Source organism: Nocardioides pini (assembly GCF_026712185.1).
Classification (GTDB): Bacteria; Actinomycetota; Actinomycetes; order Propionibacteriales; family Nocardioidaceae; genus Nocardioides; species Nocardioides pini.
In genome coordinates, this window is the sequence record NZ_JAPPUX010000001.1 from 678,106 (window position 1) to 1,124,682 (window position 446,577).

Genomic DNA, 446,577 nt, shown 5'->3' on the forward strand with positions numbered 1-446,577 from the left:
TGGGCGAGCGAGCTCCAGGACTACCGGACCAGCGTCGGCGACACGACGGCGACGCAGATCCCCACGCACATCACGCTGGTCCCGCCGACCGAGGTGCCCGACGACGACCTCGACGCGGTGCGCGCCCACCTGTCCCAGGCGGCGTCCACCGTGCCTCCGTTCGTCATCCACCTGCGCGGCACCGGCACGTTCCGCCCGGTCTCACCGGTCGTGTTCGTCACCCTGGCCGAGGGGATCTCGGGCTGCGAGGTGCTCGCGGGCGCCGTACGACAGGGGCCGCTCGAGGTCGAGCTGCACTACCCCTACCACCCGCACGTCACCATCGCCCACCACCTCGACGACCAGGCGCTCGACCGGGCGTTCGCGGAGCTCGCGGAGTTCGAGTGCCGCTTCGACGTCGGCGCCTTCAGCCTCTACGTCCACGACACCGGCACGGGCTGGCGAGCCACCGACCACTTCGCGCTGGGCTGAGCGTGCCCGTCCTCGACAGCGTCAAGCAGCGCGTCGCCCGCGCGCGGGAGCGGCGTCCTGTCGTCGACCACCTGGTCCGCGCCGTCGAGCACTACGGACAGGTCGACGGCAGCGCGCTGGCCGCCGCGGTGACGTACTTCGCCTTCCTGTCGTTCTTCCCGATCCTCGCCCTCGCCTTCGCGATCTTCGGCCAGGTGACGAAGGTCTACGAGGACGCCCAGGACACGCTCGTCGACGCGGCCAACTCCGTCCTCCCGGGCCTGGTCGGCGGTGACAGCGGGGTCCCGCTCGACACCCTGCAGGACGCGGCGCCGGGGATCTTCAGCGTCGGCATCCTGCTGACCCTCTACTCCGGCCTGGGGTGGCTCTCGGGCATGCGCTCCGCGCTGACGGCGATCTTCGAGGAGCCCGAGCGCGAGCAGCCGAGCTTCGTCGTCGGCAAGCTGCGCGACGTGCTCGCGCTCCTGGCGCTCGGCACCATCCTGGTCGCGAGCGTGGCGGTGTCCGGCGTCGCGACCAAGGTGCTCACCCCGATCATGGAGTGGCTCGCGCTGGGCGTCGTCGCCGAGGGCTTCTTCTGGGTGCTGGCCCTCTGCCTGGGCCTCGCGGCCAACACGTTGCTCTACTTCGCGTTCTTCCGCCTGCTCGCGCAGCCCGACATCCCCAGCAGGGCGCTGTGGTCCGGCGCGCTCCTGGGCGCCCTCCTGTTCGAGATCATGAAGCAGCTGTCCACCTTCCTGCTCAAGGCGACCGCGAGCTCGCCGGCCTTCCAGGCCTTCGGCATCGCGCTGATCCTGCTGGTGTGGATCAACTACTTCTCCCGCGTCGTCGTCCTCTCCGCCGCGTGGTCCCACACCTCGCCGGAGGCCCGCGCCCTCCGCGACGCGCACCGGGTCGCCGACCAGATGCCCGAGGGTCCCGGCATCGACCTCGCCGCGGCAGCGCCCGCCGTACGCTCCGCGTCCTCCGCCCCCGCCACCCCCACCGCGTCCCCGAAGGCCGCCTTCGCCGCCGGCGCGGCCTCGATGCTCGGCCTCGTCGCCCTCCTCCGCCGCCGGGGTTCCTGAGCCTGCTCGAGCGGTGGGTGAGCCACATTCCGCCGCCACCGAAGGTGGCTCCGGCACCGCTCGCCGGCGTGTCGCCCGTGTCGGTGGCGCGGGCGGTGGCCCAGCCACATTCGCGGCTGCTGGAACGTGGGTGAGGCACCGCCCGGAGACGCGAACGAGGGCCGGGGGAGACCCCGGCCCTCGTCGGTGTGGCAGTACGTCGCTCAGTGACCGTGCTTGATCGCGGTGCGGAGGTCGCGGTTGAGCTGGGAGATCACGTCGAGCGGGATCTCCTTGGGGCAGGCAGCGGTGCAGGCACCGATGTTGGTGCAGCCGCCGAAGCCCTCGTGGTCGTGCTGGGCGACCATGTTGACGACGCGCTCGTCGCGCTCGGGCTGGCCCTGGGGGAGCAGGCCGAGGTGGGTGACCTTGGCGCCCATGAAGAGGGAGGCCGAGCCGTTGGGGCAGGCCGCCACGCAGGCGCCGCAGCCGATGCAGGTCGCGACGTTGAAGGCACGGTCGGCGTCGTCCTTGGGGACCGGGACCGAGTGGGCCTCGGGCGCCGAGCCGGTGTTGACCGAGACGTAGCCGCCGGCCTGGATGATGCGGTCGAAGGCGCCGCGGTCGACGACGAGGTCCTTGACGACCGGGAAGGCGTCGGAGCGCCACGGCTCGATCGTGATGGTCTCGCCGTCGGTGAAGGAGCGCATGTGGAGCTGGCAGGTCGTGGTGACCTCCGGACCGTGCGCGTCGCCGTTGATCATCAGCCCGCACATGCCGCAGATGCCCTCGCGGCAGTCGGAGTCGAACGCGATCGGGTCCTCGCCCTGGTCGTTGAGCTGCTCGTTGAGCACGTCGAGCATCTCGAGGAACGACATGTCGGGCGAGACGTCGGCCAGCTGGTAGGTGTGCATCGCACCGGGGCTGACGGCGTCGGGCTGACGCCAGATCTTGAGGGTCAGGTTCATTACTTGTAGCTCCGCTGCTTCATCTCGATAGCCGTGTAGACCAGGTCTTCCTTGTGCAGGACGGGGCGCTCGTCGAGGCCGGCCCACTCCCAGGCGGCGACGTAGGCGAACTCGTCGTCGTGCCGCAGCGCCTCGCCGTCCTCGGTCTGCGACTCGCCACGGAAGTGGCCGCCGCAGGACTCGCGCCGGTTGAGCGCGTCGATGCACATCAGCTCGCCGAGCTCGAAGAAGTCGGCCACGCGGCCGGCCTTCTCCAGCGACTGGTTGAGCGACTCGTTGGTGCCGAGCACCTTGACGTTGCGGTAGAAGTCGTCGCGCAGGCCGCGGATCAGGTCGATCGCCTTCTTGAGGCCCGTCTCCGTGCGCTCCATGCCGCAGTACTCCCACATGATGTTGCCGAGCTCGCGGTGGTACGAGTCGACGCTGCGGGTGCCGTTGACGGACAGGAAGTGCTCGATGCGGTCGGTGACCGACGTGCGCGCCTCGACGACTGCCGGGTGGTCCTCGCCGATGGCCTCGAACGGGCCGTCGGCGAGGTAGTCGCGGATCGTGTGGGGCAGGACGAAGTAGCCGTCGGCCAGGCCCTGCATCAGCGCCGAGGCGCCGAGCCGGTTGGCGCCGTGGTCGGAGAAGTTGGCCTCCCCGGTGACGAACAGGCCGGGGATCGTCGACTGCAGGTCGTAGTCGACCCACAGGCCGCCCATCACGTAGTGCACGGCCGGGTAGATCCGCATCGGGACCGAGTACGGGTCCTCACCGGTGATCCGGGCGTACATGTCGAAGAGGTTGCCGTACTTGTTGGCGACGGCGTCGCGGCCGAGGCGGTCGATCGCGTCGGCGAAGTCGAGGTAGACACCGCGTCGTACGCCGTCCACCTCGGGGCCGACGCCGCGACCCTCGTCGCAGACGTTCTTCGCCGCACGCGACGCGATGTCGCGGGGGACCAGGTTGCCGAAGGAGGGGTAGATCCGCTCCAGGTAGTAGTCGCGGTCCTCCTCGGCGATCTCGCGCGGGTCCTTGTCGCAGTCGGCCTGGTTCTTCGGGACCCAGATGCGGCCGTCGTTGCGCAGCGACTCCGACATCAGCGTCAGCTTGGACTGGTGCGAGCCGGAGACGGGGATGCACGTCGGGTGGATCTGCGTGTAGCAGGGGTTGGCCATGTAGGCGCCCTTGCGGTGCGCGCGCCACGCGGCGGTGACGTTGGAGCCCATCGCGTTGGTGGACAGGTAGAACACGTTGCCGTAGCCGCCGGAGGCGAGGACCACGACGTCGGCGAGGTGGGTCTGGATCTCGCCGGTGACCATGTCCCGGGCGATGATGCCACGGGCCTTGCCGTCGGCGACGATCAGCTCGAGCATCTCGTGGCGGGTGAACATCGACACCGTGCCGGCGGCGATCTGGCGCTCGAGCGCCTGGTAGGCGCCGATCAGCAGCTGCTGGCCCGTCTGGCCGCGGGCGTAGAAGGTGCGCGAGACCTGGACGCCGCCGAAGGAGCGGTTGTCGAGCAGGCCGCCGTACTCGCGGGCGAACGGGACGCCCTGCGCGACGCACTGGTCGATGATGTTCGTGCTGACCTCGGCGAGGCGGTAGACGTTGGACTCCCGCGAGCGGTAGTCGCCGCCCTTGACGGTGTCGTAGAAGAGGCGGTGGACGGAGTCACCGTCCTCCTTGTAGTTCTTCGCGGCGTTGATGCCGCCCTGCGCGGCGATCGAGTGCGCCCGGCGCGGGGAGTCCTGGTAGCAGAACGTCTTGACGTTGTAGCCGGCCTCGCCGAGCGTGGCCGCCGCCGAGGCGCCGGCCAGGCCGGTGCCGACGATGATGATCGAGAGCTTGCGGCGGTTGGCCGGGTTGACGAGGCGGGCCTCGAACTTGCGGTCGGACCAGCGGTCGGCGATCGGGCCCTGCGGCGCCTTCGTGTCGACGAGCGGCGTGCCCGGCGTGTAGTAGCCCGCGGCGTCGTCGTACTCCCCGTCGAGCAACCCGCTGTGGGAGGCCTCCGTCGAGGTGACGGTGTCAGGCATGTCCATGTCGTGGCTGTCGTGGCTCACGTGCGGTGACCCCTTACTTGGTGATGATGCCCGCGAGCACGGCGAGCGGGACGAGGGAGAAGCCGATCGAGACGATCAGCGCGATGACGAAGCCGAACACCTTGGCGCGCTGCCGCTTGGCCGCGGTGCCGGTCCAGCCGAGGGTCTGCGCGGCGCTCCAGATGCCGTGGTGGAGGTGCGCGCCCAGGGCGAGCATCGCGACGATGTAGATGAGCGTCATCCACCAGACGTCGAAGGTGTCGACCATCAGGTCGTAGGGGTCGTTGGTGGCGCCGCCCTGCGGGTTGACCTTGCCGATGGTGAAGTTGAGCAGGTGCCAGATCAGGAAGACCAGGATGGTCACGCCACCCCAGCGCATCATCAGGCTGGCCCGCGTCGTGCCGGTGTTCTTCTTCACGACGTACTTGGTGGTGCGGGCCCGGGCCGCGCGACGCCACAGCACGAACGCGCAGGCGACGTGCACGACCAGCGACAGGATCAGGCCGAGGCGCAGGATCCACAGGGCGCCCTCGTGCGGCAGCATCGGCTCCCCGAGCTCGCGCAGGTGGTGGGCGTACTCGTTGAACGCGTCGTGGCCGGCGAACGCCTTGAGGTTGCCGTACATGTGCGCGAGCACGAAGCCGAGGAAGATGAAGCCGCTGACCGCCATGCCCAGCTTGAGCGCGATGGTGGTGCGCGAGGCCCGCGCACCCTTCACCAGCGTGGGCCGAGGGGGAGTGAGTTGGGTTGCCACGTCGCCACGTTATCGCGGCACTCCGACGCACGACGCGCCGAGGGCGTGTGACGTTTTGCTGGGCGCGGTGTCTTCCGCTCAGGCGTGACACAGGTCATAGTCGGGACCGTCGTCCGGGACCACCCTCCCGGATCGTCGGGACCTTCACGGAGGACGTATGGCGACAACCGACCACGGCGTGACCAGTCCGACCCGCGCGCGCATCGACGTGCGGACGTTGCGCCAGGACCGGTGGTGGCTCTCGCCCCTGACGACGTTCGTCGTGTTCACTGCGTTCGTCGTCTACGCGACGCTCCGCGCCTTCATGGGACGCGACTACTACGCCACCCCTTACCTGTCGCCGTTCTACTCGCCGTGCCTGGGCGACTGCGTCGAGGGAGCCTCCGACTTCGGCCAGCCGTTCGCGTGGTGGCCGCTGTCCGCGGCGCTGATCATCCTGATCTTCCCGCTGGGCTTCCGGATGACCTGCTACTACTACCGCAAGGCCTACTACCGGGCCTTCTGGCTGAGCCCGCCCGCGTGCGGCGTCGCCGAGCCCCACGGGTCCTACTCGGGCGAGACCAGGTTCCCGCTGATCCTGCAGAACGTCCACCGCTGGTTCTGGTACGCCGCCGTGCTGGTCGGCCTGGTGCTCACCTTCGACACGGTCCTCGCGTTCCGGCCGATGCCGGCGGAGTACGCCGTCGGCGACGGCGAGACCAGCGGCGTCCACATGGGCCTGGGCACGCTGCTGATGATCGTCAACATCGCCTTCATCTGGCTCTACACGCTGTCGTGCCACTCCTGCCGCCACATCGTCGGCGGCCGGCTGCGCCACTTCTCCAGGCACCCCGTCCGCTACCGCCTGTGGACCTGGGTGTCGCGGCTCAACGAGAGCCACGGCAGGTGGGCGTGGTACTCGCTGTTCTCGGTCGCGATCGTCGACCTCTACATCTACCTGCTCGCCACGGGCACCATCCAGGACGTGAGGTTTTTCTAGGTGACCGACACCAGGCACCCGATGACGGGCAACGAGATGTCGTACTACGCCGAGGGTGGCATCGAGCGCCACCGGTACGACGTGGTGGTGGTCGGCGCCGGCGGGGCGGGCCTGCGGGCGGCGATCGCCGCGCACGAGGCGGGCGCGGAGACCGCGATCGTGTGCAAGTCGCTGCTCGGCAAGGCGCACACCGTGATGGCCGAGGGCGGCATCGCCGCGGCGATGGGCAACCGCTGGCTCGAGGACAACTGGGAGGTCCACTTCCGCGACACCATGCGCGGCGGCAAGATGCTCAACCACTGGCGGATGGCGCAGCTGCACGCCCAGGAGGCTCCCGAGCGGGTGCTCGAGCTCGAGGACTGGGGCGCGCTGTTCGACCGCACCGAGGACGGGCTGATCAGCCAGCGCGACTTCGGCGGCCACAAGTACGCCCGCCTCGCGCACGTCGGCGACCGGACCGGCCTCGAGATGATCCGCACGCTCCAGCAGCGCGCGGTGCAGGTCGGCATCGACGTCTTCATGGAGTGCACCGTCACCGACCTGCTCAAGGACGACGCGGGTGCCCTCTCGGGCGTCTTCGGCTACTGGCGCGAGACCGGTCGCTTCGTGACGATCGAGGCTCCTGCCGTCGTCCTCGCCACGGGCGGGATCGGCAAGTCGTTCAAGGTGACGTCCAACTCCTGGGAGTACACCGGCGACGGCCACGCGCTGGCGCTGCGGGCCGGGGCGTCGCTCATCAACATGGAGTTCGTGCAGTTCCACCCGACCGGGATGGTCTGGCCGCCGTCGGTGAAGGGCTTGCTCGTCACCGAGTCCGTGCGCGGCGACGGCGGCGTCCTGAAGAACTCCGAGGGCAAGCGCTTCATGTTCGACTACATCCCCGACTTCTTCCGGGCGGAGACCGCCGACACGGAGGAGGAGGCGGACCGGTGGTACGACGACAAGAAGAACAACCGCAGACCCCCTGAGCTGCTGCCGCGCGACGAGGTGGCGAGGGCCATCAACTCCGAGATCAAGGCCGGCCGCGGGTCACCGCACGGCGGGATCTACCTCGACATCGCCTCGCGGCGCGACCCCGACTTCATCCGCAAGCGACTGCCGTCGATGTACCACCAGTTCAAGGAGCTCGCGGACGTCGACATCACCCAGGAGCCGATGGAGATCGGGCCGACCTGCCACTACGTGATGGGCGGCATCGAGGTCGACCCGGACACCGAGCTCAGCTCCGTCACCGGCCTCTACGCGGTCGGAGAGTGCTCGGGCGGGATGCACGGCTCGAACCGGCTGGGCGGCAACAGCCTCTCCGACCTGCTGGTCTTCGGCCGGCGCGCCGGCGAGGCCGCAGCGGCGTACGTCGCGGGGCTGGCGCAGCGCCCGGCCGTCACCGACGAGTCGGTGCGGGCCGGCGAGTGGTCGGCGCTGACACCGTTCCAGGTCGAGGGCGGCGACAACCCCTACACGATCCAGCAGGAGCTGCAGCAGACGATGAACGACCTCGTCGGCATCATCCGCACCGCCGAGGAGCTCACGCAGGCGCTGGTGCGGATCGAGGAGCTCAAGGAGCGGGCGCAGCGGATGTCGGTGGAGGGCCACCGCCAGTACAACCCCGGCTGGCACCTCGCCCTCGACCTGCGCAACATGCTGGTCGTCTCGGAGTCGATCGCGAAGGCGGCGCTCGCGCGCCGGGAGTCCCGCGGTGGCCACACGCGGGACGACTACCCGAAGACCGACCCCGAGTGGGGCACGAAGAACCTCGTCGTGCGCCTCGACGACGCCGGCACCGGCGTGACCCTCGCCGAGCAGCCTCTGCCCGAGATGCCCGACGACCTGCTCCGCCACTTCCAGTAGGGCCCACTTCGAGGAGAGATGACCATGGCCTACGACCTGAAGCTGCGCGTGTGGAGGGGCGACCGGGACGGGGGAGACCTGCAGGACTACACCGTCGAGGTCTCCGAGGGCGAGGTCGTGCTCGACGCACTGCACCGGCTGCAGGCGACGCAGACCGGCGACCTCGCGATCCGGTGGAACTGCAAGGCCGGCAAGTGCGGGTCGTGCAGCGCGGAGGTCAACGGCCGGCCGCGGCTGATGTGCATGACGCGGTTGTCCGACTTCGAGCCCGAGGAGACGATCACGGTCACGCCGATGCGGACGTTCCCGGTCATCCGCGACCTCGTCACCGACGTGTCGTTCAACTACCGCAAGGCCCGCGAGCTGCCGTACGCCGAGCTCGGCCCGCGCGACGCCGACGGCAAGCGAAGGATGATGCAGGTCGACGTCGAGCGCGGGCAGGAGTTCCGCAAGTGCATCGAGTGCTTCCTGTGCCAGGACGTCTGCCACGTCGTGCGCGACCACGAGGACAACAAGCAGCACTTCGCCGGACCACGCTTCTTCATCCGCTACGCCGAGCTCGACATGCACCCGCTCGACACCCACGACCGCCGCAAGCTGGCGCAGGAGGCGGCGGGCCTCGGGATGTGCAACATCACCAAGTGCTGCACCGAGGTGTGCCCGGAGGGCATCCACATCACCGACAACGCGATCATCCCGATGAAGGAGCGCGTGGTCGACCGCAAGTACGACCCCCTGGTGTGGCTCGGCAACAAGATCGGGATCCGCAACAAGGACAACGAGGGCCGCGCGGAGGTCTGAGAGGTGTTCCGCGACGACTTCGACGGCGACGGGCTCGACCGGTCGGTCTGGCTTCCGCACTACCTGCCGGCGTGGAGCTCACGCGCGGCGACGCTCGCGAGCCACCGGCTCGAGGACGGCCGGCTCGTGCTCGACGTGCCGGTCGACCACCCGGTGTGGTGCCCCGACGACCACGCCCCACCGTTGCGCGTCTCCGGCATCCAGTCGGGCAGCTGGTCGGGACCGCTCGGCAGCACCCGCGGCCAGCAGCGGTTCGCCGACGGCCTGACGGTCAGGGAGGAGCAACCGCGCTTCGAGGGCTGGCTGCCGGCGTCGGGGCACGTCGAGATCCGGTGCGCGATGGACCTGTCTCACCGTTCGATGGCCGCCCTCTGGATGGCGGGGTTCGAGGACGACGAGGAGCAGCTGCGCTGCGGCGAGCTTTGCGTCGTGGAGGTCTTCGGCAACGCGTTGCGGTCGGGGTCCGCCGAGGTGGGCGTGGGCATCAAGGCGTTCCGCGACCCGGCGCTCACCCAGGACTTCGCGGCGCCCCGGGTCGACATCGACGTGTCCGGGTTCCACACCTACGCGGTCGACTGGGACGCCGACGTCGCGGTGTTCACCGTCGACGGCGAGGAGCTGCGTCGCTGCCCGCGCCCGCCGACGTACCCGCTGCAGCTCATGGTCGCGGTCTTCGACTTCCCGGACGATTCCACCGGCGACGACGACCACCTGGTGCCGCGGCTGGTCGTCGACCACGTCGCCGGCTGGTAGGTCACCACCGCGACGTCGGCGAGGTCCGCCCGAGGTAGGCCTGCGAGGCGCGCGCGACGAGCGGGTGCCGGTCGGCGTGGTGGACGGCCCGCTCGCGCATCCAGAACCCACCGGCCCGCAGCTGGCTGGTCAGGACCTCGGTCGGCCCCGGCAGCCGGCCCTCCCGCTCGGCGAACGCACGCCGGTAGCGCCGGAACAGGCGCCCGTGGTCGAGGGCCATCGACGCCAGTGCCGCCTGGGTGGCGTCGAGCAGCTCGGCGTCCGTGACCGCGTCGAGGGCCGGGCCGGCCGCCGCGACGTCGGCGGGGACCAGGTCGGACAGGTCACCGTGGACCGTGAGGTCGCGGTGTCCCAGCTCGGCGACCAGCCGTTCGCCGTACGACCTGGCCCACCCGAGGTGCTCGGGCGGCAGCTCGAGCGGCCGTGTGGTCGCCCCGGCGAGCCGCGAGCGGATGCCGGCCTCGATCACGAACCGGTGCTGCGTGTCGTTGAACGTCCTGCCCACCGCCTCGTTGAGCCGGCGCACCACCTCGAGCTCGGCCGCGCCGAGCGAGACGTTGCGGACCACCTGCTGCTCGCCGGGCCACCCGGCGGGCAGGTGCGACGCCGCGGCGAAGCGCGCCAGCAGGGCCCCGCCCGGCGTGCCGCGGGTTGGCACGGTGACCAGCCGGACCCGCCCGGGCGGCACGACGGACGACCACGTGTCGACCACCCGGAGCAGGTCGTGGCGCCAGTGGAAGGACATGCCCACGCTCGGCGGCGCGCCCTCCTCCCCTCGCACCGATGCCACGAACTCCGCCCAGGTGGTGGTGCCTCCGTTGACGATCGTCTGCTGCCAGGCCGACACCAGCGTCCGAGCCACGTCGCGTGCACCGACGACGACGTGCACCCGGTGACCCGCGAGCGCACGCACGAGCCGACGCGCCTGTCGTGGGCGCGCCAGCGAGAGCTCCTCCTCCGAGATCACCACCGTCGGGCCGTCGTGGGCCGACACGAGGTCGACCAGCCGGCCCAGCGCCCCTGCGGCCTCGCCGCGCTGCTCGCCGCCCACCCGTTGGCCGAGCAGGTCGTAGGCCGCGAGGCGCTGGGCTCGGTGGCCCCCCGGGAAGAGCACCCCTGCGGCGGCGAGCTGCTCCGCCGTGGCCGCGAGGGCGCCCTGGATCGTCGTCGTCCCTGTCTTGTAGAGACCCACGTGGAGGAAGACGTCCGGCATGGCCACGACGCTAGGAACGACGGGCAGCGAGCACATGGGGCCGACGTCCCGGCCCGCCGGGAATCTCCGGCAGCCCGGCCGGGACGGTGACCTATCCCATAGCCGTCGCCAGTGACCCTCGCCACGCGACGGGCCTATCCTGCGCAGCATGACCGACCTCCCTGGTGGCCACCCCGATGGCCTCGACGGTGGGCTCGACGAGCCCGAGGAGCTGCAGCCCGCGGAGGGCTCGCTCCGCCTCGTCGGCGACGGCGACTCCTACGACGTCGCGGCGTGGGAGGCGGCCACGGCCGCCGTGCTGCGCAAGGCCCGCCGGCTCGGCGAGGACGCGCCCGACTCCGACGTCTGGGCGGCGCTGACCCGCACGACGCTCGACGGCATCGACGTCGCCCCGGTAGGCCAGCCCTCCGACCTCGACGGGCTGACCACCGGCGGCCGCCCGTCCCGCCGGGGGGCATGGGACGTGCGTACGTCGCTGGTCGGCGACGACGCGGCGGCCATCAACGAGGCGGCCCTCGTCGACCTCGACAACGGCGCGGCCTCGCTGTACCTCGACCCCTCCGATCTGGCGGCGGACGACCTCGCCACCGCGCTGCGCGGCGTGCTGCTCGACCTCGCCCCGGTGACGCTCGAGCGGCCCACCGCCGAGCAGTCCGAGGCCCTGGCACGGCTGCTCGAGGACACCCCGGGCGACCCGCACCCGGGCAACAACCTGTCCGCCGACCCGGCCACCGCGCTGGCCTTCGGCGAAGGCATCCCCGAGGGCGGCCGGTCGGTGGCGGAGTCGTTCGTCGACACGGTCCGTCGGGCGCAGGCGCTGGGCGTGCTGGGTGCCGTCGTCGACGGGACCGCACTGCACGACCGCGGGGCCAGCGACGCCCAGGAGCTGGGCTGGACGATGGCCGTGGGCGTGCACTACCTCCGCCTCCTCACCGACGCCGGCCTGACGGTCGACGAGGCGGCCGGGCTCCTCGAGTTCCGCTACGCCGCCACCGACGAGCAGTTCCCGACGATCGCCAAGCTGCGCGCTGCCCGCCGGCTCTGGGCGCGGGTGCTGGAGGCGTCCGGGAGCGAGCGGGGTTCCGACGGCGTCGCGCAGCGCCAGCACGTGGTGACCAGCCGCGCGATGATGACGAAGTACGACCCCTGGGTGAACATGCTCCGCGGCACCGTCGCCGCCTTCGCCGCAGGAGTCGCCGGCGCCGACGCGCTCACGGTCGTCCCCTTCGACGAGCGGCTCGGCCGGCCCGACGCGTTCGGCCGCCGGATCGCCCGCAACACCTCGTCGCTGCTGATCGAGGAGTCCCACGTCGCCACGGTCACCGACCCGGCGGGCGGCTCCTACGCCGTGGAGCGGCTGACCGACGACCTCGCGGTCGCCGGCTGGGCCGAGCTGGGCCGGATCGAGGCCGACGGCGGCTTCGGCGAGCGGGCGGCCGCCGGTGTGAAGGAGCGGGTCTCCGCGGTCCGCGCGACGCGCGACGAGGGCATCGCCGACCGGTCGCGCCCGCTGACGGGCGTCTCGGAGTTCCCCCACCTCGCGGAGGTGCTGCCCGAGCGCGAGCTCTGGGGGCGTGCCGGTGTCCACTACGGCTGGGCCTACGAGGACATGCGCGCCCAGCCCGCCACGACGCCGGTCTTCCTCGCGACCATGGGCCCGATCGCCGCCCACACCGCTCGCGCGACCTTCGCGACCAACCTGCTCGCGGCCGGCGGCGTCGCCGTCGAGTCGGCCGGGGCGACGTCCGACGTGGCGTCGGTGACGGCGGCCTACGCGGGCCAGCCCGTGGTCTGCCTCGCGGGCACCGACGCGGCCTACGCCGAGTGGGGCGCCGACCTCGTGGCGGCGCTGCGCGCGGCAGGGGCGTCGTACGTCGTGCTGGCCGGCAAGCCGGGGGAGCGGACCGTGACCGACGTGGACGACTCGTGCGCGATGGGAGTCGATGCGCTCGGCTTCCTCCGCCGGATCCGAGAGGAGCTCGCCCGATGAGCATCCCGAAGAACTTCGCCGACGTCCCGCTCGGGGGTCTCGCGACAGGACCTCGTCCGTCCTCGACCACCGAGGGCACGGGTGAGCCCTGGCGCAGCCCGGAGGGGATCGACGTCCTCCCCGTCTACGGCCCCGAGCACCTCGAGGGCCTCGACGGCCTCGACACCTGGCCCGGCCTGGCGCCGTTCCTGCGCGGGCCCTACCCGACGATGTACACGACGCAGCCGTGGACGATCCGGCAGTACGCCGGCTTCTCGACCGCCGAGGAGTCCAACGCGTTCTACCGCCGCAACCTCGCGGCCGGCCAGAAGGGCCTGAGCGTCGCCTTCGACCTCGCGACGCACCGCGGCTACGACTCCGACCACCCGCGGGTGCGCGGCGACGTCGGCATGGCGGGCGTGGCGATCGACTCGATCTACGACGCCCGCACCCTCTTCGACGGCATCCCGCTCGACGAGATGTCGGTGTCGATGACGATGAACGGCGCCGTGCTGCCGGTCCTCGCGCTCTACATCGCGGCGGCCGAGGAGCAGGGGGTGAGGCCGGAGCAGCTTGCGGGGACCATCCAGAACGACATCCTCAAGGAGTTCATGGTCCGCAACACCTACATCTACCCGCCGGCGCCGAGCATGCGGATCATCAGCGACATCTTCGCCTTCACCTCGCAGCGGATGCCGCGCTTCAACTCGATCTCGATCTCCGGCTACCACATCCAGGAGGCCGGGGCGACCGCCGACCTCGAGCTCGCGTACACGCTGGCCGACGGCGTCGAGTACATCCGCGCCGGCCTCGACACCGGCATGACGATCGACCAGTTCGCACCGCGCCTGTCCTTCTTCTGGGCGATCGGGATGAACTTCTTCATGGAGGTCGCGAAGATGCGCGCGGCCCGCGCGCTGTGGGCGCGGCTCGTCGACGACTTCGACCCCCAGAACCCCAAGTCCCGCTCGTTGCGCACCCACAGCCAGACCTCGGGCTGGTCGCTGACCGCCCAGGACGTCTTCAACAACGTGGGTCGCACCTGCATCGAGGCGATGGCCGCGACCCAGGGGCACACCCAGTCGCTGCACACCAACGCGCTCGACGAGGCGATCGCGCTGCCGACCGACTTCTCCGCACGCATCGCGCGCAACACCCAGCTGCTGCTGCAGCAGGAGAGCGGCACCACGCAGGTCATCGACCCCTGGGCCGGTTCCTACTACGTCGAGAAGCTCACCCACGACCTCGCCGAGCGCGCCTGGGCGCACATCCAGGAGGCCGAGCGGGCCGGCGGCATGGCCGCGGCGATCGAGCAGGGCATCCCCAAGATGCGCATCGAGGAGGCGGCCGCCCGCACCCAGGCGCGCATCGACTCCGGTGTCCAGAAGGTCATCGGCGTCAACACCTACCGCCTCGCCGCCGAGGACAAGCTCGACGTGCTGCGCGTCGACAACGACGACGTCTACCGCCAGCAGGTGGCCAAGCTCGAGCGGCTGCGCGCCGAGCGCGACGACGACGCCGTACGCCGGTCGCTGGAGGCGCTGACGGCGTCGGCCGAGCGCGGCCCGGTCGGTGGCGGTTCGCTCGAGGGCAACCTCCTCGCGCTGGCCGTCGACGCGGCCCGCGCGAAGGCCACGGTCGGGGAGATCTCCGACGCGCTCGAGAAGGTCTACGGCCGCCACCAGGCGGTCATCCGTACGATCAGCGGCGTGTACCGCGACGAGGCAGGCGCCCCCGAGGGCAGCGCCGTCGCCGCGGTCCTGCAGGCCACCGAGGAGTTCGAGGCCGAGGAGGGGCGTCGCCCGCGCATCCTCGTGGCCAAGATGGGCCAGGACGGCCACGACCGCGGCCAGAAGGTCGTCGTCACCGCCTTCGCCGACCTCGGCTTCGACGTCGACGTCGGGCCGCTGTTCTCCACGCCCGAGGAGGTCGCCCAGCAGGCGATCGACGCCGACGTCCACATCGTCGGTGTCTCCTCGCTGGCGGCCGGCCACCTGACGCTGCTGCCCGCCCTCAAGCAGGCGCTCGCCGACCAGGGCCGCCCCGACATCATGGTCGTCATCGGCGGCGTGATCCCGCCCGACGACGTGCCCACCCTCAAGGAGATGGGCGCGGCGGCGGTGTTCCTGCCGGGCACGGTCATCGCGGAGTCGGCCCTCGACCTGATCGCGCGCCTGCGGGAACAGCACGCCGGCTGATGCCGCGCCCGATCGACGTCGCCGCGCTGGTCGCGGGCGTGCAGGACGGCCAGCGGGCCGCGGTCGCGCGCGCGATCACCCTGGTGGAGTCGTCGCGTCCCGAGCACCGCCTCGCCGCGCGCGAGCTGCTCACCGAGCTGGCGGCCCGCGAGCACCCGACGGCGACCCGCGTCGGGATCTCCGGGGTCCCCGGGGTGGGCAAGTCGACCTTCATCGAGGCGCTCGGCACCCGACTCACCCGAGCGGGTCACCGGGTCGGCGTCCTCGCCGTGGACCCGTCGTCGGTGCGCACCGGCGGGTCGGTGCTCGGCGACAAGACCCGCATGGCCACGCTGTCGGTCGACCCCGGCGCCTTCATCCGGCCCTCGCCCTCGGCCGGCACGCTGGGTGGCGTCGCGCGCGCGACCACGCAGGCGATGCTGGTGCTCGAGGCGGCGGCGTACGACGTCGTCCTGGTCGAGACGGTCGGCGTGGGGCAGTCCGAGGTCACCGTCGCCGGGATGGTCGACACCTTCCTCTTCCTCACCCTCGCCCGCACCGGTGACCAGCTGCAGGGCATCAAGAAGGGCATCCTCGAGATCGCCGACGTGGTCGCGGTCAACAAGGCCGACGGTGACCACGAGGCCGACGCCCGCGTGGCCGCCCGCGAGCTCGCCGGTGCACTGCGGCTCGTACGGGGCCACGCCGAGTGGGCGCCACCGGTCGTCACCTGCTCCGCGCTGACGGGGAAGGGCGTCGACGACGTGTGGCAGCGCGTGCTCGCCCACCGCGAGCACCTCGGCGTCGACGGCCTGGCCCACAAGCGCGCGGGGCAGCAGCTCGAGTTCACCTGGGCCCTCGTGCGCGACGAGCTGGACCAGCGGCTGCGCTCCTCGCCCGGCGTCGCCGCGGTGCGCGACGACGTACGCCGCGCCGTGCTGTCCGGTGAGCTCCCGGCCCCGCTGGCCGCGGATCGGCTACTCGCCGCCTACGACGGGCGCGCCACCTAGACTGGGTCGGTCATGCCAAGCGAACTGCCCGCCACTCCTGTCATCGCCGAGGTCGTCGACAAGTACGCCGACGACCTCGTCGCCCTGCGCCGCGACCTCCACGCCCACCCCGAGCTGAGCTGGGCCGAGGAGCGCACCTCCGAGGCGGTCGTGACCGCGCTGGAGGGTGCCGGATGGACGGTGCGGCGGCCCGAGGGCGGGGGAGTGCTGGCCGAGATCGGCCACAGCGGCCCGCTCGTCGCGCTGCGCGCCGACCTCGACGCGCTGCCGGTCGACGACCTCATCTCCGACCCGTGGCGCAGCACCAACCCCGGGGTGGCCCACGCGTGCGGCCACGACGTCCACACGGCCGGGCTCGTCGGTGCCGGCCTCGCGCTGGCAGAGGTCTCGGCTCGCGGCATGCTGCCCGGGCGCGTGCGCCTGCTCTTCCAGCCGGCCGAGGAGGTCATGCCCGGTGGGGCGCTGCAGCTGATCTCCGCCGGTGCGCTCGAGGGCGTCTCCCACGTCTTCGGCCTGCACTGCGACCCCAGCCTCGACGTCGGCCGCCTCGGCCTCCGGGAGGGACCGCTCACCGGTGCCGCCGACGCGCTGACGGTGCGGCTGATCGGCAAGGGCGGCCACACCTCGCGGCCCCACCTCACCGAGGACCTCACCTTCGCCCTCGGCAAGGTCATCACCGAGCTCCCGGCGATCCTGAGCCGGCGCCTCGACCCCCGTGCGGGGGTCAGCGTCGTCTGGGGCATGGTGCGGGCGGGCTCCGCGCACAACGTGATCCCGCACGGCGGCGTGGTGGCCGGCACGGTGCGGATGCTCGACGCGGTCGCCTGGGCCGACGCCGAGCACCTGATCCGCCAGCTGATCGCCGCCATCGTGGCGCCCTACAGCGTGACCGCCGAGGTGACCTACCAGCGCGGCGTGCCCCCGGTCGTCAACCACGCGGAGTCCACGCGCCTGCTCGGCACAGCGGTCGAGAACGTCCTGGGCGTGCACGGCCACGTCTCCACCGCCCAGAGCCTGGGCGGCGAGGACTTCGGGTGGTACCTCGACTCCGTCCCCGGTGCGATGGCCCGCCTCGGCACCCGCTCGCCCGGCGGTCCGACGTACGACCTGCACCAGGGGAACCTCCGCGTCGACGAGGCGGCCACCGGCATCGCCGCCCGCGTCCTCGCCGAGGCCGCGGTGACCGCGCTCAGCGACTGACGCCGCAGGCGGGGGGCAGCGGGAGCCCGAAGGTGAAGGCGCTGCCCTCGCCGAGGGTGGACTCGACGCCGAGGTGCCCGCTCATCAGGTCGACCAGCTCGCGGCAGATCGCCAGCCCGAGGCCGACGCCGAGGCGGTCGCCCGCGGACTGCGGGTCGGCCTGGACGAACGGGTCGAAGAGCGTGCGGAGGTCGTCGTCGGCGATGCCGATCCCGGTGTCGCGGACCCGGAAGTCGACCCAGCTGCCCACGCCCGGGCCGTCCGCGGAGCAGGGGCGGCCGCTGACGAGGACGTCGACGGAGCCGTGCTCGGTGTAGGCGATGGCGTTCTGGACGAGGTTGGTGACGACCTGGGTGATGCGCCGCGTGTCGCCGAGGCCGGACGCGGGGACCCCCTCGTCGACGGTGAAGCGGATCGCCAGCCCTTGCTGCTCGGCGAGCGGGACGGCCCACGACGCCACGTCGTCGACGATCGCGCGTACGTCGACCGGCGCCCTGCGCAGCACCGTCTGGCGTGCCTCGAGACCGGAGAACTCGAGGATCTCCTGCACCAGGTGCAGCAGGCGCTCACCGGAGCGGTGCACGATGCGGGCGAAGTGCTCGGGCTCCGGCGGCAGGTCGGTGTCGAGCAGCAGCTCGGAGGCGCCCATCAGGGCTGCCAGCGGCGTACGGACCTCGTGGCTCACGGTGGCCAGGAAGAGGGTCTTGGCGGCGTTGGCCTCCTCCAGCTCGCGCAGCACCCGCTTGGCCTCGGTGACGTCCTCGGTCACGCCGTGCACGCCCACGACCTCGCCGCCGACGATCACCGGGATGGCCGTGCAGCGGATGTCGATGACCTCGCCGTCGATGCGCACGACCCGCGCCTCGACCACCTGCGGGTCGCCGGCCATGGCTCGGTCGAAGCCGTCCTGGATGAGGTGCACGTCGTCGGGGTGGATGACCTGCCGGAAGTGGGTCTGCCGCATCTCCTCGAGACTGAGCCCGGTCATCTCCAGCGACAGCTGGTTGGCGTCGGTGAAGTAGCCCCGCGGGTCGACCGAGTAGGTGGCGTGGGGGTGGTGGGTGAACATCGAGGCGTAGCGCTCGCTGCTCTGGGACATTGCCTGGGCGCCCACCTGCGCGTCGGCCGACGAGGAGCGACCGGGGTCGCGCTCATCGAGAGCCATCAGGACCTCCGAGAATCGTGTTGGCGTGCGTTGCACCGTACCCCGTGGCATCCGCTGCCGATACAGGCCACCCTGGTGGTGTAGGGGCCACCGCTGGTCGCTGCGTCGCCGACCCGCCACGGGTCCGCGATCTGCGCGGCCGTGGCCCTGCCTACCCGTGGTCAGTCGGCGAGGAATGCGGGCTGGCTGCCAGATGGTCGACGAGTTCGGCGAGGTGAGCGAGGCCGCGGGCTTGGGCCATGCTCGCCGCGATGCGCCCGGCGCTGGCCCGATACGTGGCATCTCGGAGCACCGCTCGGACAGCGTCTGCGACCGCGGCGGGTGGGGGCGTCTCGGTCTTGAGGCGGCGACCCACGCCGGACCAGGAGATCCGGCCGGCGACCTCGGGCTTGTCTTCCTGGCCGGTGCTCGTCACGATCGGTACGCCGTGGCGCAAGGCGTACTGGACGCCTCCATAGCCACCGTTCGTGACGAACACGTCGGTCCGAGGCAGGAGCTCGTCGTAGGGCAGAAATGCCGCGGCGCGCGCGTTGGCTGGCAGTGGCGGAAGCGTGTCGAGCGGACGTCCGCCAGTGGAGACCACCACGAGCACGTCGTCGTCGGCGAGCCCCTCGAGCGTCGGAGCGATGATCTGACGGTAGTCACGGTTCGCGATCGTTCCCTGCGTCACGTGGACGACGGGCCGTGAGCCGTCGAGCTCGTCCCACCACGGCGGCATCGGCGCCTGCGAGCCAGTGGGGGAGATCGGGCCCACGAAGTGCAGGGTGGTCGGCGCGTCGGAGCGGGGGTACTCGAACTCGGGAACGGTGAACTGCGCGATGGCGTCGGCGTGCCGTGGCCAATCGAGAACCGGGAACGGCAGCGGTCGTGCGAACAGCTGGTGATTGACCTCCCCAGCCACACGCTCCGCCCCGCGGAACACCATGCGAGCGGCGAGCCCGCCCAGCGCTGCGTTGCGCAGGCGACCGATGGGACCGCGCAGCGGCAGGAGGCCCATGCCGAACGGCGCGGTGTCGCGACTGGCGATGGTGAGTGGGATGACGCCGCAGACCACGATCGGTGGCCTTGTGCCGAGCCGGTGGCCAAGCATGAATGCGCCGCCAGTGAACGCGGGATCCGTCAGGATCGCATCCGCATGCTCGGCCTCCTGCAGGGCCATGACCGCGTCGTGCTGGGCCCGGCCCGGGCGCACGAAGACGTGCTCCACGTCGAACGCCAGCGACTTCGCGCCGTTCAGTCCCACGCGCTCGGGAAAGTTGTGATCCAGGAATTGCCGGTCGTCGAAGTCTGCGTCCGCCGGGAGAGCAACGTGTCGCGCGCCGGTGGCCTCCACCGCGTCGACGAAACGGGTGCCAGTCAGGAAGCGCACACGGTCGCCGCGCTCGGCGAAGTGGCGAGCGACCGCAAGCAGTGGAGTGACGTGACCGTGGACTGGTACTGCGGCAATGATGATGGACGCCATGAGACACCTCGATGAAGGTTCCCGAGACGGGCTGTACGCCTTCCGTCCACTATTCACCTCCATGCGATAGTAGTCAATATGGTTGCTCCAGGTCGTCCGTACCGATCCGATCTTCGGCAGCGCCAAGCGGCGGAGACACGCCTTCGGGTGGTCGAGGTGGCGGTGGAGCTGTTCGGGCGGCAGGGGTACCACGCAACCACCTTCGGCCAGCTTGCCGAAACGGCCGGCGTATCGGTCAAGACGGTCCAAGAGCACGGGCCGAAGTCGGCGCTGCTGCGCGCCGCTGTGGAGCTGACGGCCTTCGGCGTCGAGGGCGAGGAGGACTTCTTCGCCACCGAACTGGGCCGGGCGATGCTGCAGGTGCCCGGCCCCAGCGAGCTGGCGACGATGATGGGCGAGGCGATGCTCGCCATCAATGCACCTGCGGCCGGGCTGTGGATGACGGTCGTGGGCGCACACCAAGGTGACGAGGAGCTGACCGGCTTCCATGCCGAGATGCTCGTCCTGATCCGTCGTCAGGTCGAACGCGTGCTGCAGCACGTCGACGACCGCGGCTGGCTCCGGCGCGACGTGCCCTTCGACGACCTCGTCGAGGCCTTCTGCGTCATCACGAGCGCTGAGACCTACGTGCGCTTCGTCCAGCACGACCGCCAATCGCCGGAGGCGTACACCGCATTTGTGGCGCGCACCGTGCGCGAGACCATTCTCACGCGCTGAGCGAAGGGTGATTCATGCTCGCCGACAACGCCGCGGCTTCGCCCGCCCGCGACGAGCAGCGCCCTTCAGCTGCCCTCTGGTGAAGACCATCGCCGCACTGCGCTCCACCTGAGCGACCAGTAGCGAGCCACCAGGCTCAGCGCATGAAGGGCTCGAAGATGGCCCTGACGACGACCGACGCGCGGTCGGCGTCACCCTCGGCGATCGCCTCGACGAGGTCGTGGTGCCGGCGATGGGCCGTGGCGTCGTCGCCGGACTCGTCGTGGCGCATGTGGCTCGCGAAGACGTCGGTCACGCTCGCGTAGAGCTGGAGGTAGAGGGGGTTGTGCGTCGCCGCCACGATCGCGCGGTGCAGCGCGAGGTCCGCGGCCGCCCTGACGTCGGGGTCCTCCGACGCCCAGCTCGCCTCGCGCTGGTCCCGCAGGTCACGCAGCAGGTCGACGTCGGCGTCCGTACGACGCAGCGCCGCGAGCGAGGCCGCCGCGCTGTCGAGCGCCAGCCGCAGCTCGAGGTAGTGGTGCCGGCTGCCGCCGGCGAGCTGCCGGGCCAGCGAGCCGCTGAGCTCGGACGTCGAGATCACGAAGGTCCCGCGGCCCTGCTCCCGGCTGAGGAGCCCGGCGTGCACGAGCGACTGCAACGCCTCACGGACGGTGTTGCGCCCGACCCCGAAGGCGGCGACGAGGTCGCCCTCGACGGGTATCCGCTCACCGACCGGCCACCGGCCCGAGGTGATCTCCTCCTGGAAGCGCGCGGCGACCTGGTCGATCAGCCCCACTCGACGCACCGGTGGGGGTGTGCCAGACTCGCCGTGATTCATCCCATGATCCCATCATTCGCCGCGACCTCGGAGCAAGTGTTGACCATCCCCGCCGCAACTGCACCCACGAACGGACGGTCGGGCACGGCGACCCGAGGTCCGCTGGCCCTCTGGGCCGGGCTCGCGATCGCGCTGACCGCGCTCAACCTGCGGACCGCCGTCACGGGCATCACGCCACTGCTGGAGATCATCGGCTCGGACCTCGGGTTCGGCCTCGCCCTCGCCGGCCTGCTCGGCACCGTGCCGGCCGCGACCTTCGGCGTCTTCGGCTTCCTGGCACCGTTCGTGACGCGGAGGTACGGCCTCGAGCGCACCGCGACCGCCGCCCTCGGCCTCTCGGCGCTCTCGCTCGTGCTGCGCGCGCTCTCCCCGACGCCCCTGGCGCTGGTGGCGTCGACCGTGCTCGCGCTGGCGGGCATCGGCGCGGCCAACGTCGTGCTCGTGCCGCTCATCAAGGCCTGGTTCGCCGGTCGCATCGCCCTGTGGACGTCGTCGTACCTGCTGCTGATGCAGACGGGCCAGTTCGTGGCACCCCTCCTGGCCGTGCCGGTGGCCGACGCGGCGGGCTGGCGGGTCTCGGTGGGCATCTGGGCGGTGCCGGCCGCGGTGGCCGCGGTGGTCTGGTGCGTCCTCGCGGTCAGGCTGCCCGCCGACCACCACGTGCCGGTCGCCGCGACGCCCTCCGACAGGCTCCGGGTCAGCCGGTCGCCGACCGTCTGGGGACTGGTGGGGCTCTTCGCGATGATGTCGCTGTCCAACTACAGCATCATCACGTGGGTTCCGGCGGTGCTGACTGACGCCGGTGGCAGCGCGTCGCTCGGCGGGACCATGGTCGGCCTCTACTCGGCGTGGGGCGTGCTCGCCGCCGTGGTGGTGCCGCACCTCGCCACCCGCCTGCGCAACCCGTTCGGGGTCGTCGTCGCGTGCTCGGCCGTGCTCGTCCTCGGCTACCTCGGCCTGGCCGTCTCGCCGCTGGACGGCACCGTGCTGTGGGTCTGTGCGCTGGGCGTCGGGGTCAGCACCTTCCCGCTCTGCATGACGCTCATCAACCACCGGACGCGGACGGCGCAGTCCGCCTCGACCGTGTCGGGCTTCGTGCAGGGCATCGGCTACGGCCTGGCGTGCCTCGGGCCGATCGGGCTCGGCCTGCTCCGGGAGACGACGGGGTCGTGGTCGACGCCGCTGGTCGTCCTCGCCGCGACCGCCGTCCCGGGAGTGGTCGCGGGATGGTTCGCCTGCCAGCCGCGGTTCGTCGAGGACGACGCGTCCCGCGTCGCCGGATGAGCACGAAGGGCCCGGCGCACGGCGCCGGGCCCTCCTCGAGCTGACCTACTGTTGTCGGTAGGGCACGCCGTCCGCAGCCGGCGGCCGGGAGCGGCCCACGAGACCTGCCACCGCGAAGATGGTGACGAGGTAGGGGAGCATCAGCATGAACTGGCTCGGCACGGGCGAGCCGATCGCCGAGAGCACGCCCTGCAGGTTGGTCGCGAACCCGAAGAGCAACGCCGCCAGCGTGGCGCGGATCGGGTCCCACTTGCCGAAGATGACGGCGGCCAGGGCGATGTAGCCCGCACCGCCGGTCATCTCGCGGTTGAAGCCGGCGACCGAGACGAGGCTGAAGTAGGCGCCGCCCATGCCGGCGATCGCACCCGCGAGCAGGATCGTGCGGTAGCGGGTGCGGTTGACCTTGATGCCGACGGTGTCGGCGGCCTTGGGGTGCTCGCCGACCGCGCGCAGGCGCAGCCCCCAGCGGGTGCGGTAGAGGGCGAACGCCACGACCGCGACGACGACGTAGAGCAGGTAGACGAGCGGCGTCTGGCGGAAGAAGATCGGCCCGATCAACGGGATGTCGCCGAGCACCGGGATCGGCACCGCGCGCAGGCGCTCGGGGGAGTTGAGCGACTCCGCGTTGGGCGTGAGCACCTGCCGGAACAGGAAGTTCGTCAGGCCGACCACGAGCACGTTGAGCACGACGCCGACGATCACCTGGTCGACGAAGTAGGTGATCGCGAACAGGCCCAGGATCAGCGCCACGAGGGCGCCGGCCACCGCGGCGGCCGCGACACCGGCCCAGGGCGAGCCCGTCGTCGAGGCGGTGATGGCAGCGGCGAACGCGCCGAGGAGCAGCTGGCCCTCGATGGCGATGTTGACCACGCCGGCGCGCTCACCGAGCACGCCGCCCAGCGCGCCGAAGACGAGCGGGATCGCGAGCGCCACGGCACCGCCGAGCAGGCTGACGACACGGATCCGGTCGCCGGCGGCGGCCCAGCTGAGGAAGCCGATCATCCACACGATCGCGAAGGTGATCGGGATCCACATCGGCTGGTGGAGCCGGGTGAGCATGCGGCGCACCGCCTCCGCGGTGAGCCCGAGGCAGATCACCACCATCAGCCAGGCGGTGGGGCCCGACGGCACCACGATGTCGGGCAGGGTGACGAAGTCGGTCGCGACCGAGAGCTGGAACGTCGTGTCGCCCGACGGCTTGGAGCGCAGCAGGATGCCGGCGAGGAGCAGGGTCAGCACGCCGAGCACCACCGGGAGCTTGCGAGCGCCCGCGCCGCGCGTGGGCGTCACGACGGTGTCGGGAGCCAGCCCACCGCTCTCGGGGGTCGGCTGCGTGGTCACGGTGCTCACTTGGCCTCCTGGGCGGGGAGCCGGAAGATCGCGCGCACCAGGGGAGGGGCGGCGAGGAAGAGGACGATCAGCGACTGCACCACGAGCACGAGGTCGACCGAGATGTTCTCGGAGGTCTGCATGGTGAAGCCACCGGCCTTGAAGGCGCCGAACAGGAGCCCGGCGGCCAGGATCCCGAGCGGGCGGGAGCGGCCGAGCAGCGCGACGGTGATGGCGTCGAAGCCGATCGCCGCGTCGAGGTCGAGCGAGACGCCGCTGGACACGGTGCCGAGCACCTGGTTGATGCCGGCGAGGCCGAGCAGGGAGCCGGCGATCATCATCACGACGATGTAGGTCTTGCCGACGTCGATGCCGGAGGCGCGGGCCGCGTGCGGGTTCTCGCCGACGGCACGGATGCGGTAGCCGAGGGTGGAGCGGTTGAGCAGCCACCACGCGACCGCGACCGCGACGATGGCGATCACGAAGCCGAGGTGCAGGTTGAACTGGTCGCCCAGCACCTTGGGCAGGGTCGCGGACTCCTTCATCGGCGGCGACTTCGGGTTCACCGAGCCGGGTGTCTTGAGCAGCCAATCCTTGGTGAGGGCCCAGAACACGAGGTAGTAGGCGACGTAGTTGAGCATGATCGTGACGATCACCTCGTGGGCCCCGGTGCGGGCCTTCAGCACGCCCGCGATGCCACCCCACAGGGCGCCGGCAGCCATGCCCACGAGGATCGCGAGCGGCAGGTGGACGGCGAGCGGCAGGTCGAGCTTGAAGCCGACCCAGCCGGCCGCGGCACCAGCGATGAGCATCTGGCCGCGGCCACCGATGTTGAACATCCCCGCCCGGAAGGCCAGGCCGACGCCGAGGCCGCCCAGGATCAGCGGGCCGGAGAACTTCAGCGTCTCCGTCAGCGGGCGCCACTGCTGGGCGGGCTCGGTGAGGTTGTAGTTGAAGACCGCCCCGCGGAACATCGCGCTGTAGGCGCCGGAGATGGCGTCCCACACGGCGGTGAAGAAGTCGGAGGGGCGGGCGGTGACGTAGCCGGCGGCCTCGCGCACCGCGTCGTCGGTCGCGGCGATCATCACCGAGCCGACGAAGACCGCGAGGACCACGGCCAGCACCCCGGCGAGGACGTCGCCCGAGGCGATCTCGCGCAGCAGCGACCGCGAGCGCTCACCGCGCGCGTCGTGGGGGTCGGTCCCGGGCTCCTCGGTCACCGTGTCGGTGGCCGTCGTGCCCCGGGCGGCCTCGTCGTCCGTCACCGGCGCGTCGGGCTCGTCGGGCTGGGGCTTGGGGGTGTCACTCACGCGACCACGTCCTTCAGGTCCTTCGGGCGTTCGCCGGTCATCATGAGTCCGAGGGTCTCGCGCGGGGTGTCGGCCGGGACGATGCCGACGACCTTGCCGCGGTAGAGCACCATGATGCGGTCGGCGAGCGCGACCACCTCGTCGAGCTCGGTGGAGACCACCAGGACCGGGATGCCGCTGTCGCGGGTCGCGACGATCTGCTTGTGGATGAACTCGATCGAGCCGACGTCGACACCGCGGGTGGGCTGGGCAGCGACGAGCAGCCGCAGGTCGCGGGAGAGCTCGCGGGCCACCACGACCTTCTGCTGGTTGCCGCCGGAGAGGTTGGCGGCCAGCGAGTCGATGTCGCGGGCGCGGACGTCGTACTCCTTCAGCTTCTGCTGGGCGAACTCGCGCAGCGCGCCGAGCCGCAGCGAGCCGTTCCTGACGAACGGCGACCTGAAGCTGCGGTTGAGCATGAGGTTCTCGGCGATGGTGAAGCCGGGCACGAGGCCGTCGACCTGCCGGTCCTCGGGGATGAAGCCGACGCCGGCGTCGAGGATCTTGCGCGTGGAGCGGCCCACCAGCTCCACGCCGTCGAGCCTGATCGAGCCGCTGACGTCGTCCTGGAGGCCGAGGAGGGCCTCGGTGAGCTCGGTCTGGCCGTTGCCCTGGACGCCCGCCACAGCGAGGATCTCGCCGGCGCGGATGGTGAAGCTGAGCCCGTCGCACTGCTTGTGACCGGCCGCGTCGACCACCTGGAGGTCCCTGACCACCAGCGCGTCGTCGCCGAGCGTGGGGGCGTCCTTGTGGACGACCAGCTCGACCGGGCGGCCGACCATCATCGAGGCGAGCTCGACGTTGCTGGCCGTGGGCTCGGCCTCGCCGACCACCTTGCCGAGCCGGATCACGGTGATCCGGTCGGCGACCTCGCGGACCTCACGGAGCTTGTGGGTGATGAAGACGATGGCCTTCCCGGCCTCCTTGAGCTGGCGCATGATGTCCATCAGCTCGTCGGTCTCCTGCGGCGTGAGCACGGCGGTGGGCTCGTCGAAGACCAGCAGCTCGGCGTCGCGGGACAGGGCCTTGATGATCTCCACGCGCTGCTGCACGCCGACGGGGAGGTCCTCGACCACGGCGTCGGGGTCGACGTGGAAGCCGAACCGCTCCGAGATCTCGGTGACGCGCTTGCTCGCCTCGGCGAGGTCCAGCGTGCCGGCGAAGCCGGTGGTCTCGTTGCCGAGCATGACGTTCTCGGCGACGGTGAAGACGGGGATGAGCATGAAGTGCTGGTGGACCATGCCGATGCCGGCCGCCATCGCGTCGCCGGGGCCGGTGAAGTGCTGCACCTCGCCGTCGAGCTCGATCTCGCCCTCGTCGGCCTTGTAGAGGCCGTAGAGGACGTTCATCAGCGTGGACTTGCCGGCGCCGTTCTCGCCGAGGAGGCAGTGGATCTCACCGGGCTCCACCCTGAGGGAGATCGAGTCGTTGGCCACCACGCTGCCGAAGCGTTTGGTGATGCCTCGCAGGACGAGTCTCATGGCATCGCATCCTAGGGGTCGGGATGGTCCGGAGGTCTGGACCGGGGTCTGGTACGGAGGCGCCCGGGAGCCGGGCGAGGAGGACCTCGACACGGAGAAGGGAGGCCGACGAATCCGTCGGCCTCCCTCCGTCGTGGAGCGTGCGGGTGATCAGCCCAGGTAGGACTCGACCTTGATGGAGCCGTCGATGATGCCGGCCTTCACCTCGTCGAGCTCAGCGGCCAGCTCGGGGCTGACCTTGTCCTCGAAGTTGTGGAACGGCGCGATGCCGACGCCGTCGTTCTCGAGGGTGCCGATGTAGGGCTCGAAGTCGAACTCGTCGTTGCCGGCAGCCATGATCGCCTCGTAGGTGGACACCTTCATGTCCTTGAGGATCGAGGTCATGACGTAGTCCTGGGTGGTCGGGTCGGTCTCGAAGAGGTCGGCGTCGACGCCCACCATCGCGATGTCCTTGCCCGAGTCCTCGATCGCCGTGATCGCGCCCTGGTAGATCGGGCCGCCGACCGGCAGGATCACGTCGACGTCCTGGTCGAGGATCTGCTTGGCGGTGCTGGTCGCGGCCTCGTTGGCCTCGAAGCCACCGGTGAAGGAACCGTTCTTGCCGTCCCAGCCGACGACCTCGACGTCCTTCTTCTTCTCCTTGGCGTAGTACTCGGCGCCCTGCTTGAAGCCGTCCATGAAGATGGTGACGGTCGGGAAGGGCATGCCGCCGTAGGTGCCGACCTTGCCGGTCTCGGTGTAGTCGGCAGCGGCGTAGCCGGCGAGGAACGCGGCCTGCGCCGTGTTGTAGAGCAGCGGCTTGATGTTCTCGACGTCGGCCTTGCCGTCGAAGGTCTGGCCGTCGTCGCCGCCGTCGGCGGAGTCGTCGATCAGGACGTACTCGATGTCGGGGTTGGCGGCGGCCGACTCCTTGGTCGCCGCGGCCAGGGCGAAGCCGACGGTCACGATGGCGTCGCAGCCCTCGCCGACCAGGCTCTCCAGGTTCGGGCCGTAGTCGTTCTCGCTGTTGGACTCGACGGCCTTGAGCTCGACGCCCAGCTCGTCGGCGGCCTGCTTGGCGCCCTCGTAGCCCAGCTGGTTGAACGACTTGTCGTCGAAACCACCGGCGTCGGACACGATGCACGGCAGGAAGTCGCTCGCCGCCGCGCTGCTGTCGTTGCCACTCCCGGTGTCGGTGTCTTCCTCGGGCGCGTCACCACACGCAGCCAGGGTCGCGGCCGCCAGCAGCGCCACGAGGCCGCTCGAGACGACCTTCCTCGTCTTCAACACAAATGCCTCCAAGTTCGTGCACCCCGGGGTGGGGTCAGCTGTCCGGGAGCATGATGCCTGCCGTGGCGCACCCCGTCACGCGGTTCGGAACTTCTGAAATGCGTTTGAGACCTAAAAGTCACCGGACGACTTTCGGCGGAACCTGCCAAAGACCGTGGCTTCCCCGTATGCGCCATAGTGACCGCGTGGACGACAGCTGGCAGCAGGGTGACTGGGACGGGCTCCGCGAGCGGGCCGTGCAGGTGATGCAGCGGGCCTACGCGCCCTACTCGCGCTACAAGGTGGGAGCGGCCGCGCGGGCCGACGACGGCCGGGTCGTGGTGGGCTGCAACGTGGAGAACGCGGCGTACGGCGTCGTGCTGTGCGCCGAGTGCGGCGTGGTCTCGCAGCTGCACGCCACGGGCGGCGGCCGTCTGACGCACTTCGTCTGCGTCAACAGCGAGGGTGAGATCATCATGCCGTGCGGCCGGTGCCGCCAGCTCCTGTTCGAGCACGGTGGCCGTGACCTGCTGGTCTGGACCGTCTCGGGCGTGAGACCCATGTCCGAAGTGCTGCCCGACGCCTTCGGACCCGACGACCTGGCCCACGTGGCCGACACCGCAGCGGAAGGACCCCAGTAGTGGCTGCCCACGACGCCGTCGAGGTGATCCTCGCCAAGCGCGACAAGCACGAGCTCACCGACAGCCAGATCGACTGGGTGATCGACGCCTACACGCGCGGCGACGTCGCCGACGAGCAGATGTCGTCGCTCGCGATGGCGATCCTGCTCAACGGCATGAACCGCCGCGAGATCTCGCGCTGGACCGGCGCGATGATCGCCTCGGGGGAGCGGATGGACTTCTCCTCGCTGTCGCGCCCGACTGCCGACAAGCACTCCACCGGCGGTGTCGGCGACAAGATCACCCTGCCGCTCGCCCCGCTGGTCGCCGCGTGCGGCGTCGCGGTCCCGCAGCTCTCGGGCCGCGGCCTCGGCCACACCGGCGGCACGCTCGACAAGCTCGAGTCGATCCCCGGGTGGCGCGCGGCGCTGAGCAACGAGGAGATGTTCGCCATCCTCGAGGACGTCGGCGCCGTGATCTGCGCCGCCGGCGACGGCCTCGCCCCGGCCGACAAGAAGCTGTACGCCCTGCGCGACGTCACCGGCACCGTGGAGGCGATCCCGCTGATCGCCAGCTCGATCATGAGCAAGAAGATCGCGGAGGGCACCGGTGCCCTGGTGCTCGACGTCAAGGTCGGGAGCGGGGCCTTCATGAAGGACCTCGGCTCCGCACGCGAGCTCGCCGAGACGATGGTGGCGCTCGGCACCGACGCCGGCGTGCACACCGTGGCGCTCCTCACCGACATGGCCACGCCGCTCGGGCTGACCGCGGGCAACGCCGTCGAGGTGCAGGAGTCCGTCGACGTCCTGGCGGGCGGCGGTCCCTCCGACGTGGTCGAGCTGACCCTGGCCCTGGCCCGCGAGATGCTCGCCGGCGCCGGGCGCGACGACGTCGACCCGGCGGACAAGCTGGCCGACGGCTCGGCCATGGACGTGTGGAAGGCGATGATCCGCGCCCAGGGCGGCGACCCGGACGCGGCCCTTCCCGAGGCGAAGGAGTCGCACGTGGTCACCGCGCCGTCGAGCGGCACCCTCACCCGGTTGGACGCGATGGCGGTCGGGATGGCCGCCTGGCGCCTCGGCGCGGGCCGGGCTCGCAAGGAGGACCCGGTGCAGGCCGGTGCCGGCGTCGTCTGGCACGCGCGGCCCGGCGACGACGTCACGGAGGGCGAGCCGCTGTTCACGCTGCTCACCGACGAGCCGGAGCGCTTCGAGCGGGCGCTGGCCTCGCTCGAGGGCGGTTTCGACATCGGCGGCGACACCGCCGGTGTCGGCACGCAGATCGTGCTCGACCGCATCGGCTGAGACGGACCGCGCGCGCTCTCCCCAACCTTGGTGATGACCGGCCGGTAGCAACCGGCTTCCCGGGCCTCCTCCTTAGCGTTTCTTTACCTTAGGGATCTTGGGGGACCCGATGCAGAGCAACGATCAGCGCGGGCCCGGCCGCGCCACGATGATGTCCACCGCCGTCCTGACGGTCCTGGTGCTGGTGACCGGCCTGGCCGTCGGCGCGGGCGTGACGTGGTTCGCGCTGTCGCGCGACGACGGCGGGTCCACGGCCGCTGACGACGGGTGCGCCGAGTTCCAGCGGGTGGACCTCGCCGTCGCCCCGGAGATGTACGGCGTGGTGGTGGCCGCGCTCGCGGACGTCACGCCCGACTGCGTCCAGGTCGACCCCGCCCTGCGGCCGGGCATGGAGGTCGCCCGTGGTGCGTCGCTGGGCAGCAGGTTGCCCGACGTCTGGATCCCGGAGGCGCACTTCGTGGCCACCGAAGCGTTCCTCGGCGATGCCCCCCGACCCCGGTTGCTGGTGAAGAGCCTGGCTCAGACGCCTGTGGTCCTCGCGGGTGGCAACGCCGCGCGGCAGTTCGCGACGTGGGGCGACGCCGAGGCATCGGGGCTGGTGTCCGTGCCCAGCCCGGAGTCGTCCATCGCCGGCGCCCTCGCGGTGACCGCGCCCGAGGCCGAGGCCGACATGGTGGGCCGGACCCGGGACGCCGCCCGGCAGATCATGGTGCCCTTCGCGCAGGCCCAGGGCGCGCGAACGGTGGCGGGAGAGGACGCCACGGTGCAGCCGGCCATGTTCCCGCGCAGGTCACCGCGGCTGGTGGTCACCACCGAGCAGCAGCTGCTGACCGAGGCGGGGCGTGCCGACCTCCGTGACCTGACCCCGCCCGTGGGCGCTCCGGTCCTCGACTTCCCCCTCATGGTCGCCGACGATGCCGCCCCCGGGTCGCGTGCGCTGGCGCGCTCGCTCGCCGCGCACCTCAACGGCAAGGTGGGGCGCTCGTTGATCTCCGACGAGGAGCTTCACGCGCCGAGCGGAGACCGTGACGGGTTCCTGCGACCGCCCGCGGCGACGGCGATCGCCGAAGCGGTCTACTCCTGGAGCCAGCTCAGCGTTCCGTCGGCGATGCTCGCTGTCGTCGACGCGTCCGGATCGATGGACGCCGATACCGGAACCGGGTCCCGGATGGGCCTGCTGGCCGACGCGGCCCGCATCGGACTGGGCTTCCTGCCCGACCACGCCCGGGTGGGCCTCTGGATCTTCTCGATCGACAAGGGTGGTCCGGGGCAGGACTGGCGCGAGCTCGAGCCCATCCGTCGCCTCGACGACCTGCGCTTCGGGCGCACCCAGCGCTACGCGCTGCGTGAGCGTGCCGCCGAGCTGCCGAGCCTGACCGACGGCGGGACCGGTCTCTACGACACGGCCCTGGCCGCGTACCGCACGGCACTGAAGAACTACCGCCCGCACTACTCCAACGCCGTGGTCCTCATGACCGACGGCCAGAACGAGGACCCCGGCTCCATCAGCCTCGAGCAGCTGCTGCAGCGTCTGAAGGACCTGCGGGACCCCGACCGGCCGGTGCGCCTGGTGGGCATCGCGATCAGCGGGGACGCCGACCTCGGTGCCCTCCGCCAGATGGCGCGGGTGACCGGCGGTGAGGCCTACTTGGCGGCCGAGCCGACGGACATCCTGGGGGTGTTCGCCCGGGCGGTGCTGTCGCGCTGACGCCCGCTCAGTGCCCGCTGCGCCCGGAGCGGATCTCGCGTCTGCGCTCGCGGTGGACCACGGCCTCGCTGCCGAGCGCGACGACGACGACGAGCAGGGCGACCCCGAGCTGGCCGAGGGCGGGGACCTCGCGCAGCGGCGCCCACGCCACCAGCAGCACCACGGCGGCGACGAGCCGAGCGGTGGAGAGCTGGTGGGTCACCAGGTGCTTGAACAGCACGTGGGCGACCAGGTAGGTCACCAGCCCGAGGACCAGCGCACCGAGGGCCGCGCCCTTCAGCGGCTCGCTGAGGTCGTGGTGCTCGGTGTCGGCGACGTACTCCAGCACCTTCTTCAGGCCGAGCGCCACCAGCACGATGCCGACCATCAGCGGCAGGTGGGCGAAGGAGTAGGCGTTGCGTGCCAGGCGCGGTCGGGTGGCGGCCGGCTCACGGGTGAGCACGTGCTCGCCCAGCAGGGCGCTGACGTCGAAGTAGGCCCACCACAGCGCCTGGACGAGGAACAGGGCGAGCAGGCTCGCGGCGATGATCGGCCAGGTGACCGGCAGCTGCGCCACACCGACGCCGATCGCCACGATGGACTCGCCGAGGGCGACGATGATGATCAGGCCGTGCCGCTCGGCGAAGTGGCCGGGAGCGGGGAGCCGCCACCCTGACGATCCGCCGAGAGCCGTGCCGACGTAGTCGACGACCAGGGCGAGCACCCACAGCCAGGTCTGGGTCGGGCCCTCGGTCGCGGCAGCCACCAGGAGCACGATGCTGCTCCCGAACACCGAGGGGGTGAACCGGGCGAGCTGGGCCCGCAGCACGGGGTCGTCGCGGGCGACCACGACGAACATCACCAGGTGCATGACCCTGAAGGCGAGGTAGCACAGGGCCAGGACCAGGGGACCGTCCAGCCCGCCCGCCCCGTCGTCGTACGCCTCGGGGATGCACAGCGCGAGCAGGAACATCGCGGCCATCGCCGCGAGCATCACGACGGTGATCGCGGGCTCCTCGGCGCTGACGACGTTGGCCAGCCACGCGTAGCCCGTCCACGCCCACCACAGCAGCACCACGATGAGGACGCCCTGCACCACCGACCGCGCGCTGATGTCCTGCGCCATGAACGCGGTCACCTGCGTGAGGGCGAAGACGAAGACCAGGTCGAAGAACAGCTCGAGCGTGGAGACCGACGCCTCCTCGTCCTCGCCGCGGCGGTGGATGCGGGGCTGCCGGACCTGGGCCACCCCGTCATTGTGGCTCCGGTCCCGCGGCTGCCACCAGCCTCGTCCCAGGGGCTGTCGGGCCGACCCGGGTGGTCGCTCAGGCGAGGAGCAGCACCACGTGGGCGGCCACGCAGGCCGGCTTGTCGTGGCCCTCGATCTCGACGGTGTGCTCCACGACGAGCTGCTTGCCGGCCGCGAGGTCGCGGACCTCACCGAAACGCACGTGGGACCGCAGCCGGCTGTCGACCGGCACCGGGCTCGGGAAGCGCACCTTGTCGAGGCCGTAGTTGAGGCGGGCCCCCGGCGTCTCGAGCCGGAAGACCTCCGAGGCGAAGTGCGGGAGCAGGCTGAGGGTGAGGAAGCCGTGGGCGATCGTGGTGCCGAACGGGCCCTTGCCGGCGGCGTCGACGTCGACGTGGATCCACTGGTGGTCGAGCGTCGCGTCGGCGAAGGCGTCGATCCGGGCCTGGTCGACGTCCAGCCACGCGCTGGTGCCGATGTCGGACCCGGCGGCGGCGGCGACCTCGTCGAGCGTCGTGAAGGTGCGCATGCGCACGAACATTAGTGCTCGACCACGGGGGCCCTGCTTGGATGTCCCGATGAGCACTCCCACCCGCGACCAGGTGCAGGCCGCCCCGAAGGTCCTGCTGCACGACCACCTCGACGGCGGGCTGCGCCCGCAGACGATCGTGGAGCTCGCCGCCGAGATCGGCCACGAGCTGCCCGCCCCCGAAGCAGAGTCGCTCGGGCAGTGGTTCGCCGAGTCGGCCGACTCGGGCTCGCTCGTGCGCTACCTCGAGACCTTCGACCACACCGTCGCGGTGATGCAGACCGGTCCCGCGATCGCCCGCGTCGCCCGCGAGTGCGTCGAGGACCTCGCGGCCGACGGCGTCGTCTACGCCGAGGTGCGCTACGCGCCAGAGCAGCACGTCAGCGGGGGGCTGACGCTCGACGAGGTCGTCGCGGCGGTGCAGGAGGGGTTCGACGCGGGGATGGCTGCCAGCGGCGGCAGGATCGTCGTACGCCAGCTGCTGACCGCGATGCGGCACCAGGCCCGGTCGATGGAGATCGCCGAGCTGGCGATCGCGTGGCGTGACCGCGGCGTCGCCGGCTTCGACATCGCCGGCGCCGAGGCGGGCTTCCCGCCCACCCGCCACCTCGACGCCTTCGAGTACCTCCAGCGCGAGAACGCCCACTTCACCATCCACGCCGGCGAGGCCTTCGGCCTGCCGTCGATCTGGCAGGCGATCCAGTGGTGCGGCGCGGACCGGCTCGGCCACGGCGTGCGGATCATCGACGACATCACCGTCGGCGACGACGGGTCGGTCGAGCTCGGCCGGCTCGCGGCCTACGTCCGCGACAAGCGGATCCCGCTCGAGATGTGCCCCAGCTCCAACATCCAGACCGGTGCCGCGGAGTCCTTCGCCGAGCACCCGATCGGGCTGCTGACCGACCTCCGCTTCCGCGTCACCGTCAACACCGACAACCGGCTGATGAGCGGCACCTCGATGACCCAGGAGATGTTCGGCCTGGTCGAGGCGTTCGGCTACTCGCTGGAGGACCTCCGGTGGTTCACCATCAACGCGATGAAGTCGGCGTTCCTGCCCTTCGACGAGCGACTCGCGATCATCGACGGGGTCGTCAAGCCGGGCTACGCCGCCCTCATCAACGGGTAGCGGCGCCGCTGCTCGCGGTCAGCTCGGCGTACGCCTGGTCGCCCGTCGCCCGCCGACACCCCTGGCGGACGGCGTGGGCCACGACGCGCTGCTGGTCGCGCATCAGCGCCAGGCCGCGGCGCACGAGCACGAGCGGTGGCTTGCGGTGCTCACGGAGGTCGCGGGTGAGGCGGCGCCAGAACGTCACGAGCGGATGCTGGGTGATGCAGTAGGCCGCGGCGAGCATGCCCTCCTCGCGGCAGGTGGCCACGACCTCGGGGGCGAAGATGCCCTCGGCGACGAAGCGGCCGCTGCCGCCGAGGTCGACGACGCGCGACCCGCAGCGCCCGTTGCGGGCGATCTCGTAGATCGGCACCTCGCAGCGCCCGGTGGCGCACAGCGCGCGCAGCGCGGCGAGGGCGTCGGCCTCGTGCCAGGAGTCCGGGTGGTCCCAGTCGACGAGGCCGGCGTTGGCCCCGGTGGTGATGCGGGGGAGCGAGGGGTCGTCGCCGTCCTTGTAGAAGTCGTCGAGGCGCAGGACGGGGAGTCCGAGGCGCTCCGCGAGCCGGGACTTGCCGGCGCCGCTGGGGCCGGCCAGGACGACCACCTGGGCTGTGCTCATTTTGTTACGGACTCATTTCGTCGTTCGGCCACGGAGGGTAAAGGCTGGACCTTAGTCTCGCCCAGACCCCCGATCGACATCCCTCTGGGAGGACCCTCATGAGTCTCGACGACTCGACCGCGCCCGAGGCCGCGCCCGACACCACGGGCGGCTCCGGCAGCGGCGGACGCCCCGCCAAGACCTTCGTGCTGGGTGGACTCGCGCTCGCGCTCGTCGTGGGCGTCGGCGGCTTCTTCGCGGTGCGCGGAGCCAGCGGCGAGCCCCAAGGAGCCGACTGCATCTCCGAGGTGGTCACGCTGACCACGGCCCCCGTCATGGAGGACCTGGTCGCGCAGGCGGTCAAGGACGTCAACGAGGACGAGCCCTGCATCGACATCCAGGTCACCGCCGGGACGGTCAAGGACGTCGTCACGCTGCTGAGCGACCCGAACGCCGAGCTCCCCGAGATCTGGATCCCGGACAGCCCGACCTGGAAGGGCCAGCTCACCAGCGCCGGCTGGACCGGTACGCCGATCGCCGAGGTCCTCGCCCAGACGCCCGTCGGCCTCATCGGCGGCCCCGCCGCCAAGGCCCCGGCCTCCTGGGCGTCCGTCCTCGACGGCGGCAGCCTGGCGATGGCCGACCCGAGCGCCGAGGGTGCCTCCGCGCTCGCGCTGCTCGCGCCGTACGCCGAGATGAAGAAGACCGGTGAGACCGCGCTCTCCATCGAGGAGAAGACCGTCCCGGTCGCCCAGACCTACGGCGAGCGCGCCGTGGCCGGCAGCTCCAACGAGACCGACCTCTCGACGATCACCGCCTCCAGCACCCAGCTGGTGCCGGCGACCGAGCAGGCCTACCTCGCCGCCCGCCGCAGCAACGACCAGCTCGCCCTGGTGGCGCCGAAGACCGGCGTCCCCATGCTGCAGTACCCGCTGATCGACGTGAACCGCGGCAGCAAGGACATCCTCTCCTCCGGCGGCGACCTGTCGGCCCGCGTGGGCCGCGCCCTCGGTCGCTGGTTCGCCTCGAGCGCCGGCGTGGAGGCCATCGCTGCCGCCGAGCTCCGCGGCCCCGACGGCGCCCCGCTGCCCAACGACATCGGCCTCGGCAGCGCCCCCGTGCTCGCCAAGGTCGCCCAGAAGACCACGGACGACACGCTGCGCCAGTGGCGCGTGCTGTCGGTGCCGTCCAGCATCCTGGCGGTCGTCGACCTCTCCGGCTCGATGAAGGTGGGGATCGGCGACACCACCCGCATCGGGCTGGCGGTCACCGCCTCCCAGGTCGCGCTCGACGCCTTCCCGGCGCAGGCCCGCATCGGCATCTGGGGGTTCTCCAAGAACCGCGGCGAGAACGGCGCGTCCTACGTCGAGTACTCCCCGCTCGAGCGGCTCGACGCCCCGGCGGCCGACGGGAAGACGCACGGCGACGAGGTCCGCGCCGAGGCCGACGCCCTGCCCGGCAAGGTCAAGGGCGGCACCGGTGTCATGGACACCACCCTCGCGGCCTACAAGCACGCGCAGGAGATGTGGGACCCGGCGTGGTTCAACTCCGTGGTGATCATGACCGACGGTGCCAGCGACGACTCGAGCTCGCTGTCGCTGGAGTCGCTCGTCAACCAGCTCAAGTCGCTGCGCGACCCCGCCAAGCCGGTCAAGGTGATCATCATCGGCATCTCGCAGGACGCCGACACCGGCGAGCTCGAGCAGATCGCCGCCGCGACCGGGGGACAGAACTACCTCGTCAACAACCCGAACGAGATCCTCGGCGTGCTGGCCCAGGCCCTGCTCAACCGCTGATCGGTCGTCGATCATCTGTCGGGGTCCCCGCTCGAGCGGGGACTCCAACACCTGGAGGCGGTTGCAACGGCCAACACGTGTCGGACTCGCCCACCCAGTACGGCTCCCAGCACGCACGAAGGCCCCCGGAGGTTCTCCGGGGGCCTTCTTGCGTAGGTGAGCTCAGACGCCGATCGGGTGCCAGACGGTCTTGGTCTCGAGGAACTGCGTCATCCGGTCGAGGCCGGGCTCGGCGAGCCAGTCGGTGTCGGGTGCGGGACGGCGTACGCGCTTGAGGTTGTCGGCGGCGGCCACCTCGAGCTCGGTGGCGAGCTCGGCGTCCTCGACGCCGGTGAGGTCGATGCCGTTGACGTCCATGTGGGAGGCCAGCCACGGGGCGATCTCGGACTGCGAGCCGGTCAGCACGTTGACCACGCCGCCGGGGAGGTCGCTGGTGGCCATCACCTCGCCGAGCGTGATCGCCGTCAGCGGGTTGTCCTGGCTGGCGATGACGACGACGGTGTTGCCGGTGACGATCAGCGGCGCCACGACGCTGACGAGGCCGAGCAGGGGCCCGCGGGGAGCGACGACGGCGATGACGCCGCTCGGCTCGGGGGTCGACAGGTTGAAGTACGGGCCGGCCACCGGGTTGGCGTTGCCGACGACCTGGGTGATCTTGTCGGCCCAGCCGGCGTACCAGACGAGTCGGTCGATCGCGGCGTCGACGTAGCTGCGGGCGCGTGCCGGGGTGATGCCCTCGGCGGCGCGGAGCTCGGCCTCGAACTGCTCGCGACGGCCCTCCAGGACCTCGGCGATGCGGTAGACGACCTGGGCGCGGTTGTAGGCCGTCCTGCCCGACCAGCCGCCGAAGGCCGCGCGGGCCGCCACGACGGCGTCGCGGGCGTCCTTGCGGGAGGCCTGGGCGGCGTTGGCGAGCAGGCGGCCCTTGGCGTCGTTGACGACGAAGGAGCGGCCCGACTCCGAGCGCGGGAACTGGCCGCCGATGTAGAGCTTGTACGTCTTGCGTACGTCGATGCGGCTCACGCGTCCGCTCCCTTCTCCGTGTTCCTGAGGTAGGCCTCGAGGCCGTGGCGACCGCCCTCGCGGCCGTATCCGGACTCCTTGTAGCCGCCGAACGGCGAGGTGGGGTCGAACTTGTTGAACGTGTTGGCCCAGACCACGCCCGCACGCAGGCGGTTGGCCATCGACAGGATGCGCGAGCCCTTGTCGGTCCACACGCCGGCGGAGAGGCCGAACGGCGTGTTGTTGGCCTTCTCGACCGCCTCGGACGGGGTGCGGAAGGTCAGCACCGACAGGACGGGGCCGAAGATCTCCTCGCGGGCGATCCGGTGGGCCTGGGAGACGCCGGTGAAGACGGTCGGGGCGAACCAGTAGCCGTTGGCCGGCAGGTCGCACGGGGCCGACCAGCGCTCGGCGCCCTCGGACTCGCCGATGGCGGAGAGCTCGCGGATCTTGGCGAGCTGCTCGGCGGAGTTGATCGCGCCGACGTCGGTGTTCTTGTCGAGCGGGTCGCCGACGCGCAGGGTGGCCATGCGGCGCTTGAGGCGGCTCATCACCTCGTCGGCCACCGACTCCTGGACCAGCAGGCGCGAGCCCGCGCAGCAGACGTGGCCCTGGTTGAAGAAGATGCCGTTGACGATGCCCTCGACGGCCTGGTCGAGCGGGGCGTCGTCGAAGACGATGTTGGCGGCCTTGCCGCCGAGCTCGAGGGTGACCTTCTTGTCGCTGCCGGCGACCGCGCGGGCGATCGCCTTGCCGACCTCGGTGGAGCCGGTGAAGGCGACCTTGTCGACGTCGGGGTGCGACACGATGGAGCGGCCGGTGTCGCCGGCGCCTGTGACGATGTTGACGACGCCCGGCGGCAGGTCGGCCTGCTGGCAGATCTCGGCGAAGAGCAGCGCCGTCAGCGGGGTGGTCTCGGCGGGCTTCAGCACGACGGTGTTGCCGCAGGCCAGCGCCGGGGCGATCTTCCACGCCAGCATCAGCAGCGGGAAGTTCCACGGGATGACCTGGCCGGCGACGCCCAGCGGGGTCTCGCCGTAGCCGGAGTACTTCAGCTTGTCGGCCCAGCCGGCGTAGTAGAAGAAGTGGGCGGCGACGATCGGCACGTCGACGTCGCGCGACTCCTTGATCGGCTTGCCGTTGTCGATCGACTCCAGGACGGCGAGCTCACGGCCGCGCTCCTGGATGATCCGGGCGATCCGGTAGAGGTACTTGGCGCGCTCGGCGCCGGACATCCGCGACCACACGCGGGTGTAGGCCCGGCGGGCGGCCTTGACGGCCTCGTCGACGTCGACGTCGCTCGCCTCGGCGACCTCGGCCAGCACCTCCTCGGTGGCGGGGTTGACCGTCTTGAACGACGTGCCGTTGCCGTCGACGAACTCGCCGTTGATGAACAGGCCGTAGGACGGCTTGATGTCGACGATCGCTCGCGACTCGGGTGCGGGGGCGTACTCGAACATGGTGTGCCTCAGTCCAGCGTGAAGTAGTCGGGACCGGAGTAGCGGCCGGTCGTCATCTTGGTGCGCTGCATGAGCAGGTCGTTGAGCAGCGTGGAGGCGCCGAAGCGGAACCAGTCGGGGTCGAGCCAGTCGTCGCCGCAGATCTCGTTGACCATGACCAGGTACTTGATGGCGTCCTTGGTGGTCTTGATGCCGCCGGCGGGCTTGACGCCGACCATCTGCCCGGTCTGCTCGCGGAAGTCGCGGACCGCCTCGAGCATGATCAGGGTGACGGGCAGCGTCGCCGCGGGCTGCACCTTGCCGGTGGAGGTCTTGATGAAGTGGCCGCCGGCCATCATCGCGAGCCAGCTGGCGCGGCGGACGTTGTCGTAGGTCTGCAGCTCGCCGGTCTCGAAGATCACCTTGAGGTGCGCGTCACCGCAGGCCTCGCGGACCTGCGCGATCTCCTCGAAGACGTCGAGGTAGCGCCCGGAGAGGAACGCACCCCGGTCGATGACCATGTCGATCTCGTCGGCGCCGGCCTCGACCGCGTCGCGGGTGTCGGCGAGCTTGATGTCCATCGCCGCGCGACCGCTCGGGAACGCCGTGGCGACCGCGGCCACGTTGACCCCGCTGTCGCCGAGCGTCTGCTTGGCGGTGGCCACCATGTCGGGGTAGACGCACACGGCAGCGGTGGCCGGGCAGGTCGGGTCGGCGGGGTCGGGGCGCATCGCCTTGGACGCGAGCGCGCGGACCTTGCCGTGGGTGTCCTGGCCCTCGAGCGTGGTCAGGTCGACCATCCGGATGGCCAGGTCGATGGCGTACGCCTTCGAGGTGGTCTTGATCGACCGGGTGGCCAGACCGGCGGCCCGGGCCTCGCACCCGACCTGGTCGACGCCCGGAAGGCCGTGGAGGAATCGGCGGAGCGAGGAGTCCGAGCGCACGACGTCGTCGAAGACGGCGTGCGAGGAGGTCGAGCTCGCCGTGGAGCTGGCAGTGGGTGTCACCGACCCAGCATAGAGTTGGCCCGGACGCCCCCGGCAATTCGCAGGGGGCCAATGTCTGCCCAAAAAAGGCGAGGAGACCATGGCACGCCTGCAGGACGACGGCGAGGCCGTCGTGGAGCGGTTCACGCCCACCAGCGGGCGGCTCACCGGCTCGGCGGCCGTGCTGCTGAGCGCCGCGCTGGTCGTGGCCATGGTGGTCTACCTGGACGACGGCTTCCCCGTCTGGCTGGGCGGCGTCGCACTGCTCGTCGGCGTCGTCTCGTGGGCCGCGATGCTGCGTCCGGCGCTGTGGGTGACCGAGGAGCACCTGGTGATGCGCAACCTCGCCGAGACGGTCCACATCCGGCTCGCGGCGGTCGAGGAGCTCGCCGTGCGCCAGGTCCTGGCGGTCCGCGCCGACGGACGGCGGTTCGTCAGCACCGTGCTGGGCCGCACCTGGCGCAAGACGGTGACGACCCGCGGTCCCGCGCCGTCCGGCAGCCCCTCCGGCTCGTCCGACGACGGCCCGCGCGAGGGCATGCCCTACGTCGACTGGGCGGAGCACCGGATCCGCGAGCTCGTCGACGCCGCCCGCGACCGGGCGGGGGTCGCGGCCGGCTCGGAGGAGCAGCTCGAACTGCCCGACGCCGTACGACGGGAGCCCGCCATGGTCCCGCTCGCGCTGATCGCGGTGGCTGCGCTCCTGCTGGTGGTCAGCTTCTTCCTCTGAGCCCGTCCGTCACCCGTGCCTCGAGTCCGTCGAGCACCAGCGCGAGCCCGTAGTCGAACTCGTCGCCGTAGGCGTAGTCCTGGCCGGCCACCTGCTCGGTGACCATCTCGGCGAGGTGCGGGTAGGCGTCGAGCACGCCACCGAGCGCGTCGACGAAGTCCTCGGTGGACTCGCCCGGCTCGAACGGCAGGTTCACCTCGGTCAGGACGAAGCCGTAGACGTAGGCGTCGAGCACGGAGAAGGCGTGCGCGGCGAGCTGGACGGAGAAGCCGGCGGCCCGCAGGCACCCGATCACCGCGTCGTGCTGTCCCAGGGTCGCGGGGCCGGGGGAGCGGCGCGACTCGATGAGGCCGAGGCCCCAGGGGTGGGCGGACAGCACCTCGCGCGCCGAGCGCGCCCGGGCCTCCATCTCGGTGCGCCACGGCTCGCCGGCGGTCGGCAGTGCGACCTGCTCGAACACCCAGTCGGTCAGGCCATCGAGCAGCGCCTCCTTGCCGGCCACGTGGTGGTAGAGCGACATCGCCTCGACGCCGAGCTCGCGGCCGACGGTGCGCATGCTCACCCCGGCCAGCCCCGACGCGTCGGCGACGCGGGCGGCCGCCTCGACGACGCGTCGCCGGGACAGGGGTGGTCTGGACAAGCGGGCTCCTCGAGGTGCGCGACTTACGGGCGTAAGGCTACCCTCGAGACCGTCGGACTTACAGGCGTAAGGCAGGAGCGGGTCGTGAGGGCAGCGGTGGTGGAGCGGTACGGACCGCCGGAGGTGGTGACGGTCCGCGAGGTGGCGGCACCGGAGGTCGGCAAGGGTCAGGTCCTCGTGCGGGTGCGGGCGGCGGCGGTCACGTCGGCGGACGCCCGGATCCGGGGAGCCCGCTTCCCGCGCGGCTTCGCGCCGATGGCGCGGCTCGCGTTCGGCGTACGACGTCCGCGCCGCGCCGTGCTGGGTGCGGTGCTGTCAGGAGTGGTGGAGCAGGTCGGGCCGGGCGTGGTCGACCTCGCCGTCGGGGACGAGGTCTGCGGCACGACGGGGATGCGCTTCGGCGCCCACGCCGAGCTCGCGGCGGTGCGCGCCGACCGGCTCGTGCGCACGCCGGCCGGGGTCTCGCACGAGGAGGCGGCCGGCCTGCTGTTCGGCGCGCTGACCGCGCTGCACTTCCTGCGCGACCGGGTGCGGCCCGGGGACCGGGTGCTGGTCAACGGCGCGTCGGGGGCCATCGGCACCTCGGCCGTCCAGCTGGCCCGCCTCGCCGGCGGCGTGGTGACGGCTGTGTGCAGCGCGGCCAACGCGCAGCTGGTCCGCGACCTGGGTGCCGAGTCCGTCGTGGACCACACCACCACGCGGCTCGCGGACCTGCCCGAGACCTACGACGTCGTGCTCGACGCCGTCGGCACCATCGACGTCGCGGGCGGCCGGGCGCTGCTGGCACCGGGCGGGGTGCTGCTGCTCGCGGTGGCCGACCTGGCCGGGACGCTGCGGGCGCAGACGCGCCGCGACGTGGTCGCCGGCCCGGCGCCCGAGCGCGCGGCCGACGTCACCCACCTGCTCGACCTCGTCGCGTCCGGTGACCTGCGGGTCGTCGTGCGGGCCTTGCCCCTCGACGACGTCGTCGAGGCCCACCGGGTCGTCGACTCCGGGCGCAAGGTCGGCAACCTCGTGGTCACGCCATGACGCGGCGCGCGGCCGCCGACGTCCCCGGCGTGGGCCACCAGCGCGCGATCGCCGCGGACTGGCCGAGCGTCCAGGTCGAGCTGCACACCCAGTAGACGAGCAGCGCCACCGGCACGACGCCGCCTGCCAGCAGCATCCCGCCGGCCGACATCACCGGCATGATCCGCTGCGCGGCGACCATCGCCTCGGGCATGCCCTCGACGGACGTGTTGGTTGCGACGACGTAGCGCTGGGTGACGTACGACAGCACGGCCGCGGTCAGCGCCAGCCCGGCCACGACGGCGAGGTGGACGCCCCCGGAGCCGAGGTAGCCGTGGCCGGCGAGCGAGACGCCGACGACCGACGCGGCGCCGAACGACGACACCAGCCCCGGCCCCATCGCGCCGACCGCCGTGCCGTGGGCGACCTCCGAGACGAGGTGGTAGAGCGCGATCCAGACCGGCAGCTGCACGAGCACCGGCAGGCAGCCCAGCGGGCTGACCCCGTGCTCGGCCGAGACGGCGCGACGCTCGTCCATCTGGGCGCGCAGGCTCTCGGCGTCGGTGCGACCGCGGTAGCGATCCGCGATCTCCCTCAGGTGGGGTCGGGCGCGGGCCCCGGCGTGGGCCTGACGCACGCCGTGGACGACGAACGGCAGCAGCAGGAGCCGCACGAGGACGACGAGCGAGGCGATGCCGACCACCCAGGTGACGGCGGAGTCGGGGGAGGCGCCGAGGGCGGTGAGGGCGTCGTGGGTCGTGGCGAGGACGGCGGAGAGGGCGTGCTTGAGCGGGGCGAGCAGTGACATGGGTGTCTCCTGGAACGGGCGGAAGGGTCTGCACGACGTCGCGCGGGGCGACGGGTCAGACGCGTCCAGGAGCGCGCGGACGCACCGGGTGGACCACGTCGGTGGTCCGGCCGGCGAGCACGAGCGGGATGTCGGCGGCGCGGCGGCGGGGCAGGAGGGAGTGGATCCCTGCGTCCGGCACGGCCAGCAGGCAGTGCACGCCCGCGAGGGCGCTGGCGGCGGAGAGCGCGGTCACCACGACGACCGTCTGGGCGGTCGCGGTGGGGTCCAGCGAGGCCGCCGCGAGGAGCGAGGCGACGCCGAGGAGGGCGAGCACGAGCGCGAGGCGCGCGCGTGCTGCCACGTCGACGGCTGTTCGGACCATGGACCGAGGGTAGCGGGTGGTCAGCCGAGCTCGTAGGCGCCGAGGTCGAGGCGGCCGACCACCGGCCGGCGTTCGTCGCGGGCCGGGTGCACGTACTGCTGCTGCGCACGCCAGCGCGACGGCACGCGGACCCCGCGGTCGACGGCCCGCGACGACGCCGTCAGCCGGTAGTCGTCGCCAGCGGGGTCCACGAAGTCGCCGAGCCCGACGCGACGGTTGGCGCGGGCATCGGCCCTCGCAGACGTGAGGTCGCCCGATCCGACGAGCAGGTTGTTGCGGAGGTGGGCGCGGGCCCCGGACGCGAGGGCGACGAACGTGCCGGAGGTGCGCCGGTTGACGAAGGTGTTGTTGACGACCCACAGCGTGTGGCTCGGATTGGTCAGGCCCTCGGCGCCGTAGGAGACGAGGGTCGGGTTCTCCGATCGCGGCCCCTGGACGACGACGTTGCCGGCGACGAGCGACCTCCCGCCGTTGGGCAGGTCGATCGAGTAGCTGGCGGTCGCGTCGCCGTCGCTGATGCGGTTGGCGACGATCGTGTTGCCGGTGGCGCGGGACTTGAGCTCGTGCCCGGTATCGGCGTCCGACAACCAGCACCCGGCCACGGTCAGCGAGCGGACGGCGCCGACGTAGAGGTTGTGCGAGTAGCCGTCGCCGTAGCCGTTGCGGAAGAACCGGGACCGCAGGACGAAGACGTCGCTCTCGGAGTCGGCCCCGGTGAGGATCCCGTTCTCGTTGTCGTGGAACCAGCTGCGCTGGACGGTGAGCCCCGTGCCCTCCAGCCGGATGCCGGCGCCGTTGCGGTCGGGCACCGCTGCGCCACTGAGCTCGATGCGGTCCACCGTGGTGTTGTCGCCCTGGACCACCCAGATCGCCTTGCCCTGGGCGGCGTTGCCGTCGGCGCGCAGGTGGGCGCGCCCGCCGTCGCCGGCGAGGGTGAGGTCGTCCTGCGTCCAGGTGGCGACGTCGCCGGAGTAGGTCCCCGGGTCGATCAGGACGGTGTCGCCGTCGCGGGCGAGCGCCGCGGCCGCGCTGGGCGTGGTCAGCTCGCGGTCGGGCCCGACGCGCCACGTGCGCGGCCCCGTGTCGGCGTACGACGTCGTTGCGGGCGCGGCGCTGAGCAGGCCGGCAGCGAGGGCGAGGGCGAGCGCGCGCACCTCAGCCCCCGAAGGCGGCGCCCCGCAGGTCGGCCTTGATCGCGTCGAGGCGCCCGGCGGCGGAGATGCGGGCCGCGTCGGCGCCACCCCCGTCGGCACCCGTCTCGACCGGGACCACGACCTCGAGGTAGCACTTGACCTTGGGCTCGGTGCCGCTCGGCCGCACGATCACCCGGGCGCCCTCGGCGAGCGTGTAGCGCAGACCGTCGGTGGGCGGGAGCGTCGCCGAGCCCTGGGAGAGGTCCTCCACCTGCTCGACCGCCAGCCCGCCGAGGGTCGTCGGGGGAGCGGCGCGCAGCCGATCCATCGTCGCCGGGATGGCGGCGAGGTCGTCGAAGCGCACCGACAGCTGGTCGGTGGCGTGCAGGCCGTGCTGCTCGGCGATGTCGTCGAGGATGTCGGTGAGGTCGCGGCCCTCGGCCTTGGCCTGCGCCGCGAGCTCGCACACCAGCAGCAGCGCCGAGACGCCGTCCTTGTCCTTGACGTGCTCGGGGTCGCAGCAGTAGCCGAGCGCCTCCTCGTAGCCGAAGGCGAGTCCCTCGACGCGGCCGATCCACTTGAAGCCGGTGAGCGTCTCCTCGTGCGGCTGCCCGGCCGCGGCGGCCATCTTGCCGAGCAGGCTGGAGGAGACGATCGAGTTGGCGTAGGTGCCCTGGCGCCCGCGCGCGATCAGGTGGTGGGCCAGCAGGGCGCCCACCTCGTCGCCGCGCAGCATCCGCCACCCGTGGACGTCCGGCACCGCGACGGCGCAGCGGTCGGCGTCGGGGTCGTTGGCGACCACCAGGTCGGCCCGGTGCTCCGCGGCGAGCGCCATGGCGAGGTCCATCGCGCCCGGCTCCTCCGGGTTGGGGAACGACACGGTCGGGAAGTCGGGGTCGGGATGCTCCTGCTGCTCGACGACGTGCGGGGCGTCGAAGCCCGCGGTCTCCAGCACCTGCGCGACGGTCGTGCCGCCGACGCCGTGGAGCGGGGTGTAGACGATGCGCAGGTCGCGGGGGCCGTCCTCGGCCAGGCCCGCGACCGTGTCGAGGTAGCGGTCGACGATCTCCTCGCCGACCACGCGTCCGGCGTCGCCGCGGGGGAGGTCCGCGAGCGGGCCGACGGCGGCGATGCGTGCGGCGATCTCGACGTCGGCCGGAGGGACGATCTGGCTGCCGTCGCCGAGGTAGACCTTGTAGCCGTTGTCCTGCGGCGGGTTGTGGCTGGCGGTGACCATCACGCCGGCCGCGCAGCCGAGCTCGCGGATCGCGAACGCGAGCAGGGGGGTGGGCAGCGTCCGCGGCATGACCAGCGCCTTGAACCCGGCGCCGGTCATGACCTCCGCGGTGTCGCGCGCGAAGACGTCGGAGTTGTGGCGGGCGTCGAAGCCGATCACCACGGACCCGCCGCCGTGGCCGGTGTCGCGCAGGTACGCCGCCAGGCCGGCCGCCGCGCGGGTGACCACGACCCGGTTCATCCGGTTGGGGCCGGCGCCCAGCGCGCCGCGCAGGCCGGCGGTGCCGAACTCGAGGGTGCCGGCGAACCGGTCGGCGAGGTCGGTCTCCTCGCCCCGCTCGGCGGCGGCGACGAGCGCCTCCAGCTCGGAGCGGGTCTGCTCGTCGGGGTCCTCCGCGGCCCAGGCGCGGGCCGCCTCGAGCAGGGTGGTCTGGTCGGTCGGCGCGGTCATGGACGCACGCTATCCCCACGCGACGTGACGGTGTCGGTGGGCGGTGCCACGATCGGCGCATGATCGATCACCTGGGCATCAACTGCACCGACCTGCCGCGAGCGGCGGCGTTCTACGACCGCGTCCTGGGCGTGCTGGGCCACCGGCGCCTGATGGACTTCGAGGAGGCCATCGGCTACGGCACGGAGCAGCCGGACTTCTGGATCAGCACCTTCGAGGGCGTCGGCCCCAACCGCGAGGTCCACGTGGCCTTCCGGGCCGCCGACGCCGCCACGGTGCGGGCCTGGCACGCCGAGGCGGTGGCCGCGGGCGCCGAGTCGCTCCACGAGCCTCGCCTGTGGCCGGAGTACCACCCGGCCTACTACGGCGCCTTCGTCCGCGACACCGAGGGCAACAACATCGAGGCGGTCTGCCACTCCGGCGACTCCTGAGGGCTAGCCTCTCCGCGTGCCCGCCGTCGTCCGCTCCGTCAACGCCGGCGCTGCCGAGCCGGTGCCGGGACTCGCGCGGCCGAGCGGCATCCGCAAGCGGCCGGTCGACGTGATCGAGGTGCGCGACCCGGGGCCCAAGCGCGGCGGTCTGGGCAGCGGTGTCGTCGGTGACGCCATCATCAGCCGCCGGCACCACGGCGGGACGACCCAGGCGGTCTACGCCGTCGCCCGCGAGGAGCTCGACTGGTGGGGCGAGCACCTGGGCCGCGACCTGCCCGACGGGATGTTCGGGGAGAACCTCACCACCCACGGCCTCGAGGTCGACACGGCCGAGGTGGGGGAGCGGTGGCAGGTCGGGAGCGTGCTCCTCGAGGTGTGCGGGCCGCGCATCCCGTGCGCCACGTTCGCCAAGCACATGGCCGAGCGGGCGTGGGTGCGCCGCTTCGCCGAGCGCGGCCTGACCGGCGCCTACCTCGCCGTGCTCGAGCCCGGGCCGATCAGCGCGGGCGACCCGGTCGCGGTGGTCCACCGACCGGGCCACGGCCTCACGCTGCCGATGTACTTCCGCGCGCTGATGGGCGACAGGGACCTCGCCGCGACCTTCCTGGCCTCGGGGCTGCTGCCGCAGGTCGAGCACGACTGGCTCGCGCGGCGCCAGTAGCCGTGGACGACCGTGGCCGCGGACCCGACGGGGGTCCGCGGCCACGGTCGTGCGGCGAGAGGCGGCTCAGCCGAGGGCGGCCACCGCGGCGTCGTAGTCGGGCTCGTGACCGATCGCGTCGGTGAGCTGGGTGTGGAGCACGGTGCCGTCGGTGTCCACGACGACGACCGCGCGGGCGAGGAGCCCCTTCCAGCCGCCGTCGGCCATCGCGACGCCGTAGTCCTCGCCGAAGGAGGACCGGAACGCCGACCCGACCAGGACGTCCTCGATGCCCTCGGCGCCGCAGAAGCGGGCCTGCGCGAGCGGGAGGTCGACCGAGACGTTGACGACGGCGGTGTTGTCGAGGCCGGCCGCGAGCTCGTTGAACTTCCGGACGCTCGCCTGGCACACGCCGGTGTCGATGCTCGGGAAGATGTTGAGCACGACCCGCTTGCCGGAGACGTCGGCGTCGGTGAGCGCCTCGAACTTCGAGTCGACGAGGTCGAAGCCGGGAGCCTTCGAGCCCACTGCGGGGAGCTCGCCCACGGTGCTGACGGTGTTGGGGCCGAGTTGTGTGGTTGCCATGGCCCCAACCTACTGGCCGCCTGGTCCTAGAGTGCCGGCATGGCCACTGCGCGAACCGACGCTCGCACCGACGTGATCATCGAGGTGCTGCAGGACGCGTTCGCGCCGCTCATGAGGGCCGACCCGGCGGCGTTCCGCGCCAAGTACCGCAAGATGGCCAAGGACCCGCACGCGTTCTACCGCGGCAGCGCGTGCCTGTTCTTCAACGACGTGACGGGCGAGCACGACGAGTGGGCGGCCCACGGCGCCGAGCGCATCTGGATCCACGGCGACCTGCACGTGGAGAACTTCGGCACCTACCTCAACTCCGACGGCCGCCTGGTCTTCGACATCAACGACTTCGACGAGGCGTACGTCGGCCGCTTCACGTGGGACCTCCAGAGGTTCGCGGCGAGCCTCGCGCTCGTCGGCTGGCAGAAGGCGCTGCCCGAGGACGCGATCCGCAAGCTGATCGCCCGCTACGCCAGGTCCTACCTGTCCCAGGTGAACCACTACGTCGCCTCCGACACCGACGACGACTTCGAGATCCGGCTCGACACGGCCGAGGGGCCGGTGCTCACCGCGCTGGTGGCCGCGCGGGCGATGCGCCGGGCCGACCTCCTCGACGAGATGACCTACCTGGCCAAGGGGGCCCGCCGCTTCGTCGAGGACGCCAGCACCCGACGACTCAAGCGCGAGGAGCGGGCCACGGTGGTCGCCGCGTTCCGCGCCTACCTCGACACCATCCCCGAGTCGAAGCGGTTCGACCGCGAGCTCTTCTACGAGCTCCGCGACGTCGTGGGGAAGTCCGGCTTCGGCATCGGCAGCGCAGGTCTGCCGGCCTACAACGTGCTGGTGGAGGGCTACAGCCAGGCGCTCGACAACGACGTCGTGCTGAGCATGAAGCAGGCCAACGTCCCGGCGCTGAGCAGGTTCGTCGACACCGCCGAGGTGGACGCCTACTTCGAGCACGAAGGGCACCGCACCGCGGTCAGCCAGCGCGCGCTGCAGGTGCACACCGATCCGCTGCTCGGGCACACGAGCATCGACGGCGTCGGCTACGTCGTCTCGGAGATCTCGCCCTACGAGGTCGACCTCGACTGGAGCGAGATCAACGAGCCCGAGGACATGCGCTCGGTGGTCGACCTGCTCGGCCGCGCCACGGCGAAGATCCACTGCGCGTCCGACGAGGACAGCCAGCAGGACCTCGTCGACTTCGACGTCGAGGCGGCCATCGCCAGGTCGCTGGAGGGACGGCGCAACGAGTTCGTCCAGTGGCTCTGCGACTGGGGGATCGCGTACGCCGTCCGGGTCCGCGAGGACCACGCGCTGTTCGTCGACGCCTTCCGTGAGGGCCGGGTGGGCATCGCCGCCACCTAGGGCACGTCGCTCAGCTCCGGACCTGCTGCGCGACGCGCCCTGCCCCCACGGGATGGGCTCAGGCGTCGATGTGCGCCATGTTGCCGTAGCGGTCACCCTGCACGGCGTCGCGCGGGACGGCCTGCTCGAGGGCGGACAGGTCGTCGGCGGTGAGCTCGACGTCGAGGGCGCCGACGTTCTCCTCGAGGTACTTCACGCGCTTGGTGCCGGGGATCGGAGCCACGTCGTCGCCCTGGGCGAGGACCCACGCCAGCGCGAGCTGGCCGGGCGTGCAGCCCTTGGACCCGGCGATCTCGCGGACCTTGTCGACGAGCACGAGGTTGGCGTCCAGCGCCTCGCCCTGGAATCGCGGGAAGTACTCCGAGCGGCGCCGGTCCTGCTCGCCGTCGGCGCCCCGGTCGGCGGTGATCGCGCCGGTCAGCAGGCCGCGGCCGAGCGGGGAGTAGGGGACCAGGCCGATGCCGAGCTCGCGCAGCGTCGGCAGGATCTCGTCCTCGAGGTCGCGCGTGAAGAGCGAGTACTCCGTCTGCAGCGCGGTGATCGGGTGCACGCCGTGGGCCTTGCGGATGTTGGTGGCCGACGCCTCGGACAGCCCGAGGTGGCGCACCTTGCCGGCCTCGACCAGCTCGGCCATCGCGCCGACGGTCTCCTCGATCGGGACGGTCTTGTCGACGCGGTGCTGGTAGTAGAGGTCGATGTGGTCCACGCCGAGCCGCTGGAGCGAGGCGTCGCAGGACGAGCGGACGTAGTCGGGGCGTCCGTTGACACCCAGCATGGTGCCGTCGGGGAGCCGCTCGTTGCCGAACTTGGTGGCGAGCTGGACCTCGTCGCGCCGCCCGGCGATCGCCTTGCCGACGAGCTGCTCGTTGGTGAAGGGGCCGTACATGTCGGCGGTGTCGAGGAACGTCACCCCGAGGTCGAGGGCCCGGTGGATGGTGTCGGTGCCGCCCTGCTCGTCGGGGGTGCCGTAGAACTCCGACATCCCCATGCAGCCGAGGCCGAGGGCGGAGACGGTCAGGGAGCCGATCTGTCGTGTCTGGATGCTCATGCCTGCCACCCTTCGCCTTCGAGCGCGCTCCAAGTCAACCCCCGGGGAGCGGCCGGTTCAGGCGGTGGGCGCGACCTTGTTCTCGTAGAGCGCGATCTTGTGGTCGATCGCCCGCAGGTGGCCGGTGACCTCGGCGAGCTGGCGCTCGACGACCTCGCGGTGCGCGAGCAGCAGGCCCAGGCGCTCGGCCTCGTTGCCGTCGCCCTCCCGCACCAGGGCGGCGTAGCGGCGTACGTCGCGGATGGGCATCCCGGTGGCGCGCAGGCGGGTCACCATCTGGATCCACCGCAGGTCCTCGGCGGTGTAGCGCCGGTGACCGGACGGGGCGCGGTCGACCGAGTGGAGGAGCAGGCCGTCACGCTCGTAGTAGCGCAGCGTGTGGGCCGTGAGCCCGGTCCGCTCGGCCGCCTCGGCGATGCTCAGGCTGGTCATCGACCCAGTGTCCGACTTGGAGCGTGCTCGAAGTCAAGCACCCAGGGCAGGACGGTGGAACTGCGCCGTCGCGAACGGGCCGCCGACGAACTCGGCCTCCACGTCGTCGTGGGGGCCGGGGTCGACGCGGTCGGCGTACGCCTCGGCATCGTCCTGCGGCTCGTAGCCCAGCCGGCGTCCCGGCTCGAGGTCCCACCACGCGCGGGTGTTGGCGCTGATGCCGTAGAGGACGGCGTAGCCGGGCGCGGGGGCCGTCAGCGCCGCCTCGACCATCCGGACGCAGTCGCCGTGCGAGAGCCACGTCGACAGGCCGCGCACGCTCGCCGGCTCCTCGAGGAACGAGCCGATCCGGCACGCGACGGCGTCGATGCCGTGGCGGTCGACGAACAGGCGCAGGAGCGCCTCGGCGGCGACCTTGGCGACGCCGTAGTAGGTGTCCGGGCGGGGCAGGGCGTGCTCGGTGAGCTCGCCGTCCGCCCGCGGGGTGCGGCCGACGGCGTGGTTCGACGAGGCGTAGACGATGCGCGGCACGTCGTGGGCGACCATCGCGTCGAGCAGGGCCGCCGTGGTCACGACGTGGGACGTGAGCTCGTCGGGGAGCGACGCCTCGTCGGGGATGCCCGCGAGGTGCACCACGGCGTCGAGCCTGCCCCCGGTCGAGAGAGCGGCGAGGACCGCCTCGACCGCGTCGCCGTCGGCGCAGTCGGCCTCGTGCCAGGTGAAGGGGGTGCCGTCGGGCGGCGGGACGAGGTCGAGGCCGACGACCTCGTGGCCGAGGGCGTCGAGCCCGGTGGTGACCACCCGGCCGATGCTGCCGGCGGCGCCGGTGACCAGCACGCGCATCGCGGGCCTCAGATCCTCGCCACGACCTGGCTGAGCAGGCCGCCCATCCGGCTCGCCGCCGAGCGACCCGCCTCGAGGACCTCCTCGTGGTTCAGCGGCTCGCCGCTCAGGCCGGCAGCGAGGTTGGTGACCAGGCTGATGCCGAGCACCTCCATGCCGGCCTCGCGCGCGGCGATCGCCTCCAGCGTGGTGCTCATGCCGACGAGGTGCCCGCCCATGATGCCGGCCATCCGGACCTCGGCGGGCGTCTCGTAGTGGGGGCCGGGGAACTGCACGTAGACGCCCTCGTCGAGGGAGTCGTCGACCTCCTTGCACATCGCGCGCAGGCGCGGGCTGTAGAGGTCGGTCAGGTCCACGAAGTTCGCACCGACGATCGGGCTCGTGCCGGTGAGGTTGATGTGGTCGGAGATCAGCACCGGCTGGCCGGGCCGCCACCCCTCCTTCAGCCCGCCGCACCCGTTGGTGAGGACGATGGCCGAGCAGCCGGCCGCGGCCGCTGTCCGCACCGGGTGCACGACCGCTGCGACGCCCTTGCCCTCGTAGAAGTGGGTGCGGGAGAGGAAGACCAGCAGGTTCTTGTCCCCCGCCGGGGTGGACTGGCGGATCGAGCGGATCTTGCCGCTGTGGCCGGCGACGGCGGCGGCGCTGAAGCCGGGGAGGTCGGTGGTGTCGATCTCGGCGGTCGCCTCGCCGAGCGCGTCGACGGCCGGGAGCCAGCCCGAGCCCAGCACCAGGGCGATGTCGTGGTGCTCGACGCCGGTCAGCTCGGCGAGCCGGGCGGCGGCCTCGGCGGCGCTCTCGTAGGGCGTGGGGACGGCTGCTGCGTGGGTCACGCCGGGAAACTCTAGACCGACCGTGCGTCGACGTTCGGGTGTGGTGATCAGAGTCCGGTGGACCGGCAGGCCCGGCGGCGCAGCGCCGCGACGTAGTCCTCCGGGGCACCGGCGGCGTCGGCGGCGTCGGCGAGCACCCCGAGGTAGGACGCCGACGGCAGGCCGCCCTCGTAGGCGTCGAGCACGTAGGCCCACACGACGAGCTCCCCGGTGAGCGTCTGCACCCGCACCTTGGTCTTGCGGTAGAGGCCGGTGTCGGCGGCCTCCCAGCCGTCGAGGGAGCGCTCGTCCTCCGGGGTGACGTCGTAGACCGCGACGAAGACCTGCTCGAACGGGTCCTGGACGATCGTCGAGAGGGCGCCGTCCCAGCCGTGCTCCTCGCCGCCGAAGGTCAGCCGCCAGCCCGTGAGCCACCCCGTGGAGTGGAGGATCGAGTGGGGGCAGCGCTCGCCCATGCGGGCGGGATCGAGGTTCGTCCCGTAGGCGGCGTACAGGGTCACGCAGCACACAGTATCGAGCGTCGACCTCGGGTGTTCCCCCTCTGTGGCGGACAACTAGGGTGGAGGCGTGACCGACACGCACTTCGACACCCTCGTCCTCGGCGCAGGCCCCGGTGGCTACGTCGCCGCGATCCGCGCCTCCCAGCTCGGCCAGAAGGTGGCCGTGGTGGAGGAGAAGTACTGGGGAGGTGTCTGCCTCAACGTCGGCTGCATCCCGTCGAAGGCCCTGCTCAAGAACGCCGAGCTGGCGCACACGCTGCAGCACGAGAAGGCGAAGTTCGGCATCGAGGGCGACGCCACGATGTCCTTCGGCCCGACCCACAAGCGCAGCCGCGACGTGAGCGCCGGCATCGTCAAGGGCGTCCACTTCCTGATGAAGAAGAACAAGATCACCGAGATCGACGGGTGGGGCACCCTCACCAGCGCGACCGGGATCGACGTCAAGGACAAGGACGGCCAGACCACCGGTTACACCTTCGACAACCTGATCCTCGCCACGGGTGCGACCGTGCGGCTGGTGCCCGGCGTCGAGCTGAGCGACAACGTCGTCACCTACGAGGAGCAGATCCTCACCGACCAGCTGCCCGGCTCCATCGTCATCGGCGGCTCCGGGGCGATCGGTGTCGAGTTCGCCTACGTGATGGCCAACTTCGGCGTCGACGTCACGATCGTGGAGTTCCTCGACCGGATGGTCCCGACCGAGGACGCCGACATCTCCAAGGAGCTGCTCAAGCACTACAAGAAGCTCGGTGTGAAGGTGCTGACCTCGACCGCGGTCAAGAAGGTGGAGGACACCGGCTCGGGCGTGAAGGTCACCGTCGCCCCGGCCGCGGGCGGTGACGAGCAGGTGCTCGAGGCCGACAAGTTCCTCGCCGCGTTCGGCTTCGCCCCGCGGGTCGAGGGCTTCGGGCTCGAGAACATCGGCGTCGCGGTCTCCGAGCGCGGCGCGATCGAGATCGACGACTACTGCCGCACCAACGTCGACAACGTGTACGCCATCGGTGACTGCACCGGGAAGCTGATGCTCGCCCACGTCGCGGAGGCGATGGGCATCGTGGCCGCCGAGACGATCAACGGCGCCGAGACGATGCCGGTCGAGTACGACTTCGTGCCCCGCGCCACCTACTGCATGCCGCAGATCGCGTCGTTCGGCTACAGCGAGGCCCAGGCCGAGGAGAAGGGCTACGACGTCAAGACCGCGACGTTCCCCTTCACCGCCAACGGCAAGGCGATGGGCCTCGGCGAGGCCTTCGGCTTCGTGAAGGTCGTGGCCGACGCCGAGCACAACGAGATCATCGGCACCCACATGATCGGCCCCGACGTCACCGAGCTCCTGCCGGTCATGACGCTGGCGCAGAAGTGGGACCTGACCGCCGACGAGGTGGCCCGCAACGTCTTCGCCCACCCGACGCTCGGCGAGGCCGTCAAGGAGGCCGTCCACGGCATCGCCGGTCACATGATCAACCTCTGACGGGCCGGTCCCCATGCCTGATCACATCGTCATCATCGGCGGCGGTCCCGGCGGCTACGAGGCCGCCCACGTGGCCGCGCAGCTGGGCGCGGAGGTCACCGTCGTCGACACCGACGGCGTCGGCGGGTCGGCGGTGCTCACCGACTGCGTGCCGAGCAAGACGCTCATCGCGACCGCCGAGCTGATGACCGACATGGCGACGGCGCAGGAGCTCGGGGTCAACTTCCACGACCACCAGGGCGACGCGGCGACGACCATCAGCGTCGACCTGGCGCAGGTCAACGCCCGCGTCAAGCAGCTCGCGACCGACCAGTCGACCGACATCGCGGCTCGCCTCGACCGGGACGGCGTACGCCTGGTCACCGGTCGCGGACGCCTCGGCCCGGACCTGACGGTCGTCGCCACCACCGCCGACGGCGAGGAGACGCTGCAGGCCGACGCCATCATCGTCGCGACCGGTGCGGCGCCCCGCACGCTGCCGAGCGCCCAGCCCGACGGCGAGCGGATCCTCACCTGGGAGCAGGTCTACGACCTCACCGAGGTGCCGGAGAAGCTCATCGTCGTCGGCTCGGGCGTCACCGGCGCGGAGTTCGCCAGCGCTTACCTCGCGCTCGGCATCGACGTGACGCTCGTCAGCAGCCGCGACCGGGTGCTGCCCGGTGAGGACGCCGACGCGTCCGCGGTGCTGGAGGACGTCGCCACCCGCCGCGGGATGAAGGTGCTCAGCCGCTCACGCATGCAATCGGTCACCCGTGAGGGCGACGAGGTGACGGTGACCCTCACCGACGGCCGCACGGTCACGGGCAGCCACTGCATCCTCGCGCTCGGGTCGGTGCCCAACACCGCCGACCTCGGCCTCGAGGAGGCCGGCGTGGCGGTGGACGACGGGGGCTTCATCGTCGTCGACCGCGTCTCGCGCACCTCCGCGCGCGGCATCTACGCCGCGGGCGACTGCACCGGCGTGCTGATGCTGGCCTCGGTGGCCGCGATGCAGGGCCGGATCGCGATGTGGCACTTCCTCGGCGACGCGGTCGCGCCGCTGGACCTGAAGAAGGTCTCGTCCAACGTCTTCACGTCGCCGGAGATCGCCACCGTCGGCTGGTCGCAGCAGGCCGTCGACGCCGGCGAGATCCAGGCCGAGGTCGTCACCCTGCCGCTGGCGGGCAACGCGCGCGCCAAGATGCAGGGCGTCCGCGACGGCTTCGTGAAGCTCTTCTGCCGCCCCGGCACCGGCATCGTGGTCGGGGGAGTGGTCGTCGGGCCGCGCGCCTCCGAGCTCATCCACCCGGTCTCGGTCGCCGTCGCGGAGTCGCTCACCGCGGACCAGCTCGCCCACGCGTTCACCGTCTACCCGTCGATGAGCGGGTCGGTCGCCGAGGCCGCGCGCCGCCTGCACCACGTCTGATCCCCGGTCCGCTGCCGACCCGCGCCTCGGGGCCCGGGCCGGGCTGGCACGCGGGGCACCACCACGTCCGGCGGTTGGCCGCGTCGCCCGGCACCTCGGCCTGGACGCTGACCGGGCCGCCGCAGCGCCGGCAGCCCTGGCGCTGCCGGCCGGTGATCCAGTGGTCGTCGCCCCTGACCGGCGAGCCGGTGGTCACCTGGTAGGCGCCGGGCACGGTCGCCGAGTGGCGCAGCATCGTCGCGGCGCGCTCCACGAGGTGGGGGACGTCGACGTCGCCGATCGGCGTCCACGGGCTCACGCCACTGAGGAAGGCGAGCTCGTTGGCCCACAGGTTGCCCAGGCCGGCGATGGAGCGCTGGTCGAGCAGCGCGGTCACCAGCGGGACGCCGGGCCCGGCGAGCAGCCGCCGCGCCGCCTCGTCGGCGTCCCAGTCCTCCCGCAGCGGGTCGGGGCCGAGGTGGCCGACGAGGTCGGCCTCGCGGTCGGTCGGCACGAGGGCCAGGTCGTGCAGCCGGATGCCGTGGACGGTGCGCCCGTCGTCGAGCGACCAGACGAGCCGCACGTGGGGCTGCAGCCTGGCGGGCAGCCGCTTGCCCGGCGCCAGGGTCGACCAGGACCCGTCCATGCGCAGGTGGCTGTGGAGCGTGGCCGGCGGGGAGCCGGCCGCGGCGGACAGCCGGGTCAGCAGGTGCTTGCCGTGGGTGTCGTGGCCGAGGACCTGGCGGCCCGACACGTCGCGCGTGGCCAGCGCGGGCGTGCGGAAGTCGGAGCGCTCGACCGTGTGACCGACGAGCTGGCGGTCCAGCCGGCGGGCGAGCTTCCACACGCTGTCTCCCTCGGGCACCCGTCCAGTGTCACAGGCGGGTCCACCGATCCGGCGGTCCCCGCCCCGAACGCCCGGGCCGCCTGTAACCTCGGAGGTTCGTCGTCCGTTCTCGGGGGAGAGACCACATGATGACCCGTTCCCGCCTGCTGCCGATCGCGCTCGCCGCCAGCGCGCTGCTGCTCCCTGCGCTCCCGGCGTCCGCGACCGAGGCGTCGGGGGCCGAGCCGCGCAGGGCGGTCGAGACCTGGCCCGTCGCGGGCAGCAGCGCGATCACCGTCACCGGCCACGGCTTCGGCCACGGGCACGGCCTGTCGCAGTACGGCGCGCTGGGCGCGGCCCAGCAGGGCCTGGCCTGGCAGCAGATCGTCGAGTTCTACTACCCCGGCACCACGTGGGGAGCGATCCGCGGCAAGGTCCGCGTGCTCATCACCGCCGACACCGGTCGCGACGTCCAGGTCGCTGCCGAGCCCGGCCTGAAGGTGGGCCGGGTGGGACGGGCCCGCACGTGGCGGCTGCCCGTCAACGCCGCGCGCAAGTGGCGCCTGGTCGCCCAGGGCCGCGACACCGCCGTCCAGTGGACGAGGGGCGGGGCCTGGCGCACGTGGAAGAAGGTGAAGGGCGAGGCGGAGTTCAGCGCCGCCGACGGCCGCCTGACCCTCGTCCTGCCCGGGGCCCGCCGCGACTACCGCGGCACCCTGCAGTCCGTGGCGCCGCGCCTGGGCGGCAAGCGCGAGACCGTCAACGAGGTCGGCATGGAGGCCTACCTCCGCGGCGTCGTGCCGCAGGAGGTCCCCGCGCTGTGGACGCCGGCGGCCGTGAGCGCCCAGTCCGTCGCGGCGCGCACCTACGCAGCCTTCGAGCGCTCCCACCCCAACGCGTCCCACTACGACCTCTGCGACACCAGCCAGTGCCAGGTCTACGGCGGCGCCGACGTCGAGCACCCGGCGGCGACCGAGGCCATCGGGGCCACGGCGGGGCAGGGGCTCTACCACGACGGGCGCCCCGCGTTCACGCAGTTCTCCGCCAGCAACGGCGGCTGGTCCTCGGCCGGCTCCATGCCCTACCTGGTGGCGCAGGCCGATCCCTACGACGGCCTGGCCAACCCGACGTACTCGACGTGGACCACCACCATCGACGACACCGAGGTCGAGAAGCAGTGGCCCGGGATGGGCGACCTCACCGGCATCGAGGTCGTCACGCGCGACGGCAACGGCGAGTGGGGCGGACGCGTCACCGACATGGCGTTCGTCTTCACCGGCGGCCGGGTGCCCGTGAGCGGCGACGACGTGCGCTCGTCCCTCGGGCTCCGATCCGACTGGTTCACGTTCAGCGTCATCCCGCGACAGAAGGGCCCCGCGCGCCAGTGACCCGACGACTCCGGCTGGTGGCAGCAGTCGCCGCCCTCGCCCTCGCCGTGTCCGCCTGCGAGTCCGGGCGGGCGGCCGGCGACGGCGACGTCGACCTGCCCGACGCCGTCGCCGACACGGAGGTGACCACCCGCATCGACTACGTCGCGATGGGCGACTCCTTCTCGGCCGGGCCGTTCATCGGCACGATGCGCACCGACCCGCAGGGCTGCGCGCGGTCCAAGGACAACTACCCGGCGTTCCTCGCCGACTGGCTCGACGTCGCCAGCTACACCGACGTGACCTGCTCGGCCGCCACGACGCGCGACCTCCACGCGCCCATGGTGATGTTCGACGGCAACACCACCGGGCCCCAGGTCGACGCGCTGTCTCCCGAGACCGACCTGGTCACCCTCGGCATCGGCGGCAACGACTTCGGCATCTACGACTCGCTCATCCGGTGCCAGCAGGGCCCGGCCGCCGTCTGCCCAGTCGCGCAGCTGCGCGCCGACACCGGCAAGGTCGCCGGCCGGGTGCGAGACGCCGTGCGGCGCATCGCCCGGGCGGCGCCCGACGCCGAGGTCCTCGTCGTCGGCTACCCCGACATCCTCCCCACCGAGGGCACCTGCCGCGCGGTGGGCGTGCCGGCGGAGGTGCTCGCCCCGGTCGCCGAGGTCGCCGGCCTGCTCAACGCCTCGATCCGTCGCGGCGCGCGGGCGGCGGGGGCGTCGTACGTCGACATGGCGGCGGTCTCGGACGGCCACGACGTGTGCGCCAAGGGCCGGGCGTGGGTCAATGGCCCGCGGTTCCGTGCGGGCGTCGCGGCGCCGTTCCACCCGAAGATCAACGGCATGCGCGCCGTGGCCACCGAGGTGTTCCGGCAGGTGACCGGGGAGGACCCCGAGGTCACGCAGTACGCCGAGCCCGACCCCGACGTGGTCGTGCTCAACGAGGGCTGATCACCAGCACCAGGTCGCCGCCCTCGACGGCCTGCGTGGCCGGCACCGCGAGGCGGCTGACCGTCCCGGCGAGCGGCGAGGTGATGGAGGCCTCCATCTTCATCGCCTCGATCGTCGCCACCGTCTGGCCCGCCTCGACGCTGTCGCCCTCGGCGACGGTGACCGTCACGGCGCCGTCGTAGGGGGCGGCGACGTGGCCCGGGTTGCTCGGGTCGGCCTTCTCGGCGGACACCACCTCGGCGGAGACGTGGCGGTCGCGCACCTGCACCGGCCGCAGCTGGCCGTCGACGGTGGCCATCACCGTGCGGATGCCGCGCTCGTCGGGTTCGCTGATCGCCTCGAGCCCGAAGAGCATCTCGCGGCCCTCGCGCACGCGGACCCGGTGCTCCTCGCCGCGGCGCAGGCCGTAGAGGTAGTCGATCGTGGACACGCCCGCGAGGTCGCCGTACTTCTCGCGCGACTCGTGGAAGGCCGAGGTCGGGCCGGGGAAGAGCAGCTCGTTCAGGGTGGCGCGACGGTCGGTGGCGAGCGCGGACCGCTGCTCGGCGGTGAGGGTCTCGGCCGGCTGCTTCCAGGTCCTGCCGGCCAGCGCCTTGGTGCGGAACGGCTCGGGCCACCCGCCGGGCGGGTCACCGAGCTCACCGTTGAGGAAGCCGACGACGGAGTCCGGGACGTCGTACGACGCCGGGTCGGCCTCGAAGTCCGCCGGGTCGGCGCCGGCCGCGACGAGCGCGAGGGCGAGGTCGCCGACGACCTTGGACGACGGGGTCACCTTCACGACGTTGCCGAGGATGTCGTTGGCCGCGGCGTACATGTCCTCGACCTGCTCGAACTTCTCGCCGAGGCCGAGCGCGATCGCCTGCTGGCGGAGGTTGGAGAGCTGGCCGCCGGGGATCTCGTGGCGGTAGACACGGCCGGTCGGCGCGGGCAGGCCGGACTCGAACGGCGCGTAGACCCGTCGCACGGCCTCCCAGTAGGGCTCCATCGCGTTGACGGCGGCCAGGGAGAGGCCGGTCTCGCGCTCGGAGTGGTCGGTGGCCGACACGAGCGCCGACAGGGCGGGCTGCGACGTGCCGCCGGCCATCGAGGCGGAGGCGGCGTCGACGGCGTCGACCCCGGCGTCGATCGCGGCGAGCAGCGTGGCGAGCTGGCCGCCGGGGGTGTCGTGGGTGTGCAGGTGCACGGGCAGGTCGAAGCGCTCGCGCAGCGCCGTCACGAGCGTGCGCGCGGCCGGGGCACGGAGCAGCCCGGCCATGTCCTTGATCGCCAGCACGTGGGCGCCGGCCTCGACGATCTGGTCGGCGAGGCGGAGGTAGTAGTCCAGCGTGTACAGCTTCTCGTCCGGTGAGGAGAGGTCGCCGGTGTAGCAGAGCGCGACCTCCGCGACCGAGGTGCCGGTGGCGCGGACGGCGTCGATGGCGGGGCGCATCTGCGAGACGTCGTTGAGGGCGTCGAAGATCCGGAAGACGTCGATCCCGGTCTCCGCGGACTCCTGGACGAAGGCCTCGGTGACCTCGGTCGGGTAGGGCGTGTAGCCGACCGTGTTGCGACCGCGCAGCAGCATCTGCAGGCCGATGTTGGGGATGGCCTCGCGCAGGCTGGCGAGCCGCTCCCACGGGTCCTCGTTGAGGAAGCGGAGCGCGACGTCGTACGTCGCCCCGCCCCAGCACTCGACCGACCACAGCTGCGGCGTGGTGCGGGCGACGTGGTCGGCGACCGCGAGGAGGTCGCGGGTGCGGACCCGGGTGGCGAGCAGCGACTGGTGGGCGTCGCGGAACGTCGTCTCGGTGACGGCGACGTCCTTCTGCGCCCGCAGCCGGCGGGCGAACTCGTCGGGTCCGACCTCGCGCAGCAGCTGGCGGGTGCCGTCGGGCACGGGCTGTGAGCGGTCGAGCTGCGGGAGCTTGCTGACCGGGGTGACGGTCACCGGGGCGGCGCCGTGGGGCTGGTTGACGGTGACGTCGGTGAGGAACTCGAGCAGGCGGGTGGCGCGGTCGCCGCCGACCTGCGCCTTGAGCAGCTGCGGGTGGTCCTCGATGAAGGAGGTGGTGACGCCACCGGCGGCGAAGTCGGGGTCGGCGAGCACGGCCTGCAGGAAGCCGACGTTGGTCGAGACGCCGCGGATGCGGAACTCCAGCAGCGCGCGGCGCGCCTTCTGCACGGCCGCCTCGAAGGTGCGGCCGCGGCAGGTGAGCTTGGCGAGCATCGAGTCGAAGTGAGGGCTGATCTCGGCGCCGGTGTAGGTCGTGCCGCCGTCGAGGCGGACACCGGGACCGCCGGGGGAGCGGTACATCGTGATCCGGCCGGTGTCGGGGCGGAAGCCGTTGGCCGGGTCCTCGGTGGTGATCCGGCACTGGAGCGCGAAGCCGCGGGGCTGCACGGCGTCCTGGGTGAGCTCGAGGTCGGCCAGCGTGGCGCCGGCGGCGATGAGCATCTGCGACTGCACGAGGTCGACGCCGGTGACCTCCTCGGTCACGGTGTGCTCGACCTGGATGCGCGGGTTCATCTCGATGAAGACGTAGCGACCGGTGGGGTCGAGGAGGAACTCGACGGTGCCGGCGTTCTTGTAGCCGATCTCGCGGGCGAAGCGGACGGCGTCGGCGCAGATCCGGTCCCGCAGGTCCGGGTCGAGGCCGGGCGCGGGCGCGATCTCGACGACCTTCTGGTGGCGGCGCTGGACCGAGCAGTCGCGCTCGTAGAGGTGGATCACGCCACCGTCGGTCCCGGTCCCGGTGCCGTCGGAGAGGATCTGCACCTCGATGTGGCGTGGGTCGACCACGGCCTGCTCGATGAAGACGGTCGGGTCGCCGAAGGCGCCCTCGGCCTCGCGCATGCAGGTCTCGATCGCCTCGCGCAGGTCGGCGCGGTCGTCGACGCGGCGCATGCCGCGGCCACCGCCGCCGGCGACGGCCTTGACGAAGAGGGGCGCCTCGATCCGCTCGGCTGCCGCGAGCAGCTCGTCCACGTCGGTGGACGGGGGCACCGACTCCAGCACGGGCACGCCGGCGGCCCTGGCCGCCGCGATCGCGCGCGCCTTGTTGCCGGTGAGGGTGAGCACCTCGGCGCTCGGGCCGATGAAGGTGATGCCGTTGGCGGCGCACGCCTCGGCCAGCGCCGGGTTCTCCGAGAGGAAGCCGTAGCCGGGGTAGATCGCGTCGGCGCCGCACTCCACGGCGACCTTCACGATCGCCTCCGGGTCGAGGTAGGCCCGGACCGGGTGCCCGTCCTCGCCGATCTGGTAGGCCTCCTCGGCCCTCATGCGGTGCTCGGACCCGCGGTCCTCGTGCGGGAACACGGCCACCGTGCGCGCGCCGATCTCACGCGCGGCACGGAAGGCCCGGACTGCGATCTCGCCACGGTTGGCGACGAGCACCTTGGAGAACATGGCCGCACGCTATCGAGTGACGGGTGTGACCTGGGTTACCCGTCCGTACCCCGGGCGGGGTCCTCCTGGGTCAGGCCGCCCGGCCGGCGTCCTGGCGTCGCTCCTCGGCGCGCCACCACGCGACGGTCCGGGCGAGGCCGTCGGCCAGCGGGGTGGGTGCGAGCCCCAGCCGCTCCTCGCTCGCGGAGGAGTCCAGGACGAACGGCCTCGCGAACATGTAGCCGGTCTCGGCCATCTCCTTCATCAGCCGCGAGACCAGGCCGGCCGCGCCGACCACGGACACCGGGATGGAGGACACCTTGGGGGCCGGTACGCCACCCGCCTCGGCGACCATCGCGACGAGCTGTCGCTGGGTGACCGGGGGCGCGGTGGGGGCGTGGAGGAAGGAGTTCCAGAGGTCCTCGCGGCTCGCGGCCGTGACCATCGCGGCGGCCAGGTCGGGGACGTAGGTGAACGAGTGCGGCTGGTCGGGACTGCCGAGCACCCGCATCGTGCGGCCGGCGAGGACGGTCGGCACCATCCGCTCGCCGGCATGGGCGTTGCGCACCAGCGGGCCGTAGAAGTCGGAGGCCGCCACGCTGACGGTCGGAGTGGGAGAGGCGTCGCGCTGGGCCAGCAGCTCGGTGCGGACGCCGAGCTTGCCGGTGGTGGCGGTGCGCGGCATCGACTCGGTGATGGTGCCGTCGACCTCGCCGTAGGAGTAGAGGCTCTCGGGGAAGACCACGACCGCCCCGACGCGACCGGCCGCCTCGAGGACGGCCCGCTCGGCCCGGGGGAGCTCGGCGCGCCACACGCGGGCGTCGTACGCCGACCCGTGGATGCAGTGGTGGACGGCGACCGCGCCCTCGACGGCCTCGGCCAGCTCGTCGGGCCGGGAGACGTCGACGCGACGGCGGTCGACGAGGGGGTGCACCGGGCCGCTGCCCGAGCGGGTCAGCAGGCGGACCTGCTCTCCCGCCTCGGCGAGCTGCTGGGCGACGGTCGAGCCGACGGGGCCGGCTCCGGTGACGACGTGGACGGACATGGATGCTCCTGACGTTTGAGAGAGCGGTGCTCTCGTTTCGACCATCATGACTCGCCGCCCGGCAGAAAGCAAGAGCAGTGCTCACATCTGCTACTACTGCTCCCTGATGTGGTTTGATGAGGGCATGGTCGACACCGCTGCCGAGCCCTCCGCGAACCTCTCGCCCCGCGCCCGCGCCCGGCAGCAGACGATGCGCGACATCGTGCGGATCGGCCGCGAGCACCTGGCGACCGACGGGGCGGCGGCCCTGTCGCTGCGTGCCGTGGCGCGCGACCTCGGCCTGGTGTCGTCGGCCGTCTACCGCTACGTCGCGAGCCGCGACGAGCTGCTGACCCTGCTCGTCGTCGACGGCTACGACGAGCTCGGGGACGCCGTCGACGCGGCGCTGACCGACGTGGACCGCGCCGACCACCCGGGCCGGATGCGCGCGATCGGCCGGGCCGTGCGCGCGTGGGGCCTGGCCGAGCCGGCGACGTACGCCCTGCTCTTCGGCAGCCCCGTGCCGGGCTACGAGGCGCCCGCCGAGCAGACCACGGGGCCGGGCACCCGCGTCGTCGTACGCCTCGTCGAGGTCTGGGAGGACGCGTGGCAGGCCGGTGCGATCACGGCCGACGAGGGCGCGGTGTCCCCGCGCCGGCTGTCCCGCGACCTGGCCCGGATCCGCCGGCAGATGGGCCTCGCCGTACCGGAGCGACTGGTGGCGCGCGGCCTGTTCGCCTGGGCCGCGCTCTTCGGGTGCGTGACGTGGGAGGTCTTCGGGCAGTACGGCTCGGCGACCTTCACCGACCCCGCCGACCTGTTCGAGCAGCACCTCGACGCGCTGGTCGAGACGGTCGGCCTCGGCTGAGCCCCGAGCGGGGCCGCAGCCACTAGGTTCGGACCATGGCCACGGGGGAGAACGGACAGGACGGTCAGGACCACGAGCTGCGCGAGGCGCTCACGCGGCTCGTGCGACAGCTGGTGCACGACGAGCCGGCCGCCAAGCGGCGGGGCGAGGACCTCATGCCGATCCTGGACGAGCACCTCGGCGTCCGGGCCGACGAGCTCCCGGTCGTGGTGGAGCGCATCTCCGTGCACCGCTGGGCCGACACCGACATCGCCCTCGAGGCGATCGCCGCCCGTGACCCCGGGTCCCGGCTGCTCGGGGTGGGAGGTGGCGACCAGCGCCACCACAGCTCGCTGGGCGACCTGATGTCCCAGGCCGAGTGGGGCCGCTTCAGCAGCGGGCAGGTCGACCGGCTCAACGTGCCGACCGGGCCGGACAGCGAGCGGGCCACCGTCGCGTTCGGCCTGCACCTCTTCCACCACGACGGGTCGCCGCTCGTGGTCCTGCAACGCGTCGGCAACCCGCAGTACGGCTCGGAGTCCCGCCTCGAGGTGCTCGCGCGGCGCACGGACGACGCCGCGGCGATGCTCGCCGAGCTCCGGGAGGAGGCCATGCGCCGCAGCGTCCTCTGGCGGCAGGTGATCAGCTTCAGCGGCAACCCCTACGAGCGGTCCATGTCCGGCCTCGTCTTCCACCCTCGGCCGGACCTCCCGCCCGACCACGTCGTCCTGCCGGAGGGCACGCTGCAGCAGGTGCGGGCCCACGTCGTCGGCCTCGCCGAGCACCGCGACCAGCTGCGCGGCAAGGGCCAGCACCTCAAGCGCGGCGTGCTGCTCTACGGCCCGCCCGGCACGGGCAAGACCCACACGGTGCGCCACCTGGTCGGAGCGACCTCGCAGGCGACCGTCGTGCTGCTCAGCGGCACGGAGATGGCGCACGTGGGTGCGGCTGCCCAGATCGCCCGGGCCCACCAGCCGGCCATCGTCGTGATCGAGGACTGCGACCTGATCGCCGAGGACCGCGACCTCAACTACGGCGGTGGCTCTCCGCTGCTCTTCACGCTGCTCGACGCGATGGACGGGCTCGACCCGGACGCGGACGTGGTCTTCCTCCTCACCACCAACCGTGCCGAGGCGTTGGAGAAGGCCCTCGCGCAGCGACCGGGACGCGTCGACCTGGCTGTGGAGATCCCGCTCCCGCACGAGGCGGCACGCCGGGCGCTCATCGAGCTGTACGGCGCCCACGTCGGGTTCAGCCCACCCGCGGTGGCCCGGGCGGCACGCGAGTCCACCGGCACCACGGCGTCGTACGCCAAGGAGCTGGTCCGGCGGGCCGTGCTGCTCGCCGCCATGGACGGCCGCGAGCCCGGCGACGACGACCTCGCGGCCGCCACGGCCGAGCTCCAGTCCGACGCGGCCGCCCTGACCCGTGCCCTGCTCGGCTCGGGCGACGGGGCGGGAGCGGACTGACGTCCCGGGGCCGGGCGACGTCGACCATGCCCCGCAGCCCTGCGGGCGAGGATCAACCGCGGCGCCAGGCGCGGAGCACGCGGTGGGTCAGCCGGGGCTCGATGTCGTCCGCGGCCGTGGCGCTCCTGCTCCCAGCCCGGGCAGCCGGATGCCACGGACGACGCCATCGCCGAGGATCTCGCCGGTTCGCGGCGAGAGCGCGACCCAGCGGATGGCGCGGCGCTCCACGCGCTGCGTCGTGCGGGTGCCGGGGGCCAACCGGACGCGGCCGTCCGGTCGCTCCTCGTCGAGCCCGCCGTAGAACACGACCGCGGGGCTCGTCCGGGGGTTCGTGAACCGGAGCCGGCCCGGGTGGTCGGTCTTGCGCACGGTGACCTCCGGGGTCCTCGTGACCGTGACCGTGACCGTGGCCGGGGTGAGGTGCTCGGTGTCGCACGCCCAGTAGGTGAACCGGTAGGTGCCAGGACGGTTGGCCCAGGACAGGACCGCGAGGTGCTCGCGGGCTCCCTCCTCGAGCGTCCCTCCGCTGACGCCGGAGGTGAAGGAGGCGTCGGGGATGTCGATGGTGAAGCTGCCGTCCGGCTCGGCCTCGGCCACCGACAGCCCGCGCTCGGGCGCCTGCACCCGGCAGATCTCGAGCACCTCGCCCTCCGCGGCGCTGTCGTTGGCGAGGACGTCGATGACGCTCACGCCCCCGAAGTCCGTGCTGCGCGCCTCGACGGTGACGACGTCGTCGACGGTGACGGGAGCCGGGCTGTCGTCGGCCATCGCGGGCACGGCGGCTGCGAGGCCCAACGTCGTGGCGACGGCCGCCGACGCGGTCGTGAGGACGGCAAGGCGCAGGACGCGACGAGGCACTGGGGCTCCCGGGAGGTGCGGCTGAGGATGGCGCATGGACGAGAGCGCACCCTACGGCGTGCGACGGTCCGACGGCCGGAAAGTCGACGACATGCCGCGGGAACGCAGCGCCGCAGGGTCTTGACGGCGTACTTGCATTTTGCAAGTGTCGAGGCATGAGCCTGTTCATCACCTGCCCGGTCGAGAGCGTCGAGCGCGCGACCGCCTTCTACACCGCCCTCGGGTGGAGCCTCAACGCCGAGATGTCCGACCACAACGTGTCGTGCTTCGCCATCGCCCCGGACCAGTACGTCATGCTCGGCAGCCGCGACATGTACGCGAGCGTCGGTGGCGCCGAGGAGCTGGTGGGCGGCCCCGACACCCCGTCGAAGGTCACGGTCTCGTTCGACCTCGCGAGCCGGGAGGCGGTCGACGAGCTCGTCGAGCGCGCCGGCGCCGCCGGCGGGCGGATCGGCGACACCGACGACTACCCGTTCATGTACCAGCGCCAGTTCGACGACCCCGACGGCTACCACTACTCGCCGTTCTGGATGAAGCCGGACGCCGAACCGACCGCGTGAGCGACCTGGCCGCGGCCCTGGAGGTCATCGGGGCGCGGTGGGCCCTGCTCGTCGTGGAACGGCTGCTCGAGGGGCCGCAGCGCTACGGCGACCTGCAGCGCGACCTCGGCGCGCCCACCAACATCCTGGCCACGCGCCTGCGCGAGCTCGAGGCGGCCGGTGTGCTGTACCGCCTGCCCCTGCGGCACAACACCCGGGCCTACGCGCTCACCGACCGCGGGCTCGCGCTGCGCGAGGCGATCGTCGCCCTCGGTCGCTGGGGCGGTGCGGTGCGGGGCCAGGTCCAGGCGTAGCGCACGACCAGGGCGAGGAGCACCAGCTCGAGGGCGACGCCAAGGCCGTAGAAGACCACCCACGAGTCCCCGACGAGGTTGAACACGGTGACGGGGACGTAGAGCGAGGCCACGACCAGGTTCGTGAGGCGGTTGGCCCGCGCCGGCAGCACCACCGACAGCGCGATCATGAGGGCCGGGACGGACACGAGGGCCAGCGCCGACGTCGAGAAGGTCTGGGAGAGGTCGAACGCGAAGACCTTGCCGTCGAGGATGTCCTGGACGACGCCGGGCGTGTAGAAGTTGAGGATGTCCACGTAGGCGTACAGGAACATGAAGCTCGTCCACGTCGCGGCGAGCTTGGTCCGCACGGGCACCGGCTGGTCCTCGAAGGTAGCGGTCGGGGTGGGTGGGTGTGTCGTCATCGTGGGCTCCGTCGTCGGGTGGGTTGGGTGCTTCCACGATCGCCCGTCCCCGCGGCGGGCACCTCGGCCCGGAGGCCCGACCCACCCGGCCGATGGCACGGTCCTCCTCGGCCGTTCGGCCGGTACGACAGGGCCTAGGTGTACTGGCCACGGACGTTAGGTACGGCGTGCCTGCTGGACGATGGACGAAGACCTCCGGGTGAGGTGTGAAGCGACCAAGCATTCACTCGCTCACGAACTCCGGAGGTCTTCGTGTCACACGCTAACGCCCAACTCACCCCGGCCGGACGTCTACGCCTGGCCAAGCTCGTCGTGGAGAAGAAGTGGCCCTTGCGACGCGCGGCCGAGCGGTGGAACTGCTCTGTCACGACCGCGAAGCGGTGGGCTGACCGCTACCGCTCCCACGGCGTCGCGGGGATGGTCGACCGGTCCTCACGGCTCATGACCTCACCGCGCCGCACGCCTACTCGGGTAGAGCGTCGGGTGATTGGCATGCGGGTCACGCGTCGCTGGGGGCCGGCACGGATCGCCTACCGGCTCGGCATGCAGCCCTCGACCGTGCACAAGATCCTGCGCCGCTACGGCTGCCCACCGCTGGCCTGGACCGATCCGGCGACCGGCGTCCGACTTCGCTCGAGCAGGCGCCAGGTGCGGCGCTACGAATGGGACCAGCCCGGCGACATGGTCCATGTCGACATCAAGAAGCTGGGCCGGATCCCCGACGGCGGCGGGTGGCGCGTCCACGGCCGCACCAAGGGTAAGAAGAACCGGCGCGGCATCAAGCACGGCTACTGGTTCATCCACAACGCGGTCGACGACTGCACCCGCCTGGCCTACAGCGAGCTCCTCGACGACGAGCGCAAGGAGTCCGCCGCCGGGTTCTGGACCCGCGCCAACGCCTACTTCGAGTCGGTCGGGATCACCGTCCAGCGAGTCCTGACCGACAACGGCGCCTGCTACCAGTCCAAGCTCTTCGCCGAGAGTCTCGGCGAGAACATCACGCACAAACGCACCCGGCCTTACCGCCCCCAGACCAACGGCAAGGTCGAACGCTTCAACCGCACCGCCCTCGAGGAATGGGCTTACGCCCGTCCCTACGCCTCCGAGACCGAGCGAGCAGACCTCTTCAGCGAGTGGCTCCACACCTACAATCACCACCGCGGTCACACCGCGCTCGGCGGCAAGTCACCAGCCGACCTCGTACCTAACCTGTGCGGTCAGTACACCTAGGCTCCCGGCATGGGAATCGTCCACCCCACGGCCACGCTGTCGCCCACCAAGCAGGAGCTCGTCGAGGCGTGGCTCCCGAGCCGGTCGTGGGCCGAGGGGCGGGAGGTCGCCGGCAAGGTCGCGGAGTACCGCTTCGACGACCCCGAGGGCGAGGTCGGCGTGGAGACGATCCTCTGGCGCGCCGACGACGGCACGGTCCTCCAGACGCCGCTCACCTACCGTTCCGCCCCGCTCGACGGCGCGGAGGCCCACCTCGTCGGCACCACGGACCACTCGGTGCTCGGGCGGCGCTGGGTGTACGACGGGTGCGGCGACCCGGTCTGGGCGGCCACCCTGGTCGAGACGATCTCGACAGGCGGCCGCCAGGCGCAGATGTTCATCGAGCAGGACGGCCGGCGCGTCGACGTACCTCCCCGGATGCAGGTCCGCGGCAGCGGCGACGCCACCGCCCCTCGGGTCGCGAGCATCGACCGGGTCTCCGACGAGGGGCCGGTCACGCTGGTCTCCGCCGGTGAGGTCGAGATCGCCGTCGCCCGCGTCGTCGGTGCCCCGCTGGGCGACGGCCCGCACCTCAGCGGGAGCGTGGGCGACAGCGACGAGACGACCGTGCTGGCCGTGCTGCGTCGGCGCTGACGGCCCTCAGCGCGCGAGCGCCCGCCCGACGGCGCGGCCCGAGAAGATGCAGCCGCCCAGGAAGGTGCCCTCGAGCGCGTTGTAGCCGTGCACGCCGCCGCCGCCGAAGCCGGCGACCTCGCCCGCCGCGTACAGGCCCGGCACCCGGGTGCCGTCGGCCGCCACGCACTGGCCGTCGAGGTCGGTCTCGAGCCCGCCGAGCGTCTTGCGCGAGAGGATGTTGAGGCGGACGGCGATCAACGGACCGTGGGCGGGGTCGAGGACCTTGTGCGGCTTGGCGACGCGGATCAGCCGGTCGGTGCGGCTGCGACGGGCGTTGTGGATCGCCATCACCTGGATGTCCTTGGAGAAGGCGTTGTCGACCTCCCGGTCGCGCGCGACGATCTGCCGCTCGAGGTCGTCGACGTCGAGCTCCGGTCCGCGGGCGAGCTCGTTCATGCCGGCCACGAGCTCGGCGAGGGTGTCGGCCACGACGAAGTCGACGCCGTGCTCCTTGAACGCCTCGACCGGGCCCGGCGCACCCTTCGCGAGCCGGCTCTGCGCGAGGACCTTGAGGTCCTTGCCCGTGATGTCGGGGTTCTGCTCCGAACCGGAGAGCGCGAACTCCTTCTCGATGATCGACTGGGTCAGGACGAACCACGAGTAGTCGTGGCCGGTGGCGAGGATCTGCTTCATCGCACCGATCGAGTCGGCGCCGGGGACGCCGGACATGCCCTCGAGCCGCCGGCCGGTGGCGTCGAACCACATCGACGACGGGCCGGGCAGGATCCGGATGGCGTGGTCGGGCCACACGGGGTCCCAGTTGTGGATGCCCTCGACGTAGGCCCACATCCGGTCCCGGTTGACCATCGTGGCGCCCGCGGTCTCGGCGATGCCCTGCATCCGCCCGTCGACGTGGGCAGGCACGCCGGAGATGAGGTGCTCGGGCGCGGCGCCCACGCGCTCGGTGGGCCAGTGGCGCCGCATCAGCTCGTGGTTGTGGCCGATGCCGCCTGAGGTGACGACGACGGCCGGCGCACGGTGCTCGAACTCGCCCGCGGCGTCGCGGCTGGAGCGCACCCCGCGGGCGGCGTCGTCGTCGGCCAGCACGGTACCGCGCACGCCCACGACCGCGCCGTCCTCGACCACCAGCTCGTCGACGCGGTGGCGGAACGCGAGGCGTACGAGCCCCTCGGCCTCGGCACGCTCCACCGGCTCGGCGAAGACCCGCACGACCTCCGGGCCCGTGCCCCACGTCAGGTGGAAGCGCGGCACCGAGTTGCCGTGGCCGGTCGCCCGCCCGTCGCCGCGCTCGGCCCACCCGACGAACGGGAGCGAGCGGAGGCCGAGGGCGCGCAGGTAGTCGCGCTTCTCGCGGTGGGCGAAGTCGACGTACGCTCTCGCCCACTGCTGCGGCCAGTGGTCCTCGCCGCGCCCCGGGCCGTCGGTGCCGTCGCCGAGGCGGTCGAACTGCGCCGAGCCCTGCCAGTCCTGCCAGGCCAGCTCGGGGGAGTCGCTGATGCCCATCCGGCGCTGCTCCGGGCTGTCGACGAACAGCAGGCCGCCGAGCGACCACCACGCCTGCCCGCCGAGGTTGTGGCGGTTCTCCTGGTCGAGCACGAGCACGCGCCTGCCGGCCAGGGCCAGCTCGTGGGTCGCGACGAGCCCGGCGAGGCCGGCGCCGACCACGATGACGTCGGGGGTGAAGTCGGTGCTCATGGCGATTCCTCGGGATAGCGGTGGACGATCAGCTCGGCGAGCAGGCGCAGGGCCCGCTCGACGGTGCGGCCGGGAGCGGCCGCGGGGTCGGGGTCGAGGGCGGAGAAGGCGAGCCCGTCGAGCATGTTGACGACGAGGCTGAGGACGGCCGGGAGGTCGTCGGCGGAGAGGCGCTCGCCCCACAGGTCGGCGGCCACGTCGAGCATCTGGGCCTGCAGCAGCTCGCGCGCCGGCAGCAGGGCCGCGCGCAGGTCGGCGTCGGCGCGAGCGGCGACGAGGAGCTCGCGCCAGGTCTGGTTGGTGGGGGAGAGCACCGCCGCGCGCAGGTGGGCCAGGACGTCCGCCACCTCGTCGACGGTGTCGACGGCCGCGCCCTCGGTCGTGAGCCGGAACGCCGCGACGTTGCGCGTCGCCACGTGCTCCGCGGTCGCGACCAGCAGCGCCTGCCGGGTCGGGAAGTGGCGGAAGAGCGCGCCCTGGCTCACGCCCGCCTCCGCGCAGACCGCGGCGGTCGAGGTGGCGGCGTACCCCCGCTCGGTCAGGCACGCCACCGTCGCCTCGAGCAGCGCGCCGATGGTGCCCTCGCGACGCTGCGCCTGAGTGCGGCGCTGGACGGGGCTGGCGGTCACGTCCGCCAGTGTGACATAGAAAGTGAGTACTTGCTATCTAACCTCGATCACACACGAGCGGTGCGTGAGCCACCTTCTCGAGCCGCCGAACCGGAGGCTCAGTCCTTGATCTCGCAGATCACGGCACCGTTGGTGACAGTGGCGCCGATCTCGGCCTGGAGCCCGGTGACGGTGCCGGACCGGTGTGCCTTGAGGGGCTGCTCCATCTTCATCGCCTCCATGACGACGATCGTGTCGCCCTCGGCGACCTCCTGGCCGTCGCTGACGACGACCTTGACGATCGTGCCCTGCATGGGGGAGGTGACGGCGTCACCGGAGGCGGCGGCGCCGGCCTTCTTGGCCGACCGCTTGGCCTTCTTCGCGCCTCCTGCGCCGCTGCCGGCGCCACCCGTGGCGAGCCCGCCGAGCCCGGCGGGCAGCACGACCTCGAGCCTCCGACCGCCGACCTCGACGGTGACCGTCTGCCGCTCGCCCTGCTCGTCCGCCTCGCCCGCCTCGCCGGCGTACGGCTGGATCTGGTTGTCGAACTCGGTCTCGATCCACTGCGTGTAGATGGTGAACTCGCCCTCGCCGGAGGGCGTGGAGGAGCCGACGTAGGCCGGGTCGGAGACGACCGCGCGGTGGAACGGGATGACGGTGGGCATGCCGTCGACGACGAACTCGTCGAGGGCGCGGCGGGAGCGCTCGAGGGCCTGCGTGCGGTCGCGGCCGGTGACGATGAGCTTGGCGATGAGGGAGTCGAAGGAGCCGGGGATGGTCTCGCCCTGGTCGTAGCCGCCGTCGAGGCGCACGCCGGGGCCGGCCGGCGGGTGCCAGCGGGTGAGGGTGCCGGGCGCGGGCATGAAGTTGCGGCCGCCGTCCTCGGCGTTGATGCGGTACTCGATGGAGTGGCCGCGGATCTCCGGGTCGCCGTAGCCGAGCTCCTCACCGGCGGCGATGCGGAACATCTCGCGGACGAGGTCGATGCCGGTCACCTCCTCGGAGACGCAGTGCTCGACCTGGAGTCGGGTGTTGACCTCGAGGAAGGAGATGGTGCCGTCCTGCGCGACGAGGAACTCGCACGTGCCGGCGCCGTAGTAGCCGGCCTCCTTGAGGATGCGCTTGGACGACTCGTAGAGCTCGTCGAGCTGCTCCTGGCTGAGGAACGGCGCGGGCGCCTCCTCGACGAGCTTCTGGTTGCGGCGCTGGAGCGAGCAGTCGCGGGTGGAGACGACCACGACGTTGCCGTGCTGGTCGGCCAGGCACTGGGTCTCGACGTGGCGCGGCTTGTCGAGGAACTTCTCGACGAGGCACTCGCCGCGACCGAAGGCGGTGACGGCCTCGCGGACCGCGGAGTCGTAGGCGTCGGGGATCTCCTCGAGCGTGCGGGCGACCTTGAGGCCGCGACCGCCGCCGCCGAAGACGGCCTTGATCGCGACCGGCAGGCCGTTGGCCCTGGCGAACTCCACCACCTCGTCGGCGTCAGCCACCGGGTCCTTGGTGCCGGGCGCGAGCGGCGCCTTGGCCTTGTCGGCGATGTGCTTGGCCTTGGCCTTGTCGCCGAGGGCCTCGATCGCGGCGGGCGGGGGGCCGATCCAGATCAGCCCGGCGTCGATGACGGCCTGGGCGAAGTCGGCGTTCTCGGCGAGGAAGCCGTAGCCGGGGTGGATCGAGTCGGCGCCGGACTTCTCGGCGATCGCGATGATCTTGGCGATGTCGAGGTACGACTCGGCCGGGGTGGCGCCGCCGAGCGAGTGGGCCTCGTCGGCGAGGCGGACGAAGAGCGCGTCGCGGTCCGGGTCGGCGTACACCGCGACCGACCCGATGCCGGCGTCCTTGCAGGCGCGGATGACGCGGACGGCGATCTCGCCGCGGTTGGCGATGAGGACCTTCTTCAAACTCACGCGACTACTCCTGGCGGTGACATGGCTGGGGGCGACGGGCCGCCGGGGGGCGTACCGCTCGGCAGGCTACCGCGACCCGAGCACGGCGCGACCGACTGTTTGGTGCACGGGTCGTACGACGTACGCGTAGGCGACGCCCACTGTGATCGATGCCACAAGCGCGAGCCACTGGTGGCCGGCGTCCTCGAGGGGTGGGTAGACCTGCCAGTGCGTGAGGTAGATGAACAGGCTCGCCGTGGCCAGCACCCCGGCGACCCGGGCGAGCAACGGGCTGACCGGCACGTGCGGGCGCCACAGCAGGAGCAGGAAGCCGCCGACGACGATGACCTCGCGGTGCACCTCGCCGAAGAAGCCCACGACCAGCAGCAGGGCCAGTCCGGAGACGACGAGGCGCTGCCGCGTGGTCGCGGCGCGTGCGCCCGCCCAGCCCAGCGCGAAGAAGAACGCCACGACGAGCGTGGTGTAGCGCTCGGTGGGGCCGGCGCGGAGGCCGACCTCGGCGACGCGCGCCACCGTCGCGACGGCCAGCACGCCGAGCGCGAAGCGGAACGGCGTACGACGCTCGAGCCGGTGCAGCACCGGCAGCGTGGTCAGGGCGAGGGCGGCGGCGGTCAGCCACACGAGCGACTCGAGGAACCACAGCTGCCACTGGTCGTCCCACTCCGAGCCGTTGACCACCTCGCGGACGAAGAGCACGGTGGTGAGGTCGTAGCTGCCGAGCACGAGCGCGACGCCGCCGACCCACAGCACCGCCGGCACGACGAGCTGGGCCAGGCCGGCGAGGCCGTGCCGCAGCCGGGTGCGGGCTCCGCCGGGGGCGGAGAGCTGGAAGCGCGCGAAGTTGAAGCCGGCGAGCGCGAGCAGCAGGTGTGCGCCGCCCTCGAGGGCGACGAGGTCCACGTGGCTGGCGACGATGAAGACGATCGCGAGCGCCCGAAGCGCGACCGACGTGTCGAGGTACGTCGTGCGCCGCCGCGGGCGGTCCGTGCGTGGGGCGGTGGTCCCTCCCGCGATGGCCGGCGCGTCGGGGTCCGGCGGGGCGGCGGCGTCCGCCGCGAGGCGCTGGAGGTCGCCGATGCTGCGCACGTGCCACCCGGTGGGAAGACCCCGGGGGAAGTGGTCGGCGAGCCGGGTCGCGAGCTCGACGTAGGACAGCGAGTCGCCGCCGAGCGAGACGAACGAGTCGGCGTCGGTGGCGTCGGGACGGGCGAGCACGCGGACGACGTCGGCGCGGACGGTGCGGGCGCGGCGCTCGGGTGCGGCGGTCGTGCCCGGCTCCTGCTCGACCTGCGTGGCGAGCTCGCCGAGGGCGGCGTAGTCGGGCTTGCCGCTGCCGGTCAGCGGCACCTGCGGCACGACGCTGACCCGCACCGCGTGGGCGGGTACGCCGCAGCGGTCGGCGACGAGCGCGCGCGCCGCGGCGCTGCGGCGTCCGCTCGTGACGAAGGCGTGGACGGCGCGGCCGGTGGCCACGACCCGGGCGTGGCGGTCGACGTCGGCGCGCAGGCCGGCCTCGACGGCGTCGAGGTCGATGCGCAGGCCGAAGACCTTGCCCCAGCGGTTGCGGCGCCCCACCACGGCGAAGAGGCCGTCGCGCTCGCGCGCGAGGTCGCCGGTGCGGAGCTCGGTCGTCACCCGCGGGAGGGCCAGGTCGGCCGGCTCCTCGGCATAGCCGAGCATCACGTTGGGGCCGGTGTAGACGAGCTCGCCGACGCCGGGACGGTCGTCGACGGACTCGTCGAGGCGCAGGTGCCCGCCGGGGATCGCGACGCCGATCGAGTCCGGGTGGTCCTCGGCGAGGTCCGGCGGCAGCCACGCCATCCGGGCGGTCGCCTCGGTGGCGCCGTACATCACCACCAGGTCCCACCCACGGCGGCGACCGGAGCGGCTCCAGCGGCGGACGTCGTCGGGGGCGAGCCGGCCGCCCGCCTGGGTGACCGTCCGCAGCGTCGGCAGGTCGCGGTCCTCGAACCCGCTCGCGGCGAGCAGGTCGAACGTGTGCGGCACGCCGGCGAGGCCCGTCACCCCGGCGCGCTCGAACAGGTCCCAGAAGCACGCGTCGACGACGCTCAGGTCGGTCAGCACGACGCTCGCGCCGACCGCCAGGTGGGAGTGCAGCACGGACAGGCCGTAGCAGTAGTGCAGCGGCAACGTGGTGACCGCGCGGTCGGCGGGCGTGAGCGCGAGGTAGTCGGCGATGGCGGCGGCGTTGCTGGCGACGTTGTCGCGGGAGAGCCGCACGAGCTTGGGCGAGCCGGTCGTGCCCGACGTGCTCAGCAGGAGCGCGAGGTCGGGGTGGAGGTCGTGGGCACTCGTCGGGCGGCGTACGTCGTCGCGGGCGCCGGCCGTGCAGACCACGTCCGGGTCGTAGGCCGCGAGGGTCGCGTCGCGCTGGGCCGGGCGGCCGTCGGGGACGACGAGGGCGACGTGGCCGTGCTGGAGGGCGGCGAGGTAGGCGACGAGCGAGTCGAGGTCGTTGGCGCCCTCGACGAGCACGAGCCGGCGGGCGGGACCCCAGGTGGCCGCGCGGTCGGCGACCCTCCTGGCCAGGTCGGCGTGGGAGAGGACCTCGTCGCCCGCGAGCACGGCGGGCGCGGCGCCGAAGCGGGCGTGGTCGAGGACCGGTCCGACGCCCGGCGCGACCCTGACCGCGGGCTGGGCCGAGGTGAGCGTCACGGCGAGCCCGCCGGGTGGTAGGCCCGGACCAGGCCGGTGACGCGCAGGTGGACGGTGTCCCCGGCGACGGGGTGGCGCACGCCGGCCATCCGCGCGAGGACCGAGGTGCCGTCGTCGAGGCTGACCTGCACGGCGCAGTCGTGTCCGTAGTAGCTGACCTCCTCGACCGTGCCGCGCACGCCCTCCTCGTGCGCGAGGTCGACGTACACCTGCTCGGGGCGGATCATCAGGGCGACCGGTCCGGTCGTCGGCTCGGTCAGCACGACCTCGCCCAGCGCGCACGTCGCGCGGGCATCGGTGGCGGTGCCGGGCAGCACGACGGCGCGGCCGACGAACTCGGCGACCTGCGGGTCGGTGGGGGAGAGGTAGACCTCGCTGGGCGGGGCCGACTGCACCAGCCGGCCGGCCCGCATCACGGCGACCTGGTCGGCGAGCGAGAGCGCCTCGTTCTGGTCGTGGGTGACCAGCAGGGCGGTGGTGTTCGTCGCCTCGAGCGCACGTCGTACGGCCCGCGACGTGCTGCCGCGCAGGCTCGCGTCGAGGGAGGAGAACGGCTCGTCCAGCAGCACGACGGCAGGCTGCGGCGCGAGCGACCGGGCCAGCGCGACGCGCTGCTGCTGGCCGCCCGACAGCTCGTCGGGACGACGGTGGCGGAAGTCGGCGGGCAGCTCGACGAGGTCGAGCATCTCGGCCACCCGGTCGCGACCCTCCTGCGCCCCGCGGGCCTCGCGCGGGAGACCGAACGCGATGTTGGCGGCGACGTCGAGGTGGGGGAACAGCGCGCCCTCCTGCGGGACGTAGCCCACGCGGCGCGTCTGGGGCGGCATGGAGCGCACGCCGTCCCCGGCGACGACGGTGCTGCCGAAGGCGATGGTGCCGGCCTCGGGCACGAGGAAGCCGGCGATCAGGCGCAGCAGGGTCGTCTTGCCGCAGCCCGACGGGCCGAGCACGGTCGTGAACGAGCCGTGCGGCACGTGGAGCGTCACGTCGTCGACCGCGCGGGTGGAGCCGAAGGACTTCGTGACGCCGGTGATGGTGAGCGAGCTCATACCGGAACCCTCTCGGTCGTGGTGGCAGGGCTGTCGGAGCGCATCAGCAGCACCGTGGCGGGGATCGAGACGAGCACGAGCAGCAGCGCGTAGGGGGCGGCCGCGCCGTAGCGGAGCTCGGAGGAGGCCGACCAGAACTCGGTCGCCAGCGTGTGGGTGCCGATGGGGGAGAGCATGAGGGTGGCCGTGAGCTCGGTGGAGATCGCGAGGAAGACCAGGGCGGCGCCCGCCCCGAGGCTGGGTGCGATGAGCGGCAGCGTCACCCGGCGCGCGGTCGCGAGCGGACCGGTGCCGAGGCTGTGCGCGACGTCGTCGAGCACGGTGGGTGCCTGCTCCAGGCCCGCGCGGACCGTGACCACGGCCCGCGGCAGGAAGAGGATGACGTACGCCGCCACGAGGAGGGCGGCGGTCTGGTAGATCGCCGGCACGAGGCGCAGCGAGGCCACGACGAGGGCCAGGCCGACGACGATGCCGGGCAGCGCGTTGGCGACGTAGGTGCTGCGCTCGATCACGGTGCTCGCCCAGCCGCGGTGGCGCACGGCCAGCCAGACCACGGGGATCGCGGCGAGCGTCGTGGCGACCGCGCCGGCGAGCGCGAGCGCGATCGTCGCGACGAGCGCCTCGGCCAGCTCGGCCACCGGGAACTCGGTCGACGTGCCGACGACCAGCCAGCGCAGCAGCGAGAAGGCGGGGATGCCGAGCGCGAGGACCACCACGGCACCGACGACGCCGACGAGCGGCCAGCGCCACCGGCCGAGCGCGAGGGGTACGGCGCCGCGGGCGGCGCCCCGGCCGAGCCGGGCGTACCTCCGGTCGCCGCGCAGGCGCAGCTCGGCGAGCAGCAGCACCAGGCAGAGCAGGACCAGGACGACGGCCATCGCGGTGGCCGCGGCGCCGTTGAAGGTCGAGCCGTACTGGTCGTAGATGGCGGTGGTGAAGGTCGGGAAGCGGAGCAGCGAGAGTGCGCCGAACTCGGCCAGCAGGTGCAGCCCCACCAGCAGCGCGCCGCCGAGCAGCGCGGGGCGCAATTGTGGGAGCACGACGGTGCGGAAGGTGCGAGCGCGGGAGTGGCCGAGCGACCACGCCGACTCCTCCAGCGCCGGGTCGAGGCGGCGGAGCATCGCGACGACCGGGAGGTAGACCAGCGGGTAGTAAGACAGCGTGACGACCGTGAAGGCGCCGGTGAACCCGTGGACGCTGCGGTCGAGCGAGACCCAGGCGTAGCCGTTGACGAACGCGGGGACCGCGAGCGGCGCGACGAGCAACCCGTGCCACAGCCGCCGCCCCGGCAGGTCGGTCCGCTCGACGAGGAGCCCGAGCGAGACGCCGAGCGCGGCGGTGGCGGCCATGCACGCGATCGCCAGGGTGACGGTGTTGCGCAGCAGCTCGGCGATGCGCGGGCGCGCGAGCAGCTGCCACAGGTCGGCGGGGCCGATGATGACGACGTACGTCGCCACGTAGACCAGCGGCACCAGCGCCAGGAGCGCGACCGCCGCCCCCGCGACCAGCAACGGCCGCGGAGCACGGCGCCCGGTCCGGGCGGCGTGCGCGGTCAGAGGAGGCCCGCCTCGGTCATCAGCTCCGTCACCTTCGGGCCGTTGAGGTTGGCCACGTCGACCGTGGGCGGCTCCAGCTCGTCGAACGGCTTGACCGCGGGGTCGAGGCTCGCGTCGGGATTGAGCGGGTATTCCAAGGCGTACGACTCCGCCATGGCCTGCTGGGCGTCGGTGCTGGTCAGCCAGGTGACGAACTCCTCGGCGGCGTCCTGGTGCTCGCTGCTGGCGAGGATGCCGGCGCCGGAGATGCTGAGGAACGCGCCCGGGTCCTGGTCGCCGAAGAAGTGCAGGGCCGAGCTGTCGGAGTCGCTGCCGTTCTCCTGGCGGTCGCGGTACCAGTAGTAGTGGTAAGCGATGCCGGCGTCGACCTCGCCCGAGTCCACGGACTGCATGACGACGAGGTTGTTCTGCACGATCACCCCGTTGTCCTTGAGGCCGTCGAGCCAGTCGGCCGTCGCCTGCTCGCCCTCGAGCTCGAGGACGGCCGAGACGATCGCCTGGAAGTCGGCGCCGGTGGGGGAGAAGGCCACGCGGCCCTTCCACTCGGGGTCGGCGAAGTCGAGGATCGAGGCGGGCATGTCGGCCTCGGTCATCGTGTCGGTGTTGTACATCGCGACCGTGGAGCGGGCCAGGAAGCCGGTCCACCTGCGGTCGGCCGGGACGTACTCGTCGGGGATCGAGGCGGTGGCGGCCTCAGGCAGCTCGGCGAACAGGCCGGCGTTGTCGACGATGCTCATCGCGGGCGAGTTCTCGGTGAGGAACACGTCGGCGGGCGAGTCCTCGCCCTCCTCGACGATCTGGTTGGCCATCTCGAGGTCCTTGCCGCTGCGCAGCTCGACGTCGAGGCCGGACTCCTCCTCGAAGAGCGGCACGATCTCGTCGAGCAGCTCCTCGTGCTGGGCGTTGTAGACGACGAGGTCGGGCGACCCGAAGACGCCGCACCCCGACAGGGTGGAGGCGGTCAGGAGGGTCGCGGCCAGGGCCACACTGGCGCGCGCGGTCGCACGTCGCGGGGAAGTCGTCACGGGGGGCATCCTTACTTTGCTTAGGCTGCCCTAACTCTAGACCCGGACGACGGGGTCCGCGGAATCGCGTCCGTCACACCTCGGTGCGCACCTCCATCACCCGGTGGAACGGGGTCTCCGCGGCCGTGCGCAGCGATCCGAACCCGGCCTCCTCGACCACCGACCGGATCCGCGCCGGACCGGCCTGGGTGCCGAGGGCCAGGCCCACCTCCTGCGAGAGCGAGGCCGGCGTGCAGAGCAGGGTCGAGAAGCCGTAGTAGGCGCGGCCCACCGGCGTGAGGTTGTCCTCCACGTGGTCGCCCGCCATCGGCTCGACGATCATCCAGACGCCGCCGCCCGCCAGCGTCGAGCGCACGTGCCGGGCGGCGCCGACCGGGTCGCCCATGTCGTGGAGGGCGTCGAAGGTCGTCACCAGGTCGTAGCCGGTGCCGGCGAACTCGGCCGCGCCGGCGACCTCGAAGCTCACCCGGTCCGCGACTCCTGCCTCCGCTGCCTTCCGGCGCGCGACGTCGATCGACGGAACGTGCGGGTCCGAGCCGACGAACCGTGACGCGGGGAAGGCGGTCGCCATCAGGATGGTCGACGCGCCGTACCCGCAGCCGACGTCGGCGACCAGCGCACCGGACCGCAGCCGGTCGGCGACCCCCACGGCCGGGAGCCAGGCGTCGACGAGGTGGGCGCGGTACGACGGTCGGAAGAACCGCTCGCAGCCCTCGTGCACGTCCCGGCCGTGCTCCGGCCACCCCACCCCGCCCCCGCGGCGTACGACGTCGACGAGGCGCTGGCTGTCCGCCACGGTGCCGAGGGCGATCTGGAACAGGCCCGGGAGGTACGCCGGGCTGTCGGGCTCGGTGAGGGCGACGGCGTGCTCGGGCGGGAGAGTGTAGCGCCCGGTCGCCGGGTCGTAGTCGACGAACGCGCCGGCGGCCTGCGCGTTGAGCCACTCGCGCGTGTAGGGGAGCGCGGTGCCGGCGGCCTCGGCGAGCGCGTCGGCCGTCATCGGGCCGTGCGCGGCGAGGGCGTCGTACCAGCCGAGCTTGTCGCCCAGGACGACGAGCGCCGCGTTGAGGGTCGCGCCGACCTCGTCGACGGCGCGGAGGACGAAGGACATGAGTCGCTCCTCGTCGATCGGTTCCTGGAGCGGTCGCTGGCCGGTCTGGTCGGTGGTGGTCATGGCTGCCTCCTCGGTGATGGGCCTCCCACGCTCCCGCGAGAGGCGCATCAGTGGAGAGCCGTTCGGCTACCATCTGATAAGTGACACTGATACCTGCCGTCCCGCGACTGCAGGCCCTGGCGGCCCTCGAGGCAGCCGGGTCGTTCTCGGCTGCCGCCGCGGCGCTCGGTGTCAGCCAGTCGGCGGTGAGCCAGCACGTCGCCGCGCTGGAGCGCCAGGTCGGGGCGGCCCTCGTGGACAGGGGGGCGCGGCCGGCCCAGCTGACCCCCGCCGGGCACGTCCTGGCCGAGCACGCCCGCGCCGTCGTCGCTCGGCTGGACGCCGCCGAGCGCGACCTCCTCGACGTGCTCGGCCGGCAGGAGAGACGCCTCCGCCTCGGCAGCGTGCCGACCGCGCTGGCGTCGTTCGTCCCCGGGGCCGTCGCCCGGCTGCGGGCCGAGCTCCCGGACGTCGCGCTGACGGTCGTCGACGACCACGTTCAGGGCCTGCTCCCGCGAGTGCGCGAGCGCGAGCTCGACCTGGCTGTCGTCTTCACCTCCTCGTCCGCGCCGGACCAGGTGAGCGACCTCGAGGTCGTCCCCCTCTTCGACGACGCCTACCGCGTGCTGGTCCCGACCGGGCACCGGCTCGCGAAGACCGACCGGTCCCCGAGCCTGCGCGACCTGCGCGAGGAGTCCTGGGTCGGCGGTGCCGGTGGCAGCACGTGGTTCCGGGTGGTCCGCGACGCGTGCCGGCGGCAGGGCTTCGAGCCCCGGGTGGGGGTCGTGTCGGACGACCACGTCGCCGTCCAGGCCCTGGTGGCGGCCGGCCTCGGGGTGGCCGTCGTACCCGGGCTCGCGGCCTCGGCCCGGGTCCGTGGGGTCACGGCCCGCGACCTGCGGGGACCGGGCCCGGTGCGGCAGCTGGCGGTCGCCCTCCCGGCGAGCGACTACCGCACCCGTGCGACGACCCGGATGACCGAGCTGCTGCTGCGCGCGACCCGGGCGCGGCGCTGAGGGGCTCGAGGACTCGCGACTCCTGGTCAGCCCCCGCTCGGGCGCGCCAGGCGCGGGAGGACGTCGTGGACGAGGCGCTCGAGCTGGGCCACCTCGTCGCCGAGCGGCCAGACGTGGACCCGCGTGCAGCCCGCGGCGGCGTACCGCCCCAGCAGGTCGGCGCAGTGGTCCTCGTCCCCGACGCACACGCGGTCGCGGAGCTCGGCCGGGTCCCGCCGGACGAGCGGCGCCAGCACGTCGACGAGCACGCGCTCGGCCTCGGCCGGTTCGTCGGTGACCCACGTCCACATGGTCGCCACCGCGGCGGGGAGGTCGGAGCCACCGAGCCGCTCGCGCTCCCGCGCCAGCCGCCGCCGTCCGTCGGCGAAGGCCTCCGGCGTGGTGTTGTACGCCGACGCGAGCCACCCGTCGCCCCACCTGGCGACCCGCCTCAGCCCGGCCGCCGACCCCCAGCTCGCGACCCAGACCGGCAGTGGCCCGCCCCCCACCAGCCCGCGGAGGACCTGCAGCGACTCCTCGAACCGAGGCCAGCGTTCGTCGAACGGCACCCCCGCCACGGCGTGGTCCGCCGCGGACGAGCCGGCCCCGACGCCGGCGACCACCCGGCCCGGGGCGAGGGAGGCAAGCGTCGCGAGCGCGGCGGCGAGCTGGGCGGGCCCGCGCAGCGAGGGCAGCGCGACCGTCGTGGCGAGGTCCATCCCGCCGGCGCGGTCCGCGACGGCGGCGAGGAGGGTCGGCCCGTCGAGCCACGGGCGGTGGAACGTCAGGTGGTCGTTGGCGCAGACGGCCGCCATCCCGAGGTCGCGGGCGGCGTCGACCACGTCCCGCACCCGGCCCACGTCGGGACGGTCGCCGCTCGTCGCGTCCTGTGGCAGGTGCGCGGCCACCTCCATCCCGCGAGCGTCCCACAGCGAAGCCTTCGTGGGGGTTAGCGATCGCTAACCTCCGGCGCTAGGGTGCGAGGCATGACCTTCGAGCTGTCCCCCGAGCACGAGCAGTTCCGACGCAGCGTCCGCGACTTCGCCGAGGCCGAGATCGCCCCGCACGCCGCGCAGTGGGACCGCGACCACCACTTCCCGACCGACGTGGTCCAGAAGATGGGTGCGCTCGGCCTGATGGGTCTGACGGCTCCGGAGGAGTTCGGCGGCGCGGGCATGGCCGGTGAGGACGGCGGCTTCACCTCGCTGTGCCTGGCGATCGAGGAGATCGGCCGCGTCGACCAGTCGATGGGCATCACGCTCGAGGCGGCGGTCGGCCTGGGGATCAACCCGATCCTCACCTACGGCACGGACGAGCAGAAGAAGACGTGGCTGCCCGAGCTCGTCGCCGGCGAGAAGATCGCCGGCTTCGGCCTGACCGAGCCCGGCGCGGGCTCGGACGCCGGGGCGACCAAGACCAAGGCGGTGCTCGACGGCGGCGAGTGGGTCGTCAACGGCGCCAAGCAGTTCATCACCAACTCCGGCTCGGACATCACCTCGCTGGTCACGGTCACCGCGCGCACGGGGGAGCGGGCCGACGGGCGTCCGGAGATCTCGACGATCATCATCCCGTCCGACACTCCTGGCTTCACGGCGGAGAAGGCGTACGACAAGCTCGGCTGGCACGCCTCCGACACCCACCCGCTGTCGTTCAGCGACGCGCGCGTGCCCGAGTCGCACCTGCTCGGTGAGCGCGGCCGCGGCTACGCGCAGTTCCTCGCGACGCTCGACGACGGTCGTGTCGCGATCGCCGCGCTGGCGGTCGGCTGCATCCAGGCGTGCCTCGACATGTCGCTGCAGTACGCCGGTGAGCGACAGACCTTCGGCGGCCCGATCGGGCGCAAGCAGGGCCTGGCGTTCCAGGTCTCGGACCTGCAGGTCATGCTCGACGCCTCGCGGCTCCTGACCTACAAGGCGGCGGCGATGAAGGACGCGATGGACGCCGGTGCGTCGTCGGTCACCACGGCGTCGTTCAAGCAGGCGGCCGCGGTGGCGAAGCTCTACGCCACCGAGTCGGCGGTGACGGCGACCCGGATCGCGACCCAGGTGTTCGGGGGCTACGGCTTCATGGAGGAGTACCCGGTGGTCCGGTTCTACCGCGACGCCAAGGTCCTCGAGATCGGCGAGGGCACCTCCGAGGTCCAGCGGATGCTGATCGCGCGCGGTCTCGGCCTGCCGGTCGAGTAGCGGCCCGCGACGTCGTACCGGTCGGGCCGGAAGCCGTCGACGACCATCCCCCAGGCCAGCGAGGCGCCATCTCCGCCTCCCGACGGATCCGGCCGCTCCGGCGGCCCCCTACGCTCGCCCCATGCCCAGCACGAGCCAGCGCGCCCTGACGTGGTTCGGCGTGGACGACGAGTGGGAGCGGCCGCGGCCGCGGCTCGGGCGGCAGGACGTCGTCCTGGCCGCGAGCGTCGAGGCGGTCAGCCTGCTGGCGCTCGAGCTGGTGCGCAGCGCGGGCGGGCTCGACCACACCGACGTCCCGGTCTGGACGCAGTGGCTCGCCGTGTCGACCGGGGCCGCGCTCCTCCTGGGCCGTCGCCGCTGGCCGCTGGTGGTCGCAAGCCTCGCCGCGCTGCACATGTTCGTCGCCGGGGTGACGATGCCGCAGGTCATGGGTCAGGTGTCGCTGCAGATCGTCTACTTCGTCGCACTGCTGTCCGGGGTCGCCTACGCGCGCGACCGGCGCGCGATGGTGGTCGTCATCGGCACGATCGTGCTCTTCATGTTCGCCTGGATCACCTGGCAGTTCGCCGTGGGCTCCGCGGCCCAGGACATGATCGACGACATGGACCGGGCCGACCGCGTCGGTTTCTTCCCGCCCATCCCGTCCGCGGTGGCCATGACCCTCCTGGTCAACGTCATCTACTTCGGCGGGGCGATCGTCGGGGGTGGGGTGTCGTGGCGTGCGGCGCGGCAGCGGATGCGCCTGCAGGAGCAGGCGGCGACGATCGCTGCGCAGGCGGGTCGCCTGCGCGAGCAGGCGGTCCTCGACGAACGGCTGCGCATCGCCCGCGAGCTGCACGACGTCGTCGCCCACGGCGTCTCCGCCATGGGCATCCAGGCCGGTGCCGCCCGACGGGTCCTCGACCGCGACCCCGATGCGGCGCGGACGGCCCTCGCGCACGTCGAGGACGCCTCCCGTGACGCGCTCGCGCAGATGCGGCGCCTGCTCGGGACCCTGCGGGAGGGGCCCGTCGACGGCGGCGGGGACGGGACGGGACCGGCCGGCGGGACGCGTACGCCCGAGGCCGGCGTCGGTGACCTGCCCGAGCTGGTCGCCCAGGCGAGCCAGGAGGGTCTCGCCGTCCACCTCGACGTCGTGGAGGACCCGACGTGCGCCGCGACGCGGCTGCCGCGCGGCATCGGGCTCGCGATCTACCGCACGGTCCAGGAGGCGCTGACCAACGTGCGACGCCACAGCACCGCCGACACCGTCTCGGTCGTCGTCCGGGTCGACGAGTCCTCGTCCTACGCCGAGGTCGAGGTCGTCGACAACGGTCGCCCGCGGCACGGCACGTCCGGCAGCGGCCTCGGGCAGCTCGGCATCCGCGAGCGGGCCGCCACCCACGACGGCCAGGTCGACATCGGGCCCCGGGTGACGGGTGGCTACCGGGTCCGCGTGCGCTACCCCCTCCGGGCGTCGTGATGGAGCGCCCGCTGACGGTCCTGCTCGTCGACGACCACGCCATGGTGCGCTCGAGCTTCGCGATGGTCCTCTCGGTCGAGGACGACATCGAGGTCGTGGGGGAGGCCGCCGACGGCCTCGAGGCGATCGACCGGGCCCGCGCGACGCGCCCCGACGTGGTGCTGATGGACGTCCAGATGCCGCGCATGGACGGCATCGAGGCGACCCGCCACCTCGTCGCCGACGACCTCGGGCACGTCGTCATCGTGACGACCTTCGACCGGGACGACTACCTCTTCGACGCCCTCCAGGCCGGCGCGAGCGGCTTCCTGCTGAAGAACGCCGGCCCGGAGCAGCTCCTCGACGCCGTACGCGCCGCGGGCCGCGGACACGCGCTGCTCGCGCCTGAGGTGACCCGCCGCGTCATCGGCAAGATGGCCGGGGGAGCGGACGCAGGTGCCGGTGCAGGGGCGTCGGCGGCCGAGCGGACCGAGCCGAAGGAGATGGCGCTGCTCACGGCCCGCGAGCGGGAGGTGCTGGTGCTCCTCGGGCGGGGCCTGTCGAACGGCGAGATCGCCGCCACGCTCGTGCTCGGCGAGGCCACCGTGAAGACGCACGTGTCCAACGTGCTGGCCAAGCTCCACCTGCGCGACCGCGTGCAGGCGGTCATCTACGCCTACGAGGCCGGCCTCATCCTCCCGACGGAGGGGTGACCCAGGAGGGTCGCGTGCGAGCCCCGAGCCACGCCCGACTCCACCCCGTGGCTCCGTCCGCCGGGGGATCCGCGGCGGGCCGCGCGTCACTAGCGTCGTCGTCATGCTGGAGATCAAGGAGCTGACCAGACGGTTCGGTGAGAACACCGCCGTGGACCACGTGTCGTTCGAGGTGCCGGCCGGTCTGATGACCGGCTTCGTCGGCGGCAACGGGGCGGGCAAGACCACGACCATGCGGATGGTCATGGGGGTGCTCGGCATCGACGAGGGCGAGGTGCTCTGGCAGGGTCGCCCGATCACCCGGCTGGACCGCCGCCGGATCGGCTACATGCCCGAGGAGCGCGGCCTCTACCCCAAGCAGCCGATCCTCGACCAGCTCGTCTACATCGCCCAGCTCAAGGGCATGGACCGGGTCGGGGCCCGCGCCCAGGTCACCGAGCTGCTGGAGCGGTTCGGGCTGGGCGAGCGGACCAAGGACCACCTGGAGAAGCTGTCGCTGGGCAACCAGCAGCGGGTGCAGATCATCGCCTCGGTGCTGCCCCGCCCCGCCGCGCTGGTCCTCGACGAGCCGTTCTCGGGCCTCGACCCGCGGGCCGTCGACTCGATGGTCGACCTGCTGCGCGAGTACACGCGCGACGGCGTGCCGGTCCTCTTCTCCAGCCACCAGCTCGACCTCGTCGAGCGACTGTGCGACCGGCTGGTCGTGCTGTCCCAAGGACGCCGGGTCGCCGCCGGGACGGTTGCGGAGCTGCGCGACGCGGGGGTGCCGCGCTTCCGCCTCGTCCTCGGCGGCGACGCCGGTTGGGTCCGAGACCTGCGCGGGCTGGAGGTCCTCGACCTCGAGGGGGCGAGCGCCCTCGTCGAGGTGCAGGAGGCCGGCGCCGAGCAGCACCTCGTCGCCGAGGCCACGAGGCGCGGCGACGTCCACGAGTTCGTCCGGGTCCGCCCGGCCCTCAGCGAGATCTACCGGGAGGCCACCGCATGAGCACCGACACCCCGCGCACCGACACCCTGCGCACCGACGACCCCCGCGCCCGCGACCCGCGCACCGACCCGGGCCACGACAGGCGCGACGAGCCCGCCTGGCTGCTCGTCACCCGCCGCGAGGTCGTCTCGCGCATCACCGACAAGTCGTTCCTCCTCGGCACGGCGTTCATGGTGGTGCTGATCGCCGGCTTCATCGGGTTCAACGCCTGGCAGGAGGAGCGGACCGACTCCGTGACCCTGGCCGCCACGCCCGACTCGGCCGCCATGGCCACGGCGATCGAGGACGCCGCCCCGGAGGTCGACGACAACGTCGCGGTCACCGTCCTCGAGGTCGACGACCGGGCCGCAGCCGAGGCCGCGCTGCGCGACGACGAGGCCGACGGGTGGCTGCACCCGACCGACGACGGCTGGCAGCTCACCTCGGAGTCCAGCGAGCAGGGGTCGCTGACCGACGTCGTACGCGCCGTCGTGCAGCAGCAGGTGCTCACCGACAACGCCGCGGAGGTCGGCACGACCGTCGACGCCCTGCAGGCCGGCAGCACGGTGACGACCGACTTCCTGCGCGGCGACGCCGAGAGGGCGGGCGTGGCGGAGGCCGTCGGCTTCGTGTTCGTCTTCCTGTTCTACTTCGCCGCCCTGGTCTTCGGCATGCAGCTCGCGTCGTCGGTGATCGAGGAGAAGCAGAGCCGCATCGTCGAGATCATCGCGGCCGCCATCCCGGTGCGCCACCTCCTCGCCGGCAAGGTGCTCGGCAACACCGCCCTGGCGGTGATCCAGCTGCTGGTCTACCTGGTCGTCGGCCTGGTGGGGCTGTCGTTCACGTCCTACAAGTCCTACGTGCCGGCGCTGTCCGGCCCGACGGCGTGGTTCATCGCCTTCTTCCTGGCCGGCTTCATCGCCCTCGCCTGCCTGTGGGCGGTCGCCGGGTCGCTCGCCTCGCGCACCGAGGACCTCCAGGCGACGTCGACCCCGCTGACGATGCTGATGCTGGTGATGTTCTTCGGCGGGTTGTCCCTCGACGGGCGCGGCCAGGTGATCGCGTCGTTCGTGCCGCCCGTGTCCGCGGTCGTGATGCCCAAGCGCATCCTGGCCGGCGGCGTGGAGTGGTGGGAGCCGCTGCTGGCCCTGGGCCTGCTGGCCGCGTTCGCCGCGGTCACCGTGTGGGTGGGCGAGCGCCTCTACCGCCGGGCGCTGCTGCAGACCGGCGGTCGGGTCAGCCTCCGGCAGGCGTGGTCGGCCGCCGAGTGACCCGGCGGTAGCTGCGGGCCAGGTGGGTCGACGGGGACCTCAGAAGAAGTGCACCAGCGACGAGGTCCCCGTCACCACCGCCCAGAACCGCAGGCCGCGCCCGGCGAGGCCGGTCAGCATGAAGATCCAGAACGGCACCCGCAACGTCCCGGCGAGCACGGCCGTGACGGCGTACGGCGGGATGCCGGTGGCGGCGGAGACGAAGAGCAGGCCGGCCGTGAACCACGGCCGGCCCTCGGCGCGCTCGTGCCACTTGTCGAGCGACGCCCGCGCCTTGGGCTTCTCGAGCTGCCGGTGGACCCAGGGCGCGCGCTCGACGTTCATGCCGCCCCAGTACCAGAGGATCTTGCCGAGCATCTGCCCGATCGTCGCCGCGACGAGCAGCGCCCACATCTGGTCGGGGGCCTGGCTGACGGAGACGACGAGGATCGCCTCGATGTTGATGAGCGGCAGCAGCGCGGAGGCGATCGAGGCGCCCATGACGCTCCAGAACAGCATCAGCCCGCGGCACCCGGGACCGGGAGGCCGATCTGCGCGAGGCGGCGCAGCGACACGCACTTGAGGACCAGCAGCGCGGTGGCGATCACCAGCCCGACCCACATCCAGCCGGTCACGAGCAGCAGCACGGCGAACAGCGCGCTGTTGACCGCCTTGGCGGGCTTGGACCAGTTCCACAGCCAGATGGTGCGGTCGACGACGAAGAAGTAGTTGGGGCTGCGGATCGGCCAGGCGAGGAACGCGATCGACAGGAAGCAGTCGATGACCATGAACTCGGCGAGGTAGACGAAGATCGCGGGCGACAGGTCGGGCTGGAGCCACGCGAGTCCGATGTAGAACGCCGCGGCGTTGAGCCGGTCGCACATGATGTCGAGGACGGCGCCGATGCGGGTCTCGCAGTCGCGCACGCGGGCGTAGAAGCCGTCGAGCATGTCGCCGACCCAGTAGACGCCGAGCGCGACGACGAGCAGTGTCAGGCTCTGCTCGTAGGCGGCCGTGGCAGCCAGGACGACCGAGGCGACCGTGCGGACGGCGGTGATGACGGTCGCGCCGGTGAGCAGCCGCTCCTCGCGCACGCCGTAGCGGTCGCTGGGGTCGGCCTGCGGCCCTCCCGCCGTGCCCTGCACCCCGCTCCCCACGCCCGGGATGCTATCGGGTCAGGTCCACAGGTCGGGCCACGCGTGGCCGAGCTCGAGGACCAGCTCGCGCAGCAGCGGCAGGCTCACGCCCACCACGTTGTGGTGGTCGCCCTCGATGCCGCGCACGAACGCGCCCCCGAAGCCGTCGATGGTGAACGCTCCGGCGACGTGCAGCGGCTCGCCGGTCGCGACGTAGGCCTCGACCTCCTCGTCGCTCACGTCGGCGAAGTGCACGAGGGTCGAACCGGTGGCCGCGGCCACGCGCCCCGAGGCCACCTCGCGCAGGCTGTGCCCGCTGTGCAGGACGGCGGTGCGCCCCCGCATCGCCCGCCACCGCTCGCGCGCCTCGTCCGCGTCGTGCGGCTTGCCGAGCGCCTCGCCGTGCCCGTCCGAGCCCGCGACCGGCTGCAGCTCGAGCACCGAGTCGCAGCCCAGGACGAGCGCGTCGGGAGGTACGTCGTCGCGCGCGGCGACGGCGGCGCACTTGAGCTCCGCGAGCTGGAGCGCCAGCTCGGCCGGCGGCAGCCCGCTCACCTGCGTCTCGTCCACCCCGCTCACGATGACCACCGGCTCGATGCCCGCCGAGCGCAGGGTGGCCAGGCGGGCCGGGGAGGCCGAGGCGAGGACCAGCGGCACGCGCGCGGAGGTCACAGGCGCCCCAGCGCCGAGCGCAGCGGGTCGAGCCCGAGCGAGCCCAGGTCGAGCGCCTCGCGGTGGAAGGCCTTGAGGTCGAAGGCGTCGCCGTGGCGCTGCCGGACCTCGTCCCGCGCCTCCAGCCAGATCCGCTCGCCGACCTTGTAGGAGGGTGCCTGGCCGGGGAGGCCGAGGTAGCGCTTGACCTCGAACTGGATGAACTCGTCGTCCATGCGGCAGTGCAGCCGCATGAACTCCAGCCCCAGCTCGGGCGTCCAGGTGGCGCCGGGGTGGAAGGCGGTGCCGCCGGGGCCGAGCCGGTTGTCCTCGGGGATGGTGAGCTCGAGGTGCATGCCGATGTCGACGATGACGCGCGCGGCGCGCAGCGACTGCCCGTCCAGCATCCCGAGGAGGTCGGCGGGGTCGTCGAGGAAGCCGAGCTCCTCCATGAGCCGCTCGGCGTAGAGCGCCCAGCCCTCGCCGTGCCCGCTGCACCAGCACATCAGCCGCTGCCAGCGGTTGAGCGTGTCGCGGCGGTAGGCCGTCTGGGCGACCTGGAGGTGGTGCCCGGGCACGCCCTCGTGAAACACGGTGGTGACCTCGCGCCACGGGTGGAAGTCCTCGATGCCGTCGGGCACCGACCACCACATGCGTCCCGGCCGCTCGAAGTCCTCGGACGGACCGGTGTAGTAGATGCCGCCGTCGTTGGTCGGGGCGAACATGCACTCGATGCGCCGGATCGGCGCCGGGATGTCGAAGTGCACGTCGGCCATCGCGGCGATCGTGCGGTCGGCGAGGTCCTGCATCCAGGCGCGGAACGCCTCGCGTCCGTGGACCACGCGGGTCGGGTCGGCGTCGAGGTGGGCCACCGCGCCGTCGACGTCGGCGCCGGGCAGGATCCGCTCGGCGGTGGCGTCCATCAGGTCGGACAGGCGCTGCAGCTCGGCCCAGCCCCACGCGTACGTCTCGTCGAGGTCGACCTCGGCGCCGAGGAAGTAGCGGCTCGCGAGCGCGTAGACCTCGCGCCCGACCCCCTCGCGCGCGGCGCCCTGCGGCTCCAGCTCGTCGCCGAGGAACAGCCCGAACGCCGCGGTGGCGGCGCTCGCGGCACCCGCGAGGGCGCGCAGCTCGTCGCGGTCGCCGCCCTGGAGGCGCTCGACGAGGCCGAGGTAGAAGTCGCCCGCCTCGCCCACCTGCCCGGTCCAGCGGCGCACCTGCTCGGCCACCTCGGCGTACTGCCGCGCCGCGACGACGTTGCCCTTGCGCGCCTCGTCGGAGAGCGTCACGCGCAGGCCCTCGAGGGCGGCTGGCACGCCGGCGAGGCGCGACGCGATCGCCGCGACGGCCTCCTCGCCCTCGGTCGGCATCAGGTCGAAGACCCCGCGGATCTCGTGCAGCGGGCTCCACAGCACCGACATGCGCGAGCGGTTGACGCCCGCCTCCTCCAGCTCGATCTCGAGCCGGGTCCGCTCGAGGAACGCGTCGCGCGCCGCCGCCTCGCGGTCGTCGACGGGTGTCGCGGCCTCGACGGCGGCGACCGCCCGCCGGGCCAGCGCCTCGCGGGCGTCGAAGCCGGCGGGGGAGAAGTCCGTCAGCTCGTGCTCGTGCCCGGCAACCCCGATCGAGGTGGCGGTCAGCGGGTCGAGGGCGCAGTAGTCGTCGACGTAGGCGTCGCAGAGGGCGTCGATGGTGCGTTCGGTCACGCGGGCGACCCTAGACCCCGGCTCCGACGTGCGACGATCGCCCGGTGACCCATCTCGGATCGATCATCCTGGCCGGCGTCCTGGCTGCCGGGTCCTGGCTCGTGGCGCCGTCCGCCGGGGCGCAGGCGGTGGACGACGGCTTCGGCGACGCGGACGTGGCACGGGCGGCGTACGACTGGCTGGGTCCCGACATGCCCAACGACACCTACGCCATCACGCTCGTGACCGGCCGCTCGGTCCGGTCGGTGCTGCGCGTCCTGGCTCCCCGCCGGAGCCTCGGGCCGAGGACGCCCGGGGACGCGGCCGCGTACTTCTTCGACCGCATGGACCGGTACTACTCGGGGCCGCACGTCGTCCAGGTCGCGGAGCACGGGCCGGGGGTCGTGGTGATCGACGTCAGCGGCTTCCCGACCGACCGCGAGCTGGCCCGGCTCGGCAGGCACGGCACGGCGTCGAGCTTCAGCACCACGGTCGAGCTCGACACGTACGTCACGGTCGCGCGACACGGCCGCGTGGTCCGCCAGTTCGACACCGGCTTCCGCCCGCCACGAGAGGGCGCGCTGCCCCAGGAGGCGGGCCTCGGCTTCGGTCGCAGGGGCGTCGACCCGTTCTCGCCCGCGTGGGCGCTCAACGAGCGGCTCACCCGGATCCACGTGTCGAAGGACTGGTTCTTCGCCGAGCACCCGACCTACGTGCTCCCGGGCCGCGTCTGAGCCGGACGGCCGGGCCTACTGCGGCAGGCCGCTGGCCCGCCAGGCGCCGAGGCCGTGCCGGTGCGTGCGCCGGACGCCCCGGGCGGGGTGGGCCCACACCGGTCGGGGTCGCTTCGGCGCCTCACCGCCGCCGGTGCCGAGCGCAGAGAACACCGCCACCAGCGCGGCGACTTCCTCCGGCGTCGCGTCGGGGTTGACGATCCGCAGGACGGGCGGCTGCTGCTCGGACATCAGAGGGGGATGTTCCCGTGCTTCTTGGGCGGGAGGGTCTCCCGCTTCGTGCGCAGCAGCCGCAGCGCGCGGATGACCTCGACGCGGGTCTCGTGCGGGGAGATGACCGCGTCGACGTAGCCGCGCTCGGCGGCGACGTAGGGATTGGCGAGCGTGGTCTCGTACTCGTCGATGAGCTCGGCGCGCCGGGCCTCCACGTCACCACCCTCCTCGGCGACCTTCTTCAGCGTCTTGCGGTGCAGGATGTTGGCCGCGCCCTGGGCGCCCATCACCGCGATCTGGGCGGTGGGCCAGGCGACGTTGATGTCGGCGCCGAGGTGCTTGGAGCCCATCACGTCGTAGGCGCCGCCGTAGGCCTTGCGCGTGATGACCGTGACGAGCGGGACGGTCGCCTCGGCGTAGGCGTAGATGAGCTTGGCGCCGCGGCGGATGATGCCGTCCCACTCCTGGTCGGTGCCGGGCAGGAAGCCGGGGACGTCGACGAACGTCAGGACCGGGATGTTGAACGCGTCGCAGAAGCGGACGAACCGCGCCGCCTTCTCGGAGGCGTCGATGTCGAGGGTCCCCGCGAACTGCATCGGCTGGTTGGCCACGATGCCGACCGACTGGCCCTCCACACGGCCGAAGCCGACGATGATGTTCGGCGCGAACAGCTCCTGGACCTCGAGGAAGTCCTCGTCGTCGAGCACGGCGGTGATCACGTCGTGCATGTCGTAGGGCTGGTTCGGGGAGTCCGGGATGATCGTGTCGAGCGTGCGGTCGAGGTCGGTGACGTCCATGTCCGGCGCCTCGTCGAACTCGGGCGCCGGGTCGAGGTTGTTCTGCGGGAGGAAGGACAGCATCGACTTCACGTACTCGATGGCGTCCTCCTCGTCGGAGGCCATGTAGTGCGCGTTGCCCGACTTGGTGTTGTGGGTGCGCGCGCCGCCGAGGTCCTCCATCGTGACGTCCTCGCCGGTGACGGTCTTGATGACGTCGGGCCCGGTGATGAACATCGCGGAGGTCTGGTCGACCATGATCGTGAAGTCGGTGACGGCGGGGGAGTAGACGTGGCCGCCGGCGCAGTTGCCCATGATCAGGCTGATCTGCGGGATGACGCCGGAGGCGTGCACGTTGCGCCGGAAGATCTCGCCGTAGAGCCCGAGGGAGACCACGCCCTCCTGGATCCGGGCACCGGCACCCTCGTTGATGCCGATGATCGGGCAGCCGGTCTTGATGGCGAGGTCCATCACCTTGGTGATCTTCTCGCCGTAGACCTCGCCCAGCGAGCCGCCGAAGACGGTGAAGTCCTGGCTGAAGACGCACACCATCCGCCCGTTGACCTCGCCGTAGCCGGTAACGACGCCGTCGCCGTACGGGCGGTTCTTCTCCAGCCCGAACGCCGTCGAGCGGTGCCGCGCGAGCTCGTCGAGCTCGACGAAGGTGCCCTCGTCGAACAGCATCTCGATGCGCTCGCGCGCGGTGCGGCGACCCTTGGCGTGCTGCTTCTCGATCGCCTTGTTCGACCCGGCGTGCACCGCCTCGTCGAGGCGCCGCTCGAGGTCCGCGAGCTTGCCCGCGGTCGTGTGGACGTCGATCTCCGACTCGGACGGGACGTCGGTGCCTTCACCCGGCTGCGCACTCATGTGGGGCAATCTAGACCCCATGACGCCCAGCCCGGCACCTCGCCCACCCATCGACCTCGACCGGCTGGTGGCGCCCGCGGGCTGGCGCGTGGAGGTCGTCGAGTCGGCGCCGTCGACCAACGCCGCGGTCGCCGAGCGGGCCCGCGCCGGCGAGGAGCCCGGGCTCGTCCTGGTCACCGAGCACCAGACCGCCGGACGCGGACGGCTGGACCGGGCGTGGGAGACGCCCGCCCGCTCGTCACTGACGTTCTCGGTGCTGCTGCGCCCCGCCGTGCCGGCGGCGTCGTGGCCCTGGCTGCCGCTGCTCACCGGGTACGCCGTCCAGGCCGCGCTGGGCGACCGGCTGCCCGACGTCGCGCTCAAGTGGCCCAACGACGTCCTCGTCGACGACGGCTCGGGCGCCGGGCGCAAGGTCTGCGGCATCCTCGTCGAGCGGGTCGAGACCCCCGACGGTCCGGTGGCGGTCGTCGGCATCGGCATCAACGTCGACCAGACCCTCGACGAGCTGCCCGTCGCGCTCGCCACGTCGGTCGCGCTCGAGACGGGCGAGCCCGTCGAGCGCACCGGCCTGCTCGGCCAGGTGCTCGGCTCGCTGCACGGCCTGCTGGGCCTCCTCGACGACGTCGAGTCGCTGCGCCGGGCGTACGCCGACGTGTGCGTGACGCTCGGCCGGACCGTCGACGTCCACCTCCCCGGGGGCGACGTGCGCCGCGGCGAGGCGCTCGACATCGACGCGACCGGGGCCCTGGTCGTCGGCACCGACGACGGCACGTTCACGGTGGCCGCGGGCGACGTGGTGCACGTCCGTCCCGCCTAGCAGGGCGCGGCACCGGGTGACATGATCGGCGCGTGGCGTTCCCGAGCAAGCTCCTCAACCCCGGTGAGCGCGTCGTCGTCTCCACCCGGTCCCACCCCAAGGCGCTGATCGGCCCCGGCCTCGTCCTGGTCGTGCTCGTCGCGGCCGTCGTGTGGCTCAGCACCGTCACCGACTCCACGGTGGCCGGTGGCGCGGCGGGCGTCGTCGCCGTGCTGGTGGCCATCTGGTTCGTGGTGCGGCCCCTCGTGAAGTGGCTGACCACGACCTACACCTTCACCAACCGCCGCTTCATCAAGCGCTCCGGCTTCATCGCCAAGGAGGGCCGCACGATCCCGCTCAACCGGATCAGCGGCGTCGACTTCGAGATCGGCGTGATCGACCGGATCTTCGGTTGCGGCACGCTCGTCGTCTCCGACGCCAGCACCGACGGCAGCGTCCTGCTCCACGACATCCCCGACGTCGAGCAGGTCCAGCTCCAGGTCTCCGACGAGCTCCACCGCCTCGCGAGCGGCGACCGCCACGACGATGGCTCCTGACCGCAAGCGCCGCGGCGGCCTCCCCGGCGCCGGCCCGCAGGGGGACCCGGGGGAGCAGCTCGACCACGCGATCCTGCGCAGCGAGCCGGCGTACAACGCCCTCGAGGTGGCGGCCGAGACCGGCGTCACCATCGAGCAGACCCGCCGCCTGTGGCGCGCGCTCGGGTTCCCGGAGTTCAGCGGCGAGAAGGCCTACACGGCCGCCGACATCGAGGCCGTCTCGACCCTCATGGGCTTCGTCGACTCCGGCGCCGTCGACTTCGACATGGCCGTCAACCTCACGCGCGGCGTCGGCCAGACCATGGCCCGGCTCGCCGACTGGGAGGTCTCCACGCTGGTCAGCCGCGTCGAGGAGATGGAGGCCGGCGAGGAGGCCACCGGCTCGCGCATCGGTTCGGCCCTGCGCCTCATCGACGAGGTCAACCCGCCCTTCGAGCGGCTGCTGGTCTACGCCTGGCGCCGCCACCTCGCCGCCGCGGTGGGCCGCATCGAGGCGATGGGTGCGAAGGACGAGGACCTGCACACCATCGACGTCAGCGTCGGGTTCGCCGACCTGGTCTCCTTCACCGCGCTGTCCAACACCCTCGACCGCGACGAGATCGGCGACCTGGTCGAGGTCTTCGAGAGCCGGTGCCAGGACGTCGTGGCCCGCTACGGCGGCCGGATCATCAAGAGCCTGGGCGACTCGGTCCTCTTCGTCACCAACACCGCCGAGGAGGCGGTCGGCGTGGCCGAGGGGATCATCAACGTCATCGGCCGCGACCCGAAGATGCCCGACGTCCGCCTCGGCCTCGCCAGCGGACCCGTCATCCAGCGGCTCGGCGACATCTTCGGCCCGCCGGTCAACATGGCCGCCCGGTTGACGCAGGTCGCGCGCCGCAACCGGCTCATCGTCGACCAGAACACCGCCGACCTGCTCCCCGACGAGGAGTGGGAGGACCGCCGGCTGCCCGCCCGCCCGGTGCGCGGCTTCGGCCTCGTGGAGCCCGTGGCCGTACGCCGCCGCTGACGCCCGCGGCGCGCGCCCGGAGTGGTCCAGACCAGTTCGCCACAATTCACCCATAAGGACCACCTCGCGGGCGGGCGGTCCCTAGTTTTCACCGCGTGCTGGCTGTGCAGGACGTACGACTCGACCCCACCTCGCGACAGGTGTGGCGTGGCGACCGTGAGATCAGGCTCTCCCGCAAGGAGTTCCAGCTCCTGCACGCCCTCATGGCGCGCCCGGGCGACATCGTCACCCGCGGCGAGCTGATGGCCGACGTGTGGCAGACGTCGTTCTACACCAACTCCAAGACCATCGACGTGCACCTCGGCTGGCTGCGCCGCAAGCTCGGCGACGACCCCCGCAACCCCACGCTGATCACCACCCACCGTGGTCGCGGACTGCGATTCGAGCCGGCCGCGGACACGATCGCCAGCTGAGCAGCGCGGCAGCGTCCGGGACCGGTGCCCGGACCGCGGGCGCGGTCACGACCCGGGTCAATTAGGCTCCCCGTCGTGTCCTCGACCGGCTCGCACCGCGCTCCCACGCTCGCCGTCATCGGGGGCGGCCAGCTGGCCCGGATGATGGCGCAGCCCGCCATCGCGCTCGGCCTCCCGCTGCGCCTGCTCGCCGAGGCCGAGGGCGTCTCGGCCGCCCAGGTCATCCCCGACCACCTCGTGGGCGACTACACCGACCTGCCGACGCTGCGGAAGGTCACCGACGGCGCCGTCGTGGTCACCTTCGACCACGAGCACGTCCCGACGGCGCACCTGCACGCACTCGCCGACGACGGGGTCGCCGTGCGGCCCGGCCCGGAGGCGCTCGTCCACGCGCAGGACAAGGCGGTGATGCGGCGCCGCCTCGCCGAGCTCGACGTCCCGTGCCCGCGCAACGCGGTCGTCACCTCGACCGCCGACGTGGAGGCCTTCGGCTTCCCGTGCGTGCTCAAGACCACCCGCGGCGGCTACGACGGCAAGGGCGTGTGGGTCGTGCGCGGGCCCGACGAGGCCCAGGTGGCCTTCGACGCCGCCGCGGCCGCCGGCGTGGAGGTGCTGGCCGAGGAGCTCGTCGAGTTCCGGCGCGAGCTGTCCGCGCTCGTCGCCCGCTCACCCAGCGGGCAGGCGGCGGCGTACCCGGTCGTCGCCTCGACGCAGCTCGACGGCATCTGCCACGAGGTGGTGGCCCCCGCGCCGGACCTGGCGCCCGCGCTGGCCGGTGAGGCGCAGGAGATCGCCCTGCGGGTCGCCGGTGCGCTCGACGTCACGGGCATCCTCGCCGTCGAGCTCTTCGAGACAACCGACGGCCGGATCCTGGTCAACGAGCTGGCGATGCGCCCCCACAACACCGGCCACTGGACCCAGGACGGCGCCGTGACGTCCCAGTTCGAGAACCACCTCCGCGCCGTCATGGACCTCCCGCTGGGCTCGCCGGCCCCGCGTGAGCGCTGGACCGTGATGGTCAACATCCTCGGCGGCCCCACCGACAGCGGCCACCTGTACGACGGCCTGCCGCACGCGATGGCGCGCGACCCGCGCCTGCGGGTGCACCTCTACGGCAAGGACCTGCGTCCCGGGCGCAAGGTCGGCCACGTCAACGCCTACGGCGACGACCTCGACGACTGCCTCGAGCGGGCGCGGCACGCCGCCGCCTGGTTCCGCGGCGACCTGGGCAACGAGAGCGAGTAGGGACATGGACGAGACGCAGACGCCGCAGGACGGCCCGGACCGGCACCCGGCCGTGAAGGTCGGCATCGTGATGGGCTCCGACTCCGACTGGCCGGTCATGCAGGCGGCCGGCGAGATCCTCACCGAGCTCGGGGTCGCGTGGGAGGCCGACGTCGTCTCCGCGCACCGGATGCCCACCGAGATGATCGCGTGGGGCCGCGAGGCCCACACCCGCGGGCTGTCGGTCGTCATCGCGGGCGCCGGGGGAGCGGCCCACCTGCCGGGGATGCTCGCGTCGGTCACGCCGCTGCCAGTCATCGGCGTGCCGGTGCCGCTGAAGTACCTCGACGGCTTGGACTCGCTGCTCTCGATCGTGCAGATGCCGGGCGGCATCCCCGTCGCCACGGTCGCGATCGGCAACGCCAAGAACGCCGGCATCCTCGCCGCGCGCATCCTCGCGACCAGTGACCCCGACCTGCAGCAGCGCCTCCTCGACTACCAGGCCGAGCTCGCCGAGACCGCCCACGCGAAGGGCGACGTCGTACGCCGTGCCGCCGCCGGCGACACCCGCCGCGTCGGCTTCTAGTCGCGCTCCCGGTCGCGCACTCGGCCGCGGAGGGCCTTGGTCGAGCCGCGCTCCTTCTTCGCCTTGAGCCTGCGCTCCTTGGCGCCGCGGCTGGGTCGCGTGGGCCGACGCGGCGGCGGGGGCGGTGCCAGCGCCTGCCGCAGCAGGTCGGCGAGGCGCTCGCGCGCGGCGACGCGGTTGCGGTGCTGGGAGCGGTGCTCGGACGCGGCGATGGTGACGCGACCCGAGGGCCAGCGACGGAGCGCTCGCGCCCGCTGAGCGTCGGTGAGCGCGGTCGACGAGGCGACGTCGAGCTCGAGCTCCACCCGCGAGTCGGTGGTGTTCACCGACTGCCCGCCCGGACCGGGCGACCGGGAGAAGCGCTCGACCAGCTCGACCGCGGGCACGACCAGGCCATCGGGCAGGCCCGGGCCGGCGGGGACGTGGAGGTCGCGCATCCCCCCATTGTGGGATGAATGGCGGTGGTGCTTGACGGCGACCGTCCGAGGCGCCAGCGTCACGCCCATGGGGGAGCAGCGGGTCGGTGTCGTGGGTGGGGGCATCCTCGGCGTCGCCATCGCGCGCGAGGTCGTCCGCCGGCGCCCGGGCACCGAGGTCGTGGTGCTGGAGAAGGAGGACCGCCTGGCCGCGCACCAGACCGGCCACAACTCCGGTGTCGTGCACGCCGGCATCTACTACAGGCCCGGCAGCCTCAAGGCCGAGCTGTGCGCCCGCGGGCGCGACCTCCTGCGCGAGTTCTGCGCCGAGCACGCCATCGCGTACGACGCCTGCGGCAAGCTCGTCGTGGCGGTGGACGCCGACGAGATGGGCCGCTTCGACGCCCTCGAGCAGACGGCCCGCGCCAACGGCGTGCCGGGGCTGCGCCGGCTTACCGCCGGGGAGATCAGCGACGTCGAGCCGCACGCACGCGGCCTCGCCGCGCTCCACTCCCCGCAGACCGCGATCACCGATTACCCCGCGATCACCCGGGCGCTCGCCGACGACGTCTTCGCGGCCGGCGGCGGCGTGCGCCTCGGCGCGCGCGTCGTCGGCATCCGCCGGCACGGCGACGCGGTGCTGGTGCAGGTGGAGGGCGACCCCACGCCGCTGCGCTTCGACCACGTCGTGGTCGCGGCGGGCCTGCAGGCCGACCGGGTCTCGGCACTCGTCGACGGCGAGCGCAGCCCGGCGATCCTGCCGTTCCGCGGCGAGTACCTCGGCGTCACGCCCGCGAAGCAGGACCTCGTGCGCGGCATGGTCTACCCGGTGCCCGACCCGCGCTACCCCTTCCTCGGGGTCCACTTCACCCGTCGCGTCGACGGCTCGCTCGAGGTCGGCCCCAACGCGGTGCTCGCCACCCGCCGCGAGGGCTACCGGCGTCGCGACGTCTCTGCCTCCGACCTGCGCGACGTGGTGGCGTGGCCGGGGTTCTGGCGGCTCGCCCGCGAGCACTGGCGCACGGGGGTCGACGAGGTCGTCGGCTCGGCGTCGAAGCGGGCGTTCATGCGCTCCGCCTCCCGCTACGTCCCGGAGATCGGCGTCGGCGACGTGACCCGCGCCGGGAGCGGCGTGCGGGCCCAGGCGGTCGACCGCGACGGCAGCCTCGTCGACGACTTCCGCATCACCCGCGCCGACGGGGTCACCTGCGTGCGCAACGCCCCCTCGCCCGGCGCGACCTCCAGCCTCGCCATCGCGGCCCACGTGATGGACGAGGTGTGGCAGCCCCGCGCGTGACCGCGACTGTCTAGGGTCCTGCCATGACGACTCGCTGGGGAATCGCCGCGACCGGCGGGATGGCCGCCGCCTTCGCCTCCGACCTTGCCGTGACCACCGACGCGGAGATCGCGTTCGTGGGCAGTCGCTCGCCGGAGTCGGCCTCGGCCTTCGCCGACCGGTTCGGCGCGCCCGGGTCGGGCACCTACCGCGACCTCGTGGAGGCCGGACGACGCGGGGACGTCGACGTCGTCTACGTCGCGACCCCGCACCCCCAGCACCACGACCTCGCCCTCGCCTGCATCGAGGCGCGGACCCCGTTGCTCGTCGAGAAGGCCTTCACCGCCACCCTGGCCGGGGCGGAGGAGGTAGTCGCCGCGGCCCGCGCCGCCGGGGTGTTCTGCATGGAGGCGATGTGGACCCGCTTCCAGCCCGCGGTCGCCCACCTCCGCGACCTCGTCGCCGCCGGGGACATCGGGGAGGTGCTGCTGGTGCAGGCCGACTTCGGGGCGCAGCGCGACTTCGACCCCGCGAGCCGGCTCTTCGACCTCACGCTCGGCGGCGGCTCGGTCCTCGACCTCGGCGTCTACCCGGTCTCGCTCGCCCAGCACCTCCTCGGGCGTCCCGACCGGGTCACCGCGACCGGCACGACCTACCCCAACGGCGCCGACCGGTCGGCCGCCATCCAGTTGTCGTACGACGACGGGCGGGCCGCGTCGCTGACCTGCACGCTCGCCAGCCAGACGCCCGGCCGGGCGATCGTCGTGGGCATCGCGGGCTCGGTCGAGGTGGTCCCGCCCTTCTACCACCCCAGCGCGCTCGTCGTACGACGCAACGGGGCGGAGCCCGTCGACGTCGAGCGCCTGCCCACCGGCCGTGGCTACGTCCACCAGGCCGAGGAGGTGCAGCGCTGCCTCGCGGACGGGCTGACGGAGAGCCCGCTCATGCCGCTGCAGGACACCCTGGACGTGATGTGGGTGCTGGAGGAGGCACTCGGGCAGCTCGGCATCACGATGGCCGAGGCGGCCGTCGATCTCTAGCCGCGACGGGCCGGGTCAGCGGCGGCGCCTGCTCCACTCGATCGCCGGGCAGGTGTCCATCACCATCGGCACACCGGCGGCGGTCGTGCGCTCGAACGCGTCGGCGTCGACGACCCCGAGCTGGAACCACACGCCCTTCGCGCCGACGGCGACCGCCTGGTCCGCGAACTCGCCGGCCGCCTCGGAGCGGCGGAAGACGTCGACCACGTCGATGGGCACGGGCACGTCGGCGAGGGTCGCGTAGCCCTGCTCGCCCAGCACCGCGGGAGCACCGGGGTCGGCGAAGACCGGGTGGACCGGGACGATGCGCTTGCCGCGCTCCTGGAGCAGCGCGGCGATGGAGTACGCCGTCCGGCCGGGGTCGCCGGACAGGCCCACGACCGCCCACGTCCCCGCCTCGTCGAGCATCCGGTCGACGGTCGCGGGGTCCTGCCAGTCTCGGCTCACCGAACGCTGCGAAGTGGTCATGCCTCCACCGTAGTCAGGCGGGCCAGCCGGGGGTGTCGATCGCCACACCTCCGATGCCTCCTCGCGAAAGCATGGACGTCCTAGAATCCGGAGCCATGAGCGAGTTCCCCCTCTACGCCCTCTCCGAGGAGCACCAGGCCATCCGCGAGGCCGTCCGGGCCGTCGCCGACGCCAAGATCGCGCCCCACGCCGCCGAGGTCGACGAGGAGGCCCGCTACCCGCACGAGGCGGCCGCGGCGCTGCTCGCGTCCGACTTCCACGCCCCCCACGTGCCGGAGCAGTACGGCGGCGCCGGCGCCGACGCGCTGGCCACCGTCCTGGTGATCGAGGAGGTCGCCCGCGCGTGCGTGTCGTCCTCGCTGATCCCGGCGGTCAACAAGCTCGGCTCGCTCCCCGTGCAGATCGCCGGGTCCGAGGAGCTCAAGCAGACCTACCTCGGTGCGCTCGCCCGCGGCGAGGGCGGCTTCTCCTACTGCCTCTCCGAGCCCGACGCCGGCTCCGACGCCGGCGGCATGAAGACCCGCGCGGTCCGTGACGGCGACGAGTGGGTGCTCGACGGCGTCAAGCGCTGGATCACCAACGCCGGCGAGTCCGAGTTCTACACGGTCATGGCCGTCACCGACCCCGAGAAGAAGACCCGCGGCGGCATCTCGGCGTTCGTCGTGGAGAAGTCCGACGAGGGCGTCTCCTTCGGTGCGCCGGAGAAGAAGCTCGGCATCAAGGGCAGCCCCACCCGCGAGGTCTACCTCGACAAGGTCCGCATCCCCGCCTCGCGGATGATCGGCGAGGAGGGCACCGGCTTCGCGACCGCCATGAAGACCCTCGACCACACCCGCGTGACGATCGCCGCGCAGGCCGTCGGCGTCGCCCAGGGCGCGCTGGACTACGCGCTCGACTACGCCAAGGAGCGCCAGCAGTTCGGCCGGTCGATCGCCGACTTCCAGGGCCTGCAGTTCATGCTGGCCGACATGGGCATGAAGGTCGAGGCGGCCCGCCAGATGACGTACGCCGCCGCGGGCCGCTCCGAGCGCGGCGACGACGACCTCACCTTCTTCGGCGCGGCGGCCAAGTGCTTCGCCTCCGACGTCGCGATGGAGGTCACCGTCAACGCCGTGCAGGTGCTCGGCGGCTACGGCTTCACGCGCGACTACCCGGTCGAGCGGATGATGCGCGACGCCAAGATCACCCAGATCTATGAGGGCACCAACCAGGTCCAGCGGATCGTGATGGCCCGCCAGCTGCTCGCCGGGGTGCAGTCGGAGCTCTGACCCGGCGGGTCGCCGGGGACCACCTGGTCAGCCCGGGGTCATGTGCGTCCAGGGACGCGACAGCTCGAAGCGTCGCCCGCTGATCTCGGTGACGCCGACCTCGACGACGTTCCACTTCTCCGTGGCGACCCACGGGCGGAGCGGCAGGTTCTCGGCGCGGTGCTCCTCGTCCTCCTCGAGCTTCCTGGCCCGGCCGCGCAGCACGATGCTGGTGGCCTGCTCCCCGACGACCTCGTCGACCTCGAAGGCGACGTCGGGGTTCATCACGACGCCGAGCAGCTTGGAGCCCTCGGCGGTCCGGAAGAGCAGGGACCGCCGGCCGGTGGCCGCGTCGTGGTCGACGGCGTAGTTGACGGGCGCGATGTGCACCTCGTCGGCGAGGTGGTGGGCCAGCCGGCCGAACTCGTGGCGGCGCAGGAACTCCCAGCACTCCTCGGTGCCCAGGCGGGTGATCGGCTCGTCCATACCGGGACCGTACGGCGGGGGAGCGGGCGACGGCAGGGCCCTTGGACCCCTCCGGCCCGGGCCATCCTCACCTGTCGGGCAGCGGCCGGGAGGCGCACGCTGGAGGCATGGACACCACACGCACGCCCACTCGCCGGATCCTGGTCGCCTACGACGGCTCGGAGGACGCGGAGCTCGCGCTCCGGTGGGCGGCCGAGGAGGCACGCTCCACCGGTCGCGGGCTCCACGTCGTCGCCGTGGACGACGCGGTGACCTCTCCGTGGGGCACCGAGGCGGTGCACCGTGGGGAGAAGGTCCTCGCCGGCGTCGAGGACAGCCTCGGCGACCTCGACGTCGTGCTGGAGACCCGCATCGGCAACGTGACCGGCGAGGTGCTGCGCGCCGCGGTGTCCGCGGACCTCGTGGTGCTCGGCAGCCGCGGTCACGGCCGGGCCGAGGACCTGCTCGTCGGCTCGGTCAGCCAGCACGTGGTGCGCCACTCGCCGCGCCCCGTGGTCGTCGTACGCCCGACGCACGCGCCCGACTCGCGCCGCATCGTGGTCGGCGTCGACGGCTCGGTGACGAGCTCGGCTGCTCTGGACTGGGCGTGCGCGCGCGCCGAGCGGACCGGGGAGACGGTGGTGGCTCTCCACGCGTGGCGCACGCGGGCACCGTCCACCGACGTGTGGAGCGCCAAGGCCCGGGCGCCCGAGGGGCTCGCACACCGCGAGGTCCTGCTCGCCGAGAGCGTGGCCGGCATGCGGGTCGACCACCCCGACGTGGCGATCGAGCAGGAGGCGATCCCGGTCGCGCCCGTGCCGTGCCTGGTGGACGCCTCGCGCAACGCCTCGCTGCTGGTCGTGGGATCGCACGGCCTCGGCTTCTTCGGCGGCCTGCTGCTGGGCTCGGTCAGCCAGGCGGTGCTGCAGCGGGCGAAGTGCCCGGTGGCGGTGGTGCGCTGAGGGCTAGCCTCGCAGCGTGCCCACCCTCCACCTGACCATGCCCGACGGCGACGCCGAGGCGTACCTCGCCACCGCGCCGGACGGGGGACCCGCCCCGGGCGTCCTGTTCGTCATCGACGCGATCGGCCTCCGTCCCCGGATCGAGGAGATGGCCGACCGGATCGCGTCGTGGGGCTACGCGGTGCTGGCCCCCAACGTCTTCTACCGCACGGGCACCGCGGCCGAGCTCGCCCCGGACACCGACCTGCGCGACCCCGGCGCGCGCGAGGCGTTCATGCCCGGCGCCATGGAGCGGGTCGCGGGGCTCACCCCCGACCTCCTCGCCCGCGACCTGCCGGCCTACCTCGCGGCGCTGCGCTCGCAGCCGGGGACGACCGGCGAGGGCGTCGGGGTCACCGGCTACTGCATGGGCGCCCGCATCGCACTGCGTGCGGCCGGGATCGACCCCGGCGTCGTCGCGGTGGGCGGCTGGCACGGCGGAGGGCTGGTGACCGAGGAGCCCGACAGCCCGCACCGAGCCGTGGCCACGGCCCGTGCGGCCTTCGCCTTCGGCCACGCCTCGAACGACCGGTCGATGCCGCCGGAGGCCGTCGCCGCCCTCGGCGACGCGGTCGCCGCTGCGGGCCTGCCCGTGGTCAACGAGGTGTTCCCGGGGCCGCACGGCTACTCGATGTCCGACACCTCGCTGTACGACGAGGAGTCCACCGAGCGGCACTTCGCGAGCCTGCGGACGCTGCTCGACTCCACCCTCGCGCCCGCGGCGGCCCCGCCCGCCGGCTAGATGTGCACCGTGGGCGGCGTCCAGTCGCGCCGGTTGGCGACCACGTCGTCGGCGTAGGACTCCAGGCCCTGGTGCCCGAAGGTGCCGCCGTCCGCTGGGGGCTCGGTCCGGAGGCCGTCGAGCGCCTTGCGCATCTCCTCGGTGATCCGCTTGAGGTCGTTGAGGAACCCGTTGTGGATCTCGGAGGCGGTGGCCGCGCTGAGCACCTCCATCTCGATGCTCTTGTCCGGGATGATGTAGGTGACCAGGCCGGTGACGAGGCTGACGCCCCCGCTCACCGCCGCCGCGGGCGGGAACAGGGCCACCAGGCCGGTGACGGTGCTGACGTGGCCGAGGATGTCCTTGGCGCCGCTGTTGTCCGTCATCGCCCCCGTCGGCCACGCGCCGCTGCGGTCCTTCCAGGCCTGCCACTGCTCGAGCGCCTCCGTGACGCGGTCACGGCACTTCTCGGTCGCCTCCAGCAGGTTGGCCTGGTAGTCGGACAGGGCCGCGCCGACCTGGGCGCTCGAGGACGCGAGACGGGCGGCCGCGTGGAGGTAGAGCCCGCACTTGTCGTTGACGTCGTTCCAGAAGTCGTAGAAGGACTCCGAGCTCTGCGACGTCGCCGGCCAGTGGGTGCGCAGGTCGGCCAGCCACTGCGGCGCCTCGGGGTCGTCGGGGCTCGTCCACCCGGCGCCCGGCTCGAGCTGCCCGGCGAGCCACCGGGTCAGGTCGCTCAGCGCCCGCACCGGCGCCTCCATCGCCGAGGGGTCGGGCTCCCAGACGTCCTGGCTCGCGCTGCGGTAGACCATGGGCACCGCACTGTTGACCCAGCTGTCGTGGCTCTGGTTCCACGTCGTCGTGAGCGCCTCCTGCATGAGTCGCTCGCGGTCGGCGTTGGTGACCGTCTGCTCCGACCAGTCCGGGTGGGTGGGGTGCATCGCGACGTAGAGCGCCTGCGTCTCCCACGGGTGCGATCCCGGGATCGAGAAGTAGCCCGGCTCGTGGCACCACCCGTCCTCGAGGTGGCGGTTCTGCTCGCTGTCGAACAGGTCGGCACAGGCCTCGTTGCCCTCCAGCTCGCCGATGCCGTCGACGATCTGCGTGAAGAGGGGGTCCAGCCGGTCGATCAGCCCGCTCACCTCACACCTCCGGCGCGGTGGGCTCGGGCGCGAGCTCGGGATCGCCGACGTACTGCTGGTGCTGGGCGAACCACGCCTCGGCATCCGCGTCGACGGCCACGAAGTCGTCGGCGATCGCGTCGAGGGCCGTCGCGCTGTCGTTGAAGGTGCGGACCATCGAGCGCAGGTGCACGAAGAGCTCGACCGAGAGGTCGGCCAGGTCCCCGGCGACGGGGTGGTTGCCGGCGAGCGCGAGCTGGGCCACGATCGGGTCGATCGCCCCGGACGTGGCGTCCGCGTGGGCGGCGAAGTCCGCCGCCTTGGCGGGCAGGACGTCGTGGGCAGCCCGGTAGATGGCGCCCATCTTCATCTCGATCACGGTCATGTGGTCCCCCTCGAACGTCCCCGGCTGGTACGCCACTGCTACCCCGACGCGCCCGGGCGAAACCCGCTGGGTGCCGTGGGAGAGGATCGGGCCCGTGACGTCCGCGCTCCCGTACGCCCTCCCGCTCGCGCTCGCCGCTGCCCTGCTGGCCGGGTGCAGCTCCGACGCGGACGACCGGGACGGGCAGGTCGAGGCCGGCCACACCCACGCGCCGGGCCAGGGCCACACGTCGCTGGCGGTCGGCGACGGGACGCGGGTCAGCGAGGTCGGCTACTCGCTCGCCGGCCTGCAGGTCCGCGAGCGGCCCGACGGCATCGGGGAGCTGCGCTTCCGCATCGACGACCACGAGGGCGAGCCGGTCACCGACTACGTCGAGGAGCTCACCAAGGAGCTGCACCTCTACGTCGTCAACGACGACCTGACCGTCTTCCGCCACCTGCACCCCACCCGCGACGACGACGGCAGCTGGACCGCCCCCTTCGACGTGCCGGACGCGGGCGGCTACCGGGTCGTCACGGAGTTCATCGCGGTCGACGAGGGCGGCAATGGCGACCACGTCGTGCTCGGACGTCCGCTGGCCCTTCCGCCGGGCGACCCGGGCGACACCGCTGCGGAGGACCGGGCGGTCTCGGTGTCGGTCTCCGAGGCCCCGACGGCGGGCCCCGACGGGGAGCTGCGCCTCGAGGTGCGCGACGCCGAGGGGCGGCCGGTCGAGCTCGGCACCTACCTCGGCGCCCACGCCCACGTCACCGGCTTCCACCGCGAGACGGGTGCGATGGTGCACCTGCACCCGCTCGGCCCGCCGGAGGTCACCGAGGACGGCTCGGAGCTCACCTTCCACGCCGAGATCACCGACCCCGGCGACTACCGCCTCTTCGCGCAGGTGCGCGTCGACGGGTTCCTGCACACGGTGCCGGTGGAGCTCACGGTCGAACGTCCAGCGTGACCGTCGTGACCGGGTTCTCGAAGCGGCTCAGCGCCAGGCCGACCTGCACCTCCCACTCGCCGGCGCGCGGCACCACGACCTCGCCCCGGTAGGTGCCGGCCGCGATCGGCCGCACCACGACCGTGCCGAGGTCGAGGCCCTCCGTGCGGAGCGAGACGACCGGGTTGGTCGGTGGGTCGTACGGCTCGCCGTCGGCGTCCTGGACCTGGACGAGCAGCGTGTTGGACCCCGTACGCCGTGGGTCCATCACCGCCAGCACGCGCAGGTCGCCGGCCGTGGCGGCACCGACCCCGGTCGTGCCGGACTCGGCCGTGACCGGGACGGGTCGCGGTGACTGGTTGACCAGGAACCCGGTGACCCCGAGCAGGACGACGAGCAGCACCGCCTCGACCCGGACCGTGCGCGTGACGGCCGCGGCGGCCCTCTCGCGGTCGCCGAAGCCGGCCGCCCGCTCGACGGCGGGCAGCGTGCGCCAGCGGTTCCAGCCGCCGAGGGCGGCGACCAGCAGCGCAACGGCGACCTTGGCGAGCAGCAGCCACCCGTAGCGGGTCTCGACGAGTCCGGACCACGAGCCGACGATGCGCCACGCCAGGAACGTGCCGGTCGCGGCGACCGCCAGCAGCAGGGCACCGGCCAGGGTCGAGAAGCGGGCGAGCGTGGTGGCCGCAAGGACCTCGCGCCCGGCGAGCGCCCGCAGGGACACCACCAGCCCGACGAGGCCGCCGAGCCACGTCGCACCGGCGAGCAGGTGGAGGACGTCGGCCGCGACCAGCAGGGCCGACGGCGAGAACGCGCGGGTGTGCCCCACCAGCGACGGGCCCGCGAGCGCCAGCACCGCGCCGCCGACCAGCAGCCGGCCGCGCGTGCGGTCGGGCGGCACGGCCACGGACGCCCGGACGGCGACGCCCAGCCCGGCCAGCACCATCACGGCGCTCAGCAGCTCGTTGCGCACCAGGGCGGGGTCGAACGCCGACACGACGTCGGTGAGCTCGAGGCCCTGGCCGTAGACCGACGCGACGGGGACCAGCAGCACGATCCCGGTGGCGCCCGCCGCGGCGGCGTACGCCAGCCACCGGTGCAGCCGGGCCCGCGTCTGCGAGCCGTCCCACGTGCGGGGGAGGACCAGGGCGAGGAAGAGGGCCAGGCCGGCGGCGACGAGCAGCCCGACGTACGTCACGACCGTGACGACGTCGCGGACCACGGTCACCGTGGCCGACGAGCTCGCGGGCTCGGGCGCCGCGGCCACCGACGTCGAGGGGGCGCCGACCGAGAAGGTCAGCGCACCCGCGATCGGGTGGCCGTCGCCCGAGAGGACGTTCCAGGACACGACGTAGGTGCCGTCCGCGAGGTCGGCCGCACCGTCGAGGTCGACGCTCACGTCCGTGCCGCTGGCCGTCGCGGTCGACCCGACCTCGGTGCCCGAGGCGTCGTAGACGGCGATCTCCTGCGAGGTCAGGCGGACGGGCTCGTTGAAGGTCAGCGTGACGGTGTCGGGGGCCGTCTCCACGACGGCGCCCTCGGCCGGGTCGGTGTCGACCAGCTCGGCGTGCGCCGAGGCCGGTGCGGCCCCGAGCACGACGAGCGCGAGCGCGACCAGCGCGACGCCGACCCGCGCCCACCCCGGGGGGAGGGACGGGTGCCGCCACGCCGGTCGCGCCGCGGACCTCACGACGACGAGCGCGTCCGGGCCAGGGCGAGGCCGCCCGCGGCCAGGCCGAGCAGGCCGGCGACGAGGCCTGCCCACCCGAGTGCCGAGGAGGAGTCGTCCGCGTTGCCCGCCTCGTCGGCGGCCGGCTCCGCGGCCGCCTCGTCGCCGTGGCCGCCGGCCCCGGCAGCCACGATCTCGAACGCCGGCGCCGGGCTCTCCAGCTCCTCGGCGTCCTGGCCGTCGGCCGGGACCTCGGTCCAGCTGGTCTCGCCCTCCTGGCAGGTCTGGATCGTCGGGAAGCTCAGCGTCTCGCCCTCGGCGTCGGGCAGCTGGAAGGACAGCTCGAATGCGTCGCGCTCGCCGTCGGGTAGGGGCGTGGTGGCCGTGTAGACGATCGACGCGGTGCGCTCGGTCACCTCGTTGCCGTGGGCGTCGGCCACCGGCTCGTCGAGCTTCTCGATCGTCTTCTCGACGTCGTAGAAGGGGTTGCGGCTGGGGGTCACCGACAGCACCGACTCCGGCACCTGGATCTCGATCTTCGTGGTGGGCGAGCCCTCGCAGCCGTGGCCGACGCTGAACGTGACGACGGTGTAGGCGCCCGCCGCCGCGGTCGACGGCGTGGCGGTGACGTGGGCGCCGGCCGGGGCGGCGATCGAGAGGGCGACAGCAGCGGTGGCGGCCGGGAGCGCGGCGAGGCGCGCGAACGTGCGGATGGACATGTCTCTCCTGGGCGTGGTGCGGGTCTGGGGTCGCGTGACCACCCGAGCCCGGACCGGGCTCAGGTGGACGGGACCGCCAGGGGCGGACCGCGCCGCGGGGAGACGAGCAGGAGGACGAGCGAGGACCGCGTGCCGGCGGCGGACGGCCGACGGCGCACGCGGGTGCGGACCGGGACGGGCCGGTGCGCGTGGACCGAGACGGCGTACGACGCCGCGAGCCGGCCCGCCCACCACAGCACGGCGGTCAGCACGGTGACGAGGAGGTGCGCCCCGACCATCTGCCACGACCAGCCCGGGTCGGGGGAGGTCACGGCGGCGTGGTCGTGGGACGTCACGAGGCCGAACGACTCGTGCACGCCGAGCTGGGCCGCGGCGACCGCGGGCAGCAGGGCCCACCCGGGCACGTCGCGCCGGAAGACCAGCACGCTCGCGCCGAGGACGACGGCGGCGACGAGGGCCAGGCCGGGTCCGGTGGGCACGTCACCTCCGGCCCACGTGTGGGCGGCCGTGGCGCCGGACAGGGCGACCGTCGTCGCTGCGACGGAGCGCGCGAGGGCGTGCGGCGCATGCGTGCGCACCACCCTCGCCTCCCACGTCACGGGCTCATCGTCGCAGACGGGACCCGTGGCGCGGGAGGCTCGGTCTACCAGCCGTGCGGGTGCGAGTGGCGCCGGTAGTCGGCGCGACCCGGCGGGGGCGGAGCCCACGGACCGCGACGGCGGTGGGCGAACCACAGCAGCGGGAAGATCAGCAGGAACAGCGGCGCGTCGGCGATCACGCTCAGGACGATGAGGACGGCCAGCACCGGCAGCACCGGGAACTTCGACCGCGAGCCCGGCCGGCCCGAGGCGCGGACGGGCGTGCGCGGCGGCCGCGCGGCCTGCTGGGGTCGCGGCAGGTCGCTGAACAGCACCGCCAGGTCGGCGCGCGTCCGCGCCGTCCAGATGGCGTCCAGCCGCTCGTCGTACTCCTCGTGGTCGAGCCGCCCGTCGGCGTAGTGCTGTGCGAGGTCGGCCATCGCGCGCTCACGGTCGCTGTCAGCGATCCGCATGCGCGGGTCCGGCGTGGTCATCGCTCGCCGTCCCGTCCGTCCGCGAGGATGCCGTAGAGGCGGCGGCGGGTGTCGACCAGCGCGTCGAGGGCGGCCTTCTTCTGCTGCTCCGAGCCCTGGGTGGCCAGCTGCCAGACGGCGCTGACGACCTGCCCGATCTCGCTCTTGATGTCGGCGTGGCCGGACGGCTGCTCCGAGGAGGTGTCCTCCGAGCGGGGGGCGAAGGGCACCCACACGGCGGCGAGCTCGGAGCCGTTCTCCTCGGCCCAGGCCGCTCCGGAGTCGGTGAGCCGGATGGTGCGTCGCCCGCGCGCGTCGTCGGACTCCACGAGGCCCTCGTCCTGCAGCTGCTGGATGGTCGGGTAGACCGAGCCGGGGGAGGGCCGCCACTCGCCGTTGCTGAGCTCGGCGATCTCCTGGATGACCTGGTAGCCGTTGATCGGCTCGTCCGCCTTCCGGGCGCGGTGCAGCACGTCGATGATCGCGGTGCGCACGTCACCGCGACGCACCCGCGGGCCGCGCTGCTGGGGGCGCTGGGAGGCGGTGGCGAAGCCGAAGATCTCGCCGAGCCACGGCGGGGGACCGCCGGCCCGGCGGCCGCGGCTGCCGCCGGAGAGGGCCTGGCCCCAGCTGGACCAGTCGTTGCCGGGCGGGCGGCGGTAGTCGCGCTGGCCGCCCTGGTTGCCGGCGCTGTCGTCGTTGCTCTCGGGCCAGTCGGCCCCGGGCCATTGGTGTCCCATGGGGTGCTCCTCGATGTCGGGTTGGGGTCCGGTGGAGCGGTACGTCGTGATCTATCGGTGACGTATCGCGATATATCGTGAGCGTACGCCTCGACCTGGGGGCGTTCAAGGGTCTCTTCGCCGTCGAGGCCACCCGGTCCGGGGTACGGCGCGAGGGGGATCGACCTCTCGCCCGGCATGCTCGACGGGTCGCCGCCACCAGGAGGCTCAGTAGGCGACTGGCGCGGTGAAGTAGAGCTCGACTCCGTCGTCGATGGCGGCGAGCATGGCTGCTGCCTGGGCGGCGGGCAGCTGGGTGGTCCCGGAGTGGTCGACGAGGAACGCGCGGCCGTGCGGCGTGCGCCAGAGATGTCGGCCGGGGCCGACGACGCGCGTGGTGAACTCGCCGTGGGTCTTGGTGCGGTGGTGGCGCCGGCGGAGGGGGCCGGAGTTGTGGGGACCCGTCTGGCCGGGTGGGCCGGTGTCGGAGTAGGGGATGGCGTGGTCGTAGTCAACGCCGTCGCGGGTGGCGGTGCGTGGGCTGTAGGGGAAGCAGTCGCCGCCGGTCTGGACCCAGACGTGGTCCTTGACCACGTCGGAGTGCTCGTAGGCATCGACCCGGCGGCGCTGCGCGAGGTCGAGGACAGGGGTGAGGGTCACGTCGGAGTTGCCGAGGACCTCGTGGAGCTGTCGTACGTCGATGGGGCCGACGCCTTCGATCCGGGCGACTCCCCGCCCGGTGCGGAGGGCGTCGTCGGTGAGGTGGACGAAGAGGCGCCCGCGGCCGCGCAACCTGGCCAGCTTGCGGGCCGGGAGTGAACAGAGCCGGTCCACGGTCTCGGCCATGTGGTCGGGCGCCCAGGCCGGCTGCTCGGTCTGACCAGTCTCGGCGTCGCTGTCGGCTCGAGTGTGTTCGAGGAGGAGCTTGAGGAGGTCGACCGGGCGGGCGAGCCAGCCCATCGCGAGCGACCGGAGCTCGTCGTGGTTGTGGTCGTGACCCATCGTCTCGCCGAGAATCTCGGCCACGCGGTCGACCATGGCGTCGATCCAGGCTGCGTCGCCGGCGGTCACGCGGGCGATCACGTGGCGGTAGCCGAACTCGTCGGCGCGGGAGAGGCGGACGTAGCGCTCGTGGCGGGACCTCTCGCGTTCGGCGCGGTGGGTCTCCGGATCGGCCTCGATGACCTTCGCGCGGGCGATCTCGAGCACGGTGGAGGGCGCGTGCCCGCGGATGGCCTTCGCGACTGCACGGTCCACGCGGCCGACGTGCTCGGAGAGCAGCGAACGGGTCAGCACGGCGACCTTGCGGGCGACCCACGGCTCGCAGGCGCCGGCCTCGACGACTGCCCAGGTGAGCGGCAGCCGGTGGACGAGGTCGAGCCCGTCGGCGATCAGTGCCCGCGTCGTCGCGGGATGGGTCTCGCGGACCATCGCCAGCTCGGGCACCGCGTGCTCGCGCAGTGGGGGAGTTCCATCGCCTCCGGGGGTGATCATCGAGTCACGATCGTCGCGGGGATGCCCGTTGACGACCGCCCACTCGATCGCGAGTCTGACCTCCGCCACCTCGGCGAGCCGGCGAGCTCGAAGCGCCTCCGACGCCATCTCCAGCATGTGCTTCGCGCTCGGCGCGGCAGCCGCGGAGGGCGGCTGGACGGCGACTGGGGCGAAGGAGAACATGCTCCATCGTATCGAACACACGTTCGTATAACAATAGTCTAGAGAGGTTGGTGAGCGGACAATCGCGGCGTTAAGACGCAGATCGACCCGTTCCGAATGACGATCCGTCTAGGGCGACGAGCGCCCTCGTTGGCCGGGCAGCGCGACCGACCTCAACTGGTGCTGTCAAGGATCAGTCGGGTCGCCTCATGCGGTGCGTCCCATTGTGGAAAGTGGCCACACCGCTCGAACCAGTGCAGCACCGCGTCCGGAAACAGTTCCGTCGCACGTGCGGCCTGCCTCGGCACGGTCACCAGGTCACGACGACCCCAACCGATCGTGACCCGGCCGGGCACAGTGCCGGCCGGCGCCCCCTGCTGCTTGGGCCCCTTGGTCAGGGCGTCCAAGGCCGCGCCAGTCGACGGGGACTCAGCCAGCCCGCGCACATCCGGCAGCACGGTCTCGTGCGAGAGTGCCCAGGGCCGCGCCGACAACTGCGCCAACAGCAGCGTCCTTCCCACGGGGTTGCCCAGCAGTGCTGGCAGCGTGCCTCGCAGCGCCCGGACCAGAGCGATCGATGGCCGAAGCGTGGCCCCGAAGACGGCGACCTCGCGGTCGCTCCAGAAACCACCCGGGTCCAACGCCACGGTGTCGCCGCCGACGCCTCGCCGTGCGAGCTCAAGCACCATTCGACCACCCATCGACTGGCCGACCGTCGACACCCCGTCCAGACCCTGTTCGCGGATGAATTCTGCGACGGAGTCGGTCAGGGTGGCGATCGAGACCTCGCCGGTCAAAGGAGGCGACTCGCCGAAACCCGGCAGGTCGACGGCGATGACCTCACGGCTCTCGGCCAGCTCGTCGATGATCGGGGACCAGGATCGCCATCCAGCGCCCAGACCGTGCACGAGCAACAACGGCCTGCCGCTTCCGCGGCGCGCATGGTTCAACGTCATTTCTTGAACGCTAGCCCACGCGGAAATCTGTGCATCGCCACCGCAAGCCGATCCGCAACGAAACACACTGATCCACACACTCCACCGCTGCTAGATCCGGACGTTTGAATGCGACCGGCGCTGAGCGCCCTGACTCGCCGGTCCATGCAGACCGGGCTGCGTCGGCTGTTTGGCCCGCGCCGACAAGCGGCGCAATGGTCCGCCCCGGACGGTACGCGGCGCAATGTCGCGCCCCGGACGGCACGCGGCGGAAAGACGCACGTCCCTTCGGCGCACCGGCAGGCTCGTGGTCCATTTCGGCGTATGTGGAGACCTTCGTGCCACCCGCTAGGCGTGCGAGCCAAACTCGACGGAACGCCAGCGCACACGCGCCGAATGGCGTCTATCCCTCGCTACGCACGAGGCGCGCTCCAGTTGCACTAGACGCCGATCACGATCTCAATACCCAGGTTGTCGAACGCCTGGCCTGCTCGTAGACGGCCTCGACCTGCGCGTCGGTGAGCCGTGTCGACTGCTTGCCAAGCCATCGGACCGCCTGGCGGCGGTACTTCACGTGCACGCTACTGCCGTCCTTCTCGCCGGGTTCGGTCTTGATGGTGATGTCCTCCACGCCGAACAGGATGATGAGCGCGTCGACGGGGACTTCGAAGCCGACGGCCGCGGTGAGAATCTGGATTGCGCGCATCGCCTCGAATCGGCTGTTTCGGATGTAGGGCTCGATGTGGCCGTTGACGCGGAGCTGGTCCTTGCCGACCCAGATCTTCGCGCCGGGGTGGTGCTTGGCGTTGATGGTGAAGACGCCGGCTGGCCCGATGACCAGGTGGTCGATGTCTGAGCCGCGGTCTCCGACTGGGACTGCATGCAGCACACGCCAACGCGGGTCCTTGCGTGTCAGTTTCTCCAGCTGCTCGCCCACGGCCTCCTCGCCGTCGGCGCCGATGCGCCAGGCCCGCTCGTCGGTGTGCACGTTCAGCAGTCGACCTAGACGGGAGCGGATCGGGTGAGCCTCCTTGCGGGCCTCCCACTCTTCTTCGGCTCGTTCACGTGCGAGCTGGCCGGGTTGGTGAGCGGCAAGATCCGTCCAGATGGCCTCCACGGCCGTCGTCGCGTCGTCGGTTTCGAGGCGCCCGACTCGGCTCGGCGGCAAGGACGGTCGATAGGTGACGGTCGCGCCGTCAACGGCGGAGTCGTCGCGCAGGTGGGCGTCGACCAGTTCGGTCAACAGAATGGCGTCGGCGGGATCGGCTGGGTGGTCGACTCCGGTGGTGTTATCCCGGTAGCCGAGCTTCCGTGCGTTGACAGTCACGTACAGACGGTCGTGGCCGTAGCGCTTCCAGGGTGTGATCGCGACGTTCATGTCGGGCACCATGCGCGCCAGTGGACCCGAGCTGGAGCCCGCGTCCACTGGACGGGCCACGGGCTCAGTTCTCGCAGGCGGTCCCGTCCTTGTCGCGGTCCAGCGAGCGGTAGTTGGTCCAGTAGACCTGAACAGCGAGCTTCGAGGTGTTCGGCCGGCTGTACCCGTCGCGGACGGCCTTGGCCGCGGCGACCGGACCCTTGGCGACCCCGTTGGGCCACTTCGCGGTGAGCGCATCGCAGCTCCGGAACACCGGGGCGGCGGCCTCCGCGGCGACCGGGACGGACATCGCTGCGGTCGTGGCGATGGCGGTCAGGGCAAGGGCGAAGCTGCGCTTCATTGAGATCTCCTCCGTAGTAGCTGTCCAGGAAATCCTGACTGACCGCTTGCCCGCCTGCAGGAGAACGGGAAAACGCGGGTGAAGTTCGCGTTGCCCCATCCCGATCGGCCGAGTCCTTCACCGACACATCAATTAGGCAGCCCCCGAGATTGACCGAAAGCGGTACGGCATATATCCCTCAGCTGTCCCGATCCCGGTTACGTCAGAGTGGACGACCACAGGATGAGCGCAACTGTTGCCGGCGCCGGCAACGCCCTCGAAGCCGCGTCAGGCTGTCTCGCAAGCTGTCCCGTCGTGGTCGCGGTCGAGGTTCGTGTCGTTGGCCCAATAGACCTTCTGCGCACGGTCGCTGTAGGCGGGCATCGCGTTTCCCTGGGATACCTGCTTCTTTGCGGCCTTCTTGCTCTTGGCCACGCCGTACTTGAAGTCCTTGTGCAGCTTCGTGCAGGACGAGTAAGTCTTGGGCGCGGCCTGCGCTGATTCGTTGACAGCGATCACGGTCATGGGGGTGGCCACCAGCACCGCAACAGCCGACGCTGCACGGACGCCAAGCGCTCGCATGAACCTCTCCTTTTGGCGAGGGAACGTGCTTCTGAGGGTACGACTGCCAGGCCCTCAGCGACAGACCCGTCAGCGTCAGGTCATCGCATCCGTGACCCGCGTGTGCGTAGACCTGATCGCAATGGTGGTCCCCTTTCGGCCCCTTTTGGTCACGGCGTCGGTGAGCCCTCGCGGGGATAGACTTTCGGCGACCAAACGCTTGACGCTGTAGCGGCTCGGCCAGCTCACTGGGGGACGTCATGGGATTCGTGGCACGTAAGAGCTTCAAGGTCATGCCGGGCGTGCGTATGACGGTCAGCAAGAGCGGAATCAGCGCATCGGCTGGAGTTCCGGGCGCACGGATCAGCAAGAGCACCTCCGGGCGGACTACCCGGACGGTGGGGGTGCCGGGTACGGGGATCTACCACACCCAGTCTTCATCGTCGGGCCGGTCCTCGTCACAAACCCGACGCGGAGCCGGGACCGCAACCGCGCCGGTTGCCCAGGCGACGAAGCCAGGGTTCTTGGCCCCGAAGTGGGAGAAGGAACTCTACAAAGCGGTTACGAGCAGCCGCTTCGAGGAGCTCCCACGAATCGCCCAGACTTACCCCGAGGCGGCAGTAGTTGCTGCCACCCTCGAGGGCCTCCTCGCCATGGAGGGCGGCGACAGTGACCGGGCACTCGAGGTGTGCCGGTGGGCATGGGCAAACGGCGGAGAACTCGACGACCATCCGTTCACCCGCAAGTACCTGGGCAGCAGCGAGGTGACCGTGACGGTAGCCAGGGGCGTGTCAGCCACGCTGCCCATCAGCCGGGACGCGCTCGGGCTGGCACTTGCCGAACTCGAGCAGTCGGCGGGCAATCTGGAAGCTGCGGTAGCTGTGGTGGAACAGCTTGACCCTTCCCCAGTGGCGGCCTTGTCCCTGTGCGAGTTGTACGGAGCCCAAGGCCAGCATGACGCGGTCGTCGACGTCACGAACGGCTTACGGAACGAGGATGATCCGACGGCGCTGCTCTTGGCTCTCCGCGGCGTAGCTCTACGAGAACTCGGCCATCTCACAGCGGCGCGCGAGGCGTTTAAGGAGGCACTCAAGTCCAAGTCCCGCGACGCGGCCATACGCCACTTCGCCCTCGTCGGGCGGGCAAGGACGTACCTCGCCGAGAACAAACGAAGCATGGCCAAGAAGGACTTGGAGCGCGTGCTCGGTGAGGACGCCAACTATCCCGGCGTCCAGGAGCTCTTAGTGGGCATCCAAGCCCGAGCGCTCGACAACGTGTGGGGATCTCGTGCGTTGGTCGCCTCCGAGGGCAGTCGCCCGCCTGGCTCGAGGCAGCTGTAATTGGTCGATCAAGACACGTACCCATCGCGGACGCGCGGAGTGGCGACATCCTTGTCGGGGGTGGCAGCGAGGGCGTAGCTGAGGGAAGAAGGGGCATCGACCGATGTTCAGCCGAGACTCAAGTCGGCTGCAACGCCTGAGCATGCGCCAACAAGAAACGCGCTGTCAGACGCCGGCGACGTAGGCGGTGAGGAAGTGGACGCCGTGACGGTCGAGGTTCCCGCGGGCCCGGTCGTAGTGCTCAGTGGTTCGTGGGTCGGCGTGTCGGGCGAGGATCTGGGCGTCGCGTAGCGGGACGCCAGCGTCGAGGGCGTTGGTGATGGCGGCGTGTCGGAGCGAATGTGGGCTGATGTGACGTGGGATGGCCGCTGCTTTCGCGATGCGGGCCACCATTCGGTAGGCATCTCGGCGGTCGATGGGGTTGCCCGACACCGGGCGCAGAATCAGCCGTCCCTCGGTACGGTCGCCGCGGCAGGCCTCGAGGACGCGCAGCACGGGCACGGTGATCGGCATGGTGGCTGGCTTGTCGCCCTTCCCAACGAGGTGAAGCACTCGATGCCCGCGCAGTGTTTCCGCATAGTCCTCGATCCGCACCGCGGCTGCCTCGGATGCTCGTAGGGCGTTGATGCCGAGCAGGAAGGCCAGCGCTCCGTGATGGACGGTGAGGGTCTGGGCGACTTGTAGGAAGCGGATGAGCTCGAGGCGGTCCAGTCCTTGGGTGCGGGATTCGTCGCGGTGCACCCGTGGCAGGCGTGCGTAGACGGCCGGGTCGGACACGATGAGTCCGTCGATGTGGGCGTACTTGAAGTAGCCGCGGACGGCATGCATCGAAGTGACGACAGAGGACGCGATCAGCCCGGCTTGTCCGAGGTGTCGGATGTAGAGCTCGATGTGCGCGCGCTGGTTCCCAACGAGTGGATCGAGGGTGTTGGTCTCGCACCAGGCGAACCAGCGTCGCAGTTGCGAGGCGTACAACGTGTGGGTGTGCCCGGAGTAGCGGGCGAGGTACGAGACGGCCGCGAGCTGGGCAGGCGTCATCGCGTCGGGCTGGAACGGCAGGATCGTGTTCATCGGTGTCACCTGGCGGAGTCGGGCAAGCCCCGACCTGGCCCGCCGAATGAGGACGAGGCACTTGCCTGACGCTATGGCCGTCCTGTTGCCTAAAAGTCAGGTCGCGACATGCATCGCGGCGGAGTGACGCACCTCCGACAAGCGCGGCCGCGGAACGCATACCCAACGATGCAACCGCGTCCGATACCTCGAGCCGCTTGGTCACATGCCTTGAGTAATGACTTTTGCAATAACCTCGGATGAGACATCTTTGCCGACGCCACCGAAGATTCCGCGGCCGAGCGCAGCTTCCCCTTCCTGGTCGGCTCTGTCTCCGCCTCCGCTGCTTCGACGAAGGCTGCCGCCAGTCTGTCCGTCAGACTTTCTGGTGTCGGCCATGCGCCGACGGTCCGGCGTGCATGGCCGGTGACCCCTCCAACGAGGTGGTAGAAGCCGTTGGCGTATGGGCGTCCCACCTCGATGAACGGAGGATTCTCGTTCTTGAGCGCGAAGATGGCTCGCTGGACATCGTCCATGTCTAGCCCGGTGTCGTCGACCAGTTGCTGCGCTCCAACTGGTGAACGCTTCTGATCCGCCAATCTGACGATTGACTCAAGTACAGGTAGGTCCCGATTCTCCCAAGTCGACTGCATGAAGAGCGATCCTAGGTGTTGAGGTTGGCATTCGCTTCGCGTGCACAGGGACGCGATGTCAAAGCGGCGTCGCGAGAAGCGGGTTGAGCAGCAGAGCGCTGCCAGCGCGCGGCGGAATGCCGTACGTCGCAATCAAAGGCATCGAGGCGAAAGACAGCTACGTTCCTAGCAGCTTACGAAGGTCCTCACTGCCTCGTGCAACGCGGTAGTCGCTGAGGATTCGGCGGCTCGGTGCCTTCGACAGCGCAGCTCGGTCTAGTAGCGCGCACAACAGGGCGACTTGCGCGGACCACGAGAGCAACCTGAGTTCATCTGGATCGCGAGCGAAAGACGGATCGTGCTTCACGCTGTTATAGGTGTCCTGAATGCGTTCGCCCCATGTCGCGTAGTCGCCAACAAGTGCAAGGAAGGGGCTCCCGACACGCCTTGCTAGGGCCTCAGCCGGCGTCGGCGCAGTCGCCTTCTTGGCCCAAGTGGCGCCTGCTTTGCGGTTTGCGGCGACGTAAATCTCGATGGCAGCAGCCAACTCCAGCAGTCGAGAAGGTTGACGGGAGCCGCCGTAGCGGTGCCCGGAGGAGATTGACTGAGCTACATCGGAAAACTGGTCGCGAAGCCTCAACCACCGACGTAGGCCAGCCGAGCCACCGAGATCGGCGAGTCGGAAGAGCGGCGTCGATTCCTGTCGGCGTGAGACGCCGAGTCCATGTGGCGGCCGCACCATGGTGTCTTGAAGCCACAGGTAGGAACGGCCTGCGCTGGGGTCAGCGCCGTCAACGACGGCTCGTCCCGACTGGGCAGGTACAAACCGGTCATAGGTCATATTCAGCAAGTCTTGGATGCCGACAAGCAGATGCCTGAACTGGTGGAACGGACGTGGGCGCTTGACAGTGAGTGTGATCGAGAGCCCCGTGCTCAAGTTCGTTGTCGAGCCGTCCTCGGAGGTCGACCAGTCAGGCTCCAAAATCAACTCGTAAGATCCGTACTTCCCGCCGTTTGCTGCGGGATCGGCCTTCAGCGTGAACTGGGCCTCGGTCAGCAGATGCGTATGCGGGTCGGACTTGAACTTCGTGTGCAGCGTCGATAGGGCGGCGAAGTCGAGGCCTTCAGAAAAGACGAGAGATGCAGACGTCAGATTGCTGCTCCGAGCCGTGTGCAAGTCGACGGCGCTGATCACGGATCGAGCGCGGTAGCGTCGCACTGACGCTTTGGAACCGCCGAAGTGTCCCGTTCGACCGGCACTCATCAAGTCCGGAACTAAGATTCCGGACTTCTCAGTCGACCCAAACAAGGCCACCGGCCGTGAGGATGTGGGCATCAAGATGCCCGGTAGCACCTCGGCCTCATCCAACGCCCGGACCTGCACGAACGAATCGGGCGCTTGGGAGATGTAGCCGCGCTCGATGATCGCGTCACGGAGGTCAACCTTGTGGTCGTCCTGGGGCCAGAAGAAGCCAACGTTGCCTTCGAGGACTTCGCTGCTCGGATCCTTCGCCATGGCGCCGGTCACTCTAGCCACTTGGGTACTCGTTCACGTTAGGACTCGCGGCGGTCTGCAGCAAGCAGTTGCCCGCTGCTACATCGCGAGGGGCTCTTCGAATCGGCATGGGTGGCGCAACCTCACCAACGCTGCGCCAATGCCTGCTCCCATCGCTTGTCCGAGGTGTCTGCGATGCCTCGGCCTGCGCACATCGCATCGCGATCAAGATTCGTCGCCGACGGATCGCTCAACCTGCTCGAGGACCTGGCCGCTGGTCCACCTGGTCCGTGTATGACCAGCGCCGGAAGTGGCCAGTCGAACAGGTCCTGAGAGCGGCGATCACAGAGTCGCTGCGACACGACCAGCTCACCAGTAAAGGATCCACGAGTTTAGCGATCAGTTGTTCAAACGAGTAGTGGCCGCCCGACGCGCGATAGATCGGTTGGTGGTGCCAACTTCACTCACCGGGCGGTGTGTAACTTCCGGTCTCTAAGTGACGTTGTCGTTCCTCAGCAGTGTAAATTCCAAGCGGAGCTCTGCTCTCGAAGGGAAGGTGATCGAGGGCGAGTCGCCGGAAGACGTAGTCCATTATGGATTGCGCCATGCGGATGTCAGGGTCATCCGATAGGCCAGCAGGCTCGAAGCGCAAGTTGGTCATCTTGTTCACCATCTCGTCCAGCGGAACGCCGTACTGAAGAGCCATCGACGTCATCAGGCTAAACGCATCCATGATCCCTGAAAGGGTCGATCCAGACTTCCCAAGCCGGATGCGGACTTCACCGAGATCGCCCGAATCGAACGTCTCGGCGGTCACGTATCCTTCCGCGCCGCCAACTGTGAAACTCGTCGTCCGGGCCAATCTCGACTTGGGTAGGCGACGCGGCACGGGGGCATCGCTTGCCGACATTGCCGGCGAAGGCTTGGAGGTGGATTTGACCACCGGAGGCTCAGCCAGCGTGAGACCGCCGGTCGAAGCTCCAGGGTCGGCAGCAACCATCCCTCCAGGTTCTTCCAAGTCCCTCAGCACAGCAGCCAACAGGATGTTGGCGCGCGACAGGACATAGAGAGCTGAGAGCGGTACGCGGTCCAACGCTTGCCCGTCTAGGAGTCGAGAGAGTCCCTCCTCGGGTAGTGCGTCTTGAAGCAAGTTGTACGCGCTTAGATCGAGCAGGTAGGCGTTAACGCTTTCGCCGCGCTCGTCGACCTCAGCTGTACGTGAAAGGACATGGAGAAACTTGAGGTCCACCAATTCCTCAACGGCGGAGGCGACCTCAGCGAAACCGACCAGGTCTGACCGCAGGACTCCGAAGATTGGCGACCCCGACTCTTGAAGGCAGAACCGCCTGAAATCCGTGAAAACCTCTTCAAGGAGCCGTGCGTCTGTCATCGACAGATCGGTCCGCAAGGCAGGCATCTTGCTTGTCGTCCAGTAGTCAGCAATCGCAGCCACAACGTGGTCCGTGTCGACCGCCTGTCCGTCGTCAAAGGAAAGGTTCGAGGCAGTCCGACAGAAGAGTTCCAGGAAATCACGGACCACGCCTCCCGAAGCAAGCACCAGCAGGGTCAGCGAGGAGCCATCAAACCGATGCTCGGTGAAGTCGGAAAATCCTACTTGGCCAGCCAGCGTATCTAAGATCGACGAAAGGTGGACGGCGGTTCTGTCTGGCTGCTCCAGAGTGAGGTCCAAGTCGATCCGCTCAATGTCCTGACCGACCTCGACGCCGATGAAGGCGCCGTCGACTCTGCTCAGAGTAGTGCGATGCTGAATTGAGGCGACCTTCAGAAACATTCCTGTGCCATTGAGCATCCCGTGCAAATAGTCAATCACATCAGGCTGCACCGCGCGCTCTAGGAGATAGAAGTCGTCCAAGAGCAGAAAGCTCTGATCAATGTTTGAGTTCTTCAACGCGCGCGCGAGTTCGGCCGAGTAGTCCGGAAGTCGCCGAGTCAGAAGTTCTTCTTTTCGTGAGGTGTAGGTCGCAGTGACCATTACCGACCGCTGTGCCCCACCAGATGCAGAGACGCCGACACGGCCACCACCCAACTTCCCTGAAGCGGACGCATCAGTTTTGCTCGCAGTCTGAGTGGTGACCTCTTGCTGACTTTCCTGCGATATCAGCGATTGCAACTCGCCAATCAGTACGCGCAACAGTTGACGTCGGCTCCCTGAACCCGAACCTGGGATGCTTTGTAGGACCTCGAGTACGACACGAGCCACCGCGTCCGCGTATGGCGCCCGCTTGATGAGGTCAGCAGTGAAGTAGAGAGCATGCCGGGTGTCAGATCGATTGCAATCGTCCGCCAAGGTCAGAAGCAGGGTGGACTTCCCGCTTCCACGACGACCAAAGATCACTTGGTGCTGCTCACGTCGGACTGCTGCAGCGTGGCCGTCTAGATCAACGTAGATCGGCGTTTGGCCTGGACGCGTTCGCAGGTTGGTACGGATCAGATCAACGAGCTCGGAGGTGAGCCCGCTTGTCTCACGCGAGCGAACGTCGTCGGTCATGAGGCCCCCGGGGTGTGTGCATCGTGTAGCGGTGTCTTCAGCGTACGCAATGCACACAGGCGTAACGCGCGCTCAAGTGAACCAGCCGTCGCTCGGCGGGGCACACGCGACGAGGCGCGATGTTAAGTCCTCCCCGACACTGATAGTTGACTGCGTACCTGGCCCGAGTCGCCATCAACGCGACGGCGGAGTTGGAGGGGTCTGGCTGACGGCCAACTGCGAGTCGGGACGGGCTGGCGAAGTGGCCCAATCTGGGCGCTTCGTAGCGCCACCCCGCGCTGCGAAGCACAGCCGCCCGACGCACCAGCGGCATGGCTGCAGCGTCGAGGTGGGCCGCGCCTACTGGCGGGGCCGGCCCGTCGGGGTGCAGGCCTTCGCCGGCACCTTCGTGTCCTCGATGATCGCGTCGAAGAGCGCGGGCGCCCGGTCGGGGTCGGCGATGATCCGGTTGGGGTCGCTCGGCGCGGACAGGTTCGGCATCGTGCAGGTCTTGCTCTCGCCGGTCATCGCGAGGGCGAACCGGCCGAGGTCGATCGGGTTCATCTCCTCGTCGACGCGGATGGCGCCGGCGGCCGCCTCGTTGATCCGCCAGTAGCGCACGGGATTGAGGAACGTCCACGGCGTCATCGCCTCGTCGCCGAGCGCGCTGATCACCTCGCGCTGGCGGGCGACGCGGTCGAGGTCGCTGAGCGCGGTCACGTGGCGCGAGCGGGAGTACGCCAGCGCGGTCAGGCCGTCGACCTCCTGGCAGCCCTTCTTGACGTCGAGCCGGGCCATCGGGTCCTTCATGTCCTGCTTGGGGCAGATCTCGACGCCGCCGAAGGCGTCCACGGTGTTGATGACGCTGCCGAAGCCGAGCTCGACGTAGTGGTCGATATGGATCCCGGTGAGCTTCTCCACGCTCGACACCAGCAGCGGCGCGCCGTCGATGGCGAAGGCCGCGTTGATCATCTGCGTGCCGTGGCCCGGCACCTCGGTCAGGGTGTCGCGGGGGATCGACATCATCGTGCGGCCGCCCGAGCCGGTGTGGAGCACGATGATCGTGTCGGTGTTGGTGCCGCCCCGCTCGCCGGTCTGCAGCGCCTTGCGCTGCTCGTCGGTGAGGTCGTCGGCCTTGTCGGAGCCGACGATGAGGTAGTTGGTGCCGGGCTGGTCGGCGGGCCGGTCGCCGCTGGGCGCCGCGTCGACCTTGTCGATCTTCGTCCAGTGGTAGAGCGGGACGCCGAGGAGGTAGACGAGCAGCAGGACCAGCACGAGGGGGATCAGGGCGAGGCGCGGGCGCCACCGGCGCTTCTTCTTCGGGCGCGGCGGCGGGGCCGTCGCGGGCGTGCGTCCCGTGGCGGGCGGCGGCTGGCCGCCCGAGCCGCGCGCCTCGCGACGCGCGACCGGCATCACCCGGGTCTCGTCGGTCCGGCCGCGCTGCTGCTGCGCCTCCACGCGCTGCGTGGCGTCGCTCGGCGGGTTCTTCGACTGGCTCCCGTAGAGCCAGTCGTACTCGGGTGTTCCCTTCTCGGGCACCCCGGAGCCCTGCGGACGATCAGCCATGGGCGATGACGCTACCGTGCGGGTCATGAGCGAGCGCAGTCCGCGCAGCACGTCGTACAGCCGGGTGAGCCTGGGGATCATGGCCCACTCGAGCGAGGCCAACCTGCTGGGCAACGTCCACGGCGGGGAGATCATGAAGCTCGCGGACTCGACGGCCGGTGCCGTCGCGCACCGGCACAGCGGCGGGCCGGCGGTCACGGCGGCGATGGACGAGATGACCTTCCTCGCGCCCGTCCACGTCGGCGACATCATCAAGACCTACTCGCAGGTCAACTGGGCCGGGCGCTCGTCGATGGAGATCGGCGTGCGCGTGGAGGCGCAGCCCTGGGGCAACGCGGGCGACGAGCCGGTGCACGTGGCCAGCGCCTACTTCGTCTTCGTCGCGATCGACGAGGACGGGCACCCGCGGCCCGTGCCGCCGCTCGAGACGGAGACCCCCGGCGACGTACGACGTCAGCGCGAGGCCGAGATCCGCCGCGCGCACCGGCTGGCGCGCAAGGCCGAGATCGACCGGGGCCGCGAAGGCTGACGAGGGGCGGCCCCGGCGGGTCTGCTGCCCTGACCTGCCGGCCCCGGCGCGTCGCGACAGGGTGGGACGGGTGTGACTGGTGATACTGGGCGGGCTGACTTCCCCCAGCAGAGAGGCCCCCCGATGCCGTCCGTCCCGCCCTCCGGGTCGCACCAGCAGCGGTTCACCACGATCGACCGCGCCCAGCGCGTCCGGTTCCGCCGCGCGGTGACGCTGATGCTGATGACGCTGTTCCTCCCGGGATCGGCCCAGCTGGTGTCCGGCAACCGCAAGGTCGGCCGCCTCGCGCTGTGGACGTGGCTCACGCTGCTCGTCGTGGGCGTGCTGACCGTCGTGACGTCGTACTTCTGGCACGGGCTCGCCTTCTGGGCCGGCACCAGCACGGTGCTGCTCCAGGTCCTCCGCCTCGGCCTGATGGCGCTCGCCGTCGGCTGGGCCTACCTCTTCGTGGACGCCTGGCGCCTCGGCCAGCCCCTGACCCTGCAGCGCCAGCACCGGCTCGCGGTGGTCGGCGTCAACGGGTTCCTGTGCTTCAGCGTCGCCGGTGCCCTGCTCTTCGGCGCCCACGTCGTGAGCGTCCAGCGCGACTTCATGATCTCGATGTTCGGCGACGGCGACGCCGTCGGCGCCCACCACGGCCGCTACAACGTGCTGCTCATGGGCGGCGACGCGGGAGCCGGCCGGTGGGGCCTGCGGCCGGACTCGATGACCGTCGCGAGCATCGACGCCGAGACCGGCAAGACGGTGCTGGTCTCGCTGCCGCGCAACATGCAGAACTTCCCGTTCCCCGAGGGCTCGGTCATGGCCGAGCAGTTCCCCCACGGCTTCGACGAGGAGGGGATGTACCTCAACGGGCTCGCGACGTGGGCGCTCGACCACGCCGAGCTGTTCAAGGGCTCGAAGAACCCCGGCGTCGACGCCACGATCGAGGGCGTCGAGGGCATCACCGGCCTCAAGATGAACTACTGGGCGATGGTCAACCTCGAGGGCTTCAAGGACCTCGTGGACGCCGTCGGCGGGGTGGAGCTCACCGTGCGCCAGCGGATCCCGGTGGGCCTGCCGAGCGACTCGTTCTTCCGCTACATCGAGCCCGGCACCCGCACGCTGAACGGCATGGACACGCTCTGGTTCGCCCGTGCGCGCCACGACTCCGACGACTACTCGCGCATGGCGCGCCAGAAGTGCGTGATGAGCGCGATGCTCCAGCAGGTGAGCCCGCAGGTCGCGCTGCGCAACTTCGAGAAGATCGCCGGCGCCAGCTCGGCGATGGTCTCCACCAACGTCCCGCGCGGGGAGGTCGACCGCTTCGTCGACCTCGCGCTCAAGGCCAAGAGCCAGAAGATCGCCACGCTCTCGCTCGTGCCGCCCATGGTCAACACGGCGAACCCCGACATCGACCTGGTCCACGCCAAGGTGCAGGCGGCCATCGCCAGGGCGGAGGGGCGAACGCCCGAGAAGCCCGCCGAGACCGCCGAGGCCGCGCCGGCCGGGACGTCCGAGGCGCCCGGGGCCACCGGCACCGCCGGGGAGGCCGCCGACGCCGCACCGGAGCAGGACGGCGCCGCGACGCCGCCCGCGCCGACGCCCAGCACGCCCCCGGCCGTGACCGGCGGGTCGCTCGGCTCGCTGTCCACGGGCTACGCCGCCAACCAGTCGGAGGACCTCGGCGCCGTTTGCTGAGCGCGCCCGTGACGCCCCTAGTGTGTACGCCGTGACCACCGGACCCCTGCCTCGCATCGTCGCGGTCGTGGTCACCTTCAACCGCCTGCCGCTGCTCCAGAAGCTGGTCGAGCGGCTCGGGCAGGTCGACGGCCTGGCCGAGGTGCTGGTCGTCGACAACGCGTCGTCCGACGGCACGGGGGAGTGGCTCGCCGACCGCCCGACCACCGGCGAGATCCCCCTCAGCGGACGCACCCTCAGCACCAACCGCGGCGGCGCCGGCGGCTTCCACGACGGCCTGGCGTGGGCGATCGACCGCGACGCCGACCTGGTGTGGCTGATGGACGACGACGGCCTGCCCGACGTCGACTGCCTCGACCACCTGCTGCTCGAGACCGACAACCTCGACTTCTGGGGTCCCCTGGTGGTCGACGAGGCCGACCCGGACCGCCTCGTGTTCCCCATCCGCCTGCCCGGCAGCACCCGCGTCGTGCACGCCGTGGACGACGTACGCCGCGCCGCGAAGAAGGACCGGATCGCCGGGATCGTGATCCCCTTCAACGGCGTGCTGGTCACCAAGGAGCTCGTCGACCGGATCGGGCTGCCCCGCGAGGAGTTCTTCATCTGGGGCGACGACCACGAGTACCGCCTGCGGGCCGAGGAGGCCGGGGCCCGCGTGGCCACGGTCGTGACCGCGACGGTGCGCCACCCCAGCGTCGGCAACCTCGGCACGCCGATGATGTTCGGTCGCACCACCTACAACGACTCACCGAGCGACCTGAAGCACTACTGCATGGCCCGCAACAACCTGGTCAACCTCCGCGACTACCGCGGACCGCTCCACGCGCTGGCGTTCGTCGTGAAGACCGCCTGGTTCTACACCTTCACCCGCCCGAGCCTGTCCCGCCTGCGGCTCAGCGCCGGCGCGATGCGGGCCGGCATCGCCGGGGACTTCGACGGCCACCGGAGGTTCCTGTCGTGACCACCCCGGCCGCCCGGTCGACGGAGACGGTGGCGGTCGTCGTGGTCACCTACAACCGCGCCGACCTGCTCGCCCGGCTCCTCGACGGCCTCGCCGCCCAGACGCGACGACCCGACGCCGTGGTCGTCGTCGACAACGCCAGCACCGACCACACCCGCGAGGTGCTCGAGGGCCGATCGGACCTCCCGCTGCACGTCACCTGGAGCGAGGAGAACCTCGGCGGCGCCGGCGGCTTCCACCTCGGCGTGCGGGCGGCGTACGACGCCGGGTGGGACCGGGTCTGGCTCGTGGACGACGACGTCGTGCCCGCGCCCGGCTGCCTCGAGGCGCTGATGGCCGTGGACGAGGACTGCCTCATCGCGGTCCGCGAGGACCTGTCCGGCACGATGGTCGAGAAGGCCGCCGTCGAGTTCGACCTGCGCAACCCCCTGGCGATCAAGCCCAAGCGGTCCACGGTCGACAGCACCTACGCCGACCGCGCGTCGATGCCCGAGCTCGTCGAGGTGCACAACGTGGCCTTCGAGGGCTTCATGGCCCGCCGCGGCGTGGTGGAGGAGATCGGCTTCCCCGACCCCTCCTTCTTCATCTTCTACGACGACGCGGAGTACGCCGTCCGCGCGCGCCGCGCCGGCCGCCGGATCTGGGCGGTCCGCGACGCCGTCCTGGTGCGCCAGCTCGACTTCAACCAGCAGCACGACCTGTCGGGGTGGAAGGGCTTCTACATGTACCGCAACCTCTTCGTGGTGCACCTGCGCCACGGGGAGAACGTGCTGGTGCGCCTGAAGCCGTGGCTGATCACCCTCGTGGTGGTGCTGCTGAGCCCGGTGCGAGGCGGCCGGGCCGAGGCCCGCAACGTGATCCGCGCCATGGCCTCGGCACGGGGCATGCGCCGCCTGACGGCTTCCGCCCGCCCCCCTCGATAGACTCACCCCGCGTTTCTCACCCAAGGAGTTCATCCCTTGTCCCAGGGCCCCACGAACGACACAGCACAGCTTCCCGACCTCGTCATCGTCGGCGCCGGGCTGTTCGGTCTCACGATCGCCGAGCGGTGCGCCGAGGAGCTCGGCCTCCGCGTGCTCATCCTCGAGCGTCGCCACCACCTCGGCGGCAACGCGTACTCCGAGCGCGACCCGGAGACCAACGTGGAGGTGCACAAGTACGGCGCGCACCTCTTCCACACCTCCAACGAGCGGGTGTGGGAGTACGCCAACCGGTTCACGTCGTTCACCGACTACCGGCACCGCGTCTTCGGCAAGTACCAGGGGCAGGTCTACTCCCTGCCGATGAACCTCGCGCTCATCAACCAGTTCTTCGGCAAGTCGCACACCCCCGACGAGGCCCGCGCGCTCATCGCCGAGCAGTCGAGCGAGATCGCCACCGAGGACGCCTCCAACCTCGAGGAGAAGGCGATCAGCCTGATCGGCCGCCCCCTCTACGAGGCGTTCATCAAGGGCTACACCGCCAAGCAGTGGCAGACCGACCCCACCGAGCTGAGCGCCGACATCATTACGCGGCTGCCCGTGCGCTACACCTTCCAGAACGGCTGGTTCAGCGACACCTACGAGGGCCTGCCCGTCGACGGCTACACCGCCTGGCTGACCCGGATGGCCGACCACCCCAACATCGAGGTCCGCCTCGAGACCGACTTCTTCGAGGTCGCCGACGACTACAAGGGCAAGGTGCCGATCGTCTACACCGGCCCGGTCGACGAGTACTTCGGCAACTCCGAGGGCCGGCTGTCGTGGCGCACCGTCGACCTCGAGGAGAGCGTCGTCGACACCGACGACTTCCAGGGCACCGGCGTCGTGAACTACAACGACCAGGACGTCCCCTACACCCGCATCATCGAGTTCAAGCACTTCCACCCCGAGCGGGAGAAGACGCACCTGCCCGGCAAGAGCGTGATCGTCCACGAGTACAGCCGCTTCGCCGAGGAGGGCGACGAGCCGTACTACCCGGTGAACACCGCCGACGACCGCGCCAAGCTGATCAAGTACCGCGAGCTCGCCAAGGCCGAGCCGATGGTCCTGTTCGGCGGCCGCCTGGGCACCTACAAGTACCTCGACATGCACATGGCCATCGGGTCCGCGCTGTCGATGTACGACAACAAGCTCAAGCCGCACTTCACCGAGGGCGCCGAGCTCACGAGCGGAGGCATCGACGCATGAGCGACCCGTCCACCACCACCACCAGCACCACCACCAGCACCGCGACCGTCACCCGGCTGCTGCAGCGGCAGATCCTGCCGATCGACCGCGACACCGACGTCTTCCCCCTCTACGTCGACCTCGAGGAGGCCAAGCTCGACACCGACCGCCACGCGGTCGGCGGCGACAAGGCGGCCAAGGACCTCAACAACGCGGCGATCCGCCAGTCGACCTCGACCGGCAAGAAGCTGCACCCCGACCAGATCCGCTCGCGCACCGCGCTGCAGCTCCGGCCGTCGCAGCCGCTGTCGTTCGGCACCTACTTCAACGCCTTCCCGGCGTCCTACTGGCGCCGGCACACGGTCGTCACCGACGTCGACCTGACCGTCGACGTGGTCGGCGCGGGCAGCGTCGTCATCGTCTACAAGTCGATGGCGCGAGGCCACGCCCAGCGCGTGGACTCCGCGGTCGTGGAGGGGGAGGGCGACGACGCCCGCGGGTCGTTCTCCTTCTCGCTTCCGCTCAAGCCGTTCGTCGACGGCGGGTGGTACTGGTACGACGTCGTCGCCGGCGACCACGGCGCGGTCGTCGAGGGGGCCGAGTGGACCGCGCAGGTCCCGGCCGACCGCGCCGAGCACGGCACGGTCGACGTCTGCATCACCACGATGCTGCCCGACATGAGCGCCCAGCTGCTCGGCCAGCTCGGCGACGCCGAGGAGCTGCAGCCCTACCTCGACACCGTGATGGTAATGGACCAGGGCAAGGACAAGGTCACCGACAGCGCCTTCTTCCCGGCGGCCCAGGCGGGCCTGGGGGACAAGCTGCGGGTCATCGTGCAGGGCAACCTGGGCGGCTCGGGCGGCTACGCCCGCGGCCAGCTCGAGAGCGTCCGCAAGGGCACGGCGACCTACGCGATGATGATGGACGACGACGTCGTCTGCGAGCCCGAGGGCATCATCCGCGCGGTCACCTTCGGCGACCTGGCCAAGCGTCCGACCATCGTCGGCGGCCACATGTTCAACCTCTACAGCCGCTCCGAGCTCCACTCCTTCGGCGAGATCGTCCAGCCGTGGCGCTTCTGGTGGCAGACCCGCCTCGACGGCTACAGCCAGTGGGACTTCGGCGCCCGCAACCTGCGCTCGTCGCGCTGGCTGCACAAGCGCGCCGACGTCGACTTCAACGGCTGGTTCATGTGCCTGATCCCGCGGGTCGTGCTGGAGGAGGTCGGCCTCTCGCTGCCCGTCTTCATCAAGTGGGACGACTCCGAGTTCGGCCTGCGCGCCAAGGAGGCCGGCTACCCGACGGTGTCCTTCCCGGGTGCCGCGGTCTGGCACGTGCCGTGGACCGACAAGAACGACGGCGTGGACTGGCAGTCCTACTTCCACCACCGCAACCGGATCATCGCCGCCCTGCTGCACTCGCCCTACGAGCGCGGCGGCCGGATGGTGCGGGAGAGCCTCAACCACCAGATCAAGCACCTCGCGTCGCTCCAGTACTCGACCGCGGAGCTGCGCCACCTCGCGATGGAGGACGTGCTCCGGGGTCCGCACGCGCTGCACGGCGAGCTCGCCACGAAGCTGGCGGAGATCAACGCGTTCCGCAAGCAGTTCTCCGACGCCCAGCTGCACACCGACCGTGACGAGCTGCCGCCGGTGCGCCGCAAGAAGCCGCCCAAGAAGGGCAAGTCCGACATCGAGATCCCGGGCCGCAAGGCCACGCTGATCGCGGCCGGGCTCGCCCCGCTGCGCCAGCTGCGCCCGGTGCGGGAGATGGCCGAGGACTACCCCGAGGCCGAGCTGACCGCGATGGACGCCGGCTGGTTCAACCTCGCCAGGTACGACTCGGCCGTGGTGTCGATGAACGACGGCTCGTCGGTCGCCCTCTACAAGCGCGATCCGGTCCTCTACCGCGACCTGCTCAAGCGCACGCTGGAGATCCACCGGCGCTTCCACCGCGAGTGGCCGGCCCTGGCCCAGCAGTACCGCGACGCCCTCGGCGAGATCACCTCGCCCGAGGCGTGGGAGAAGACCTTCGCCCCCTGGACCGACCCGGCGGACCGTCCCGCGGACACGAGCGAGGCTACGTGAGCCAGTCGCGCCCCGCCTCGATGACGGCGCCGGATCCTGACCGGCGACCGGTCGAGGTGCGCCACGACCTGGCGCACGTGCCGCTGGCGGCGCCGTCGCGCACGTCCGGCGTGCTCGAGGTGTTCCGCCGCCGCTACCTGCTGCGCCTCATGGTGCGCCGTGAGATCAAGGCGCGCTACGCCGGTACGGCGTTCGGGCTGGCGTGGTCCTACATCAACCCCTTCACCCGGTTCCTGACGTTCTACTTCGTCTTCGGTCTGCTGCTCAGCCGGGGCTCGGGGATGCAGAACTTCGCCATCCACCTCTTCGCCGGCATGGTGCTGGTCAACTACTTCACCGAGTCGGTCACGGCCGGCACCCGTTCGCTGCTGTCCAACAAGGGCGTCATCGCCAAGATGGCGTTGCCGAGGGAGATGTTCCCGGTCGCCTCGATGCTCGTGTCGCTGTGGCACGCGATCCCGCAGGTGATCATCCTGACCATCGCCTGCGTCATCTCCGGCTGGGTGGGCGACGGGCCGCTCTGGGTGCCTGACGCGGTCGGGATGGCGGCGGCGCTGCTCGGCTTCATCCTGATCATGGTCTACGGCACCGCGTGCGGCCTCATGTTCTCGTGCATCAACGTGATCTTCCGCGACTTCCAGCGGATCGTGCAGACGTTCATGAACATCGTGCCGTTCACCGTGCCGATGATGTACCCGTACTACCTGATCGCCGACGGCGAGCGCATCCCCCTCAAGTTCCACGACCTCTACGTCGCGAACCCCGTCGCCGAGGCGGTCATGCTGATCCAGCGCGGATTCTGGTACCCCACCTGCGACGGACCGTGCGTCGTGGACCCGGCCACGGGAGCCGCACTGCCGGACTTCGTCAACGACCTCTACTCACGCGGCTTCATCATGCTCGGCATCGGCCTCGTGTTGCTGGCGGTAGCACAGTTCGTGTTCTCCCGCCTCGAGAAGACCGTCCCGGAGCGACTCTGATGACCACCTCGATCGTCGTGGACAACGTCTCCAAGACGTTCCGCTACCAGTCGCACCCGACCTTGAAGAAGGTGCTCCAGAACCGTCTCCACGGAAGCCGTTCGAACGAGACCTTCAAGGCCCTCGACGGTGTGTCCTTCGAGGTCAGGCAGGGCGAGTCCATCGGGTTGATGGGTCTCAACGGCTCGGGCAAGTCCACCCTGCTCAAGCTGGTGAGCGGTGTGATGGTGCCCGACGACGGAAAGGTGCTGACCCGCGGGCGGATCTCGGGACTGATCGCCACGGGTGCCGGCTTCCACAACGAGCTGACCGGGCGCGAGAACATCTACATGAACGCCGCCATGCTCGGGATGACGAAGGACGAGACGGACTCCAAGTTCGACGACATCGCCGGCTTCGCCGACGTCGGTCGATTCATGGACACGCCCGTCGGTAACTACTCCTCAGGCATGTTCGCCCGCCTGGGCTTCTCCGTCGCCGTCCACGTCGACTGCGACATCTTCATCGCTGACGAGGTGCTGGCGGTGGGGGACCGGCCCTTCAAGCGCAAGTGCCTCAAGCGGATGAAGGAGATCCGCGAGTCGGGCATCACGATGTTCTACGTCAGCCACTCCGCCGGCTCGGTCAAGAAGATGTGCGACCGCGCGATCGTGCTCGACAAGGGCAGGGTGGGCTTCGACGGCAATGTCGACGACGCGATCAAGTACCTCCACTACGACGGCGACGACGAGGAGCCGGACGGCGAGGAAGGTTCCGAGGACGAGCGCGACGACGCGCTCGCCAGCGACATCTGAGGCACTCCACGCCATTTCGTGGCAGGATCGCCGAGAATGACACGGGTGTAACGGCGTGTCGAGTGGAAATTACAACGTTGTAGTTACTCAGAAACCCTTCCGTGACTGATGTGACTGGTGTGAAACTCCTGCCTTGTGTGACCTTCCCCCACACAGCAGGAGTCTTGTCATGCGTCCTCTTCAGGCCCGCGTCGTCACCCTCTGCCAGCAGGTGCTGGCGCTGGGTGTCGTGCTCGTCGTGCTCACCCCCGCCTCCGGTGTCGTGTCCCTCGACATCGTGGGGGAGACGCCCGGCGCCCCCGCTGCCGACCCCGCGGGCCCTGCGGCCCTCATGTCGGCGACCGTCCCGACGAAGGCGGTGAAGCCCACCGTCACGGAGGTGCCGCTCACCGGCGCCGCGGGAGGCTTCGCCGGCCTGCGCGGGCGCACCGTCGCCGGCGGCGCGACCGAGGCGCGGGTGGTCAGCACCCCGCAGCCGATGGACGCCTTCGGCGCCGTCGGCGTCACGTGGCAGAGCGGCGAGGAGCTCGACGAGGACCAGATCACCCTCCGCGTGCGCACCCGCACCGGCGAGGAGTGGAGCGCTTGGGAGGACCTGGAGTACCACGACGAGCACGGACCCGACCCGGGCAGCGCCGAGGCGGCCAGTGCCCGCCCCGGCACCGAGCCCACGTTCGTCGGCGACGTCGACGACGTCCAGGTCGAGGCCCGCACCGACGGCGTCGCGCTGCCCGACGACCTCTCGCTCGCACTGGTCGACCCGGGCTCGAGCACGCGGACCGAGACCGAGGCGCCGGCCGACACCGCCGCCGTGGACCCCAGCGCGTCGTACGACGACGACTACGCGCAGCAGGACGCCACCGACCCGGCGTCCGAGGGCATCACCCTGCAGGCCGCGCGCAAGCAGGCCGTCGCGCAGCCCACGATCTACTCGCGCGCGCAGTGGGGCGCCGACGAGAGCATCCGCAACAAGAGCGCGCTGCGCTACGGCACGATCAGCGGCGGCTTCGTCCACCACACGGTCAACGCCAACGACTACACCGAGGCCCAGGTGCCGGCGATCCTGCGCAGCATCTACGCCTACCACGTGAAGTCCCGCGGCTGGAGCGACATCGGCTACAACTTCCTCGTCGACCGCTTCGGTCGCATCTGGGAGGGCCGCTACGGAGGCATCGACAAGCCCGTCGTCGGTGCCCACACGCTCAACTACAACGACTACTCCTTCGCGATGTCGGCGATCGGCAACTTCGACACCGTCCAGCCGCCCGACGTGATGCTGCGCGCCTACGGCCAGCTCTTCGCGTGGAAGCTGTCGCTGCACGGCGTCAACCCCGCGTCGACGTCGCAGAAGATCGGGCGCGGCACGTTCCAGGCGATCAACGGGCACCGCGACGCCGGGTCCACGGCCTGCCCGGGCAAGTACCTCTACGCGCAGCTGCCGCTGATCCGGACGTACGCCTCCCAGGCTGCGCCGGTGGTGACCCCGCCGCCCCCGCCGACCGAGGTGCCCATCTCCGAGCCGGCCCCGCAGAACAACCTGGACGCCCTGCCGTACCCGGACCTCGTCGTGCGCCGCGCCGCCGACGGCCGCGGCCTCGTCCTCCCCACCGGTGGCCTGACGTCCTTCCAGAAGCGGATCGTCGTGGGCAAGAAGGGCTGGGACGAGCGTGCCGACGTGCTCGTGTCGCCCGACCTGACCGGCGACGGCCTGCCTGACCTCGTGACGGCCGACCGGTCCGGTGTCGTCCGGGTGCGCGCCGGCAAGGGCAACGGCAAGTTCGGCACGACCACCCGCAAGCTCCGGCTGCGCGGCTACTCGCTGATCACCGCCGTCGGTGACATCAACGGCGACGGCCGCAACGACCTGGTGGCCCGCTTCAAGGGACGCCTGACCACCCTGCTGGGCACCGAGAAGGGCGGGTTCGCCCGCAAGGTGACCCGCAAGGGCTACGGCAACTACCGGCAGCTCATCGGCGCCGGCGACGTCAACGGCGACGGCCGTGCCGACCTGCTGCTGCGCACGAAGAACCGGCTGTTCCTGCAGACCGGGTACGGCACCGGCCGGTTCGCATCGCCCCGTCGTGTCGCCGGGTCGTGGAGCGGCTACAACCGCGTGATCGCCGGGGACTTCAACGGCGACGGGCGCTCCGACCTGGTCGCCCGGTCCTCGGCCGGCAACGTGATGTTGATGCCCGGCCGCGGCGACGGCACCTTCGGCGCGGCGCTCGGCCCGGCCACGAACCTCAAGTCGATGCGCTTCATCACCGGCGCCAACATGGTCGGCGGCGCCGGAGGGGACCTGATCGGCGTCGCGGGCAAGCAGCTCGTGGTCGTCGCCAACCGCGACACCTTCGAGCTCGGTGCGCCGATCGACACGGGCGTGTCCTTCGCCGGGATGGACACCATCCTCAACGCCGGCGACGTCAACCGGGACGGCTCCGGCGACGTGGTCACCCGCGACGGCTCCGGCCAGCTGTGGCTGTTCGCCGGCAACGGCACCGGGGCGCTCGCCGCCGGCTCCGTGATCGGCCAGGGCTGGGCGACGGTGCAAGGTCTCCGGGCCGTCGGTGACGTGACGGGCGACGGCCTTCCCGACCTCATCGGCACCCCGGCCGGCGGTGCCCTGATGGTCTGGCCCGGCAACGGCTCGGGCTTCGGCGCGGCCGTGCTGGTCAAGGGCGGCAGGGTCCCCGGCCCGGCCGGGCTGCCGTCGGACCTGTCCGGGTTCGACTGGGTGCTCGGCGTCCAGGCCATGACGCTCAAGGGGTCGGCCGACTACGTCGTGCGCGACCGGGCGAGCGGGGTGGCGTACGTCTACCCCGGCCGCAAGTCCGGCGTCTCCCACCCGCGGGTGCTCGGCGAGGGACTGGGGGCCTTCGACCTGGCCGGGTGACCGGCTTCCGGAGCGGAGCGATCAGGCCCGGGCAGTCGCCCGTTCGGCGTCGTGGACGTCGTCGAGGCGAGCCGGGTCGGGATTGCGGACAAGGACCAGCGAGCCGCCTCGTCCGAGGGGCTCGGTGAAGGTGGCCATTCCTGGTGGGGAAGCCGGGTCGGCCACCGAGAGAAGACGGCCGCCGTCGGTGAGACCACTCCCGACGGCGGCCGTCCTGTCATTCGTCCAGAGCCGGGCCTGGGTGAGGTCGTCGGTGGCGAGGTCGTCACCGGTCGGCGGGTCCCACGCGGCGAAGCCGTCGGGCTGCGACCAGATCTCCACGCCGACGTCGAGCACGCCGGCCGGGAGCTCGTCGGCGAACCGCACCCCCAGCGGGCGCAGGCTGCACGCGAGCACCGGGACCGAGCCGGCGCGGGGCGCCCACGTGTCGAGCCCGTCGGGCCCGCACACGACGGCGTCCGGGGCGTCGGAGGTGGTGACGCGCAGGCCGACCGTCCACGCGGCGCCCAGGAACACCGTCGAGAGCCAGTGCGGCGGGAGGTCGATGCGCAGCGACATGCCGCGCTCGAGGTCGGCGATGTCGGTCAGCAGGCCGGACGCCTTCGCCACCCAGTTGGCGTACGTCGTCACCGACAGCTCGACCCGCTCGTCGGTCGCGTGGTCGTAGAACGTCACGAGCGGACGTCCCGGATCACGGCGCAGCTGCGCCGCGAGCACCTCCGTGAACGTGGTGGCGGTGGTCATGCCTCAGACGGCGTTGGGCTCCGGGGAGTCCATGTAGGGGTAGTCCTCCATGAACGTCTCGAGGGCCGAACCGCTGACCTCGGAGCAGTACTGCCAGACGCCGACCTGCTTGGACGGGTCGGTCTCGCCGACGCCGCCGACCGACCAGTGGGTCAGCGCGACGTGCTGGCCCTTCGGGAAGGCCTTGCCGTCCTCGGACGTCCACGGCACGGCCTTGAACTTGTCGCGCAGGTTCTCCGTGCCCTGGAGCTTGGAGGCGATGCCGCGCAGGACGTCCATCTGGTCGGAGTCGTCGGCGATGGTCTCGTCGTACCAGAGGATCGTGAAGCCGTGCTCGAGGTTGTGCACGAGCTCGCCGAGCTCGGGACGGTCCGAGGCGGAGTAGAGCTTGCGCTCCATGCTGTCCCACATGTTCCAGTGCTGACCGAAGGCCGGCGGGGAGTCGGGGTAGGTCATCGGGGTGCCGACGTCGACGTGGTCCTGGCTGCCCTCGGCCGGCTTGGTGGTGACGTCCTGGCACACCGAGGCCTTGGCGCCGATCTCGCCGAGCGAGTCCGAGGCGTAGGCACGCAGGTCCCACCAGTCCTTGATCGGCTTGAACGCCGCGGCGCCCACGATCAGCGCTGCGACGAGGACGCACACGCCCACGATGGCCATCCCGCGACGGTTCTCGCGCTTGGACTGCTGGGAGCGGATGGAGTCGATGACCGCCTGACGGTCGGTCTTTGCCTGCTTGGCCACGGTGCTCGGTGTCTCTCGGTCGACTGCTGGAGGGTCCTGCTGGGCGCGACGATGGTGTCCGCGCTGGCAGAGTCTACGTAGTCGCAGGTGACACGTCGCACACGACGTCGTTTCCGGTGCGCTCCCAGGCGTCGATCCGCCAGCCGTGGGCGAAGCACACGGCGGCCACCGCCGCGTGGTCGGCGTCTCCGGGCAGGCGCAGGGCGGCGCGGCGGGGCTGGTCGTCGTGGGTCAGCAGGAGCGCGGACGACAGCGCCTGCCCGGTCCCGACGACGCGGGCCACCGCGGCGTGCAGCTCGTCGGGCGCGGCGGGCGCCCCGAACGGGGCCCGGTCGGCCTCGTCGCCGGCCAGGGCGCGTACGACGGCCTCGCGCGCGCCCCAGCCGAAGAGGTCGCCACCGTCGGGGCGCACCAGCGACGCGGCGCCGGGGCCGTGCTCGCCGGGCGGCAGCACCAGGTCGGCCCGCCCGCGCACGACCGCGACCGGCCGGCCCGCCAGCTTGCCCTGCGCGAGCTCCGCGGCGCCCGCGACCTCGTCGGCCACGGCGGGGAGGGTGACGGCGAGAGGGTTGCCGTGGGGGTCGGTGCGTCCGGCGAAGTCCTCGGCGACGAGCAGCCCCGCTGCGCCGATCGCGATGTCGGTCTGGCCCTCGCGCCACGCGCGGCCCGAGGTGTCGGTCACCACGACACCGACGTTCGTGCCGGTGCGCCGGTGCACCGCGTCACGCAGTGCCCGCGCCGACGCGTCCGGGTCGAGGGGGAGGAGCACGACCGACCCGGGGGCCACGTTGGAGGCGTCGACCCCGGCGGCGGCCATGGTGAGGCCGAGGCGGTTGCGCACGATCCGCACCGGACCGCGGCGCGCGACGACGCGGACCGTCTCCTCCTCCACGGCGGCGTCGCGCTCGCCCGCCCGCACGCGCCCCTCGGCCTTGCTCACCACCTTGCTGGTCACGCACAGCACGTCCCCGTCGGCCAGCTCGGCCCCGTGGCCGAGGGCGTCGAGGACCAGACCGGCCAGGTCGTCGCCGGCGGCGACCTCGGGCATCCCGTCCGGCGCCCACACCTCGAGCCGGCGGGAGGGAGTGTTCACGCCGGACCGTCGGTGACGAGCGAGACGGCGGCCGCGGCCATCGCCGCGGTGGCGTCGTGGCCGGACATCATGAGCGGGACGGCGGCGGCGCGGAGCCCGACCCGCTCCAGACCGGTCAGCTGCCCGGCGTCGCGCTCGTCGACCAGCCAGCCGTCGAGCACGCCCCCCGAGGTGCGCGCGCCGTAGTGGGCGCCGACGGCGCCGGCACTGACCTCGACCCCGATGCTCGTGAGCATCTGGGCCGCCATGCCGTGCACGTGGGAGGAGCCGACGATGGGGGACAGGCCCACCACCGGCGCGGGTGCCGCGCGGACCGCGTCGCGGATGCCGGGCACGCCGAGGATGGTGCCGACCGACACGACCGGGTTGGACGGCGGCAGCACGACCAGGTCCGCCTCGCCGATGGCCTCGAGGACGCCGCGGGCGGGCGTCGCGGAGTCCTGGCCGACCGCGAGCACCGCCTCGGCGGGCACCGCGGCCCGCAGCCGCACCCAGTACTCCTGGAAGTGGACCACCCGCCGCCCGCTCGGGCTGTCGGGATCGGCCACGGCGACGTGGGTCTCGACCCGGTCGTCGGTCATCGGCAGGAGGCGCACCGTCTCGCCGTGCAGGGGCGTGAGCCAGCGGCGGCACAGCGCCTCGGTGACCTGCGACAGCGTGTAGCCGGCCTCGAGCATCTGGGTCCGGACCAGGTGGGTCGCGATGTCGCGGTCCCCGAGGCCGAACCACGTCGGCTCCACGCCGTACGCCTCGAGCTCGGTGCGGGCGCTCCACGTCTCGTCGCGACGGCCCCACCCGCGCTCGACGTCGATGCCCTCACCTAGCGTGTACATCACGGTGTCGAGGTCCGGGCAGACCTTCAGGCCGTGGATCCACCAGTCGTCGGCGGTGTTGGCGACGACGGTGACCCGGGTGTCGGGGGAGCCGCCCGGCACGGCGCCGGAGCGCAGGCCGTGGAGGAGTCCCTGGAGGAAGCGGGCCCCGCCGACGCCGCCCGAGAGGACGGTGATACGGCGGAGCGTGAGCGCGGATGATGGCATAGGAACAGCCTGCCCGAAGCGGAATGGCCATATCAGATCCGGGCTTGACGTGGGGGGTACGACAGGCATGTAATTCCCACAGTGTCGTTATGTTGATTCAGTGTCTCGTTCAGTTCTGAAAACAGGGTCGAAAGGGCGTCAGCCATGAGAGCAGAACTGTTTCTTCTCGAGCCCGAGGGCGAGGAGTTCGGTTGGCAGGACCGCGCGCTGTGCGCGCAGACGGATCCCGAGGCGTTCTTCCCCGAGAAGGGCGGCTCCACCAGGGAGGCCAAGAAGGTCTGCCTGACGTGCGAGGTCCGCGACGACTGCCTCGAGTACGCGTTGATGAACGACGAGCGCTTCGGCATCTGGGGCGGCCTGTCCGAGCGGGAGCGCCGCAAGCTCAAGAAGCGCGCCGTCTGAGGTCCGGGCCGGTCCGGCCGGCCCGTCTCCAGCAGCACTCCGGCGGTTTCATGGAGCGCGGAGCCCCTCGCTAGGGTGCTCCGGTGACCGTCACAGCGCTCCTCGTCAGTCACGACGGGACGCGATGGCTCCCAGCAGTCCTGACCGGTCTGATCGGGCAGACCCTCCCGGTGGACCGTGTCGTGGCCGTCGACACCACGAGCCGCGACGACAGCGTCACCCTCGTCCGCGACGCGCTCGGCGAGCAGGTCGTGCTCGACGTGGTGCCCGGCTCGACCAGCTATCCCGCTGCGGTGCGCCACGGCCTCGACCTCGCCCCGCCGGCCGGCGACGACGAGTGGATCTGGCTGCTCCACGACGACAGCAACCCCGCCCCGACGGCACTCGCCGAGCTGCTCGACGCGGCCCGCGAGCACCCCTCCGTCGCGATCCTCGGCCCCAAGCTGCGCGAGTGGCCCTCGCTGCGCCGCCTCCTCGAGGTCGGCCTCACCATCACCGGCACCGGGCACCGCGAGACCGGTCTGGAGCGGGGCGAGTACGACCAGGGCCAGCACGACGCGGTGCGCGAGGTGCTCGCGGTCAACACGGCCGGCATGCTCGTGCGGCGCTCGGTGCTCGAGTCCCTGGGCGGGCTCGACGAGGACCTGCCCATCTTCGGCAACGACATCGACTTCGGCTGGCGCGCCGCGCTGGCCGGCCACCGCACGCTCGTCGTCCCGCAGGCCGTGGTCTTCCACGCCGAGGCCGCGCACCGCGGCATCCGTCGTACGCCGCTCACCGGGCGGCACACGCACTACCAGGAGCGGCGTGCCGCGCTGCTCACCTCGCTGGCCAACGTCTCCTCGCGCGGGTTCGCCTGGCAGTACGTCCGGCTCTTCCTCGGCTCGCTGCTGCGGGTCGTGGGCTTCCTCTGCGTGCGGTCGGTGGGGGAGGCGCTCGACGAGCTCGCCGCGGCGCTGTCCGTCCACGGCCGGCCGCGGCAGCTCCTCGCCGCGCGCCGCGAGCGGGCCCAGCTGCGGCAGGGTGACCCCGCCGACGTACGTCGTCTGCTGGCCCCGGCGTGGCTGCCCTACCGCCACGGCCTCGACTTCGTCACCGACCTCGCCTCGGCCGCCACCAGCCAGGCCGCCGACGTCGCCGAGCGGCGCCGCCTCGCCAAGGCCGCGGACGCGCCCGGCACGGGGCCGGGGGTGCGCGAGGCCCGGCGCGGCTCCGGGGGGTCGGAGGACGACGACGAGGAGGCCTACCTGACCGACTCCGGCATCGTCGCCCGCTTCTTCACCAACCCGGTCGCCGTGGTGCTGGCGCTCTTCGGCGTCCTGTCGCTGCTCGCCGCCCGGGAGGCCTTCGGCTCGATCACCGGCGGCGCGCTGTCGCCGGTGCCGGACGCGGCCGCGGACTGGTGGCGGCTGCACGTCTCGAGCTGGCACCCGCTCGGCACCGGCACCGACGTGCCGGCCCCTGCCTACGTGCTCCCGTTCGCGCTGGCAGCGTCGGTGCTGCTCGGCAGCACCGGAGCCGTCGTGTCCGGCCTCATGCTGCTCGCCGTGCCGGTGGCGGCGTGGGGCGCGTGGCGGCTGCTCAAGGTCGTCGGCCGGCTCGTCGACCCGCTCGGGCTGCCGCGCTGGCTGGTCGTGTGGGGCGCGCTGACGTACGCCCTCGTCCCCGTCACGTCGGGTGCCTGGGCCGAGGGGCGCTTCGGGACCGTGGCGGTCGCGGCCCTGCTGCCGTGGACGGCGCACGCCGCCCTCGGCTTCGTCGACCCCGACCGCGACCGGCGCTGGCGTGCCGCGTGGCGCACCGCCCTGCTGCTGGCCCTGGGCGCGGCGTTCGTGCCCGGCTTCTGGCTCTTCGCCCTGCTCGCGACCGCTGTGGTGCTCGGGGCCGCGGCGGTGATCGCTCCGCGCCTGCTGCGCGAGCGTGACAGCTGGGGCCCACCCGTGGTCGCCGTGGCCGCGACCCCGGTGCTCCTCGCGCCCTGGCTGCTGCCGCTGCTCACCACCGGCTCCGCGTCCGGGCTGCTGCTCGAGGCCGGACGCCTCACCGTCGACCAGGTGACCTTCGGCGGCCTGGTGACCGGCCGCCTCAACGACCTCGGCGCGCCGACGTGGCTCGGCGTGGTGCTCGGCCTGCTGGCCTTCGCCGCCCTCATCCCGCGGCGTACGCGCGTGCCGGTGCTGGTCTGCTGGCTCGTCGCCCTGGCGGCGGCCGTCGTGGCCGGCGTGCTGTCGCACGTGACCCTCGACCTGCCGTCGGTGGTCACCCGCCCGAGCCTGGGACTGTTCGTGGTCGTCCTGCAGGGCACGTGGGTGGTGGCCGTGGTGCTCGGGGCCGACGCCTACCTGCGCCGGCTCGCCGACCACCACCCGTGGTGGCAGCGCGGCCTGGCGGCGGCCCTCGCCGTGGTCGCCGCGGCCGTGCCCCTCGCCGGGCTCGGCTGGTGGCTCACCGCTGAGGACAGCGCCGACGTGCTCGCGCGCGACGCGGAGCAGTCCGTGCCGGTCTACATGCAACAGAGCTCGCTGCTGGGCCAGGAGCACGGCGTGCTCGTGATCAGCGGGTCCGTCGACGAGGGCGTCACCTACCGCATCCGGCGTGACGACGGCACGACCGTGGGGGAGGACGAGATCCTCACCCTCGCCGACGAGGACGCCGGGCTGACCAGCTACGTGCGCGACCTGGTCTCCGCGCCGACGCCGGCGGTCGTGGCCGACCTGGGTGCCCGGGGCGTGGAGTACGTCGTCCTCAGCTCGCCCGCGGACGGCCGGATCTCCTCCCTGCTCGACGCGACCGCCGGGCTGGAGCAGGCCAGCGCCGAGGACCGCACGACCCGCGCCTGGCGCGTGGACCGGCCGCTCGACCCCGCCTCGCTGGAGGGCCCCAGCCCGTGGTGGCGCACCGCGCTGCTCGTCGTCCAGGGGCTCGCGCTCGTGGTCGCGCTGGTGCTCGCCGCGCCCACCGTCCGCCAGCGCCGCCAGGAGGGGGACCGCGATGACTGAGCCCACCACTCCTCCTCCCGCATCCGGCGCCGCGCCCGGAGGGGGACGCCGCCGGGCTGCGGAGACCACGCGCGGACGGCCCTCGCCCGTGACCGTCCTCGCCGTCGTCATCCCGCTGCTGACCGTGGCCGCGCTCGCGCTCGTACGACCGGCGGAGCAGGCGTCCTCGTCCCACGCCCCCACGGAGGCACCGCTGGACCGCGTCACCGCGGTCTGCCCGGCCCGCCTGCCGGGCGCCGACGAGATCCGGATGGGCTCCACCGGGCTGGGGTCGGGCGAGCTGACGCTGCGCGTCGGACGCCGGACCGAGACCCAGGAGCTGTCCGACGGTGTCGCGGCGCGCACCGAGCGGCAGTACGTCGTCGTCAACGGCACCGGCGAGCTCGCACCCGGCCTCGTCGCGTCGCGCTCCGGCGGCGGCTCGGCGACGGGGTGCGACCAGCCCGCGCTCGAGCGCTGGTTCACCGGCGCCGGCGCGTCCGCCGAGCACACCTCCACCCTCACCCTCGTCAACCCCGACCGCGGACCGGCCGTCGCCGACGTCACGGTGTGGGACGGCAGCGGGCTGGTGGACGTCCCCGCGCTCCGGGGCGTGCGCGTCACCGGCGGCCGCTCGACCTCCTTCGACCTCTCGGAGGTGGCACCCAACCGCGACGCCCTGGCCCTGCGGGTCAGCGTCTCGCGCGGCCGGCTCGCCTCCAGCGTGGTCGACGTGGTCGACCCGGTCGGACGCGACCGCCCGGTGCGCGAGTGGCTGCCCGCCCAGGCCGAGCCCGCCTCGACGTCCTACGTCGCCGGCATCGGCACGACGCCCGCCGACCGGGTCCTCACGCTGGCCAACCCCGGCGACAGCGAGGTGCGGATCGCGCTCGAGCTGGTCAGCGACGAGAGCGAGTTCGCCCCGTCCGGCGTCGAGGAGGTGACCCTCGACCCGTCGACGGTCAGCGAGGTCGACCTCAGCGGCGTGCTGCGCGGGCGCAACCTCGCCGGCACGCAGGCGCTCCGGCTCGAGGCGACCGGTCCCGTCACCGCAGCCCTCCGCACCCGGACGCCGAGCGACCTCGCGCTGACGCCTGCCGGCTCCACGGTCGAGGGCGACGCGGCCGTCGCGCTGCCGGCCGGCGCCAAGCGCATCGTGGTGACCGGCGCGGCCGCCCCCGGCCTGGTGACGCTGCAGGCGTGGGACGCGGACGGCGCCGAGGTGGTCCGCGAGCGGCGGGTCGAGCTCGACCCGGCGACCGCGGCGCGGATCCGGGTGCCGGACGACGCGGTGCTGGCCCAGGTGCGGGTGGAGCGCACGGGTGCGGTCGTGTCGGTCGAGGTCAGCGACCGAGGCCTGTCGGTGCTGCCGCTGTCGCAGGTCGTCACGACCAGCGAGGTCGCGGACGTGCGACCGGCCCAGCGCTAGCCGGGATCAGTCGGCGTACCGCTCGTCGACCTGGCCGGGCGTGAGGTTGAGCAGCTCGGCGAGCTGCTCCACGACGACGGTGTGGACCATCGCCTCGAGCTCGTCGCGCGAGGTCGAGCGGTGCTCGATCGGCCGGCGGAAGATCACCAGCCGGGTCGGCTGCTGGCCCTTGCCGCGCACCAGCGACGACAGCGGGACGGTCTCGTCGCCCCAGTCGTCGGGCAGCATGGGCGCGTCCTCGACGGCGTACTCCACCAGCCCGAGGTGGCGGTGCCACCGCTCGTCGAGGGGCGTCACCACGTCGAGCACGAGCTGGTCGAAACGCTGCCGCGCCGTCCGCAGGGCCGGGGTGCCCGGACGGGCGGGTGCCACACCCGGGCCGCGCATGCCGCGCCCCCTGCGGTCGCGGGTGCGGCGCCGGGCCTCCCCGTCGCGCTCGCCGCCCGTGTCGCTGCCCACCCCGATGTCCACGCCGCGAGCCTAAGCGCCGCGCGTGCGTGCGCCGGGTACCGTCGGCGCCGTGAGCCTTGCCCGTCGTTGTTCGCGGACGGCGTGTGGCCGTCCCGCGGTCAACACGCTGACCTACGTCTACGCCGACCAGACCGCTGTGCTGGGTCCGTTGGCGACGTACGCCGAGCCGCACGCCTACGACCTCTGCGAGGTGCACAGCGAGCGGTTGTCGGCGCCGCGCGGCTGGGAGGTGCTCCGGCTGGCGCCGGACCCGAAGGCCCAGGGCCCGAGCAGCGACGACCTGCTCGCGCTGGCCGACGCGGTCCGCGAGGCGGCGCGCCCCGCCCCGGCCCCCGTGCCGCTGCACTCCACCGACGACGCGACCCGCGGCGCCAAGCGCGGTCACCTCCGGGTGCTCACGCCCACTGACTGACCGGTGCCGGCACCCCCTAGGATCATCGGCGTGAACATCGACCAGCAGCTGCTGAGCATCATCGTCTGCCCGGCCTGCCACGGCGAGCTGTCGCCCGCGCCCGACGGCGTCGAGGAGCTCGTGTGCCAGGGGTGCGGCAACGCCTACCCGGTCCGCGACGACATCCCGGTGCTGCTGGTCGACGAGGCCCGCAAGCCCGCCTGAGCGCTGAGGAGCTCGCGGTGGCGACCTGGTTCGACGAGGCCCGGCTGGACGACCCCGGGGTGCTGGAGACGGTCGACCTCCGGCTGCGCACGCTCGCCGAGAGCGGTGCCCGGGTGCGCCGCGAGGCCCACGAGTCCGCGGCGGCGACCGCGGAGGCGATCGCGCGCGGTCGCGACGAGGCCCGTCCGCGCGCGGTGATCGCGGCCGGGCCCGACTCCCGGCTGCTGCGCGCGGTGCTCGAGCCGTGGTGCCCGGTGCCGTTCGTGGCGTGGCCCAACCCGGGGCTCCCCGGCTGGGCGGGGTCGCTCGACCTCGTCGTCATGCTCGCGCCCGAGGGCAACGACCACGGGTCGGCGTCGGCCGTCGCCGAGGCCGTACGCCGCGGCGCGCAGGTCGTGGTCGCGTGCCCCGAGCGCTCGCTCGTCGGGGAGCACGCCGCCGGACGCCACGTCACGGTGCTGCCGACGGTGACCGGCGACCAGCTCGCCACCGCCGTCGTCGTGCTCGACTACCTCGCCCACGTCCACCTCGGTCCGCGCGCCGACGCCGAGTCGGTCGCCGCGTCGCTCGACCGGGTCGCGGAGGAGTGCTCGCCGCACCGCGACCTCGCGGTCAACCCGGCCAAGATGCTCGCGATCACGATGGCCGACACGAACCCGCTCGTCTGGGGCGGATCCGTCCTCGCCGCCCGCGCCGCCCGGCGCCTGGCCGAGTCGCTGCGCCGCACGAGCGGTCGCTCGGCGATCGCCGGTGACGCCGAGCACCTGCTCCCCGTGATCGAGGCGACCAGGCCGCGCGACGTGTTCGCCGACCCGATCACCGACGAGCCCGGCGACCTGCGCCCGCTGCTACTGATCCTCGACGACCGGACCGATGACCCGATCGTCCGCGCGCAGACGGGCGAGCTGAAGGCCGCCGCCGCGCGACACGGCGTCCGCGTCGAGGTGCTCGAGACCGACGCCGACGCCGAGGTCGCTCGGTACGCCTCGTTGCTGCTCACCGGCACCTACGCCGCGGAGTACCTCCGCGTCGGCCTCGTCGACGAGTAGGGAGCTTGCGGCCGTCGACCTCGGGTCGGGGATCGTCACGGCGCGGGAGCTCGAGCAGTCGACGGTGATCTGACGCTTCTCGCGAGGTGTCGTCAGGACCGCTGGAGCCGCATCCCGAACACCCATGCGTCGCCCCCGTGGACGTGGGCGGTGCGCTCGACCTCCATGCCGAGGCGACGGGCGACCGCCTGCGAGGGCGCGTTGTCCGGCCGGATGAGCGCCACGAGGTGGTCGACCCCGTGGGCGGCCGCGCAGTCGCGCACGGACCGGGCTGCTTCGGTGGCGTAGCCGTGGCTGCGCATCGCCGGCAGCAGGTGGTAGCCGACCTCGACGTGGGGGACGCCCTCGACGTCCTGGACGGTGAGGCCGCAGTCGCCGACGAACGCGCCGTCGTGGGTCTCCACGACCCAGAGCCCGAAGTCGTGCTCGGCGTGGTTGCGCTCCTGCCACTCGATCCAGCGCACGGCGTCGTCGCGGGTGCTGGGCGGGCGGTCGCCGCGCATCGGGTCGAACGCGACGAGGAGCGCCAGGACGTCGTCGAGGTCGGACCTCGTCATGTGCCGGAAGCGCAGGCGGGCGGTGGGCTCGGGCAGCACCCGGTCAGGCTACGACCGCGTCCCGTCCGGGGGCTCCTGGTCCACGTCGGTCCAGACCTCGACGAGCTCGGAGATTAGGCCGTCGCGCGCGGTCGCGAAGCTCGCCACTGCGAACTCGAGGCGCTCCCCGGCGCTGCCCGTGCCTGTCACCCGCGCCCGCAGGACCGCACGGTCGCCGTCCGCGACGAGGTCCTCGAGGTGCAGGTGCTCGAAGCCGGGGTAGTCGGCGTTGAGGCGCACCCACGCCTCACGGTCGAAGACCTCGTCCGTGTGCACCAGCCGGCAGGTGAAGCCGGGGTGCAGCAGGTCGGGCAGCGCCTCCCAGTCGTGGGCGTCGATGACGTCGGCGAGTCGGGTCAGCAGGGCTCGCGCATCCATGGGCTCGAGTGTGCCCGGCGCCACCGACACCGATCACGGGTCCAACCGCGCCGGTGCACCGTGCAGGCAGTTCGGCCATCGGTCCGCCGACGCCACGCTCGAGCTGGCTCGTAGGGGAGCGAACTGCCTGCATGGTGTTCGGGGTGCGGGCGTACCCCCGCTCCTCGGTCGCGGGGCTGTCGCAGGTGTTCCCGCAGGACGCCCATCCCTTCCCGCGAGAGGTGCTGGCCCGGCGGTGGCACTAGGAGGTCGACGATCCGGCGGGTGGGTCGACACCGGGGAGCGCAGCCGCGGCCCGATGCCGCCCCACGCCGAGCTGCTGACCTACGCCTACGACCCGGATCCGTCCGGAACTGGTCCTACCGTGGCGACATGACCGACACGCCGTCGTACGAGACCCGGCTGCTCACCCCGGACACCTGGGCCGACTTCGCGGCCCTCGTCGAGGCCAACAACGGCGTGTGGGGCGGGTGCTGGTGCATCGGGTTCCACCCCGAGGGCCTGGCCGGGACCGCGGAGGACCACCGGATCGCGAAGCGGGAGCACACCGAGCGGGGCACCGTGCACCAGGTGCTGGTGTACGACGATGGCGAGGCGGTCGGCTGGTGCCAGTTCGGCACGCCCGACGAGCTGCCGCGCATCAAGAACGCAGCGGCCTACGAGAAGGAGCTCGTGACCCTGCCGCAGTGGCGGATCGGCTGCATCTTCACCGGCAGCAAGCACCGCGGGAGGGGCGTCGCGCGGGCCGCGGTGACGGCCGTGCTCGCCGAGATCGCCGCGGCCGGCGGGGGAGTCGTCGAGGCGTACCCGGAGCAGGTGGTCGACCGGAAGCCGCAGCGCGGCGCCTACCTGCACACCGGCCCGGAGTCGCTCTACGAGGAGCTCGGCTTCGTGCGGGACCGGCGGATCGCCAAGTGGCGCCGGGTGATGCGCCGCACCGTCGACGCCTGAGCCCGCGCTCCCGTGCGGGCGGTCGGCGTACGCCCCGCCGATAGGCTGCAGCCTCCGACCCACTGACCCGGAGGATCACCCATGGCCGGCGGACTGTTCGCCCTCCTCGACGACGTCGCCGCACTCGCGCGCATCGCAGCCGCCAGCGCGGACGACGTGGGCGCCGCCGCCGGCCGGGCCAGCGCCAAGGCCGCCGGCGTCGTGGTCGACGACACCGCCGTCACGCCGCAGTACCTCCACGGCTCGGCCGCGGAGCGCGAGCTGCCGATCATCAAGCAGATCGCGATCGGCTCCCTGCGCAACAAGCTGCTCTTCATCCTCCCCGCCGCGGTGCTGCTCGGGCAGTTCCTCCCGTGGCTGCTGCCGGTGATCCTGATCTTCGGCGGTGGCTTCCTCGCCTACGAGGGCGCCCACAAGGTGCACGAGCGCCTCACCGGGCACGCCACCGAGGCCGAGGAGGACGTCTCCGAAGCGGGTGAGTTCACCCCCGAGCACGAGAAGCGCACCATCGCCAACGCCGTGCGCACCGACTTCATCCTCAGCGCCGAGATCATGGTGATCGCGCTCAAGGAGGTCGTCAGCTCCGACCCCGACGCGAGCATCTGGATGCGCGCGATCGTGCTGGCGGTCGTCGCCGTGCTCATCACCGTGCTGGTCTACGGCGTCGTCGCACTGATCGTGAAGATGGACGACGTCGGGCTCGCCCTGTCAAAGCGCGACTCCCGCGGCTCGCAGCGGGTCGGGCTCTGGATGGTCGGCTTCATGCCGAAGCTGCTCGCCGGCATCTCCCTGATCGGCACGCTGGCCATGCTGTGGGTCGGCGGCCACATCTTCCTGGTCAGCCTCTACGAGATCGGTGGTCACGACGGCCTGCTCGAGGGCACGGCCGTCGGCGACGCCCTCCACGCGCCGTACGACCTCCTGCACCACTGGGAGGAGGACGTGCACCACGCGATCGGCGGGGCGCTCGGCAGCCTCGCGGGGTGGCTGCTCAACACGCTCGTCTCGGCCCTCGTCGGCCTCGTGGTCGGCTTCGTGGTCCTGTACGCCCTGCGCGCCGTCGGCGTCGGCGGTCACGGTGACGGGCACGGTGACGGGCACGGTGACGGGCGTGGTGCGGGTCACGGCGGGGAGTCCGGACAGGCGCCCGCCGACCCGCCCGCCGAGGATTCTCCGAATCGCTGACGGCGGTCCTACTCTCTTCTGGTCCGCGCGGGAGATCCCGAGGACGCACAGATGTGCGGCGCAGACGGCTCCACCACACCAGGAGACAACCGATGGACTTCAACGTCGCCGACCTCAACCTCGCCGCCTACGGCCGCAAGGAGATCGAGCTCGCCGAGCACGAGATGCCGGGCCTGATGGCCATGCGCGAGCGCTACGGCAAGGAGCAGCCGCTCAAGGGCGCGCGCATCGCCGGCTCGCTGCACATGACGATCCAGACCGCCGTGCTGATCGAGACCCTCGCGGCCCTCGGCGCGGACATCCGCTGGGCCACCTGCAACATCTTCTCCACCCAGGACCACGCCGCCGCTGCGGTGGTCGTCGGCCCCCCGTCGAAGGGTGGCACCCCCGAGAACCCGCAGGGCGTGCCGGTCTTCGCGTGGAAGGGTGAGACCCTCGCCGAGTACTGGGACGAGGCCGAGAAGGTCTTCGACTTCGCCGAGGGCGGTCCCAACATGCTGCTCGACGACGGCGGCGACATCACGATGCTGCTCCACCTCGGCGTCGAGTACGAGAAGGCCGGCAAGGTCCCCTCGCAGGACTCCACGGACAACGAGGAGTTCAAGGAGGTGCTGCGCGTCCTGGCCCGCTCGCTGGAGACCGACCCGCAGCGCTGGACCAACCGCGCGCCGATGGTGAAGGGCGTCTCGGAGGAGACCACGACCGGCGTCCTGCGCCTCTACGAGCGCTTCAAGGAGGGCACGCTGCTCTTCCCGGCGATCAACGTCAACGACTCGGTCACCAAGTCCAAGTTCGACAACAAGTACGGCTGCCGCCACTCGCTCGTCGACGGCATCAACCGCGCCACCGACGTGATGATCGGCGGCAAGGTCGCGGTCGTCTGCGGCTACGGCGACGTCGGCAAGGGCTCCGCGGAGTCGCTGCGCGGCCAGGGTGCGCGCGTCATCGTCACCGAGATCGACCCCATCTGCGCGCTGCAGGCCGCGATGGACGGCTACGAGGTCAAGCGCCTCGACTCGGTCGTCGAGACCGCCGACATCTTCATCACCACGACCGGCAACTTCGACATCATCACGGTCGAGCACTTCCACAAGATGAAGCACCAGGCGATCGTCGGCAACATCGGTCACTTCGACAACGAGATCAACATGGCGGGCCTGGCCAAGATCCCCGGCATCGTCAAGGACGAGATCAAGCCGCAGGTCCACCAGTGGATCTTCCCCAGCGAGGACGGCAAGCCCGGCAAGAAGATCATCGTGCTGTCGGAGGGCCGCCTGCTCAACCTGGGCAACGCCACCGGCCACCCGTCGTTCGTCATGTCGAACTCCTTCACCAACCAGGTGCTGGCCCAGATCGACCTGTTCACCAAGGCCGACTCCTACGAGCTGGGCGTGCACGTGCTGCCCAAGCACCTCGACGAGGAGGTCGCCCGGCTGCACCTCGACGCCCTCGGCGTCGAGCTGACCGAGCTCTCCAAGGAGCAGGCCGCCTACCTCGGCGTCCCGGTCGAGGGCCCGTACAAGCCCGAGCACTACCGCTACTGATCCGCGCACGCGTTCGGCTGAGGTCGGTCGTGGTGCCCCAATAGACTGGCGCCATGACCGACTTCGCCGAACCAGCGCGCGGCAGCGTGCTCGTCGTCGACGACGACCCCTCCCTGGCGGAGATGCTCTCCATCGTGCTGCGGCAGGAAGGGTTCGACAGCCGCATCGTGGGGCGAGGTGACGTGGCCCTCGACGCCTTCCGCGACTACCGGCCCGACCTGGTGCTGCTCGACCTGATGCTGCCCGGCAAGGACGGCATCGACGTCTGCAAGGAGATCCGCGCCGAGTCCGGCGTGCCGATCGTGATGCTGACCGCGAAGGGCGACACCATCGACGTCGTCGTCGGCCTCGAGTCCGGCGCCGACGACTACATCGTCAAGCCGTTCAAGCCCAAGGAGCTCATCGCCCGCGTCCGCGCGCGCGTCCGTCGCAACGACGTCACCCCCGACGAGGGGCTGACCATCGGCGACGTGTCCATCGACGTGGCCGGCCACTCGGTGACCCGGGCGGGCGAGCCGATCAACCTCACGCCCCTCGAGTTCGACCTGCTGGTCTGCCTCGCCCGCAAGCCGTGGCAGGTGTTCACGCGCGAGGTCCTGCTGGAGCAGGTCTGGGGCTACCGCCACAGCGCCGACACCCGCCTGGTCAACGTGCACGTGCAGCGGCTGCGCTCCAAGGTGGAGCACGACCCGGAGAACCCGGAGGTCGTGGTGACCGTCCGCGGCGTGGGCTACAAGGCCGGCAAGTCCTAGGGGCCGCCGGTGAGCATGCGTGACCGGCTCCCACCGGTGCTGAGGCACGGGCCCGCCTTCTGGCGGCGCTCGGTGCAGGCGCGCGTCGTGGTCAGCACGGTCCTGCTCTCCGCGGCCGTCGTCGGCATCGTCGGCTGGTTCCTCATCCAGCAGACCCGCGACGGTCTCCTCGACCACCGCGTCGAGGCCGTCGTGCAGGAGGCCGAGGGCGAGACCGCGGCGGCCCGCGCGGCGCTCGCCGCCACGCCCGGCATCGACGCCGACGAGTCGGCCCAGCAGCAGGCGCTCGTCGAGCCGATCCAGGCCCGCGGGACCACGCGCGGCTTCGCCGTGGTGCTGTCGCCGCCGGTGAACGAGGGACTCCGGCTGGCGGACGGCGGCGCGAAGTTCACCGAGGGCCTCGACCTGTCCAGCGTCCCGGAGACCCTCGAGGCCCGCTTCGACTCGCTCTCCCCGACGGCCTGGACCTTCACCGACATCCGCACGACCCGGCCGATCCAGGGCCTCCCCGAGGGTCCGGGCATCGTGGTGGGCAGCCAGATCCGCCTGCCTGCCGACGACAACACCTACACGCTCTACTACCTCTACCCGCTGGCCGAGCAGCAGGAGACGCTCGCCCTGGTGTCCCGCGCCATGCTCATCGCCGGCGTGCCGCTGCTGCTGCTCGTGGCGGGGCTGACCTGGCTGGTCACCCGCCAGGTCGTGACGCCGATCCGGATGGCCCGCCGGGTCGCGGAGCGCCTCGCGGCGGGCCAGCTGCAGGAGCGGCTCCGCGTCACCGGCGAGGACGACCTGGCGCGGCTCGCGACCTCGTTCAACCAGATGGCCTCCAACCTCCAGAAGCAGATCCGCCAGCTCGAGGAGCTCAGCCGGCTCCAGCGACGCTTCGTCTCCGACGTCTCCCACGAGCTGCGGACCCCCATCACGACCGTGCGGATGGCCAGCGACGTCATCCACGACGCCAAGCCCTTCCTCGACCCGGTCACCGGCCGTGCGGCCGAGCTGCTCCAGAAGGAGCTCGACCGCTTCGAGACGCTCCTGGCCGACCTGCTCGAGATCAGCCGCTTCGACGCCGGCGCCGCGGTGCTCGAGACCGAGGACGTGGACCTCGTCGACGTCGCCCGTCGCGTGGTCGACATGACCTCCGTGCTCGCGGCGCAGCGCGACACCCGCGTGGTGCTGCACGACCCCGGCTCGCCGTGCGTCGCGGAGGCCGACGTACGCCGGGTGGAGCGGATCGTGCGCAACCTGGTCACCAACGCCATCGACCACGCCGAGTGCCGCGACGTCGAGATCTTCGTCGCCGCCGACCTCCAGTCGGCCGCCATCGCGGTCCGCGACCACGGGGTGGGCCTCGGGCCCGGCGAGTCCGCGATGGTCTTCAACCGGTTCTGGCGCGCCGACCCGGCGCGCGCCCGCACCAGCGGCGGGACCGGGCTCGGCCTCTCGATCTCGCTCGAGGACACCCACCTCCACGGCGGCTGGCTCCAGGCATGGGGCCGTCCCGGGGAGGGCGCCCAGTTCCGCCTGACGCTGCCGCGCCGGCTCGGCACCCAGCTGCGCCACTCGCCGCTGCCGCTGGTGCCCGTCGACGCACGGGAGACCGCATGAAGCGGCGTCCTTCCATGCCCGTGACGCGGGTCGCCCGGCTCGCCGTCCTGGTGGCCGTCGCCGCGCTGCTGGCGGGCTGCGTGCGGATGCCGACCTCGGGCCCGGTCGTCGAGTCGGAGGGGACCGGCAGCTCGCAGGACGCGCCCGGCATCTCCTTCGACCCCCGCCCGCCGCAGGCCGGGCAGGCGACCGCCGAGATCGTCGAGGGCTTCTTCGAGGCGATGAAGGCCACCCCGGTGAGCGTCAGCGTCGCGCGCCAGTTCCTCTCGCGGGAGGCGGCGGAGGCGTGGGTGCCCGAGCAGCAGATCATCACCTACGCCGAGCTCGGGGACCCCACGGCCGGCACGTCGGTCCGCGTGTCGCTGACCGACGTCAACACCTACGACGCGCGCGGCGCCTGGCAGCGCACCCGCGGCGGCGGCACCCTCTCGCTCGGCCTGGTCAAGGAGGACGGGGAGTGGCGCATCGACGAGGTGCCCGACGCCCTCATCGTCCCGGACTCGTGGTTCGACGACTGGTACGAGCGGGCCTCCCTCTACTACTTCGACCCCACGACCGAGATCATGGTCCCCCAGCCGGTGTTCGTCCCTCGCGGCGACCAGTTCGCGTCGTCGCTGGTGCGGGGGCTGCTCACCAGGTCGTCCGCCCAGATGCAGGACGTCACGCGCAGCTACTTCCCGCCGGGCACCCAGGCGGGTCTCTCGGTGCCGATCACCTCCGGGGTCGCGCAGGTCTCGCTCTCGGGTGACCCGGACTCCGTGGACGAGCTGACCGCGCAGCGGATGCTCGCCCAGCTCGTCTGGACGCTGCGGCAGGAGCCGCGCATCGGCGCGGTCCAGCTCAGCATCGGCGGTCGGACCATCGTCGGGCCCAGCGGTTCCCCGCAGGTGAGCCTGCAGTTCGGCAGCGGCTACGACCCCAACGGCGTGCCCGCCACGACCGACCTCTTCGCGCTCGACGAGGGACGCGTCGTGACCGGCCCGATGGGCGAGCTCGCACCCACGCTCGGCCCCCTCGGGCAGGACGACTCCGGCTACGACCTGCGCTCCATCGGCGCCAGCCTCTCCGGCGTCCGCGTGGCCGGGGTCACCGCCACCGGCTCGGACCTGGTGGTCGCGCCGGCCGAGTCGCCCACCGGCGAGGTGACGACCGTCATCGCCGGGGCCGTCGACCTGACCGCGCCGCACTGGGACTACCGCGACCGCATCTGGGTGCTCGACCGCAACGACGGCCGCGCGCGGGTGTTCCAGGTCGTCGACGGGGAGACCGAGGAGATGCCCGTGCCCGGGCTCACCGGGCGCCGCCTCACCGAGATGATCGTCTCGCGCGACGGCAGCCGGCTGGTCGCCGTCGTCCGCGCCGGCAAGACGGACCGCGTCGTCTCGGTCCGCGTCCGGCACGACGCCGGCGGCGCGGTGGTCGGGTTCACCGAGCCCCAGGTGCTGTCGGAGCCGACCGAGGGCACCGCGCGCATCCGCGACATCGCGTGGCGCTCGCCGACGACCGTGTCGGTGCTGCGCGACATCATCACCGAGGGCCTCTCGCAGGTGCGCACGGTCTCCGTCGACGGTGCTCCCGGCGAGATCTCGACCGGCGGCACGACGACCCTGCGCGGGCGCATCCGCACGCTCGTGTCCAGCCCGGTCGACCTCGTCGAGGCCTACGCCGTCGCCGGGCGCGACGTGTTCGCCCTGACCCGCCCCGAGCGCTCGGTGCCCGACCTGCCGCCCGGCCTGACGTCGCTGACCTACGTCGGCTGATCCACAGGCGACGCGCCGGCGGTTGCCGTCGTACGACGCCTCCTGCTGCCATGGCCGGGTGCTCGACGAGGCCCTCGACCTGTTCCTCGGCAGCCGGTGCGTGGGCTGCGACCTGCCGGGCCGGATGCTGTGCCCGACCTGCCGCGACGGCCTCTCGACCCGCGCGCGGGTGGCGTGGCCGAGCCCGGTGCCGGAGGGGCTCGTGACGCCGTGGGTCGCGGAGGCGTACGACGGCGCGGTCAAGGCGCTGGTGGTGGGCCACAAGGACCGCGGCCAGTGGGGCCACCGCCGGGTGCTGGGCGACCTGCTGGCGCACGCGGTCCACGGCGCCGCCGCCCACCTCGACCCCGCGGTGCCGCTGCTGCTGGTCCCGGTGCCGTCGCGGCCGGGCGCGGGTCGGCGTCGCGGCTACGAGGCCACCGAGGCGTTGGTGCGCAGGGCCTGCACCCGGGTCCGCCGCGAGCGACCCGCGGCGGTCGTGCCCCTGCTGGTCTCGCGCGGTGCCGCCGACCAGGCCGGCCTCGACGCGGGGGACCGGGCCGCCAACGTGGCCGGCTCGATGCACTGCCGCACCGCCGCGCTCGCGCGCGCCGGGCGCCGGTGGAGCCGGGCCCACGTGCTCGTCTGCGACGACGTGCTGACCACCGGCTCGACCGCCCGGGAGGCCCAGCGGGCGCTCGAGGCGGTGGGCCTGCCGCCCGCCGCGGTCGTTGCCGTGGCGGCCACCCGGCGCCGCGGCGCCGGTGGAGCGAGTGCCGCTGGCTCGACAGGTGACCCCGCGGTTGGATCGGGACGGCGGAGGGGCTAGCGTCTTGTCATGGAGTCCGCCCGGGTCCGTGGTTGCGTCACGGAGAGGGCTGTGCGCGTCACCGTCAGGTGCAGCGACAGGCCGGACCCGCGGCAAGCCGATGCCAGTCGCAGGCGAAACGGTCCACGTAAGTCCCCGGGCACCGCGCTGCTCAGCAGCCCGACGTCCGTCGGACGATCACGGTGCGGCTTAGAAGTAAGTCCTGCCTCGACTCCGGCGCCAGATGTGCCGGAAGCCGGGAGAAGGCCAGTAGTGACGGAGAAGTCGCGAACGCTTCAGCAGGCGGTTGTGGGGTCGAAGACCAGGTCGGCCGGGCGGGCTCCATCCCACCCTGCCCCGGCGGGTGTGCCGCCGCGGCGAAATGGAGGGGTGCGGACCGTTCGCTAGTTGAGGAGGTTCACATGGAGGTTGTGGTCACGGGGCGGCACTGCGAGGTGTCCGACCGGTTCCGCGAGCACGTGTCCGAGAAGCTCAGCCGTCTGGAGAAGCACGATCACCGCATCATGCGCGTCCAGGTCGAGGTCGGGCTCGAGAAGAACCCCCGCCAGCACGACCGGTCGACGAAGGTCGAGCTCACCGCCTTCTCCAAGGGGCCGGTGATCCGCGCCGAGGCCGCGGCCGAGGACAAGATGGGCGCCCTCGACCTGGCCCTCGACAAGATGCAGGCGCAGATGCGTCGCGCTGCCGACCGCCGCCGCGTGCACAAGGGCCGCAACACCCACGTCGGCGTGGGCGAGGCCCTCGCCGCGATGCCCGAGGTCGAGGACGCCCCCGCCGACGACGAGGCCGTCGTCGAGCGCAAGGTCGGCCCGATCACGGTGACGGGTGACGGACCGCTCGTGGTCCGCGAGAAGTCCCACAGCGCAGTCCCGATGACCCTTGACCAGGCCCTCTACGAGATGGAGCTCGTGGGGCACGACTTCTACCTCTTCGTCGACAAGGAGAGCGAGCGGCCCGCGGTGGTATACCGACGGCGCGGCTACGACTACGGGGTCATCTCCCTCGAGGTGGACTGAACCGACCCCTGCCCCCGGTCGCGCGCGCATGACATGATGCGCGCGTGACCGAGGCGACATCAGCTGGGACCGAACCCGTCCGCGTCCTCGTCGTGGACGACCAGGAGCTCTTCCGACGTGGCCTCATCATGCTGCTGGGCGGGGACGCCGACATCGAGGTGGTCGGCGAGGCGGCCGACGGCATCACCGCCACCGAGCTGGCGATCACCACCGCGCCCGACGTGATCCTGCTCGACGTGCGGATGCCGCGCCGCACCGGCGTCGAGGCGTGCCGCGCGATCAAGGAGGCCGTGCCGGCCACCAAGATCATCATGCTCACCGTCTCCGACGAGGAGGCCGACCTCTACGAGTCGGTCAAGAACGGTGCCGCCGGGTACCTGCTCAAGGACTCCTCGATCGAGGAGGTCGCCCAGGCCATCCGCGTCGTCAACGAGGGCCAGTCGCTGATCAGCCCGTCGATGGCCGTGAAGCTGATCGACGAGTTCAAGCAGATGTCCAAGCCCGAGCGCGAGCAGGGACCGGCGCTGCGCCTCACCGAGCGTGAGCTCGAGGTCCTGCGCCTCGTGGCCAAGGGGCTCAACAACCGTGAGGTCGCCAAGGAGCTCTTCATCTCCGAGAACACGGTCAAGAACCACGTCCGCAACATCCTGGAGAAGCTGCAGCTCCACTCCCGCATGGAGGCCGTCATGTACGCCATGCGCGAGAAGCTGCTCGACCTTCCCTGAGCGACCCGGTTGTCGTACGCCTCTGGTTGAGTTCGCGGCGTGGACCAGCTCACGCAGCTCCAGGCCCGTCGCATCGCGCTGGCCGCCCAGGGCTTCACCGACCGGACCCATGCCACGCCCACGATGGCGACGTTCGACCGGACCCTGGCGCGCACGGGCGTCCTCCAGGTCGACTCGGTCAACGTCCTCCAGCGCGCGCACTTCATGCCGCTCTACTCGCGGATGGGCCCCTACGACGTCGACCTCCTGCGTCGTGCCCAGCACGGCACCCCGCGGCGACCGCGCCGCCTCGTCGAGTACTGGGCGCACGTGCAGGCGCTCATGCCGGTGGACCTGTGGCCGCTGATGCGGCACCGGATGGAGAAGTACCGCGCCGAGCGCGGCAAGTGGGGCTTCACCGCCGACGAGGCGCTCGAGCCGCGGGTGCTCGACGCCGTCCGTGACCGGGGGCCGGTCACCGCGCGCGACCTGGAGGACGAGTTCAGCACCGGTCCCCGCACCAAGGAGCACTGGGGCTGGAACTGGTCCGAGGCGCGCAAGGTCCTCGACTACCTCTACCTCGTGGGCGACGTCGCCGTCGCCGGGCGCAACAGCCAGTTCGAGGTGGTCTACGACGTGCCCGAGCGGGTCCTGCCCCCGAGCGTGCTCGCCGCGCCCACGCCGACGCCGCAGGAGGCGGTCACCGAGCTCGTCCGCCGTGCCGCGCGCTCGCACGGGGTGGCCAGCGGACCGTGCCTGGCCGACTACTACCGCCTGCGGCTGCAGCCCGCGCCCGGGAAGGCGAGCGTCAAGGTGGCGATCGACGAGCTCGTCGAGGACGGCGAGCTGATCCCGGTGACCGTGCAGGGGTGGAAGCGGCAGGCGTGGCTCCACCGCGACGCCCGGCTGCCCCGGCGGGTGGGCGCACGCACCCTGCTCAGCCCCTTCGACCCCGTCGTGTGGGAGCGGGCGCGGGCCGAGGCGCTCTTCGACTTCTTCTACCGGATCGAGATCTACGTCCCCGCCGACAAGCGCGTGCACGGCTACTACGTGCTGCCGTTCCTCCTCGGCGACCGGCTGGTCGGCAGGGTCGACCTCAAGGCCGACCGGGCCGCCGGACGGCTGCTGGTCCCGGGCGCGTTCGCGGAGGCGGGCGCCCCTCCCGAGACCGCCCACGAGCTGGCGGCCGAGCTGCGGCGGATGGCCGACTGGCTCGGCCTCGACGACGTGGTAGTGGGCGAGCGGGGTGACCTGTCGCACGCATTGGGTCACGCGTTGGCGGGGTAGGTACAGTTACCACTCGTGCCTGCCATCATCGACAAGCTCCTCCGCATCGGCGAGGGCAAGATCCTCCGTGAGCTCGAGTCCGTGTCCAAGGCGGTCAACGCCATCGAGGACGACTTCGTCAAGATGACCGACGAGGAGCTCCGCGGGATGACCGACGAGTTCCGCGAGCGGCTCGCCAACGGGGAGACGCTCGACGACATCATGCCGGAGGCCTTCGCCACCGTCCGCGAGGCGAGCAAGCGCGTGCTCGGCATGCGTCCGTTCGACGTGCAGGTCATGGGCGCGGCGGCGCTCCACCTCGGCAACATCGCCGAGATGAAGACCGGTGAGGGCAAGACGCTCGTCGCCGTGCTGCCGTCCTACCTCAACGCCCTCGAGGGCAAGGGCGTCCACGTCGTCACCGTCAACGACTACCTCGCCAAGTTCCAGTCCGAGCAGATGGGCCGCGTGCACCACTTCCTCGGCCTGACCACTGGCGTGATCCTGCCGTCGATGCGCCCCGCTGAGCGTCGCGAGGCCTACGCCTGCGACATCACCTACGGCACCAACAACGAGCTCGGCTTCGACTACCTGCGCGACAACATGGCGGACTCGGTCGCCGAGTGTGTCCAGCGCGGCCACAACTTCGCGATCGTCGACGAGGTCGACTCGATCCTCATCGACGAGGCGCGCACCCCCCTCATCATCAGCGGCCCGACCCAGGACGAGGTCAAGTGGTACGCCGAGTTCTCCAAGGTGGCCCGCTCGATGGTCCGCGACACCGACTACGAGGTCGACGAGAAGAAGCGCACCATCTCGGTGCTGGAGCCCGGCATCACCCGGGTCGAGGACCACCTCGGCATCGACAACCTCTACGACTCGGTCAACACCCCGCTCATCTCCTTCCTCAACAACTCCATCAAGGCCAAGGAGCTGTTCCGCAAGGACAAGGAGTACGTCGTCATGGACGGCGAGGTGCTCATCGTCGACGAGCACACCGGCCGCATCCTGTCCGGCCGCCGCTACAACGACGGCCTGCACCAGGCCATCGAGGCCAAGGAGGGCGTGACCGTCCGCGAGGAGTACCAGACCCTCGCCACGATCACCCTGCAGAACTACTTCCGCCTCTACACCAAGCTCTCCGGCATGACCGGTACGGCCATGACCGAGGCCTCGGAGTTCGACAAGATCTACAAGCTCGGCGTGGTCCCGATCCCGACCAACCGCCCGATGCAGCGCGTCGACAACGTCGACCTCGTCTACCGCACCGAGGAGGCCAAGTACGAGGCCGTCGCCGACGACATCGCCGAGCGCCACGAGAAGGGCCAGCCGATCCTGATCGGCACCGTCTCGGTGGAGAAGTCCGAGTACCTCTCCAACCTGCTCAAGAAGCGCGGCATCCCGCACACGGTCCTCAACGCCAAGCAGCACGCCGACGAGGCCAAGGTCGTCGCGCTCGCCGGCCACAAGGGCGCCGTCACCGTCGCCACCAACATGGCCGGTCGAGGCACCGACATCATGCTCGGCGGCTCGGTCGACTTCCTCGCCGACCAGGAGCTGCGCAAGCAGGGCCTCGACCCCGTGGAGACCGCGGAGGACTACGACGCCGCCTGGCCCGCGATGGTCGAGCGGATCAAGGCCCAGGTCGCGGCCGAGCACGACGAGGTCAAGGAGCTCGGCGGCCTCTACGTCGTCGGCACCGAGCGCCACGAGTCGCGCCGCATCGACAACCAGCTCCGCGGACGTTCCGGCCGCCAGGGCGACCCGGGCGAGTCCCGGTTCTACCTGTCGCTGCAGGACGAGATGATGCGCCTGTTCAAGTCGGAGTGGGTCGACCGCATCCTCACCGTGCTCAAGGTCCCCGACGACGTGCCGATCGACGCCAAGCGCGTCAGCAACGCCATCGCCGGCGCCCAGGCCAACATCGAGTCGCAGAACTTCGAGTCGCGCAAGAACGTCCTCAAGTACGACGACGTGATGAGCCGCCAGCGCGAGGTCATCTACGCCGAGCGCCGCCGGGTGCTCGAGGGCGCCGACCTCGGCGAGCAGATCCGCGGCTTCCTCGACGACGTCATCGCCGGCTACGTCCGCGGCGCGACCGAGGGCTACGCCGAGGACTGGGACCTCGACGGCCTGTTCACGGCCCTCAACCAGCTCTACCCGGTCGGCCTGACCAAGGAGGGCCTGGTCAAGCAGGCCGGTGGAGTCGAGGGGCTCAGCCGCGAGCGGCTCATCGAGGACCTGCAGAAGGACGTGCAGGAGGCCTACGACCGCCGCGAGGACGAGATGGGCGAGGAGGTGCAGCGCGAGCTCGAGCGCCGCGTCGTCCTCTCCGTGCTCGACCGCAAGTGGCGCGAGCACCTCTACGAGATGGACTACCTCCGCGAGGGCATCTACCTGCGGGCCTACTCCCAGCGTGACCCGCTCGTGGAGTACCAGCGCGAGGGCTTCGACATGTTCGCCGCCATGATGGACGGCATCAAGGAGGAGTCGGTCGGCTTCCTCTTCAACCTCCAGGTCGAGGTGGAGGACGACGAGGACGAGGTGGAGCCGGCCCAGGTCGCCCCCCAGGTGTCGGCGGCCACCCCGCAGATCGACTTCGCGCAGGCGGCGGCCCACGCGCCGGGCGCCCAGCCGCAGCAGCAGGCGCAGCACACGCCCACCATCCGGGCCAAGGGCCTCGACAAGCCCAGCCGCCCGCAGAACCTGTCCTACACCGCGCCGTCGGAGGACGGCGAGGCCGAGGTCCACGCGGCCCCGGACGCCGAGGACGACCCGTTCGCCGGCGTCGGCCGCAACTCGCTGTGCCCCTGCGGCTCGGGACAGAAGTTCAAGCGCTGCCACGGTGCCCCCGGTGGCGCCACCGGCCGCGCGACCATGGGCGGCTGACCGGCGCACGGACGGGGCGTCAGCCCCAGCAGATCGCCACGCACTGCCACCGGTCCCGCACGACCTCGAAGCGTGCGGCGACCGCGCGCGAGCGGCGGCCGTAGCGCACGTGCGCGCTGGCCTCGACCGCGTCGCTGCGGATCAGGGCGGTGCGTACGCCGACCACGACCGGCCGCGCCGGGTTGGGTCCCCGGACCCGGCCCGGCGCGAGGCCGCCTGCGGCGGTGACCGCCCGGGCGCGGCCCGACAGCGCGTCGAACACCTCCGGGACGGTGTGGCGGAGCAGCTGGGCGACGGGTCGGTCGCCGGCGGCGATCTCGACCGCGGCCTGCAGGTAGCGCCCGACGAACGCGTCGACCTGCTCCCGCGAGGCGCGCTCGAGGTCGGCCAGGTCGCTCGCGCGGGTGCTGCGCAGGCGGGGGCGCGGGGGAGCGGTGCGCGGGGTAAGGTCCAGGGCGAGCGCGCCCTGCACGCTGGCCACGCCGGCGCTCGGCCGGAGGACGATGACCTCGGCCTCGGCGGTGTCGGGTGTGCTCATCGTCGTTCTCCGTCCTTCTCGGCGGTCGGTTCGGTGTCGGGCAGGCGGAGTGCCTGGCCCGGGTGGATCAGGTCGGGGTCGGCGCCGACGACGTCCCGGTTGAGGCGCCAGATCTCGCGCCAGCGCGACTCGACGTCCGTGCCGGGCGCGGGGTGCGCCCGGGCGATGGACCACAGCGAGTCGCCGGCCCGGACCACGTGGTCGCCCTGGGCCGCGGGGGACGGGGCAGTGCCGGGCGACCGGGTCGTGGTCGACGCGACGGCACGCTCGGGCAGCGGGAGACCCACCAGCACCTCGGCATCCCCGCCGCCGGAGGCGTGCGCGGGGAGCGTCGTGCCGGCGGCGACGGCCACGCCGCACGCGAGGAGGACCAGCCGGCGGGCGGCGCCGCCGCCCCGCGGGACCGAGCCCGCCACGACCTGGGCGACCGTGAGCGAGGTGACGAGCCAGAGCCACGCCAGGGACAGGGCCAGGCCCGTCGCGCAGGCCGCCACCAGCACCTGGTCGGCACCCGCGGAGACGCTCGCCCCCGCTGCGGCCCGCCAGGCGCCGGGCACCGTCAGTGCCGCCGCGGTCGCCGCGGCCGTGACGCCGACCCAGACGGCGTACGGCCGTGCGCGCCCGACGAGCTCCCGAGACATCACGCGATCCTTTCGTTTGCGTGCGTTTGCTTCATTCAACGAACGTTGGCCGATGGTGTCAACGCTTCCTCCACAAGGTCTCGGTCGGAGGCGCAACCGACGCGGTGCGTCCGACGTCTCCCGGGGTGAAGGGGGACGAGGCCATGAGGACGAGGACAGTGCGAGCCCTGATCGGGGCGGCGACCACCGCCGCGCTCATCACCGCTGGGGCCGGTTGCGGAGCGCAGCAGGGCGCCGACGGCCCTGCGGCAGCGGAGCCGGCGGGTCAGGAGGCCGGACCGCCGGTCACGCTCCCCGTGGCGGTCGGCGGCGACCTCTACGTGGGCGGGCACCACGTGCCCGGCCGGTGGTACGCCGCGGGCGGGCGCGGCACGCACTGGATCGCCCTGCGCGAGGACCGCACCTGGTGGTGGGGCTTCGACGAGGAGCCCCAGCGCATCGACGGCCAGGTCGACCAGTCGGTCGTCATCTCGCCCAGTGGTGGCTACACGGCTCACGTGCTCACCGAGCCCGACGGCGGTTGGACGCTGGTCGGGGCCGACACCGAGTGGGCCGGTGAGGGCCTCGGCGGCGTCGACCTGCCCCGCGGCGGGTCGAGCCCGCCGCCCCGGGCGGTGGCCGTCACCGACGACGGCCTGGTCGTCGCGGGCGGGCCGCACTTCCAGTGGCTGTGGCGCCCACTGGTCGACAACGCGACGGTCGACCTCGCCGAGACCGCCCCGGGGCAGGTGGTGGTCGGCAGCACCGACGCCGGTCTCGTCGTCAACGAGGGCCGCTACGACCGCACCGACGGCCAGCAGGGTTCCCCCTACCTCGCCACGATCGACAGCGACGGCACCCTGACCCGGCTCGGCCCGCTCCCGACCCACGACGTGCTGGAGGCGGGGGAGCAGTGGATCGCCTACGCGCCACCGGGGACGCTCGGAGGTGAGACGTCGGGCATCCCTGAGCTGCAGGTGCAGCGGCGTGACGGCTCAGCCGCGGGCCGGCTCACCGCCCCGGACGGCTGGGTCTTCCTCGCGCCGGGCTTCCGGTGGGAGTCCGCGGACCAGCTGCTGGCCGTCCTGGCGTCCGAGGACGGACAGACCGAGAGGCTGGCCCGGTGCCGGCCGGACACCAGCACCTGCGAGGTCGTCCTCCCGGCTGGCTAGGCTCGGCGGCATGTCCTGGGAGCACGACCTGTTCGCGCTGCTCGACGACCTCGAGGGCCAGGCCGCCGCGGCGTGGGAGGCCGACCGCGAGGCCGAGCTCGCCGACCGGGCGCGCACCGAGTACGCCGCCGTCACCCTCGCGAGCCGCCTGATGGCCTCCCGCGGTCGCGACGTGGTCCTCGACCTCCCGCACGTCGGCCGGCTCGAGGGGCGGCTGGCCCGGGTGGGGGAGGAGTGGTGCCTCCTCGACGCGACCGGCCAGGACTGGATCGTCCCGCTGCGCGCGGTCACCGGCGTGCGCGCGGCCAGCGAGCGCTCGGTGCCCGAGGTGGCGTGGTCCCCGGTCGACCGGCTCGGCCTGCGGGCCGCGCTGCGCCGCCTCGCGGACGCCGGGGCCCGGTGCCTGGTCCACCTCGCCGACGGCACCCGCCACGAGGCGTACGTCGACCGCGTCGGTGCCGACTTCCTCGAGGGGCGCGCCACCTCGGGTGAGGCCTTCCTGGTGCCCTACGCCGGCCTCGTCGCCGTGCAGAGCCGCGACGACTGACCCGGCCCGCGAGCCCTCAGGTGGCCTCGACGTCGTACGGCGGGACCTGCCCGTCGGGGAGCCTGGACTGCAGGGCTGCCTGCGCCTGCTCGCGGTCGACCTCGGCCATCGCCTCGGTGATGTGCTTGCGCACGATCGAGCGGGGGTCGAGGTCGCGCAGCTCGAGGTCGGCGTAGTCCGGGCCGAGCTCGTTGCGGAGCTCGTCGCGGGCGTTGTGGGCCAATCCGCGGGCGCGGTGGAGCAGCTGGGCCGCCTGTCGCGCGAGGTCGGGCAGCTTGTCCGGACCGAGCACGATGACCGCCACGAGCGCGATCACGGCCAGCTCGAGGAGCCCGACGTCGAACATGCCTCAGAACCTACTGCCTGGCCGGAACCGTGATCGGGACGTGGTCAGAACTTGCTCGACGGCGTGAGCCCGAGCTGCATGCCGGCGAGCCCGCGGCCGCGGCCCGCCAGCGTCTCGGCGACCCGCGTCAGCTCGCGTGCGGCGGGAGCGGACGGGTCGGCCTCCACGATCGGCTTGCCGACGTCGCCGCCCTCACGCAGCGAGATGTCCAGCGGGATCCGGGCGAGCACGGGCACGTCGTAGCCGAACCGCTCGGAGAGGGTCCGGGCCACGCGGTCGCCACCGCCGGAGCCGAAGACCTCGAGGCGGTGGTCGTCCTCGGGCGGGCAGTGCGGGCAGGGGAGGTAGCTCATGTTCTCGACCACGCCCACCACCCGCTGGTGCATCATCGAGGCCATGGTGCCGGCGCGCTCGGCGACCTCGGCGGCCGCCTCCTGCGGCGTCGTGACGACCACGACCTCGGCGCTCGGGAGGTGCTGGCCGAGCGAGATGGCGACGTCGCCGGTGCCCGGGGGCAGGTCGAGCAGGAGGGCGTCGAGGTCGCCCCAGTAGACGTCGGCCAGCATCTGCACGAGGGCGCGGTCGAGCATCGGGCCGCGCCACGCGACCACCTGGTCGCGCCGGGGCTTGAGCATGCCGATGGAGATGACCGAGACGCCGCTGGGCGTGGGGACCGGCATGATCAGGTCGTCGACCTGCGTCGGCCGGGTGTCGGCCACGCCCAGCATGGCCGGCACGGAGTGGCCGTAGATGTCGGCGTCCACGATGCCGACCTTGAGGCCCTGCGCGGCGAGCGAGAGCGCGAGGTTGACCGTGACCGACGACTTGCCGACGCCGCCCTTGCCGCTGGCGATGGCGTAGACCTTGGTCAGCGAGCCGGGCTGGGCGAAGGGGATCTCGCGCTGGGCGCGCCCGTCGCTCAGGATCTCCTTGAGGCCGGCGCGCTGCTCGGCCGTCATGACGCCGAGGGTGAGGTCGATCGACGCGACGCCCGGGACCTTCGTGACGGCCGCGGTAACGTCGCGGTTGATCGTGTCCTTGAGCGGGCACCCGGCGACGGTGAGCAGCACGTGGACCGCGACCGAGCCGTCGTCGGCCACCTCGACGGTGTCCACCATCCCCAGCTCCGTGATCGGCCGCTTGATCTCGGGATCGTTGACGGTCGCCAGGGCGTCCATCACCTGCTGCTGCGTGGGGGTGCTCATGATGCAGAAGTCTACGAGCCACCCCGTGGGATCACGGTCCCGGCTCGTCCTCCGGCTCGCGGCGCGAGAGGTCCTCGATGTCACCGAGCAGAACGCGGAGCTCGGACCGGAGGAAGTCGCGGGTGGCGACCTCGCCGACCGACATCCGCAGCGAGGCCACCTCTCGGGCGAGGAACTCCATGTCGGCGTGGGCGCGGGCGTTGGCCTGCCTGTCCTGCTCGGCGATCACCTTGTCGCGCTGCTCCTGGCGGTTCTGGGCGAGCAGGATCAGGGGTGCGGCGTAGGACGCCTGGAGGCTGAGCATCAGCGTCAGGAAGATGAACGGGAACTCGTCGAAGCGCAGGTCCGCGGGAGCCAGCACGTTCCAGCAGATCCAGGCCGCGACGAACATCGTCATCCACAGCAGGAACTTCGCGGTGCCCATGTAGCGGGCGAACGACTCGGCGAAGACACCGAAGGCGTCGGCGTCGACCGACGGCCGCCGCACGATCGGGCGCCGGGTCTCGCGGGGGGTGTCCAGGCGGGGACGGCGGTTCTCGCTCACCCGGCCCTCCCGGCGCTCGGCCCGCCGTTGATCCGGCCGGGACGCGGCGCCCGGTCACGCCAGCCCTCGGGCAGCATGTGGTCGAGCAGGTCGTCGACCGTGACCGCGCCCAGCAGTCGGCCCTCGTCGTCGACGACGGGTGCTGCCACCAGGTTGTAGGTGGCCAGGTGCGCCGCCACCTGGTCCATCGACGCGTCCGGCCGCAGCGGGTCCATCGACTCGTCGAGCGCGGCGGCCACCAGGGTCGAGGGCGGCTCCCGGAGCAGCCGCTGGATGTGGGCGGCGCCGAGGAGCTTGCCGGTCGGCGTCTCCAACGGCTGGCGGCAGACGTAGACCAGGGCGGCGAGGGCCGGGGTGAGCTCGGGGTTGCGGACGTGGGCGAGCGCGTCGGCGATGGTGGCGTCGGGGGAGAGGATGACCGGCTCGGGCGTCATCATCGCGCCCGCCGTGTCGTCGGCGTAGGACATCAGGCGCCGGACGTCCTCGGCCTCCTCGGGCTCCATCAGCCCGAGCAGCGTGGCGGCGGTCTCGGGGTTGAGGTCGGCGATGAGGTCGGCGGCGTCGTCGGCCGACATCTCCTCGAGGATGTCGGCAGCACGCTCGGAGTCGAGGTGCTCGAGGATCTCGACCTGGTCCTCCTCGGGGAGCTCCTCGAGCACGTCGGCGAGGCGCTCGTCGTCGAGGGCGGCGACGACGGCCGTACGCCGCTCCGCCGGCAGGTCGTGGATCATGTTGGCCGCGTCGGCCGGGCGCATGTCGTTGAGCGCGGCGATGAGGTGGGTGGCGCCCTGCGTGGGCTCGTGCCGCGTCAGGCCGGTGACGTCACGCCACTCCACGACGTGGGTCTGGCCGCGCCGCCGGAAGCCCTTGCTCGGCTCCTGCACGGCGACGCGCGAGAGCACCCAGTCGCGGTTGCGGGCCTGCTCCATCGCCACGTCGTAGACGACGCCGGTCACGCCGGTCTCGCGGATCGTCACGGTGCGGTCGAGCATCTGGCCCATCACGAGCGTCTCGGTCGAGCGCTGCTCGAACCGGCGCATGTTGAGCAGCCCGGTCGTGTGGACCTGACCGCTGTCGATCGCGGTGATCCGGGTCATCGGCACGAAGATCCGGCGTCGGCCGAACACCTCGGCGACCATGCCGAGGACGCGCGGCTGGCTCGTCTCCGTACGGAGCGCGACCACCAGGTCGCGCACCTTGGCCACCTGGTCGCCCTGGGGGTCGAAGATCGGCAGCCCGACGAGCCGGGCCACGAAGACGCGGGTCGGGGTGGTGCTCACGCCCGCAACGGTAGCGTGCCCCCATCCTCCGCGAGTCCCCTCCGCGCCGAACGAGTGGTGTACCCTGACGTCGCACGAGTCACTTCTGTCACATCGATCGGGCCCGGGCCGACACGTCGCGGCGTGTGGGGAGTGGTCACGGTCGGGTCACCTCGACGACGCCACTTCCCCGACATCTGTGAGGCCCCCTCCATGCCCGGCACGACTGTTCCTCTGCGCCCGTCCTCCGTCCGACGCCTCTGTGCTGTCGGCCTGACGCTCGCCACGGCCCTGCTCGTGGCCCCCGCCGCTCCCGACGCCGGCCTCGCGCCCGCGTCCGCGGCCGAGCCCGCCGCCGCCCCCGTCGCGGCCCGGTCCATGGAGGTCCCGCAGACGACCCCCGCCACCGGCTTCCGCGTCGGCAACTTCAACGTCCTCGGCGCCGACCACACCGCTCCCGGCGGCAACCGGAAAGGCTGGGAGTCGGGCACCGTGCGCATGGACCGCGTCGTCAGCCTGCTCCAGGAGCACACCCTCGACGTCGTGGGCTTCCAGGAGTTCCAGCCGCCGCAGGCGGCGCGGTTCACCGAGCTGATGGGCACGTCCTGGCAGACCTACCCGGGCCTGAACAACCCGGCCGGCCCGTCGGTCAACTCGATCGGGTGGCGCACCGACGTGTGGACGCTCCTCGAGGCCCGCACGCTCCCCATCCCCTACTTCGACGGCGTCCCCAGCCGGATGCCGGCCGTGCTCCTGCAGAACGTCGAGACCGGTCGTCGGGTGTGGTTCTTCAACACCCACAACCCCGCCGACGTCCGCGGGCCGGCGCAGGCCTACCGCGACGCGGGCTTCGCGATGGAGGTCGCCCTCGCCAACGAGCTGCGCGCGGCCTACCCCGACGCCCCCTTCATCTCGCTCGGCGACAAGAACGAGCGCGGCAGCTACTACTGCAAGGTCGCTCCGGGCGCCGGCCTGTGGTCGGCGAGCGGCGGCTACGTCGACGGCAGCACGTGCTCTCCGCCCGGCGGCGGCGCGATCGACTGGATCATGGGCACCCGCGACGCGTTCTTCAACAGCTACACACGCGTGTGGAACGACTTCGTGTCCAAGACCAGCGACCACCCGCTCTACACCGCCAACGTCGTCGTCCCGGCGTCCGCGCCGGTCGGCGTCGACCACGTCGTCGTGGTCGCCGTCCCCGGCCTGACCTCGGCCGCCGCGGGCGGGTCGAGCGCCCCCGGCGAGGCCACCCGCATGGTCGCCAACGGCACGTCGACCATGAACGCGCGCACCGTCACCGAGAACACCCAGGCCGACGCCAACCTGATGTCGCTGCTCAGCGGCCGACGGGTCTTCCCCAAGGCCGGCGGCCACGGCGTCGGCTCCACGAAGACGCTCCCGTCGTCCGTCCACGACTCGGCCGGCCAGTACGTCTCCAGCCTGTTCGACCTCGCCCACAACAACTCGGGTCGCACGATGTTCGCGTCCAGCCGCAAGGAGACGCAGCTCGTCCTCCGCAGCTGGAACCGCAAGAGCGGCGGCAAGGACCCGTACGGCGTCGACGACGGCACCGCGAAGATCGACCGGTTCAAGATCATGCGCGACGACTCCCGGAGCGTCGGCTGGTGGCGCGACACCATCGCCCGCAAGCCCGCCGAGCTGAGCGTCATCGAGCTCTCCGGTGTCCTGAAGTCGGGGCTCGAGGACGGATTCAAGGGCGCGACCTACCAGAAGGCGGTCCGCAAGGCGTTCCAGAAGGTGGCCGCCATCCGGCGCAGCATCGCCAAGTCCCCCGAGATGAACGGCACCACGCTGCTCATCGTCACTGGCACTGGCGGCGCGCAGAAGTCGCGCGGCTCGTCGCGCACCTGGGCGAAGAGCTACAAGGTGCCGATGTGGGTGACCGGCCCCGGCGTCCCGGCCGGCAGCGACCTCTACGCGCTCAACCCGTCGTTCGCCTCGCCCGGCTCGCAGCAGCCGGGCTACTCCGGCACGCAGCCGATCCGGGTGGGTGACCTGACCAACCTGGTGACCCGCTCGCTGGGCGTCCCGCCGGTGCCGGCCTCGTCGATGGACCCGCAGCAGCGGTTCCAGGTCTTCGACCCGCTGCTGGTGCCCGGGTCCTGATCCGGGATCATTGGTGCCGGGTGACGGCGGCCGGTTAGGCTTGCGCCTCGAGCCGTCCACGCCCGACGTGGAGTCGTCCGCCGGGGCCGTCGGCTCACCCTCCGCAGAAGGTGGCCGTGAAGCACGAGGACCCCGAGACGCCGAGCAGCGCGGGCAGCCCGCGCCGCTCGCGCGTCGAGCTGTGGGCACCGTTCCTGGTGGTCGCGGTCGTCGCGGCGGTGGTGTGGGCGTCGTTCTGGTCGGACTCGGCGGTCGACGACGTCGCCAGTGACCGGTCGACCGCGTCGCAGGCCACGGCCGCGGACGTCGCCGACGACACCGACGACACCGACGGCTCGCGTGAGGACGCGGGGGAGCGGACGGGATCGGCGGGTGCCGAGCCCGAGAACGTCGAGCCCGAGCAGCTCGAGGAGTCCGTCCGCCGCTTCCGCGCCGCGCAGCGCCGGCTGGCCGCCCGCGTCTCCCGGCAGGTCAAGGAGGTGCAGCGCCGCACCACGGAGCCCTTCGAGTTCCAGGTCGCGTCCTACAACGTGCTGGGCGACTCGCACACGGGGCCCGGAGGCAACAAGCCCGGCTTCCCCGACGGTGGCCCGCGCATGGACATGTCCATCGCGGCGCTGCGCAACAACGGCATCGACGTCGTGGGGTTCCAGGAGTTCGAGCAGAGCCAGCACGGCATGTTCACCTCCCGCGCGGGGGAGTACTCGCTCTACCCGGGGATGTCGCTGGGCAACAAGTCCGTGCGCTTCAACATCGCCTGGCGCTCCGACGTGTTCCAGCTGGTCGAGGCCCACACGCTCTCCATCCCGTACGCCGGCGGCAGCCGCATCGCGATGCCGGTCGTCCTGCTGGAGTCGATCAGCACCGGCCGCCGCGCGTGGTTCGCCAACTTCCACAACCCCGCGGACACGCCCAACCTCGGCAACAACGCGCGCTGGCGGGCGGAGGCGGCCGCCATCGAGGTCGCCCACCTCACGCAGCTCCACCAGACCGACGGCGTCCCGGTCATCGCGACCGGTGACTACAACGAGCGCGAGGAGATCTTCTGCCGCTTCACCGCCGGGGGCGTCTTCACGGCCGCCGCCGGTGGCAGCTCGGCCGGCGGCTGCGCGCCGCCGCCGAGCATGCAGGTCGACTGGATCTTCGGCTCGACCGGGGTCTCCTTCGCCGGGTACTCCGTGACCGGCACGGGCCAGGCCTCCGACCACAGCATGGTGCACGCCACGGCGACGCTCACCGGGGACGACGCCGCGACCACCGGCGACCCCGAGGGCGACCTCGAGTGACGAGCAGGCGCTGAAGGCTCGGGCGGGCCGCTCGTTATACTCCGCCGCGTGAGGTCCCTGAGCCAGCTGAGGCGTCCTGGCGCGCTGGAGGTCCTCCGGATCGACGCCGCTGGGCTGCTCGTCGCCGGCACCCGTGAGCAGCTCGTCGACGTGGCGTTCGACGGCCGTCGCATCTGGTCGTTCTGGCTGCTGCGCGACGGCGAGCAGGGCGACGACGGCATCACCCTGACCTGGCCGAAGCCGCTGCGCCCGTTCCTCGACGGCGTCACCGAGGTGACGCTGAGCGACCCCGGCACCGACACGGTGCTGTTCACGCGCACGGTGCAGTTCGGGGAGCGTCCGGACCGGATCGCGGTGGTCAACCCTGCCGGTCGCCCGCTCAGCCTCGACAAGTCCCTCAAGCTCGTCGAGACCTTCGACACGCGCGACGCCGCGCAGGTCGAGCCGCTGCTCGACGCGATCGAGGAGGTCCTCGGCGCGTTGCAGCAGGTCGGGCTCGACGCCTTCCTCGCCTACGGCACCGCCCTCGGCGCCATCCGCGACGGCGGCCTGATCGGCCACGACAGCGACGCCGACCTCGGCTACGTCAGCACGTACGACCACCCGGTCGACGTGATCCGCGAGTCGTTCCGCATCCAGCGCGCGCTCACCGACATGGGCTACCGCGTCACGCGCTACAGCGCCATCGCGCTCAAGGTCCACGTCCTCGAGAGCGACGGCCTCGACCGTGGGCTCGACGTGTTCGGCGGGTTCATGCGCGAGGGCACCCTCTACCTCATGGGTGAGATCGCCGTCCCGTTCGAGCGCGAGTGGATCTTCCCCCTCGGGACGGCGTCGCTGGAGGGACGCGACTTCCCGGTCCCCGCCGACACCGACAAGTTCCTGACCGCCACCTACGGCCCGCACTGGCGCGTGCCCGACCCGGCCTACAAGTTCACCACGCCCGCGAGCACCATCGAGCTCTTCAACGGGTGGTTCCGCGGGATGCGCACCGGGCGCGCCGGGTGGCACGCCTACCACAAGCGCACGGCCCACCACGCCGCGTCGGTCTCGGCCGTCGCCGAGGCGGTCGCCGCACGCCACCCCGACCTCGCGACGTACGTCGACATCGGTTGCGGGCGCGGCACGGACGTCGCCTGGTTCGCCGACCGCGGCGTGACGGCGATCGGTCTCGACTTCCAGCCCTACGCCTACGACGCCGAGGCGGAGCGCCGCGCGGACGACCCTCGCGTGACGTTCCAGCTGTTCAACCTCCTCGAGCTGCGCCACGTCCTCGCGGTCCCCGCCTGGATCGCCCGCATGCCCGGCCCGCGCGCCGTGGGCTGCGTGCACGTCGTGGAGCGGCTCGGGCGCCGCGGCCGGCTCAACATGCTGCGCGCGGCCCGGATGGTCCTCGCCGGCACCACGGGCACCCTGCACCTGCAGTTCCTCAGCGAGAAGGGGCGCGACGGCTACGCTCGCCGCACCGGTGCCCGCAAGCCCCTCGACCCGGCGGTCGTCGCGGCCGAGGTCGAGGAGTCGGGCGGCCGGATCCTCGAGCAGGTCCGCGAGCACGTGTCGGACGCCCCCGGCAGCTCGCAGGTGTGCCGCATGATCATCGACTGGAACGCGTGAGGTGGGAGCAGACATGTTCGGACTGGGCAATCGGAGGGAGCACCGCTCCGGCCCCGAGACCGGCGGCGACCTCGAGAGGCGCGTGGCGGCACTCGAGGAGGCCGTGCAGGAGAACCGCGCCCTCAACGTGCGGCTGGCCGAGCTCACCGACGTCGTGACCGAGCTGCTGCTGCCCGTGGCAGCCCGCGACGAGGAGAAGCTGGAGGAGCTCCTCGGGAAGTACCGCGGGGACTTCTCTTGAGCCCTGGCTCACCTGAGCGCGGTGGCCCACGCCGGGTGTTCCTCCACGTGGGGCTGCCCAAGACCGGGACGACGTACCTCCAGCAGGTCGTCTGGGCCAACCGCGACCGGCTGCGGTCGGCGGGGGTCCTCCTCCCCGGGTTCGGCCACCGCGAGCACCTCTGGGCGGCCCTCGACCTGCAGGAGCGGCCCCGGCTCGCGCGGCGCCACCCGGACGCCCCCGGCGCGTGGCGGCGGCTGGTCGACGAGGCGTCCGCGCAGTCCGGTGACGTCCTCATCACCCACGAGTTCCTGTGCGGCGCGAGCGCCGAGCAGGCGTCCCGTGCGATCGCCGACTTCCCGGACGCCGAGGTGCACCTGGTCGTCACCGCCCGCGACGCCGCCAGCGTCGTCTCGGCCGGCTGGCAGGAGTCGGTGAAGAACGGCAGCACGGTCGACCTCGACGCCGTCATGGCCGGCAAGGCCGCGGGCGGGCCCGAGTTCAGCATGCGCACCTGGGACCTCGCCGGTGTCCTCGAGCGCTGGACCCCGGACCTCCCGCCCGACCGGGTCCACGTCCTGGTGATGCCCGGCGCCGACGAGCCGCGCGACCTCCACTGGCGCCACTTCGCCGAGGTGCTCGGGATCGACCCCGACGCCTTTGCGGCGCCCGCCGACGCGGTGAACCCGGCCCTGGGGATCGTCCAGATCGAGACCCTGCGCCTGGTCAACAAGCACCTCCCGCCCTACTCCGCGCAGGAGCGTGGCGTGTGGATCCGCGGCTACCTCGCCGAGGACCTGCTCGCACGGCAGCCGCGCGAGCGGGGCGGGCTGCCGGAGCAGTACCGAGCCCGGTTCGCCGAGCTCGACCGGGCCGCCACCGCCCTGATCACCGACCGGGGCTTCCACGTCCTGGGGGACCTGTCGGCGCTGACGACGGACGCCGGGGGCCCCACCGGACGCCAGCCCGACACCGTCACGAGCGACGAACTTCTCGAATCGGCGTCACGACTCGTCGCTGATATCGTGGCCGACGTCCGCGCGAGCACAGGTGATGTGCCGCCTCGTCGGGGGAATCTCTGATCCGGGCGCCTCGGGTGCCACGTAGGAGTCTTTGTGCGTTCCAAGTTCGTTGCCCTGTTCGCCGCCTGTGGGCTGATGGCCTCCCTGGCCGCGCCCATCTCCGGTGCGGCCTCCGCCGCGTCCGCGCCCACCGCGAGCCCGGCCACCGCGGCTGCTGCGACGCCGGCGGCCCTCGCCGCGCGCAAGCCCGGCAAGCCGAACAAGAAGTGGAAGGTCCCCACGGGGGCCAAGTTCAACAACCCGATGGTCCCGGCCAAGCGCTTCGTCATCGAGCGCCACGTGCTGCGTGCGATCCGCAACACGCCCAAGGGCGAGCGGATCACGATCTCCGCCTACTCGCTGGACCGCCAGGTCTTCGCCGACGAGCTGATCCGCGCCAAGAAGCGCGGCGTGAAGGTGAAGGTCCTGCTCAACGACCACCTGGTGCCCGGAGCGCAGGTGCGCATCCAGAAGGTGCTCGGTCACAACACGAAGAAGAAGAGCTTCCTCAAGCGGTGCGTGTCGGGATGCCGCGCGGACGAGAACGAGTACAACAACCTGCACAGCAAGTTCTACCTCTTCAGCCGCACCGGCAAGAACCGCAACGTGGTCATGCTCGGCTCCTACAACATGACGCTCAACGCCGTGCGCTGGCAGTGGAACGACCTCTGGACCACGGTCGGCAAGAAGACGCTCTACGACCAGTACGTCGACCTGTTCAACGACATGCGTCCCGACTGGGACAAGCGCCGGGCGACCTACGCGTTCTGCGAGGCGGGCCTGAACTGCCCCTCGGGCGACCAGCACAAGTACTACAACATCGTCTTCCCCCGCTACACGACGCCGTCCAACGACGCCGTCCTCGACATCCTCAACAACATCCAGTGCGTCTACACCGACGCGGCGGGCGTGCAGCGGCGCACCCAGCTCGCGCTGTCGATGCACTCGATGCGTGGCAAGCGCGGCAACTACATCGCCGACAAGCTGCGCGAGCTCTACGGCGCGGGGTGCAACCTGCGGGTCAACTACGGCCTGATGGGCTTCCACACCAAGCAGCACATCGGTGCCCCGACCGCGCGCGGGCGCGTGCCGCTGCGCTCCACCGGCTTCAACCTCAAGGAGGACGTGCCGACCGGTGACTCCGAGATCGACAACATGCCGGAGAACATCGAGCGCTACACGCACCACAAGTACTTCGTGCTGAAGGGCTCCTACAAGGGCAACGTCGACAGCTCCATGGTGTGGACCGGTTCCACGAACTGGTCCAGCCTCGGCACCCCCCAGGACGAGATCCTGTTCAGCATGCACGGCCGGGGCAACGTCCGCGACTACATGGCCAACTTCAACCTGATGTGGCAGAAGCCGTACAGCCGCGACGCCTACACCACGACGTACTCGTCCTGGAAGACGGTCAACGGCCGCCGGGTCGGGGTCGGCCCGATGGTGACGGTCGAGCCCGACGGGCTCAAGGGTCGCGGGCCGACCTGGGAGAACGACTGACCCAGCCCGGTCGGGCCGGTCAGCCCTCCTGGTCGCCGGCCTCGTCGGCGGGCAGGAGCGACTCGGCGAGACCGCGGACGGTCTCGAGGTCGGGGCCCTGCAGCACCACGGTGCTGCCCTTGAGGTCGTGCGCGAGGACGATCGCGCCCTCGTGGTCCCACGCCGACCACGAGCCCGTGCCCCACGCCGAGAGGTCGACGTCGTCGGTGGGCGTGAGTCCGGGCTGGTCGGCAAGCACGTCGTCGCTCGTGCCGGGCATCTGGTCGAGGACCACGTCACCGGTCGGCGCGGTGAACTCCATCCGCCACCACTGCGGGTCGGGCTGGTAGCCGCCGCCCACCGTCGTCCACCCCTCCGGGAGGGTCGAGGGGACCATGGTGATCAGCTTGTCGCTCGTCGCGCGCAGCGCCGCCTTCTTGTACGTCGGGGCGACCTCGGGCTCGGTGCCGAAGTCGACGGGCTCCACCGGCGCGGCGCTCGGCGTCTCGCTGGGGGTGTCCGAGGGGGTGTCGGAGGCCGAGGTCTCCGACGACGGGTCGACGCCGGTGTCGGGGCTGTCCTCCCCGCACGCTGCGAGGAGCAGGACGAGGGAGGCTCCGAGGGCTGGTCCGATCGCACGGGTGGCTCGCATGCACTGAAGTCTCTCACGCGGACCTCACGGTCCTGCGGTGTGACGACCGTCTCGGCCCGTGACCCTGCCCAGGGTGAATGATCGATAACTAGACTCCGACCGATCCAGCCGCGAGCGCCCAGGAGCCCCACATGCCCCGCCTCTGCCAGACCGACGGCCTCTCCGAGGACCAGAGCGAGATCCTGAAGGCGGTGCGGCAGTTCGTGGACGAGCAGATCATCCCGGTCGCGCAGGAGCTCGAGCACGCCGACGAGTACCCCACCGAGATCATCGAGGGGCTCAAGGAGCTCGGGGTCTTCGGGCTGACGATCCCGGAGGAGTTCGGCGGGCTGGGCGAGAGCCTGTTGACGTACGCGCTGGTGGTCGAGGAGATCGCGCGCGGGTGGATGAGCGTGTCGGGGGTCATCAACACCCACTTCATCGTGGCCTACATGCTCCTGCAGCACGGCACGCCCGAGCAGAAGGAGAAGTACCTCCCGCGGATGGCCACCGGTGAGGTGCGCGGCGCGTTCAGCATGTCCGAGCCCGGCCTGGGCTCCGACGTCTCCGCCGTGTCCACCAAGGCCACCAGGGCCGACGACGGCTCGTACTCGATCACGGGGCAGAAGATGTGGCTGACCAACGGCGCCACCTCCACGCTCGTCGCGGTGCTGACGAAGACCGACGAGGGCAGCGAGTCGGTCTACAAGAACATGACGACGTTCCTGGTGGAGAAGGAGGCCGGCTTCGGGGAGACCGCCCAGGGCGTCACCGTGCCGGGCAAGATCGACAAGATGGGCTACAAGGGCGTCGAGACGACCGAGCTCATCCTCGAGGGCCACCGGATCGCCGCCGACCAGGTGCTCGGCGGGGAGCCCGGCAAGGGCTTCTTCCAGATGATGGACGGCGTCGAGGTCGGCCGGGTCAACGTCGCCGCCCGCGCGTGCGGGCTGGCGTGGCGCGGGTTCGAGCTCGCGATCGCCTACGCCCAGCAGCGCAAGACCTTCGGCAAGCCGATCGCCGAGCACCAGGCGGTGCTGTTCCGGCTCGCGGAGATGGCCACCAAGGTCGAGGTCGCCCACACGATGATGGTCAAGGCCGCCCGGCTCAAGGACACCGGCCAGCGCATGGACGTCGAGGCCGGGATGGCCAAGATGGTCGCCTCCGAGTACGCCAACGAGGTCGTGGAGGACTCCTTCCGCATCCACGGCGGCTACGGCTACTCCAAGGAGTACGAGATCGAGCGCCTCATGCGCGAGGTCAAGTTCATGCTCATCGGCGAGGGCACCTCCGACATCCAGAAGATGATCATCGGCCGCAGCCTGCTCAAGGACTACAAGCTGCGCTGACGCTCAGCGCCGGCGAGCCGCCTCGGCCTCCGCCGCGGCGTCGGCGGCGGCCAGCGCCTCGCTGGCGGCCTCGACGACGTCGGGGGAGAGGACGTGCTCGATCGCGAGCGCCGAGGCTCCCAGCACGGCGGCCTCGCCGCCGGCGCGCGACGTCACGATGCGCAGGTGCTCGGTCGCCAGGGGGAGCGAGCGGTGGTAGACCGACTCGCGGATCCCGGCCAGCAGGTGCTCGCCGGCCCCGGCGACCTGGCCGCCGATGACGACCACCGACGGGTTGATCAGGTTGACCATGGTGGCGACGACCTCGCCGATGTCGCGCCCGGCCTGCCGCACGACGCCCATCGCGACGCGGCTGCCCGACCGCACGAGCTCGACCACGTCGCCGCCGTTCTCGGCCTGCTCACCCTGGGCGCGCACCGCCGCCGCCAGCGCGGGACCGGCCGCGACGGCCTCGAGGCACCCGGAGTTGCCGCACCGGCACGGCACGTCGTCGGCGCCCGGCACGCGGACGTGTCCGAGGTCGCCGGCGGTGCCCTGCGCGCCACGCTGGAGGACGCCGCCGGACACGATGCCGGCGCCGATGCCGGTCGCCACCTTGATGAGGACCAGGTCGTCGACGTCGCGCAGGTGCCGGCGGCGCTCGCCCAGCGCCATGATGTTGACGTCGTTGTCGACGAGCACCGGCACGGGGTACTTCTCCTGCAGGTAGGCAGGCACGTCGAAGCGGTCCCAGCCGGGCATGATCGGCGGGTTGATGGGACGTCCGGTGGAGTGCTCCACGGGGCCGGGGAGGCCGATCCCGATGGCGGCGAGGTCCTCGACGGGACGCTCGCTGGCCTCGAGGAGGTCGCGCACGGACTCCACCACCCAGGACAGGACCGCCTCCGGGCCGTCGGCGACCGCGATCTGCGCGTCGACCTCCCCGAGGATCGAGCCGTTGAGGTCGGTGAGGGCGGCACTGGCGTGGGTCGCGCCGATGTCCACGCCGACCACGAGCTTCGCGGTCGGGTTGAGGGCGAAGAGGGCCGGGGGGCGACCACCGGTGGACCGGGCGCCACCGAAGGGCGCGACCAGGCCGAGGCGCATGAGGGTGTCGATGCGCGCCGTGATCGTCGAGCGGGCCAGGCCCGTCGCCTCGGCCAGCTGGGCGCGCGTCCAGGGCCTTCCGTCACGGAGGAGATCGAAAAGCTCACCGGTTCGCACGAGCGGAGTCAAGCACATGCACGACTTTGCACGCCAGAGATAACACTTTTGGTCGGTGCTCGACAAAAGCCCGTGACGCGTGCCACAGTGTCGCCGTGCCCCCGATCACCCCCACGAACAACGCGGTCGAGAACGCCCTCGTCGCCACCGGGATGACGAAGAGCTTCTTCGGCAACACCGTGCTGGACGGCCTCGACCTCACCCTGCGCGCCGGCGAGGTCCACGGACTCGTCGGCGAGAACGGCGCCGGCAAGTCGACGCTCATGAAGATGCTCGCCGGCGTCTACACGCCCGACAGCGGCACGATCGTCGTCGGCGGCGACGAGGTGTCGTTCAGCCACCCGGTCCAGGCCCAGCGCGCCGGGGTGTCCACCGTCTTCCAGGAGTTCAACCTCCTCCTCGAGCGCACGATCGCCGAGAACATCTGGCTCGGTCGCGAGCCGCGGCGCTTCGGCCGCTTCGGGCCGGTCGACACCGCGCGCATGCGCCGCGACACCGAGGAGCTGCTCGCCGGCCTCGGCGTGGCCGGCCTCAAGGCCGGGACCCTGGTCCGCAGTCTCTCGGTCGCCGAGCAGCAGATCGTCGAGATCGCGAAGGCCGTCAGCTTCGACGCCAAGGTCATCCAGATGGACGAGCCGACCGCCGCGCTGGCCGACCACGAGGTCGAGCTCCTCTACTCCATCATCCGGCGCCTCACCGACCGCGGCGTCGCGATCGTCTACGTCTCGCACCGGCTGAAGGAGATCTTCGACCTCTGCTCGACGATCACGATCCTCAAGGACGGCCAGCACGTGGCCACCCGGCCGGCGGCCGAGCTGTCCGAGGGCGAGCTCGTGCGCCTGATGGTCGGGCGCCCCCTCACGACGTACTTCCCGGACAAGCCCGTCGACGTCGCCGTCGGCGACGTGCGGCTCGCGCTGTCCGGTGTCGGCAACGGCTACGTCGACGACATCACCCTCGACGTCCGCGCCGCCGAGATCGTCGGCATCGCCGGGCTGCAGGGCTCTGGGCGCACCGAGCTCCTCGAGACGGTCTTCGGCGTGCACCCCGTGTCGCGCGGCTCGATCTCCCTCGACGGCTCGCCGCTCGAGGTCAGCAGCCCGCGCCAGGGCGTGCGCGCCCGCCTCGCCTTCATCACCGAGGACCGCAAGGCCAAGGGCCTCGCCCTCAACCAGTCGATCCTCGACAACGCCCTCGGCGTGGTGCGCTCGGTCTTCCCGCGGCGCACCGGGGCCGCCCGGCGTGACATGCCGGAGGTGCTGTCCAACCTCGACGTCGCCGCCCACAGCCTGGGCCAGGAGGTCCAGTTCCTGTCCGGCGGCAACCAGCAGAAGGTGGTGCTCGCCCGCTGGCTGAGCATCGACCCGCTGGTGGTGCTGATGGACGAGCCCACCCGCGGCATCGACGTCGGTGCCAAGCACCGCGTCTACGAGCTGATGCGCGAGCTGACCCGCCAGGGCGTCGCCGTGCTGATGGTCTCCAGCGAGCTCCCCGAGGTCATCGGCATGTCCGACCGGATCCTCGTGATGCGCGACGGCACCCTCGCCGGTGAGCTCCCGGCGGGTGCGAGCGAGGAGGCCGTGCTGGCCATGGCCACCGGAGCAGCGAGCGAGGAAGCAGCATGAGCGCCACCACCGACCGCACGCCCGACCCGGCGAGCACCCCCGAGGCGGCCACCGGCACGGAGAGCCGCGAGTCCGTACGACGTCGACGTGCGGCACGACCGCGCGGGGCCAAGCAGCTCGACTCGACCGCGCTGATCTACCTGGTGCTGCTCGGCGTCGTGGTGGTCTCGGCCGTGCTGACCGCCGTCGAGGGCCGCAACTTCTTCAGCCAGGGCAACGTCTGGGCCGTCCTCACCGCGATGAGCGTGCTCGGACTGATCTCGATCGGCCAGACCCTCGTCATCCTCGTCGGCAGCCTGGACCTGTCGGTCCCCTACGTGGTGAGCCTCGCGACCGTGATCGCCGCAGGCGGCATGAAGGGCCTCGACTCCAACCTGTCCGCCGCCGTGTTCAACACGCTGGTCCTGTGCGCGGTGGTCGGGCTCGCGATGGGCGTGCTCGTCAGCGTCTTCGACGTGCACGGCTTCATCGCCAGCCTGGGCGTGGGCCTCATCGTCAGCGGCTACCTCGCGACCAACTACCAGGGCAGCCACGGCGACGCCTCGCCGGCACTGGAGCTCCTCGGCCGCAGCGGCATCGCCGGGGTCATCCCGACCGCCTTCATCATCCTGCTGGTCGCCGCGGTGCTCGTGACGCTGCTGCTGCGCTACACGCGTCTGGGCCACCACCTCTACGCCATCGGCGGCAACCGCGAGGTCGCCCGCATGTCGGGCGTGCGCACGGCCGTCCCGGTGATCGCCGCGCACGTCATGTGCTCGCTCCTCGCCGGGCTCGCCGGGCTCCTGCTGCTCTCCCGCACGGGTGTCGGGCTGCCGACCATCGGCTCGCAGGGACGCTACGACCTGCTCTCCATCGCGGCGGTCGTCCTCGGCGGCACGCTGCTCGCCGGCGGCAAGGGGAGCGTGGTCGGCACGATCGGCGGTGTCGCGATCTTCGCGGTCATCGACAACGTCATGGGCGTGATGCAGGTCAACCCGTTCCTCAAGGACTTCGTGCGCGGCCTCGTGATCGTCCTGGCCGTCGCCGTCTACGCCCGCCGCAGCGTCGTACGCCGTCCGCCCCGCTTCGCGGGCAACCGGCCGTCGCTCCCCATCCCCGGCTCGACCACGAAGGAGGAGACCGCATGAGCACCGCGACCTCCAGTCCCGAGACCCCCACGGCCGGCCGCACGCTGCCGCTCACCGAGGGCTCGCTCGTCCAGCGGCTCGTCCGCGGAGCGATCACCCCCGGCGGGGCGGTGTTCATCCTGCTCGCGATCCTCTTCATCGCCGTCGTGTGGGTCAATCCCTCCTTCGGCGAGCCGCCGCAGCTGATCCGCTTCATCGGCCGCACGGCGCCGATCGCGATCGCCGCGATGGGCCAGTACTACGTCATCGTCTCCGGTGAGTTCGACCTGTCGATGGGCGCTGTCATCGCGACCCAGGTCGTCATCGCCGGCAACTACATCGGCGAGGACGAGGGCCGCGTGCTCCCGGCCATCGCGCTGATGCTGCTCATCGGCGTGGTCGTCGGACTGGTCAACGGCCTGGGCACGACGATCCTGAGGGTGCCGAGCTTCATCGTCACGCTGGGCACCATGCTCGCCCTCGGCGGACTGGTGAAGTACCTGACGGGCGGCGCGGCGACCGGCAACCCGGTCGACACGTTCCGCGAGATCGGCCGCGGCGGCATCGAGGACGTGCCCGTCCTCGACGTGCTGCCCTACTCGGTGATCATCCTCCTCGCCGTGACCGCCGGCAGCGTGTGGCTGATGCGCTCGCCCTTCGGTCGCACGCTCATCGCGACCGGTGACAACCCCGACGCCGCCGGCCTCGCCGGGGCGAAGGTCTGGTGGGTCAAGACGCGGGCGTTCATCCTGTCCGCGCTCTCGGCCACCATCGCCGGCATCCTCCTCGTCGGCTACGCGGGAGTGCACCCCTCGGTCGGCGCCGGCTACGAGTTCCAGGCCATCACGGCCGTCGTGCTCGGCGGTGTGGTGCTGGGCGGCGGACGCGGCTGGGTGCTCTCGGCCGCCGCCGGCGCCTTCGCGCTGGAGCTGCTCTTCTCGTTCCTCAACTTCCAGGAGGTCGAGTCCACCTGGAGGAACTCGGTCCAGGGCGTGATCATCATCCTCGCCGTCGCGGCCTCGGCGCGGGCGTGGTCCCTGGGTCGTCGTCCCCCTTCTCGGTCCACCCCCGTCACACCTGCACCATCACCCACCTCTGCCCGCCCGGGCACTGAAACAGGAGAAAACTGATGCGCCACAAGATCCACCGCGCGCCGATGGCAGTGGCCTCGGCCCTGCTGCTCGGGGTGTTCGCCACCTCGTGCAGCACCGAGGACCCGACGGACTCCACGTCGGGCACCGACGAGAGCTCGGAGACGTCCGAGTCCCCGGCGGCCGAGGAGAGCCCCGAGGGGGAGCAGGAATGGTTCGACCAGGAGCTCTACGACACGCAGTTCGAGCAGCGCTCGGCCACCTTCGAGGGTGACGCCGAGACGCCGTACCTGCAGTACATCGACGGCGAGATGACCGACACGGCCGACTTCAAGGCCAAGGGCGGGCAGAAGGCGTGCTTCGCCAACGCCTCGATCTCCAACCCGTGGCGCCAGACCGGCTGGATCACCATGAACCAGCAGCTCAAGGACCTGCAGGACAAGGGTGTCATCTCCGAGATGGAGACCCGCGACGCCGGTGACGACGACAACACCCAGATCGCCGACATCGACTACTTCATCTCCGAGGGCGACTGCGACGCCTTCATCATCTCGCCGAACTCCACCGCCGCCATGACCGACGCGGTCGAGCGGGCGTGCGAGACCGGCAAGCCCGTCGTGGTCTTCGACCGCGGCGTGCAGACCGACTGCGCCACCACCTTCATCCACCCGATCGGTGGCTTCGCGTGGGGCATCGACACCGCTGAGTTCCTCATCGACAACCTCGAGGAGGGCGACAAGGTCGTCGCGCTGCGCATCCTGCCCGGCGTCGACGTGCTCGAGCAGCGCTGGGCCGCTGCCGAGAAGCTCTTCGAGGAGAACGGCATCGAGGCGGTCGACTACTTCACCGGCGCCGACCCGACCGAGATCAAGAAGATCATCACCGACGAGCTCGGCAAGGGCGAGGTCCAGGGCGTGTGGATGGACGCCGGTGACGGCGCCGTCGCCGCCATCGAGGCCTTCGAGGACTTCGGTGCCGACTACCCGGTGATGACCGGCGAGGACGAGATGAGCTTCCTGCGCAAGTGGGAGGAGACCGGCCTGACCGGCCTCGCGCCCGTGTACTCGAACTTCCAGTGGCGCACCCCGCTCCTCGCGCTCGAGAAGATCTTCGCCGGCGAGGAGGTCCCGAAGGAGTGGGTGCTCCCGCAGACCCCGATCACCGAGGACGAGCGCGCCGACTACCTCGAGGCCAACGACGGCATGCCCGACGGCCACTACGCCAAGTTCGGCGGCGAGGACCTCGTCGGCTACCCCGAGGTCTGGCAGGAGCGCCAGATCCCCTGATCCGGTGCTCGACCGACCCAGGTCGTGATCTGATCCACCCGTCGGTGGGCCGGGCTCGCCCGGCCCACCGACACCCGTCCCCGCACCACTCCCTCGAGTCTGGACAGCCTCGACAGCCCCCGACAGTCCCGGAAGGATCGCCCCATGCGACAGATCGGCGTCAACACGTGGGTCTGGACCTCTCCGCTCACGGACGCGGGCGTGGCCGACCTGCTGCGACAGATCGCCGGCATGGGTTTCGACGCCGTCGAGCTCCCGCTGGAGAACGCCGGGGACCTTTCCGTCCCCGTCGTGTCGCACGTGCTCGCCGAGACGGGGCTCACGCCCTGCGTCGTGGGAGCCATGGCGCCGGGCCGCGACCTCGTCGACGCCTCGTGCGTCGCCGACACCCAGGACTACCTCCGCGCCTGCATCGACTTCGCCGCCGGCATCGGCGCGCAGTCGGTGTGCGGCCCGTTCTACGCCTCCACCGGCCGTGTCTGGCGGATGGACGCCGACCAGCGGCAGACGGCGTACGACGACCTCCGCACGCACCTCGCACCCCTGGTCGACCACGCGGTCGCGCAGGGCGTGCGTCTCGGGATCGAACCGCTCAACCGCTACGAGACCTCCCTGGTCAACACCGTCGACCAGGCCCTCACCGCCCTCGAGCCGTTGCTCGGCGAGGGACTGGGCCTGGCCCTGGACAGCTACCACCTCAACATCGAGGAGCGCTCCAGCGCGGACGCCGTCCGAGCCGCAGGTCAGCACCTGGCACACGTCCAGGTCTGCGGCAGCGACCGCGGCGCGCCCGGCGGTGACCAGACCGACTGGAAGGCGCTGGTGTCCGCCCTCGACGAGGTCGGCTACGACGGCCCCCTCGTCATCGAGAGCTTCACCGCCGACAACGCCTCCATCGCCACGGCCGCCTCCATCTGGCGCCCGCTGGCACCCACCCAGGACGAGCTCGCCCGAGACGGCTTGTCCTTCCTCCGGTCCCTCGCCTGAGTGGCCGTCCCCGCAAGTCAGGAGATGCACGTGACCAGCACACCCAGCGCCTCGGGCGCCGCCGGGTCCCCGGGAGTCGCCGTCATCGGCTACGCCTTCATGGGCAAGGCCCACTCCCACGCGTGGCGCAACGTCGCGGCCCTCCGGCCCGGCGCCCCCGGCGTACGCCAGCAGGTGCTGGTCGGTCGTGACGCGGACGCGGTGGCGGCCGCGGCCGGGCAGTACGGCTGGGCCGAGTCGGCCACCGACTGGCGCGAGGTCCTCGACCGCGACGACATCGACATCGTCGACGTCTGCGTCCCGGGCCACCTGCACGCCGAGGTGGCGATCGCCGCCCTCGAGGCCGGCAAGCACGTCATCGCCGAGAAGCCCCTCGCCAACACCATGGCCGAGGCGGAGAAGATGGTCGCCACCGCGCAGGCCGCCCGCGAGCGCGGCGTGCACTCGATGGTCGGCTTCAACTACCGGCGCGTGCCCGCGCTGGCGCTCGCGCAGCGGCACATCGCCGACGGCCGGCTGGGCGAGGTGCGCCAGGTGCGGGTCTCCTACCTGCAGGACTGGCTGGCCGACGAGGCCGCCCCGATGACGTGGCGGCTGCGGCGGGAGCTGGCCGGATCCGGCGCGCTGGGCGACCTGGCCTCGCACGCCATCGACCAGGTGCGCTTCCTGATCGGCCAGGAGGTCACCGCCGTCAACGCGATGACCCACACCTTCGTGCCGCAGCGCACCGGGGCCGACGGCCCCGAGGACGTCACCGTCGACGACGCCGCCTGGGGCACGCTCCGCACCGACGGCGGTGCCGTGGTCAGCCTCGAGGTCACCCGCATGGCGACCGCCCGCAAGAACGCGCTCGGCATCGAGGTCTACGGCAGCAACGGCGCCCTGCGGTTCGACCTCGAGTCGCTCAACCACCTCGACGTGTGCCTCGACGGCGCCGACACCTTCTGCCGCCAGCTCGTCACCGAGCAGCACGACCCCTACATCGACGGCTGGTGGCCGCCCGGCCACGTCCTCGGCTGGGACGCGACGTTCACCAACCAGGCCGCCGACTTCCTCGCCGCGCTCGCCGCCGGCCTCGAGCCGACCCCCTCCTTCGAGGACGGCCTCGCCGTCCAGCGGGTGCTGGCCGCGATCGAGGCCAGCTCCGCACGCGGTGGCAGCTGCGTCGAGATCGACGGGGGCCCGCTCTGATGGGTCGCCCGGCGGCCGCGGAGTGGGGCTACGACGGCCCGATCTCGGTCGAGTGGGAGGACGCGGGCATGGACCGCCTGCGCGGCGCCCCCGAGGCGCTCGAGCGCCTCCGCGCGCTCGACTTCGAGCCGCCGGCGCAGTCCTTCGACGCGGCCTTCAGCAAGCAGTCCCAGGGCTGACCCTCCAGTCCGGTGTGGTCGTCAGGGCCGCCTCGTCGAGCACCGTGAAGGCAGTTCGCCGGGACGGTCGCCTGGTTCACGCTCAGGCGTCGCAGTCCTGACCCGAACTGCCTTCGCGGTGCCTGCGTGACACATCCCACGTCGAGGCCACGCTGGGCCCGGCGTGCGGCAGCATGTGCGCCATGAAGACCAACGCCGGCAACTTCTTCGAGGACTTCAGTGTCGGGCAGGTGATCGAGCACGCCACCCCGCGCACGGTCACCGAGGGCGATCGCGCCGTCTACGGAGCGATCTACCCGACCCGCTTCGCGATTCCGTCGTCGGCGGAGTTCGCGGCGTCGGTCGGGCTGGCGCCCCACCCCGTCGAGGAGCTGGTGGGCTTCCACGTCGCCTTCGGCAAGACGGTCCCCGACGTCTCGCTGAACGCCGTCGCCAACCTCGGCTACGCCGAGTGCCGCTTCCACGTGCCGGTGGTGCCCGGCGACACGCTCCGCACCCGCTCGGAGGTCATCGGCCTGAAGCAGAACTCCAACGGCCGCACCGGCGTGGTCTGGGTGCGCTCGACCGCGACCAACCAGCGTGGCGAGGTGGCGATCGACTGGGCGCGCTGGGTCATGGTGCACAAGCGCTCGGCGGCCTCGCCGGCGCCGGAGACGGTGGTCCCGTCGCTCGCCGACGTCGTCACGCCCGAGGACCTGGTCGTGCCCACCGGCCTCGACTTCTCGTCGTACGACCTCGTCGCCGCCGGCGAGCCGCACCGGCTCGGCGACTACGAGGTGGGGGAGCGGATCGACCACGTCGACGGGGTGACGCTCACCGACGCCGAGCACATGATGGCCACCCGGCTGTGGCAGAACACCGCCAAGGTGCACTTCAACACCGACGCCCGCCCCGACGGCCGGCGGCTCGTCTACGGCGGCCACGTCATCTCGCTGGCCCGGGCGCTGTCCTTCAACGGCCTGGCCAACGCCCAGCTCGTCGCCGCGATCAACGCCGGCGCCCACGTCGCGCCCGCGTTCGCAGGCGACACCGTGCACGCGTGGTCCGAGGTCCTCGACACGGCGACGCTGGACGCGCCCGGCGTCGGGGCCCTGCGCCTGAGGCTGGTCGCCACCCGGGGCCGCGACGAGTCGATGACGCTGCGCGGCGACGACGGGTCGTACGCCGACGGGGTCCTGCTCGACCTGGACTACTGGGCGCTCGTGCCGCGCTGAGCGAGTCGTCGCACGACACGCCGCAGGCCGGTGCGGGAGCCACCTTCCGCAGCCTCGACGCGTGGCTGGGACACCGCCCGACCGGCGGTGGGCCGCGACGCGCGGGCGAGCAGGACGTCGGCGATGAGGCCGACGGCCTCCTCGAGCGATGCGGGCTCGGCGTCGGACCCCAGGCGGGGCAGGACGGTCCGGGCCGCGGCGAGCAGCTCCTCGTCGGTCGCGTCGTCGGGGGTCCGGCCGTCGCGAGGTGGCGCCGGCAGCAGGTCGTCGAGGTCGCCCACGACGTCGTACGCGCTGGCGCGGAGGTCGGCGACGACCGCAGCCGAACGCTCGTGGACCCAGGCATGGTGGCGGGCGGGCAGCACGAAGGACTCGCGTGTCGCCGAGCCGACCAGCGCCTCGGGGACGAACGTCCCCTTCACGTGGCGGGTCAGCTCCGGCGACCGCTGGGTGCGGGGGAGTCGCTCGTTGATCCGCCGGAGCAGCTCGGCCTCGACGAGGCCGAGGGAGTCGTTGGGCCGCTCGGCCTCGGTGTCGAGGCCCGACACGTCGACCCCGAGGACCGAGGCGGTCCGCAGCCACAGCTCCTCGCGCGGCGCGCCGGGGGGAGGCACGACGACGAGGTGGGCGCGGCCGACGGGGAGCCCGGTCGACCAGCGCTCGAGGATGGCGGGCACGTCCTGGTAGCGCCAGAACTTCTGGTGGTCCTCGTCGCGGCGGACCGTCGCGAGGAAGCGGCGGTAGGCCTGGCGGGCACCCATCTTGACCCGCTGCTGCCACGCGGAGGGAAGCACCCGCGCGAGGTCGCGGGCGGTCACGACCACGTGTACCTCGTCCGCGGCGGCCGCGAGGTCGTCGAGCGCGGCCCGGGTCGTCTCGACGGGGGAGTCGGCGAAGTGCTCGTTGGTGAGCAGCACGTCGCCGGGCCAGTGCCGCGCCTCCTCGACGAGCCGGTGCCAGGCGTCGCGCTCGCGCTCGACCAGCGTCTCGACGACGTCGGTCATCCCCTTGACGACGGCGGCCGCGGCGAAGTGGTCGCGGCGCACGCCGGGCAGCAGCAGCCCGCGTCCGCGCAGCTCGTCGCGGTGCCGCCACCACAGGTCCTGCAGGAAGGAGGTCCCCGACTTCGCCGTGCCGACGTGGAGGAACACCCGGCGAGCCATGCGGGTGACCCTACTGCGTGGCGTCAGACTCGGTCCGTGGCCTGGGATCGCACGTTCTTCTACGACACCTACCCGCGGCTGGAGGCGGCATTCGCGGCACGCCTCGACGAGAGCCTCGCGCCGCGGGACCCGTCGGTGCTGCTGCAGGTGGTGCGCGAGCTCGACCTGCGTCCCGACAGCCGGGTCGTCGACGTCGGGTGCGGAGAGGGCCACCACGCCGTCCGGCTGGCCACCCACTTCGGCTTCCGCGTGCTGGGGATCGACCCCGTGCAGCGCCACCTCGACCTCGCTCGCGCCGCCCGCCGCGACCTCGTCCCCGACATCGCCTCCCGCCTCGCGTTCGAGCGCGGCACCGCCACGGACGTGCCGGTGGCCGACGCGTCGCTCGACCTGGTCTGGTGCCGTGACGTCATGGTCCACGTCGACCGGCCCGACTTCGCCTTCGCGGAGTTCGCCCGCGTGCTCCGCCCGGGCGGCCACGTCGTGTCCTTCCAGGCCGTCGCGACCGACCTGCTCGGCGACGAGGAGGCCGGCCAGCTCTTCGACGTGATGGGCGTGGTGCCGTCATCTGCCGACCCGCGGGTGATCGACGACGCGATCGCCCGCTCGGGGCTGGAGGTGGTCGACACCGTCGACCTGTCCACCGAGTGGGGCGAGTGGTCGCAGGAGCAGGACGGCAGCGGCGGCCGCGCGCTCCTGCACCTCGCGCGGCTGCTGCGCGCGCCCGAGCGCTACCGGGCAGAGTTCGGCGACGCGGCGTACGAGGTGATGCTGGGCGACTGCCGCTGGCAGGTCTACCGGACGATCGGCAAGCTCGGCGCGCGGATAGACGTGCTCCGCAGGCGTTAACCGCTCGACCCGGTTCGGGGGCGTTTGGCAGGGTGGGCACCCCGTACCGTCATCGACGAGGAGGACCTCATGGCTGATCAGGACCCCAACGCAGACATCAAGGCGAAGATGCGGGAGGCCCTCGATCGCAAGAAGGGGCACGACCACCCCGACGACCGGGCCGGCTCCCGCGAGAAGGCCCACGGCTCCGAGGTCAGCGACAAGAACGTCGCGAAGCCGATGCACCGGCGCAAGGCCGGTGGCGGCGGCGTCTGAGGCCGGTCACGACACCGGGCGCGCGCCGGCGGGCACCTCGTCCGCCGGCGCGAACGCCCTGGCGAGCCAGAAGAGGGATCCCACGAGCACGAGGGGCACGGCGAACCCGATCCTCAGCGAGCTGGAGCCGACGGCCCCGGTCATGACGGCGCCGAGCAGCGCGCCGGCGTAGTTGAACTGGTTGAAGCGCGCCACCACGGCGTCCACCCGTGCCCGCCGCGTCGCCGGGTCGGCGTCCCGGCCGGCGAGCGCCGCCGCGGCGGAGAAGCTCAGCGGCGCCACGACCGCCACCCCGCAGCCGAGCAGGGTGAAGCCGAGCACGGCGACCGGCCACGACGGCGCGGCGACGACCACCGTCAGCGCGACCAGGGCGATCGCCGCCCCGACCCGCAGCAGGCGCACCGCCCCCATCCGCTCGGTCAGGCGGTCGCCGGCCAGTCGCACGACGCCGCTCGCCACGAGGTAGGGCAGCGTGGCGAGGGCGACCAGGCCCTCGGGCGTGTCGAAGACGTCGTCGAGGTAGACCGGGCCCCAGGTGGCAGCGGCCGTGTCGACGGTGTAGAAGACGACCAGCGCCAGGCCGACCGTCACGATCGCCCGCCAGGGGACGTCCGTCTCCGTGCTCGTGGCGGGACCGCCGTGGTCACGACGGAGGTACGGCGCCGTCGTGGCCGCGAGCGGCAGCAGGGCGACCAGCGCTACCGCCGGCCAGGGCACGTCGCCGGTGGCCAGGGTGGTCACGGCGGCGACGATGCCGCCGAGGGTCCAGGCGCCGTGGCACGACGGCAGCACGACCCGGCTCCACCGGTGCTCGAGGGCCACGGCCTGCATGTTGCCCGTCGCGTCGACGAGCCCGAGCCCGATGCCGTACGCCGCGAGGCCGAGGACGAAGAGCGGCCGGGTGGGGGCGAGGACGGCCACCGCGACCGAGACGGCGACGACCACGAGCCCCGCACGCAGCACCACGGCGCTGTCGAGGCGCGGGGCCAGCCGCTCCGCGACGAGCGACCCCGCCCCGGCCAGGAGCACCATCATCAGCAGGACGCCCGAGAGCGCCAGCTCGCCGAGGTCCCACCGCTCCTGGAAGCGGGGCAGCCGCGTGGTCAGGCTGATGAAGACCAGCCCCTGCACGGCGAACGCGGCTGCGATGGCCCATCGCGCGCGGCGGAGGTCGGGGGTCGTCATGCCGAGCATGGTGGCAGCCCCGCCCGGCGCCCGTGGCAGACTCGCGGACATGACCTCCGGCGGCGTGCACTCCGACGGCCCCGAGCTCTGGGTGGTCCGGCACGGCGAGACGGAGTGGAGCCGCGACGGCCGGCACACCTCCGTCACCGACCTCCCGCTCACCGAGCCCGGTGAGGAGGCCGCGAGGGCGCTGGCACCCCGGCTGGCCGACGTGGAGTTCGACCTCGTCCTGACGAGCCCGCGGCAACGCGCGCGTCGTACGGCCGAGCTGGCCGGCTTCGCCGACGCCGAGGTCGACGACGACCTCGTCGAGTGGGCCTACGGCGACTACGAGGGCGTGACCACCGCGGAGATCCGCGACGACGTGCCGGGCTGGACGGTCTGGACGCACCCCGTGCCGGGCGGCGAGACCGCCGACCAGGTCTCCGCCCGCCTGGACCGCGTCGTGGCCCGGGCGCGCGAGCACGACCGCACCCTGGTCTTCGCGCACGGCCACTCGCTGCGCGTGCTGACCGCGCGGTGGGTGGAGCAGCCCGCGGACGTGGGCCGGTTCTTCAGGCTCGACACGTCGACGGTGTCGGTGCTCGGCTTCGAGCGCGACAACCCGGCGCTGCTGAAGTGGAACAGCTGACGTGCGGATCGACCTCCACACGCACTCCTCGGCCAGCGACGGCACCGACACTCCCGGGGACCTCGTCCGCGAGGCCGCGGCGGCCGGGCTGGACGTCGTCGCGCTGACCGACCACGACGCCATGTCCGGCTGGACGGAGGCGCGCGAGGTGGCCGACGAGGTCGGCATCACCCTTGTGCCGGGGCTCGAGATCAGCACCCGTTTCGGGCACCGGGGCGTGCACCTGCTGGGCTACCTGCCCGACCCGACGGACCCGGCGCTGGTGCTCGAGCTGGACCGCATCCTCGAGGGGCGCACCGCCCGGACGCCGGCCATCGTCGCGGCCCTGCGCGCACACGGCATCGACCTCACCGAGGACGACGTACGTCGTGAGTCGGACGGCTCGGTCGCGGCGGGACGCCCGCACGTGGCCGACGCGCTCGTGCGGCTCGGCGTCGTGCGGGACCGCACGGAGGCGTTCGCGACGCTGCTGAGCCCGGGGCAGCCGGGCTACGTCAACCGCTACGCGTCCGCCCTGGAGGAGATGATCCCCCTCGTCGCCGCCGCAGGCGGGGTCGCGGTGGTCGCCCACCCGTGGGGACGCGGCAGCCGGTCCGTGCTGTCGGCCGAGGCCCTCGCCGGGCTGAAGGACCTCGGGCTCGCCGGCATCGAGGTCGACCACCAGGACCACTCCGAGGCGGACCGTGCCGAGCTGCGCGCCATCGCCGCCGACCTGGACCTCGTCGTCACGGGCAGCAGCGACCACCACGGGCTCGGCAAGGTCGACCACGATCTCGGGGTCAACACGACCGACCCCGAGCAGTACGAGCGGCTGCTCTCGCTGGCCGACAACCCGCTCGGTGGCTGAGCCCACGGGCGGGCTGCCCGACCGCGTCCTCCTCTACGGCGTGACCGGCAGCGGCAAGTCCCGCCGCAACGGCAACGTCGAGACCTGGCGCGCCATGGCGTCGCGCGACTCGATCATCGTGTGGCACTTCCGGTCGTTCGCCCGCAAGCGTTCCCGGATGCGCGCCTGGGCCGCCTCGCCCGGCGGGCCGCAGGTGCTCCTCTTCCGCCGCCCCCGCGACCTGGAGGCGTGGATCGCGACGCTGGGCTGAGGGTGCGGGTCGAGGAGGTCGCGCAGCGACCGTTCTCGCGGCCGTTCTGGGCAGCGCGGCGACCAGATCGTGGAGGCTCCGTGTCACCTGATGACCCGGATCCTCCACGCTGCTGCACCGACTGGTCAGGCTCGAACCATCCGCCGCTCGAGGCCGACGTCCTCGGGCTTGGTGGCGCCGTCGAAGGCGAAGCCGTGGCGCTCGTAGAAGCCGATCGCGCGGACGTTGCCGTCGAGGACCCAGAGGTAGGCGGGGGAGCCGCCGGTCGCCGCCTCGAGGAGCGCGTGCCCCACCCCGGTGCCGTACGACGACGCGCGCACGTAGAGCGCCATCAGCTCGAGCGGTGGCAGGTCGTCGTCGGGGTCGCGGCCGGTCCCGGTGCTGGAGAAGCCGAGCAACCGGTCGTCGGCAGACCAGGCGAGCAGGTTGTCGCTCGAGCCCGCGGCGATGATGCTGCTCCAGCTGGCGACCCGCTCGGTCCGGCGGGCACGGCGGTCGGTGAACACGGACGCCGGCATGAGGTGGGCGTACGCCTCCTCCCACACGTCGAGGTGCAGGTCGGTCAGTGCCTCCGCGTCGCCGGCCCGCGCCGGGGCGATGCGCACCGTCAACGGCGGCCCATCGACTGGGTCAGCCGGAGGACGCGGTTGGGGATGGCGGTGGTCAGCACCCGGATCGTCTTGTACTGGGCGCCGGGGATCGAGTAGGCGCGGCCCTTCTCGAAGTCCTCGAGCGACTTGCGGACGAGGAAGTCGGCGTCGAGCCACATGAAGCCCTCGCCGCGCTTGACCTCCATCCGCTGGTGGAACTCGGTCTTGGTGAAGCCCGGGCAGAGCGCCATGACCTTTACGCCGTGTGACCTGTACTCCAGGTGCGCCCACTCGCTGAAGCTGTTGACCCACGCCTTCGACGCCGAGTAGGTGCCGCGGGGGAGGAAGGCGGCGACGCTGGAGACGTTGATGATGCCGCCGTGGCCGCGTTCGGCCATCGCGCCGAGGGCGGCGTGGCTCAGCCGCAGCACGGCGGTGACCAGGACCTCCAGCATCGCGGTCTCGTCGTCAGCGCTGTTGTCGAGGAAGCGCTTCTTCAGCCCGAAACCGGCGTTGTTCACCAGGAGGTCCACCGGGCGGTCGCGGTCGGCGAGCCGCGCCTCGACCGTGGCGAGCTGCGCGCGGTCGGTGAGGTCGGCGACCAGCACCTCCACCTGGACCTGGTGGGTGCGCCGCAGCTCCTCGGCGACCTGCTCGAGGCGGGCGGAATCGCGCGCCACCAGGACGAGGTCGTCACCGCGGGAGGCGAGCTGGACGGCGTACTCGTGGCCGATGCCGGCGGTCGCGCCGGTGATCAAGGAGGTGCTCATGGTGGACACCATTTCAGGACGAGCCATGGAGATGCGAGCCGGTCCGGCACAATGGCCCGCAATGAGCACCAAGAGCCGGGGAGCGGCCCCCGTGACGCTGGCCGTCGCCAACCAGAAGGGCGGGGTCGCCAAGACCACGTCCGTCGCCTCGATCGGTGCCGCGCTGGCCGAGCTCGGGCACCGCGTCCTGCTGGTCGACCTCGACCCGCAGGCGTGCCTGACCTTCTCCCTCGGCATCGACCCCGAGGACCTCGAGACGTCGGTCCACCACGTCCTGACCCAGGGCGTCGACCCCATCGAGGTCATCATCGAGACCGAGGACGGCGTCGACGTCCTGCCGGCGACGATCGAGCTCGCCCGGGCGGAGGCCGACCTGCTGACCCGCACCGGGCGCGAGCACGTCATCAAGGGCGCGCTCGAGCAGCTCGCCGAGGACCTCGAGGACTCCGAGGAGGGGGCGTACGACTGGGTGCTGCTCGACTGCCCGCCGTCGCTCGGCGTGCTGACGGTCGCCGCGCTCACCGCCGCCGACGGCGTGCTGGTGCCGCTGCAGTGCGAGACGCTGTCCCACCGTGGCGTGGGCCAGCTGCTCGACACCGTCCACGACGTACGCCGCTTCACCAACCGCGACCTCGAGGTGTGGGGCGTGCTGCCGACGCTCTACGACGGCCGCACCAACCACGCCCGCACGGTGCTGGAGACGATCAGCGAGACCTACGACCTCGAGGTCGTCGAGCCGCCGATCCCCAAGACGATCAAGTTCGCCGAGGCCCCGGCCGCCGGCCGGTCGATCCTGGCGACCAGCCGCAGCAGCAAGGGCGCCGCGGCCTACCGCGAGGTCGCCCGGAACCTCGTCGAGCGGGCCACCCGCCCCCCGAAGGTGACGAAGAAGCCCGCTCGCGCGAGGAGGTGACCCGGGGCCGGACGCCTCAGGCCTGGGGGGCCTCGACCGTCTGGCCGCCGCGGGTGCGACGACGGTTGCGGTTGCGGCGGCGCGGGGCGTCGCCGGACTTCTCGGACGAGGAGTCGGACCGGCCTGAGTCGGACCGGCCGGAGTCGGACCGGCGCTCGCGCGGCGCGCGCTCCTTCTTCTCGACGGGCGCGGGGTCGACGACGCGGCCCTTGGTGCCGGCCGGGATGCCCTGGTCGTGGAACAGGTGCTCGGAGGTCGAGTAGGTCTCCTGCGGGTCGTCGAAGGGCAGGTCGAGCGCCTTGTTGATCATCTTCCAGCGGTGCAGGTCGGCCCAGTCGACGAACGTGATGGCCGTGCCGGTCGCGCCGGCGCGGCCGGTGCGACCGATCCGGTGGACGTAGGTCTTGTCGTCCTCGGGGCACGTGTAGTTGATGACGTGGGAGACGCCGCGGACGTCGATCCCGCGGGCCGCGACGTCGGTGCAGACGAGGACCTGGATCTTGTCCTCGCGGAAGCGGGCCAGCGCCTTCTCGCGCGCGACCTGCGCCATGTCGCCGTGGAGGGGGGAGGCCTTGAAGCCGCGCTCCTGGAGGTCCTCGGCCACGCGCTGCGCCTGGCGCTTGGTGCGGGTGAAGACGATCATCTTGTCGGCGTCCTCGGCCTGCAGGACGCGGCCGATGATCTCGGGCTTGTCGAGGTCGTGGGCCTGGTAGATGAACTGCGCGGTCGCCGGGACGGTCGCGTTCTCGTAGGACGACTCGGCGCGGATGTTCATCGGGTGCCGCATGTGGGTGCGGGCCAGCGCCACGATCGCCGCCGGCATCGTCGCCGAGAACAGCATCGTCTGCCGGGTCTCGGGCGTCTTGGAGATGAGGGTGATGACGTCGGGCAGGAAGCCGAGGTCGAGCATCTCGTCGGCCTCGTCGAGCACGAGCGCGTGCACGTGGGAGAGGTCGAGCGCGCGGCGGTTGGCCAGGTCGATGAGGCGGCCCGGGGTGCCGACGACGATGTCGACACCGGTGTCGAGGGCCTCGAGCTGCGGCTCGTAGCCCACGCCGCCGTAGACGGTGAGGACGCGCAGGCCCATGTCCTTGCTGGCCAGCGCGAGGTCGCCGGAGACCTGGAGCGCGAGCTCGCGGGTCGGGGCGACGATGAGGGCCTGCGGCTTGCCCTGCGGCAGGTCGGCGTACGCCGGGTCCTTGGGCGCGATCGAGCGCTGGAGGACCGGGATGCCGAAGGCCAGCGTCTTGCCGGTGCCGGTGCGGGCCTGGCCGATGAGGTCGGTGCCGAGGAGCGCGACCGACAGGGTCATCTCCTGGATGGCGAAGGGGGTGGTGATGCCCGCGCGCTCGAGGGCGTCGCAGATGTCGGGCAGCACGCCCAGGTCACGGAAGGTGGTCACGAGATTGGTGTCGCTCTCTGCTGAGTCGGATGTCCCACGTATGCGGTCAGCCCACTCGAGAGGCCCTCGGAGGGCGAGTGCCGACCGCGCACATACAGGCGGCCACCGGCAGATGAGTCGGCGGCTCGGTCACCATGATGCTATCGCTAGGCTGCGAACATGACGGAATCGCCCGACGAGGACTACCGCCGCGCCGCAGTCGACCTCCTCGGAGCCATCGCCTACGGCGAGCTGTCCGCCTTCGAGCGACTCGTCGAGGACGCCAAGATGGCGCCCGGCATCGACGACAAGATCGCCATCGGCGCCATGGCCACCGCCGAGTTCGGGCACCTGCAGAAGCTCGTCGAACGGCTCGAGCAGCTCGGCGCCGACCCCGCCGAGGCCATGCAGGCCTTCCGGCCCAGCTTCGACAGCTTCCACGCGCACACCGCGCCGTCGGACTACTACGAGGGCCTCATCAAGGCCTACGTCGGCGACGGGCTCGCGGCCGACTTCTACCGTGAGATCGCCGCCTACCTCGACCCGCAGACCCGCGAGGTGATCATCAGCTCGCTCGAGGACACCGGGCAGACGGCGTTCATCGTCGAGCGGGTGCGCGCGGGCATCGCCGAGGACCACCGGCTCGGCGGCCGGCTGGCGCTGTGGGGGCGGCGGCTGATGGGCGAGGCGCTCACCCAGGCACAGCGCGTCGCCGGTGACCGCGACTCCCTCACGGCGCTGCTGGCCGGGGGAGTGGACCGCCCGGGGCTCGACCTGGCCGCGCTGGGCCGGATGTTCGCCCGGCTGACCGAGCTGCACACCGACCGGATGGCTCGGCTCGGCCTGGAGGCCTGAGCCCCACCGCAGGACCTCAGCGCAGTCGCGACGAGGCCCCGCATCCGACGGATGCGGGGCCTCGTGCGTGGTGCGGGTGGCGTGCGGTCAGAGCCGCGTGCGGGTGCCGGTGTTGCGACCGGTGACCGTCGAGGCGATCACGACCAGGACGGCCGCGGTGATGACCGCGACGATCCAACGGACCCAGTCGATGCCGCGCGAACCGTCGCCACCGAACAGGGAGTAGATCCAGTAGCCCAGCAGCACGCCGCCGATGCCGCACAGGATCGTGAGCCAGATGGGGATGTTGTCCTTGTCGCCCGGAGCGACGAACTTCCCGAGCAGTCCGATGATCGCGCCGACGATGATGAGGACGATGAGATCTACGACCATGATGGGCCACCTTTCTTTGCCACGAGCTCGTGACGGGAGTGCCGGCAGTGCGTGCCGGCTTGCTCATCATGTTCCCCGTTCGGCACCGGTTCAATCACCGCGACGCCCGGAGGGAGGGGTGTGTCCCACCCCCTGCGGTGAGGCTCAGCGGAAGCCGACGGTGCTCGCGGTCGGCGACCCGAGCTCGATGTAGGCGATCTTGTCCGCCGGTACGACGACGGACCGGCCCTTGGTGTCGGCCAGCCGCAGGACACCGTTGCCCGAGAGCGCCTCGGTCAGCCGTGCCTCGATGTCCTCGGGCGTGCTGTCGGTGTCGAGCACCAGCTCGCGCTGCGCGTGCTGCACGCCGATCTTGACCTCCACGATGTTGCTCCTCAGCTCAGGTGTTGGGTGACGTCTCGATGATGCCGGGTGGGTGGTCGGTCCGGGGACCGGGTCAGTGGTCGTCGGTCATCGGGTAGCCCCGGATGCCGCGCCAGGCCAGCCCCGCGATCAGGGCGGCCGCGTCGTCCTGGGCAATCTGGCCGCCACCCGCGAGCCAGAACCGCGCCGACACCTGCGCCATTCCCACCAGCGACACCGCGAGCAGCTCCGAGGCCTCGTCGGGCAGGCCGGTGTCGGTCCGGATCACGTCGGCGATCATGGACGCGCACTCGGTGGTGACGCGGTCGACGCGCTCGCGGACGTCGGGCTCGCTCGTGAGGTCGGACTCGAAGACCAGCCGGAACGCGCCCTCCTCGGACGCGACGTAGCTGTAGAACACCTTCATCGTGGCCGCCACGCGGTCCCTGTTGTCGGTGGTGGAGGCGAGCGCCTCGCGGCAGTTGTCGATGATCAGGTCGCACGACGTGTCGAGCAGCGCGAGGTAGAGGTCGAGCTTGCCGGGGAAGTGCTGGTAGAGCACCGGCTTGGACACCCCGGCCCGGTCGGCGATGTCGTCCATGGCGGCGGCGTGGTAGCCCTGCGCCACGAAGACCTCGAGCGCGGACTCGAGCAGCTGGACGCGACGCTCGCGCCGCGGCATCCGGCCGCCCCGCGGACGGGGGTGGGTGCCGTCGGACGCGGTGTCGGTGCTGCCTGCGGTCACGTCGTACTCCTGCTTGCCGGGGGTGATGCCGAGTGGTGCGGGGCCCTGCCGCCGCAAGGTACTGCCGGGTAGGGCACGCCGAGCCTATCGGCAGCCGGACGTGCGAGGAGGGACCCCGGGTGTCCCGGAGCCCCTCCTCGCGTGTCGGGGTGTTGCTCAGTAGGTGAGGTCGACGACCATGTTGCGGCTGGTGCCGTCCACGCTCTTGACGGTGGCCTTCACGCCCTCCCCGGCGACCTTCACCGAGTTCTGCGGGTTGGCGGCCTGGTCGTAGTACTGCGCGCCCAGCGTGTCGTCGAAGGTCGCCTGCTGCGGGATGCCGCCCGAGCAGGTCTCCAGCGTGCTGTCGGCGGCCACCTGCTTGTGCAGGCAGGTCCGGTCGATGACGTCGAGGCCGAAGGTGGCGTCGAACGGCTCACGCCGGTTGGTCGGGCTCGTGCCGTCGCCGTAGGTGAACGAGTTCGGCGTCGCGTCGACCGGCAGGGCGTACCCGGAGCCCGGGTGAACCGACGTGTTGTTGTCGGCCGTGGTCGGGTCGACGAGCCACACGAGCATGCCGTCCTGGAACTTGAAGAACTCGACCCAGTTGGGTCGGGTGACGGACTCGGAGAAGTTGTACGGGCCCTGCGCCAGGGTGGCGTCGTAGCCGACGTACTGCCGGTTCTCGATGAGGTAGTAGCGGTTGGCCGTGACCGTCTCGGTCCCGGTCGAGCGCTTCCAGCCCCTCGCGGTCCAGCCCGCGTCCAGCGTCTCCGCACCGTCGGTGAAGGTCGTCCGGTCGGCCTTGATCGAGACGTTGTCGAGGAAGGCGCCGGTCTCGTTCACGCCGCCGTCGGTGGCGTAGCGGAACCGGAACTTCGAGGCCTTGCCGCCGGGCTTGTAGGCGAAGCGCACGCCGCCCCAGCGGGCCTGGTCGCCGGTGACCGGCTGGCCCACCGTCGTCCAGGTGTCGCCGCCGTCGACGGAGTACTGGCCGTAGAGGAAGTCGTAGCCCTTCTCGATCTGGTACCACGCGTCGGCGGTGACGGTGACCGAGCTCGCCGCCGGGACGTCACGGGTCAGGGTGTTGCGCAGGTCGTCGCCGCGACCGGACCACCAGGCGTACGAGCCGCTCTTGATGGGCACGTCGGCGGCGGTGGTGGTCTGCGACTTCAGGTTGACCTTGATCGCCTGGTAGCCGCTGTCGTTCTTGAGCTGCGACGGCGTGAGGTTGACGCTCTGCGTCGTCGGCGTGCTGCCCGTCCTGTTCACCTCGAGGTACTTCAGCCAGCCGAGGAAGAGCTTCTCCTCGGGACCGAAGATGCCGGGCTGGGTGCCGATGCCCTCGTCGGCGCCACCGTGGCCGAGCCAGGAGCCCGAGGACATGGTGGTCCAGAACGACGTGCCGTTGTCGCCGCCGTTGGTGTCGTAGAAGTCGGGCAGGCCGAGGTCGTGGCCGTACTCGTGCGCGAAGACGCCGAGGCCGCCGTTCTCGGGCTCGACGGTGTAGTCGCCGATGAAGTAGCTCGAGTTGCCGATGCGCGCGCCACCGTTGAGGTTGGGCCTGCCACCGACGGTGGGGCCGTCGGAGCCGGCGGTCGTCGGGTTGACGTACCAGCGGTGCGACCAGATCGCGTCGGGGTCGGCGCCGGCCTCCTCGCCCTCGCCGGCGTGCACGGCCTGGAAGTGGTCGATGTAGCCGTCGGGCTCGTTGAAGTCGCCGTCCTCGTCGAAGTCGTAGCGGTCCCACTCGTCGAACTGCGAGAGGTAGGCGTCGAGGTCGGTGGCCGACTTGCCGCTCTTGGTGGCCCAGGCGTCGACCGTGTCGTCGATGAAGGCCCATGAGCCACCGTCGTCCTCGACGGCGTTGTCGCCGTACGTCGAGGCGTTGCCGGGGACGGTGACCCAGTCCTCGGTGGTCACGTCGACGGAGTAGGCGCCGTTGGACTGGGCCTCGTAGAAGTTCTTCATCGACTCGCCCGAGCCGTTGAAGAGCTCGTCGTAGTACGCCTGGGAGTAGTCGTCCTCGTGCGTCGTCGAGTTGTCCTTGGTGCGGTCCGGGGCGGGGATCGCGTTGTGCAGGGGGCCGGGCGTCAGGCCGAGCTTCTTCGAACCCTGGGTGCCGAACTCCGACAGGACCGTCCAGATCTTGTCGGTGCCGGTCACGGCGAGCTCGACGAACTCACCGTCGGCGACCTCGACGACCTCGCTGCCGTCGGCCGGGGTGCGGACCTTCGCGGTGCCGTTCTCGACCATCGCGCGGGCCTTGGCCTTGAGGCGCGCCTGCTTCGCGATCTGCGGGGACGTGCGGTTGTCGGGCTTGGCGCGGACCTTGTCCGACGAGGCCGGGGCCCCGTCGGAGGGGACCGCCGCCGCGGGCAGGGCGGCGAGGCCGAGGGCCAGGCACGCCGTTCCGGCCATCAGGCCGGACAGTGACTTCTTCACAGGGACTTCTCCGTGTTCCGAGAGTTGGGGGGATGGTCATGCGTGACCCACAGGAACCACGGGACGTGGTCACAACGGGGCACCAGCGGGCTACTCCACCCCAGGGGTCGGCCCCGTGGCAAGGAAAATCTTCGGAATCCACCCCGGAGGCCGAAGATGCTGCGGTGCCGACCGCGGCGCGGGCGCGTCCGCATCGCGGGACCGGTCGAGGGCGTGTGGGGGCCGCGGGGAACATGGAGGCGGTCGGTGCTGTTCCACCGAGACCCGAGTCGAGGAGAAGACGTGTCGTTCCCTGCACTTGTCGAGCCCGCAGCCGAGCTCACCACCGACGAGGTGCGCCGCTACAGCCGCCACCTGATCATCCCGGACGTGGGGATGGCCGGGCAGAAGCGGCTCAAGAACGCCAAGGTGCTCGTCATCGGCGCCGGCGGCCTGGGCTCGCCCGCCCTGCTCTACCTGGCCGCGGCCGGCGTCGGCACGCTGGGGATCGCCGAGTTCGACGAGGTCGACGAGTCCAACCTCCAGCGCCAGATCATCCACGGCATGTCCGACATCGGCCGTCCCAAGGCCGAGTCGGCCAAGGAGTCGATCGCCGAGGTCAACCCCTACGTCGAGGTCGTCGTGCACGACGAGCGCCTCGACAACGACAACGTCCTGCAGGTCTTCGAGGGCTACGACCTCATCGTCGACGGCACCGACAACTTCGCGACCCGCTACATGGTCAACGACGCCGCGTACTTCCTGAAGATCCCCTACGTCTGGGGCTCCATCTACCGCTTCGACGGCCAGGCGTCCGTCTTCGCGCCGACCCTCGCGGACGACGCGCCGTGCTACCGCTGCCTCTACCCCGAGCCCCCGCCGCCGGGCATGGTCCCCAGCTGCGCCGAGGGCGGGGTGCTGGGCGTGCTGTGCGCGAGCATCGGCTCGATCCAGGTCAACGAGGCGATCAAGCTGCTCACGGGCATCGGTGACCCGGCCATCGGCAAGCTCGTCATCTACGACGCCCTCGAGCTCGAGTGGCGCAAGCTCAAGGTCCGCAAGGACCCGAGCTGCGCGCTGTGCGGCGAGAACCCGACGGTGACCGGCCTCATCGACTACGACGCCTTCTGCGGCGCCGTCTCCGACGAGGCCGCCGAGGCGGCCGCCGGCTCGACCATCTCGGTCACCCAGCTCGAGGCGATGCTCAAGGAGCGCGAGGAGGGCACCCGCGACTTCGAGCTCATCGACGTGCGGGAGCCCAACGAGTACGAGATCAACCGCATCCCGGGCGCCAAGCTCATCCCCAAGGGCGAGTTCCTCAACGGCAACGCGCTCGGCGACCTGCCCAGCGACAAGCCGATCGTCCTGCACTGCAAGTCGGGCGTCCGCTCGGCCGAGGTGCTGGCCATCGTCAAGGGCGCCGGCTACGGCGACGCCGTGCACGTGGGCGGCGGTGTCGTGGCCTGGGTCAGCCAGGTCGACCCGAGCCAGCCCGCGTACTGAGGCGTAACCCCTCCCGACGAGTCGTCGTTGGGAGGGGCATGCGTACTCCCACGAAGCTGTTCACCCTCACCGCGGTGGGCCTCGTGGCCGCGGCCGCCACCGGCGCGCCCGCGACCGCCGCCCCGACGAAGCAGGCCCGCGCCGCCTGGGCCCCCGCCGACTCGGCGGCCATCCACCCAGGCGTCCAGATGTACACCGACGGTGCCCAGTGCACCGCCAACTTCGTCTACACCGACACCGCCGGCACGACGTACGTCGGCTACGCCGCGCACTGCGCCGGCACCGGCGAGGCGACCGACACCAACGGTTGCGACGCGGGCTCCCTCCCGCTCGGCGCGAAGGTCGACTTCGTCGAGGGCGGCTCGCTCGTCACCGAGGGCACCCGCGTCGGTGGCGGCACGCTCGTCTACTCCTCGTGGCTGGCGATGCAGAGGAACGGCGAGACCGACGAGGACGCGTGCGCCTACAACGACCTCGCGCTGGTGAAGGTGGACGCCGCGGACACCGGCAAGGTCAACCCGTCCGTGCCGTTCTGGGGTGGACCGGTGGCGGTCAACACCAGCGGCACCGCCGCCGGGGACACCGTCCACTCCTACGGCAACTCCAGCCTGCGCGCGGGCGTCGAGCTGCTCTCGCCCAAGCAGGGCACGAGCCTCGGCACCGAGGGCGGGGGCTGGTCGCACCCGGTCTACACGGTGACGGCCGGCGTTCCCGGCGACTCGGGCTCGGCGTTCCTCGACGCCGACGGCAACGCGCTCGGCACCCTGTCGACCCTGGCCCTGGCCCCGCTGGCGGGTTCCAACGGGGTGGGCGACCTGTCCCGCGAGCTGGCCTACGCACAGGCCACGAGCGGCATCGCCGGCCTCCGCCTGGTGCCCGGGACGGAGCCCTTCCGCCCGATCCTCTGACCTCCCCGAGGCGCCTGCCCCCACCAGGCGTGCCCCCCTCGCATGGCGCGACCCCGTCACCTAGGGTCGCGCCATGCGAGCGTTCGGGGACTGGTCGCCGGGCCTGCGGGCCGTCGTGGCCGTGTCCGCGACGTCCGTGTTCATGGTCCTCGTCGCCTGGGCCACGCTGCTCGGCCCGGACGAGGTGTTCACCGGTCCGGGGCCCGTGCAGGCCTCGACCACGACGACCGACACGTGCATCCCGCTGCCCGAGACCACCGCCGCCGACGGGTCGACCACCGTCGTGATCCCGGACGACTTCGACGAGCGGGCCTACTGCGAGCCATCACCGGGCTTCGGGGACGAGGCCGGGGACGTCACCGAGAGTGCGCCGCCGCAGTGGGTCGGGGTGCTCACGGGTCTGATCCTCCTTGCGGCCGCCGTCGGCGGCCTCGTGGTCCTGGCGTGGATCGTCGCTGCGGTCCTGCGTGAGCTGCGTGCGCGTCGCGTCCGCGAGGGCGAGCGCGCGGACGTCGCGTTCACCGTGCTCGACGAGCCGGTCCGGGTGGCCCGGGAGGTGGCGGCCGACGCCACCGAGCAGGAGTTGCTGCTGCGCGAGGGCGACCCCCGCAACGCCATCGTCGCCGCCTGGCACCGCTTCGAGGTGCAGGGAGAGCGGGCGGGGGTGACCCGGCGTGCCTCCGAGACGTCGTCGGAGTACGGCCTGCGCGTCCTCGACCTCGCCCGGGCCGATGGCGGGTCCGTGACCCGCCTCGCGGAGCTCTACCGCGAGGCGCGGTTCTCCGACCACCCGGTCACCGAGGAGCACCGCGCGCGCGCTCTCGCCGCCCTGGCCGACATCCGGCACAGCCTGGGGGTCGGGGCATGACCCGGCTCCGCGACCGCTGGAGCGGGCGAGCCGCGGCAGGGGTCGCCATGGCCGTCGCGGGCTATGCGGTGGCGGTCTGGCTCGACATGGGGCCGCAACCGTTGCCGTACGCCGTGTGGGCGGTGGTGGTCCTCGCGACGGCGTACCTCGTGATCAACACGGCCGACGTCCCCGCCGCGGAGTGGCAGCAGGTGCCGCAGACGATGGACCGGGTCGACGAGGCTTCCTCCGACCTCCGCGTGCTCTCCAGCCACGTGCAGTCCGACCAGCCGTCCGACGCCCTCGCCCGCCGGCTCGTGGCCCTCGCCCGCGCCCGCGACCCCGACCTCGGCGACGCCCTGTGGCTCGAGCTCGCCGACACCCGCCGGCTCGCGCCGGCCGACATCGACCGCATCCTGACCCGAATCGAGGACGTCCGTGAACGACGCTGACCAGCCCACCACCCAGGCCGTGGAGCCCGCGCAGGTCGCCGTGTTCGCCGAGCGCGTCCTCGACGAGGTCGGCCGCGCCGTGGTGGGGAAGCGCGAGGTGCTGTCGCTGGTGCTGGCCGGCATCCTGGCGAAGGGGCACGTCCTGCTCGAGGACTTCCCCGGCCTGGGCAAGACGCTCGCGGCGCGCTCCTTCGCCGGCGCCCTCGGCCTGGAGTTCTCCCGGGCGCAGTTCACCCCGGACCTGCTGCCCGCCGACCTCACGGGCTCCTACGTCTACGACCAGCGCCGGGCGGAGTTCGACTTCCGACCGGGCCCCGTCTTCGCCGGCCTGCTGCTCGCTGACGAGGTCAACCGGACCCCGCCGAAGACGCAGGCCGCGCTCCTCGAGGCGATGCAGGAGGGCCAGGTCACCGTCGAGGGCAGGACGCACCAGCTGCCAAGCCCGTTCCACGTCTTGGCCACCGCCAACCCCGTCGAGTACGAGGGCACCTACCCGCTGCCCGAGGCGCAGCTCGACCGCTTCCTGCTGCGCGTCGGCTTCGGCTACCCGACCGCGGGCGAGGAGCACGACGTGCTGCGCCGCCGCCTCGACCGGCAGCGCGAGGAGGTCGACATCGCTCAGGTGAGCGACGCCGCCGGGCTGTCTTCCGCGCAGGCTGCGGTCGAGCGGGTGGTCGTGGACGAGTCCGTGGCGCGCTACTGCGTGGACCTCGCCGCGGCGACGCGTTCCCACCCCGACGTCCTCACCGGCGCTTCCCCGCGCGGCAGCCTCGGCCTGGTGCTGACCGCTCGTGCCTGGGCCGCGATCCGCGGGCGCGACTTTGTCGTCCCCGAGGACGTGAAGGTCGTCGCCCGGGCCGTGCTCGCGCACCGGATCACCGTGAGGCCCGACCTCTGGATGACCGAGGCCTCCGGATCCCGCGTCGTCGACTCGGTGCTGGCCTCGGTCGAGACCCCCCGGACCCTGGAGGCGCACGGAGGCGGGCACCGGTGACCTCCTGGCAGCCGACTCCCGCACTCGTGCGCGCCTGCCTGCTCGGGATCGGGGGCGCCGGCTTAGCGATCGCCATCGGCCAGGAGGTGCTGGCAGTGCTGTCCGCCCCCTTCGTGGTCCTGGCGGGGGCGGGGCTGGCCGGCCGCCCGCGCGGCAGGCCGCAGGTCACGACCCGCCTCGACCACCGCCGCCTGCACGAAGGCCAGGGGACGACGTCGCGGCTCGAGGTCGACGACCTCGCCGGGGTCGAGCACGTCACCCGGGTCGCCGCCCGAGCCGCGCACGTCGCCAGTCAGCCGACGTACGGCAGCGTCGGCTCCCTCGTCGCCACCGGCCCGCCCACGATCGGCTTGAGCCCCCGGCGCTGGGGCCGACGTGACGTGGGCGCCGAGCGTGTCGCGCTCACCAGCCCCTGGGCAGGCTGGCGCTGGGGCCCCGTGCACGTCCCCGCGACCAGCCTGCTTGTGCTGCCCCGGACCGCGCCGTACGACGGCCGGGCCGAGGTGCCCCAGCCCGACGGCCTCGTCGGTCGGCACCGCTCGCGGCGGGTGGGCAGCGGCACCGAGTTCGAGGGCATCCGCCACTTCGCCACCGGCGACCGCCTCAAGCGGATCAACTGGCCGGTGTCGCTCCGCACCGGCGAGCTGCACGTCGTCACCACCCGTGCCGAGCAGGACGCCGGCGTGTGGCTCGTCGTGGACGCGCTGCGCGACATCGGCGTCTCGGGCGGGATCGACGGTCGCCCCAGCACGCTCGACCTCACGGTCCGTGCGGCGGCGGCCCTCGCCGAGCACCACGTGCGCACCGGCGACCGGGTGGGCCTGGTCGTGGTCACAGCCAACGGGACGCGGGTGCCGCTCGGGTCGGGGCCACGCCACCTGCAACGACTCCTCGGCACCCTCGCCCGCACCCGCACCGACGCGCGGAGCACCCCGCCGGAGCGCCTCGAGCTGGGCACGGAGTCGGGGAGCGTGGTGCACGTCCTGTCGCCGATGCTGTCCACGCCGCTGGTGACGGCGACAGCCAGCCTCCAGCGCGGCGGCACGTCGGTCGTCGTCGTCGACACGCTGGGTGACGCCCTGGCTGTCCCGGACGGCGCGGAGCGGCTCGGCCTGCCCGCCTTAGCGACGCGGATGCAGAAGGTCGAGCGCGACGACCGGTTGCGACGCCTCGCTGCCCTCGGCGCCCCGGTGGTGCCGTGGCGCGGACCCGGCACCCTCGACACCGTCCTCCAGAAGTTGGCGCGTCGGGCGCAGGTGCCGCGGGTGCGTGCGTGATGCGACTCCTCCGTCCGGGCGTCACCCCACCCGTCGTGGTGCTTCGCACGCTGCTCCTCGTGCTGCCGTGCGCGGCGCTGGCCGTCGCGCTGCCGCAGGTGCCCGACGGACTGGTGGTCGGCGGGGTCGTGATGTCCGCGGCGGCCTGGGCCTGGATGCCCGACCACGCCATCGGCATCGTGCCGCTCGCGCTCGTCGCGGCCTGGTGGGCGGTGCACGGCGTCGTCGACTGGCGGCTGCTCGTCGTCGGCGTGCTCCTCGCGGCGGCGCACGTCGCGGCCACCCTGGCGTCGTACGGCCCGGCGACGCTCGCGGTCGACCCGGACCTGGCGCGGCTGTGGGCCGCCCGCGGGCTGCTGGCGCTGGTCCCGCTGCCGGTCACGTGGCTGGCCGTCCGGGTCCTCGACCCGGCACTTGCCCCCTCGTGGCTGTGGCTCCTCGCCGGGGCGACGGTGGTCGGCCTGCTGCTCCTCACCGCCCGCCTCACCAGGCCGCAGACGCAGTGACCACGGAGGAGGAGCGCGAGCTCTACGCCGAGCTGGTGCTGCAGTGCGCCGAGTCGGTCCCGCGCGGCCGGGCGACGACGTACGGCGCCATCGCCGACGTCGTCGGGGAGCGGCTCGGGCGGGGCGGTCCTCGTCTGGTCGGGTCGGTGCTCGCCGCCCACGGGGGCGGCGTGCCGTGGTGGCGGGTGGTGCGCGCGGACGGCTCGCTGCCGCCCTCGCACGGCGAGGAGGCCCGTCAGGCCTACCTCGAGGAGGGCACCCCGCTGCGGCCGAACGGGTCGGTGGATCTGACACGGGCGTTCTGGCCGCCGCTCCTCGGGGCAGAATGACCGCCATGCTCTACACGGTCGCGCACGGAGTCATCCCCCCGCTCGCCCGTGCCATGTGGCGCCCCGTCGTCGAGGGCCTGCACCACGTGCCCGCCACGGGCCCCGTCATCGTGGCGAGCAACCACCTGTCCTTCTTCGACAGCGTCGTCATCCCGGTCGTCGTGCCGCGCAAGGTCGTCTTCCTCGCCAAGTCCGACTACTTCACCGGCACCGGGGTGAAGGGCACGCTGACGCGGGCGTGGTTCGAGGGCCTGGGCATGCTGCCCGTCGACCGCGACGACACCAAGGCGGCGATCGCCAGCCTCGACACCGCGCTGGAGGTCCTGCGCCGCGGCGAGGCGTTCGGGATCTACCCCGAGGGCACCCGCTCGCGCGACGGGCGCCTCTACCGCGGGCGCACCGGCGTGGCGCACCTCGCCCTCACCGCCGGCTGCCCGGTCGTGCCGGTCGGCCTCCAGGGGACCGAGGACATCCAGCCGGTCGGTGCCAACCGCCCGCGGCTGGGCAAGGTCGACGTCACCGTGCGGTTCGGCGAGCCCATCACCGTCGGCGACGACTACGACGGCGTCCCGAGCGGGCGGGCGCGCCGCGACCTGACCGACCGGATCATGGGCGCGATCGCCGGCCTGACCGGTCAGGAGCCGGCGGGCGTCTACAACGAGCGGCCGGCCCCTCAAGCCTGACCTGGACGGGCTGCGAGCGCCGGCGCGGGTGGGCGGTGTGCCAGCCACATTCCTGTGCCACGGAAGGTGGCTCACGCACCGCTGCGCTGCGTGTCGTACGCCGGCGCGCCGGTGGGCGGTGTACCAGCCACATTCCTGTGCCGCGGAAGGTGGTTCACGCACCGCTGCGCTGCGTGTCGTACGCCCGGCGCCCCTGGGCGGTGTAGCAGCCACATTCCTGTGCCGCGGAAGGTGGCTCACGCACCGCTCAGGCGGAGGCGGCCCGGGCCGCGAGCGCGGCGAGCGCCTTCGGGAAGATCTCCGCGGGCGGGGTGACGAGCCCCGCGCCCACCTGGCCGACGCCCGCGACCGCGCCCGCCATGCCGGTGTTGATCTGGGGCAGGATCCCGGTGCGGCACACCTTGGTGACGTCGATGCCGGTGGGCGTGCCCTGGAACTCGAGGACGGGGACCGACCAGCGGGGGTTCTCCGCGAGCGTGATCTCGTGCATCCGGCGGGTGGTGGCCAGCGCGTCCGGCACGGTCCCGCCGACGAGGCGGACGATCGCCGGGGCGGTCGCCATCGCGAAGCCGCCGATGCCGGCGGTCTCGGTGATGGCGGAGTCGCCGATGTCGGGGTTGGCGTCGTCCGGCCCGTAGTCGCCGAGGAAGAGGCCCTCGGCCACCTGGGCGGGACCGGTGAACCACTCGTCGCCGGTGCCGGAGACCTGGATGCCGAAGTCGGTGCCGTTGCGCGCCATGGCCACGACCATCGTCGAGCCCGGCACGTCGCGACCGGCGTCGAGTGCGAGCTTGCAGGCGGGCATCGCGAGGTTGAGGAAGAAGTGGTCGTTGCCGCCGATGAAGCGCAGGACGTCGGCGACGTCCTTCGCGTCGAATCCCGCGCTCACCATCGCGGGGGAGAGGTCGCGCAGCAGCATCAGCGTGCCGGCGCGGTTGCGGTTGTGCGCCTCGTCGCCCATCTGCAGCATCTGCGTGAGGATCCCGGTGACGTCGGTCGCCTCCTCGGTGCCACGCACGGCGGCCTGCAGCAGCGGGCCGAGCACGTCGCCCATCCAGCGCAGCCGGGTGAGCACCTCGGGCGAGTACGCGCCGTAGCGCAGCACCTTGCCGAGGCCCTCGTTGAGGGAGCAGTACGTCCGACGCCCCGTCGCGCGGTCCTCGAGGACCCACATCCACATGGACGGCGTGACGACGCCGGCCATCGGGCCGACGGCGCTGCGGTGGTGGCACGGCTCGAGGCTGACGCCGGTGCCCGACTCGAAGAGCGCCACCGCGTCCTCGGGGTCGTCGACGAGGCCCTCGAGCGCGGCGCCGCCCATCAGCGCGCCACGGAGGGGGCCGGAGGTGCGGTCCCACTCGATCGGCGGGCCGGCGTGGAGGAACTGGCCCTTCTCGAGGCCGAGCACCTCGGAGGCGGGAGCGACGTCGACGAGGTGGGCGGTGACGCCGAGCATCGCCTCGACCGCGCGGCGGTTGGCCTCGGGGCGGCGGGGATCGGTGGCGACCGTCGCGAGGTCGGTCTCGGTGCCCGGCATCGGCGGGCGCCAGTCGACGCGCTCGACGTCGACGGCCTGGCCCGCCACGGAGTCGGCGAACATGTCCGCTCCGGCGGTGACGACGGTGGGCTGGCTCATCGGGCCGCTCCTTCGATCAGCTGGATGGCGCGGCGGGTGGCGCTCGCGTTGGAGAGGTGCACCTCGGCGCCGGCGGCGACGAGGGCGTCGCGCTGGGCGTCGAGGCCCTGCGGGTCGAGGTCGGTGCCGACGAGGCTGACGACCACCGGCACGGGGCGGTCGCGACGCGCGGCCTCGATCGCCGGGGCGAGGAGGGCGGCGGGATCGGGCTCGGCGCCGTGGCCGAGCACGAGGTCGAGCAGGATCACGCCCGTCGCCGGGTCCGCGGCCGCGCGGGCCAGCTGCTCGTTGCGCAGCGTCGGGTCGATCATCGGGTGGGCGCGACCCTGGGTCAGCGCGTCGTCGCCGAAGTCGACCATGGTGTGGGCGTCGATGAGCAGCTCGTCGTCGAGCGCGAGGTCGTCGGACAGCGGGATGTTGCTGCGGATCGGGCCGAGGGCCTCGGTCGCCATCAGCATCGACTCGTCGCAGAGGGTGCCGCCGACGAAGAGCCCGCGCAGCAGCGGACCGGTCGCCGGCCCGGTGTTGTCGGTGCCGTGGACCGGCCACTCCGGCGCGGTGTGGCCGAGGCGCTCCAGCACCGCCTCGGCGACGGCGGTGAGGTCGCGCTGGCCGCGGCCGAGCAGCCCGAGCTCGACGGGCGTGCCGAGTGCCTCGGTGTCGCGGGTGAGCGCGTCGGCCACCTCCGCGGCCGGGGGCTTGGACACCACCACGACCAGGTCGACGTCGGGGTCGGCGTCGAGCCGCCGGAGGGCCTCGCGGGTCGCGAGCCCGCCCACGGCGGCGGACAGGTCGCGGCCACCGACCCCGAGGGCGTGGCGCACGCCGACCCCCTCGGAGGTTCCGCCGGCGTGGTGCAGGAGCGCCAGCAGCTGCTGGCAGCCGGTGCCGGAGGCGGCCACGATGCCGATCCGCCCGGGCCGCACGGCGTTGGCGAAGCCGAGGCCGACGCCGTCGACGACCGCGGTGCCGCAGTCCGGTCCCATCACCAGCGCGCCGCGCGTGGCGGCGTACTGCTTCAAGGCGACCTCCTCGGCCACCGGCACGTTGTCGCTGAAGACCATCACGTCCCGCCCGGCCTCGAGGGCGTCCATCGCCTCCACCGTGGCGCTGGCGCCCGGCACCGAGACGAGCGCGATGGCGCCGGGAGGAGTACGCCGCAGCGCGCTCCCCGTGGTGCGCGGCGGGGCGACCGTGGTGTCGCCGGCCGTGGGCCGGGTGGGCGCCAGGGCCGCGTCGACGGCGGCCAGCGCGGCGGACACGTCAGCGTCCGGGTCGAGGCGCAGGGCGACGACCATGTCGTTGGGGGAGGACGCGGGGATGTCGAAGCCCATCCCCTCGAGCACCTCGAGGTTGAGGCCGGTCGCCATCGCGACCTGCGCGGCCACCACGCCGGGGGTGGCCTGCACGGCGCGACTCACCTGCAGCAGCGTCACCGAGTCGGCGTACGCGCCGCTGCGGAGCTCGACGTGGTCCCTGGTCGGGGTCGTGGTCGGGGTGGTCATGCAGCCCTCCGGGGTGTGGTGTGGTCCTCGATGGATGCCAGGGCCAGCCGGGCGCCGGCGAGGAGCCCGGCGCCGGAGGTGGCGCCGACGGCGAGCAGCGCGTCGGTGGCGGAGGCGGTGGGGGTGGTGAGCCAGTCGGCGAGCTGGGGCAGCACCTCGCCGCGGATCGCGCAGTCGAGCAGCGTCGCGGACAGCAGGGTGGTCGCGCCCAGACGACGTCGGACGGCCGCCGCGAGGTCGCCGTCCGGACGGCCCAGGGCGGCGCGGGTGGTGAACCACCCGGCCAGGACGTCGTCGCCCAGCGGCGTCAGCCCCGGCCCGCGGCCGACCAGCCGGTCGAGGTGGGCCGGGGTGAGGCGGCCGTCGGCGGGGAGGTCGACCCCGGACGTCATGAGGGCCTCCGGTCGGGGCCGGGCTCCCTCATGACGTCCCACGCGGGTGACGGTGACGTCGACGAGGCGGGCGACCCGGACCGGCCGGTCGCCCACGACCAGTCGGCCCCGGTGCACCCGCACCACGGGGTCGAGGACCCCGAGGTCGGGCAGCATCGACCAGAGGGCGCACGGCACGCGGGTCGCCGTGGCCGACACGAGCCCGAGGCACCAGCCGTCGAGATCGACGTACAGGGCGGTGCTGCTCGCGTGGACGACCCGGCGCGGGCCGTCGGACGCCTCGCGGAGCCGATCGTGCACCCGCTGCGGTGCCGCGACGGGGATCGGTCCGGACATCACTCCCCAGACGCTAACGGCTCGTGCGACACTCGCGAATGTGAGAACTTGTCGGACCAAGGGGTGAATGTGGGCCAAGACTTGATAAGCGACCCGGAGGCCGTTGCCGCGCTCGAGCGCGCCGACGCGCTCCACACCGCCCTCACCCACATCGTCCTCGAGGGCGGTGACCTGGCCGCGATCGCCGAGGCCGTGGGCGACGCCCTCGGCTGCGGCGTCGTGTTCACCTCCACCGACGGGCGCGAGCGCGCCGCGCACCTCGACGAGGCGCAGCGCGCCGCGATGGCGGGCGCCGACCTGCTCGACCCGACCGGCCGGGTGCGGGTCGAGCGGATCGACCCGGAGGGCACGGCCGTGGGGGACGGGGAGGCGCTCGTGCGCCGCGTGGTCGCGGCCGGCGTCGACCTCGCCCGGCTGGTGGCGCTGCGCCCCGACGGCACGATCCACTCCTCGGACGTGCACGCGCTCGAGCGGGCCGCGATCGTGGCGGCGCTGCTGGTGACGCGCGTGGAGGCCATCACGGCTGTGGAGAACAAGTACCGCGGCGACTTCCTCCGCGACGTCTTTCTTGACCGCGCCGGCGAGGAGGACTACGTCGCCGAGCACGCGCAGGCGTTCGGGTGGCACCTCGACCGCCCGGTGATGGTGGTGGTCGCGGTGCTCGACCCGGACGCCATCGCGGCCCTCGCGGGCGGGCCGGAGGACCGGCGGGCGTGGCAGGACCGCTTCGCCCACGCGTGGCGGCAGGTCTCGGCGACGGTGGACCCCACGATCGCCTCGGTCGCGTTCAGCCGTGAGGTGGTCACGCTGGTGCCCGTCGACCCGGACGAGCCGGCGGCCGCGCAGGTCGCCGTGGACCGGATCATCGCCGCCGTGCGGGGCGACCGCGGCGGCGGCCGGATCGCCTTCTCCGCCGGGGTCAGCCGCGTGTCCCACGGGCTCGGGGAGCTGCCCGAGGCGTTCCGCCAGGCGCAGCGGGCCGTCGAGATCGGGCGCCGGGTGCACGGCGGGGGATCGGTGACGCGCTTCGACCAGCTCGGCCTCCACCGGCTGCTCGCGCTCGTGCCCGACAGCTCCGAGCTGACGTCGTTCGCCGCCGACGTCCTCGGACCGCTCGCCGAGCGCACGCCCGAGGCCGCCGACCTGCGCGAGACGTTGCAGGTGCTCCTCGACACCAACTTCAACGTGGCCGAGGCGGCTCGCGCCCAGTTCTTCCACTACAACACGATGCGCTACCGCGTCGGCAAGCTGCAGCGGATCCTCGGCCCGGTCGCCACCGATCCCCACCTGCGCCTCGACGTCGCCGTCGCGCTCCGGGCGCTGGAGATCGTGGGCTAGCTGGCTCTGAGGTTGTAGGCCGACCTCGCCTGAGGCAGACCCGGCCGGAACTCGTCACGACGGGTTGGGCCGCTCGTCACCGTCCGTTGGCACGCGCCGACCACGGTGGGGGAGGCCCGACCGACCCGGCGGGCCGCACATCCACCTCTCGGGAGACCCCCATGCGCACTGCTGCGCGATTCCTCGCCCTGCCCACCCTCACCCTCGTGCTGGTCGGCTCCACCGTCGCCCTGTCTGCGCCCGGCGCCTCGGCCGCCCGCGCCGTAGACGTCGACGTCGTCGCACACCGCGGCTCGTCGGGCGCGGCGCCGGAGAACACCATCGCCGCCGTCCGGGTCGCGATCGCCCAGAAGTCGGGCGTCATCGAGAACGACATCCAGCGCACGTCCGACGGCGAGCTGGTGATCGTGCACGACATCACCCTCGCCCGGACGACGGACGTCGAGCAGGTCTTCCCCGACCGCGCTCCGTGGAACGTCGGCGACTTCACGCTGGCCGAGGTCAAGCAGCTCGACGCCGGCTCGTGGTTCGCGCCCGAGTTCGCCGGCGAACGGGTGCCCACCCTCGAGGAGTGGGTCAACGCCGTCGGCCAGCAGGCCGAGATGCTGCTCGAGCCGAAGGCGCCCGAGCTGTACCCGGGCATCGAGACCGACCTCGACAAGGAGCTCCGCTCGCTGCCGGTGTTCAACCGGGCGCTCAAGGCCGATCGCGTCGTCGTGCAGTCCTTCAACCACCAGTGGCTGCGCGTCTACAAGGACCTCGCTCCTGACGTCACCGTCGGCCTGCTCTACGGCGGCAGGCCCACCGCGGACGACATCGCCGCGGCGGCGACGTGGGCGGAGCAGGTGAACCCGGCGCTCGGCGCGATCGACGAGTCCACCGTCGACCAGATCCACGCGTCCGGCATGGAGGCGCACGTGTGGACGGTCAACGCCGGCCAGGACATGCGCCGCGCGATCAACTGGGAGGTCGACGGCATCATCACCAACTACCCGCAGGTGCTGCGCGACATCCTGCGTCGGGGGTGAGGTAGCTCAGCCGGACGGCCAGCGGTCGTCGTCGATCGGCTGGCTGGCGGGGGTGGCGGCGGATTGCGTGGTGATGCCGTCCGAGGTTGCGATGTGCCGCCACCTCGGACGGCGTACGGGGTCGCGACAGCGGGGAACCCTGGCTCGCCCAGGGCAAGCCGGCGCTCCCCGATCCCCGTGCGACGGCCACCTGGACCAGCGGCGTACGACCGGGTCAGAGCACCTTCTCGTAGAACACCCGGACGAAACCCTCGTCGCCGCCCCGGCGGGTCTCGACGTAGCCGATGCGCTCGTAGAGCGCCTGGTTCTCCACCATCGTCACGTGGGTGAAGAGGCGGATCCGCCTGCAGCCGCGGGCGCTCGCGCGGGCCTCGGCCAGCTCGAGCAGGTCGCGGCCGATGCCGCGGCCGTGGTGGGAGGGGAGGACGGCGACGTTGTCCAGCACCAGCACGTCCGACCCGTCGTCGGCGAGCACGAGGTAGCCGACCGGGGTCCCCTCTACGCTGGCCACCCAGGTCTCGCAGTCCGCGATGGCGGCCGCGTAGTCGGCGTCCAGGGGACCCGGGCGCTGCCCACCCATCCGCGACAGGTACGGCGAGTACGCCGCCGAGGCGATGCGCTGCAGCGCAGGCGCATCGGCGGCGTCAGCCCGACGGAGCTCGCTCATCCCTCGAGTGTGGCAGCGTTCGGCGGGCTCGGTGGGCGTACGCCGAACCACTGCTCGGCACCGAACTCCTCGAAGCGCTCGAGCTCGGCGAACCCGAGCCGTGCCGCCAGGGCACGCGACCGCGTGTTGCCGACCTGCGTGCACAGCACGACGGGCTCGCCGAGCCGCTCGTCGCACAGCTCGAGCAGAGCCGTGCACGCCTCGGCGGCGTAGCCCTGCCCCCACGCGTGCACCGGGAGGACGTAGCTGAGCTCGAGGACCCCGACGCCGTCGCGGCCTCCCGCGGGCACCACGCCCGGTCGGTCGGCCTCCCGGCGGCTGAGCCCGACCCAGCCCAGGAAGCGGCGCCCGCGCTCCATGACGTACTGAGCGGGCCGGTCGGCCGGCACCTCCGGGAGCGTGTCGTCGAGCGACGCACGGTCCTGGCCACCGCCGAGGTGGTGGTTGACGACGGGGTCCGACCCGAGGTCGAGGAAGTCCTCGCGGTCGCGTGCCTCGGGGGCACGCAGGAGCAACCGCTCGGTACGGACCGACCCGGCCGCCCAGGCGTCGGCGGTGAGAGGCAGACCCATGCAGGAAGGGTAGACATCAGGCCGACCCGCCCGAGAACTTGTCAGCGACCCCGGCGTTCCTTCGGCAGATGTCGCCAGTGAGGGTGTGAGATGGGCCGCACTAGTTTGTGGCTTCTCGGGTAACCACCCCGTCGAATCTGGAGGCCTGCGCATGTCGATGTTCAAGTGGGAAGTGGTCGATCCCGCACCGGGGCAAGCGGTGCTGCCGATGCAGCGGCTGCCGTGGGGCAAGACGATCGGTCTCGGTGCCCAGCACGTGGTCGCCATGTTCGGCGCCACCTTCGTGTTCCCCCTGGTGATGGGGCTGGACGCGAACCTCGCCATCATGTTCTCGGGCTTCTGCACCATCCTGTTCCTGCTGATCGTGCAGAACCGGGTGCCGAGCTACCTCGGGACCAGCGCGTCGTTCGTGGCCTCGGTCGCCGCGATCCGCGCGCTCGACACGGACAACGACTCGTCGTACGTCACCGGCGCGATCCTCGTCGGCGGCCTCGTGCTCGCCGCGGTCGGCGTGCTCGTGCACTTCGCCGGCGCCCAGCTGATCCACCGCGTCCTGCCGCCGGCGGTGACCGGCGCGGTCGTCATGCTCATCGGCTTCAACCTCGCCCCGGTCGTCGCAGGCATCTACTGGCCCCAGGACCAGTGGATCGCCCTGCTGACGGCCGCCTTCATGGTCTTCGCGGCCGTGGTGCTCCCCGGCTTCTGGTCGCGCATCGCGGTCTTCCTCGCCCTGGTCTTCGGCTACGTGCTGTCGTGGCTGGCCGACATCGTGTTCGGGCCCATCACCTCCGTCCTCGGCGGCGCCACCGAGGCGACCGAGCACGACCGCGTCTCGTGGGCCGGCGTGCAGGCGGCCGACTGGATCGGCCTGCCGAGCGGCACCCTCGCCGACGGCGTCTCGGTCGTCCACGGCCCGTCGTTCTCGCTCACCGCGATCCTGCTCGTCCTGCCCGGCGTCATCGCGCTCGTCGCGGAGAACACGGGCCACGTCAAGGCCGTCGCCGAGATGACCGGCGAGGACCTCGACCCCTACATGGGCCGCGCGATCGGTGCCGACGGCATCGCGACCGCCTTCGCCAGCGCCTTCGGCGGCTCCCCGACCACGACGTACGCCGAGAACATCGGCGTCATGGGCGCGACCCGGGTCTACTCCTCGGCCGCCTACTACGTCGCCGCGCTGGTCGCCATCCTGCTGGGCCTCTGCCCCAAGTTCGGCGCGGTCGTCAACGCGACCCCGGGCGGTGTCCTCGGCGGCATCACGGTTGTCCTCTACGGGATGATCGGCCTGGTGGGGGCGAAGATCTGGGTCGAGAACAACATCGACTTCGGCAACCCGGTCAACATGGTCGGCCTCGCCGCGGGCATCATCGCCGGCATCGGCGGGGTGACCCTCACCTTCGGCGACGACTTCGAGCTCGGCGGCATCGCCCTCGGCACGATCCTGGTCATCGTCTTCTTCCACATGGTCAAGGGCCGCGGCAGCGACAGCGCCGGCGCCGTCACCCGCAACCTCAGCCACCCCGACTACGACGAGGGCGTCGACGACGCAGCCTCGGGAGGCACGCACAAGCGATGAAGCCCGCACCCTTCGCCTACCTGCGACCGTCCACCCTCGAGGAAGCCCTCGCGGCGCTCGCGGGGGAGCAGGGGGCGAAGGTGCTGGCCGGCGGTCAGTCGCTCGTCCCGCTGCTCAACATGCGGCTGGCCGCTCCCTCGATGCTCGTCGACATCAACGCCTTGCCCGACCTCGGCCACGTCCGCGTGGCCGAGGACGGGGTCAGGGTGGGCGCCCTGGCCCGGCACGCCGAGGTGCTCGCCTCGGCCGAGGCCGCGCACGCCCAGCCGCTGCTGGGCATGGCGCTGAGCCACGTGGCCCACCCGACGATCCGCAACCGCGGCACCACGGTCGGCTCGATCGTGCACGCGGACGCCGCGGCCGAGATGCCGATGGTGCTGCGGCTGCTGGAGGGATCGGTCGACGTCGCGTCGGTGCGCGGTCGTCGTACGGTCCCCGCGGCGGAGCTCTTCGCCGGTCCGCTCGAGTCGACGCTCGGCCACGACGAGATCGCGGTCCAGGCGTTCTTCCCGGGCCTCGCACCCGGGGCCGGCGTCGCCTTCCAGGAGATCGCCCGCCGCCACGGCGACTACGCCCTCGTCGGCGTCGCCGCCCACGTCGAGACCGAGGGTGACGCCGTCACCCGCGCCCGGCTCGGCTTCGTGTCGGTCAGCGACGTCCCCACCGTCGTCGACGTCACCGACGCGCTCGACGACCCGGCCGGCACGGCGCTCACCGAGCTCGAGCCCGCCGACGACATCCACGCCACCGCTGCCTACCGCGCCCACCTCGTCAGGGTGCTGGCGCCACGCGTCCTGGCGGCCGCGACCGACCACGCCCGCTCGCGGGCAGGAGAGGCGATCCACCCGTGACCACCGAACAGCTCCACGAGGTCCGACTGCACGTCAACGGGTCCGTCCACGAGGTGCGGGTGCCGGCCCGGCGGCTGCTGTCCGACGCCCTGCGCCACGACTGCGGGCTGACCGGCACGCACGTCGGCTGCGAGCACGGCGTCTGCGGCGCCTGCACCGTGCTGGTCGACGGCGCGCCGATGCGCTCGTGCCTGATGCTCGCCGTGTCGGCCGTGGACGCCGAGATCACCACGGTCGAGGGGCTCACCGAGGAGGACGGGTCGCTGTCCCCGGTGCAGCAGGCCTTCTCCGACTGCCACGGCCTGCAGTGCGGCTTCTGCACCCCGGGCTTCCTCACCACCATCACCGCCGGGCTCCGCGAGACGCCCGACCCCACCGAGGACGAGGCGCGCGAGATGATCGCCGGCAACCTCTGCCGCTGCACCGGCTACCAGAACATCGTGAAGTCGGTCCTCCGGGCCAGGGAGATCCAGGCGGAGATCCAGGGCGAGCGGAGCCGGTCGTGACGACGAAGATGTTCGGCGCCAAGGTGCCGCGCGTGGAGGACCAGCGCTTCCTGCGCGGCCAGGGCCGCTACGTCGACGACCTGCTCACCGACGACCCGCGGCTGCTGCACTCCGCGGTGCTGCGCTCACCCCACGCCCACGCGCGCATCGTCGACATCGACGTCTCCGACGTGCTCGACGTCGAGGGTGTCGTGGCCGTGTGGACGTGGGACGACCTCACGGGCCCGATGGCCGAGCCGCTGCCCCTGCTCATCCCGCACCCGGCGCTCACCCACGGCCGCACGCAGTACGCCCTGGCGAAGGACGAGGTGAACTACGTCGGCGAGGCGATCGCCTTCGTCGTCGCCGTCGACCGCTACGTCGCCGAGGACGCCGTCTCGCGGATCCGCGTCGACTACGAGTACCTCGAGCCGGTCGTCGGCATCCCCGCCGCCCGCGCGGCGAAGCACGCGGTGCACGCGGACGTGCCCGACAACGTCGGTGCCCGCATGGAGCAGGAGAACGGCGACGCCCGCGCCGCGATCGCGGCGGCGCCGCACGTGCTGACCCTCGACCTCGACGTCGAGCGCTCCGCCTGCACCCCGATGGAGGGCCGGGGCACCGTGGCGCGGTGGGACCCCGACACGTCCCGCCTGACGGTGTGGTCCTCGACCCAGACGTCGACGGGCGTCCGCGGCTGCGTGGCTGCCAAGCTCGGCCTCGACCTCGCCAAGGTCGACGTCGTCACGCCGGACGTCGGCGGCGGGTTCGGCGTGAAGATCAACCACCCGTGGCCCGAGGAGCTGCTGGTCCCGCTGGCGGCGATGACGCTCGGCCGGCCGGTGAAGTTCACCGAGGACCGGCGCGAGCACTTCATCTCCTCGGCGCACGAGCGCGCCCAGCACCACCACGTCGAGGTGGGCTTCGACGACGACGGCCGGGTGCTGGGGCTCGACGTCGAGTTCTGGCACGACCACGGCGCCTACACGCCCTACGGCCTCATCGTCCCGATCATCACCTCCACCCAGCTGCTCGGGCCCTACAAGCCGGCCAACTACCGCGTGGCCTTCGAGTCGCTCTACACCAACACCGTCATCGTCACGCCCTACCGCGGCGCCGGCCGGCCGCAGGGCTGCTTCGTCATGGAGCGCACGATGGACGCGATCTCCACCTACCTCGGCAAGGACCGCACGGAGGTCCGCGCGACCAACTTCATCCAGCCCGATGAGTTCCCCTACGAGCACGGCCTGGTCTTCCAGGACGGTCGCGAGCTGACCTACGACTCGGGTGACTACCCGGCCTCGCTGGTCAAGCTCAAGGAGCTCGTCGGCTGGGACGAGTTCGAGGAGTTCCGCGCGGAGATGGCCGCCCAGGGACGCAAGGTCGGCATCGGCCTGGCCTGCTACGTCGAGGGCACCGGCGTCGGGCCCTACGAGGGCGCCCACGTGCACATCGAGACGTCCGGCAGGGTCAAGGTCGCGACCGGCCTGACCACCCAGGGCCAGGGACACCAGACGGCGTTCGCGCAGATCGTCGCCGACACCCTCGGGGTGCGGTTCGAGGACGTCGAGATCACGACTGGAGACACCCGCAGGATGCCCTACGCCGTGGGCACGTTCGCCTCGCGCGCGGCCGTGATGAGCGGGTCGGCCATCCACCTCGCCGCGCTGCGCGCCAAGGAGAAGGCCCTGCGCATCGCGGCGGAGGCGCTGGAGGCGTCCGAGGACGACCTCGAGATCGCCGACGGCGTCGTCTCGGTGCGCGGCACCGACGCGAGCATCGACCTCGGCACGGTCGCCGTGCTCTCCAACCCGCTGCGCTACGCCTTCGACGAGGCGTCGAAGGCCGCCACCCAGTTCTCCATCGGCGACCCGGGCAAGCCGCCGGTGGCCGAGGACGACGAGCCCGGCCTGGAGGGCAAGGACTTCTACTCCCCGCCCCGGTCCACCTTCGCCAACGGCATGCACGCCGTCATCGTCGAGACCGACCCCGACACCGCGGAGATCAGGATCCTCAAGTACGCCGTCGTGCACGACTGCGGCAACCTGATCAACCCCATGATCGTGGAGGGCCAGATCCACGGCGGCGTCGCGCAGGGCGTGGGCGGCGCGCTCTACGAGCGGATGGCCTACGACGAGTCCGGCCAGCTGCTCAACGCCTCCTTCATGGACTTCCTGATGCCCTACGCCACCGAGGTGCCGACGTCGATCGACATCGACCACCTCGAGACGCCGTCGCCGCTCAACCCCCTCGGCATCAAGGGCGCCGGCGAGGCGGGCGTGATCCCGTCGGCCGCGGTGTTCGCCGCCGCCATCGAGGACGCTGAGGGCTTCCCGATCACCTCGATGCCCATCTCGCCGTCCGAGCTCTTCGAGCTGCGCCTCGCGCACGCCGACGAGCCCCACCCCACTGTCTAGGAGCACCACATGAAGTTCACCGGAGAGAACGTCCTGGCCGCCCCCGTCGAGCAGGCGTGGGACGCGCTGCTCGACCCGGCCGTCCTGGTCCGCACGATCCCGGGCTGCGAGCGCCTCGAGGCCACCGGCGACAACGCCTACGCGATGACGGTCACCGCCGGTGTCGCCTCGATCAAGGGGACCTACGCCGGCTCCTGCGTGCTCACCGACCTCGTCGAGCACGAGTCCCTGGTCATGAAGCTCGACGGTGCCGGCGCTCCCGGCACCATCGGCGCGACGGTCAACGTCCGCTTCGTGCCCGAAGGCTCCTCGACGCGGGTGGCGTACGACGCCGACGCGGTGGTGGGCGGGATGATCGGCGGGGTCGGGCAGCGGATGCTCACCAGCGTCTCGCGTCGGATGGCCGGCGAGTTCTTCGGCAACGTCGACGCCGCGATCGCGGGAGGACCGGCGGTGGTCGAGCCGGGTCTCGTGACGGGCGCGGGGGCGCCCTCCTCGACCGACGGCGGTGGGCAGGTCTTCACCGCTCCCGCCAAGCCGTCGTCCCTCGCCGTGGCGGGCTCGCAGCAGGACTTCCTCCTCGGCGTGGCCGTCGGCGCCGGGCTCGTGGCGCTGGGCGTGCTGCTGGGACGTCGCCGGTGACCGACCTGACGGTCGACTCCACCGCCCGCGCGCAGGCCGCTGCGGTCCGGTCGGGGGAGATCTCGGCGACCGAGCTCCTCGAGCTGCACCTCGACCGGATCGAGGAGCGCAACCCCGAGCTCAACGCGATCGTGTCCCTCGACGCCGAGCGCGCCCGCGCCTGGGCCGCCGTCGCCGACCAGGCGCAGGCCTCGGGCGAGGAGATCGGCCGGCTCCACGGGCTGCCGTTCGCGGTGAAGGACACCCACGCCCTGAAGGGCTGGCGCACGACCTACGGCTCGCCGATCTTCGCCGACTCCGTCGCCGACCACGACGACCTCCTCGTCGAGCGGGTCCGGGGTGCGGGGGCGGTGTTCGTGGGCAAGACCAACGTCCCGGAGTTCGCGGCCGGGTCGCACACCTTCAACACCGTCTTCGGGGTCACCCGCAACCCCGTCGACCCGTCGCGGTCGGCGGGCGGGTCCAGCGGGGGAGCGGCGTGCGCCCTCGCGTCGGGCATGGTGCCGCTGGCCGACGGCTCCGACATGGGCGGCTCGCTGCGCAACCCGGCGTCGTTCTGCGGCGTCGTCGGCATGCGGCCCTCGCTCGGCCGCGTGCCCGAGTGGCCGCTCTACAACCAGTGGGAGAGCACGTCCGTCGGCGGTCCGATGGCCCGCAACGTCGGCGACCTCGCCCTGCTCCTGTCGGTCATCGCCGGCCCGGACCCGAGGGCACCGCTCGCGCTCGGTGACCCGGGCGCGTCGTTCGCCCCGCCGCTCGAGCCCGCGCCGCTGGCCGGGCTGCGGGTCGCGTGCTCGGTCGACCTCGGCGGCGCGCTGGTGGTCGACCACGAGGTCGCCGACGTCGTCCGCACGACTGCGGCGCGGCTCTCCGACGCCGGCGCGGCGGTCACCGACGCCCACCCCGACCTGTCACTCGCCGACGACACCTTCCGCACCCTGCGGGCGTGGCACTTCCAGGCCAAGCTCGGGCGGCTGCTGGCCGAGCACCCCACGTCGTTCAAGCCGTCGCTGGAGGCGAACATCCGCGCCGGCGAGCCGCTGACCGGTGCCGACGTCGCGCGGGCCTACACCCAGCGCACGTCGCTGGCGGAGACGATGCGGCTGTTCTTCGGCGAGCACGACGTGCTCCTGCTGCCGACCTCGCAGGTCCCGCCGTTCCCGGTGGAGCAGGAGTTCCCCGAGACGATCAACGGGCAGGAGATGCCGGACTACCTGGCGTGGATGCGGTCGGCGTACTTCATCACCGTCACCGGGTGCCCGGCGATCTCCGTCCCGGCCGGCCGCACCGCCGACGGCCTGCCCGTCGGGGTGCAGCTGGTCGCCCGGCACGGCGCCGACCGTCAGCTGCTCGAGGTCGCCGCGGCCGTCGAGGCGCTGCTGGCGCCCTGACCCGCGAGGGCCAGCACGGCACGCCGGTTGACCCTCGACGGTGACGCCGGGCGGAGCTCGCCGCGGCCCTCGAGCAGGCCGTCGGACAGGAAGAGCTCGATGCCGACGCGGGCCAGCACCGCCTCCGAGGCGAGGTTGCCCGGCTCGACGGTCGCCTCCATCCACGTGATGCCGCGGGAGCGGGCGACCGTGGTGACGGCGTCGACCAGCGCGGAGGCGATGCCCCGGCCCTGGTGGGCGTCGGCCACCTCGAACGCCAGCTCGGCGGCGCCGGGTCCGGTCCGCACGTAGCGGCACAGGCCCACCGGCACGCCGTCGACGAGCGCGACCCACGCGACGTGGCGCTCGCCGTCGACGTCGGCGAGGGCGCGTCGGTGCCCGCTGGGGAGCCGCGGCATCGGGACGAGGAACCGCTGCTGCCGCGACCGGGTCGACAACCCCTCGAAGACCGTCTCCAGGACGGCGACCTCACCGCCGACGAGCGGGCGGAGCAGGACGGAGCCTCCGTCGCCGAGCCGGACGCGGACGTGGACGTGGATCGGGTGGGCCGGCCGTGCGGCGCCGGCTGCGGGGGTGCCGGTGCCGGTCGTGCGGGTCGCGGCCATGGTGCTGCTGCAGGTCATGCGGGGTCTCCTTCAGGAACGGGTGGCGTGGAGCGGGCGGTGCGTGCGGCGCCGGGGCGGGGCGTGCCCCTCCAGCTCCAGCAGGCGTGCCATCAGGCGGTCGGGACGGCGTACGACGGTGCGCAGCTCCCGCTCGCGTGAGGTGGCGAGGACGGTGGTGAGCGTGGCGTTCATGAGCGGCTCCTGGGTCGGTGTCGGACTGGGTGGTGCGAGGTTGTCCCGACCTCCTTCCGGCTCCCTTCCGCCGTCCGGCCCCAGCGGGGAAGGAATCCGGAAGGCCGCGGGAAGGTCCGCCGACCAACCTCGGTGCCATGACCAGCACCCACATCGGCGACTCGGCCCGACGCACCAGGACCGTCACCCGTCGTGACATCGAGCTCTTCACCGCGATCAGCGGGGACCGCAACCCGGTCCACTACGACGAGGACCTCGCTGCGCGGTCCCGCTTCGGCGGGATCGTCGTCCAGGGCGGGGTGACCTCCGGGCTGCTCAACGCGCTCGTCGCCGAGCAGCTGCCCGGTCCGGGGAGCGTGTTCCTCGAGGTCTCGTGGCGCTTCCTCGCGCCCGTCCGACCCGGGGACGCCCTCACGGCCACGGCGGTCGTCACCGCGGTGCGCGACGACAAGCCGGTCACCACGCTCGCGACGAGCGTCACCAACCAGGACGACGTGCTCGTCCTCGACGGCACCGCCGTCGTCTGGCGCGACCCCGTGGTCAGCGCCGCCAGCCCCTCCACCACCCACCCACGAGCCGGGTCACCGGCACCGACACAGGAGAACATCGCATGAGCACCACCACCGAGAAGGCGCCCCTCAACGGAGTCGACGTCCCCACGCTCTTCGGCACGCGTGACGCGGTCAGGCAGACGAACGAGATCGCCAGGTTCCAGTTCCGGGCCACCAACACCTGGGTGTCCGGGACCCACAGCCGGTCGACCTTCGCCGACTTCCACGGCGCCATGCAGGAGATGCGGCACGCGCAGGACACCGTGGTCGAGTCCGACCACCCCGCCGTGCTCGTCGGCACCGACGTCGGTCCGACCCCCGTGGAGTACCTCCTCCACGCCATCGCCGCCTGCCTGACCTCCGGCATCGCCAACATCGCGGCCGCCCGCGGGGTCCGGCTCACGCACGTCTCGTCGTCCGTCACGGGCGACATCGACCTGCTCGGGATCCTCGGGCTCTCGGGCGGCTCGGTCCGCAACGGCTACGAGCAGGTCAAGGTCACCTTCCGCATCGAGGGCGACGCGGACGACGCCACCCTGCGCGAGATCGTCGAGCAGTCCCGCCGACGCTCCGCCGTCTACGACGCCCTCACCAACCCGACACCCGTCCACATCGAAGTGGTGACCGGCTGAGCCGGTCACCGGTGCGGAGCGGCCGGCTGGACCACCGGCCGGCCCGCTCGTACGAGAACACCCGAGAGGAACCCTGCATGACCACCATCGACACCGTCGTGATCGGCGCCGGCCACGCCGGCCTGGCCGTGAGCAGGCTGCTCACGGACGCCGGTCGCGAGCACGTCGTGCTCGACCGCGGCCGCATCGGCCACCGCTGGCGCACCGAGCGCTGGGACTCCCTGCACCTGCTCACGCCGAGCTGGATGACCAGGCTCCCCGGCTGGAGCTACCGCGGGCCCGACCCCGACGGCTACCTCAGCGTCGGCTCCTTCATCGGCTACCTCGAGGCGTACGCCGCCTCGTTCGGCGCGCCCGTCGTCGACGAGGCCACGGTGCACGAGGTCGCCGCGACGCCCCGCGCCCACCCGGCCCGGCGCTACCGCGTCGTCACCAGTCGCGGCACCTGGCACGCCCGGCACGTCGTCATCGCGACCGGGCCGCACGGGACGCCGTACGTCCCCGCCGGGCTCGCCGGGCTGGACACCTCCCGCGTCGACCTGATGACCTCGAACACCTACCGCAACCCCGGCCGGCTCGCGACCGGCGGTGTGCTCGTCGTCGGCGCGTCGGCGTCCGGCACGCAGATCGCCGACGAGCTCAACCGCGCCGGTCGCGAGGTCACCCTCGCGGTCGGCCGGCACACCCGGATGCCCCGGCGGCACCGTGGCCTCGACATCTTCTGGTGGCTCGAGAACACCGGTCGCCTGGCCCGGACCATCGACGAGGTGGCCGACCCGGTGGCCGCCCGCGCGGAGACCTCTCTGCAGCTGGTTGGTCGCGACGACCCCGAGCGCGCCACCGAGGACCTCGACCTCGGTCGCCTCCAGGACGACGGCGTGCGGCTCGTCGGACGCCTCGACTGCGTCGAGGGGCACACCGCCCGCTTCCGCGACGACCTCGCCGCCACCGTCGGTGCCGCGGACGCGACGCTGGACCGGCTCCTCGACAGCCTCGACCACTTCGTCGAGCGGATCGGCCTGGCCGGCCAGCTGTGGGACGGCCCGCGGCCCCGCCCCGTCGCGATCGGGACCCCACGCCGCCGCGTCGACCTGCGGGCCGAGGGCATCGGGACCGTGCTGCTGGCGGCCGGCTACCGGCCTCACCACCCGTGGCTGCAACTGCCCATCACCGGCCCCGACGGGACGATCCGCCAGCACCGGGGCGTGACCCCGGCGGAGGGGGTGTACGTCGTCGGGCAGCGCTTCCAGCACCGGCGCGACTCCGGCCAGATCGACGGCGCGCGGCACGACGCCCGGTCGGTCGTGTCCCACCTGCTCGCCAGCAGCGGCGCACCGGTGCCCGCGACGGCCGGCTCCACCACCGGGCGACGCGAGCCGGCGGCATGAGCAGCCCGACGCGCGCCGTCGACGTCGTCGTGGTCGGAGGCCGGGTCGCCGGCGCCTCCACCGCGCTCCTGCTCGCCCGCGCCGGCCTGTCGGTCGCGCTGGTCGACCGGGGCCGGCGCGGGAGCGACACCCTCTCCACGCACGCCCTGATGCGCGGGGGAGTCCTGCAGCTGTCCCGCTGGGGCGTGCTGGCCAGCGTCGTGGCGGCCGGCACGCCGGCGGTCCGGCGCACCCTGTTCCGCTACGCGGACGGGGAGGTCGCCGACGTCGCGATCCGGCCCCGTGCCGGCGTCGACGCGCTCTACGCGCCCCGCCGCCACCTGCTGGACCGGCTCCTCGTCGAGGCGGCCGAGGAGGCCGGGGTGCGGGTGCTGCACGAGGCGACGGTGACGTCGCTGCACCGGGACCGGTCCGGCCGCGTCGCCGGTGTGGCCGGACGGACGGGCAGCGGCGCGCGCGTCGACCTCACCGCCGGTCTCACCATCGGCGCTGACGGCATCCGGTCCCGGGTCGCCGAGCAGGTCGGCGCCCGGACCACCTGGCAGGGGCGGTCGGCCAGCGCGGTGCTGTACCGCTACGTCGACGACCCGCTCGCCGACGGCTTCGAGTGGACGTACGGCACCGGCGCCGGCGCGGGGATCATCCCGACCGACGACGGAGCGTCGTGCCTGTTCGTGGCCACCACCCCGGCGCGGATGCGTCGCGTGCGCCGCCTCGGCGTCGAGCAGGCGTTCACCGAGCTCCTGGTCGCGGCAGGCCACGCCGCGGCGGAGCGGGCGAGCGGGCTCCGACCGGTCAGCCCGGTCCGCGGCTGGGGCGGCGTGCCCGGCTTCGCCCGCGCTTCCTCGGGTCCCGGGTGGGCGCTCGTGGGTGACGCGGGATGCTTCAAGGACCCGATCACCTCCCACGGCATCACCGACGCGCTGCGCGACGCCGAGCTCCTCGCGCGCGAGGTGCTCGCCGGCCACTCGGGCGCGGTGCCCGAGCGCCGGGCGCTGGCGCGCTACGAGGCGACCCGGGACCGCCTCTCGCGCGACCTCGTCGAGGTGACCGAGCAGGTGGCGGCGTACGACTGGGACCCGCCCGGCGTCCGGTCGCTGCTCCGCCGCTTCAGCGCGGCGATGGCCGACGAGGTCGACCACCTCGAGCGGCTCGACCCGGTGGGGTCCGCCCACTGAGTGCGCAGCGACCCCGGAAATGGCGTCGAGCCGGCGGCGCCCGCGGGCGTAGAGTCGCCAACGCTCGTGTCTGGGAGGGTGCGCGGTGCACGTCGACATCAACCTCCTCGGAGGATTCGCGGTCGTCGTCGACGGCCGCGCCGTCGCCGCGCACGCCTGGAGCCGTCGCAGTGCCGCCACGCTGGTCAAGCTCCTCGCCCTCCGGCCCGGCCGCCAGCTGCCCCGCGAGCAGGTCGTCGACCTGCTGTGGCCCGACCTCCTGCTCGAGCAGGCCGCTCCCCGCCTGCACAAGGCCGCCCACTACGCGCGGACTGCGGTGGGCGTCCCCTCGGCGGTCGTCCTGGCCGGCGACGTCGTGACCCTGCTCCCCGACGCGGACGTGGTGGTCGACGTCGAGCGGTTCGACCGGGTGTCGGGCGACCCGACGTCGGTGCAGGAGGCGATCGACCTCTACCGGGGCGACCTGCTGCCCGAGGACCTCTACGAGCCGTGGGCGGACGCCGAGCGGGAGCGGCTGCGGGTCTCCTACCTCGACCTGCTCCGCTCGGCCGGGCGCTGGGCGGAGCTCGTGGCCGCCGAGCCGCTCGACGAGGAGGCGCACCTGCGGCTCGTGCAGCAGCACCTCGAGTCCGGCAACCGCAGCGGGGCGCTGCGCCAGCTCGAGGCGATGGCACGCCTGTGGCGCGAGGATCTCGGCGTGGAGCCCGGGCCCGCGGCGAGGGCGCTGCACGCGCGGGCTCGCGCGATGCCGCCGGTCGAGCCGGCGAGCCTGGCCCACGGCACCGGGGCCAGCCGCGTGCCCCGGCCCGCGACCCCGACCGTGGGGCGCGACCGTGATGTGGCGGCGGTCGTCTCCCTGCTGGAGGACCACCGCCTGGTGACGCTCCTCGGCATCGGCGGGGTCGGCAAGACCCGGCTCGCCGCCGAGGTGGCGCACGCGTGGGCCGAGGCCACCTCCCTGCGGACCTGCTACGTCGACCTCACCAAGATCAGCGACCCCGGGATGGTCGCCGGCCTGACGGTCAGCGAGCTCGGTGTCCGATCCGGCGACAACGCCAACGTGGTGCAGATGCTCGAGGAGGCCCTGCAGCGCCAGAGCATGCTGCTCGTCCTCGACAACTTCGAGCACGTCGTGGAGGCGGCGGACCTCGTCGCCCGGATGCTCCAGTGGTCCGCCGACATCCGGGTGCTGGTGACCAGCCGGGCCCGGCTGCGCGTGGCGGGGGAGCGCGTCCACGAGGTGCACCCGCTGGCCCTCAGCGACGACGGGACCGGTGCGCTCGCCGACGCCGTGGCCCTCTTCGACCAGGTGGCGACGGCGGTCGACCCGCACTTCGAGCTCGCCCACCACGCCGACGACGTCGCCGCGATCTGCCGGGCGGTGGACGGGCTGCCGCTCGCGATCGAGATCGCCGGCGGCCACCTGCGCACCCTGTCGCCCTCGCTGCTGCGTGAGCGGCTCACCGGGCGCCTCGGCTCCTCGGCCGGCGCCGGTCGCCACCTGCCCGACCGCCAGCAGACCATCCCGGCGACGATCGACTGGAGCCTGCAGCTCCTCGGCCCGGCGGAGCAGCGGCTGTTCGCCCTGTTCTCGGTGTTCCAGGGCGCCGTGCCGCTGGAGGCCGTCGAGGCGGTCTGGTCGGACGGCGACGTGGTCGACCCGCTGAGCGTCCTGGTCGACCACAGCCTCGTCCGTCGTACGACCGGCTACCGCAACGAGCCGCGCTTCGGGATGCTGGCGCTGGTCCGCGAGCACGCCGCCCGGCTCGCCGACGGGGAGCGGGAGGCCGCCCGCGCCGCGCACGCGGCGTACTTCTCGTCCTACCTCGACGACCTCTACGAGCGGCGCTGGACCGACGCGACCGACCGTTGGCTCGACGACATCAGCGAGATGCTCCAGGAGGTGCGCGCGGCCCACACCTGGGCGGCCCTCAGGGGTGACGTGCCGCTGACGGCGCGGATCACCGCGGCGCTCGGGGCGTACTGGTTCCTGGAGGGCCACCACGCCGAGGGCCTGCGGTGGATCGACGAGATGCTCGCGGTGGAGCACGAGCTGGACCCCTACGTGTCGGCCCGGATCCACCTGGCGGCCGGGTTCATGGCGTTCCCGTCGAGCCGGCCCGAGGCGCGGGAGCACTGGGAGTGCGCGACCGGCCTGTTCCGCGAGCTGGGGGAGACCCGGCTGGTGGCCTACGGGCTCGCGGTCACGTCGGCGACCTACATCGGGGACGGCGAGCAGATCGAGGTGGCGATGCGGATGAACGACGAGGCGCTCGCGCTGGGACGCGGCGTCGGCAGTCCCGCCCTCATCGCCCAGGTGCTCAACATCCGCGGCGAGCTGACGCGCGTGGCCGGCCGCGACGAGGAGGCCCGCGCGGCCTACGAGGAGGGCCTGCAGATCTCCGGTGACCTGCACGACGAGATGTACGTCAGCGTGTTCCTGTCCAACCTGAGCTACCTCGCCGACCACCGGGGCGACCACGAGGAGGCCCGTCGGCTCACGCACCAGGCGCTGCGGATCTGCTGGTCGCAGGGCCGGCGGTTGATGGCGGCCTGGACGGTCTCGCAGCTGGCAGGTCCCGAGCACGCGCTGGGGCGCCCCGAGGTCGGCGCGGTGCTCATCGGCGCGGGGGACGAGGCGCTGCGCGTGCTGGGCGCACGCCGCCACCCCGGCGACGTACCGGAGCACGACCGCGCGGTCGCCGCCCTCAGGGCGAGCCTCGGCGACGAGCGGTTCGAGGAGCTCCGCGCGGAGGGGGCCCGGCTCACCCTCGACCAGGTGCTGGCGCGGGTGCTCGACGGCGACGACCGGACCCCAGGACCGTCGCCCGCACGCGAGCTCCAGCCTGTGCACGACGGTGTGGAGAAACGCTGATCCCTGGGGATGAACGGCGCCGGGCTGTGCACGACACGCCGGAACCAGGAGTACGTGGAAAAAGGTCGCCCGCAGGCCTTGCGGGCGGTGTGACGCAGGGCATAGAACTCTCCCTACGCAGCCCCGCAAGGGGAGGCGGGATGGCTCTGGACGACGAGTCCGCACGACGCGAACCGGTACGCCGGGCAGCGTCGCAGGCACCGGGTGATGAGGTGGCTGGGACGAGACGAAGAGAGCGATCGACCGGGAGCATCACCTCGACCGGTCACCACCGAGGAGCTGGACGCCACGGCGACCTGACCCTCACCAGAAGGGCCCTTGGCGCTCATACCGCCGAGGGCCCTTCGCCCGTTCCGAGGCCGACGTCCCCGTGACGCGTCGACCAGCAGGTGTTGCCGATGGATCACCGATCCGTCGGCAGACTCTGCCGTGGCCGCTCGCGCGCCGGACTCGGTTGAATCGTCCCCATGAGCGCACGGCGGATCAGGATCGGCATCGACACCGGGGGCACGTTCACCGACGTGGTCGCCCTCGACGAGGACTCGGGTGAGCTGGTCACCACGAAGACCCCCAGCACGCCGGGCAACCCGGCGGACGGCTTCATCGCCGGCATCGAGAAGATCCTCGGCATCGTCGGTGCCGCGGGCGGCGACATCACGGCCGTCTCGCACGGCACGACGGTGGCGACCAACAAGCTGCTCGAGGGCAAGGTCGAGGCGCTCGGCTTCATCACCACCGAGGGCTACGAGTTCATGCTCGAGATCGCCCGCCAGTCCGTGCCGGACGGCTACGGCAACTCCTACTTCTGGGTCAAGCCCGACCGCATCGTCCCGGCCGACCGCGTCCGCACCGTCGGCGGTCGCCTCGACTTCACCGGCGCGGAGGTCCGCCCCTTCGACGAGGACCAGGCCGTCGCCGCCGCCCGCTGGTTCCGGGACCAGGGCATCACCACGATCGGTGTCTGCCTCCTCCACGCCTACGCCGACGACGCGCACGAGCTGCGGATGCGCGACATCCTGCGCCGCGAGCACCCCGACGCCGTCGTCTCGATCTCCAGCGAGGTGCTGCGCGAGTACCGCGAGTACGAGCGCTCGATGACGACGCTCGTCGACGCGGCCGTGAAGCCCAACGTCAGCCGCTACGTCACCAACATCTCCGACCGCCTCCACGGGTTCACCGGCGGCGAGGACATCCCGTTCTACGTGATGAAGTCCAACGGCGGCGTGCTGTCGGCCGACGAGGTCGTGCACCAGCCGATCACCACCGTCCTGTCCGGTCCGGCCGCCGGCGCGCTGGGCGCCGCGCTGATCGCGAAGGTCGCCGGCTTCCCGAAGATCCTCACCTGCGACGGCGGCGGCACGTCGACCGACGTGTCCGTCGTCCTCGACGGCGAGCCGACCCTCACCACCGAGGGCACCGTGGGCGCCTACCCCAGCAAGATCCCGATGATCGACGTCGTGACCGTCGGTGCCGGTGGTGGGTCGATCGCCTGGCTGTCGCCCGAGGGCACGCTCAAGGTCGGTCCCCACTCGGCCGGCGCCGACCCGGGGCCGCTCTGCTACGCCAAGGGTGGCACCCAGCCGACCATCACCGACGCCCACGTCACCCTGGGCCGGATCCCTCCCCACCTGCTCGGCGGTGAGATCCCCCTCGACGTGGAGGCGGCGCGGGCGGGCATCGCCGACCTCGCCGACCGGCTCGGCCTCGACTTCGAGCGCTGCGCCACCGGCATCCTGGAGATCTCGGCCTGGAACCAGGCCAACGCCCTGCGCCAGGTGAGCGTCAAGCGCGGGCTCGACGTGCGCGACTTCATGCTGACGACCTTCGGCGGGTCCGGCTCGCTGCTGGCCTGCCGGCTCGTCGACATCCTCGACCTCGCGGGCGTCGTCGTACCTCCCAACCCCGGCAACGTCAGCGCGTTCGGCCTGCTCACCGTCGACGTGAAGAACGACTACGTGCAGACCCACGTCGCCAAGGAGTCGGCGCTCGACCACGCGGCCGTCCAGTCGGTCCTCGACGACCTCACCCACCGCGCCCGCGCGGCGCTCGCCAAGGAGGGCTTCGCCCCCGAGGACCACCGCTTCCAGCGCACCATCGACGTGCGCTACGTCGGCCAGGCCTTCGAGGTGCGCGTCGCCGCACCGGAGGGCGCGGTCGACCAGGCCTACGTCGAGCAGGTGGCCGAGACGTTCCACACCGAGCACCACCAGCTCTACGGCTACGACTTCCGCGGCGACCGCGACCAGCAGGTCGAGTGGGTCAACCTGCGGGTGACCGGCATCGGCCCGATCACCCGCCCCGAGATCCCCACCCTCGACAAGGCCGCGGGCGACGTCCTCGAGCGTGCCGTCCGCAGCCGCCGCCCGGTCTGCTTCGACGCCGAGCAGGGCTACGTCGAGACCCCGGTCGTCTGGCGCGGCGACCTCGGCGCCGGCGACACCTTCGTCGGCCCGGCCATCGTCGAGGAGTTCGGCTCGACCATCCCCGTCCACCCCGGCTTCGAGGTCGTGGTCGACGACTGGGCCAACCTCGTGATCCGGAAGGAGTCGGCCCGATGACCACCACCACGACCGACGTCAGCACCCGCCCCGTCGACCCCGCCTACGTCACCGCGAAGCCGGTCAACCCGGCCGGGCTGCCGACCGCCTACGAGCACGGCGGCCGCCTGACCGCCGAGGGCACGACCGTCGACCCGATCCTGGTCGAGATCGTCCAGGGCACGCTGGCCAGCGTGGAGATGGAGGTGGAGACCGCGATCGGTCGCACCAGCCGCTCGCCGATGATCCGCGACGCCCACGACTTCCGCGCCGGCATCCACGACCGCCAGCTGCGCAAGCTGACCGGTCGCTCCTACAGCGCCCTTGTCCACCCGATCGTGCGCGACTACCCGATCGAGGAGATGCGCGAGGGCGACGTCTTCTTCCACAACGACGTCTACGAGTCCGAGGGCGGCATCGGCCACCTGCCGGACCTGTGCGTCACCGTGCCGGTCTTCCACGACGGCGAGGTCGTGGCCTTCGTGCAGGCCTTCGGCCACCACGACGACATCGGCGGCGCGGTCCCGGGCTCGATGCCGAGCAACGCCACCACCGTCTACGAGGAGGGGCTGGCGGTCCCGCCGATCAAGCTGTGGGACGCAGGCGTGCCCAACCGGTCGGCGCTGCGGATCATGACCCGCAACTCGCGCATGCCCGACAGCCTCGCCGCCGACCTCGACGCGGAGTGCTCCGCCTGCCTGATGGGCGCGCGCCGGCTCGGCGAGCTGTTCGAGCGCTACGGCCGCGACGCGATCGAGGCGTCGTTCGACGCGATCCTCGACGCGACGACCGAGACCTACCGCCGCGAGATCCTGTCGAAGATCCCCGACGGCACCTACGTCTGGGAGGACTACGCCGAGCACGACGGCGTCGACGACCCGCAGCTGCACACCCAGCGGATCACCCTGACCAAGGTCAGCGACGCACCGGCCGACCCGGACAACGGACGTCCAGCCGGGCCGCGGCTGATCATCGACTTCACCGGCACCAGCGCGCAGGCCAAGGGCCCGATCAACCACTGCGGCGACTACGTCGGCGGCAACTTCCTCAAGAAGTGGCTCGCCCCGATCCTCCGCAACCTCGCCGACACCCCCGAGCGGATGGCCGAGCTCGACGTCAACGAGGGCATCGTGCCGCTCATCGAGATGCGCTTCCCCGAGAAGGGCACGCTCCTCACGCCGATCCACCCCGGCCCGACCAACGCCCGGACCTTCGTGATCCTGCGGCTGCTGGGCGTGCTCGCCGGCGTCGTGGCCAAGGCGGTCGACGGCAAGATGCCGGCCGACCAGGAGACGATCCGCTACACCGGCGTCTACGGCAAGGACCTCGAGGGCAACGACTACCTCATGCGCGAGGTGCTCGGCGGCGGCTCCGGCGGTCGCTACTACGCCGACGGCGAGGACACCATCCACGTGGTCCCCGACTCCCGCAACCTGCCGACGGAGTTCACCGAGTCCCGCTTCCCGTTCATCGTCGAGCGCCTCGGCCTCGCCATGGACTCCGGCGGGGCGGGCGAGTACCGCGGTGGCCTCGGCTACGAGAAGCACATCCGGATGCTCAAGGACGCCCACTTCATGTCGATCGCCGACCGATCGATCCTGGCCTGCTGGGGCGTGCGCGGCGGCAAGGCCGGCATGCCGTTCCAGGTCGTCATCGACCCGGGCGGTCCCGACGAGCGCGAGGTCGACGCCCTCGCGGACGCCGAGGTCGTCAAGGCCGGCCAGGTCGTCCGGATCCGCACGACGGGTGGCGGCGGCTGGGGCGACCCGCTGGTCCGCGACCCCGAGCTCGTGGTGCGCGACGTCGTCTGGCGCAAGGTCTCGGCCGAGGCGGCGCTCCGCGACTACGGCGTGGTGCTGACGGGCTCCGCCGACGACGGGACGCTGGGCTTCGACGCCTCGGCGACCTCCTCCGAGCGCTCCTCGCGGGCGTCGTGGAGCCGGGACGAGGACGCGTTCTTCGACCGCGGCCCGGGCTACGCCTCGCTCGCCGACGGCGCGGCCTTCGCCGAGGTCGACCGGATCTGACGGGAGGGTCGCGGTGGCGCGGGTCGCGGTCCTCGGCGGGCACGGCAAGACCGGGCGCGCGGTCTGCTCGGCACTCGCCGACCGGGACGTCGAGGCGCGCCCGCTCGGGCGGGCCGACTGGCCGGACCTCCCGTCGGCGGTGGCCGGCTGCGAGGCGGCGTACGTCATCGCGCCCAACCTGCACCCGGACGAGCCGGCCTACGTCGCCTCCGCGCTGGCCGCACTCGGGCGCGCCGGGGTCGGGCGGGTGGTCTACCACTCCGTCGCCTCGCCCTACACCCCCGCGATGCCGCACCACCTCGGCAAGGCGGCCGGCGAGGACCTGGTCCGGCGCAGCGGGCTCGCCTGGACGATCCTGCAGCCGGGCGCCTACCTGCAGAACCTCGACCTCACCGGCCCCCTCGACCTGCCCTACTCGCCGGACGTGCCCTTCGGCTTCCTCGACCTCGCCGACCTCGGTCGCGCCGCGGCCGTCGTCCTGACCGAGCCCGGCCACGCGGGAGCGACGTACGAGCTCGCGACCCGCGTCGCCACCGTCGGCGAGCTGGCCGTCGAGGCGGGCGTGCCGGTGCGGCAGGTGCCCGACCCGGGCACGCACCCCTGGCTCTCGGCGATGTTCGCCTACTACGACGACCACGGGCTGCCCGTCGGCACGCGGGTGCTGGCCTCGCTGCTCGACCGTACGGCCGCCTGACGGCTCTCGCCGGGAGTCCCCGGATATCCGGGGACTCCGGACGGATCGTGGAAGCTCTGAGCCACCAGGTGACGCGGATCTTCCACGTTGTCTTGTCGCTGGGGTCCAATGGACCTGTGAGCGGGGTGGACGAGCCGGGGTTGCCGACGCTGTACGACTGGGCGGGCGGCCTCGAGCCGCTTCGGCGGATGATCGACTGCGTCTACGACCGGGTCGAGTCCGACCAGCCACTCGCCAGCTTCGTTCCCGGAGGCGCCTCGGAGCGCCACCGCGGCCACGTCGCCGTCTGGTGGGGGGAGGTGCTCGGACCTCCGACGACCCACACCGAGCGCCACGGCGGCTACGAGTCGATGCTCCTCCACTACCTCGACCTCGACATCAGCCCGGAACAGCGGCATCGGTTCGCCGCCACGATGAGCCTCGCCGCTGACGACGCCGGGCTGCCCGGAGACCCGGAGTTCCGGGCTGCGATCATCGGCTACCTCGAGTGGGGCATCCGGCTGGCGATGGAGAACTCGCGGCCAAGGGCGCGGGTGGTCGAGCACGCATCCACACCGCGGTGGGGCTGGAGCGTCGCACCGCCCTACCGGGGATGAACGAGGAGGAGCGCCGGATGGGCTCGCACGACACGTACGCCGACCTGGGCGAGGCCGCCTGGCGGTGGGTGCTCGACCAGGTGCGGTGGGACGACGACGGTCCGTGGATCCCGGTGTCCGTCCCGCACGAGGGCGGGCCGCCGGAGGACGACCGCGACGGGATGCACAGCGGCATCGGCGGCCTCGCGCACGTGCTGGCCGAGGTTCGCGAAGCCCGCCGGTGGACCGACGAGGAGCGGCGGCTCGCCAACGGGATCGCCGCCCGGATCCGCGGCAACCTCGCCACCACCGCGATGTACTCCTACTTCGACGGCCTGGTCAGCGACCTCGGCGTGCTGTCCGCGCTGCGGGTCGACGGAGCCGCGGAGGCGGTCGCCCGGCTGGCTGAGCTGATGGAAGCCGACGGCTGGGAGCAGCCGTGGATGGTGCCGCCACGGTTCGCGCCGCACACCCGGATCAACGACGCGACGCTCGGCACGGCGGGGAACCTGCTCGGCGCCGTCTGGGCCCACCGCTCCGGCACGCCGGGCGCGGCCGACCTGGCCCACCGCGCCGCCGACCTGCTGCTGGCGGAGGGTGAGGCGACCGAGGCCGGGACGACCTGGCCGTTCGTGCCGCACCGCTTCACCGAGGCCGTGCGGGCCGAGCGCGGCGAGCAGGAGATGCCCAACTGGTCGCACGGTCTCGCCGGCATCGCCGCGTCCCTCGCGGTCGCTGGCGCCGAGCTCGACCGGCCCGACCTCGTCGAGGCGGCGCGGTCCGGCGCCGAGCACCTCGTCACGCTCGGCGACACGAGCGACGGCGGCCTCGTCCTTCCCCACGTCATCCCACGGGACCCCGACCACGACGAGGTCACCTACAGCTGGTGCCACGGCCCGACCGGCACCTCGCTGCTCTTCACCGCGCTCGAGCACGCCGTCGTCACCGAGGTCGCCGGGGAGACCCCCGCGCAGTGGCAGCGCCGCTGCCTGCACAGCCTCCGCACCTCCGGCATCCCGGAGCGGCTCCATCCGGGGTTCTGGGACAACGACGGCCGCTGCTGCGGCACCGCCGGCGTCGGTGACGTCGTCCTCGACGCGTGGCAGCTGCGCGGCGTCGACGACGACCTCGCCTTCGCGCAGGTGCTGGGCGACGCCCTCGTCGAGCGCGCGATCGTCGAGGACGACCGCGCGTGCTGGCGGTTCACCGAGCACCGCAACGACGACCCGCTGCTCCCGCCGGGGGTCGGCTGGATGCAGGGCACCGCCGGCATCGCGGCGTACCTGATGCGCCTCGCTCGCGTCCTCCGCGAGGGCCGTACGGCTTCCGCGGTCGCGCGACTCGACACCTGGTGGAACCTGCCGTGAGCGCTCGCGCTCTCAGGGCTCGATCAGGCCGGCACGGATCGCGTAGCGCGTCAGCTCGACCCGGTCGCGCATCCCGAGCTTGCCGAGGATGTTGGCGCGGTGCCCCTCGACGGTCTTGAGCGCGATGTGCAGCTCCTTGGCGATCTCGCGCGAGGAGCGGCCCTCGGCGATCAGCTTGATCACCTGGTCCTCGCGCGCGGTGAGCACCGACGTCGGCACCCGCTCGCCGCGACGCATCCGGTCGAGGTAGTCGCGCACGAGCGTGCTCTCGGCGCCGGGGTAGAGGAACGTCTCGCCCCGCATCGCCGCCCGACAGGCGCCGACGAGGTCCTCGTCGGCGACGGACTTGAGGACGTAGCCGCTGGCGCCGGCCTTGAGGGCGCCGAAGAAGTACTGCTCGTTGTCGTGCATGGACAGCATGAGGATCTTCGGCGGGTTGCGGCGCTGCGCGATCTCGGCAGCCGCCTGCAGTCCCGTCATCCGCGGCATCGCGATGTCGAGCACGACCAGGTCGACCTCGGTGTCGCGCACCCGCTCGACGGCCTCGGCCCCGTCGGCCGCCTCGGCGACGACGGACAGGTCCGGCTCCTGCTCGAGGATGAGGCGTACGCCGCGGCGCACCAGGGTGTGGTCGTCGGCCAGCAGGATCCGGATCACGCGCCCACCTCCGCGGCGGTGTCGACGGGCACCTTGAGCCGCACCGTCGTGCCGTGACGCGGCTGGCTGATGACCGACAGCTCCGCGCGGACCAGCGCGGCGCGCTCGCGCATCCCCATCAGCCCCGACCCCTCCGTGAGCCCGGTGAACCCCCGGCCGTCGTCGCGCACCTCCAGCACGACGTGGTCGCCGAGCCGGTGCAGCGACAGCTCGACCGCGCGGGCGTCGGCGTGCCGGGCGGCGTTGGTCAGCGCCTCCTGCGCGACGCGGTAGACCACCACCTCGGCCTCCTGGCTCAGGGCCGGCAGGCCGGGCGCGAACGAGCGGCGCACCGACGCGGAGCTGTGGTCGGCGAACTCGGTCGCCAGCGCGGCAAGGGCACTGGTCAGGCCGAGGTCCTCCAGGACACCCGGACGCAGCCGCCGCGCCACCCGGCGTACGTCGTCGAGGCCGGCGCGCGCGCTCTCCCGCACCGCCGCCAGCTCCGGCACCAGCGCTGCCGGCGCCTGCGCCTCCAGCTGCTTGAGGCCGAGCAGGACGACCGTCAGGCTCTGCCCGACCTCGTCGTGCAGCTCCTGGGCGATGCGGTGGCGCTCGGCCTCCTGCGCGGCGAGGGCGCGCGCGTCGCCGGTGCGACGCTCCTCGGCGAGCCGCTCCAAGAGTCCGTTGACGCTGCGTGCGATGCCGAGCACCGGGCCGGAGCCCTCCTCGGGCAGCTCGGTCGGCTCGAGGTGCTCGATGTCCTCGAGCCGGGCGATCAGGCGGTGGAGCGGTGCGAGCGCCCACCGGATGAGGAGCGCGTTGGTCAGGATCATCACGACCAGCCCGGCACCGATCACGACGATCTCGGACGGCACGGCGTCGGCCGAGACGCGGGCGGGGGAGAAGAGCAGGAGCAGCGCCGCGGCCACCAGCACGACGCCGTTGATCAGACAGATCGTCCAGAACAACGGGAGGTGGCCGGGCAGACGCATGCGGACACCCTGCCATCCGCAGCCCCGTCCAGATGGGGTCAGGCACCCATGGTCGCGACCACGGGCTCCGCGAAGACTCGTCGCATGCCGCCGCCGGACGAGAACACCGCCGTCGACCCGACCGGGGCCGTCTGGGTGGTGTGGCTGGTGATCGTCGGCCCGGGGCTGCTGCTCGTCTCGCTGACGTGCGTGCGCCGCGTGGCGCCCGGAGAGCTCGTCCTCGTCGTCCGGCGCGGGGAGGTCGTACGCGTCGGGCGCGCCGGCTTCGTGGCCCGCTGGCCGGGTCTCGAGCGGTTCGAGCCCGTGCCGACCGAGCCGCGCGTGCTGCCGCTCGTGGTCCGCTCGCGCACGAGCGACGGCGTCGACGTGGTCGCGCTCGCCGACCTGACGGTGGAGGTGCACGACGTCGCCACCGGCACGGCGTACGTCCCCACCGCGGAGGTGGCGCGGCTCGCCGAGGACACCGTGGCCCGGGCCGTGGAGCGACTCGAGGTGGAGTCGCTCGTCGACGACCTCGAGGCCCTCGAGACCCGGTGGCCCGGCCAGCTCACCCGTCTGCTGCCGGTCGGGACAAAGGCCACCGCGCTGGCGGTCACCGAGGTCGAGGCCAGGCTCACCGGCGGTACAGGATGAGCGACACCCCCTACCTGCTCGAGGTCGCGGTGTCGGTCGCCCTCATCGCCTCCGCGACCGGCTTCGCCGTCGGGCTCGCCATCGGGCGCGGTCGCCAGCCGCGCTGGCAGGAGAAGGGCAGCTTCGTCCACAAGGTGTCGATCGGCTTCGCCACGCTCGACCGGCTCGACGCGGTCCTGCTGCGGTTCGAGGTCGAGCCCGCCTCCCGGCTGTCCGGCGTCGAGGTGGGCGAGCTGCGGCTCCCGCCCGGCTCGGGGGTCGCCATCCTCGCGCGCGGGAAGGAGGTGCTCGTCCCCGACGCCCGCACGGTGCTGCGCTGCGGCGACCAGGTCCTCGTCGTCGCCGCCCTGGTCCAGGTCGCGCAGGTGGAGGACCGGCTGCGGTCGGTCAGCCGCTACGGCCGGCTCGCCAGCTGGGCCGAGGACATGGACGACCCCGCGCGCTCGGCCCGCGCCTTCGGCGTGCCCAGGCGGATCGCGTGATCCTCACCTCCGCGGCCCTGGCGGTCTTCATCGTCGCCTACGCCCTCATCGCGACCGAGCGCGTCCACCGCGTCGCCGCCGCCCTCGGCGGTGTCGCCGGCATGGTCGTCATCGGCCTCGTCGACGCCGAGACGGCCTTCTTCGAGGAGCACACGGGTGTCGACTGGAACGTCATCTTCCTGCTCTTCGGGATGATGATCATCGTCGGCGTCCTCAAGCAGACCGGGCTCTTCGAGTTCCTGGCGCTGTGGGCGGCCCAGCGCTCCGGCGGGCAGCCCTACCGGCTGCTCGTGCTGCTCGTGCTGATCACGGCCGCCGTCTCGCCGATCCTCGACAACGTGACGTGCGTGCTGCTGGTCGCCCCGGTCACGCTGTCGGTCTGCCGGAGGCTCGGCCTGCCGCCGGCGCCGTACCTCGTCTCGCTGATCCTGGCCTCGAACATCGGCGGCATGTCCACGCTGATCGGCGACCCGCCCAACATCATCATCGGCAGCCGGGCCGGGCTGAGCTTCGTCGACTTCCTCGTGCACTCGCTGCCGCTGACGATCATCCTGCTGGTGCTCTTCGTCGTGATGGCTCGCTGGCTCTTCCGTGCGGACCTCGACCACGAGGTCGACCTGCACGGGCTCGACGACCTGCGCCCCGCCGACGCCATCACCAACCTCCGGATGCTGCGCCGGTGCCTGCTGGTGCTGTTCCTGGTGATGGTCGCCTTCGGGCTGCACACCGTGCTCCACCTCGACCCGTCGGTCGTGGCGATGATGGGCGCCGGCGCGATGGTCCTGGTCTCGCGGACGGAGCCCGAGGAGTTCCTCGAGGAGGTCGAGTGGGACACCCTCGCCTTCTTCATGGCGCTCTTCGTGCTGGTCGGCGCGCTGGTGCAGGTCGGCGTCATCGGCGCGGTCGGCGAGTGGGCGGCCGAGGCGATGGGTGACCGCGAGCTGCTCGGCGCGACGGCCCTGCTCTTCGGGTCGGGCGTGATCGGCGCGTTCGTCGACAACATCCCCTACACGACCGCCACGGTGCCGATCGTCGAGGACATGGTCGCCACGACCACGACGTCCGGTGCGGACAGCCCGCTGTGGTGGGCGTTCGTCTTCGGCGCCGACCTCGGCGGCAACGCCACCGCGGTCGCGGCCGGCGCCAACGTCGTCGTGCTCGGCATCGCCGCCAAGGCGGGGGAGCCGATCAGCTTCTGGGGCTTCACGAGGTACGGCGTCGTGGTGACCCTCGCGACGCTGATCGTCGCCTGGGCCTACGTCTACCTGCGCTACTTCGCGCTCGCCTGACCGGTCCGGCGCAGGAGGTCGTCGACCACCTCGTCGAGCGGACGGGTGGCGTCGACGGGCGTCCCAGCGGGGAGGTCGGCGCGGGTGTCGTACGTCCTCAGCACGACCTCGCGCTCCGCCGGCGAGGCGCCGTACTCGTCCGACGGCCTCGCGTCGAGCCGCTGCAGCAGCGTGGCGCGGTCGAGCTCGAGCACGAAGACCTCGTCGAACAGGTCGACGAAGCGGGCGTGGTTGCGCGAGCCGCCGCAGAACCAGGTCACCGGCGCCGTGTCGTCCGCGACCAGCTCCCGCACGCGGTCGACGTCCCAGACGTGGTGCTCGTGCCGGGCGCCCGACCGGGGCTCACCGGTCACCGGGTCGCCCTGGTAGGCCAGCTCCCGGTCGCCGTGGACGACGTCGTGGCCCCGCTGCTGCAGCTCGATCGCCACGGTCGTCTTGCCGGCGCACGAGACGCCCTCGAGGAGGTAGTTGCGCGTGCCCACCCGGCCAGTATCGCCGCCCGCGCGCCCCGTCCATCCGGTAGACACGTGGCATGCGCACCCTCATCACGGGCGGGACCCGCGGGATCGGCGCGGCGGTGGCACGACGGCTCGCCGCCGACGGCCACGACCTGGTGCTCGGCTACGCCAGCGACGACGCGGCCGCCGAGCACACCGCGCAGGCGTGCCGGGCACTCGGAGCGCGGTGCGCGACCGTGCGTGCCGACGTCACCACCGACGCGGGGATCGACGAGCTCTTCGCCGCGTCGGGCGAGCTCACCGGCGTGGTCAACAACGCCGGCGCGACGCTCCACATCGGCCCGCTCGCCGACACGCCGCCCGACGTCGTCCGCGCGACGATCGAGCTCAACCTGACCTCGGCGGTCCTCGTCGCGCGGGCCGCCGTGCGCGCGATGGGACGCAGCCGCGGCGGCGCCGGTGGTGTGCTCGTGAACATCGGCTCGGGTGCCGCGACGCTCGGCTCGCCGGGCGAGTACGTCCAGTACGCCGCCGCCAAGGCCGGCGTCGACACGCTGACCGTCGGGCTCGCCCACGAGGTCGCGGGCGACGGCGTCCGGGTCGTCGGGGTGGCGCCGGGGATCATCGACACGACGATCCACGCCGACGCGGGGGAGCCCGGCCGGGTCGCGCGGGTGGGACCGCTCGTGCCGCTGGGCCGGGCCGGCACCCCGGACGAGGTCGCGGGCGCGGTGGCGTGGCTGCTCTCGGAGGAGGCCTCCTACGTCACCGGCACGACGGTGCGGGTCGCCGGCGGTCGCTAGCCGGGCGGCGTTGGCACACGTTGCCAACGACCGTCGAGGTCGTTGGCCGATTGTGCCGATGGGGTGCGTGCCGTGGCTCACTACGGTGAGCGCATGAGGGTCCTGCTCGCACTCGGTGGCAACGCCATGACGAACGCCGACGGCCGGGCGCGCCCCGAGGACCAGATCGAGGCGGCGCAGGTCGCGATGGCCGCCGTCGCCGGGCTCCTCGAGCACGACCACGACGTCGTCATCACGCACGGCAACGGACCGCAGGTGGGCAACCTCCTGGTCAAGAACGAGCTCGCCGCGGGCGTCGTGCCCCCCGTCCCGCTGGACTGGTGCGGCGCGCAGACCCAGGCCACGCTCGGCTTCGTCCTCATGGACGCGCTCGACCGCGAGCTCGCCGTCCGTGGCATCGAGCGACGATGCGCCGCGCTCGTCACCCGCACGCTGGTCGACGCCGCCGACGAGGGCTTCACCCGTCCGACCAAGCCGATCGGTCGCCACCTGCCCGAGGCCGAGGCCAAGGTGCTGATGGACCACGGAGAGACGTGGGAGGACCGCGGCGACAAGGGGTGGCGCCGTGTCGTCGCCTCGCCCGAGCCGCGGGAGATCCTCGACGCCCCGGCCGCGCTGGCGCTCATCGAGGCCGGCTTCGTCGTCGTGGCCAACGGCGGCGGCGGCATCCCGCACGTACGCCGCCCCGACGGCTCCCTCGCCGGCGTGGAGGCCGTCATCGACAAGGACCTCGGCGCCGCCCTGCTCGCCCGCACCACCGGGGCCGACGTGCTCGTCATCGCCACTGACGTGCCCAACGCCGTCATCCGCTGGGGAGAGCCGGACGCCGAGCCCCTGGGCCGGCTGGGTGTGGAGGAGCTGCGCGCCCACGCCGCCGACGGCCACTTCGCGTCCGGCTCGATGGGCCCCAAGGTCGACGCCGTGTGCCGGTTCGTCGAGAGCACCGGCGGCACGGGCGTCATCACCAGCCTCGACCAGATCACCGCTGCGGTCGCCGGCGACGCCGGCACCGTCGTCGTACCCCGCTAACCCCGCCCGAAAGGAACCCCATGCCCAGCGCCACCCCTAGCGCCATAGAGGTCCGCAAGGTCCCCATCCACTCCGTGGCCGACGCCTCGGAGCTGACCAAGCTCGTCGACGACGGCGTCATCGCCGCCGACCGGGTCTTCGCGATCATCGGCAAGACCGAGGGCAACGGCGGCGTCAACGACTACACGCGGATCATCGCCGACCGTGCCTTCCGCGAGGCGCTGGTCGCCAAGGGCGCCGACCCGGAGCAGGTCAAGGGCATCCCGATCGTCTGGTCCGGCGGCACCGACGGCGTGATCAGCCCCCACGCCACGATCTTCGCGACGACCGACGTCCCGGCGGACGACCCGTCGCGCGAGGAGATGAGGCTGACCGCCGGCTTCGCGATGAGCGAGGCGATCCTGCCCGAGGAGATCGGCTACACCGCGATGATCGAGAAGGTCGCGGCGGGCGTGAAGGTCGCCATGGAGCGCGCCGGGATCACCGACCCGGCCGACGTCCACTACGTGCAGACGAAGACCCCGCTGCTCACCATCCACACCATCCGTGACGCCAAGTCGCGCGGCAAGACGGTGTGGACCGAGCACACCCATGAGTCGATGGACCTCTCCAACGGCGTCACCGGCCTCGGCATCGCCGTCGCCCTCGGCGAGATCGAGATGCCCACCGACGCCGACGTCATGCACAACCGCGAGCTCTACTCGTCGGTGGCCTCGTGCTCCTCGGGAGTCGAGCTCGACCAGGCGCAGATCGTGGTCGTGGGCAACGCGAAGGGCGTGGGCGGTCGCTACCGCATCGGCCACTCGGTGATGAAGGACGCCCTCGACGCCGACGGCATCTGGGAGGCGATCCGGTCCGCCGGCCTCGACCTGCCCGATCGGCCGCGCACCAGCGACCTCGACGGCCGGCTGGTCAACGTCTTCCTCAAGTGCGAGGCCAGCCAGGACGGCATGGTCCGCGGGCGCCGCAACGCGATGCTCGACGACTCCGACGTGCACTGGCACCGCCAGATCAAGTCCTGCGTCGGCGGCGTGACCGCCGCGGTCACCGGCGACCCGGCGGTCTTCGTCTCGGTCTCCGCCGCCCACCAGGGGCCCGAGGGCGGCGGCCCGGTCGCGGCGATCGTCGACCTGGGCTGAGGTCCGTCCCCATCCCTCCGCGGGGCCGGCAGGACACTGTCGGTCCCGCGTGATGGGGTGTCCCCATGAGCACCACGTCCACCCGCTACCGCCTGGTGCGGCCCGAGCGCGAGGTCGTCGTCCCGCAGCTCGACGAGCACCAGCAGCGCGTGGTCGACCACGAGGGCGGCCCGCTCCTCGTGCTCGCCGGTCCCGGCACCGGCAAGACGACGACGCTCGTCGAGGCGATCGTCGACCGCATCGAGCACCGCGGCGCCGCGCCCGACTCGGTGCTGGCCCTCACCTTCTCCCGCAAGGCCGCCGAGCAGCTGCGCGACCGCGTCACGGCCCGGGTCGCCCGCACGACGTCCGCCGCCGCGTGCTCGACGTTCCACTCCTTCGCCTACGCGCTGGTCCGGAAGTACGCACCGGCCGAGCTCTACGAGGGCGCCATCCGGCTGCTGTCCGCGCCCGAGGCCGACGTCGTGCTGCGCGAGCTGCTCCGCGACAACCCCGAGTCGGTCGTCTGGCCCGAGCCGCTGCGCCGCGCCGTCGGCACCCGCGGCTTCGTCCGGGAGGTGCAGGCCGTGCTGGCGCGGGCCAGGGAGAAGGGCCTCGACCCGGCCGGCCTCCGCGCGCTCGGCATCGAGCACGACCTGCCCGAGCTCATCGCCGCGGGGCTGTTCCTCGAGCAATACCTCACGGTCCTCGACAACCTCGGCGCCACTGATTACGCCGACCTCATCCGCCGCGCGGTCATCGAGGCCGAGGCCCACCGCGACGAGCTGCGGGCGCGCTACGCGCACGTGTTCGTCGACGAGTATCAGGACACCGACCCGGGCCAGGTCGCGCTGCTCCGTGCGATCGCCGGTGACGGTCGTGACCTCACGGTCGTCGGGGACCCGCACCAGTCGATCTACGGCTTCCGCGGGGCCGACGTGCGCGGCATCCTCGACTTCCCGGCGAGCTTCCCGACCACCTCCGGTGCCCCGGCGCCGGTCGTGGTGCTGCAGCGCACCCGGCGGTTCGGGTCGCGCATCCTGCTGGGTGCCGGTCGCGTGGCGAGCCGGCTGACGCTGACCGGCAGCATCTCCCCGGAGGCGCGCGAGGCGTTCCTCTCGCCCGAGGCCGTGCCCGGCCCGCAGGGGGAGGGTCGCGTCGAGGTGGTCACCTACGACACCGAGCGCGCCGAGGCCGAGCGGCTGGCCGACCTGCTGCGCCGTGCCCACCTCGAGGACGGCATCGCCTGGGACCGGATGGCCGTCCTCGTCCGCTCCGGCCGCACGAGCATCCCGCCGCTGCGCCGTGCGCTGGCCGCCGCGGGCGTGCCCGTCGAGGTGGCCTCCGACGACCTGCCGCTCGTCCACGACCCGGCCGTCGTGCCCCTGCTGGACGCCCTGCGCGCGGTCGTCAACCTCGACAACGACGACCCCGACTCGCCGGGCTTCCTCGACCCGGGCCGGATCGAGTCTCTGCTCCTCTCGCCGCTCGGCGGGCTCGACGCCTCCGACCTGCGGGCGCTCGTGCGCCGCCTCCGCACGCGCGAGAAGGAGCTGCCCGACGCGACCGCCCGGCGCACCAGCCGCGAGCTGCTCCGCCTCGCGGTGGTCGAGGAGGGCTTCCTCGACGGGATCGAGGGCCCCGACGTCGAGCGCGCCGTCGCCCTGGCCGCGCTCCTGCGCTCGGGCGCGACGATGCTCGCCGACCGGTCGAGCGTCGAGGACGTGCTGTGGCACTTCTGGTCCGAGACGTCCTGGCCACAGCGGCTGCGCCGGCAGGTCGACCTCGGGGGAGCGGGTGCGCGGCGGGCCCACCGCGACCTCGACGCGATCGTCGCGCTCTTCGACCTGGCCTCGCGCGTGGTCGACCAGCGCGAGCACATCGGCGTCCAGGCCTTCTTCTCCAACGTGGTCGAGCAGCAGCTGCCTGCCGACACGCTCGCCGAGCAGGGCGTGCGCGGCAAGGCCGTCCGGCTGCTCACCGCCCACCGCTCCAAGGGGCTCGAGTGGGACCTCGTCGTCGTGGCCCACGTCCAGCAGGAGGGCTGGCCCGACCTGCGCCGCCGCACGACCCTGCTCGGCGCCGACCGGATCGGCGTCGACGCCTCGGGTCACCCCGACCTGGTCCCGCCGGTGACCACCCGCGCGCTGCTGATGGAGGAGCGCCGCCTCTTCTACGTCGCCTGCACCCGCGCGCGACGCCGGCTGGTCGTGACCGCCGTCCGGTCGCCCGACGACGACGGCGAGCAGCCGTCGCGGTTCCTCGAGGAGCTCGGCGTCACGATCGAGCACCAGGACGGCCGGCCGCCACGGCCGCTGTCGCTCGGCGGCCTCGTCGCCGAGCTCAGGCGCCACGCCGCCGACCCGGCGGTCTCGCCGGCGCTCCGCGAGGCGGCTGCCCGGCGGCTCGCCGCGCTCGCCGCCGAGGAGGTCGACGGCCGCCAGCTCGTGCCGACCGCCGACCCCTCGTCGTGGTGGGGCACCCGCAGCGCCACCCGGTCCGTCGAGCCGATCCGCGACCCCGACCGGCCGGTGCCGATCTCGGCGAGCATGCTCGACTCGATCCTGCTGTGCCCGGCGCAGTGGTTCTTCGAGCGCGAGGCCGGCGGCGTCTCGGCCGTGCACCAGTCGGCCAACCTCGGCCAGATCCTCCACGCCCTCGCCGAGCGGGTGGCCGTCGGTGAGCTGCCCGCGGAGGTCGAGCCGCTGATGGCCGAGGTCGAGGCCGTCTGGGACCGGCTCGCGTTCCGCACCCCGTGGTCCCGCCAGCGGGAGCTCGCCCGGATCCGCAAGGCCGTCGCCCGGTTCGTCCGGTGGCACCTCGACAACCCGCGCCAGGTGCTCGGCGCCGAGCAGCGCTTCCAGAGCACCGTCGACGTCGACGGCCGCCCGGTGATGCTCACCGGCTTCGCCGACCGGCTCGAGATCGACGACTCGGGCCGGGTGGTCGTCGTCGACTTCAAGAGCGCCCGCACCGCGCCGTCCGGCCCGGCCGTGGCGGGCAACCTCCAGCTCGCCCTCTACCAGTACGCCGTCGACGCGGGCGCGCTCGACGAGGCCGCCGGCCGCCCCGTCGCCTCCGGCGGCGCCGAGCTGGTGCAGCTCGGCATCGACGACGACTCCTCGAGCGCCAAGGTCCAGGGCCAGCCCGCGCACGCCGTCGACGGGCCGGAGCGCACCGTCCTGCGGGAGGGCCTGGCCCGCGCAGCCGCCCTGGTCCGCGCCGAGACCTTCCCCGCGACGGCCGGCCCGCACTGCCGCGACTGCCCGTTCGTGGCCATCTGCCCGGCCAAGGGCGCAGGGAGCGTGACCGTCCAGTGACCGAGCAGACCGTCGAGCCGCTCCGGCTCGACACCCCCGAGGACCTCCGGGTCCTGATGAAGGCGAAGCACGCCGCCAGCGACGAGCAGTGGGCCGCGATCACCGCGCCCCTGCGACCCACCGTCGTGGTCGCCGGCGCCGGCAGCGGCAAGACCACCCTCATGGCGCAGCGCGTCGTCTGGCTGGTCGCCACCGGCAAGGTCCGCCCCGAGGAGGTCCTCGGCCTGACCTTCACGACGAAGGCGGCCGCAGAGCTCCGCCAGCGGGTCACCAAGGCCCTCGGTGACGCCGGGCTGCTCGACCGCTCGGTCGTCGCGGAGGGGGAGGACGTCCTCGAGCCCACCGTTGCCACCTACCACGCCTACGCCGCCAACCTCCTCACCGACCACGGCCTCCGGATCGGCCACGAGCCCGACACCCGGGTCGTCTCCGACGCCTCCCGCTACCAGCTCGGCGCCCGCGTCATCGAGCGCTTCACCGGCCACATCGAGCTGCTGACCGACCACCCCGCGACCGCCATCCAGAACCTCCTCGCCCTCGACGGCGCGATGAGCGAGCACCTCGTCAGCGAGGACGACGTACGGCGGACCGACGAGGAGGCGCGTCGTGGCTTCGCACGCGCCATCGCCGAGGAGGAGGCCGGCAAGGCGCGCAAGACCTACCTCGAGCCGCCCGCCCGGGCGATCAACGCCATCGACCGCCGTGCCGAGCTGATCCAGCTCGTCAGCGGCTACCGCAAGCTCAAGGCCGACCTCGGCCTGATGGACTTCGGCGACCAGATCGCCCTCGCCGCGCGTCTCGTCGACGACCAGCCCGAGGTGGGCCAGATCGAGCGGGCGCGCTTCAAGGTCGTGCTGCTCGACGAGTACCAGGACACCTCGGTCGCCCAGGCCACGATGCTCGCGCGGCTGTTCTCCGGCCCCGACGACGAGCACGGCCTCGGCCACCCGGTGATGGCGGTCGGTGACCCCAACCAGGCGATCTACGGCTGGCGCGGCGCGTCGGTCTCCAACATCCTCAACTTCGCCGAGACCTTCCCGGCCGCCGACGGCGAGCCCGGCCGGCTGCCGCTGACGGTCAACCGTCGTTCCGACCGCCGCATCCTGGAGGTCGCCAACCGGCTCGCCCAGCCGCTGCTCGACGCCTACGGCGACAAGGTCGCCCGGCTCCGTCCGGCCGAGATCGCGCAGGAGGGCCGCGTCGAGACCCGGGTCCACGAGCGGGCGATCGACGAGCTGGCCTGGCTGGCCGACGCCGTGAAGGAGGCCCACGCCGCCGGCACCGACTGGTCCGACATCGGCGTGCTGAGCCGCGACAACGCCCAGGGCGAGGAGGTCTACGACACCCTCACGTCCGCGGGGATCCCGGTCGAGATCGTCGGCCTCTCCGGCCTCGTCCGGCTCCCCGAGGTCGCCGAGGTCGTCGCCACGCTGACGCTGCTCCACGACGTCACCGCCAACACCTCCATGCTCACCCTGCTCACCGGCCCGCGCTGGGCGATCGGGCCCCGTGACCTCCGGCTGCTCGCGCTGCGGGCCGCCGAGATCGCGGGCGTCCGCGGTCGCAGGGAGGCCGCGACGGTCGCCGACCAGCTCCTCCAGATCGCCGACGGCATCGACGCGGCCGAGCTGCCCGCCCTGAGCGACGCCGTCGAGTCGCCCGGCGAGGCGGCCTACTCACCCGAGGCGCTCGACCGGTTCGCCCTCCTCGCCGCCGAGCTGCGCCGGCTGCGCACCCACGTCGGCGACCCCCTGCTCGACGTGGTGCGCCGGATCATCGACACCACCGGCGTCGACGTCGAGCTCGCGTCGGCGACCTCGCCCGCGGCGGCCGCGCGTCGCGACAACCTCGACCTCTTCGTGAAGGCCGTGGCGGAGTTCCAGTCGGTCGACGGCGACGTCACCCTGCCGGCCCTCCTGGCCTACCTCACCGCCGAGGACGACCAGGGCAACGGCCTCGACGTCGCCACGCCGACCGCGGCCGACTCGGTCAAGCTGCTGACGGTCCACCGCGCCAAGGGCCTCGAGTGGTCGTCGGTGTTCTGCGTCGGGGTGGGGGAGACCCGTTTCCCGAGCAACCGGTCGCGCACGCTCTGGACGTCCTCGCCCGCGGTGCTGCCCGCCCCGCTGCGCGGCGACCGCGCCGACCAGCCGCAGCTCGCCGGCCACGACAAGGCCGCCCTCGACGCCTACCGCGCGGCCACGAAGGCCCACGACGCCGAGGAGGAGCTGCGCCTGGGCTACGTCGCCTACACCCGCGCCGCCCACCACCTCGCCGTCACCTCCTACGTCTGGGGCCAGCGGGCGACGCCGTTCGGGCCGTCCGACTACCAGCGCGTCGTCCGCGAGCAGCTCGAGGAGTGGGGCGAGCCGGTCGAGCACTGGATCGAGAAGCCCCCACCGAAGTCGCCCAACCCCAACGACGACATCGACCCCTCGAAGCCCTGGCCGGTGCCGGGCCCGGGGGAGGAGGCGGCTCGTCGGCTCGCCGCCGCCGAGCTGGTCCGCTCGATCGACCGCACGGCGCCCGACGAGGGCCTCGACATGGTCGAGGCCGCACAAGTCGCCGAGTGGGACGACGACCTCGTCCAGCTGATCACCGAGGCCCGCGCCGAGCGGTCGACGTCGATCGACCTACCGCTGCCGAGCAGCCTGTCGGCCACCTCGATGGCGCGGCTGCGCGACGACCCCGAGGCGTTCGCCCGTGACCTCGCGCGTCCGATGCCCCGGCCGCCGGCGCCCGCCGCCCGGTTCGGTACGGCCTTCCACGCCTGGGTCGAGGACCGCTTCGGCCAGCAGGCGCTCATCGAGCCCGACGAGCTCCCCGGCCGCGCCGACGCCGGCATCGACGACGAGGCCGACCTCGGCGAGGTCGTCAAGCGCTTCGAGGACGGGCCCTTCGGCGATCGCGCGCCCCACGCGGTCGAGGCGCCCTTCGCGCTCGTCCTGGGTGGCCAGGTGGTCCGCGGCCGCATCGACGCGGTCTACGCCGAACCGTCCGCCGACGGCGACGGCTACCTCGTCGTCGACTGGAAGACCGGCCGCCACGAGACGGCCGACCCTCTGCAGCTCGCGCTCTACCGCCTCGCCTGGGCGGAGCTCACCGGCACGCCCCTCGACCGCGTCCGGGCCGCCTTCCACTACGTCCGCTCCGGTCGCACCGTCCACCCCGACGACCTGCCCGACCGCGCCGGCCTCGAGAAGCTGCTCGCCGACCTCTGACGCGCTGCCCTTGGCGGCGAGGCACGCCTGGGTGGTGGAGCGTGGTCGGCAGAGGGTCGTACGCCGAGCGGTGGCCCACCCACGTCCCGAGGTCGCCCGAGGTGGCTCACGCACCGCCCGGCCAGCAGGTCAGCGGAGCGCGGCGGTCAGCGCGATCTCGACCATCTCGCCGAAGGTCTGCTCGCGCTCGTGCGAGGTGGTCTCCTCGCCGGTGACGATGTGGTCGGAGACCGTGCAGATCGCGAGCGCGCGGCGGCCGTGCTTCGCGGCGAGGGTGTAGAGCGCGCTGGCCTCCATCTCGACGCCGAGCACGCCGTACTTCACCATCTCGCCGAGCAGCTCGGGGCGGGCCGGGTAGAAGGAGTCGCTGGAGAAGATCAGGCCGACGTGGAAGGGCGAGCCGTCCCGCGCCTCGGCCGCCTCGACCGCGCCGCGGAGCAGGCCGAAGTCGGCGACGGGGGCGTAGTCGATGCCGTGGAAGGCGATCCGGTTCATCGACGAGTCGGTGCACGCGCCCGAGGCGATGATGATGTCGCGCACGCCGACGGCGTCCGTCACGGCACCGCACGAGCCGACGCGGACGATGGACTGCACGTCGTAGTCGGTGATGAGCTCGTTGACGTAGATCGCCATCGACGGCTGCCCCATGCCGGAGCCCTGGACGGAGACCGGGTGGCCGTTCCAGGTGCCGGTGAAGCCGTACATGCCGCGCACCTCGCTGTAGCAGCGCGCGTCGTCGAGGAACGTCTCGGCGATCCACTTCGCCCGCAGGGGGTCGCCGGGCAGCAGGACGGTGGGGGCGATGTCGCCGGGCTGGGCGCCGATGTGCGTGCTCACGGCGCCCAGCCTAGGGACTCGAGGCCTCATGAAAATGATTCTCAACCCAAGTGAGAATCATTGTCAAAGAGGTCCGGCGCTAGCCTGACGCCGTGAGCCCCGAACGCCTCCTGCCGCACGTCGCCCTCTCCGCCCACGCGCACAACCGGATGGGGCTCCGGCGCACCGACGAGGCGTGGCTCGCCGAGCAGATGTCCGACCCGTCCACCCGCGTGCTGGTCGTCGCCGGCAACCGGCTCCGCCCCGTCGACGGCGCCGTCCAGTGGGTCACGCCGGACGAGGCGCCGACGGGCACCCCGGTGCTGCTCGGTGACAGCGACGGGGTCGTGCACGTCGCCGTCCTGGTGCCGCCGGACGAGGCGCCCGGCGAGGCCGAGGAGTGGGTGCCGCTGCGCTCGGTGCTGACCCTGCTCGCCGAGGGCAGCCCCCAGCAGGCGCCCCTCGTCATGCACGCGATCGGCCTGGCCGAGTGGCACCACGCGACCCGCTTCTGCCCGCGCTGCGGCGGCACCCTCGCCAGCCGGGCGGCGGGCCACGAGCTGCGGTGCACCCGGTGCGACCGCGCCCAGTTCCCGCGCACCGACCCCGCCGTGATCATGGCCATCACGCACGGCGAGGGTGCGGACGAGGCGATCCTGCTCGGCCGCAACACCGCCTGGCCGGCCGGGCGCTGGTCCACGCTCGCCGGGTTCTGCGAGCCGGGGGAGACCCTCGAGGACGCCGTGCGCCGCGAGGTGCACGAGGAGGTCGGCGTGCGGGTGGGGGAGGTCGCCTACTTCGGCAGCCAGCCGTGGCCGCTGCCCGCGAGCCTGATGCTCGGCTTCACGGGCCGGGCCCTGACCACCGAGATCGACGTCGACGGCGCGGAGATCGAGGAGGCGCGGTGGTGGACGCGCGCCGACTTCGAGGCCGCCGGCCGGTCGGGCGAGCTCGTCGTCCCGCGCGGCATCTCGATCTCGTCCTCGCTCATCGAGAGCTGGTTCGGCCGCCCGCTCGACGGCCCCGGGTGGGACTAAACCCTTCGCCGGCGGGTCAGTCGCAGTTGTCGCAGATGCCGGTCGCGGGCAGCGCGATGAAGCACCGCGGGCACAGGTTGACCGGCTTGTCGGACGCGGCGACGCGCGAGGTGCGGGGCGTCGAGGCGCGCGACGACCGGGGCGACGCCGACGACGTACGCGGGGTGCGGGCGCGGGTGCCCGGCACCCGCTCCGTGGGGGGCGAGTCGTCGCGGATGTCGAAGCCGAGGCGGGTCAGCGCCTTGCTCGCCCCCGCCGAGCCGCCGGGGATGTCGGCGGGCGTGAGGGTGCGCCCCGTCGCGAGGCCGTGGGCGATGCCGGCGATGGCCGCGGCGTCGTACTCCTTGCCGTGGTGCATGAGCACGTGCGTCGAGACGCCGCCGCGCACCAGCATGTAGTTGGCCCCACCTGCTGCGTCCCAGGTCTCCATCGCGGTGAGGACGTGGTCGCGGTCGATCGAGTTCAGCAGTGACACGACGTCAGGCTAACCCCGGCGCGGATCGGGCTCCATGCCAGCATCACGCGATCGCGGCCAGCTTCTCCTTGACCTGCGCCACCGACGGGTTCGTCAGAGTGCTGCCGTCGGAGAAGAGGAGGGTGGGCACGGTCTGGTTGCCACCGTTGGCCTGCTCGACGGTCAGGGCCGCCTCGGGCTCCTGCTCGATGTCGACGATCGAGAACGCGATGCCCTCGCGGTCGAGCTGGCTCTTGAGGCGGTGGCAGTAGCCGCACCACGGCGTGGTGAACATGGTGAAGGTCATGGATGGAGTGTCCCCTCCGGCGTCTAGGGTTTGGCGAGGAGGGTGGTCGCCACCCTCCACCGGTCCCAACCACGACGCCGCAGGAGTTGTTCCGTTGCTCGAAGCGCTCGACCCCGAGCAGCGACAGGTCGCCGAGGCCCTGCGCGGGCCGGTGCGCGTCCTGGCCGGAGCCGGCACCGGGAAGACCCGCGCGGTCACCCACCGCATCGCCCACGGGGTCGCGCAGGGCGTCTACGCGCCGACCGAGGTGCTGGCGCTGTCGTTCACCACCCGTGCGGCGGGCGAGATGCGCGAGCGGCTGCGCGTCCTCGGGGCGCCGGGCGTCCAGGCGCGGACCTTCCACTCCGCCGCGCTGCGCCAGCTGCGGTTCTTCTGGCCGCGGGTCCACCAGCGCGAGCTGCCCGAGCTCGTCGAGTCCAAGCTGAGCATGCTCGCGCTCGCCGCCCGACGGCAGCGGCTCGGCGTCGACCAGGCCACGCTGCGCGACCTCGCCAGCGAGATCGAGTGGGCGAAGGTCTCCAACGTCGGTCCCGACACCTATGCCGCGATCGCCCGCACCCGCGGCCGCGCGGTCTCGGGGCTCGAGCCCGAGGTCGTGGCCCGAGCGTTCGACGCCTACGAGGAGGTCAAGCGCGGGCAGGGCCGGATGGACATGGAGGACGTCCTCCTCCTCGGTGCTGGCCTCCTCGCCGACAACGAGGCCGTGGCCGCGCAGGTCCGCCGCCAGTACAAGTGGTTCGTCGTCGACGAGTTCCAGGACGTCTCGCCCCTCCAGCACGCCCTCCTCGACCTGTGGCTCGGCGGGCGCGACGAGCTGTGCGTCGTGGGTGACCCGGCCCAGACGATCTACTCCTTCGCCGGCGCCGACGCCCGCTACCTGCGCGAGTTCACGAAAGCCTTCCCCTCCGCGACGAGCGTGGAGCTGGTCCGCAACTACCGCTCGACCCCCGAGGTCGTCTCGGCGGCCAACCGGCTCCTCGACGGCACCCCCAGCAAGGGTGTCGACCTCGTCGCCCAGCGCCCCTCCGGCGCCCGCATCACGTGGCGGGAGGCCACCGACGAGGTCGCCGAGGCCGAGGCGGTCGCCGACCGCGCGGCCGCGCTGCGCGCCTCCGGCACCCCCGCCAGCCGGATGGCCGTGCTGCTGCGCATCAACGCGCAGTCCGAGCGGTTCGAGGAGGCGCTCGCAGCCCGCGGGATCCCCTACGTCGTCCGCGGTGCTGCACGGTTCTTCGACCGGCCCGAGGTGCGGCAGGCGATCACCCTCGTCCGGGGTGCGGCCCGCTCGGGCGAGGCCTCCGGCCCGGTGTCCGAGGCGGTCGTGGCCGTGCTGTCGCAGATGGGCCACTCCACGGAGCCGCCCGAGGGCAGGGGAGAGGTCCGCAACCGGTGGGAGTCCCTCCAGGCGCTCGTCGACCTGTCGGCCGACTTCGGCCGCGAGCGTCCCGAGGCGAGCGTGGGCGACTTCGTCGACGACCTCGACCGCCGGGCCAGCGAGCAGCACGCGCCGGTCGCCGAAGCCGTGACCCTGGCGACGATCCACTCCGCCAAGGGCCTGGAGTGGGACGCCGTGTTCGTCGCCGGCATGCACGACAAGATGATGCCGATCTCGCAGGCGCAGACGCCCGCAGAGGTCGAGGAGGAGCGCCGCCTCCTCTACGTCGCGATGACCCGCGCCCGTGACGAGCTCAGCGTGTCGTGGGCGACCGCCCGCGAGCCCGGCGGCCGCTCCACGCGCGGCAGCTCGCCGTTCCTCGCGCCCCTCCTCGACGGCGTGCCGGGCGTGTCCGCCCAGCGCCGCGAGCGCACCCGACGCAACCGCGCCGCGATGCACTGCCGCGAGTGCGGCAAGGCGCTGTCGACGTCGGTGGAGAAGAAGACCGGCCGCTGCGCCGACTGCCCCGCGTCCTACGACGAGGCGCTCTTCGAGCGGCTCCGGGAGTGGCGCCTGGCGCGGTCCGCGGAGGACAGCGTGCCGGCGTTCGTGGTGTTCACCGACGCGACCCTGCAGCTCATCGCCGAGCACGTCCCCACCGACGAGACGGGCCTGCGCAAGATCAGCGGCGTCGGCCCGGGCAAGATCGCCAAGTACGGCGACGAGGTGCTCGCCCTCGTCGCCGAGACCCGCGCCTGACGGTGCGCCGCGGGCGTCCGAAGGGCGCTTCGGAAAAAATTCTCGGTAATACCCATTAAATGGTTTGCCCCTGACGATGTGAGGGGTCTAACGTTCCCTCAACGACAACCCGCGCATGGGATCCCTGACAAGGATCCGCGCCCGACGCCCCGAAGGAGGTGGCCCTGATGGAGAACTACACGAAGACCATGACGGCTTGGACGCCGTCCTTCGGCATGCCCGCTGCCGGCCACCGCTGCGCCACTGATGTGCGCGTCCTCGGTGTCGATGTCGCAGCTGCGCTCCAGGGGACCGCTGTGTCCATCGAGCGCGTCAAGGGCGTCTTCCCGGGTCTTCCCGCCTGGAGTCCACCGACGAGTTGAGACAACTCGCATCGGCAGCCTCCAGGCCGCGGAACCCGAAACCCGGGATCCGCGGCCTTTCTGTTTGTCCCAGTGAGTCACAAACCGCGATCAGGTCAACGAGGAGGAGGTGAACACATGACCATCAGCGTTCTCGACCGCAACCGAGCTGCCGACGCAACCGAGGTGGAGCCCCAGGCCCCGCTCGGAGCCCTGCACGACGCAGCTGCCGGAGTGGATGAGGAGTTGCTGCCCTGCCGCGTCAACGACGCAGAGCTGTGGTTTGCCGAGTCCCCCGCGGACGTGGAGCAGGCCAAGGCCCTCTGCATCGACTGCCCCGTGCAGGCGCTGTGCCTCGACGGAGCCCTCGAGCGGCGTGAGCCGTGGGGCGTCTGGGGAGGCGAGCTCTTCCTCCAGGGCGTGGTGATCCCGCGCAAGCGGCCGCGAGGCCGGCCCCGCAAGTCCGAGCAGGTCGCCGCTCAGTCCGGCCAGAACCAGAAGGACGGGGCAGCCGCGTGAGGCGCCACCGCTCAGTCACCTCCGAGGAAGTACAGGAACAACCACCGATGAAGACCTACCGAAATGGACGGCACGACATGAATCTCATGCATGAAGAACTCGCACGCGCGCAAATGACCGCGCGCCTGGGAGAGGCGCAAGAACTGCGACGCGGCCACCAGATGGCCCTGGCCCGTCGCATGAGCCGCAAGGCCGAGCAGGCCGCGCAGCAGGCGCGTCTGGCCCTCGCTCGCGCGATCTGACCTTCCCCCCGGAGGGGGAGGCTCACCCTGATCGCGGGTGAACACCTCACGAGCCGGTACGTCGTCACGGTGACGACGTGCCGGCTCGTGGCACGTTCGGGGCACGTCCGGGACACGCCCGCGGGGGTAGCCTCTGAGGCGTGAGCGACCTCGTGACCTGCGACTTCTGCGGCACCCAGGCCCCGGAGGGGGAGACCCTCACTTGGACGACCGCGGTCGAGAACGGCCGACGGCGCGCCTTCTGCGACACGTGCTCGCGCACCCACCTGCGGGCGATGGAGAGCAAGCTCGACAGCGAGTGGTGGTGACCGCGGGTCCGCGTCAGGCGGTGTCCGGTCCGGTGTCGAACCACGAGCAGCCGCAGTAGGGGTGGCGCTGCCAGCGTCGCGCGACCGGCAGCGGCTCGTGGTCGACGCGCCACGACGTGAGCCACGTGTGGGGCAGCTCGCGCCGCGACCAGGCGAGGAGGTCGCGGGCGACCGCCCCGGCGGCGAGGGCGAGCAGCGGGCGCGGCACCGGGCCCGGTGCCGCACGGTCCCCCTCGTCGAGCACCGCGGCGGCCACGCACCGCGCGCACGGCCCGATGCCGGGCGCGACCCACGGTCCGACCTCGACGGCGTAGGGCTGCACCCCCACCAGCACGTGCGGCAACGAGTCGACGCACCACGCGTCGACGGTGGCCGAGACCAGTCGGGCGGGCGCGACGGCGATCCCGACGGGGGCGGTGCTGTCGACGACCACACCGGCCGCGGAGAGCGCGGCGACGGCGGCGTCGGTCCAGGGGTCAGGACAGTCGAGCTGTGCGCGCGTGCCGGCGGCGTACGGCGAGGGCGGGCGGAGGGGCACCGTCCGACCGTGCCACGACAGCCCGGGGCGCGGGCGGTCGTCCACAGGCCGTCCCGGGTGCAGCGGCCGGACATGCAACAGCGGCGTCACCCGAGGGGTGACGCCGCTGCTCTGAGCTCACGAGGTGAGGCTCACGCCTTGCCGAGGATGCGGTTCAGGTTGGTGCCGCAGACCGGGCAGACGCCCTTGGCCATCTTGGTGCCCTTGTCGTTGACCTTGATCTCGCCCTCCGCCTCGCGCTTCTCCTTGCACTTGACGCAGTAGAACTCACCGCTCCAGGTCTCCGCCATGACGGCCTCCTTGCTTGTTGTTGCTGGTCGTCGCGACGGGGAGTCTCTCGGGGAAGCCCGTCGGGGAGGTCCGGCGGTCGCCAGCACTCCGTCGACGACACTACGCCACGCGTGAGCCACGCTCGCGCACCACACGCGCTGAGCGTGAATCCGGGTGATTCCACGCTCAGCCGGCTCAGTACCCTCGGGCCATGCCAGACACCTCTGCCGAGCTCACCCACCTCCGCCTCGAGCGGCCCTCCGAGGGGGTCGTCCTGCTGACCCTGGACAACCCCGGGATGCGCAACGCGATGAGCGACGAGATGACCTCGTCGTGGGTCGCGGCCATCGAGGAGGTCGCCGCCGACACCTCCGTACGCGCAGTGGTGGTGACGGGGGAGGGGAGCGCCTTCTGCTCCGGCGGCAACACCTCGTGGATCGCCAGCGAGCCCGACGCGAGCGTCGACCACCTGCGCTCGCGCATGCTGCCGTTCTACCGCGCCTGGCTGTCGATCCGCCGCCTCGAGGTGCCGACCATCGCAGCGGTCAACGGGGCCGCCATCGGCGCCGGGCTGTGCCTCGCGCTCGCCTGCGACATCCGCTACGCCGCGACCGGCGCCAAGCTCGGCGTGCCGTTCAACAAGCTCGGCATGCATGCCGGCATGGCCGGCACCTGGCTGCTGCCGAACGTCGTCGGGCCCGCCCACGCGCGCGACCTGCTCCTCACCGGCCGGGTCGTGGAGGCCGACGAGGCGCTGCGCCTCGGCCTGGTCTCACGCGTGATCGACCCCGCGTCGTTCCTGGAGGAGGTGCTCGAGACGGCCGCCGGCATCGCGGGCACCGCCCCGATCGCAGCGCGCCTGACCAAGGTCGCGCTCGCCGACGGCGGCCACGCCGACTTCGAGTCGGCCCTGCAGTGGGAGGCCCTCGCCCAGCCGATGACGCTCGCCACCGCCGACCTGCAGGAGGGCATCGCCGCCGCGAGGGACAAGCGGTCCCCGCAGTTCCGGGGCCGCTGAGCGGGCCGGAACGAGACCGGGGAACGAAGAAGGGGCCCCGCAGCCTCCGACGCCTGCCTTCCCCAGCTGGCGTCGAGGAGCCGTGGGGCCCTTCTGGCCGCAACGCTAGGGCCGGGCACCCGCCCGGTCAACGGGTGCGCCTCCACGCCTGTGGACAGGCCTGTGGAGACGGTGTGCACCGGGGGCCGCCGACCGTGGAGGACGTCGCCGGACGTGGGGAGGACCCTGTGCGCGACACGCCCGGCGCGGGCGCCGTACTGTGCGGATGACCAGCGGCAACACCTGCGACCGGCCTGTGGAGGAGAAGAAGTTGGGCGAGGAGTCTGTGCGGGGTCCCGTGGCGACCCTGCGGCGCATCGCGTTCCTGATGGAGCGCCAGCGCGACGAGACCCGCCGGATCGAGGCCTTCCGCAAGGCGGCGCGCACGATCCTGCCGCTGCCCGAGGAGGAGGTACGCCGACGCGCGGGCGACGGCACGCTCACCGAGCTGCCCGGCATCGGCCCGAGCACCGCGGCGGCGATCACCGACGCGTGCAACGGGGTCGTCCCCGAGCGCCTCGTCAGGCTCGAGGCCACCGCCGGTCCGCTGGCGCAGGGCGGGGAGGAGCTGCGTGCCCGGCTGCGCGGCGACCTGCACTCCCACTCCGACTGGTCCGACGGCGGCTCGCCGCTGGAGGAGATGGCGATGACGGCCATGGAGCTCGGTCACGACTACCTCGTCCTCACCGACCACAGCCCGCGCCTGCGGGTGGCCAACGGGCTCAGCGCCGAGCGGCTGACGCGCCAGCTCGGGGTCGTGGACGCCGTGAACGAGCACCTCGGCGGGTCGTTCACCCTCCTGAAGGGGATCGAGGTGGACATCCTCGACGACGGATCGCTCGACCAGGCCCCGGAGCTGCTCGACCGGCTCGACGTCCGCGTCGCCTCCGTGCACTCCAAGCTCAGGATGGATGCCGCGCTGATGACGAAGCGGATGGTCGCCGCCGTCCGCAACCCGCACACCAACGTCCTCGGCCACTGCACCGGTCGGCTGGTGACCGGCAACCGGGGCGTGCGGCCGCAGAGCCAGTTCGACGCGAAGGCGGTGTTCACCGCGTGCGCGGAGGAGGGCGTGGCCGTCGAGATCAACTCGCGGCCCGAGCGGCGCGACCCGCCGACCAGGCTGCTCGAGCTCGCCCGCGACCTGGGGTGCCTGTTCTCGATCGACTCCGACGCCCACGCGCCCGGTCAGCTCGACATGCTCGACTACGGCGCCGCCCGCGCCACCGAGGCCGGGATCGACCCCGACCGGATCGTCACCACGTGGGAGCGCGACCGGCTGCTGGAGTGGGCCGCGGCCCGGCTCTGACCGCGGCTCCGTCCAGCGCGTCCACCCGTGGGGTGTGGGTGGCGGGGGTTAGGTTCGGCACATGAGCACCCCGGCCGTCCCGCCCGACGTGGAGGTGCGCCGCTCGCGCCGCCGCCGCCGGACGGTCTCGGCCTACCGCGACGGCGACCGGATCGTGGTGCTCATCCCCGCCACGATGAGCAAGCGCGACGAGGCGACCTGGGTCGCCGACATGGTGGCGCGCATCGAGCGCCAGGAGAAGCGCCGCCGGCGCTCCGACGACGACCTCGTCGCCCGTGCGGCCAAGCTCAACGACCTCTACTTCGGCGGCCTCGCGGTCCCCGCCTCGGTGCGCTGGGTGACCAACCAGAACGCCCGCTGGGGGTCGTGCACCCCGGGCGACCGCACCATCCGGCTCAGCGACCGGCTGCAGAAGGTGCCCGGCTGGGTCGTCGACTACGTGCTCGTCCACGAGCTGGCCCACCTGCTGGAGTCGGGCCACACACCGGCGTTCTGGGCGTGGGTCGACCGCTTCCCGCGAGCGGAGAAGGCGAAGGGCTACCTCGAGGGCTACTCCGCGGGCGCGCGGCTCGAGCCGCCCCCGGGCGTCGACGAGGACTGACGCGCCCGCACCCGCGCGACCGCGGCGTCGATGAGGACGTACATGTCGTCGAACGTCGCCGGCAGCGCGTCGACGGGCCACCACCGCACGTCGAGCGACTCCTCGCTCGTGGCGTGGGTCGCGTCCGGCTCGGCGGTGGCCAGGAAACGCACGTCGAGGTGGTGGACGGTGCCACGGTCGGAGCAGAACTCCACCGCGTGCTCGTCGAGCGACAGCGGGTCGTCGTCGAAGGTGAACGACGTCAGCCCGGACTCCTCGACCAGCTCGCGCCGGGCACCGTCGGCCAGGGACGCGTCACCCGGCTCGAGGTGGCCGCCGAAGGCCAGCCAGGCGTCGGCCTTGCGATGGTGGTTGAGCAGGACGGCGCGAGCGTCGGGTGAGACGACGATCGCCCCGGCGGTGAGGTGGTCGGGGAAGCAGGCCTTGGCCAGGCCGTCGGGGTGCGCGGCCAGGTGGACGAGGTAGCGCTCGCGCAGCTGCTCCTGCCCGGGTGTCGGCGCGGACCAGCCCGACAGCGCGGCGACCGCGCTCGCGTGGAGGGTCACTCGCCGGGACGGGTGCCGCTGTCGCCACCGTCGAGCAGGTCGCGCAGGCCGGCGTCGAACTCCTCCTCCGACAGCTCGTCCGGCGTCACGGAGTCCTCCCGGAAGCCCAGCGGGTCGTCGAGGTCGGCGGCGGTGGGCAGCAGGTGCGGCGACATCCAGACGCCGTCGCGCGCCTCGGTGCCCTGACGGGTCCGCAGCGAGCCCCAGAGCGTCGAGGCGTCGCGCAGCCGGCGGGGCCGCAGCTCGAGGCCCACCAGGGTCGCGAAGGTCTGCTCGGCCGGGCCGCCCGCGGCGCGCCGGCGGCGTACGGTCTCCTGCAGCTTGGCTGCGGCGGGCATCCGCTCCGCCGTCGCCTGGCCGACGACCTCGTCGACCCAGCCCTCGACGAGCGCGAGCGTCACCTCGAGCTTCTCGAGCGCGGCCTTCTGCGCAGCGGACGGCTCGGGGTCGAAGAGCCCGCCCGCGAGGGCGTCCTGCATGGCCTCGGGGTTGGTCATGTCGACCTCGCGGAGCTTGGTCTCCATCCCGGAGGTGTCGAAGTCCATGCCGGCGCCGTACTCCGAGACCGCCCCGATGAGGTGGTCGCGCAGCCAGGGCACGCCGGCGAACAGCCGCTGGTGGGCCGCCTCGCGCAGCGCGAGGTAGAGCAGCACGTCGTCGGCGGACACGTCGGGCAGCTCCTCGGCGAAGGCCGCCACGTTGGTGGGGAGCAGCGCGGCCTTGCCGATCGGGCCGAGGGGCAGGCCGATGTCGGAGGCGCTGAGCACGTCGCCCGCCAGCGCACCGAGGCCGCTGCCGACCTGGGAGGCGACCATCGCGCCGCTCGCCTTGCCGAGCATCGCCATGAGCGGACCCGCGAGCTGCTTCATCTCCTCGGGCATCGCCTGGCCCAGGGCCTGGGTGGCGGAGCCCGCGATCGGCTCGACGAGCACCTTCCAGACCGGGATCGTCTCGACGATCCACTCGGCCCGCGACCACGCGGCGGTGGTGGTCACTCCCGACGGGAACTCGGTCGTGGTGTCGAGCCAGTGGTCGGCGAGGCGCACGGCGTCGGCGACGGCGGCCGACTGGGTCGGGCTGACGGTCGGGTCGGGCTCCTGGGCCGCGGCGCGGCGGGCCAGGTCGGTGACCGTGTCCCAGTTGACCGGACCGTCGTGCGGCGCGAACAGCGACTGCATCTGCGCCATCAGCGAGTTGAGGTCGGGCAGGCCGCCCCCCGCTCCGAACCCGCCCATCTGCGAGAAGATCTGCTCGAAGGGCGTGCCCTTGAAGGGGTTGTCGTCGTCGGGGCCCTGACCGGACGATCCGGGACCACCGGGGGTGTCACTCATGTCCTCCACGGTACCCACCGCGCCCAGCAGTGGCACGCCTAGACTCGGCCCCGTGAGCGAGCCCTCGTCCGATCCCGTGCGCCTCGTGGACATCCGCGACACCCCGCTCGACGTGACCGAGGTCCTCGACGCCCTCGGTGACGACGGCGCCGGCGGCCTCACCCTGTTCGTCGGGCAGGTCCGCGACCACGACGGCGGCAAGGGCGTCACGGCGCTCGACTACTCCGCCCACCCGACCGCGCTGGCCAGGCTCGAGGACGTCTGCCGGCAGGTGGCCGCCGACCACGACGTCCGTGGCGTGGCCGCGGTGCACCGGGTGGGCCAGCTGCGGATCGGGGACCTCGCGGTCGTCGTCGCCACGACGGCAGCCCACCGCGGCGACGCCTTCGCGGCCTCGCGGGCCCTCATCGACACGCTCAAGGCCGAGGTGCCGATCTGGAAGCACCAGGTCTTCGACGACCGGACCGAGGAGTGGGTCGGCACGCCGTAGGACCTCCCGGCCCGGTGGCCTCGCGGCACCTACCCTCGTCGCGTGGAGATCCTGCTCTGGCTCGTGCCGTCGGCCGTCGTGGCCCTCGTCGCGATGGCGTGGGTGTCGTGGGCCGGGCGCGACGGCCGCGGCGAGGTCGACCGCGACGTCGCCGTCGAACGCCTCGGCCGCGCCCTCACCAAGGAGCCACCGGCCGGGACGCGTCGTACGTCGGCACCGGCCCGCGACCGCAGCACCGGCATCGCCGTCCGGCCCAGCCACGGGTCGGGCGCCACCCGCCGCGCCTCCTGATCCGGGGACGAGCGACAGCACGTTGCCGCTGAGTTGCCGTCGTTTGAGAGAGTTGCGCCCATGAGCCAGCGGACCAGGGCGGGACTGCTCGCACTGTGCCTCCTGGCCGTGCTGTGGGCGACGGCTGCGTTCGTCCCGCTGCCCTACGTGACCTATTACCCCGGACCGACCGTCGACATACTCGCCGAGAACGACGGCGACGAGATCGTCGAGGTCTCCGGTCACGAGGCCTTCCACGACGAAGGCGAGCTGCGGATGACGACCGTCTACGTCAGCACGCCGCAGGAGGACGTCAGCCTCCCGGAGCTCCTGCGGGCCTACTTCGACCCCGACGCCGCCGTCTGGCCACGCTCCTCGATCTACGCCCCGGAGGAGACCGACGAGTCGAGCGACCAGGAGTCCGAGGCCGCGATGGTGTCCTCGCAGGACACGGCCGTCGCGGCCGCGCTCACCCAGCTCGGCGAGAAGGTCGACCCGCTGGTGGAGGTCCTCGCCGTGACCCCGGGACTGCCCGCCGACGGCAGGCTGAAGGTCCGCGACGTGCTGCTCCGGGTGGGTGGCACCACGATCACCGACGCCCAGGACGTCGTCGACGCGGTCGACGCCGCGTCACCGGGGGAGCCGCTCCCGTTCGTCGTACGACGTGGGAAGAAGGAGGTGACCGTCGACGTGACCCCCGAGGAGGTCGACGGCGACCCCCGGATCGGGATCACCCCCGGCGTCGGCTTCGACTTCCCCTTCGAGGTCAGCGTCGACATCGCCGACAACATCGGCGGCCCCAGCGCCGGGCTGATGATGTCGCTGGCCATCTACGACACCCTCACCCCGGGCTCACTGACGGGGGGCGCCGACATCGCCGGCACCGGCACCATCACGCCCGCCGGCAAGGTCGGACCCATCGGCGGCATCCAGCAGAAGGTCGCCGCGGCCCGCGACGCCGGTGCGGAGCTCTTCCTGGTCCCGGCCGACAACTGCGACGGCATCGGGGGAGTGGACACCGGTGACATGCGCCTGGCGAAGGCCACCACGATGGACGGCGCCGTGAAGACGCTGGACGCGTGGGTCGCCGACCCCGACGCCGACCTCCCGAGCTGCGAGGAGACCGCCTCATGACGAGCCCCACCGACCCGACGCCCGACGCCGTCCCCGAGGCCGGGTCGCCCGACGCGCTTCCCGAGGACCCGGCGCTGGCCGCCGCGGTCCTCGAGATCGAGGCTCACGTCGCCCAGGACGGGTGGGACCAGCCGGCCCGGCTCTACGCGCTCGTCGACACCGCGACGCTCGTGGCGCAGGAGCCCGCGCTGGCGGCGGCGATGGGGATCGACGGTCCCGGCGACGACGGGTCGTTCACGCCCATCGAGCAGGAGGGCCTGCCGCCCGGGCAGGTGCTCGAGGACGCGCTCCACACCATCGCCTGGCCCGAGAGCGTGACCGGGTGCGCGGCCGTCCTCGAGCGGCTCGTCCTGCCGCCCGACGTCGACGACGAGATCCCTGACGACGCGACCGCGGCCGAGCTGTTCGCCCGCGAGCACCCGGACCGTCAGGAGGTGCGGATGGTCGCCGGCGTGACCCGCGCCGGGGCGTCGTACTGCGCCCTGCGCCTGCGCGCCCACGACGACGAGCAGTCCGTGGTCAACGGCACCGAGCTGGTCCCCGGCCTCCTCGAGCTCCTGCACGCGACGCTCGCCGACCCCTCCCACGACCTCACGCACGACACCCAGCCCCACCCCGACGAGAACCCCTGAGGCCATGAGCAATCCCTTCGACCGACCCAGCGGACCCAGCGGACCCGACGGCCCCCAGCGGCCCGGCGGGAACGGCGGCACGGGCGGCGCACGCCCGTCCACCACCTCGCGCCGGCCGGGCGCCCTGGTCATCACCGCGATCGTCCTCGTCCTGGCCTTCATGCTGCTGAGCGCCTTCGCGTCCTTCTGGACCGAGCGCCTGTGGTTCGGCTCCGTCGGCTACCAGGACGTCTTCACGACGCTCCTCCTCACCCGGATCGGGCTCTTCTTCGTCTTCGCCGGGCTGATGGCCGCCGTCGTCGCGGTCGCGATGGCCATGGCCTTCCGCTACCGGCCCGTCCTGTGGCCCGGCATGCCGGGCATGCCCGACGACGGCATGGACCGCTACCGCCAGCTCCTCGCGCCGCGCATGGGCTGGGTCATCGGGGGGACGGCCGCCGTGTTGGGCCTCTTCGCCGGCGCCTCCGCGTCGGGACAGTGGCGCAGCTACTCCCTGTGGCGGCACAGCAAGGAGTTCGGCACGACCGACCCCTACTTCGGCAAGGACGTCGGCTTCTACGTCTTCGACCTGCCGTTCTGGCACTACCTCGTCGACTTCGTGATGGCGCTGGCCGTCGTCGGCCTCATCGCCTCGCTGCTGATGAACTACCTGTTCGGCGGCATCCGGCTCTCCGCCCGTCCCGGCGAGCGCCTCACCAGCGCCGCGCAGATCCAGGTCTCCGCGCTGCTGGCGCTCTTCGTGCTCGCCAAGGCCGTGGACTACTGGCTCGACCGCTTCGACCTGGTGACCAGCTCGGGCTCGATCTTCACCGGCATGAACTACACCCGCGACAAGGCGGTGCTGCCAGCAAAGGAGATCCTCGCCGGCATCGCCATCGTCTGCGCCCTGCTGTTCCTCGCCAACATCTGGCGGCGCACCTGGCTGCTGCCGTCGGTCGGCGTCGCGCTGTTCGCGCTCTCCGCGATCATCCTCGGCCTGATCGTCCCGACGCTCGTCCAGGCGATCCGGGTCAACCCCAACGTCCCGGACCGCGAGGGTCCCTACATCAAGGCCAACATCGACGCGACGCGCGCGGCCTACCAGCTCGACCAGATCGACGTGCGCGACGTCGGCGGCACGGCCGTCGCCGCCGACGACGACCAGCTGGACTCGCTCAACAGCAAGACCGACGGGATCCCGCTGGTGGACCCGCAGATCGTCAGCGAGATCTTCGAGCAGCAGCAGCAGGTCCGTGCCTACTACTCGGTGCCCAACGTGCTCGACGTCGACCGCTACGAGATCGACGGCAAGGACCGTGCCGTGGTGCTCGGCGTGCGCGAGCTCGACCAGAGCGGCCTCGCCGAGGGTGACCAGAACTGGTCCAACCTCCACACCGCCTACACGCACGGCAACGGCGTGATCGCGGCCTACGCCAACCAGCGCCCCGAGGACGACTCGGAGCAGCAGACCGGCATCCAGTGGGCCGAGGGGCAGGAGTCCGACGAGGACGCCCTCACCCGCCTCGCCGGCGAGGACGGCTACGAGACGCGCGTCTACTTCGGCGAGCAGAGCCCGTCCTACAGCATCGTCGGCCAGCGGCCCGGTGGGGCTCCGGTCGAGTTCGACCTGCCCCGCGGCGACCGCAGCGACGACGAGGTCGCGACGACGTACGACGGCGAGGCGGGCGTCCCGATCGGCAACATCTTCAGCCAGCTGCTCTACGCGGTGCGCTTCAGCGAGCCCAACCTGCTTCTGTCGAGCCGCGTGCACGAGAACTCGAAGATCCTCTACGACCGCAACCCGCGTCAGATGGTCGAGAAGGTCGCCCCGTGGCTGACCGTCGACTCCGACCCCTACCCGGCCGTCGTGGACGGTCGGATCCAGTGGATCCTCGACGGCTACACCGTCACCGACAAGTACCCGCTCTCGCAGCGCGAGTCGCTCGAGGAGATGACCGACGACTCCCTGCAGGAGAACACCGGCTTCCAGACCCTGCCGACCGACGAGGTGAACTACCTCCGCAACTCGGTCAAGGCCACGGTGGACGCCTACGACGGCACGGTCAGCCTCTACGAGTGGGACGAGGAGGACCCGATCCTCCAGGCGTGGAAGGAGGTCTTCCCCGACGTCGTCCAGCCGAAGGAGGACATCCCCGACGCGCTGATGGAGCACCTGCGCTACCCGGAGGACCTGTTCAAGGCCCAGCGGTTCCAGTTCCAGCGCTACCACGAGACGTCCGCCTCGGCCTGGTTCGAGGGCTCGAGCCGCTGGGAGGTCCCGAGCGACCCGCAGCGCACCACCCGGCTGCAGCCGCCGTACCGCCTCTTCACCGACACCGGTGACGGCGAGACGTGGTCCCTGACGTCGGTCTACGTGCCGCGACGCAAGGAGAACAACCTCGCGGCCTACATGGCGGTCAACAGCGACGCGACGAGCGACGACTACGGCAAGGTCTCGGTGCTGCAGCTGCCCAACGAGCCCTCGGGTGGTCCGCTCCAGATCGCCAACACGTTCGCCACCAACGAGGACGTCAGCCAGGCGCTGCTGCCCTACACGACCGGCGACGCGGACCGGGTGCCCGGCAACCTGCTGACGCTGCCGGTCGGTGACACGTTCATGTACGTGCAGCCGGTCTACACGCGCCGAGCCGGTGAGTCGAACTTCCCGATCCTCCGCTTCGTGCTCGTCTCCTACGAGAACCGGGTCGGCATCGGCACCACGCTCGTGGGCGCCATCGAGGACGCACTCACCGCCGACCCGTCGACCGACGGGTCGACCGAGGAGCCGACCACCGAGCCGTCGCCGACCGAGGAGCCGACCACCGAGCCGTCGCAGTCGCCCGGCTCGCAGCCGACCCAGCAGCCCGGCGGGCAGGCCGACGTCTCCGAGCTGCTGCAGCAGGCCGAGGACAAGTTCGCCCAGGCCGACGAGGCCCAGCGACAGGGTGACACCGTGCGGTGGGCCCGGCTCATGGAGGAGGGACGCCAGCTCGTCGAGCAGGCCGTGCGCCAGCTCCGGTGACCCCCGGATTTGGGCTCGGCCCGACACCCCTGTAATGTTCTGTTCACCGACGCGGGGTGGAGCAGCTCGGTAGCTCGCTGGGCTCATAACCCAGAGGTCGCAGGTTCAAATCCTGCCCCCGCTACAAGGTTTCAGGCTCGGAGATCATCGATCTCCGAGCCTGAAAGCATTTGAGAATTGATCCGACTGCCACAAACCCGCCAGAAACCCCGCGGTGAGCCGCCACAAACCCCCGACCGCACACAACGGCGTGGGGCAGCGCGGAGGGCCACGGAACCGCATGGTTCCGACGGTGCACCTAACCGGCATGGAGACGAACAGCACCACGCTGACCAGCCTGGAGCCCCTGCTGAGCATCGAGGAGCTCGCCGAGTACCTCCACGTCCCGGTGACGACCATCCGGGACTGGCGCACCGACGGCAAGGGTCCTTGTGCCATCAAGGTCGGGGGAAGGGTCCGCTTCGCCACCTCCGACGTCCTCGCGTGGCTGGTACGCCAGCGCGAGAGCGAGCCGGGGCACGGCCCCAGCAGCGGGTGAGCTGACGTGGCCAGGCCCCGTACCCCTATCGGCACCTTCGGCGAGATCGCTGTCGAGACACTGCCGGACGGCCGCGGACGCGCTTCGACTCGGTTCCGGGACTACGACGGCCAGGTGCGTCGCGTGCAAGCCACCTCCAGCAGTCCGCGCGCCGCCGAACGCAAGCTCAAGCAGCTGCTCGCGGAGCGGACGAAGACATCATCGCTCAGCAGGTCATCGAGGTTGATCACTCCCACACGCCCGACGACCTGGTCCTGGTGGGACGCGACGCGGAAAGCGCGGCGCTCTCTCAGGCCGTGCGATGGCACTGCGAGGACCGTGTGTTCGTGCACAACGCCCGCACCGTGGTGCTGCGCTGACCTCCCGCCCAGATGACGAGAGCATCACCGGCGAGCAGGCCCCAGAGCTCAGCGTGGGCATGGGCACCGAACTGCGTGCGATCACAGGTCGACCCCGGACTCGCGAGCTTCGCGAACGGTCGGCTCGCTGGTAGGATCAGTCAGGCGCTGAGGAGATAGCCGGTGACGAAGCCGGCGGCGCTGGCGAGTGCGATGACGGGTCCGCCCTCGCTGAAGGCTTCCGGGGCGAGGGTATCGATCACGGACGCGAGCACGGCGCCGCCTGCGAACGCCAAGGGGTAGGAGAGGGCGGTGGCACTCGCTCCTGCGAACAGGAACTTGCCGAGAAACACGGCGGCGCAGAGCAGGACCGTCGCTGCGGCCCACACCAGGACCACCGTTCGTCCGCTGCGGCCCTTGTCCATCATGCTGCGTGCGCCGGCGAGTGCTTCGGGGAAGTTGCTGACGAACACGGCGACGAGCAGCGCGACGCTGGCCGAGTCGTTGAGCGAGACACCGAGCGCCGTGTTCTCGGGGATGCCGTCGAGCGTCACCCCTGCGAGCAGCGCAACGCCGGTCGCGCTGCGCTGGTAGCGGCGGTCGAGCCAGGTGTCGGCTGCGACGAACACGACCGCTCCGGCAGCGAACATGCCGCCGGCGCGCCACGCCCCACCGCCTTGGTACGCCGGCTCGAAGAGCTCGAAGGAGGTGGAAACGATCAGGGCCCCAGCGGCGAACGCAAGAACGGTCGCGACAAGGTGCTTCGGCGGTTCCCATCGCGCACCCACGGCGGCGCCGACGACGAGGGGGAGGGACGCCCCAAGCGCGTAGAGCAGTGTTGTCAGCATCATGTCCTCTCGGAGTCGGGTCGTGGGGCTGGGGCGGGGGAACCCTCCGAGAGGCGTAGGGCGGCGTTGACGAGTCCGACGAGGCTGAATGCTTGGGGTGTGTTGCCGAGGTGGGCGTTGGTGCGCGGGTCGTACTCCTCGCTGAGCATCCCGACGTCGTTGCGCAGGGTGAGCAGCTCGTCGAACAGCGTGGCTGCGCGGTCGCGTTGCCCGATGCCGTGGAGGGCCTCGACCAGCCAGAAGCCGCACGCGATGAAGGATGCTTCGGTTCCGGGTAGACCGTCGGGGCCGCCGTCGGCGGTCGGGTCGTACCGCAGGAGGTGTCCGTCGCGGCGGAGTTCGGTCTCGACGGCGTGAACGGTGCCGATGACGCGCTCGTCACTCCAGGGCAGGAACCCGACCTTGGGGATCAGCAGCAACGACGCGTCAAGGCCTTGCGAGCCGTAGAACTGGGTGAAGGTGTTGCGGTCCGCGTCGTAGCCGTGCGTGCACACGTCGTGGTGGATGCGGTCGGCGAGGGCGCGCCACCGGTCGGCAGGGCCGTCGAGGCCGTGGCGTTCAACGGTGCGGACGGCGCGGTCGACGCCGGCCCACGCCATGACCTTGGAGTGGGTGAAGTGGCGGCGCGGGCCGCGCATCTCCCACAGCCCGTTGTCGGGATTCTCCCAGTGGCCTTCGAGCCAGTCGAGCAGCGCGTGCTGCAGCTGCCAGGCGGTGTCGACGCTGTCGAGCCCGGCCTCGCGTGCTTGGTAGAGGCCGTCGAGCGTCTCGCCCCACACGTCGAGCTGGTACTGCTCGGCGGCGGCGTTGCCGGTGCGGACGGGCTGGGAGCTCGCGTAGCCGGCGAGCCACGGCAGCGTGGTCTCGGGAAGACGCGGGGTGCCGTCGAGGCCGTACATGATCTGGAGCTTGGACGGGTCACCGGCGACCGCCCGGACGAGCCATTCGCGCCATGCCTTTGCTTCGTCGGTGTAGCCGGTGCCGAGCAGTGCCTGCAGGGTGAAGGTGGCGTCTCGTAGCCAGCAGTAGCGGTAGTCCCAGTTGCGGACGCCGCCGACGTCCTCGGGCAGCGAGGTGGTCGCGGCGGCGAGGATCCCGCCAGTGGGGGCGTACGTCAGCGCCTTGAGCAGGAGCAGCGAGCGGCGCACGTCGTGGGCCCACGGTCCTGTGTAGGTGCACCGCTCGAGCCAGTCGTCCCAGAACTTGATGGTGTCGCGAAGCGCGGCGTGAGGGTGCGCCGGCCTGGGGGCCGGTTCGTGCGAGGCTCGGTGGGTGAGCACGAACGCCACCTGGTCGCCGGCACGCACGGTGAAACGCGAGGTGATGGTGCCGTCGCCCAGATGCATCGGGACATCCGCGTGGAGCCACACGGCGTCCGGCCCGCCGACGGCGGTGACCTCGCTCGCTCCCTCGTCCACGTCGTCAGCGCCTGCGCGTTCGTCGCCCACCCGTGTATTGCCTGCACCTCTGTCGCCGCCATGTGCCCCGCGAGCGCCCTCGTGGGTGTGGCGATCGTCCCCGGTGTCGGGTCGTTCGTGGCCGGTGCGGACCCAGGGTCGGACGCGGCCGTAGTCGAAGCGGAGCCTGAGAGTGGAGTGCATGTCCACCGACCCGCGGACGCCTTCGACGATGCGGACGACGTCGGCTGCCTCGCCGCGCGGTGGCATGAAGTCGAGGACGTCGACCGCCCCGCTGTCGGTGTCCCAGCGGGTGCGCAGCACCAGGCTGTGAGCGTCGTAGTCCCGCATCGTCGGCCGGGGCGCCAGGTCCGGGGACGGGTCGGCGGCCGGTTGCAGCGTCCAGTGCCCTGCTTCCGGGCCGTCGAGCAGCGCGGCGAAACAGGCCGCGGAGTCGAAGCGGGGCAGGCAGAGCCAATCGATCGAGCCATCGCGGCTGATGAGCGCGGCGGTGTGCAGGTCGCCGATCAGGGCGTAGTCCTCGATCGGGGTGCGGGCCCTCACGCGTCCTCCAATGAGATGACCACCTTCACGTCGTCGCCACCTTGGTCGAAGGCGGTGGCGAAGTCCTCGAGGGGCACCGTGGTGGTGATCAGCCGTCGCAGCCAGGCGACGTCGGCCTGCGCGAGGTGATCGGCTGCCGCCCGGTAGTGGCGCATGTTGGCGTTGACCGACCCCACGACGACGTCGTTCTCCAGCACGAGCTCGCGGTTGAGTGCCCCGGCGTCGATCTGGAGCGTCCGTCCCTTCGGTGAGACACCCGTGAGGCAGACGATGCCGTAGGGGCCGGTCTCGGCCATGGCGTCGAACGCCACGGACCCGACGCCGGTGGCTTCGATGACGACGTCGGGACGGGCCACGCGGGCGGCGTCGGCGAGGTTCTCGTGGTGGTAGGTGGCGCCCAGCGATGCGACCAGCTCGGGTTTCACACCCTCGGTGACGCGGTCGAGAACATGGACGTCCAGGCCGCGCTGCACACCGATCATCGCGGCCAGGAGCCCGATCGGCCCGGCGCCGGTCACCAGCACCGTGCGGGGGGCGAACCAGGCCCGGTCGCCGGTACGGTCCACCTGCTCCCATGCCTTGGCCACCACGCTGGTCGGTTCCGTCAGCACGCCGGCCGGTCCGAGGCGGTCGTCGACCGGGACGGTGTATGGGGCAGGTGTGGTCCACAGCTGGCTGGCGAACCCGTCGAGGGACTTGATGCCCCGCTCGGTGTAGCGGCCGTTACGGCACATGTCCCACTCGCCGTGCGCACAAGCACCGCACGGCTCGGGGTCGGGTCTGCGGACCACGCCCACGACGAGGTCCCCCGGACTGAAGTCGCTGCCCGCAGGAGCATGCTCCACCCGCCCGAGCGACTCGTGTCCCAGGACCAGTCGTTGCCGGCCCGGGGGAGCCCATCCGTACTCGCCTCGCACGATCTCCTTGTCCGTTCCGCACACGCCGACCGCGACCGCGCGCACGAGGAGCTCGTCATCTCCCGGCGTGGGATCAGGGACGTCCTCGACCTGCGTCGACTCCGCCCGTCCTGGTTCGACCGTCAGTGCTCGCACGGTGCTTCCTCCTTGCCTTGGGTGCTAGCTCCAGTCCTCGGGACGTACCCGTCTACCATGAACTACATGCGCAACCGCATTCAAATACGCAGTGCTGCGGTCGCCTGGTTCCGCCGGCACCCGACGCTCGTGTTGTCGTTCAAGGCGTCCCTGGCAGCGGGGCTGGCGTGGGTGGTCGTCCATCCGCTGGGCGGCGTGGCAAACGACTACCCCTACTACGCGCCACTGGGGGCCGTCATCGCCACCTCCGCCACGCTCGCGCGGTCCGTGCGCGACACCGTGCAGGCCCTCACGGCAATCGGGCTCGGCGCCGGGGTTGCTCTACTCGCGCAGACGCCACCCCTTCCCCAGCTGGCCGCACTCGTGCTGGCCGCCGGCGTCGGGGTCGCCGTCGGGTCGTGGCACCGGCTCGGACGACGGTCGAGCTGGGTCCCCGTCACTGCCCTGTTCGTCCTGCTGGTCGGAGACGCGCACCCATGGCACTACGCGCTCGGCTATGCCGGGCTCACGGCGCTGGGCGCCCTCGTGGGGATCGCGGTGGACGCGAGCGTCCCCCAGCGGGCGAAGGCTCGCCGTGATGCTGGGCATGGTCGTCCTCGCCGACCCCACCCTGCTCGGTCGCGGCACTGAGCTGCTCGAGCGCAACGGCAAGACCGGTGGCGTCCTCAGGCACCCTCGCGACGACATCGAGCAGCGCCGCCAGGCGGTGCTCACCCACGGCGTCGAGCACGTCGTGCCCCTCGCGTGTCAGATCGACGAAAAAGGCGCGTCCGTCCTCACGGTCTCGCGTGCGGTGCACGAGCCCTCGGCTGACGAGGCGGTCGACGATCCGGCTGGCGTTGGACTGGTTCACGCCGAGGTCGTCGGCCAGGGTGCCGACGCGTCGCGGGCCGTCGGCTGCGATCGTCAGGAGGACCCGGTGCTGCGGGACGGTCAGGGCAACCGGTGCGGCGGCCACGGCCCGCAGGGTGATGCCCATCAGCACACGGCTGAGGTCGAGCAGCGCCTGCGCAGCGCGTAGGTCGGCCTCGGCGGCCGGCTGGGAGGTGCTCTTCGCCTTCGGGCTCACGCCTCACCCCTCTGGGTCTGTCTCAGGTTTGGTGTCGGTGCTCGACTGAGAGTCTATGCGCTTGCGCATGTACTGGGCGCCGGAGCGGCGCACGACTTCACGATCAGGAGGAGCAGTGACCGACCGGATCGCCGACATCTACGGGCTCCGCACGCCGCACGCCAAGGGGACGGTGTGGCCCGCCCGCGTGGACCAGTACCTCGATCCGGGGACCGAGGAGCGGGATGTCGAGTCGTGGGTGCAGTCGGCGTGCCTGTTGTGCAGCAACGGCTGCGGGATGGACATCGCGGTCAAGGACGGGCGGATGGTCGGCGTGCGTGGTCGCGCCACCGACGTGGTCAATCACGGCCGGCTCGGGCCGAAGGGGTTGTACGGGTCGACGCGTTGGGCGAGTGCCGGTGACCGGCTGACGCGCCCGCTGGTGCGGGAGGGCGGTCGGCTGGTCGAGACGGACTGGGACACCGCGATGGGCCGCATCGTGGAGAAGTCGCGTGCGCTGCTGGACGAGAAGGGCCCGTTGAGCCACGGCTTCTACACGTCGGGTCAGCTCTTCCTGGAGGAGTACTACACGCTGGCGGTGATCGGGAAGGCCGGACTCGGCACCCCGCACATGGACGGCAACACCCGGCTGTGCACGGCCACGAGCGCTGCGGCGTTCAAGGAGTCGTTCGGCGCGGACGGGCAGCCGGGCTCGTACACCGACATCGAGCACTGCGACGCGATCTTCCTCTACGGCCACAACATGCCCGAGACCCAAACAGTGCTGTGGATGCGGATCCTCGACCGCACCCGGGGCGACGACCCGCCGAGGATCGTCTGCGTCGACCCGCGGCGCACACTCGTGGCGCTCGAGGCCGAGCGGACGGGTGGCGTGCACCTCGCGCCGCGTGTCGGCACCAACCTCGCGCTGATGAACGGCCTGACCCGCGAGCTGTTCGAGCACGGCTGGGTCGACGACGACTGGGTCGCCGCCCGCACCCTCGGCGTCGACGAACTCCGCTCGACGGTCGAGGAGTGGACTCCCGAGAAGGTCGCCGACGTCTGTGGCGTCGACGCCGACGACGTACGTCGTGCGGCGCGTATCTTCGGTGAGAGCGAGGGTGTGCTGTCCACGGTGCTGCAGGGGTTCTACCAGTCCCACCAGGCCACCGCGGCCTCCGTAGCGGTGCACAACCTGCACCTGCTGCGCGGCATGATCGGGCGCCCGGGAGCCGGCATCCTGCAGATGAACGGCCAGCCCACCGCGCAGAACAACCGCGAGTGCGGCGCCGACGGCGACCTCCCGGGCTTCCGGAACTGGGACAACCCGACCCACGTCCAGCAGCTCGCCGACGCCTGGGACGTCGACGTGATGACGATCCCGCACTGGGCTCCCCCGACCCACGCGATGCAGATCTTCTCCTACGCCGAGGCCGGCTCGATCGGGCTGCTGTGGATCTCCGCGACCAACCCCGCAGTGTCCATGCCGGAGTCGGCACGGATCCGCAGGATCCTCGACGGCGACCAGTGCTTCGTCATCGTCCAGGACCTCTTCCTCACCGAGACCGCCGAGCTCGCGGACGTCGTCCTGCCCGCAGCCGGGTGGGGCGAGAAGACCGGCTGCTTCACCAACGTCAACCGGACCGTCCACCTGTCCGAGAAGGCCGTCGAACCACCTGGAGAGGCACGCAGCGACCTCGACATCTTCCTGATGTACGCCGACGCGATGGGCTTCACGAACAGCTCCGGGCAGCCGCTGATCGGGTGGCGCACCCCCGAGGAGGCCTTCGACGCCTGGGCCGCGGTCACCGCCGGGCGGCCGGTCGACTACACGGGCCTGTCGTACGACAAGCTGCGCGGGCTGAGCGGCATCCCGTGGCCGGTCAACGAGGAGCATCCCGACGGCACCGACCGGCTCTACGCCGACGCCGTCTTCCCCACCGACACCGACTACTGCGAGACCTACGGCCACGACCTCGCCACCGGCGGGACCGTGACCGAGACCGAGCACCGGGCGATGAACCCCGCGGGCCGCGCGTTCCTGAAGGGCGCGGCGTACACGCCCGCGCACGAGGAGCCGTCGGAGAACTTCCCCCTGCTCTACACGACCGGTCGCACCGTCTACCACTTCCACACCCGCACCAAGACCGGCCGCTCCGGCGACCTCAACCGCGCGGCGCCCGACGCGTGGGTCGAGCTCTCCGCGGCGGACGCCGCCGCGCGCGGGATCGAGGAGGGCGACTGGGTGCGCGTGGCCTCGCCGCGCGGCGCGATCGAGGTCCGTGCCCGGGTCGGCAACGTCATGGCCGGCGCGGTGTTCGCGCCCTTCCACTACGGCCACTGGGAGCCCGGCGCCGACCTCGGCGGAGGCCATGACGACGCCAACCGCAGGCTGGCCAACGAGCTCACCATGACCGTGTGGGACCCCGTCTCAAAGCAGCCCACCTTCAAGACCGCCGCCTGCCAGGTCACCCGGCTCCGGGCCGGCGACGGACCGTCCCCGGCACCGACGACCACCGCGTCCGCGCCCGACACCGACCGCCCGCCTCCAGCGCCCCAACGCCGCCCCCGGGCGACACAAGGCGGCAAACCCACCACCAGCACGCAGCCACCCGCCACCCCGTACTACCTCCTCGACCCCTCCCAGCCGCCGGAGCGGGCTTCGACGTCCTCTTTTGCGGAAGGAGACCGCTGATGCCGCACCTGACGACCTACATCGGCTTGGCCGACCACAGCGAAAAGACCCTGGCGGACTCCTTCCGCGCCGCCGCCGAGGGACATGCCCACGTCGCGGACGTCTTCCACATCTGCCAGATGTTCGCGGAGTGGTCGGAGGACAACCGGGAGGCACTCGCGCCGATCATCCAGCGGTACGGTGAGGCCGACGACGTCGACGAGCCGGAACGGCTCCACGCTGCCGGCCTCGCCGAGACCCGCAAGGGCGAGGTTGGGCTGCTGCGCGACCTCCAGGACCTCCACGTCCTCGCGACGCTGGTGCAGACGACGTGGACCGTGATCGCCCAGGGAGCCCAGGGACTGCGCGACCGCGACCTCCTCGAGGTCGCCCAGCACGCAGGTGACCAGACGTCGCGCCAGCTCACGTGGCTCAACACCCGGATGAAGCAGGCCGCACCCCAAGCCCTCATCGTCGCGCCATGAGCGAGCACAACGGGCGACGCGTACAACGCGACCCGTCGAGCCGGCGGGTGCGACCACGACTGGTGTGGGGCGGGACCCTCGCCGCCATCATCGGCTGCAGCATCGCCACCGTCGGCGGCGTCATGACGTCGTGGACGTGGACAGGGAGCGGAGCAGCGGTGCTGGTCGTCGGAGTAGCCGCCGCGCTTCGCGGGGGCATCATGCGCGACACGAGCAGCGGTGGTGTGCGCTCCGAACTCGCGCACCTGATCCACGGCCAAGACCGACAAGGCGTAGCCCCCGGCGACAGGGTGACCAACCCACGGGCAGTCGCGACCTCCCGACACGTCGATCGCCGACGCCGCCGCCTCGAACGCGCCGCCGCCGCGGCGCCACTTCGCGTCCCGATTCGCCCCATCGGCGGCGCCCTGATGATGGTCACGATCATCCTGATGGTCAGCCAGTGGGAGCTCTACCCGCTCGAGCTGCCCGGCCAGTCCAACGCCACCCGAGCTCTGGGATGCGCCATCGTCATCGGGTTGGCCGGCATGCGAATCCTCGAAGGAGGTGCCCCACAACCGCATACCGTGTCGGTGGTCGCGACAGTGGTGGCCGGCAGCCTGCTCACCGTCAACGGTGCGTTCGCTGACCACGCCAGAACTGCCACGGTGGCGGTCGAGGTGGTCTGTGGACTCTTCTGCGTGCTTTGCGCTGGCGGCCTCGCCGTACGCCCACACCGAGGCTGACGAGGGGTTCCGAGCGCGCTCCCGCGAGCGGTTTCTTGGGTTGCACTCCGCAGGGACCGCGTTGCTTGTCCGACCAGGTCGAGCGTCAACAACGCGTCAGAGCACGACTGCGACGTCGTGTCCGTGCGGGCGACGTCTAGGTGCATGTTGAAGAGTCACAGGGTCCGCTGCCGGTTGGCGAGCATCGTCGCGGAACGTCCATCAGGCACGGGTCGGCACGTCGACGTCGGCGTACGGACCCTTCTGGGCTTCCACCGGTACGAGCATGTGCACCAGCTGAGCGTCGGTGACGTCCAATGTCAGCTCGACAAAACCGCCCACAGACAGGTTGGCCGCTGGCACGGAAATAGGTGGGGCGTCGGTCAAGGCGACCGACGTGCGGGGTGGTAGCCGGATGACGTCGGCGAGCAGGGCGGTTCGCACGGGAGTGTCGTCGCTCTTGATGGCAGCGCCGGTGAGCGCATGCGGCTGGTTCTCAGTGTTCTTCAGCGTGCCGACGACGCGACCGTTCCCGTCGCCGTCAAGCACGACCGCGAACCCGACCGCGTCGACCTGCTCGGTGCGGGCGTTCGTGCCGATGGCTGGGGTGTACGCGCCGGGGTCCAGGGCGGGGAGAGGCGCCGCATCCACCGAACACCCGGATGCCAGCGCCGCCGAGAGGATGGCCGTGCCTATCCACGCCGGACGACCGCCGCAAATGTCGGAACGTCTGTGAAGCCCAGATCGCGACACGCCCCGGATCGCATCTCGCTTCACTCCTATGTCTCCGACACCTCGACGGTGAACTCTTCGCCAGCTTCAGGGTCGGCCACCGGGTGCACCACGGCCACGTGAGCCCCTACTTCGCGGGGCATCGCCCGACCATCGCCACGCCCACCAGCGGGCGCCTCAACGGCAAAGACCTGACCGCCGTCGGGGTTCACCAGGCGCAGCTCGTAGCGGGTGTCGCTCTCGTTCTCCAGCACCATCGCGACGACCTCCCCGGCTTCGGCCTCCAGGTCGGGCGAGGCATCCACCTGCCCGTTCGCGGACACGTGGAACCGCAACGTCGGAGGGTTCAAGGGGACGTCGTTCTCAGCCCGCTCGCTCAACGGCGCCGCACCGGCCTCACCTTCGGGGATCTCTTGTCCGCACGATGACAAGACGCCCGCGAAGAGCACGCACAACGCCAGCAGCGCCACCATGTGCCACTGTCTCCGTTCCCTGGGCCCACCTGTTCGGTGAAGCAGCCGACTGTTCCGGCCGATTCGTTCGGGTGTTGGGCGGTGTGTCTTTTCGGGGCTGGGCACGTGTTTCGCCTCTCGTGTCAGGCGCGCTGGTGGGCGTATGCGGCGGCGCGGGACGGGTTTTGGGTGCGCTGAGCCCACCCGTGAAGGCAGTCGTCCGTCATTCCCCTTGGAACGGCGGTGGCTGGGTGCGGGTGCGGCGCGGCCGTAGAGCAGTCGGTGGGCAGTCGTGAAACGGCCCCGGCTGTGTGGTTCGCCGGTCAGGCGGCGGCGCGTACGACGAACTGCAGGCGGCCGAGGTCGTCGGTGCGCACGTCGAGGACGCTGTCGCTGAACCTCAAGGCGGCGATGGGGCCCAGGAACACGCGGGCGCCGGCGTGTTCGACGACGAGGTCGGACTCGTGTGGGGACACGACGCGGTTGACGGCGAACGTCGGCCGGTCAGGTCGACGGCAGATGCGTAGGCCGGGCAGGTGCGAGGGCGCGGTGGGGCGGGAGATCGCAGCAACGGCTTCGTGGGCCTTCTTGGTGAGCGTGAGCATGGGTGACTCGACTCCTTGGGTTGGCTGTCCTTCCACCCTGCAAGACCGGTGTCGTCGTCTCAACCGCGTCTACGCTCGACCGTGACCAAGCGTCACGCGATGGTTATGCGGCTGTGACCTACTGGCCGGTTTGCGCCAGGCCCTTTGCACTGGCCGGCGTGCGAGACCTTGACCATGTCAGTCAGGCAAGGAGTAGTCCGCCCTTGCGGAGAGGGTGAGTCCTCCCGAGGGCGTGCGGTCGAGGACGCCAGCGTTGACCATCGAGGCTCCTCGCAGCCGCTGGCTCTCACCGACTGTGCGCGGCAGGTTGTCGCGAAGCGCGCGGTACACCAGGCGTGCCTGACCAATGTCGAGGCTGCGACGCGCCAGGTGTCGCCGCCACGCCTCGCGCACCACGGCCGAACTCGGTCCCGGGTTGGCTGGCCGGATCGAGATCCCGGCCGAAGAAGCAGGTCGAGTTGCTGAACGTCGGCAACGGTCGAGTCAGTGAGTCGGCCGGGGTCGGCTGGTGAAGTCCCGCCCGGTACTCGGCACGCTGGTCAGAACGGGCCGGCGGGGCCCGAACGTCGTGCCACGACGGACCGAGTGGAAAAGCGAGCCGTGACGCAGGCAACCGACGGTTCGACCTGGTGCGCGGGCTCTGAGAGGTGATCGGTCGAGTGGCGCGCCGAATACGAGGTGAGACGGAGTGAAAGTAGGAACCCCCAATGAGCGGTGAAGGTCTTGAATGCCGGGCAACGCGGGTGGCATCGGCGATCCTCTTCGTCTGCCAACTGGAGCGTTCGATCGAGTTCTACCGGGATGTCTTGCTGTGCCGGGCCACGATCCACACCGGTGACTCGGCCCTGTTGCTCGACCCGGACGGCTTTCAGCTCTACCTGATCGCGCGGGGAACACGCGCCGAGCACCCCTCCGGTGGAATTGGGCTTCAGGGCCTCATTTGGGCAGCGGACAGCGACAAGGAGCTGCGACGGTTGGATCGAGCCCTCCAAGACCGTGGGGGACGAACTGAGACCCGCACCAGCGGCGGAGTCTCCTTCCTGTCCGCACGCGACCCCGATGGCAACCGGATCCTCATCACCCACCCGAGCCCGGCAAGGCAGCCACGCGCCGTGATCGGCAGCCACCTCTACGTCTGACGCGAGGTGCCCCGACGAACGCAGCTTCGGTCCTCGGGAACCCGTCTCGTGGCGAGGATGTCGGGTCGGCTGGCATTCCGTCGAGGACTTGCCTATGGTCCGAGTCATCAACCTCGAGCGAGGTCGACAGGCGTGTCCGGGGAGTGAAGGTCGAGTGGACGTCCGGTTCAGCGACGGCATGTTCCACGGTTGCGTGTGCACGACGCGTGCCGCGTACGCGGTTCCGGCGCACGTGCCCTCCGGTGCCGCCCTCGCGGCGCTGATGCTGAGCGAAGAAGCGCGCGGGGTCCGGGGTCTCGACGTGCTGCGACGCAGCGTCGACCGTGCGCCGCCCATCGCAGCCTGATCCTCGACCACACTCGCCAGCCGGTACGACGATCGCTGGCACCGCAGGCTCTCACCCGGCAGTGCGCGCTGACAGACCGCGCCCGTCTGCCCGGGTGACGTTCCCTGCGCCCTGACGACTTCGCAAAGGACGAGCGCATGCGCACCCACACCTACCAGTACAAGCTGGCCACCCCCGTACCTGACTCCACTCCGCCTGAGCACAGGCCCAACACCGAGGATGCGCCGCTCCGGCACGACCTGGGGCCTACGCCGGCAGCCGGGCGTTCGACGGCGGCGGACATCGCCGAGCTGGACGCGACCTTGGCGGAGCTCGAATCCAGGCGAGAGGATCAGGTGTCTTCTCTCCACGACGCCACCCACGACCCGGTCGCCATCGCGTACAAGGAATCGGTGAGACGCATCCTCGGCGAGATCCGACTCGCCCGTCACAGGTTGCGTGAGGGCAAGCACGGCGTCTGTGTCGACTGCCGCGGCGAGGTCACCGCCGAACGCATCGAAGCACTCCCGTGGGCCACCCAGTGCACCGACTGCGCCCGACGTCGCTACAGCTGACCGGGTTGACGCGCAGGGTCTTCGGCTCTCGCGCTTGCTAGCGGCTTCGCCGGCCCGGCAGTGCAGGAGCACGCCGGGCCGGAGAAGCCGTCACCCGTGGCCCACCCTGGGTGAAGCACGCACGAAAGCCTCCGGCAGCCAACGACTCGCGCCCGGTCCGCGCGCACGTCATCAGGCGCGCGCGAGCTCGACGTCGGGGTCGAACAGCTGCGTGGTGGCCTGCTGGCCGACGATGCGCCTGATGGGCTCGATGGCATCCCAGTCGTTGATGTGCATGCCGGCGATGACGGTGCCGCGGCGAAGCCAGAAGGCGGTGACCACCCGCTCCTCGACGCTGCCGCGGATCAGCAGCCTGTCGTGGCCGGTGGTGGTGCCGACGAACTCCATGCCGAGGTCGTACTGGTCGGTGAAGAAGTACGGGTGCCTCGTGTACGGGTCGTCGCTGCCGAGCATGACGCGGGAGGCGTGCTGGCCTTGCGCGATGGCGTTGTTCCAGTGCTCGACGCGGAGACGGCCGATGGTTGGGTGGTCGTGGTTGGCCACGTCGCCGGCGGCGTAGACGTGGGGGTCGCGCGTGCGTAGGCGGGCGTCGACGAGTACGCCGTTGTCGACTTCGAGCCCGGCGCGGGCGGCCACGTCGGTGACCGGGGAGGCGCCGATGGCGACCACGACGGTGTCGGGGACGAGGCGGTGCCCGTCGGACAGCACGACCTCGTATCCGCGGATGGACTCCGCGGTGGTGCCCAGCCGTAGGTCGACGCCGTGCTGGCGGTGCAGGTCGGCGAACAGGCGGCCGAGCTCGGACCCGAGCACGCCGAGGAGGGGGAGCGGTGAGCGCTCGACCAGGGTCACCGTGGCGCCGGATTGCCGCGCTGCGGCGGCGACTTCGAGACCGATCCAGCCGCCGCCCAGGATGAGGACGTGTCCCGACAGCCGGGTCTTGAGGGTGAGGGCGTCGTCGATGGTGCGCAGGTAGGTGACCTGGAGTCCTGACGTGTCCACGAGGGGGAGTCGGCGCGGTGTCGAGCCGGTCGCGAGGAGGAGCCGGTCGTAGGGGACGGACTCGCCGGCGACGGTGACGCGGCTGCGGTCCAGGTCGAGCTCGGTGACCGGCGTTCCCAGGTGCAGGTCGACGTTGTGGTCGGCGTACCACCGGGCGTCATGCAGGTAGACCGAGTCGATCTCGGCTTGGCCGAGGAGGAAGTCCTTCGACAGCGGCGGGCGGTCGTAGGGGAGATGGCGTTCGGCAGCGACGAGGGTGATGTCGTCGTCGTAGCCTTGCTTGCGCAGCTCCTCGACGGCGTGTGCGCCTGTGAGGCCGCCACCGACGATGACGATGTTCATGGCGTGCTCCTTGTCAGGGCGAGGAATTCGGCGCGGCTGCGCGGGTCGTCGCGGAGGTGACCGAACAGCGTCGAGGTGACGGTGCGCGTCCCCACGGCTCTGGCGCCGCGCAGGCTCATGCAGGTGTGCTCGGCTTCGATGACCACGCCGACGCCCTTGGGGTGCAGGCTGCGTTCGAAGTGGTCGGCGATGCGCTTGGTCAGACGCTCCTGCGTCTGGGGTTCGCGGGCGTGGAGGTCGACCATGCGGGCGAACTTCGACAGCCCGAGGATGCGGCCGCCGGGCAGGTAGCCGACGTGGGCGACGCCGACGAACGGCAGCATGTGGTGCTCGCACAGTGAGTGGACCGGGATGTCTCGGACCAGGACGAGCTCGTCATACCCCTCGTCGTTGGGGAAGGTGGTGAGCTCGAAGTCCGAGCCGGTGGTCATCTCGATCAACGCCTGCGCCATTCGCCGCGGCGTGTCGGCCAGGCTCTCGTCGGTCAGGTCCAGTCCCAAGGCCGTCAGCAGGTCGGCTGCCGCTGCTTCGGCCGCCGTGGCGTCGACCTCCGGCCGCGCGTGCGTCACACGCGGGCGGAACTGAGCGTGTGCGACGCGGGCGGGTGCGATCGGTGTGGGTGCGACCCGGGCACTGGGCACAACGGTGACGTCGTTCACGAGACTGCCTGTACGCGGTTCTGCGGGCGGTCCCAGGCGAGCAGGGTCAACGCCAGCGCCGCAACCAGCAGGCCGAAGTCGCGCAGCGCGATGTCGTAGTACTCGCCCATGGTGATGAGGTTGACAATGATGCCGGCCAGCCACGCCGCGACCAGAGGCCCGCCGAACCGCGGGGCGATCGCAACCACGAGTCCCGCGACGATCTCGATGACGCCCACGGCGAGCATCGCCTGGTGTGCGGTGCCCGGGACGATGTCGTTGACCCACGGCGCCAGGTAGACGGCCCAGTCGTCGGTGAGCAGGTTGAAGAACTTGTCGAGCCCGAAGGCGATCGGCGCGATCGTGAAGACCGTGCGCAGCAGTAGGTACGCGCGTTCGGTGCCCAGCCGCGTGGCGGAGGGCGACGAGGTGGACGTCGTGGTGGTCATGGGAGCCTCCTGACTCTAAAAAGAACTTTCCTCGAAAGTAGATCCGCCGGTCTGTTGTGTCAAGAGAAGTCTGTTTTAGACTGTGGGCATGGACGTGAGCTCGCAGTACGCAGGAATCGGAGCGCTGGCCGACGACACCCGTCGCGCGTTGTACGACTACGTCGTCACGCAGTCGGACGCGGTCGGACGCGAGCAAGCGGCCTCAGCTCTGGGCATCGCCCAGCACAACGTGAACTTCCACCTCGACAAGCTGGTCGCCGAGGGTCTGCTCGAGGTGGAGTACCGGCGCCTGAGCGGGAAGTCGGGACCCGGCGCCGGGCGGCCGAGCAAGCTCTACCGGCGTGCCGAACGCGAGTTCGCGGTGTCGCTGCCGCCGCGCCGCTACGACCTGGTCGGCGACATCCTCGCCGCCGCGATCGTGCGCAGCTCCGCGGGTTCGCCGTTGGGCGAAGCGTTGCACGAGGTGGCGCTGGAGGAGGGACGCGACGTCGGTGGCGCTGCGAGCGGGGTCGATCCCCGTGACCCGCTGGCAGCCATGGCCCGCGTGCTGGAGGGTCAGGGGTACGAGCCACAGGTCGAGGCCGATGTCGTCGTGCTGAACAACTGCCCGTTCGACACCCTGGCGAAGAAGCACACCGACCTCGTCTGTGGCCTGAACCGCGACTTCGTCCAAGGGGTCGCCGAAGGCCTGGGTTGCGCACATGTCGCCGCGTTCCTGGAACCGCAGCCGGGTCAGTGCTGCGTCAAGGCACGCGCGGCCAGTTGACCGCGGAGCAAGCACGGTGCGCACTCAAGAGCCGGCCCCCCGCCTCCCGGCCACTCGGGTCCTGGCCCCTGTTGTCCTGGCCCCTGTTGTCCTGGCCCCTGGAGTCCTGGCCGGCTCGTCATGACCACCGTGTTCGTGCTTGCTGGGGGCGGCAGCCTGGGGGCCGTGGAAGTGGGGATGCTGCAGGCGCTCGCTGAGAACTCCATCGTGCCTGACGCGCTCGTCGGCACGTCGGCCGGCGCGCTCAACGCTGCTTGGGTCGCCGCGCACGGGATGTCGAGTGCCTCGCTCGAGGAACTGGCAGCGATCTGGATCGAGCTTCGGCGTGTTGATGTCTTCCCGGTCGACATTCGGCAGGTGGTTCGCGCCGCTGCCGGCCTCAGCCGGGCAGTCAGCTCCGCTCACCGCGTGGGCGACCTGGTTGCGGCGCACGCGGGCGTGCAGAACGTCGAGGACACGGAGCTACCGCTGTACCTGCTGGCTGCCGACTTGCTCGGCGGCACCGAGGTAGTCATCGCCGACGGCTCATTGGTCGATGGCGTGCTGGCCAGCGCTGCCATCCCGGGGGTCTTCCCGCCGGTGACCAGGCACGGACGGCTGCTGGTGGACGGTGTCTTGTCAGGGCGAAGCGGGGTCGGTCAGGCGGTGGCGCTCGGTGCCACGACGATCTACGTCCTGCCTACCGGAGCGGCTTGCGCCCTCCCACGGGCGCCTCGCTCAGCGATTGGCGTCGCCCTTCATGCTCTGACCACGCTCATCCAGAAACCGGCTCGCTCACGAGATGGCCGCGTACGCCGATGCGGCGACGGTCAAGGTCCTGCCGCCGTTGTGTCCGCTGTCGGTGTCGGCGGCGAACTTCGCGCATGCCGCCGAACTCATCAAGCGCAGTCGCGACGCCTCTCGGACGTGGATCGCGGCCGGCAACCTCGACCTCCCCGCGCCGGAGAGATTCCTGTCTGCACACGGTCGTGCCAGTGCGGCATCAGGCCTGCGTGCGGCCGCCATGTGACGAGCAGAAGGCCGGTAAGAACGGGGCCTCCTGGCGCCGCGCGGCAGCTCTCGACCCAGCTCGTCCGTCTCCGTGTCCCCTTCAGCGGGTGGCGGGGGTGGCCGCCTTGGCTTCGAGAACATCGACCGCCCGCGTCATCGAGGTGGCGAATGCCGCGACGCCATCATCTTCCAACGTCTGGCCGACGGCGGTCAGCTCGATGCCGAGCCGCGATAGGGCCTGGAGCGTGGCGACGGCGTCGGCGATCCGCGTGTCGAGGGTGCGGGCGACGGTGCCGTGATCCTCGAAGGCGTCGAGCGTCGTCTCCGGAAGTGTGGTGACGGTGTTGGGACCGATGAGGTTGTCGACATAGACGGTGTCCGGGTAGCGGGGGTTCTTGGTCGAGGTCGAGGCCCACAAGGGGCGTTGCACGCGGGCACCCAGCTCGGCCAGGCGCCCCCAGCGTGCACCGGAGTGGGCCTCGCGGAACATCCGGTACGCGACCTTGGCTTGCGCGATGGCTGCCTGTCCGCGCAGCGCCAACGCCGCTGGTGTGCCGATCTCTTCCAACTGGCGGTCGACGACCGTGTCGACTCGGCTGACGAAGAACGAGGCCACGCTGTGCACGGACGTCAGGTCGCCGCCACCGCGGGCGAACCGCTCCAAGCCCGAGAGGTACGCGTCGAGGATCTCGCCGTAGCGCAACAGGGAGAAAAGGAGCGTGACGTTGATGCTGCGTCCCTCGGCAATCATCTCTTCGACCGCTTCCACGCCCTCGCTCGTGGCGGGGATCTTCACGAGCAGGTTCGGCTTGTCGATGCGTTCGTGGAAGCCGCGTGCTGCTGTGACGGTGGCGTCGGTGGCGCGTGCCCAATGGGGCGCGACCTCGATCGACACGAACCCGTCACTGCCGCCGCTGTGCCGGTAGGTGGGCGCGAGGATCTCCAACGCGGTGGCGACGTCGGTAAGCGCCATCTCCCAGTAGGCGTTCTCGATGCTTGTGCCGGCAGCCATCAGGGCTGCGAGCTGGTCGTCGTAGGCGTTCGATGAGGTGATCGCCGTGGCCACGATGCTGGGATTGGCCGTCACCCCGCGCACACCCGAGACCACGAGCCTGTCGAGCGTGCCGTCGCGCAGCATCGACCGCGTGAGGTTGTCCACCCAGGGGCTCTGCCCTTGGTCGTCGTAGAGCCGGTCGAGCTTGGTCATCGATCCCCCTGGTGCAGGTCACCGAACCCCCGGCGCAGGTACGGCATCGGGTCGCCGTCGGCGGTCGCCGGTCCGGCGAGCCATGCCTCGACAGCGAGCGGGTGACGCCTCTGGAGCTCGTCGAGGTAGGAACGCCGCTCCTGCGCGACGACCCTGAGGCGCCGCGGCGATGCGGCGGTGCGCGCCACTTCACAGCTGGCACACCACGCCTGGCACAGCTCTTCGTCGGTCAGCAGACGGGGGTCGGGAACCGGCGAATAGTAGGCGTACTCCGGACTTGCGCACGCCAGGGCACGAAGCGCGGCATCCCAGCTCTCCGACGAGACTACGAAGCGCCTGCCTCGCCATTCCCGGACGGCCCGCACAGCCCATCGGATGCTGAGCAGCACGGCGAGCACCACGACGGCCCCGCCGGCGCCGAGCAGCACGGTCATGACGCGAGACACTCCATGGCTTTACCTTGCCTGCCGGTTCCGGGCACGTCATCGCTGCCCACCGGCCGACAATGGTCCCCGTTCCTTGCCGGAGAACGGCACCGTGCGGCAGACCTGTCGAACCATCCGACCGTGTGACGGTCGCCCCGGGCCGGTACCCGGCCTTTCGTCGGTGGCAGCGGGGTGCCACGCCGACACGGCCGGCAGCCTCCGTTGCCGGCCGTCGGCAACCAGGGCGGGGTCAGCTTCGCCGATGACGACTCTCGTTCTGCGCGGGGCCAGCAGACACGGTGAACACCACGGTGTTCGACCCTTGAAAGGAGTCCACCATGTCCTTTCTCATCAGTCTTCTCGTGCCCGTCGTAGCGGTGCTGGCGCTGCTTGCCATGAGCGTGCGCGTGGTCAAGCAGTACGAACGCGGCGTCGTCTACCGGTTCGGACGCGTCCTGCGGGAGCCGCTGCGTCCGGGCTTGACGCTGATCGTGCCGTTCGTCGACCGACTGCAGAAGGTGAACATGCAGATCGTGACGATGCCGGTTCCTGCCCAGGACGGCATCACCCGCGACAACGTGACCGTTCGTGTGGACGCGGTCGTGTACTTCCGCGTGCTGGATCCGATTCGGGCTGCGGTGGACGTACAGGACTACTTGTCAGCGATCGGGCAGGTCGCCCAGACGTCGCTGCGCTCCATCATCGGCAAGAGCGACCTGGACGACTTGCTGTGCGACCGTGAACAGCTCAACCAGGGGATGGAGCTGATGATCGACAGCCCCGCGGAGGGATGGGGTGTGCACATCGAGCGCGTCGAGGTGAAGGACGTCGCTCTCCCGGAGTCGATGAAGCGCTCCATGTCGCGTCAAGCCGAGGCTGAACGGGAACGCCGCGCCCGGGTCATCACCGCGGACGGTGAGCTGCAGGCTTCGCAACAGCTCGCACAAGCCGGTGAGGTGATGGCCGAACATCCGGCCGCGCTCCAGCTGCGACTGCTGCAAACGGTGGTCGAGGTGGCCGCGGAGAGGAACTCCACGCTGGTGCTGCCGTTCCCGGTCGAGCTGCTCCGCTTCCTCGAACGGACCACCCCTGGCGAACCCACCGAAACGGCCGCGGGCCCGACCACCGCCGCACCGATCGAAGAAGACGCGCCCGAGCCGTCCGTGATGCCAAGGCCCGCCGCCGCGCGCCTGGTCGCTCCCCGCGTGCCGTTGGCCGATGTGGCGAGGGACCGTGCGCTCGGGGTGATGCCCGGGCAGTGCGGCTGAGGCTTCACGGGGTGTCGGAGCCGGCGGTGCGTCGAGGCCGGGCGACCCCGGAGGTCGGCACTATCGGTTGGTGTGGCGGTCCGGCATGCTTGCGTCCACTGGTGTGCAAGTGACTACGGAGGCGACGCGCGGATGGGGAGCACCAGCAGCGCCGGCGACGGTGAGTGGTTGGCGATGGCGGCTGAGGAGGCCAGCAAGGACGCCGGCGGCGTACCCGTCGACGTGCTCGGGGACTACCTTCCGATGTTGGCCGATGCCGCGACATTCGGCCGGTTCCCGGGACCGGAGCAGATCGATGCGGTGCGCGTACAGGGCCGTCGCGCTGCGGAACAAGGCATCTCGGTAGGGCGCGGGGTCGATCTGTATCTCTCGGCGGCTCGCCGCGTGTGGGGAGGGCTGCCCGCAGTCACGCGCGAGCGGGACAGGGCAGCCGTTCGAGCAGCGGCCGAGGCGGTGCTGCAGGTCATGGACGACGCCGTCGCAGCCTTCGCCGACGGTCACGCCGAAGCCGGCCGCGAGATGGTCCGCCGGGAAGAGACGCTGCGTCGCGAGCTCGTCGAGGACCTGCTGCGCGGGGATGCCCACCTCAGCGACCTCGTCGAACGGGCCGAACCGTTCGGCCTTGATCTGACCCGTGCTCATCAGGTCGCTCTCGCGCAACCCGGCACGCAGCTGTCGTCGGTCGCGGCCGCGACGACGGCACTGGAACGGGTCGTCCTGGACCGTTTCGGTGATCGCGACGTCCTGGTCGCCACCAAGGAGGGCTGGGTGGTCGTCATCGCGCTGGCGGATGCGACGGGCGCGTCGGTGCCGTCGGTTGGGATGGAGAAGACCGGCGACCTGGGCAAGATCGTCCATGGGGAGCTCAGCCGACTGCGACGCGGACGGCCATGGCGCGTCGCCGTCGGCCGAGCACACCCCGGGGCCTACGGAATTGCACGCTCCTACGAGGAGGCGCGTGAAGGCCTCACCATGGCGACCCGCATGCAACTGGACAGCCCCATCGTTCAAAGCCGTGACCTGCTGACCTACCGCGTACTGGCCCGGGACCAGCCCGCGCTGGTCGATCTCGTCCAGTCTGTGCTCAACCCGCTCACCCAGGCGCGCGGCGGCGCCGGCCCGTTGCTCGAGACGCTGGGGGCCTACTTCGACGCCGGCTGCGTCGCCACCGCGACCGCCGCCCAGTTGCACCTGTCGGTGCGGGCCGTGACCTATCGCCTGGCTCGAGTGCACAAGCTGACCGGCTTCGATCCCCTGACCCCGGCGCACCGCTTCACCCTCCACGCGGCCGTGCTCGGCGCGAAGCTTCTCGGATGGCCGGAACGCGCGCTTCCCCAGCCTCCGACACCCGGGCCCAGGTGAGGCGTGGCACCGGCTCGGCGGCAGCCCAGGCAACGCCCGCAAGGAGCTCCGACAAGCAGCCGCCGCGCTGACACGGGCTCGGCGCACTGCGAACACGCGTGCGACAACGTTGCCGCACCCTGGCAACAACCACCCCCAACACTCGGCCGACGCGACCGGTCGCCAACCGCCTCACGCCTGGACCACCATTCCCGGTATCGGGGACAAAATCGGGGACAAACAGGAGGGAGGATCGTCGTGCTCGACTCAGCTCATGCACTCGAACCCGTTGCCGCTGCGTCCCTCCGGATGAGCCTCTCGGCGACGAGTCCAGAAGACATCGTCGACGAGTGGGGCCGCGACTCGTTCCCCGCCAGCGACCCGCCGGCAAAATTGGTGAACGGCGACCCGGCGCGCCCTCATAGGTCGAACGCGCTTCAAAGACCGGTGTGACCGGTGCACCCCTTCCGTCTCCGTTGCCGGTCGTCGGCAACCACGACCGGCCGAGGTCGACCGGTCGCGTCCCTTCTTCGGCAGGTGGCCAGCGGGCACAGTGGATGCCAGGGACACGCAAGAGTCGGCGAGTAGGAGCCGACCGAGATAGCGGCTTGCGTCGCAGGAGGAGAACGTCGCGATGACCGTCGCCGGACAACACGCTGCGGGCCCCTCTACCCCTTCGCTCTCACGCAGTAGTGAAGGGCAGCGCGCTGGGTCCCCCGCTCCGCGTGAACGGCGGGACCAGCGCGCGTCGCTGCCCAGGACTCTGGAGACGAAACCTCGCACGCCGAGGCGCGACGACCGACCTCACGACACCACCGGCACGTTGCCGGCGGCTTTCGTTGACGAACTGACGCGAGCTCTGCGACAGCAACGCGCTTTCCGCGAGGACCAACTGGCCCGGCTCGAGGCCGCTGGCGACTCACCCTCCGACCGGGTTCGGCGCGAGGTCGATGCGACGCTTCGTTCCGCCGCCCGGCTGGTCCTGGCGGAGATCGACGCGGCACTGCGCCGGATCGAACTGGGGCGCTTCGGTCGCTGTGACCGCTGTGGCAACGTCATGTCCTCGGAGCAGCTGAGAGCACTGCCGATGTCCACCTGGTGCGGGTCCTGCCAGCACCTGCGGGAGCTGACGGTCATCAAGCGGCTACCGGGGCCCTCGGACAGGAGACCGGCATCGGGACAGGAATCGTGACCGGCATCGGGGCCGGCATCGGGGCCGGCATCGGGCCCGGCATCGGAGCCGGCGTCGGGACCGGCGTCGGGACCGGCATGGTGAGCGGGGTGGGGTTTTCCGACTACGTGAACACGATCGGCGCCTGCGACGAGCCGAGCTACCCGGGCGATGAGGACGTGGAGCGCCGTATTCGGGCATGCATCCGGTGGAACGCGGCAGTGATGGTGCATCGCGCGCAGCGTCCCGGGTTGGGGCTCGGCGGTCACCTCTCGACGTACGCGTCGACGGCAACGCTGTACGAGGTCGGTTTCAACCACTTCTTCCGCGGACACCATGCCGAGGGCGGCGCAGACCAGGTGTTCTTCCAAGGACATGCCTCGCCGGGGATCTACGCTCGAGCGTTCCTCGAGGGGCGCCTCGACGAGGAACAGCTGGATGGTTTCCGCCGCGAGCTCTCCCACGGCGGCCCCGGGAACGGCCTGCCGTCTTACCCGCACCCTCGGCTCATGCCGGCGTTCTGGGAGTTCACCACGGTGTCGATGGGGTTGGGGGCGATCAACGCGATCTACCAGGCACGGTTCAACCGGTACCTGCACGACCGGGGACTCGCGGACACGTCCCGGCAACGCGTCTGGGCGTTCCTGGGCGACGGTGAGATGGACGAACCAGAGGCGCTGGGTGCGCTGGCTGTGGCTGGACGTGAGGAGCTGGACAACCTCACCTTCGTCGTGAACTGCAACCTGCAGCGCCTCGACGGCCCGGTGCGCGACAACGGCAAGATCATCCAGGAGCTCGCATCCATCTTCTCCGGCGCGGGGTGGAACGTCATCAAGGTCGTGTGGGGACGCGAATGGGACCCGCTGCTCGACGCCGACACCGACGGGGTGCTGCGCACCCTGATGAATCAGACACCTGATGGCGACTTCCAGACGTTCCGTGGCGAGTCCGGCACCTTCGTCCGCGAACACCTCTTCGGCCGGGACCCGCGCGCGTTGAAGCTGGTCGAGGGCATGTCCGACGCCGAGATCTGGGGACTCACCCGCGGCGGCCACGATCCGCTCAAGGTGTACGCCGCCTACGACGCCGCCGTGCGTTACCGCGGTCAACCCACGGTCATCCTCGCCCAGACCATCAAGGGCTGGAAGCTCGGCGCCCACTTCGAGAGCCGCAACTCCACCCATCAGCTCAAGAAGCTCAGCCTCGAAGACCTGAGGGAGTTCCGTGACCGGCTCCAGCTACCCATACCGGACGAAGCCCTGGAGGACGAGGCCCCGCCGTACTACAAGCCCGACACGGACTCGCCGGAGCTGGACTACCTCAACCGGTGCCGCGCACGCCTGGGCGGTCACGTCCCCGAGCGCCGTGCCTGCGGCCGGGCCGTCGCCCAGCCCGGCGAAGCGGCCTACGCGGTGACCGCCAACGGCTCCCGCCAGCCGGTCGCCACGACCATGGCCTTCGTCCGGCTGCTGCGCAGCCTGATGAAGGACCCGACGCTGGGGCCGCTGTTCGTGCCGATCATCCCGGACGAGGCGCGCACCTTCGGCCTCGATGCACTGTTCCCGGGCAAGAAGATCTACTCACACCTGGGACAGCGCTACCTCTCTGTGGACCGTGAGCAGCTGTTGAGTTATCAGGAGGACACCGTAGGAGTCCTGCTCCATGAAGGGATCACCGAAGCGGGCTGCACGGCGTCGTGGACCGCCGCGGGCACGGCGTACGCCACTCACGCCCAACCGATGATCCCGGTCTACATCTTCTACTCGATGTTCGGCTTCCAGCGCACGGGAGACTTGCTGTGGGCCGCAGCAGACCAGCTCACGCGAGGATTCCTGCTCGGTGCGACCGCCGGGAGGACGACACTCAACGGCGAAGGGCTGCAGCACCAGGACGGTCACTCGCAACTGCTCGCCTCGACCAACCCCGCCTGCATCTCCTACGACCCGGCCTACGCCTACGAACTCGGACACATCGTGCGCGACGGGCTGCACCGCATGTACGGCGAACCCCAGCCTGACGAGGACCCCGACGTCTTCTACTACCTCACGCTGTACAACGAGCCGATCATGCAGCCCGAGGAACCCGACAACGTCGACGTCGAAGGAATCCTTGCCGGCATGCACCTCGTCTCCAGCGCGCACCACGATGGCCGGCCCAGGGCGCAGATCCTCGCATCGGGAATCGCTGTGCCCTGGGCCCTCGAAGCGCAGGACATCCTTCGCCGCGCCTGGAACGTGCACGCGGACGTGTGGTCGGTGACGTCATGGACGCAGCTGCGACGTGAGGCGCTCGAGGTAGACGACTGGAACCGCGAGCACGTGGGTGGTCTCGCCAAAGTCCCGTACGTAACCTCCCGGCTGCGGGGACGCCCAGGCCCCGTCGTCGCGGTGTCGGACTGGATGCGGGCGGTGCCGGACCAGATCGCGCCCTACGTCGAGGCGACGTGGTCCTCGCTGGGCACCGACGGGTTCGGCCTGTCCGACACACGCAGTGCCCTGCGCCGCCACTTCCACGTCGATGCGCCGTCGATCGTGGTGCGGGTCCTGCAGTCCCTGGCCGGGCAGGAGCTCGTCCACCCGGTCGCACTGGAGGCAGCAATGCGGCGATAGGGCTTCGCGTTCGCGGACGTGCCACAGGTGTCCCACGAGGTACCGAACTAGCAAAGGAGTTGGCGAGGAGACATCGACCCGACCACGTTCCAGCCGACAGCCGACAGCCGACAGCCGACAGCCGACAGCCGACAGCCGACAGCCGTCGCGGACCTCGGGCTGGCCCGTGACCAGCCCCGTTCAACAGGAAGGACCTCCGTGAGCACGTCAGCTGCCGTCGCGACGGCTGTCACGTTCGTCTGGATGGGCATGGTGCTGGCGATCTCTTTCGTTGAAGCGCCGCTGAAGTTCCAGGCGCCCGGCGTCACCGTGCCGATCGGGCTAGGGATCGGCCGGTTGGTGTTCCGCGTCCTCAACCTGGTCGAAGGGCTCTTCGCGCTGGTGCTACTGATCGCCGGTGTGACCCACATGCCCGGAACGAGCGTCATGGTTGCCGCTGCATCAGCCGTCGGCGCTCTGCTCGTCCAGCTCACGGTAGTCCGGCCCCACCTGTCCCGACGGTCGGACGTCGTCCTAGCCGGTGGGGATGCGCCTTACTCCCTCGCACATCACTGGTACATCGCATTGGAGGTGCTCAAGATCGCCGCGCTGCTGGTCACCGGAAGTCTCCTCCTCGCGGAGTAGGACTCGACGCCAGACAAGACCATCTCGACGAAGAGCAGGAGTGACAAGACATGACTGAGTTAGCAGAGAGCGCACCTGAGGTGATCATCGTCGCCTACGACGGTTCGCGTCACGCGCAAGTAGCACTCGAATGGGCTGCCCGAACCGCGGCGGCGGAAGGTCGCGCCGTCCGGGCGGTCGCCGTGAGTAACGCACCCGACACGGCCGGTCACGACGCTGACCACCCCGACGAGGAGGTGCCGCCCCCGCTCGAGGCAGCCTGGGACGCAATGGGCGTCACCGGCACGTTCGAGCAGCTGACGGGCAGTGTGGAGTCCGTCCTTTTGCAACAGTCGCTGGACGCGCATGCGCTGGTTTCGGGAACACGCGGACGCGGACGAGCCGCCGATACCTTCCTGGGATCGGTCAGCCACCGCTTGGCGCGGCACAGCTCGTGCCCGCTGATCGTGGTGCGGCCGCCGTCGAACCCGACCGCGGCGCGCATCGTCGCCGGCGTCGATGGCTCCCCCGAGAGCATCGCGGCGCTCAGGTTCGCCTGCCACCGTGCTTCCTTCACGAACGAACCGGTCGTGGCGTTGCACGCCTGGAATCCGGGTCACATCAACGTCGACGACGACGGCCAGCTCCCTCAACGGGTCGGCCAACGCTCGAAGGTCGCCGAGATGCTGGTAGCCGAATGCATCGCGCAGGTGCGCGACGAGTTCCCACACGTGTCGATCGAACCGGACACGGTCCCGCTGACACCCAGCGTGGCTCTCACCGAGGCGTCGGCACACGCTTCGCTGGTCGTGACGGGGTCCCGCGGGCGCGGCGTCGTCACCGGACTCCTGCTCGGTTCTGTCAGCCAGCACCTGCTCAGCCACGCCCACTGTCCCGTCGCCGTAACCCGATGACGACCCACGGCACCGCCGCGTGGCACGTCACCCAAAACCCTGCGGCCGCAGCAGCGACGACATTCGCCAAGGCGTCAGCCTGATGAGCGCCCCGCCAGAGGATCACAGGCGCCCGGAGTCCGAACCTCCTGGCGGGCTGGTCGAGGTCCTCCAGAGGTGGGAACTGGCCGGCGGGCACTGGAAAGTGCTTCGCTCCAGCGACACGTGGATGGACATCGGGCTCTACTCGTGCGACGGAGCAGAACAGATGAGCCACGTCAGCGGCGCGCGCACCTCCGTGCTCCGCGGCTACTTGGCCGGACGAACCAGCAGCGCCGACTAGCACCCCCGACCAGCCAGCCAGCCGGCCAGACCGGCCGCGCCCAAGCAGCGCGGACGCGTCCGCTGACTCCGGCGCTACCCGGGCTGGTCTTCACCGAGGATGACGCGCCGGTATGCCGACCGTGGTGAGCGCCGCGCTCGCTACCCGATCATCGTCACCGACCGCACGAACACCGTGCTGTACCCCAGCAACGATCCGGCCGCAGAGCGCACCCCGAAACCACGCAGACCTGTCCGCCACGTTCCGCCGACGACGGTGGCGTCAACAGCTCGATGCGGCACAGTGAGACGCACCGGCCACGCAGACCGGCCACGCAGACCGACCACGCACGACCGGGGCTCGACCGGGGCTCGACCGGGGCTCGACCGGGGCTCGACCGGGGCTCGACCGGGGCTCGACCGGTCCGGCTGGAGTTCCGCAGGAACGTTGCTATGGTCCACAACATGGAGGCCAACATGGAGATCGAGGTGGCTACCACCGACCGCTCCTACCTGCCCTCCCACGTGCCGTCCGGCGCCGCTCTGCTCGCCCTCGAGCTCAGCGAAGAAGCGCACGGCATCCGCGGTCTCGACGTGCTGCGCCGCAGCGTCGACCGCGCCCCGCCGGTTCAGTGAGCTGACCTTTCCCCGGGTGCCTGCGTAGCGGCACCCGCCGATTCGCGCACCCCGAACTGCGCCGCGTCGCTCAAGGAACCATCCCGTTGACCATCACCGCACCCTTCGCTGCCCTGACGCGCCGGCGAACGACAACACTCATCTCGCCCCGGACTTCCACGACCCGACCCGACCAGGTCCGCGTCCGGTCCGACGGGCCCGAGGGGCCTGCCCCGCACACCGCCGATCACCCGCTCCGCACACGGTCGGACGCCCAGGCGCCCGGGCCGTCCTCGCGGCTCGTCGCGCTCCCGCAGCTCGACGGCCGGCTGCCCACGAACCCGGCCGACATCGACGTGCACCTCGCTGAGCTCGAACGGGCACGGCAGTGCCAACTCGACGCCCTGCCGGAGTGTCCGAACAACGTCGTGACGGCCGCACACCGTCGAGTTGTCGAGCACCTGCTCGCCGAGGTGCGCGCCGCCCGGGAGCGCATCCGCGCCGGCGCCTATGGCCGCTGCACCCGCTGCCGTACCGCCGTCGAGACGGCGGCCCTCGAACGCGTGCCCTCGCAGCCCACCTGCACCACGTGCACCACCCCACGCCCCTCCTGACCGCCCTGCCGTCTACACATCCCAGAAAGCTGGAACTTCATGACCAAGCGCGTCGCCATCGTCGGAGCCGGAATGGTCGGCCTCTCCACCGCCTGGTTCCTCCAAGAGCACGGTCTCCACGTCACCGTCTACGAACGCCGCCACGTCGCGGCAGGCTCGTCCTGGGGGAACGCCGGCTGGCTCACCCCAGCACTCACCGCACCACTACCCGAGCCCGCTGTCCTGACCTACGGGATCCGCGCCGTCCTCAGCCCGTCCTCACCCGTCTACGTGCCCCTGCGTCCCGACGTGCGGATGCTGCGGTTCCTCGCCGGCTTCGCCCGCCGCAGCACCGCCCGTCAGTGGGGCGTCGGGATGCGCGCGTACGCGCCGATGAACAACCAGGCCCTCGCCGCGTTCGACGAGCTCGGCGACGGGGGAGTGGTGTCCAGGACGCGCGCCGCGGACCCGTTCCTCGCGTGTTTCCGGACCCCCGAGGAGAGAGCGCCGCTGCTCGACGAGCTCGAACACATCCGAACCGCCGGGCAGGACGTGAAGTACGTCGTTCTCACCGGCGAAGAAGCTCGCGCTCTCGAACCGACCCTGTCCCAGGCGATTGGCGGAGCAATGCGCCTCCACGACCAGCGCTACATCAACCCGCCAGCGTTCCTCGCAGCGCTGGCCGACTCGTTCGTCTCCCGGGGCGGGCGGATCATCACCGCAGCCACGGTCACCGCAGTGCGCGAGTCCACCGACGGCGCGCACGTGACGACCCGCGAGGCGGTCGAGGAGAACCACGCCTACCACGGCGTGGTCCTGGCCAACGGCGCGTGGGCGGGAACTCTCGCCCGCCAGTTCGGGGTCCGCACGCTCGTGCAGGCCGGCCGGGGCTACTCCTTCAGCGTCACCGGAGACCAGCTGCCGCAAGGCCCGGTGTACTTCCCGACCCAACGCGTCGCGTGCACCCCGCTCACCACACCAGACGGACCACGCCTGCGCGTGGCCGGCATGATGGAGTTCCGCGACCCCGACGCAGCACTGGACCCGCGCCGCATCGACGCGATCGTCAACGCCACCCGGCCGCTGCTCAACGGCATCGACCTCGCAGACCGCCGCGACGAGTGGGTCGGCTCGCGTCCCTGCACCGCCGACGGCCTGCCCCTCATCGGCGCCACCAGTGCAGCCCACGTCTACATCGCCGGAGGGCACGGCATGTGGGGCATCGCCTTGGGGCCGCTGACCGGAAAGCTCCTCGCGCACCGCATCGCGACCGGCACCACGCCGCCCGAACTCGTCCCCTTCGACCCGCTGCGCTGACACCCACCGACGCCACGACCCCAAACGCCCCAGGAAGGCCACACATGACGGCATCTACCGGACCCGACCGCACCCCCGCCACGGCAGCCACCACCGGCAAGCTCCCCCCGACAAGCTCGTCGACGTCGCCGAGCCGGTCTGGTCATCCCGCACCGCAACGGGCCGGCGGGGCCATGCGGTTCTGGACCTACTTCGCCCTGTCCGCCACCTGCGCCATCCTCGTCCCGATCACGGTGTTCGCCATTGCTCAGTTCACCGACGACGGCCCCGTCCGCATGTTGCTCACGTGGGCGATCGCCTTGCTGATGGGCGCTGCCGTGTACGCCTCGGCAGCCGCCACCAACACCGCTCGCCGCCGCAGATGAGAACCCGTGACGACGCCCACCGGCGTCCCTGAGCACCGCGGCAACCACTACGAGCGGGCGAGCGGGGTGAGCGGAGTCCGGTGCTCCGAGCCACCGGGGACCGACGACCGTGCCGCTCGGGGATGAGGACATTCCACCCATGAACTCCGGTACCGCGGGCAGTACTCACGTCGAAGCGAGGTGGGAGGGTAGCGGTGTCTGAGAAGAAGCAGCTGCTGGACCGGTTCCCGACCGCGCGGAGCGCTTCGGCGCTGCGAGGCCGGGGTCCGGCCGAGCTGGTGGTCCAGCGCTCGGAGTCGTCGTACTGCTGTCCGTGGTGCTGGTCGCATGTCTTGGATTCCTGGGCCCGTACTCGCGCACGGTGAGCGCGTCCACTGCCGCGGGCAGCATCGAGGTCACCTAGGACGCGGTGACGCGCCGAGGCCTGGAGTCCGAGGTGGTCGTGGTGGCACGGTCGACCTCACCGCTGGACTCGTTCGTGCTCACCCTCGACCAGCAGGCCATGGCTGACCTGGGCATCGACCACATCGCGCCAGAACCCATGGACCAGCAGGCTCACGGGTCCAAGGTGTTGCTGAAGTTCGCGGACCCGGCTGGCGACGAGTTCGAAGTGCGGTTGTCCGGCCGTACCCCCACGCAGCAACCGCCGACACGACGCCGGTGGGAACTGCAGTGGCTCACCGCCACGGGCGCAACATCCATGACCGCGACGACATGGGTGGTGCCGTGATGCTGACCGTCGTCTACGCCTTTGGTGTCTTCTGGCTCCTGTGGGCCGTCCTGCGCGTCATGGGGAAACGCGAGCTCTACGAGATGTCGCCCTTCGACCTGGCGATCTTGTTCGTCATCGGCGACCTGATCGCGGAAGCCGGCATCGCCGAGGACACCTCCTTCGCTGGTGCCGCCACCGCTGTTGCGACATTCGCGCTCCTCACCATCGCCTTGTCGTGGGTCTCATTCCGCTTCCCGAACCTCGAGAAGATCCTGGACGGTTCACCGACCGTCATCGTCCGAGACGGAACCCCGGACAAGGAGGCCATGCGGCGAGAACGCATCACTATCTACGACCTGAACGAGGCCGCGAGAGGAAACGGGATCCGTGACATCGGCGACATCGAGCTGGCGCTGCTGGAGCCGGACGGTTCGTTCTCGTTCTTCGCGCGCGAGAGCGAGTAGGAACCCGGCACCCGCACGCTCGCCGAATGTGCGTTCCCGCGCGCCGACAGGCACGACCTCCGGCGCGACTGTCCTGACCGACGTCAGTGTGCTGCGCGCATGTCCAGGCGTTGGTCATCCAGGAGCGGCGCCCCCTCGGCACGCAGGTGCTCGAGCGCTGTCCCGTCATGGCACGTCGCCGGTCGTCCGTCCGCATGCACCACTCGCCACCACGCCACGGCGTCCCCATGTAACGCCATGACCCTGCCGACCTGGCGCGGCCCACCGCGACCGACCTCGCGGGCGAGGGCGCCGTACGTCGTCACGCGTCCCGGGGGCACCTCCTCGACCTTGGCGAGCACTGCCTCGACGTACTCCTCATCCATCAGGATCACTCCTCAGCTGCCGCGTCGTAGCGCAAGAGACCGTCTGCCACCCGGACTCCTGCGGACGGCTCGTGCGGGGTGGTGCGGCCGTCGTGAGCGAGGTGCGCGACGTCGATGCCCCGCAGCAGAGCGGCCGCGTCTGCGACAAGGCGCCGGTGACAACGCCACCACACGCTCTCGCTGCACATGATGGCGGTCGTCCGGTGCGCGGCCACGTCCATGGCCAAGTCGTCCAGCGCGGTCAGGAACTCCGGGGTGCGAGTGTGTGCGGCGTACGCGCGGAACGCCTCGACACGCCACCAGCGGTCCGCGTCGGGGTCGTCCTCGGACGTGAGCCGGCGCCTACCGCCCAACCGCTGCTCCCAGCGGTAGTGGAAACCGGCATCGGGAAGCCATTGCGCCATGGCTTCAGTGCTGACATCTGGGTTGTGTCGGCTGCCGGGGAAACGCCGCACGTCGACCACCAGTGCGACGTGGGCATCCGTGAAGAGCGCAGACAGCCCGGAGCGGTCGAGCGTGCCGTGCCCCACCGTGAGCAGACGCCCCATCCCGCCCCTTTCGTCTCCCATGCCGTGACGCCCGCGGTTCCCAGGCGATACCTGACTTCTTGGCTCTGAACGGCGACGCTGCCGCCATCAGGAGCGACGCCACTGCAGGACCACTTCATCATGTCGCTCCCCGCCGTCGCGAGGAACGTGGGGAAGTGCCAGTCGATGCCTTCGCAGGCCGTGTTCGGCAGGACCGTCGCCAACTGCGACGGTCAACACGTTGCGGAAGAGCTGGCGGCCCTTGCGACGCGCCATCCGGAGGGCGACGTAGACGTCAGCGCAGTCGGGTTCATCCACCTCAACGACCTCCAGAACTGCCCGGTGGCGAGCAGCCCCTGTGGCCGCAGCATCGTGAGCCTCGAGGAAGTGTTCAAGGCTGTCGTCGAGGCCCTGCGTCCTGTGCGAGGGTGAGGTCCGCGCCGCCAGGTGAAGGCGGTGACAGGGAACAGGTGACGAGCGCACCCGTGACGGAAGGGTTGCACACCCGCCAGGACGCGAACTTCGCGTCGGGCCGCTCGCCCGAGGTACCCGTCAGCGGGAGGGTGCCCGGGGCCTCGGTGCTCGTTGCATCTGGGACACGCGCGGTCAAGCGACGAGATCCGCGTCCCGGACGAGAGCGAGGTGACCGTCGACCATGGCGTAGGTAGAGGTCAGGCGCGGGAGGATCCGTTGATCGTGGGTGACAAGGAGCGTGGCGGTCGCGTGCTCTCCGGTGAGCCGGAGCAGGAGGTCGATGATCTGGGTGCCGCGTTCCTGATCGAGAGCGCTGGTGGGCTCGTCGACGATGAGGACGGATGGCTCGTGCATGAGCGCGCGGGCGATGTTGACGCGCTGGCGCTGACCTCCGGAGAGTTGTGCGGGTCGCTTGTCGGCGTCGGCGGCGAGGCCGACGGCGTCGAGAAGGTTCCGGGCTCGGTTCCGGGTGGCGGCGCGTGCGGCGCGGCGGCTGCGTTGGGTGGTGAGCTCGTTCATGACGAGGAGCTGCTCGTAGGCGGTCAGGGACGCGAGCAGGTTCGACTGCTGGAACACGAGCCCGACCTTGGTGCGCCGCAGCTCCGCTAGTTCAGTGAGGCTCAGGTTGGTCGCATTGATGCCGTCGATGGTGACCGTGCCGCGGTCCGGACTGATGAGGGTGGAGGCGACGGCGAGCAGGCTGGACTTGCCGGATCCGGACGGGCCGGTGAGGCCGACGACGGTGCCGGCGTTCACCCGCAGGCTGGCGTCGTCGACAGCGGTGATGCGTGAGGTGCCGTCGGGGTAGGTCAGGGTGATGTTGGCGAGATCGATCATCGGTTGCTCCCAAGGGCGGTCAGGGGGTCGGTGCGGGTGATGGAGCGGGTGGCGATTGCGGCCCCGGCGAGCCCGAGGGCGGTCATGATGAGTCCGGGCAGCACGGTGGTCAGCGGGCTGAGGACGAAGGGCAGCGCGTTCCCCGCGGCGACGCCGAGCAGCGAGGTGACGGCGATGCCTGTGGTGACCCCGAGGGCGAGGACGACGGCGGCTTGGCCGAGGGCGTCGAAGGTGAGCATCCGGTTGGTTGCTCCAAGCGCCTTGAGGACAGCGACATCGGGTTGACGCTGAATGCTCCAGACGGTGAAGAACGCGCCGACGACGAGCGCGGAGATGCCGAACAGCATCCCGACCATGAGCAGCAGCGAGCCGATCTCGGACTTGAACGACTCGAGTGCGGCCAGCGACGACAGCACTCCCGTGGACGTGGTGCCGGCATCGGTGTCGGCCGCCGTGTAGTCGACGTCGGGCCCGGATACCCCCAGGACGGTCGCGAACGGGGGCTGGCCGCCGGGCGGGGTGGCGAGGTTGCGCCAGTCGTCGAGGTCTGCGTACACGACCGGCAGCGCGACCATCCAGGCGGAGGTGGCTCACGTGCTCAGGTCGCGATGCCCACCTTCGCGGCGTACCGGCGGAACGCGCGGTCGGCGGCGAGTCGCAGCCACACGCGGACCGGCAGGGGAGCCTTGGCCAGGTCCGCAGCGACGACCTCAGGGTCGCCGACGTGGCGCATGATCCCGAACGCCGTGGGCAGGAAGCCGAATGGGATCTTGCGCAGGCCGCGCTCGCCGAGCTCCGCCCACTCCGCCTCGCTGACCGAGCGCGCCGCGAGCGGCAGCAGGTGCCGCTCCTCGGCGGCCATGTGCTCGGTGAGTGCTTCGACGAGCGCCTCGACCGCTGCAGCGAGCCGGTCGCGCTCGACAGCCGTGGCTCCGGCGCGCCAGCGGGGGAGCAGCTCAGCCGTCTGCTCGAGGTGGTCATGGATCTGCGCGTGCTGGCTCTCCATCAGGTGCACCACGGGGGCGAGCTCCTCCGGCACCCGCTCCAGCAACCGGGGCCACAGCAGCTCGTCCTCGCTCGTGTGGTGGCCCTCCAGGACCTGCAGGATCGTCTCGACGTGGCTGGCCACGACCGTCGCGCGGCGTACGTCGCCGGGCGCGACTCCCCGGACGAGGGACGGCGCGGGCAGCAGGCTCCAGCGGAACGCGTCGTGGGCCATGATCATGCCGCGCACGTCCGTGAGGCCGGGGCCGTGCAGGGCGGCGTCGGTGGTGCTCATCGGTGCTCCTTCGGGTCGGTTCTGTCGATGTCACCACTGTGCGGCGTCGTTCTTGGCCGGTTCTTGGAACCGTCTTGGAGGGCCGGCAGATCACCATCCGTGCGGTGAGATCGGCCTCTAGGGTGTGCGCCATGGAGTGGAGGGTGCTCGGACAGCTGGAGGTCAGCGCCGGTTCCGCCCCACTCGACCTCGGCGGTGCCAAGCAGCGGGCCGTGCTCGCGGTCCTGCTCGCCGCCGGTGGCAGGACCGTCTCGGTGGACCGGTTGCTGGACGAGGTCTGGGGCGGGCAACCTCCGCCGAAGGTGATGGCCTCGTTGCAGAGCTACGTGGCCAACCTGCGCCGCACCCTCGAGGCGGACCGTCCGGCCCGCTCGCCGGCCACCCTCCTCGTGACGCGACCCCCCGGTTATGCGCTCCTGGCTGAACCGGAGGACGTCGACGCGATTGTCTTCGAGCGTCGGGCCGCGACGGGGCACGCCCTTCTCGCCGCAGACCCCGATGCCGCCGCAGCCGAGCTCGAGGCGGCACTCGGACTGTGGCGCGGGGAGGCGTACGCCGACTGCCCCCCGGCGCCCTCCGTCGTCGCCGAGGCCAGCCGGCTGGACGCGCTCCGCCTGCTGGCGACCGAGGATCGCTGGCAGGCGGAGATCGACCGTGGGAACCACGCGGTCGCCGTCGCGCCGCTGGAGGTGCTGGTGTCGGCGCACCCGCTGCGTGAGCGGGCGTGGGGCCTGCTCGCGCTGGCTCTGTACCGGTGCCAGCGCCAGGGGGAGGCGCTGCAGGCGCTGGCCAGGGCCCGCGCGATGCTGGTCGACGAGCTCGGTGTCGACCCGAGCCCGCAGCTGCGCGACCTCGAGGCGGCGCTGCTGCGCCAGGACCCTTCGGTGGCCGTGCCGACCGGTGCTCGGCTGACGGCAGGCACGGCCGGTCGTCAGGAGGCGCCGCCAGCGCCTCGTGGTCTCGTCGGTCGGGTCAACGCGCTCGCCAGCGTGACCGGCGCGATCGTGGAGGCTGTCGAGGGTCGTGGGCGTCTCGTCCTGGTCACCGGAGAGGCGGGCATCGGCAAGACCCGGATGGCCCAAGCGGTCGTCTCGACGGCGGAGGCGCTCGGGCTGGGGTCGCGTTGGGGCCGCTGTGACGAGGGTGGCACGGCGCCTGCCTTGTGGCCGTGGACCCAGGTCCTGCCGGGGCTGGTCGAGGAGGGCCTGGAGCCGTTCGGCCTCGCGGAGCGGGCACTGGCGATGCTGCGGAACGCCCGACCGATGCTCGTCGTGCTCGACGACCTGCACTGGGCCGACGCCGACTCCTTGCGCCTGCTGCGGCGCATCGCCCCCGCGCTCCCCGAGCTGCCCGTCGTCGTGCTGGCCACCCTGCGCGACTCCGAGGCCGACTGGGGCCCGGCGGTTGCCGACGCCCTCGGTGACCTGGCTCGGGTCGAGCCCCTCCGGCTGCCGCTGGTCGGCCTCACCGCCGAGGAGGTCAGCACCTACCTCGAAGGTCGGTCGGACGCCGACGTCCCCCACGACGTGGCCCGCGCGTTGCGCGATCGCACCGAGGGGAACCCCTTCTACATAGCCCAGCTCGTCGACCTGCTGGCCCGCGAGAACCGACTCGGCGACGTGGCCGCCGTGGACAAGCTCGAGGTGCCGGACGGTGTGCGCGACGTCGTACGCCGTCGGCTCGCCCAGCTGCCCGACCACGCACGGTCGCTGCTCGCGACAGGTGCCGTCGTGGGCCGTTCGTTCGACGTCGACGTCGTCGAGGTGGCCGGCGACCTGGACGACCCGGCGGCAGTGGACGAGGGTCTCGAGGCCGCGCTGCTGTCAGGGCTGGTGATCGAGGAGTCGTCGGGCTCGTACCGCTTCGTGCACGCACTGGTGCAGGAGGCCCTGTACGCCGGAATCCCGGGACCACGGCGTGTGCGGCGCCATGCGGCGGTCGCCCACGCCCTGGCCGACCTGAGACCCGATGCGGTGAACACCCACGCGGCGGAGATCGCCGAGCACCACGCGCGGGCGGGGGTCGGCCATGCGCGTGCCAGCTGGGAGTGGGCGGCACGAGCGGCGGCGCAGGCGCGCCGAGGAGCCGCACCTGAGGAGGCCGCACGCTGGCTCGGGCTGGCCGTGACCGCGGTCGACCGGGACCGGACCGCCACCGCTGCCGAGCGGCACGGGCTCGTGGTCGCTCACGTCAGGGCGCTGATCCGGGCCGGGCAGGTCGCCGAGGCGTGGGAGCGAGCGGTTGTCCGCGCCGGGGAGGTCCTCGACGTCGGTGACGCCGCCGCGAGCGCCGAGCTCGCGGTCTCGGTGACCACGACGGTGTGGAACTGGCGTCCCTACGGCTCGGTCGACAGCCGTGCGGTCGCCCTTCTCGAACGACTCCGCCACGAGCTGCCGGAGGACCTTCCCGTGCTCCGCGCCCGTGTTATCGCCACGCTCGCCCTGGAGCTGTACTGGGTGGACGCGCTGCGCTCCCGCGAGCTCACCGCTGCTGCGCTCGCCCTGGTGCCGACCGACGTGCTCGACCCTGCCGAGGTGTCCGACGTGCTCGAGGTCGCGCACGCCAGCCTCATGCACGTCGACCAGGCGCGGGACCGGCTCGACGTCGCCGAGAGGCTGCTCGGCCGTGCACGTGCCGGTGGCGACCGCGAGCTCGAGGCCCGTGCCTTCCTGATGCGCGGGTCCGACCGGGTCGCCCTCGGTCACTTCGCGGACGGGTGGTCCGACTACGCCGAGGCCGGTGAGCTGGCGCGCGCCCAGGGCCAGCCGGTCGTCGACGTGATCCTGCGGTACGCCGAGGTCCTGCGCCCGATGGCCGAGGGCCGGTCCGGCGACGCCGAGCGGCTGCTCGCCGAGGTAGTCGCACTGCACCGGCGTACGACGATCGTGTCGGGCGACGTGCTGGAGTCGCTCCTCCAGCTCAACATCGACCTCGTCTACGGCGGACCGGAGCGATGGGCGCGCGCCGAGCAACTGGTCGGCCACCTGCCGCCCGGACCGCTCGACGAGCTGCGCGCCCTGGTGCTGCAGCGCGCCGGCCGGGATGCCGAGGTGCCTGGCCTCCTCGGAGCATGGGCGGACCAGCGGCCGGTGGACGACGACTTCCTGTGGCTCTTCACCACCGCCCACCGCGCCGAGATCTGGTCCAGGCTCGGCGATCCCGTGGCGGCGGGCGAGCTGCGCGACCTGCTGCTGCCCCATCGCGGGCTGCCGGTGTGGGTCGGCACGGGGATAGGGCTCGCCGGTTTCACCGACCACTACCTCGGGCTGCTCGCCCGATCGCTGGGCGACCTCGACGGCGCAGTCGCCGACCTGGAGAAGGCCCGTGACCTGGCCGCGCGCGAGGGCATGGCGGCGTTCGAGGTGCTGACCACCCACGAGCTCGCACGGACCCGGGCACAGCGCGGTCGTGCCGGTGACGCGGCTGGCGCGGCGCTGCTCGCGGCGGAGGCCGCGTCCCGGGCGAGCCGCATCGGCCTGGTCCTGCCCCGGTGAGCACTGTCGCAAGACATCAGCGACAACGGACCGGACGACCACCAGATCCCCACCTGGAAACGACGGACTGACCTACGTGTGCGAGCCGGGGGGTCCCTACGGTCTGACTGTGGGGGCCCTTCGCACGCGCGCGACCAACTCGGTGTTCGACCAGGCCGCTCAGCGCGGCGGCCGGTCCGTCCCTGTCCGCGCTCGCGTGCCGCGCGATCCGGTGACCTCCGGCCATGCCAGGCACACCAGCGTGGCTCTTGCGATCCCGAACAGCCAGGGAACGGGTAGGGCGAAACCGATCCAGAAGACTGCCTCCAGCGGCAGCAGTCCCAGGTTCAGCACGGCGCCCGCCTTGCGCGCCTGCCACAGCAGCCAGCCCGACCAGGTCGCGGTCAGCACGAGGCCGGAGTAGGTCAGGAGCAGGATGGCGACGCTGTGGTCCGACAACCGGGAGGACCAAGGGCCGGCGTACATGTCGAACAGGCCCCACAGCGAGGGAAGTCTGCCCTCGTCGGTGAGGAAGATCGCGACTGGCACGGCCGGGACCCCGAACATGGCGGCATACGCCCATGTCGCCAGCGCTGCCCTCCGAGACGTGGTCATCGACGTGGTTCCCGCTCCGAGCCCTCCACCAGCATCGCCAGCCCGAGGGCCATGACGGCGAGGGCGTAGACGCCGACGGCGACCGGGAGCGCCGGGGTGAACTGCAGAGGCATCATGGCGATCATCCACACTCCGAGGCCGAGCGGCGTGTAGCAGCGCCAGCCCGCCCAGACCCCACCCCGTAGCGTCGCCGTGCCGGCCATGATCAGGCCGATCGCGGTGAGCAGAGTGCCGATGCTAAGCACGACATCACCGCGACGGAGATCGGGTCATCGAGAGCAGCGTCATACCCGACCAGCGACAACCCATGGGCGATGACGTAGGACAGCTGATCGTCGGACACCGGGGAGCTGTTGCGATGGGCCGCCGTGATCAGGGCGCCGTCGCCCTGGACGCCGCCAGCGACGATCGCGAGCAGGCCCGCTCCCGCGGTGGAGCGCAGAGCTGGGCCAGCAGGCTGGTTCGCGGCGGTCGGTTGCGTGGAGTGGGTCGTCATGGTGGTCCTCCTGGACGGCGCGCTGCGTACCGCCGACGCTAGCGGGCCCGGCCCGGACGCACATGAGGGAAACCACCCGTGTGGGCACTCAACAGGCTCGGCCGGGCTCGTGAGCAGTACGCGGGGGGAGCCGTGTCAGACGCTGTGAACAGCTGCGTCGCCATCATCGAGGGCTGCACCGAGCTGCTCCACCCCGCGACCATCCTCTGCGCCCGTGTCGCCGGGCCGCCGTCAGGCAGCCGCGCTGGGCACCGACGTGGACACCAGGCGCTTGGCCGCCGCCTTGGCTGCGTGGGCGGCTTCGGGGTCTGCGGCGAGGGCGCCGTCCGAGAGGCCGCCGTCGAGCAGCAGGGCCAGGGTGCGGGCGAGGGTGTCGGGGTCGTCAGCGCTCGCCCGTGCGGCGAGGTCGCGCAGCCACGCGAGGACCGCCTGCTTGTGGGCGACCGTGCGCGCGTGCACCGGGGTGCCCGGCGCGGCCTCGGCTGCCGCGTTGATGAACGCGCAGCCCCGGTATCCCTCACGTCGGCAGGCCGTGTCGAGTGCGTCGAAGAGTCCGACGAGCTGATCGGCCGGCTCGGGCCCGGCGGCCTCGGCGGCCTCGTGGAGCTGGCCGGTCCAGATCCCGTCGACCTTGTCCAGGTAGGCGAGCACGAGCTCGTCCTTGGCGGGGAAGTGCTTGTAGAAGGTCGCTTTCGCCACGCCGGACTCGCTGATGATCAGGTCCACGCCGACAGCGCGGATGCCGCGTGCGTAGAACAGCCGGAAGGCGGTGTTGAGGATGCGGTCGCGGGCGGAAGCGGTGGTCACCCCTTGATGGTAGACAGGTCTGTCTGCTAGCGTCCACCCTGATGGCAGACAGATCTGTCTACCCACCGATCCCCGAAGGATTCCTCGATGAACATTGCAGTGCTCGGTACCGGCATGGTCGGCCAGGCGATCGCCAGCCGTCTGGACGACCTCGGCCACTCCGTCGTGGTCGGCACCCGCGACCCCCAGGCGACGCTGGCCCGCACCGAGCCGGACCAGACGGGCAACGCGCCGTTCGCCGCCTGGCTCGACGCCCACCCGGGCGTCGAGCTGGCGACGTTCGCCGACGCGGCCGCTCGCGCCGAGCTGGTCGTCAACGCGTCCTCCGGCGCGGCAACGCTCGAGGTGCTCGCGCTGGCCGGCGCGGACAACCTGGCCGGCAAGGTCCTCGTCGACATCGCCAACCCGCTCGACTTCTCCGCCGGCTTCCCGCCCACGCTGTCGGTCAAGGACACCGACTCCCTGGGCGAGCAGGTCCAGCGCGCGCTCCCGGAGACGAAGGTCGTCAAGACCCTCAACACCCTCACCGCCTCGCTGATGGTCGACCCGAGGTCGCTCGGCGAGTCCAGCACCGTCTTCGTCTCCGGCGAGGACGCCGCGGCCAAGGCCACCGTCGTCGAGCTGCTGGAGTCGTTCGGCCACGACGACGTGATCGACCTCGGAGGCATCGAGTCGGCCCGCGGCACGGAGATGCTGCTGCCGGTCTGGCTGCGACTCATGGGGTCGCTCGGCACCGGCCACTTCAACTTCAAGGTCGTCCGTTGACCATGGTCGGCGAGCACGGCCCCACCCGTTGACATGAAGGAGCAGCCATGAGGCTCGGTGTGCACCTGGTGAACTTCAGCCTCCCCGGGGGCCCGGAGGCGATCGGCCCCACGCTCGCGGCGACCGGGCGGGCGGCCGAGGAGGCCGGGCTGGACAACCTCTCGTTCATGGACCACTACCTGCAGCTGGAGTTCCTGTCGGGAGCGGAGGACCCGATGCTCGAGGGCTACACCGCGCTCGGTTTCCTGGCGGCGCACACGACGTCGGTGGAGCTCCAGCTCCTGATGTCGGGTGTGACCTACCGCCACCCCGGACTGCTCGCCAAGATCGTCTCGACCCTCGACGTGCTCTCCGGTGGGCGCGCAGCGCTCGGCATCGGAGCGGCCTGGTACGAGCGGGAGCACCGCGCCCTGGGCGTCCCCTTCCCGCCGCTCGCCGAGCGCTTCGAGCGGCTCGAGGAGACCCTCCGGATCGTGCGCCAGATGTGGAGCGACGACAACGGCCCATTCGACGGCAAGCACTACCAGCTGGCAGAGACGATCAACTCGCCGCAGCCCCTGCAGCAGCCGCGTCCGCCGATCATGGTCGGTGGCGGCGGTGAGAAGAAGACACTCCGCCTGGTCGCGCAGTACGCCGACGCCTGCAACGTGTTCGCCGCGGCAGGGGCCGGTCCCGGCGAGGTCGCCCACAAGCTCGCCGTGCTGCGGGACTGGTGCGAGCTGGAGGGGCGGGCGTACGACGAGATCCGGAAGACCGTGCTCTACAACGGCGTGGTCGGGCAGGGCGCCGCCGGTGCCGCCGCCTTCGTCGAGGAGATGCGCGCCCTGGCCGACGTCGGCGTCGACGAGGTGCACGTCATGCCCCTGCGCGGCGCCCCGGTCGCCTTCGTCAGGTCGCTCGGCGACCACGTCGTGCCCGCGCTCTCGAGGTTCTGACCCGCGGGGTTCGGCTCCGAAGGGGATCGCCGGTGAGCCACAGGTGGGCGCCGTGCCGTCGGGGCCCGCGACGCGTGCTGTCAGGTCCTGGGCCCGCGGAGGCGATACCGTTCAACGCCCTCGTGCATCAGCGCGGACAAGCTCGCGAAGCTGGTCTCGAGGCCGACCGAGCTGAGCACGACTGGCGAGCCGTACGTGCGGCGGTTGACAGCGGCGATCACGCGGGCGAGACGACCCAGCCGGGCCACACAGACCCCCGGCTCGCGGACCTCGACGATGATCAACGAGGTCCCGGAGATACGTCGCTCCGAGACCGACAAGACGTCGGCCCAGCTCACCCGGCCCACCGCCGACGCTGAGCTGTGGTCGTCGAATCCCATGTCGTCCACGACCAGCCCGGGGCCTGTGCGCATCAAGAACACGACCCAGGCGATGCCGAACCAGCCGAACGTCAGCACTCCTACCGCGCCGACGACGAGCGTGAGGGCAGATCCCTGAGCGATGATCGCCAAGGATGCCAGGACGAAGACGACACATCCGAGCACGGATGCCAGGCCCTTGGCTCGACTCCGCTCGATCACGGTGGGCATGACTGTCCCTGCCCGATCTCGAGAGACTCCACACGCGCACAGGGCCTCCCTGCCTTTCCCCAACGAACGTTCGCTCCGGCTGGGTGGTGCGTTCGCAGTCGCACGCCATGCCGCGATCCGCGCGAGCTCGTCGCGGCGGATCCTGACGTTCGGAGCAAACCCGGCTGACGTGCGACGTGCTCAGTCGGCGGCATCTTCCCGCGCCCCGTAGACGTAGGCGGCGATCCCCACGAAGAACGCCACGACGCCCATGACGATCGTGTCGATGCCGCCGCCCTGCTCAGGCGAGGTGATGGAGAAGATCACCGTCAAGACGCCAAGTGCGGTGAACCCCGCTCCGAAGTACTGCAGGTAGGGCCTCACGAGCCCATCGCCTCCCTCACCTTCCTCGCTTCACCATCCACAGCCAGATCGACATCATGAGTGCACCCAGCAGCAGCAGCACACCGCCGGTCGAGGCGCTGTTCTCGATGATGAACACGACGCCGAACATCAGCAGCATGCACCCGACGAGCGACGGTACGAACGACCACGACACAGGTCACCACTTCCCCGGCGCGACCCTCCGCAAACCCGTGGCTGCGGTCGGAAGGGCGACGCCGAGGAGAGTCGACTGCGCGGAAGCCCCGTCCGCCGGGGCCGACGTCCTCGGGAGCGGGCCACACGAGCGGGCGCGACGACGACCCCCCCGATCGTCGTCGACCAGAAGGGACGGCCCCAGGGCCGGCCATACTGTGGGGCATGGCCGAGAGCGTCCTGCCCGCCCACCTAAGAAACGTCGATGAGGCCGAGCGCCGTTTCGGCGCTCTCGGCCGGGCCTGGGTCGAGGGCACGCTGCAGGGCGACCCGCTCGCCGATGCGGTCGCTGCCGATGCCGGGCGACTCGGCCGGTCGAGCGTGGTGGGCGCCGTTGCCACAGCCTTGCGAGACGGCATCGACGGCGCGCCCGACGCCCCGACGTCGGTGCGGGCGTTGTTCGCGAAGCTCGACGAGGTGCCCGACTGGGTCGACCACGACCAGCTCGACCGTGCCGGAGACCACCTCGCCCGGCACTCGCTCCAGCTCGGGCTCGTGCTCGCTGCCGCCTCCTTGATGTGGGCTACACCAACCCCGCCGCCGCGAGGCCGCTCATCCTGACGGGGCGGCTGGTCGGCAACGCGGGGGTACGCAACCTCGAGGTCGGCGACTGGCTGCGCGAGGTCACCGAGCCAGGTGGCCTGCGGCGCCACAGCCTGGGCTTCGAGCGAACCGTGCGCGTACGCCTCATCCACGCGATGGTTCGGCGCCACCTCTCGTCGTCGCCCGCCTGGGACCGTGCCGAGCTCGGCACGCCGATCAGCCAGCCCTACCTGGCCCACACGCTCGCGGAGTTCGGTTCGATCGCCGTGCGCGGGATGCACCTGCTGGGAGCGCGCTACACCGACTCCGAGCTCGACGACCTCGGCGCGCTGTGGAGGTATGTCGGGTGGCTGTCCGGGGTGACCGAGGCCCTCCTGCCCGCGACCTTGGCCGAGCAGGAGGACATCGAGGCGCTCTACCAGCTCACCCGCCCGCCCGTCGACGACGCCAGCCGCGCGCTCGTCGGCGGTCTCATCGACGACTATCTGACCCTCGAGGTCGAGGAGCTGGTGCCCGCCCGCCTGCCGGGCAGGAACCGTGTCGCCCGCACGTTGGTCGACGCGCTGGTGCGAGCGCTCGTCGGCGACGCGCTCGCCGACGAGCTGGGCATCCGGCCGTCGCACCTGGCCCGCGCCGTGCCGGTCCTGGGCCACCTCACCGCGACGGCGTACGCCGCTCAGGACCGTGTCCGTGGCGTGGAGGCGCGGGTCACCAGCGGGCGGGCCTACCGCGCGGAGCAGGAGCAGCGGCTGCGCGCCAGGCACGGGATGCGGCACGCCCTGGTCGACGACGCTCCCGACGCGGGCGAACACCCTGTGTCGGCCTGAGGCCGCGTCGTTGGCCGGTCGTGTCGGTGGCCTCGATCAGCCTGGGGCACCCGACCGGGAGCTCGGCCCTCGTCGTGAGACCGCACTCAACGAGGTGCGAGCTCAGGCGGTCAACGAAGGGCGTAGAACCAACTTCCCTCGTAGTCCCGGGCGACTGTTTCCTCGGACTGCACGCTCACTCCGCTGACGACGTGCCCGGGGAAGCCGTGGCGCTCCGCAATCAGACGCGCCTCGCAGAGAAGGCGGGGTCCCGATCCCGTCAAGGCGTCACGCTCGGCGTCCGTAGCCGTTCCGAGCCACACCCAGGCATCGTCCTGGGACGGGAAGGCGGACACGTACTCAACTCGCACCACCCCGGAGTCCTTGAACCTCCGCAACAGCGCAGGCTTCATGTTCTGCAGCAACGCCCATCGCGGATCAGTCACCAGACAACCGTAAGTCGTCACCGCGTCCGCTCCCGCGCATCGGCAGATCTGCGCGCATCTACTCCGGCGGCAGCGCGGCTAGAACGGCTCGCACTTCGGGAAGCGCGACGGCGATTGACCGCCGCTTCACCAGCTCTTCGGCGGCATCCACCGCGTCCTCTAGAAGGCCCACTAGCACCGTCCTGGGGTCGCTGACAGGCAAGGGCGGCACCGCGGCTTGGACCATCAGCATCATGTGCTTGCGACTCAGACGGCCCGTGCGAACGCCTTCGAACTCGACAGGACCACTCAGTGGCCCTTCGAGGTGGAAGACAACATTGACGCTGAGCGGGCCAAGGGCGGATCTCGCCTCCATCACCTGCTTCATCAGGCGCCGTAGGTGTGGCATCCAAAAGTCGTGGGTCTCGCCGAGTCCTCCAGAGACCACGCCGAGGGAGAGCGAAGACGATTCGTCACTAGCGTCGAAGGCGGTCACAGGTCCAGCCTGCCAGCAGCACGCAGCCTCCGCTCACCGGCAGATCCGCGGGCTCATCGGTCGTACGGCGCCTGAGGCGGTGTCTGAGAAACGAAGCGCAGCCGGTCGTTGCTGTCGTTGCGTGCCGCACCGGTGCCTCAGACGACGAGGCAGAAAGGATGGCCGGCTGGGTCGGCGAGCACGTAGAGGGGTGCGTCGGTGACGTCGGTACGGTCGTGTAGGAGGCGTGCGCCCAGAGCTTCGGCACGCTCCCGGTGCCGCTGGAGCTCCTCCAGGCTCTCCACCGCGAAGTCCATGTGCATCTGCATCGGCACCGCTTCGGACGGCCAGGTGGGGGGAGTGGTGTCGACCTTCTCCTGGATCGTGATGACGCGGTTGCCCGCGCCATCGAGAAGGACGATCCAGGTGGCGTCGTCGGAACGTCCATCGGTGGGAGGCAGGTCGCGCTCCCGGTAGTGGAGTCCGAGGAACTCGCGGTAGAACTCAGCCAGCGCACGACAGTCACGCGCGTCGAGCGCGGTGTGGATGAGGACGGGGTACGTGGACAACCTGTGCCTCCTGAAACTGTTGTCGGACTCAAGCAGACCCTGCCTCACGTGACAACAGCAATGTTGGGCCGCTACGTCGCAAGGGATGTGTCGTGCCCCAGTCGGACAGATATGACATCATTGATGTCATGAGTGACATCGTCCCAAGCGAGTCCGCGGAAGATCGAGGGGAGCTTGTGGACCGACTCCTGCGCCATGTCAGGCCCATCGTGCTGGCGTCCGCCCGCGTGGTCGAGGGGCACGTACGGGGCTACGGATGGACCATCGGTTCACGCGCCGTGTTGCAGGTGCTGGTCGAGGGTGGAGCTGCCACCGTGCCTCAGATAGCCGCACGCCTCGACCTGGCGCGTCAGAACGTGCAGAGACATGTCGATGCTCTCGTCGAGCTCGGCCACGTGGCCAGGCGCGCGAACCCCGAGCACCGGCGATCGGTTCTCATCGAGCCCACGTCGGAGGGTCGGTCCGCGTTTGCCAGGATGCACGCGACGGAGCTGGGAGAGCTCGCATCTCTCGCAAGCGCGTGCACGATGACCGAGCTGGCCGTGGCCGAGGCTGTGCTCGCTTCGCTCGAGCACGACATTCGAGCCCGCGCCTCCGGCCGAGAGGCCGAGGCGGCGGTCGAGCAGAGGTGATCATGGACGACGACGACATCTTCGCGCGCACGACACACAATCGGATGCTGATCGCTGACCTCCTCGAGAGTCTCTCAGCGGAGCAGTGGGATGCCCCCACCCTGTGTGCGGGCTGGAGCGTGCGACGCCTCGCCGGACACCTGTTGCAGCCGATGCTGGTCGGCTTCGGACGCTTCTTCCTGACAGCCGTTCGGCACCGGGGGAACACCGAGGCGACAGTCGACCAACTGGCTCGGATGCTTGCCGATCGCCCACCTGCGGAGTCCGTGAGCCTCCTGCGACAACACGCCCACGACCGGGTGCGTCCTCCGCGAGTGGGTCCCATGGGACCTTTCGCCGAAACCTGTGTCCACCTCCGTGACATCGCGCGGCCGCTCGGGTTGGAGGCAGACGTACCCCGCGCCGACTGGGTGACGCTGCTGGACTACCTCACCACTCGCGAGGTCGCACCGGCACTGGTCGCCCCGCGACGTCTGGAAGGAATAGCCCTGACGGCGACCGACGCCGCCAGACGCTGGGGCTCCGGACTGGAGGTGTGGGGACCGGCAGAGGGCCTCGCGATGGTCGTCACCGGCAGGACGTCGGTGGCAAGCGACCTGAACGGCCCAGGACTTCCTCGACTGCTCGCGATGTCCTGAAGGCGTCCGGGCTCCCGCAGCAACCCGGGGCAAAACACGTCGAGCCGGGCGTCGGGTGCTCACTGTCCCCGCCGATGAGCGGGATCGTGCCGAGTCGCTGCGCACCCCGTCCTAGGGTCCACCGGGGGCGGCGTCGGCGATGCGTTCGAGCAGTGAGTACCTGCGCGAGTGCGACGCGGTCACCGAGAGTTCACCCGCGTTCGTCGGGAGGCACCGGGGTGGTCACCCGGCGTTCGCCCGGGACCGATGGGCTCGACGTCATGTTTCGGATCCCTCGCGCACTGCTCGCGACCTCCCTCGCCGTCCCGGTTCTCAGCCTCATCTCCCCGGCCACCTCCTCGACCGCCGCTGTCACCCCGGACCGCCCGGATGCGTCGGTGTCCCCGTTGTCCCAGGCCCACGCCCACAACGACTACGAGCACGACCGCCCGCTACAGGACGCGTTGTCGCACGGGTTCACCAGCGTCGAGGCCGACGTCTGGCTGGTCGACGGCGAGCTGCTCGTCGCGCACGACCGTGAGGACGTCGACCCGTCCCGCACGCTGGAGTCGCTCTACCTCGACCCGCTCGTTGATCGGGCCCGGCGCGAGGGCGGCCGGGTCTATCGCGGCTACGACGGCGTCTTCCAGCTGCTGATCGACGTGAAGAGCGAGGCCGGCCCGACGTACGCCGCCGTGCACGAGGCCCTCGCGGAGCACCGTCGCATCATGAGCACCTTCCGCGACGGCCGGGTGCGGCAGGACGCGGTCACCGCGGTCATCAGCGGCAACCGCGACCTGCCCGCGATGCAGGCCCAGCGGGTGCGCTACGCCGGGTACGACGGTCGCATGGGTGACCTTGGGTCGGGGCTGCCGGCTGCCGTGCTTCCCCTCCTCAGTGACAACTGGACGAAGTACTTCAGCTGGCAGGGCGTGGGTCCGATGCCGGCCGACCAGCGGGCCGTGCTGCACGACATCGTCGACCGTGCGCACGCGGCTGGCTACCGGGTCCGCTTCTGGGCCACCCCGGACACCCCTGGTCCGGCCCGCGACGCGCTGTGGGCCGAGCTGCTCGACGCGGGCGTCGACCACCTGAACACCGACGACCTCGCCGGGCTAGAGGCGTTCCTCCGCGCCCGCGAGGAGGGGAGGACCGTCGCCGGTCCGCCGTCCACACCGACCACGACGTCCTCCGGGCGGACGCCCGAGTGGTCCCGGGGCCGCGCTGATCAGCGGCAGGGCTAGGTCAGCTCGTCGATCGTGGGCAGATGCACCGCCTCGCCGGCGCGGATCTTCGTCGCGACCGCCCGGATCCACTCGTCGGACATGTCCATGACCCCGTGGGCGGCGAGCTCGCGCCCGAGGGTGCCCTCGACGTCGCTCACCAGCCCGGCCGCATGGCCGACAGCCACCGTGTCGATCACGGCCTGGGTGACCTTGAGCAGCCGCTCGACCATGGCGCGCTCGAACTCAGGATCCGGGTCCGGGCTCACAGGGCGTGAACATACGCGCTCCGGGTGAACGCGTCAGCGGAGCTCGTGGTCCCTCCGCGTGAGCCCGAGCGCCCCCGGCCCCTACTGTTCGACCACCTTGCGGAGGGTGTCCATCGCTCTCCTCACGGCGTCGCGGGCGGCGTCGATGCGCGCCGCCTCCGAGGGAGCCGCCCGGATGCGGCCCCGATCCAGCTCGAGCGTGGCCGCGAAGAGGTCCTGCAGCACCTCGGAGTGGAGCGCGTCGAGGATGCGCTCGTGCTCCTCGATGCGGGCGAGGCGCTCGCTGCGCCGGATGTTGCAGACCTGGCTCTGCGACCCGGGCTGGGTGTAGAGGTCGGTCACCGCCACCTCCACCCACGACCAACTGTCGCCGGTGCGGACCCGGAGCTCGCCGACCCGCCCGGCCCCGCTCGGGTCGACGGCCAGCAGCGCCTCGAAGTCCTCCTGGTCCTCGGGGTGGATGCGGTCCGTGATGGGTGTGCCCACGACCTCGTCGACCGGCCAGCCGAAGAGGTTCGAGACCGCCGGACTGGCGTAGCTGATGGCGTGGTGCGCGTCGACCAGGACTGCGGCGTCGCTGGAGCGCTCCATCAGGTGTCGGACGGCGTCACCGAGGTTGAGGGAGACGCCGACGATGCCGATCAGCTCGCCGTCGCGGTACACGCCGCTGTCGGTGACGAGCGCGTGCAGCACCTCGCCCCCGCGGCGCCGGACCGGGAAGCCGCCGGACCAGGGGCGGCCCTCCTGCAGCGCAGCCATGATCTCCGCGGCCGCCTGCCGGGAGATCTCGGGCACCGTCACCTCGGTGATGTCACGCCCCACGGCGTCGGCGGCAGGCCAGCCGTACAGCTCCTCGGCAGCGGCGTTCCAGAACACGACGGTGCCCTGCGCGTCAGTCGCGATCACGGCGTGCCCGAGCGCCTGCAGCAGCTCGTCGGACGACGGCCGCGCCGGACGTGTCCCGGTCTCCATGGACCCAGTGTGCGGCTCGGACGTCGCGCGGGCACGGGGCGAAAGACCCGGACCGAACGGTCCTTCCCGCCCGAGGTCCCTCAGCCCTCCGACGCGCGCGGGTTCGAGCCCGCCGGATCCGGCTCCGGCAGGGGAGACGGGAGCCGGGTGGTCACCAGGAAGGCGGCGACCACCGCCACGACGACCTGCGGGGTCACCGAGACACCGTCGGCGCCGAGCAGCAGCGTGGCCAGCAGCGTCGAGGTGAGGGGCAGCTTCAGCATGGCGGCGCACATCGCGCCGATCCCCATGCCGATCGCCGGCGCCAGCTCCATGCCGGGCAGCCCGGAGACGGCGCTGCCGAGGACGGCACCGATGAACATCGCGGGGAAGACCGGCCCGCCGCGGAAGGCGCTCAGCGCCAGCCCGTACGCGAGGGTCTTGCACCCGGCGAGGAGCACCAGGACGCCGACCGAGTAGTCCGTGGCGTGTGCGACCAGCCCGGGCAGGGCGTCCTGGCCGGAGAACAGCACCTGGGTGAAGCTGTGGTCCGAGACGAGCTGGTACGCCATCGCGATCGCGCCGATGCCCACGCCGAGCACCGTGGTCACCAGCACTCGGTTGACGTGCACCAGTGGACGCAGGGACAGGCCGATCGAGCGGATGAGCCAGCCGAGCAGCGCGCAGCCGACGCCGATCGGGACGGCCCACAGCATCGTGGCGATCGTGGGGGCGGTGGCCGGCGGGACGGAGGTCAGGGCCAGTGAGAAGGTGCCGAGCCCGGTCCAGCTGTTCATGCCGACGAACACCAGCGCTCCGATGCCGGACGCCAGCAGTCCCGGGAGCGCCACCAGGGTCAGCGTCGCGCCGCCGATGCCGGCCGCCTCCATGATGAGGAACGCCGCGAGCAGGGGAGAGCCCAGCAGGGTGCTGATCGCCGCGAAGCTGCCTGCCGACGCCATCACCGTCAGCGCCATCGGCGGTGCGTCCTTCCTCGCCAGGTGCACCGTCAGCGCCGCGAGCCCGCCGCCGATGGCGATCAGCGGAGCTTCCGGTCCGAGGACGGCGCCGAGGCTCAGCGTGGTGAGGGCGGCGAGGACGATCCCGGGAAGCTCGCTGGGGGTGGGCGGGCCTCCACCCGTCTTGAAGCCGAAGGCCGGCGAGTGCCCGCCCGTGCCGGGCAGGAGGCGGATGGTGAGCCCGGTGAGCAGCCCGCACAGGGCGAGCCACGGCACGGGCCACCACGCCGGCGAATCGCCCAGCATCGCGTCGGGCAGGTCGACGAAGACCTGCTCCTGGACCTTGGCGACGAGCGCCAGGAAGCCGTAGGCGACGACCGAGATGGGTGCGCCGAGGACGGCGGAGAGCAGCAGCGCAGCGAGGTACGGCCACGACCGGACGACGGCCGTCGCGTCGACGGCCGGTGGCGCAGGCGCCGACGGGCGGTCGTGCTCCGGTGTCGTCAGTAGCCCGTCCCCTTCTTGGTCGTCTCGCGCTCGACGTGCGCCGTCCCACCCTTCGTGTCGAGGGTCGCGCACGCGTCGACGATGTCCCGCGTCAGGCGCTCCACCTGCTCACGGCTCATCGTCTCCTTCACCAGGGCCCGCATGATCTTCACGTGCTCGGCGTTCGGGGGGAGGGTGTAGGCCGGCACCATCCAGCCGCGCTCCGCCGACAGCTGCCACGCGATGTCGGACTCGTCGTACGACTGGTGCTCTCCCGCGAGGCGGAACGCCACGAGCGGCAGCTGCTCGGCGTCACCGCCGATCACCTCGAACAGCCCGGTGTCGCGCAGGTTGGCGGCGAGCGCCCCGGCGTTCTGCTGCATCTGCTTCATCACGTAGGTGTAGCCGTCGCGCCCGAGGCGGACGAAGTTGTAGTACTGCGCCAGGACCATCGCGGCGCCCGTCGAGAAGTTCAGGGTGAAGGTGGCGTCCAGCTTGCCCAGGTAGTTCTCGTAGAAGACGAGGTCCTCGGCCAGGTCCGCCTCCTCGCGGAAGACGAGCCAGCCGATGCCCGGGTAGACGAGCCCGTACTTGTGGCCGGACACGTTGATGGACCGGACCTGCTCGAGCCGGAAGTCCCAGGGCGAGTCGGGGTAGAGGAACGGCCAGACGAACCCGCCGCTGGCGCCGTCGACGTGGAGCGGGATGTCCAGGTCGCGCCTGCTCCGGATGTCGAGCAGCAGGTCGTTGATGCCGACGATGTCGTCCATGTGCCCGGTGAAGGTCGTCCCCAGGACGGCCGCCACCCCGATCGTGTTCTCGTCGAGGTGGGGCTCGACGTCCTCGGGTCCGATCGTGTACTTGTCCTTCGCGAGCGGGATGATCCTGGGCTCGACGTCGAAGTAGCGGCAGAACTTCTCCCACACCACGTGGACGTCGCCCCCGAACACCAGGTTCGGCCGGTCCGTCGACAGGTGCGCGGCCTGCCGGCGTTCCTTCCACTTCCACTTCAGCGACAGGGCGCCGAGCATGATCGCCTCCGAGGAGCCCTGCGTGCGGCACCCGGTCGTCGGACCCGGGGCGTGGAACAGGTCGGCCAGCATCCGCACGCAGCGCTGCTCGATCTCGGCCGAGATGGGGTACTCCGCGTGGTCGATGAAGTTGCGGTGCAGGTTCTCGGCGATGATCCGCTGCGCCTCCGGCTCCATCCAGGTGGTCACGAAGGTCGCCAGGTTGCGCTGGGGATCTCCCTCGAGGGCCAGGTCCTCGGCCACGAGCCGGAACGCGTCCGTGGGACGCATGCCGCTCTGGGGGAAGGACGTGGCAGGCGCCCGGTCGGTCAGGAACCGGTTGCCGAACAGCGTCTCGGCGTCACGTTGGTCCAGTGTGCTCATGGGATTGCTGCACCACCATTCTTGTCGGGGTTGGCCGGTCGATCGATTGGATGACGCCGCCGATCGCGAAGCAGACGGCGCCGGCGAAGGTCCCCCAGTTGACGATCCCGACGTCGACCTCGGTCGAGGTCGCGGGGCGTACGAAGGCCGCGAGCCCGGCGAGGATGAACAGCACCGAGCCGAGCTGGTTCACCGCGACGACCCACCACGTGAGGAGGTGGACGCGCACGGTGACCCGGCCGTCCCCGACCTCGAGCATCGCGAGGTGGCCGGAGAGGAGGAAGCAGACGCACCCGAGCATGTCGGGCAGCCAGATCCACCCGTCGGACTGGCGCGGGGTGAGACCCGAGGCGAAGGCCGCGACCAGGCTGACGGCGAAGAGCAGGGTCCCGACGAACAGCACGACCGCGCTGCGCCAGTCGCGCTGCGCCGGCAGGTTGTCCCACCACCGCATCCGCTCGCCGCTCGACGGCGGCGCGGACGGTCGGGGCTGCGCTGCGTTGACGACGAGCAGGATCGAGGCGTAGCCGCCCAGGCTGAAGAAGAAGCCGCCGACCAGGTAGGTGATGTTGACGGCCACGAGCGCCGCGCCCTGCTGCGCGAGGAACGCGCCCAGGGCGAACAGGCTGCCACCGGCCACGAAGGCGCAGGAGGCCACCAGGTTGATCCTGACGAGTCGTCGTCCCACAGTCGCGTACCTCAAGCCTCTGGGTGGGTGGCCCGGCCGTCCGGTCAGTAGTTCACGAAACCGAGCGCTCCGGCCTCATCCGCTGCGGGTGACTCGGCGCCGCGTCCGCGCCCCTAGGGTCGGGAAATTCTCGACCCCCTCCAAGGAGACTCCCATGCCCAGACGGTTCCACCTCGCCGTGTCGGCCGCCGCGACGGCCGCCCTGATCGCTGCCGTGACCAGCCCACCGGCGTACGCCGACCCCAACAACAACACGGTCCGCAAGCTCACCAAGGCCGTGACCGTGGACGGGGTGATGGACCACCTGGAGGCCCTCCAGGACATCGCCGACGAGGACGGCGACCGGGCCGCGGGCCGCCCCGGCTACCGGGCGTCGGTCGACTACGTCGTCGCGCAACTCGAGGACGCCGGCTACGACCCGACCGTGCAGGCGTTCCCGTTCGCCTACGAGGAGGACTTCTCCGAGCTCGCGCGGATCTCGCCGAGCCCCCGCGTGTTCGAGCAGGACACCGAGTTCCTCCGCAACGGCTTCGACTCCGGGACCCCCGAGGGGACCGCGACCGGCACGCTCTTCGTCATCCCCGCCTCCGACCCGACCGATGGGTGCGAGGCCGGCGACTTCGCCGGGCTGGCGGCCGGCCAGATCGCGCTGATCCAACGCGGAGGGTGCGGGTTCGCCATCAAGGCGCTCGCCGCCCAGAACGCGGGTGCGGCCGGTGTCGTCATCTACAACAACACCCTCGGCATGATCCGGATGATCGGTGACGCCACGGGGCTGACGATCCCGGCGGTCTTCGCCAGCCAGGTCGCCGGCGAGAACCTCGCGTCCACGCCCGGTGCGACCGTGCGGGTGAAGGTGGACTTCACGTCCGAGCAGCGCACGGCCTACAACGTGCTGGCCGAGACGGCGAGCGGCAACGACGCCAACACCGTGATGGCGGGGGCCCACCTCGACAGCGTGCAGGACGGTGCCGGCATCAACGACAACGGCTCGGGCAGCGCGGCGCTCCTCGAGACCGCCATCCAGATGGCGAAGGTCAAGCCCACCAACACAGTGAGGTTCGCCTGGTGGGGTGCCGAGGAGGAGGGCCTCCTCGGGTCGACGTACTACGTCGGACACCTGACGCCCGAGCAGCGGCAGGACATCGCGCTCTACCTCAACTTCGACATGGTCGCCTCGCCCAACTACACCTTCGGCATCTACGACGGCGACAACTCCGGCGGGACGGCCGCCCCCGGCTTCATCCCGCCGGGCAGTGCGGAGATCGAGGACGTCTTCGAGCAGTTCTACGCCGACCGCGGGGAGCCGTCCCAGGACAGCCAGTTCTCGGGCCGCTCCGACTACGGGCCGTTCATCGCGGTGGGCATCCCGGCCGGTGGGCTCTTCACCGGCGCGGAGGTGCCCAAGACGGCGGCCGAGGCGGCGCTGTACGGCGGCGTGGCGGGCGCGTCGCTGGACCCGTGCTACCACCAGCCGTGCGACAACCTGACCGGCGCGGGGCAGAACGCGGCCCTCTACGCCCAGCTGCGCGAGGACTACACCCTCGTCGGCAACGTCAACGTGCACGCGCTGGACGTCAACTCCGATGCCATCGCGACCGCGGTGCTGACGTTCGCCTACGACACCTCGACCGTCAACGGCGCACCCGGGCACCCGGGCGCGGGCCAGGTCAAGCCCGGCACCTCCGAGCGGACCCTCGCCGCGATCAGGGACATGCGCGCCCGCTGAGCGACGACGGCGCCCGAGGACCGGTCAGGCCGACACGAGGCCTGGCCGGTCCACCGGGACCGGTGCGTCGGTGCGGGCACCGGTGCGCTCGGCCCCGATGCCGGCAGCGACGACGAGCAGGATGCCGACCACGGCGACGGCATCGGGCACCTGGCTGAGCACGAGGAAGCCGATCACCAGGGCGAAGGCGGGCTCGAGGGCCATCAGGGTGCCGAAGGCGCCGGTCGTGAGCCGGCGAAGCGCGAGCAGCTCGAGGGCGAACGGCACGACCGGCAGCAGGATCGCCAGGCCCAGGCCGTACACGAAGAGCTCGGGCGTCAGGTCGCCGACGACGCCGGGGCCTGCGACCGCGGTCGCGACGAGGGCGGCGACGGGCATGGAGATCGCCAGGCCGCCGAGTCCGCTGACGGCGTCGCCGACGCGCTGGGTCAGCAGGATGTACGCCGCCCAGCACACGGCGGCACCCAGCGCACAGGCCACGCCCACCGGGTCGGCGGCGCCGGTCCACGGCTGCGTCAGGAAGAGCACCCCGACCGCGGCCACCGCGGCCCACGACCGGCCCACCCCACGGCTGCGCCAGACGGCGATCGTCAGCGGCCCGAGGAATTCCAGCGCGCTCGCCATGCCGAGGGGGAGGCGCGCCACGGCGGCCATGAAGAGCAGCGTCACCCCGGCGGTCACCACGCCGAGCGCGACGCCCGACCGCAGCGCCTCGCGCGAGTAGAGCGACAGCCGGGGCCGGACGACCACCAGCAGGAGGATCCCCGCCCAGAAGAGGCGGATCCAGGCCGCGCCGGAGGCCCCGAGGTCGTCGATGAGCCCGACCGACAACGCCAGGCCGAGCTGGACGCAGAGCATCGACGCGACGGCCATGGACGCGCCTGCGCGGGCCCCGGAGCGGAGGGTGGTGGAGTGCATGCCTCCAGTAGACGGCGCCGAAACCGTTCGTGTCCACGTGACTTTGCTGGACAGTTCGTTCACCAGATCGACACAATGGCTACATGGACGTCCGTCGCCTCCGCATGCTCCTCGAGCTCTCCCGGCTGGGTTCGATGCACGACGTCGCCGAGACGCTCGGGACCACGACGTCGAGCGTCTCGCAGGGGATCGCCGCCCTGTCCCGTGACGTCGGCAGCCCGCTGCTGGAGCCCGACGGAAGGCGGGTCCGGCTCACCCCGGCCGGACGGCGGCTGGCCGACCACGCCGTCACGATCCTCGCCGCGGTCGACGCCGCACGCCTCGACCTCGACCCGACCGCGGAGCCGGCGGGGGTGGTGCGCGTCGGCGGCTTCGCCTCCGCGATCCGGCGCTCGCTGCTGCCGGCCATCCACGACCTGCGCTCGACCCACCCCGGCCTCGACGTGCGGATCCACGAGTACGAGCCGATCGAGTCGCTGGACCTGCTGGCCCGCGACGACCTCGACCTCGCCCTGGCCTACGACTACGACCTCGCTCCCGCGGAGTGGCGCGACGACCACGTCGTCTCGCCGCTGTGGGACGTCGAGTGGGGGATCGGCGTGCCCACCCGCGACCGGCACCTCGGGCTCGCCGACCTCGCCGACCGCGACTGGATCGTGAACTCGCGCAACACCGCCGACGAGGACGCGCTGCGCACGCTGGCCTCGCGAGCCGGCTTCGTCCCCCGGGTCGTGCACCGCATCGACTCGCTCGAGCTGGTCGACGACCTCGTGGTGGCTGGTCGTGGCGTCGCCCTGCTGCCGCGGGGTCGCGCGTCGCGGCGCGGCGTGAGCGTCGTACGTCTGCGTGATCCGGAGGTGCGGCTCCGTGCCTACGCGGTGACCCGGCGCGGGCGGGGCGGCTGGCCGCCGCTGCGCGCGGTGACCGACCGGCTCGTCACCGGCTGAGGACCAGGGTGGGTAGGGGCGGGCGGATCCGGCACCCACATCATCCGGTCGCCCCGGTGCGCCGGGTGGCGACGTACGAGACGTGGCTGAGGACCGCCTCGGCGACGACCTCCGGATCGGTCCGCGGCGCCCAGTGCCCGAGCGGCAGGTGCACGCGGCGCAGGTCGTCGCACCAGGGCTCGCTCGCCTCGAGCGCCGCCTCCCGGATCGCGGGGTCGCGAGTGAGGGCGAGCTGCAGCACCGGCACGGTCGTACGACGCTCCCGCAGCCGGCGGCGGAAGGTGACGTTGCCCCGGTAGTAGCGCAGCCCCGAGACCATCTCGCGTCCCCCCACCACCCGCAGGACCGGCGGCGCCAGCGGTGAGACGAGGAACGAGACGTAGGACGACGCGAGGCCCTGGCCCGCCAGTCGGGCGATCCCGGCCGGCGTGGGGTGCAGGAGCGTACGACGCGTCCACGCCGCCACGTGGTCGAGGTTGGGACCGCTGATCGAGGTGAAGCCGGCGATCCGGTCTGCGGCACCCGGCTCGCACACCGCCTCCCACGCCTGCACCGATCCCCAGTCGTGGCCCACGACGTGGGCGGGGCGGTCGGGACTCGCGGCGTCGACCACGGCCATCAGGTCGGCGGCGAGGTGGGGGAGTGCGAACGCGTCGTCGGAGGCGCCGGTCGGTGAGAATCCCTGGCCGCGCGTGTCGTAGACCACGACGCGCAGGTGCGGGGCGAGCCGCTCGGCGACGGGGAGCCACATCCGGTGCGTGTCGGGATAACCGTGCACCAGCACGACGGCCGTGGCGTCGGGTTCGCCCGTCTCCTGCACCGCAAGGTCGACCCCGTCACCCCGCACGGTGCGACGGCGCCAGGTCAGGGGTGAGGGGGAGTCCATGGCGCTCCGTACCCCGGAGGGGCGCGTCCAGCCCCTCGGTGCCGCAGCACCTTCTCCGGCGGGCGGCCCTTGGCGAGCTCGTCCACGAGCTTGTCGCCCGCACACCGAGAAGGTGATCCGGTCGGAGCGCGGGTTGAGCTGCGCCGCCGCGCGACAGCCGCGCCGGGGTCAGCCCTTGTCGGTGTCGGCCGCCCGCTGCAGCATCTGGGACTCGCTGGCCACGGACTTCACCGTGCCGGGGTCCATGAGGGGCTCGGTGCCCGGCTGGTGCAGGTCGGTCTCGGTGGTGTCGGGGTTGACACCCTCGCCCGCGGCGGGGATGCCGGACGGCGTGGTGATGTCGTCGGTGGTGCCCGCGTCGAGCTCGGCCTCCACCTCCGCCTCGCTCAGCCCGAGGGCGGGCGCGAGCACGGCGGCCTGCTCCGACGACGCGCGCCTGGGAGCGGTCTTCCGGGCTGCGCCCTTCTTCGCGGCTGCCTTCTTCGCAGGAGCCTTCTTGGCAGGTGCCTTCTTGGCAGCCGGCACCGTGACGGGGGGAGCCTCCGGCGCCGTGTCCAGCGCGGTGTCCGGACCACTGGTCGAGGAACGCCCGGCGCCGGTCACCGGGTCGACCTCGGTGGAAGCCGGCCGGTCGGCGGGCCACGGCGCGGGCGGGGTCGGTCGCGAGCCCGAGACCTGCTCGATGACACGCCCGACGACGCGGGCCGTCGTGCGCACCCCGGTCGTGGCGATGCCCACCGAGGTCCCGATGACGGCTGCGGCGGCATGGGCGGGGAGCGTGACGGCTCCGGAGACCAGGCGGATGGGGTTCACCAGCGTTCCTCTCGTCGACGTACTACGTCAGTGGGACCTGCAGTACCCCGATCGGCGCCAGGCCAGACCGTGACCTGTGCCACGGCGTGCGTCTCGAGCCACAGCGTACGGAGCGTGGCCCCGCACGCAACGAACCGGCCCGCCCCCACGTGGGGACGGCCCGGTCTCGTCACGCGACGATCAGGACGTGGTCTGCGAGCGGACCTCGTCCACTCCGGACTGCCCCTCGGACCTGACCTTGCCGGCGCTGTCGGACGCGGTGTCCTTGACCTCCTGGGCAGCGTCCACCGCCGTCTCCTTGACGCCGTCGACGACGTCCTGCGCCATCGACTTCGCCTGGTCCACGACCGGCTGGCCGTGCTCCTTGGCAGCGTCGACGACGTGACCGGCCGCCACGGCCTCCTTCTCGGAGGCGGGAATCAGCGCCGAGACGATCAGCCCGGCGCCGAAGGCGACGAGGCCGGCCGCCAGCGGGGCGCCCTGCACCTTGTCCTGGGCGCCGCTGACGGCGTCCTGGGCCGTGCCCTTGACGGAGTCGACCGCTCCGGTCGTGGAGCCCATGGCGGACCCGGCCGTGCCGGTCGCCGACGAGCTGACGCCGTGGGCGGTGCCCATCACCTTCTCGCGCATGGACTGCACGCGGCTGCGCGCCGCCTGCTTGCGCCGCTCGACGATGGCCGACGGGCTCACCCGGTCCTGCAGGGCGTCGACGTCGGCGGTCATCGACTGCCGCGTCTGCTCGATCTCGGACCTCAGTTCTTCTGTGCTCTGACCCATGCTGCGTCCTCCTTGAGTGTCTGCTGCGTCTCCGGCAGCTGCGGGTTTGCGTTCTTGAGCTCCTTGCGGCCGCGGGCCGCCAGGACGGCGCCGACGATCGCCCAGATGAGCGTGACGATCAGGAATGCCAGCTCCACCGGCATCCAGTTGTCGAGCAGGTAGGCCAGGGCGAACGAGCCGAGGATCAGGGCGAGCAGGCCGGCGACACCGGCACCGCCGAGCATCCCGGCCCCCTTCCCGGCCTTGGCCGCCTCTTCCTTGAGCTCGGTGCGAGCAAGCTCCAGCTCCTGCTTGACGAGCGTCGTCAGGTCGTTGCTCAGGTCGCCCACGATCTGGCCGAGGCTGCGCCCGTCCTCGACGCCCGTGCTCGCGACGTGCGAGCCCGTCGGGGTCGTCGCGCTCGTCGGCGTCACAGGGTCGAATCCCTGGGCCCCTGTCACGGCGTGTCCTGGGTGCGCTGGCCCGGCAGGCCGGACGTGGTGGAGTCGAGGCCGGACGGCGTCGTCAGCGTCGGGTCGGTCGCCGGGGTGTCGTACCCCGAGGTGCCCGGGCGGTCGGTGCTCGACCGGCCCGCGAGGGGTGCAGCTCCGCCGGCGGTCCCCATGGGGCCCGTCCCGGCACCGGTGGTGCCGAACGTCGTGTCGGTCGGGTACGTCGTCGCGCTGGTGCCGGTCGTGCCGTGGGACTCGGCGAGCGACGCGGCAGCCGCACCGTCGGCGGTCGCGCGGAACATCCGCCCGGCGACCACGCCTGCAGCGAGTGCGCCCAGGAGGAACGTGCCGGGACGGCGTCGCGCGAAGTCGCGCGCGTCGTCGAGCAGCTGTCCGGGCTCGCGGTTCTCGAGGTGGCTCCCGAGGGCGCGGACGCGGTCGGAGACCTCCTGGGCCAGGTCGGTGGCCATGCCCTGGGAGGGGCCCTGGCCCTGCGCCATCTGCTGCAGGTCGTCGCCGAGCGTCCGGAGGGTCTCCGACAGCTTGTCGCGACCGGTGGTGGCCTGGTCGCTGAGCTGGGTGGTCACCTGGTGCCTGGCCTCGCCCACGACGTTGCGGGCCTGCTCGGCCGCGGTGCCGGCGACGTTGAGCGCCTCGTCCTTGGCGGTGCCGGCCACGTGCTTGCTCTGGTCGGCAGCCGTGGCCGCGGTGTCCTTGGCCTTGTCGGTCGTGCTCGAGCTCGACCCGGTCGTGCCCGAGCTGTAGCCGCTCGCGTCATAGCCGGCGGTGCCGGTGGTGCTGAGCGGGTCATTTCCGTAGGTCGTCATGCGTCCTCCTCGGACTGGGTGTTGGTGGTGCGTGCGCCCGGATCGGGGTCCGGATCGCTGGCGGGCTCGGAGTCCGGCCGCAGCTGCTGCTGATCCGGCTCCTCCCCGTCCGGCGTCGGCGGATCCGCGTCCTGGTCGTGGTAGGGGTGCTCGGTCATGGCGCTCCGTACCCAGCGTCCGGCGTCGCACTCCACCCGTTCGGGGGGACTCCTCGAAATGCATGTGAGGTCGGCCGACGGGGCACTGGGAACGATGGCTGCATTCCTCCACCACGCGCCCGCCCCGCGGTCGTACGCCGACCTCACAGACGCCGAGGTCGAGGACATCGGGCGCACCCTGGACGCCCTGCGCGAGGAGGTCCTCGCCGACCGGGGCGCGCGCGACGCGGCGTACATCCGACGCGTGATCGCGGTCCAGCGCTGCCTCGAGGTGGGCGGGCGAGTCGTGCTCCTCGGCAGCCGGAGCCGGACCGCCTGGTGGCTGGGCACCACCTCGCTTGCCCTCTCGAAGGTGCTCGACAACATGGAGATCGGGCACAACGTGCTGCACGGGCAGTGGGACTGGATGCGCGACCCCCGGATCCACTCCTCGTCGTGGGACTGGGACTACGCCTCGGCGCCGGACCAGTGGAAGCGGGCGCACAACGACCGGCACCACGTGAACACCAACGTGCTCGGCAAGGACAACGACCTCGGCTACGGCATCATGCGCGTGGACGAGGCCCAGGAGTGGCAGCCGCGTCACCGCCTGCAGCCGTTGCTCAACCTGCTCAACGCGATCTTCTTCGAGTACGGCATCGCCACCTACGACCTCGACCTGGGCGAGACGTTGCGGCAGAGCAAGGGCGTGTCCGCCGAGCAGAAGGCGGAGATGCGCACGACAGCGCGCCGGGCCGCTCGCAACGCGCTCCGCGACTACGTGCTGCACCCGCTGCTGTCGGCGCCCACCGGGTCGGCCCGCACCACCTTCACCGCCAACCTCGTCGCCAACCTGGCGCGCAACGTGTGGAGCCACTCGGTGATCATGTGCGGCCACTTCCCCGAGGGTGTGGCGACGTTCGAGGTGGCCGAGCTCGACGAGCACGAGACGCGCGGTCGGTGGTACGTCCGCCAGATGCTCGGCTCCGCCGACGTCTCCGGCCCGCCGCTGCTGCACGTGCTGTGCGGCAACCTCTCGCACCAGATCGAGCACCACCTGTTCCCGGACCTGCCCAGCAACCGCTACCGCGAGATCGCGGTGCCCGTCCGCGAGCTCTTCGAGCGCCACCGCCTGCCCTACAACACCGCGCCGCTGTGGCGGCAGGTCGCCAGCGCCTGGCACAAGGTCGTCCGGCTGTCGGTGCCGCCCCGGCGCTGACCGACCTCCGCCGGCGCATGACGGTGCCCGCGGTGGGGCACCTGTCCGCCATGAGCAGGATGCCGGCGGTGCCGGCGCACGTCCCGGGCGGCGAGTTCTCCGTCGGCGTGGAGGAGGAGCTCATGCTCGTCGACGAGCACGACGAGCTGATGGGTGCCGCGGCGGCGCCGCTGGTGGAGGCGATGTCGCAGTCCGTGGAGGACGCGGGCGTCGTGACCGGCGAGATCTACGTCGACCAGGTCGAGCTCAACACCCCCGTGTGCCGGAGCGCCGACGACGTGTGGCGATCCCTGCGCGACCTCCGGGCCCTCGTCGGCAAGGAGGGCGGCCGCGTCCTCGCGGCGGGGGTGCACCCGACGGCGCCGGTCGGCGTGCCCGACATCGCCACCTCGCCGCGCTACGACCGCGTCATCGACGAGTACGCCGGCCTGCTCCGCACGCCGACCGCGGCGCTGCAGGTGCACGTCGGACTGCCCGACGAGCACACGGCGATGCTCGCCTACCGCGGCCTGCGCAACCGCCTGCCGCTCCTGCGCGCCCTGGCCGCGGGGTCGCCGTACTGGCACGGGCTCGACTCGGGGCAGGCCACCGCCCGGGCCGCCATCATCCGGTCCTACCCCCGGACCACGATGCCGCCGCTGCTGCGGTCGTGGGACGACTACGTCGCGCGCACGGAGGCGCTGATGACGGCGGCCGAGGCGTCCGACCACACCTACGTGTGGTGGGAGATGCGTCCGCGACCGCTGCTCGGGACCCTCGAGGTGCGGGTGATGGACGCCGTGCCGTCCCTGTCGACGGTCGCCGCGCTCACCGCACTGGTGCAGGGCATCGCCCTCCGCGCCGTGGAGTCGCCCGACGACGTCGACCTCGACGACGACGTGCTCGCGGTCAACGACCACCGCGCTGCGCGCTACGGCCTCGACACCCGGGTCGTGGACGTCGACGGGTCGTTGCGACCTTTGCGGGAGGTCGCCGGCCGGGTGGTCGCCGAGGCGCGCGCGGCGCTGGCCGCCGACGGCGTCGACGCTCCGGTCGACCCGCTCGAGGCCGCGCTCGCCCGCGAGACCGAGCCGAACCGCCAGCGGCGGGTGGTGGCCGCCGGTGGCATGCCGGCCCTCCTCGCCGACCTCGTCGCCCGCACCACGGATCTGGACGGCTGAGCGACGTGGGCCGTCCGTCCCTCGTCCGGGGCCTGGCGCCTCAGCGCTGCGCGTCCGGCTCGCGCAGCAGCCACCAGCCGGCGGTCCAGGCGGCCGCGCCCGCGACGAGCTCGACGTGCAGGTCGGCGATCGCGATGCTGACCATGGTGGTCACCGCGACCGCGCTGAACCCGTCGAGCGCCATCAGCTGCTGACCGACTCGCTCGCCGTGGCCACCGCGGCGCGACGCCGGGCGTCGAGGGCGGAGGAGCGGCGGGACAGGCGCTGGTCGAGCAGGTGGGCGGCCTCGGTGGTGCGCCCGGCCATCGCCAGGACGTGCACGAGGGTGTCCTCGACGACCTCGCGCTGGGCCCGGCTGCCGCCCAGCGGCGCCATGGTGGCGACGACACCGGTCAGCGTCACGGCGGCGGCGTTCCACCGCTCCTCGACGACGTGGCCGAGGCCGGTGCACAGGGGAGCCACGACGTCGCGGAAGACGCGGTCGTCGCTCCGCTCCGCGTGGGCCTCCAGCGCGGCCAGGGCGGCAGCGTCGCCGTCGGCGGCGAGGAGGACGGCGCTGTGCATCGCGGCGAACGGCGTCGGGGGTGCGGTCAGCCACTCGTCCGGGGCCTGCGCCCGCACCTCGGCGACGGGCAGGTCGTCGGTCCACGCCCCGGTCACCCGGCCGCGCCAGAGGAGCGACCCGCTGTCGACGACGACCCGGCTGCCGCTGACGACCGACGGGGCGAGCTCGCGGGCATAGCGCCGGCGCACGGCCGCCACGTCGTCCTGCATCAGCTCGTGGAGCGCGGCGTGCCAGGAGAAGTGGGACCGGTGGTTTGCCTCCGGACCGCGGGAGCGGATCCACTCGTCGAGCCACACCAGCCCGGTGGTGTGGTCGCCGGTCTCGTAGTAGACGTGCGCCCTCGCGTGGACGGCATGGCCCGAGGCGGGCTCGACGGAGAGGGCGTAGGACGCGAGGTCCTCGGCCTCGGCCCACCGCTCCTGGTCCTGCCGGACGAACGCGAGCTGGCCGGCGTACCACCAGTCGTCGCCGTAGCTCCGGCCGAGCGACTCGACGAGCTCGGCGGTCTGCGTGCCGCTGGTCAGCCCACCGAACGCCACCGTCGGCACGGCGACGCTCACCGCGAGGGCGTCGCGCGGGAACAGGCGGACGTGCCGGAGCAGGGCCGCGGCGCCGGTGGCCTCGTCGGTGCGGAGCCGGGTGGTGACGGCGTCGAGGAAGGAGGACTCGCGGTCGTCGAGGTGGCGGTGCGCCGCGGCCCGGTGGGCGGCGCGGAGGGACGCGCGCCAGTGGGTGTTGGCGCCCCACTCGTGCCCGAGCAGCGCGAGGGCGGCGTGGGCCTGCACGAAGCCCTCGTCGGCGGAGACCGCCTCCGCGAGGCCCTCCTCCACGCCGTCCTGGAGGCGGAGCAGGCGACCCAGCGCGGCGTTGTAACGCTCGGCGGCGTCCTGGCTGGCGGACAGGGTGAGGCCGTAGGGGTCGACGGGCCGGCGGCGGACCTCGCCGTGCAGCGAGCGGCTGACGATGCGCGCCACGTCGTAGGCCTGCTCGCGGATCTCCGGCATCGCCGTGGACTCCCACAGGTTCCCGCGGCGCAGCGACCCGACCGCGAGGAAGGGGAGCGTGTCGGGCAGGGTGCCGAGGATGCGGCCGTCGTCGGCGGTGTCGATGCCGAGGCCCGCCGGGCCCGGCCGCACCAGGCCCGACTGCGCCAGCCGGGTGAGCAGCGGGTCGGCGGCGATGGAGCCGACCGGGCCGGTGCAGTTGACCACCGCCGCCACGCGCAGGGTCGTCCCGTCGTCGAGGGTCACGTGGAGCGCGGAGCCCTCGGTGCGTACGGCGGCGAGGGTGCCGCGGTGGCGCACGAGCCGGCCCTCGGCCGCGACGACCTCGAGGCGGCGGGCGGTGGCCGGCGCCATCCGGTGCCGGTGCACGTCCCACGAGCGGGCGTCCTCGGCGATGAAGCGTCGCTTGTCGGCCTCCGACAGCCCCCGCCACAGCTGGGAGGTGACGGGACGGAGCCCGTCGATCGCGGCCCGCCAGTCGCCGGTGCCGGCGACGGTGTCCGACACGTGCGCGGCGAGGGTCGAGCGGAGGGTGTCGAGGTCCTGGGTGCGGGTGATGCCGGGCGGCGGCGGCACCGGGGGAGTCGTGGGCAGCACGTGCGCGTGGGGCACGGCGTCGGTGCGGGAGACCACGTGGATGGTGCGGTCGGGGCGGTCGGCGCTGATGGCGAGGTCGACCATGGTCAGGCCGGACCCCAGCATCAGCACGTCGCCGACCTCGGGGATCCCCTGCGTCCACGGGTCGGCCACGAGCCGGTGGTCGGCCGCGAGCTCGGGCGGGGCCCACCCGGTGCCCGGGCGGCTGCCGGTCGCGAGGACGACCGCGCGGGCCTCGAGCCGCTCGCCGTCGGAGAGCTCGACGACGAACCCGTCGCCGGAGCGGCTGACGTCGGCGACCTCGGCGTGCCGTCGTACGAGCCGCGCATTGCCGGGGAACTCGGTCGCGGTGGTCAGCAGGCTCTCGATGTAGCGGCCGAAGACGGCCCGGGGGGCGAAGTCGTGGGGCTGGAACGACGCGTCGTGGTGGTTGCGCAGCCAGCGGAGGAAGTGCTCGGGGTCGCGTGGGAACGCGCTCATGCCCGACGCCGGGACGTTGAGGAGGTGGCGCTCGTCCGTCGTGGAGTAGGCCTGGCCGCGACCGGTGCCCGGGGCCGGGTCGACCAGCTCCACGGTGAATCGCGACGACAGTGCGGTCACGAGGTGCGTGGCGACGAGCGTGCCGCCCGCACCCGCTCCCACCACGACGACCCGACAGTCTCCCTCGATCGTCCCCACAGCAGCCTCCTCCATAGTCAACTGACTTAGTGGACAAAAGGTATCAGTCCTGCCCCCGCCGGCCGAGTCGGGGCGACGGCGTGGCGGCCCCGATCAGGTCGGGCGGCGCATGACCACGCGCGGGAACCCCGCGGAGGTGGCCTCGGTGCGCGCGGCGAGGGCGAAGCCGGCGTCCTCGAAGAGCTTGCGGGTGCCGACGTAGGCCATCGTCAGGTCCACCTTCTCACCGCGGTTGTCGACCGGGTAGCCCTCGACGACCGGGGCGCCGTGCTGGACGGCGTACGCCACCGCGCCCTCGAGGAGCACGTGGGAGATCCCGCGGCCCCGGTGCCCGGGGCGGACCCGGATGCACCACGCCGACCACACGGGCTGGTCGTCGACGTGCGGGATCTTCGTCGAGCGGGCGAACGGCAGGTCCGCGCGCGGGGCGACGGCCGCCCAGCCGACGACCTCGTCGCCGTCGTAGGCGAGCACGCCCGGCTTGGTGCGCCTGCGGGTCAGCCCCTCGACGTAGGCCGCGCGGTCGGGTCCGGCCAGCTCGCGGTTGTCCTTCGCAGGGATGCGGTGGCTCAGGCACCAGCACACGTTCGAGGCCGGGTTCTTCGGGCCGACCATCGTGCGGACGTCGTCGAAGCGCGCGTGCGTCGCCGGGTGGACGACGAAGCCGCCGGTCCTCACCAAGGGAGTGCTGGCCATGGCGCCACGCTAGTCGCGTCGCTGGGCGCAGCCGGTTGAATGGGGGGATGGACGCGGCTGCACCGACGATGCGCAAGATCGGCCTGCTGGGCGGGATGAGCTGGGAGAGCTCCGCGCTCTACTACGAGATCCTCAACGAGGCGGTGCGCGACCGCCTCGGCGGCTACCACTCGGCGCGGGTGCTGATGTCCTCCGTCGACTTCGCCGAGGTCGAGGCCATGCAGGCGGCGGGGGAGTGGGACGACGCCGGCCGGCTGCTCGCCGCCGAGGCGGCCGCGCTCGAGAAGGCGGGCGCCGAGTGCGTCGTCCTCTGCACCAACACGATGCACAAGGTCGCGGACGCGATCGAGGCGGTGATCGGCGTGCCGCTGGTCCACATCGCCGACGTGACCGCGGCAGCCGTCCGCGACGCCGGGCTCTCGCGGGTCGCGCTCCTCGGCACCCGGTTCACCATGGAGCAGCCCTTCCTGCGCGACCGGCTCGCCACCCACGGCGTCGAGGTCCTGGTCCCGCCGAGCGAGGACCGCGAGCTCGTGCACGAGGTGATCTACGGCGAGCTCGTCCACGGTGTCGTGCGCGACGAGTCGCGGGCGGCGTACGTCGACGTGGTGCAGCGGCTGGTCGCCGACGGCGCCGAGGGGGTGGTCCTCGGCTGCACCGAGATCGAGCTGCTCCTGGGGCCCGACGACCTCGAGGTGCCCGTCTTCGCGACCACCCGCCTCCACGCGCTGGCGGCGGTCGACTTCGCCCTCAGCTGAGCGCCGGGTCCCGCATCACCAGGTCGAGCCAGTCGTCGAGCCGGGCGAGCAGGTCGGAGCGGCCGAACAGCGGTCGCTTCCCGGGCGGCGGCAGGTAGCCCACGGCGTCCATGACGAGCCAGTGTCCCTCGACCGCGCGCCCGGCGGCCGTGGCGTAGCGCCGGAGGAAGTCCTGCGCCGCATCGGTGCCGTGGGCCAGGGCGAGGTTGGACGCCCCGTGGGCCGCGTCGAGCCAGGCCGGTCCGGTCGAGGTCTCCACCCAGTCGACCACCCCGGTCACCGCGTCGCCCGCCCACAGCAGGTTGCGGTGGCTGAAGTCGCGGTGCAGGAACGTCGGCTCGTAGGCCGGTGCCGGGCCCGCCAGCACCTCGAACGCCCGCTGCCACGAGCCCGGGTGCCGGGACCACGACGGCACCACCCACTTCGCCTCCCACGCCCACGACTGGAAGGTGCGGAAGGGCTGTGCCGGCTGCTGGGCGTGGATCGCCGCCAGCAGGTCGGCCATCGCCTGACTCCGGGCGCCGCCGGGCTCCTCGTCCTCATCGAGCGGTGCGCCGGGGAGCCGGGACATCAGGTGCGCCGCCACGCCTGCGACCGTCCCGTCGGCGTCGAGCGCGAGGCTGGTCGGGGCCGGGACCGACGTGCCCGCCATCGCGACCTGCGCGTCACGCTCGCGGCTGACCAGCTCCGCGCCGTGGGTGCGCCACGGCTCTGCAGTCATCAACCGCAGCACCGAGTCGGCGCCGTCGTCGTGCCGCAGCGCGAGCATCGTCGACGTCAGGCCGCCGGGGAGTGCGTCGTACGACACGACCGGTGAGCCGAGCGCGGATCCCGCCCAGGCGAGGGCTGCTGCGATGTCGACGTCGTCCTGCACGCCGCGACGCTAGCGGGCCGTCGGCTGCCGTCAGCCCTCGGCCGGCCAGAGCGAGTGGTAGGCGTTGATCGCCGGCTGCCCGCCGAGGTGGGCGTAGAGCACGTGCGAGTCGGCCGGGATGTCGCGCGAGGTGACCAGGTCGATCAGCCCGGCGAGCGACTTCCCCTCGTAGACCGGGTCGGTGATCATCGCCTCGAGCTGAGCGCCGAGCGCCATCGCCTCCATGGTCGAGTCGACCGGCAGGCCGTAGAGCTCACCCGCCCAGCCCTCGAGGACGGTGATCTCGTCGTCGCGCAGGTCGCGGCCCAGCTCGACCAGCTCCGCGGTGTGCCGGGCGATGCGCGCCACCTGGGCGCGGGTCGTGTCGAGCGTCGCACTGGCGTCGATGCCGAGGACGCGACGACGTACGCCGGTGAGGTCCTCGAGCGCCGCGAAGCCGGCGATCATCCCGGCGTGGGTGGAGCCGGTGACCGTGCAGACCACGATGGTGTCGAACGTGACGCCGAGCGCCTTCTCCTGCTCGGCCACCTCGAAGGCCCAGTTGGCGAAGCCGAGGCCGCCGAGGCGGTGCTCGCTCGCGCCCGCCGGGATGGCGTACGGCGTCCCGCCGGCCTCCTCGACCTCGCGGAGCGCGTCCTTCCACGAGTCGCGGATGCCGATGTCGAAGCCGGCCGGGTCGAGGCGCGAGTCGGCTCCCATCATCCGGCTGAGCAGGATGTTGCCGACCTGGGTGTTGGTCGGGTCGTCCCAGGGCACCCACTTCTCCTGCACGAGGCGGCACTTCAGCCCGAGGTGGGCGGCGACGGCGGCGACCTGCCGGGTGTGGTTGGACTGGTAGCCGCCGATCGAGACGAGCGTGTCGGCGCCGCTGGCCAGCACGTCGGGGACGATGTACTCGAGCTTGCGGACCTTGTTGCCGCCGAAGGCGAGGCCGCTGTTGACGTCCTCGCGCTTGGCCCAGACCTGCGCACCTCCTCCCCGCGCGGCGAGGTGCTGGGTGAGCCGCTCCAGGTGATGGACGGGGGAGGGGCCGAAGGTCAGCGGGTGGCGGGGGAACTGGTCGAGGATCACGGGGTCTCCTGGCGATCGGGCGGGGCGCAATATATTGCACATCGCCAGCGCTCGGCCGTCAAGGGAGGCGGGCGGGGCTGACGGTGGGGCTCCGCGTCGGGCAGGGTGGCCGGGTGCTCACCGTCATCGTCGCGCTCACCGCCAACACGGTCCTGGCGATCCTGAAGAGCATCGTCGCTGTCGTCACCGGCTCGGCGTCGATGGTCGCCGAGGCCGCGCACTCGTGGGCCGACGCGGGCAACGAGGTCTTCCTCGTCGTGGCCGAGCGGCGGTCGGAGAAGCCGGCCGACGAGGGCCACCCGCTCGGCTACGGCCGCGAGGCCTACGTGTGGTCGATGATCGCGGCCTTCGGGCTGTTCGGCGTCGGTGCGGCGGTGTCGGTCATCCACGGGGTCCAGTCGCTGGGCGCCGAGGAGGAGGACGTGCAGTACCTCTGGGCCTACGTCGTCCTGGGAGCGGCCTTCGTCCTCGAGGGGATCTCGTTCCTGCAGGCCTCGCGCGAGCTGCGCCGCGGTGCGCGGTCTGCCGACGTGAGCCGGGTCAGGTTCCTCGACCAGACGTCCGACCCGACGCTGCGCGCGGTCTACCTCGAGGACACCGCCGCGCTGCTCGGCATCATCATCGCCGTCACGGGCCTCGGGCTGCACCAGGCGACCGGCGACCCGGTGTGGGACGCGATCGGGTCGATCCTCGTCGGCCTGCTGCTCGGCTGGGTGGCGGTCTACCTGCTGCGGCGCAACATGGTCTTCCTCGTCGGCCAGGTCGCCGACCCCCGCATCTACGACACCGTGCTGGGTTGGCTCCGCGAGCGGCCGGAGGTGCAGACCGTCAACACCCTGCACCTGCAGTACGTCGGCCCGGAGCGGCTGTTCCTCGTCGGGTCGGTCGACCTCGTGGGCGACGACCCCGAGAGCGAGGCCGCGGAGGAGCTGCAACGCCTCGAGGACCACCTCGAGGAACGGCCCGAGATCGCCCGGGCCGTCCTCTCCCTGGCCGCGCCGGGGCGCCCGCCGAGCGTCGGGCACGTCTACGGGAACAACGACGATGATTGAGCGTTGAACCAGTCATGAAGAAGATCGGGTTCCTGAACTTCGGCCACTGGACCGACTCGCCGCAGTCGGCGGTGCGCTCGGCGTCCGACACGCTCCTGCAGTCGATCGACCTCGCCGTCGCGGCCGAGGAGCTCGGTGCGGACGGTGCGTACTTCCGCGTGCACCACTTCGCCCGCCAGCTCGCGTCCCCCTTCCCGCTGCTGGCCGCCGTCGGCGCGCGCACCAGCCGGATCGAGATCGGCACCGGCGTGATCGACATGCGCTACGAGAACCCGCTCTACATGGCCGAGGACGCGGGGTCGGCCGACCTCATCGCCGGCGGCCGGCTGCAGCTCGGCATCAGCCGGGGGTCACCGGAGCAGGTGATCGACGGCTGGCGCTACTTCGGCTACGCACCCGCCGAGGGCGAGGACCAGGCCGACATGGCCCGGCGCCACACCGAGGTGCTCCTGCAGGTGCTGCAGGGGGAGGGGTTCGCGCAGCCGAACCCGCGCCCGATGTTCCCGAACCCGCCCGGCCTGCTGCGCGTCGAGCCCCACTCCGAGGGCCTCCGCGACCGCATCTGGTGGGGCGCCGCGTCCGACGCCACCGCCCGGTGGGCGGCCGAGAAGGGCATGCACCTGATGAGCTCCACGCTCAAGGCCGACGAGACGGGCGAGCCCTTCCACGTCCAGCAGCGCAAGCAGATCGAGGTCTTCCGCGACGCCTGGCGCGAGGCCGGCCACGAGGGTGAGCCCCGCGTGTCGGTGAGCCGCTCGATCATGCCGATCACCACCGACCTCGACCGGATGTACTTCGGGCACGAGGGCACGAGCTCCGACCAGTTCGGGCAGATCGAGGCCAACCTGCGTGCGGTCTTCGGCAAGACGTACGCCGCCGAGCCCGACGTGCTCGTCAAGGAGCTCGCCGAGGACGAGGCCGTCGCCGCGGCCGACACCCTGCTGCTGACGGTGCCCAACCAGCTCGGCGTCGACTACAACGCCCACGTCCTCGAGACGGTGCTCACCGAGGTGGCGCCCGACCTCGGCTGGCGCTGACCGAGCAGCACCCGACCCCACTCCCACGCTCACGAAGGAGCACTCAGATGGCACGCATCACCGTCCTGGGAGGCACCGGCTATGCCGGCGCCGCCGTCGTCGCCGAGGCCCGCAAGCGCGGTCACGAGGTGACCTCCCTCAGCCGCTCGGCGCCGGAGTCGCCGGTCGACGGCGTCGACTACGTCGAGGGCTCGGCGCTCGACCCCGAGGCCCTCGACCGCGTCCTCGACGGCCGCGACGTCGTGCTCAGTGCGCTCTCGCCGCGCGGTGACATGGCCGGGAGGCTCGAGGGCGTCGTGACGGACCTGGTGTCCCGTCTCGCGGGCACGCCCACGCGGCTCGGCTACGTCGGCGGCGCGTCCTCCCTCCTCACCGAGGAGGGCGGTCCGCGCCTGTGGGACGTCTCGAAGGACCACGTCCCGGACGAGGTGCGCCCCGAGGTCGCGACGGGCCTGAACGCCCTGACGCTGCTCGAGGAGAGCCCGGCGTCGCTCGACTGGTTCTACGTCAGCCCGCCCGAGGAGTTCGGCTCGTGGCTCGGCACGCCGTCGACGGGTCGCTACACGCTGGGTGGCGACGTGCTGCTCCGCAACGCGGACGGCACGTCGACGATCTCGGCCGACGACCTCGCCCTGGCGATCGTCGACGAGCTCGAGACGCCGGCCCACCACCGCCGGCGCTTCACGGCGATCGCCTGATCAGGGCGCGGCGGCTCGCAGCTTCTCCAGCAGCGGGCCGGCCGCCTCACTGAGGAACCGGTCCTGCCCCTCGTCGCCGACCTGCACGAGCGCGACGTCGGTGAAGCCGGCCTCCCAGTGGGCGGACACGGCCTCCACGATCTTGTCGAGGTCGGGCCCGCAGGGGATCGACTCCGCGACGTCCTCCGGGCGGACGTACGTCGTGGCGCCCGAGAAGCCGGCCGGGGTGGGCAGGTCGGCGTTGACCGACCAGCCGCCGCCGAACCAGCGGAACTGCTCGTGCGCCCGCGTGACGGCGGTGTCCTCGTCGGGGTCCCAGCAGACCGGGATCTGCCCGACCGCGCGGGCGTCGCGGCCGATGCGCGGGGCGCCCTCGACCGCGTTCCACGACTCGACGATCTCGGCCTTCGGCTCGACGGCCACGAGGTGGTCGCTCAGCGGCGCGAACCGCTCGATCGCGCGGTCTCCGGCGACCGCGACCCCGATGTCGACGCCCTCGTCGGGCAGGTCCCAGATGCGGGCCGAGTCGACCTGGAAGAAGTCGCCACGGTGGTCGACGAGGTCGCCAGTGTGGAGGGCCCGGATCACCTCGATCGCCTCGGCGAGCATGTCCTGTCGCTCGGCGAGCGCCGGCCACCCCTCGCCGACGACGTGCTCGTTGAGGTTCTCGCCGCTGCCCAGGCCGAGGGTGAACCGGCCCTCCGCGAGGATCTGGAGCGTCGCGGACTTCTGGGCGACGACCGCCGGGTGGTAGCGCAGCGTCGGGCACGTCACGTAGGTCATCAGGCCCACCCGCTCGGTCGCCTGCGCCACGGCCCCCAGGGTCGTCCAGGCGTACGGCGCGTGCCCCTGCTCGGTGAGCCACGGGGAGAAGTGGTCGCTCATCACCTCGAAGTCGAAACCGGCCCGCTCGGCGGCGACGGCGTACGACACCAGCTCCCGCGGTCCGCTCTGCTCGGTCATCAGGGTGTATCCGAAGCGCGTCATCCTGCGACCGTAGCCAGCCGTCCGGACGCACCCACCACCCGTTGAGGTGAGCAGCCTCAGGTGTGCGGTGCTTGTGTGGGGCCATGGACACCACAGACGGACAGGGCAAGACCGATCAGGACGGCCAGCAGGGCCAGGTCTCCGAGATGGCGGCGGACGCCCCGGAGCCGATCAGCTCGGGCGACTCGGTGGCGGGCCAGCCCGACCCGCACCCGGGTGAGGTCGACGAAGGCGCCCAGGGGCCGAACGCGATCCCGGACGACCCCACCGGCGAGCACCCCCACGAGCCGTGAGCCGCGAGGAGGCCACCACCTGACCGCGCACGCCCGGCTCCGGTAGAAACGACCCATGAGCGAGAGCAGCGGACGGGCCAGGCCAGTGATCCTCGTCGTGGGCGCCGGGCCGGGTGTGAGCGCGTCGGTCGCGCGCCGCTTCGCCGACGAGGGACACGACGTCGCGCTCCTCGGCCAGGACCAGCAGGTGCTCGACCAGCTCGCCGCCGACCTGGGCGCCCGCGGTGCCAACGTCGGCCACGCGTGCGTCGACGTCACCGACGAGCAGGCCGCGCGTGATGCCGTACGCCGCTTCGGCGAGCACACCGGTCGCATCGACGTCCTGCACTTCAACCCGAGCGCCTTCCGCGAGAAGGACCCCCTGACCCTCTCGGTGGCCGAGCTGCTCGAGGACGTGGCGCTCGGGGTGGGCGCCCTGCTGACCGTCGTGCAGGCGGCGCGGCCCTACATGTCCGCGGGCGGGCGGATCAGCGTCACCGGCAGCATGGCGGCCGACCAGCCCTGGGAGCGCGCGGCCTCGCTGGGGGTGCAGAAGGCGGGAGTGCGCAACCTCGTGCACAGCATCGACAAGACGCTGGCCGGCGACGGGATCCGCGCCGTCTCCGTCACCGTGCGGGGATCCCTGGCGCGCGAGGGCGCGTTCACCCCCGACCGGGTCGCCGACGCGATCTGGGAGGCCGTCGCGACGGACGACGCCGACTGGCGCAGCGAGGTCCCGTACGCGGGCTGAGCAGGCCGGCTCAGGCCGACGACGTCGGGCGCTGCAGGTTGAGTACGACGACCGCCACGGCGGCGAGCGGCACGACCAGGGTCCATGCGGTCGCGACGACCCCCATCGCGCTGCCCACGCAGATGAGCGTGCGTCCGACGTTGGGGTGCCGGGACGACGCGACCAGGCCGGCGAGGACCAGCGTGCCCCCGCCGACCAGCGTGCCGAACCAGAACCACAGGCCTCCGTCCCCCGACCGCACGGCCCGGACGGACTCCGCGATGCCCGCTCCGACGTAGAGCAGGCCCAGCCCGAGCGTCAGCCCGAACGTGAGGCGGGAACGGTCCATGGCCCAGCGTAGGGTCCGGCGAGGACCCCCTGCCGAGTGATCTGGACCGGTGCCGGTCAGGGCATCATCCAGCCGACGCCGAACCAGTCGCGCAGCCAGGCGCGCATCCGGAGGATCTCGGCGTGCTGGTCGTCGCGGATGTCCGCGGCCAGGACGGCGACCTCGTCGTGGTCGACCAGCCCCGACGCCAGCAGGTGCTGCGACATCATCACCGCCGCCATGTGGTGCCCGACCATGTCCTGGAGGAACGTCCGGTCGAGCCGGTCACCGGCGAGGCCGGTGAGGTCGCGCATCATCGGCTCGTAGTCGGTGTCCGTCGACTCGTCGGCGTACCACTCGCCCAGCCAGGCCTCCATCTGCGCCACCTGGGCGGACTGCGCCTGCACGATCCGCTCGCCGAAGCGGCGCATGGTCGCGCGGTCCGAGCGGCGCAGCTCGCGCGCCGCGTCGATCGCCTCGCGGTGGTGGGCGACCATCTCGGCGAGGTACTCCTGCTCGCTCGCCACGGAGACGTGGTGCCCGCCCCAGGTGCCACCCATGTGGCCGGTCGGGTGACCGGGCGTCCAGCCCGACACCTCGCCGGACATCATCGGGTGCGGCCAGTCGTCGTCGTACGCCGTCACCGCGGCACCCGCTGCCGCGCCGCCCACCAGTGCGGCCGCGACCACGGCCGCGACGATCGTGCGCCTCATGTCGATCCGCCTCCTCGACACCAGCGTGCGCCGCGGGCCCGGCGGGCGTCAGGGCACGTGGTCCCGCCAGGAGGGGGCCGAGGGTCACACGTGGGTCAGCGCTTGCGGCCGACCAGCAGGTAGGCGAGCGGGCCGACGGGCTGCACCGACAGGGCCGGCACCCACAGCAGCTTGGGCCCGCGCACGAGCTCGGCGGGGCGCTGCTTGAGGTCCTTGGCGCACCACGCGGTGACGACGACCTCCACGATCCCGGCCACGGCGACGATCTTCTTCTGCGTGGGCGTCATGTCGCCCCAGGACTTCTTCTGTGCCATGTCCGCAACCTACCGGGCGGCCGCAGGCGCGCTCAGGCGCCGCTGAGGCCGTTGAGCAGCAGCCAGAAGACGACCACGCCGGCGAAGGCGGCCAACAGGCCCCACCACGCCCCGGTCATCGCCCGCCGCCCGGCCGGGGCGCCCTCGCGCGCCAGTCCGGGCAGCGCCACCGTGATCGCCGTACCGACCGCCGCCATGCCCACGAGCTGCACCGGGACGATCCAGTTCTCGGCGCCCTCGTCGAGGACGACCGCCGTCGCGGGCAGGCTGAGCACGCCGAGGACGAGCAGGGCGACGATCCCGACGACACGCTGGGCTGATCGACTCATGGCGGCACGCTAGCGACCGGGGGAGCGGTGGCCCAGCGACCTTCCGCCCCACCGGGAGGTGGTCTGGACACCGCCCGACGGCCGGTGGTGCTCAGGCCTCCTTGGCGACCAGCGTCAGGACGTCGTACGTCGCCACCGGCTCGTCGTCCTGGTTGGTGACGAGCGCGTCCCAGCGGACCTCGCCGTAGTCGGCCGAGGAGCGTGGGGTGATCTGCTTGACCGTCAACGTCACGCGGATCGAGTCGCCGGCCTTGACGGGGGTGAGGAAGCGGAGGTGGTCGACGCCGAAGTTGGCGAGAACCGGCCCGGGGGCGGGGTCGACGAAGAGCCCGGCCGCCATCGACACGATGAGGTAGCCGTGCGCGACGATGCCGCCGAAGAGCGGGTTCTGCGCGGCCGCCTCGGGGTCGGTGTGGGCGTAGAAGGTGTCGCCCGTGAACTCCGAGAAGTGGTCGATGTCCGCGCGCGAGATCACCCGCGGCTCGGACGCGATGGTGTCGCCGACCTGCAGCGTGGCGAGCGAGTGGCGGAAGGGGTGCTCGGGCGTCTCCGTGCGCCGCGAGCCGCGGGTCCACCGGCCGGTGATCGCGGTGAGCATGTCGGGGGAGGCCTGGATCGCGGAGCGCTGCATGTGGTGGAGCACGCCGCGCACGCCGCCGAGCTCCTCGCCGCCGCCGGCGCGGCCCGGGCCGCCGTGGACGAGCATCGGCAGGGGGGAGCCGTGGCCGGTGTTCTCCGGGGCGTCGTCACGGTCGAGGACGAGGATGCGGCCGTGCCACGGCGCGAGGCCGAGCACGAGGGTGCGGGCGACGTCGGGGTCGTGGGTGATGACCGAGCCGGCCAGCGAGCCCTTGCCGCGCGCGGCCAGGGTGACGGCCTCGTCGAGGGAGTCGTACGACATCACCGTCGACACCGGGCCGAAGGCCTCGACGTCGTGCGGCTCGACGGCTCCCGGGCGGGCCCTGAGCAGGACCGGCGCCATGAACGCGCCCCGCTCGCCGTCGCCCGCGAAGCCGGTCGTGGCGGTGGGGTCGCCGAGGACGACGTCCGCCGAGGAGCGCAGGGCCTCGACGGCCTTGCGGACCTCGTCGCGCTGGCCGAGCGAGGCCAGGGGCCCCATCCGCACGGACTCGTCGTCCGGGTTGCCGACCGTGATGGTGGACAGCCGGGCGGCGATCGCGTCGGTCATCTCGTCGGCCACCGCCGACGGCACGATGACGCGGCGGATGGCGGTGCACTTCTGGCCGGCCTTGGCGGTCATCTCGGTGACGACGCCCTTCACGAACAGGTCCCACTCCGGGTCGCCGGGGGCGACGTCGGGCCCGAGCACGGAGCAGTTGAGCGAGTCGGCCTCGACCTGCAGCTGCACGCCGCCGTGCAGCACCGACGGGTGCTGCCGCAGGATGCCGGCGGTGTGCGCCGAGCCGGTGAAGGCCACCGAGTCCTGGACGCCGAGGTGGTCGAGCAGGTCGCCGGCCGAGCCGGCGAGCAGCTGGAGCGAGCCCTCGGGGAGGATCCCCGACTCGACGATGCGCCGCACCACGAGCTCGGTGAGGTAGGCCGTCTGGCTGGCGGGCTTCACGATGGTCGGGAGGCCCGCGATGAAGGCCGGCGCGAGCTTCTCGAGCATCCCCCAGACCGGGAAGTTGAAGGCGTTGATCTGCACGGCGACGCCGGGTCGCGAGGTGTAGACGTGCTGGCCGAGGAACACGCCGGTGCGGCCGAGCTGCTCGAGGTCGCCGTCGCAGACCACGTGGGCGTTCGGCAGCTCGCGACGGCCCTTGGAGGAGTAGCTGAACACCGTGCCGAACCCGCCGTCGATGTCGATCATCGAATCGCGCCGGGTCGCGCCGGTGGCGAGCGAGAGGTCGTAGAGCTCGTCCTTCAGCCCGGTGAGGTGGGTGGCCAGCTCCTTGAGGAGCAGCGCGCGCTCGTGGAAGGTCAGCTCGCGGATCGCGGGCCCCCCGACCGTCCGCGCGTGGTGGGTCATCGCGCCGAGGTCGAGGCCGGCGCTGGAGATCCGCGCGACCTCCTCGCCGGTGGCCGCGTCCAGGAGCGGGTGGCCCTCGGCGGAGGCGGCGTACCACCGTCCGGCGGCGTAGCTCTCGAGCAGTCGGGTCACGGGGGTCTCCCTCGGATCGGGGTGCGGTTCGTCGGCGCGGTCGGTGTTTGCGCGCCGGAGTGACTGGTGACACACTAATAGCAGACCGATCGGTCAGTAAATGTGGACGCAGCCCCACGTCGGCCCCCTGTGTCGGAGGACGGATGACACTCACCGAGACGCCCCCGGACCGCGAGCTCGAAGCGGGTTTCGAGGCGACGATCGCGCGCAACGACCGGATCGAGCCGCGCGACTGGATGCCCGAGGGCTACCGCCGGACGCTCGTGCGCCAGATCGCCCAGCACGCCCACAGCGAGATCATCGGAATGCAGCCCGAGGGCAGCTGGATCACGCGTGCGCCCAGCCTGCGGCGCAAGGCCATCCTCCTCGCCAAGGTGCAGGACGAGGCCGGCCACGGGCTGTACCTCTACTCCGCGGCCGAGACGCTCGGCGTCTCCCGGCTCGAGCTCACCGAGCTGCTGATCGCGGGCAAGCAGAAGTACTCCTCGATCTTCAACTACCCGACGCTGTCCTACGCCGACGTCGGCACGATCGGCTGGCTGGTCGACGGCGCCGCCATCTGCAACCAGGTGCCGCTGTGCCGCACCTCCTACGGGCCCTACGGCCGCGCGATGATCCGCGTCTGCAAGGAGGAGTCCTTCCACCAGCGCCAGGGCTACGAGCTGCTCGCGACGATGATGCGCGGCACCGACGAGCAGCGGGCGATGGTGCAGGAGTCGGTCGACCGGTTCTGGTGGCCGGCGCTGATGATGTTCGGCCCGCCCGACGACGCCTCGCCCAACACCGCCCAGTCGATGGCGTGGGGGATCAAGCGCCACACCAACGACGAGCTGCGGCAGAAGTTCGTCGACATGTCCGTCCCGCAGGCCGAGGCGCTCGGCGTCACCCTCCCCGACCCCGAGCTGCGCTGGAACGAGGAGCGCGGCCACCACGACTTCGGCCAGCCCGACTGGGAGGAGTTCATGGAGGGCGTGAAGGGCAACGGTCCCTGCAACGCCCAGCGCATGGCCCACCGCCGGCGCGCCCACGAGGACGGTGCCTGGGTCCGCGAGGCCGCCACGGCCTACGCCAGGAAACAGGTGTCGGCATGAGCGAGCTCAGCGCGGAGGGCGGACACGGCGCCGTCCCCCTGAAGGACGTGCCGACGGGCCAGGGCGTCACGCCGCCCGAGCCCGAGTGGCCGCTCTACGAGGTCTTCGTCCGCGGCAAGCGGGGCCTCAACCACGTGCACGTCGGGTCGCTGCACGCGGCCGACGACCGGATGGCCCTGCTCCACGCCCGCGACGTCTACACGCGTCGCAACGAGGGCGTGAGCATCTGGGTGGTGCGTGCCGACGCGATCACCGCCTCGAGCCCCGACGAGAAGGACCCGATGTTCGCCCCGAGCGGCGACAAGGTCTACCGCCACCCGACCTTCTACGACATCTCCGACAACGTCCCCCACATGTGACCCCACCCCACGACGTTCTCCGTCGCCCGCAGCGCTCCTCCAGGACGACGCCGCGGGGACCCCGAGAGGCTCCGATGGACTCCCAGATCGACATTCCCGCAGAGGACGAGCACGACAGCGCCTACGCCGGCCTGCTCGTCAACGACGCCCACTGGGCCTTCGGCACCGACTTCGAGGACCCGCTCGCCGGGGTCGACACGACCATCCCCGACGGCGTCGACGCGCCCACCCTGGCGGCGTACGCCCTCATGCTGGGCGACGACGCGCTCGTGATGTCCCACCGCGTCTCGGAGTGGACGAGCAACGCGCCCGACCTCGAGGACGACATCGCGCTGTCCAACATCGCGCTCGACCTGCTCGGCCAGTCCCGGCTGCTGCTCGCCCGCGCCGCCAAGGCGGACGGGTCGGTCGTGCCGGCGCTGCCGGAGGGCTCGCCGGCGCCGCCGGAGGACGCGCTCGCGTTCTTCCGCGAGGCCCACCAGCTCCGCAACGTCCGGCTCGCCGAGCTGGTCAACGGCGACTTCGCCGAGGCGGTCGTGCGGGTGCTGCTGTTCTCGGTCTGGCGGCTCGCGACCTTCGAGCGCCTGCGCGACAGCCGCGACCACGTCCTCGCCGCCGTCGCCGCCAAGGGCGTCAAGGAGCTGGCCTACCACCGCGACTACTCGGCCCGGTGGTTCGTCACCCTGGCCCAGGGCACCGACGAGTCCCGTCGCCGGCTGCTCGCCGCGCTCGAGGAGCTGTGGCCGCTGTGGCCCGAGCTGTTCGACACCCACGCCGTCGAGGCGGCCGCCGCCGCGTCGGGTGTCGGGGTCGACCCGGCCGAGGTCCGCGCGGCCGCGGAGGGCGTCCTCGACCAGGTCCTCGACGCCGCCGACGTGCCGCGTCCGGAGGCGCGGCGCCGCGCCGGCGTGCTGGGCCGCACCGGTCGCGACGGGATGCACGGCGAGCCGCTGAGCCGGATGCTCGCCGAGATGCAGTCCGTGGCCCGCGCCCACCCGATGGGCCAGTGGTGAGTGGGATGAAGCTCGATACGCCCACTCGTTCCTCGCGCGCTGCTCGATCACCGAGGCGGCAGCTGCATCGAGCCCGGACGGTCGCCGAGCGGGTCACCGACCCCGAGCTCCCCATGCTGACCCTGGCCGACCTGGGCGTGCTGCGCGACGTCGACGTGGTCGGCGACTCCCACGTGGTCGTCGACATCACCCCGACCTACTCCGGCTGCCCGGCCATGGCCGCGATGCGCGACGACCTCGTCCGCGAGCTGCAGGGTGCGGGCTTCGACCGGGTCGAGGTGCGCGTCAGCCTCGACCCGGCATGGACGACCGACTGGATCACCCCGGAGGGCCGCGCCGCGCTCGCCGCGGCCGGCATCGCCCCGCCCGGCCCGGCGCCGTCGACGTCCGGCCCGATCCCGCTGACCCTGCTGCCGACCGCACGCCAGGTGCGCTGCCCCCAGTGCGACTCGCCCGCGACCGAGCTGGTCTCGGAGTTCGGCTCGACGGCCTGCAAGGCGCAGTACCGCTGCACCTCCTGCCTCGAGCCCTTCGACCACGTGAAGGAGATCTGAGCGTGGCACCCAGCCCGACCCCGACCTTCCACCGGCTGACGGTGCGCGACGTCGAGCCCCTGACCGACGACTCCGCCGCGGTCACCTTCGACGTGCCCGACGACCTGCGCGAGCTGTTCGCCTTCGAGCCGGGGGAGTCGCTGACCCTGCGCCGCGTCGTCGACGGCGTCGAGCACCGCCGGTCCTACTCCATCTGCGCGCCGGCGGGCGGCGCGCCGCGCATCGGCGTGCGGGAGGTCCCCGGCGGGATGTTCTCCTCGTGGCTCATCCGCGAGGTCGCCCCGGGCGAGCCCGTCGAGGTGGCCCCACCCGCCGGCAGCTTCCGCGCCGACCCGGCGAGCCCGGGACGCCACCTGTGCATCGCCGCCGGCTCCGGGATCACGCCGATGATCTCGATCGCCGCCTCCGTGCTGGCCAACCCCGCCAGCACCGTCACCATGCTCTACGGCAACCGCGAGACCACCTCGGTGATGTTCGCCGAGGAGCTCAGCGACCTCAAGAACCTCCACGGGCCGCGCTTCGACCTCGTCCACGTGCTGTCCCGCGAGCCCCGCGACGTCGAGCTGTTCTCCGGGCGTCTCGACGCCGGCCGCCTCCGGCGGCTGCTGCCGCTGAAGGTGCACCTGCCCTCCCTCGACCACGTCTGGCTCTGCGGGCCCCACGGCCTCATCGAGGACGCCCGCACCGTCCTCGCCGAGCTCGGTGTGCCGAGGGAGAAGGTGCACTTCGAGCTGTTCTACGTCGACGAGCCGCCGCCGGAGCTGCACCACCCCGACCGGGTGGTCGAGGGCGTGACCAGCGACGTGACCGTCGTGCTCGACGGGCGTACGACGACCACGCCGATGCCGCGCGACGCGACGGTGCTCGACTCGGCGCAGGCCGTCCGCAGCGACCTGCCGTTCGCCTGCAAGGGCGGCGTCTGCGGCACCTGCCGGGCGAAGGTCGTCGACGGCGAGGTCGAGATGGTGCGCAACTACGCCCTCGAGCCCGAGGAGGTCGAGCAGCAGTTCGTGCTCACCTGCCAGACCTTCCCCGTCAGCGACGCCGTGACCGTGGACTTCGATGCCTGAGGCTGCACCGCCCGGCGCGTCCGCGGAGCAGGCCCGCGCCATGTGGGCCGCCGACGCCGCCAGCGCCGCGCTCGGCATGCGCCTCGTCGACCTGGGCGAGGGCGAGGCGCGCGTGTCGATGGTCGTGCGACCCGACATGGTCAACGGGCACGACCTCTGCCACGGCGGACTCGTCGCGAGCCTCGCCGACTCGGCGTTCGCGCTCGCCTGCAACTCCCGCGGACCCGTCACCGTCGCCGCCGGCTTCGAGATCGACTTCCTCGAGCCCGCCCGGCTCGGGCAGGTGCTCGACGCCCACGCGCGCGAGGTGGCGCTGCGCGGCCGCAGCGGGCTGTACGACGTCACCGTGCGGGTCGGCGAGACGGTCATCGCCGAGTTCCGGGGGAGGAGCCGGTCGCTGGGCCGGCGCGACTGACGGACAGAGTTCCGCCGGCCCTTCCCGGACTCCTCCGACATGCCTACCGTGGGACGGGTCGCGCGTGTCGGGAGGTCGGTCGTGAAGGTCTCGAGGTTGCTGTCATCGGTGCTGGCGCTCGCCCTGGCGCCGGCGCTGGTCCCGCCGTCGGCCGGGAGTGCCACGGCGCCGGCCACCTCGGCCGCGCCGCCGACACCTGTCCTGGTCGCCGTGCGCGCCGCCCACCGCGACGGTCTCGACCGCGTCGTCTTCGAGTTCCGCGGTGGTCTGCCCGCAACGCGGCAGGTCGACTACGTCGACCGGCTGTTCGCGGACGGGTCCGGTCGCCGCGTCCGCGTCGCCGGCCAGGCGCTCCTGCGGGTGCGCTTCGAGCGCGCCCAGGCGCACACCGACGACGGGTCGCCGACCGCGGCGCCGCGCCGGGTCGCGTACGCCCTGCCCAACGTGATGACCGCCGTCCGGGCGGGCGACTTCGAGGCGGTGACGACGTACGGGCTCGGGCTGGCGAGGCGGACGCCCGTCCGGGTCACGACGCTGCAGGCGCCTCCGCGCGTGGTCGTCGAGGTCGGCGCCGGGTTCACCACCGTGCAGCGCAAGGTGTGGTTCCTCGACCGCGACCGGTTCGTCGACAACCGCGAGCCGTTCTTCGTCCCCGTGCGGCGGCCGGTCGCCCCCGGCGCGCCCGCGACCGGGCTGATGGACCGTCTCTTCGCCGGTCCGCTGCCGGGGGAGCGGGCGCGCGGGCTTCGCCTGCTGCGATCCGGCGCCACCGGCTACGACGACCTCACGGTCGCCGGCGGCGTCGCCGACCTGCGGCTCACCGGCCGCTGCCGCAGCGGCGGTGCCACCGTGAGCATCGCGGGCGAGGTGCTGCCGACGCTCAAGCAGCTGCCGACCATCGACCGCGTCGTGCTGCGCGACGCGACCGGGAGCACCCTCGACCCCGACGGGTCGGGCGACTCCACCCCGGCGTGCCTGGAGCCCTGAGCCGCCACGACCTCAGGCGCGGTGCCGCACCAGGCCGTCGAAGGCGAGCGTGGTCACCGAGTCGGCGAGCGCGTCGCGGTCGCTGCCGACGCGGAGCCACTCGGTCATGGAGTTCACCATCCCGAAGAGCAGCCGGCTGACGAGCAGCGGGTCGACGTCGGCGCGGATGGCGCCGGTGTCGGCGGCCTCGCGCACCATCTCGGCCAGCCGGTGGTCGATGTCACGGCGACGCGCGAGGGCGTTCTGCTCGGCCGGGGTGTTGCCCCGCACCCGCAGCAGCAGGGTGACGGCCGGCAGGTGGTCGGCCAGCACCACCACGCTGGAGCGGAGGGCGGCGCGCAGCCGCTCCTCGGGCGTGAGCGACCGGTCCGCCTGCACGGTGTCGAGCGCGGTCGTGAGCTCGTCGAGCGCCTCGTCGAGCGCCCGCTCGAGCAGGTGCTCCTTGCTCGGGACGTGGTGGTAGATCGCCGACTTCGTGAGGCCCAGCTCACGAGCCAGGTCCCCCATGCTCGTGGCGTCGTAGCCTTGCCGGTTGAAGAGCTCGATCGCGACGCGCAGGACGGTCTGCTGGTCGTGGCCGGGGCGGCCCCGACGTGCGGGCTCTGACATGGATGAACGTTCTCACGACCCACCACGCGCGAGCGGAGGACCACACCGTGCTCGACCTGACTCCCCGGCCCGGCGACCTCGACCCGGTCGAGACCGCACCGATCGAGGAGCTGCGCGCGCTGCAGCTCGAGCGGCTCCGGTGGTCGGTGCGCCACGCCTACGACAACGTCGCGCACTACCGCCGCGCCTTCGACGAGGCGGGCGTGACGCCCGACGACGTACGGTCGCTGGAGGACCTGGCGAGGCTGCCGTTCACCACCAAGGCCACCCTGCGCGACAACTACCCGTTCGGGATGTTCGCGGTCCCGCGCGAGGACGTCGTACGCCTGCACGCCTCGAGCGGGACGACGGGCAAGCCGACCGTGGTCGGCTACACCCGCGACGACCTCGACATGTGGGCCGACGTGGTGGCGAGGTCGATCCGGGCCGCCGGCGGCCGGCGGGGGATGGTGCTGCACAACGCGTACGGCTACGGGCTCTTCACGGGCGGCCTGGGCGCGCACGCGGGTGCCGAGCGCCTCGGCTGCACGGTCGTGCCGGTCTCCGGCGGCATGACCCAGCGCCAGGTGCAGCTGATCCTCGACTTCGAGCCCGACGTCATCATGGTGACCCCGTCCTACATGCTCTCGATCCTCGACGAGCTCGAGGCGCAGGGCGTCGACCCGCGCTCGACGTCGCTCAAGGTCGGCATCTTCGGCGCCGAGCCCTGGACGAACGACATGCGGCGCGAGATGGAGGAGCGCACCGACATGCACGCCGTCGACATCTACGGCCTGTCCGAGGTGATCGGTCCCGGCGTGGCGAGCGAGTGCGTCGAGACCAAGGACGGCCTCCACGTGTGGGAGGACCACTTCTACCCCGAGGTGATCGACCCGGTGACGCGTGAGGTGCTGCCCGACGGGGAGGAGGGCGAGCTCGTCCTCACCACCCTCACCAAGCAGGCGATGCCCGTCATCCGCTACCGCACGCGCGACCTCACCCGGCTCCTGCCGGGCACCGCCCGCAGCATGCGGCGGATGGAGAAGATCACCGGTCGCACCGACGACATGATCATCCTGCGCGGGGTGAACCTCTTTCCCACCCAGATCGAGGAGATCGTGCTGGGCATCCCGACCCTGTCGCCGCACTTCCAGTGCCACCTCGATCGCAGCGGCAACCTCGACACGCTGACGGTCCGCGTCGAGCGCCGCGACGCCACCACCGACGCGGAGGCCGCCGCCGCGCAGGCCGAGCTGGGCAGGCGGATCAAGGCGTCGATCGGGGTCAGCGTCGGGGTCGACGTCGTCGACGTGGCCTCGATCGAGCGATCGGTCGGCAAGATGCGCCGGATCGTCGACCACCGCGCGGCGCGCTGATCGGGGATATTTACCGGCTTCGGTGCGGCGAGCGCTACAGTGGAGGAAGCGTTCCAGACGCCGTGCCGCTGTGATCACCCCAGATCCGCCGGACACCGCGCACCTGGCGCCCGCTCCACACCTCCACGCCGTGGCGTGCAGGCAGAGCCGCACGGGCTCGCCTGCTCCACGACGCGTATCCAGTCAGGCCCAGTCCGGGAGGACCCCTTGGCCCAGCGCCAGCGTCAACGCGGCAGTCGCCGCACCCCTGCGCACGCCCGCCACAAGGACAACGAGGGCATCGTCCCCGTCCTGGCGCGTGCCGTGCGCGAGCTCGAGTCGGCCGTGCAGCGGGGCCCGCTCGCCCCCGGCCAGCGTGTCCGCTTCCAGGTGGTGGCGCTGCTGGTGCGCGAGCACCGCACCGACGTACGCGCCTCGGCCGAGCTCACCGACGCCCAGAAGGCCGACGAGCTCAAGCGCCTCGACGGCATCGCGACGATCCTCGCCAAGACCGCGACCCGCGACCCCTCCCTCTTCGGCCTGCTCTCGGAGGAGGCCGTCGTCACCGACTCCGCTCGCGACCTGCGCCTCGAGATGCTGCGCAAGGCCGGCGTCGAGGTCGCGACGGAGGAGCCGAAGCCCGACGACGAGGCCGGACCGGGCCTCGGCGAGCGCCGCGTCGTGCCGCAGTCCGTGCTCCAGCACCAGCTGGCCAACCCGTTCCTCGTGCCCGACTTCGGCATCGGCCGCGAGCGCCGCAGCGTCCACGGCCGGCTGTCGTCGTGGGAGCTGCTCGGCCCGCTGTTCCGCTCCTTCGAGCTCGGCGGCGCCTCCTCGTGCATGGACCTGCCCGAGGCCACCTCGCTCAAGGCCCCCGGCAAGCTCGAGCTGATGCCGCACCAGGCCCGCATGATCGCCGCGGCCGCGGAGGGTCACCGCACCTTCCTCCTGGCCGACGAGCCCGGCCTCGGCAAGACCGCGCAGGCGCTGCTCGCCGCGCAGGCAGCCGACGCCTACCCGCTGCTGGTGGTGTGCCCCAACGTCGTGAAGACCAACTGGGCGCGCGAGACCGAGCGCTGGACGCCGCGGCGCCGCGCCACCGTGATCCACGGTGACGGCGACCAGGTCGACGCCTTCGCCGACGTCATCATCGTCAACTACGAGATCCTCGACCGCCACGTCGGCTGGCTCGGCTCCTTCGGCTTCCGCGGCATGGTGGTCGACGAGGCCCACTTCATCAAGAACAAGACGTCGCAGCGCTCGCGGCACGTCCTCGAGCTCTCCGAGCGGCTGCGCGCCCGCACCGCCCGCCCGCTCCTGATGGCGCTGACCGGCACCCCGCTGATCAACGACATCGAGGACTTCCGCGCGATCTGGCAGTTCCTCGGGTGGGTCGACGACACCAAGCCGCTGGCGCGGCTGATGGAGGCGCTGGAGGAGACCGACCTGACCCCGGCGGACCACGCGTTCTACCCGGCGGCCCGCAAGGCGGTCATCGACATGGGCATCGTGCGCCGTCGCAAGGTCGACGTCGCCGAGGACATCCCGGCCCGCCGCATCGCCGACATCCCGGTCGAGCTCGACGACGAGGACACCCGCTCGATCCGTGCGGCCGAGGAGGACCTCGCCCGGCGGCTGGTCCAGCGCTACAAGGCCGCGCTGGAGACCCGCCGCACCGGCTCCGTCGTCGACGGCATCGACCACGAGCTCGTCCGCCGCGTCGCGACGTGGGAGCGCGAGGAGATGGACCAGGGCACGGGTGGCGAGAACGTCTTCTCGATGTTCCGCCGCATCGGGCGCGCGAAGGCCGGCCTCTCGGCGGACTACGCCGCCCAGCTCGCGCGCAACGTCGGCAAGGTGGTCTTCTTCGCCCGCCACGTCGACGTCATGGACATCGCGGAGGAGACCTTCACCCGCCGCGGCCTGAAGCACACCTCGATCCGCGGCGACCAGACCCCGCGTGCCCGTGAGCGGGCGATCGAGGCGTTCGTCAACGACCCCGACGTCCAGGTCATCGTCTGCTCGCTGGCCGCCGCCGGCGTCGGCGTCAACCTCCAGGTGGCGTCCAACGTGGTGCTCTCGGAGCTCTCGTGGACCGACGCCGAGCAGACCCAGGCGATCGACCGCGTGCACCGCATCGGCCAGAGCGACCCGGTCACCGCGTGGCGCATCATCGCCGCGCAGACCATCGACACCCGCATCGCCGAGCTGATCGACTCGAAGGCCGGCCTCGCCGCCCGCGCGCTCGACGGCTCCGACGAGGAGGTCGGGTCCTCGGCCAACATCCAGACCGAGGCCCTCGTCGCCCTGCTCACCGATGCGCTGGAGCGCGAGCTCGGCTGACGGGTCGCTCGGCCCTTGTCCGGGCCGGTCTGCTCCGGTAGGCCTAGAGGCATGACAGAGGACCGCGAGACCTACCTCGACATGTCGATCGACGACGAGGACCAGCTCCAGCCCGGCGACACGCTGGACGACGGCGACCTCGACGACGTGCTCGACCGCGGCTACTCCCCGCCCGACCGCGCACCGAAGGGGTACGACGACTACCCGACCGAGGCGGAGATGCGCCAGGGCGAGTCGCTCGACGAGCGGCTGGCCGAGGAGGAGCCCGACGTCGACCCCTACGCCGAGGACGACCGGGACGACGACCACGAGGACGAGAACGCCCTCGACGAGCAGCTCGGCCTCGACGAGGCGGACGAGCGGACCGGCCGCCTGGTCGCGCCCGACTCCGGGCTGGGGGCGGACGTCGACAAGCAGGAGCTCGCCCACGACGTCGGCATCGACGGTGCCGGTGCCTCCGCGGAGGAGGCGGCCATGCACATCACCCGTGAGCCCGAGCCGCCGGAGGACGACGACTACTGAGCAGCGACACCGTCTCCTTCCGGTTGTGGCCGCCGGTCGCGATCGGCGTACCCCTCCTGGCCGGGCTCCTGGCGACGGCGACGTGGGGTGACCCCGTCGACCCGGGCGGCTGGCGGGTGCCGGTGGGCTGGGCCCTGCTGGTCGCCTTCGCCGTCTGGAACGGCTGGTCGCTGTGGCTCTTCGCCCCCCACGAGACGGGGCTGCTGCCGGGCGGGGCCACGATGTCGCTGATCGAGGAGGGGCCCTACCGCCTGTCCCGCAACCCGCTCTACGTCGGCCTGCTGGCCCTGCACCTCTCCATCGCCCTGCTCGTGCCGAGCTTCTGGGCCGTCGTGGCGCTGCCGGTGTCGTGGTTCCTCGTCTGGTGGGGCGCGGTGCGGCCGGAGGAGCGGTTCCTCCACGAGCGGTTCGGCGAGGAGTACGACGCCTACACGCGCCGGGTACGTCGCTGGCTGTGACGACCGGACCTCACGTGGCGAGGCCGGGGAAGCTCCACGCCCCCGAGAGGACCTCGGGCCGCGGGCGGTACAGCCGGACCAGGTAGTTCCAGCCGTCGGTGACCGGCAGCGAGTTGCGAGCGGGGTCGCCGTCGCCACCGAAGCGGACCGTCACGCTGCCGTCGTGGTTGCGGGCCGCGGTGATGCTGTTGACGCTGTAGGCGTCGCGCTCGTTGGGCTCGAAGTAGCCGTCCGCGTTGTAGACCGAGATCGACCAGAACCCGTCGACCGGCACGTCGGCACCGACGGTGAGCTCGTAGTCGCCCGCCGGCAGGCCGGGCGTCACCCCGACGTAGGTGGCTTCGGCGTCGGGCAGGCCGCCCCAGCCCGCGGCCGATCCGATCAGGTGGTGCACCGGGTCGACCTCGTCGGCCCGCCCGAAGCTCGACTCGAAGGACGTCATGTCGGCGGCCAGGCCCAGCAGGGCCTGACGGGTCCGATCCAGGCTCGCCGCGTCGTGTTCCGCCGGCGCGAAGGTGCGCTCGGACGCCACGTCGAGGAGGAGCCGGTCCTGCAGGGCGGCCACGGCCGCCACGTCGTCCGGGTCCCGCGGGTCCACGAGCGTCCGGGCCGCGAGCACCACGTAGGCACTGCCCAGCTCGTCGGCCGTGAGCTCGTGCGTCCCGGGATCGTGGATGACCCGGTTGATGTAGTGGTCCTCGTTGACCGCCATCACCGACAGGTAGCGCTCGCCGGCGTCCGGCACGGTGAGCACCGCCCCGTCGGCGACGTCGACCACCGCGAAGCTGTAGAGCGTGTCGCGGTTCATCCGGATCACCGTCTGCCGGTCGACCGGTGCGGGCACCCGGTTGTGCGCGAACCTGTTGACGCCGCCGGCGTCGCGCTGCAGGTCGGCCATCATGCGGTGGGTCTCGGCCCGGGCGAAGTTGTCGACGTTCACCTTGATCGCTGTCACGCCGCGATCCTCGACGAGCGATCGCGGCACTTGCTCACCCGGATCAGGTGACCCGCCCGCACCGTGAAGGCAGTTCGCGGGCAGCAGCATGTCCGGCACGCTCAGGCCGAGTCTCGCGACAGCGAACTGCCTCCACCGTGCGCGGACGTCGACGCGAGGATCGCCATGTGGTGCACGAGCCCGCGGGTTGACGGCATGGACCTCGAGCGGCTGGGCGGAGACGATGAGATTCCGCGGGCGAGCAACCGGTCGCGCTGCTGCGCGGCGAACGCCACGACCTACGCACGAGGTCCGCTAGTCAGCTCTCCGGGCGCGGGCACGCACGGCAGCGCGTCCGGTAATCCACTGGGCGACGAGGATCGCGATGCCCCATCCCGCAACGCCTCGGCCGGCGAGGAGGCCGAGGCTCCCCACGTGCTCGGGGTGTGTCGCAGAGACGACGCCGAACCAGATCGCGCACGCCGCGGGCGGCACGATCGCGAACCACCAGCCTGCGGCCCCGTTGGCCAGCGCCAGGACGGCGACCGCAGCGGCGACGGCAACCCCCAGGGCGAACGCGGCCTGCATGGGCAGGTGCATCAGCCCCCACGTGTTGTCGTCCGGTTCTCCGCTGCGCGCCTGTTCCAGCACCTGGGCGGCGTGCACCACGGCTCCGACCGCAGCCACCGTGGACAGGATCGTCACCGGCCAGTACACCGGTTGCGTGACGAGCGGACGGAACGACCAGCGCGGCCCCGGACGCCACATCCGCGGGAAGGCTGCGCACGCCGTCACCAGCAGCGCCACGACGACCTGGCCCCACGCCTGAGCGGCCACCCCGCTGACCAGCACGGCTGCTGCGATGCCGACGACCTGGGGGCCGACCCACGGGACCGGCCTGACTGCCCAGGCGACCAGGGGCGCGGGGACCAGGACCGTGTACAGGAGTCCCCAGCTCGCCTCCAGGACGATGAACCGGGCGAACTCCGGGTAGGCGGATGGGACGACGGACACCGAGAGGTCGATGAGCCCGAAGAACAGGACGGCCCATCCCGCGGCGAGCGCGCCGGCGCCAAGCCGAGCACCGATCGCCCGGTCGCCGGCGAGACCAGCCGTGCTTTCCACCGCGTCAGTCTCCCACCGTGAGGAGCTCGTGGGCGGCGATCGACCGCCGGCGTCCGGGTCAGCGGGAGGGATCGATCAGCGTGATCCCGGCGGCGGTCGCGCTGTCGAACGAGGGGAGGAGCGTCGCGGCCTCGTCGAGCCCGACGGTGCGTCGTACGAGCCGGTCGGGCCGGAGCCGGCCACCCTCGACGAGGGCGAGCATGTCGGGGTAGTCCACCGCGGCCATGCCGTGGCTGCCCAGCACGTCGAGCTCCCACCCGATCACCCGGTCCATCGGGACTCGCGGGTGACCGCTGACCGGCGGCAGGAGTCCCGCCTGCACGTGGCGTCCGCGCCGCCGGAGGCTGAGCACCGCGTCCGCGCAGGTCTGCTCGCTGCCCACAGCGTCCACCGCGACGTGGCTGCCGCCACCCGTGAGGTCGGCGACCGCGGCCGGGACGTCCGAGCCGTCGGCCAGCACGCCGTGGTCCGCACCGAGGTCGGCGGCGAGGGCGAGGGCATCCGGGTTGCGGTCGATCGCGACCACGCGGCACCCCAGGGCGTGGGCGATCATCACCGTGCTGAGCCCGACGCCACCGGCGCCGACGACGGCCACCCACTCGCCCTCGACGACGCGGGCGCGTCCGACGAGCGCGCGGTACGCCGTCGCGAACCGGCACCCGAGACCGGCGGCGGTCGCGAAGTCGAGCGTCGCGGGGAGGGCGATCAGGTTGGCGTCCGCCGAGTGCAGCGCGACGAGCTCGCCGAACGATCCCCAGTGGGTGAAGCCCGGCTGCTGCTGGTCGGGGCACACCTGGGCGTTCCCCGACCGGCACCACTCGCAGCGACCGCAGCCGCACACGAACGGGACCGTCACCCGGTCCCCGACCCTCCACCGGGCGACCCCGGCACCGACCGCCACCACGACGCCGGCCAGCTCGTGGCCCGGCACGTGCGGGAACGCGATCTCGTCGTGTCCCGCCCAGGCGTGCCAGTCGCTCCGGCACAGCCCGGTGGCCATGACGCGGACGACCACACCGTCGTCCGGGCACGCGGGATCGGCGACCTCGCGAACCGTCGGACGTCCCCGGACCTCGTCGACGACCATGGCGCGCACCCGGCCATCCTGTCACCCGGGCCGGTCGTCCTCCGGGAGCCAGTGCTCGGCGAGCGGGCGGCCGCCGGCGCGCCCGATCGCCGCGAGGAGGGGCTCGGCCCACAGGTGCTCGAGGAGCGCGACGGCGGCGACACCGCCCGGCGGGACCGCGTCCGCCAGCGACCAGGTCCCGTCGGGGGACACGTCGTCGGAGGACGGCTGGTCGGCACCGCGACCGCCGCCCAGCACCTCGGCAGCGACCCGACCCAGGTCCGGGTCACTGCCGGGCGGTGGCTCGAGGACCTCGAAGGCGCCGTCGTCACGACGCTCGACCAGCACGACGTCGACCAGCCTCACGACACCGCGCTCGCGGAGCGCCGTGAGCTCGGCCAGCACCTCGCCCGAGAACGCGGGCTCGTCGAACCCGACCACCAGGACCTGGACCGGCCCGGTCACCGCGCGACCCGTTCGAGCAGCTCGTCGAACTCCTTCTGCGTGAGCACGCCGGTGTCGAGCAGGTGCTGCAGGGCCGCCACCGGGTCCCGCACGGGCCGCGCGCCGGCCTCGGCCGGGTGCTGGGTCGCCGGCGCCGAGGGTGGCTGCGGGACCGGAGGCGCGGGCGACGGGCGCGGCGGGTGCGTCGCGGCGTACGCCTGCGCCGGGGTGAAGCGGCCGCCGTAGTAGGGCACGCTGCCGGTCATCCCGGTCATCCGGATCTGTCGCGGCACCAGTACGACCACGGCTCGATGATGCCGCACCGGACGACCGTCGCGCTACGGCGGACCGCGACCCCGGCAGCTACTGCTCGAGCGCGCGCAGGGCCCGGCCCTGCGCGCTGAAGAGCTGTCCCGTCGTCCGTGCGAACTCGGTGACGTCAGCGTCGCGGAGGCTCGTGAGCTGGTGGGGGTCGCGCTCGAGGTCGTAGAGCTCCCACTCCGCGGTGTCGTGGTGCTCGATGTAGGCCGACGAGCCCGTGCGGAGCATCGACCAGTCCAGGTTCGTGTTCTCGACGAGCAGGCGCCGTCGCCACCCGGACCAGTCGCCGGACCGCAGCGGCTCGAGCATCGAGCGGCCGTCGAGGTCGCGGCCCGCGTCGGGGTCGAGGCCGGCGATGTCCAGGGCGGTGGGCATCAGGTCGACCTGCGAGACGAGCGCGTCGACCGTGCGTGGCTCGACGCCGGGGCCGCGGACGGCGAACGGGATCCCGGCCGACTCCTCGTAGGGCTGCGACTTGTGGAAGAGCCGGTGCTCACCGAGCAGGTAGCCGTTGTCGGAGACGAAGAAGATCCAGGTCCGCCTGAGCTGGCCCGTGCGCCGGAGGACGTCCAGCACGCCGGCGACCTGGTCGTCGACGTCCTGGAGCTCCTCGAGCTTGCCCTCGTAGACCCTCCGCATGCGGTCGCGGTCCTGGGGCGGGAGGTCCCGCAGCCACGACGGCTTGTCGCTCATGTCGGCCTCGTTCGACGCGGGCGGGTCCCAGGCCACCCCGTCGAAGTCGTGGGCGTGCTCGGGGCTCGGGGTGGCGGGGCCGTGCGGCGCCGTCGGGGCGAACACCGCGAACCACGGCCCCGTGTCCTGGTGGCGGCGGATGAAGCGCCGCAGCCGCTTCGCCGCGAACCGGTCGAACGCGCGCTGCGAGGGGACCTGTCGGACCGTGCCGTCGACGTTGACCCGCGGGTCGTCGATCATGCCGTCGAGCAGCGCGACCCACCGGTCCCAGCCCGGGCCGACGTAGGTCGGCTGCTGGGCGAGCCCGTTCATGTACTTGCCGAAGTAGCCGGTGTCGTAGCCGGCCGCCCGGATCCGCGTGGCCACCGTGTCCCGGTCGTGCCCCTGCGCCACGAACGGCGGGTGGGTCATGTTGGTGTCGCACCCGTGGTTGTGGGGGTAGCGGCTGGTCAGGATCGAGGCGCGCGCCGGACCGCACAGCGGCATCGCGCAGTAGCCGCGGCGGAGGTGCACCCCCTTGCGCACGAGCCGTCGCCACGTCCGGTCCATCGTCCTCAGCGTCGAGCGCATCTGGTCGTCGGTGATGATCCACAGCACGTTGTCGGCCATGCTCCGCACCCTACGCACGGCCGGTGCGCGACCTACGCCATCCGGCGCAGCAGACCCACCGGCACGTGCTTGACGACGTGTCCCAGCGGGCGCCAGGGCCAGGCGGGCACGATGGCGGACCTCTTCTCCTTCTCGATCGCCTCGACCATGGCGCGCACGCCCTTCTCGGTCGACGCCACGAGGGGCGTGCGGGCTGCGGTGCCGGACATCTCGGAGACGATGTAGCCCGGGTAGAGCACGGTGACCTTGATCGGCGTGCCGTGGACGTCGGCGCGGAACCCCTCGGCGAGGTGGGCCACGGCGGCCTTGGTCGCGGCGTACGTCGTGATGTTCCTCGGCATCCCGCGGAGCGCGGAGAACGACGAGACCATCACGAGGTGCCCGGAGCCCTGCGCACGGAAGATCGCGGCGGCCGCCTCGGTCTGGGCGAGCGCGCCGATGAAGTTGGTCTCGGCGGTCTCCCGGTTCGCGTCGAAGCGCCCGGTGCCCAGCGGCTGGCCCTTGCCGAGGCCGGCGTTGACGACGACGCGGTCGATGCCGCCCAGCTCCCCGCGGAACTCCTCGAAGACGCGGAACACGGCGTCGTGGTCGGTGACGTCGAGCGCCTTGACCGCGACGCGGCGGTCCGGGTGCGCGGTGGTGATCTCCGCGGCGAGCTCGGCGAGGCGGTCCGTACGACGCGCGCACAGCGCGACGTCGTGGCCCCGTGCGGCGAGCTGGCGGGCCATCTCGGCACCCAGCCCGCTGCTGGCGCCGGTGATGAGGGTCGTCGACATGGGGTCTCCTGGGTGGACTAGCGGTAGGTGATCAGGTCGGGGGAGAGGTGGTCGGCGGCGTTGAAGGTCACGAGCGTCGTGCCGCGTGAGCCGCACACCACGGTCGAGGTGCCGGTGTTGATCGAGACCGGGTTGAGCCGCAGCCACAGGTCGGTGCGGGAGGCGTCGGTGTCGGCCAGCAGCGACGCGGCCGCCCAGGCCACGGGTCCTCCGCTGGTCAGCACGACCGCGGTCCCCCTGCGGGGCAGCGTGTTCGCGAGCCGCGCGAGGGCCGCGCCCACGCGCGCGGTGAAGACGGTGAAGGACTCGTCGTACGACTCGTCGTGCTCACCCGACGTCCACCGGCGCGTCGCCTCCTCGAACCACCGCTGGAACGCGGCCTTCTCCGACTCGCCCTCCGCAGTGGCGGGCCGGTCGTGGACGGCGAGGACCTGCAGGTGGTCGAACTCGTTCCAGCCCGCGTCGACGTCGACGGCGGACGACCAGCCTGCGCCCTCCAGGACGCCGTCGGCGGTCTGGGCGTGGCGCCTCATCTCGCCCGCCACGACGAGGTCGGGCACGACGCCCCGGGCGGCGAGGGCCGCGCCGAGCACCCGCGACTGCTCGTGGCCGGTGGGGGAGAGGTCGTCGTAGTCGGCCGCGCCGAAGGACGCCTGCCCGTGGCGGACCAGCAGGATCTGGCTCACGCCGCGACCAGGCTGTCGAGGCGGCGTCCGATGATCTGCACGGCCGGCCCGAAGAGGGCGTACATCTCGTTGGTCGTCTGGCCGTGGAAGTACCGGTAGTAGATCTGCTGGGCGATCACCGCCATGCGGAAGAGCCCGAAGACCTCGTAGAAGCGCCACCGCTCCGGCGTCACCGACCGGCCGGTGCGCTCGGCGTATGCCGCCACGAACTCGTCGCGCGTCAGCATCCCGGGCAGGTGCGTCGGCACCCGTCGCACCATCTGGAACTCCTCGGTGTCGTCGGCCTGCACCCAGTAGGCCATCGACCCGGCGAGGTCCATCAGCGGGTCGCCGAGGGTGGCCATCTCCCAGTCGAGGACCCCCACCACCCGGGTGACGTCGTCGGCGTCGAGCACGAGGTTGTCGAGCTTGAAGTCGTTGTGGATCACGCAGGTGGCCACGTCGTCCGGCTGGTGCGCGTCGAGCCACCCCATGACCTGCTCCAGGTCGGGCACGTCGTCGGTGCGGGCGTTGCGGTAGCGCGTGGACCAGCCGTCGACCTGGCGCCTCACGTAGCCGCTTCCCTTGCCCAGGTCGGCGAGGCCGGCCCGCTCCGGGTCGATGCCGTGCAGCTCGGCCAGCACGTCGACCGCGTGCAGGCACAGCTCGCGGGCCTGCTCGGGTGACAGCGGCACGTCGGCGGGCCACTCACTGCGCGGGATCACGCCGGGGATGCGGTCCATCGCGTAGAAGTCGCCGCCGATGACCCCGGCGTCGTCGCAGAAGGCGACCATCGTCGCGACGTGGTCGAACACCGGCGCGAGCGCCGACTGGATGACGTACTCGCGGCGCATGTCGTGCGCGCCCCTCGCCTTGGTGCCGGCCGGCGCCCGCCGCACGATCAGGTCGCGCCCCGAGGGGTAGCGGAGCAGGTAGGTGAGGTTGGACGCGCCGCCGGTGAACTGCCGGACCTCCGGCTCGCCGTCCAGGCCTTCGGGCGTCGCGGCGTGCTCGCGGATCCACGCCGCCACCCGCGCGACGTCGAAGGCGTCCTCCTCGCGCACCTCGCGTGCGCCCGGCACGGCCGTCACGAGGCGCCCAGCGCGTCGAGCTTCGCGGCCTGCTCGCGCATCACCGCGTCGTAGGCCGGTCGATCGGCCCACTTGAGGAAGTAGGCCTGCCGCGCCGCCTCGTCGGGGACGATCACGTCCTCACCCGCGTCCATGCCGGCGAGCACGGCGGAGGCGATGTCGTCCGCCGTGACCCGGGACCGCTCCACGAGGCCGCCGACCACGCGCCCCACCACCTCGTCGCTGCCCTGCATCGAGTCCATCAGGTTGGTCCGGAAGTAGGAGGGGCACACCACGCTCGCCCGGATGCCGTACGACGCCAGCTCGTGGCCGCAGGTCTCGGTGAACGCCACGACCGCGGCCTTCACCGCGTTGTAGGAGCCCATCCCGGCGGGGTGCACGAGCCCGGCGAGCGAGGCGACGTTGACCAGGTGCCCGGAGCGCTGCTCCTTGAGCATCGGGACGAACGCCCTCGTGCCGCGGACCAGCCCGAAGAGGTTGATGTCGGTGATCCACTGCCACTCCTCGAGCGTGCAGCGGTCGACGCGACCGCCACCCGCGACCCCGGCGTTGTTGACGAGCACGTCGAGACCGCCCCAGCGCTCCCGGACGGCGTCGACCGCGGCGGCCCAGTCGTCGTCGGAGGTGATGTCGAGGACCAGGTCGATGCCGCCCTCGACGGAGGAGTCGGCGACGCGGTCGGTGGCGAGCACCTCGTCGCCACGCGCCCGGAAGGCGGCGGTGAGCGCGGCGCCGAGGCCGGAGGCCGCGCCGGTGACCAGGACGCGGCGGCTGCCGGGCGCGCTCACGAGGTGTGCTTCCCGAGCTCGATCTTGGCGATGACGTTGCGGTGCACCTCGTCCGGGCCGTCGGCCAGCCGGAGCGACCGCGCCCCGACCCAGGCGGAGGCCAGCGGGAAGTCGTCGCTCATCCCGCCGCCGCCGTGCAGCTGGATCGCCATGTCGATGACGTCGAGGGCCATGGCGGGGACCTCCACCTTGATCTCGCTGACCGCGGAGTAGGCCTCGCGGCTCATGCCCTGGTCGAGCAGCCAGGCGGCGTGCATGACGAGCAGCCGCGAGCGGTTGATCGCGATGCGGGCGTCGGCGATCCGCTCGCGGTTGCCGCCGAGGTTGGCGAGGGGCTTGCCGAAGGCGGTGCGGGACACCGCGCGGGCGCAGGCCAGCTCGAGCGCGCGCTCGGCGAGGCCGATCGCCCGCATGCAGTGGTGGACCCGACCCGGACCGAGCCGCCCCTGGGCGATCTCGAAGGCGCGTCCCGGGCCGAGCAGGACGTTGGACGCCGGCACCCGCACGTCGTCGAAGGAGACCTCACCGTGGCCCAGGGGCTCGTCGTAGTAGCCCATCGTGGTGAGCATCCGCTCGACCTTCACCCCGGGGGTGTCGCGCGGCACCAGCACCATGGTGTGGCGGGAGTGGCGGTCGGCGTCGGGGTCGGAGAGGCCCATGAACACGAGCACCTTGCAGTCGGGGTTGCCGATGCCGGTCGACCACCACTTGCGGCCGTTGATGACGATCTCGTCGCCGTCCACCTCGGCGGTCGCCGCCATGTTGGTCGCGTCGGAGGACGCGACGGCCGGCTCCGTCATGCAGAAGGCGCTGCGGATCTCGCCGCGGAGCAGCGGCTCGAGCCACTGCTCGCGCTGCGCGTCGGTGCCGTACCGGAGCAGCACCTCCATGTTGCCGGTGTCGGGCGCGTTGGAGTTGAAGACGAGGGGAGCCAGGAAGGAGCGGCCCATCGCCTCGGCGACCGGGGCGTAGTCGACGTTGGTCAGGCCCGCGCCGCCGTCGGTGCCGAAGTCGGCGGCGTAGCGACCCGCGTGCGCGGCCGGCAGGAACAGGTTCCACAGGCCCTGGGCGCGCGCCTTGGCCTGCAGCTCGCCGATGACGGGGTCGGGCGTCCAGCTGTCGCCGCCGGACTCGCGCAGGCGCGTGATCCGCTGGTGGGCCTCGGCCTCGATCGGCTCGATCTCGTCGGCGACGAACGCGCGCACGCGCCCCTGGAGGTCGGCGGCGCGGGGGGAGAGCGAGAAGTCCATGCCGTTGACCTTGGCACACTGTTGAGCAATGCTCAACAGCATGTCCGACGCCGACCACGCCGCACCCGCACAGCCCCCGGCCGTACGCCGCCGGCTGAGCGCGGACGAGCGCCGGCGCCAGCTCGTCGCCATCGGCCTCGCGAGGATCGTCGAGACGCCGATCCAGGACCTGTCGCTGGACGACATCGCGACGGAGGCCGGCATCTCGCGCGGCCTGCTCTTCCACTACTTCCCCACGAAGACCGACTTCTACCTCGCGTGCATCGCGGCCGCCGGCCGGCGGATGCTGCGCACCACCGCACCCGACGAGGGCGCGACGGGGGAGGAGCAGGTCGAGACCGTGACCCGGCTGATGATCGAGCAGATCGAGCGCCGGCGGGGGTTCTACCTCGCCCTCGTCCACGGCCACGGTGTCGCCGACCCGCGCGTCAGCGAGGTGATGGACTCGGTCCGCGACGGCAGCACGGAGCGCGTGATGGCAGCGCTCGGGGTGCCCGAGGCGCGGCGCGACGTCGTACGTGCCTGGTGGGCCTACACGGAGGACCGGGCGCTCACCTGGTCGGCGGTGCCGACCGGCGAACGCCCGGTCCCGTTGTCGCGGCTGGTCGAGGAGTGCGTCGCCGCGCTCCACGCCCTGCTGCGGATCAGCTCCTGATCGTGCTGCGCGTCACTTGGTGACGCGTCCCTTGACGGCGAACCGCATCCGGTCGTCGATCGGCTTGCCCTTGCACGCGAGCAGCGTGCCCCGGCCGCAGTCGTAGCGGGTCGAGCCGTTGACCAGCGTCACCGAGACGGCGGCGACCTTGCGGTTGTCGAAGGGCACCTTGATGCTCCCGTCACCACCGCCGTTGAGCCTGACCGTCTTGACCTTGCGCGTGCCGTCGAGCTGGTGGACGACCACCACCGCGCTGGGCGAGGTGCGCTTGGCCGGGCCGGAGACCTGCAGGCGCAGCTTCCACTTCCTGCCGTCGAGGCCCTTGCCCGGTCCGTAGACGTAGGACGCGGACGCCAGGTGGTTGATCTTCGTGCCGAACCGCTTGGCGCGCTTGCGCTTGCTCAGCAGCTTGGCGCCGCGCACCTTGGGGCCGGGGTACTCGGCTCCCTCGGGGAAGTTGGCGGCCGGCGTGAGGTTGCCGGCGGCGAACTGGGCGTAGTTCTTGGTGAAGCCGCCCTTGCGCTTGAGCACCTTCTGCAGCGCGGGGAGGCTGTTCCTCCCGCCGTCCTTCTTGAGGCTGCCGGCCTGCTTCCAGGTCTTGAGCACCAGCCCGTTGCCGTAGCGGGCGGTGAGGAACTCCCAGAACACCCAGTTGCCGTACTGGAAGCCGTTGGTGCGGCTGAAGGCGTCGAGCGGGATGTTGGGGGCGTAGATCTGGCTGACGGGGAGGTACTGGCGGTTGTCGTTGACCGCGGTCGCGATCCGCTCCTCCATCCAGGTCGCCGTGGACTCCATCATCCACGGGTCCTCGTCGTAGTCGTAGGCGTACTGGACGGCGTGGAAGAACTCGTGCCCGGCGGTCACGACGAGGTTGTCGAGGGGCGTGCCGTTCGGGAACTGGGCGGCGGCGAAGTCGTTGTCCAGCACGCAGTAGCCCGACGCGGTGCGCTTCTTGGCCTTCTTCTCGCCGGCGCAGAAGCCGTAGAGGTCGCCGCCGAGGTCCTTGAGGTAGACGTCGAAGAGCGGGTTGCCGCCCCGCGCCCCGTCGGTCACCGGCGCGCGGTAGCCCATCTGGTCGACGATGGTGGTCCACACCGAGTCCATCACCGCGAGGTTCTGCGCGGGCCAGTCCGGCGACGGCGGGGCGTCGGTGCCTGTCGGCACGTAGTGGACGCACAGGCGGGTGTTGCACACCGGGGGAGCCTCGGCCACGGAGTAGCCGAAGCCCTGCGGGTCGGTCACGCCGTCGGTGGGCCGGGCCAGCATCGCGTCGGCCTGGCGGCGCGCCGCGCCCGTGAGGTGGGTCCGCTTCATCCAGAGGTCGCGCAGCACCAGCGTCGCGGACGGGTCGCTCGGGAGGGCGTTGCCGGCGAGCACGCGGCGCGCGGTCGCGAGCGTCTCGGTGGCCGTCGGCTCGACCTGGTCCTCGAGGACCGGCAGGGCCGGTTCGGGCGTGAGCTCGAGCAGGTCGGAGGGGTCGAGGACCCCGGCGGACCCGGGCGTGCCCGGGCGGTCGATGTCGGCAGCGACGGCCGGGGCGCCGAGCGCTCCGCCCACCAGTGCGATGGCCACGGCGGTGGTGACGATTCGGCGCATGGTTCCCCTCGTGTCGGTCATGTGCGGGACGACCCTAACCCGGCGACGCCGCCGGAGTGGGATCACAGATCCGCGATGTGCTCGATGATCGCGGTGGTGGAGATGGCCGGGGTGCGCGCGAGGTACACGACCTCGCAGATGTCGCCGAGCTCGTCGAACTTGCCGGCCCAGTCGTCGCCCATGACGAGGACGTCGGCGCCGTGCTCGACGACGTAGTCGCGCTTCTGCTCCAGGCTCTCCTCGACGAAGACGTCGTCGACGACCTTCAGCGCGCCGACGATCGCGAGCCGCTCGCGCTCGCTGAAGATGGGCGCGCGGCCCTTCTTGCGCTCGTTGAGGGCATCGGCCGACACCCCCACGACCAGCCGGTCACCCAGCGCGGCGGCCCGCTCGAGGACGCGCAGGTGTCCGACATGGAACACGTCGAACGTGCCGAAGGTGATGACGGTGCGAGGCATGCGCGGCATTCTGGCACGCGGGTCGTCACGGGGGTTGGGGGAGGATGGCCGGCATGGCCGCCACCTCTGCCACCTCCTCAGCGCGCTCGTCGGCGAGCCCGCCCCCGAACCCGACCCCGATCTCGCTGATCACGCCCGACCCCGGCATGGACGAGGCCCGTCGCCGCGGGCTGCGCCGGATGCGGACCGTGGCCGTCGGCCTCCTGCTGCTCGCTGCGTGCGTGTACGTCGCCACGCTGGGCCGCGACGGGTTCTGGGGGTTCGTCAACGCGGGCGCCGAGGCGTCGATGGTCGGCGCGATCGCCGACTGGTTCGCGGTGACCGCGCTGTTCAAGCACCCGCTGGGCCTGCCGATCCCGCACACCGCGCTGGTGCCCAAGCGCAAGGACGAGCTGGGCAAGGGGCTCGAGGAGTTCGTGGGGGAGAACTTCCTGCAGGAGGACATCATCCGCGAGCGGGTGGCCGCGGCGACCATCTCCGCCCGCGTCGGCGCCTGGCTGGGTGAGCCGGCCCACGCCCGCCGCGTGGTCGACGAGGTGGCCGAGGTGGCCGTGATCGCGCTCGGCAAGGTGCGCGACGACCACGTCGCCGACCTGGTCACGCACGCGCTCGTGCCGCGGTTCCGCGAGGAGCCGATCTCGCCCCTGCTCGGGACGACCTTGATGGAGGTCCTGCGCGACGACCTGCACCACGGCCTGGTCGACCTCGCGGTCGACGAGCTGCACAGCTGGCTGCGCGACAACCCCGAGACGTTCACCCGGGTGCTGGAGGAGCGGGCACCGTGGTGGGCGCCGCCGAAGCTCAACGACGCCGTCACCTCGCGGCTCCACGTGCAGGCCCTGGCGTGGCTCGCGGACATCCGCGACGACCCCCACCACAGCGCCCGCGAGGCCCTCGACTCGATGCTGGGGCAGCTCGCCCACGACCTGCTCAACGACCAGGAGACGGTCCGTCGCACGGAGGCGCTCAAGGAGCGGCTGCTGGAGCACCCGCAGGTCGTCACCACGGCGATCTCGCTGTGGAAGGCGATGCGCTCGGCGCTGCTCGGCTCGATCCGCGACCCCGACGGAGCGGTGCGCCAGCGCCTGCTGGTCGAGCTCAGCTCGTTCGCGGAGCGCCTGCGCGAGGACGCCACGCTGCGCGAGCGCCTCGACCGCATGGCCGCGGACCTCACCGTCTTCGCGGTCGAGCGCTACGGCGCCGAGGTCACCACCGTGATCACCTCGACCATCGAGCGCTGGGACGGCAAGGAGGCGGCTCGCCGCATCGAGCTCCACGTGGGCCGCGACCTGCAGTTCATCCGGATCAACGGCACGATCGTCGGCGGCCTGGTGGGCGTGCTGATCCACGCCATCAGCCTCCTGGTCGGGTGACCGGTCCCGGACACCCGAGGACGGGGAGCCTGAGGCAGGCTCAGGCCCGGCAGGGCTTCATCACGGGCATGACCCGCGAGCGGCTCTGGTGCGCGCGGGCGTACGCGTCGTCGAAGTGGGCGAGGTACTGGTCGTGCAGCCACCGGTCGTCCACCACGCGCAGCATGACCTCGTCGTTGTAGAGCAGACCGCCGCAGGTGGTGTTGGAGGTGCCGGTCACGACGAGGTGCGTCACCTTCCCGCGGAACCGGGCGTGCGCGACGAGCATCTTGTCGTGGGTGAGCACGGTGCGGACCTGGCGGTCCGGGATGTCGCCGCTGGGCAGGTCCCGCTGCACCCAGTTCTCCACGGTGTCGCGCGAGGTGACGACCCGGACCCGGCAGCCCCGGTCGGACAGGCGCGCCAGCTGGGCACGTACGTCGGCGCGCTGGATGACCGCGAACATCGCCGACACGTCCCGTGCCCGGCGGGTGCAGGAGATGTCCTTCAGCGTCGAGAGCAGCAGGTCGCTGCGGTTGGGGTAGACGGCGGCCGTGACGGTCCCGTTCTTCCACACCTTGCGACGGTCGTCCCACCGCTCCCCGCCGACCGTCAGGCTCTGCGCCTCCATGCGGGAGAAGTACTCCACGCCGAAGGCGTAGAGGGCCGGGTCGTCGATCTTGATGAACGAGTTGTACTGGCGGTACTGCCGGTCCTCGAGGTTGGCCGAGGACGTCATGAACGACTGCACCCCGCCGATGTCGGTGACGTAGAACTTCAGGTGCTGCACGTCCTGGCTGTCCGGGTACGGCCCGGGCGCGCGCCACGGCAGGCAGGCGCCGTCGCAGATCGTCACGTTGCGCCGTGCCGGGTCCTGCTCCTCGAGGGTGGTGATGAGCCGGCGCCCCTGCTTGTTGAGCCGGAGGTCGTCGTCGCCGACCAGGAGCACCGTCGCGCCCCGGCGCTGGGCCGCGAGGATCGCGTCGGTCGGCGGCCTGATGTCCCAGCGGAACATCGCGATGCGGATGGTGTCGCCCGGGCCGGCGGTGTCGAAGAGCCGGCTCGGGCGGTCGAGCACCGTCGGGTCACCGGGGACCGTGGGTGGGGAGGTGAAGCACACCTCGATCCCGGCCTGCGCCTGGCAGCCGCTCTTGCCCGCCGGCTTCTCCGCGACCCCTGCCGGGCGGGCGACCGACGGGGCAGCGGGCGTGGTCGCGGCCATCAGGGGCGTCGCGAGGCAGAGCGACGCCGCGGCGAGGAGGAGGCTTCGGATGCGCACGGACACCTACCCTAGGGACATGCCACCGACCAGCGAGCCCGTCGACGTCCCGATCCGTGACGAGTCGATCCGGCTGGGCCAGTTCCTCAAGCTCGCGAACCTCGTCGAGTCCGGTGCGGAGGCGAAGCCGGTGATCGCCGACGGGGCCGTGCAGGTCAACGGTGACGTCGAGACGCGGAGGGGCCGCCAGCTCGTCCCCGGTGACGTGGTCACGCTGGGCGGGCTGGCGGCCCGTGTCGCCACCGGGGAGGTCGAGATCGACGTCCCCTGGTGAAGGTGGTGGCGACGGTGGGGTGAAGCGTCCCCCGACTACTTCACCTCACGGGTGAGCACCCGGTAGGTGCCCACGACCAGGGGGAGCACGACCCAGACGCCGGACGCCGTCGCCAGCTGGGCCCAGTCCTGACCCGCCATCTCGCCGGCGAACAGCGGCTGGGTCACCGCGTCCAGGTTGAGCCACTTCCCGGCGTCCTGGAGCGAGGAGATGGCCATCGTGGCGATCGACCACAGGGTCGGGAGGACCAGCACGGACACGATGGCGACCGGGGTGTTGAGGAACAGCAGCCCGAACGCGACGCCCTGCAGGACGTAGATCATCAGGGCGAGCACGAGTCCACCGCCGACCGCGGCGGTGAGGTCCCACTCGCCGGTGCCGCCGACGACGTTGGCCAGCGCCGAGGCCGCGACGGCCGCGACGAGGACGACGGCGGCCAGGGCGAGGGCAGCGAGAGCCTTGGCGAGCACGACCCGGCCGCGGCGCGGCTCGAGGGTGAAGGTGACCAGCCCCGTGCGCTGCGTCCACTCCGCGGTCGCGGCCATGATCCCCAGGACCGGGAGGAGCATCGCGAGCGGCAGCGTCGAGAGCTCGAGCAGGCCGCGGAACGACGCGTCCTCGGCGGGACCCCAGATGAGGAACGCCGCCAGGATGATCGCCGCGGCGCCGGCCATCACGATGACCATCCACCGCCCGGCGCGGGTGTCGACCATCTTGCGGAGCTCGGCCTGGAAGGTCCGGGAGAACGGGACGCCGGGACTGCCCGCGAGCGCGCTCGGAGCGTGGGGGCGTACGCCGTCGGGGGTCCCGCCGACGGCCGGTGCGGTGGTGTCGGTGGGCGTGCTCATGCTGCGTCTCCTTCACGAGAGGTGGCGGCCGTGAGGCCGAGGAACATCTCCTCCAGGCCCTCCGAGCCGCCGGAGCGCAGCTCGAGGAGGACGACGGACTCGCGGGCGGCGATCTCGCCGACCACGCGCGGCTCGGCCTCGACGACCAGGCCCGACCCGGTGCGGGAGACCGGCACGTCCGCGGCCTGGAGCAGCTGGACGAGGCGGGCGTCGTCGGTGGACGACACCGACGTGCCGCCGCGGCTGAGGAGCTCCTCCTTGGAGCCCATCGCGACGATCCGGCCTCGTCCGATCATGACGAGGTCGTCGGCGACGATCTGCACCTCGTGGAGCAGGTGGCTGGAGAGGAGCACGGTCCCGCCGCCGTCGGCGAAGCGCCGCAGCAGCCCACGCATCCAGTGGATGCCCTGCGGGTCGAGGCCGTTGGCCGGTTCGTCGAGGACGAGCACCTGCGGCTCGCCGAGGAGCGCGGCGGCGATGCCGAGGCGCTGGCGCATGCCGAGGGAGTAGTTGCGGACCCGGCGCCCGGCCTCCTCGTCGGTGAGGCCGACGAGCGCGAGCGCCTCCTCGACGCGGGCCTTCGACACGCCGATCGACACCGCTGCGACCCGCAGCACCTCGCGGCCGGTGCGGCCGGGGTGCTGGGCGGACGCGTCGAGCATGACGCCGACCTGGCGGCCGGGGTTGTGCAGCTCGCGGTAGGGCTGGCCCAGGATGGTCGTGCGGCCCGAGGTGGGCGGCGTGAGCCCGGTCATCATCCGCATCGCGGTGGACTTGCCGGCGCCGTTGGGTCCGAGGAAGCCGACCACGCTGCCGGGGCGGACCTCGAAGGAGATGTCGTCGACGGCGGTGAAGCCGCCGTAGCGCTTGGTGAGGTTCTCGACTCTGATCATGGCTCCAGCCTCGCGGCGACGACCGCGCCGGGGCATCGGGCGCAGGGGTCGTCGGGGTCCGACCTGGGTATCGCCCCGCGCCCCGCGACGACACCTTGGTCGGACGCGGGCGTGGCGGTCGTGCGCCTAGGGTCGGTGCCATGGTGGGGACGGGCCGGCTGGCAGCGACCTGGCGCTACGCGCTCGCGGCCCTGATCAGCCTGGTCGCGTGGGGTGTCCCGCTGGTCACCGCCTCGGACCGGGGGCCGGACTCCCTCGTCCTGTGGTGGCTCGTCGGCGACCCGCTGCTCGGGCTGCTGTCGTTCGTGCTGATCCGCTGGCGGCACCGTCGGACGGCGCTCGTCGCCGGCCTGCTGATGGCGTTCTCCTTCGTCTCCGCGTCCAGCGCCGGGCCGGCGTCGTGGATCATCGGGTCGATCGCCTCCCACCGCCGCTGGCGGCTCCTCGCGGTCGTGGCGCCCCTCAACGTGCTCGCCGGGATCGTGCAGGAGCGGGTCGGGGTCACCCAGGACCCCCTGCCGCTGTGGGCCTCGACGGCCTTCGGCTGCCTCGTCGTGGGCATCCTGACCGCCACCGGCTACGCGATGGGCGCCCAGCGCGAGCTCGTCGACTCCTACCGGGAGCGCGCGTTGACCGCCGAGCGCGAGCAGCAGGCGCGCGTCGCGCAGGCCCGCGCCGCCGAGCGCACCCGCATCGCGCGCGAGATGCACGACGTGCTCGCCCACCGGATCTCGCTGGTGGCGATGCACGCCGGTGCGCTCGGCTACCGCACCGACCTGAGCGAGGAGGAGCGGACGAGCGCCGCGAAGTCGATCGAGGACAACGCGCACCGGGCCCTCACCGACCTCCGGGCCGTGCTCGGCGTGCTCCGCGACCCGACGCAGCCCGCGAACGCCGTGCCCGAACGGCCCCAGCCCGGGATCGACGACATCGCGACGCTGGTGGCGGAGGAGAAGTCCGGCGGGATGCGCGTGCGCCTGTCCAACCGTGTCGAGGACGACGTGCCCGCGGCCGCGGGCCGGACGGCGTACCGGATCGTGCAGGAGGCACTGACCAACGTGCGCAAGCACGCACCGGGCACCGCGGTCACGGTGGACGTGGCCGGGTCGCAGGACGACGGCCTCGTCATCGGCGTGCGCAACGCCGCGCCGGTCGGCCCGGCAGCAGCGCCGGTCCTCCCGGCGTCGGGGCTGGGCCTGCTGGGCCTGGCCGAGCGGGCTGCCCTGGCGGGCGGCCGGATCAGCCACGGCACCGACCCGGGCGGCGGCTACGCGGTGCGGGCGTGGATACCGTGGGACGCGTGACGGGATCGAGCGGCGGGGGTGTGGTGCGGCTCGTCGTGGTCGACGACGACCCCATGGTGCGGGCGGCGCTGCGGATGATGCTCGGGGGCGACTCCGGACTGGCCGTCGTGGCGGAGGCGGGCGACGGCGAGGAGGCGCTGCGGGTCGTGCCGGGCGCGGACGCCGACGTGGTCCTGATGGACATCCGGATGCCGGTGCGCGACGGGCTCAGCGCCACCGAGGAGCTGCTGGCCGCCGACCCGGGCCTCAAGGTCATCGTGCTGACGACCTTCGACACCGACGACCTGGTGCTGCGTGCCCTGCGGCTCGGCGCGGCGGGCTTCCTGCTGAAGGACACCCCGCCCGCGAGGCTCGTCGAGGCGATCCGCACCGTGGCCTCCGGTCAGCCGATGCTCTCGCCGAGCGTCACCGCCCAGCTGATCGCCGCCGTCACCCGCGACGGCCGGGACGGCCACGAGCAGGTCCGCACCCGGTCCGCGCGCGCTGCCCTCGACGGCCTCACCGACCGTGAGCGGGACGTGGCGCACGCCGTCGCCCGCGGCCTCAGCAACGCCGACATCGCCGCCGAGCTCTACATGGGCGTGCCGACGGTGAAGACCCACGTCGGGCGGCTGTTCACCAAGCTGGGCGTCGAGAACCGGGTGCAGGTCGCGATCCTGGTCCACGACGCCCAGGCGTAGGTGTGCCCTCAGCGGATCGTCAGCGGACCTCGAGCAGGTCCACCACGAAGATCAGCGTCTCGCCGGGCTTGATGACGCCGCCGGCGCCGCGGTCGCCGTAGCCGAGGTGCGGCGGGATGACCAGACGGCGGCGGCCGCCGACCTTCATGCCCTGCACGCCGGTGTCCCAGCCGGAAATGACCTGGCCGATGCCGAGGCGGAACTGCAGCGGCGTGCCGCGGTTGTAGGACGCGTCGAACTCCTCGCCCGAGGAGTGGGCGACGCCGACGTAGTGGACCGAGACGGTGGAGCCGGACGTGGCCTCGGCGCCGTCTCCCTCGACGAGGTCGGTGACCTCGAGGTCGGCGGGCACGTCGCCCATGTGCGGGTCGACGTCGGGCTTCTCGCTCACGATTACTCCAATCGATGGGGTGTCAGGTCTGGTGGACGTAGTGGTCGAGCTGGTCGCGCTCGAACTCGAGCTCACCGATCCGGTTCTTCACCACGTCACCGATGCTGATGATGCCGGTCAGCCGTCCGTCGGCCACCACCGGGACGTGCCGGATGCGGTGCTCGGTCATCGTCTGCATCAGCTCGGTGAGGCCGTCGTCGCCCGCGCAGGTCCGCACCTCGGCGGTCATGATGGAGCTGACGGAGCTGTCCAGGACGCCGGCGTCCTCGTGCAGGCGGCGCACGACGTCGCGCTCGCTCACGATCCCGTCGACCCGCTCGCCGTCCTGGCTCACCACCAGCGCGCCGACGTTGTGCTCGGCGAGCAGCGCGACCAGCTCGCGCACGGTGGCCTCCGGACCGATGGTCACCACCACCTGGCTGCTCTTGTGCTGGATGACGTCCTTGATCTTCATGATGCCCGCCTCTCGTCCCGCAGATCTGCTGAGAGGTCACCGTAGCCAAGCCGGGGACCGAGGGACAGGGGCGAACGACCCGCCGCGGTCCGGCGCCTCAGTCCAGCACCGGAGGGGCCTGCCGGGCGCGCAGGCTGCTGACCGAGCCCGGCCCGCGGCGCGGCACGTCGGGGTCGGTGCCGTCGTCGGTGGCGCCGAGGAAGGAGAGCGCGGCGTCGTGCAGGTGGCCGTTGGAGGCCAGCGCGTTGCCGCCCCACGGCCCGTCGGTGCCGTCGAGGGAGGTGAACCGGCCCCCGGCCTCGCGCACGATGACGTCGAGGGCCGCCATGTCGTAGAGCTCGAGCTCGGGTTCGGCGGCGATGTCGACGGCGCCCTCGGCGAGCAGCATGTAGGACCAGAAGTCGCCGTAGGCGCGGGTGCGCCAGCAGCGGCGCTGGAGCGAGACGAAGTCGTCGAGGCGGTCCCGCTCGTCCCACCCGGACAGCGAGGAGTAGCTCAGTGACGCGTCCTCGAGGCGGCGTACGTCGGACACCTCGCACTTCGTGGCCTTGAGCAGCGAGCGGCCCGTCCAGGCGCCGTTGCCCGTCGACGCCCACCACCGCCGCTGCAGCTGGGGCGCGGACACCACGCCCAGCACGACCTCGTCGTCGACGGCGAGCGCGATGAGGGTCGCCCAGACGGGCACCCCGCGCACGAAGTTCTTCGTGCCGTCGATCGGGTCGACGATCCACCGGCGCTGGCTGTGCCCGGTCGTGCCCTCCTCCTCGCCGATGACCGCGTCGCGGGAGCGGACCCGGGAGAGCGTGCGCCGGATGCCTTCCTCGACGGCCTTGTCGGCGTCGGTGACCGGCGTCAGGTCGGGCTTGCTCATGACGTGCAGGTCGAGCGCCTTGAAGCGGGCCTGGGTCAACGAGTCCGCGTCGTCGGCCAGGACGTGGGCCAGGCGCAGGTCGTCGGTGTAGTCGTGGGAACGAGCGGAGCCGGTGATGGGCATGTCCACAGGCTATTCCCAGCGTCGCGCCCTAGCCTGCACGCATGGAGCTCAACGGTGTGCCGCTGCACCCCCTCGTCGTGCACGCAGTCGTCGTCCTCGCACCGCTGGCGGCCCTGACCGGCCTGGTCCACGCCGCCGTGCCGAGGTGGCGCTGGTTGCTGCGCTGGCCGCTGGTGGTGCTCGCCGTGGCCGCGGCCGGCGCGTCGGTGCTGGCCACCCAGTCCGGCGAGTGGCTGCTCGAGTCGCGACCCGAGCTCGGCCCGATCGTCGAGGAGCACGAGGAGCACGGGGAGCTCATGCGCAACGTCGCGCTCGGCTACGTCGTGCTGTCCGCGCTCGCGGCGTGGGCACTGGGCGGCGCCTCCGCGCTGGCGTCCGGGAGGGGTGCGCGCGAGACGCGCTTCGGCATCCCGGTCGCCGTGCTGCTGGCGGTGGGTGCCGTCGCCCTCCTGGTGACCGTCTACCTGGCCGGGGACTCCGGCGCCGTGGCGGTCTGGGGGTAGGTCCCGCGACGCGCCGCCCTACCAGTCGGTGGCGCTGCGCGCGGCGAGGAGGCGGCGGAACGACTCGACCCGGTCGGGGTCGGCCTCGCCCGCCTCGACCGCCTCGTCGAGCCCGCACTCGGGCTCGTCGCTGCCGTGGGTGCAGCCACGGGGGCAGCTCTCGGTCATCTCGTCGAGGTCGGGGAAGGCCTCGATGAGGTTCTCCGGCTGCACGTGGGCGAGCCCGAACGACCGGATGCCGGGGGTGTCGATGATCCACCCGTCGCCACGACCGTCCGCCCCGGGCAGCTCGAGGAGGTAGGCGCTCGTCGAGGTGTGCCGGCCCCGGCCGGTCACGGCGTTGACGATGCCCACCTCGCGGCCGGCGTCGGGGACGAGCGCGTTGACGAGGGTCGACTTGCCGACCCCGCTGTGGCCCACCAGCACGCTGGTGCGTCCGCGCAGCCGGTCGCGCAGCTCGGTGAGGTCGCCGGCACCCTCGCCCTTGAGCTGGGTGACCACCCAGGGCACGCCGAGGGAGCGGTAGGTGGAGAGCAGCGTCTCGGGGTCGGCCAGGTCGGCCTTGGTCAGGCACAGCAGCGGCGCCATCCCGGCGTCGTACGCCGCCACGAGCGCGCGGTCGATCAGGCGCGGGCGGGGCTCCGGGTCGGCGAGCGCCGTCACGACCACCAGCTGGTCGGCGTTGGACACGATGACCCGCTCGACCGGGTCGTCGTCGTCAGCGGTGCGCCGCAGGGTCGTCGTGCGCTCGACGACCTCCACGATGCGCGCCAGCGACCCGTCGGTGCCGCTGGTGTCGCCCACGACCCGCACCCGGTCGCCGACGACGACGCCCTTGCGGCCCAGCGGGCGGGACTTCATCGCCATCACCCGGTGACCGTCGACGAGCAGCGTGAAGCGGCCGCGGTCGACGGTGACCACGCGTCCGTCGACGGCGTCGTCGTAGGTGGGTCGGTCCTTGGTGCGCGGCCGGGTGCGGCGGCGCGGGCGCTCGTAGTGCTCGTGGTCGTGCTCGGAGTAGCGACCCGTCACGGGGAGGTCCCGGCGGTCGTCGTGGCCGGCGCGCCGAGGTCTCCCGGCGTCCCGTGGACGGCCCGGCTCCACGCGGCGGCGAAGTCGGGGAACGTCTTGGACGTGGTGGCCACGTCCTCGACCAGCACGTCGTCGACGGCGAGGCCGAGGATCACGCCCGCGTGGGCCATGCGGTGGTCGGCGTAGGTGTGGAACGTGCCGCCGTGCAGGGGCGCCGGCCGGATCGTGAGCCCGTCCTCGCGCTCGGTGATGTCGGACCCGAGCCGGCCGAGCTCGGTGGCCAGCGCGGTGATCCGGTCGGTCTCGTGGCCGCGGATGTGCGCGACCCCGCGGAGGTGGGAGGGGGAGTCGGCCAGCGCGCAGAGGGCGGCGACCGCCGGGGTCAGCTCGCCCACGTCGTGGAGGTCGAGGTCGACCCCGGTCAGGCGCGGTGGCCCGGTCACGGTGAGGTCGCCGTCGGCCAGGGTGACCTCGCACCCCATCAGCGTGAGGATCTCCCGCAGCTCGTCGCCGGGCTGCGTGGTGGCGGCGGGCCAGTCGGTGACGGTGACCCGTCCGCCCGTCGCGGCGGCGAGGGCGAGGAACGGCGCCGCGTTGGAGAGGTCGGGCTCGATGTCGTGGTCGACGGCGCGGACCGGGCCGGGCGCGACCGCCCAGCGGTTGGCGTCGCCGTCGTCGACCTCGACCCCGTGCTGCCGGAGCATCGCGACGGTCATCTCGATGTGCGGCAGCGACGGCACGGGCTTGCCCACGTGGCGCACGTCGACGCCGTCGTCGTAGCGGGCACCTGCGAGGAGCAGGGCGGAGACGAACTGCGAGGAGGCGCTGGCGTCGATCGTGACGGTCCCGCCGCGCACGGAGCCGGTGCCCCGGACCGCGAACGGGAGTGCGCCGCGCCCACCGTCGTCGACCCGCACCCCGAGGGTCTCCAGCGCGGTCAGCATCTGGCCGATCGGGCGGAGCCGCATGTGGGGGTCGCCGTCGAAGCGCACGGTGCCGTCCGCCAGCCCGACGACGGGCGGGACGAAGCGCATCACCGTGCCGGCGAGGCCGCAGTCGACGTCGGCGTCGCGGTCCCAGGGCGCGGGCGTGACGAGCCAGTCGCCGGCGCCGTGCCCGCCGGTGTCCTCGATGCGGGTGCCGAGCGAGCGCAGCGCGGCGGCCATCAGCAGCGTGTCGCGCGAGCGCAGCGGACGTCGTACGACGCTGGGGCCGTCGGCGACCGCGGCGAGGACGAGCGCGCGGTTGGTCAGCGACTTGCTCCCGGGCAGGGAGACGACCCGGTCGACGGGATCGGTGGGGCGCGGGGCCGGCCAGAGCTCACTCACCCGCGCACCCTATCGAGGTCAGGTCAGCTGGGCCTTGGCCAGTTTCGCCTCGCGGCGCGCGTCCTTGGCCACCTGCTTGGCCTCGCGGCGCACGTCGGCCGCGGCGCGGCGGGCGCGCCAGGCCAGCCCGGGCTTGCCCTCGGTGTCGACGGCGGCGAGGAGGAGGCCGCCGAGGATCGAGGTGTTCTTGTAGAACTGCAGGCGCTGGGCGTTCCTGGCCTGGGGGTCGGTCTCGTTCCAGAAGGCGTGCCCGGCGAGGGTGGTCGGCACGAGGGAGGCCGCCAGCACGCTCGCGCTGAGCCGGGGCGCGCGGCCGGTGGCCAGCGCGGCGGCGGCCAGGATCTGCGCGCCGGCGTTGATGCGGACGAGGGTGGCCGGGTCGGTGGGGATCGGCGCCTTCGGCACGGCCTGCTGTGCGACCGGCACCACCTTGTCGGTCACCTTCTTGGCCTTGGCGGCGTGGCCCTCGGTGTTGCGCAGGGCGTTGATGCCGCCGGCGACGAAGATCGTGGCCAGCATGGGACGTGCGAGCAACCGGGTGATCGTCATGCGTCCCTGTCTACACGATGCGCGGGGAGGGCGCTCCGTCCGCAGGGGTGCGGGGTGGTCCGGGCCCGGTGCAGCGGCGACCCGCGCTCAGCCGAGGGGCGCGCGCCAGGTGTTGTTGCCCGCGTCGGAGTCGCTCCCCGGCGGGGTCAGCGTCGCCACCACCGAGCCGCCCTGCGGCACGACCACCTCGACCGCGACGGACGTGTCGCCGGAGACCTGGCACGTGGCGACCGTCCTGACCGCGGTGCACCGGCCGTCGGTGGTGCGGACGACCTGGGCGTCGACGCCCTCGATCCGCAGCTGGGCGCTCGCCCCGCCGAGCCCGGCCACCCGCACCACGACGGTGTACGTCGGCCGTGCCCCGCCGACGCTGCCGGACACCGAGGCGTCGGCGGCCGGAGGCTCGGACGTCGGGTCCTGCGTGGGGGAGGGGTTCGGCGTCGGGTTCGGCGTGGGGTTGGAGGTGGGGTTCGAGGTCGGGTTGGACGTCGGGTTCGAGGTCGGGTTCGAGGTGGGGTTCGAGGTCGGGTTGGACGTCGGGTTGGACGTCGGGTTGGAGGTGGGGTTGGACGTCGGGTTCGAGGTCGGGTTCGAGGTCGGGGTGCTCGTGGGGTTCGAGGTCGGGTTGTTCGTGGGGTTGTTGGTCGGGCCGTTCGTGGGGTTCGACGTCGGGCCGTTGGTCGGGTCGGAGGTCGGGTCGGATCCCGGCGTCTGGCCCGGCGTGGTGTCCGGGGCGGCGTCGCCGTCCTGCGTGGGGTCGGTGCCCTGCGTCGGGTCCGAGCCAGGCGGCGCCGTGTCGGTCGCGGGGACGGATCCCGGGGTGACGTCGACGTCACCCGGAGGGAGGACGCGCGCAGGTGGGCCGGAGCGGAGTCGGAGGCTCCTCGGCGACCGGTCGCCCGTGGTCGCGGAGGAGGCGTCGTCGGGGCTCGTCGCCAGCGAGCTCTCGGACGTCGCCGCGCGCGTCGAGGCGGCAGGGGGTGCGTCGGTGCCGCGCAGGCCGAGGGCGACCCCGCCCGCGACGACCACGGTGCTCACCGCCACACCGGCGACCGCGGCGGTGCCGGCGTTGCCGGTCAGCAGGTCCCGGACCCGGCCGACCACCATCCCGATGCCGACGGGCGCGGCAGCGGTCACGGCGGTGGAGCCGAGGTAGGCGGCCGCGGCACCCCCGAGGAGCAGCGGGGCGAGGAGCGCGCCGAGGTTGGAGTTGACCTCGGTCAGCTCGAGGTAGATCGCCATGCACGAGCGGCACTCGTCGAGGTGGTGCTCCACCTTGGTGGCGTCGCGACGCGACGAGGCGCCGCGGACGTAGGCGCCGAGCTGGCCGTGGGTCCAGCGGCAGGTGTCCTCGTCGAGCTCGGCGGCGTGCTGGGTCAGGAAGGCCTGGCGGAGCCCCTCGCGGGCGCGGTAGGCGAGCGCGGAGACCGAGTTGGCGCTCATCCCGAGCATCGGTGCGATGTCGGCGGGCTTGTCGCCCTCGACCTCGGTGTGCCACAGCACGAGCTGCCAGCGCTCGGGGAGGCTGGCGAAGGCCCGGGCGGCGGCGGCGCTCTCGAAGCCCTCGACCGCCGTGTCGCGGAACGGCACGCCCGGGTCGAAGGCCTCCATGTCGTCGGTCGTGTGCAGCCGGGCCCCGGCGCGGAAACGGTCGACCTGGAGCCGGCGCACGGACGTCAGCAGGTAGGCGCGGAAGGCGAGGTCGGGGCCACCCCCGCGCTGCAGGACGCCGAGGACCTTGACGAACGCCTCGGACACGAGGTCCTCGGCGTCTCCCGCGGGGACGAGCTGGCGCGCGAGCCGACGAGCCGCGTCGACGTGGCGCTCGAACAGCGTGCCGTAGGCGTCGATGTCCCCGCCGCGGACGGCCGAGATCAGCTCGGCGTCGCTCGGCGCCTCGACGCTGGTGGCCACGCTCATGGTTCGACGCTCATGGTTGGACGCTTCCGGGAACCTCACCCGGCGGTCACCGGGCTCTCCGACTGTATCTCCGCCGGGGTGCCGTCGACCCCGGAAAGTGAAGAAACAGGATTTCTGGTCCGGTCCGCGTCATGGGGGGTCATGAGCCCCGTCACACCCGTGTAACAGGTAGAGCAGGACAACGCATTGCTGGGGGACCCGGAGGGGGTATGCCGTGAAGATCTTCGCCACACGGGGGCGTCGACTCGCGGCTGCCGATCCTGGGGTGAGCGAGCCGGAGCCCACCGTCGAGCGGTCGGGGTTGCCGCACCGGTTCGAGGCTGTCGGAGAGGCGCTCACCTCAGGATCGGACGTCATCGGCGTCTGCGCCGTCGCGGGCCAGGAGCTGGCCCGCGACGGGGCGTCCGTCGAGGAGACGCTCGCCGGGCTGCGTGCCACGTGGCAGGGGGTGGCCGGCTGCGATCCGTCGTACGACGTCGTCACGGCGCTGCTCACGGCGTGGAGCGAGACCACCCTGGGCTACCTCAACCAGCTCTCCTGCGAGGACCCCCTGACCGGGCTGTCCAGCCAGGCCCACCTGCGCAGCCGGCTCTCGGAGCTCTACCGCCTCGGAGGAGGCGGGACGGACACCGGCATCGGCGGCTACGCCGTCGTCGTGTTCGAGATGCCGTCGGGCGACGACCCGTCCGACGAGCCCGGCGACCACTTCACCCGTGCCATGCGCCTGGCGCGCTCCGGCGAGCTCGCGCGTACGGCGTTCGCCCGCGACGAGACCGTCGCCCGCCTCGGCCTGCACCGGGTGGGGATCCTGACCCGGCGCGACGACCACCTCGGCCGGCGGGTCCGGGTGCTGCGCACCCTCCTCGACGGGGCCGAGCCGCACACCCCGGTGCGGGTGTGGATCGAGGGCCTCCCGTCCACCGACGCGGTGGCGGGGATGCTGCTCGACGAGCTGGCCCGCGGCTGAGCCGACCGCGGCGCCGGAGGCTCCCCTAGGGTGTGTCCCGTGTGCGGTCGCTACGCCTCGTCCCGGAGCCCGGACGACCTCGTCGAGGAGTTCGAGGTCGTCGAGACGCGCATCGCCGCGCCGCTGGCGGCCGACTACAACGTCGCGCCGACCAAGGAGGTCTACGCGGTGGTCGAGCGGCCGCCGTCGCGGGAGTCCGGGCAGGACAGGTCCGAGCCGCAGCGGCAGCTGCGCGTGCTGACGTGGGGCCTCGTCCCGTCGTGGGCCAAGGACCCCTCGATCGGCAACCGGATGATCAACGCCCGGATGGAGACCGTCGCGGAGAAGCCTGCCTACCGCAAGGCCTTCGCCACCCGGCGGGCGCTGCTGCCGGCCGACGGCTACTTCGAGTGGTACCCGACGTCGCGCACCGACGCCCGGGGCAAGCCGGTCAAGCAGCCCTTCTTCATCCGGCCCAAGGACGGTGGGGTGCTCGCGATGGCGGGGCTCTACGAGATCTGGCGCGACCCCACCAAGGGGGAGGACGACCCGACCCGGTTCCGCTGGACGTGCACGGTGCTGACCACCGAGGCCGAGGACTCGCTCGGCCACATCCACGACCGGATGCCGCTGATGGTCGAGCGCGAGCGCTGGCACGACTGGCTCGACCCGACCACGCCCGGTGACACCTCGCTCCTCGTGCCCGCGGCCCCCGGCCGCCTCGAGGCCTACCCCGTGCCGACGCTGGTGAGCAACGTGCGCAACAACGGTCCCGAGCTCGTCGAGCCCCTGCCCCTCGAGGAGGTCGAGTGAAGAAGGCCTCTATCCGGTCGGTCGAGACCCCCCACGGTGAGGGCAGGCTGCACACCCGACGCGCCACGAGCCCGATCGCGACGCTGCTGCTGAGCCACGGCGCCGGGGGCGGGGTGGACGCCCGTGACCTCTGGGCGCTCGCCGACGCCCTCCCCGCCCAGGGCGTCTCGGTGGTCCTGTTCGAGCAGCCGTGGCGGGTCGCGGGCCGCAAGATCGCCACCGCGCCGCCGACCCTCGACGCGGCGCTGCGCTGCGCCGCCGACGTGATGCGCGTGCGTACGCCCCTGGTCGTGGGCGGCCGGTCGGCGGGAGCCCGCTCCGCGGCCCGTACGGCGCGCTCGCTGGGCGCGACCGGTTGCCTGGCGCTGTCCTTCCCCCTCCACGCGCCGGGGAGGACCGAGCCCACCCGGTTGCCGGAGCTGCAGGCCGTCGGCCTGCCCACGCTCGTGGTCCAGGGGGAGCGCGACCCGATGGGCCGGCCCGAGGAGTTCCCGGGCGACCTCGAGGGCGTCGACCTGGTCGTCGTCCCGGGGGCTGACCACGCCCTCAAGGTCCCGGCGCGGGGCGAGGTGGACCAGGACGAGGCGATGGGCATCGTCGTCGAGTCGACGCTCGAGTGGCTGGTGCGCGACGTCGTCGGGAATCCCCGGCGGGGGTGAGGTGTTCTGGTCAGCGTGACTGCACTGACCCTCGATCGACCCACGGCGGTACTGTGGGAGGCGATGACTGAATCGCTCAGGGACGAGATGTCCCCACCTGCAGAGGTCGCCGTCGAGGACGAGACCCCCGACCAGCGCTCCGTGCGCTTCGAGCGTGACGCCCTGCCCTACCTCGACCAGCTCTACGGCGCGGCGATGCGGATGACCCGCAACCCCGCCGACGCCGAGGACCTCGTGCAGGAGACCTTCGCCAAGGCCTACAGCGCCTTCCACCAGTTCAAGCCCGGCACCAACCTCAAGGCCTGGCTCTACCGGATCCTCACGAACACCTACATCAACTCCTACCGCAAGAAGCAGCGCCAGCCGCAGCAGTCGATGTCGGAGGACGTGGAGGACTGGCAGCTCGCCCGCGCGGAGTCGCACTCCTCGACCGGCCTCCGGTCCGCGGAGATGGAGGCGCTCGAGCACCTGCCCGACTCCGAGGTCAAGGACGCCCTGCAGCGCCTGCCCGAGGAGTTCCGGCTCGCGGTCTACCTCGCCGACGTCGAGGGGTTCCCCTACAAGGAGATCGCCGAGATCATGGACACCCCGATCGGCACCGTGATGTCCCGCCTGCACCGTGGGCGGCGCCAGCTGCGCGACATGCTCGCCGACTACGTGCGGGCCAACGACCTGCTGCCGGCGTCGACCGTGCCCGGACCGGGAGAGGGGAGCGAGTCGTGAGCAGCCACGAGCACGGCATGGGGAGCGAGAAGGAGGACTGCGTCGACTACATCGAGCGCATCGTCTACCTGATCGACAACGAGCTCGACCAGGCCGACTGCGCCGTCGTCGAGATGCACCTGCGCGAGTGCGGTCCGTGCCTCGAGCGCTACGACCTGCAGCGCGCGGTCAAGCAGCTCGTCGCGCGCTCCTGCTCCGAGCACGCGCCGGAGTCCCTGCGCGACCGCGTTCGCCTGCAGCTGCGCGAGGTGACGGTCCAGATCACCGAGGGCAACGCCTGAGCCTCCGGGCCGACCCGATTCGCCGCCTCCGGGCGGATTTGAGACACTGCTCCGAGCACCGATTCCAGGAGGACCACCATGGGCAAGACCGGACGCAAGCGCCGCGCTCGCAAGAAGAAGGGCGCGAACCACGGCAAGCGCCCCAACGCCTGACGCGCACCCGCGCCGTCATCTCGTAGAAGTCCCCGCCACGGCGGGGACTTTTGCATGTCCGGCCCACCCGGCGGCCCTCTCATGCGAGGGCGGCCACCGCGCCGTGGAGGTGCTGACGGGCCTCGGCGCGTCCGGCCGCAGCGAGCAGCAGCCACTGCACCGGTCCCTCCACCCGCCGCCCCGAGCCGGCCTGCCAGGCCACGTCGGTGGCCACGAGGTGCACGTCGCGCAGACGTGGCCCGATCGGCATGCGTCGTGACCACCACAGCACGCGCTCCAGGGCGACGACCGCGGCGTCCGCCGGCATCGGGTGGTCGAGGCCCAGCGGGACGCAGATGTCCTGCGTGTGCACCAGCACGTCGAGCAGCGGCTCCCGCTCGGACACCAGGGGAACCGTCCGCCTCGAGCCGACGAAGCCCCGCAGCCGCTGGACGATCTCCGCGTGGCCCAGCGGGCTGCGGATCGCGGCGTCGCGGACCATCGCGTTGTAGCGGAACCCGGACCGGACGGCTGCGCCGAGGAGCTCGCGCATCCCGGCGTGGGAGAGGGCCAGGTGTGCGCCGACGTCGCGGACCGTCCACGAGGCGCACAGCGACCGGGCCTCCCACGCGTCGGCGGGCAGCCCGTCGAGGATGTCGGCGAGGGCGCTGCGCTGCGTGTCGATGTGGGTCCAGATCGTGTCGCTGTCCATGACGTCGTCCATGTGGTCAGAGGATCTGACTATCATCGACCTGTGCCGGACGACTCGTCAACGGAGGACCAGCCCAACGTCGGGGTGCTGATGTATGTCGCTGCCCGCTCGCTGGAGGCGCGCGCGTACGACGCCGTGGTCGCCGCCGGCGCGGTGGACGTGACACCCACCCAGGCCCGCCTGATGGCGCAGGTCGACCCGGACGGCACGCGGACCGTGACCCTGGCGGCCCGGGCGCGGATCACCAAGCAGTCGGCGGGGTTCCTCGTGGACCAGCTCGAGCGCGCGGGCTACGTCGAGCGCGTGCCCGACCCCGCCGACGGGCGGGCGAAGCTCGTCCGGCTGACGCGGCGCGGCCGCGCCGTGGGGGACGCCGCCGACGCCGTGGTCGCCGAGTCGCTGCGCGAGTGGGAGCAGCACCTCGGCGCGGCGCGGATGCGCGCGCTGGAGGAGACGATGCGGTTGCTGCGGCCGATCACCGACCCGTGGGCCTGACCGACCCGCCCTTGTACGTTGGCCCCATGAGCCAGGAGACCGGCGAGAAGAGCATGCGTGAGCGGATGCTGGCGGGGGAGCCGTACATCGCCGACGACCCGGTGCTGGCCGAGGAGTCGCAGCGGGCGCAGGACCTGGCGCACCGGATCAACACGATGGACCCGAACGACGCCCGCGGGCGGCGCGAGCTGCTCGAGGAGCTGCTGGGCGGCTTCGGGGAGCACAGCGAGCTCCGTCCCCCGCTCCACTGCGACTACGGCTACCAGACGACGATCGGCGCCCGGACCTTCGTCAACTGGGGGGTGACGCTGCTCGACGTAGCCGCGATCACGATCGGCGACGACGTCCAGATCGGCCCCCACGTGCAGCTGCTGACGGCCACCCACCCGCTCGAGCCGCAGCCGAGGCGCGACAAGTGGGAGGCCGCCCAGCCCATCACGATCGGCGACAACGTCTGGCTGGGCGGCGGCGTGATCGTCTGCCCCGGCGTCACCATCGGCGCGGACACCGTGGTCGGCGCGGGGTCGGTGGTGACCCGCGACCTGCCGGCCGGGGTGGTGGCCGTCGGCTCCCCGGCCCGCGTGGTCCGCGAGCTCTGACCGTCAGAGGCGGGACAGGAACCGCTCCGCGTCGACCACCACGCGCGTGATCTCCCCGGCCGCCAGCACCTTGCCGCTGGCGGTGTCGCGCGCGCTGACGGTGAAGCGGTGCAGGCGGGCGTCCTCGTAGGCGCTCGACGCGGTCACCTCGACCTCGGCGCCGACCGGGCTCGCGGCGAGGTGCTCGACCTGCACCCGTGTGCCGACGCTCGTCGACCCCTCCGTCAGGACCGGCTCGACGCATGCGCAGGTGGCGGCCTCCAGCCACGCGAGCAACCGCGGCGTGCCGAGCACCGGCAGCGACCCGCTGCCGAGGGCCGCGGCGGTGTCGTCGTCGGCGACGACGTACGTCATCGTGGCGGGTTCGAGCTGCGGCATGGGCAGGCCTTCCGGGAAATCGGGGCTCGGTGGGGCAACCTGAGCCCCTAACACACGTCTACCAGACATGAGCGCGAGGGCTGCAGGGTTGGGCATCGGGGTGGAGCCTTCTGTGGACATCACCGAGCTCTACGCTGCCCACCGGCTCTCGCTGGTGAGGCTGGCGGTGCTGCTCGTCGACGACTTCGCCTCGGCCGAGGACGTCGTGCAGGACGCGTTCGCCGCGCTCGCCCGTCGCCCGGACGCGGTCAGGGACCCGTCCAAGGCGCTGGCGTACCTGCGTGTCTCGGTCGTCAACACGGCCCGCTCCGCGCTGCGGAGGCGTCGTACGGCGCGGGCGTACTCACCACCGCACGACCTCTCACCACCCTCGCCCGAGGACAGCGCGGTGCTGGCGGAGGAGCACCGGGAGGTCATCGAGGCGTTGCAGCAGCTCGCCCCCCGGCAGCGGGAGGTGCTGGTGCTGCGCTACTGGTCGAACCTGTCCGAGGCCGAGATCGCGCAGACCCTCGCGATCAGCCAGGGGACCGTGAAGTCGACGGCGAGCCGCGCGCTCGTCGCGCTCGAGAAGGCCATGAAGACCACCGCGAGCTCGGGGAAGGAGGAGCGATGAGCGCGCCGGACACGATGTCGGAGATGGAGGAGCGGCTGCGATCCGCCCTGGCCGCCCGGGCCGAGCAGGTGCAGCCCGAGCACCTCGCCCCGCTCGCCCCTGTCGTCGACCTGCGTCCCCGGTGGCAGTCGCCGTGGGTGCTGCTGGCGACCGCGGCCGTGGTCCTGCTGGTGCTCGGCGTCGTGCTCCAGGGGGTCGGCCGCGGCCCGCGCTCGGACGACGTCGCACCGCGTCCGGACGAGCGGGTGGAGCTCGAGCTGCCGTCCGACGTCGGTCGCGACTGGGCGCGCAACGACTCCGACCGACAGCCGCGGCTGGACCTCGACGGCGACGGGCGCGACGAGAAGGTGGTGTTCCGTGGCGAGCCGAGCCCCGAGCACGACGGCCGCTACCGGCTGGAGACGACACTGAGCAGCACGGGCGAGGAGGCCTACGGCATCGCCGAGCTCGGCACCACGATCGCCACCAACGTCCTCGACCCGATCGACGCCGACGGAGACGGTGACGAGGAGCTGGTGCTCTACGTCGACGACGTCGCCGACGGCGGCCACCCGCTCGTCTTCGACCTGCGCGACGGCCTCCTCGTGCAGGCGGTCGCGGAGGACCCCGGGCTGCTGCTGCGGGGCGAGGTGCCGGTGCCGGGCGGGCGGACCCCGTACTACGAGATGGTCCGCCTGCACGACTACTGGATCGAGGGCGGCAGGCTCTGGTCGAGCAGGTCGGTCAACAGCTATGCGACCGGCAACATGACCATCGCCCGCCCGCGGTCGATCGTCCTCGACACCTGGAGCTGGCGGCTCACCGACGCCGGCCTGCTCGAGGCGGTCGAGGAGGGTTGCCTGCGCGACAGCGCCGAGCAGGGGCGGACGCCGTGCGAGGAGGGTGCGACCGACGACCTGCCGACGGACGGGGACGTCGCCCGGACGACGATCGGGCCGGGCGAGGGTGCGCGGTTCGAGCAGGGCTACCGCTACGGCGCACGGGTCGAGGACGGCGCTCCGCCCGTCCTGGTGGTCGAGGGCGACGACGGACGCACGATCAGGCACGACCTGGACGTCGACGACCCGCGGGTCTCCACGGTGCAGCCGGTCTCGGTCATGTCCGACGGCGCGTCGTTCCTGGTGACCTCGGCGTCGGACCCGTCCTACGTCCGGGTGCTCGCGCAGGACGGCGACCGCCTCCGGTCCCTCGAGCCGGTGGGTGAGGTCGAGCTCACGAACGACGGGTCGACGCGCACGTGGCTGACGAGCAGTGGCGGCCTGGTGACGGCCGTTGCGCAGGACGACGGGACGTGGCGGACCTGGGGCTGGCTGCTGCTCCGAGGTGGTCGCATGACCGGCGTGCCGACCGGCACGGTCTGCTTCGACGACCCGGCCGACCCGTCGACGATCCGTCGCTGCTGAGGCCTCAGAAGGTCTTGCTGAAGGCGAGCAGGTCGACACCAGGCACCGGTGACCAGTCGCGCTCGGGGTCGCGTGCGTAGCCCAGCCGTCCGTAGACCTGGTGGGCGGCCGCCATCGTCGCCAGCGACGACAGCGCCATGCCCCTCGCGCCGTGCTCACGCGCCCGCTGCTCGCACAGCCGGGCGAGCGCGGTGCCGGCGCCCGCGCCCTGCGCCGCCGGGTCGACGGCGAGCATCCGGAACTCGCCCTCGTCGTCGCGCCCGATCTCGCGCCACGGCGAGCCGGGTGGGCAGTAGGTCACGACCCCGACGACCGTCTCCTCGAGCACCGCCACCCACACCTCGGCCTGGGCGGCACGCGTGGCCACGTCGCGCAACCGGTCGCGGTAGTCGTCCTCGGCACCGGTGAGCAGCGGGTCGTACGCCGCCACGCACACGGCGCCGGCGGCGGCGTGCTCGTCGGGCCGGATCCGGCGCACCTCCACGACCGGGCCCTCAGATGCCGAAGGTGTTGCGCGGGTAGGCCGCCTCGACGTCGGTGATCACGTTGACGAGGTAGGGCACGCCGGACGCGTAGGCCCGGTCGAGGGCCGGCCCGATCTCCTGGGGGTCGCTCACCGTCTCGCCCGCGCCGCCGAGCGCCTTGACCACGTCGTCGTACGGCGTGCGCTGGGCGAGGTCGGCGACGACGTCGTAGCCGTAGAGCATCTGCATCGGGCCCTTCTCCAGGCCCCAGGCGGAGTTGTTGCCCATGACCATGACGACCGGCAGGTCGTGGCGCACGAGCGTGTCGACGTCCATCAGCGAGAAGCCCGCCGCGCCGTCGCCGAGGAGGAGGGTGACCTGCGCGCTCGGCCGCGCGATGCGTGCCGCGATCGCCGCGCCGAGGCCGGCGCCGAGGCAGCCGTAGGGCCCCGGGTCGAGCCAGCCGCCGGGGCGCTTCGGCTCGACGTACTTGCCGGCGAAGGAGACGAAGTCGCCGCCGTCGCCGATCACGACCGAGTCGTCCTCCAGACGGGGGACCAGCTCGCCGTAGATCCGGGCGGGGTGGATGGGGTCGGCCTCGGCGGTGAGGAGCTGGGCGTCCCTCTCGGCCGCGGCCCGCACCTGGTCGCGCAGCTGGTCGGCCCACGTGCGCCAGTCGGGCCTGGGGCCGGCCTCGACGGCCTTCTGCAGGCCGTCGAGGACCGTGGTGAGGTCGCCCGCGACGGACGCGGCGAGCTCGGCGTGGCCGGAGACCTGGCCGGGGGAGTCGGCGATGTGGACGACCCGGGCGAACTCGCCCGTCGGGTTCTTGTCCGGGCCGCCGAACGCGCCGTAGCCGAGGCGGAAGTCGAGCGGGGTGCCCACGACGACGACCAGGTCGGCGCCGGACAGCGCCGCACCACGCGCCTTGGTGACCAGCGAGCGGTGCCCGCCGGGGATGACGCCGCGACCCATGCCGTTGGTGAGGGTCGGGATGCCGAGGTCCTCCACGAACCGCAGGGCGGCCTCCTCGGCGTGGTCGGCCCACACGTCGGTGCCGAGGATGAGGACGGGACGCTGCGCGCGGGCGAGCAGGCCGGCGACCCTGGCGATGTCGTCGTCGTCCGGCTCGACGCGGATGCCCTCGCCCGGGCCGACGGTGCCCGACGCCGAGTTGAAGAACTCGTCCATGGGCACGTCGACGAACACCGGGCCACGGTGGCTCGAGCGGGCCAGCGTGAAGGCCTCGTCGATCCCGGCCGCGACGTCGCCCGCGGTCATCAGGGTCTTCGCGGCCTTCGCGACGGGCGCGATGATCGGCGGCTGGTCGAGCTCCTGCAGGGAGCCCGTGCCCCAGCGGTTCTGCGGGGCGCGTCCGCCGACGACGACCATCGGCGAGCCGGCGAACTGGGCCTGGGCGATCGCGCTGATGCCGTTGGTGACGCCCGGACCGGCGGTCAGCACGGCCAGGCCGGGGACCCGGGTGAGCTTGCCGGTCGCCTCCGCCGCGAAGGCGGCGGTCTGCTCGTGGCGCACGTCGAGCAGCCGCATCTGCGGGTCCTGGGCATCCTGGTTGATGCGCACGGCGCCGTCGTACATCGGGAAGACGTGCGCGCCGGAGAGGGTGAACATCGTCTCCACCCCGTGGGCGCGGGCGACGTGCACGGCCAGCTCGCCGCTGTGGCCGGTGATCTCGCTGCTGCTGCTCATGTCCCGCAGGTTAGCGGGTGTCTACTCGCAGGTAGGGAGCGTTGGTCAACCGCAGTGCGTCGATGACCACGAGGAGCAGGTCGGGCCGCACGGCCGGCTGGTCGTGGCCCAGCGAGAGGTGCAGGAAGAGGGCGCGGAGGAACGCCTGCGGCGCCGCGGTGACGGCGTAGGGGTCGTGGTCGACGGTGCCCCCGTAGGGGTTGGCCGCGGCACCGATCCGGTGCACCCACGGCTCGAGGGCGTCGACGCCGAGCGTGTTGCGGCGCAGGACCTGCATCACCGCGGCGGCGATGCGGTCGGGCTCGCCCGCGGCGAGCGGGGCGTCGGACGGCTGCTCGAGCAGGCGCTCGGCGATGATGTCGAGGAGCACCGCGTGCTCCGGCCCGGCGAGGTGGGGCGACTCCCCGAGGGCGCCGAGGGTGTCCGCGCCGTGGGCGATGGCGTGCGCCCAGCCCTTGTCGGTGACGTAGCCGCGGGTGTCGCGCTCGGTGAGGAACCAGGTCGCGGCCCGGTCGCCCCACTCCAGGATCTTCGCCCCCGGCAGCAGGTGGCGCGCGTTGTCGCGCTCGATGCACGCGCCCAGGATCAACGCGCTGAAGCTGCGTCGGAAGACCGTGTCGGTCCCGTCCTCGCCCAGCCCGACCGAGAGCCCGGCGACCATGCCGTCACCGAGACCGGCGAGCAGGTCGTCGTAGACGCCGTTGTCGATCCAGGTGGCGAGGGCCGGGAACGCGGTGCCGTCGCGCACCTCGGGGCGGGTGGAGCCGAGCATGGCGGTGAGCTCGGCCGTCAGCTCGTCGAGAGGGCGATCCGAGGGGACCTCGAACCCGGCCCTCTGCACCTGCTCCCAGTAGCCGATCGACATGCGCCCCATCCTGCCAGCCACCGCGGACGGGACCCTAGTCCGGCCGCACACCGGCCCATGCACGTGGCCCTAGGCTGGCCGGGTGCCCTCCCTCCACGAGCTCGTGCGAGCCCACACCGACCTCGTGGAGGACGACGTCGCCTGGCTCCAGCTGCTGATGGCGGACTGGCAGATCCTCGCCGACCTGTCCTTCGCCGACCTGGTGCTGTGGCTGCCGGACCGGGAGGGCAAGGGCTACTGGGCGGGCGGCCAGATGCGTCCCACGACCGGCCCCACGGCGCTGGTGGACGACGTCCTCGGGACCTTCATCCCGGCCGGACGCCGCCGCATGCTCGACGAGGCCTTCACGACCGGCCGCCTCGTGCGCGAGGGGGACCCGGAGTGGCGCGACGACGTGCCGGTGCGGGTGGAGGTGATCCCCGTGCGCCGGGCCGGCCGGGTGATCGCGACGATCGCGCGCAACACCAACCTGCTGGGCGTGCGCACCCCCAGCCGCCTCGAGCTCAGCTACCTCCAGACCGCCGCCGACCTGACCCAGATGATCGCCGCCGGCTACTTCCCGCTCAGCGAGCAGCGCGGCGACCACGCCGACTCACCGCGGGTGGGCGACGGCTTCGTGCGGCTCGACCCGGCCGGGCGGGTGGTGTACGCCAGCCCCAACGGGTTGTCGGCCTACCGCCGGCTCGGGCTGCAGGGTGACCTCGCCGGCCTGGTGCTCACCGACCTGACCCGCGAGCTGGTGCCGGCCCGCAGGCGCCCGGACGAGGAGACCCTCAGCGCGGTGCTCGGCGGTCGGGACGGACGCGCGACCGAGGTCGGCACCGACGAGGTCACCCTGATCGTGCGCAGCATCCCGCTGCGTCCGCAGGGGGAGCGCAACGGGGCGCTCCTGCTCGTGCGCGACGTCACCGAGCTGCGCAGCCGCGACCGCGAGCTGGTGACCAAGGACGTCACCATCCGCGAGATCCACCACCGGGTGAAGAACAACCTGCAGACCGTCGCAGCGCTGCTGCGCCTGCAGGCGCGTCGTACGGGGGCCGAGGACGCCAAGGCGGCGCTGGAGGAGGCCGTGCGCCGGGTGGGCTCGATCGCCATCGTGCACGAGACGCTCAGCCACGCGGTCGAGGAGACCGTCGACTTCGACGAGATCGCCGACCGGCTCGGCTCGATGGTCGTCGACGTCAGCGGTGTCGGCGTGCGGGTCCGGGTCGTCCGCGAGGGATCCTTCGGCAAGCTGCCGTCGGAGGCCGCGACCCCGCTCGCCATGGTGCTGACCGAGCTGTTGCAGAACGCCGTCGAGCACGGCTACGCCGGCCAGGAGGTGCCGACGGCGGGGCACTCGGGCCGCGTGGTGGTCACCGCGCGCCGCATCGTGGGCCGCCTGCACGTCGTCGTGGAGGACGACGGGCGTGGCCTGCCCGACGACTTCGACATCGACTCCTCGACCCAGCTGGGCCTGTCGATCGTGCGCACCCTGGTGGAGTCGGAGCTCGGCGGCGTGCTGGAGATCGGCCCCGGGAGCCGGGGCACGCGGGTGCAGGCGGACCTGCCGGTGGAGTGAGGCCTCAGGCCGTGCGGATGCGGGCGCGGGCGTTGCGGCGCTTCAGCGCGCGGCGCTCGTCCTCGCTGAGGCCACCCCACACCCCGTGGTCCTGGCCGGCCTCGAGGGCCCAGGCCAGGCACTGCTCTCGCACCTCGCAACGACGGCAGACCTGCTTGGCCTCCTCGATCTGGAGGATCGCGGGACCGGTGTTGCCGATGGGGAAGAACAGCTCAGGGTCCTCGTCGAGGCATGCAGAGCGGCTACGCCAATCCATGGGTGGGGGAATCCCTCTTTCACATCACGTCGGGTTGCTGTTTGCGGACGTTCAGCTGGCCCGGGCGCCGGAAAGCGCAGCGACCAGACTTGCAATCTTTGAACGTTCACACAACCCCCAACGCTGGTCGTGTCCGTCACAACTACTGTTGTGCGGTGCCCGTTACGCCACAGGCTGATGCCCCCGGCCCCGACCCTACCGTCCCGCCCCCGTTGCAGGTGGCTGCCGCTCTCGTGGCGATCGAGGCGTTCGTCCTCCTCGTGCTCGCCGTGCTCGAGCTGGCCAACCTCCGATCGACCCGGCTCACGATGGGCGTCACGACCACGATGTTCTTCGTCGCCGCCGCGGCCGGGCTGGCGTGGTGCGCCTGGTCGCTGTGGCGGGCGCGTCGCTGGGCGCGCGGGCCGGTGGTGATGGCCCAGCTGATCCAGCTCGGCCTGGCGTGGAACTTCCGCGACGCCCCGACCACGCTGCTGGCGATCGGCCTCGCCGTCGCGGGCGTCGTGGTCATCGCGGGGCTCCTCCACCCGGCGACCACGCAGGTGCTGGAGGGCGACGCCCGTCCGGGAGGCTAGTCGGCCTCGAGCGACGTACGGAGCTGGGCGAGCGTGCGCGTCAGCAGGCGCGAGACGTGCATCTGCGAGACGCCGATCTCCTCGGCGATCTGCGACTGGGTCATGTTCTTGAAGAAGCGCAGCAGCAGGATCCGCTTCTCGCGCTCGCCGAGCCCCTCGAGCAGCGGCTTGATGGACTCGCGGACCTCGACGTGCTCGATGTTGGCGTCCTCGACGCCGAGCGTCGCGAGCATGGCCGGGGGCCCCTCGTCGTCGTCGTCGGAGGCGTCGAGCGACAGCGTGGCGTAGGCGTGCGAGGACTCGATGCCCTCCATGATCTCCTCGACCGTGCAGCCGATGACCTCCGCCAGCTCGCGCGGCGTGGGGGAGCGGCCGAGCTTCTGGGTGAGCTCGCCGGTGGCGCTCCCGATCTGCATCCGCAGCTCCTGCAGGCGCCGCGGCACCCGGATCGCCCAGCCCTTGTCGCGGAAGTGACGCTTGATCTCGCCGATCACCGTCGGCGTCGCGTAGGTCGAGAACTCCACCCCGCGGTCGGTCTCGAACCGGTCGACCGCCTTGATCAGCCCGATCGTGCCGACCTGCACCAGGTCCTCGAACGGCTCGCCGCGGTTGCGGAAGCGGCGGGCGCAGTGCTCCACCAGCGACAGGTGGAGGTGCACGAGGTCGTCGCGCGCGACCGCCCGCACGGCGCTGCTCGCCCCGTCGTCGCGCAGCACGTCGAACAGCTGGGCGCTGCGCGCGCGTACGTGGTCGAGACCGGTGGGTACGCCGTCGGCGTCGCCGTCCCGGTCCAGGGCAGCCTCGGCTGCCGTGTCGTCCCCCGTGTCCCCCGTGGCTGTGCTCATGTCAGAGCTCGGCACCTGTCATTCCCGCAGCGACCGTCGACGTCACCGTGAAGCGGACGCGGAACCGTCCACCCTCGGATCCTGCCGACGCATCCTGCGCCATCGTGTCGAGCACCTGCCAGGCAAAGCTCTCGGTGTCGAGCGGGGGGTCGTCGATCGCGTCAGCCTGCAGCTCGACGGTCATCGAGCCCCGGCCGATCCAGAAGCTCGCCACGAGGTCGGCGCCCGGGTCGGCCTCGGGGATCACGAGCGCGCTCGCCTCCCCGATGGCGATGCGGAGGTCCTCGATGTCGTCGATCGTGAAGTCCAGCCGGGCGGCGAGCCCGGCAGCCGTGGTGCGGACGATCGTGGCGTAGGCCCCCTCGGCAGGGAGCCGGAGCTCGACGTCGGCGCGAGATGCCCCCGTGTTGTCTGCCATCTGCGTCAATGTCCCGTCGTCGAGGCTGATGCTCCGCACACACTAGCCGTCCCGATCAGGTGAACCACGGACACACCTGGTCGCGTGTGCGCAGCTCCTGGCGGTGCCGGGGGTCGCGCAGGAGGGGGATGGGCCTCCCCTCGGCGGGTCGGGCGGAGGGTGGCGACGGTGGGCTGCCGGTTGTGCCGACCGCGGTGCCTACCGGGGTGCCGACCGGGGTGCCGACCGGCGTCCGCGCTGCGGCCAGCGGCTCGAGCTCGACGACGACGCCGTAGACCCCGCTGCCCTCGTCCTCGAGCGACACCGCACCGAGGCGGCGGAGCATCTCGAGCGACGCGGGGTTGTCCTGCAGCACCTCGGTGACGATGCGGTCCACCCCCGCCGGCCGCTGGCGCATCAGCGCCTCGAGCAGCACGGTGGCCACACCGCGGCCCTGCCACTCGTCCTTGACGGTGACGGCGAGGTCGGCGGCGTCGGGGACGTCGGCGTAGCGCACGATCCGCGCCAGGGCGATGGGGTCGTAGACGCCCGGGCTCGTCTCCGCGCAGAGCACGAGGGCGACGTGGTCGATGCCGTCGACGTCGTCGACGAGGTGCTCCAGCATCGCGTCGCTGAGATGCCTGACCGGTGCGAGGAACCGCCGCCGCCGGGACTCGGGGGAGAGGGTCTCGTACTCCGCCGCCAGCGCCGCCCGGTCGGTTCGCAGCAACGGCACGACGAAGGCGTCCGTGCCGTCTCGCAGCGCGACTTGCTCGATCATCGGGCCCTCCCGTCCGCTGGCCGGAGCCTAGCCAGCGCGGCCGGCGTTCGAGACACGAACGCCGCACCGACCCGGAGGTCGGCGCGGCGTTCGCGTGTGTCAGGCCTTCTTCGCGGTCGCGACCTCGCGGGGCTCGGTCGCGCTTCAGGACTCGAAGGCCTTCGCTCAGGCCTTCTTCGCGGTCGCGACCTCGCAGGCTCGGTCGCGCTTCATGACTCGAAGGCCTTCACTTCGTTCAGGCCTTCTTCGTCTCCCAGAAGATCTCGGCGATCTCGTCGATCTTGGCGAGCAGCTCGTCGGCCTTGCCGGCGTCGAGCTCGCCCTTGGTGCCGGAGGCGCCGGCCAGCTTGGTGGCCTCGTTGACCAGCGTGTGCAGCTGGGGGTACTTCTCGAAGTGCGGGGGCTTGAAGTAGTCGGTCCAGAGCACCCACAGGTGGTGCTTGACCAGCTCCGAGCGCTGCTCCTTGATCAGGATGGCGCGGGTGCGGAAGTCGGGGTCGTCGTTGTCGGCGACCTTGGCGATGATCGCCTTGATCGACTCGGCCTCGATGCGGGCCTGGGCGGGGTCGTAGACGCCGCAGGGGAGGTCGCAGTGGGCGGAGACCTCGACGGTGGGGGCGAGCAGGTGGCGAAGCATCGGGTTCCTCTCGATCGGGAAGATGTGCGTCTGCTGCGACACTACTCCGCGTGAAGTGGCGTCGGCAGCGGGGTCCCGCCCCCCGGGGTGGGCGCTCCGGACCGCCGTTCGGGACGGCCGTCGTCCGGGGTCGATCGATGCTCCCGACGCTGCGCGAGGGCGACCTGCTGCTCGTCCGGTACGGCGTCCCACCCCGGCCGGGCGACCTCGTCGTCGCCCGCTTCGCCGACGACACGGTGGCGGTCAAGCGCGCGGTCGAGGAGCGTCGTACCCGCTCCGGCGCAGCCGGCTGGTGGCTGCTGAGCGACAACCCCGACGAGGGGGTCGACTCGCGCCACCGCGGGCCCGTCCCGGAGGCCGACATGCTGGCCGTCGTACGCCTGCGGGTGTGGCCTTCCCCACGCGTGGGACGCCGGCTCCAGGGCCGCTGAGCTGTGCGAGTATCGCCGGCATGGTTTCGCACCCGCACGCCGGCGACCCGGTGTTCGACCTGCACGTCGGCGGCAAGATGGAGATCCTCTCGACGGTCGCGCTGGCCGGCCCCGACGAGCTGTCCCTCGCCTACACCCCGGGTGTCGCGCGGGTGTGCGAGGCCATCGCCGCCGACCCGTCGATGACCCAGCACTACACGTGGGTGCCCAACACGGTCGCCGTCGTGACCGACGGCACCGCGGTCCTCGGCCTCGGTGACATCGGCCCGGCCGCCGCGATGCCGGTGATGGAGGGCAAGGCGGTGCTTTTCAAGCAGTTCGGCGGGGTCGACGCCGTGCCGATCTGCCTCGACACCACCGACGTCGAGGAGATCATCGAGACCGTCGTCCGGCTCGCGCCGAGCTTCGGCGGCATCAACCTCGAAGACATCTCGGCCCCGCGCTGCTTCGAGATCGAGGCGCGGCTCAAGGAGCGCCTCGACATCCCGGTCTTCCACGACGACCAGCACGGCACGGCCGTCGTCGCGCTCGCCGCGCTGACCAACGCGCTCCGCCTGACCGGTCGTGACGCCGCCACCGTCCGCGTCGTGGTGCAGGGCGCGGGTGCCGCCGGCGTCGCCGTCGCGCGGATCCTCCTCGAGGCCGGCATCAAGGACATCGCGGTCCTCGACCGGCAGGGCGTGCTCAACTCCTCGCGGTCCGACCTCACCGAGGTCAAGGCTGCCCTGGCCCGCGACACGGCCGACCACTTCGACCGCCGCGGCACGCTGGCCGACGTGATGGCCGGCGCGGACGTCTACATCGGCGTCTCCGGGGGCCAGGTGCCCGAGGAGATCGTGGCCTCGATGGCCGACGACGCGATCATCTTCGGCCTGGCCAACCCGACGCCCGAGGTGCACCCCGACCTGGCGCACCGCTACGCCCGCGTCGTCGCCACCGGCCGCTCGGACTTCCCGAACCAGATCAACAACGTCCTCGCGTTCCCCGGCATCTTCCGCGGCGCCTTCGACGTGCACGCCACCGCCATCACGGAGGGGATGAAGGTGGCCGCCGCCACCGCCCTCGCCGAGCTCGTCGGCGACGACCTGCGCGAGGACCTGGTGATCCCCTCGCCGTTCGACCCGCGGGTGCCCGGCGCCGTGCGGGAGGCGGTGGCCGACGCCGCCCGGCGCGACGGGGTCGCCCGACGCTGAGCCGGCCGAACGGCAGGTCTGGCAGCATGCGGTCATGGACGTCGAGGTGACGGGGACCGAGCTGCTCCGCTTCGACGACGGCGCCCCGGTCCGGGCGGCGTCGGCGGTGGTGGCGCTCGGCGACGGCCGCCTCGTCGTCTCGGACGACGCGACGCACGCCGCGTGGTTCCGCCCGGATGCCGGGCCCAGCCGCGTACGCCTGCTCCCGCCCGTCGAGGGGCACGAGGTGTTCGCCGAGGAGTCGGGCACCAAGCACCTCAAGCCCGACCTCGAGACGGCCTGCCGGGTCGAGGTCGACGGCGAGGAGGCCGTGCTCCTGATGGGGTCCGGCTCGTCGGCGAGGCGGATGCGGTGGTGCCTCCTCCGGCTGCGGGACGGCGTGCCGGAGGTCGCCACGGCAGACATGGACGAGCTGTACGCCGACGTCGCGGCCTCGCTCGGCGTCGATGCCGACGACCTCAACCTCGAGGGCGCCTGCATCGTCGGCCGCAGCCTGCGGTGGTTCCACCGCGGCCTGCCCTCGGCCGGCCTGCCCAGCGGGAGCGTCGACCTCGCCCTCGACGCAGCCCTGGCCGCAGCCACCGGACAGCGGCGCACGCTGCAGGTGCAGGCTCCCAGGACCTACGACCTCGGCTCCGTCGACGACGTCGGCCTGGCGATCACGGACGTCGTCGCGCTGCCGGACGGCGACCTGCTCGCCTGCGCGGCGGCCGAGGACAGCCCCAACCCGCGTGACGACGGGAGGGTGACCGCGGCGGCGCTCGCGCGGATCCGCGGTGACGAGGTGGTCGAGGTCGGGCCCCTGCCCGACCACGACGGCCGCGTGCTCAAGGTCGAGGGTCTGATGCTGCTCGGCGCGGCCGACGGGGAGGTGACGCTCTACGCCGTCACCGACGTCGACGACCCGGACGCCGCGTCCTGGGCGGCCACCCTCCGCGTACGCCTCTGAGCGGGCGCCGGTCCGCTACGCGAAGAGCGGCCGCAGGTGGTCGTTGAGGAACACGCCCCGCGGGTCCAGCTCGCGGCGGAGGGCGATGAAGTCGTCGGCCCGCGGGTAGAGCGCGTGGAGGCGCTCGGGCGTCATGAAGTGCAGCTTGCCCCAGTGGACGCGGGCGTCGAAGCCGGCGAGGAGCGCGTCGACCGAGCGGAGGTAGCCCCAGTAGTCGGTGCCGGGCGTGCCGGAGACGGAGATGACCACCGTGGGCGTCCGGAACTGCGGGGAGAGGAAGGCCTCGTCCGACCCGACCGTGCGCACCTCGAGCGGGTACACGGAGTCGGGGAGGCTGCGCTGCATCAGCTCTCGCATCGCGTGGAGCGCCTCGGGCGCGCGGTCGAGGGCGACGAAGTACTCCAGCTCGTGGAAGTTGGGGTCGTAGACCATCGGGAAGATCCGGTAGCACCGGTCGACGCGGCGGCCCACGGTGTCGTCGTCCGGCACCTCCGGTCCGACCTCGTCGTAGACCTTGACGTAGCAGCGGTCGGCCAGGCGCTCGCCGTGCCCGTCGAGGTTGTAGAGCGCGCCAGACTCCTCGGTCGGCAGCCAGAACATCCCGAAGTGACGGTGCTCCTCGACCAGCTGGTCCCAGTGCTCCATCACGTCGTCCCAGGACCGGAGGCTGACGTGCTCGCGCAATCGGTAGGCGTCGGTGACCTCGAGCTCGAGCTGCGTGACGACCCCGAGCATCCCGACGGAGACCTGGGCGGCGTGCAGCAGGTCGAGGTCGGTCTCGTCGACCTCGCGGACGTCACCGGTCGCCGTCACGAGCCGGGCGCCGCGCACGACGCCCGAGAGGCTGGTGTAGCGCGTGCCGGAGCCGTGCGTCCCGGTCGCCACGGCGCCGGCGATCTGCTGGGTGTCGATGTCGCCCTGGTTGCGCAGCGCCAGGCCGACCTCCCACAGCGGTGCGTAGAAGTCACGGATCAACGTGCCGGGGAGGGCGGTGGCGCGCCTGGCGGCGACGTCGGTGCCGACGACGCCCCGCATCGCCGAGAGGTCGAGCAGCAGGCCGTCGGTCCGGACCACGGGCGTGAAGGAGTGCCCGGCACCCGCGACGCGGACGTGCTGGCCGCGCTCCGCGGCCCGCCGCACGAGCGCGGCGACCTCGTCCTCGTCGCGCGGGGTGGCGATCGTCGCGGGTGAGAAGGACTGGTTGCCCACCCAGTTGGTCCAGGTCATGCCGGTCAGCCTGACCAGCGGCGGACGGGCCGTCAACGGTCGACGTCAGAACCCGATCGACGGCTCCGGCGCGACCGTGGTGCGCATGGCCCGCGCCAGCTCGGCGTACGCCCCGGGGCGGTGCTCCTGCACCAGCCCGGCGCGCAGCAGCCCACCGATCCCGTGGCCGAGGTAGCCGGCACCCAGCGCGGCCACGTCGAGGGTGACGTCGGCGGGGGAGTCGGTGCGCGAGGCGGCGCCGGTGCCGGAGGCGGCGGTGAGGCGCCAGCGCCCGGCGTTCCAGGGCGCGTAGCGGTCCTGGACCTCGACCACCACGTCGCAGTCGGACTCGAAGGCGCGCAGCGGCCAGGCCGCCTCGACGTCGACGAGGCGCACCCACGTGCTGTCCCAGGTCTTCAGGTCGCCGGCCCCGCGGGGCCCGCCGACCCAGCCCAGGATCGGGTCGTCGACGCCGACGTTCTCGAGCTTGGTCGTGCCCATCAGGTCGAGGTCGACGACGCGGCGGGCGAGGGCGAGCCGGGCGGCCGGGCCGCCGCAGAAGGTGCCGACCACGACGGTGCCCGACGGGCGGGCGCTCTCCCACTTGTGCTCGCGGCGCAGACCCGTGAACCCCACGTCCTGGCCGTCGCGGCGCGCGAACAGGATGCGGCGGGGCTCCTTGTCCCGCAGCTGCTCGGGCGTCTCGTGCGCCATCAGCGTGAAGAAGTCGGGCAGGCCGATGATCGTGCCGGGGAAGTCGGGAGCCGCAGCGAGCTGGCAGGCGCGCATCCGCTCCGTCACACCCGGGGCGGCCATGTCGAGGAGGTGGGTGGTGAGGGACGCGACCTCGTCCTCGAGGTGCGGGGCGGTGAACGTCGTGCCGCGACCGAGGCTGACCTGGTGGGTCAGCACGGCGCTGCCGTAGCCGAACCTCCCGTAGATCGCGGCCTCGCTCGCGTGCAGGGCGGACACGGCGGTGCCGGCGTCACGGGCGCGGGTGAGGTGGTCGCTCATCATCGCCGCCAGCACGCCGCGGCGGCGGGCGTCGGGGTGGACGCCGACCCAGGTGAGACCGGCGATGGGGACGACGGCCCCGCCGGGCAGCGACATCTCCATCGGGCGCACGCCGTAGATGCCGCTGTGCAGGTCGTCGGGACCGTCGGGGAGGTCGACGACGAAGCGCTGGTCCGCCGGCAACCCCAGCCGCAGGTGGTCCGCGTCGGCGTCGGTGACCTCACCGAACCAGACCAGCTGGTCGGTGGCCAGGTACTTCGCGGGGTCCTCCGAGGGACGTACGTCGATGCTCACCGGCTCCACCCAACCGGGCGGCGCGAGGACCCGCAACCGGATAAGGAAGGCCACTCGCTAGGGTCGGGACATGTTCGCCGTCTACGCCGAGTCCTTCTCCTCCGACGACCCGCTGAGCGGCCTGGTGGTGGGGGAGCGGCCGGCTCCCGAGGCCCCCGACGGGTGGGCGACGGTGACGGTGAAGGCCGCGAGCCTGAACCACCACGACCTGTGGTCGCTGCGCGGGGTCGGCCTGCGCGAGGAGTCGCTGCCGATGATCCTCGGCTGCGACGCCGCGGGCGTCGACGAGGACGGCAACGAGGTCGTCGTGCACGGCGTCATCGGCGACCCGCGGTGGACGGGTGACGAGGCCGACGACCCGGGCCGGTCGCTGCTCTCCGAGCGCCACCAGGGCACGTTCGCCGACCAGGTCGTCGTCCCGCGACGCAACCTCGTCCCCAAGCCGGCCTCGCTCTCCTTCGAGGAGGCGGCCTGCCTGCCCACCGCCTGGCTGACGGCCTACCGGATGCTCTTCGCCCAGGGCGGCTGCGTGCCGGGCGAGACGGTGCTCGTCCAGGGCGCCGGCGGCGGCGTCGCCACCGCGCTGATCACCCTGGGCCGGGCGGCCGGCCTGACGATCCTCGCCACCAGCCGCGACGAGGCCAAGCGGACGCGGGCTCGCGAGCTCGGCGCCCACGAGGTCTTCGAGTCCGGCGAGCGCCTGCCCGTGAAGGTCGACGCGGTCATGGAGACGGTCGGCAGGGCGACCTGGACCCACTCGATCCGCTCGCTGCGACCGGGCGGCCGCATCGTGATCAGCGGCACCACCTCGGGCCCGAACGTCGACGACGCCGGCCTCACGCACGTGTTCTTCAAGCAGCTCTCGATCATCGGCTCCACGATGGGCACCCGCGGGGAGCTCGACCTGCTCGTGAAGTTCCTCGACGCCACCGGCGCCCGGCCGCTGGTCGACCGCGTGCTCCCGATGGAGCAGGCCCGCGACGGCTTCGCGGCGATGGCGGAGGGCGACGTCTTCGGCAAGATCGTCTTCTCCCGGTGAGCCGCACCCACGTCGTCACCGGCGCCGGCTCCGGCATCGGGCTCGCGCTGGCCCGTCGTCTGGCGGAGCGGGGCGACCGCCTCGTCCTGCTCGCCCGCAGCGACGCGCGCGCCGCGGAGCTCGCCCGGACCTTCCCGGACGCCCAGGTCCTGGTGGCTGACCTCGCCGACCCCGGCACCCTCAACGGCCTGGGCCGGCAGGTCGACGGACCCGTCGACTCGGTCGTGCACGTCGCCGGCGTCGTCGAACTGGCGCCGGTGGAGCGGCTCCGGCTCGCCGAGTGGGAGGAGCAGCTGGCGGTCAACCTCACGGCGCCCGCGGTCCTGACCCGTGAGCTGCTGCCGCACGTGCGTGCGGCCCGCGGCACGGTCGTGTTCGTCAACTCGTCCGCGGGCCTGGTCGCCAACGCCGGGTGGTCGGCGTACGCCGCCTCGAAGTCGGGCCTGCGCGCCCTGGCCGACGCCCTGCGGGCCGAGGAGGTCGACCACGGGGTGCGCGTCAGCACCGTCTACCCGAGCCGCACCGCCACCCCGATGCAGGAGAAGGTGCACGAGCAGGAGGGGCGGACCTACGACGCCTCGCGCTGGATCGACCCCGAGACCGTCGTCGACACGATCCTCCACGTCGTCGACCTGCCCGTCGGTGCCACCATCCCCGACGTGACCCTCCGTCCCGTCCCGCGCCCGGGCACCTAGACCGGCTCGAGGACGAACACCCGGATCCGCCGGCGCTCGCCGACACGCTCCCGGTAGCGGGCGTAGCCGGGGTAGAAGCGCCCCGCCAGCGCGAAGACCTCCTCCGCCTCGGCGGGCGTCGCCGCGCGGGCGACCACCTCGCGGGAGGTGCCGCGGTAGGTGAGGGTGGCACGCGGGTCGGCCTCGAGGTTGAGCGCCCACGCCGGTGTCGGGGCCTGGCCGAAGTTGGTGCCGAGCAACGCCAGCGTGCCATCGTACGGCGTCGCGATCAGGTGGCTGGTCCGGCGGCGGCCCGACCGACGACCGGTCGTCGTCACGTCGAGCACCGCCAGGCCCGCGAGCACCGCCAGGCCCGCGAGCAGCCCCGGCGCGCTGTGCCGGCCCCGGCTGAGACGGCCGACGGCGTCGTCGAGGTGGCGCAGGACGTGGGAGAAGACCCACCCGCCGGCGCGGGTGCCCGCACCCCAGCGCACGGCACGATGCAGCGGGTTGCCGGTGGCGTGGGAGTAGCCGAGGTCGGTGGCGAGCCCACGGGTGGTCATGGCGCGAGCGTAGGCCAGCCCGGGCGTCGCGGCTGCCTAGTCCTCCGGGTCGTCGAGGCGGGCGAGCCAGGTGGCCAGCCGCTCGATCGGCACCTCGAAGTCCGGGTGCGCGTCGACGAAGGCCTGCAGCTGCTCGGCGAGCCACGCCAGGGTGACCTCCTCGTCACCCCGACGCCGCTCGAGCTCCTCGATCCCGCGATCGGTGAAGTACACCCGCTGCCTCCCGGCCCCGGCTCAGTAGTCGTGGCCGGCGGCGCGCGGCGACTCGAAGGCCGCGTCGAGCAGCGTCTTCTGCTCCTCGACGTGGCGCTTCACCGTGCCGACCGACGGCGACGCGGACGACGGACGGGTGACCGGCTCGACCGTGATGTCCAGCTGGGGCCAGACGTTGAGCTGGTAGTGCGGCCACGGGCCCATGTTGCGTGGCTCGTCCTGCACCCACCGGACGGCCTTGAGGTTCGGGTACTTCGCCACCTCGGCCCTGATCTCCTCGACCGGGTTCGGGTAGAGCCGCTCCACGCGACCGATCGCGAACTCGTCGCCGTTGTCGCGCTTCGACCGCTCGACCATGAGGTCCCACGTCACCCGGCCCGAGCACATGATCAGCGTCTCGACCTTGTCGCGGTCGGCGTTGTCGTCGCCGATGAACGCGCGGAAGGTGGTGTCGCCGACGAAGTCGGCGGGCTGCGAGGCCGCCTCCTTGCGCTTCAGCATCGACTTCGGCGTGAAGACGATGAGCGGGCGGTGCTCCTCGCCGAGCGAGTGGCGGCGCAGCAGGTGGAAGTACGACGCGGGCGTCGAGGGCTGTGCGACCACCATGGCTTCCTCGGCCGACATCGTCAGGAAGCGCTCGATGCGCGCCGACGAGTGGTCGGGGCCCTGGCCCTCGTAGCCGTGGGGGAGCAGCAGGACGACGCCCGACTGCTGGCGCCACTTGGTCTCACCGGCGGAGATGAACTCGTCGATGACGGTCTGCGCACCGTTGACGAAGTCACCGAACTGCGCCTCCCACAGGACCAGCGCCTCGGGCCGCGCCACGGAGTAGCCGTACTCGAAGCCGAGGGCGGCGTACTCCGAGAGGAGCGAGTCGTAGACGTGGAACTTCGCCTGGTCCTCGGTGAGGTTGGTCAGCGGCGTCCACTCGTCGGCGTTGGTGCGGTCGATGATCGTCGCGAAGCGCTGCACGAAGGTGCCGCGGCGCGAGTCCTGGCCGGCCAGGCGGACCGGACGACCGTCCATGAGCAGCGAGCCGAAGGCGAGGATCTCGCCCGTGCCCCAGTCGATCGGGCCATCGGTGATCGCGGCGGAGCGACGCTGCAGCTGCGGCATCACCTTCGGGTGGACGGTGAAGCCCTCCGGCGGCGTGACGTAGCTGTCGGCGATCCGCTTGAGCACCTCGGGCGTGACGGCCGTGGAGAAGTCGCCGGCCGGCTTGTCCGGGTAGTCGGGGACGGTCGTCCACTCGGTCGGTGCCTCGGAGCTGGCCTCGCGCACCTCGGTGAAGACCCGCTCGAGCTGCTGCTGGTAGTCCTTGAGGACCTGCTCGGCCTCGTCGATCGTGATGTCGCCGCGACCGATGAGCGACTCGGTGTAGAGCTTGCGCACCGACCGCTTCTGCTCGATCAGGTCGTACATCAGCGGCTGGGTGTAGGACGGGTCGTCGCCCTCGTTGTGGCCCCGGCGGCGGTAGCAGACGAGGTCGATGACGACGTCCTTGTTGAACGCCTGGCGGTAGTCGAAGGCGAGCCGGGCGACGCGGATGCATGCCTCCGGGTCGTCGCCGTTGACGTGGAAGATCGGCGCCTGCACCATGCGCGCCACGTCGGTGGCGTAGAGCGAGGAGCGCGAGGAACCGGGCGCGGTGGTGAACCCGACCTGGTTGTTGATCACCACGTGCACGGTGCCGCCGGTGCGGTAGCCGCGCAGCTGCGACAGGTTGAGGGTCTCGGCCACGACGCCCTGGCCGGCGAACGCGGCGTCACCGTGGACCAGCAGGGGGAGGACCGGGAACTTCTCGCCCTGGTCGAGGATGTCCTGCTTGGCGCGGGCGATGCCCTCGAGGACCGGGTTGACGGCCTCGAGGTGCGAGGGGTTCGCCGCGACGGAGACCTTGATCTTGTCGCCCGAGCCGGCGACGAACTCGCCCTCGGCGCCGAGGTGGTACTTCACGTCGCCGGAGCCCTGGACCGTGCGCGGGTCGATGTTGCCCTCGAACTCGCGGAAGATCTGGCTGTACTTCTTGCCGACGATGTTGGCGAGCATGTTGAGCCGGCCGCGGTGGGCCATGCCGATGCAGACCTCGTCGAGCCCGGCCTCGGCGGCCGCCTCGCAGATCTCGTCGACCAGCGGGATGGTCGTCTCGCCGCCCTCGAGGCTGAACCGCTTCTGGCCGACGAACTTGGTCTGCAGGAACGTCTCGAACGCCTCGGCCTGGTTGAGCTTGAGCAGGATGCGCAGCTGCTCCTCGCGGGGCGGCTTCACGTGCGGCTGCTCGACGCGCTCCTGGATCCACTTGCGCTGCTCGGGATCCATGATGTGCATGTACTCGATGCCGGTGGTGCGGCAGTAGGAGTCGCGCAGGATGCCGAGGATGTTGCGCAGCTTCATGAAGCGCCGGCCCTCGCCGCCGAACGACCCGGTCGCGAACTCGCGGTCGAGGTCCCACAGCGTGAGGCCGTGCGACTCCACCTCGAGGTCGGGGTGGCTGCGCTGGCGGTACTCCAGCGGGTCGGTGTCGGCCATCAGGTGGCCGCGGACCCGGTAGGCGTGGATCAGCTCGAGGATCCGCGCCTGCTTGACGATGTCGTCGTCGTGGGTGGCGACCACGTCGCGGGCCCAGCGGATCGGCTCGTAGGGGATCCGCAGCGAGCGGAAGATCTCGTCGAAGAAGTCGTTCTCGCCGAGCAGCAGGCCGTGCACCCGCTTGAGGAACTCACCCGACTGCGCGCCCTGGATGACGCGGTGGTCGTAGGTCGAGGTCAGCGTCATCGTCTTGCTGATGGCGTTGCGGTTGATCGCCTCGTCGGAGGCGCCCTGCCACTCCGGCGGGTACTCCATGGCGCCGACGCCGATGATCGCGCCCTGCCCGGCCATCAGCCGCGGCACCGAGTGGACGGTGCCGATGCCACCGGGGTTGGTCAGCGACATCGTGGTGCCCTGGAAGTCGGCGACGGTCAGCTTGCCGTCGCGTGCCTTGCGCACCATCTCCTCGTAGGCCGTCCAGAAGGCCGCGAAGTCCATCGCCTCGGCGCCCTTGATGTTGGGCACGAGCAGCTGGCGGGTGCCGTCGGACTTCTGCATGTCGATCGCGAGGCCGAGGTTGATGTGGGCCGGCGTGATCAGGGTGGGCTTGCCGTCACGGACCTCGAAGCCGACGTTCATCTCCGGCATCGAGCGCAGCGCCTTCACGAGGGCGTAGCCGATGAGGTGGGTGAACGACACCTTGCCGCCGCGGGCGCGGGCGAGGTGGTTGTTGATGACCGTGCGGTTGTCCCACAGCAGCTTGACGGGGAGCGAGCGCACCGAGGTGGCGGTCGGGACCGACAGCGACGCGTCCATGTTGGCGGCGGTGCGCGCCGGCGCGCCGCGCAGCACGGTGTAGGTCGGCTCGTCGCCGGCCGGGGAGGGCGCGGCGGGCTTGGGGTCCTTGGCGACGGGCGTGCTCGAGCCCTTCGCCGGCTCGTCGGCCGCGGCCTGGGGACGCGGGGTCGAGGTGGCGGCCTTGGCCGGCGCCTTCTCAGCGGTCTTCTCGGGGGCCTTCGCGGCAGGGGCCGCAGCCTTCGCCGGCGCCGGGGCGGGCGCGCGCGACGTCTCCACCTTGGTCTGCGTCCTGGTCTGCGACTGCTGGGCCGCCGGGGCGGCGCTGCCGTTGCCGAAGTAGGACGCCCACTCCGGTCCCACGCTCCCGGGATCCTTGTCGTACTGCTCCTTCATCTCCTCCACGAGCCACTCGTTGGCTCCCAGGTCAGATGACGGTGCAACCGAGGACTGGTTGCCGGACTGCCCGTTCGGGGACTGCGCCACGCTTGTTTCGCCTCTTCCAGATGTGATCGCGCGAGGTATGGACCAAGTCGACGTCAAGGCTAGTCGCACACGCGCGCAAATGCAGGGCCGGGTTCGCTCGGTGAGGCATGGTGTCGACCACACCCGTACTCACTCAGTAGTCATGGTCGTCCCTCCACCCCCGTCGTCCGCTCGAACCTGCCTGGAGCTCCTCATGCCCCGCCCCTCGCCAGGCCGCGCCCACAGGGCCCGCCGCCTCGTGGGACTCGCGCTCGTCCTGCTCGTCCCGCTCACCGCCTCTGCCTGCCGGTCCTCCGCCGAGCCGTCGGCCGCCCCGGAGCGGCTCAGCCGGTCCGACGCGCAGGCGACCCTGGCCTCCCACCCCGTTCCCACGAAGGTCGGGATCCACCGGGTCCACGGCCGGCTGCCGGTCGCGCGGCGCAAGGCCGTGCGCAAGCAGGTCGGCGCCGTCGTCGACCGGTGGTGGGACGCCGCCTACCTGGGCGGCACCTATCCGCGCAGCAGCTTCCCGGCCGCGTTCCCCGGGTTCACCGCGGCCGCCGAGGAGCGGGCCCGGGCCGACAAGGCCCTCCTGACCAACCAGACCGCCGGACCCCGCATCGACTCGGTGACCGCGCGGAAGCGCCGGGTGACCCTCGACATCCTCGCCACCGACCGGCATGCCCGGGCCGTGACCGCACAGTTCGTCCTGGCGTTCGACACCACGGGCCAGAAGACCGGCACCACCACCGTGCGCGGGCGGCTCTTCCTCACCCGCACGCGCGGCGCGTGGCGCGTCTTCGGGTACGACGTCGCGAAGGGAGCCCGGTGATGGGACGGACCATGAGGCTCGTGCGCACGGTCGCCCTGGTCGCGGTGCTGGCCGTCACCGCGTTCGTCGTACCCACGTCGGCGGTGCAGCCGACCGACGTCAGCCTGGTGAGGATCCGTCACGCCGAGGGCGTGGCCGTCGGCGGCCAGGACGTCATCTGGATCCTCGCGGTCGGCTCCGACGCCCGGCCGGGGCAGGTGATGACCCGGTCGCGTGGCGACGCCCTGCAGATGGTCGGGATCAACACCCGCACGGGGTCGGCGACCGCGATCGGCGTGCCGCGTGACTCGTGGGTCGCGATCCCCGGCCACGGTCGCGAGAAGATCAACTCCGCCCTCTACTTCGCCGGTCCGAGCGGCATGGCCGGCGCGATGCGCAACCTGATCGGCATCGAGCCGGACTACGTGCTCGTCACCCGGTTCCCGTTCTTCGAGGACATGGTCGACGACATCGGCGGCATCACGGTGACCAACCCGCGGCGCTTCCAGGACCCCTACCTCAAGAAGGAGGGCTTCAAGCAGGGCCGCATCCACCTCGACGGCTACAACGCCATGGCGTTCTCCCGGATCCGCAAGGGCCTGGCCGGAGGCGACTTCGACCGGTCGGCCAACCAGCAGCGCACGCTCCGCGGCATCCACGCCCGGATCCGCTCGCAGGCCGACCGGCCCGGCTTCATCGAGCGCGGCGTGATGACGGTGATGGCCCACACCGACACCAACGCCTCACCCGGGGAGCTCTTCGAGATCGCCCAGGCCGTCGCCCAGGTCGACCCGCGCCGGATCACGACGTGCGTCGTGCGGGGTCGGGTCGGCTTCGTGGGTGCCGCGAGCGTGGTGTTCCCCGACGTGTCGCAGGCGCGGCGCCTGGGGCGTGAGGCCCGGCAGGACGCCGCCCTGCGGCACTGCTGAACGTCAGGAGCCGTAGATCCGTCCGGCGGTGCGGGCGAGGTCGATCACCACGGCGTCGGAGTAGAGCTTGATCCGGAGCCCGATCACCTGCGACCCGCGGTAGCCGGTGTCCACGAGCTGGCGCTGGATCTCGCCGGCGCCGCCCGGCAGCTCGACGACCTCGCCGGGCGCGGGGACCGGCACCGACTGCCCGGCGACGGTGATGGAGCCGACTCCCGTGGAGACCTTCGACCCCACCCGCTTGCCGGCCTTCTGGCGCATCGCCGCGCGCGAGCTGACGTCGGTGATGACCAGCTGGGCCGTCGGGATGGAGACCGACCTGATCGCCGTGCGCGACCAGCCCTTGGCGACCTTGCCGCGCTTCGCGCCGGACTTCGCGCGGAACTGGTCGCCGTTGACCTGGTAGGTCACGCCCTCGAGCACCACCGGCACCGGGACGAGCTGGGTGGCGTGGGGGACCTGGTAGGTCTGCGTCTTCCCGCGGGTGCCCTGGCAGGGGAGCGCCTTGTGCTCGACGTTGCCGAACGTGAGCGCGCCCTGGAGCGCTTGGTAGTCCATCGCCGTGCCGCCGGAGCGGAAGACCCCGACCGGGGCCGGGCCGCCCATCCGGACGCGGGCCGTGCCGAGCTCGACGAGCTGGCGCCGCTCGCCGGCGGTGACCTCGATGCGCAGGGCCGAGGCCTGCGACTGGGCGTTGTGGCTGTTGGCCCGCCCGTTCTCGTAGCCGAGGGCGATCGTGCCGAGACCGGGGATGACGATGGGCTTGGTGACGTCGCTCAGCACCTGGAAGACCTGCTGGGCCGCCTGCTGGGTGCCGGTGAAGACGGTGTCGGTGACCTGGTCGAGCGGGGCGAGCAGCTGCTGGAGCTCCGGCGGCAGCTGCTCCACCACCGTGTCGTCGAGCAGCTCGAGCGAGATGCTGGCGAAGGTGAACCCCTCGTCGTGGCCGTAGCCCCGCGGGGTGTGGAACGCGTTCGCCGTCGTCTGCAGCCCCTTGATGACCAGGCGGGGTGTGGTCAGCGGGCCGACGGTGCCGCCGATGCTGATGTCGCCGATCGTGTTGGTGCCGCGCACGCCGTGCGTGTCGCCGTCGACGTACGTCTCGGTGCGGCTCGTGCTCGCCGACACCCGGATCAGGGGGTTGTCCGGCACGGACACGGCGCTCTGCTGCTCGACGACCTTGCCGGCCGAGCGGGTGCACAGCTGCTGCGCGTGGGCGTCCTTGAGGTCGAGCGCCTCGACGCTGTCGGTGACGAGCTTCACGCCGTAGACGTCGCCCCGGTAGCCGAAGTCGGTGAGCTGGTCGGCCGTGGCAGCACGCGGGTCCGACGAGCTGCCGGCCTGCGCGGGCGCGGCTGCGGTGGACAGCACGAGCGCCGCGCTCATGCCGAGACCGACGGCGGCGGCGAGCCGTCGCTGGGTTGTTCTCATGTCCCCTCCCAGGGTCCTCGGGAGCGACACCTGGCAGCGTCCCTTGTGACCGGCCAGTAGCTCCCTCGTCGGCTCAACGACGACGACCCGGATTGGTGACGCCCGTCACCGGGGCGAGGGGACGACGCCACCCGGATCCCGGGACCGTCCCGGGACCGCCCCGGGACAACCCCCGGCCGGACCCATGCGTGATCAGGTCCAAGGACCCTGTGAGGGGCCCGCGCGTCCTCCCGATACTGAGACTCATCACCCGGTGCGCGCGGTCGCACGAGGCACCCCACGTCCGGCGTGCAGGAACGGGGGCTCCGATGGTTCAGGAAGTCTCGACACCGGACGCGACGGACCCGGGTCCGGAGGCGTCGGCGGTCGCCGATGAGAGCGTCGCCGCGCCACCGGGCTCGGCCGCCGAGACCGGGCGCGTGCCCCTCGACCGCATGCTGACCATGGTCACGCTCAGCTCCGCCGAGGCCGCCCACGTGGCCGTGCGCGTGCTGGAGTCCACGGACGCGCCGCACCCGGTGGACGGCGCACTGCCCGACGACCGGTGGGCGGTGACCATCAGCGTCTCCGGGGATGTGGAGACGAGGCGCACCGGGTCGCCCGCAGGCGCCACCGTCGACGAGCTGCTCGGACGGCTCGTCCACAACGCGCGTCGACTGCCGGCCCACCCGACGGCTCGGCAGCTGGTGCTGCTGCACCGGCTCGAGGAGGCGGCCGCCGAGACCGGCCCCGGACCAGGTGCGCGGGCGCTCAGGCTCCAGGGTGCGCTGGCCGAGGCCCTCGGTGCAGACGCGTCCGAGCGCGTGCGCGCGCAGCTGGCGGACCTCGTCGGCGCGTACGTCACCGTGGCGGCGAGCACGACGGCAGCGGAGCTCGTCCCGGCCGCTCCGGGTGTCGCGCCGCCCGGTCCGTCCTCGCCCGGTCCCCGCCGGACCGCGCTGACGCGGTCCACGCGCGGCCGGGCCGACGGCCGTCGTCGCGCACCGGTCCGCCGGGGGGCGCTCGCCGCCCTGCTCCTGGTGGTCGCAGTGGCAGGCAGCGGCTACGTGCTGACCCGCCGCGACGACGACGCGAGCGGGGGTGCCGGTCGACGCGAGGGTCCCAACTCTGCGCCGACGGGGAAGGCGTCCGCCGGCACCTCGTCGGAGCGCGAGGAGCGAGCCTCCCGGCCGCGCATCCAGACCCTCGCGCCGCGGCAGGTCGGCGTGGTCACCGGCGTCGAGCTCAAGCGGGCCGGTGACTGCACCCCGGGCGCGCTCTGCGCCGTCACGGTGACGGCTCGCTTCCGCCCGGCCACGACCGCGCAGGCCGTGACGTGGCGGGTGGGCACGGCGAGGTCGTGCAACGGCAGCGTCAGCTGGTCACCCCCGGTCAGCGTGACCGCGCAACCCGGGTGGACCAGGGTCTACGCCAGCTCGTCGGTGCAGGTCCCGCGGCGACCCGCCGTGGCGCTCGTCGCCACGACGACGGCTCCGGCACGTGCCCAGTCGCCACCGGTGCCGGTCACCGGGTCGTCGCTGCGCTGCTAGCCGGCCATGCTCAGCGTCGAACGGGGACTACTGGGCGGGCGCCGGTCCCGCCCCGGACCGGGCCGACCGGCACGCGCGCCTCTCGTGCCCCTCCTCGACCCCTACGCGGTCGCGGCGGTGGCCCTCCTCGCCGCGCTCGGCCTCAGCAACCTCGCCGCCCTCGGCGACACAGCGGCCGTCCGGCACCAGCTGGCCGTCGTCGTCGGCGGCGTCGTGATGTTCCTGGTCCTGCGACAGTGGCACACCGCCGGCCTGCGTTGGCTGGGGTGGGGGTGCTACACGCTGAGCGTGGTCCTGCTGGTGGCGGTCGACGTCGGCGGCACCTCGACCCGGGGTGCCCAGCGGTGGATCGCCCTGGGGCCGTTCTCCATGCAGCCGTCCGAGCTCGCCAAGCTCGGCCTGCTCCTGGCGCTGGCCCTGGTCCTGGGCAGCGACCGGGCGTGGCCACGGCGTCTCGCGACAGCGTTGCTCGTCGCCGCGCTGCCCATCGGCCTGGTCCTCCTCCAGCCCGACCTGTCGACCGCACTGCTCCTGTGCGCCGTCACCGGCACCATGCTGGTGCTCGGCCGGGTGCCGCTCAAGGTGCTCGTGCCGGTCCTCGTGGTCGCGGCCCTCGCGCTGCCGTTCGCCGAACAGCTGCTCCACCCCTACCAGCAGGAGCGGCTGCACGCCTTCCTGAGCGGGTCGACCGACGCCGACGGGCCCGGATGGGCGATCCGGCAGATGCACATCGCCCTCGCGTGGGGCGGGCTGACCGGAGGTGCGGACCACCCGCTGCACCGGCTCGTCGGGCTCTACCTGCCGGACCGGCACACGGACCTCGCCTTCGCCAGCCTGGTCGAGCAGTTCGGGATCCTCGCCGGCGCGGCGGCCGTGCTCGCAGCGATCGTGCTCGTGTGGCGTGTCGTCGGCATCGGTCGCCGCACCCGCAACCGTCCGGCGGGGCTGGCCGCGGCGGGGTTCGCGGCACTCGTCAGCGTCGAGGTCGCGGTCTCCGTGGCAGGCAACCTCGGACTGGTCCCGACCGCCGGGGTGCCGTTCCCGCTGCTGAGCTACGGCGGCACGGCGGCCGCCGTGCACATCGCGGCACTGGGTCTGGTGCTGGCACTGGGCGCTGACGGTGAGACCCATCGTCTCTGGCTCCGCGGTCGACCGGACACCGCACGACCGCGGCTGCTGCGCACCAGCGCCGTCCTGATGACCGGCCTCCTGGTCGGCATGGTCGGGTTCGCCTGGCAGCTGCAGAGCGCACAGGGTTCCCAGCTGCGCGAGGCCGCGCTCGACCAGATGCTGCGCTGCACCCGCGTTCCCGCGGCGCGCGGGCAGATCACCGACCGGCACGGGACGCCACTCGCCCTGGACGTGCGACGGCACCGCGTGGCTGTGGTGCCGGCCCTCGTGCAGCCGACGGACGTGCCCACCCTGGCAGCCCTCACGGCGCGGCCCGAGACGGTCCTGCGTCGGCTGCTCCACCGGCACGAGGCGAGCCGCGACCTCACCGTGGCGTCCCTGCCGACGGCGGCCGGTCGACGCGTCCGCGCGGCTGCGCTGCCCGGTGTCTTCGTGGTCCCCGACGTCCGCCGGCGCTACCCCGCCGCGGACGTGCTCGGGCCGGTGCTGGGCTGGACGGGCGTGGCCACTCCTGTCGAGATGGAGCGGTGGCCCGACCTGGCCCTCGGGGCGATCGCCGGCCGGGCCGGCCTCGAGCAGGTCTACGACCCCGTCCTCCGGGGCACGGACGGCCGCCAGTGCGTCTACGTGACGCCTGCGGGCACGCCCATGGCGATGGGGCCCTACACCCCTCCCCGTCGGGGGGAGACCCTGCGGCTCACCGTCGACCTCGGTCTGCAGCGCGAGCTCACCCGGTCACTCGGCGAGGTGCTGCGCAGGCGTCCGGGCCAGCCGCTCGGGGACCTGGGCGGAGCCGTGCTCCTCGATCCCCGCAACGGGCAGGTCCTGGCCACGGCCAGCCTGCCGGCGTACGACAACCGGATCTTCGGCCCGCCCGTGGACGGCGCGGCGCTGGCCCGGGTGTCGCGCCGGGCGGGGAGCCCGATGCTCGACCACGTGACGCAGGTCGCGGCGCCGCCCGGTTCCACGTTCAAGCTCGTCGTCGCGGCAGCCAGCATGAGGGACGGCACCGTGCCGCCGGACCGGGTGCTCCCCGGCGGCGGGTCCTGGACGCTGGGCGACCACACCTTCGGCAACTGGATGTCCCTGCCCGCGCAGGACCTGCCGAACGCGATCTCGTGGTCCAACAACGTGTACTTCTACCAGCTCGCGTGGGCAATGGGTGCCGGACCGATCATCAGCACGGCCCGGAGCCTGGGCGTCGGCCGGCCGACCGGCATCGACCTGCCCGCGGAGAGCGCCGGCTACCTCGGCACACCGGCCTCGGTCGCCCGCGACGGAGGGACGTGGTTCCCCGGCTCCACCGTGATCCTCGGCATCGGGCAGGGCTACCTCACGGTGACCCCGCTGCAGGACGCGATGTGGACCGCAGGCGTCGCGACCGGCGCCATGGTCACGCCACATCTCGGGCTGGCGTACGGCCAGGGGAGGAGCCGGTCGGCGCTCCGGTGGCCGGGGCCGCGTCGGCTGCCGTTCGCCGACCGGCTGGGGCCGGTCCGCGAGGGCATGGCCCTGGCCGCGACGTCCGGCACCGCCAGCATCCTCCGCGCACTGCCCGTCCGGTCCGGAGCCAAGACCGGCTCGGCCCAGGACCCGTCCGCGCCCAACGGAGCGCCGGACTCGTGGTTCACCGCAGCCGCCCCGCTCGAGCGCCCACGCGTGGTGGCGACCTCGTTCGTGCGCGGCGGCGGCCACGGGGTCAGCACGTCCGGGGCCGTCGTGCTGCCGGTGCTGCAGTACTTCTTCGCCCACGAGCAGGAGATCCTCCGGACCGGACGTCCCGCTCGGCGGCACCGCTGACCGGCGGCCGGTGGTCAGCCCGCTTCGATGAACGTGTCCTCGTAGGCGCGGACCACGTCGGGGTCGGCCAGGCAGCGGGCCGCGCCCTCCGCCACGCAGGTGAGCGGCCGCTCGGCCATCCGGACAGGGAAGCCCAGCGCGGACTCGATCAGCTTGTCGAAGCCGCGCAGGAGGCTGGCGCCGCCGAAGACCACGACCCCCTCGGTGAGGATGTCGTCGGCGGCCTGCGGCGGCAGGTCGTCCAGCACTCCCGCCAGCGCAGCGATGATGGCGTCGGCCGTGGGCTGCAGCGCCTCGAGGACCTCGGCGGACTCCACGGTCTTCAGTCGTGGCCGTCCGGTGGCCAGGTCGATGCCCTGCACCACCGTGGAGAGGCCCTCCTCCGCGTCGACGGCGCACTTCAGGGCCTCCGCCGTGAGCTCGCCGACGAGCAGCTGGTGCTCGGCCCGCAGGTGGCGGTACAGCGTGAGCGTCATCTCGTCGCCCGCGATCCTCGACGACCGGTGCGACAGGACGCCGCCGTAGCAGAACGCGGTGATCTCCGAGGTGCCGCCGCCGATGTCGAGGACCATGTGCGCCCGGGGCTCGAGGGGGTCGAGGCCGCAACCGACAGCCCCCGCGATCGGCTCCGGGATCAGTACCGCCTTCCGCATGCCGGCCTCGTCGGCCACCTCCAGCAGCGCGCGCCGTTCGAGGGCGGTCGCACCCGCCGGCACCCCGACGACGGCGCGGGCGCCGATCCGCTGCCACGCGGGGAGGGCCGCCTTCGCCAGCAGCGCGGACATGAAGGCCCGCGCGGCCTCGAGGTCGACGATCACCCCGTCGTGCAGCGGACGGACGGCGGAGAGACCGACCGGGCAGCGGCCCATCAGGTCGCGTGCCTCCCGTCCGACCAGCAGTGGTCGGACGCGTCGCGTCCTCGCCTCGGAGGTGCGGATGACCATCACCGACGGCTCGTCGAGCAGCACCCCGCGTGTCCGGTGGCACACCACCGTGTTCGCGGTCCCGACGTCGATACCGAAACCACCGCTCATCGTGCCCCCTGCGTGAGATCCCAGAACGTGGATCCACGCTACGGCTCCGCCTCCGCGGTGACAGGGGTCTTTGGTCCCGGGAGGGAGGGGGACCCAGCCGGCGGGCGGGGTGCCCCGGACGACGAACGGACCCACGTCTGTCGTGGGTCCGTCATCGCCGATGTCGTGCGACATCACAGGGCGCCTCCGGCAGGATTCGAACCTGCGGCACCTGGTACCGGAAACCAGTGCTCTATCCCCTGAGCTACGGAGGCCCGCACCACCCGGATCGCTCCGGGCCGGTGCGCGGTGAAGACTACCGGTCGCCCGGCGTGGTGGTGAAACCGCCTCACTGGGTGTGTCCCTATTGGCCGGGCGCGTTGCGTAGGCACCGTGCGGCGCATGCCGTACCCCAGTGACCTGACCGATGAGCAGTGGGACCTGCTTGAGCCTGTCTTCAATGCGCCGGGCAAGCGGGGACGCAGGCACGGCGATGACCTGCGGAGCGTGGTGGACGCGATGCTGTACATCGCGCAGACCGGCTGCCAGTGGCGCTACCTCCCGGAGTCGTTTGGACCATGGACCCGCGTCTGGTCGCAGTTCCGCCGCTGGTCACGCAACGGCACCTGGGCGCAGGCCCTGACGGTGCTCCACGCAGCCGCGCGCCAGCATGCCGGAAGGGCGGAGCAGACGCCCTCGATGGTCGTCATCGACACCCACCTGGCCCGCGGAGCATCCATCGGCGGGTTCACGTTCCACGACCGAGGCGGCCCCTACGGCCGCACCAAGGGTGCCAAGCGTGTCGTGGCGGTCGACGTGACCGGCCTACCGGTGGCCGCGCTAGTGGTGCCCGCCTCGACCCACGAGAACCGGGCCAGCGACCTGATGTTGCAGCACCTGACCCAGCAGGGCGTCGCCGGCCGGCTCGAGCTCGTTTTGGTGGACCGCGGGGTCACTGCCGCCGCCGCGCGGGACCTCAGTCGGGAACACGACCTCGAGGTCCGCCGAGTCGGGTGGGACGACAAGCAGCCGGTCTTCCGCCCCATTCGGCACGCCTGGCGCGTCGAGGTCGCCCACGGGCGCCTGGGGCGCTCCCGCCGCTTGGCGAAGTCGTTCGAGAACACGACCACCTCGGCGACAGGCTGGCTGCAGGTGGCCTGCATCGCCACGACGTTGCGCCACCTCGCCCGAGAACGAGCACGGCGAGTCCCGGGCGACCTCGCGGCGTGAGCGCGCTCGTGCGGACCGCACTCATCGCGGCATGTGCGGCCGTTCGACGTCAATCTCCCGCTGCCTACATCGACCGGTCGATCGACGGCCGACGCGGCTACATGGTCTGGTAGCCGGTGGCGCGGATGACCCGTGCGGGTACGCCGGCGATGATGGTGTCGGCGGGGACGTCCTTGGTCACTACCGAGCCAGCACCCACCACGGCGCCGTCGCCGATGGTGACGCCTGGGACCACGGTGACGTTAGCGCCGAGCCAGACCTTGCGTCCGATGACGATGGGTGCGGGTTGCATGTCGGCTCGGCGGTCGGGGTCGAGTGCGTGGTTGAGGGTGGTGAGGGTGGCGCCGTGCCCTACGAGGGTGTCGTCGCCGATGGTGATGCCGCCTGTGTCTTGGAAGCGGCATCCGAGGTTGATGAAGACGTTCTTGCCGAGGTGGAGGTTCTTCCCGAACTCGCTATGGAAGGGCGGGAACACGGTGACGGTGTCGTCGACGTCCCGGCCGGTGAGCCGGGCGAGGAGTGCGCGGACTTCGTCGGGAGCGTGGTGGCGGGAGTTGAGCTCGGCGGTGATGGCGAACGCTTCTTGGGCGGCGTCGTGCATGAACTGGTGGTGTGGTGAGCCGCCTTCGATGAGGGCGCCCGCGTCGACGTGGGCGAGGAAGTCGTGGAGGTTCATGTTCGGCACCTCATCTCACCTGGCTTCGACGGTGACGGTGACGTCGCCGTTGATGGCGGCGATGCGGTCGGCTGCGCCGTCGTTGAGGCGGCCGAGGACGACGATGCCCGGGTGGTAGGACTGGTCGCCGTAGTAGAGGACGAGGTCGTTGCCGGGCGCGTAGTAGCCGAGGTCGCCGATGTCGGGGTCCGAGCCGTCGGGCTGACCTTGCAGCGACAGCGGGCCGGGGAGGCGCCCGGTCTTCTCGACGCCGCCGTGGTCGGTCATGTCGACAGTGACGGGCAGCTGGGCGAGCAGGTCGGCGGCGGCGGGACTGTCGTCCAGGGTGGCGGTGAGCCGTTGTCCGGTGACGGTGATGGTGAGCTGCCGGGCGTTCTGCATGGTGTCCTCTTCCGGGGTTTGTGGGGTCCGGTTGCTGCCCGGGTCCGGGGTCGCCGGTGTGCTGGTGGACGCTGTGCTGGTGGGGGGCGGGGTGACCGAGGCCGAGGACGCTTGCTCGGACGGGCCGTCCGCTTTGCCCTCGCCGCAGCCGCCGAGCATCAGCATGGCGGTCACGGCGAGGGTCGTCGCGGCCGGTTGCATGGCCGCCGCGGCGAGCCTCGGCCGGGCCGTCGAAGCGTTGGTCGGCCTGATGTTTGGCGGGGTCACGGGAGGAGGAGCACCTTGGTGGCGGTGCGCTGGTCCATGGCGGCGTAGCCCTCGGCGGCCTTGTCGAGCGGGAGGGTGAGGTCGAAGACCTTCCCGGGGTCGATCTTGCGGTCCCAGATGAGCTGGATGAGTTCGGGAAGGAACCGGCGCACAGGGGCGGGGCCGCCGTGGATGTGGACGCCGGCCATGAAGAGCTCGTCGCCGGGGATGGCGACGTCGTGGGATACGCCGACGAACCCGACGTGCCCGCCGGGGCGGGTGGAGTGGATGGCTTGCATCATCGCTTCCTGCGTGCCGACGGCCTCGATGACGGAGTGGGCACCGAGCCCGCCGGTGAGCTTCTTGACCTTCGCCACACCGTCCTCGCCGCGCTCCTCGACAATGTCGGTGGCGCCGAACTCACGTGCGAGCGCCTGCCGGTCGACGTGGCGGCTGAACGCGATGATGCGTTCGGCGCCGAGCTCCTTGGCGGCGAGGATGCCGAGCAGCCCAACGGCGCCGTCGCCGACGACGGCGACGGTCTTGCCGGGCCCGGCCTCGGCGGCGACGGCGGCGAACCAGCCGGTCCCGAGGACGTCGGAGGCGGCCATGAGCGACGGGATGAGGTCGGGGTCGGGGATGCCGGGGGTGGCGACGAGGGTGCCGTCGGCGAGCGGGATGCGGGCGAGCTCGGACTGGGTGCCGATGGTGCCCATGAGGACGCGGTGGGTGCAGTAGGCCTGGTACCCGGCCTGGCAGATCTCGCACGTGTTGTCGGAGGCCCAGAAGGACCCGACGACGAAGTCGCCGACCTTGACGGTGTGCACGTCGTCGCCGACCTGCTCGACGACGCCCACGTACTCGTGGCCCATCACTTGGTGCTCGACGGGCTCGGCGCCGCGGTAGGGCCACAGGTCGCTGCCGCAGATGCAGGTGGCAGACAGGCGGATGATGGCGTCGGTGGGCTCGATGATGGTGGGGTCGTCGCGGTCCTCGACGCGGACGTCACCGGGGGCGTGCATGACTACCTGGCGCATGGCGCTGGGCTCCTTCTCAGGGTCGGTTCTCGAGTGCTTCACGGTGGCTGGTGCCGCCTCGATGCTTCGAGTCAACCCGCTGTCGTGCGCGTGTGGGAGTCCCTGTCGAGGGGTGCACTGACAGGGCACCCTTCGTAGGCCCGGAGGGCTGCTGGGCGGGCCTAGTCTCGATGTCGTGGACAACCGAGACGAAGTGCGCGAGTTCCTCACGACCCGCCGTGCACGCATCACCCCTGAGCAGGTCGGGCTCGCCACGACGGGCAGCCGGCGTGTGCCGGGGCTGCGGCGCAGCGAGGTCGCGACGCTGGCCGGCCTGAGCGTGGAGTACTACGCCCGGCTGGAGCGGGGCCAGATCGCCGGCGCGTCCTCGAGCGTTCTCGAGGCACTGGCGACGGCGTTGCAGCTCGACGAGACCGAACGCGCGCACCTGTACGACCTCGCCCGTGCCGCGGACGGCATCCCGACCAGCGGTCGTGCCCGACGACGCGGCACCACCCGCACGGCCGCATCGCGGCTCAGCCTGCAGTGGGCGCTCGAGGCCATCACCGACGCCGTCGCGTTCGTCCGCGACCCCCACCAGAACCTGCTGGCGACCAACAGCCTCGGGCGGGCGTTCTACGCGCCCGTCATCGGCGACAGCACCCAGCACAAGGGCCGCACCCCGAATCTGGCACGGTTCCAGTTCCTCGACCCGGCCGCCCGCGACTTCTACCCCGACTGGGACCTGTTCGCTGAGATGTGCGTCGGCATCATGCGCACCGAGGCCGGACGCGACCCCCATGACCGCGGCCTGCAGGACCTCGTCGGCGAGCTGTCCACCCGCAGCGACACGTTCCGTCGCCTGTGGGCGGCCCATGACGTCCGCACCCACGGCGCCGGCACCAAACGCTTCAACCACCCCGTCGTCGGCGAGCTGACCCTCGTCTACGAAGAGCTCGCCATCACCGCCGAACCCGGCCTCGTCCTGCTCGTCTACACCGCCGAGCCTGGCTCACCGTCCGCTGAGCGCCTCCGACTGCTGGCCTCCTGGGCCGCATCCCACCAAGCCGAGCAGCAGGCCGAGAACCGGGCCGAGCAGCAGGCCGAGCAGTAGGCGCCCGCTTCCCCGACCACCCCTAGGAGAACCTCGTGAAGTTCACCCCCAGCTCGACCCGCAACGGCACCGACACCGGCAAGGGCCCTGCGGACTGGTTCACCGGAGACGTCTACATCGACGGCATCCGCAACCCCGACGACCAGTCAGCCGTCGGCTGCGCCCACGTCCGCTTCACCCCCGGCGCCCGCACCGCCTGGCACCACCACCCCAAGGGTCAGACCCTCTACGTCACCGACGGCGTCGGATACGTCGCCCGCCGCGACGAGGACGGCACCGCCAGTGAGCCGCAGGAGATCCGTCCCGGCGACGTCGTCTACATCGAGCCCGGCGAGGAGCACTGGCACGGGGCCACCCCCGGACGCTTCCTGGCGCACGTCGCCATCCAGGAGGCCGACGCCGCCGGCGAGGTCGTCACGTGGCTCGAGCACGTCACCGACGACGACTACACGTCCGCGACCTGAGCTCCGCACCGCCGCAGCGACCCGAATGCCCCATCCAGCACCGACGACGGCGCCCCGGCGCCGCCCTGGCGGCGTCGTCGGTAGTGCCGCGGGCCAGCCGCCGTCAGTCGGTCAGGCCGACGCGGCGGGCGCTCTCGGCCCAGAAGGCGTCGATGAGCGCGAGGTCGTTCTGCTGCGGGTTCGGGCGCCGCGGCTTCTTGCGCGGCTCGTAGTACTCGCCGGACTCCCGGCCAGAGCTGGTTCAGCGAGCCCTCGAGGCCGTCCGGCCCCCGAGCTGACGATTCGTCTTCGCCCAGACCCTCCGCAGGCCGACTGCGTCAGCAGGGACGGGCGGTCGGACGCACAGTACGAATAGGCACAGGGTCCCGCCGATCGCGCTCACGTGGGCTGCTTGTTCCATTGACCTAGGACCGGTGCCTGGCGCACCAATAGGGACACACCCAGTCAGCGCAGGGCGAGCGACCCGGACGTGTCGGCCGGGAACGGCAGGGCCTCGTGCTCGGCGATCCGGGCGTCGAGCTTCGACGCGACCTCCTCGGGCCAGGGCGCCGTGCGGCGGGTCTCGAGGTCGATGTGCAGGAAGATCTCCTCGACCACGCAGGCCACCTGCTGGTGGGTCTCGTCGAGCAGGTAGATGAGCACGTGGGCGGCCCGCTCGGAACGGCCGAGCAGGCGCACGCGCGCCGACATGGTGTCGCCGGTGCGCAGCTCGTTGAGGTAGGTGACGTGGTGCTCGGCGGTGAAGCACGCGTGGCCGTGGGTCAGCGGCCACATCTGCGGGATGCCGACCTCCACGAGCGACTCGTCGAGACCCTCGCTGGCGATGCCGATGTAGTGGCGGACGTTGAGGTGCCCGTTGATGTCCTCGAAGGGCATCGGCACGGGCTGCTCGACGTAGGCCGGGAGGTCGCTCAGCTGGTCGTAGGTGGGGTGCGTCGTCACGCCCCGAACCCTAGGGCAGGACCAGCGGCGGGCCGACGGGCCACGGCGTGAAACCGGTTCGGCCCCGGCCACGGCCCGCCGATAGGCTTGCCCGGTGAATCCCGATCAGCTCTCCGAGACCATCGTCGACGTGCTGGAGGCCCTCGTGGCCGATGGCGCGATCACGCTGCCCGACGGCGTGCCGGCCCAGGTCACGGTGGAGCGACCCCGGCAGAAGGGGCACGGCGACTACGCCACCAACGTGGCGCTGCAGCTGGCCAAGAAGGCCGGGACGAACCCTCGCGCCTTCGCCGACCTCGTCGCCGAGCGGCTGCGGGCCGCCGACGGCGTCGCCGAGGTCGAGGTCGCCGGACCGGGCTTCCTCAACGTGACGGTCGAGGCCGGCGCCCAGGGCCAGGTCGCAGCCGACATCGTCGCGGCGGGGACGGCGTACGGCTCCTCCGACGCGTTCGCGGGGGAGAAGATCAACCTCGAGTTCGTCTCCGCCAACCCCACCGGCCCCCTCCACCTCGGGGGCGTGCGCTGGGCCGCGGTCGGGGACGCGCTCGGCCGGATCTTCGAGAAGACCGGTGCCGACGTCACCCGCGAGTACTACTTCAACGACCACGGCGCCCAGATCGACCGCTTCAGCTCCTCGCTGCTGGCCAGCGCCAAGGGAGAGCCCGCCCCCGAGGACGGCTACGGCGGCCAGTACATCCACGACATCGCCGCGGCGGTCGTCGAGCGTCGTCCCGACGTCAAGGACCTCGACGACGCGCAGGCGCAGGAGGTCTTCCGCGAGGTCGGCGTCGACATGATGTTCGACGAGATCAAGAAGTCGCTCCACGACTTCGGGGTCGACTTCGACGTCTACTTCCACGAGAAGTCGCTCCACGACTCCGGCGCGGTCGAGCGCGCCATCGAGCGGCTCACCGAGATGGGCAACACCTACGAGGCCGACGGTGCCCTCTGGCTGCGCACCGAGAAGTACGGCGACGACAAGGACCGGGTGATCATCCGGTCCAACGGCACCCCGGCCTACATCTCCGGCGACCTCGGCTACTACCTCGACAAGCGCGAGCGCGGCTTCGACCGCTGCTTCATCATGCTGGGGGCCGACCACCACGGCTACGTCGGCCGGATGAACGCGATGTGCAGCGCCTTCGGCGACGAGCCGGGGAAGAACCTCGAGATCCTCATCGGGCAGATGGTCAACCTGCTGAGGGACGGCGCGCCGCTGCGGATGTCGAAGCGTGCCGGCACCGTCGTGACGATCGACGACCTCGTCGACGCGATCGGCGTCGACGCCAGCCGCTACGCGCTCGCCCGCTACCACAGCGACAGCCCCATCGACATCGACCTCGACCTCTGGTCGCGGGCCACCAACGACAACCCGGTCTTCACCGTCCAGTACGCCCACGCGCGGGTGTCCAGCCTGATGCGCAACGCCGCCGACCTCGGCGTCACCCCCGAGTCGCACCCCGAGCTGCTCACCCACGAGAAGGAGGGTGAGCTGCTGCGCGCGCTCGCGGAGTTCCCGCGGGTCGTCAAGGCGGCCGCCGAGCTGCGCGAGCCGCACCGCGTGGCGCGCTACCTCGAGGAGCTGGCGGGCACCTACCACCGCTTCTACGACAGCTGCCGGGTCCTGCCCCGCGGCGACGAGGAGACCTCCGACCTCCACCGGGCGCGGCTGATGCTGGTCGACGCGACGCGGGTGGTGCTCGCCAACGGCCTCGACCTGCTGGGCGTGTCGGCTCCCGAGAGGATGTGATCGGGCGTGCCCACCGCACACCCGTCCGGTTGGGCCCACGCGGACGGCGCCCTGCGCGGGCCGCACTGGCTGCGTGAGCCGAGCGACCCCGACGCGCTCGTCCCGCTGCTCTGGTCGCGGACGGCGACGAAGTCGGACGGTGTCCTGAGCATCGGCGGGGTGCCGCTGCCCGAGCTGGTGCGCGAGCACGGCTCGCCGGCGTACGTCCTCGACGAGGCCGACTTCCGCAGCCGCGCCCGCGCCTTCCGGGACGCCTTCGCCGACTACGACGTCTTCTACGCAGGCAAGGCCTTCCTCTGCACCACCGTCGCCCGGTGGCTCGCGGAGGAGGGGCTCTCGCTCGACGTCTGCTCGGGCGGCGAGCTGGCCGTCGCGGAGCGGGCCCGCTTCCCGATGGAGCGGGTCGGCTTCCACGGCAACAACAAGACCCTCGGCGAGCTCGAGCGCGCCGTCGAGCTCGGCGTGGGGCGGGTCATCGTGGACTCCTTCACCGAGATCGAGCGCCTCGCCGACGTCGCCGCCGAGCTCGGCCGCACGGTGGGGGTCATGGTGCGGGTGACCGCGGGCGTCGAGGCCCACACGCACGAGTACATCGCCACCGCCCACGAGGACCAGAAGTTCGGCTTCTCGATCGCCAGCGGCGACGCGCTCGAGGCCGTCCGCCGCGTGCACGCGGCACCGTCCCTGCGGCTGCTGGGCCTGCACTCCCACATCGGCAGCCAGATCTTCGACACCTCCGGCTTCGAGGTCGCGGCCCGCCGGGTGCTCGCGCTCCACGCCCGGGCGATCGAGGAGGTGGGCGTCGAGATGCCCGAGATGGACCTCGGTGGCGGCTTCGGCATCGCCTACACCACCCAGGACGACCCGTCCGACCCCGCGCAGCTGGCCACCGAGATCACCAAGATCGTCGAGCACGAGTGCCGTGCCCTCGAGATCGCGCTCCCGCGCCTGTCGATCGAGCCGGGGCGCGCGATCGTCGGTCCGTCGATGTGCACCGTCTACGAGGTCGGCACCGTCAAGGACGTCGCCCTCGACGGTGGGGCCCGCCGCACCTACGTCTCCGTCGACGGCGGGATGAGCGACAACATCCGCACCGCCCTCTACGACGCCGACTACTCCGCGACGATCGCGTCCCGCCCGTCCGGCGGACCCCCCGCGCTGTCGCGCGTGGTCGGCAAGCACTGCGAGGCCGGTGACATCGTGGTCAAGGACGAGTTCCTGCCCGCCGACGTGCGTCCCGGCGACCTCCTCGCCGTGCCGGGCACGGGCGCCTACTGCAGATCCATGGCGTCCAACTACAACCACGCCCTGCGTCCTCCGGTGATCGGAGTTCGGGACGGGAAGACTTTCACCGTCCTGCGACGAGAGACTGTCGCCGACCTGTTGGCGACCGATGTGGGTGTTCTCTGATGAGTGAGGGTGACAAGCGGCTCGGTGTCGCCGTTCTGGGCTGTGGTGCCGTCGGCTCCCAGGTGGTGCGGCTGCTGAGCGAGCAGCGCGACGACCTCGCCGCCCGGGTGGGCGCGCCCGTCGAGCTGGTCGGGGTCGCCGTACGACGCCTCGACGCGCCCCGTGACGTCGACGTGCCCGACGGCCTGCTGACGACCGACGCCCACGGCCTGGTGGCCCGCGACGACGTCGACCTCGTGGTCGAGGTGATCGGTGGCATCGAGCCCGCCCGGTCGCTCATCCTCTCCGCGCTCGACAACGGCGCCAGCGTCGTCACGGCCAACAAGGCCCTGCTCGCCGAGGACGGCCCGACCCTGTTCGAGGCGGCCGCGAAGGCGGAGCGCGACCTCTACTACGAGGCGGCCGTCGCCGGCGCGATCCCGATCCTGCGGCCCCTGCGCGAGTCGCTGGCGGGCGACCGCGTCACCCGGGTGCTTGGCATCGTCAACGGCACGACCAACTTCATCCTCGACAAGATGGACACCTCCGGAGCCGGCTTCTCCGAGGCCCTGGAGGAGGCCCAGGAGCTCGGCTACGCCGAGGCCGACCCGACGGCCGACGTCGAGGGCTTCGACGCCGCGGCCAAGGCGGCGATCCTGGCGAGCCTGGCCTTCCACTCCCGGGTCACCGCCGCCGACGTCCACCGCGAGGGGATCTCCGAGGTCACCGCGGCCGACGTCGCCAGCGCCCGCGACATGGACTCGGTCGTCAAGCTGCTCGCCATCTGCGAGCTGCGCCCCGGTCCCGACGGGCAGGAGCAGGTCGCCGCCCGCGTGCACCCGGCCATGATCCCGCGCTCCCACCCGCTGGCGAGCGTCCGCGAGGCCTACAACGCCGTCTTCGTCGAGTCGGAGGCCGCCGGGCAGCTCATGTTCTACGGCCCCGGAGCCGGTGGCGCGCCGACGGCGAGCGCCGTGCTCGGCGACCTCGTCACGGTCGCGCGCAACCGCCTCGCCGAGACCCGCGGTGCCGGTGAGTCGGCCTACGCCGACCGCGCGGTGCTGCCCATGGGGGAGACGCGGACCCGCTACCACGTGGCGATCGACGTCGACGACCGCGCCGGCGTGCTCGCGGCGGTCGCCAACGCCTTCGCCGACCACGACGTGTCGATCCAGACCGTGCGCCAGGAGGGCCGCGGCGCCGACGCGCAGCTCGTGGTCGTCTCGCACGCGGCGCCCGACGCCGCGCTCAGCGCGACGGTCGAGCAGCTGCGCAACATGGACATCGTCCGTGAGGTCACCTCGGTGATGCGCGTCGAGGGAGGGGACGAATGAGCGCCGACGGCATGGCCGACCGGGTGGGCACCCACCAGTGGCGCGGCGTCATCGAGGAGTACCGCGACCTGCTCGACCTCCCCGCGGGGATGCCCGCCGTGACGCTCCGCGAGGGCGGCACCCCGCTCGTCCACTCCGAGTGGCTCTCCGGGCTGACCGGGGGAGAGGTGTGGCTCAAGGTCGAGGGCGACAACCCGACCGGCTCGTTCAAGGACCGCGGCATGACCGCCGCGATCTCCCACGCCCGGCACCTCGGCGCGAAGGCGGTCGTCTGCGCCTCGACGGGCAACACGTCGGCGTCGATGGCGGCGTACGCCGCGAAGGCCGGCCTCAAGCCGCTCGTGCTCATCCCCGAGGGCAAGATCGCCGCGGGCAAGCTCGCCCAGGCGGTCGTGCACGGCGCCCAGGTGATCATGGTCCGGGGCAACTTCGACGACTGCCTCTCGATGGCCATCGGCCTCTCGAAGGGCTACGCGGTCGAGCTGGTCAACTCCGTCAACCCGGTCCGCCTGCAGGGGCAGAAGACGGCGTCGTTCGAGATCGTGGACTTCCTCGGTGATGCCCCCGACGTCCACCTCCTGCCGGTCGGCAACGCGGGCAACATCTCCGCCTACTGGCTCGGCTACCAGCAGTACGCCGACCTGGGTCGCGCAACCAGGCGCCCGAGGATGCTCGGCTTCCAGGCCGAGGGCGCCGCACCGCTGGTGACCGGCGAGCCGTTCCCCGACCCGGAGACGAAGGCGACCGCCATCCGGGTCGGCAACCCCGCGTCGTGGCACCTCGCCGAGCAGGCGGCCAAGGAGTCCGACGGCGGCTTCGCCGCGCTGTCCGACGCCCAGATCCTCGCCGCCCAGCTCGAGCTCGCGCGCAACGACGGCGTCTTCGTGGAGCCCGCCTCGGCCGCGGGCGTCGCGGGCCTGCTGGCCGCGCTGGCCTCCGGGCAGGTGTTCACCGGCGCCACGGTCGCGATCACGGTCACCGGCCACGGACTCAAGGACACCGCGACCGCGCTGGAGTCCTGCGGGGACATCGTCGACACGGTCGTCGACGCCGACGTCGCCGCGGCTGCCGCCGCCGCCGGCCTCGCCTGATGGTCCAGTTCGTCGACGGGCCGGTGCGGGTCTCGGTCCCGGCGACCTCGGCCAACCTCGGCCCGGGCTTCGACAGCCTCGGCCTCGCGCTGTCGCTGCGCGACGAGCTCGAGGCGGAGGTGCTGCCCGACGGTCTCGTCGTCGAGGTCGAGGGTGCCGGCGCCGACGGCGTGCCCCGCGACGAGTCGCACCTGGTGGTCCGCTCCATGCGCGCGGCCTTCGAGCTGATGGGGGGCCAGCCGCCCGGCCTGCGCCTGACCTGCCACAACGTCATCCCGCACGCCCGTGGCCTCGGCTCCTCGTCGGCGGCGATCGTCGCCGGCGTGGTCCTCGCGCGGGGGCTCGTCGCGGGCGGGCAGCTGCTCGCCTCCGACGAGGCGCTCTTCGACCTCGCGGCCGACCTCGAGGGCCACCCCGACAACGTCGCCCCGGCGTTCTACGGCGGGTTCGTGATCTCCGGCCGCGAGGACGGGCACTGGTACGCCGTCCGCGCCGGCGTCGACCCCCGGGTCACCGCCGTCGTCTTCGTCCCGCCCACGGGGGTCGAGACGACGGTCGCGCGCGGCCTGCTCCCGGACGCCGTCCCGCATGCCGACGCCGCCGCCAACTCCGGGCGCGCCGCGCTGCTGGTGGCCGCCCTCAACGGCCAGCCCGAGCACCTGCTCGCCGCCACCCGTGACTGGCTCCACCAGGACCAGCGCGAGCCCGCCATGCCCGAGACGCTGGCGCTCGTACGACGCCTGCGCGCCGAGGGCGTGCCCGCCGTCGTGTCCGGCGCCGGGCCCACCGTGCTCGCCCTCGGGCCCGCCGACACCGCCGACCTGCTCGCCCGGTGCCCCCGTGGCTGGACGCCGCACCGGCTCTCGATCGACGTCGACGGCGCCCGGGTGAGCTGACCGCCGCGCGACGCGCGTTCGCGGCGATGACCGACGGTGGACGGGTGCCCTGCTAACCTGACCGCGCGCCGATCGGCGTACCTGCCCGTCCCCGTCCTCGCGATGTCACGAGGTCCGCGTGGACGGGACCCACCATCCGCCTCACCGGCCGTTCGACCGGTCCGGGAGGCGACGCGACGTGCGAAGGATCCACGTGACCGAGACCCCCTCTGCTTCCGCGGAGAACGCTGCCACCAAGCCGGCGAAGAAGTCGGGTGGCCTCAGCTCGATGCTGCTCGCCGACCTGAAGTCGATGGCTGCCGGCCTCGGCATCGCCGGCGCCGGCTCGATGAAGAAGGCCCAGCTCGTCGACGCCATCCGGGCCAGCCAGTCCGGCGGCTCGACCAACGACCGGGCCGCCCAGCCGGCCGCCGCGCCCGCACCGGAGCAGGTGAGCGCCTCCGCGGACGTGCCGAAGGCGGCCGACGAGCCCGCGCCGCAGACGACGGTGCGCACCCGCACCCGCAAGCAGCGCCAGGCCGAGCAGCAGGCCGAGCGGGCGGAGCAGCAGGCCGAGCACACGCCCGAGCAGAAGTCCGACCAGAAGTCCGAGCAGAAGTCCGAGCAGAAGTCCGAGCAGGCGTCCGAGCAGGCCTCCGGCAAGCAGGACCAGAAGAAGTCGGACAAGCAGCAGGGCCAGAAGCAGGACCAGAAGCAGGACCAGGGCCAGCGGCAGGGCAAGCAGAACCAGCAGGGTCAGCAGAACCAGCAGGCCAAGCAGGACCAGCAGGGCCGGCAGGACCGCGACCAGGGCCAGCAGGGCGGCCAGCAGGGCAAGCAGGACCAGCAGGGCCGGCAGGACCGCGACCAGAACCGGCAGGACCAGAGCCGGCAGGACCAGCACCGGCAGGACCAGCACCTGTCGGACGACGACGAGGACGGCGAGGGCGGCAGCCGTCGCAACCGCCGCCGCCGCGGCCGCGACCGTACGACGACCCGTCAGGGCGGCGGTCGCAACGAGCCCGACACCACGATCCTCGAGGACGACGTCCTGGTCCCGGCCGCGGGCATCCTCGACGTGCTCGACAACTGCGCGTTCGTGCGCACTTCGGGCTACCTGCCCGGCCCGGAGGACGTCTACCTCTCACTGTCGATGGTCCGGAAGTACCACCTGCGCCGCGGTGACGCCGTGGTCGGCCAGGTGCGCCAGCCGCGTGAGGGCGAGCGCCGGGAGAAGTTCAACCCGATGGTCCGCATCGACAGCGTCAACGGCACCGAGGCCGAGGGCGCCAAGGAGCGCCCGCAGTTCGCCGACGCCGTCCCCGTGCACCCGCACCGCCGGCTGCGCCTGGCCTCGGACGCCGACCTCATCGGCCGCGTCGTCGACGTCGCCGCCCCGGTGGGCAAGGGCCAGCGGGGCCTGGTCCTCGCGCCGCCGCGCACCGGTGCCACGACGCTCCTGCAGTCGATCGCCCAGTCGGTCACGGCCAACAACCCCGAGTGCCACGTCATGGTGGTGCTGGTCGACACGCGCCCGGAGGAGGTCACCGACTACCAGCGCGCAGTCAAGGGCGAGGTCGTCGCCTCGACCTTCGACCGGCAGCCGGCCGACCACACCCTGGTCGCCGAGCTGGCCATCGAGCGCGCGAAGCGGCTCGTGGAGCTCGGCCACGACGTCGTCGTCCTCCTGGACTCGCTCACCCGCCTCGGACGGGCCTACAACCTCGCCGCGCCGGCCAACGGCCGGGTCCTGGCGGGCCTCGTGGACGCCTCGGCGGTCCACCCGACGAAGGAGTTCTTCGGTGCGGCCCGCGCGGTCGAGGACGGCGGCTCGCTGACGATCCTGGCGACCGTGGCCGTCGGCACCGGCTCGGCGACCGACGAGTTCTTCCTCGAGGAGCTCTCGGGCGCCGCCAACCTCGAGCTGGTGCTGAGCGCGGAGCGCGCGGCCAAGGGCATCGTGCCCGCGGTCGACGTGACGGCCTCCGGCACCCGGCACGAGGAGAGGCTGCTCGCCCCGGCCGAGGGTGCCGTCGTCGGGGACCTGCGCAAGCAGCTCGCCGCCGCCGACTCCCCGCAGGCCGTGACCAAGGTCGTCGGCGCCCGCTGATCCGGGGGTTCCCGAGCGGGAATCCATGGATTGGCGCCGTTGTTCAGAACGGTGGCACACTTGTGCGCCGGCTCCGGTTCACGTCATCACGCGATCCACGCGGGCGACCCGGAGCAATTCGAGAGGACACCATGAAGAAGGACACCCACCCCGAGTACGTCGAGACCCAGGTGACCTGCACCTGTGGCGCGTCGTTCACCACCCGCAGCACCGCGACCTCCGGCTCGATCCACGCCGACGTCTGCTCGCAGTGCCACCCGTTCTACACCGGCAAGCAGAAGATCCTCGACACCGGCGGCCGCGTCGCCCGCTTCGAGGCCCGCTACGCCAAGAAGGCCCCGGCCGAGAAGAAGTAGTCCACGTCAGGCGCCGGTCTCCCGCACACCGCGGGTGGCCGGCGCCTTGTCGTCTGCCCGCCCCGACCCCACCCGAGGAGCACCGTTGTTCGAAGCCGTCGACGGCATGCGCGAGGAGCACGCCGACCTCGAACGACGCCTCGCGCTCCCGGAGACCCACGCCGACCAGCGCCTCGCCAAGCAGCTCAACCAGCGCTACGCCGAGCTGACGGCCGTCGTCACGACCTGGCAGGAGTGGCTCCGCCTGGGCGACGACATCGGGGCCGCCCGCGAGCTGGCCTCCGACGACCCGGCCTTCGCGCAGGAGGCCGACGACCTCACCGCCCGGCGGGACGCCGCCGGGGAGCGGCTGCGGCGGCTCCTGGTGCCCCGCGACCCCTCCGACGGCAAGGACGCGCTGCTGGAGATCAAGTCGGGGGAGGGCGGTGAGGAGTCCGCGCTCTTCGCCGGCGACCTCCTGCGGATGTACTCCCGCTACGCCGAGACCCGCGGCTGGAGCGTCGAGGTGCTCGACGCCACCGAGTCCGACCTGGGCGGCTACAAGTCCGTCACCGCGGCGGTCAAGGCACGCGGGACGGTCGAGCCCGGCCAGGCGCCGTACGCCCTGCTCAAGTTCGAGGGTGGTGTGCACCGGGTCCAGCGGGTGCCCGTCACGGAGTCGCAGGGCCGGGTCCACACCTCCGCCGCGGGCGTGCTCGTCATGCCCGAGGCCGAGCAGGTCGACGTCACCATCGACGACAACGACCTGCGCATCGACGTCTTCCGCTCCAGCGGCCCGGGCGGCCAGAGCGTCAACACCACCGACTCGGCCGTGCGGATCACCCACGTGCCCACCGGCATCGTGGTGAGCTGCCAGAACGAGAAGAGCCAGCTGCAGAACAAGGAGCAGGCCATGCGCATCCTCCGCGCCCGGCTGCTCCAGGCGGCGCAGGACGCCGCCGACGCCGAGGCCAGCGTGGCCCGCCGCTCGCAGGTGCGCACGGTGGACCGCTCCGAGCGCATCCGCACCTACAACTACCCGGAGAACCGGATCTCGGACCACCGCACGGGCTACAAGGCCTACAACCTCGACCAGGTGCTCGACGGCGACCTCCAGCCGGTGCTCGACTCGTGCGTGGAGACCGACATGGCCGCGCGGCTCGCGGCGCTGGAGTCCTGAGTGCGCGCCAGCCTCGCGCGGCGTGAGGGGGCGATCCGGCTCCGCGACGCCGGGGTCGTCTCGCCCGAGCGCGACGCCGACCTCCTCCTCGCGCACGTGCTCGACGTGCCGCTGGGCCGGCTGCCGCTGGTCGACGACCTCGGGCCGGGGGAGCAGGAGCGGTACGACGCCCTGCTGGCGCGCCGCGCGGCCCGCGAGCCCCTCCAGCACCTGACCGGCACCGCGGCGTTCCGCCACGTCGAGCTGGCGGTCGGCCCCGGGGTCTTCGTGCCGCGCCCGGAGACCGAGCTGCTTGCCGGGTGGGCCATCGAGCAGGCGCAGTCCTTGGCGGGGACACCCGTGGTGGTCGACCTGTGCACCGGGTCGGGTGCGATCGCGGCGGCGGTCAAGGACGAGGCGCCGCACGCCGACGTGCACGCGGTCGAGATGAGCCCCGACGCCTTCCGCTACGCGCAGGACAACCTCTCGGGGGTCGGCGGGGTCGACCTCCGGCTGGGCGACGCCTTCGAGGCCTTCGACGACCTCGCCGGCACCGTCGACGTGGTGGTCTGCAACCCGCCCTACGTCCCGCTCGAGGCGTGGGAGTCGGTCGCCGTCGAGGCGCGCGACCACGACCCCCACCTCGCGCTGTTCTCGGGGCACGACGGTCTCGACGCGATGCGGCTGCTCGAGCGCCGGGCGGCCGCCCTCCTGCGACCCGGGGGAGTGGTCGGGGCCGAGCACGCCGACGTGCAGGGTGCCTCGGCGCCGGCCGTCTTCTCGGCGACCGGGCGGTGGCTCGAGGTCCGCGACCACCTCGACCTCGCGGGTCGGCCGCGCTACCTGACCGCGCGACTGGCACGATGAGCGGCGTGGACAGGCTTGCGACCTCGACCGAGGAGGAGCGGGAGGCGGCGGTGACCGCCGCCGCCGGCGCCGTACGACGGGGGGACCTCGTGGTCATCCCCACCGACACCGTCTACGGCATCGCCGCCGATGCGTTCTCGCACGAGGCCGTACGACGCCTCCTGCAGGCCAAGGGCCGCGGCCGCGAGATGCCGCCGCCCGTCCTCGTCTCCGCCGCTACCACCCTCGACGCGCTCGCCGAGAGCGTGCCGACGTGGGCGCGCACCCTCGTCGAGGAGTTCTGGCCGGGCCCGCTCACGCTCGTGTGCCGCCAGCAGGGCTCGCTCATGTGGGACCTCGGGGAGACCCGCGGCACGGTCGCGGTGCGGATGCCGGACGACGAGGTCGCCCTGGCCGTCCTCGAGCGGACCGGTCCGCTCGCGGTCAGCTCGGCCAACCTCACCGGCCGCCCCGCCGCCACCGACGCCGACCAGGCCGAGGAGATGCTCGGCGACGCCGTCGCGGTGATCGTCGACGCCGGCACGTCCCCGGGCGGCGAGGCCTCCACGATCATCGACGTCACGGTCCCCGAGGGCCGGGTGCTGCGGCTCGGCGCGCTGTCGCTCGAGCGGCTCAACGCGGCGATCGAGGAGCACGGGGTCGTGCTCGAAGACCAGGGCTAGGCCGGATGCGGGAGTACCTCCTCGTCTTCCTGGTCGCCCTGTCGGTGACCTACCTGCTCACGGTCGTCGCGCGGGAGATCGCGCTGCGCACCGGAGCCGTCGCCGCGGTCCGCGACCGCGACGTCCACGCCGAGCCGATCCCCTACCTGGGCGGGCTGGCCATGCTCGGCGGCCTCTACGCGGCCTACCTCGTCGCCCGGCACCTGCCGTTCCTGTCCACCAGCGAGGAGTTCGTCTTCCCCGACGCGGGCGCGGTGCTGCTCGCGGGGGCCCTGGTGTGCGCCGTCGGCGTGATCGACGACATCTTCGAGCTGGACGCCCTCACCAAGCTCGGCGGGCAGGTCCTCGCGGCGGGCCTGCTGGTCACGCAGGGGGTGCGGTTCTACTACTTCCCGGGAGCGGACGGCACGCAGTTCTCGCTCGACGACGTGCAGGGCGCCGTGCTCACCCTCGTCGTGGTGATCGGCACGATGAACGCCGTCAACTTCGTGGACGGCCTCGACGGGCTCGCCGCCGGCGTGGTGGGCATCGGTGCGGCGGCGTTCTTCCTCTACTGCTACTTCGCCTCCGCGCAGGCCAACCTCACCCTCGCCACGACCGGCGCGCTGCTGAGCGCCGCGCTCGCCGGGGCGTGCGCGGGCTTCCTGCCGCACAACTTCCATCCGGCCAGGCTCTTCATGGGCGACTCCGGCTCGATGCTCATCGGGCTGGTGCTGTCGGCGAGCGCGCTGACCCTGACCGGGCAGTTCGTCGGCATGCCGGAGACGACCGGCAACAGCCTGTTCGTGACCGTGCTGCCGGTGCTGCTGCCGATCTCGCTGCTGATGGTCCCGATCGTCGACCTGGTCCTGGCCGTCGTACGACGCACGCGTGCCGGTCGCTCACCGATGAGCGCGGACAAGCAGCACCTCCACCACCGCCTCCTCGAGATCGGGCACTCCCAGCGACGTGCGGTGCTGATCATGTGGATGTGGGCCTTCACGATCGCGACCGGTGCGGTGCTGGTCAGCCTGTTCGACGATCCCCTCGTGTGGTGGAGCCTCGGCACCATGATCGTCCTGACGGTCGCCCTCACCTTCGTGCTGCCCAAGCTGCACCGACCCCGCAAGACCGGCCTCGGTGACACCGGGCTGCCGGAGAACGCCTCGGTCGAGGGGCGGGCGGAGGAGCCCGTCGCGGAACCCTGATTTCAGCGCCCCGGCGACCTTGTGATAGTTTTCACGAGCAGCCGCGAGGACCCCTCGGAGGGTCCGCCGGATGCGTCGTACAAGCCCTCCACAGAACGGCCGCCGCCATGACGACCGAGTCGAAGCAGGACACCCGGCAGGTGCTACCCGCCGGCGTCTCCCCGCTCCTCGGCGCGACGGCTGCCGGGGCGGGGGCGGTCGCCGTGCTGTGCGTCGTCGCCGTCCTGGTCGACGGCGGTCGCGGGCTCGCCGGGGCCGCTGTCGGGGGAGTCCTGACGCTCGCCGTCTTCGTGCTGGGCATCGGCCTGGTCAACCTCGCCGCCCGGGTGCTCCCGGCCGCCTCGTTGCTCGTGGCCCTGCTGACCTACACCCTGCAGCTCCTCGTCCTCGCCCTGGCCGTGGTCGCCCTCGAGCGGTCCGGTGTGGCCGGTGACGACCTGTCCCGCGGATGGTTCGCGGCCAGCGTGATCGCCGTGACCGTGCTCTGGCTCGTGGGTCAGGTGGTCGCTGCGACGAAGCAGCGGATCGCGGCCTTCGACCCCGCTCCGAGCGATCACCCCGGGGGTGAGCGATGAGCTCGGCAACTGCTAGTGTCCGCAGCGCGATGGCTCAGCAGCAACCCCCTCCTGCCGGACCCGACGACTCGCCCAAAGGCGATCCGTGGCACGCCTTCGGCTACATCGTGGCCGGGGTCGTCCTCTACGGTCTCGTGGGATGGCTGCTGGACCGGTGGCTGGGGACGGAGTTCCTGGTGGCGATCGGCATCCTCGCGGGTGCAGGGCTCGGCATCTACATGACGTACGCACGGTTCAACAAGCAGGCATGACACAGGAGACTTCACGCGCATGAGCATTCTCTCGGCGAGCGATGTCCGGGCTGCCGGTGGCGGCGAGGAGTTCGTCCCGCCCGGCCCGAACAGCTTCGACTTCAGTGGCGTGCCGCTGTTCCACATCGGTGACCTCGCCGTCACCAAGCCCATGGTGCAGCTGCTGCTCGCCGGGGTGCTGGTCTTCGCGCTCTTCTGGGCCGCCGCGCGCCGCGCCTCGCTCGTGCCCGGCCGCCTGCAGTTCGCCGGTGAGAGCGCCTACGGCATGGTCCGCAACTCCATCGGCCGCGACATCATCGGCAGCCACGACTACCAGCGGTTCGTGCCCTACCTGGTCACCCTGTTCTTCTTCATCCTGCTCAACAACTTCTTCGCCACGGTCCCGCTGATCCAGTTCCCGACCTTCTCGCGAGCCTCCATGGCATACGCGCTGGCCGCGCTGAGCTGGATCGTCTACAACGCCGTCGGCATCAGGAAGCACGGGTTCCTCGGCTACCTCAAGCTGCAGAGCGTGCCCTCGGGCGTGACACCGCTCATGTACCCGCTCCTGGTCCCGCTCGAGTTCTTCTCCAACATCCTGGTCCGCCCCGTCACGCTGGCCCTTCGTCTCTTCGCCAACATGTTCGCCGGCCACCTGCTCCTCATCCTCTTCTCGACCGGCGGTCTGTTCCTGCTCCAGTACGGCGGGATCGGCTACGTCGCCGGACCACTGGCCTGGGCGCTGGCGATCGCCATCGCCTTCCTCGAGCTGCTGGTGCAGTTCCTGCAGGCCTACGTCTTCACCCTGCTCAACGCCATGTACATCTCCGGAGCCCTTGCCGACGAGCACTGAGTCGGCAGCGCCGGAGCAGCACGACCCGCATCTCAACAAGAAACAACCGAAAGGAAACTGCCGTGGACGGCAACCTCAACATGATCGGTTACGGCCTGGCGGCCATCGGCCCCGGTGTCGGCATCGGCCTGATCTTCGCCGCCTACATCTCCGGAGTGGCTCGTCAGCCGGAGGCCCAGGGCCGCCTGCAGTCGATCGCCATCCTGGGCTTCGCGCTCGCCGAGGCCCTCGCGATCATCGGTATCGCGCTCGCGTTCGTTCTCTGACGCTGGCCACCCTCTGACCTAGGACTGCCCCATGCAGAATCTGATCATCCTCGCGGCCGAGGAGACCGAGGGCGGCCACGCCCCGGAGAACCCGCTCGGCTTCGTGCCGGTCGAGTTCGTCCTCTCCCTGGTCGTCTTCGGCCTGCTGTTCTTCGCCGTCAAGAAATTCGTCGCCCCGGCGTTCGAGAAGACCTTCGCGGAACGGACACAGGCGATCGAGGGCGGCCTCGCGGCCGCCGAGACCAAGCAGGCCGAGGCCGACGCCAAGCTCGCCGAGCTCGAGAAGCAGCTCGCCGACGCCCGGCACGAGGCCGCGCGCATCCGCGAGGAGGCACGCGAGCAGGGTGCCCAGATCGTCGCCGAGATGCGGGAGCAGGCCCAGGCCGAGTCCACCCGCATCGTGGAGCACGGCAAGACGCAGATCGAGGCCGAGCGCCAGCAGGCGGTCACCTCGCTGCGTGCCGAGGTCGGCGCCCTCGCGACCGGCCTGGCCGGGCGCATCGTCGGCGAGAGCCTCGACGACGAGGCTCGCCAGAGCCGTGTGGTCGACCGGTTCCTCTCCGAGCTCGAGGCGCAGAACGGCACTGCCTCGACCCAGCCGGGGAGTGTCAACTGATGCGAGGAGCATCTGCCGACGCCTACGCCGCGACCGCCGGTGCCCTCACGGGCGCCGGTGACCCGGCCACCGTCGCCCGGGACCTGTTCGGTGTGGCGGACCTCCTCCGCGCCGAGCCCGCGCTTCGCCGCGTGGCGACCGATGCGTCGATCGACGGCGAGGCCAAGGCCGGACTGCTCCGCCAGGTGCTGTCCGGCAAGGTCTCGGACCTCGGGCTGGCCGTCGTGACCATCGCGGTGGCCCAGCGCTGGACCGCCAGCCGAGACCTCGCCGACGCCCTCGAGCGCCTCGGCGTGGTCGCGGTGGCAACGTCCGCGGGCGGCGACGCCGCTCGCCTCGAGGACGAGCTGTTCGCCTTCGGACAGGTGGTCAAGGACAACCCCGAGCTGCGCGACGCGCTGTCCGACCCCGCCCGCAGCCGCGACGACAAGTCCCGGCTGCTGGCGGACCTCCTGGGGGACAAGGTCCTGCCGGCGACGGTGGCGCTGGTGCAGCAGTCGCTGTCCGGCAGCTACCGCACGGTCGGGGCTGCCTTGGCCGACTACCAGAAGGTGGCGGCCGAGGTCCGCGACCAGGGCGTGGCGACGGTCCGCGTCGCCCGTCCCCTCTCCGACGGCGACCGCCAACGGCTGGCAGACGCGCTCTCGCGCAACTACGGCCGGGAGATCCACCTCAACGTCGTCGTCGACCCGTCGGTGATCGGCGGCATCCGCGTCGAGACCGGTGACGACGTGATCGACGGGACGGTGTCCAGCCGCCTCGACGAAGCCCGCCGTCGCCTCGCCGGCTGACCCCGGCACCAGGCACCCCCCAGAACTTCCGAGCCCGAACTTTCGAGCACAGCAGACCAGGAACAGGTGAGATGAGATGACGGAGCTTTCCATCCGTCCGGACGAGATCCGGGACGCGCTCCAGCGCTTCGTGTCCGACTACAAGCCCGACACGGCGACCACGGAAGAGGTCGGCACGGTCGCGGAGGCCGCCGACGGCATCGCCCGCGTCAGCGGACTTCCCTCGGTCATGGCCAACGAGCTGCTCGAGTTCGAGGACGGCACGCTGGGCATCGCCCTGAACCTCGACACGCGCGAGATCGGCGTCGTGGTCCTCGGCGACTTCGACAAGATCGAGGAGGGCCAGGCGGTCCGGCGGACCGGCGAGATCCTCTCCGTGCCCGTCGGTGACGGCTACCTCGGCCGCGTCGTCGACCCGCTCGGCACCCCGATCGACGGCCTCGGCGACGTCGAGACCTCCGGTCGTCGTCCCCTGGAGCTCCAGGCCGCGACCGTGATGGAACGCAAGTCGGTGCACGAGCCGCTCGCGACCGGCATCAAGGCCATCGACGCGATGACCCCGATCGGCCGCGGCCAGCGCCAGCTGATCATCGGTGACCGTGCGACCGGCAAGACCACCATCGCGATCGACACGATCATCAACCAGAAGCAGTACTGGGAGACCGGCGACCCGGACAAGCAGGTCCGCTGCATCTACGTCGCCATCGGCCAGAAGGGCTCGACCATCGCCTCCGTGCGTGGCGCCCTCGAGGAGGCCGGCGCCCTGGAGTACACGACCATCGTGGCCTCCCCGGCGTCCGACTCGGCCGGCTTCAAGTACCTCGCCCCCTACACCGGCTCGGCCATCGGCCAGCACTGGATGTACGAGGGCAAGCACGTCCTCATCGTCTTCGACGACCTGACCAAGCAGGCCGAGGCCTACCGCGCGGTGTCGCTGCTGCTGCGCCGCCCGCCGGGCCGCGAGGCCTACCCCGGCGACGTCTTCTACCTGCACAGCCGGCTCCTCGAGCGCTGCGCGAAGCTGTCGGACGCCATGGGCAAGGGCTCGATGACCGGCCTGCCGATCATCGAGACCAAGGCCAACGACGTCTCGGCGTTCA

General features: G+C 72.0%; 449 protein-coding genes, 2 tRNA genes and 4 pseudogenes (2 of these 455 cut by a window edge). 251 read left to right on the forward strand and 204 right to left on the reverse strand.

Translation table 11 applies throughout. The annotated features are described in order from the left end of the window. Together NYO98_RS03245 and NYO98_RS03250 are read left to right on the forward strand one after the other, a co-directional pair. On the forward strand, nucleotides 1-471 hold the 3' portion of the coding sequence (locus tag NYO98_RS03245) for a 2'-5' RNA ligase family protein (RefSeq protein ID WP_268110086.1). 39 nt of this gene lie to the left of the window's left edge; the window shows 471 of its 510 coding nt (coding positions 40-510); the start codon falls outside the window, past its left edge; the stop codon is at nucleotides 469-471. Between the two features lie 2 nt (nucleotides 472-473). Further along, nucleotides 474-1,538, forward strand: a complete 1,065-nt coding sequence (locus tag NYO98_RS03250) for a YihY/virulence factor BrkB family protein (protein WP_268110087.1) — start codon at nucleotides 474-476, stop codon at nucleotides 1,536-1,538. A gap of 203 nt (nucleotides 1,539-1,741) precedes the next feature. On the opposite strand, the gene NYO98_RS03255 is transcribed toward NYO98_RS03250, so the two are convergent. Genes NYO98_RS03255 through NYO98_RS03265 form a run of 3 tightly spaced genes read right to left on the reverse strand, consistent with a single transcriptional unit; the run spans nucleotide 1,742 to nucleotide 5,266 of the window. Next, the gene (locus NYO98_RS03255) at nucleotides 1,742-2,485 is read right to left on the reverse strand and encodes a succinate dehydrogenase/fumarate reductase iron-sulfur subunit (protein ID WP_268110088.1); all 744 of its coding nucleotides are present in this window, start codon (nucleotides 2,483-2,485) and stop codon (nucleotides 1,742-1,744) included. Continuing rightward, complete coding sequence (locus NYO98_RS03260; protein WP_268110089.1) at nucleotides 2,485-4,506, reverse strand: fumarate reductase/succinate dehydrogenase flavoprotein subunit; 2,022 nt, start codon at nucleotides 4,504-4,506, stop codon at nucleotides 2,485-2,487. Before NYO98_RS03260 ends, NYO98_RS03255 begins: the two co-directional genes overlap by 1 nt. A gap of 40 nt (nucleotides 4,507-4,546) precedes the next feature. Beyond that, nucleotides 4,547-5,266, reverse strand: coding sequence for a succinate dehydrogenase cytochrome b subunit (locus tag NYO98_RS03265; RefSeq protein ID WP_268110090.1), 720 nt, complete (start codon nucleotides 5,264-5,266; stop codon nucleotides 4,547-4,549). A 178-nt stretch (nucleotides 5,267-5,444) separates the two neighbouring features. Here NYO98_RS03265 and NYO98_RS03270 point away from each other — a divergent pair, with 178 nt between their 5' ends. From NYO98_RS03270 to NYO98_RS03285, 4 genes are read left to right on the forward strand one after another with little or no spacing between them, the layout of a single operon-like run. After that, nucleotides 5,445-6,245, forward strand: a complete 801-nt coding sequence (locus NYO98_RS03270) for a hypothetical protein (RefSeq protein WP_268110091.1) — start codon at nucleotides 5,445-5,447, stop codon at nucleotides 6,243-6,245. Further along, on the forward strand, nucleotides 6,246-8,093 hold the full coding sequence (locus NYO98_RS03275) for a fumarate reductase/succinate dehydrogenase flavoprotein subunit (RefSeq protein WP_268110092.1): 1,848 nt from the start codon (nucleotides 6,246-6,248) through the stop codon (nucleotides 8,091-8,093). 24 nt (nucleotides 8,094-8,117) lie between these two features. Beyond that, entirely contained in the window at nucleotides 8,118-8,894 is a 777-nt protein-coding gene (locus NYO98_RS03280; RefSeq protein ID WP_268110093.1) for a succinate dehydrogenase/fumarate reductase iron-sulfur subunit, read from the forward strand. Between the two features lie 3 nt (nucleotides 8,895-8,897). Further along, nucleotides 8,898-9,647 carry a glycoside hydrolase family 16 protein gene (locus tag NYO98_RS03285; protein WP_268110094.1) on the forward strand — a complete coding sequence of 250 codons (750 nt, stop codon included), beginning with the start codon at nucleotides 8,898-8,900 and terminating at the stop codon, nucleotides 9,645-9,647. 1 nt (nucleotide 9,648) lies between these two features. On the opposite strand, the gene NYO98_RS03290 is transcribed toward NYO98_RS03285, so the two are convergent. Beyond that, nucleotides 9,649-10,860 (reverse strand): hypothetical protein, encoded by a 1,212-nt coding sequence (locus tag NYO98_RS03290; protein WP_268110095.1) that lies wholly within the window; start codon nucleotides 10,858-10,860, stop codon nucleotides 9,649-9,651. A 148-nt stretch (nucleotides 10,861-11,008) separates the two neighbouring features. On the opposite strand from NYO98_RS03290, the gene NYO98_RS03295 reads away from it, so the two are divergent. The 4 genes from NYO98_RS03295 to NYO98_RS03310 are packed head-to-tail and all read left to right on the forward strand — an operon-like array spanning nucleotide 11,009 to nucleotide 17,216. Continuing rightward, nucleotides 11,009-12,850, forward strand: coding sequence for a methylmalonyl-CoA mutase family protein (locus tag NYO98_RS03295; RefSeq protein WP_268110096.1), 1,842 nt, complete (start codon nucleotides 11,009-11,011; stop codon nucleotides 12,848-12,850). Further along, the gene (gene scpA / locus NYO98_RS03300; protein WP_268110097.1) at nucleotides 12,847-15,027 is read left to right on the forward strand and encodes a methylmalonyl-CoA mutase; all 2,181 of its coding nucleotides are present in this window, start codon (nucleotides 12,847-12,849) and stop codon (nucleotides 15,025-15,027) included. The genes NYO98_RS03295 and scpA overlap by 4 nt, the downstream gene beginning before the upstream one ends. Further along, nucleotides 15,027-16,016 carry a methylmalonyl Co-A mutase-associated GTPase MeaB gene (gene meaB / locus NYO98_RS03305; protein WP_268110098.1) on the forward strand — a complete coding sequence of 330 codons (990 nt, stop codon included), beginning with the start codon at nucleotides 15,027-15,029 and terminating at the stop codon, nucleotides 16,014-16,016. Before scpA ends, meaB begins: the two co-directional genes overlap by 1 nt. A 12-nt stretch (nucleotides 16,017-16,028) precedes the next feature. Continuing rightward, nucleotides 16,029-17,216, forward strand: a complete 1,188-nt coding sequence (locus NYO98_RS03310; protein WP_268110099.1) for an amidohydrolase — start codon at nucleotides 16,029-16,031, stop codon at nucleotides 17,214-17,216. Here NYO98_RS03310 and NYO98_RS03315 read toward each other — a convergent pair. Together NYO98_RS03315 and NYO98_RS03320 are read right to left on the reverse strand one after the other, a co-directional pair. Beyond that, nucleotides 17,206-18,381 carry a sensor histidine kinase gene (locus NYO98_RS03315; protein WP_268110100.1) on the reverse strand — a complete coding sequence of 392 codons (1,176 nt, stop codon included), beginning with the start codon at nucleotides 18,379-18,381 and terminating at the stop codon, nucleotides 17,206-17,208. The two genes, NYO98_RS03310 and NYO98_RS03315, sit on opposite strands and share 11 nt — an antisense overlap. Before the next feature lie 151 nt (nucleotides 18,382-18,532). Continuing rightward, nucleotides 18,533-19,843 carry a glycosyltransferase gene (locus NYO98_RS03320; protein WP_268110101.1) on the reverse strand — a complete coding sequence of 437 codons (1,311 nt, stop codon included), beginning with the start codon at nucleotides 19,841-19,843 and terminating at the stop codon, nucleotides 18,533-18,535. Nucleotides 19,844-19,990: 147 nt separating this feature from the next. Here NYO98_RS03320 and NYO98_RS03325 point away from each other — a divergent pair, with 147 nt between their 5' ends. Continuing rightward, entirely contained in the window at nucleotides 19,991-20,560 is a 570-nt protein-coding gene (locus tag NYO98_RS03325; protein WP_268110102.1) for a TetR/AcrR family transcriptional regulator, read from the forward strand. Between the two features lie 136 nt (nucleotides 20,561-20,696). Here NYO98_RS03325 and NYO98_RS03330 read toward each other — a convergent pair whose 3' ends face one another. Then, nucleotides 20,697-21,344 carry a FadR/GntR family transcriptional regulator gene (locus NYO98_RS03330; protein ID WP_268110103.1) on the reverse strand — a complete coding sequence of 216 codons (648 nt, stop codon included), beginning with the start codon at nucleotides 21,342-21,344 and terminating at the stop codon, nucleotides 20,697-20,699. Between the two features lie 72 nt (nucleotides 21,345-21,416). Here NYO98_RS03330 and NYO98_RS03335 point away from each other — a divergent pair, with 72 nt between their 5' ends. Beyond that, nucleotides 21,417-22,661, forward strand: coding sequence for an MFS transporter (locus NYO98_RS03335; RefSeq protein WP_268110104.1), 1,245 nt, complete (start codon nucleotides 21,417-21,419; stop codon nucleotides 22,659-22,661). 45 nt (nucleotides 22,662-22,706) lie between these two features. On the opposite strand, the gene NYO98_RS03340 is transcribed toward NYO98_RS03335, so the two are convergent. The 4 genes from NYO98_RS03340 to NYO98_RS03355 form a co-directional block, all read right to left on the reverse strand. Beyond that, nucleotides 22,707-24,011, reverse strand: coding sequence for an ABC transporter permease (locus tag NYO98_RS03340; RefSeq protein WP_268110105.1), 1,305 nt, complete (start codon nucleotides 24,009-24,011; stop codon nucleotides 22,707-22,709). Beyond that, a complete protein-coding gene (locus tag NYO98_RS03345) occupies nucleotides 24,008-25,300 on the reverse strand; it encodes an ABC transporter permease (protein WP_268110106.1) in 1,293 nt (430 codons plus the stop codon). The genes NYO98_RS03340 and NYO98_RS03345 overlap by 4 nt, the downstream gene beginning before the upstream one ends. Further along, nucleotides 25,297-26,820, reverse strand: a complete 1,524-nt coding sequence (locus tag NYO98_RS03350) for an ABC transporter ATP-binding protein (protein ID WP_268110107.1) — start codon at nucleotides 26,818-26,820, stop codon at nucleotides 25,297-25,299. Before NYO98_RS03350 ends, NYO98_RS03345 begins: the two co-directional genes overlap by 4 nt. A gap of 150 nt (nucleotides 26,821-26,970) precedes the next feature. Continuing rightward, nucleotides 26,971-28,089: a BMP family lipoprotein gene (locus NYO98_RS03355; protein ID WP_268110108.1), complete on the reverse strand. Its 1,119-nt coding sequence runs from the start codon at nucleotides 28,087-28,089 to the stop codon at nucleotides 26,971-26,973. 185 nt (nucleotides 28,090-28,274) lie between these two features. Between NYO98_RS03355 and NYO98_RS03360 the strand changes: the two genes are divergently transcribed. The 3 genes from NYO98_RS03360 to NYO98_RS03370 all read left to right on the forward strand — a co-directional run bounded on the left by NYO98_RS03360 (nucleotide 28,275) and on the right by NYO98_RS03370 (nucleotide 31,700). Beyond that, nucleotides 28,275-28,709, forward strand: a complete 435-nt coding sequence (locus tag NYO98_RS03360) for a cytidine deaminase (RefSeq protein WP_268110109.1) — start codon at nucleotides 28,275-28,277, stop codon at nucleotides 28,707-28,709. Further along, nucleotides 28,709-29,992, forward strand: a complete 1,284-nt coding sequence (locus NYO98_RS03365) for a thymidine phosphorylase (RefSeq protein WP_268110110.1) — start codon at nucleotides 28,709-28,711, stop codon at nucleotides 29,990-29,992. The genes NYO98_RS03360 and NYO98_RS03365 overlap by 1 nt, the downstream gene beginning before the upstream one ends. A gap of 109 nt (nucleotides 29,993-30,101) precedes the next feature. Next, complete coding sequence (locus tag NYO98_RS03370; protein WP_268110111.1) at nucleotides 30,102-31,700, forward strand: VWA domain-containing protein; 1,599 nt, start codon at nucleotides 30,102-30,104, stop codon at nucleotides 31,698-31,700. Between the two features lie 7 nt (nucleotides 31,701-31,707). Here NYO98_RS03370 and NYO98_RS03375 read toward each other — a convergent pair whose 3' ends face one another. Both NYO98_RS03375 and NYO98_RS03380 read right to left on the reverse strand, forming a co-directional pair. Further along, nucleotides 31,708-32,928, reverse strand: coding sequence for a low temperature requirement protein A (locus tag NYO98_RS03375; protein ID WP_268110112.1), 1,221 nt, complete (start codon nucleotides 32,926-32,928; stop codon nucleotides 31,708-31,710). Between the two features lie 76 nt (nucleotides 32,929-33,004). Continuing rightward, nucleotides 33,005-33,457, reverse strand: a complete 453-nt coding sequence (locus tag NYO98_RS03380) for a MaoC family dehydratase (RefSeq protein ID WP_268110113.1) — start codon at nucleotides 33,455-33,457, stop codon at nucleotides 33,005-33,007. Nucleotides 33,458-33,506: 49 nt separating this feature from the next. On the opposite strand from NYO98_RS03380, the gene NYO98_RS03385 reads away from it, so the two are divergent. Next, on the forward strand, nucleotides 33,507-34,583 hold the full coding sequence (locus NYO98_RS03385) for an adenosine deaminase (RefSeq protein WP_268110114.1): 1,077 nt from the start codon (nucleotides 33,507-33,509) through the stop codon (nucleotides 34,581-34,583). Here the strand turns inward: NYO98_RS03385 and NYO98_RS03390 are convergent. Then, a complete protein-coding gene (locus NYO98_RS03390) occupies nucleotides 34,573-35,184 on the reverse strand; it encodes an ATP-binding protein (protein WP_268110115.1) in 612 nt (203 codons plus the stop codon). The two genes, NYO98_RS03385 and NYO98_RS03390, sit on opposite strands and share 11 nt — an antisense overlap. Nucleotides 35,185-35,282: 98 nt before the next feature. On the opposite strand from NYO98_RS03390, the gene NYO98_RS03395 reads away from it, so the two are divergent. Beyond that, nucleotides 35,283-36,959, forward strand: a complete 1,677-nt coding sequence (locus tag NYO98_RS03395) for a substrate-binding domain-containing protein (RefSeq protein WP_268110116.1) — start codon at nucleotides 35,283-35,285, stop codon at nucleotides 36,957-36,959. Nucleotides 36,960-37,121: 162 nt separating this feature from the next. Here the strand turns inward: NYO98_RS03395 and NYO98_RS03400 are convergent, their stop codons facing one another. Genes NYO98_RS03400 through deoC form a run of 3 tightly spaced genes read right to left on the reverse strand, consistent with a single transcriptional unit; the run spans nucleotide 37,122 to nucleotide 40,407 of the window. Next, entirely contained in the window at nucleotides 37,122-37,982 is an 861-nt protein-coding gene (locus NYO98_RS03400) for an aldehyde dehydrogenase family protein (protein ID WP_268110117.1), read from the reverse strand. Continuing rightward, entirely contained in the window at nucleotides 37,979-39,421 is a 1,443-nt protein-coding gene (locus NYO98_RS03405) for an aldehyde dehydrogenase family protein (RefSeq protein ID WP_268110118.1), read from the reverse strand. Before NYO98_RS03405 ends, NYO98_RS03400 begins: the two co-directional genes overlap by 4 nt. Before the next feature lie 8 nt (nucleotides 39,422-39,429). Further along, the gene (gene deoC, locus NYO98_RS03410; RefSeq protein ID WP_268110119.1) at nucleotides 39,430-40,407 is read right to left on the reverse strand and encodes a deoxyribose-phosphate aldolase; all 978 of its coding nucleotides are present in this window, start codon (nucleotides 40,405-40,407) and stop codon (nucleotides 39,430-39,432) included. A gap of 79 nt (nucleotides 40,408-40,486) precedes the next feature. On the opposite strand from deoC, the gene NYO98_RS03415 reads away from it, so the two are divergent. After that, nucleotides 40,487-41,116 (forward strand): hypothetical protein, encoded by a 630-nt coding sequence (locus NYO98_RS03415; protein ID WP_268110120.1) that lies wholly within the window; start codon nucleotides 40,487-40,489, stop codon nucleotides 41,114-41,116. Here the strand turns inward: NYO98_RS03415 and NYO98_RS03420 are convergent. Continuing rightward, the gene (locus NYO98_RS03420; protein WP_268110121.1) at nucleotides 41,100-41,756 is read right to left on the reverse strand and encodes a TetR/AcrR family transcriptional regulator; all 657 of its coding nucleotides are present in this window, start codon (nucleotides 41,754-41,756) and stop codon (nucleotides 41,100-41,102) included. The two genes, NYO98_RS03415 and NYO98_RS03420, sit on opposite strands and share 17 nt — an antisense overlap. Nucleotides 41,757-41,840: 84 nt before the next feature. On the opposite strand from NYO98_RS03420, the gene NYO98_RS03425 reads away from it, so the two are divergent. Continuing rightward, on the forward strand, nucleotides 41,841-42,785 hold the full coding sequence (locus NYO98_RS03425; RefSeq protein WP_268110122.1) for an NAD(P)-dependent alcohol dehydrogenase: 945 nt from the start codon (nucleotides 41,841-41,843) through the stop codon (nucleotides 42,783-42,785). On the opposite strand, the gene yidC is transcribed toward NYO98_RS03425, so the two are convergent. From yidC to NYO98_RS03445, 4 genes are read right to left on the reverse strand one after another with little or no spacing between them, the layout of a single operon-like run. Then, nucleotides 42,775-43,572 carry a membrane protein insertase YidC gene (gene yidC, locus NYO98_RS03430; RefSeq protein ID WP_268110123.1) on the reverse strand — a complete coding sequence of 266 codons (798 nt, stop codon included), beginning with the start codon at nucleotides 43,570-43,572 and terminating at the stop codon, nucleotides 42,775-42,777. The two genes, NYO98_RS03425 and yidC, sit on opposite strands and share 11 nt — an antisense overlap. Before the next feature lie 55 nt (nucleotides 43,573-43,627). Next, nucleotides 43,628-43,936 carry a hypothetical protein gene (locus NYO98_RS03435; RefSeq protein WP_268110124.1) on the reverse strand — a complete coding sequence of 103 codons (309 nt, stop codon included), beginning with the start codon at nucleotides 43,934-43,936 and terminating at the stop codon, nucleotides 43,628-43,630. A 20-nt stretch (nucleotides 43,937-43,956) separates the two neighbouring features. After that, nucleotides 43,957-45,090 carry a right-handed parallel beta-helix repeat-containing protein gene (locus NYO98_RS03440; protein WP_268110125.1) on the reverse strand — a complete coding sequence of 378 codons (1,134 nt, stop codon included), beginning with the start codon at nucleotides 45,088-45,090 and terminating at the stop codon, nucleotides 43,957-43,959. A gap of 1 nt (nucleotide 45,091) precedes the next feature. Continuing rightward, nucleotides 45,092-46,756 (reverse strand): phospho-sugar mutase, encoded by a 1,665-nt coding sequence (locus NYO98_RS03445; protein ID WP_268110126.1) that lies wholly within the window; start codon nucleotides 46,754-46,756, stop codon nucleotides 45,092-45,094. Nucleotides 46,757-46,815: 59 nt separating this feature from the next. Here NYO98_RS03445 and NYO98_RS03450 point away from each other — a divergent pair, with 59 nt between their 5' ends. Continuing rightward, nucleotides 46,816-47,187 carry a VOC family protein gene (locus tag NYO98_RS03450; RefSeq protein ID WP_268110127.1) on the forward strand — a complete coding sequence of 124 codons (372 nt, stop codon included), beginning with the start codon at nucleotides 46,816-46,818 and terminating at the stop codon, nucleotides 47,185-47,187. Nucleotides 47,188-47,203: 16 nt separating this feature from the next. Further along, on the forward strand, nucleotides 47,204-47,848 hold the full coding sequence (locus NYO98_RS03455) for an MOSC domain-containing protein (protein ID WP_268110128.1): 645 nt from the start codon (nucleotides 47,204-47,206) through the stop codon (nucleotides 47,846-47,848). Between the two features lie 66 nt (nucleotides 47,849-47,914). Here NYO98_RS03455 and tpx read toward each other — a convergent pair whose 3' ends face one another. Beyond that, on the reverse strand, nucleotides 47,915-48,412 hold the full coding sequence (gene tpx / locus NYO98_RS03460; RefSeq protein ID WP_268110129.1) for a thiol peroxidase: 498 nt from the start codon (nucleotides 48,410-48,412) through the stop codon (nucleotides 47,915-47,917). 39 nt (nucleotides 48,413-48,451) lie between these two features. Here tpx and NYO98_RS03465 point away from each other — a divergent pair, with 39 nt between their 5' ends. Then, complete coding sequence (locus tag NYO98_RS03465) at nucleotides 48,452-49,771, forward strand: DUF2252 domain-containing protein (RefSeq protein ID WP_268110130.1); 1,320 nt, start codon at nucleotides 48,452-48,454, stop codon at nucleotides 49,769-49,771. Nucleotides 49,772-49,829: 58 nt separating this feature from the next. On the opposite strand, the gene NYO98_RS03470 is transcribed toward NYO98_RS03465, so the two are convergent. From NYO98_RS03470 to NYO98_RS03490, 5 genes are read right to left on the reverse strand one after another with little or no spacing between them, the layout of a single operon-like run. Next, the gene (locus NYO98_RS03470; protein WP_268110131.1) at nucleotides 49,830-50,819 is read right to left on the reverse strand and encodes an aldo/keto reductase; all 990 of its coding nucleotides are present in this window, start codon (nucleotides 50,817-50,819) and stop codon (nucleotides 49,830-49,832) included. Between the two features lie 57 nt (nucleotides 50,820-50,876). Continuing rightward, a complete protein-coding gene (locus NYO98_RS03475) occupies nucleotides 50,877-51,251 on the reverse strand; it encodes a MerR family transcriptional regulator (protein WP_268110132.1) in 375 nt (124 codons plus the stop codon). A gap of 33 nt (nucleotides 51,252-51,284) precedes the next feature. Further along, nucleotides 51,285-52,094: an NAD-dependent epimerase/dehydratase family protein gene (locus tag NYO98_RS03480; protein ID WP_268110133.1), complete on the reverse strand. Its 810-nt coding sequence runs from the start codon at nucleotides 52,092-52,094 to the stop codon at nucleotides 51,285-51,287. 8 nt (nucleotides 52,095-52,102) lie between these two features. Continuing rightward, nucleotides 52,103-52,927 (reverse strand): purine-nucleoside phosphorylase, encoded by an 825-nt coding sequence (locus tag NYO98_RS03485; protein WP_268110134.1) that lies wholly within the window; start codon nucleotides 52,925-52,927, stop codon nucleotides 52,103-52,105. A 47-nt stretch (nucleotides 52,928-52,974) separates the two neighbouring features. Beyond that, nucleotides 52,975-53,427 (reverse strand): gamma-glutamylcyclotransferase, encoded by a 453-nt coding sequence (locus NYO98_RS03490; protein ID WP_268110135.1) that lies wholly within the window; start codon nucleotides 53,425-53,427, stop codon nucleotides 52,975-52,977. Between the two features lie 67 nt (nucleotides 53,428-53,494). Here NYO98_RS03490 and lpdA point away from each other — a divergent pair, with 67 nt between their 5' ends. Together lpdA and NYO98_RS03500 are read left to right on the forward strand one after the other, a co-directional pair. Further along, nucleotides 53,495-54,898 carry a dihydrolipoyl dehydrogenase gene (gene lpdA, locus NYO98_RS03495; RefSeq protein WP_268110136.1) on the forward strand — a complete coding sequence of 468 codons (1,404 nt, stop codon included), beginning with the start codon at nucleotides 53,495-53,497 and terminating at the stop codon, nucleotides 54,896-54,898. A gap of 13 nt (nucleotides 54,899-54,911) precedes the next feature. Next, nucleotides 54,912-56,303 (forward strand): NAD(P)H-quinone dehydrogenase, encoded by a 1,392-nt coding sequence (locus NYO98_RS03500; RefSeq protein ID WP_268110137.1) that lies wholly within the window; start codon nucleotides 54,912-54,914, stop codon nucleotides 56,301-56,303. On the opposite strand, the gene NYO98_RS03505 is transcribed toward NYO98_RS03500, so the two are convergent. Then, nucleotides 56,239-57,147: a DNA-formamidopyrimidine glycosylase family protein gene (locus NYO98_RS03505; RefSeq protein ID WP_268110138.1), complete on the reverse strand. Its 909-nt coding sequence runs from the start codon at nucleotides 57,145-57,147 to the stop codon at nucleotides 56,239-56,241. The genes NYO98_RS03500 and NYO98_RS03505 overlap by 65 nt on opposite strands. A gap of 107 nt (nucleotides 57,148-57,254) precedes the next feature. Between NYO98_RS03505 and NYO98_RS03510 the strand changes: the two genes are divergently transcribed. Further along, nucleotides 57,255-58,496 (forward strand): SpoIID/LytB domain-containing protein, encoded by a 1,242-nt coding sequence (locus NYO98_RS03510; RefSeq protein ID WP_268110139.1) that lies wholly within the window; start codon nucleotides 57,255-57,257, stop codon nucleotides 58,494-58,496. Next, complete coding sequence (locus NYO98_RS03515; RefSeq protein ID WP_268110140.1) at nucleotides 58,493-59,434, forward strand: SGNH/GDSL hydrolase family protein; 942 nt, start codon at nucleotides 58,493-58,495, stop codon at nucleotides 59,432-59,434. Before NYO98_RS03510 ends, NYO98_RS03515 begins: the two co-directional genes overlap by 4 nt. On the opposite strand, the gene NYO98_RS03520 is transcribed toward NYO98_RS03515, so the two are convergent. Together NYO98_RS03520 and NYO98_RS03525 are read right to left on the reverse strand one after the other, a co-directional pair. Then, entirely contained in the window at nucleotides 59,421-62,819 is a 3,399-nt protein-coding gene (locus tag NYO98_RS03520; protein ID WP_268110141.1) for a pyruvate carboxylase, read from the reverse strand. The genes NYO98_RS03515 and NYO98_RS03520 overlap by 14 nt on opposite strands. A 70-nt stretch (nucleotides 62,820-62,889) precedes the next feature. Beyond that, nucleotides 62,890-63,843, reverse strand: coding sequence for an NAD-dependent epimerase/dehydratase family protein (locus tag NYO98_RS03525; protein ID WP_268110142.1), 954 nt, complete (start codon nucleotides 63,841-63,843; stop codon nucleotides 62,890-62,892). Nucleotides 63,844-63,967: 124 nt separating this feature from the next. Here NYO98_RS03525 and NYO98_RS03530 point away from each other — a divergent pair, with 124 nt between their 5' ends. Next, entirely contained in the window at nucleotides 63,968-64,690 is a 723-nt protein-coding gene (locus NYO98_RS03530; protein ID WP_268110143.1) for a TetR/AcrR family transcriptional regulator, read from the forward strand. Between the two features lie 35 nt (nucleotides 64,691-64,725). After that, entirely contained in the window at nucleotides 64,726-66,138 is a 1,413-nt protein-coding gene (locus tag NYO98_RS03535; RefSeq protein ID WP_268110144.1) for an ATP-binding protein, read from the forward strand. A gap of 87 nt (nucleotides 66,139-66,225) precedes the next feature. Here the strand turns inward: NYO98_RS03535 and NYO98_RS03540 are convergent, their stop codons facing one another. Beyond that, nucleotides 66,226-66,996, reverse strand: coding sequence for an Ig-like domain-containing protein (locus NYO98_RS03540; RefSeq protein WP_268110145.1), 771 nt, complete (start codon nucleotides 66,994-66,996; stop codon nucleotides 66,226-66,228). Nucleotides 66,997-67,151: 155 nt separating this feature from the next. Here NYO98_RS03540 and NYO98_RS03545 point away from each other — a divergent pair, with 155 nt between their 5' ends. Beyond that, nucleotides 67,152-67,556, forward strand: coding sequence for a VOC family protein (locus tag NYO98_RS03545; RefSeq protein ID WP_268110146.1), 405 nt, complete (start codon nucleotides 67,152-67,154; stop codon nucleotides 67,554-67,556). Then, nucleotides 67,553-67,849, forward strand: coding sequence for a winged helix-turn-helix transcriptional regulator (locus NYO98_RS03550; protein WP_268110147.1), 297 nt, complete (start codon nucleotides 67,553-67,555; stop codon nucleotides 67,847-67,849). The genes NYO98_RS03545 and NYO98_RS03550 overlap by 4 nt, the downstream gene beginning before the upstream one ends. Here the strand turns inward: NYO98_RS03550 and NYO98_RS03555 are convergent. Continuing rightward, the gene (locus NYO98_RS03555; RefSeq protein ID WP_268110148.1) at nucleotides 67,756-68,253 is read right to left on the reverse strand and encodes a DUF6326 family protein; all 498 of its coding nucleotides are present in this window, start codon (nucleotides 68,251-68,253) and stop codon (nucleotides 67,756-67,758) included. The genes NYO98_RS03550 and NYO98_RS03555 overlap by 94 nt on opposite strands. Nucleotides 68,254-68,505: 252 nt before the next feature. Here NYO98_RS03555 and NYO98_RS03560 point away from each other — a divergent pair, with 252 nt between their 5' ends. Both NYO98_RS03560 and NYO98_RS03565 read left to right on the forward strand, forming a co-directional pair. Further along, a complete protein-coding gene (locus NYO98_RS03560; RefSeq protein WP_268110149.1) occupies nucleotides 68,506-69,483 on the forward strand; it encodes an IS481 family transposase in 978 nt (325 codons plus the stop codon). Between the two features lie 9 nt (nucleotides 69,484-69,492). Next, nucleotides 69,493-70,116, forward strand: coding sequence for a CG0192-related protein (locus tag NYO98_RS03565; protein WP_268110150.1), 624 nt, complete (start codon nucleotides 69,493-69,495; stop codon nucleotides 70,114-70,116). A gap of 6 nt (nucleotides 70,117-70,122) precedes the next feature. Here NYO98_RS03565 and NYO98_RS03570 read toward each other — a convergent pair whose 3' ends face one another. The 8 genes from NYO98_RS03570 to NYO98_RS03605 all read right to left on the reverse strand — a co-directional run bounded on the left by NYO98_RS03570 (nucleotide 70,123) and on the right by NYO98_RS03605 (nucleotide 81,806). Next, entirely contained in the window at nucleotides 70,123-71,814 is a 1,692-nt protein-coding gene (locus tag NYO98_RS03570) for an FAD-binding dehydrogenase (protein ID WP_268110151.1), read from the reverse strand. Next, a complete protein-coding gene (locus tag NYO98_RS03575) occupies nucleotides 71,811-72,443 on the reverse strand; it encodes a TetR/AcrR family transcriptional regulator (RefSeq protein ID WP_268110152.1) in 633 nt (210 codons plus the stop codon). The genes NYO98_RS03570 and NYO98_RS03575 overlap by 4 nt, the downstream gene beginning before the upstream one ends. 98 nt (nucleotides 72,444-72,541) lie before the next feature. Further along, a complete protein-coding gene (locus tag NYO98_RS03580) occupies nucleotides 72,542-74,326 on the reverse strand; it encodes an acetyl/propionyl/methylcrotonyl-CoA carboxylase subunit alpha (protein ID WP_268110153.1) in 1,785 nt (594 codons plus the stop codon). Nucleotides 74,327-74,392: 66 nt separating this feature from the next. Further along, a complete protein-coding gene (locus NYO98_RS03585; protein WP_268110154.1) occupies nucleotides 74,393-77,002 on the reverse strand; it encodes an AMP-binding protein in 2,610 nt (869 codons plus the stop codon). Continuing rightward, the gene (locus NYO98_RS03590; RefSeq protein WP_268110155.1) at nucleotides 76,999-78,051 is read right to left on the reverse strand and encodes an ABC transporter ATP-binding protein; all 1,053 of its coding nucleotides are present in this window, start codon (nucleotides 78,049-78,051) and stop codon (nucleotides 76,999-77,001) included. Before NYO98_RS03590 ends, NYO98_RS03585 begins: the two co-directional genes overlap by 4 nt. Then, the gene (locus tag NYO98_RS03595; protein ID WP_268110156.1) at nucleotides 78,048-79,562 is read right to left on the reverse strand and encodes an ABC transporter permease; all 1,515 of its coding nucleotides are present in this window, start codon (nucleotides 79,560-79,562) and stop codon (nucleotides 78,048-78,050) included. Before NYO98_RS03595 ends, NYO98_RS03590 begins: the two co-directional genes overlap by 4 nt. Before the next feature lie 41 nt (nucleotides 79,563-79,603). Beyond that, a complete protein-coding gene (locus NYO98_RS03600; protein WP_268110157.1) occupies nucleotides 79,604-80,632 on the reverse strand; it encodes an iron ABC transporter substrate-binding protein in 1,029 nt (342 codons plus the stop codon). Nucleotides 80,633-80,705: 73 nt separating this feature from the next. Further along, on the reverse strand, nucleotides 80,706-81,806 hold the full coding sequence (locus NYO98_RS03605; protein ID WP_268110158.1) for a class I SAM-dependent methyltransferase: 1,101 nt from the start codon (nucleotides 81,804-81,806) through the stop codon (nucleotides 80,706-80,708). 80 nt (nucleotides 81,807-81,886) lie between these two features. Here NYO98_RS03605 and NYO98_RS03610 point away from each other — a divergent pair, with 80 nt between their 5' ends. Further along, nucleotides 81,887-82,801, forward strand: a complete 915-nt coding sequence (locus NYO98_RS03610; protein WP_268110159.1) for a LysR substrate-binding domain-containing protein — start codon at nucleotides 81,887-81,889, stop codon at nucleotides 82,799-82,801. A gap of 26 nt (nucleotides 82,802-82,827) precedes the next feature. Here NYO98_RS03610 and NYO98_RS03615 read toward each other — a convergent pair whose 3' ends face one another. After that, a complete protein-coding gene (locus NYO98_RS03615) occupies nucleotides 82,828-83,694 on the reverse strand; it encodes an LLM class flavin-dependent oxidoreductase (RefSeq protein WP_268110160.1) in 867 nt (288 codons plus the stop codon). 72 nt (nucleotides 83,695-83,766) lie between these two features. Here NYO98_RS03615 and NYO98_RS03620 point away from each other — a divergent pair, with 72 nt between their 5' ends. From NYO98_RS03620 to NYO98_RS03640, 5 genes are all read left to right on the forward strand, one after another. Further along, complete coding sequence (locus tag NYO98_RS03620; RefSeq protein WP_268110161.1) at nucleotides 83,767-84,966, forward strand: acyl-CoA dehydrogenase family protein; 1,200 nt, start codon at nucleotides 83,767-83,769, stop codon at nucleotides 84,964-84,966. A 121-nt stretch (nucleotides 84,967-85,087) separates the two neighbouring features. Beyond that, entirely contained in the window at nucleotides 85,088-86,428 is a 1,341-nt protein-coding gene (locus NYO98_RS03625; protein WP_268110162.1) for a sensor histidine kinase, read from the forward strand. After that, nucleotides 86,428-87,120 carry a response regulator gene (locus NYO98_RS03630; protein ID WP_268110163.1) on the forward strand — a complete coding sequence of 231 codons (693 nt, stop codon included), beginning with the start codon at nucleotides 86,428-86,430 and terminating at the stop codon, nucleotides 87,118-87,120. Before NYO98_RS03625 ends, NYO98_RS03630 begins: the two co-directional genes overlap by 1 nt. 103 nt (nucleotides 87,121-87,223) lie before the next feature. Then, on the forward strand, nucleotides 87,224-88,105 hold the full coding sequence (locus tag NYO98_RS03635) for an ABC transporter ATP-binding protein (RefSeq protein WP_268110164.1): 882 nt from the start codon (nucleotides 87,224-87,226) through the stop codon (nucleotides 88,103-88,105). Beyond that, entirely contained in the window at nucleotides 88,102-89,355 is a 1,254-nt protein-coding gene (locus tag NYO98_RS03640) for an ABC transporter permease (RefSeq protein ID WP_268110165.1), read from the forward strand. The genes NYO98_RS03635 and NYO98_RS03640 overlap by 4 nt, the downstream gene beginning before the upstream one ends. Before the next feature lie 39 nt (nucleotides 89,356-89,394). Here the strand turns inward: NYO98_RS03640 and NYO98_RS03645 are convergent, their stop codons facing one another. From NYO98_RS03645 to NYO98_RS03660, 4 genes are read right to left on the reverse strand one after another with little or no spacing between them, the layout of a single operon-like run. Next, nucleotides 89,395-89,853 (reverse strand): VTT domain-containing protein, encoded by a 459-nt coding sequence (locus NYO98_RS03645; protein ID WP_268110166.1) that lies wholly within the window; start codon nucleotides 89,851-89,853, stop codon nucleotides 89,395-89,397. Then, nucleotides 89,853-90,491, reverse strand: a complete 639-nt coding sequence (locus NYO98_RS03650) for a CDP-alcohol phosphatidyltransferase family protein (protein ID WP_268110167.1) — start codon at nucleotides 90,489-90,491, stop codon at nucleotides 89,853-89,855. Before NYO98_RS03650 ends, NYO98_RS03645 begins: the two co-directional genes overlap by 1 nt. Nucleotides 90,492-90,509: 18 nt before the next feature. Then, the gene (locus tag NYO98_RS03655; RefSeq protein ID WP_268110168.1) at nucleotides 90,510-91,142 is read right to left on the reverse strand and encodes a Maf family protein; all 633 of its coding nucleotides are present in this window, start codon (nucleotides 91,140-91,142) and stop codon (nucleotides 90,510-90,512) included. Continuing rightward, nucleotides 91,139-92,827 carry a DUF885 domain-containing protein gene (locus NYO98_RS03660; RefSeq protein WP_268110169.1) on the reverse strand — a complete coding sequence of 563 codons (1,689 nt, stop codon included), beginning with the start codon at nucleotides 92,825-92,827 and terminating at the stop codon, nucleotides 91,139-91,141. The genes NYO98_RS03655 and NYO98_RS03660 overlap by 4 nt, the downstream gene beginning before the upstream one ends. 44 nt (nucleotides 92,828-92,871) lie before the next feature. On the opposite strand from NYO98_RS03660, the gene NYO98_RS03665 reads away from it, so the two are divergent. After that, nucleotides 92,872-93,540 carry a DUF6461 domain-containing protein gene (locus tag NYO98_RS03665; RefSeq protein WP_268110170.1) on the forward strand — a complete coding sequence of 223 codons (669 nt, stop codon included), beginning with the start codon at nucleotides 92,872-92,874 and terminating at the stop codon, nucleotides 93,538-93,540. Nucleotides 93,541-93,555: 15 nt separating this feature from the next. On the opposite strand, the gene NYO98_RS03670 is transcribed toward NYO98_RS03665, so the two are convergent. Both NYO98_RS03670 and NYO98_RS03675 read right to left on the reverse strand, forming a co-directional pair. After that, complete coding sequence (locus NYO98_RS03670) at nucleotides 93,556-93,771, reverse strand: acyl-CoA carboxylase subunit epsilon (RefSeq protein ID WP_268110171.1); 216 nt, start codon at nucleotides 93,769-93,771, stop codon at nucleotides 93,556-93,558. Next, nucleotides 93,771-95,396, reverse strand: a complete 1,626-nt coding sequence (locus tag NYO98_RS03675; RefSeq protein ID WP_268110172.1) for an acyl-CoA carboxylase subunit beta — start codon at nucleotides 95,394-95,396, stop codon at nucleotides 93,771-93,773. The genes NYO98_RS03670 and NYO98_RS03675 overlap by 1 nt, the downstream gene beginning before the upstream one ends. Nucleotides 95,397-95,415: 19 nt before the next feature. Here NYO98_RS03675 and NYO98_RS03680 point away from each other — a divergent pair, with 19 nt between their 5' ends. From NYO98_RS03680 to purE, 6 genes are all read left to right on the forward strand, one after another. Next, on the forward strand, nucleotides 95,416-96,213 hold the full coding sequence (locus NYO98_RS03680; protein WP_268110173.1) for a biotin--[acetyl-CoA-carboxylase] ligase: 798 nt from the start codon (nucleotides 95,416-95,418) through the stop codon (nucleotides 96,211-96,213). A 32-nt stretch (nucleotides 96,214-96,245) separates the two neighbouring features. After that, the gene (locus tag NYO98_RS03685) at nucleotides 96,246-96,749 is read left to right on the forward strand and encodes a PH domain-containing protein (protein ID WP_268110174.1); all 504 of its coding nucleotides are present in this window, start codon (nucleotides 96,246-96,248) and stop codon (nucleotides 96,747-96,749) included. Further along, nucleotides 96,739-97,758, forward strand: a complete 1,020-nt coding sequence (locus NYO98_RS03690; protein ID WP_268110175.1) for an adenylate/guanylate cyclase domain-containing protein — start codon at nucleotides 96,739-96,741, stop codon at nucleotides 97,756-97,758. Before NYO98_RS03685 ends, NYO98_RS03690 begins: the two co-directional genes overlap by 11 nt. A gap of 95 nt (nucleotides 97,759-97,853) precedes the next feature. Then, nucleotides 97,854-98,171 carry a winged helix-turn-helix domain-containing protein gene (locus NYO98_RS03695; RefSeq protein WP_268110176.1) on the forward strand — a complete coding sequence of 106 codons (318 nt, stop codon included), beginning with the start codon at nucleotides 97,854-97,856 and terminating at the stop codon, nucleotides 98,169-98,171. A 75-nt stretch (nucleotides 98,172-98,246) separates the two neighbouring features. Beyond that, on the forward strand, nucleotides 98,247-99,416 hold the full coding sequence (locus NYO98_RS03700; protein WP_268110177.1) for a 5-(carboxyamino)imidazole ribonucleotide synthase: 1,170 nt from the start codon (nucleotides 98,247-98,249) through the stop codon (nucleotides 99,414-99,416). 4 nt (nucleotides 99,417-99,420) lie between these two features. Then, the gene (gene purE, locus NYO98_RS03705; protein WP_268110178.1) at nucleotides 99,421-99,981 is read left to right on the forward strand and encodes a 5-(carboxyamino)imidazole ribonucleotide mutase; all 561 of its coding nucleotides are present in this window, start codon (nucleotides 99,421-99,423) and stop codon (nucleotides 99,979-99,981) included. Here the strand turns inward: purE and arfB are convergent. Then, nucleotides 99,978-100,418 (reverse strand): alternative ribosome rescue aminoacyl-tRNA hydrolase ArfB, encoded by a 441-nt coding sequence (gene arfB, locus NYO98_RS03710; RefSeq protein WP_268110179.1) that lies wholly within the window; start codon nucleotides 100,416-100,418, stop codon nucleotides 99,978-99,980. The two genes, purE and arfB, sit on opposite strands and share 4 nt — an antisense overlap. Nucleotides 100,419-100,485: 67 nt before the next feature. On the opposite strand from arfB, the gene lhgO reads away from it, so the two are divergent. Both lhgO and NYO98_RS03720 read left to right on the forward strand, forming a co-directional pair. Further along, nucleotides 100,486-101,694: an L-2-hydroxyglutarate oxidase gene (gene lhgO / locus NYO98_RS03715; protein WP_268110180.1), complete on the forward strand. Its 1,209-nt coding sequence runs from the start codon at nucleotides 100,486-100,488 to the stop codon at nucleotides 101,692-101,694. A gap of 23 nt (nucleotides 101,695-101,717) precedes the next feature. Beyond that, nucleotides 101,718-102,713, forward strand: a complete 996-nt coding sequence (locus NYO98_RS03720; protein ID WP_268110181.1) for a Gfo/Idh/MocA family protein — start codon at nucleotides 101,718-101,720, stop codon at nucleotides 102,711-102,713. A 15-nt stretch (nucleotides 102,714-102,728) separates the two neighbouring features. Here the strand turns inward: NYO98_RS03720 and NYO98_RS03725 are convergent, their stop codons facing one another. After that, entirely contained in the window at nucleotides 102,729-103,181 is a 453-nt protein-coding gene (locus tag NYO98_RS03725) for a CoA-binding protein (protein ID WP_268110182.1), read from the reverse strand. 95 nt (nucleotides 103,182-103,276) lie between these two features. On the opposite strand from NYO98_RS03725, the gene NYO98_RS03730 reads away from it, so the two are divergent. Further along, entirely contained in the window at nucleotides 103,277-104,449 is a 1,173-nt protein-coding gene (locus NYO98_RS03730; protein WP_268110183.1) for an acyl-CoA dehydrogenase family protein, read from the forward strand. 27 nt (nucleotides 104,450-104,476) lie between these two features. Here NYO98_RS03730 and NYO98_RS03735 read toward each other — a convergent pair whose 3' ends face one another. After that, a complete protein-coding gene (locus NYO98_RS03735) occupies nucleotides 104,477-104,914 on the reverse strand; it encodes a pyridoxamine 5'-phosphate oxidase family protein (protein ID WP_268110184.1) in 438 nt (145 codons plus the stop codon). Between the two features lie 107 nt (nucleotides 104,915-105,021). On the opposite strand from NYO98_RS03735, the gene NYO98_RS03740 reads away from it, so the two are divergent. Together NYO98_RS03740 and NYO98_RS03745 are read left to right on the forward strand one after the other, a co-directional pair. Then, nucleotides 105,022-105,855 (forward strand): universal stress protein, encoded by an 834-nt coding sequence (locus NYO98_RS03740; protein ID WP_268110185.1) that lies wholly within the window; start codon nucleotides 105,022-105,024, stop codon nucleotides 105,853-105,855. A 16-nt stretch (nucleotides 105,856-105,871) separates the two neighbouring features. After that, nucleotides 105,872-106,636: a dienelactone hydrolase family protein gene (locus NYO98_RS03745; protein ID WP_268110186.1), complete on the forward strand. Its 765-nt coding sequence runs from the start codon at nucleotides 105,872-105,874 to the stop codon at nucleotides 106,634-106,636. Here NYO98_RS03745 and NYO98_RS03750 read toward each other — a convergent pair. Further along, complete coding sequence (locus NYO98_RS03750; protein ID WP_268110187.1) at nucleotides 106,633-107,757, reverse strand: hypothetical protein; 1,125 nt, start codon at nucleotides 107,755-107,757, stop codon at nucleotides 106,633-106,635. The genes NYO98_RS03745 and NYO98_RS03750 overlap by 4 nt on opposite strands. 1 nt (nucleotide 107,758) lies before the next feature. After that, complete coding sequence (locus NYO98_RS03755) at nucleotides 107,759-108,121, reverse strand: hypothetical protein (RefSeq protein WP_268110188.1); 363 nt, start codon at nucleotides 108,119-108,121, stop codon at nucleotides 107,759-107,761. Between the two features lie 94 nt (nucleotides 108,122-108,215). Here NYO98_RS03755 and NYO98_RS03760 point away from each other — a divergent pair, with 94 nt between their 5' ends. Continuing rightward, nucleotides 108,216-109,067, forward strand: coding sequence for a hypothetical protein (locus tag NYO98_RS03760; RefSeq protein WP_268110189.1), 852 nt, complete (start codon nucleotides 108,216-108,218; stop codon nucleotides 109,065-109,067). Here the strand turns inward: NYO98_RS03760 and NYO98_RS03765 are convergent. The 10 genes from NYO98_RS03765 to NYO98_RS03810 all read right to left on the reverse strand — a co-directional run bounded on the left by NYO98_RS03765 (nucleotide 109,045) and on the right by NYO98_RS03810 (nucleotide 118,074). Beyond that, nucleotides 109,045-110,736 (reverse strand): copper resistance CopC/CopD family protein, encoded by a 1,692-nt coding sequence (locus tag NYO98_RS03765; protein WP_268110190.1) that lies wholly within the window; start codon nucleotides 110,734-110,736, stop codon nucleotides 109,045-109,047. The two genes, NYO98_RS03760 and NYO98_RS03765, sit on opposite strands and share 23 nt — an antisense overlap. Further along, the gene (locus NYO98_RS03770) at nucleotides 110,733-111,434 is read right to left on the reverse strand and encodes a YcnI family copper-binding membrane protein (RefSeq protein WP_268110191.1); all 702 of its coding nucleotides are present in this window, start codon (nucleotides 111,432-111,434) and stop codon (nucleotides 110,733-110,735) included. Before NYO98_RS03770 ends, NYO98_RS03765 begins: the two co-directional genes overlap by 4 nt. Before the next feature lie 59 nt (nucleotides 111,435-111,493). Further along, the gene (locus NYO98_RS03775; RefSeq protein WP_268110192.1) at nucleotides 111,494-112,033 is read right to left on the reverse strand and encodes a hypothetical protein; all 540 of its coding nucleotides are present in this window, start codon (nucleotides 112,031-112,033) and stop codon (nucleotides 111,494-111,496) included. Nucleotides 112,034-112,077: 44 nt separating this feature from the next. Then, entirely contained in the window at nucleotides 112,078-112,485 is a 408-nt protein-coding gene (locus tag NYO98_RS03780; protein ID WP_268110193.1) for a DUF1707 SHOCT-like domain-containing protein, read from the reverse strand. A 17-nt stretch (nucleotides 112,486-112,502) separates the two neighbouring features. Further along, nucleotides 112,503-113,225, reverse strand: a complete 723-nt coding sequence (locus tag NYO98_RS03785) for a PadR family transcriptional regulator (RefSeq protein WP_268110194.1) — start codon at nucleotides 113,223-113,225, stop codon at nucleotides 112,503-112,505. Between the two features lie 207 nt (nucleotides 113,226-113,432). Next, complete coding sequence (locus NYO98_RS03790) at nucleotides 113,433-114,881, reverse strand: hypothetical protein (RefSeq protein WP_268110195.1); 1,449 nt, start codon at nucleotides 114,879-114,881, stop codon at nucleotides 113,433-113,435. Between the two features lie 152 nt (nucleotides 114,882-115,033). Then, nucleotides 115,034-115,816 (reverse strand): alpha/beta fold hydrolase, encoded by a 783-nt coding sequence (locus NYO98_RS03795; RefSeq protein ID WP_268110196.1) that lies wholly within the window; start codon nucleotides 115,814-115,816, stop codon nucleotides 115,034-115,036. 430 nt (nucleotides 115,817-116,246) lie between these two features. Beyond that, nucleotides 116,247-117,173, reverse strand: coding sequence for a nuclease-related domain-containing protein (locus NYO98_RS03800; protein WP_268110197.1), 927 nt, complete (start codon nucleotides 117,171-117,173; stop codon nucleotides 116,247-116,249). Nucleotides 117,174-117,237: 64 nt separating this feature from the next. Continuing rightward, nucleotides 117,238-117,513 (reverse strand): excalibur calcium-binding domain-containing protein, encoded by a 276-nt coding sequence (locus NYO98_RS03805; protein WP_268110198.1) that lies wholly within the window; start codon nucleotides 117,511-117,513, stop codon nucleotides 117,238-117,240. Nucleotides 117,514-117,780: 267 nt separating this feature from the next. Continuing rightward, a complete protein-coding gene (locus tag NYO98_RS03810) occupies nucleotides 117,781-118,074 on the reverse strand; it encodes an excalibur calcium-binding domain-containing protein (protein ID WP_268110199.1) in 294 nt (97 codons plus the stop codon). A gap of 239 nt (nucleotides 118,075-118,313) precedes the next feature. Between NYO98_RS03810 and NYO98_RS03815 the strand changes: the two genes are divergently transcribed. Continuing rightward, nucleotides 118,314-119,393 (forward strand): DUF4236 domain-containing protein, encoded by a 1,080-nt coding sequence (locus NYO98_RS03815; protein WP_268110200.1) that lies wholly within the window; start codon nucleotides 118,314-118,316, stop codon nucleotides 119,391-119,393. Nucleotides 119,394-119,558: 165 nt separating this feature from the next. Here the strand turns inward: NYO98_RS03815 and NYO98_RS03820 are convergent, their stop codons facing one another. From NYO98_RS03820 to NYO98_RS03840, 5 genes and pseudogenes are all read right to left on the reverse strand, one after another. Further along, nucleotides 119,559-120,464, reverse strand: coding sequence for a tyrosine-type recombinase/integrase (locus tag NYO98_RS03820; protein ID WP_268110201.1), 906 nt, complete (start codon nucleotides 120,462-120,464; stop codon nucleotides 119,559-119,561). A gap of 201 nt (nucleotides 120,465-120,665) precedes the next feature. Next, a complete protein-coding gene (locus tag NYO98_RS03825; RefSeq protein WP_268110202.1) occupies nucleotides 120,666-120,842 on the reverse strand; it encodes a hypothetical protein in 177 nt (58 codons plus the stop codon). Nucleotides 120,843-121,253: 411 nt separating this feature from the next. Next, nucleotides 121,254-122,591, reverse strand: coding sequence for an ApeA N-terminal domain 1-containing protein (locus NYO98_RS03830; RefSeq protein WP_268110203.1), 1,338 nt, complete (start codon nucleotides 122,589-122,591; stop codon nucleotides 121,254-121,256). Nucleotides 122,592-123,048: 457 nt separating this feature from the next. Continuing rightward, nucleotides 123,049-123,462 (reverse strand): annotated as a pseudogene (locus tag NYO98_RS03835) (TSCPD domain-containing protein); the annotation flags it as partial. A gap of 1,956 nt (nucleotides 123,463-125,418) precedes the next feature. Further along, the gene (locus tag NYO98_RS03840; protein WP_268110204.1) at nucleotides 125,419-126,624 is read right to left on the reverse strand and encodes an LCP family protein; all 1,206 of its coding nucleotides are present in this window, start codon (nucleotides 126,622-126,624) and stop codon (nucleotides 125,419-125,421) included. A gap of 25 nt (nucleotides 126,625-126,649) precedes the next feature. On the opposite strand from NYO98_RS03840, the gene NYO98_RS03845 reads away from it, so the two are divergent. From NYO98_RS03845 to NYO98_RS03885, 9 genes are all read left to right on the forward strand, one after another. Further along, nucleotides 126,650-127,153, forward strand: coding sequence for an acyl-CoA thioesterase (locus NYO98_RS03845; protein WP_268110205.1), 504 nt, complete (start codon nucleotides 126,650-126,652; stop codon nucleotides 127,151-127,153). A 123-nt stretch (nucleotides 127,154-127,276) separates the two neighbouring features. Beyond that, nucleotides 127,277-128,833, forward strand: a complete 1,557-nt coding sequence (locus NYO98_RS03850; protein WP_268110206.1) for an LCP family protein — start codon at nucleotides 127,277-127,279, stop codon at nucleotides 128,831-128,833. 31 nt (nucleotides 128,834-128,864) lie between these two features. Then, on the forward strand, nucleotides 128,865-129,794 hold the full coding sequence (locus NYO98_RS03855) for a glycosyltransferase family 2 protein (protein ID WP_268110207.1): 930 nt from the start codon (nucleotides 128,865-128,867) through the stop codon (nucleotides 129,792-129,794). Further along, nucleotides 129,791-130,717: a glycosyltransferase family 2 protein gene (locus NYO98_RS03860; protein ID WP_268110208.1), complete on the forward strand. Its 927-nt coding sequence runs from the start codon at nucleotides 129,791-129,793 to the stop codon at nucleotides 130,715-130,717. The genes NYO98_RS03855 and NYO98_RS03860 overlap by 4 nt, the downstream gene beginning before the upstream one ends. Nucleotides 130,718-130,753: 36 nt before the next feature. Next, a complete protein-coding gene (glf, locus tag NYO98_RS03865; protein ID WP_268110209.1) occupies nucleotides 130,754-131,962 on the forward strand; it encodes a UDP-galactopyranose mutase in 1,209 nt (402 codons plus the stop codon). Continuing rightward, nucleotides 131,959-134,028, forward strand: a complete 2,070-nt coding sequence (locus NYO98_RS03870; protein WP_268110210.1) for a glycosyltransferase — start codon at nucleotides 131,959-131,961, stop codon at nucleotides 134,026-134,028. Before glf ends, NYO98_RS03870 begins: the two co-directional genes overlap by 4 nt. Beyond that, a complete protein-coding gene (locus NYO98_RS03875; protein ID WP_268110211.1) occupies nucleotides 134,025-135,008 on the forward strand; it encodes an ABC transporter permease in 984 nt (327 codons plus the stop codon). Before NYO98_RS03870 ends, NYO98_RS03875 begins: the two co-directional genes overlap by 4 nt. Next, on the forward strand, nucleotides 135,008-135,802 hold the full coding sequence (locus NYO98_RS03880; protein ID WP_268110212.1) for an ABC transporter ATP-binding protein: 795 nt from the start codon (nucleotides 135,008-135,010) through the stop codon (nucleotides 135,800-135,802). The genes NYO98_RS03875 and NYO98_RS03880 overlap by 1 nt, the downstream gene beginning before the upstream one ends. Nucleotides 135,803-135,971: 169 nt before the next feature. Next, a complete protein-coding gene (locus tag NYO98_RS03885; RefSeq protein ID WP_268110213.1) occupies nucleotides 135,972-138,695 on the forward strand; it encodes an FG-GAP-like repeat-containing protein in 2,724 nt (907 codons plus the stop codon). Between the two features lie 21 nt (nucleotides 138,696-138,716). Here the strand turns inward: NYO98_RS03885 and NYO98_RS03890 are convergent, their stop codons facing one another. From NYO98_RS03890 to cofD, 4 genes are all read right to left on the reverse strand, one after another. Next, nucleotides 138,717-139,439 carry a TIGR03089 family protein gene (locus NYO98_RS03890; protein WP_268110214.1) on the reverse strand — a complete coding sequence of 241 codons (723 nt, stop codon included), beginning with the start codon at nucleotides 139,437-139,439 and terminating at the stop codon, nucleotides 138,717-138,719. A 3-nt stretch (nucleotides 139,440-139,442) separates the two neighbouring features. Continuing rightward, a complete protein-coding gene (locus tag NYO98_RS03895) occupies nucleotides 139,443-140,180 on the reverse strand; it encodes a DUF3105 domain-containing protein (RefSeq protein ID WP_268110215.1) in 738 nt (245 codons plus the stop codon). A 73-nt stretch (nucleotides 140,181-140,253) separates the two neighbouring features. After that, complete coding sequence (gene cofE / locus NYO98_RS03900; protein ID WP_268110216.1) at nucleotides 140,254-141,273, reverse strand: coenzyme F420-0:L-glutamate ligase; 1,020 nt, start codon at nucleotides 141,271-141,273, stop codon at nucleotides 140,254-140,256. Further along, nucleotides 141,270-142,313 (reverse strand): 2-phospho-L-lactate transferase, encoded by a 1,044-nt coding sequence (gene cofD / locus NYO98_RS03905; protein ID WP_268110217.1) that lies wholly within the window; start codon nucleotides 142,311-142,313, stop codon nucleotides 141,270-141,272. Before cofD ends, cofE begins: the two co-directional genes overlap by 4 nt. 144 nt (nucleotides 142,314-142,457) lie before the next feature. Here cofD and NYO98_RS03910 point away from each other — a divergent pair, with 144 nt between their 5' ends. The 3 genes from NYO98_RS03910 to NYO98_RS03920 all read left to right on the forward strand — a co-directional run bounded on the left by NYO98_RS03910 (nucleotide 142,458) and on the right by NYO98_RS03920 (nucleotide 147,122). Further along, nucleotides 142,458-142,715: a WhiB family transcriptional regulator gene (locus tag NYO98_RS03910; protein ID WP_056605988.1), complete on the forward strand. Its 258-nt coding sequence runs from the start codon at nucleotides 142,458-142,460 to the stop codon at nucleotides 142,713-142,715. An 83-nt stretch (nucleotides 142,716-142,798) separates the two neighbouring features. Beyond that, the gene (locus NYO98_RS03915; RefSeq protein ID WP_268110218.1) at nucleotides 142,799-145,714 is read left to right on the forward strand and encodes a glycosyltransferase family 2 protein; all 2,916 of its coding nucleotides are present in this window, start codon (nucleotides 142,799-142,801) and stop codon (nucleotides 145,712-145,714) included. Beyond that, a complete protein-coding gene (locus tag NYO98_RS03920; RefSeq protein ID WP_268110219.1) occupies nucleotides 145,707-147,122 on the forward strand; it encodes a DUF5719 family protein in 1,416 nt (471 codons plus the stop codon). Before NYO98_RS03915 ends, NYO98_RS03920 begins: the two co-directional genes overlap by 8 nt. Before the next feature lie 6 nt (nucleotides 147,123-147,128). Here the strand turns inward: NYO98_RS03920 and NYO98_RS03925 are convergent, their stop codons facing one another. Then, entirely contained in the window at nucleotides 147,129-147,593 is a 465-nt protein-coding gene (locus NYO98_RS03925) for a metallopeptidase family protein (RefSeq protein ID WP_268110220.1), read from the reverse strand. A 49-nt stretch (nucleotides 147,594-147,642) separates the two neighbouring features. On the opposite strand from NYO98_RS03925, the gene NYO98_RS03930 reads away from it, so the two are divergent. From NYO98_RS03930 to NYO98_RS03940, 3 genes are read left to right on the forward strand one after another with little or no spacing between them, the layout of a single operon-like run. Next, complete coding sequence (locus NYO98_RS03930; protein WP_268110221.1) at nucleotides 147,643-148,005, forward strand: DUF3499 domain-containing protein; 363 nt, start codon at nucleotides 147,643-147,645, stop codon at nucleotides 148,003-148,005. Between the two features lie 30 nt (nucleotides 148,006-148,035). After that, on the forward strand, nucleotides 148,036-148,209 hold the full coding sequence (locus NYO98_RS03935; protein WP_300050609.1) for a Trm112 family protein: 174 nt from the start codon (nucleotides 148,036-148,038) through the stop codon (nucleotides 148,207-148,209). 17 nt (nucleotides 148,210-148,226) lie between these two features. Then, entirely contained in the window at nucleotides 148,227-149,258 is a 1,032-nt protein-coding gene (locus NYO98_RS03940) for an SIS domain-containing protein (protein WP_268110222.1), read from the forward strand. Nucleotides 149,259-149,350: 92 nt separating this feature from the next. On the opposite strand, the gene NYO98_RS03945 is transcribed toward NYO98_RS03940, so the two are convergent. Together NYO98_RS03945 and NYO98_RS03950 are read right to left on the reverse strand one after the other, a co-directional pair. Then, the gene (locus tag NYO98_RS03945; protein WP_268110223.1) at nucleotides 149,351-149,854 is read right to left on the reverse strand and encodes a GNAT family N-acetyltransferase; all 504 of its coding nucleotides are present in this window, start codon (nucleotides 149,852-149,854) and stop codon (nucleotides 149,351-149,353) included. Nucleotides 149,855-149,863: 9 nt separating this feature from the next. Beyond that, nucleotides 149,864-150,232, reverse strand: a complete 369-nt coding sequence (locus tag NYO98_RS03950; RefSeq protein ID WP_268110224.1) for a nuclear transport factor 2 family protein — start codon at nucleotides 150,230-150,232, stop codon at nucleotides 149,864-149,866. Between the two features lie 372 nt (nucleotides 150,233-150,604). Here NYO98_RS03950 and NYO98_RS03955 point away from each other — a divergent pair, with 372 nt between their 5' ends. From NYO98_RS03955 to secA, 11 genes are all read left to right on the forward strand, one after another. Then, nucleotides 150,605-151,183: a GNAT family N-acetyltransferase gene (locus NYO98_RS03955; RefSeq protein WP_268110225.1), complete on the forward strand. Its 579-nt coding sequence runs from the start codon at nucleotides 150,605-150,607 to the stop codon at nucleotides 151,181-151,183. 81 nt (nucleotides 151,184-151,264) lie between these two features. Beyond that, the gene (locus tag NYO98_RS03960) at nucleotides 151,265-152,368 is read left to right on the forward strand and encodes a DUF808 domain-containing protein (RefSeq protein WP_268110226.1); all 1,104 of its coding nucleotides are present in this window, start codon (nucleotides 151,265-151,267) and stop codon (nucleotides 152,366-152,368) included. Between the two features lie 92 nt (nucleotides 152,369-152,460). Beyond that, entirely contained in the window at nucleotides 152,461-153,912 is a 1,452-nt protein-coding gene (ahcY, locus tag NYO98_RS03965) for an adenosylhomocysteinase (protein WP_268110227.1), read from the forward strand. Between the two features lie 53 nt (nucleotides 153,913-153,965). Beyond that, complete coding sequence (gene mtrA, locus NYO98_RS03970; protein ID WP_268110228.1) at nucleotides 153,966-154,664, forward strand: MtrAB system response regulator MtrA; 699 nt, start codon at nucleotides 153,966-153,968, stop codon at nucleotides 154,662-154,664. A gap of 15 nt (nucleotides 154,665-154,679) precedes the next feature. Further along, on the forward strand, nucleotides 154,680-156,275 hold the full coding sequence (gene mtrB / locus NYO98_RS03975; RefSeq protein WP_268110683.1) for an MtrAB system histidine kinase MtrB: 1,596 nt from the start codon (nucleotides 154,680-154,682) through the stop codon (nucleotides 156,273-156,275). Beyond that, nucleotides 156,272-158,035, forward strand: coding sequence for a GerMN domain-containing protein (locus NYO98_RS03980; protein WP_268110229.1), 1,764 nt, complete (start codon nucleotides 156,272-156,274; stop codon nucleotides 158,033-158,035). The genes mtrB and NYO98_RS03980 overlap by 4 nt, the downstream gene beginning before the upstream one ends. A gap of 58 nt (nucleotides 158,036-158,093) precedes the next feature. Next, the gene (locus tag NYO98_RS03985) at nucleotides 158,094-158,843 is read left to right on the forward strand and encodes a ComF family protein (protein ID WP_268110230.1); all 750 of its coding nucleotides are present in this window, start codon (nucleotides 158,094-158,096) and stop codon (nucleotides 158,841-158,843) included. A gap of 401 nt (nucleotides 158,844-159,244) precedes the next feature. Continuing rightward, nucleotides 159,245-159,859: a ribosome hibernation-promoting factor, HPF/YfiA family gene (hpf, locus tag NYO98_RS03990; protein WP_268110231.1), complete on the forward strand. Its 615-nt coding sequence runs from the start codon at nucleotides 159,245-159,247 to the stop codon at nucleotides 159,857-159,859. Between the two features lie 44 nt (nucleotides 159,860-159,903). After that, nucleotides 159,904-160,584, forward strand: a complete 681-nt coding sequence (locus tag NYO98_RS03995; RefSeq protein ID WP_268110232.1) for a response regulator — start codon at nucleotides 159,904-159,906, stop codon at nucleotides 160,582-160,584. A gap of 39 nt (nucleotides 160,585-160,623) precedes the next feature. After that, a complete protein-coding gene (locus tag NYO98_RS04000) occupies nucleotides 160,624-161,850 on the forward strand; it encodes a winged helix-turn-helix domain-containing protein (RefSeq protein WP_268110233.1) in 1,227 nt (408 codons plus the stop codon). A gap of 15 nt (nucleotides 161,851-161,865) precedes the next feature. Beyond that, nucleotides 161,866-164,718 carry a preprotein translocase subunit SecA gene (gene secA / locus NYO98_RS04005; RefSeq protein WP_268110234.1) on the forward strand — a complete coding sequence of 951 codons (2,853 nt, stop codon included), beginning with the start codon at nucleotides 161,866-161,868 and terminating at the stop codon, nucleotides 164,716-164,718. Nucleotides 164,719-164,737: 19 nt separating this feature from the next. Here the strand turns inward: secA and NYO98_RS04010 are convergent, their stop codons facing one another. Further along, nucleotides 164,738-165,256 (reverse strand): Rv3235 family protein, encoded by a 519-nt coding sequence (locus tag NYO98_RS04010; protein ID WP_268110235.1) that lies wholly within the window; start codon nucleotides 165,254-165,256, stop codon nucleotides 164,738-164,740. Continuing rightward, complete coding sequence (locus NYO98_RS04015; RefSeq protein WP_268110236.1) at nucleotides 165,253-165,897, reverse strand: LysM peptidoglycan-binding domain-containing protein; 645 nt, start codon at nucleotides 165,895-165,897, stop codon at nucleotides 165,253-165,255. The genes NYO98_RS04010 and NYO98_RS04015 overlap by 4 nt, the downstream gene beginning before the upstream one ends. Nucleotides 165,898-166,055: 158 nt before the next feature. On the opposite strand from NYO98_RS04015, the gene NYO98_RS04020 reads away from it, so the two are divergent. Together NYO98_RS04020 and NYO98_RS04025 are read left to right on the forward strand one after the other, a co-directional pair. Next, entirely contained in the window at nucleotides 166,056-167,048 is a 993-nt protein-coding gene (locus NYO98_RS04020; RefSeq protein WP_268110237.1) for a hypothetical protein, read from the forward strand. Nucleotides 167,049-167,058: 10 nt separating this feature from the next. Continuing rightward, entirely contained in the window at nucleotides 167,059-167,595 is a 537-nt protein-coding gene (locus NYO98_RS04025; protein WP_268110238.1) for a hypothetical protein, read from the forward strand. Nucleotides 167,596-167,611: 16 nt separating this feature from the next. Here NYO98_RS04025 and NYO98_RS04030 read toward each other — a convergent pair whose 3' ends face one another. From NYO98_RS04030 to NYO98_RS04045, 4 genes are read right to left on the reverse strand one after another with little or no spacing between them, the layout of a single operon-like run. Then, on the reverse strand, nucleotides 167,612-167,941 hold the full coding sequence (locus NYO98_RS04030) for a sec-independent translocase (protein ID WP_268110239.1): 330 nt from the start codon (nucleotides 167,939-167,941) through the stop codon (nucleotides 167,612-167,614). Nucleotides 167,942-167,985: 44 nt separating this feature from the next. Beyond that, nucleotides 167,986-169,146, reverse strand: a complete 1,161-nt coding sequence (locus NYO98_RS04035) for an Mrp/NBP35 family ATP-binding protein (RefSeq protein WP_268110240.1) — start codon at nucleotides 169,144-169,146, stop codon at nucleotides 167,986-167,988. 31 nt (nucleotides 169,147-169,177) lie between these two features. Next, a complete protein-coding gene (locus NYO98_RS04040) occupies nucleotides 169,178-169,690 on the reverse strand; it encodes a DUF1003 domain-containing protein (protein ID WP_268110241.1) in 513 nt (170 codons plus the stop codon). After that, the gene (locus tag NYO98_RS04045; RefSeq protein WP_268110242.1) at nucleotides 169,687-170,970 is read right to left on the reverse strand and encodes a magnesium transporter MgtE N-terminal domain-containing protein; all 1,284 of its coding nucleotides are present in this window, start codon (nucleotides 170,968-170,970) and stop codon (nucleotides 169,687-169,689) included. The genes NYO98_RS04040 and NYO98_RS04045 overlap by 4 nt, the downstream gene beginning before the upstream one ends. A 192-nt stretch (nucleotides 170,971-171,162) precedes the next feature. Between NYO98_RS04045 and NYO98_RS04050 the strand changes: the two genes are divergently transcribed. The 6 genes from NYO98_RS04050 to NYO98_RS04075 all read left to right on the forward strand — a co-directional run bounded on the left by NYO98_RS04050 (nucleotide 171,163) and on the right by NYO98_RS04075 (nucleotide 178,757). Beyond that, nucleotides 171,163-173,076, forward strand: coding sequence for an endonuclease/exonuclease/phosphatase family protein (locus NYO98_RS04050; RefSeq protein WP_268110243.1), 1,914 nt, complete (start codon nucleotides 171,163-171,165; stop codon nucleotides 173,074-173,076). Between the two features lie 116 nt (nucleotides 173,077-173,192). Then, complete coding sequence (locus NYO98_RS04055; protein ID WP_268110244.1) at nucleotides 173,193-174,362, forward strand: endonuclease/exonuclease/phosphatase family protein; 1,170 nt, start codon at nucleotides 173,193-173,195, stop codon at nucleotides 174,360-174,362. Between the two features lie 48 nt (nucleotides 174,363-174,410). Further along, nucleotides 174,411-175,976 (forward strand): hypothetical protein, encoded by a 1,566-nt coding sequence (locus tag NYO98_RS04060; RefSeq protein WP_268110245.1) that lies wholly within the window; start codon nucleotides 174,411-174,413, stop codon nucleotides 175,974-175,976. Between the two features lie 13 nt (nucleotides 175,977-175,989). Beyond that, nucleotides 175,990-176,217 carry a DUF6752 domain-containing protein gene (locus tag NYO98_RS04065; protein WP_268110246.1) on the forward strand — a complete coding sequence of 76 codons (228 nt, stop codon included), beginning with the start codon at nucleotides 175,990-175,992 and terminating at the stop codon, nucleotides 176,215-176,217. 47 nt (nucleotides 176,218-176,264) lie between these two features. Beyond that, nucleotides 176,265-177,278 (forward strand): hypothetical protein, encoded by a 1,014-nt coding sequence (locus NYO98_RS04070; protein ID WP_268110247.1) that lies wholly within the window; start codon nucleotides 176,265-176,267, stop codon nucleotides 177,276-177,278. Nucleotides 177,279-177,311: 33 nt separating this feature from the next. Next, entirely contained in the window at nucleotides 177,312-178,757 is a 1,446-nt protein-coding gene (locus NYO98_RS04075) for a phospholipase D-like domain-containing protein (protein ID WP_268110248.1), read from the forward strand. A 19-nt stretch (nucleotides 178,758-178,776) separates the two neighbouring features. On the opposite strand, the gene NYO98_RS04080 is transcribed toward NYO98_RS04075, so the two are convergent. Further along, nucleotides 178,777-179,388, reverse strand: a complete 612-nt coding sequence (locus NYO98_RS04080; protein WP_268110249.1) for a hypothetical protein — start codon at nucleotides 179,386-179,388, stop codon at nucleotides 178,777-178,779. Between the two features lie 131 nt (nucleotides 179,389-179,519). On the opposite strand from NYO98_RS04080, the gene NYO98_RS04085 reads away from it, so the two are divergent. After that, nucleotides 179,520-180,716: an acyl-CoA dehydrogenase family protein gene (locus tag NYO98_RS04085; protein WP_268110250.1), complete on the forward strand. Its 1,197-nt coding sequence runs from the start codon at nucleotides 179,520-179,522 to the stop codon at nucleotides 180,714-180,716. 3 nt (nucleotides 180,717-180,719) lie between these two features. Here the strand turns inward: NYO98_RS04085 and NYO98_RS04090 are convergent, their stop codons facing one another. Beyond that, complete coding sequence (locus tag NYO98_RS04090; protein ID WP_268110251.1) at nucleotides 180,720-181,919, reverse strand: ROK family transcriptional regulator; 1,200 nt, start codon at nucleotides 181,917-181,919, stop codon at nucleotides 180,720-180,722. Nucleotides 181,920-182,014: 95 nt separating this feature from the next. Between NYO98_RS04090 and NYO98_RS04095 the strand changes: the two genes are divergently transcribed. From NYO98_RS04095 to NYO98_RS04130, 8 genes are all read left to right on the forward strand, one after another. Beyond that, nucleotides 182,015-183,544, forward strand: a complete 1,530-nt coding sequence (locus NYO98_RS04095) for a sugar ABC transporter ATP-binding protein (RefSeq protein WP_268110252.1) — start codon at nucleotides 182,015-182,017, stop codon at nucleotides 183,542-183,544. Further along, nucleotides 183,541-184,671 (forward strand): ABC transporter permease, encoded by a 1,131-nt coding sequence (locus NYO98_RS04100; protein ID WP_268110253.1) that lies wholly within the window; start codon nucleotides 183,541-183,543, stop codon nucleotides 184,669-184,671. The genes NYO98_RS04095 and NYO98_RS04100 overlap by 4 nt, the downstream gene beginning before the upstream one ends. Beyond that, entirely contained in the window at nucleotides 184,668-185,780 is a 1,113-nt protein-coding gene (locus tag NYO98_RS04105) for an ABC transporter permease (RefSeq protein WP_268110254.1), read from the forward strand. Before NYO98_RS04100 ends, NYO98_RS04105 begins: the two co-directional genes overlap by 4 nt. After that, on the forward strand, nucleotides 185,780-187,027 hold the full coding sequence (locus NYO98_RS04110) for a substrate-binding domain-containing protein (protein ID WP_268110255.1): 1,248 nt from the start codon (nucleotides 185,780-185,782) through the stop codon (nucleotides 187,025-187,027). Before NYO98_RS04105 ends, NYO98_RS04110 begins: the two co-directional genes overlap by 1 nt. A 144-nt stretch (nucleotides 187,028-187,171) precedes the next feature. Continuing rightward, on the forward strand, nucleotides 187,172-188,014 hold the full coding sequence (locus NYO98_RS04115) for a sugar phosphate isomerase/epimerase family protein (RefSeq protein ID WP_268110256.1): 843 nt from the start codon (nucleotides 187,172-187,174) through the stop codon (nucleotides 188,012-188,014). Between the two features lie 30 nt (nucleotides 188,015-188,044). After that, entirely contained in the window at nucleotides 188,045-189,205 is a 1,161-nt protein-coding gene (locus NYO98_RS04120; protein ID WP_268110257.1) for a Gfo/Idh/MocA family protein, read from the forward strand. After that, nucleotides 189,205-189,384 carry a hypothetical protein gene (locus tag NYO98_RS04125; protein ID WP_268110258.1) on the forward strand — a complete coding sequence of 60 codons (180 nt, stop codon included), beginning with the start codon at nucleotides 189,205-189,207 and terminating at the stop codon, nucleotides 189,382-189,384. The genes NYO98_RS04120 and NYO98_RS04125 overlap by 1 nt, the downstream gene beginning before the upstream one ends. A 182-nt stretch (nucleotides 189,385-189,566) precedes the next feature. After that, entirely contained in the window at nucleotides 189,567-190,598 is a 1,032-nt protein-coding gene (locus tag NYO98_RS04130; RefSeq protein ID WP_268110259.1) for a MaoC family dehydratase, read from the forward strand. Here the strand turns inward: NYO98_RS04130 and NYO98_RS04135 are convergent. Then, the gene (locus tag NYO98_RS04135) at nucleotides 190,574-191,761 is read right to left on the reverse strand and encodes a hypothetical protein (protein ID WP_268110260.1); all 1,188 of its coding nucleotides are present in this window, start codon (nucleotides 191,759-191,761) and stop codon (nucleotides 190,574-190,576) included. The genes NYO98_RS04130 and NYO98_RS04135 overlap by 25 nt on opposite strands. 36 nt (nucleotides 191,762-191,797) lie before the next feature. On the opposite strand from NYO98_RS04135, the gene NYO98_RS04140 reads away from it, so the two are divergent. Continuing rightward, nucleotides 191,798-192,610, forward strand: coding sequence for a class I SAM-dependent methyltransferase (locus NYO98_RS04140; protein WP_268110261.1), 813 nt, complete (start codon nucleotides 191,798-191,800; stop codon nucleotides 192,608-192,610). 69 nt (nucleotides 192,611-192,679) lie between these two features. Then, the gene (locus tag NYO98_RS04145) at nucleotides 192,680-192,865 is read left to right on the forward strand and encodes a DUF5302 family protein (RefSeq protein WP_268110262.1); all 186 of its coding nucleotides are present in this window, start codon (nucleotides 192,680-192,682) and stop codon (nucleotides 192,863-192,865) included. 6 nt (nucleotides 192,866-192,871) lie between these two features. Here NYO98_RS04145 and NYO98_RS04150 read toward each other — a convergent pair whose 3' ends face one another. Continuing rightward, complete coding sequence (locus tag NYO98_RS04150) at nucleotides 192,872-194,050, reverse strand: MFS transporter (RefSeq protein ID WP_268110263.1); 1,179 nt, start codon at nucleotides 194,048-194,050, stop codon at nucleotides 192,872-192,874. A gap of 49 nt (nucleotides 194,051-194,099) precedes the next feature. On the opposite strand from NYO98_RS04150, the gene NYO98_RS04155 reads away from it, so the two are divergent. From NYO98_RS04155 to NYO98_RS04165, 3 genes are read left to right on the forward strand one after another with little or no spacing between them, the layout of a single operon-like run. Then, a complete protein-coding gene (locus NYO98_RS04155) occupies nucleotides 194,100-194,681 on the forward strand; it encodes a histidine phosphatase family protein (protein WP_268110264.1) in 582 nt (193 codons plus the stop codon). Nucleotide 194,682: 1 nt separating this feature from the next. Then, nucleotides 194,683-195,528: a PHP domain-containing protein gene (locus tag NYO98_RS04160; RefSeq protein ID WP_268110265.1), complete on the forward strand. Its 846-nt coding sequence runs from the start codon at nucleotides 194,683-194,685 to the stop codon at nucleotides 195,526-195,528. Next, complete coding sequence (locus NYO98_RS04165; RefSeq protein ID WP_268110266.1) at nucleotides 195,521-195,778, forward strand: hypothetical protein; 258 nt, start codon at nucleotides 195,521-195,523, stop codon at nucleotides 195,776-195,778. Before NYO98_RS04160 ends, NYO98_RS04165 begins: the two co-directional genes overlap by 8 nt. A gap of 125 nt (nucleotides 195,779-195,903) precedes the next feature. On the opposite strand, the gene NYO98_RS04170 is transcribed toward NYO98_RS04165, so the two are convergent. Beyond that, a complete protein-coding gene (locus NYO98_RS04170) occupies nucleotides 195,904-196,383 on the reverse strand; it encodes a GNAT family N-acetyltransferase (protein ID WP_268110684.1) in 480 nt (159 codons plus the stop codon). A 2-nt stretch (nucleotides 196,384-196,385) separates the two neighbouring features. Further along, entirely contained in the window at nucleotides 196,386-197,138 is a 753-nt protein-coding gene (locus NYO98_RS04175) for an SDR family NAD(P)-dependent oxidoreductase (RefSeq protein WP_268110267.1), read from the reverse strand. Between the two features lie 61 nt (nucleotides 197,139-197,199). Between NYO98_RS04175 and NYO98_RS04180 the strand changes: the two genes are divergently transcribed. Continuing rightward, a complete protein-coding gene (locus NYO98_RS04180; RefSeq protein WP_268110268.1) occupies nucleotides 197,200-198,051 on the forward strand; it encodes a ParA family protein in 852 nt (283 codons plus the stop codon). A gap of 22 nt (nucleotides 198,052-198,073) precedes the next feature. On the opposite strand, the pseudogene NYO98_RS04185 reads toward NYO98_RS04180, so the two are convergent. After that, a pseudogene (locus NYO98_RS04185) lies at nucleotides 198,074-199,363 on the reverse strand (DEAD/DEAH box helicase); the annotation flags it as partial. Nucleotides 199,364-199,612: 249 nt separating this feature from the next. On the opposite strand from NYO98_RS04185, the gene NYO98_RS04190 reads away from it, so the two are divergent. Further along, the gene (locus NYO98_RS04190; RefSeq protein WP_268110270.1) at nucleotides 199,613-200,287 is read left to right on the forward strand and encodes a ferritin-like fold-containing protein; all 675 of its coding nucleotides are present in this window, start codon (nucleotides 199,613-199,615) and stop codon (nucleotides 200,285-200,287) included. Nucleotides 200,288-200,374: 87 nt separating this feature from the next. Here NYO98_RS04190 and NYO98_RS04195 read toward each other — a convergent pair whose 3' ends face one another. The 4 genes from NYO98_RS04195 to NYO98_RS04210 form a co-directional block, all read right to left on the reverse strand. Then, nucleotides 200,375-200,659: a GlsB/YeaQ/YmgE family stress response membrane protein gene (locus NYO98_RS04195; RefSeq protein WP_268110271.1), complete on the reverse strand. Its 285-nt coding sequence runs from the start codon at nucleotides 200,657-200,659 to the stop codon at nucleotides 200,375-200,377. A gap of 144 nt (nucleotides 200,660-200,803) precedes the next feature. Continuing rightward, nucleotides 200,804-201,022: a DUF3107 domain-containing protein gene (locus tag NYO98_RS04200; RefSeq protein ID WP_268110272.1), complete on the reverse strand. Its 219-nt coding sequence runs from the start codon at nucleotides 201,020-201,022 to the stop codon at nucleotides 200,804-200,806. A gap of 73 nt (nucleotides 201,023-201,095) precedes the next feature. Further along, nucleotides 201,096-201,683, reverse strand: a complete 588-nt coding sequence (locus NYO98_RS04205; RefSeq protein WP_268110685.1) for a TetR/AcrR family transcriptional regulator — start codon at nucleotides 201,681-201,683, stop codon at nucleotides 201,096-201,098. A 219-nt stretch (nucleotides 201,684-201,902) separates the two neighbouring features. After that, nucleotides 201,903-204,170, reverse strand: a complete 2,268-nt coding sequence (locus tag NYO98_RS04210; RefSeq protein WP_268110273.1) for an immune inhibitor A domain-containing protein — start codon at nucleotides 204,168-204,170, stop codon at nucleotides 201,903-201,905. Nucleotides 204,171-204,452: 282 nt separating this feature from the next. Between NYO98_RS04210 and moeZ the strand changes: the two genes are divergently transcribed. The 9 genes from moeZ to NYO98_RS04255 all read left to right on the forward strand — a co-directional run bounded on the left by moeZ (nucleotide 204,453) and on the right by NYO98_RS04255 (nucleotide 211,648). Then, nucleotides 204,453-205,652: an adenylyltransferase/sulfurtransferase MoeZ gene (gene moeZ, locus NYO98_RS04215; protein ID WP_268110274.1), complete on the forward strand. Its 1,200-nt coding sequence runs from the start codon at nucleotides 204,453-204,455 to the stop codon at nucleotides 205,650-205,652. A gap of 38 nt (nucleotides 205,653-205,690) precedes the next feature. Continuing rightward, a complete protein-coding gene (locus tag NYO98_RS04220; protein ID WP_268110275.1) occupies nucleotides 205,691-206,560 on the forward strand; it encodes a hypothetical protein in 870 nt (289 codons plus the stop codon). A 73-nt stretch (nucleotides 206,561-206,633) separates the two neighbouring features. Then, nucleotides 206,634-207,428 carry a DUF4129 domain-containing protein gene (locus NYO98_RS04225; RefSeq protein WP_268110276.1) on the forward strand — a complete coding sequence of 265 codons (795 nt, stop codon included), beginning with the start codon at nucleotides 206,634-206,636 and terminating at the stop codon, nucleotides 207,426-207,428. Then, nucleotides 207,425-207,859 (forward strand): hypothetical protein, encoded by a 435-nt coding sequence (locus NYO98_RS04230; RefSeq protein WP_268110277.1) that lies wholly within the window; start codon nucleotides 207,425-207,427, stop codon nucleotides 207,857-207,859. The genes NYO98_RS04225 and NYO98_RS04230 overlap by 4 nt, the downstream gene beginning before the upstream one ends. Beyond that, entirely contained in the window at nucleotides 207,846-208,853 is a 1,008-nt protein-coding gene (locus NYO98_RS04235) for an AAA family ATPase (protein WP_268110278.1), read from the forward strand. Before NYO98_RS04230 ends, NYO98_RS04235 begins: the two co-directional genes overlap by 14 nt. Beyond that, complete coding sequence (locus NYO98_RS04240) at nucleotides 208,850-210,130, forward strand: DUF58 domain-containing protein (RefSeq protein ID WP_268110279.1); 1,281 nt, start codon at nucleotides 208,850-208,852, stop codon at nucleotides 210,128-210,130. Before NYO98_RS04235 ends, NYO98_RS04240 begins: the two co-directional genes overlap by 4 nt. Next, entirely contained in the window at nucleotides 210,127-210,636 is a 510-nt protein-coding gene (locus NYO98_RS04245; RefSeq protein WP_268110280.1) for a hypothetical protein, read from the forward strand. Before NYO98_RS04240 ends, NYO98_RS04245 begins: the two co-directional genes overlap by 4 nt. Beyond that, entirely contained in the window at nucleotides 210,633-210,965 is a 333-nt protein-coding gene (locus tag NYO98_RS04250; protein ID WP_268110281.1) for an MGMT family protein, read from the forward strand. Before NYO98_RS04245 ends, NYO98_RS04250 begins: the two co-directional genes overlap by 4 nt. 5 nt (nucleotides 210,966-210,970) lie before the next feature. Then, nucleotides 210,971-211,648, forward strand: a complete 678-nt coding sequence (locus tag NYO98_RS04255; RefSeq protein ID WP_268110282.1) for a lysophospholipid acyltransferase family protein — start codon at nucleotides 210,971-210,973, stop codon at nucleotides 211,646-211,648. Between the two features lie 247 nt (nucleotides 211,649-211,895). Here NYO98_RS04255 and NYO98_RS04260 read toward each other — a convergent pair whose 3' ends face one another. From NYO98_RS04260 to NYO98_RS04270, 3 genes are read right to left on the reverse strand one after another with little or no spacing between them, the layout of a single operon-like run. Further along, nucleotides 211,896-213,284: a YlbE family protein gene (locus tag NYO98_RS04260; RefSeq protein WP_268110283.1), complete on the reverse strand. Its 1,389-nt coding sequence runs from the start codon at nucleotides 213,282-213,284 to the stop codon at nucleotides 211,896-211,898. Then, nucleotides 213,281-214,789: an FdrA family protein gene (locus NYO98_RS04265; protein ID WP_268110284.1), complete on the reverse strand. Its 1,509-nt coding sequence runs from the start codon at nucleotides 214,787-214,789 to the stop codon at nucleotides 213,281-213,283. Before NYO98_RS04265 ends, NYO98_RS04260 begins: the two co-directional genes overlap by 4 nt. After that, the gene (locus NYO98_RS04270; protein ID WP_268110285.1) at nucleotides 214,786-215,517 is read right to left on the reverse strand and encodes an oxamate carbamoyltransferase subunit AllH family protein; all 732 of its coding nucleotides are present in this window, start codon (nucleotides 215,515-215,517) and stop codon (nucleotides 214,786-214,788) included. The genes NYO98_RS04265 and NYO98_RS04270 overlap by 4 nt, the downstream gene beginning before the upstream one ends. Nucleotides 215,518-215,598: 81 nt before the next feature. Here NYO98_RS04270 and NYO98_RS04275 point away from each other — a divergent pair, with 81 nt between their 5' ends. Both NYO98_RS04275 and NYO98_RS04280 read left to right on the forward strand, forming a co-directional pair. Further along, nucleotides 215,599-216,855, forward strand: coding sequence for a PucR family transcriptional regulator (locus NYO98_RS04275; RefSeq protein ID WP_268110286.1), 1,257 nt, complete (start codon nucleotides 215,599-215,601; stop codon nucleotides 216,853-216,855). A 161-nt stretch (nucleotides 216,856-217,016) separates the two neighbouring features. Then, nucleotides 217,017-217,883, forward strand: coding sequence for a glycerophosphodiester phosphodiesterase (locus NYO98_RS04280; RefSeq protein ID WP_268110287.1), 867 nt, complete (start codon nucleotides 217,017-217,019; stop codon nucleotides 217,881-217,883). A gap of 214 nt (nucleotides 217,884-218,097) precedes the next feature. On the opposite strand, the gene NYO98_RS04285 is transcribed toward NYO98_RS04280, so the two are convergent. Both NYO98_RS04285 and NYO98_RS04290 read right to left on the reverse strand, forming a co-directional pair. Further along, on the reverse strand, nucleotides 218,098-218,550 hold the full coding sequence (locus tag NYO98_RS04285) for a GNAT family N-acetyltransferase (protein WP_268110288.1): 453 nt from the start codon (nucleotides 218,548-218,550) through the stop codon (nucleotides 218,098-218,100). Further along, nucleotides 218,547-219,122 (reverse strand): GNAT family N-acetyltransferase, encoded by a 576-nt coding sequence (locus tag NYO98_RS04290; RefSeq protein WP_268110289.1) that lies wholly within the window; start codon nucleotides 219,120-219,122, stop codon nucleotides 218,547-218,549. The genes NYO98_RS04285 and NYO98_RS04290 overlap by 4 nt, the downstream gene beginning before the upstream one ends. A 151-nt stretch (nucleotides 219,123-219,273) precedes the next feature. On the opposite strand from NYO98_RS04290, the gene NYO98_RS04295 reads away from it, so the two are divergent. Genes NYO98_RS04295 through NYO98_RS04320 form a run of 6 tightly spaced genes read left to right on the forward strand, consistent with a single transcriptional unit; the run spans nucleotide 219,274 to nucleotide 226,484 of the window. Further along, a complete protein-coding gene (locus NYO98_RS04295; RefSeq protein ID WP_268110290.1) occupies nucleotides 219,274-220,698 on the forward strand; it encodes a uracil-xanthine permease family protein in 1,425 nt (474 codons plus the stop codon). Beyond that, nucleotides 220,695-221,549 carry an FAD binding domain-containing protein gene (locus tag NYO98_RS04300; protein WP_268110291.1) on the forward strand — a complete coding sequence of 285 codons (855 nt, stop codon included), beginning with the start codon at nucleotides 220,695-220,697 and terminating at the stop codon, nucleotides 221,547-221,549. The genes NYO98_RS04295 and NYO98_RS04300 overlap by 4 nt, the downstream gene beginning before the upstream one ends. Then, nucleotides 221,546-222,055: a (2Fe-2S)-binding protein gene (locus NYO98_RS04305; RefSeq protein ID WP_268110292.1), complete on the forward strand. Its 510-nt coding sequence runs from the start codon at nucleotides 221,546-221,548 to the stop codon at nucleotides 222,053-222,055. The genes NYO98_RS04300 and NYO98_RS04305 overlap by 4 nt, the downstream gene beginning before the upstream one ends. After that, entirely contained in the window at nucleotides 222,052-224,451 is a 2,400-nt protein-coding gene (cutA, locus tag NYO98_RS04310) for an aerobic carbon-monoxide dehydrogenase large subunit (protein WP_268110293.1), read from the forward strand. Before NYO98_RS04305 ends, cutA begins: the two co-directional genes overlap by 4 nt. Before the next feature lie 9 nt (nucleotides 224,452-224,460). Further along, complete coding sequence (locus NYO98_RS04315) at nucleotides 224,461-225,093, forward strand: SRPBCC family protein (protein WP_268110294.1); 633 nt, start codon at nucleotides 224,461-224,463, stop codon at nucleotides 225,091-225,093. Next, on the forward strand, nucleotides 225,090-226,484 hold the full coding sequence (locus NYO98_RS04320) for an amidase (RefSeq protein WP_268110295.1): 1,395 nt from the start codon (nucleotides 225,090-225,092) through the stop codon (nucleotides 226,482-226,484). Before NYO98_RS04315 ends, NYO98_RS04320 begins: the two co-directional genes overlap by 4 nt. Here NYO98_RS04320 and NYO98_RS04325 read toward each other — a convergent pair. Together NYO98_RS04325 and NYO98_RS04330 are read right to left on the reverse strand one after the other, a co-directional pair. Further along, nucleotides 226,436-227,107, reverse strand: a complete 672-nt coding sequence (locus NYO98_RS04325; RefSeq protein WP_268110296.1) for a GNAT family N-acetyltransferase — start codon at nucleotides 227,105-227,107, stop codon at nucleotides 226,436-226,438. The genes NYO98_RS04320 and NYO98_RS04325 overlap by 49 nt on opposite strands. A gap of 12 nt (nucleotides 227,108-227,119) precedes the next feature. Beyond that, nucleotides 227,120-227,281 carry a hypothetical protein gene (locus NYO98_RS04330; protein WP_268110297.1) on the reverse strand — a complete coding sequence of 54 codons (162 nt, stop codon included), beginning with the start codon at nucleotides 227,279-227,281 and terminating at the stop codon, nucleotides 227,120-227,122. A gap of 137 nt (nucleotides 227,282-227,418) precedes the next feature. On the opposite strand from NYO98_RS04330, the gene NYO98_RS04335 reads away from it, so the two are divergent. From NYO98_RS04335 to NYO98_RS04380, 10 genes are all read left to right on the forward strand, one after another. After that, complete coding sequence (locus NYO98_RS04335) at nucleotides 227,419-227,895, forward strand: MaoC family dehydratase (RefSeq protein ID WP_268110298.1); 477 nt, start codon at nucleotides 227,419-227,421, stop codon at nucleotides 227,893-227,895. Next, complete coding sequence (locus NYO98_RS04340) at nucleotides 227,892-228,464, forward strand: OsmC family protein (protein ID WP_268110299.1); 573 nt, start codon at nucleotides 227,892-227,894, stop codon at nucleotides 228,462-228,464. The genes NYO98_RS04335 and NYO98_RS04340 overlap by 4 nt, the downstream gene beginning before the upstream one ends. 77 nt (nucleotides 228,465-228,541) lie before the next feature. Continuing rightward, nucleotides 228,542-229,852 (forward strand): flavin-containing monooxygenase, encoded by a 1,311-nt coding sequence (locus NYO98_RS04345; RefSeq protein ID WP_268110300.1) that lies wholly within the window; start codon nucleotides 228,542-228,544, stop codon nucleotides 229,850-229,852. Further along, nucleotides 229,849-231,030, forward strand: a complete 1,182-nt coding sequence (locus tag NYO98_RS04350) for an NAD(P)/FAD-dependent oxidoreductase (protein ID WP_268110301.1) — start codon at nucleotides 229,849-229,851, stop codon at nucleotides 231,028-231,030. Before NYO98_RS04345 ends, NYO98_RS04350 begins: the two co-directional genes overlap by 4 nt. A gap of 85 nt (nucleotides 231,031-231,115) precedes the next feature. After that, nucleotides 231,116-233,905, forward strand: coding sequence for an ATP-binding protein (locus NYO98_RS04355; protein WP_268110302.1), 2,790 nt, complete (start codon nucleotides 231,116-231,118; stop codon nucleotides 233,903-233,905). A gap of 467 nt (nucleotides 233,906-234,372) precedes the next feature. Continuing rightward, entirely contained in the window at nucleotides 234,373-236,463 is a 2,091-nt protein-coding gene (locus tag NYO98_RS04360) for a hydantoinase/oxoprolinase family protein (RefSeq protein WP_268110303.1), read from the forward strand. Continuing rightward, nucleotides 236,460-238,469, forward strand: coding sequence for a hydantoinase B/oxoprolinase family protein (locus NYO98_RS04365; protein ID WP_268110304.1), 2,010 nt, complete (start codon nucleotides 236,460-236,462; stop codon nucleotides 238,467-238,469). Before NYO98_RS04360 ends, NYO98_RS04365 begins: the two co-directional genes overlap by 4 nt. A 13-nt stretch (nucleotides 238,470-238,482) precedes the next feature. Next, complete coding sequence (locus NYO98_RS04370) at nucleotides 238,483-239,163, forward strand: SDR family oxidoreductase (RefSeq protein ID WP_268110305.1); 681 nt, start codon at nucleotides 238,483-238,485, stop codon at nucleotides 239,161-239,163. 116 nt (nucleotides 239,164-239,279) lie between these two features. Then, on the forward strand, nucleotides 239,280-239,759 hold the full coding sequence (locus NYO98_RS04375; RefSeq protein WP_268110306.1) for a group II truncated hemoglobin: 480 nt from the start codon (nucleotides 239,280-239,282) through the stop codon (nucleotides 239,757-239,759). A 17-nt stretch (nucleotides 239,760-239,776) separates the two neighbouring features. Then, nucleotides 239,777-241,105, forward strand: a complete 1,329-nt coding sequence (locus tag NYO98_RS04380) for a lanthionine synthetase LanC family protein (protein ID WP_268110307.1) — start codon at nucleotides 239,777-239,779, stop codon at nucleotides 241,103-241,105. A 12-nt stretch (nucleotides 241,106-241,117) separates the two neighbouring features. On the opposite strand, the gene NYO98_RS04385 is transcribed toward NYO98_RS04380, so the two are convergent. Together NYO98_RS04385 and NYO98_RS04390 are read right to left on the reverse strand one after the other, a co-directional pair. Continuing rightward, the gene (locus NYO98_RS04385; RefSeq protein WP_268110308.1) at nucleotides 241,118-241,762 is read right to left on the reverse strand and encodes a response regulator; all 645 of its coding nucleotides are present in this window, start codon (nucleotides 241,760-241,762) and stop codon (nucleotides 241,118-241,120) included. Next, nucleotides 241,759-242,736 carry a sensor histidine kinase gene (locus tag NYO98_RS04390; RefSeq protein ID WP_268110309.1) on the reverse strand — a complete coding sequence of 326 codons (978 nt, stop codon included), beginning with the start codon at nucleotides 242,734-242,736 and terminating at the stop codon, nucleotides 241,759-241,761. The genes NYO98_RS04385 and NYO98_RS04390 overlap by 4 nt, the downstream gene beginning before the upstream one ends. Nucleotides 242,737-242,820: 84 nt before the next feature. Between NYO98_RS04390 and NYO98_RS04395 the strand changes: the two genes are divergently transcribed. From NYO98_RS04395 to NYO98_RS04405, 3 genes are read left to right on the forward strand one after another with little or no spacing between them, the layout of a single operon-like run. After that, a complete protein-coding gene (locus NYO98_RS04395; protein WP_268110310.1) occupies nucleotides 242,821-243,369 on the forward strand; it encodes an SPFH domain-containing protein in 549 nt (182 codons plus the stop codon). After that, complete coding sequence (locus NYO98_RS04400) at nucleotides 243,366-243,851, forward strand: TrkA C-terminal domain-containing protein (RefSeq protein WP_268110311.1); 486 nt, start codon at nucleotides 243,366-243,368, stop codon at nucleotides 243,849-243,851. Before NYO98_RS04395 ends, NYO98_RS04400 begins: the two co-directional genes overlap by 4 nt. Next, nucleotides 243,848-245,140, forward strand: coding sequence for an ArsB/NhaD family transporter (locus NYO98_RS04405; protein ID WP_326494414.1), 1,293 nt, complete (start codon nucleotides 243,848-243,850; stop codon nucleotides 245,138-245,140). The genes NYO98_RS04400 and NYO98_RS04405 overlap by 4 nt, the downstream gene beginning before the upstream one ends. Here NYO98_RS04405 and NYO98_RS04410 read toward each other — a convergent pair. Next, nucleotides 245,122-245,622 carry an AAA family ATPase gene (locus NYO98_RS04410; protein WP_268110312.1) on the reverse strand — a complete coding sequence of 167 codons (501 nt, stop codon included), beginning with the start codon at nucleotides 245,620-245,622 and terminating at the stop codon, nucleotides 245,122-245,124. The genes NYO98_RS04405 and NYO98_RS04410 overlap by 19 nt on opposite strands. Before the next feature lie 50 nt (nucleotides 245,623-245,672). Here NYO98_RS04410 and NYO98_RS04415 point away from each other — a divergent pair, with 50 nt between their 5' ends. From NYO98_RS04415 to NYO98_RS04435, 5 genes are all read left to right on the forward strand, one after another. Then, on the forward strand, nucleotides 245,673-246,401 hold the full coding sequence (locus tag NYO98_RS04415) for an SDR family oxidoreductase (RefSeq protein ID WP_268110313.1): 729 nt from the start codon (nucleotides 245,673-245,675) through the stop codon (nucleotides 246,399-246,401). 93 nt (nucleotides 246,402-246,494) lie between these two features. Then, complete coding sequence (locus NYO98_RS04420; protein ID WP_268110314.1) at nucleotides 246,495-247,430, forward strand: carbamate kinase; 936 nt, start codon at nucleotides 246,495-246,497, stop codon at nucleotides 247,428-247,430. A 20-nt stretch (nucleotides 247,431-247,450) separates the two neighbouring features. Continuing rightward, nucleotides 247,451-248,569 carry a barbiturase gene (gene bar, locus NYO98_RS04425; protein WP_268110315.1) on the forward strand — a complete coding sequence of 373 codons (1,119 nt, stop codon included), beginning with the start codon at nucleotides 247,451-247,453 and terminating at the stop codon, nucleotides 248,567-248,569. Nucleotides 248,570-248,634: 65 nt separating this feature from the next. Further along, the gene (locus tag NYO98_RS04430) at nucleotides 248,635-251,868 is read left to right on the forward strand and encodes an ATP-dependent helicase (protein ID WP_268110316.1); all 3,234 of its coding nucleotides are present in this window, start codon (nucleotides 248,635-248,637) and stop codon (nucleotides 251,866-251,868) included. After that, the gene (locus NYO98_RS04435) at nucleotides 251,865-255,089 is read left to right on the forward strand and encodes a UvrD-helicase domain-containing protein (RefSeq protein WP_268110317.1); all 3,225 of its coding nucleotides are present in this window, start codon (nucleotides 251,865-251,867) and stop codon (nucleotides 255,087-255,089) included. The genes NYO98_RS04430 and NYO98_RS04435 overlap by 4 nt, the downstream gene beginning before the upstream one ends. A gap of 129 nt (nucleotides 255,090-255,218) precedes the next feature. On the opposite strand, the gene deoD is transcribed toward NYO98_RS04435, so the two are convergent. Continuing rightward, on the reverse strand, nucleotides 255,219-255,926 hold the full coding sequence (gene deoD, locus NYO98_RS04440; protein ID WP_268110318.1) for a purine-nucleoside phosphorylase: 708 nt from the start codon (nucleotides 255,924-255,926) through the stop codon (nucleotides 255,219-255,221). Between the two features lie 92 nt (nucleotides 255,927-256,018). Here deoD and nudC point away from each other — a divergent pair, with 92 nt between their 5' ends. After that, complete coding sequence (gene nudC, locus NYO98_RS04445; protein WP_268110319.1) at nucleotides 256,019-256,942, forward strand: NAD(+) diphosphatase; 924 nt, start codon at nucleotides 256,019-256,021, stop codon at nucleotides 256,940-256,942. A 16-nt stretch (nucleotides 256,943-256,958) separates the two neighbouring features. Here nudC and NYO98_RS04450 read toward each other — a convergent pair whose 3' ends face one another. Continuing rightward, nucleotides 256,959-257,417, reverse strand: coding sequence for a hypothetical protein (locus NYO98_RS04450; RefSeq protein ID WP_268110320.1), 459 nt, complete (start codon nucleotides 257,415-257,417; stop codon nucleotides 256,959-256,961). Nucleotides 257,418-257,460: 43 nt separating this feature from the next. Next, nucleotides 257,461-257,703, reverse strand: coding sequence for a mycoredoxin (locus tag NYO98_RS04455; RefSeq protein WP_268110321.1), 243 nt, complete (start codon nucleotides 257,701-257,703; stop codon nucleotides 257,461-257,463). A 94-nt stretch (nucleotides 257,704-257,797) separates the two neighbouring features. On the opposite strand from NYO98_RS04455, the gene NYO98_RS04460 reads away from it, so the two are divergent. The 4 genes from NYO98_RS04460 to NYO98_RS04475 all read left to right on the forward strand — a co-directional run bounded on the left by NYO98_RS04460 (nucleotide 257,798) and on the right by NYO98_RS04475 (nucleotide 261,247). Next, nucleotides 257,798-259,837, forward strand: a complete 2,040-nt coding sequence (locus NYO98_RS04460) for an ATP-dependent DNA helicase UvrD2 (protein WP_268110322.1) — start codon at nucleotides 257,798-257,800, stop codon at nucleotides 259,835-259,837. 479 nt (nucleotides 259,838-260,316) lie between these two features. Beyond that, nucleotides 260,317-260,697: a WhiB family transcriptional regulator gene (locus NYO98_RS04465; protein WP_268110323.1), complete on the forward strand. Its 381-nt coding sequence runs from the start codon at nucleotides 260,317-260,319 to the stop codon at nucleotides 260,695-260,697. 47 nt (nucleotides 260,698-260,744) lie between these two features. Then, entirely contained in the window at nucleotides 260,745-260,939 is a 195-nt protein-coding gene (locus NYO98_RS04470) for a hypothetical protein (RefSeq protein ID WP_268110324.1), read from the forward strand. A 140-nt stretch (nucleotides 260,940-261,079) separates the two neighbouring features. Continuing rightward, the gene (locus NYO98_RS04475; protein WP_268110325.1) at nucleotides 261,080-261,247 is read left to right on the forward strand and encodes a hypothetical protein; all 168 of its coding nucleotides are present in this window, start codon (nucleotides 261,080-261,082) and stop codon (nucleotides 261,245-261,247) included. A gap of 13 nt (nucleotides 261,248-261,260) precedes the next feature. On the opposite strand, the gene NYO98_RS04480 is transcribed toward NYO98_RS04475, so the two are convergent. Both NYO98_RS04480 and NYO98_RS04485 read right to left on the reverse strand, forming a co-directional pair. Next, nucleotides 261,261-261,785 carry a hypothetical protein gene (locus NYO98_RS04480; protein ID WP_268110326.1) on the reverse strand — a complete coding sequence of 175 codons (525 nt, stop codon included), beginning with the start codon at nucleotides 261,783-261,785 and terminating at the stop codon, nucleotides 261,261-261,263. Between the two features lie 131 nt (nucleotides 261,786-261,916). Continuing rightward, nucleotides 261,917-262,075: a DUF5679 domain-containing protein gene (locus NYO98_RS04485; RefSeq protein WP_090969683.1), complete on the reverse strand. Its 159-nt coding sequence runs from the start codon at nucleotides 262,073-262,075 to the stop codon at nucleotides 261,917-261,919. A 191-nt stretch (nucleotides 262,076-262,266) separates the two neighbouring features. Here NYO98_RS04485 and NYO98_RS04490 point away from each other — a divergent pair, with 191 nt between their 5' ends. From NYO98_RS04490 to NYO98_RS04500, 3 genes are all read left to right on the forward strand, one after another. Further along, nucleotides 262,267-263,073: an enoyl-CoA hydratase/isomerase family protein gene (locus tag NYO98_RS04490; RefSeq protein ID WP_268110327.1), complete on the forward strand. Its 807-nt coding sequence runs from the start codon at nucleotides 262,267-262,269 to the stop codon at nucleotides 263,071-263,073. A gap of 310 nt (nucleotides 263,074-263,383) precedes the next feature. Beyond that, on the forward strand, nucleotides 263,384-264,421 hold the full coding sequence (locus NYO98_RS04495) for a PHP domain-containing protein (protein WP_268110328.1): 1,038 nt from the start codon (nucleotides 263,384-263,386) through the stop codon (nucleotides 264,419-264,421). Between the two features lie 61 nt (nucleotides 264,422-264,482). Beyond that, entirely contained in the window at nucleotides 264,483-265,022 is a 540-nt protein-coding gene (locus tag NYO98_RS04500; protein ID WP_268110329.1) for a M48 metallopeptidase family protein, read from the forward strand. Here NYO98_RS04500 and NYO98_RS04505 read toward each other — a convergent pair. Together NYO98_RS04505 and NYO98_RS04510 are read right to left on the reverse strand one after the other, a co-directional pair. Beyond that, nucleotides 264,971-265,567, reverse strand: coding sequence for an NUDIX hydrolase (locus NYO98_RS04505; RefSeq protein WP_268110330.1), 597 nt, complete (start codon nucleotides 265,565-265,567; stop codon nucleotides 264,971-264,973). The two genes, NYO98_RS04500 and NYO98_RS04505, sit on opposite strands and share 52 nt — an antisense overlap. Continuing rightward, nucleotides 265,564-266,898 (reverse strand): zinc-dependent metalloprotease, encoded by a 1,335-nt coding sequence (locus NYO98_RS04510; protein ID WP_268110331.1) that lies wholly within the window; start codon nucleotides 266,896-266,898, stop codon nucleotides 265,564-265,566. The genes NYO98_RS04505 and NYO98_RS04510 overlap by 4 nt, the downstream gene beginning before the upstream one ends. Before the next feature lie 52 nt (nucleotides 266,899-266,950). Between NYO98_RS04510 and NYO98_RS04515 the strand changes: the two genes are divergently transcribed. The 7 genes from NYO98_RS04515 to NYO98_RS04545 all read left to right on the forward strand — a co-directional run bounded on the left by NYO98_RS04515 (nucleotide 266,951) and on the right by NYO98_RS04545 (nucleotide 272,963). Continuing rightward, nucleotides 266,951-267,388 (forward strand): molybdenum cofactor biosynthesis protein MoaE, encoded by a 438-nt coding sequence (locus NYO98_RS04515; RefSeq protein WP_268110332.1) that lies wholly within the window; start codon nucleotides 266,951-266,953, stop codon nucleotides 267,386-267,388. Nucleotides 267,389-267,430: 42 nt separating this feature from the next. Continuing rightward, nucleotides 267,431-267,679 carry a hypothetical protein gene (locus tag NYO98_RS04520; RefSeq protein ID WP_268110333.1) on the forward strand — a complete coding sequence of 83 codons (249 nt, stop codon included), beginning with the start codon at nucleotides 267,431-267,433 and terminating at the stop codon, nucleotides 267,677-267,679. Between the two features lie 60 nt (nucleotides 267,680-267,739). Then, nucleotides 267,740-268,792, forward strand: a complete 1,053-nt coding sequence (locus NYO98_RS04525; RefSeq protein ID WP_268110334.1) for a YlbL family protein — start codon at nucleotides 267,740-267,742, stop codon at nucleotides 268,790-268,792. Beyond that, nucleotides 268,789-269,424 (forward strand): PPA1309 family protein, encoded by a 636-nt coding sequence (locus NYO98_RS04530; protein ID WP_268110335.1) that lies wholly within the window; start codon nucleotides 268,789-268,791, stop codon nucleotides 269,422-269,424. Before NYO98_RS04525 ends, NYO98_RS04530 begins: the two co-directional genes overlap by 4 nt. A 4-nt stretch (nucleotides 269,425-269,428) precedes the next feature. Then, on the forward strand, nucleotides 269,429-272,425 hold the full coding sequence (locus tag NYO98_RS04535) for a UPF0182 family membrane protein (RefSeq protein WP_268110336.1): 2,997 nt from the start codon (nucleotides 269,429-269,431) through the stop codon (nucleotides 272,423-272,425). A gap of 50 nt (nucleotides 272,426-272,475) precedes the next feature. Beyond that, nucleotides 272,476-272,549, forward strand: a tRNA-Met gene (locus NYO98_RS04540). A 183-nt stretch (nucleotides 272,550-272,732) separates the two neighbouring features. Further along, nucleotides 272,733-272,963 carry a helix-turn-helix domain-containing protein gene (locus NYO98_RS04545; protein ID WP_268110337.1) on the forward strand — a complete coding sequence of 77 codons (231 nt, stop codon included), beginning with the start codon at nucleotides 272,733-272,735 and terminating at the stop codon, nucleotides 272,961-272,963. Nucleotides 272,964-273,462: 499 nt separating this feature from the next. On the opposite strand, the gene NYO98_RS04550 is transcribed toward NYO98_RS04545, so the two are convergent. From NYO98_RS04550 to NYO98_RS04560, 3 genes are read right to left on the reverse strand one after another with little or no spacing between them, the layout of a single operon-like run. Continuing rightward, nucleotides 273,463-274,149 carry a ZIP family metal transporter gene (locus NYO98_RS04550; RefSeq protein ID WP_268110338.1) on the reverse strand — a complete coding sequence of 229 codons (687 nt, stop codon included), beginning with the start codon at nucleotides 274,147-274,149 and terminating at the stop codon, nucleotides 273,463-273,465. Then, nucleotides 274,149-276,110, reverse strand: coding sequence for a glycoside hydrolase family 15 protein (locus NYO98_RS04555; protein WP_268110339.1), 1,962 nt, complete (start codon nucleotides 276,108-276,110; stop codon nucleotides 274,149-274,151). The genes NYO98_RS04550 and NYO98_RS04555 overlap by 1 nt, the downstream gene beginning before the upstream one ends. Then, entirely contained in the window at nucleotides 276,107-277,162 is a 1,056-nt protein-coding gene (locus NYO98_RS04560) for a glucose 1-dehydrogenase (protein WP_268110340.1), read from the reverse strand. Before NYO98_RS04560 ends, NYO98_RS04555 begins: the two co-directional genes overlap by 4 nt. 57 nt (nucleotides 277,163-277,219) lie before the next feature. Between NYO98_RS04560 and NYO98_RS04565 the strand changes: the two genes are divergently transcribed. Further along, the gene (locus tag NYO98_RS04565; protein WP_268110341.1) at nucleotides 277,220-277,792 is read left to right on the forward strand and encodes an FUSC family protein; all 573 of its coding nucleotides are present in this window, start codon (nucleotides 277,220-277,222) and stop codon (nucleotides 277,790-277,792) included. Between the two features lie 148 nt (nucleotides 277,793-277,940). On the opposite strand, the pseudogene NYO98_RS21880 reads toward NYO98_RS04565, so the two are convergent. Continuing rightward, nucleotides 277,941-278,141: pseudogene (locus NYO98_RS21880) on the reverse strand (MarR family winged helix-turn-helix transcriptional regulator); the annotation flags it as partial. Nucleotides 278,142-278,346: 205 nt separating this feature from the next. Between NYO98_RS21880 and NYO98_RS04575 the strand changes: the two are divergent. From NYO98_RS04575 to NYO98_RS04585, 3 genes are read left to right on the forward strand one after another with little or no spacing between them, the layout of a single operon-like run. Further along, nucleotides 278,347-280,905 (forward strand): molybdopterin oxidoreductase family protein, encoded by a 2,559-nt coding sequence (locus tag NYO98_RS04575; RefSeq protein WP_268110343.1) that lies wholly within the window; start codon nucleotides 278,347-278,349, stop codon nucleotides 280,903-280,905. After that, nucleotides 280,905-281,369, forward strand: coding sequence for a hypothetical protein (locus tag NYO98_RS04580; protein ID WP_268110344.1), 465 nt, complete (start codon nucleotides 280,905-280,907; stop codon nucleotides 281,367-281,369). Before NYO98_RS04575 ends, NYO98_RS04580 begins: the two co-directional genes overlap by 1 nt. Beyond that, nucleotides 281,366-282,094, forward strand: a complete 729-nt coding sequence (locus NYO98_RS04585) for a hypothetical protein (RefSeq protein WP_268110345.1) — start codon at nucleotides 281,366-281,368, stop codon at nucleotides 282,092-282,094. The genes NYO98_RS04580 and NYO98_RS04585 overlap by 4 nt, the downstream gene beginning before the upstream one ends. Nucleotides 282,095-282,295: 201 nt before the next feature. Here the strand turns inward: NYO98_RS04585 and NYO98_RS04590 are convergent, their stop codons facing one another. The 3 genes from NYO98_RS04590 to NYO98_RS04600 all read right to left on the reverse strand — a co-directional run bounded on the left by NYO98_RS04590 (nucleotide 282,296) and on the right by NYO98_RS04600 (nucleotide 283,862). After that, nucleotides 282,296-282,724, reverse strand: a complete 429-nt coding sequence (locus NYO98_RS04590; RefSeq protein WP_268110346.1) for a hypothetical protein — start codon at nucleotides 282,722-282,724, stop codon at nucleotides 282,296-282,298. 128 nt (nucleotides 282,725-282,852) lie between these two features. After that, the gene (locus NYO98_RS04595; RefSeq protein WP_268110347.1) at nucleotides 282,853-283,278 is read right to left on the reverse strand and encodes a hypothetical protein; all 426 of its coding nucleotides are present in this window, start codon (nucleotides 283,276-283,278) and stop codon (nucleotides 282,853-282,855) included. 302 nt (nucleotides 283,279-283,580) lie between these two features. After that, the gene (locus NYO98_RS04600) at nucleotides 283,581-283,862 is read right to left on the reverse strand and encodes a hypothetical protein (protein ID WP_268110348.1); all 282 of its coding nucleotides are present in this window, start codon (nucleotides 283,860-283,862) and stop codon (nucleotides 283,581-283,583) included. 707 nt (nucleotides 283,863-284,569) lie between these two features. On the opposite strand from NYO98_RS04600, the gene NYO98_RS04605 reads away from it, so the two are divergent. The 3 genes from NYO98_RS04605 (at nucleotide 284,570) to NYO98_RS04615 (ending at nucleotide 285,901) form a co-directional block, all read left to right on the forward strand. After that, nucleotides 284,570-285,001: a VOC family protein gene (locus NYO98_RS04605; RefSeq protein WP_268110349.1), complete on the forward strand. Its 432-nt coding sequence runs from the start codon at nucleotides 284,570-284,572 to the stop codon at nucleotides 284,999-285,001. A gap of 154 nt (nucleotides 285,002-285,155) precedes the next feature. Further along, the gene (locus tag NYO98_RS04610; protein ID WP_268110350.1) at nucleotides 285,156-285,347 is read left to right on the forward strand and encodes a hypothetical protein; all 192 of its coding nucleotides are present in this window, start codon (nucleotides 285,156-285,158) and stop codon (nucleotides 285,345-285,347) included. 137 nt (nucleotides 285,348-285,484) lie between these two features. Further along, entirely contained in the window at nucleotides 285,485-285,901 is a 417-nt protein-coding gene (locus tag NYO98_RS04615) for a TraR/DksA family transcriptional regulator (protein ID WP_268110351.1), read from the forward strand. Between the two features lie 171 nt (nucleotides 285,902-286,072). On the opposite strand, the gene NYO98_RS04620 is transcribed toward NYO98_RS04615, so the two are convergent. The 3 genes from NYO98_RS04620 to NYO98_RS04630 form a co-directional block, all read right to left on the reverse strand. Then, nucleotides 286,073-287,245: an NAD(P)/FAD-dependent oxidoreductase gene (locus NYO98_RS04620; RefSeq protein ID WP_268110352.1), complete on the reverse strand. Its 1,173-nt coding sequence runs from the start codon at nucleotides 287,243-287,245 to the stop codon at nucleotides 286,073-286,075. Continuing rightward, complete coding sequence (gene folE, locus NYO98_RS04625) at nucleotides 287,242-287,814, reverse strand: GTP cyclohydrolase I FolE (protein ID WP_268110687.1); 573 nt, start codon at nucleotides 287,812-287,814, stop codon at nucleotides 287,242-287,244. Before folE ends, NYO98_RS04620 begins: the two co-directional genes overlap by 4 nt. An 86-nt stretch (nucleotides 287,815-287,900) precedes the next feature. Beyond that, nucleotides 287,901-288,332, reverse strand: coding sequence for a hypothetical protein (locus NYO98_RS04630; RefSeq protein WP_268110353.1), 432 nt, complete (start codon nucleotides 288,330-288,332; stop codon nucleotides 287,901-287,903). Nucleotides 288,333-288,420: 88 nt separating this feature from the next. Here NYO98_RS04630 and NYO98_RS04635 point away from each other — a divergent pair, with 88 nt between their 5' ends. From NYO98_RS04635 to NYO98_RS04640, 3 genes and pseudogenes are all read left to right on the forward strand, one after another. After that, nucleotides 288,421-289,098, forward strand: a complete 678-nt coding sequence (locus NYO98_RS04635; protein ID WP_268110354.1) for a helix-turn-helix transcriptional regulator — start codon at nucleotides 288,421-288,423, stop codon at nucleotides 289,096-289,098. A 177-nt stretch (nucleotides 289,099-289,275) separates the two neighbouring features. Beyond that, nucleotides 289,276-289,665, forward strand: a pseudogene (locus NYO98_RS21885) (patatin-like phospholipase family protein); the annotation flags it as partial. Between the two features lie 214 nt (nucleotides 289,666-289,879). Next, the gene (locus tag NYO98_RS04640) at nucleotides 289,880-290,107 is read left to right on the forward strand and encodes a hypothetical protein (protein ID WP_268110355.1); all 228 of its coding nucleotides are present in this window, start codon (nucleotides 289,880-289,882) and stop codon (nucleotides 290,105-290,107) included. Between the two features lie 81 nt (nucleotides 290,108-290,188). Here NYO98_RS04640 and tal read toward each other — a convergent pair whose 3' ends face one another. Together tal and NYO98_RS04650 are read right to left on the reverse strand one after the other, a co-directional pair. Next, on the reverse strand, nucleotides 290,189-291,295 hold the full coding sequence (tal, locus tag NYO98_RS04645) for a transaldolase (protein ID WP_268110356.1): 1,107 nt from the start codon (nucleotides 291,293-291,295) through the stop codon (nucleotides 290,189-290,191). After that, nucleotides 291,292-291,729 (reverse strand): hypothetical protein, encoded by a 438-nt coding sequence (locus NYO98_RS04650; RefSeq protein ID WP_268110357.1) that lies wholly within the window; start codon nucleotides 291,727-291,729, stop codon nucleotides 291,292-291,294. Before NYO98_RS04650 ends, tal begins: the two co-directional genes overlap by 4 nt. Nucleotides 291,730-292,058: 329 nt before the next feature. On the opposite strand from NYO98_RS04650, the gene NYO98_RS04655 reads away from it, so the two are divergent. The 11 genes from NYO98_RS04655 to NYO98_RS04705 all read left to right on the forward strand — a co-directional run bounded on the left by NYO98_RS04655 (nucleotide 292,059) and on the right by NYO98_RS04705 (nucleotide 303,992). Then, complete coding sequence (locus NYO98_RS04655; protein WP_268110358.1) at nucleotides 292,059-292,988, forward strand: slipin family protein; 930 nt, start codon at nucleotides 292,059-292,061, stop codon at nucleotides 292,986-292,988. Between the two features lie 132 nt (nucleotides 292,989-293,120). Further along, a complete protein-coding gene (locus tag NYO98_RS04660; RefSeq protein WP_268110359.1) occupies nucleotides 293,121-294,350 on the forward strand; it encodes a PucR family transcriptional regulator in 1,230 nt (409 codons plus the stop codon). Nucleotides 294,351-295,517: 1,167 nt separating this feature from the next. Further along, nucleotides 295,518-298,109 (forward strand): pyruvate dehydrogenase (acetyl-transferring), homodimeric type, encoded by a 2,592-nt coding sequence (gene aceE, locus NYO98_RS04665; protein ID WP_456094051.1) that lies wholly within the window; start codon nucleotides 295,518-295,520, stop codon nucleotides 298,107-298,109. 198 nt (nucleotides 298,110-298,307) lie between these two features. Beyond that, entirely contained in the window at nucleotides 298,308-298,733 is a 426-nt protein-coding gene (locus tag NYO98_RS04670; RefSeq protein WP_268110360.1) for a hypothetical protein, read from the forward strand. Nucleotides 298,734-298,813: 80 nt separating this feature from the next. Then, nucleotides 298,814-299,626 (forward strand): universal stress protein, encoded by an 813-nt coding sequence (locus tag NYO98_RS04675; RefSeq protein WP_268110361.1) that lies wholly within the window; start codon nucleotides 298,814-298,816, stop codon nucleotides 299,624-299,626. A gap of 765 nt (nucleotides 299,627-300,391) precedes the next feature. Further along, a complete protein-coding gene (locus tag NYO98_RS04680) occupies nucleotides 300,392-300,562 on the forward strand; it encodes a hypothetical protein (protein ID WP_268110362.1) in 171 nt (56 codons plus the stop codon). Between the two features lie 86 nt (nucleotides 300,563-300,648). After that, on the forward strand, nucleotides 300,649-301,155 hold the full coding sequence (locus NYO98_RS04685) for a hypothetical protein (protein ID WP_268110363.1): 507 nt from the start codon (nucleotides 300,649-300,651) through the stop codon (nucleotides 301,153-301,155). A gap of 39 nt (nucleotides 301,156-301,194) precedes the next feature. Next, nucleotides 301,195-302,451: an NAD(P)/FAD-dependent oxidoreductase gene (locus tag NYO98_RS04690; protein WP_268110364.1), complete on the forward strand. Its 1,257-nt coding sequence runs from the start codon at nucleotides 301,195-301,197 to the stop codon at nucleotides 302,449-302,451. A gap of 173 nt (nucleotides 302,452-302,624) precedes the next feature. Continuing rightward, the gene (locus NYO98_RS04695; RefSeq protein WP_268110365.1) at nucleotides 302,625-302,816 is read left to right on the forward strand and encodes a hypothetical protein; all 192 of its coding nucleotides are present in this window, start codon (nucleotides 302,625-302,627) and stop codon (nucleotides 302,814-302,816) included. Nucleotides 302,817-303,261: 445 nt separating this feature from the next. After that, complete coding sequence (locus tag NYO98_RS04700; protein WP_268110366.1) at nucleotides 303,262-303,546, forward strand: hypothetical protein; 285 nt, start codon at nucleotides 303,262-303,264, stop codon at nucleotides 303,544-303,546. Continuing rightward, nucleotides 303,546-303,992 carry a DUF421 domain-containing protein gene (locus NYO98_RS04705; protein WP_268110688.1) on the forward strand — a complete coding sequence of 149 codons (447 nt, stop codon included), beginning with the start codon at nucleotides 303,546-303,548 and terminating at the stop codon, nucleotides 303,990-303,992. Before NYO98_RS04700 ends, NYO98_RS04705 begins: the two co-directional genes overlap by 1 nt. Before the next feature lie 83 nt (nucleotides 303,993-304,075). Here the strand turns inward: NYO98_RS04705 and NYO98_RS04710 are convergent, their stop codons facing one another. After that, nucleotides 304,076-304,357, reverse strand: a complete 282-nt coding sequence (locus NYO98_RS04710; protein ID WP_268110367.1) for an MGMT family protein — start codon at nucleotides 304,355-304,357, stop codon at nucleotides 304,076-304,078. Between the two features lie 5 nt (nucleotides 304,358-304,362). Then, nucleotides 304,363-304,905 (reverse strand): DUF488 domain-containing protein, encoded by a 543-nt coding sequence (locus NYO98_RS04715; protein ID WP_268110368.1) that lies wholly within the window; start codon nucleotides 304,903-304,905, stop codon nucleotides 304,363-304,365. Nucleotides 304,906-305,025: 120 nt separating this feature from the next. Between NYO98_RS04715 and NYO98_RS04720 the strand changes: the two genes are divergently transcribed. Further along, a complete protein-coding gene (locus NYO98_RS04720; protein WP_268110369.1) occupies nucleotides 305,026-305,316 on the forward strand; it encodes a hypothetical protein in 291 nt (96 codons plus the stop codon). 174 nt (nucleotides 305,317-305,490) lie between these two features. On the opposite strand, the gene NYO98_RS04725 is transcribed toward NYO98_RS04720, so the two are convergent. The 3 genes from NYO98_RS04725 to NYO98_RS04735 are packed head-to-tail and all read right to left on the reverse strand — an operon-like array spanning nucleotide 305,491 to nucleotide 307,474. Continuing rightward, on the reverse strand, nucleotides 305,491-306,195 hold the full coding sequence (locus NYO98_RS04725; RefSeq protein ID WP_268110370.1) for an ABC transporter ATP-binding protein: 705 nt from the start codon (nucleotides 306,193-306,195) through the stop codon (nucleotides 305,491-305,493). After that, nucleotides 306,192-306,770, reverse strand: coding sequence for an FtsX-like permease family protein (locus tag NYO98_RS04730; protein WP_268110371.1), 579 nt, complete (start codon nucleotides 306,768-306,770; stop codon nucleotides 306,192-306,194). The genes NYO98_RS04725 and NYO98_RS04730 overlap by 4 nt, the downstream gene beginning before the upstream one ends. Nucleotides 306,771-306,793: 23 nt before the next feature. Continuing rightward, nucleotides 306,794-307,474 (reverse strand): hemerythrin domain-containing protein, encoded by a 681-nt coding sequence (locus tag NYO98_RS04735; RefSeq protein ID WP_268110372.1) that lies wholly within the window; start codon nucleotides 307,472-307,474, stop codon nucleotides 306,794-306,796. Between the two features lie 131 nt (nucleotides 307,475-307,605). Here NYO98_RS04735 and NYO98_RS04740 point away from each other — a divergent pair, with 131 nt between their 5' ends. Then, the gene (locus NYO98_RS04740; RefSeq protein ID WP_268110373.1) at nucleotides 307,606-310,968 is read left to right on the forward strand and encodes an AfsR/SARP family transcriptional regulator; all 3,363 of its coding nucleotides are present in this window, start codon (nucleotides 307,606-307,608) and stop codon (nucleotides 310,966-310,968) included. 159 nt (nucleotides 310,969-311,127) lie between these two features. Here NYO98_RS04740 and NYO98_RS04745 read toward each other — a convergent pair whose 3' ends face one another. From NYO98_RS04745 to NYO98_RS04755, 3 genes are all read right to left on the reverse strand, one after another. Next, nucleotides 311,128-311,496: a hypothetical protein gene (locus NYO98_RS04745; protein ID WP_268110374.1), complete on the reverse strand. Its 369-nt coding sequence runs from the start codon at nucleotides 311,494-311,496 to the stop codon at nucleotides 311,128-311,130. A 271-nt stretch (nucleotides 311,497-311,767) separates the two neighbouring features. After that, nucleotides 311,768-312,058: a hypothetical protein gene (locus tag NYO98_RS04750; RefSeq protein WP_268110375.1), complete on the reverse strand. Its 291-nt coding sequence runs from the start codon at nucleotides 312,056-312,058 to the stop codon at nucleotides 311,768-311,770. A 231-nt stretch (nucleotides 312,059-312,289) separates the two neighbouring features. After that, entirely contained in the window at nucleotides 312,290-312,865 is a 576-nt protein-coding gene (locus NYO98_RS04755; protein ID WP_268110376.1) for a TetR/AcrR family transcriptional regulator, read from the reverse strand. Nucleotides 312,866-312,952: 87 nt separating this feature from the next. On the opposite strand from NYO98_RS04755, the gene NYO98_RS04760 reads away from it, so the two are divergent. Both NYO98_RS04760 and NYO98_RS04765 read left to right on the forward strand, forming a co-directional pair. Continuing rightward, nucleotides 312,953-313,630: an NADPH-dependent F420 reductase gene (locus tag NYO98_RS04760; RefSeq protein WP_268110377.1), complete on the forward strand. Its 678-nt coding sequence runs from the start codon at nucleotides 312,953-312,955 to the stop codon at nucleotides 313,628-313,630. 47 nt (nucleotides 313,631-313,677) lie between these two features. Beyond that, nucleotides 313,678-314,565: an LLM class F420-dependent oxidoreductase gene (locus NYO98_RS04765; RefSeq protein WP_268110378.1), complete on the forward strand. Its 888-nt coding sequence runs from the start codon at nucleotides 313,678-313,680 to the stop codon at nucleotides 314,563-314,565. Between the two features lie 80 nt (nucleotides 314,566-314,645). Here the strand turns inward: NYO98_RS04765 and NYO98_RS04770 are convergent, their stop codons facing one another. The 3 genes from NYO98_RS04770 to NYO98_RS04780 form a co-directional block, all read right to left on the reverse strand. Then, nucleotides 314,646-315,155 (reverse strand): STM3941 family protein, encoded by a 510-nt coding sequence (locus NYO98_RS04770; RefSeq protein WP_268110379.1) that lies wholly within the window; start codon nucleotides 315,153-315,155, stop codon nucleotides 314,646-314,648. A gap of 180 nt (nucleotides 315,156-315,335) precedes the next feature. Continuing rightward, complete coding sequence (locus NYO98_RS04775; RefSeq protein ID WP_268110380.1) at nucleotides 315,336-315,518, reverse strand: hypothetical protein; 183 nt, start codon at nucleotides 315,516-315,518, stop codon at nucleotides 315,336-315,338. Nucleotides 315,519-315,534: 16 nt separating this feature from the next. After that, nucleotides 315,535-315,657, reverse strand: coding sequence for a hypothetical protein (locus tag NYO98_RS04780; RefSeq protein WP_268110381.1), 123 nt, complete (start codon nucleotides 315,655-315,657; stop codon nucleotides 315,535-315,537). A gap of 239 nt (nucleotides 315,658-315,896) precedes the next feature. Between NYO98_RS04780 and NYO98_RS04785 the strand changes: the two genes are divergently transcribed. Continuing rightward, complete coding sequence (locus tag NYO98_RS04785; RefSeq protein WP_268110382.1) at nucleotides 315,897-316,292, forward strand: hypothetical protein; 396 nt, start codon at nucleotides 315,897-315,899, stop codon at nucleotides 316,290-316,292. After that, nucleotides 316,250-317,101, forward strand: coding sequence for an oxygenase MpaB family protein (locus tag NYO98_RS04790; protein WP_268110383.1), 852 nt, complete (start codon nucleotides 316,250-316,252; stop codon nucleotides 317,099-317,101). The genes NYO98_RS04785 and NYO98_RS04790 overlap by 43 nt, the downstream gene beginning before the upstream one ends. Nucleotides 317,102-317,211: 110 nt before the next feature. Here the strand turns inward: NYO98_RS04790 and NYO98_RS04795 are convergent, their stop codons facing one another. The 3 genes from NYO98_RS04795 to NYO98_RS04805 form a co-directional block, all read right to left on the reverse strand. Beyond that, entirely contained in the window at nucleotides 317,212-317,526 is a 315-nt protein-coding gene (locus NYO98_RS04795) for a hypothetical protein (RefSeq protein WP_268110384.1), read from the reverse strand. A 58-nt stretch (nucleotides 317,527-317,584) separates the two neighbouring features. Next, on the reverse strand, nucleotides 317,585-318,001 hold the full coding sequence (locus NYO98_RS04800) for a hypothetical protein (protein WP_268110385.1): 417 nt from the start codon (nucleotides 317,999-318,001) through the stop codon (nucleotides 317,585-317,587). 137 nt (nucleotides 318,002-318,138) lie between these two features. Continuing rightward, on the reverse strand, nucleotides 318,139-318,597 hold the full coding sequence (locus tag NYO98_RS04805; protein ID WP_268110386.1) for a VOC family protein: 459 nt from the start codon (nucleotides 318,595-318,597) through the stop codon (nucleotides 318,139-318,141). An 80-nt stretch (nucleotides 318,598-318,677) separates the two neighbouring features. Here NYO98_RS04805 and NYO98_RS04810 point away from each other — a divergent pair, with 80 nt between their 5' ends. The 3 genes from NYO98_RS04810 to NYO98_RS04820 all read left to right on the forward strand — a co-directional run bounded on the left by NYO98_RS04810 (nucleotide 318,678) and on the right by NYO98_RS04820 (nucleotide 321,042). Then, a complete protein-coding gene (locus tag NYO98_RS04810) occupies nucleotides 318,678-319,181 on the forward strand; it encodes a MarR family winged helix-turn-helix transcriptional regulator (RefSeq protein ID WP_268110387.1) in 504 nt (167 codons plus the stop codon). Between the two features lie 2 nt (nucleotides 319,182-319,183). Beyond that, complete coding sequence (locus NYO98_RS04815) at nucleotides 319,184-319,819, forward strand: maleylpyruvate isomerase family mycothiol-dependent enzyme (RefSeq protein WP_268110388.1); 636 nt, start codon at nucleotides 319,184-319,186, stop codon at nucleotides 319,817-319,819. Between the two features lie 260 nt (nucleotides 319,820-320,079). Beyond that, nucleotides 320,080-321,042: a phosphatidylinositol-specific phospholipase C/glycerophosphodiester phosphodiesterase family protein gene (locus NYO98_RS04820; RefSeq protein WP_268110389.1), complete on the forward strand. Its 963-nt coding sequence runs from the start codon at nucleotides 320,080-320,082 to the stop codon at nucleotides 321,040-321,042. Here NYO98_RS04820 and NYO98_RS04825 read toward each other — a convergent pair. From NYO98_RS04825 to NYO98_RS04845, 5 genes are all read right to left on the reverse strand, one after another. Further along, on the reverse strand, nucleotides 321,039-321,290 hold the full coding sequence (locus NYO98_RS04825) for a hypothetical protein (RefSeq protein WP_268110390.1): 252 nt from the start codon (nucleotides 321,288-321,290) through the stop codon (nucleotides 321,039-321,041). The two genes, NYO98_RS04820 and NYO98_RS04825, sit on opposite strands and share 4 nt — an antisense overlap. An 81-nt stretch (nucleotides 321,291-321,371) precedes the next feature. After that, complete coding sequence (locus NYO98_RS04830; RefSeq protein ID WP_268110391.1) at nucleotides 321,372-322,262, reverse strand: PAS domain-containing protein; 891 nt, start codon at nucleotides 322,260-322,262, stop codon at nucleotides 321,372-321,374. 80 nt (nucleotides 322,263-322,342) lie between these two features. Next, complete coding sequence (locus tag NYO98_RS04835) at nucleotides 322,343-323,779, reverse strand: chloride channel protein (protein WP_268110392.1); 1,437 nt, start codon at nucleotides 323,777-323,779, stop codon at nucleotides 322,343-322,345. Then, nucleotides 323,704-325,080, reverse strand: coding sequence for a glutamate decarboxylase (locus tag NYO98_RS04840; RefSeq protein WP_268110393.1), 1,377 nt, complete (start codon nucleotides 325,078-325,080; stop codon nucleotides 323,704-323,706). Before NYO98_RS04840 ends, NYO98_RS04835 begins: the two co-directional genes overlap by 76 nt. Beyond that, the gene (locus tag NYO98_RS04845) at nucleotides 325,058-325,738 is read right to left on the reverse strand and encodes a hypothetical protein (protein WP_268110394.1); all 681 of its coding nucleotides are present in this window, start codon (nucleotides 325,736-325,738) and stop codon (nucleotides 325,058-325,060) included. Before NYO98_RS04845 ends, NYO98_RS04840 begins: the two co-directional genes overlap by 23 nt. 184 nt (nucleotides 325,739-325,922) lie before the next feature. On the opposite strand from NYO98_RS04845, the gene NYO98_RS04850 reads away from it, so the two are divergent. Next, nucleotides 325,923-327,497 (forward strand): M28 family peptidase, encoded by a 1,575-nt coding sequence (locus NYO98_RS04850; RefSeq protein ID WP_268110395.1) that lies wholly within the window; start codon nucleotides 325,923-325,925, stop codon nucleotides 327,495-327,497. A 24-nt stretch (nucleotides 327,498-327,521) separates the two neighbouring features. On the opposite strand, the gene NYO98_RS04855 is transcribed toward NYO98_RS04850, so the two are convergent. Continuing rightward, nucleotides 327,522-328,415, reverse strand: coding sequence for an EamA family transporter (locus NYO98_RS04855; protein WP_268110396.1), 894 nt, complete (start codon nucleotides 328,413-328,415; stop codon nucleotides 327,522-327,524). A gap of 83 nt (nucleotides 328,416-328,498) precedes the next feature. Here NYO98_RS04855 and NYO98_RS04860 point away from each other — a divergent pair, with 83 nt between their 5' ends. Beyond that, the gene (locus NYO98_RS04860) at nucleotides 328,499-329,362 is read left to right on the forward strand and encodes a LysR family transcriptional regulator (protein ID WP_268110397.1); all 864 of its coding nucleotides are present in this window, start codon (nucleotides 328,499-328,501) and stop codon (nucleotides 329,360-329,362) included. Nucleotides 329,363-329,402: 40 nt separating this feature from the next. On the opposite strand, the gene NYO98_RS04865 is transcribed toward NYO98_RS04860, so the two are convergent. From NYO98_RS04865 to NYO98_RS04890, 6 genes are all read right to left on the reverse strand, one after another. Beyond that, on the reverse strand, nucleotides 329,403-330,248 hold the full coding sequence (locus NYO98_RS04865) for an alpha/beta fold hydrolase (RefSeq protein WP_268110398.1): 846 nt from the start codon (nucleotides 330,246-330,248) through the stop codon (nucleotides 329,403-329,405). Between the two features lie 168 nt (nucleotides 330,249-330,416). After that, nucleotides 330,417-331,061, reverse strand: a complete 645-nt coding sequence (locus tag NYO98_RS04870) for a hypothetical protein (protein WP_268110399.1) — start codon at nucleotides 331,059-331,061, stop codon at nucleotides 330,417-330,419. Between the two features lie 180 nt (nucleotides 331,062-331,241). After that, nucleotides 331,242-331,838: a DUF3618 domain-containing protein gene (locus tag NYO98_RS04875; protein ID WP_268110400.1), complete on the reverse strand. Its 597-nt coding sequence runs from the start codon at nucleotides 331,836-331,838 to the stop codon at nucleotides 331,242-331,244. Then, a complete protein-coding gene (locus NYO98_RS04880; RefSeq protein WP_268110401.1) occupies nucleotides 331,814-332,251 on the reverse strand; it encodes a phage holin family protein in 438 nt (145 codons plus the stop codon). The genes NYO98_RS04875 and NYO98_RS04880 overlap by 25 nt, the downstream gene beginning before the upstream one ends. A 23-nt stretch (nucleotides 332,252-332,274) precedes the next feature. Then, nucleotides 332,275-333,096, reverse strand: a complete 822-nt coding sequence (locus tag NYO98_RS04885) for a hypothetical protein (RefSeq protein ID WP_268110402.1) — start codon at nucleotides 333,094-333,096, stop codon at nucleotides 332,275-332,277. Further along, on the reverse strand, nucleotides 333,093-333,254 hold the full coding sequence (locus tag NYO98_RS04890; RefSeq protein ID WP_268110403.1) for a hypothetical protein: 162 nt from the start codon (nucleotides 333,252-333,254) through the stop codon (nucleotides 333,093-333,095). The genes NYO98_RS04885 and NYO98_RS04890 overlap by 4 nt, the downstream gene beginning before the upstream one ends. A gap of 94 nt (nucleotides 333,255-333,348) precedes the next feature. Between NYO98_RS04890 and NYO98_RS04895 the strand changes: the two genes are divergently transcribed. Together NYO98_RS04895 and NYO98_RS04900 are read left to right on the forward strand one after the other, a co-directional pair. Then, the gene (locus NYO98_RS04895) at nucleotides 333,349-334,452 is read left to right on the forward strand and encodes a fatty acid desaturase family protein (RefSeq protein WP_268110404.1); all 1,104 of its coding nucleotides are present in this window, start codon (nucleotides 333,349-333,351) and stop codon (nucleotides 334,450-334,452) included. 50 nt (nucleotides 334,453-334,502) lie between these two features. Further along, entirely contained in the window at nucleotides 334,503-335,612 is a 1,110-nt protein-coding gene (locus NYO98_RS04900; RefSeq protein WP_268110405.1) for a carboxylate-amine ligase, read from the forward strand. Between the two features lie 40 nt (nucleotides 335,613-335,652). On the opposite strand, the gene NYO98_RS04905 is transcribed toward NYO98_RS04900, so the two are convergent. The 3 genes from NYO98_RS04905 to NYO98_RS04915 form a co-directional block, all read right to left on the reverse strand. Further along, nucleotides 335,653-335,796, reverse strand: a complete 144-nt coding sequence (locus tag NYO98_RS04905) for a hypothetical protein (protein WP_268110406.1) — start codon at nucleotides 335,794-335,796, stop codon at nucleotides 335,653-335,655. Then, a complete protein-coding gene (locus NYO98_RS04910; RefSeq protein WP_268110407.1) occupies nucleotides 335,796-338,456 on the reverse strand; it encodes an FAD/NAD(P)-binding protein in 2,661 nt (886 codons plus the stop codon). Before NYO98_RS04910 ends, NYO98_RS04905 begins: the two co-directional genes overlap by 1 nt. 93 nt (nucleotides 338,457-338,549) lie before the next feature. Continuing rightward, the gene (locus tag NYO98_RS04915; RefSeq protein ID WP_268110408.1) at nucleotides 338,550-339,152 is read right to left on the reverse strand and encodes a GNAT family N-acetyltransferase; all 603 of its coding nucleotides are present in this window, start codon (nucleotides 339,150-339,152) and stop codon (nucleotides 338,550-338,552) included. A 47-nt stretch (nucleotides 339,153-339,199) separates the two neighbouring features. Between NYO98_RS04915 and NYO98_RS04920 the strand changes: the two genes are divergently transcribed. Further along, nucleotides 339,200-339,910 (forward strand): aspartate/glutamate racemase family protein, encoded by a 711-nt coding sequence (locus NYO98_RS04920; RefSeq protein ID WP_326494415.1) that lies wholly within the window; start codon nucleotides 339,200-339,202, stop codon nucleotides 339,908-339,910. Here NYO98_RS04920 and NYO98_RS04925 read toward each other — a convergent pair. Both NYO98_RS04925 and NYO98_RS04930 read right to left on the reverse strand, forming a co-directional pair. Continuing rightward, on the reverse strand, nucleotides 339,903-340,784 hold the full coding sequence (locus NYO98_RS04925; protein ID WP_268110409.1) for a phosphotransferase family protein: 882 nt from the start codon (nucleotides 340,782-340,784) through the stop codon (nucleotides 339,903-339,905). The two genes, NYO98_RS04920 and NYO98_RS04925, sit on opposite strands and share 8 nt — an antisense overlap. Before the next feature lie 30 nt (nucleotides 340,785-340,814). Beyond that, nucleotides 340,815-341,855 (reverse strand): 1-aminocyclopropane-1-carboxylate deaminase, encoded by a 1,041-nt coding sequence (locus tag NYO98_RS04930; RefSeq protein WP_268110410.1) that lies wholly within the window; start codon nucleotides 341,853-341,855, stop codon nucleotides 340,815-340,817. 113 nt (nucleotides 341,856-341,968) lie between these two features. Here NYO98_RS04930 and NYO98_RS04935 point away from each other — a divergent pair, with 113 nt between their 5' ends. The 3 genes from NYO98_RS04935 to NYO98_RS04945 are packed head-to-tail and all read left to right on the forward strand — an operon-like array spanning nucleotide 341,969 to nucleotide 344,642. Beyond that, complete coding sequence (locus tag NYO98_RS04935) at nucleotides 341,969-342,907, forward strand: cation diffusion facilitator family transporter (RefSeq protein WP_268110411.1); 939 nt, start codon at nucleotides 341,969-341,971, stop codon at nucleotides 342,905-342,907. 14 nt (nucleotides 342,908-342,921) lie between these two features. After that, nucleotides 342,922-343,944 (forward strand): LLM class flavin-dependent oxidoreductase, encoded by a 1,023-nt coding sequence (locus NYO98_RS04940; RefSeq protein WP_268110412.1) that lies wholly within the window; start codon nucleotides 342,922-342,924, stop codon nucleotides 343,942-343,944. A gap of 47 nt (nucleotides 343,945-343,991) precedes the next feature. Next, nucleotides 343,992-344,642, forward strand: coding sequence for an NAD(P)-dependent oxidoreductase (locus NYO98_RS04945; RefSeq protein ID WP_268110413.1), 651 nt, complete (start codon nucleotides 343,992-343,994; stop codon nucleotides 344,640-344,642). Here NYO98_RS04945 and NYO98_RS04950 read toward each other — a convergent pair whose 3' ends face one another. Further along, complete coding sequence (locus NYO98_RS04950) at nucleotides 344,643-345,629, reverse strand: LLM class F420-dependent oxidoreductase (RefSeq protein WP_268110414.1); 987 nt, start codon at nucleotides 345,627-345,629, stop codon at nucleotides 344,643-344,645. An 83-nt stretch (nucleotides 345,630-345,712) separates the two neighbouring features. Between NYO98_RS04950 and NYO98_RS04955 the strand changes: the two genes are divergently transcribed. Together NYO98_RS04955 and NYO98_RS04960 are read left to right on the forward strand one after the other, a co-directional pair. Then, entirely contained in the window at nucleotides 345,713-345,922 is a 210-nt protein-coding gene (locus NYO98_RS04955; protein ID WP_268110415.1) for a hypothetical protein, read from the forward strand. A gap of 55 nt (nucleotides 345,923-345,977) precedes the next feature. Beyond that, nucleotides 345,978-346,652: an SDR family oxidoreductase gene (locus NYO98_RS04960; RefSeq protein ID WP_268110416.1), complete on the forward strand. Its 675-nt coding sequence runs from the start codon at nucleotides 345,978-345,980 to the stop codon at nucleotides 346,650-346,652. A 10-nt stretch (nucleotides 346,653-346,662) separates the two neighbouring features. On the opposite strand, the gene NYO98_RS04965 is transcribed toward NYO98_RS04960, so the two are convergent. The 5 genes from NYO98_RS04965 to paaZ form a co-directional block, all read right to left on the reverse strand. Next, nucleotides 346,663-346,980 carry a hypothetical protein gene (locus NYO98_RS04965; protein ID WP_268110417.1) on the reverse strand — a complete coding sequence of 106 codons (318 nt, stop codon included), beginning with the start codon at nucleotides 346,978-346,980 and terminating at the stop codon, nucleotides 346,663-346,665. A 56-nt stretch (nucleotides 346,981-347,036) separates the two neighbouring features. Further along, the gene (locus NYO98_RS04970; RefSeq protein WP_268110418.1) at nucleotides 347,037-347,672 is read right to left on the reverse strand and encodes a DUF305 domain-containing protein; all 636 of its coding nucleotides are present in this window, start codon (nucleotides 347,670-347,672) and stop codon (nucleotides 347,037-347,039) included. A 95-nt stretch (nucleotides 347,673-347,767) separates the two neighbouring features. Next, nucleotides 347,768-347,986 (reverse strand): PLDc N-terminal domain-containing protein, encoded by a 219-nt coding sequence (locus tag NYO98_RS04975; protein WP_268110419.1) that lies wholly within the window; start codon nucleotides 347,984-347,986, stop codon nucleotides 347,768-347,770. 32 nt (nucleotides 347,987-348,018) lie between these two features. Beyond that, nucleotides 348,019-348,315, reverse strand: coding sequence for a hypothetical protein (locus tag NYO98_RS04980; protein ID WP_268110420.1), 297 nt, complete (start codon nucleotides 348,313-348,315; stop codon nucleotides 348,019-348,021). A 91-nt stretch (nucleotides 348,316-348,406) separates the two neighbouring features. Next, complete coding sequence (gene paaZ, locus NYO98_RS04985) at nucleotides 348,407-350,437, reverse strand: phenylacetic acid degradation bifunctional protein PaaZ (RefSeq protein WP_268110421.1); 2,031 nt, start codon at nucleotides 350,435-350,437, stop codon at nucleotides 348,407-348,409. A 143-nt stretch (nucleotides 350,438-350,580) separates the two neighbouring features. Here paaZ and paaA point away from each other — a divergent pair, with 143 nt between their 5' ends. From paaA to NYO98_RS05020, 7 genes are all read left to right on the forward strand, one after another. Continuing rightward, nucleotides 350,581-351,528, forward strand: coding sequence for a 1,2-phenylacetyl-CoA epoxidase subunit PaaA (gene paaA, locus NYO98_RS04990; RefSeq protein ID WP_268110422.1), 948 nt, complete (start codon nucleotides 350,581-350,583; stop codon nucleotides 351,526-351,528). After that, nucleotides 351,525-351,887 carry a 1,2-phenylacetyl-CoA epoxidase subunit PaaB gene (paaB, locus tag NYO98_RS04995; protein WP_456094052.1) on the forward strand — a complete coding sequence of 121 codons (363 nt, stop codon included), beginning with the start codon at nucleotides 351,525-351,527 and terminating at the stop codon, nucleotides 351,885-351,887. The genes paaA and paaB overlap by 4 nt, the downstream gene beginning before the upstream one ends. Nucleotides 351,888-351,961: 74 nt before the next feature. Beyond that, nucleotides 351,962-352,900: a 1,2-phenylacetyl-CoA epoxidase subunit PaaC gene (gene paaC / locus NYO98_RS05000; RefSeq protein WP_268110423.1), complete on the forward strand. Its 939-nt coding sequence runs from the start codon at nucleotides 351,962-351,964 to the stop codon at nucleotides 352,898-352,900. A 5-nt stretch (nucleotides 352,901-352,905) separates the two neighbouring features. Further along, complete coding sequence (paaD, locus tag NYO98_RS05005) at nucleotides 352,906-353,454, forward strand: 1,2-phenylacetyl-CoA epoxidase subunit PaaD (protein ID WP_407673846.1); 549 nt, start codon at nucleotides 352,906-352,908, stop codon at nucleotides 353,452-353,454. A 2-nt stretch (nucleotides 353,455-353,456) separates the two neighbouring features. Beyond that, the gene (gene paaE, locus NYO98_RS05010; protein ID WP_268110424.1) at nucleotides 353,457-354,524 is read left to right on the forward strand and encodes a 1,2-phenylacetyl-CoA epoxidase subunit PaaE; all 1,068 of its coding nucleotides are present in this window, start codon (nucleotides 353,457-353,459) and stop codon (nucleotides 354,522-354,524) included. Further along, nucleotides 354,517-354,939 (forward strand): hydroxyphenylacetyl-CoA thioesterase PaaI, encoded by a 423-nt coding sequence (paaI, locus tag NYO98_RS05015; RefSeq protein WP_268110425.1) that lies wholly within the window; start codon nucleotides 354,517-354,519, stop codon nucleotides 354,937-354,939. The genes paaE and paaI overlap by 8 nt, the downstream gene beginning before the upstream one ends. Nucleotides 354,940-355,020: 81 nt before the next feature. Next, complete coding sequence (locus NYO98_RS05020) at nucleotides 355,021-355,926, forward strand: AMIN-like domain-containing (lipo)protein (RefSeq protein ID WP_268110426.1); 906 nt, start codon at nucleotides 355,021-355,023, stop codon at nucleotides 355,924-355,926. A 12-nt stretch (nucleotides 355,927-355,938) separates the two neighbouring features. Here NYO98_RS05020 and NYO98_RS05025 read toward each other — a convergent pair whose 3' ends face one another. Next, nucleotides 355,939-356,535 carry a TetR/AcrR family transcriptional regulator gene (locus tag NYO98_RS05025; RefSeq protein ID WP_268110427.1) on the reverse strand — a complete coding sequence of 199 codons (597 nt, stop codon included), beginning with the start codon at nucleotides 356,533-356,535 and terminating at the stop codon, nucleotides 355,939-355,941. A gap of 47 nt (nucleotides 356,536-356,582) precedes the next feature. Here NYO98_RS05025 and paaK point away from each other — a divergent pair, with 47 nt between their 5' ends. The 4 genes from paaK to NYO98_RS05045 all read left to right on the forward strand — a co-directional run bounded on the left by paaK (nucleotide 356,583) and on the right by NYO98_RS05045 (nucleotide 361,192). Then, nucleotides 356,583-357,890 carry a phenylacetate--CoA ligase PaaK gene (gene paaK, locus NYO98_RS05030; protein WP_268110428.1) on the forward strand — a complete coding sequence of 436 codons (1,308 nt, stop codon included), beginning with the start codon at nucleotides 356,583-356,585 and terminating at the stop codon, nucleotides 357,888-357,890. 207 nt (nucleotides 357,891-358,097) lie between these two features. Continuing rightward, nucleotides 358,098-360,212, forward strand: coding sequence for a DEAD/DEAH box helicase (locus NYO98_RS05035; RefSeq protein ID WP_268110429.1), 2,115 nt, complete (start codon nucleotides 358,098-358,100; stop codon nucleotides 360,210-360,212). A gap of 51 nt (nucleotides 360,213-360,263) precedes the next feature. Further along, nucleotides 360,264-360,734 (forward strand): DUF5709 domain-containing protein, encoded by a 471-nt coding sequence (locus NYO98_RS05040; RefSeq protein WP_268110430.1) that lies wholly within the window; start codon nucleotides 360,264-360,266, stop codon nucleotides 360,732-360,734. Between the two features lie 23 nt (nucleotides 360,735-360,757). Beyond that, nucleotides 360,758-361,192 (forward strand): methyltransferase family protein, encoded by a 435-nt coding sequence (locus tag NYO98_RS05045; RefSeq protein WP_268110431.1) that lies wholly within the window; start codon nucleotides 360,758-360,760, stop codon nucleotides 361,190-361,192. 10 nt (nucleotides 361,193-361,202) lie between these two features. On the opposite strand, the gene NYO98_RS05050 is transcribed toward NYO98_RS05045, so the two are convergent. The 11 genes from NYO98_RS05050 to NYO98_RS05100 form a co-directional block, all read right to left on the reverse strand. After that, nucleotides 361,203-362,147, reverse strand: a complete 945-nt coding sequence (locus NYO98_RS05050; protein ID WP_268110432.1) for a DUF1214 domain-containing protein — start codon at nucleotides 362,145-362,147, stop codon at nucleotides 361,203-361,205. Between the two features lie 294 nt (nucleotides 362,148-362,441). Continuing rightward, entirely contained in the window at nucleotides 362,442-363,251 is an 810-nt protein-coding gene (locus tag NYO98_RS05055; RefSeq protein ID WP_268110433.1) for a hypothetical protein, read from the reverse strand. A gap of 58 nt (nucleotides 363,252-363,309) precedes the next feature. Then, nucleotides 363,310-364,338 (reverse strand): alcohol dehydrogenase catalytic domain-containing protein, encoded by a 1,029-nt coding sequence (locus NYO98_RS05060; protein ID WP_268110692.1) that lies wholly within the window; start codon nucleotides 364,336-364,338, stop codon nucleotides 363,310-363,312. A gap of 21 nt (nucleotides 364,339-364,359) precedes the next feature. Continuing rightward, on the reverse strand, nucleotides 364,360-364,782 hold the full coding sequence (locus NYO98_RS05065; RefSeq protein WP_268110434.1) for a DUF6325 family protein: 423 nt from the start codon (nucleotides 364,780-364,782) through the stop codon (nucleotides 364,360-364,362). Continuing rightward, on the reverse strand, nucleotides 364,779-365,066 hold the full coding sequence (locus NYO98_RS05070) for a hypothetical protein (RefSeq protein ID WP_268110435.1): 288 nt from the start codon (nucleotides 365,064-365,066) through the stop codon (nucleotides 364,779-364,781). Before NYO98_RS05070 ends, NYO98_RS05065 begins: the two co-directional genes overlap by 4 nt. A gap of 58 nt (nucleotides 365,067-365,124) precedes the next feature. Further along, on the reverse strand, nucleotides 365,125-366,384 hold the full coding sequence (locus tag NYO98_RS05075; RefSeq protein WP_268110436.1) for a sulfatase family protein: 1,260 nt from the start codon (nucleotides 366,382-366,384) through the stop codon (nucleotides 365,125-365,127). A 32-nt stretch (nucleotides 366,385-366,416) separates the two neighbouring features. Beyond that, nucleotides 366,417-367,160, reverse strand: coding sequence for an SDR family oxidoreductase (locus tag NYO98_RS05080; RefSeq protein WP_268110437.1), 744 nt, complete (start codon nucleotides 367,158-367,160; stop codon nucleotides 366,417-366,419). Between the two features lie 17 nt (nucleotides 367,161-367,177). Next, nucleotides 367,178-367,846, reverse strand: coding sequence for a histidine phosphatase family protein (locus NYO98_RS05085; protein WP_268110438.1), 669 nt, complete (start codon nucleotides 367,844-367,846; stop codon nucleotides 367,178-367,180). Further along, nucleotides 367,843-368,916 (reverse strand): phosphotransferase family protein, encoded by a 1,074-nt coding sequence (locus tag NYO98_RS05090; protein WP_268110439.1) that lies wholly within the window; start codon nucleotides 368,914-368,916, stop codon nucleotides 367,843-367,845. Before NYO98_RS05090 ends, NYO98_RS05085 begins: the two co-directional genes overlap by 4 nt. After that, nucleotides 368,913-369,704 carry an SDR family NAD(P)-dependent oxidoreductase gene (locus NYO98_RS05095; protein ID WP_268110440.1) on the reverse strand — a complete coding sequence of 264 codons (792 nt, stop codon included), beginning with the start codon at nucleotides 369,702-369,704 and terminating at the stop codon, nucleotides 368,913-368,915. The genes NYO98_RS05090 and NYO98_RS05095 overlap by 4 nt, the downstream gene beginning before the upstream one ends. Beyond that, nucleotides 369,701-370,954 carry an acyl-CoA dehydrogenase family protein gene (locus NYO98_RS05100; protein ID WP_268110441.1) on the reverse strand — a complete coding sequence of 418 codons (1,254 nt, stop codon included), beginning with the start codon at nucleotides 370,952-370,954 and terminating at the stop codon, nucleotides 369,701-369,703. Before NYO98_RS05100 ends, NYO98_RS05095 begins: the two co-directional genes overlap by 4 nt. Before the next feature lie 28 nt (nucleotides 370,955-370,982). Here NYO98_RS05100 and NYO98_RS05105 point away from each other — a divergent pair, with 28 nt between their 5' ends. Continuing rightward, complete coding sequence (locus tag NYO98_RS05105) at nucleotides 370,983-371,609, forward strand: TetR/AcrR family transcriptional regulator (protein WP_268110442.1); 627 nt, start codon at nucleotides 370,983-370,985, stop codon at nucleotides 371,607-371,609. A 12-nt stretch (nucleotides 371,610-371,621) separates the two neighbouring features. Here NYO98_RS05105 and NYO98_RS05110 read toward each other — a convergent pair whose 3' ends face one another. Beyond that, nucleotides 371,622-373,205, reverse strand: coding sequence for an MXAN_6640 family putative metalloprotease (locus tag NYO98_RS05110; protein ID WP_268110443.1), 1,584 nt, complete (start codon nucleotides 373,203-373,205; stop codon nucleotides 371,622-371,624). Between the two features lie 62 nt (nucleotides 373,206-373,267). Further along, nucleotides 373,268-373,663 (reverse strand): adenylyltransferase/cytidyltransferase family protein, encoded by a 396-nt coding sequence (locus tag NYO98_RS05115; protein ID WP_268110444.1) that lies wholly within the window; start codon nucleotides 373,661-373,663, stop codon nucleotides 373,268-373,270. Nucleotides 373,664-373,716: 53 nt separating this feature from the next. Here NYO98_RS05115 and NYO98_RS05120 point away from each other — a divergent pair, with 53 nt between their 5' ends. After that, nucleotides 373,717-375,036 (forward strand): DUF445 domain-containing protein, encoded by a 1,320-nt coding sequence (locus NYO98_RS05120; RefSeq protein WP_268110445.1) that lies wholly within the window; start codon nucleotides 373,717-373,719, stop codon nucleotides 375,034-375,036. 40 nt (nucleotides 375,037-375,076) lie between these two features. Here NYO98_RS05120 and NYO98_RS05125 read toward each other — a convergent pair whose 3' ends face one another. Next, entirely contained in the window at nucleotides 375,077-376,294 is a 1,218-nt protein-coding gene (locus NYO98_RS05125; protein WP_268110446.1) for a phospholipase D-like domain-containing protein, read from the reverse strand. A gap of 19 nt (nucleotides 376,295-376,313) precedes the next feature. Here NYO98_RS05125 and NYO98_RS05130 point away from each other — a divergent pair, with 19 nt between their 5' ends. Further along, nucleotides 376,314-376,568, forward strand: a complete 255-nt coding sequence (locus NYO98_RS05130; protein ID WP_268110447.1) for an RNA-binding S4 domain-containing protein — start codon at nucleotides 376,314-376,316, stop codon at nucleotides 376,566-376,568. Nucleotides 376,569-376,603: 35 nt separating this feature from the next. Here NYO98_RS05130 and NYO98_RS05135 read toward each other — a convergent pair whose 3' ends face one another. Continuing rightward, entirely contained in the window at nucleotides 376,604-377,416 is an 813-nt protein-coding gene (locus tag NYO98_RS05135) for a hypothetical protein (protein ID WP_268110448.1), read from the reverse strand. Next, entirely contained in the window at nucleotides 377,413-378,309 is an 897-nt protein-coding gene (locus NYO98_RS05140) for an ABC transporter ATP-binding protein (protein WP_268110449.1), read from the reverse strand. The genes NYO98_RS05135 and NYO98_RS05140 overlap by 4 nt, the downstream gene beginning before the upstream one ends. A 140-nt stretch (nucleotides 378,310-378,449) precedes the next feature. On the opposite strand from NYO98_RS05140, the gene NYO98_RS05145 reads away from it, so the two are divergent. Then, on the forward strand, nucleotides 378,450-379,613 hold the full coding sequence (locus NYO98_RS05145) for a sensor histidine kinase (RefSeq protein ID WP_268110450.1): 1,164 nt from the start codon (nucleotides 378,450-378,452) through the stop codon (nucleotides 379,611-379,613). Then, complete coding sequence (locus NYO98_RS05150) at nucleotides 379,610-380,293, forward strand: response regulator transcription factor (RefSeq protein WP_268110451.1); 684 nt, start codon at nucleotides 379,610-379,612, stop codon at nucleotides 380,291-380,293. Before NYO98_RS05145 ends, NYO98_RS05150 begins: the two co-directional genes overlap by 4 nt. 19 nt (nucleotides 380,294-380,312) lie before the next feature. Here the strand turns inward: NYO98_RS05150 and NYO98_RS05155 are convergent, their stop codons facing one another. The 3 genes from NYO98_RS05155 to NYO98_RS05165 form a co-directional block, all read right to left on the reverse strand. Beyond that, complete coding sequence (locus NYO98_RS05155; RefSeq protein WP_268110693.1) at nucleotides 380,313-380,654, reverse strand: FKBP-type peptidyl-prolyl cis-trans isomerase; 342 nt, start codon at nucleotides 380,652-380,654, stop codon at nucleotides 380,313-380,315. A 52-nt stretch (nucleotides 380,655-380,706) separates the two neighbouring features. Beyond that, complete coding sequence (locus NYO98_RS05160) at nucleotides 380,707-381,138, reverse strand: CBS domain-containing protein (protein ID WP_268110452.1); 432 nt, start codon at nucleotides 381,136-381,138, stop codon at nucleotides 380,707-380,709. A gap of 97 nt (nucleotides 381,139-381,235) precedes the next feature. Continuing rightward, a complete protein-coding gene (locus NYO98_RS05165) occupies nucleotides 381,236-382,132 on the reverse strand; it encodes an inositol monophosphatase family protein (protein WP_268110453.1) in 897 nt (298 codons plus the stop codon). Nucleotides 382,133-382,173: 41 nt separating this feature from the next. On the opposite strand from NYO98_RS05165, the gene NYO98_RS05170 reads away from it, so the two are divergent. Further along, nucleotides 382,174-382,635, forward strand: a complete 462-nt coding sequence (locus NYO98_RS05170) for a DUF2231 domain-containing protein (protein WP_268110454.1) — start codon at nucleotides 382,174-382,176, stop codon at nucleotides 382,633-382,635. Between the two features lie 18 nt (nucleotides 382,636-382,653). On the opposite strand, the gene rsgA is transcribed toward NYO98_RS05170, so the two are convergent. The 4 genes from rsgA to NYO98_RS05190 form a co-directional block, all read right to left on the reverse strand. Next, nucleotides 382,654-383,667: a ribosome small subunit-dependent GTPase A gene (rsgA, locus tag NYO98_RS05175; RefSeq protein ID WP_268110455.1), complete on the reverse strand. Its 1,014-nt coding sequence runs from the start codon at nucleotides 383,665-383,667 to the stop codon at nucleotides 382,654-382,656. Next, nucleotides 383,664-384,995 carry a 3-phosphoshikimate 1-carboxyvinyltransferase gene (aroA, locus tag NYO98_RS05180; protein ID WP_268110456.1) on the reverse strand — a complete coding sequence of 444 codons (1,332 nt, stop codon included), beginning with the start codon at nucleotides 384,993-384,995 and terminating at the stop codon, nucleotides 383,664-383,666. Before aroA ends, rsgA begins: the two co-directional genes overlap by 4 nt. 18 nt (nucleotides 384,996-385,013) lie before the next feature. Further along, entirely contained in the window at nucleotides 385,014-385,544 is a 531-nt protein-coding gene (locus NYO98_RS05185; RefSeq protein ID WP_268110457.1) for a DoxX family membrane protein, read from the reverse strand. 87 nt (nucleotides 385,545-385,631) lie between these two features. Then, on the reverse strand, nucleotides 385,632-387,464 hold the full coding sequence (locus NYO98_RS05190; protein ID WP_268110458.1) for a sigma-70 family RNA polymerase sigma factor: 1,833 nt from the start codon (nucleotides 387,462-387,464) through the stop codon (nucleotides 385,632-385,634). Between the two features lie 265 nt (nucleotides 387,465-387,729). On the opposite strand from NYO98_RS05190, the gene NYO98_RS05195 reads away from it, so the two are divergent. The 6 genes from NYO98_RS05195 to NYO98_RS21890 all read left to right on the forward strand — a co-directional run bounded on the left by NYO98_RS05195 (nucleotide 387,730) and on the right by NYO98_RS21890 (nucleotide 391,039). After that, entirely contained in the window at nucleotides 387,730-388,431 is a 702-nt protein-coding gene (locus NYO98_RS05195; protein WP_268110459.1) for a hypothetical protein, read from the forward strand. 39 nt (nucleotides 388,432-388,470) lie between these two features. Next, the gene (locus tag NYO98_RS05200) at nucleotides 388,471-389,223 is read left to right on the forward strand and encodes an SOS response-associated peptidase (RefSeq protein ID WP_268110460.1); all 753 of its coding nucleotides are present in this window, start codon (nucleotides 388,471-388,473) and stop codon (nucleotides 389,221-389,223) included. Then, nucleotides 389,220-389,882, forward strand: coding sequence for an alpha/beta hydrolase family protein (locus NYO98_RS05205; protein WP_268110461.1), 663 nt, complete (start codon nucleotides 389,220-389,222; stop codon nucleotides 389,880-389,882). The genes NYO98_RS05200 and NYO98_RS05205 overlap by 4 nt, the downstream gene beginning before the upstream one ends. A gap of 63 nt (nucleotides 389,883-389,945) precedes the next feature. Continuing rightward, entirely contained in the window at nucleotides 389,946-390,605 is a 660-nt protein-coding gene (locus NYO98_RS05210; protein WP_326494416.1) for a sigma-70 family RNA polymerase sigma factor, read from the forward strand. Then, entirely contained in the window at nucleotides 390,602-390,886 is a 285-nt protein-coding gene (gene rsrA, locus NYO98_RS05215; RefSeq protein ID WP_268110462.1) for a mycothiol system anti-sigma-R factor, read from the forward strand. Before NYO98_RS05210 ends, rsrA begins: the two co-directional genes overlap by 4 nt. 78 nt (nucleotides 390,887-390,964) lie before the next feature. Next, entirely contained in the window at nucleotides 390,965-391,039 is a 75-nt protein-coding gene (locus tag NYO98_RS21890) for a 50S ribosomal protein bL37 (protein WP_369759046.1), read from the forward strand. Nucleotides 391,040-391,118: 79 nt separating this feature from the next. Here NYO98_RS21890 and NYO98_RS05220 read toward each other — a convergent pair whose 3' ends face one another. Further along, nucleotides 391,119-391,742, reverse strand: a complete 624-nt coding sequence (locus tag NYO98_RS05220; RefSeq protein ID WP_268110463.1) for a maleylpyruvate isomerase family mycothiol-dependent enzyme — start codon at nucleotides 391,740-391,742, stop codon at nucleotides 391,119-391,121. 30 nt (nucleotides 391,743-391,772) lie between these two features. Between NYO98_RS05220 and NYO98_RS05225 the strand changes: the two genes are divergently transcribed. Then, nucleotides 391,773-392,225, forward strand: coding sequence for a MarR family winged helix-turn-helix transcriptional regulator (locus NYO98_RS05225; RefSeq protein WP_268110464.1), 453 nt, complete (start codon nucleotides 391,773-391,775; stop codon nucleotides 392,223-392,225). Between the two features lie 26 nt (nucleotides 392,226-392,251). After that, nucleotides 392,252-392,824: a sugar O-acetyltransferase gene (locus tag NYO98_RS05230; RefSeq protein ID WP_268110465.1), complete on the forward strand. Its 573-nt coding sequence runs from the start codon at nucleotides 392,252-392,254 to the stop codon at nucleotides 392,822-392,824. 3 nt (nucleotides 392,825-392,827) lie between these two features. Here the strand turns inward: NYO98_RS05230 and NYO98_RS05235 are convergent, their stop codons facing one another. Continuing rightward, complete coding sequence (locus NYO98_RS05235; protein ID WP_268110466.1) at nucleotides 392,828-393,202, reverse strand: thioesterase family protein; 375 nt, start codon at nucleotides 393,200-393,202, stop codon at nucleotides 392,828-392,830. A 112-nt stretch (nucleotides 393,203-393,314) separates the two neighbouring features. Here NYO98_RS05235 and NYO98_RS05240 point away from each other — a divergent pair, with 112 nt between their 5' ends. Continuing rightward, on the forward strand, nucleotides 393,315-393,815 hold the full coding sequence (locus NYO98_RS05240) for a SigE family RNA polymerase sigma factor (RefSeq protein WP_268110467.1): 501 nt from the start codon (nucleotides 393,315-393,317) through the stop codon (nucleotides 393,813-393,815). Then, the gene (locus NYO98_RS05245; RefSeq protein WP_268110468.1) at nucleotides 393,812-395,218 is read left to right on the forward strand and encodes an NACHT domain-containing protein; all 1,407 of its coding nucleotides are present in this window, start codon (nucleotides 393,812-393,814) and stop codon (nucleotides 395,216-395,218) included. Before NYO98_RS05240 ends, NYO98_RS05245 begins: the two co-directional genes overlap by 4 nt. A 4-nt stretch (nucleotides 395,219-395,222) precedes the next feature. On the opposite strand, the gene NYO98_RS05250 is transcribed toward NYO98_RS05245, so the two are convergent. The 3 genes from NYO98_RS05250 to NYO98_RS05260 are packed head-to-tail and all read right to left on the reverse strand — an operon-like array spanning nucleotide 395,223 to nucleotide 398,257. Continuing rightward, on the reverse strand, nucleotides 395,223-395,702 hold the full coding sequence (locus tag NYO98_RS05250; protein ID WP_268110469.1) for a GNAT family N-acetyltransferase: 480 nt from the start codon (nucleotides 395,700-395,702) through the stop codon (nucleotides 395,223-395,225). A gap of 10 nt (nucleotides 395,703-395,712) precedes the next feature. Then, on the reverse strand, nucleotides 395,713-397,392 hold the full coding sequence (locus NYO98_RS05255; protein ID WP_268110470.1) for an acetolactate synthase: 1,680 nt from the start codon (nucleotides 397,390-397,392) through the stop codon (nucleotides 395,713-395,715). A gap of 10 nt (nucleotides 397,393-397,402) precedes the next feature. Continuing rightward, nucleotides 397,403-398,257 (reverse strand): DUF2785 domain-containing protein, encoded by an 855-nt coding sequence (locus tag NYO98_RS05260; protein WP_268110471.1) that lies wholly within the window; start codon nucleotides 398,255-398,257, stop codon nucleotides 397,403-397,405. Nucleotides 398,258-398,339: 82 nt separating this feature from the next. Here NYO98_RS05260 and NYO98_RS05265 point away from each other — a divergent pair, with 82 nt between their 5' ends. Continuing rightward, nucleotides 398,340-399,818 carry a sensor histidine kinase gene (locus NYO98_RS05265; RefSeq protein WP_268110472.1) on the forward strand — a complete coding sequence of 493 codons (1,479 nt, stop codon included), beginning with the start codon at nucleotides 398,340-398,342 and terminating at the stop codon, nucleotides 399,816-399,818. 4 nt (nucleotides 399,819-399,822) lie between these two features. Here the strand turns inward: NYO98_RS05265 and NYO98_RS05270 are convergent, their stop codons facing one another. After that, complete coding sequence (locus NYO98_RS05270) at nucleotides 399,823-400,074, reverse strand: WhiB family transcriptional regulator (RefSeq protein WP_056601527.1); 252 nt, start codon at nucleotides 400,072-400,074, stop codon at nucleotides 399,823-399,825. A gap of 218 nt (nucleotides 400,075-400,292) precedes the next feature. On the opposite strand from NYO98_RS05270, the gene NYO98_RS05275 reads away from it, so the two are divergent. After that, nucleotides 400,293-400,649 (forward strand): hypothetical protein, encoded by a 357-nt coding sequence (locus tag NYO98_RS05275; protein WP_268110473.1) that lies wholly within the window; start codon nucleotides 400,293-400,295, stop codon nucleotides 400,647-400,649. Here the strand turns inward: NYO98_RS05275 and NYO98_RS05280 are convergent. From NYO98_RS05280 to sodN, 4 genes are all read right to left on the reverse strand, one after another. Further along, nucleotides 400,646-401,494: an RNA polymerase sigma factor SigF gene (locus NYO98_RS05280; RefSeq protein WP_268110474.1), complete on the reverse strand. Its 849-nt coding sequence runs from the start codon at nucleotides 401,492-401,494 to the stop codon at nucleotides 400,646-400,648. The two genes, NYO98_RS05275 and NYO98_RS05280, sit on opposite strands and share 4 nt — an antisense overlap. 1 nt (nucleotide 401,495) lies before the next feature. Then, complete coding sequence (locus NYO98_RS05285; RefSeq protein ID WP_268110475.1) at nucleotides 401,496-401,912, reverse strand: ATP-binding protein; 417 nt, start codon at nucleotides 401,910-401,912, stop codon at nucleotides 401,496-401,498. Between the two features lie 55 nt (nucleotides 401,913-401,967). Next, complete coding sequence (locus NYO98_RS05290; protein WP_268110476.1) at nucleotides 401,968-402,672, reverse strand: GNAT family N-acetyltransferase; 705 nt, start codon at nucleotides 402,670-402,672, stop codon at nucleotides 401,968-401,970. Between the two features lie 235 nt (nucleotides 402,673-402,907). Continuing rightward, complete coding sequence (gene sodN, locus NYO98_RS05295) at nucleotides 402,908-403,309, reverse strand: superoxide dismutase, Ni (protein ID WP_179620218.1); 402 nt, start codon at nucleotides 403,307-403,309, stop codon at nucleotides 402,908-402,910. A 50-nt stretch (nucleotides 403,310-403,359) separates the two neighbouring features. Between sodN and NYO98_RS05300 the strand changes: the two genes are divergently transcribed. From NYO98_RS05300 to NYO98_RS05310, 3 genes are read left to right on the forward strand one after another with little or no spacing between them, the layout of a single operon-like run. After that, nucleotides 403,360-403,740 (forward strand): S24/S26 family peptidase, encoded by a 381-nt coding sequence (locus NYO98_RS05300; protein WP_268110477.1) that lies wholly within the window; start codon nucleotides 403,360-403,362, stop codon nucleotides 403,738-403,740. A 20-nt stretch (nucleotides 403,741-403,760) separates the two neighbouring features. Continuing rightward, nucleotides 403,761-404,933, forward strand: coding sequence for an NAD(P)-dependent malic enzyme (locus NYO98_RS05305; protein WP_268110478.1), 1,173 nt, complete (start codon nucleotides 403,761-403,763; stop codon nucleotides 404,931-404,933). A gap of 34 nt (nucleotides 404,934-404,967) precedes the next feature. Then, nucleotides 404,968-405,882: a DUF6910 family protein gene (locus NYO98_RS05310; RefSeq protein WP_268110479.1), complete on the forward strand. Its 915-nt coding sequence runs from the start codon at nucleotides 404,968-404,970 to the stop codon at nucleotides 405,880-405,882. Between the two features lie 15 nt (nucleotides 405,883-405,897). On the opposite strand, the gene NYO98_RS05315 is transcribed toward NYO98_RS05310, so the two are convergent. Together NYO98_RS05315 and NYO98_RS05320 are read right to left on the reverse strand one after the other, a co-directional pair. Then, nucleotides 405,898-407,109 carry a D-arabinono-1,4-lactone oxidase gene (locus tag NYO98_RS05315; RefSeq protein ID WP_268110480.1) on the reverse strand — a complete coding sequence of 404 codons (1,212 nt, stop codon included), beginning with the start codon at nucleotides 407,107-407,109 and terminating at the stop codon, nucleotides 405,898-405,900. Between the two features lie 45 nt (nucleotides 407,110-407,154). Then, nucleotides 407,155-408,396, reverse strand: coding sequence for a GNAT family N-acetyltransferase (locus NYO98_RS05320; protein WP_268110481.1), 1,242 nt, complete (start codon nucleotides 408,394-408,396; stop codon nucleotides 407,155-407,157). Between the two features lie 70 nt (nucleotides 408,397-408,466). Between NYO98_RS05320 and NYO98_RS05325 the strand changes: the two genes are divergently transcribed. Both NYO98_RS05325 and NYO98_RS05330 read left to right on the forward strand, forming a co-directional pair. Then, nucleotides 408,467-409,435 carry a zinc-binding dehydrogenase gene (locus NYO98_RS05325; RefSeq protein ID WP_268110482.1) on the forward strand — a complete coding sequence of 323 codons (969 nt, stop codon included), beginning with the start codon at nucleotides 408,467-408,469 and terminating at the stop codon, nucleotides 409,433-409,435. Then, a complete protein-coding gene (locus NYO98_RS05330; protein WP_268110483.1) occupies nucleotides 409,432-410,130 on the forward strand; it encodes an SDR family oxidoreductase in 699 nt (232 codons plus the stop codon). Before NYO98_RS05325 ends, NYO98_RS05330 begins: the two co-directional genes overlap by 4 nt. Here the strand turns inward: NYO98_RS05330 and NYO98_RS05335 are convergent. From NYO98_RS05335 to NYO98_RS05345, 3 genes are read right to left on the reverse strand one after another with little or no spacing between them, the layout of a single operon-like run. Beyond that, nucleotides 410,127-410,672, reverse strand: a complete 546-nt coding sequence (locus NYO98_RS05335; RefSeq protein ID WP_268110484.1) for a nitroreductase family deazaflavin-dependent oxidoreductase — start codon at nucleotides 410,670-410,672, stop codon at nucleotides 410,127-410,129. The genes NYO98_RS05330 and NYO98_RS05335 overlap by 4 nt on opposite strands. 36 nt (nucleotides 410,673-410,708) lie before the next feature. Further along, nucleotides 410,709-410,885, reverse strand: a complete 177-nt coding sequence (locus NYO98_RS05340; RefSeq protein ID WP_168218509.1) for a DUF6104 family protein — start codon at nucleotides 410,883-410,885, stop codon at nucleotides 410,709-410,711. A 21-nt stretch (nucleotides 410,886-410,906) separates the two neighbouring features. Beyond that, nucleotides 410,907-414,695, reverse strand: coding sequence for a multifunctional oxoglutarate decarboxylase/oxoglutarate dehydrogenase thiamine pyrophosphate-binding subunit/dihydrolipoyllysine-residue succinyltransferase subunit (locus NYO98_RS05345; RefSeq protein ID WP_268110485.1), 3,789 nt, complete (start codon nucleotides 414,693-414,695; stop codon nucleotides 410,907-410,909). A gap of 193 nt (nucleotides 414,696-414,888) precedes the next feature. Here NYO98_RS05345 and NYO98_RS05350 point away from each other — a divergent pair, with 193 nt between their 5' ends. Beyond that, on the forward strand, nucleotides 414,889-415,506 hold the full coding sequence (locus NYO98_RS05350) for a hypothetical protein (RefSeq protein WP_268110486.1): 618 nt from the start codon (nucleotides 414,889-414,891) through the stop codon (nucleotides 415,504-415,506). Nucleotides 415,507-415,517: 11 nt separating this feature from the next. Continuing rightward, nucleotides 415,518-416,414: an LCP family protein gene (locus tag NYO98_RS05355; RefSeq protein WP_268110487.1), complete on the forward strand. Its 897-nt coding sequence runs from the start codon at nucleotides 415,518-415,520 to the stop codon at nucleotides 416,412-416,414. Nucleotides 416,415-416,417: 3 nt separating this feature from the next. On the opposite strand, the gene NYO98_RS05360 is transcribed toward NYO98_RS05355, so the two are convergent. After that, nucleotides 416,418-417,845: a choice-of-anchor P family protein gene (locus NYO98_RS05360; RefSeq protein WP_268110488.1), complete on the reverse strand. Its 1,428-nt coding sequence runs from the start codon at nucleotides 417,843-417,845 to the stop codon at nucleotides 416,418-416,420. A 308-nt stretch (nucleotides 417,846-418,153) separates the two neighbouring features. On the opposite strand from NYO98_RS05360, the gene NYO98_RS05365 reads away from it, so the two are divergent. Both NYO98_RS05365 and NYO98_RS05370 read left to right on the forward strand, forming a co-directional pair. Beyond that, nucleotides 418,154-419,374, forward strand: coding sequence for a hypothetical protein (locus NYO98_RS05365; RefSeq protein WP_268110489.1), 1,221 nt, complete (start codon nucleotides 418,154-418,156; stop codon nucleotides 419,372-419,374). Between the two features lie 84 nt (nucleotides 419,375-419,458). After that, entirely contained in the window at nucleotides 419,459-422,305 is a 2,847-nt protein-coding gene (locus NYO98_RS05370) for an FtsW/RodA/SpoVE family cell cycle protein (RefSeq protein ID WP_268110490.1), read from the forward strand. Nucleotides 422,306-422,319: 14 nt separating this feature from the next. Here the strand turns inward: NYO98_RS05370 and mreB are convergent, their stop codons facing one another. Together mreB and NYO98_RS05380 are read right to left on the reverse strand one after the other, a co-directional pair. Next, nucleotides 422,320-423,339, reverse strand: coding sequence for a rod shape-determining protein (gene mreB / locus NYO98_RS05375; protein ID WP_268110491.1), 1,020 nt, complete (start codon nucleotides 423,337-423,339; stop codon nucleotides 422,320-422,322). Nucleotides 423,340-423,520: 181 nt separating this feature from the next. Further along, nucleotides 423,521-423,593 (reverse strand) — tRNA-Arg (locus NYO98_RS05380). Nucleotides 423,594-423,720: 127 nt separating this feature from the next. On the opposite strand from NYO98_RS05380, the gene NYO98_RS05385 reads away from it, so the two are divergent. Next, nucleotides 423,721-424,548 (forward strand): IS5 family transposase, encoded by an 828-nt coding sequence (locus NYO98_RS05385; protein WP_268110492.1) that lies wholly within the window; start codon nucleotides 423,721-423,723, stop codon nucleotides 424,546-424,548. Between the two features lie 97 nt (nucleotides 424,549-424,645). Here the strand turns inward: NYO98_RS05385 and NYO98_RS21860 are convergent, their stop codons facing one another. From NYO98_RS21860 to NYO98_RS05400, 3 genes are all read right to left on the reverse strand, one after another. Further along, entirely contained in the window at nucleotides 424,646-425,224 is a 579-nt protein-coding gene (locus NYO98_RS21860; protein WP_326494417.1) for a sugar O-acetyltransferase, read from the reverse strand. 15 nt (nucleotides 425,225-425,239) lie between these two features. Beyond that, nucleotides 425,240-425,605, reverse strand: coding sequence for a cyclophilin-like fold protein (locus NYO98_RS05395; protein WP_268110493.1), 366 nt, complete (start codon nucleotides 425,603-425,605; stop codon nucleotides 425,240-425,242). Nucleotides 425,606-425,868: 263 nt separating this feature from the next. Next, nucleotides 425,869-426,888 carry a zinc-dependent alcohol dehydrogenase family protein gene (locus NYO98_RS05400; RefSeq protein WP_268110494.1) on the reverse strand — a complete coding sequence of 340 codons (1,020 nt, stop codon included), beginning with the start codon at nucleotides 426,886-426,888 and terminating at the stop codon, nucleotides 425,869-425,871. A gap of 175 nt (nucleotides 426,889-427,063) precedes the next feature. Between NYO98_RS05400 and NYO98_RS05405 the strand changes: the two genes are divergently transcribed. Together NYO98_RS05405 and NYO98_RS05410 are read left to right on the forward strand one after the other, a co-directional pair. Next, complete coding sequence (locus NYO98_RS05405; protein ID WP_268110495.1) at nucleotides 427,064-427,981, forward strand: helix-turn-helix transcriptional regulator; 918 nt, start codon at nucleotides 427,064-427,066, stop codon at nucleotides 427,979-427,981. 35 nt (nucleotides 427,982-428,016) lie between these two features. Further along, nucleotides 428,017-428,445 carry a (R)-mandelonitrile lyase gene (locus NYO98_RS05410; RefSeq protein ID WP_268110496.1) on the forward strand — a complete coding sequence of 143 codons (429 nt, stop codon included), beginning with the start codon at nucleotides 428,017-428,019 and terminating at the stop codon, nucleotides 428,443-428,445. A 444-nt stretch (nucleotides 428,446-428,889) separates the two neighbouring features. Here NYO98_RS05410 and NYO98_RS05415 read toward each other — a convergent pair whose 3' ends face one another. Next, the gene (locus tag NYO98_RS05415; RefSeq protein ID WP_268110497.1) at nucleotides 428,890-429,387 is read right to left on the reverse strand and encodes a thioesterase family protein; all 498 of its coding nucleotides are present in this window, start codon (nucleotides 429,385-429,387) and stop codon (nucleotides 428,890-428,892) included. 94 nt (nucleotides 429,388-429,481) lie between these two features. Between NYO98_RS05415 and argS the strand changes: the two genes are divergently transcribed. From argS to atpA, 18 genes are all read left to right on the forward strand, one after another. After that, nucleotides 429,482-431,137: an arginine--tRNA ligase gene (argS, locus tag NYO98_RS05420; RefSeq protein ID WP_268110498.1), complete on the forward strand. Its 1,656-nt coding sequence runs from the start codon at nucleotides 429,482-429,484 to the stop codon at nucleotides 431,135-431,137. A gap of 6 nt (nucleotides 431,138-431,143) precedes the next feature. Continuing rightward, on the forward strand, nucleotides 431,144-432,547 hold the full coding sequence (lysA, locus tag NYO98_RS05425) for a diaminopimelate decarboxylase (protein WP_268110499.1): 1,404 nt from the start codon (nucleotides 431,144-431,146) through the stop codon (nucleotides 432,545-432,547). Beyond that, on the forward strand, nucleotides 432,547-433,860 hold the full coding sequence (locus NYO98_RS05430) for a homoserine dehydrogenase (protein WP_268110500.1): 1,314 nt from the start codon (nucleotides 432,547-432,549) through the stop codon (nucleotides 433,858-433,860). The genes lysA and NYO98_RS05430 overlap by 1 nt, the downstream gene beginning before the upstream one ends. After that, nucleotides 433,857-434,951, forward strand: coding sequence for a threonine synthase (thrC, locus tag NYO98_RS05435; protein WP_268110501.1), 1,095 nt, complete (start codon nucleotides 433,857-433,859; stop codon nucleotides 434,949-434,951). Before NYO98_RS05430 ends, thrC begins: the two co-directional genes overlap by 4 nt. Beyond that, the gene (thrB, locus tag NYO98_RS05440) at nucleotides 434,951-435,847 is read left to right on the forward strand and encodes a homoserine kinase (protein ID WP_268110502.1); all 897 of its coding nucleotides are present in this window, start codon (nucleotides 434,951-434,953) and stop codon (nucleotides 435,845-435,847) included. The genes thrC and thrB overlap by 1 nt, the downstream gene beginning before the upstream one ends. Nucleotides 435,848-436,040: 193 nt before the next feature. Continuing rightward, the gene (gene rho / locus NYO98_RS05445) at nucleotides 436,041-437,936 is read left to right on the forward strand and encodes a transcription termination factor Rho (protein ID WP_268110503.1); all 1,896 of its coding nucleotides are present in this window, start codon (nucleotides 436,041-436,043) and stop codon (nucleotides 437,934-437,936) included. A 131-nt stretch (nucleotides 437,937-438,067) separates the two neighbouring features. Continuing rightward, the gene (rpmE, locus tag NYO98_RS05450) at nucleotides 438,068-438,292 is read left to right on the forward strand and encodes a 50S ribosomal protein L31 (protein WP_186341633.1); all 225 of its coding nucleotides are present in this window, start codon (nucleotides 438,068-438,070) and stop codon (nucleotides 438,290-438,292) included. Between the two features lie 85 nt (nucleotides 438,293-438,377). Further along, complete coding sequence (gene prfA, locus NYO98_RS05455; RefSeq protein ID WP_268110504.1) at nucleotides 438,378-439,451, forward strand: peptide chain release factor 1; 1,074 nt, start codon at nucleotides 438,378-438,380, stop codon at nucleotides 439,449-439,451. Beyond that, a complete protein-coding gene (gene prmC / locus NYO98_RS05460) occupies nucleotides 439,452-440,297 on the forward strand; it encodes a peptide chain release factor N(5)-glutamine methyltransferase (protein WP_268110505.1) in 846 nt (281 codons plus the stop codon). A 5-nt stretch (nucleotides 440,298-440,302) separates the two neighbouring features. After that, a complete protein-coding gene (locus NYO98_RS05465; protein ID WP_407673848.1) occupies nucleotides 440,303-440,959 on the forward strand; it encodes an L-threonylcarbamoyladenylate synthase in 657 nt (218 codons plus the stop codon). 5 nt (nucleotides 440,960-440,964) lie between these two features. Then, nucleotides 440,965-442,146 carry an MraY family glycosyltransferase gene (locus tag NYO98_RS05470; protein WP_268110507.1) on the forward strand — a complete coding sequence of 394 codons (1,182 nt, stop codon included), beginning with the start codon at nucleotides 440,965-440,967 and terminating at the stop codon, nucleotides 442,144-442,146. A 107-nt stretch (nucleotides 442,147-442,253) separates the two neighbouring features. After that, nucleotides 442,254-442,721: a hypothetical protein gene (locus NYO98_RS05475; RefSeq protein ID WP_268110508.1), complete on the forward strand. Its 468-nt coding sequence runs from the start codon at nucleotides 442,254-442,256 to the stop codon at nucleotides 442,719-442,721. A gap of 29 nt (nucleotides 442,722-442,750) precedes the next feature. Then, a complete protein-coding gene (locus NYO98_RS05480) occupies nucleotides 442,751-442,972 on the forward strand; it encodes an AtpZ/AtpI family protein (protein WP_268110509.1) in 222 nt (73 codons plus the stop codon). Between the two features lie 19 nt (nucleotides 442,973-442,991). Beyond that, a complete protein-coding gene (gene atpB / locus NYO98_RS05485) occupies nucleotides 442,992-443,804 on the forward strand; it encodes a F0F1 ATP synthase subunit A (protein WP_268110510.1) in 813 nt (270 codons plus the stop codon). Between the two features lie 62 nt (nucleotides 443,805-443,866). Further along, nucleotides 443,867-444,070 (forward strand): ATP synthase F0 subunit C, encoded by a 204-nt coding sequence (gene atpE, locus NYO98_RS05490; RefSeq protein WP_269800883.1) that lies wholly within the window; start codon nucleotides 443,867-443,869, stop codon nucleotides 444,068-444,070. Between the two features lie 31 nt (nucleotides 444,071-444,101). Next, on the forward strand, nucleotides 444,102-444,686 hold the full coding sequence (locus NYO98_RS05495) for a F0F1 ATP synthase subunit B (protein WP_268110511.1): 585 nt from the start codon (nucleotides 444,102-444,104) through the stop codon (nucleotides 444,684-444,686). Then, complete coding sequence (locus tag NYO98_RS05500) at nucleotides 444,686-445,477, forward strand: F0F1 ATP synthase subunit delta (RefSeq protein WP_268110512.1); 792 nt, start codon at nucleotides 444,686-444,688, stop codon at nucleotides 445,475-445,477. The genes NYO98_RS05495 and NYO98_RS05500 overlap by 1 nt, the downstream gene beginning before the upstream one ends. A gap of 76 nt (nucleotides 445,478-445,553) precedes the next feature. Then, nucleotides 445,554-446,577, forward strand: partial view of a F0F1 ATP synthase subunit alpha gene (gene atpA, locus NYO98_RS05505; protein WP_268110513.1) — the 5' portion only. It continues 617 nt past the right edge of the window; the window shows 1,024 of its 1,641 coding nt (coding positions 1-1,024); the start codon lies at nucleotides 445,554-445,556; its stop codon lies beyond the right edge, outside the window.

Excerpts from the sequence above, each read along its gene's own strand:
- NYO98_RS03645 (WP_268110166.1), bottom strand. The coding sequence starts at position 89,853 with ATGCTGTTCTGGAGCGTCATGGGCGCCTCGATCGCCTCCGCGCTGCTG.
- purE (WP_268110178.1), top strand. The coding sequence starts at position 99,421 with ATGGACGAGACGCAGACGCCGCAGGACGGCCCGGACCGGCACCCGGCC.
- NYO98_RS04175 (WP_268110267.1), bottom strand. The coding sequence starts at position 197,138 with ATGAGCACCTCCTTGATCACCGGCGCGACCGCCGGCATCGGCCACGAG.
- NYO98_RS05475 (WP_268110508.1), top strand. The coding sequence starts at position 442,254 with ATGACGACCGAGTCGAAGCAGGACACCCGGCAGGTGCTACCCGCCGGC.
- NYO98_RS05185 (WP_268110457.1), bottom strand. The coding sequence starts at position 385,544 with ATGACGATCACCCGGTTGCTCGCACGTCCCATGCTGGCCACGATCTTC.
- NYO98_RS03465 (WP_268110130.1), top strand. The coding sequence starts at position 48,452 with ATGGCCACTGCGCGAACCGACGCTCGCACCGACGTGATCATCGAGGTG.
- NYO98_RS03690 (WP_268110175.1), top strand. The coding sequence starts at position 96,739 with ATGGCTCCTGACCGCAAGCGCCGCGGCGGCCTCCCCGGCGCCGGCCCG.
- NYO98_RS04960 (WP_268110416.1), top strand. The coding sequence starts at position 345,978 with ATGAGCGAGAGCAGCGGACGGGCCAGGCCAGTGATCCTCGTCGTGGGC.
- NYO98_RS04510 (WP_268110331.1), bottom strand. The coding sequence starts at position 266,898 with ATGAGTGACACCCCCGGTGGTCCCGGATCGTCCGGTCAGGGCCCCGAC.
- NYO98_RS03910 (WP_056605988.1), top strand. The coding sequence starts at position 142,458 with ATGAGAGCAGAACTGTTTCTTCTCGAGCCCGAGGGCGAGGAGTTCGGT.
- NYO98_RS05110 (WP_268110443.1), bottom strand. The coding sequence starts at position 373,205 with ATGCGCCGAATCGTCACCACCGCCGTGGCCATCGCACTGGTGGGCGGA.
- NYO98_RS04650 (WP_268110357.1), bottom strand. The coding sequence starts at position 291,729 with ATGACCGTGCTGCTCGGCGCCGGCGGGGCCGTCGTGGTGCTCGCCGTG.
- NYO98_RS04290 (WP_268110289.1), bottom strand. The coding sequence starts at position 219,122 with ATGGGTCTGCCTCTCACCGCCGACGCCTGGGCGGCCGGGTCGGTCCGT.
- NYO98_RS03605 (WP_268110158.1), bottom strand. The coding sequence starts at position 81,806 with ATGACCACCACCGACCAGACCGGCCAGCGACCGCTCCAGGAACCGATC.
- NYO98_RS03310 (WP_268110099.1), top strand. The coding sequence starts at position 16,029 with ATGCCAAGCGAACTGCCCGCCACTCCTGTCATCGCCGAGGTCGTCGAC.
- NYO98_RS05270 (WP_056601527.1), bottom strand. The coding sequence starts at position 400,074 with ATGGATTGGCGTAGCCGCTCTGCATGCCTCGACGAGGACCCTGAGCTG.
- NYO98_RS05290 (WP_268110476.1), bottom strand. The coding sequence starts at position 402,672 with ATGATCGAGCAAGTCGCGCTGCGAGACGGCACGGACGCCTTCGTCGTG.
- NYO98_RS04340 (WP_268110299.1), top strand. The coding sequence starts at position 227,892 with ATGAGCACCACCACCGAGAAGGCGCCCCTCAACGGAGTCGACGTCCCC.
- NYO98_RS04865 (WP_268110398.1), bottom strand. The coding sequence starts at position 330,248 with ATGGACTCCCCCTCACCCCTGACCTGGCGCCGTCGCACCGTGCGGGGT.
- NYO98_RS03435 (WP_268110124.1), bottom strand. The coding sequence starts at position 43,936 with ATGGTCCGAACAGCCGTCGACGTGGCAGCACGCGCGCGCCTCGCGCTC.
- NYO98_RS04115 (WP_268110256.1), top strand. The coding sequence starts at position 187,172 with ATGCGACAGATCGGCGTCAACACGTGGGTCTGGACCTCTCCGCTCACG.
- NYO98_RS03565 (WP_268110150.1), top strand. The coding sequence starts at position 69,493 with ATGGGAATCGTCCACCCCACGGCCACGCTGTCGCCCACCAAGCAGGAG.
- NYO98_RS04135 (WP_268110260.1), bottom strand. The coding sequence starts at position 191,761 with ATGGCTCGCCGGGTGTTCCTCCACGTCGGCACGGCGAAGTCGGGGACC.
- NYO98_RS04280 (WP_268110287.1), top strand. The coding sequence starts at position 217,017 with ATGCGCACTGCTGCGCGATTCCTCGCCCTGCCCACCCTCACCCTCGTG.
- NYO98_RS04230 (WP_268110277.1), top strand. The coding sequence starts at position 207,425 with ATGACCCGGCTCCGCGACCGCTGGAGCGGGCGAGCCGCGGCAGGGGTC.
- NYO98_RS03590 (WP_268110155.1), bottom strand. The coding sequence starts at position 78,051 with ATGAGCTCGCTCACCATCACCGGCGTCACGAAGTCCTTCGGCTCCACC.
- NYO98_RS04145 (WP_268110262.1), top strand. The coding sequence starts at position 192,680 with ATGGCTGATCAGGACCCCAACGCAGACATCAAGGCGAAGATGCGGGAG.
- NYO98_RS04810 (WP_268110387.1), top strand. The coding sequence starts at position 318,678 with ATGAGTGACATCGTCCCAAGCGAGTCCGCGGAAGATCGAGGGGAGCTT.
- NYO98_RS04680 (WP_268110362.1), top strand. The coding sequence starts at position 300,392 with ATGGAGGCCAACATGGAGATCGAGGTGGCTACCACCGACCGCTCCTAC.
- NYO98_RS03315 (WP_268110100.1), bottom strand. The coding sequence starts at position 18,381 with ATGGCTCTCGATGAGCGCGACCCCGGTCGCTCCTCGTCGGCCGACGCG.
- NYO98_RS04125 (WP_268110258.1), top strand. The coding sequence starts at position 189,205 with ATGGGTCGCCCGGCGGCCGCGGAGTGGGGCTACGACGGCCCGATCTCG.
- NYO98_RS04100 (WP_268110253.1), top strand. The coding sequence starts at position 183,541 with ATGAGCGCCACCACCGACCGCACGCCCGACCCGGCGAGCACCCCCGAG.
- NYO98_RS04535 (WP_268110336.1), top strand. The coding sequence starts at position 269,429 with ATGAGCAATCCCTTCGACCGACCCAGCGGACCCAGCGGACCCGACGGC.
- NYO98_RS04725 (WP_268110370.1), bottom strand. The coding sequence starts at position 306,195 with ATGATCGATCTCGCCAACATCACCCTGACCTACCCCGACGGCACCTCA.
- NYO98_RS05160 (WP_268110452.1), bottom strand. The coding sequence starts at position 381,138 with ATGAAGATCAAGGACGTCATCCAGCACAAGAGCAGCCAGGTGGTGGTG.
- paaD (WP_407673846.1), top strand. The coding sequence starts at position 352,906 with ATGAAGCTCGATACGCCCACTCGTTCCTCGCGCGCTGCTCGATCACCG.
- NYO98_RS04315 (WP_268110294.1), top strand. The coding sequence starts at position 224,461 with ATGAAGTTCACCGGAGAGAACGTCCTGGCCGCCCCCGTCGAGCAGGCG.
- NYO98_RS04695 (WP_268110365.1), top strand. The coding sequence starts at position 302,625 with ATGCGGTTCTGGACCTACTTCGCCCTGTCCGCCACCTGCGCCATCCTC.
- NYO98_RS03885 (WP_268110213.1), top strand. The coding sequence starts at position 135,972 with ATGCGTCCTCTTCAGGCCCGCGTCGTCACCCTCTGCCAGCAGGTGCTG.
- thrB (WP_268110502.1), top strand. The coding sequence starts at position 434,951 with ATGGTCCAGTTCGTCGACGGGCCGGTGCGGGTCTCGGTCCCGGCGACC.
- NYO98_RS04875 (WP_268110400.1), bottom strand. The coding sequence starts at position 331,838 with ATGGGTCAGAGCACAGAAGAACTGAGGTCCGAGATCGAGCAGACGCGG.
- NYO98_RS04635 (WP_268110354.1), top strand. The coding sequence starts at position 288,421 with ATGGACGTGAGCTCGCAGTACGCAGGAATCGGAGCGCTGGCCGACGAC.
- NYO98_RS03255 (WP_268110088.1), bottom strand. The coding sequence starts at position 2,485 with ATGAACCTGACCCTCAAGATCTGGCGTCAGCCCGACGCCGTCAGCCCC.
- NYO98_RS04225 (WP_268110276.1), top strand. The coding sequence starts at position 206,634 with ATGCGAGCGTTCGGGGACTGGTCGCCGGGCCTGCGGGCCGTCGTGGCC.
- NYO98_RS03840 (WP_268110204.1), bottom strand. The coding sequence starts at position 126,624 with ATGGCTGATCGTCCGCAGGGCTCCGGGGTGCCCGAGAAGGGAACACCC.
- NYO98_RS03290 (WP_268110095.1), bottom strand. The coding sequence starts at position 10,860 with ATGCCGGACGTCTTCCTCCACGTGGGTCTCTACAAGACAGGGACGACG.
- NYO98_RS03755 (WP_268110188.1), bottom strand. The coding sequence starts at position 108,121 with ATGACCGTGATCGAGATGAAGATGGGCGCCATCTACCGGGCTGCCCAC.
- NYO98_RS05080 (WP_268110437.1), bottom strand. The coding sequence starts at position 367,160 with ATGTCGACGACCCTCATCACCGGCGCCAGCAGCGGGCTGGGTGCCGAG.
- NYO98_RS04850 (WP_268110395.1), top strand. The coding sequence starts at position 325,923 with ATGCCCAGACGGTTCCACCTCGCCGTGTCGGCCGCCGCGACGGCCGCC.
- NYO98_RS04655 (WP_268110358.1), top strand. The coding sequence starts at position 292,059 with ATGTCCTTTCTCATCAGTCTTCTCGTGCCCGTCGTAGCGGTGCTGGCG.
- NYO98_RS04110 (WP_268110255.1), top strand. The coding sequence starts at position 185,780 with ATGCGCCACAAGATCCACCGCGCGCCGATGGCAGTGGCCTCGGCCCTG.
- NYO98_RS03470 (WP_268110131.1), bottom strand. The coding sequence starts at position 50,819 with ATGAGCATCCAGACACGACAGATCGGCTCCCTGACCGTCTCCGCCCTC.
- NYO98_RS05100 (WP_268110441.1), bottom strand. The coding sequence starts at position 370,954 with ATGGACTTCTCGCTCTCCCCCCGCGCCGCCGACCTCCAGGGGCGCGTG.
- NYO98_RS04035 (WP_268110240.1), bottom strand. The coding sequence starts at position 169,146 with ATGAGCACCCCCACGCAGCAGCAGGTGATGGACGCCCTGGCGACCGTC.
- NYO98_RS04390 (WP_268110309.1), bottom strand. The coding sequence starts at position 242,736 with ATGCGTCTGCCCGGCCACCTCCCGTTGTTCTGGACGATCTGTCTGATC.
- NYO98_RS04220 (WP_268110275.1), top strand. The coding sequence starts at position 205,691 with ATGCGTACTCCCACGAAGCTGTTCACCCTCACCGCGGTGGGCCTCGTG.
- NYO98_RS03450 (WP_268110127.1), top strand. The coding sequence starts at position 46,816 with ATGATCGATCACCTGGGCATCAACTGCACCGACCTGCCGCGAGCGGCG.
- NYO98_RS05400 (WP_268110494.1), bottom strand. The coding sequence starts at position 426,888 with ATGCGCCAGGTAGTCATGCACGCCCCCGGTGACGTCCGCGTCGAGGAC.
- NYO98_RS04130 (WP_268110259.1), top strand. The coding sequence starts at position 189,567 with ATGAAGACCAACGCCGGCAACTTCTTCGAGGACTTCAGTGTCGGGCAG.
- NYO98_RS03950 (WP_268110224.1), bottom strand. The coding sequence starts at position 150,232 with ATGGATGCGCGAGCCCTGCTGACCCGACTCGCCGACGTCATCGACGCC.
- yidC (WP_268110123.1), bottom strand. The coding sequence starts at position 43,572 with ATGTCACTGCTCGCCCCGCTCAAGCACGCCCTCTCCGCCGTCCTCGCC.
- cofD (WP_268110217.1), bottom strand. The coding sequence starts at position 142,313 with ATGCCATCATCCGCGCTCACGCTCCGCCGTATCACCGTCCTCTCGGGC.
- NYO98_RS04585 (WP_268110345.1), top strand. The coding sequence starts at position 281,366 with ATGAGCGAGCACAACGGGCGACGCGTACAACGCGACCCGTCGAGCCGG.
- NYO98_RS04300 (WP_268110291.1), top strand. The coding sequence starts at position 220,695 with ATGAAGCCCGCACCCTTCGCCTACCTGCGACCGTCCACCCTCGAGGAA.
- NYO98_RS05310 (WP_268110479.1), top strand. The coding sequence starts at position 404,968 with ATGGACGTCGAGGTGACGGGGACCGAGCTGCTCCGCTTCGACGACGGC.
- NYO98_RS04545 (WP_268110337.1), top strand. The coding sequence starts at position 272,733 with ATGGAGACGAACAGCACCACGCTGACCAGCCTGGAGCCCCTGCTGAGC.
- NYO98_RS04715 (WP_268110368.1), bottom strand. The coding sequence starts at position 304,905 with ATGGGGCGTCTGCTCACGGTGGGGCACGGCACGCTCGACCGCTCCGGG.
- NYO98_RS03730 (WP_268110183.1), top strand. The coding sequence starts at position 103,277 with ATGAGCGAGTTCCCCCTCTACGCCCTCTCCGAGGAGCACCAGGCCATC.
- NYO98_RS04785 (WP_268110382.1), top strand. The coding sequence starts at position 315,897 with ATGGCCGAGAGCGTCCTGCCCGCCCACCTAAGAAACGTCGATGAGGCC.
- NYO98_RS05260 (WP_268110471.1), bottom strand. The coding sequence starts at position 398,257 with ATGTCGATCGGCTACTGGGAGCAGGTGCAGAGGGCCGGGTTCGAGGTC.
- NYO98_RS03520 (WP_268110141.1), bottom strand. The coding sequence starts at position 62,819 with ATGTTCTCCAAGGTGCTCGTCGCCAACCGTGGCGAGATCGCAGTCCGG.
- NYO98_RS04335 (WP_268110298.1), top strand. The coding sequence starts at position 227,419 with ATGACCAGCACCCACATCGGCGACTCGGCCCGACGCACCAGGACCGTC.
- NYO98_RS03790 (WP_268110195.1), bottom strand. The coding sequence starts at position 114,881 with ATGTTCTCCTTCGCCCCAGTCGCCGTCCAGCCGCCCTCCGCGGCTGCC.
- atpB (WP_268110510.1), top strand. The coding sequence starts at position 442,992 with ATGAGCATTCTCTCGGCGAGCGATGTCCGGGCTGCCGGTGGCGGCGAG.
- NYO98_RS05315 (WP_268110480.1), bottom strand. The coding sequence starts at position 407,109 with ATGACCTGGACCAACTGGGTGGGCAACCAGTCCTTCTCACCCGCGACG.
- NYO98_RS04615 (WP_268110351.1), top strand. The coding sequence starts at position 285,485 with ATGCGCACCCACACCTACCAGTACAAGCTGGCCACCCCCGTACCTGAC.
- NYO98_RS04710 (WP_268110367.1), bottom strand. The coding sequence starts at position 304,357 with ATGGATGAGGAGTACGTCGAGGCAGTGCTCGCCAAGGTCGAGGAGGTG.
- NYO98_RS05360 (WP_268110488.1), bottom strand. The coding sequence starts at position 417,845 with ATGAGAACAACCCAGCGACGGCTCGCCGCCGCCGTCGGTCTCGGCATG.
- NYO98_RS03480 (WP_268110133.1), bottom strand. The coding sequence starts at position 52,094 with ATGCGCGTGCTGGTCACCGGCGCCGCCGGCAGCATCGGCCGGGTGGTC.
- NYO98_RS04395 (WP_268110310.1), top strand. The coding sequence starts at position 242,821 with ATGCCGCCGCCGGACGAGAACACCGCCGTCGACCCGACCGGGGCCGTC.
- NYO98_RS05365 (WP_268110489.1), top strand. The coding sequence starts at position 418,154 with ATGGTTCAGGAAGTCTCGACACCGGACGCGACGGACCCGGGTCCGGAG.
- NYO98_RS03570 (WP_268110151.1), bottom strand. The coding sequence starts at position 71,814 with ATGAGCACCGACTTCACCCCCGACGTCATCGTGGTCGGCGCCGGCCTC.
- NYO98_RS04895 (WP_268110404.1), top strand. The coding sequence starts at position 333,349 with ATGGCTGCATTCCTCCACCACGCGCCCGCCCCGCGGTCGTACGCCGAC.
- NYO98_RS03870 (WP_268110210.1), top strand. The coding sequence starts at position 131,959 with ATGAGCGACCCGTCCACCACCACCACCAGCACCACCACCAGCACCGCG.
- mtrA (WP_268110228.1), top strand. The coding sequence starts at position 153,966 with ATGACCGACTTCGCCGAACCAGCGCGCGGCAGCGTGCTCGTCGTCGAC.
- NYO98_RS03880 (WP_268110212.1), top strand. The coding sequence starts at position 135,008 with ATGACCACCTCGATCGTCGTGGACAACGTCTCCAAGACGTTCCGCTAC.
- NYO98_RS04380 (WP_268110307.1), top strand. The coding sequence starts at position 239,777 with ATGGGCTCGCACGACACGTACGCCGACCTGGGCGAGGCCGCCTGGCGG.
- NYO98_RS03980 (WP_268110229.1), top strand. The coding sequence starts at position 156,272 with ATGAAGCGGCGTCCTTCCATGCCCGTGACGCGGGTCGCCCGGCTCGCC.
- NYO98_RS04500 (WP_268110329.1), top strand. The coding sequence starts at position 264,483 with ATGAGCACCCCGGCCGTCCCGCCCGACGTGGAGGTGCGCCGCTCGCGC.
- NYO98_RS05165 (WP_268110453.1), bottom strand. The coding sequence starts at position 382,132 with ATGCCCATCACCGGCTCCGCTCGTTCCCACGACTACACCGACGACCTG.
- NYO98_RS04720 (WP_268110369.1), top strand. The coding sequence starts at position 305,026 with ATGTCGCTCCCCGCCGTCGCGAGGAACGTGGGGAAGTGCCAGTCGATG.
- NYO98_RS04750 (WP_268110375.1), bottom strand. The coding sequence starts at position 312,058 with ATGACGACCCACTCCACGCAACCGACCGCCGCGAACCAGCCTGCTGGC.
- NYO98_RS04255 (WP_268110282.1), top strand. The coding sequence starts at position 210,971 with ATGCTCTACACGGTCGCGCACGGAGTCATCCCCCCGCTCGCCCGTGCC.
- NYO98_RS03535 (WP_268110144.1), top strand. The coding sequence starts at position 64,726 with ATGGCCACGGGGGAGAACGGACAGGACGGTCAGGACCACGAGCTGCGC.
- NYO98_RS03815 (WP_268110200.1), top strand. The coding sequence starts at position 118,314 with ATGGGATTCGTGGCACGTAAGAGCTTCAAGGTCATGCCGGGCGTGCGT.
- NYO98_RS03785 (WP_268110194.1), bottom strand. The coding sequence starts at position 113,225 with ATGGGACACCAATGGCCCGGGGCCGACTGGCCCGAGAGCAACGACGAC.
- NYO98_RS03385 (WP_268110114.1), top strand. The coding sequence starts at position 33,507 with ATGAGCACTCCCACCCGCGACCAGGTGCAGGCCGCCCCGAAGGTCCTG.
- NYO98_RS05190 (WP_268110458.1), bottom strand. The coding sequence starts at position 387,464 with ATGAGCGTGGCCACCAGCGTCGAGGCGCCGAGCGACGCCGAGCTGATC.
- NYO98_RS04980 (WP_268110420.1), bottom strand. The coding sequence starts at position 348,315 with ATGAGTCGATCAGCCCAGCGTGTCGTCGGGATCGTCGCCCTGCTCGTC.
- NYO98_RS04900 (WP_268110405.1), top strand. The coding sequence starts at position 334,503 with ATGAGCAGGATGCCGGCGGTGCCGGCGCACGTCCCGGGCGGCGAGTTC.
- NYO98_RS05210 (WP_326494416.1), top strand. The coding sequence starts at position 389,946 with ATGACTGAATCGCTCAGGGACGAGATGTCCCCACCTGCAGAGGTCGCC.
- NYO98_RS04730 (WP_268110371.1), bottom strand. The coding sequence starts at position 306,770 with ATGGTCGCGCTGCCGGTCGTGTACGCAGACCTCGACGACTGGCGCAAC.
- NYO98_RS04325 (WP_268110296.1), bottom strand. The coding sequence starts at position 227,107 with ATGACCTGCAGCAGCACCATGGCCGCGACCCGCACGACCGGCACCGGC.
- NYO98_RS03500 (WP_268110137.1), top strand. The coding sequence starts at position 54,912 with ATGCCTGATCACATCGTCATCATCGGCGGCGGTCCCGGCGGCTACGAG.
- NYO98_RS04030 (WP_268110239.1), bottom strand. The coding sequence starts at position 167,941 with ATGTTCGACGTCGGGCTCCTCGAGCTGGCCGTGATCGCGCTCGTGGCG.
- NYO98_RS04690 (WP_268110364.1), top strand. The coding sequence starts at position 301,195 with ATGACCAAGCGCGTCGCCATCGTCGGAGCCGGAATGGTCGGCCTCTCC.
- NYO98_RS03780 (WP_268110193.1), bottom strand. The coding sequence starts at position 112,485 with ATGCGGATCGCTGACAGCGACCGTGAGCGCGCGATGGCCGACCTCGCA.
- NYO98_RS04885 (WP_268110402.1), bottom strand. The coding sequence starts at position 333,096 with ATGACGACCTACGGAAATGACCCGCTCAGCACCACCGGCACCGCCGGC.
- NYO98_RS04970 (WP_268110418.1), bottom strand. The coding sequence starts at position 347,672 with ATGAGGCGCACGATCGTCGCGGCCGTGGTCGCGGCCGCACTGGTGGGC.
- NYO98_RS05350 (WP_268110486.1), top strand. The coding sequence starts at position 414,889 with ATGCCCCGCCCCTCGCCAGGCCGCGCCCACAGGGCCCGCCGCCTCGTG.
- NYO98_RS03625 (WP_268110162.1), top strand. The coding sequence starts at position 85,088 with ATGCCCAGCACGAGCCAGCGCGCCCTGACGTGGTTCGGCGTGGACGAC.
- NYO98_RS04820 (WP_268110389.1), top strand. The coding sequence starts at position 320,080 with ATGTTTCGGATCCCTCGCGCACTGCTCGCGACCTCCCTCGCCGTCCCG.
- NYO98_RS05025 (WP_268110427.1), bottom strand. The coding sequence starts at position 356,535 with ATGTCAGAGCCCGCACGTCGGGGCCGCCCCGGCCACGACCAGCAGACC.
- NYO98_RS03725 (WP_268110182.1), bottom strand. The coding sequence starts at position 103,181 with ATGACCACTTCGCAGCGTTCGGTGAGCCGAGACTGGCAGGACCCCGCG.
- NYO98_RS05325 (WP_268110482.1), top strand. The coding sequence starts at position 408,467 with ATGTTCGCCGTCTACGCCGAGTCCTTCTCCTCCGACGACCCGCTGAGC.
- NYO98_RS03795 (WP_268110196.1), bottom strand. The coding sequence starts at position 115,816 with ATGACGTTGAACCATGCGCGCCGCGGAAGCGGCAGGCCGTTGTTGCTC.
- NYO98_RS04285 (WP_268110288.1), bottom strand. The coding sequence starts at position 218,550 with ATGAGCGAGCTCCGTCGGGCTGACGCCGCCGATGCGCCTGCGCTGCAG.
- NYO98_RS04600 (WP_268110348.1), bottom strand. The coding sequence starts at position 283,862 with ATGCTCACGCTCACCAAGAAGGCCCACGAAGCCGTTGCTGCGATCTCC.
- NYO98_RS04905 (WP_268110406.1), bottom strand. The coding sequence starts at position 335,796 with ATGGCGCTCGACGGGTTCAGCGCGGTCGCGGTGACCACCATGGTCAGC.
- meaB (WP_268110098.1), top strand. The coding sequence starts at position 15,027 with ATGCCGCGCCCGATCGACGTCGCCGCGCTGGTCGCGGGCGTGCAGGAC.
- NYO98_RS04630 (WP_268110353.1), bottom strand. The coding sequence starts at position 288,332 with ATGACCACCACGACGTCCACCTCGTCGCCCTCCGCCACGCGGCTGGGC.
- NYO98_RS05075 (WP_268110436.1), bottom strand. The coding sequence starts at position 366,384 with ATGGCCGACAACGTGCTGTGGATCATCACCGACGACCAGATGCGCTCG.
- NYO98_RS03545 (WP_268110146.1), top strand. The coding sequence starts at position 67,152 with ATGAGCCTGTTCATCACCTGCCCGGTCGAGAGCGTCGAGCGCGCGACC.
- NYO98_RS04860 (WP_268110397.1), top strand. The coding sequence starts at position 328,499 with ATGGACGTCCGTCGCCTCCGCATGCTCCTCGAGCTCTCCCGGCTGGGT.
- NYO98_RS04815 (WP_268110388.1), top strand. The coding sequence starts at position 319,184 with ATGGACGACGACGACATCTTCGCGCGCACGACACACAATCGGATGCTG.
- NYO98_RS03805 (WP_268110198.1), bottom strand. The coding sequence starts at position 117,513 with ATGAAGCGCAGCTTCGCCCTTGCCCTGACCGCCATCGCCACGACCGCA.
- NYO98_RS04010 (WP_268110235.1), bottom strand. The coding sequence starts at position 165,256 with ATGAGCACACCCGACACCGCCGAGGCCGAGGTCATCGTCCTCCGGCCG.
- hpf (WP_268110231.1), top strand. The coding sequence starts at position 159,245 with ATGGAGGTTGTGGTCACGGGGCGGCACTGCGAGGTGTCCGACCGGTTC.
- NYO98_RS05480 (WP_268110509.1), top strand. The coding sequence starts at position 442,751 with ATGGCTCAGCAGCAACCCCCTCCTGCCGGACCCGACGACTCGCCCAAA.
- NYO98_RS05230 (WP_268110465.1), top strand. The coding sequence starts at position 392,252 with ATGAGCCAGGAGACCGGCGAGAAGAGCATGCGTGAGCGGATGCTGGCG.
- mreB (WP_268110491.1), bottom strand. The coding sequence starts at position 423,339 with ATGAGCGGTGGTTTCGGTATCGACGTCGGGACCGCGAACACGGTGGTG.
- NYO98_RS04940 (WP_268110412.1), top strand. The coding sequence starts at position 342,922 with ATGAAGAAGATCGGGTTCCTGAACTTCGGCCACTGGACCGACTCGCCG.
- arfB (WP_268110179.1), bottom strand. The coding sequence starts at position 100,418 with ATGCGCGACCTCCACGTCCCCGCCGGCCCGGGCCTGCCCGATGGCCTG.
- NYO98_RS03475 (WP_268110132.1), bottom strand. The coding sequence starts at position 51,251 with ATGACCAGCCTGAGCATCGCCGAGGCGGCCGAGCGGACCGGGCTCACG.
- NYO98_RS05305 (WP_268110478.1), top strand. The coding sequence starts at position 403,761 with ATGGTTTCGCACCCGCACGCCGGCGACCCGGTGTTCGACCTGCACGTC.
- rpmE (WP_186341633.1), top strand. The coding sequence starts at position 438,068 with ATGAAGAAGGACACCCACCCCGAGTACGTCGAGACCCAGGTGACCTGC.
- NYO98_RS04270 (WP_268110285.1), bottom strand. The coding sequence starts at position 215,517 with ATGTCCGGACCGATCCCCGTCGCGGCACCGCAGCGGGTGCACGATCGG.
- paaC (WP_268110423.1), top strand. The coding sequence starts at position 351,962 with ATGGACTCCCAGATCGACATTCCCGCAGAGGACGAGCACGACAGCGCC.
- NYO98_RS03295 (WP_268110096.1), top strand. The coding sequence starts at position 11,009 with ATGACCGACCTCCCTGGTGGCCACCCCGATGGCCTCGACGGTGGGCTC.
- NYO98_RS04735 (WP_268110372.1), bottom strand. The coding sequence starts at position 307,474 with ATGAGCACCACCGACGCCGCCCTGCACGGCCCCGGCCTCACGGACGTG.
- NYO98_RS04660 (WP_268110359.1), top strand. The coding sequence starts at position 293,121 with ATGGGGAGCACCAGCAGCGCCGGCGACGGTGAGTGGTTGGCGATGGCG.
- NYO98_RS04580 (WP_268110344.1), top strand. The coding sequence starts at position 280,905 with ATGCCGCACCTGACGACCTACATCGGCTTGGCCGACCACAGCGAAAAG.
- NYO98_RS05105 (WP_268110442.1), top strand. The coding sequence starts at position 370,983 with ATGCTCAACAGCATGTCCGACGCCGACCACGCCGCACCCGCACAGCCC.
- paaI (WP_268110425.1), top strand. The coding sequence starts at position 354,517 with ATGCCTGAGGCTGCACCGCCCGGCGCGTCCGCGGAGCAGGCCCGCGCC.
- NYO98_RS04855 (WP_268110396.1), bottom strand. The coding sequence starts at position 328,415 with ATGCACTCCACCACCCTCCGCTCCGGGGCCCGCGCAGGCGCGTCCATG.
- NYO98_RS05130 (WP_268110447.1), top strand. The coding sequence starts at position 376,314 with ATGCCACCGACCAGCGAGCCCGTCGACGTCCCGATCCGTGACGAGTCG.
- NYO98_RS03810 (WP_268110199.1), bottom strand. The coding sequence starts at position 118,074 with ATGCGAGCGCTTGGCGTCCGTGCAGCGTCGGCTGTTGCGGTGCTGGTG.
- NYO98_RS04455 (WP_268110321.1), bottom strand. The coding sequence starts at position 257,703 with ATGACCTTCACCATGTTCACCACGCCGTGGTGCGGCTACTGCCACCGC.
- NYO98_RS04945 (WP_268110413.1), top strand. The coding sequence starts at position 343,992 with ATGGCACGCATCACCGTCCTGGGAGGCACCGGCTATGCCGGCGCCGCC.
- NYO98_RS03370 (WP_268110111.1), top strand. The coding sequence starts at position 30,102 with ATGCAGAGCAACGATCAGCGCGGGCCCGGCCGCGCCACGATGATGTCC.
- NYO98_RS04345 (WP_268110300.1), top strand. The coding sequence starts at position 228,542 with ATGACCACCATCGACACCGTCGTGATCGGCGCCGGCCACGCCGGCCTG.
- ahcY (WP_268110227.1), top strand. The coding sequence starts at position 152,461 with ATGGACTTCAACGTCGCCGACCTCAACCTCGCCGCCTACGGCCGCAAG.
- NYO98_RS04640 (WP_268110355.1), top strand. The coding sequence starts at position 289,880 with ATGGCCGCGTACGCCGATGCGGCGACGGTCAAGGTCCTGCCGCCGTTG.
- NYO98_RS03525 (WP_268110142.1), bottom strand. The coding sequence starts at position 63,843 with ATGTCCGTCCACGTCGTCACCGGAGCCGGCCCCGTCGGCTCGACCGTC.
- NYO98_RS03635 (WP_268110164.1), top strand. The coding sequence starts at position 87,224 with ATGCTGGAGATCAAGGAGCTGACCAGACGGTTCGGTGAGAACACCGCC.
- bar (WP_268110315.1), top strand. The coding sequence starts at position 247,451 with ATGCCCAGCGCCACCCCTAGCGCCATAGAGGTCCGCAAGGTCCCCATC.
- NYO98_RS04550 (WP_268110338.1), bottom strand. The coding sequence starts at position 274,149 with ATGCTGACAACACTGCTCTACGCGCTTGGGGCGTCCCTCCCCCTCGTC.
- NYO98_RS04780 (WP_268110381.1), bottom strand. The coding sequence starts at position 315,657 with ATGCTGCTGATGTTCGGCGTCGTGTTCATCATCGAGAACAGCGCCTCG.
- NYO98_RS05430 (WP_268110500.1), top strand. The coding sequence starts at position 432,547 with ATGAGTGAGGGTGACAAGCGGCTCGGTGTCGCCGTTCTGGGCTGTGGT.
- NYO98_RS03615 (WP_268110160.1), bottom strand. The coding sequence starts at position 83,694 with ATGGAGGTGGCCGCGCACCTGCCACAGGACGCGACGAGCGGCGACCGT.
- NYO98_RS04975 (WP_268110419.1), bottom strand. The coding sequence starts at position 347,986 with ATGGCACAGAAGAAGTCCTGGGGCGACATGACGCCCACGCAGAAGAAG.
- NYO98_RS03675 (WP_268110172.1), bottom strand. The coding sequence starts at position 95,396 with ATGAGTGCGCAGCCGGGTGAAGGCACCGACGTCCCGTCCGAGTCGGAG.
- NYO98_RS03395 (WP_268110116.1), top strand. The coding sequence starts at position 35,283 with ATGAGTCTCGACGACTCGACCGCGCCCGAGGCCGCGCCCGACACCACG.
- NYO98_RS03555 (WP_268110148.1), bottom strand. The coding sequence starts at position 68,253 with ATGACGACACACCCACCCACCCCGACCGCTACCTTCGAGGACCAGCCG.
- NYO98_RS21860 (WP_326494417.1), bottom strand. The coding sequence starts at position 425,224 with ATGAACCTCCACGACTTCCTCGCCCACGTCGACGCGGGCGCCCTCATC.
- NYO98_RS05060 (WP_268110692.1), bottom strand. The coding sequence starts at position 364,338 with ATGGTCGTCGACGAGGTCCGGGGACGTCCGACGGTTCGCGAGGTCGCC.
- NYO98_RS04770 (WP_268110379.1), bottom strand. The coding sequence starts at position 315,155 with ATGCCCACCGTGATCGAGCGGAGTCGAGCCAAGGGCCTGGCATCCGTG.
- NYO98_RS04920 (WP_326494415.1), top strand. The coding sequence starts at position 339,200 with ATGGACGCGGCTGCACCGACGATGCGCAAGATCGGCCTGCTGGGCGGG.
- NYO98_RS04525 (WP_268110334.1), top strand. The coding sequence starts at position 267,740 with ATGAGCCAGCGGACCAGGGCGGGACTGCTCGCACTGTGCCTCCTGGCC.
- NYO98_RS05385 (WP_268110492.1), top strand. The coding sequence starts at position 423,721 with ATGCCGTACCCCAGTGACCTGACCGATGAGCAGTGGGACCTGCTTGAG.
- NYO98_RS04015 (WP_268110236.1), bottom strand. The coding sequence starts at position 165,897 with ATGTCTCGGGAGCTCGTCGGGCGCGCACGGCCGTACGCCGTCTGGGTC.
- NYO98_RS04085 (WP_268110250.1), top strand. The coding sequence starts at position 179,520 with ATGCCCCGCCTCTGCCAGACCGACGGCCTCTCCGAGGACCAGAGCGAG.
- thrC (WP_268110501.1), top strand. The coding sequence starts at position 433,857 with ATGAGCGCCGACGGCATGGCCGACCGGGTGGGCACCCACCAGTGGCGC.
- NYO98_RS05220 (WP_268110463.1), bottom strand. The coding sequence starts at position 391,742 with ATGGACGACGTCATGGACAGCGACACGATCTGGACCCACATCGACACG.
- NYO98_RS03735 (WP_268110184.1), bottom strand. The coding sequence starts at position 104,914 with ATGGACGAGCCGATCACCCGCCTGGGCACCGAGGAGTGCTGGGAGTTC.
- NYO98_RS03820 (WP_268110201.1), bottom strand. The coding sequence starts at position 120,464 with ATGAACACGATCCTGCCGTTCCAGCCCGACGCGATGACGCCTGCCCAG.
- NYO98_RS03800 (WP_268110197.1), bottom strand. The coding sequence starts at position 117,173 with ATGAACGTCGCGATCACACCCTGGAAGCGCTACGGCCACGACCGTCTG.
- NYO98_RS04105 (WP_268110254.1), top strand. The coding sequence starts at position 184,668 with ATGAGCACCGCGACCTCCAGTCCCGAGACCCCCACGGCCGGCCGCACG.
- NYO98_RS04565 (WP_268110341.1), top strand. The coding sequence starts at position 277,220 with ATGAACTACATGCGCAACCGCATTCAAATACGCAGTGCTGCGGTCGCC.
- lhgO (WP_268110180.1), top strand. The coding sequence starts at position 100,486 with ATGGGGGAGCAGCGGGTCGGTGTCGTGGGTGGGGGCATCCTCGGCGTC.
- NYO98_RS04420 (WP_268110314.1), top strand. The coding sequence starts at position 246,495 with ATGAGGGTCCTGCTCGCACTCGGTGGCAACGCCATGACGAACGCCGAC.
- NYO98_RS03960 (WP_268110226.1), top strand. The coding sequence starts at position 151,265 with ATGGCCGGCGGACTGTTCGCCCTCCTCGACGACGTCGCCGCACTCGCG.
- NYO98_RS04050 (WP_268110243.1), top strand. The coding sequence starts at position 171,163 with ATGCCCGGCACGACTGTTCCTCTGCGCCCGTCCTCCGTCCGACGCCTC.
- NYO98_RS05115 (WP_268110444.1), bottom strand. The coding sequence starts at position 373,663 with ATGCCTCGCACCGTCATCACCTTCGGCACGTTCGACGTGTTCCATGTC.
- NYO98_RS04530 (WP_268110335.1), top strand. The coding sequence starts at position 268,789 with ATGACGAGCCCCACCGACCCGACGCCCGACGCCGTCCCCGAGGCCGGG.
- NYO98_RS05395 (WP_268110493.1), bottom strand. The coding sequence starts at position 425,605 with ATGCAGAACGCCCGGCAGCTCACCATCACCGTCACCGGACAACGGCTC.
- NYO98_RS05135 (WP_268110448.1), bottom strand. The coding sequence starts at position 377,416 with ATGAGCACGCCCACCGACACCACCGCACCGGCCGTCGGCGGGACCCCC.
- NYO98_RS03920 (WP_268110219.1), top strand. The coding sequence starts at position 145,707 with ATGACTGAGCCCACCACTCCTCCTCCCGCATCCGGCGCCGCGCCCGGA.
- NYO98_RS04265 (WP_268110284.1), bottom strand. The coding sequence starts at position 214,789 with ATGACCACCCCGACCACGACCCCGACCAGGGACCACGTCGAGCTCCGC.
- NYO98_RS04080 (WP_268110249.1), bottom strand. The coding sequence starts at position 179,388 with ATGCGAGCCACCCGTGCGATCGGACCAGCCCTCGGAGCCTCCCTCGTC.
- NYO98_RS04760 (WP_268110377.1), top strand. The coding sequence starts at position 312,953 with ATGAACATTGCAGTGCTCGGTACCGGCATGGTCGGCCAGGCGATCGCC.
- NYO98_RS03830 (WP_268110203.1), bottom strand. The coding sequence starts at position 122,591 with ATGGCGAAGGATCCGAGCAGCGAAGTCCTCGAAGGCAACGTTGGCTTC.
- NYO98_RS04260 (WP_268110283.1), bottom strand. The coding sequence starts at position 213,284 with ATGAGCCAGCCCACCGTCGTCACCGCCGGAGCGGACATGTTCGCCGAC.
- NYO98_RS05355 (WP_268110487.1), top strand. The coding sequence starts at position 415,518 with ATGAGGCTCGTGCGCACGGTCGCCCTGGTCGCGGTGCTGGCCGTCACC.
- NYO98_RS05235 (WP_268110466.1), bottom strand. The coding sequence starts at position 393,202 with ATGCCGCAGCTCGAACCCGCCACGATGACGTACGTCGTCGCCGACGAC.
- NYO98_RS04485 (WP_090969683.1), bottom strand. The coding sequence starts at position 262,075 with ATGGCGGAGACCTGGAGCGGTGAGTTCTACTGCGTCAAGTGCAAGGAG.
- NYO98_RS05245 (WP_268110468.1), top strand. The coding sequence starts at position 393,812 with ATGAGCGCGCCGGACACGATGTCGGAGATGGAGGAGCGGCTGCGATCC.
- scpA (WP_268110097.1), top strand. The coding sequence starts at position 12,847 with ATGAGCATCCCGAAGAACTTCGCCGACGTCCCGCTCGGGGGTCTCGCG.
- NYO98_RS04330 (WP_268110297.1), bottom strand. The coding sequence starts at position 227,281 with ATGAACGCCACGCTCACCACCGTCCTCGCCACCTCACGCGAGCGGGAG.
- NYO98_RS03390 (WP_268110115.1), bottom strand. The coding sequence starts at position 35,184 with ATGAGCACAGCCCAGGTGGTCGTCCTGGCCGGCCCCAGCGGCGCCGGC.
- NYO98_RS04350 (WP_268110301.1), top strand. The coding sequence starts at position 229,849 with ATGAGCAGCCCGACGCGCGCCGTCGACGTCGTCGTGGTCGGAGGCCGG.
- NYO98_RS03670 (WP_268110171.1), bottom strand. The coding sequence starts at position 93,771 with ATGTCCGAGCAGCAGCCGCCCGTCCTGCGGATCGTCAACCCCGACGCG.
- NYO98_RS03405 (WP_268110118.1), bottom strand. The coding sequence starts at position 39,421 with ATGTTCGAGTACGCCCCCGCACCCGAGTCGCGAGCGATCGTCGACATC.
- NYO98_RS03720 (WP_268110181.1), top strand. The coding sequence starts at position 101,718 with ATGACGACTCGCTGGGGAATCGCCGCGACCGGCGGGATGGCCGCCGCC.
- NYO98_RS04705 (WP_268110688.1), top strand. The coding sequence starts at position 303,546 with ATGCTGACCGTCGTCTACGCCTTTGGTGTCTTCTGGCTCCTGTGGGCC.
- NYO98_RS05495 (WP_268110511.1), top strand. The coding sequence starts at position 444,102 with ATGCAGAATCTGATCATCCTCGCGGCCGAGGAGACCGAGGGCGGCCAC.
- NYO98_RS03530 (WP_268110143.1), top strand. The coding sequence starts at position 63,968 with ATGGTCGACACCGCTGCCGAGCCCTCCGCGAACCTCTCGCCCCGCGCC.
- NYO98_RS03350 (WP_268110107.1), bottom strand. The coding sequence starts at position 26,820 with ATGAGACTCGTCCTGCGAGGCATCACCAAACGCTTCGGCAGCGTGGTG.
- NYO98_RS04190 (WP_268110270.1), top strand. The coding sequence starts at position 199,613 with ATGACGGAATCGCCCGACGAGGACTACCGCCGCGCCGCAGTCGACCTC.
- NYO98_RS04765 (WP_268110378.1), top strand. The coding sequence starts at position 313,678 with ATGAGGCTCGGTGTGCACCTGGTGAACTTCAGCCTCCCCGGGGGCCCG.
- NYO98_RS03680 (WP_268110173.1), top strand. The coding sequence starts at position 95,416 with ATGACGCCCAGCCCGGCACCTCGCCCACCCATCGACCTCGACCGGCTG.
- NYO98_RS05285 (WP_268110475.1), bottom strand. The coding sequence starts at position 401,912 with ATGGCAGACAACACGGGGGCATCTCGCGCCGACGTCGAGCTCCGGCTC.
- NYO98_RS04180 (WP_268110268.1), top strand. The coding sequence starts at position 197,200 with ATGAGCACCAAGAGCCGGGGAGCGGCCCCCGTGACGCTGGCCGTCGCC.
- paaB (WP_456094052.1), top strand. The coding sequence starts at position 351,525 with ATGAGCGAGCTCAGCGCGGAGGGCGGACACGGCGCCGTCCCCCTGAAG.
- paaA (WP_268110422.1), top strand. The coding sequence starts at position 350,581 with ATGACACTCACCGAGACGCCCCCGGACCGCGAGCTCGAAGCGGGTTTC.
- tpx (WP_268110129.1), bottom strand. The coding sequence starts at position 48,412 with ATGGCAACCACACAACTCGGCCCCAACACCGTCAGCACCGTGGGCGAG.
- NYO98_RS04155 (WP_268110264.1), top strand. The coding sequence starts at position 194,100 with ATGACCTCCGGCGGCGTGCACTCCGACGGCCCCGAGCTCTGGGTGGTC.
- NYO98_RS04470 (WP_268110324.1), top strand. The coding sequence starts at position 260,745 with ATGAAGACCTACCGAAATGGACGGCACGACATGAATCTCATGCATGAA.
- NYO98_RS04830 (WP_268110391.1), bottom strand. The coding sequence starts at position 322,262 with ATGGAGACCGGGACACGTCCGGCGCGGCCGTCGTCCGACGAGCTGCTG.
- NYO98_RS03850 (WP_268110206.1), top strand. The coding sequence starts at position 127,277 with ATGCCGTCCGTCCCGCCCTCCGGGTCGCACCAGCAGCGGTTCACCACG.
- NYO98_RS04490 (WP_268110327.1), top strand. The coding sequence starts at position 262,267 with ATGCCAGACACCTCTGCCGAGCTCACCCACCTCCGCCTCGAGCGGCCC.
- NYO98_RS03630 (WP_268110163.1), top strand. The coding sequence starts at position 86,428 with ATGGAGCGCCCGCTGACGGTCCTGCTCGTCGACGACCACGCCATGGTG.
- NYO98_RS04620 (WP_268110352.1), bottom strand. The coding sequence starts at position 287,245 with ATGAACATCGTCATCGTCGGTGGCGGCCTCACAGGCGCACACGCCGTC.
- sodN (WP_179620218.1), bottom strand. The coding sequence starts at position 403,309 with ATGCTTCGCCACCTGCTCGCCCCCACCGTCGAGGTCTCCGCCCACTGC.
- NYO98_RS03280 (WP_268110093.1), top strand. The coding sequence starts at position 8,118 with ATGGCCTACGACCTGAAGCTGCGCGTGTGGAGGGGCGACCGGGACGGG.
- NYO98_RS04915 (WP_268110408.1), bottom strand. The coding sequence starts at position 339,152 with ATGGCCAGCACTCCCTTGGTGAGGACCGGCGGCTTCGTCGTCCACCCG.
- NYO98_RS04740 (WP_268110373.1), top strand. The coding sequence starts at position 307,606 with ATGGAGTGGAGGGTGCTCGGACAGCTGGAGGTCAGCGCCGGTTCCGCC.
- NYO98_RS04595 (WP_268110347.1), bottom strand. The coding sequence starts at position 283,278 with ATGGTGGCGCTGCTGGCGTTGTGCGTGCTCTTCGCGGGCGTCTTGTCA.
- NYO98_RS04365 (WP_268110304.1), top strand. The coding sequence starts at position 236,460 with ATGACCACCACCACGACCGACGTCAGCACCCGCCCCGTCGACCCCGCC.
- NYO98_RS03320 (WP_268110101.1), bottom strand. The coding sequence starts at position 19,843 with ATGGCGTCCATCATCATTGCCGCAGTACCAGTCCACGGTCACGTCACT.
- NYO98_RS05140 (WP_268110449.1), bottom strand. The coding sequence starts at position 378,309 with ATGATCAGAGTCGAGAACCTCACCAAGCGCTACGGCGGCTTCACCGCC.
- NYO98_RS03845 (WP_268110205.1), top strand. The coding sequence starts at position 126,650 with ATGAGCGAGCGCAGTCCGCGCAGCACGTCGTACAGCCGGGTGAGCCTG.
- NYO98_RS04465 (WP_268110323.1), top strand. The coding sequence starts at position 260,317 with ATGACCATCAGCGTTCTCGACCGCAACCGAGCTGCCGACGCAACCGAG.
- NYO98_RS04605 (WP_268110349.1), top strand. The coding sequence starts at position 284,570 with ATGAGCGGTGAAGGTCTTGAATGCCGGGCAACGCGGGTGGCATCGGCG.
- NYO98_RS03620 (WP_268110161.1), top strand. The coding sequence starts at position 83,767 with ATGACCTTCGAGCTGTCCCCCGAGCACGAGCAGTTCCGACGCAGCGTC.
- NYO98_RS04150 (WP_268110263.1), bottom strand. The coding sequence starts at position 194,050 with ATGACGACCCCCGACCTCCGCCGCGCGCGATGGGCCATCGCAGCCGCG.
- NYO98_RS04205 (WP_268110685.1), bottom strand. The coding sequence starts at position 201,683 with ATGCCGCGGCGCGAGCGTCGCGTCCAGCTGCTCGAGTCCGCGCTCGAG.
- NYO98_RS03740 (WP_268110185.1), top strand. The coding sequence starts at position 105,022 with ATGGACACCACACGCACGCCCACTCGCCGGATCCTGGTCGCCTACGAC.
- NYO98_RS04430 (WP_268110316.1), top strand. The coding sequence starts at position 248,635 with ATGAGCACCACGTCCACCCGCTACCGCCTGGTGCGGCCCGAGCGCGAG.
- NYO98_RS05155 (WP_268110693.1), bottom strand. The coding sequence starts at position 380,654 with ATGGGCGACGTGCCCGCCGACCTCGAGGTCACCGACCTCGTCGAGGGA.
- NYO98_RS04400 (WP_268110311.1), top strand. The coding sequence starts at position 243,366 with ATGAGCGACACCCCCTACCTGCTCGAGGTCGCGGTGTCGGTCGCCCTC.
- NYO98_RS04025 (WP_268110238.1), top strand. The coding sequence starts at position 167,059 with ATGTCCTGGGAGCACGACCTGTTCGCGCTGCTCGACGACCTCGAGGGC.
- NYO98_RS03445 (WP_268110126.1), bottom strand. The coding sequence starts at position 46,756 with ATGACCGCGCCGACCGACCAGACCACCCTGCTCGAGGCGGCCCGCGCC.
- NYO98_RS05500 (WP_268110512.1), top strand. The coding sequence starts at position 444,686 with ATGCGAGGAGCATCTGCCGACGCCTACGCCGCGACCGCCGGTGCCCTC.
- NYO98_RS05335 (WP_268110484.1), bottom strand. The coding sequence starts at position 410,672 with ATGACCACCCGTGGGCTCGCCACCGACCTCGGCTACTCCCACGCCACC.
- NYO98_RS03955 (WP_268110225.1), top strand. The coding sequence starts at position 150,605 with ATGACCGACACGCCGTCGTACGAGACCCGGCTGCTCACCCCGGACACC.
- NYO98_RS03260 (WP_268110089.1), bottom strand. The coding sequence starts at position 4,506 with ATGCCTGACACCGTCACCTCGACGGAGGCCTCCCACAGCGGGTTGCTC.
- NYO98_RS04840 (WP_268110393.1), bottom strand. The coding sequence starts at position 325,080 with ATGAGCACACTGGACCAACGTGACGCCGAGACGCTGTTCGGCAACCGG.
- NYO98_RS05040 (WP_268110430.1), top strand. The coding sequence starts at position 360,264 with ATGACAGAGGACCGCGAGACCTACCTCGACATGTCGATCGACGACGAG.
- NYO98_RS03415 (WP_268110120.1), top strand. The coding sequence starts at position 40,487 with ATGGCACGCCTGCAGGACGACGGCGAGGCCGTCGTGGAGCGGTTCACG.
- NYO98_RS04955 (WP_268110415.1), top strand. The coding sequence starts at position 345,713 with ATGGACACCACAGACGGACAGGGCAAGACCGATCAGGACGGCCAGCAG.
- NYO98_RS05280 (WP_268110474.1), bottom strand. The coding sequence starts at position 401,494 with ATGAGCACAGCCACGGGGGACACGGGGGACGACACGGCAGCCGAGGCT.
- NYO98_RS03825 (WP_268110202.1), bottom strand. The coding sequence starts at position 120,842 with ATGGCCGACACCAGAAAGTCTGACGGACAGACTGGCGGCAGCCTTCGT.
- NYO98_RS04965 (WP_268110417.1), bottom strand. The coding sequence starts at position 346,980 with ATGGACCGTTCCCGCCTCACGTTCGGGCTGACGCTCGGGCTGGGCCTG.
- NYO98_RS04195 (WP_268110271.1), bottom strand. The coding sequence starts at position 200,659 with ATGGTCGTAGATCTCATCGTCCTCATCATCGTCGGCGCGATCATCGGA.
- NYO98_RS03510 (WP_268110139.1), top strand. The coding sequence starts at position 57,255 with ATGATGACCCGTTCCCGCCTGCTGCCGATCGCGCTCGCCGCCAGCGCG.
- NYO98_RS03890 (WP_268110214.1), bottom strand. The coding sequence starts at position 139,439 with ATGACCACCGCCACCACGTTCACGGAGGTGCTCGCGGCGCAGCTGCGC.
- NYO98_RS03380 (WP_268110113.1), bottom strand. The coding sequence starts at position 33,457 with ATGCGCACCTTCACGACGCTCGACGAGGTCGCCGCCGCCGCCGGGTCC.
- mtrB (WP_268110683.1), top strand. The coding sequence starts at position 154,680 with ATGCGTGACCGGCTCCCACCGGTGCTGAGGCACGGGCCCGCCTTCTGG.
- NYO98_RS05120 (WP_268110445.1), top strand. The coding sequence starts at position 373,717 with ATGGCCGCCACCTCTGCCACCTCCTCAGCGCGCTCGTCGGCGAGCCCG.
- NYO98_RS03770 (WP_268110191.1), bottom strand. The coding sequence starts at position 111,434 with ATGTCCATCCGCACGTTCGCGCGCCTCGCCGCGCTCCCGGCCGCCACC.
- tal (WP_268110356.1), bottom strand. The coding sequence starts at position 291,295 with ATGACCAAGCTCGACCGGCTCTACGACGACCAAGGGCAGAGCCCCTGG.
- NYO98_RS04950 (WP_268110414.1), bottom strand. The coding sequence starts at position 345,629 with ATGACGCGCTTCGGATACACCCTGATGACCGAGCAGAGCGGACCGCGG.
- NYO98_RS04890 (WP_268110403.1), bottom strand. The coding sequence starts at position 333,254 with ATGACCGAGCACCCCTACCACGACCAGGACGCGGATCCGCCGACGCCG.
- NYO98_RS04065 (WP_268110246.1), top strand. The coding sequence starts at position 175,990 with ATGTTCGGACTGGGCAATCGGAGGGAGCACCGCTCCGGCCCCGAGACC.
- NYO98_RS04295 (WP_268110290.1), top strand. The coding sequence starts at position 219,274 with ATGTCGATGTTCAAGTGGGAAGTGGTCGATCCCGCACCGGGGCAAGCG.
- NYO98_RS05470 (WP_268110507.1), top strand. The coding sequence starts at position 440,965 with ATGCGGGAGTACCTCCTCGTCTTCCTGGTCGCCCTGTCGGTGACCTAC.
- NYO98_RS03640 (WP_268110165.1), top strand. The coding sequence starts at position 88,102 with ATGAGCACCGACACCCCGCGCACCGACACCCTGCGCACCGACGACCCC.
- NYO98_RS04415 (WP_268110313.1), top strand. The coding sequence starts at position 245,673 with ATGCGCACCCTCATCACGGGCGGGACCCGCGGGATCGGCGCGGCGGTG.
- NYO98_RS05255 (WP_268110470.1), bottom strand. The coding sequence starts at position 397,392 with ATGAGCAGCAGCAGCGAGATCACCGGCCACAGCGGCGAGCTGGCCGTG.
- NYO98_RS05145 (WP_268110450.1), top strand. The coding sequence starts at position 378,450 with ATGGTGGGGACGGGCCGGCTGGCAGCGACCTGGCGCTACGCGCTCGCG.
- NYO98_RS05170 (WP_268110454.1), top strand. The coding sequence starts at position 382,174 with ATGGAGCTCAACGGTGTGCCGCTGCACCCCCTCGTCGTGCACGCAGTC.
- NYO98_RS04360 (WP_268110303.1), top strand. The coding sequence starts at position 234,373 with ATGAGCGCACGGCGGATCAGGATCGGCATCGACACCGGGGGCACGTTC.